Annotated in this window: 393 protein-coding genes, 8 pseudogenes and 1 riboswitch (2 of these 402 running past the window's edge); of the genes and pseudogenes, 195 read left to right on the forward strand and 206 right to left on the reverse strand. The window is 70.4% G+C overall.

The annotated features are described in order from the left end of the window. From QOM21_RS32665 to QOM21_RS32675, 3 genes are all read right to left on the reverse strand, one after another. Positions 1–309 carry the 5' end (the start) of a glycosyltransferase gene (locus QOM21_RS32665; protein ID WP_407554604.1) on the reverse strand. Its footprint begins 930 nt before the window's first position, so only the first 309 of its 1,239 coding nucleotides appear in the window; its start codon is at positions 307–309; the stop codon falls past the left edge of the window. A gap of 459 nt (positions 310–768) precedes the next feature. Continuing rightward, on the reverse strand, positions 769–1,422 hold the full coding sequence (locus QOM21_RS32670) for a transglycosylase family protein (RefSeq protein ID WP_407554605.1): 654 nt from the start codon (positions 1,420–1,422) through the stop codon (positions 769–771). 99 nt (positions 1,423–1,521) lie between these two features. Continuing rightward, entirely contained in the window at positions 1,522–2,571 is a 1,050-nt protein-coding gene (locus tag QOM21_RS32675) for a glycosyltransferase family 9 protein (RefSeq protein ID WP_407554606.1), read from the reverse strand. 578 nt (positions 2,572–3,149) lie between these two features. Between QOM21_RS32675 and QOM21_RS32680 the strand changes: the two genes are divergently transcribed. Beyond that, the gene (locus tag QOM21_RS32680) at positions 3,150–3,587 is read left to right on the forward strand and encodes a DUF5709 domain-containing protein (RefSeq protein ID WP_407554607.1); all 438 of its coding nucleotides are present in this window, start codon (positions 3,150–3,152) and stop codon (positions 3,585–3,587) included. A gap of 223 nt (positions 3,588–3,810) precedes the next feature. Next, positions 3,811–4,158, forward strand: coding sequence for an STAS domain-containing protein (locus tag QOM21_RS32685; protein WP_407554608.1), 348 nt, complete (start codon positions 3,811–3,813; stop codon positions 4,156–4,158). Positions 4,159–4,295: 137 nt separating this feature from the next. Here QOM21_RS32685 and QOM21_RS32690 read toward each other — a convergent pair whose 3' ends face one another. Next, entirely contained in the window at positions 4,296–4,856 is a 561-nt protein-coding gene (locus QOM21_RS32690; protein WP_407554609.1) for a hemerythrin domain-containing protein, read from the reverse strand. A gap of 1,307 nt (positions 4,857–6,163) precedes the next feature. On the opposite strand from QOM21_RS32690, the gene QOM21_RS32695 reads away from it, so the two are divergent. After that, complete coding sequence (locus QOM21_RS32695; protein WP_407554610.1) at positions 6,164–7,342, forward strand: FUSC family protein; 1,179 nt, start codon at positions 6,164–6,166, stop codon at positions 7,340–7,342. A 93-nt stretch (positions 7,343–7,435) separates the two neighbouring features. Here QOM21_RS32695 and QOM21_RS32700 read toward each other — a convergent pair. Continuing rightward, positions 7,436–8,322 (reverse strand): annotated as a pseudogene (locus QOM21_RS32700) (SDR family oxidoreductase). 212 nt (positions 8,323–8,534) lie between these two features. Here QOM21_RS32700 and QOM21_RS32705 point away from each other — a divergent pair. From QOM21_RS32705 to QOM21_RS32715, 3 genes are read left to right on the forward strand one after another with little or no spacing between them, the layout of a single operon-like run. Then, on the forward strand, positions 8,535–10,067 hold the full coding sequence (locus QOM21_RS32705; protein ID WP_407554611.1) for an FAD-dependent oxidoreductase: 1,533 nt from the start codon (positions 8,535–8,537) through the stop codon (positions 10,065–10,067). A gap of 43 nt (positions 10,068–10,110) precedes the next feature. Next, positions 10,111–10,773 (forward strand): HemK2/MTQ2 family protein methyltransferase, encoded by a 663-nt coding sequence (locus tag QOM21_RS32710; protein WP_407554612.1) that lies wholly within the window; start codon positions 10,111–10,113, stop codon positions 10,771–10,773. Further along, a complete protein-coding gene (locus tag QOM21_RS32715) occupies positions 10,754–11,068 on the forward strand; it encodes a CDGSH iron-sulfur domain-containing protein (protein WP_407554613.1) in 315 nt (104 codons plus the stop codon). Before QOM21_RS32710 ends, QOM21_RS32715 begins: the two co-directional genes overlap by 20 nt. A 106-nt stretch (positions 11,069–11,174) precedes the next feature. On the opposite strand, the pseudogene QOM21_RS32720 reads toward QOM21_RS32715, so the two are convergent. After that, positions 11,175–12,076 (reverse strand): annotated as a pseudogene (locus tag QOM21_RS32720) (SDR family oxidoreductase). Positions 12,077–12,346: 270 nt separating this feature from the next. On the opposite strand from QOM21_RS32720, the gene QOM21_RS32725 reads away from it, so the two are divergent. Next, the gene (locus QOM21_RS32725; protein WP_407554614.1) at positions 12,347–12,802 is read left to right on the forward strand and encodes an SRPBCC family protein; all 456 of its coding nucleotides are present in this window, start codon (positions 12,347–12,349) and stop codon (positions 12,800–12,802) included. A 63-nt stretch (positions 12,803–12,865) separates the two neighbouring features. Continuing rightward, on the forward strand, positions 12,866–14,497 hold the full coding sequence (locus tag QOM21_RS32730; RefSeq protein ID WP_407554615.1) for a phytoene desaturase family protein: 1,632 nt from the start codon (positions 12,866–12,868) through the stop codon (positions 14,495–14,497). Positions 14,498–14,627: 130 nt separating this feature from the next. Here QOM21_RS32730 and QOM21_RS32735 read toward each other — a convergent pair whose 3' ends face one another. Further along, entirely contained in the window at positions 14,628–15,416 is a 789-nt protein-coding gene (locus QOM21_RS32735; RefSeq protein ID WP_407554616.1) for a uracil-DNA glycosylase, read from the reverse strand. A gap of 232 nt (positions 15,417–15,648) precedes the next feature. Between QOM21_RS32735 and QOM21_RS32740 the strand changes: the two genes are divergently transcribed. Next, positions 15,649–16,074, forward strand: a complete 426-nt coding sequence (locus QOM21_RS32740; protein ID WP_407554617.1) for an ATP-binding protein — start codon at positions 15,649–15,651, stop codon at positions 16,072–16,074. A gap of 89 nt (positions 16,075–16,163) precedes the next feature. Then, the gene (locus tag QOM21_RS32745) at positions 16,164–16,667 is read left to right on the forward strand and encodes a metallophosphoesterase family protein (RefSeq protein WP_407554618.1); all 504 of its coding nucleotides are present in this window, start codon (positions 16,164–16,166) and stop codon (positions 16,665–16,667) included. A 36-nt stretch (positions 16,668–16,703) separates the two neighbouring features. Here the strand turns inward: QOM21_RS32745 and QOM21_RS32750 are convergent, their stop codons facing one another. Together QOM21_RS32750 and QOM21_RS32755 are read right to left on the reverse strand one after the other, a co-directional pair. After that, positions 16,704–19,304 carry an ATP-dependent Clp protease ATP-binding subunit gene (locus tag QOM21_RS32750; protein WP_407554619.1) on the reverse strand — a complete coding sequence of 867 codons (2,601 nt, stop codon included), beginning with the start codon at positions 19,302–19,304 and terminating at the stop codon, positions 16,704–16,706. A 143-nt stretch (positions 19,305–19,447) separates the two neighbouring features. Beyond that, complete coding sequence (locus tag QOM21_RS32755) at positions 19,448–20,320, reverse strand: universal stress protein (protein WP_407554620.1); 873 nt, start codon at positions 20,318–20,320, stop codon at positions 19,448–19,450. Positions 20,321–20,613: 293 nt separating this feature from the next. Between QOM21_RS32755 and QOM21_RS32760 the strand changes: the two genes are divergently transcribed. From QOM21_RS32760 to QOM21_RS32820, 13 genes are all read left to right on the forward strand, one after another. Then, a complete protein-coding gene (locus tag QOM21_RS32760; protein ID WP_407554621.1) occupies positions 20,614–20,814 on the forward strand; it encodes a hypothetical protein in 201 nt (66 codons plus the stop codon). Between the two features lie 200 nt (positions 20,815–21,014). Further along, a complete protein-coding gene (locus QOM21_RS32765; RefSeq protein ID WP_407554622.1) occupies positions 21,015–21,206 on the forward strand; it encodes a DUF6381 family protein in 192 nt (63 codons plus the stop codon). A 182-nt stretch (positions 21,207–21,388) separates the two neighbouring features. Continuing rightward, positions 21,389–21,709 carry a gas vesicle protein gene (locus QOM21_RS32770; RefSeq protein WP_407554623.1) on the forward strand — a complete coding sequence of 107 codons (321 nt, stop codon included), beginning with the start codon at positions 21,389–21,391 and terminating at the stop codon, positions 21,707–21,709. Positions 21,710–21,743: 34 nt separating this feature from the next. Further along, positions 21,744–22,214, forward strand: a complete 471-nt coding sequence (gene gvpJ / locus QOM21_RS32775; RefSeq protein WP_407554624.1) for a gas vesicle protein GvpJ — start codon at positions 21,744–21,746, stop codon at positions 22,212–22,214. Positions 22,215–22,217: 3 nt separating this feature from the next. After that, positions 22,218–22,964: a GvpL/GvpF family gas vesicle protein gene (locus QOM21_RS32780; protein ID WP_407554625.1), complete on the forward strand. Its 747-nt coding sequence runs from the start codon at positions 22,218–22,220 to the stop codon at positions 22,962–22,964. 1 nt (position 22,965) lies between these two features. After that, entirely contained in the window at positions 22,966–23,208 is a 243-nt protein-coding gene (locus QOM21_RS32785; protein WP_407554626.1) for a gas vesicle protein GvpG, read from the forward strand. 15 nt (positions 23,209–23,223) lie between these two features. Then, positions 23,224–24,063, forward strand: coding sequence for a histone protein (locus QOM21_RS32790; protein WP_407554627.1), 840 nt, complete (start codon positions 23,224–23,226; stop codon positions 24,061–24,063). A 5-nt stretch (positions 24,064–24,068) separates the two neighbouring features. Continuing rightward, positions 24,069–25,085 carry an SRPBCC family protein gene (locus QOM21_RS32795; protein ID WP_407554628.1) on the forward strand — a complete coding sequence of 339 codons (1,017 nt, stop codon included), beginning with the start codon at positions 24,069–24,071 and terminating at the stop codon, positions 25,083–25,085. Between the two features lie 8 nt (positions 25,086–25,093). After that, a complete protein-coding gene (locus QOM21_RS32800) occupies positions 25,094–25,456 on the forward strand; it encodes a gas vesicle protein (RefSeq protein WP_407555963.1) in 363 nt (120 codons plus the stop codon). Beyond that, complete coding sequence (locus QOM21_RS32805) at positions 25,453–26,292, forward strand: GvpL/GvpF family gas vesicle protein (RefSeq protein WP_407554629.1); 840 nt, start codon at positions 25,453–25,455, stop codon at positions 26,290–26,292. Before QOM21_RS32800 ends, QOM21_RS32805 begins: the two co-directional genes overlap by 4 nt. A gap of 4 nt (positions 26,293–26,296) precedes the next feature. Further along, positions 26,297–26,527, forward strand: a complete 231-nt coding sequence (locus tag QOM21_RS32810; protein WP_407554630.1) for a gas vesicle protein — start codon at positions 26,297–26,299, stop codon at positions 26,525–26,527. Then, entirely contained in the window at positions 26,524–26,820 is a 297-nt protein-coding gene (locus QOM21_RS32815; protein ID WP_407554631.1) for a gas vesicle protein K, read from the forward strand. Before QOM21_RS32810 ends, QOM21_RS32815 begins: the two co-directional genes overlap by 4 nt. A gap of 208 nt (positions 26,821–27,028) precedes the next feature. Then, positions 27,029–27,208: a CsbD family protein gene (locus QOM21_RS32820; RefSeq protein ID WP_407554632.1), complete on the forward strand. Its 180-nt coding sequence runs from the start codon at positions 27,029–27,031 to the stop codon at positions 27,206–27,208. 122 nt (positions 27,209–27,330) lie between these two features. Here QOM21_RS32820 and QOM21_RS32825 read toward each other — a convergent pair whose 3' ends face one another. Both QOM21_RS32825 and QOM21_RS32830 read right to left on the reverse strand, forming a co-directional pair. Beyond that, the gene (locus QOM21_RS32825) at positions 27,331–27,648 is read right to left on the reverse strand and encodes a hypothetical protein (RefSeq protein WP_407554633.1); all 318 of its coding nucleotides are present in this window, start codon (positions 27,646–27,648) and stop codon (positions 27,331–27,333) included. Between the two features lie 53 nt (positions 27,649–27,701). Continuing rightward, positions 27,702–28,970 carry an ATP-binding protein gene (locus QOM21_RS32830; protein WP_407554634.1) on the reverse strand — a complete coding sequence of 423 codons (1,269 nt, stop codon included), beginning with the start codon at positions 28,968–28,970 and terminating at the stop codon, positions 27,702–27,704. A gap of 206 nt (positions 28,971–29,176) precedes the next feature. Between QOM21_RS32830 and QOM21_RS32835 the strand changes: the two genes are divergently transcribed. After that, the gene (locus tag QOM21_RS32835; RefSeq protein ID WP_407554635.1) at positions 29,177–29,902 is read left to right on the forward strand and encodes a class I SAM-dependent methyltransferase; all 726 of its coding nucleotides are present in this window, start codon (positions 29,177–29,179) and stop codon (positions 29,900–29,902) included. A gap of 51 nt (positions 29,903–29,953) precedes the next feature. Here QOM21_RS32835 and QOM21_RS32840 read toward each other — a convergent pair whose 3' ends face one another. The 3 genes from QOM21_RS32840 to QOM21_RS32850 all read right to left on the reverse strand — a co-directional run bounded on the left by QOM21_RS32840 (position 29,954) and on the right by QOM21_RS32850 (position 31,976). After that, the gene (locus QOM21_RS32840; RefSeq protein ID WP_407554636.1) at positions 29,954–30,463 is read right to left on the reverse strand and encodes a mycothiol transferase; all 510 of its coding nucleotides are present in this window, start codon (positions 30,461–30,463) and stop codon (positions 29,954–29,956) included. Between the two features lie 293 nt (positions 30,464–30,756). After that, positions 30,757–31,242 (reverse strand): peroxiredoxin, encoded by a 486-nt coding sequence (locus QOM21_RS32845; RefSeq protein WP_407554637.1) that lies wholly within the window; start codon positions 31,240–31,242, stop codon positions 30,757–30,759. 275 nt (positions 31,243–31,517) lie between these two features. Then, the gene (locus tag QOM21_RS32850; RefSeq protein WP_407554638.1) at positions 31,518–31,976 is read right to left on the reverse strand and encodes a MarR family winged helix-turn-helix transcriptional regulator; all 459 of its coding nucleotides are present in this window, start codon (positions 31,974–31,976) and stop codon (positions 31,518–31,520) included. Positions 31,977–32,083: 107 nt separating this feature from the next. Here QOM21_RS32850 and QOM21_RS32855 point away from each other — a divergent pair, with 107 nt between their 5' ends. The 5 genes from QOM21_RS32855 (at position 32,084) to QOM21_RS32875 (ending at position 35,640) form a co-directional block, all read left to right on the forward strand. After that, on the forward strand, positions 32,084–32,497 hold the full coding sequence (locus QOM21_RS32855; RefSeq protein WP_407554639.1) for a DUF1398 family protein: 414 nt from the start codon (positions 32,084–32,086) through the stop codon (positions 32,495–32,497). Between the two features lie 90 nt (positions 32,498–32,587). Continuing rightward, complete coding sequence (locus QOM21_RS32860; protein WP_407554640.1) at positions 32,588–33,457, forward strand: alpha/beta fold hydrolase; 870 nt, start codon at positions 32,588–32,590, stop codon at positions 33,455–33,457. Positions 33,458–33,551: 94 nt separating this feature from the next. Further along, on the forward strand, positions 33,552–34,025 hold the full coding sequence (locus QOM21_RS32865; protein ID WP_407554641.1) for an NUDIX hydrolase: 474 nt from the start codon (positions 33,552–33,554) through the stop codon (positions 34,023–34,025). 286 nt (positions 34,026–34,311) lie between these two features. Continuing rightward, positions 34,312–34,668: a hypothetical protein gene (locus QOM21_RS32870; RefSeq protein ID WP_407554642.1), complete on the forward strand. Its 357-nt coding sequence runs from the start codon at positions 34,312–34,314 to the stop codon at positions 34,666–34,668. 333 nt (positions 34,669–35,001) lie between these two features. Beyond that, complete coding sequence (locus tag QOM21_RS32875) at positions 35,002–35,640, forward strand: class I SAM-dependent DNA methyltransferase (RefSeq protein WP_407554643.1); 639 nt, start codon at positions 35,002–35,004, stop codon at positions 35,638–35,640. A gap of 27 nt (positions 35,641–35,667) precedes the next feature. Here the strand turns inward: QOM21_RS32875 and QOM21_RS32880 are convergent, their stop codons facing one another. From QOM21_RS32880 to QOM21_RS32915, 8 genes are all read right to left on the reverse strand, one after another. Beyond that, entirely contained in the window at positions 35,668–35,997 is a 330-nt protein-coding gene (locus tag QOM21_RS32880) for a putative quinol monooxygenase (protein WP_407554644.1), read from the reverse strand. 260 nt (positions 35,998–36,257) lie between these two features. After that, a complete protein-coding gene (locus QOM21_RS32885; protein ID WP_407554645.1) occupies positions 36,258–36,590 on the reverse strand; it encodes a TcmI family type II polyketide cyclase in 333 nt (110 codons plus the stop codon). Positions 36,591–36,658: 68 nt separating this feature from the next. Beyond that, positions 36,659–37,138: an SRPBCC family protein gene (locus tag QOM21_RS32890; RefSeq protein WP_407554646.1), complete on the reverse strand. Its 480-nt coding sequence runs from the start codon at positions 37,136–37,138 to the stop codon at positions 36,659–36,661. Between the two features lies 1 nt (position 37,139). After that, positions 37,140–37,397, reverse strand: a complete 258-nt coding sequence (locus QOM21_RS32895; RefSeq protein WP_393895215.1) for an acyl carrier protein — start codon at positions 37,395–37,397, stop codon at positions 37,140–37,142. Between the two features lie 44 nt (positions 37,398–37,441). Next, a complete protein-coding gene (locus QOM21_RS32900; RefSeq protein WP_407554647.1) occupies positions 37,442–38,692 on the reverse strand; it encodes a ketosynthase chain-length factor in 1,251 nt (416 codons plus the stop codon). Then, positions 38,689–39,957, reverse strand: coding sequence for a beta-ketoacyl-[acyl-carrier-protein] synthase family protein (locus QOM21_RS32905; protein WP_407554648.1), 1,269 nt, complete (start codon positions 39,955–39,957; stop codon positions 38,689–38,691). The genes QOM21_RS32900 and QOM21_RS32905 overlap by 4 nt, the downstream gene beginning before the upstream one ends. Beyond that, positions 39,954–40,388, reverse strand: a complete 435-nt coding sequence (locus tag QOM21_RS32910) for a cupin domain-containing protein (protein WP_407554649.1) — start codon at positions 40,386–40,388, stop codon at positions 39,954–39,956. The genes QOM21_RS32905 and QOM21_RS32910 overlap by 4 nt, the downstream gene beginning before the upstream one ends. A gap of 80 nt (positions 40,389–40,468) precedes the next feature. Continuing rightward, positions 40,469–41,587 carry a SchA/CurD-like domain-containing protein gene (locus tag QOM21_RS32915; protein WP_407555965.1) on the reverse strand — a complete coding sequence of 373 codons (1,119 nt, stop codon included), beginning with the start codon at positions 41,585–41,587 and terminating at the stop codon, positions 40,469–40,471. A 258-nt stretch (positions 41,588–41,845) separates the two neighbouring features. Between QOM21_RS32915 and QOM21_RS32920 the strand changes: the two genes are divergently transcribed. Beyond that, complete coding sequence (locus tag QOM21_RS32920) at positions 41,846–43,483, forward strand: FAD-dependent oxidoreductase (protein WP_407554650.1); 1,638 nt, start codon at positions 41,846–41,848, stop codon at positions 43,481–43,483. 96 nt (positions 43,484–43,579) lie between these two features. Here the strand turns inward: QOM21_RS32920 and QOM21_RS32925 are convergent, their stop codons facing one another. The 3 genes from QOM21_RS32925 to QOM21_RS32935 form a co-directional block, all read right to left on the reverse strand. Beyond that, on the reverse strand, positions 43,580–44,818 hold the full coding sequence (locus tag QOM21_RS32925; RefSeq protein WP_407554651.1) for an ATP-grasp domain-containing protein: 1,239 nt from the start codon (positions 44,816–44,818) through the stop codon (positions 43,580–43,582). A 43-nt stretch (positions 44,819–44,861) separates the two neighbouring features. After that, positions 44,862–46,097, reverse strand: a complete 1,236-nt coding sequence (locus tag QOM21_RS32930) for an MFS transporter (RefSeq protein ID WP_407554652.1) — start codon at positions 46,095–46,097, stop codon at positions 44,862–44,864. Positions 46,098–46,262: 165 nt separating this feature from the next. Beyond that, on the reverse strand, positions 46,263–47,957 hold the full coding sequence (locus tag QOM21_RS32935; protein ID WP_407554653.1) for an AMP-binding protein: 1,695 nt from the start codon (positions 47,955–47,957) through the stop codon (positions 46,263–46,265). 442 nt (positions 47,958–48,399) lie between these two features. Between QOM21_RS32935 and QOM21_RS32940 the strand changes: the two genes are divergently transcribed. From QOM21_RS32940 to QOM21_RS32995, 12 genes are all read left to right on the forward strand, one after another. Next, positions 48,400–49,656 (forward strand): condensation domain-containing protein, encoded by a 1,257-nt coding sequence (locus tag QOM21_RS32940; protein WP_407554654.1) that lies wholly within the window; start codon positions 48,400–48,402, stop codon positions 49,654–49,656. A gap of 253 nt (positions 49,657–49,909) precedes the next feature. After that, complete coding sequence (locus tag QOM21_RS32945; protein WP_407554655.1) at positions 49,910–52,342, forward strand: ATP-grasp domain-containing protein; 2,433 nt, start codon at positions 49,910–49,912, stop codon at positions 52,340–52,342. Positions 52,343–52,373: 31 nt separating this feature from the next. After that, positions 52,374–54,053, forward strand: coding sequence for a carbamoyltransferase C-terminal domain-containing protein (locus QOM21_RS32950; protein ID WP_407554656.1), 1,680 nt, complete (start codon positions 52,374–52,376; stop codon positions 54,051–54,053). After that, entirely contained in the window at positions 54,053–55,420 is a 1,368-nt protein-coding gene (locus QOM21_RS32955) for a KamA family radical SAM protein (protein ID WP_407554657.1), read from the forward strand. The genes QOM21_RS32950 and QOM21_RS32955 overlap by 1 nt, the downstream gene beginning before the upstream one ends. Next, on the forward strand, positions 55,417–56,688 hold the full coding sequence (locus tag QOM21_RS32960; RefSeq protein ID WP_407554658.1) for a pyridoxal phosphate-dependent aminotransferase: 1,272 nt from the start codon (positions 55,417–55,419) through the stop codon (positions 56,686–56,688). Before QOM21_RS32955 ends, QOM21_RS32960 begins: the two co-directional genes overlap by 4 nt. A 46-nt stretch (positions 56,689–56,734) precedes the next feature. Further along, positions 56,735–57,448: a maleylpyruvate isomerase family mycothiol-dependent enzyme gene (locus QOM21_RS32965; RefSeq protein ID WP_407554659.1), complete on the forward strand. Its 714-nt coding sequence runs from the start codon at positions 56,735–56,737 to the stop codon at positions 57,446–57,448. Positions 57,449–57,526: 78 nt separating this feature from the next. Further along, positions 57,527–58,663 (forward strand): acyl carrier protein, encoded by a 1,137-nt coding sequence (locus tag QOM21_RS32970; RefSeq protein WP_407554660.1) that lies wholly within the window; start codon positions 57,527–57,529, stop codon positions 58,661–58,663. Between the two features lie 32 nt (positions 58,664–58,695). Beyond that, complete coding sequence (locus QOM21_RS32975; protein WP_407554661.1) at positions 58,696–58,962, forward strand: acyl carrier protein; 267 nt, start codon at positions 58,696–58,698, stop codon at positions 58,960–58,962. Beyond that, on the forward strand, positions 58,959–60,146 hold the full coding sequence (locus QOM21_RS32980) for an acyl-CoA dehydrogenase family protein (protein ID WP_407554662.1): 1,188 nt from the start codon (positions 58,959–58,961) through the stop codon (positions 60,144–60,146). The genes QOM21_RS32975 and QOM21_RS32980 overlap by 4 nt, the downstream gene beginning before the upstream one ends. Then, entirely contained in the window at positions 60,139–61,320 is a 1,182-nt protein-coding gene (locus QOM21_RS32985; RefSeq protein ID WP_407554663.1) for an acyl-CoA dehydrogenase family protein, read from the forward strand. The genes QOM21_RS32980 and QOM21_RS32985 overlap by 8 nt, the downstream gene beginning before the upstream one ends. After that, positions 61,317–61,958: a 4'-phosphopantetheinyl transferase family protein gene (locus QOM21_RS32990; RefSeq protein ID WP_407554664.1), complete on the forward strand. Its 642-nt coding sequence runs from the start codon at positions 61,317–61,319 to the stop codon at positions 61,956–61,958. Before QOM21_RS32985 ends, QOM21_RS32990 begins: the two co-directional genes overlap by 4 nt. Before the next feature lie 2 nt (positions 61,959–61,960). Next, a complete protein-coding gene (locus tag QOM21_RS32995) occupies positions 61,961–63,529 on the forward strand; it encodes an AMP-binding protein (protein ID WP_407554665.1) in 1,569 nt (522 codons plus the stop codon). 55 nt (positions 63,530–63,584) lie between these two features. On the opposite strand, the gene QOM21_RS33000 is transcribed toward QOM21_RS32995, so the two are convergent. Both QOM21_RS33000 and QOM21_RS33005 read right to left on the reverse strand, forming a co-directional pair. Next, positions 63,585–64,151: a rhodanese-like domain-containing protein gene (locus QOM21_RS33000; protein ID WP_407554666.1), complete on the reverse strand. Its 567-nt coding sequence runs from the start codon at positions 64,149–64,151 to the stop codon at positions 63,585–63,587. Positions 64,152–64,336: 185 nt separating this feature from the next. Then, positions 64,337–64,459: a hypothetical protein gene (locus QOM21_RS33005; RefSeq protein WP_407554667.1), complete on the reverse strand. Its 123-nt coding sequence runs from the start codon at positions 64,457–64,459 to the stop codon at positions 64,337–64,339. Between the two features lie 303 nt (positions 64,460–64,762). On the opposite strand from QOM21_RS33005, the gene QOM21_RS33010 reads away from it, so the two are divergent. Further along, the gene (locus QOM21_RS33010; RefSeq protein WP_407554668.1) at positions 64,763–65,266 is read left to right on the forward strand and encodes a hypothetical protein; all 504 of its coding nucleotides are present in this window, start codon (positions 64,763–64,765) and stop codon (positions 65,264–65,266) included. A gap of 102 nt (positions 65,267–65,368) precedes the next feature. On the opposite strand, the gene QOM21_RS33015 is transcribed toward QOM21_RS33010, so the two are convergent. The 6 genes from QOM21_RS33015 to QOM21_RS33040 all read right to left on the reverse strand — a co-directional run bounded on the left by QOM21_RS33015 (position 65,369) and on the right by QOM21_RS33040 (position 74,539). Next, positions 65,369–66,571 carry a 4-hydroxybenzoate 3-monooxygenase gene (locus QOM21_RS33015; protein WP_407554669.1) on the reverse strand — a complete coding sequence of 401 codons (1,203 nt, stop codon included), beginning with the start codon at positions 66,569–66,571 and terminating at the stop codon, positions 65,369–65,371. Between the two features lie 102 nt (positions 66,572–66,673). Continuing rightward, positions 66,674–68,857, reverse strand: coding sequence for a SpoIIE family protein phosphatase (locus tag QOM21_RS33020; protein ID WP_407554670.1), 2,184 nt, complete (start codon positions 68,855–68,857; stop codon positions 66,674–66,676). 428 nt (positions 68,858–69,285) lie between these two features. Beyond that, on the reverse strand, positions 69,286–70,128 hold the full coding sequence (locus QOM21_RS33025) for a hypothetical protein (RefSeq protein WP_407554671.1): 843 nt from the start codon (positions 70,126–70,128) through the stop codon (positions 69,286–69,288). Beyond that, a complete protein-coding gene (locus QOM21_RS33030) occupies positions 70,128–71,402 on the reverse strand; it encodes a VWA domain-containing protein (protein WP_407554672.1) in 1,275 nt (424 codons plus the stop codon). The genes QOM21_RS33025 and QOM21_RS33030 overlap by 1 nt, the downstream gene beginning before the upstream one ends. A 260-nt stretch (positions 71,403–71,662) precedes the next feature. Next, positions 71,663–72,784 carry an NADH:flavin oxidoreductase gene (locus tag QOM21_RS33035; protein WP_407554673.1) on the reverse strand — a complete coding sequence of 374 codons (1,122 nt, stop codon included), beginning with the start codon at positions 72,782–72,784 and terminating at the stop codon, positions 71,663–71,665. A gap of 198 nt (positions 72,785–72,982) precedes the next feature. Further along, on the reverse strand, positions 72,983–74,539 hold the full coding sequence (locus QOM21_RS33040) for a GMC family oxidoreductase (protein WP_407554674.1): 1,557 nt from the start codon (positions 74,537–74,539) through the stop codon (positions 72,983–72,985). Between the two features lie 586 nt (positions 74,540–75,125). On the opposite strand from QOM21_RS33040, the gene putP reads away from it, so the two are divergent. The 3 genes from putP (at position 75,126) to QOM21_RS33055 (ending at position 80,405) form a co-directional block, all read left to right on the forward strand. Then, on the forward strand, positions 75,126–76,652 hold the full coding sequence (gene putP, locus QOM21_RS33045) for a sodium/proline symporter PutP (RefSeq protein WP_407554675.1): 1,527 nt from the start codon (positions 75,126–75,128) through the stop codon (positions 76,650–76,652). Between the two features lie 114 nt (positions 76,653–76,766). Further along, a complete protein-coding gene (locus tag QOM21_RS33050) occupies positions 76,767–77,501 on the forward strand; it encodes an HAD family hydrolase (RefSeq protein WP_407554676.1) in 735 nt (244 codons plus the stop codon). Positions 77,502–77,774: 273 nt separating this feature from the next. Further along, positions 77,775–80,405 (forward strand): hypothetical protein, encoded by a 2,631-nt coding sequence (locus tag QOM21_RS33055; RefSeq protein ID WP_407554677.1) that lies wholly within the window; start codon positions 77,775–77,777, stop codon positions 80,403–80,405. 465 nt (positions 80,406–80,870) lie between these two features. On the opposite strand, the gene QOM21_RS33060 is transcribed toward QOM21_RS33055, so the two are convergent. Next, the gene (locus tag QOM21_RS33060; RefSeq protein ID WP_407554678.1) at positions 80,871–81,764 is read right to left on the reverse strand and encodes a family 16 glycosylhydrolase; all 894 of its coding nucleotides are present in this window, start codon (positions 81,762–81,764) and stop codon (positions 80,871–80,873) included. Positions 81,765–82,220: 456 nt separating this feature from the next. Continuing rightward, positions 82,221–83,273, reverse strand: a complete 1,053-nt coding sequence (locus QOM21_RS33065) for a hypothetical protein (RefSeq protein ID WP_407554679.1) — start codon at positions 83,271–83,273, stop codon at positions 82,221–82,223. 54 nt (positions 83,274–83,327) lie between these two features. On the opposite strand from QOM21_RS33065, the gene QOM21_RS33070 reads away from it, so the two are divergent. From QOM21_RS33070 to QOM21_RS33085, 4 genes are all read left to right on the forward strand, one after another. Next, complete coding sequence (locus QOM21_RS33070) at positions 83,328–83,930, forward strand: TetR/AcrR family transcriptional regulator (RefSeq protein WP_407554680.1); 603 nt, start codon at positions 83,328–83,330, stop codon at positions 83,928–83,930. A 425-nt stretch (positions 83,931–84,355) separates the two neighbouring features. Further along, positions 84,356–84,682, forward strand: coding sequence for an STAS domain-containing protein (locus QOM21_RS33075; protein WP_407554681.1), 327 nt, complete (start codon positions 84,356–84,358; stop codon positions 84,680–84,682). A gap of 442 nt (positions 84,683–85,124) precedes the next feature. Further along, entirely contained in the window at positions 85,125–86,600 is a 1,476-nt protein-coding gene (locus QOM21_RS33080) for an MFS transporter (protein WP_407554682.1), read from the forward strand. A 220-nt stretch (positions 86,601–86,820) separates the two neighbouring features. After that, the gene (locus tag QOM21_RS33085; protein ID WP_407554683.1) at positions 86,821–88,935 is read left to right on the forward strand and encodes a SpoIIE family protein phosphatase; all 2,115 of its coding nucleotides are present in this window, start codon (positions 86,821–86,823) and stop codon (positions 88,933–88,935) included. Here QOM21_RS33085 and QOM21_RS33090 read toward each other — a convergent pair. The 3 genes from QOM21_RS33090 to QOM21_RS33100 all read right to left on the reverse strand — a co-directional run bounded on the left by QOM21_RS33090 (position 88,924) and on the right by QOM21_RS33100 (position 91,023). Beyond that, the gene (locus QOM21_RS33090; protein ID WP_407554684.1) at positions 88,924–89,472 is read right to left on the reverse strand and encodes a CchlQ; all 549 of its coding nucleotides are present in this window, start codon (positions 89,470–89,472) and stop codon (positions 88,924–88,926) included. The genes QOM21_RS33085 and QOM21_RS33090 overlap by 12 nt on opposite strands. Before the next feature lie 109 nt (positions 89,473–89,581). Continuing rightward, entirely contained in the window at positions 89,582–90,469 is an 888-nt protein-coding gene (locus QOM21_RS33095) for an alpha/beta hydrolase fold domain-containing protein (protein ID WP_407554685.1), read from the reverse strand. Further along, positions 90,466–91,023 carry a quercetin 2,3-dioxygenase gene (locus tag QOM21_RS33100; protein WP_407554686.1) on the reverse strand — a complete coding sequence of 186 codons (558 nt, stop codon included), beginning with the start codon at positions 91,021–91,023 and terminating at the stop codon, positions 90,466–90,468. The genes QOM21_RS33095 and QOM21_RS33100 overlap by 4 nt, the downstream gene beginning before the upstream one ends. 184 nt (positions 91,024–91,207) lie before the next feature. Between QOM21_RS33100 and QOM21_RS33105 the strand changes: the two genes are divergently transcribed. Further along, positions 91,208–91,651 (forward strand): MarR family winged helix-turn-helix transcriptional regulator, encoded by a 444-nt coding sequence (locus QOM21_RS33105; RefSeq protein ID WP_407554687.1) that lies wholly within the window; start codon positions 91,208–91,210, stop codon positions 91,649–91,651. Positions 91,652–91,723: 72 nt separating this feature from the next. On the opposite strand, the gene QOM21_RS33110 is transcribed toward QOM21_RS33105, so the two are convergent. Both QOM21_RS33110 and QOM21_RS33115 read right to left on the reverse strand, forming a co-directional pair. Further along, positions 91,724–92,098: a VOC family protein gene (locus QOM21_RS33110; protein ID WP_407554688.1), complete on the reverse strand. Its 375-nt coding sequence runs from the start codon at positions 92,096–92,098 to the stop codon at positions 91,724–91,726. A gap of 172 nt (positions 92,099–92,270) precedes the next feature. Then, positions 92,271–93,932: a CocE/NonD family hydrolase gene (locus tag QOM21_RS33115; RefSeq protein WP_407555967.1), complete on the reverse strand. Its 1,662-nt coding sequence runs from the start codon at positions 93,930–93,932 to the stop codon at positions 92,271–92,273. Between the two features lie 175 nt (positions 93,933–94,107). On the opposite strand from QOM21_RS33115, the gene QOM21_RS33120 reads away from it, so the two are divergent. Then, a complete protein-coding gene (locus QOM21_RS33120; RefSeq protein WP_407554689.1) occupies positions 94,108–94,824 on the forward strand; it encodes a TetR/AcrR family transcriptional regulator in 717 nt (238 codons plus the stop codon). A gap of 114 nt (positions 94,825–94,938) precedes the next feature. On the opposite strand, the gene QOM21_RS33125 is transcribed toward QOM21_RS33120, so the two are convergent. Next, complete coding sequence (locus QOM21_RS33125) at positions 94,939–95,457, reverse strand: hypothetical protein (RefSeq protein ID WP_407554690.1); 519 nt, start codon at positions 95,455–95,457, stop codon at positions 94,939–94,941. Between the two features lie 225 nt (positions 95,458–95,682). Here QOM21_RS33125 and QOM21_RS33130 point away from each other — a divergent pair, with 225 nt between their 5' ends. Further along, entirely contained in the window at positions 95,683–96,540 is an 858-nt protein-coding gene (locus QOM21_RS33130) for a dienelactone hydrolase family protein (RefSeq protein WP_407554691.1), read from the forward strand. Positions 96,541–96,715: 175 nt separating this feature from the next. On the opposite strand, the gene QOM21_RS33135 is transcribed toward QOM21_RS33130, so the two are convergent. Together QOM21_RS33135 and QOM21_RS33140 are read right to left on the reverse strand one after the other, a co-directional pair. Next, positions 96,716–97,405 (reverse strand): DUF305 domain-containing protein, encoded by a 690-nt coding sequence (locus QOM21_RS33135; RefSeq protein WP_407554692.1) that lies wholly within the window; start codon positions 97,403–97,405, stop codon positions 96,716–96,718. Between the two features lie 94 nt (positions 97,406–97,499). Then, positions 97,500–97,949, reverse strand: a complete 450-nt coding sequence (locus tag QOM21_RS33140) for a hypothetical protein (protein WP_407554693.1) — start codon at positions 97,947–97,949, stop codon at positions 97,500–97,502. 310 nt (positions 97,950–98,259) lie between these two features. Between QOM21_RS33140 and QOM21_RS33145 the strand changes: the two genes are divergently transcribed. The 3 genes from QOM21_RS33145 to QOM21_RS33155 all read left to right on the forward strand — a co-directional run bounded on the left by QOM21_RS33145 (position 98,260) and on the right by QOM21_RS33155 (position 101,990). Beyond that, the gene (locus QOM21_RS33145; RefSeq protein ID WP_407554694.1) at positions 98,260–98,715 is read left to right on the forward strand and encodes a hypothetical protein; all 456 of its coding nucleotides are present in this window, start codon (positions 98,260–98,262) and stop codon (positions 98,713–98,715) included. A gap of 786 nt (positions 98,716–99,501) precedes the next feature. Next, positions 99,502–100,689: a PLP-dependent cysteine synthase family protein gene (locus QOM21_RS33150; RefSeq protein ID WP_407554695.1), complete on the forward strand. Its 1,188-nt coding sequence runs from the start codon at positions 99,502–99,504 to the stop codon at positions 100,687–100,689. Then, a complete protein-coding gene (locus QOM21_RS33155) occupies positions 100,686–101,990 on the forward strand; it encodes an MFS transporter (RefSeq protein ID WP_407554696.1) in 1,305 nt (434 codons plus the stop codon). Before QOM21_RS33150 ends, QOM21_RS33155 begins: the two co-directional genes overlap by 4 nt. Before the next feature lie 72 nt (positions 101,991–102,062). Here QOM21_RS33155 and QOM21_RS33160 read toward each other — a convergent pair. The 11 genes and pseudogenes from QOM21_RS33160 to metE all read right to left on the reverse strand — a co-directional run bounded on the left by QOM21_RS33160 (position 102,063) and on the right by metE (position 115,442). Then, positions 102,063–102,645, reverse strand: a pseudogene (locus tag QOM21_RS33160) (GOLPH3/VPS74 family protein). 324 nt (positions 102,646–102,969) lie between these two features. Next, a complete protein-coding gene (locus QOM21_RS33165) occupies positions 102,970–104,403 on the reverse strand; it encodes an NAD-dependent malic enzyme (protein ID WP_407554697.1) in 1,434 nt (477 codons plus the stop codon). Positions 104,404–104,694: 291 nt separating this feature from the next. After that, complete coding sequence (locus tag QOM21_RS33170; protein ID WP_407554698.1) at positions 104,695–106,014, reverse strand: MFS transporter; 1,320 nt, start codon at positions 106,012–106,014, stop codon at positions 104,695–104,697. Beyond that, positions 106,011–107,249: an ATP-grasp domain-containing protein gene (locus QOM21_RS33175; protein ID WP_407554699.1), complete on the reverse strand. Its 1,239-nt coding sequence runs from the start codon at positions 107,247–107,249 to the stop codon at positions 106,011–106,013. Before QOM21_RS33175 ends, QOM21_RS33170 begins: the two co-directional genes overlap by 4 nt. Then, the gene (locus tag QOM21_RS33180; RefSeq protein WP_407554700.1) at positions 107,246–108,424 is read right to left on the reverse strand and encodes a pyridoxal-phosphate dependent enzyme; all 1,179 of its coding nucleotides are present in this window, start codon (positions 108,422–108,424) and stop codon (positions 107,246–107,248) included. The genes QOM21_RS33175 and QOM21_RS33180 overlap by 4 nt, the downstream gene beginning before the upstream one ends. A 2-nt stretch (positions 108,425–108,426) precedes the next feature. After that, a complete protein-coding gene (locus QOM21_RS33185; RefSeq protein ID WP_407554701.1) occupies positions 108,427–109,455 on the reverse strand; it encodes an ABC transporter substrate-binding protein in 1,029 nt (342 codons plus the stop codon). After that, positions 109,452–110,279 carry an ABC transporter ATP-binding protein gene (locus QOM21_RS33190; RefSeq protein ID WP_407554702.1) on the reverse strand — a complete coding sequence of 276 codons (828 nt, stop codon included), beginning with the start codon at positions 110,277–110,279 and terminating at the stop codon, positions 109,452–109,454. Before QOM21_RS33190 ends, QOM21_RS33185 begins: the two co-directional genes overlap by 4 nt. Next, entirely contained in the window at positions 110,280–111,419 is a 1,140-nt protein-coding gene (locus tag QOM21_RS33195) for a FecCD family ABC transporter permease (RefSeq protein ID WP_407554703.1), read from the reverse strand. Beyond that, complete coding sequence (locus QOM21_RS33200) at positions 111,416–112,165, reverse strand: class I SAM-dependent methyltransferase (RefSeq protein WP_407554704.1); 750 nt, start codon at positions 112,163–112,165, stop codon at positions 111,416–111,418. The genes QOM21_RS33195 and QOM21_RS33200 overlap by 4 nt, the downstream gene beginning before the upstream one ends. A gap of 271 nt (positions 112,166–112,436) precedes the next feature. Then, on the reverse strand, positions 112,437–112,826 hold the full coding sequence (locus tag QOM21_RS33205) for a hypothetical protein (RefSeq protein ID WP_407554705.1): 390 nt from the start codon (positions 112,824–112,826) through the stop codon (positions 112,437–112,439). A 252-nt stretch (positions 112,827–113,078) separates the two neighbouring features. Continuing rightward, complete coding sequence (gene metE, locus QOM21_RS33210) at positions 113,079–115,442, reverse strand: 5-methyltetrahydropteroyltriglutamate--homocysteine S-methyltransferase (RefSeq protein WP_407554706.1); 2,364 nt, start codon at positions 115,440–115,442, stop codon at positions 113,079–113,081. Between the two features lie 160 nt (positions 115,443–115,602). Continuing rightward, positions 115,603–115,823, reverse strand: a riboswitch (cobalamin riboswitch). Between the two features lie 606 nt (positions 115,824–116,429). Here metE and QOM21_RS33215 point away from each other — a divergent pair. Next, positions 116,430–118,574: an ATP-binding protein gene (locus QOM21_RS33215; RefSeq protein ID WP_407554707.1), complete on the forward strand. Its 2,145-nt coding sequence runs from the start codon at positions 116,430–116,432 to the stop codon at positions 118,572–118,574. Positions 118,575–118,747: 173 nt separating this feature from the next. Further along, a complete protein-coding gene (locus QOM21_RS33220; protein WP_407554708.1) occupies positions 118,748–120,058 on the forward strand; it encodes an SUKH-4 family immunity protein in 1,311 nt (436 codons plus the stop codon). A gap of 239 nt (positions 120,059–120,297) precedes the next feature. Here QOM21_RS33220 and QOM21_RS33225 read toward each other — a convergent pair whose 3' ends face one another. The 5 genes from QOM21_RS33225 to QOM21_RS33245 all read right to left on the reverse strand — a co-directional run bounded on the left by QOM21_RS33225 (position 120,298) and on the right by QOM21_RS33245 (position 131,525). After that, positions 120,298–122,490 carry an SUKH-4 family immunity protein gene (locus QOM21_RS33225; RefSeq protein ID WP_407554709.1) on the reverse strand — a complete coding sequence of 731 codons (2,193 nt, stop codon included), beginning with the start codon at positions 122,488–122,490 and terminating at the stop codon, positions 120,298–120,300. 123 nt (positions 122,491–122,613) lie between these two features. After that, on the reverse strand, positions 122,614–122,883 hold the full coding sequence (locus QOM21_RS33230; protein WP_407554710.1) for a DUF6406 domain-containing protein: 270 nt from the start codon (positions 122,881–122,883) through the stop codon (positions 122,614–122,616). Further along, complete coding sequence (locus QOM21_RS33235; RefSeq protein WP_407555968.1) at positions 122,880–130,256, reverse strand: toxin glutamine deamidase domain-containing protein; 7,377 nt, start codon at positions 130,254–130,256, stop codon at positions 122,880–122,882. Before QOM21_RS33235 ends, QOM21_RS33230 begins: the two co-directional genes overlap by 4 nt. A 289-nt stretch (positions 130,257–130,545) precedes the next feature. Further along, positions 130,546–130,857, reverse strand: a complete 312-nt coding sequence (locus tag QOM21_RS33240; protein ID WP_407554711.1) for a hypothetical protein — start codon at positions 130,855–130,857, stop codon at positions 130,546–130,548. Positions 130,858–131,084: 227 nt separating this feature from the next. Further along, a complete protein-coding gene (locus tag QOM21_RS33245) occupies positions 131,085–131,525 on the reverse strand; it encodes a hypothetical protein (RefSeq protein WP_407554712.1) in 441 nt (146 codons plus the stop codon). A gap of 314 nt (positions 131,526–131,839) precedes the next feature. Between QOM21_RS33245 and QOM21_RS33250 the strand changes: the two genes are divergently transcribed. The 3 genes and pseudogenes from QOM21_RS33250 to QOM21_RS33260 all read left to right on the forward strand — a co-directional run. Next, positions 131,840–132,034: a hypothetical protein gene (locus tag QOM21_RS33250; protein ID WP_407554713.1), complete on the forward strand. Its 195-nt coding sequence runs from the start codon at positions 131,840–131,842 to the stop codon at positions 132,032–132,034. Positions 132,035–132,073: 39 nt separating this feature from the next. Beyond that, entirely contained in the window at positions 132,074–132,238 is a 165-nt protein-coding gene (locus QOM21_RS33255; protein WP_407554714.1) for a hypothetical protein, read from the forward strand. A 2-nt stretch (positions 132,239–132,240) separates the two neighbouring features. Continuing rightward, a pseudogene (locus tag QOM21_RS33260) lies at positions 132,241–132,336 on the forward strand (IclR family transcriptional regulator); the annotation flags it as partial. A 506-nt stretch (positions 132,337–132,842) separates the two neighbouring features. On the opposite strand, the gene QOM21_RS33265 reads toward QOM21_RS33260, so the two are convergent. The 3 genes from QOM21_RS33265 to aceA form a co-directional block, all read right to left on the reverse strand. Then, the gene (locus QOM21_RS33265; RefSeq protein WP_407554715.1) at positions 132,843–133,712 is read right to left on the reverse strand and encodes a 3-hydroxybutyryl-CoA dehydrogenase; all 870 of its coding nucleotides are present in this window, start codon (positions 133,710–133,712) and stop codon (positions 132,843–132,845) included. Next, positions 133,709–135,301: a malate synthase A gene (gene aceB, locus QOM21_RS33270; protein ID WP_407554716.1), complete on the reverse strand. Its 1,593-nt coding sequence runs from the start codon at positions 135,299–135,301 to the stop codon at positions 133,709–133,711. The genes QOM21_RS33265 and aceB overlap by 4 nt, the downstream gene beginning before the upstream one ends. Before the next feature lie 142 nt (positions 135,302–135,443). Next, positions 135,444–136,727 (reverse strand): isocitrate lyase, encoded by a 1,284-nt coding sequence (aceA, locus tag QOM21_RS33275; RefSeq protein ID WP_407554717.1) that lies wholly within the window; start codon positions 136,725–136,727, stop codon positions 135,444–135,446. A 419-nt stretch (positions 136,728–137,146) separates the two neighbouring features. Here aceA and QOM21_RS33280 point away from each other — a divergent pair, with 419 nt between their 5' ends. Further along, complete coding sequence (locus QOM21_RS33280) at positions 137,147–138,553, forward strand: short-chain fatty acyl-CoA regulator family protein (RefSeq protein ID WP_407554718.1); 1,407 nt, start codon at positions 137,147–137,149, stop codon at positions 138,551–138,553. Positions 138,554–138,629: 76 nt separating this feature from the next. Here QOM21_RS33280 and QOM21_RS33285 read toward each other — a convergent pair whose 3' ends face one another. After that, positions 138,630–139,259 (reverse strand): alpha-ketoglutarate-dependent dioxygenase AlkB, encoded by a 630-nt coding sequence (locus QOM21_RS33285; protein WP_407554719.1) that lies wholly within the window; start codon positions 139,257–139,259, stop codon positions 138,630–138,632. Positions 139,260–139,513: 254 nt separating this feature from the next. Here QOM21_RS33285 and QOM21_RS33290 point away from each other — a divergent pair, with 254 nt between their 5' ends. The 5 genes from QOM21_RS33290 (at position 139,514) to katG (ending at position 146,124) form a co-directional block, all read left to right on the forward strand. Next, positions 139,514–140,806 carry a cytochrome P450 gene (locus QOM21_RS33290; protein ID WP_407555969.1) on the forward strand — a complete coding sequence of 431 codons (1,293 nt, stop codon included), beginning with the start codon at positions 139,514–139,516 and terminating at the stop codon, positions 140,804–140,806. A gap of 485 nt (positions 140,807–141,291) precedes the next feature. Continuing rightward, a complete protein-coding gene (locus QOM21_RS33295; RefSeq protein WP_407554720.1) occupies positions 141,292–141,771 on the forward strand; it encodes a DedA family protein in 480 nt (159 codons plus the stop codon). A 487-nt stretch (positions 141,772–142,258) separates the two neighbouring features. Beyond that, positions 142,259–142,450 carry a putative ATP-grasp-modified RiPP gene (gene tgmA, locus QOM21_RS33300; RefSeq protein ID WP_407554721.1) on the forward strand — a complete coding sequence of 64 codons (192 nt, stop codon included), beginning with the start codon at positions 142,259–142,261 and terminating at the stop codon, positions 142,448–142,450. Between the two features lie 6 nt (positions 142,451–142,456). Continuing rightward, positions 142,457–143,389, forward strand: coding sequence for an ATP-grasp ribosomal peptide maturase (tgmB, locus tag QOM21_RS33305; protein ID WP_407554722.1), 933 nt, complete (start codon positions 142,457–142,459; stop codon positions 143,387–143,389). Positions 143,390–143,934: 545 nt separating this feature from the next. Next, positions 143,935–146,124 carry a catalase/peroxidase HPI gene (katG, locus tag QOM21_RS33310; RefSeq protein WP_407554723.1) on the forward strand — a complete coding sequence of 730 codons (2,190 nt, stop codon included), beginning with the start codon at positions 143,935–143,937 and terminating at the stop codon, positions 146,122–146,124. 157 nt (positions 146,125–146,281) lie between these two features. Here katG and QOM21_RS33315 read toward each other — a convergent pair whose 3' ends face one another. Both QOM21_RS33315 and QOM21_RS33320 read right to left on the reverse strand, forming a co-directional pair. Continuing rightward, positions 146,282–147,037: an IclR family transcriptional regulator gene (locus QOM21_RS33315; protein ID WP_407554724.1), complete on the reverse strand. Its 756-nt coding sequence runs from the start codon at positions 147,035–147,037 to the stop codon at positions 146,282–146,284. Between the two features lie 141 nt (positions 147,038–147,178). Then, entirely contained in the window at positions 147,179–148,075 is an 897-nt protein-coding gene (locus tag QOM21_RS33320; protein ID WP_407554725.1) for an alpha/beta hydrolase, read from the reverse strand. Between the two features lie 366 nt (positions 148,076–148,441). On the opposite strand from QOM21_RS33320, the gene QOM21_RS33325 reads away from it, so the two are divergent. The 10 genes from QOM21_RS33325 to QOM21_RS33370 all read left to right on the forward strand — a co-directional run bounded on the left by QOM21_RS33325 (position 148,442) and on the right by QOM21_RS33370 (position 171,441). After that, positions 148,442–149,980 carry an integrin alpha gene (locus tag QOM21_RS33325; protein WP_407554726.1) on the forward strand — a complete coding sequence of 513 codons (1,539 nt, stop codon included), beginning with the start codon at positions 148,442–148,444 and terminating at the stop codon, positions 149,978–149,980. A gap of 32 nt (positions 149,981–150,012) precedes the next feature. Continuing rightward, positions 150,013–153,720 (forward strand): LamG-like jellyroll fold domain-containing protein, encoded by a 3,708-nt coding sequence (locus tag QOM21_RS33330; RefSeq protein ID WP_407554727.1) that lies wholly within the window; start codon positions 150,013–150,015, stop codon positions 153,718–153,720. 182 nt (positions 153,721–153,902) lie between these two features. Then, positions 153,903–160,760: an RHS repeat-associated core domain-containing protein gene (locus QOM21_RS33335; protein ID WP_407554728.1), complete on the forward strand. Its 6,858-nt coding sequence runs from the start codon at positions 153,903–153,905 to the stop codon at positions 160,758–160,760. Between the two features lie 79 nt (positions 160,761–160,839). Then, the gene (locus QOM21_RS33340; protein ID WP_407554729.1) at positions 160,840–161,334 is read left to right on the forward strand and encodes a DUF4265 domain-containing protein; all 495 of its coding nucleotides are present in this window, start codon (positions 160,840–160,842) and stop codon (positions 161,332–161,334) included. A gap of 1,226 nt (positions 161,335–162,560) precedes the next feature. Next, on the forward strand, positions 162,561–163,370 hold the full coding sequence (locus tag QOM21_RS33345; RefSeq protein WP_407554730.1) for a chitinase: 810 nt from the start codon (positions 162,561–162,563) through the stop codon (positions 163,368–163,370). A gap of 461 nt (positions 163,371–163,831) precedes the next feature. Further along, the gene (locus tag QOM21_RS33350; RefSeq protein ID WP_407554731.1) at positions 163,832–164,545 is read left to right on the forward strand and encodes a GntR family transcriptional regulator; all 714 of its coding nucleotides are present in this window, start codon (positions 163,832–163,834) and stop codon (positions 164,543–164,545) included. Between the two features lie 220 nt (positions 164,546–164,765). After that, complete coding sequence (locus QOM21_RS33355; protein WP_407554732.1) at positions 164,766–166,049, forward strand: amidohydrolase family protein; 1,284 nt, start codon at positions 164,766–164,768, stop codon at positions 166,047–166,049. A 64-nt stretch (positions 166,050–166,113) separates the two neighbouring features. Then, positions 166,114–167,475, forward strand: a complete 1,362-nt coding sequence (locus tag QOM21_RS33360) for an amidohydrolase family protein (RefSeq protein WP_407554733.1) — start codon at positions 166,114–166,116, stop codon at positions 167,473–167,475. A 501-nt stretch (positions 167,476–167,976) separates the two neighbouring features. Next, a complete protein-coding gene (locus tag QOM21_RS33365) occupies positions 167,977–169,557 on the forward strand; it encodes an MFS transporter (protein WP_407554734.1) in 1,581 nt (526 codons plus the stop codon). Between the two features lie 240 nt (positions 169,558–169,797). Beyond that, positions 169,798–171,441, forward strand: coding sequence for a purine-cytosine permease family protein (locus QOM21_RS33370; RefSeq protein WP_407554735.1), 1,644 nt, complete (start codon positions 169,798–169,800; stop codon positions 171,439–171,441). A 108-nt stretch (positions 171,442–171,549) separates the two neighbouring features. Here QOM21_RS33370 and QOM21_RS33375 read toward each other — a convergent pair whose 3' ends face one another. Together QOM21_RS33375 and QOM21_RS33380 are read right to left on the reverse strand one after the other, a co-directional pair. Then, complete coding sequence (locus QOM21_RS33375; protein WP_407554736.1) at positions 171,550–173,034, reverse strand: MFS transporter; 1,485 nt, start codon at positions 173,032–173,034, stop codon at positions 171,550–171,552. 789 nt (positions 173,035–173,823) lie between these two features. Continuing rightward, positions 173,824–174,825, reverse strand: coding sequence for an agmatine deiminase family protein (locus tag QOM21_RS33380; RefSeq protein ID WP_407554737.1), 1,002 nt, complete (start codon positions 174,823–174,825; stop codon positions 173,824–173,826). Between the two features lie 400 nt (positions 174,826–175,225). Here QOM21_RS33380 and QOM21_RS33385 point away from each other — a divergent pair, with 400 nt between their 5' ends. Beyond that, entirely contained in the window at positions 175,226–175,807 is a 582-nt protein-coding gene (locus tag QOM21_RS33385) for a TetR/AcrR family transcriptional regulator (RefSeq protein ID WP_407554738.1), read from the forward strand. Positions 175,808–176,370: 563 nt separating this feature from the next. Here the strand turns inward: QOM21_RS33385 and QOM21_RS33390 are convergent. Then, entirely contained in the window at positions 176,371–177,438 is a 1,068-nt protein-coding gene (locus QOM21_RS33390) for an Lrp/AsnC family transcriptional regulator (RefSeq protein ID WP_407554739.1), read from the reverse strand. Between the two features lie 113 nt (positions 177,439–177,551). Here QOM21_RS33390 and QOM21_RS33395 point away from each other — a divergent pair, with 113 nt between their 5' ends. From QOM21_RS33395 to QOM21_RS33415, 5 genes are all read left to right on the forward strand, one after another. Continuing rightward, entirely contained in the window at positions 177,552–177,941 is a 390-nt protein-coding gene (locus QOM21_RS33395) for a VOC family protein (RefSeq protein ID WP_407554740.1), read from the forward strand. Positions 177,942–177,956: 15 nt separating this feature from the next. Continuing rightward, positions 177,957–178,418, forward strand: coding sequence for a DoxX family membrane protein (locus QOM21_RS33400; RefSeq protein ID WP_407554741.1), 462 nt, complete (start codon positions 177,957–177,959; stop codon positions 178,416–178,418). 467 nt (positions 178,419–178,885) lie between these two features. Further along, entirely contained in the window at positions 178,886–180,523 is a 1,638-nt protein-coding gene (locus tag QOM21_RS33405; protein WP_407554742.1) for a flavin-containing monooxygenase, read from the forward strand. Positions 180,524–181,089: 566 nt separating this feature from the next. Next, positions 181,090–181,749 (forward strand): YceI family protein, encoded by a 660-nt coding sequence (locus tag QOM21_RS33410; RefSeq protein ID WP_407554743.1) that lies wholly within the window; start codon positions 181,090–181,092, stop codon positions 181,747–181,749. Positions 181,750–182,211: 462 nt separating this feature from the next. Beyond that, positions 182,212–184,089, forward strand: coding sequence for a BRCT domain-containing protein (locus QOM21_RS33415; protein ID WP_407554744.1), 1,878 nt, complete (start codon positions 182,212–182,214; stop codon positions 184,087–184,089). A gap of 313 nt (positions 184,090–184,402) precedes the next feature. Here the strand turns inward: QOM21_RS33415 and QOM21_RS33420 are convergent, their stop codons facing one another. The 5 genes from QOM21_RS33420 to QOM21_RS33440 all read right to left on the reverse strand — a co-directional run bounded on the left by QOM21_RS33420 (position 184,403) and on the right by QOM21_RS33440 (position 190,183). After that, complete coding sequence (locus QOM21_RS33420; protein WP_407554745.1) at positions 184,403–185,461, reverse strand: PP2C family protein-serine/threonine phosphatase; 1,059 nt, start codon at positions 185,459–185,461, stop codon at positions 184,403–184,405. Between the two features lie 446 nt (positions 185,462–185,907). After that, positions 185,908–186,747 carry an MBL fold metallo-hydrolase gene (locus QOM21_RS33425; RefSeq protein WP_407554746.1) on the reverse strand — a complete coding sequence of 280 codons (840 nt, stop codon included), beginning with the start codon at positions 186,745–186,747 and terminating at the stop codon, positions 185,908–185,910. Positions 186,748–187,168: 421 nt separating this feature from the next. After that, a complete protein-coding gene (locus QOM21_RS33430) occupies positions 187,169–188,131 on the reverse strand; it encodes an electron transfer flavoprotein subunit alpha/FixB family protein (RefSeq protein WP_407554223.1) in 963 nt (320 codons plus the stop codon). Between the two features lie 51 nt (positions 188,132–188,182). Then, positions 188,183–188,968, reverse strand: coding sequence for an electron transfer flavoprotein subunit beta/FixA family protein (locus tag QOM21_RS33435; protein WP_407554222.1), 786 nt, complete (start codon positions 188,966–188,968; stop codon positions 188,183–188,185). A 48-nt stretch (positions 188,969–189,016) separates the two neighbouring features. Then, on the reverse strand, positions 189,017–190,183 hold the full coding sequence (locus QOM21_RS33440; protein ID WP_407554747.1) for an acyl-CoA dehydrogenase family protein: 1,167 nt from the start codon (positions 190,181–190,183) through the stop codon (positions 189,017–189,019). Positions 190,184–190,301: 118 nt separating this feature from the next. Here QOM21_RS33440 and QOM21_RS33445 point away from each other — a divergent pair, with 118 nt between their 5' ends. Both QOM21_RS33445 and QOM21_RS33450 read left to right on the forward strand, forming a co-directional pair. Next, positions 190,302–191,030: a TetR family transcriptional regulator gene (locus QOM21_RS33445; RefSeq protein WP_407554748.1), complete on the forward strand. Its 729-nt coding sequence runs from the start codon at positions 190,302–190,304 to the stop codon at positions 191,028–191,030. A 182-nt stretch (positions 191,031–191,212) separates the two neighbouring features. Then, complete coding sequence (locus tag QOM21_RS33450; protein ID WP_407554749.1) at positions 191,213–191,665, forward strand: Zn-ribbon domain-containing OB-fold protein; 453 nt, start codon at positions 191,213–191,215, stop codon at positions 191,663–191,665. Between the two features lie 189 nt (positions 191,666–191,854). On the opposite strand, the pseudogene QOM21_RS33455 reads toward QOM21_RS33450, so the two are convergent. Then, a pseudogene (locus QOM21_RS33455) lies at positions 191,855–192,188 on the reverse strand (RidA family protein). Here QOM21_RS33455 and QOM21_RS33460 point away from each other — a divergent pair. Then, positions 192,172–192,462: a helix-turn-helix domain-containing protein gene (locus QOM21_RS33460; RefSeq protein WP_407554750.1), complete on the forward strand. Its 291-nt coding sequence runs from the start codon at positions 192,172–192,174 to the stop codon at positions 192,460–192,462. The pseudogene QOM21_RS33455 and the gene QOM21_RS33460 overlap by 17 nt on opposite strands. A 178-nt stretch (positions 192,463–192,640) precedes the next feature. Here the strand turns inward: QOM21_RS33460 and QOM21_RS33465 are convergent, their stop codons facing one another. Continuing rightward, positions 192,641–193,342 carry a TetR/AcrR family transcriptional regulator gene (locus QOM21_RS33465; RefSeq protein ID WP_407554751.1) on the reverse strand — a complete coding sequence of 234 codons (702 nt, stop codon included), beginning with the start codon at positions 193,340–193,342 and terminating at the stop codon, positions 192,641–192,643. A 251-nt stretch (positions 193,343–193,593) separates the two neighbouring features. On the opposite strand from QOM21_RS33465, the gene QOM21_RS33470 reads away from it, so the two are divergent. Together QOM21_RS33470 and QOM21_RS33475 are read left to right on the forward strand one after the other, a co-directional pair. Continuing rightward, on the forward strand, positions 193,594–194,697 hold the full coding sequence (locus tag QOM21_RS33470; protein WP_407554752.1) for an FAD-dependent monooxygenase: 1,104 nt from the start codon (positions 193,594–193,596) through the stop codon (positions 194,695–194,697). 84 nt (positions 194,698–194,781) lie between these two features. Further along, positions 194,782–195,222, forward strand: coding sequence for a DUF6640 family protein (locus QOM21_RS33475; protein WP_407554753.1), 441 nt, complete (start codon positions 194,782–194,784; stop codon positions 195,220–195,222). Between the two features lie 91 nt (positions 195,223–195,313). On the opposite strand, the gene QOM21_RS33480 is transcribed toward QOM21_RS33475, so the two are convergent. Both QOM21_RS33480 and QOM21_RS33485 read right to left on the reverse strand, forming a co-directional pair. Continuing rightward, positions 195,314–195,682, reverse strand: a complete 369-nt coding sequence (locus QOM21_RS33480) for a low affinity iron permease family protein (protein ID WP_407554754.1) — start codon at positions 195,680–195,682, stop codon at positions 195,314–195,316. A gap of 314 nt (positions 195,683–195,996) precedes the next feature. Further along, the gene (locus QOM21_RS33485; protein ID WP_407554755.1) at positions 195,997–196,719 is read right to left on the reverse strand and encodes a dienelactone hydrolase family protein; all 723 of its coding nucleotides are present in this window, start codon (positions 196,717–196,719) and stop codon (positions 195,997–195,999) included. Between the two features lie 307 nt (positions 196,720–197,026). Between QOM21_RS33485 and QOM21_RS33490 the strand changes: the two genes are divergently transcribed. Beyond that, positions 197,027–199,339, forward strand: a complete 2,313-nt coding sequence (locus tag QOM21_RS33490; protein WP_407554756.1) for an FdhF/YdeP family oxidoreductase — start codon at positions 197,027–197,029, stop codon at positions 199,337–199,339. Positions 199,340–199,554: 215 nt separating this feature from the next. On the opposite strand, the gene QOM21_RS33495 is transcribed toward QOM21_RS33490, so the two are convergent. Beyond that, positions 199,555–200,187: a DUF1345 domain-containing protein gene (locus tag QOM21_RS33495; RefSeq protein WP_407554757.1), complete on the reverse strand. Its 633-nt coding sequence runs from the start codon at positions 200,185–200,187 to the stop codon at positions 199,555–199,557. A 245-nt stretch (positions 200,188–200,432) separates the two neighbouring features. Here QOM21_RS33495 and QOM21_RS33500 point away from each other — a divergent pair, with 245 nt between their 5' ends. After that, positions 200,433–202,199: an FUSC family protein gene (locus QOM21_RS33500; protein ID WP_407554758.1), complete on the forward strand. Its 1,767-nt coding sequence runs from the start codon at positions 200,433–200,435 to the stop codon at positions 202,197–202,199. Positions 202,200–202,506: 307 nt separating this feature from the next. Here QOM21_RS33500 and QOM21_RS33505 read toward each other — a convergent pair whose 3' ends face one another. The 5 genes from QOM21_RS33505 to QOM21_RS33525 all read right to left on the reverse strand — a co-directional run bounded on the left by QOM21_RS33505 (position 202,507) and on the right by QOM21_RS33525 (position 209,133). After that, positions 202,507–203,892 carry an MFS transporter gene (locus tag QOM21_RS33505; protein ID WP_407554759.1) on the reverse strand — a complete coding sequence of 462 codons (1,386 nt, stop codon included), beginning with the start codon at positions 203,890–203,892 and terminating at the stop codon, positions 202,507–202,509. 209 nt (positions 203,893–204,101) lie between these two features. Further along, a complete protein-coding gene (locus QOM21_RS33510) occupies positions 204,102–204,557 on the reverse strand; it encodes an RpiB/LacA/LacB family sugar-phosphate isomerase (protein ID WP_407554760.1) in 456 nt (151 codons plus the stop codon). Between the two features lie 420 nt (positions 204,558–204,977). Then, positions 204,978–205,973 (reverse strand): LacI family DNA-binding transcriptional regulator, encoded by a 996-nt coding sequence (locus tag QOM21_RS33515; RefSeq protein ID WP_407554761.1) that lies wholly within the window; start codon positions 205,971–205,973, stop codon positions 204,978–204,980. Positions 205,974–206,530: 557 nt separating this feature from the next. Then, the gene (locus QOM21_RS33520) at positions 206,531–207,637 is read right to left on the reverse strand and encodes a ferritin-like domain-containing protein (RefSeq protein WP_407554762.1); all 1,107 of its coding nucleotides are present in this window, start codon (positions 207,635–207,637) and stop codon (positions 206,531–206,533) included. Between the two features lie 587 nt (positions 207,638–208,224). Continuing rightward, on the reverse strand, positions 208,225–209,133 hold the full coding sequence (locus QOM21_RS33525; RefSeq protein WP_407554763.1) for a helix-turn-helix transcriptional regulator: 909 nt from the start codon (positions 209,131–209,133) through the stop codon (positions 208,225–208,227). A 218-nt stretch (positions 209,134–209,351) separates the two neighbouring features. Between QOM21_RS33525 and QOM21_RS33530 the strand changes: the two genes are divergently transcribed. The 5 genes from QOM21_RS33530 to QOM21_RS33550 all read left to right on the forward strand — a co-directional run bounded on the left by QOM21_RS33530 (position 209,352) and on the right by QOM21_RS33550 (position 214,877). Continuing rightward, complete coding sequence (locus QOM21_RS33530) at positions 209,352–210,329, forward strand: aldo/keto reductase (RefSeq protein WP_407554764.1); 978 nt, start codon at positions 209,352–209,354, stop codon at positions 210,327–210,329. A 46-nt stretch (positions 210,330–210,375) separates the two neighbouring features. Next, positions 210,376–211,404 carry an alcohol dehydrogenase catalytic domain-containing protein gene (locus QOM21_RS33535; protein WP_407554765.1) on the forward strand — a complete coding sequence of 343 codons (1,029 nt, stop codon included), beginning with the start codon at positions 210,376–210,378 and terminating at the stop codon, positions 211,402–211,404. A gap of 33 nt (positions 211,405–211,437) precedes the next feature. Then, positions 211,438–212,289 carry an aldo/keto reductase gene (locus QOM21_RS33540; RefSeq protein ID WP_407554766.1) on the forward strand — a complete coding sequence of 284 codons (852 nt, stop codon included), beginning with the start codon at positions 211,438–211,440 and terminating at the stop codon, positions 212,287–212,289. Positions 212,290–212,396: 107 nt separating this feature from the next. After that, positions 212,397–213,101, forward strand: coding sequence for a flavodoxin (locus tag QOM21_RS33545; protein ID WP_407554767.1), 705 nt, complete (start codon positions 212,397–212,399; stop codon positions 213,099–213,101). A 495-nt stretch (positions 213,102–213,596) separates the two neighbouring features. Beyond that, a complete protein-coding gene (locus QOM21_RS33550) occupies positions 213,597–214,877 on the forward strand; it encodes an exo-alpha-sialidase (RefSeq protein WP_407554768.1) in 1,281 nt (426 codons plus the stop codon). Positions 214,878–215,150: 273 nt separating this feature from the next. Here the strand turns inward: QOM21_RS33550 and QOM21_RS33555 are convergent. Beyond that, positions 215,151–216,006, reverse strand: a pseudogene (locus QOM21_RS33555) (maleylpyruvate isomerase family mycothiol-dependent enzyme). A gap of 537 nt (positions 216,007–216,543) precedes the next feature. Between QOM21_RS33555 and lanKC (QOM21_RS33560) the strand changes: the two are divergent. The 4 genes from lanKC (QOM21_RS33560) (at position 216,544) to QOM21_RS33575 (ending at position 224,918) form a co-directional block, all read left to right on the forward strand. Continuing rightward, complete coding sequence (gene lanKC, locus QOM21_RS33560) at positions 216,544–219,141, forward strand: class III lanthionine synthetase LanKC (protein WP_407554769.1); 2,598 nt, start codon at positions 216,544–216,546, stop codon at positions 219,139–219,141. A gap of 463 nt (positions 219,142–219,604) precedes the next feature. Further along, positions 219,605–220,867 carry an MFS transporter gene (locus tag QOM21_RS33565; RefSeq protein ID WP_407554770.1) on the forward strand — a complete coding sequence of 421 codons (1,263 nt, stop codon included), beginning with the start codon at positions 219,605–219,607 and terminating at the stop codon, positions 220,865–220,867. Further along, positions 220,864–222,981, forward strand: a complete 2,118-nt coding sequence (locus QOM21_RS33570) for a prolyl oligopeptidase family serine peptidase (RefSeq protein WP_407554771.1) — start codon at positions 220,864–220,866, stop codon at positions 222,979–222,981. Before QOM21_RS33565 ends, QOM21_RS33570 begins: the two co-directional genes overlap by 4 nt. Further along, positions 222,978–224,918 carry an FAD/NAD(P)-binding protein gene (locus tag QOM21_RS33575; protein ID WP_407554772.1) on the forward strand — a complete coding sequence of 647 codons (1,941 nt, stop codon included), beginning with the start codon at positions 222,978–222,980 and terminating at the stop codon, positions 224,916–224,918. The genes QOM21_RS33570 and QOM21_RS33575 overlap by 4 nt, the downstream gene beginning before the upstream one ends. On the opposite strand, the gene QOM21_RS33580 is transcribed toward QOM21_RS33575, so the two are convergent. Continuing rightward, positions 224,909–227,716, reverse strand: a complete 2,808-nt coding sequence (locus QOM21_RS33580) for a LuxR C-terminal-related transcriptional regulator (protein ID WP_407554773.1) — start codon at positions 227,714–227,716, stop codon at positions 224,909–224,911. The genes QOM21_RS33575 and QOM21_RS33580 overlap by 10 nt on opposite strands. Positions 227,717–227,968: 252 nt before the next feature. Here QOM21_RS33580 and QOM21_RS33585 point away from each other — a divergent pair, with 252 nt between their 5' ends. After that, the gene (locus QOM21_RS33585; protein ID WP_407555971.1) at positions 227,969–228,445 is read left to right on the forward strand and encodes an ATP-binding protein; all 477 of its coding nucleotides are present in this window, start codon (positions 227,969–227,971) and stop codon (positions 228,443–228,445) included. Positions 228,446–228,625: 180 nt separating this feature from the next. Further along, entirely contained in the window at positions 228,626–230,044 is a 1,419-nt protein-coding gene (atpD, locus tag QOM21_RS33590) for a F0F1 ATP synthase subunit beta (RefSeq protein ID WP_407554774.1), read from the forward strand. A gap of 17 nt (positions 230,045–230,061) precedes the next feature. On the opposite strand, the gene QOM21_RS33595 is transcribed toward atpD, so the two are convergent. Continuing rightward, complete coding sequence (locus QOM21_RS33595) at positions 230,062–230,409, reverse strand: winged helix-turn-helix domain-containing protein (protein WP_407554775.1); 348 nt, start codon at positions 230,407–230,409, stop codon at positions 230,062–230,064. Positions 230,410–230,805: 396 nt separating this feature from the next. Here QOM21_RS33595 and QOM21_RS33600 point away from each other — a divergent pair, with 396 nt between their 5' ends. After that, on the forward strand, positions 230,806–233,553 hold the full coding sequence (locus QOM21_RS33600) for a LuxR C-terminal-related transcriptional regulator (RefSeq protein WP_407554776.1): 2,748 nt from the start codon (positions 230,806–230,808) through the stop codon (positions 233,551–233,553). A gap of 115 nt (positions 233,554–233,668) precedes the next feature. Here QOM21_RS33600 and QOM21_RS33605 read toward each other — a convergent pair whose 3' ends face one another. Beyond that, a complete protein-coding gene (locus QOM21_RS33605; protein WP_407554777.1) occupies positions 233,669–236,281 on the reverse strand; it encodes a LuxR C-terminal-related transcriptional regulator in 2,613 nt (870 codons plus the stop codon). Positions 236,282–236,509: 228 nt separating this feature from the next. Further along, positions 236,510–239,137, reverse strand: a complete 2,628-nt coding sequence (locus QOM21_RS33610; protein ID WP_407554778.1) for a LuxR C-terminal-related transcriptional regulator — start codon at positions 239,135–239,137, stop codon at positions 236,510–236,512. Between the two features lie 812 nt (positions 239,138–239,949). Between QOM21_RS33610 and QOM21_RS33615 the strand changes: the two genes are divergently transcribed. Together QOM21_RS33615 and QOM21_RS33620 are read left to right on the forward strand one after the other, a co-directional pair. Further along, positions 239,950–241,092 (forward strand): GDSL-type esterase/lipase family protein, encoded by a 1,143-nt coding sequence (locus QOM21_RS33615; protein WP_407554779.1) that lies wholly within the window; start codon positions 239,950–239,952, stop codon positions 241,090–241,092. A gap of 59 nt (positions 241,093–241,151) precedes the next feature. Further along, positions 241,152–243,218 carry a cellulase family glycosylhydrolase gene (locus tag QOM21_RS33620; RefSeq protein WP_407554780.1) on the forward strand — a complete coding sequence of 689 codons (2,067 nt, stop codon included), beginning with the start codon at positions 241,152–241,154 and terminating at the stop codon, positions 243,216–243,218. A gap of 155 nt (positions 243,219–243,373) precedes the next feature. On the opposite strand, the gene QOM21_RS33625 is transcribed toward QOM21_RS33620, so the two are convergent. After that, positions 243,374–243,871 carry a MarR family winged helix-turn-helix transcriptional regulator gene (locus tag QOM21_RS33625; protein WP_407554781.1) on the reverse strand — a complete coding sequence of 166 codons (498 nt, stop codon included), beginning with the start codon at positions 243,869–243,871 and terminating at the stop codon, positions 243,374–243,376. A 404-nt stretch (positions 243,872–244,275) separates the two neighbouring features. Between QOM21_RS33625 and QOM21_RS33630 the strand changes: the two genes are divergently transcribed. Together QOM21_RS33630 and QOM21_RS33635 are read left to right on the forward strand one after the other, a co-directional pair. Continuing rightward, positions 244,276–245,634 carry a hypothetical protein gene (locus QOM21_RS33630; protein WP_407554782.1) on the forward strand — a complete coding sequence of 453 codons (1,359 nt, stop codon included), beginning with the start codon at positions 244,276–244,278 and terminating at the stop codon, positions 245,632–245,634. Continuing rightward, positions 245,631–247,490: a GMC family oxidoreductase N-terminal domain-containing protein gene (locus QOM21_RS33635; RefSeq protein ID WP_407554783.1), complete on the forward strand. Its 1,860-nt coding sequence runs from the start codon at positions 245,631–245,633 to the stop codon at positions 247,488–247,490. The genes QOM21_RS33630 and QOM21_RS33635 overlap by 4 nt, the downstream gene beginning before the upstream one ends. Positions 247,491–247,554: 64 nt before the next feature. On the opposite strand, the gene QOM21_RS33640 is transcribed toward QOM21_RS33635, so the two are convergent. Then, positions 247,555–248,256, reverse strand: coding sequence for a FadR/GntR family transcriptional regulator (locus QOM21_RS33640; RefSeq protein WP_407554784.1), 702 nt, complete (start codon positions 248,254–248,256; stop codon positions 247,555–247,557). Between the two features lie 231 nt (positions 248,257–248,487). Further along, positions 248,488–249,783 (reverse strand): DUF3103 family protein, encoded by a 1,296-nt coding sequence (locus QOM21_RS33645; RefSeq protein ID WP_407554785.1) that lies wholly within the window; start codon positions 249,781–249,783, stop codon positions 248,488–248,490. A gap of 417 nt (positions 249,784–250,200) precedes the next feature. On the opposite strand from QOM21_RS33645, the gene QOM21_RS33650 reads away from it, so the two are divergent. Both QOM21_RS33650 and QOM21_RS33655 read left to right on the forward strand, forming a co-directional pair. Then, positions 250,201–250,986 (forward strand): lysozyme, encoded by a 786-nt coding sequence (locus QOM21_RS33650; protein ID WP_407554786.1) that lies wholly within the window; start codon positions 250,201–250,203, stop codon positions 250,984–250,986. A 751-nt stretch (positions 250,987–251,737) separates the two neighbouring features. Continuing rightward, entirely contained in the window at positions 251,738–252,592 is an 855-nt protein-coding gene (locus QOM21_RS33655; RefSeq protein ID WP_407554787.1) for a hypothetical protein, read from the forward strand. Positions 252,593–252,864: 272 nt separating this feature from the next. On the opposite strand, the gene QOM21_RS33660 is transcribed toward QOM21_RS33655, so the two are convergent. The 4 genes from QOM21_RS33660 to QOM21_RS33675 form a co-directional block, all read right to left on the reverse strand. Continuing rightward, positions 252,865–253,197, reverse strand: coding sequence for a winged helix-turn-helix domain-containing protein (locus QOM21_RS33660; protein ID WP_407554788.1), 333 nt, complete (start codon positions 253,195–253,197; stop codon positions 252,865–252,867). Beyond that, a complete protein-coding gene (locus QOM21_RS33665; protein WP_407554789.1) occupies positions 253,197–253,694 on the reverse strand; it encodes a hypothetical protein in 498 nt (165 codons plus the stop codon). The genes QOM21_RS33660 and QOM21_RS33665 overlap by 1 nt, the downstream gene beginning before the upstream one ends. Before the next feature lie 1,155 nt (positions 253,695–254,849). Then, positions 254,850–255,968 carry a lipocalin-like domain-containing protein gene (locus QOM21_RS33670; RefSeq protein WP_407554790.1) on the reverse strand — a complete coding sequence of 373 codons (1,119 nt, stop codon included), beginning with the start codon at positions 255,966–255,968 and terminating at the stop codon, positions 254,850–254,852. 32 nt (positions 255,969–256,000) lie between these two features. Further along, positions 256,001–256,825, reverse strand: coding sequence for a crotonase/enoyl-CoA hydratase family protein (locus QOM21_RS33675; protein WP_407554791.1), 825 nt, complete (start codon positions 256,823–256,825; stop codon positions 256,001–256,003). A gap of 59 nt (positions 256,826–256,884) precedes the next feature. Here QOM21_RS33675 and QOM21_RS33680 point away from each other — a divergent pair, with 59 nt between their 5' ends. Further along, positions 256,885–257,847 (forward strand): GlxA family transcriptional regulator, encoded by a 963-nt coding sequence (locus QOM21_RS33680; protein ID WP_407554792.1) that lies wholly within the window; start codon positions 256,885–256,887, stop codon positions 257,845–257,847. Between the two features lie 116 nt (positions 257,848–257,963). On the opposite strand, the gene QOM21_RS33685 is transcribed toward QOM21_RS33680, so the two are convergent. Further along, positions 257,964–258,767 carry a phosphatidate cytidylyltransferase gene (locus tag QOM21_RS33685; protein ID WP_407554793.1) on the reverse strand — a complete coding sequence of 268 codons (804 nt, stop codon included), beginning with the start codon at positions 258,765–258,767 and terminating at the stop codon, positions 257,964–257,966. Next, positions 258,764–260,542 carry an aminotransferase class I/II-fold pyridoxal phosphate-dependent enzyme gene (locus QOM21_RS33690; protein ID WP_407554794.1) on the reverse strand — a complete coding sequence of 593 codons (1,779 nt, stop codon included), beginning with the start codon at positions 260,540–260,542 and terminating at the stop codon, positions 258,764–258,766. Before QOM21_RS33690 ends, QOM21_RS33685 begins: the two co-directional genes overlap by 4 nt. 235 nt (positions 260,543–260,777) lie before the next feature. Here QOM21_RS33690 and QOM21_RS33695 point away from each other — a divergent pair. Further along, a pseudogene (locus tag QOM21_RS33695) lies at positions 260,778–261,021 on the forward strand (transposase); the annotation flags it as partial. A gap of 330 nt (positions 261,022–261,351) precedes the next feature. Here the strand turns inward: QOM21_RS33695 and QOM21_RS33700 are convergent. Together QOM21_RS33700 and QOM21_RS33705 are read right to left on the reverse strand one after the other, a co-directional pair. Next, entirely contained in the window at positions 261,352–262,023 is a 672-nt protein-coding gene (locus tag QOM21_RS33700) for an enoyl-CoA hydratase-related protein (RefSeq protein ID WP_407554795.1), read from the reverse strand. Continuing rightward, positions 262,010–262,486 (reverse strand): hypothetical protein, encoded by a 477-nt coding sequence (locus QOM21_RS33705; RefSeq protein WP_407554796.1) that lies wholly within the window; start codon positions 262,484–262,486, stop codon positions 262,010–262,012. Before QOM21_RS33705 ends, QOM21_RS33700 begins: the two co-directional genes overlap by 14 nt. 696 nt (positions 262,487–263,182) lie before the next feature. Between QOM21_RS33705 and QOM21_RS33710 the strand changes: the two genes are divergently transcribed. The 4 genes from QOM21_RS33710 (at position 263,183) to QOM21_RS33725 (ending at position 266,365) form a co-directional block, all read left to right on the forward strand. Further along, the gene (locus tag QOM21_RS33710) at positions 263,183–263,551 is read left to right on the forward strand and encodes a hypothetical protein (protein ID WP_407554797.1); all 369 of its coding nucleotides are present in this window, start codon (positions 263,183–263,185) and stop codon (positions 263,549–263,551) included. 169 nt (positions 263,552–263,720) lie between these two features. Beyond that, positions 263,721–264,062 (forward strand): hypothetical protein, encoded by a 342-nt coding sequence (locus QOM21_RS33715; protein WP_407554798.1) that lies wholly within the window; start codon positions 263,721–263,723, stop codon positions 264,060–264,062. Between the two features lie 574 nt (positions 264,063–264,636). Further along, entirely contained in the window at positions 264,637–265,254 is a 618-nt protein-coding gene (locus QOM21_RS33720; protein ID WP_407554799.1) for a flavin reductase family protein, read from the forward strand. Between the two features lie 265 nt (positions 265,255–265,519). After that, on the forward strand, positions 265,520–266,365 hold the full coding sequence (locus QOM21_RS33725) for an endonuclease/exonuclease/phosphatase family protein (RefSeq protein WP_407555973.1): 846 nt from the start codon (positions 265,520–265,522) through the stop codon (positions 266,363–266,365). 69 nt (positions 266,366–266,434) lie between these two features. On the opposite strand, the gene QOM21_RS33730 is transcribed toward QOM21_RS33725, so the two are convergent. From QOM21_RS33730 to QOM21_RS33750, 5 genes are all read right to left on the reverse strand, one after another. Next, positions 266,435–266,689, reverse strand: coding sequence for a DUF2277 domain-containing protein (locus tag QOM21_RS33730; RefSeq protein ID WP_407554800.1), 255 nt, complete (start codon positions 266,687–266,689; stop codon positions 266,435–266,437). Positions 266,690–266,762: 73 nt separating this feature from the next. After that, positions 266,763–267,554, reverse strand: a complete 792-nt coding sequence (locus QOM21_RS33735) for an alpha-ketoglutarate-dependent dioxygenase AlkB family protein (RefSeq protein WP_407554801.1) — start codon at positions 267,552–267,554, stop codon at positions 266,763–266,765. A gap of 156 nt (positions 267,555–267,710) precedes the next feature. After that, complete coding sequence (locus QOM21_RS33740) at positions 267,711–268,298, reverse strand: hypothetical protein (protein ID WP_407554802.1); 588 nt, start codon at positions 268,296–268,298, stop codon at positions 267,711–267,713. Positions 268,299–268,797: 499 nt separating this feature from the next. Continuing rightward, a complete protein-coding gene (locus QOM21_RS33745; RefSeq protein WP_393897056.1) occupies positions 268,798–268,947 on the reverse strand; it encodes a hypothetical protein in 150 nt (49 codons plus the stop codon). A 248-nt stretch (positions 268,948–269,195) separates the two neighbouring features. Then, on the reverse strand, positions 269,196–269,597 hold the full coding sequence (locus QOM21_RS33750) for a VOC family protein (RefSeq protein ID WP_407554803.1): 402 nt from the start codon (positions 269,595–269,597) through the stop codon (positions 269,196–269,198). Positions 269,598–270,390: 793 nt separating this feature from the next. Here QOM21_RS33750 and QOM21_RS33755 point away from each other — a divergent pair. Both QOM21_RS33755 and QOM21_RS33760 read left to right on the forward strand, forming a co-directional pair. Beyond that, positions 270,391–270,621: a DUF6296 family protein gene (locus QOM21_RS33755; RefSeq protein WP_393897054.1), complete on the forward strand. Its 231-nt coding sequence runs from the start codon at positions 270,391–270,393 to the stop codon at positions 270,619–270,621. A 298-nt stretch (positions 270,622–270,919) separates the two neighbouring features. Further along, entirely contained in the window at positions 270,920–271,141 is a 222-nt protein-coding gene (locus tag QOM21_RS33760; RefSeq protein WP_407554804.1) for a hypothetical protein, read from the forward strand. 571 nt (positions 271,142–271,712) lie between these two features. Here the strand turns inward: QOM21_RS33760 and QOM21_RS33765 are convergent. Continuing rightward, on the reverse strand, positions 271,713–272,027 hold the full coding sequence (locus tag QOM21_RS33765) for a hypothetical protein (RefSeq protein WP_407554805.1): 315 nt from the start codon (positions 272,025–272,027) through the stop codon (positions 271,713–271,715). Between the two features lie 150 nt (positions 272,028–272,177). Beyond that, positions 272,178–272,873 carry an aspartate/glutamate racemase family protein gene (locus tag QOM21_RS33770; RefSeq protein WP_407554806.1) on the reverse strand — a complete coding sequence of 232 codons (696 nt, stop codon included), beginning with the start codon at positions 272,871–272,873 and terminating at the stop codon, positions 272,178–272,180. Positions 272,874–273,964: 1,091 nt separating this feature from the next. Between QOM21_RS33770 and QOM21_RS33775 the strand changes: the two genes are divergently transcribed. Then, a complete protein-coding gene (locus QOM21_RS33775) occupies positions 273,965–275,125 on the forward strand; it encodes a glycoside hydrolase family 64 protein (RefSeq protein ID WP_407555974.1) in 1,161 nt (386 codons plus the stop codon). Between the two features lie 338 nt (positions 275,126–275,463). Next, complete coding sequence (locus tag QOM21_RS33780; RefSeq protein WP_407554807.1) at positions 275,464–276,366, forward strand: glycoside hydrolase family 19 protein; 903 nt, start codon at positions 275,464–275,466, stop codon at positions 276,364–276,366. 43 nt (positions 276,367–276,409) lie between these two features. On the opposite strand, the gene QOM21_RS33785 is transcribed toward QOM21_RS33780, so the two are convergent. The 4 genes from QOM21_RS33785 to QOM21_RS33800 form a co-directional block, all read right to left on the reverse strand. Continuing rightward, positions 276,410–277,615 carry a cytochrome P450 gene (locus QOM21_RS33785; protein WP_407554808.1) on the reverse strand — a complete coding sequence of 402 codons (1,206 nt, stop codon included), beginning with the start codon at positions 277,613–277,615 and terminating at the stop codon, positions 276,410–276,412. A gap of 277 nt (positions 277,616–277,892) precedes the next feature. Then, positions 277,893–279,182 (reverse strand): ATP-binding protein, encoded by a 1,290-nt coding sequence (locus tag QOM21_RS33790; RefSeq protein ID WP_407554809.1) that lies wholly within the window; start codon positions 279,180–279,182, stop codon positions 277,893–277,895. A 344-nt stretch (positions 279,183–279,526) separates the two neighbouring features. Then, a complete protein-coding gene (locus QOM21_RS33795) occupies positions 279,527–279,904 on the reverse strand; it encodes a hypothetical protein (RefSeq protein WP_407554810.1) in 378 nt (125 codons plus the stop codon). A gap of 20 nt (positions 279,905–279,924) precedes the next feature. After that, the gene (locus tag QOM21_RS33800) at positions 279,925–280,086 is read right to left on the reverse strand and encodes a hypothetical protein (RefSeq protein WP_407554811.1); all 162 of its coding nucleotides are present in this window, start codon (positions 280,084–280,086) and stop codon (positions 279,925–279,927) included. 448 nt (positions 280,087–280,534) lie between these two features. Between QOM21_RS33800 and QOM21_RS33805 the strand changes: the two genes are divergently transcribed. The 5 genes from QOM21_RS33805 to QOM21_RS33825 all read left to right on the forward strand — a co-directional run bounded on the left by QOM21_RS33805 (position 280,535) and on the right by QOM21_RS33825 (position 284,899). Beyond that, positions 280,535–281,323 (forward strand): SigB/SigF/SigG family RNA polymerase sigma factor, encoded by a 789-nt coding sequence (locus tag QOM21_RS33805; protein ID WP_407554813.1) that lies wholly within the window; start codon positions 280,535–280,537, stop codon positions 281,321–281,323. Between the two features lie 546 nt (positions 281,324–281,869). Further along, on the forward strand, positions 281,870–282,427 hold the full coding sequence (locus QOM21_RS33810; RefSeq protein ID WP_407554814.1) for a hemerythrin domain-containing protein: 558 nt from the start codon (positions 281,870–281,872) through the stop codon (positions 282,425–282,427). Between the two features lie 89 nt (positions 282,428–282,516). Continuing rightward, the gene (locus QOM21_RS33815; protein ID WP_407554815.1) at positions 282,517–282,843 is read left to right on the forward strand and encodes a Rho termination factor N-terminal domain-containing protein; all 327 of its coding nucleotides are present in this window, start codon (positions 282,517–282,519) and stop codon (positions 282,841–282,843) included. A 91-nt stretch (positions 282,844–282,934) separates the two neighbouring features. After that, positions 282,935–283,363, forward strand: a complete 429-nt coding sequence (locus QOM21_RS33820) for a pyridoxamine 5'-phosphate oxidase family protein (protein ID WP_407554816.1) — start codon at positions 282,935–282,937, stop codon at positions 283,361–283,363. Positions 283,364–284,071: 708 nt separating this feature from the next. Beyond that, positions 284,072–284,899: a pectate lyase gene (locus QOM21_RS33825; protein WP_407554818.1), complete on the forward strand. Its 828-nt coding sequence runs from the start codon at positions 284,072–284,074 to the stop codon at positions 284,897–284,899. A gap of 78 nt (positions 284,900–284,977) precedes the next feature. On the opposite strand, the gene QOM21_RS33830 is transcribed toward QOM21_RS33825, so the two are convergent. Further along, positions 284,978–286,126 (reverse strand): right-handed parallel beta-helix repeat-containing protein, encoded by a 1,149-nt coding sequence (locus QOM21_RS33830; protein WP_407554820.1) that lies wholly within the window; start codon positions 286,124–286,126, stop codon positions 284,978–284,980. A 317-nt stretch (positions 286,127–286,443) separates the two neighbouring features. Between QOM21_RS33830 and QOM21_RS33835 the strand changes: the two genes are divergently transcribed. The 3 genes from QOM21_RS33835 (at position 286,444) to QOM21_RS33845 (ending at position 288,903) form a co-directional block, all read left to right on the forward strand. Further along, positions 286,444–287,031 carry a response regulator transcription factor gene (locus tag QOM21_RS33835; protein WP_407554822.1) on the forward strand — a complete coding sequence of 196 codons (588 nt, stop codon included), beginning with the start codon at positions 286,444–286,446 and terminating at the stop codon, positions 287,029–287,031. Between the two features lie 137 nt (positions 287,032–287,168). After that, positions 287,169–288,119, forward strand: coding sequence for an SDR family NAD(P)-dependent oxidoreductase (locus QOM21_RS33840; RefSeq protein WP_407554824.1), 951 nt, complete (start codon positions 287,169–287,171; stop codon positions 288,117–288,119). An 85-nt stretch (positions 288,120–288,204) separates the two neighbouring features. After that, positions 288,205–288,903, forward strand: coding sequence for an alpha/beta fold hydrolase (locus QOM21_RS33845; RefSeq protein ID WP_407554825.1), 699 nt, complete (start codon positions 288,205–288,207; stop codon positions 288,901–288,903). Between the two features lie 116 nt (positions 288,904–289,019). On the opposite strand, the gene QOM21_RS33850 is transcribed toward QOM21_RS33845, so the two are convergent. The 6 genes from QOM21_RS33850 to QOM21_RS33875 all read right to left on the reverse strand — a co-directional run bounded on the left by QOM21_RS33850 (position 289,020) and on the right by QOM21_RS33875 (position 296,758). Continuing rightward, positions 289,020–290,807 (reverse strand): ATP-binding cassette domain-containing protein, encoded by a 1,788-nt coding sequence (locus QOM21_RS33850; protein WP_407554827.1) that lies wholly within the window; start codon positions 290,805–290,807, stop codon positions 289,020–289,022. Beyond that, a complete protein-coding gene (locus tag QOM21_RS33855) occupies positions 290,804–292,576 on the reverse strand; it encodes an ABC transporter ATP-binding protein (RefSeq protein ID WP_407554829.1) in 1,773 nt (590 codons plus the stop codon). Before QOM21_RS33855 ends, QOM21_RS33850 begins: the two co-directional genes overlap by 4 nt. Before the next feature lie 119 nt (positions 292,577–292,695). After that, the gene (locus QOM21_RS33860) at positions 292,696–292,836 is read right to left on the reverse strand and encodes a SapB/AmfS family lanthipeptide (RefSeq protein WP_407554831.1); all 141 of its coding nucleotides are present in this window, start codon (positions 292,834–292,836) and stop codon (positions 292,696–292,698) included. A gap of 60 nt (positions 292,837–292,896) precedes the next feature. Then, the gene (lanKC, locus tag QOM21_RS33865) at positions 292,897–295,500 is read right to left on the reverse strand and encodes a class III lanthionine synthetase LanKC (RefSeq protein WP_407554833.1); all 2,604 of its coding nucleotides are present in this window, start codon (positions 295,498–295,500) and stop codon (positions 292,897–292,899) included. A 240-nt stretch (positions 295,501–295,740) separates the two neighbouring features. Beyond that, entirely contained in the window at positions 295,741–295,944 is a 204-nt protein-coding gene (locus QOM21_RS33870) for a cold-shock protein (protein WP_407554835.1), read from the reverse strand. Between the two features lie 466 nt (positions 295,945–296,410). Further along, on the reverse strand, positions 296,411–296,758 hold the full coding sequence (locus tag QOM21_RS33875; protein WP_407554836.1) for a MerR family transcriptional regulator: 348 nt from the start codon (positions 296,756–296,758) through the stop codon (positions 296,411–296,413). Between the two features lie 715 nt (positions 296,759–297,473). On the opposite strand from QOM21_RS33875, the gene QOM21_RS33880 reads away from it, so the two are divergent. Further along, positions 297,474–297,704, forward strand: a complete 231-nt coding sequence (locus QOM21_RS33880) for a DUF6480 family protein (RefSeq protein WP_407554837.1) — start codon at positions 297,474–297,476, stop codon at positions 297,702–297,704. A 42-nt stretch (positions 297,705–297,746) separates the two neighbouring features. Here QOM21_RS33880 and QOM21_RS33885 read toward each other — a convergent pair whose 3' ends face one another. Then, positions 297,747–298,820: a YihY/virulence factor BrkB family protein gene (locus QOM21_RS33885; RefSeq protein WP_407554839.1), complete on the reverse strand. Its 1,074-nt coding sequence runs from the start codon at positions 298,818–298,820 to the stop codon at positions 297,747–297,749. A gap of 303 nt (positions 298,821–299,123) precedes the next feature. Here QOM21_RS33885 and QOM21_RS33890 point away from each other — a divergent pair, with 303 nt between their 5' ends. Both QOM21_RS33890 and QOM21_RS33895 read left to right on the forward strand, forming a co-directional pair. Next, a complete protein-coding gene (locus QOM21_RS33890; protein ID WP_407554841.1) occupies positions 299,124–299,909 on the forward strand; it encodes a VOC family protein in 786 nt (261 codons plus the stop codon). Between the two features lie 155 nt (positions 299,910–300,064). Beyond that, on the forward strand, positions 300,065–300,277 hold the full coding sequence (locus tag QOM21_RS33895; protein ID WP_407554842.1) for a hypothetical protein: 213 nt from the start codon (positions 300,065–300,067) through the stop codon (positions 300,275–300,277). A 103-nt stretch (positions 300,278–300,380) separates the two neighbouring features. Here the strand turns inward: QOM21_RS33895 and QOM21_RS33900 are convergent, their stop codons facing one another. After that, positions 300,381–300,845, reverse strand: coding sequence for a hypothetical protein (locus QOM21_RS33900; protein ID WP_407554844.1), 465 nt, complete (start codon positions 300,843–300,845; stop codon positions 300,381–300,383). Positions 300,846–301,185: 340 nt separating this feature from the next. Between QOM21_RS33900 and QOM21_RS33905 the strand changes: the two genes are divergently transcribed. Then, complete coding sequence (locus QOM21_RS33905; protein WP_407554846.1) at positions 301,186–302,067, forward strand: SigB/SigF/SigG family RNA polymerase sigma factor; 882 nt, start codon at positions 301,186–301,188, stop codon at positions 302,065–302,067. A 310-nt stretch (positions 302,068–302,377) separates the two neighbouring features. Here QOM21_RS33905 and QOM21_RS33910 read toward each other — a convergent pair whose 3' ends face one another. Then, positions 302,378–303,712, reverse strand: coding sequence for a phytase (locus tag QOM21_RS33910; RefSeq protein WP_407554847.1), 1,335 nt, complete (start codon positions 303,710–303,712; stop codon positions 302,378–302,380). A 360-nt stretch (positions 303,713–304,072) separates the two neighbouring features. On the opposite strand from QOM21_RS33910, the gene QOM21_RS33915 reads away from it, so the two are divergent. Further along, positions 304,073–304,756, forward strand: coding sequence for a CAP domain-containing protein (locus tag QOM21_RS33915; RefSeq protein ID WP_407554849.1), 684 nt, complete (start codon positions 304,073–304,075; stop codon positions 304,754–304,756). A gap of 155 nt (positions 304,757–304,911) precedes the next feature. Here the strand turns inward: QOM21_RS33915 and QOM21_RS33920 are convergent, their stop codons facing one another. Together QOM21_RS33920 and QOM21_RS33925 are read right to left on the reverse strand one after the other, a co-directional pair. Further along, positions 304,912–305,202, reverse strand: a complete 291-nt coding sequence (locus QOM21_RS33920; RefSeq protein ID WP_407554850.1) for a hypothetical protein — start codon at positions 305,200–305,202, stop codon at positions 304,912–304,914. A 326-nt stretch (positions 305,203–305,528) separates the two neighbouring features. Beyond that, on the reverse strand, positions 305,529–306,446 hold the full coding sequence (locus QOM21_RS33925; RefSeq protein WP_407554852.1) for a MerR family transcriptional regulator: 918 nt from the start codon (positions 306,444–306,446) through the stop codon (positions 305,529–305,531). A gap of 334 nt (positions 306,447–306,780) precedes the next feature. Here QOM21_RS33925 and QOM21_RS33930 point away from each other — a divergent pair, with 334 nt between their 5' ends. Together QOM21_RS33930 and QOM21_RS33935 are read left to right on the forward strand one after the other, a co-directional pair. Next, positions 306,781–307,065 (forward strand): hypothetical protein, encoded by a 285-nt coding sequence (locus QOM21_RS33930; protein WP_407554854.1) that lies wholly within the window; start codon positions 306,781–306,783, stop codon positions 307,063–307,065. A 298-nt stretch (positions 307,066–307,363) separates the two neighbouring features. Then, a complete protein-coding gene (locus QOM21_RS33935) occupies positions 307,364–308,128 on the forward strand; it encodes a class I SAM-dependent methyltransferase (protein ID WP_407554855.1) in 765 nt (254 codons plus the stop codon). 99 nt (positions 308,129–308,227) lie between these two features. Here the strand turns inward: QOM21_RS33935 and QOM21_RS33940 are convergent, their stop codons facing one another. From QOM21_RS33940 to QOM21_RS33950, 3 genes are all read right to left on the reverse strand, one after another. Then, complete coding sequence (locus tag QOM21_RS33940; RefSeq protein WP_407554857.1) at positions 308,228–308,665, reverse strand: CBS domain-containing protein; 438 nt, start codon at positions 308,663–308,665, stop codon at positions 308,228–308,230. A gap of 199 nt (positions 308,666–308,864) precedes the next feature. Further along, the gene (locus QOM21_RS33945) at positions 308,865–309,077 is read right to left on the reverse strand and encodes a hypothetical protein (protein WP_407554859.1); all 213 of its coding nucleotides are present in this window, start codon (positions 309,075–309,077) and stop codon (positions 308,865–308,867) included. 208 nt (positions 309,078–309,285) lie between these two features. Then, complete coding sequence (locus QOM21_RS33950) at positions 309,286–310,590, reverse strand: glycosyl hydrolase family 28-related protein (protein WP_407554861.1); 1,305 nt, start codon at positions 310,588–310,590, stop codon at positions 309,286–309,288. A gap of 41 nt (positions 310,591–310,631) precedes the next feature. Here QOM21_RS33950 and QOM21_RS33955 point away from each other — a divergent pair, with 41 nt between their 5' ends. Next, positions 310,632–311,363 carry a CDP-alcohol phosphatidyltransferase family protein gene (locus tag QOM21_RS33955; RefSeq protein ID WP_407554863.1) on the forward strand — a complete coding sequence of 244 codons (732 nt, stop codon included), beginning with the start codon at positions 310,632–310,634 and terminating at the stop codon, positions 311,361–311,363. A gap of 27 nt (positions 311,364–311,390) precedes the next feature. On the opposite strand, the gene QOM21_RS33960 is transcribed toward QOM21_RS33955, so the two are convergent. The 5 genes from QOM21_RS33960 to QOM21_RS33980 all read right to left on the reverse strand — a co-directional run bounded on the left by QOM21_RS33960 (position 311,391) and on the right by QOM21_RS33980 (position 318,209). Further along, a complete protein-coding gene (locus QOM21_RS33960) occupies positions 311,391–311,819 on the reverse strand; it encodes an adenylyltransferase/cytidyltransferase family protein (protein ID WP_407554865.1) in 429 nt (142 codons plus the stop codon). Positions 311,820–311,841: 22 nt separating this feature from the next. Beyond that, the gene (locus QOM21_RS33965; RefSeq protein WP_407554867.1) at positions 311,842–313,350 is read right to left on the reverse strand and encodes a fibronectin type III domain-containing protein; all 1,509 of its coding nucleotides are present in this window, start codon (positions 313,348–313,350) and stop codon (positions 311,842–311,844) included. A 118-nt stretch (positions 313,351–313,468) separates the two neighbouring features. Beyond that, a complete protein-coding gene (locus tag QOM21_RS33970; protein WP_407554869.1) occupies positions 313,469–315,040 on the reverse strand; it encodes an oligosaccharide flippase family protein in 1,572 nt (523 codons plus the stop codon). Then, positions 315,037–316,713, reverse strand: a complete 1,677-nt coding sequence (locus QOM21_RS33975) for a lipopolysaccharide biosynthesis protein (protein WP_407554870.1) — start codon at positions 316,711–316,713, stop codon at positions 315,037–315,039. Before QOM21_RS33975 ends, QOM21_RS33970 begins: the two co-directional genes overlap by 4 nt. Beyond that, a complete protein-coding gene (locus QOM21_RS33980; protein ID WP_407554872.1) occupies positions 316,710–318,209 on the reverse strand; it encodes a hypothetical protein in 1,500 nt (499 codons plus the stop codon). The genes QOM21_RS33975 and QOM21_RS33980 overlap by 4 nt, the downstream gene beginning before the upstream one ends. Before the next feature lie 187 nt (positions 318,210–318,396). Between QOM21_RS33980 and QOM21_RS33985 the strand changes: the two genes are divergently transcribed. Continuing rightward, positions 318,397–319,620: a glycosyltransferase gene (locus QOM21_RS33985; RefSeq protein ID WP_407555976.1), complete on the forward strand. Its 1,224-nt coding sequence runs from the start codon at positions 318,397–318,399 to the stop codon at positions 319,618–319,620. A gap of 44 nt (positions 319,621–319,664) precedes the next feature. Here QOM21_RS33985 and QOM21_RS33990 read toward each other — a convergent pair whose 3' ends face one another. From QOM21_RS33990 to gmd, 3 genes are read right to left on the reverse strand one after another with little or no spacing between them, the layout of a single operon-like run. After that, the gene (locus QOM21_RS33990; RefSeq protein ID WP_407554874.1) at positions 319,665–320,789 is read right to left on the reverse strand and encodes a glycosyltransferase; all 1,125 of its coding nucleotides are present in this window, start codon (positions 320,787–320,789) and stop codon (positions 319,665–319,667) included. Then, complete coding sequence (locus QOM21_RS33995; RefSeq protein WP_407554876.1) at positions 320,786–321,322, reverse strand: putative colanic acid biosynthesis acetyltransferase; 537 nt, start codon at positions 321,320–321,322, stop codon at positions 320,786–320,788. The genes QOM21_RS33990 and QOM21_RS33995 overlap by 4 nt, the downstream gene beginning before the upstream one ends. Then, entirely contained in the window at positions 321,319–322,332 is a 1,014-nt protein-coding gene (gene gmd / locus QOM21_RS34000) for a GDP-mannose 4,6-dehydratase (protein ID WP_407554878.1), read from the reverse strand. The genes QOM21_RS33995 and gmd overlap by 4 nt, the downstream gene beginning before the upstream one ends. Positions 322,333–322,507: 175 nt before the next feature. On the opposite strand from gmd, the gene QOM21_RS34005 reads away from it, so the two are divergent. Beyond that, positions 322,508–323,452, forward strand: a complete 945-nt coding sequence (locus QOM21_RS34005; RefSeq protein ID WP_407554879.1) for a GDP-L-fucose synthase family protein — start codon at positions 322,508–322,510, stop codon at positions 323,450–323,452. Positions 323,453–323,542: 90 nt separating this feature from the next. On the opposite strand, the gene QOM21_RS34010 is transcribed toward QOM21_RS34005, so the two are convergent. Then, complete coding sequence (locus QOM21_RS34010; protein WP_407554881.1) at positions 323,543–324,907, reverse strand: sugar transferase; 1,365 nt, start codon at positions 324,905–324,907, stop codon at positions 323,543–323,545. An 802-nt stretch (positions 324,908–325,709) separates the two neighbouring features. Between QOM21_RS34010 and QOM21_RS34015 the strand changes: the two genes are divergently transcribed. Beyond that, a complete protein-coding gene (locus tag QOM21_RS34015; protein WP_407554882.1) occupies positions 325,710–326,027 on the forward strand; it encodes a hypothetical protein in 318 nt (105 codons plus the stop codon). 57 nt (positions 326,028–326,084) lie between these two features. On the opposite strand, the gene QOM21_RS34020 is transcribed toward QOM21_RS34015, so the two are convergent. After that, entirely contained in the window at positions 326,085–326,759 is a 675-nt protein-coding gene (locus QOM21_RS34020) for a hypothetical protein (protein WP_407554884.1), read from the reverse strand. Between the two features lie 251 nt (positions 326,760–327,010). Between QOM21_RS34020 and QOM21_RS34025 the strand changes: the two genes are divergently transcribed. Continuing rightward, on the forward strand, positions 327,011–327,373 hold the full coding sequence (locus QOM21_RS34025) for a hypothetical protein (protein ID WP_407554886.1): 363 nt from the start codon (positions 327,011–327,013) through the stop codon (positions 327,371–327,373). A gap of 147 nt (positions 327,374–327,520) precedes the next feature. On the opposite strand, the gene QOM21_RS34030 is transcribed toward QOM21_RS34025, so the two are convergent. Beyond that, positions 327,521–327,946 carry an SRPBCC family protein gene (locus QOM21_RS34030; protein WP_407554887.1) on the reverse strand — a complete coding sequence of 142 codons (426 nt, stop codon included), beginning with the start codon at positions 327,944–327,946 and terminating at the stop codon, positions 327,521–327,523. 189 nt (positions 327,947–328,135) lie between these two features. Here QOM21_RS34030 and QOM21_RS34035 point away from each other — a divergent pair, with 189 nt between their 5' ends. The 4 genes and pseudogenes from QOM21_RS34035 to QOM21_RS34050 all read left to right on the forward strand — a co-directional run bounded on the left by QOM21_RS34035 (position 328,136) and on the right by QOM21_RS34050 (position 332,972). Beyond that, complete coding sequence (locus tag QOM21_RS34035; protein ID WP_407554888.1) at positions 328,136–328,450, forward strand: DUF4326 domain-containing protein; 315 nt, start codon at positions 328,136–328,138, stop codon at positions 328,448–328,450. A 286-nt stretch (positions 328,451–328,736) separates the two neighbouring features. Further along, a complete protein-coding gene (locus QOM21_RS34040) occupies positions 328,737–330,200 on the forward strand; it encodes an SDR family NAD(P)-dependent oxidoreductase (protein WP_407554889.1) in 1,464 nt (487 codons plus the stop codon). Positions 330,201–330,636: 436 nt separating this feature from the next. Next, a pseudogene (locus QOM21_RS34045) lies at positions 330,637–332,432 on the forward strand (coagulation factor 5/8 type domain-containing protein). Between the two features lie 303 nt (positions 332,433–332,735). After that, positions 332,736–332,972 (forward strand): chaplin, encoded by a 237-nt coding sequence (locus tag QOM21_RS34050; RefSeq protein WP_407554891.1) that lies wholly within the window; start codon positions 332,736–332,738, stop codon positions 332,970–332,972. A 152-nt stretch (positions 332,973–333,124) separates the two neighbouring features. Here QOM21_RS34050 and QOM21_RS34055 read toward each other — a convergent pair whose 3' ends face one another. Together QOM21_RS34055 and QOM21_RS34060 are read right to left on the reverse strand one after the other, a co-directional pair. Next, positions 333,125–334,384, reverse strand: a complete 1,260-nt coding sequence (locus QOM21_RS34055; protein WP_407554893.1) for an acyl-CoA dehydrogenase — start codon at positions 334,382–334,384, stop codon at positions 333,125–333,127. 348 nt (positions 334,385–334,732) lie between these two features. Continuing rightward, positions 334,733–335,191: an RrF2 family transcriptional regulator gene (locus tag QOM21_RS34060; RefSeq protein WP_407554895.1), complete on the reverse strand. Its 459-nt coding sequence runs from the start codon at positions 335,189–335,191 to the stop codon at positions 334,733–334,735. A 222-nt stretch (positions 335,192–335,413) separates the two neighbouring features. Between QOM21_RS34060 and QOM21_RS34065 the strand changes: the two genes are divergently transcribed. After that, complete coding sequence (locus tag QOM21_RS34065) at positions 335,414–335,671, forward strand: hypothetical protein (protein WP_407554897.1); 258 nt, start codon at positions 335,414–335,416, stop codon at positions 335,669–335,671. A gap of 182 nt (positions 335,672–335,853) precedes the next feature. Here the strand turns inward: QOM21_RS34065 and QOM21_RS34070 are convergent, their stop codons facing one another. Then, positions 335,854–336,450, reverse strand: a complete 597-nt coding sequence (locus tag QOM21_RS34070) for a transglycosylase family protein (RefSeq protein WP_407554898.1) — start codon at positions 336,448–336,450, stop codon at positions 335,854–335,856. A 1,261-nt stretch (positions 336,451–337,711) separates the two neighbouring features. Between QOM21_RS34070 and QOM21_RS34075 the strand changes: the two genes are divergently transcribed. From QOM21_RS34075 to QOM21_RS34115, 9 genes are all read left to right on the forward strand, one after another. Beyond that, positions 337,712–338,323 carry a flavodoxin family protein gene (locus QOM21_RS34075; RefSeq protein WP_407554900.1) on the forward strand — a complete coding sequence of 204 codons (612 nt, stop codon included), beginning with the start codon at positions 337,712–337,714 and terminating at the stop codon, positions 338,321–338,323. A 46-nt stretch (positions 338,324–338,369) separates the two neighbouring features. After that, the gene (locus tag QOM21_RS34080) at positions 338,370–339,800 is read left to right on the forward strand and encodes an amidase (RefSeq protein ID WP_407554902.1); all 1,431 of its coding nucleotides are present in this window, start codon (positions 338,370–338,372) and stop codon (positions 339,798–339,800) included. A 124-nt stretch (positions 339,801–339,924) separates the two neighbouring features. Continuing rightward, the gene (locus QOM21_RS34085; RefSeq protein ID WP_407554904.1) at positions 339,925–340,929 is read left to right on the forward strand and encodes a methyltransferase; all 1,005 of its coding nucleotides are present in this window, start codon (positions 339,925–339,927) and stop codon (positions 340,927–340,929) included. 31 nt (positions 340,930–340,960) lie between these two features. After that, positions 340,961–341,611 (forward strand): thermostable hemolysin, encoded by a 651-nt coding sequence (locus QOM21_RS34090; protein WP_407554906.1) that lies wholly within the window; start codon positions 340,961–340,963, stop codon positions 341,609–341,611. Next, positions 341,598–343,166, forward strand: a complete 1,569-nt coding sequence (locus QOM21_RS34095) for an AMP-binding protein (RefSeq protein ID WP_407554908.1) — start codon at positions 341,598–341,600, stop codon at positions 343,164–343,166. Before QOM21_RS34090 ends, QOM21_RS34095 begins: the two co-directional genes overlap by 14 nt. Further along, complete coding sequence (locus QOM21_RS34100; protein ID WP_407554910.1) at positions 343,163–344,101, forward strand: TauD/TfdA family dioxygenase; 939 nt, start codon at positions 343,163–343,165, stop codon at positions 344,099–344,101. The genes QOM21_RS34095 and QOM21_RS34100 overlap by 4 nt, the downstream gene beginning before the upstream one ends. After that, positions 344,098–344,775 (forward strand): O-methyltransferase, encoded by a 678-nt coding sequence (locus tag QOM21_RS34105; RefSeq protein WP_407554911.1) that lies wholly within the window; start codon positions 344,098–344,100, stop codon positions 344,773–344,775. Before QOM21_RS34100 ends, QOM21_RS34105 begins: the two co-directional genes overlap by 4 nt. A 249-nt stretch (positions 344,776–345,024) precedes the next feature. Beyond that, entirely contained in the window at positions 345,025–345,555 is a 531-nt protein-coding gene (locus tag QOM21_RS34110; protein ID WP_407554912.1) for a nuclear transport factor 2 family protein, read from the forward strand. Then, on the forward strand, positions 345,552–346,811 hold the full coding sequence (locus QOM21_RS34115; RefSeq protein ID WP_407554914.1) for an amidohydrolase family protein: 1,260 nt from the start codon (positions 345,552–345,554) through the stop codon (positions 346,809–346,811). Before QOM21_RS34110 ends, QOM21_RS34115 begins: the two co-directional genes overlap by 4 nt. Positions 346,812–346,830: 19 nt before the next feature. Here QOM21_RS34115 and QOM21_RS34120 read toward each other — a convergent pair whose 3' ends face one another. Then, complete coding sequence (locus QOM21_RS34120; RefSeq protein WP_407554916.1) at positions 346,831–347,340, reverse strand: MarR family winged helix-turn-helix transcriptional regulator; 510 nt, start codon at positions 347,338–347,340, stop codon at positions 346,831–346,833. 158 nt (positions 347,341–347,498) lie between these two features. On the opposite strand from QOM21_RS34120, the gene QOM21_RS34125 reads away from it, so the two are divergent. Next, entirely contained in the window at positions 347,499–348,320 is an 822-nt protein-coding gene (locus tag QOM21_RS34125; protein WP_407554918.1) for a hypothetical protein, read from the forward strand. 49 nt (positions 348,321–348,369) lie between these two features. Here QOM21_RS34125 and QOM21_RS34130 read toward each other — a convergent pair whose 3' ends face one another. The 4 genes from QOM21_RS34130 to QOM21_RS34145 form a co-directional block, all read right to left on the reverse strand. Then, on the reverse strand, positions 348,370–349,575 hold the full coding sequence (locus QOM21_RS34130) for an FUSC family protein (protein ID WP_407554919.1): 1,206 nt from the start codon (positions 349,573–349,575) through the stop codon (positions 348,370–348,372). A gap of 121 nt (positions 349,576–349,696) precedes the next feature. After that, a complete protein-coding gene (locus QOM21_RS34135) occupies positions 349,697–349,909 on the reverse strand; it encodes a hypothetical protein (RefSeq protein WP_407554921.1) in 213 nt (70 codons plus the stop codon). A 218-nt stretch (positions 349,910–350,127) separates the two neighbouring features. Beyond that, positions 350,128–350,829 carry a restriction endonuclease gene (locus QOM21_RS34140; RefSeq protein WP_407554923.1) on the reverse strand — a complete coding sequence of 234 codons (702 nt, stop codon included), beginning with the start codon at positions 350,827–350,829 and terminating at the stop codon, positions 350,128–350,130. Between the two features lie 297 nt (positions 350,830–351,126). Continuing rightward, on the reverse strand, positions 351,127–352,161 hold the full coding sequence (locus QOM21_RS34145; RefSeq protein WP_407554925.1) for an aldo/keto reductase: 1,035 nt from the start codon (positions 352,159–352,161) through the stop codon (positions 351,127–351,129). A 137-nt stretch (positions 352,162–352,298) separates the two neighbouring features. On the opposite strand from QOM21_RS34145, the gene QOM21_RS34150 reads away from it, so the two are divergent. Then, complete coding sequence (locus QOM21_RS34150; protein WP_407554926.1) at positions 352,299–353,174, forward strand: LysR family transcriptional regulator; 876 nt, start codon at positions 352,299–352,301, stop codon at positions 353,172–353,174. Positions 353,175–353,218: 44 nt separating this feature from the next. Here QOM21_RS34150 and QOM21_RS34155 read toward each other — a convergent pair whose 3' ends face one another. The 5 genes from QOM21_RS34155 to QOM21_RS34175 form a co-directional block, all read right to left on the reverse strand. Beyond that, on the reverse strand, positions 353,219–354,859 hold the full coding sequence (locus tag QOM21_RS34155; protein WP_407554928.1) for a glycoside hydrolase family 13 protein: 1,641 nt from the start codon (positions 354,857–354,859) through the stop codon (positions 353,219–353,221). Between the two features lie 69 nt (positions 354,860–354,928). Next, positions 354,929–355,762 (reverse strand): carbohydrate ABC transporter permease, encoded by an 834-nt coding sequence (locus QOM21_RS34160; protein WP_393891229.1) that lies wholly within the window; start codon positions 355,760–355,762, stop codon positions 354,929–354,931. Continuing rightward, complete coding sequence (locus QOM21_RS34165) at positions 355,759–356,844, reverse strand: carbohydrate ABC transporter permease (RefSeq protein WP_407554930.1); 1,086 nt, start codon at positions 356,842–356,844, stop codon at positions 355,759–355,761. Before QOM21_RS34165 ends, QOM21_RS34160 begins: the two co-directional genes overlap by 4 nt. Before the next feature lie 10 nt (positions 356,845–356,854). After that, on the reverse strand, positions 356,855–358,168 hold the full coding sequence (locus tag QOM21_RS34170) for an ABC transporter substrate-binding protein (RefSeq protein WP_407554932.1): 1,314 nt from the start codon (positions 358,166–358,168) through the stop codon (positions 356,855–356,857). Between the two features lie 40 nt (positions 358,169–358,208). Continuing rightward, entirely contained in the window at positions 358,209–359,309 is a 1,101-nt protein-coding gene (locus QOM21_RS34175; RefSeq protein WP_407554933.1) for an ABC transporter ATP-binding protein, read from the reverse strand. A 436-nt stretch (positions 359,310–359,745) separates the two neighbouring features. Between QOM21_RS34175 and QOM21_RS34180 the strand changes: the two genes are divergently transcribed. Together QOM21_RS34180 and QOM21_RS34185 are read left to right on the forward strand one after the other, a co-directional pair. After that, entirely contained in the window at positions 359,746–360,810 is a 1,065-nt protein-coding gene (locus QOM21_RS34180; protein WP_407554935.1) for a LacI family DNA-binding transcriptional regulator, read from the forward strand. Between the two features lie 153 nt (positions 360,811–360,963). Next, complete coding sequence (locus QOM21_RS34185) at positions 360,964–361,092, forward strand: LPFR motif small protein (protein WP_263398772.1); 129 nt, start codon at positions 360,964–360,966, stop codon at positions 361,090–361,092. Positions 361,093–361,401: 309 nt separating this feature from the next. On the opposite strand, the gene QOM21_RS34190 is transcribed toward QOM21_RS34185, so the two are convergent. The 3 genes from QOM21_RS34190 to pstS all read right to left on the reverse strand — a co-directional run bounded on the left by QOM21_RS34190 (position 361,402) and on the right by pstS (position 364,469). After that, the gene (locus QOM21_RS34190) at positions 361,402–361,662 is read right to left on the reverse strand and encodes a hypothetical protein (RefSeq protein WP_407554937.1); all 261 of its coding nucleotides are present in this window, start codon (positions 361,660–361,662) and stop codon (positions 361,402–361,404) included. An 836-nt stretch (positions 361,663–362,498) separates the two neighbouring features. Further along, positions 362,499–363,122, reverse strand: a complete 624-nt coding sequence (locus QOM21_RS34195; protein ID WP_407554939.1) for a class I SAM-dependent methyltransferase — start codon at positions 363,120–363,122, stop codon at positions 362,499–362,501. A gap of 198 nt (positions 363,123–363,320) precedes the next feature. Then, the gene (gene pstS / locus QOM21_RS34200; RefSeq protein ID WP_407554940.1) at positions 363,321–364,469 is read right to left on the reverse strand and encodes a phosphate ABC transporter substrate-binding protein PstS; all 1,149 of its coding nucleotides are present in this window, start codon (positions 364,467–364,469) and stop codon (positions 363,321–363,323) included. A gap of 276 nt (positions 364,470–364,745) precedes the next feature. On the opposite strand from pstS, the gene QOM21_RS34205 reads away from it, so the two are divergent. Further along, positions 364,746–365,228 (forward strand): DUF3662 domain-containing protein, encoded by a 483-nt coding sequence (locus QOM21_RS34205; RefSeq protein WP_407554942.1) that lies wholly within the window; start codon positions 364,746–364,748, stop codon positions 365,226–365,228. 159 nt (positions 365,229–365,387) lie between these two features. On the opposite strand, the gene QOM21_RS34210 is transcribed toward QOM21_RS34205, so the two are convergent. Beyond that, positions 365,388–366,677, reverse strand: coding sequence for a DUF5685 family protein (locus tag QOM21_RS34210; RefSeq protein ID WP_407554944.1), 1,290 nt, complete (start codon positions 366,675–366,677; stop codon positions 365,388–365,390). Between the two features lie 349 nt (positions 366,678–367,026). On the opposite strand from QOM21_RS34210, the gene QOM21_RS34215 reads away from it, so the two are divergent. After that, positions 367,027–369,462, forward strand: coding sequence for a SpoIIE family protein phosphatase (locus QOM21_RS34215; protein WP_407554945.1), 2,436 nt, complete (start codon positions 367,027–367,029; stop codon positions 369,460–369,462). Between the two features lie 409 nt (positions 369,463–369,871). Here the strand turns inward: QOM21_RS34215 and QOM21_RS34220 are convergent, their stop codons facing one another. The 3 genes from QOM21_RS34220 to QOM21_RS34230 all read right to left on the reverse strand — a co-directional run bounded on the left by QOM21_RS34220 (position 369,872) and on the right by QOM21_RS34230 (position 372,106). Continuing rightward, positions 369,872–370,330 (reverse strand): SRPBCC family protein, encoded by a 459-nt coding sequence (locus QOM21_RS34220; protein WP_407554947.1) that lies wholly within the window; start codon positions 370,328–370,330, stop codon positions 369,872–369,874. A gap of 141 nt (positions 370,331–370,471) precedes the next feature. Then, a complete protein-coding gene (locus QOM21_RS34225; protein ID WP_407554949.1) occupies positions 370,472–371,389 on the reverse strand; it encodes an MBL fold metallo-hydrolase in 918 nt (305 codons plus the stop codon). A 234-nt stretch (positions 371,390–371,623) separates the two neighbouring features. Beyond that, positions 371,624–372,106, reverse strand: a complete 483-nt coding sequence (locus QOM21_RS34230) for an SRPBCC family protein (protein ID WP_407554951.1) — start codon at positions 372,104–372,106, stop codon at positions 371,624–371,626. 279 nt (positions 372,107–372,385) lie between these two features. Here QOM21_RS34230 and QOM21_RS34235 point away from each other — a divergent pair, with 279 nt between their 5' ends. Next, a complete protein-coding gene (locus tag QOM21_RS34235) occupies positions 372,386–373,324 on the forward strand; it encodes a DUF5996 family protein (protein WP_407554953.1) in 939 nt (312 codons plus the stop codon). A 27-nt stretch (positions 373,325–373,351) separates the two neighbouring features. Here QOM21_RS34235 and QOM21_RS34240 read toward each other — a convergent pair whose 3' ends face one another. From QOM21_RS34240 to QOM21_RS34260, 5 genes are all read right to left on the reverse strand, one after another. Then, entirely contained in the window at positions 373,352–374,092 is a 741-nt protein-coding gene (locus QOM21_RS34240) for an SDR family oxidoreductase (protein WP_407554955.1), read from the reverse strand. Between the two features lie 77 nt (positions 374,093–374,169). Further along, complete coding sequence (locus tag QOM21_RS34245) at positions 374,170–374,745, reverse strand: dihydrofolate reductase family protein (RefSeq protein ID WP_407554956.1); 576 nt, start codon at positions 374,743–374,745, stop codon at positions 374,170–374,172. 201 nt (positions 374,746–374,946) lie between these two features. Further along, positions 374,947–376,761 (reverse strand): TIGR03767 family metallophosphoesterase, encoded by a 1,815-nt coding sequence (locus QOM21_RS34250; protein ID WP_407554957.1) that lies wholly within the window; start codon positions 376,759–376,761, stop codon positions 374,947–374,949. Between the two features lie 250 nt (positions 376,762–377,011). Continuing rightward, a complete protein-coding gene (locus QOM21_RS34255) occupies positions 377,012–377,431 on the reverse strand; it encodes a PPOX class F420-dependent oxidoreductase (protein ID WP_407554959.1) in 420 nt (139 codons plus the stop codon). Between the two features lie 257 nt (positions 377,432–377,688). After that, on the reverse strand, positions 377,689–378,150 hold the full coding sequence (locus QOM21_RS34260) for a GNAT family N-acetyltransferase (protein WP_407554960.1): 462 nt from the start codon (positions 378,148–378,150) through the stop codon (positions 377,689–377,691). A gap of 95 nt (positions 378,151–378,245) precedes the next feature. On the opposite strand from QOM21_RS34260, the gene QOM21_RS34265 reads away from it, so the two are divergent. From QOM21_RS34265 to QOM21_RS34280, 4 genes are all read left to right on the forward strand, one after another. Next, entirely contained in the window at positions 378,246–378,968 is a 723-nt protein-coding gene (locus QOM21_RS34265; protein WP_407554962.1) for a ribonuclease H, read from the forward strand. Positions 378,969–379,056: 88 nt separating this feature from the next. Continuing rightward, the gene (locus tag QOM21_RS34270; protein WP_407554964.1) at positions 379,057–379,602 is read left to right on the forward strand and encodes a hypothetical protein; all 546 of its coding nucleotides are present in this window, start codon (positions 379,057–379,059) and stop codon (positions 379,600–379,602) included. Between the two features lie 308 nt (positions 379,603–379,910). Next, entirely contained in the window at positions 379,911–380,171 is a 261-nt protein-coding gene (locus QOM21_RS34275) for an HPr family phosphocarrier protein (protein WP_407554966.1), read from the forward strand. A 168-nt stretch (positions 380,172–380,339) separates the two neighbouring features. Next, the gene (locus tag QOM21_RS34280; protein ID WP_407554968.1) at positions 380,340–381,221 is read left to right on the forward strand and encodes a SigB/SigF/SigG family RNA polymerase sigma factor; all 882 of its coding nucleotides are present in this window, start codon (positions 380,340–380,342) and stop codon (positions 381,219–381,221) included. A gap of 10 nt (positions 381,222–381,231) precedes the next feature. Here QOM21_RS34280 and QOM21_RS34285 read toward each other — a convergent pair whose 3' ends face one another. The 8 genes from QOM21_RS34285 to QOM21_RS34320 form a co-directional block, all read right to left on the reverse strand. Then, complete coding sequence (locus tag QOM21_RS34285; protein WP_407554969.1) at positions 381,232–381,669, reverse strand: STAS domain-containing protein; 438 nt, start codon at positions 381,667–381,669, stop codon at positions 381,232–381,234. After that, positions 381,666–382,919 (reverse strand): PP2C family protein-serine/threonine phosphatase, encoded by a 1,254-nt coding sequence (locus tag QOM21_RS34290; RefSeq protein ID WP_407554971.1) that lies wholly within the window; start codon positions 382,917–382,919, stop codon positions 381,666–381,668. Before QOM21_RS34290 ends, QOM21_RS34285 begins: the two co-directional genes overlap by 4 nt. Then, a complete protein-coding gene (locus tag QOM21_RS34295; RefSeq protein WP_407554972.1) occupies positions 382,919–383,731 on the reverse strand; it encodes an alpha/beta fold hydrolase in 813 nt (270 codons plus the stop codon). The genes QOM21_RS34290 and QOM21_RS34295 overlap by 1 nt, the downstream gene beginning before the upstream one ends. Positions 383,732–383,974: 243 nt before the next feature. After that, a complete protein-coding gene (locus tag QOM21_RS34300; RefSeq protein ID WP_407554974.1) occupies positions 383,975–384,292 on the reverse strand; it encodes a hypothetical protein in 318 nt (105 codons plus the stop codon). Positions 384,293–384,545: 253 nt separating this feature from the next. After that, a complete protein-coding gene (locus QOM21_RS34305) occupies positions 384,546–385,748 on the reverse strand; it encodes a Gfo/Idh/MocA family protein (RefSeq protein ID WP_407554976.1) in 1,203 nt (400 codons plus the stop codon). A 68-nt stretch (positions 385,749–385,816) separates the two neighbouring features. Beyond that, on the reverse strand, positions 385,817–387,199 hold the full coding sequence (locus QOM21_RS34310; protein WP_407554978.1) for an ABC transporter substrate-binding protein: 1,383 nt from the start codon (positions 387,197–387,199) through the stop codon (positions 385,817–385,819). A gap of 17 nt (positions 387,200–387,216) precedes the next feature. Continuing rightward, on the reverse strand, positions 387,217–388,188 hold the full coding sequence (locus tag QOM21_RS34315; protein WP_407554980.1) for a carbohydrate ABC transporter permease: 972 nt from the start codon (positions 388,186–388,188) through the stop codon (positions 387,217–387,219). Positions 388,189–388,266: 78 nt separating this feature from the next. Further along, on the reverse strand, positions 388,267–389,184 hold the full coding sequence (locus QOM21_RS34320) for a carbohydrate ABC transporter permease (RefSeq protein WP_407554982.1): 918 nt from the start codon (positions 389,182–389,184) through the stop codon (positions 388,267–388,269). A gap of 151 nt (positions 389,185–389,335) precedes the next feature. Here QOM21_RS34320 and QOM21_RS34325 point away from each other — a divergent pair, with 151 nt between their 5' ends. The 3 genes from QOM21_RS34325 to QOM21_RS34335 all read left to right on the forward strand — a co-directional run bounded on the left by QOM21_RS34325 (position 389,336) and on the right by QOM21_RS34335 (position 391,842). Continuing rightward, complete coding sequence (locus QOM21_RS34325; RefSeq protein ID WP_407554984.1) at positions 389,336–390,493, forward strand: ROK family protein; 1,158 nt, start codon at positions 389,336–389,338, stop codon at positions 390,491–390,493. A gap of 57 nt (positions 390,494–390,550) precedes the next feature. Next, a complete protein-coding gene (locus QOM21_RS34330; protein ID WP_407554985.1) occupies positions 390,551–391,111 on the forward strand; it encodes a DinB family protein in 561 nt (186 codons plus the stop codon). A 149-nt stretch (positions 391,112–391,260) separates the two neighbouring features. After that, on the forward strand, positions 391,261–391,842 hold the full coding sequence (locus QOM21_RS34335; protein ID WP_407554987.1) for a hypothetical protein: 582 nt from the start codon (positions 391,261–391,263) through the stop codon (positions 391,840–391,842). A gap of 113 nt (positions 391,843–391,955) precedes the next feature. Here the strand turns inward: QOM21_RS34335 and QOM21_RS34340 are convergent, their stop codons facing one another. Next, positions 391,956–392,912 (reverse strand): GlxA family transcriptional regulator, encoded by a 957-nt coding sequence (locus tag QOM21_RS34340; RefSeq protein ID WP_407554989.1) that lies wholly within the window; start codon positions 392,910–392,912, stop codon positions 391,956–391,958. 69 nt (positions 392,913–392,981) lie between these two features. Here QOM21_RS34340 and QOM21_RS34345 point away from each other — a divergent pair, with 69 nt between their 5' ends. Further along, entirely contained in the window at positions 392,982–393,947 is a 966-nt protein-coding gene (locus QOM21_RS34345) for an NADP-dependent oxidoreductase (protein WP_407554991.1), read from the forward strand. Positions 393,948–394,072: 125 nt separating this feature from the next. Here QOM21_RS34345 and QOM21_RS34350 read toward each other — a convergent pair whose 3' ends face one another. The 3 genes from QOM21_RS34350 to QOM21_RS34360 all read right to left on the reverse strand — a co-directional run bounded on the left by QOM21_RS34350 (position 394,073) and on the right by QOM21_RS34360 (position 398,052). Further along, the gene (locus tag QOM21_RS34350) at positions 394,073–395,263 is read right to left on the reverse strand and encodes an MFS transporter (protein ID WP_407554993.1); all 1,191 of its coding nucleotides are present in this window, start codon (positions 395,261–395,263) and stop codon (positions 394,073–394,075) included. 114 nt (positions 395,264–395,377) lie between these two features. Continuing rightward, entirely contained in the window at positions 395,378–397,063 is a 1,686-nt protein-coding gene (locus tag QOM21_RS34355; RefSeq protein WP_407554995.1) for an FAD-dependent monooxygenase, read from the reverse strand. A 494-nt stretch (positions 397,064–397,557) separates the two neighbouring features. After that, on the reverse strand, positions 397,558–398,052 hold the full coding sequence (locus QOM21_RS34360) for a peptidylprolyl isomerase (RefSeq protein WP_407554997.1): 495 nt from the start codon (positions 398,050–398,052) through the stop codon (positions 397,558–397,560). Positions 398,053–398,518: 466 nt separating this feature from the next. Between QOM21_RS34360 and QOM21_RS34365 the strand changes: the two genes are divergently transcribed. Further along, positions 398,519–400,531 carry a SpoIIE family protein phosphatase gene (locus QOM21_RS34365; RefSeq protein WP_407555978.1) on the forward strand — a complete coding sequence of 671 codons (2,013 nt, stop codon included), beginning with the start codon at positions 398,519–398,521 and terminating at the stop codon, positions 400,529–400,531. Positions 400,532–400,574: 43 nt separating this feature from the next. Here the strand turns inward: QOM21_RS34365 and QOM21_RS34370 are convergent, their stop codons facing one another. After that, entirely contained in the window at positions 400,575–400,964 is a 390-nt protein-coding gene (locus QOM21_RS34370; RefSeq protein WP_407554999.1) for an SRPBCC family protein, read from the reverse strand. A 399-nt stretch (positions 400,965–401,363) separates the two neighbouring features. On the opposite strand from QOM21_RS34370, the gene QOM21_RS34375 reads away from it, so the two are divergent. The 5 genes from QOM21_RS34375 (at position 401,364) to QOM21_RS34395 (ending at position 405,683) form a co-directional block, all read left to right on the forward strand. Then, positions 401,364–403,037, forward strand: coding sequence for a hypothetical protein (locus QOM21_RS34375; RefSeq protein ID WP_407555001.1), 1,674 nt, complete (start codon positions 401,364–401,366; stop codon positions 403,035–403,037). Then, positions 403,034–403,618: a hypothetical protein gene (locus tag QOM21_RS34380; RefSeq protein ID WP_407555003.1), complete on the forward strand. Its 585-nt coding sequence runs from the start codon at positions 403,034–403,036 to the stop codon at positions 403,616–403,618. The genes QOM21_RS34375 and QOM21_RS34380 overlap by 4 nt, the downstream gene beginning before the upstream one ends. Positions 403,619–403,623: 5 nt before the next feature. After that, entirely contained in the window at positions 403,624–404,277 is a 654-nt protein-coding gene (locus QOM21_RS34385) for a DUF3558 family protein (RefSeq protein WP_407555004.1), read from the forward strand. 247 nt (positions 404,278–404,524) lie between these two features. Beyond that, positions 404,525–405,286: an ankyrin repeat domain-containing protein gene (locus QOM21_RS34390; protein WP_407555005.1), complete on the forward strand. Its 762-nt coding sequence runs from the start codon at positions 404,525–404,527 to the stop codon at positions 405,284–405,286. Between the two features lie 223 nt (positions 405,287–405,509). Further along, a complete protein-coding gene (locus QOM21_RS34395; protein WP_407555006.1) occupies positions 405,510–405,683 on the forward strand; it encodes a hypothetical protein in 174 nt (57 codons plus the stop codon). A 116-nt stretch (positions 405,684–405,799) separates the two neighbouring features. On the opposite strand, the gene QOM21_RS34400 is transcribed toward QOM21_RS34395, so the two are convergent. From QOM21_RS34400 to QOM21_RS34415, 4 genes are all read right to left on the reverse strand, one after another. Further along, positions 405,800–406,555 carry a dienelactone hydrolase family protein gene (locus QOM21_RS34400; protein ID WP_407555980.1) on the reverse strand — a complete coding sequence of 252 codons (756 nt, stop codon included), beginning with the start codon at positions 406,553–406,555 and terminating at the stop codon, positions 405,800–405,802. 204 nt (positions 406,556–406,759) lie between these two features. Beyond that, on the reverse strand, positions 406,760–407,239 hold the full coding sequence (locus QOM21_RS34405; RefSeq protein ID WP_407555007.1) for a hypothetical protein: 480 nt from the start codon (positions 407,237–407,239) through the stop codon (positions 406,760–406,762). A 130-nt stretch (positions 407,240–407,369) separates the two neighbouring features. Then, entirely contained in the window at positions 407,370–407,714 is a 345-nt protein-coding gene (locus QOM21_RS34410; protein WP_407555008.1) for a hypothetical protein, read from the reverse strand. Between the two features lie 10 nt (positions 407,715–407,724). Then, positions 407,725–408,372, reverse strand: a complete 648-nt coding sequence (locus tag QOM21_RS34415; protein ID WP_407555981.1) for a formylglycine-generating enzyme family protein — start codon at positions 408,370–408,372, stop codon at positions 407,725–407,727. A 226-nt stretch (positions 408,373–408,598) separates the two neighbouring features. On the opposite strand from QOM21_RS34415, the gene QOM21_RS34420 reads away from it, so the two are divergent. Then, entirely contained in the window at positions 408,599–409,216 is a 618-nt protein-coding gene (locus QOM21_RS34420; protein WP_407555009.1) for a DinB family protein, read from the forward strand. 336 nt (positions 409,217–409,552) lie between these two features. On the opposite strand, the gene QOM21_RS34425 is transcribed toward QOM21_RS34420, so the two are convergent. The 4 genes from QOM21_RS34425 to QOM21_RS34440 form a co-directional block, all read right to left on the reverse strand. Further along, positions 409,553–410,284, reverse strand: a complete 732-nt coding sequence (locus tag QOM21_RS34425; protein ID WP_407555010.1) for an SDR family NAD(P)-dependent oxidoreductase — start codon at positions 410,282–410,284, stop codon at positions 409,553–409,555. Positions 410,285–410,367: 83 nt separating this feature from the next. Further along, positions 410,368–410,715, reverse strand: a complete 348-nt coding sequence (locus tag QOM21_RS34430) for a VOC family protein (RefSeq protein ID WP_407555011.1) — start codon at positions 410,713–410,715, stop codon at positions 410,368–410,370. Positions 410,716–410,893: 178 nt separating this feature from the next. Then, positions 410,894–411,745 carry a PP2C family protein-serine/threonine phosphatase gene (locus QOM21_RS34435; RefSeq protein ID WP_407555012.1) on the reverse strand — a complete coding sequence of 284 codons (852 nt, stop codon included), beginning with the start codon at positions 411,743–411,745 and terminating at the stop codon, positions 410,894–410,896. Between the two features lie 171 nt (positions 411,746–411,916). Then, positions 411,917–412,492, reverse strand: coding sequence for a YdeI/OmpD-associated family protein (locus tag QOM21_RS34440; protein WP_407555013.1), 576 nt, complete (start codon positions 412,490–412,492; stop codon positions 411,917–411,919). Between the two features lie 100 nt (positions 412,493–412,592). Here QOM21_RS34440 and QOM21_RS34445 point away from each other — a divergent pair, with 100 nt between their 5' ends. The 3 genes from QOM21_RS34445 to QOM21_RS34455 all read left to right on the forward strand — a co-directional run bounded on the left by QOM21_RS34445 (position 412,593) and on the right by QOM21_RS34455 (position 414,879). After that, positions 412,593–413,048 carry a GNAT family N-acetyltransferase gene (locus tag QOM21_RS34445; RefSeq protein WP_407555014.1) on the forward strand — a complete coding sequence of 152 codons (456 nt, stop codon included), beginning with the start codon at positions 412,593–412,595 and terminating at the stop codon, positions 413,046–413,048. A 374-nt stretch (positions 413,049–413,422) separates the two neighbouring features. After that, positions 413,423–414,289 carry a GyrI-like domain-containing protein gene (locus QOM21_RS34450; RefSeq protein ID WP_407555015.1) on the forward strand — a complete coding sequence of 289 codons (867 nt, stop codon included), beginning with the start codon at positions 413,423–413,425 and terminating at the stop codon, positions 414,287–414,289. A 194-nt stretch (positions 414,290–414,483) separates the two neighbouring features. Continuing rightward, positions 414,484–414,879 (forward strand): hypothetical protein, encoded by a 396-nt coding sequence (locus QOM21_RS34455; protein WP_407555016.1) that lies wholly within the window; start codon positions 414,484–414,486, stop codon positions 414,877–414,879. Between the two features lie 27 nt (positions 414,880–414,906). Here QOM21_RS34455 and QOM21_RS34460 read toward each other — a convergent pair whose 3' ends face one another. The 6 genes from QOM21_RS34460 to QOM21_RS34485 all read right to left on the reverse strand — a co-directional run bounded on the left by QOM21_RS34460 (position 414,907) and on the right by QOM21_RS34485 (position 423,051). Next, complete coding sequence (locus QOM21_RS34460) at positions 414,907–416,583, reverse strand: hypothetical protein (RefSeq protein WP_407555017.1); 1,677 nt, start codon at positions 416,581–416,583, stop codon at positions 414,907–414,909. Between the two features lie 370 nt (positions 416,584–416,953). Continuing rightward, positions 416,954–417,415: a peptidoglycan-binding protein gene (locus QOM21_RS34465; RefSeq protein WP_407555018.1), complete on the reverse strand. Its 462-nt coding sequence runs from the start codon at positions 417,413–417,415 to the stop codon at positions 416,954–416,956. Positions 417,416–417,667: 252 nt separating this feature from the next. Next, positions 417,668–418,747 carry a hypothetical protein gene (locus QOM21_RS34470; protein WP_407555019.1) on the reverse strand — a complete coding sequence of 360 codons (1,080 nt, stop codon included), beginning with the start codon at positions 418,745–418,747 and terminating at the stop codon, positions 417,668–417,670. A 232-nt stretch (positions 418,748–418,979) separates the two neighbouring features. Next, positions 418,980–420,317: an enolase C-terminal domain-like protein gene (locus tag QOM21_RS34475; protein WP_407555020.1), complete on the reverse strand. Its 1,338-nt coding sequence runs from the start codon at positions 420,315–420,317 to the stop codon at positions 418,980–418,982. A 53-nt stretch (positions 420,318–420,370) separates the two neighbouring features. Next, a complete protein-coding gene (locus QOM21_RS34480; protein ID WP_407555021.1) occupies positions 420,371–421,708 on the reverse strand; it encodes a gluconate:H+ symporter in 1,338 nt (445 codons plus the stop codon). Between the two features lie 383 nt (positions 421,709–422,091). Next, a complete protein-coding gene (locus QOM21_RS34485; protein WP_407555022.1) occupies positions 422,092–423,051 on the reverse strand; it encodes a 5-dehydro-4-deoxyglucarate dehydratase in 960 nt (319 codons plus the stop codon). 203 nt (positions 423,052–423,254) lie between these two features. Here QOM21_RS34485 and QOM21_RS34490 point away from each other — a divergent pair, with 203 nt between their 5' ends. Next, positions 423,255–424,064, forward strand: coding sequence for an SDR family oxidoreductase (locus tag QOM21_RS34490; RefSeq protein ID WP_407555023.1), 810 nt, complete (start codon positions 423,255–423,257; stop codon positions 424,062–424,064). A 48-nt stretch (positions 424,065–424,112) separates the two neighbouring features. On the opposite strand, the gene QOM21_RS34495 is transcribed toward QOM21_RS34490, so the two are convergent. Next, positions 424,113–425,630 (reverse strand): helix-turn-helix domain-containing protein, encoded by a 1,518-nt coding sequence (locus tag QOM21_RS34495; protein WP_407555024.1) that lies wholly within the window; start codon positions 425,628–425,630, stop codon positions 424,113–424,115. A 421-nt stretch (positions 425,631–426,051) separates the two neighbouring features. On the opposite strand from QOM21_RS34495, the gene QOM21_RS34500 reads away from it, so the two are divergent. The 3 genes from QOM21_RS34500 to QOM21_RS34510 all read left to right on the forward strand — a co-directional run bounded on the left by QOM21_RS34500 (position 426,052) and on the right by QOM21_RS34510 (position 427,462). After that, entirely contained in the window at positions 426,052–426,573 is a 522-nt protein-coding gene (locus tag QOM21_RS34500) for a molybdopterin-dependent oxidoreductase (protein ID WP_407555025.1), read from the forward strand. Positions 426,574–426,712: 139 nt separating this feature from the next. Next, entirely contained in the window at positions 426,713–427,015 is a 303-nt protein-coding gene (locus QOM21_RS34505; protein WP_407555026.1) for a hypothetical protein, read from the forward strand. Between the two features lie 141 nt (positions 427,016–427,156). Beyond that, on the forward strand, positions 427,157–427,462 hold the full coding sequence (locus QOM21_RS34510; RefSeq protein WP_407555027.1) for a hypothetical protein: 306 nt from the start codon (positions 427,157–427,159) through the stop codon (positions 427,460–427,462). Between the two features lie 85 nt (positions 427,463–427,547). Here the strand turns inward: QOM21_RS34510 and QOM21_RS34515 are convergent, their stop codons facing one another. Both QOM21_RS34515 and QOM21_RS34520 read right to left on the reverse strand, forming a co-directional pair. Continuing rightward, entirely contained in the window at positions 427,548–428,888 is a 1,341-nt protein-coding gene (locus QOM21_RS34515; protein WP_407555028.1) for a wax ester/triacylglycerol synthase family O-acyltransferase, read from the reverse strand. Between the two features lie 215 nt (positions 428,889–429,103). Next, positions 429,104–430,141, reverse strand: a complete 1,038-nt coding sequence (locus tag QOM21_RS34520; RefSeq protein ID WP_407555029.1) for a hypothetical protein — start codon at positions 430,139–430,141, stop codon at positions 429,104–429,106. A 104-nt stretch (positions 430,142–430,245) separates the two neighbouring features. On the opposite strand from QOM21_RS34520, the gene QOM21_RS34525 reads away from it, so the two are divergent. Continuing rightward, positions 430,246–431,190, forward strand: coding sequence for a MerR family transcriptional regulator (locus tag QOM21_RS34525; protein WP_407555030.1), 945 nt, complete (start codon positions 430,246–430,248; stop codon positions 431,188–431,190). 121 nt (positions 431,191–431,311) lie between these two features. Here the strand turns inward: QOM21_RS34525 and QOM21_RS34530 are convergent, their stop codons facing one another. After that, positions 431,312–432,829 (reverse strand): hypothetical protein, encoded by a 1,518-nt coding sequence (locus QOM21_RS34530; RefSeq protein WP_407555031.1) that lies wholly within the window; start codon positions 432,827–432,829, stop codon positions 431,312–431,314. A 179-nt stretch (positions 432,830–433,008) separates the two neighbouring features. Between QOM21_RS34530 and QOM21_RS34535 the strand changes: the two genes are divergently transcribed. From QOM21_RS34535 to QOM21_RS34545, 3 genes are all read left to right on the forward strand, one after another. Then, positions 433,009–433,254, forward strand: coding sequence for a hypothetical protein (locus QOM21_RS34535; protein ID WP_407555032.1), 246 nt, complete (start codon positions 433,009–433,011; stop codon positions 433,252–433,254). Between the two features lie 161 nt (positions 433,255–433,415). Then, entirely contained in the window at positions 433,416–433,733 is a 318-nt protein-coding gene (locus QOM21_RS34540; RefSeq protein ID WP_407555033.1) for a DUF6247 family protein, read from the forward strand. Continuing rightward, entirely contained in the window at positions 433,730–433,990 is a 261-nt protein-coding gene (locus QOM21_RS34545) for a hypothetical protein (RefSeq protein WP_407555034.1), read from the forward strand. The genes QOM21_RS34540 and QOM21_RS34545 overlap by 4 nt, the downstream gene beginning before the upstream one ends. A gap of 22 nt (positions 433,991–434,012) precedes the next feature. Here QOM21_RS34545 and QOM21_RS34550 read toward each other — a convergent pair whose 3' ends face one another. From QOM21_RS34550 to QOM21_RS34580, 7 genes are all read right to left on the reverse strand, one after another. Beyond that, on the reverse strand, positions 434,013–434,681 hold the full coding sequence (locus tag QOM21_RS34550) for an ABC transporter ATP-binding protein (protein ID WP_407555035.1): 669 nt from the start codon (positions 434,679–434,681) through the stop codon (positions 434,013–434,015). Beyond that, entirely contained in the window at positions 434,669–435,709 is a 1,041-nt protein-coding gene (locus QOM21_RS34555) for an ABC transporter ATP-binding protein (RefSeq protein ID WP_407555983.1), read from the reverse strand. Before QOM21_RS34555 ends, QOM21_RS34550 begins: the two co-directional genes overlap by 13 nt. An 86-nt stretch (positions 435,710–435,795) precedes the next feature. Further along, complete coding sequence (locus QOM21_RS34560; protein WP_407555036.1) at positions 435,796–436,713, reverse strand: ABC transporter permease; 918 nt, start codon at positions 436,711–436,713, stop codon at positions 435,796–435,798. After that, entirely contained in the window at positions 436,706–437,662 is a 957-nt protein-coding gene (locus tag QOM21_RS34565; protein ID WP_407555985.1) for an ABC transporter permease, read from the reverse strand. The genes QOM21_RS34560 and QOM21_RS34565 overlap by 8 nt, the downstream gene beginning before the upstream one ends. A gap of 38 nt (positions 437,663–437,700) precedes the next feature. Continuing rightward, positions 437,701–439,299 carry an ABC transporter substrate-binding protein gene (locus QOM21_RS34570; protein ID WP_407555037.1) on the reverse strand — a complete coding sequence of 533 codons (1,599 nt, stop codon included), beginning with the start codon at positions 439,297–439,299 and terminating at the stop codon, positions 437,701–437,703. A gap of 252 nt (positions 439,300–439,551) precedes the next feature. After that, on the reverse strand, positions 439,552–440,148 hold the full coding sequence (locus QOM21_RS34575; RefSeq protein ID WP_407555038.1) for an NAD(P)H-dependent oxidoreductase: 597 nt from the start codon (positions 440,146–440,148) through the stop codon (positions 439,552–439,554). A gap of 273 nt (positions 440,149–440,421) precedes the next feature. After that, positions 440,422–440,697, reverse strand: coding sequence for a hypothetical protein (locus QOM21_RS34580; protein ID WP_407555039.1), 276 nt, complete (start codon positions 440,695–440,697; stop codon positions 440,422–440,424). Between the two features lie 737 nt (positions 440,698–441,434). Here QOM21_RS34580 and QOM21_RS34585 point away from each other — a divergent pair. The 5 genes from QOM21_RS34585 to QOM21_RS34605 all read left to right on the forward strand — a co-directional run bounded on the left by QOM21_RS34585 (position 441,435) and on the right by QOM21_RS34605 (position 444,491). After that, positions 441,435–441,800 (forward strand): hypothetical protein, encoded by a 366-nt coding sequence (locus tag QOM21_RS34585; RefSeq protein WP_407555040.1) that lies wholly within the window; start codon positions 441,435–441,437, stop codon positions 441,798–441,800. Between the two features lie 154 nt (positions 441,801–441,954). Further along, the gene (locus QOM21_RS34590; protein WP_407555041.1) at positions 441,955–442,137 is read left to right on the forward strand and encodes a hypothetical protein; all 183 of its coding nucleotides are present in this window, start codon (positions 441,955–441,957) and stop codon (positions 442,135–442,137) included. A 121-nt stretch (positions 442,138–442,258) separates the two neighbouring features. Further along, positions 442,259–443,365, forward strand: a complete 1,107-nt coding sequence (locus QOM21_RS34595) for a PP2C family protein-serine/threonine phosphatase (protein WP_407555042.1) — start codon at positions 442,259–442,261, stop codon at positions 443,363–443,365. A 278-nt stretch (positions 443,366–443,643) separates the two neighbouring features. After that, entirely contained in the window at positions 443,644–443,985 is a 342-nt protein-coding gene (locus tag QOM21_RS34600) for an STAS domain-containing protein (protein ID WP_407555043.1), read from the forward strand. Between the two features lie 209 nt (positions 443,986–444,194). Continuing rightward, complete coding sequence (locus QOM21_RS34605; protein ID WP_407555044.1) at positions 444,195–444,491, forward strand: hypothetical protein; 297 nt, start codon at positions 444,195–444,197, stop codon at positions 444,489–444,491. Between the two features lie 120 nt (positions 444,492–444,611). Here QOM21_RS34605 and QOM21_RS34610 read toward each other — a convergent pair whose 3' ends face one another. Further along, positions 444,612–445,202 (reverse strand): TetR/AcrR family transcriptional regulator, encoded by a 591-nt coding sequence (locus tag QOM21_RS34610; RefSeq protein WP_407555045.1) that lies wholly within the window; start codon positions 445,200–445,202, stop codon positions 444,612–444,614. Between the two features lie 371 nt (positions 445,203–445,573). Between QOM21_RS34610 and QOM21_RS34615 the strand changes: the two genes are divergently transcribed. The 5 genes from QOM21_RS34615 (at position 445,574) to QOM21_RS34635 (ending at position 448,759) form a co-directional block, all read left to right on the forward strand. Beyond that, positions 445,574–445,993, forward strand: coding sequence for a hypothetical protein (locus tag QOM21_RS34615; RefSeq protein WP_407555046.1), 420 nt, complete (start codon positions 445,574–445,576; stop codon positions 445,991–445,993). A 59-nt stretch (positions 445,994–446,052) separates the two neighbouring features. Next, positions 446,053–447,966, forward strand: a complete 1,914-nt coding sequence (locus tag QOM21_RS34620; protein ID WP_407555047.1) for a hypothetical protein — start codon at positions 446,053–446,055, stop codon at positions 447,964–447,966. Between the two features lie 53 nt (positions 447,967–448,019). Then, complete coding sequence (locus QOM21_RS34625; RefSeq protein WP_407555048.1) at positions 448,020–448,235, forward strand: hypothetical protein; 216 nt, start codon at positions 448,020–448,022, stop codon at positions 448,233–448,235. Beyond that, the gene (locus QOM21_RS34630) at positions 448,232–448,438 is read left to right on the forward strand and encodes a hypothetical protein (RefSeq protein ID WP_407555986.1); all 207 of its coding nucleotides are present in this window, start codon (positions 448,232–448,234) and stop codon (positions 448,436–448,438) included. Before QOM21_RS34625 ends, QOM21_RS34630 begins: the two co-directional genes overlap by 4 nt. 162 nt (positions 448,439–448,600) lie before the next feature. Then, on the forward strand, positions 448,601–448,759 hold the full coding sequence (locus tag QOM21_RS34635; protein ID WP_407555988.1) for a DUF2599 domain-containing protein: 159 nt from the start codon (positions 448,601–448,603) through the stop codon (positions 448,757–448,759). A gap of 49 nt (positions 448,760–448,808) precedes the next feature. Here the strand turns inward: QOM21_RS34635 and QOM21_RS34640 are convergent, their stop codons facing one another. The 6 genes from QOM21_RS34640 to QOM21_RS34665 all read right to left on the reverse strand — a co-directional run. Beyond that, positions 448,809–449,867, reverse strand: coding sequence for a cytochrome d ubiquinol oxidase subunit II (locus tag QOM21_RS34640; RefSeq protein ID WP_407555049.1), 1,059 nt, complete (start codon positions 449,865–449,867; stop codon positions 448,809–448,811). Further along, positions 449,864–451,339 (reverse strand): cytochrome ubiquinol oxidase subunit I, encoded by a 1,476-nt coding sequence (locus QOM21_RS34645; RefSeq protein WP_407555989.1) that lies wholly within the window; start codon positions 451,337–451,339, stop codon positions 449,864–449,866. The genes QOM21_RS34640 and QOM21_RS34645 overlap by 4 nt, the downstream gene beginning before the upstream one ends. Positions 451,340–451,581: 242 nt before the next feature. Next, positions 451,582–451,782: a ferredoxin gene (locus QOM21_RS34650; protein ID WP_407555050.1), complete on the reverse strand. Its 201-nt coding sequence runs from the start codon at positions 451,780–451,782 to the stop codon at positions 451,582–451,584. After that, positions 451,779–452,399, reverse strand: coding sequence for a TetR/AcrR family transcriptional regulator (locus QOM21_RS34655; RefSeq protein ID WP_407555051.1), 621 nt, complete (start codon positions 452,397–452,399; stop codon positions 451,779–451,781). Before QOM21_RS34655 ends, QOM21_RS34650 begins: the two co-directional genes overlap by 4 nt. Before the next feature lie 59 nt (positions 452,400–452,458). After that, positions 452,459–453,679 carry a cytochrome P450 gene (locus tag QOM21_RS34660; protein WP_407555052.1) on the reverse strand — a complete coding sequence of 407 codons (1,221 nt, stop codon included), beginning with the start codon at positions 453,677–453,679 and terminating at the stop codon, positions 452,459–452,461. A gap of 170 nt (positions 453,680–453,849) precedes the next feature. Continuing rightward, positions 453,850–453,962: the end of an ASCH domain-containing protein gene (locus tag QOM21_RS34665; RefSeq protein ID WP_407555053.1), read on the reverse strand. It continues 343 nt past the right edge of the window; the window shows 113 of its 456 coding nt (coding positions 344–456); its start codon lies beyond the right edge, outside the window; its stop codon occupies positions 453,850–453,852.

Here is a 453,962-nt window from a genome sequence, read left to right on the forward strand (position 1 = left end):
CTCGGTCAGGAAGGTGCCGAACGCCGGCATGTAGGGCGGGAGCGCGTCTTTGGGCACGTGGCAGGGCGGCCCGGCCGGGACGTGCCGGACAGTGACTCCCGCGCGCAGTGTCACCTGGTCCGGCGCCTCGGGCGAGTCCCGTCTGGTGTAGACGGTCACCCGGTGCCCGCGGTCGGCCAACGCGCCGGCCAGCCGCGTGACATGGACGTTCTGGCCTCCGGCGTCGACTCCGCCCAACACCGCGAGGGGGCTGGCGTGTTCGGAGACGAGCGCGACGGACAGGCGCGGAACCGCGTCAAGGGCGGTCATGTGGATACCTCCGTCGTCAGGCGTTCCCAGCCGTGGAGAAGGCGTCGCCCGACGGGCCGCACGGCACCGTCGTGTGGGAGGAACTCCTGCGGCGGGTTTCCCGCAGCCGGCAGGTGGAGTCCGTGGGGGCCGGCGCCCTTCGGCAGCACTGTGTGGTGCCGAGTTCGCGCCCGAGCGCCGTCCATGGACTTCCCAGCTTTCGTTCCCGTGCTCCGCCCCCTTGGTCAGACTCCTACGGAACGTCACCGTCGGCGAGACGGCATCGGCCGGTCGGGTGAGCGCGCACAGTGATGCCGTCGGCGGACAGACCGGCCGTCGACGGCGCAGGGGAGTGCGGGGGCCGGCTGGGGAGGGCCGTGGGAGCGTTGTTGCGGAGGTCGCCAGGCGTGCGGTGGAGGTCTGCCCTCCACGGCGCGTGTCCGTCCCCGGAGTTTGGCGGACACGCGCCGTGGAGAGGTTTCAGGGAATGCGCAGTTCGGCGCCGACCGTGAGCACGTCCGGGTCGGAGCCGATCACGCTCTCATTGGCCTTGTGCAGCTCGGGCCAGCCGCCTCGCACCCCGTAGTGCAGCGCGATGGCCGACAGCGATTCCCCGGCCTGCACGGTGTGCGTCTGCTTGATGTTGTGCGTGCGCATAGGGGGGCCGGACTCCTGCTGGGCCCCCTGCGTATCCGAAGTCGCGGTCCTCGTACTCTTCGCGCAGTTCGGCCAGGCATTCCAGCCCTGTTTCGCGCGCACGGCCTCGGCGACCTTGATCTGTTCCTTGCGGGTGGCGAGGTCGGCGCGCGGCGCGAAGGCGAGCCCGCCGAACGCCCTCCACGTCGATTGCTGGAACTGCAGCCCGCCGTAGAACCCGTTGGAAGTGTTGGCGTCCCACCTGCCGCTGCTCTCGCACTCGGCGATGCATGCCCAGCGGCTCCGTCCCTCCGCGCACCCGTACGGCTCGTACCGTACGGACGTCTGGGCCGCGCTTGCCGTGACGCCTCCGGAGGCGCTTCCGGCCGCGGCGTTCCGTGCGTCGCCGGGGGTCGCGGCCTGCGCCGTCACCGGGGAGGCGGCCGAGAGCGCGACGAGGGCGAGCAGGGACTGTCGGATTACCTGATGAGTTGTCATCGCCGCACGTTAGGCATCCGCTCCCGACGCCTCGCCGTAGCCGCGCCCGTAGCCGGGCGGCACTCCACCCGAACGGTCGCGGTCACGGGAGCACGCCGTTCACCCCACTCTCACGACCGCCGCTTCCCCTGCGGACGTGAGGTCGGGCCCGGGCAGCTGGGCCACCGCGGTGAGCACCTCGGCCGCGGTGATGCGCAGCAAGCGGTCGTCCGGCCGGTCGCCGTGGGCGTCCCCGGGGCGTGGGCGGTCGATGTGGTCCGGGTGCCACAGGACGCGGTGCCGGGGCAGGTCCGGCGGGCCCCAGATCCGGGGGGCGACCGGGCCGAAGAGCACCACGGAGGGGGTGCCCAGGGCACTGGCGAGGTGCGCGAGTCCGGTGTCGCCGACGATCATCGCGCGGGCGCCCGCGACCAGCGCCGCCAGTTCCCCGAACGGGACCTCTGTACCGCCGCCCAGCACGACCGACGGGGGAAGGTCCGCCTGTCGGGCCACCCGGTGGGCGAGTGGCCCCTCGTCCACACCGGCCGTGATGACGACGTGCCGGCCCGCGCAGTGCAGGGCACGTGCCACCGCCGCGAACCGCTCCGGCGGCCACCGTCGGGCCGCCGCGTCGGCGCCGGGATGGATGACGACCGCCCCGGGGGCGGGGGAGGGGAGCGCGGGTGCGGCGATGTACAGATCGGCCGGGTCGGCGGGGACGCCGTACCAGGAGACGAGACGGCACCAGCGGTCGCGCTCGTGCTCGTCCTCGCGCCAGACGGGGCCGGAGAGCGCCGGCATCGCGGGGTGGGCGTAGCCGAGGAGACGGCCGGGCCGCAGCGCCTGCAGGAGGTTGTGGCTCGCCGGGCCGTTGCCGTGCAGGTTCACCGCGATGTCCGGCGGCGGGCCGAGCCTGCCCAGGATCCGGGGCATCTCCCGGCCGGGCGCGGACGTCGGCAGCAGTCGGTCGACGGCTCCGGTGGCCGCCGCGGCGTCGGTGAGCCGTTCGGGTGCCGCCAGCACCAGTTCATGGCCCGGGTGGGCCGCGCGCAGGGCTCGCAAAGCCGGGACCGCCACCAGCAGATCACCCAGACCGAGCGCGCGGAGCACCAGGATCTGCGGACGAGTGTCGCCGGGCGAGGTGGGCGAGTGGGGTGGGGCCGAGGTCATGCGGGTGCCTCCTCAGGGTGGCTCTCTTCCGCGCGCCGACCGCCGCGGTCCGACACCGCGCCGGCCGACCTGTGGCCGCCACCGTGCCCGGGCGCTCCCGGGCACGGTCCGCCGGCCACGATGTGTGCCATGGGCGACCTCCTCCAATGTGAGCGCGGTGACGTTCTCCCGCGACTTCTGACCCGCCAAGTACGGTGCGCGAGCGCCGTTCTGCCTGCCCGTCGAACGGCCTGAGGGGGCAGGCTCTGCCCACGGCGGGATCTGCGGCCGGCCGCCCCGGCGCTCGCCCTGGTTCGGCGCAGCCGCTGAGACCCGCCCTGGGGCTGCGATTCTCCGGCGCTGGGAACGAAGGTGGACGGGGGCGACGCACCAGTTCACCGGGATCCGGGCGAAGTTGGGATCCCGGTGGGAAGCCCCGCAGTGAACGGGAGCCGCCCGATGATCGCCGTATGCAACTCGCCTGGAGCAAGGCCGGCGCGGCCTGGGAGGCGCCGGGCTGTCAGGGAACCCACGGTGGGTTTCTGCGCTTCCGGCTTCCCGGCGGGAAGCCGGGGAGCCTGACGAAAGGGGCGCGAACCATGTCCGACGAAGCCATGGGCGACGAGGTCTACCAGCCGGACGCGAACGACGAGCAGGACGCGTCCCAGGGGCCCGACCTGGAGAACACCCTCGACGAGCGGGATCTGGACGAGACCCTCGACGAGGGCTACTCCCCGCCGGAGAAGCCCTACGGCGTGAACGAGGGGGTCACCGCCGAGGAGCAGCGTGAGGGCGAGAGCCTGGACGAGCGCCTGGCGGAGGAACGGCCCGACATCGCGCCGGGGGACCCTGACGAGGAGTCGGTGGGCGGCGAGGTCGGCGAGGAGCGGGCCGGCCGGATGGTCGGCGCGGACGAGGGATTCCCCCGCCGCAACGACGACGTGGTCGCACGGGATGTCGGCATCGACGGCGGCGCGGCCTCGGCGGAGGAGGCGGCCGTGCACGTGGTCGAGGACGAGGAACGCCACGGAGAGTGAGCGTCCCGCCCGGGGCGGGTCACCGAAGCATGAATGGGCGAAACCGGCCGTTTTGCCGGGCAAAGGAAAGGGAAAATAGTCGAAGGCGCCCTCCGTCCTGCGGAAGTGGCTCCTGCCGCAGCGGCATGACGTTCGGGCGGGTGGCCCGCGCGGGAGCCGACAGTTCGCGCGGCTCGGCATTCAAGGGGGCGGTCCGCGGTCAGCGGGCCGGGAGGAGAGTGACATGCGCAGAAGTCGACGGAACGTGCCCCACGCGCTCACGCCTTCGGGCACGGTCGTCGTGCGCCCCCTCGTCCTGGACTGCGCCGAGGCTGCCCAGGTGCGGGAGCAGTTGCTGATCCTGCTGAACCGCGGCGCCCCGGGTCTGCTGGTGGACCTGAGCGCCTGCGCGGTGCTCTGCCCGTGCTGTGGGGCGCCCGCTCTGGTGCGCGCCTACCGGCGCGCGCGGGCCCTTGGGGCGGGCTTCGAAGTCATCGCGCCCAGCAGCGCCGTGGCGCGCCTTCCCCTGGACCTCGCCCGCAGGACGAGCGAAGAGCCCTTCCCCGCCGTCTCCGAGCCGGAGGCCGCATGATCTTCCGCGCGCTCTACCGGCGCCTGCACGCCTGGCTCATCCACGCCGGCCGCGCCTTCCCGGCAAGCGCTCGTCGCCTGCACGGTTAGCGGAGGCCGGTCGATCCGGGCCGAGGCGCCGGGCTGCGGCCGACCCCGTCACGATCGCCCGCGGCCGGTCAGCGCGTCGCGTGCCCGGTCGACCAGGCCCAGGCCGGCGGCCAGCAGCTTGTTGGCCGGGGGCATGACCGGCGCGCCGGGGTGCGGCCTGGTGGGCGCCGTCTTCTTCGCCTTGCGGACCTTATCGCCCAGCTCCCTCAGGTCCTTCGGTGAACAAGCCTGGCGCAGCAGGACGAACACGCGCTGCTCCTCGTCCCGGGTGTGCGCACGTACCTCGTCGATGAGATCGTCCACCAGCCGGTCGAACGCGGCATCCTCCACCGTCCGTCCCGCGAGGTCCTTCAGCAGGCTCTCCATGCGGATGTGGTCGGCGAGTTCCTTGTCGGCGAGGACGTCGCCGTGCGCGATGCGCTCGCGTACGGCGGGGTAGAGGTACTCCTCCTCGGCGACCGCGTGGCGCACCAGGTCGATGGTCACCTCGTCGAGCAGATCCTTGCGTGCCTTGTCGCCGGATGGCAGCGCCTGGATGCGCTGGAGCAGTGCCAGCGCCTCGCGGTGGTCACCGGAGAGCTCGGCGATGACGTCTCGGCTGTACTCCATGGACATTCCCTTTGCTCGAAGGAGCGCACGGCCATGCCTGAGAACGGCAGGTGCCACCGGCGGAACTCCGCCGCCACTGCGCCGGTACCCGGCCTCATTTTCCCTAATCGGGCATGCGGCAGCATGCCGGTGCAGACCGGTCCGAGCGGGAGGCCCGCTCGGAGACCGCCGTGGGCGCGTGTCTGCCGCGCGGGCACCCGGCTTCCGGCCAGGGGAGTCGCCATGACGGTAAAGGTCATCGAGGGGGCGGGTGTCACCGCATGCCCGGCCGGCTTCTCTGCGCCGTACGAGGGCGTGGGCTACAAACGAGGCCGACCCCGGATGCCGGCGGGTGCTGATCGCGGACGAGCCGGTGCCGGATCCCAAAACATACGGCTTCGACGCCACGGCCGATTCCCTGTCCCTGGGATCTCGGTGGCTTCGACACCGAAGCGGGCCGGAGCTGGAGTCATCGATTCGCCTCGACGGACGCGTTCAAGGCGGAACTCACCCCGCCGGCCTTCGCCTGACCCTCCATGAGGAAGGCGTCGGTGACAGGGAACGGCGGGGGAGCGCCACGGGGTCGCACGACGGCGCGACCCTGCAAAGGAATGCGAGGCGGCCTACGCGGGGCTGGTGAGCGATCTGCGCGTGGCCGCAGGGGCGTTGGACTGCGAGGCGGGCCGGTCGGGCCTGCGGCCCCGCGGCGCCGTTCAACGGCGCACGGTCCCAACGGTGGCGGGCGCCGGACGGTCTCCGGCGGGCGCTCGGGGGAGGAGCGGGTTACGAGATGTGGTGCGACCTGCGCCCCGCCGGGAGCGCGGTAGAGGTGCGGATGAACCAGGTGTGCAGCCGACGGCCCAGAGCGCGAATGATCATGCCGCGGTCACCTCCTTTGTGGTGTCACCGGGGAGTCTGCACCACGAAGGTGCGTACCGGGAAGGGCTCTCGGCTTTCCGAGGTGCGGGCCCGGAGCCGCCGGATGACGCTTTCGCCGGAGATATGGGCACCCGGCCCCGTACTCCAGCGGCTTCCAGGCAATGGCCGGGCGGCGGGACGGGCCGAGCTTGCGGAGATGCGGAGCCGTGCCCCGTATGACGAAGATTGCCGTGTACGAGGGGGCGCGCGGCCGGAGGGGTCGGCCCCCTCCGGCCGCGCACCCCCGGGACAGGCGCCTGCCCGCCCGTTCCGTGCCGCCAGGGGACCGACGGGGCTGTCCGCAGGAGTAGCCGTGGTCACCGCGGGTACTCGCCGCCACGCCATGGCGTTAAGGCGGGAGCCGCAGGTCACGGCGGCGCCCACGAGGGATCATCCGTGAGGGAGGGGCATTGCCAGGGGCAGAGCAGCTGGCCATCGCATGGCGGTGGCTGGGGTGGGAGCTGGCGGCCATCGGTCGTGGGGTGCGCAGCGCGGTGCGGGAGTCGGGGCCGGAGCGCGACACCATGGTCCAGTCGCTCAAAGCGGCGGCAGCCGCCATTCTGGCGTGGGCACTGACCGGCTGGTGGCTGCAGGCCCCGTTGGCGCTGATGGCACCGTGGACGGCGCTGGTCCTGGTCAACGCCACCGTCTACCGGTCCCTGCATTCCGGTGTGCAGCAGTTCGCGGTGATCGTGGCCGGCGCGCTGTGGGCATCCGCGGCGATGGCGATCACCGGCGGCAGCACCCTCTTGGCGATGCTCATCGCGATCCCGGTGACGGTCCTGGTGGGCACCTACCGCAGGTTCGGCACCCAGGGGATCTACGGGGCCACCACAGCCCTGTTCGTCATCACCTACGGTGCGTACTCCCTGACCGAGGTCGGCCACCGCCTTCTGGAGACCCTGATCGGCGGGGTCATCGGGGTGACCGTCAACGCGCTGGTGCTTCCGCCGGTGCATCTGCGCAATGTGCGCGACCAGTTGCAGCGGCTGTCCCGGGAGAGCGCCGATCTGCTGGATACCATGGCGGAGGGGCTGCGCGGCGAGTGGAGCGAGTCTGACGCCGCCGGCTGGCACGACCGCGCGCGCCGACTGGACCAGGTGCTGCGCGGCCTGGCCGACGCCCGGCAGTGGACGCATGAGAGTTCCCGGTTCAACCCCGGCTCGCGGCTGCGGCGTTCCGTTCCGCCGCCGCCCCTGGAGGCCGACGCCGTGTGGGAGCGCACGGTCGGCCATCTCACCGCCATCACCCGGGTACTGGGCGGGACGGCGGGAGAGAAGGCCCGCCTGACCGCTCCGGGCACCGAGTTCCTCACCCGCTACGCCGACCTCGCCGCCCAGTCGGCGAGGCTCTGCGAGGCGGACCGCGACCTGATGCAGCAACCCCGGTCCACCAAGGAGGAGCGGGACCGGCAGAACAGGGCATGGAAGGAAGCCTGGGCCGTCTACGACGCCCTCGCCGCCGACTTCCGCAGGCAGACCGGTCCGGCCGCGGAGGTCAGCGGGGGGCTGCTGGTGGAGACCAAGCTGATGCTGTCGGGCCTCACGCCACAGGAGATGTACGAGGGCGACACCACCTCGACCGCCTGAGGCCGAGCTGCCTTGAGGCGGGACCGCGGCGCCTGCGGCCGACATATGTGCCGGTCGCAGGCATGGACGCCCACGGCTCCTGGATCGCAGCCGCTACGGCAGCGGCGTGCCGCCCGTCGCGTTCACGACCTCCGCCGTGATGTAGCTCGCCTGAGGAGAGGCGAGGAAGACGTACGCGGGGGCCATTTCCGCGGGCTGCGCCGGGCGGCCGAGCGGCGCCTGCTTCCCGAACTCGACGGTGTCGGGCAGCGTCGCAGGGATCAGCGGCGTCCAGACGGGGCCCGGCGCGACGGCGTTGACGCGAATGCCGTCCGAGGCGAGCATCTCCGCGAGCCCCTGCGTGAAGGTGACGATGGCGCCCTTCGTCATGGCGTAGTCGAGCAGGTGTGGGCTGGGCTTGTAGGTCTGCACGGACGCGGAGTTGATGATGCAGCTGCCCTTGGGCATGTGGGACAGCGCCATCTTCGACAGCTAGAACATGCCGTACAGGTTCGTCCGCACCACCCGGTCGAACTGCTCGGTCGTGATGGCGCCGATGCCGTCCGGCTGGGACATCTGGTAGGCGGCGTTGTTCACCAGGATGTCGATCTGCCCGAGTTCGGCGACTGCCCGCTCCACCAGCGAACGGCACTGCTCCTCCTCACGGATGTCGCAGGCAACCGCGACGGCCTTGCGTCCGGCCTCCTCGACCAGCCGCGCAGTCTCCCGTGCCTCGTCCTCCTCCTCTGCCAGGTAGGTGAAAACCACATCGGCGCCCTCGCGCGCGTAGGTGAGCGCAACCGCCCGTCCGATGCCGGAATCGCCGCCGGTCAGCAGTGCCTTGAGGTCGGCCAGTAGCCCATGCCGCGGTAGCTCTGCTCGCCGCGGTCGGGCGGCGGATCCATCGGCCCGGTCCAACCCGGGTGCGGCTGGTCCTGCTGCGGGAATTCCGGCTGCGGGTGCTTGGTCACCGGGTCCTGCGGACCGTGGTTCGCTGCCATGGGGACCTCCTGTCGCGTCTGCTCGGAGGGGCTTCTGGTGCCATTTCGCCGCCAAATGAATCACCGGCGTCCGGGCCCGCCGGCGGTCGACGCGAGGAGGGCCCCGAACCTACGCAGGACAGAGCACACCGCGGCCAGCAGGGCTACGCCCTCCCGGGGGAGTCCCGCGGCTTTCGCGCTTCGTCGGGGATCATGCGGGCACCCGTCACACCATGTCCCAATCTTCCGCGGCCACCGGCCGAGACGAGTCGTACTGGATGGCCACGACGGGCAGCACGTCCTACGCCCCGCTCACCGAGGACGCCGAGGCCGACGTGACCGTCATCGGCGGCGGCGTGGCGGGCCTGAGCTGTGCGTGGGAGCTGACCCGGGCGGGCCGCCGCGTCGTGCTCCTGGAAGCGGACCGGATCGCCGCCGGCGTCACCGGATACACCACCGCCAAGCTCTCGTCGCTGCACACCCTCGTCTACGAGCAGCTGCGCCGGACCCGGGGAGCCGACGGTGCCCGTGCTTATGCCCGGTCCCAGCAGGGCGCCGTCGAACGGGTCGCCGAGATCGCGGAACTGTTGGACGTCGACTGCGAGCTGGAACGCTTCCCCGCGTACACCTTCGCCCGCGACCCGTCCGGGACGGACGCGCTGCGGGCGGAGGCCGAAGCCGCCGGGGAAGCGGGCCTGACCGCGTCGTTCGTCACCGAGACCGGGCTGCCCTTCCCGGTGGCCGGGGCCGTGCGCGTCGAGGACCAGGCGCAGTTCCACCCGCGGAAGTATCTGCTCGCGCTGGCGGAGGACATCCGGGCGCGCGGCGGCGCCGTTCATGAGCGCACCCGCGCCACCGGACTGAGCGAGGGCACACCCTGCCGGGTCGAGACCGAGTCGGGAGCGGTCGTCACCTCGCAGGACGTCATCGTGGCCACGCACTACCCGGTCTTCGACCGCGCCCTGCTCTTCACCCGGCTCTCGCCGCACCGCGAACTCGTGGTGGCCGCGCCGATCGCGGCCGACCGCGATCCGGGCGGCATGTACATCACCAAGGAGGAGGGCAAGCGGTCGGTGCGCACGGCCCCGTACGGCGACGGGCAGCGGCTGCTGATCGTCACGGGGGAGACCTTCAAGCCGGGGACGGGCGACGCACGCGAGGGCTTCGCCCGTCTGACCTCCTGGACCCGGCTGCACTTCCCCGGCACCGAAGTGGCTTATCGCTGGGCGGCGCAGGACAACGATGCCACCGACACCGTCCCGCTGGTCGGCCACTTCCACCCCGGTGCCCGGCACACCTACGTCGCCACCGGATTCGGCGGCTGGGGCATGAGCGGGGGAGTCATGGCCGGGCGGCTGCTGACCGGGCTGATCACCGGGAACGAACCGCCATGGGCCGGGCTGTACGACCCCCGCAGGCTGTGGAGCGCCGTCCGTGAGGCGCCTGCGTTCCTCAAGCACCAGGCCGACGTCGCCCAGCACTTCGTCGGCGACCGGATGCGTTCCTCCCACGCCGACTCGGTCGCGGAGATCGCGCCGGGAAGTGGCGCGGTGGTGCGGGTACATGGCCGCCGGTGCGCTGTCTACCGTGATGAGGCGGGCACGACACACGCCGTGTCGGCACGCTGTACTCACCTCGGCTGCCTGGTCGCCTTCAACTCCGCGGAGCGGGCCTGGGAGTGCCCCTGCCACGGCTCCCGGTTCGCGCCCGACGGCTCGGTGCTCCAAGGCCCGGCCAACACTCCTCTGGAAGCAAGGGATATCTGACATCGAAAGTGCGGCGCACGTGCGAAGAAGCTATCCAGGGACTGTGTTCCTCATCCGGCCCCCTGGCGTCTACGCACCCCAGTGGGACACCGACGCGCTGGTGGCCGCACTGGCGCGGGAAGCGCTGCCGGCGGACGCCGCGGTGCTCGACGTGGGCACGGGGAGCGGCGCGCTGGCCGTCGCCGCCGCGCGGGCCGGGGCAGCGCGGATCGTGGCTGTCGACGTATCGGCCGCGGCGGTTCTCACCACCAGGCTCAACGCCTGGTTCGCGGGGTACGGCCGCCGGATCCGCGTCCACCGGGGTGAACTGCTGCGGCCGGTGGCCGGGCAGCAATTCGACCTGATCATGGCGAACCCGCCCTATGTTCCTTCGCCCGCTCCCAAGCTACCGAGGGGCGGTGGGGCGCGTGCCTGGGAGGCCGGGCCGGACGGCAGGGCGGTGCTGGACCGGCTGTGCGCACAGGCACCTTCGATGCTGCGGCCCGGCGGCGTGCTGCTGCTGGTCCATTCCAGCCTTTGCGGCACCGGGCCGACGGTGGAGCGGCTGGAGCGCACGGGGCTCGGTGTGACCGTCACGGACCGGCGGATGGTCCCCTTCGGGCGGGTGCTGCGCAGCCGAGCCCCCTGGTTGGAGGCTCAAGGGCTGATATCCCCGGGCCAGGACAAGGAAGAGCTGGTGGTCATCCGTGCGCGGCGACCGGAGTGACACCCACGACCCGGACGCCGACGAGGCGGCCCCGAGCCGGTCATCGGGCCGGGACGTCCGGCGCGTCACACAGGAGCCGGACGGGCCGATGCTGATCGAGGGGCCCGTCGAGGTATCGCTGGCGGACGGGACCGTGGCGCGTTCCGACCGTCCGACCGTGGCCCTGTGTGCATGCCGCCGCAGCAAGATCTATCCCTGGTGCGACACCAGCCACCGGCGTCGGACGAAGGCCACCGACGGTGCCGTGGACGAGGATCCGGGGCGGGACGGTGGGGCCGAGAGGGACGGTGAGTGAGGAGCTGACCGCGGGGCAGCGGGCTCGCGGAGAACGTCAGGTCCTTCCCCTCGCTTCACTCATTTGGCGTAAGGCTCCGGGTGTTCGCGCGCGTCCCGGGACCTGCTCAGCCGAGAGAGCCGCCAGGCGCCTCCTGGCCCGGCGGACGTTCCGCTGCCCTGCCGCCCGCTCCGAGCAGCCCGGTGGCCGCGATGTCGGAGCGCCCGGTGAGGCGTGCGAACACATGCCTGGAACGGCGCGCGACGATCCCCGGCAGGCCGGCCCGGACCGCCTGCGCGCCCCGCAGCCAGGGCTGGGCGTAAACGGCTGGGGCGCGTCGCTCGATGCCGTGGACCAGGCGGGCGGCCACCGGGTCCACGCGATACGTCTTCGAGGCGGGCCAGGGCAGCCCGGCGCGCAGCACCCGCATGGCCGCGTGGCCCTCGGCGGCTCTGATCATCTCCGTGTCGGCCCAGCTCAGATAGGCGACACCCACTCCCACACCGAGGTGCGCCACCTCAGCGCGCAGGGCGTGCGCGAACGCCTCAGCTCCCGCCTTGGAGGCGCAGTACGCCGACATCATCGGTGCGGCGGCGATGCCCGCCAGAGTGGAGACCTGCAGGTAGTAGCCGCGCGTACGCATCAGACAGGGGAGGAAGGCATGTGCGGTGACCGCGCTGCCGACAAGGTTGACCTCCACGACGCGGCGCCACGTCGCGGGGTCGGTGCCCAGGAACGGTCCGCCCGCCGCCACCCCCGCGTTGGCGATCACCACGGACGGCGGCCCGAGGCGTTCCGTCACCTCGGTGGCGGTCCGGGCCATCGCGGACTCATCGGTGACGTCGACCGGCCAATGCGCGCCTCCGCCGGGCAGCGAGGCCGCCACCCGGGCGAGTTCACGCTCCTCAGCCCGAGGAGGGCCACCGTGGCGCCCCGTCGTACGAGGGCGTGCGCCATGGCCTCACCCAGCCCCCGCGCGGCGCCGGTGACGACCGCGATGCGCCCGAGCAGGGGCAGCTCTTCCGCCATGGCCACGTCTCCACGTTTCTTCGCCGCCAGGTCCGCCGCGGGATGCCGGAAGGGCTGGTGGCGCCGGCAAGAGGGGGCTTCCAACGTAAGGCCGAAGCGACGGGAGTTCCTCCGCACGGCTCACTGTGCGCGGCCCTGGACGGCGGCCCGCGTAGGTCGAAGGCGCGTGTGCCGCCGGAAGTCTTCGGACGGCCGAGTGCGACGAGCCGTCCTAGGCTGACTTTCGACCGCTGACGACCAGCTCCATCGAGATGTCGGAGGGCGAAGCGCATGGCTGTGAGGCATCAGCTGATCAAGAGGGCTCCGGAAGCGGTCTGGGCGATCCTGGCCGATGGCTCGCGCTACGCGGACTGGGTCGTCGGCACGGACGAGTCGTGGCCCGACGAGGGACTCTGGCCCGCGGTCGGCTCCACCATCGGATACACCATCCGCGTCGGTCCTTGGCCGCTGAACGGCCACACCGTCGTCCGCCGCTGCGACCCGCCCCGGGAGCTGGAGCTGGAGGTCGACAGCGGGCCGCTGGGCACCGCCCGGATCGCCATCGATGTCCGCCCGTGGGGTGAGCACAGCCTCGTCATCGTCGACGAGCACCCCCTGACCGGGCCCGCCGGATTCCTGCACAACGCGGCCCTGGACGTCCTCCTTCAGCTCCGCCACCGCAGCATGCTGAGCCGGCTCGCCACGGTGGTCGAGAACTATCCACGGGACCTCAGCGACATGCACTGAGCCGGCCCGGCCGGTCGGGCGACGGCACGCGCCGCTCGCAGCCACGGTGAACAGGAGACAGCCATGCCCGACGCGGTGGTGATCGGCGCCGGCCCCAACGGCCTGGTCGCCGCGAACCTGCTGGCGGACGACGGGTGGACGGTCGAAGTTCTGGAGGCCCAGCCGGATCCGGGCGGTGCGGTCCGCAGCGACCGCGGCGTTCACCCCGACTACGTCAACGACCTGTGCAGCTCGTTCTATCCGCTGGCGGCGGCCTCACCGGTGCTGAGGGCGCTCCGCCTCGAAGAGGAAGGGCTCCGCTGGAGCCACGCTCCCCGGGTCCTCGCGCACCCCTTGCGGGACGGCCGGTGCGCGCTGCTGGAGCGGCATGTGCAGGACACCGCACGGGCCCTGGACGCCTTCGCCGCCGGCGACGGTGCGGCCTGGCGCGATCTGTGCGACGTCTGGGACCGCGTCGGTGACGACCTCATCGGCGCGCTCTTCACCCCCTTCCCGCCGGTGCGCGCCGGGGCGCGGCTGCTGGCCCGGCTGCGCGGGGCGGGCGGACTGCGCCTGGCACGGACGATGTTGCTGCCGGTACGGCGCCTGGGCGAGGAGGAGTTCCGCGGCGAGGCAGGCCGTCTTCTGCTCGCCGGCAACGCACTGCACGCAGACCTCGCCCCGGAGGCCGCGGGCAGCGGCGGATTCGGCTGGCTGATGTCGATGCTCGGCCAGTCCGTCGGCTTCCCCGTCCCCGTCGGCGGCGCCGGAGCCCTCACCGACGCCTTGGTACGCCGGCTGGAGCGGCGGGGCGGCGCGGTGCGGTGCGACGAGCGCGTCGTCGAGGTCGTGGTGCGCGGCGGCCGCGCGGTGGCGGTGCGCACGGCCGGCGGCGAGACGGTCCCGGCGCGGAGGGCCGTCCTGGCGGACGTCTCCGTACCGGTCCTGTACGGCGAACTGGTCGACGCCCGGCACGTTCCCGGCCGGGCGCTCGCCGATCTGCGCCGTTTCCAGTGGGACTTCGCGACCTTCAAGGTCGACTGGGCCCTGGACGGCAAGGTGCCCTGGACAGCCGACGCCGCGGCCACCGCGGGCACCGTGCACCTGGCCGACGGGGTCGACGCCCTGACCCGGTTCGCCTCCCAGCTGTACATGGGGCAGGTGCCCGACCGGCCCTTCGCCCTGTTCGGGCAGATGACCACCGCCGACGCCACCCGCTCCCCGGCCGGCACGGAATCCGCCTGGGCCTACACCCACGTGCCGCACCGCGTCCGCGGCGACGCGGGCGACGACGGGCTCACGGGGGAGTGGGACGAGCACGAGCGGGAAGCCATGGCCGATCGCCTGGAGGACCAGGTGGAGCGCTACGCACCCGGATTCCGCTCCCGGATCCGTGCCCGCCGGATCCTCGCGCCGCCCACCCTGGAAGCCATGAACGCCAACCTGCACGGCGGAGCGATCAACGGCGGCACCACCTCGGTCCACCAGCAGCTCGTCTTCCGCCCGATCCCCGGAACCGGGCGCCCGGAGACCCCCGTCAAGGGGCTCTACCTGGCCTCGGCCGGCGCCCATCCGGGCGGCGGGGTGCACGGCGCGCCCGGCGCCAACGCCGCCCACGCGGCGCTGCGCACCTGGTCGGCGAGCGGGCTGCTCAGCCGCGCCCAGCGCGCACTCACCCGCCGTGACCGCGGGGGCGTACGAACGGGCGGGTGGTGATCGGTCGCGGCGCACGTCCGCGCGGCGCTTTGCGTCTTCGCGTCTGCGCTTCTTCGCCGTCCGCGCTGAGCCAGGAACGGGCGCCGGTACAGCTGTCGTCAGGCCCCGGCTCCCGCTGTCGCACTCCGCGTCATTCGCCCGGTGTCAGGCCCGCCAGTTCGGCGGCGTGCGTGAGCAACTCGACGAGCATGGCGGAGGTGAGCCGCCCGGTGAAGGTGTTGCGTTGGCTCGGGTGGTAACTCCCCAGGACCCGCAGTTCGTCGTGTCCGTCGGCGGCGGGCAGTATCAGCTCAGCGCCGTGGCCGAACGCCGGCCGAGGCCGGGGGATCGTCCGGCCCGCCTCGGCGAGGACGGGCAGCAGTGCCTGCCAGCCGAAGGCGCCCAGGGCCACGATCACGCGCAGATGCGGGCGCAGCAGCGCGAGTTCGGCCGCCAGCCAGGGGCGGCAGGTGTTCCGCTCCGAGGGGGTCGGCTTGTTCTCCGGCGGCGCGCAGTGCACCGGGGCGGTGACCCGCACCCCGTACAGCTCCAGGCCGTCGCCCCGGTGCGTGGCGGTGGGCTGGGAGGCGAGACCGACCTCGTGCAGCGCCGCGAACAGGAAGTCGCCGGAGGCGTCCCCGGTGAACATGCGGCCGGTGCGGTTGCCGCCGTGCGCGGCGGGCGCGAGGCCGACGACGGCCAGCGAAGCGTCCGGCGGCCCGAAACCGGGCACCGGCTTCGCCCAGTAGTCCCAGTCGCGGAACGCCGCGCGCCGGGTCGCGGCGACCTCCTCCCGCCAGTCCACCAGCCGTGGGCAGGCCCGGCACCTGGCGACCTGCGTGTCGAGCTCGGCCAGTCCACCGCAGCGCGCCGCATGGTGGGCCGGAAAGCCGGCATCGCTGCTGGGCGGCGGTGGACCTGCCGCTGCGACCTCGTCCATTCCTCCACGCTAAGCGGTGTCCGGGCACCGAGTGCTCCGGTGCGGGCATGGGATGCGGTGACCGAGCCGGCCCGAGGTTCAAGGAGGCGGGTGGGTACCGGACGAACCCGCGTCCTTGAGCAGTCCCCGCGCGGAGCAGGGCCGCTCGGCCCCCTGGGTTCGGGACGGAAGTCCCGGGTGGGCCGCCGTCTCGCGGGCACATCGAGGGTGAGTCCAGGAAAGGTCCGCTCTGATGCCCATGCCCATGCCCGTCTCCGATGCGCAAGTACGCCCCTTCGCGATGCGGCTCCCCCAGGACGAGAGCGCTCCGGCGCTGGCCAGGGAGGCGCTTGCGGAGGTCCTCGATCCCCGGTCGCCCCTGTTCGACGCGGGACGCCTGTGCCTCACCGAGGTCGTCACCAACGCCCTCCGCCACACCGACACCAGGGGGCTCAGGCTGATGCTCATCGCCGACACCTCCGGCCTCTTCGCCGCGGTGGGTGATTCCTCGGCCGCCCTGCCCATGAGCAGGCACACCGGGGACGACCCGCTGCCGGACGAAGGCCGGGGAACCGAGGTCCTGGGCGCCCTCGCGGACTCCTGGGGCTACGACCGCACGCGCTCGGGAAAGTGGGTGTGGTTCCGGCTGCACGGCCGCTCCGGCGACCCGGAATCGTGATCGTCCCGACGCGCGGGTCCCTTCGCGTCCTCGCCATGCCGCGACCTTGATCCGCTCCCCCCCCGGACCACCCCACGTACTGTCGCCTCGTGCGACTGTTCCTCATCTCCGACACCCATCTGCCCAAGCGCGCCAAAGCGCTGCCGCCGGCGCTCCTCGACGAGGTGCCGCGCGCCGATGTCGTCGTGCACGCGGGGGACTGGGTGGACACCGCCACGCTGGACCTGCTTGAGGACCGCTCCCGGCGGCTGATCGGGGTGTACGGCAACAACGACGGGCCCGAACTCCGGGCGCGGCTGCCCGAGGTGGCGTACGCGGAACTGGACGGCGTACGGCTCGGCGTGGTGCACGAGACCGGCCCGGCACAGGGGCGCGAACGCCGCTGCGCGGACCGGTTCCCCGACCTGGACGTGCTGGTCTTCGGCCACAGCCACATCCCGTGGGACACCACCGCCGACGACCGGCTGCGCCTGCTGAATCCCGGTTCACCGACCGACCGCAGACGACAGCCGTACTGCACCTATATGACCGCGCGCGTGACGAAGGGCCGGCTCACCGAGGTGGAGCTGCACCGGTTGCCCCGCCGGCGGTGACCGCGCGGGGCACGACGGGCCGGGACACCGCTCCTGTCACGTGGCCGCGGAGGGCGTGGTGCTCCCGGCGCCGCTTCCGTCCTCCTCCCGGCCGGTGCGGAACGTCAGCTGACCGTCCTTGGTCTCCACGCGCACCCGGTCGCCCGCCGACAGCGCGCCGTCGAGCAGCATCCGGGAGAGCGGATTGTCGATCTCACGCTGGATGGTGCGCCGCAGCGGACGGGCGCCGTACTCGGGCTGATAGCCGTGCTTGGTGAGCCAGTCCACGGCCTCCGGCGTGAACTCGATGGTGATGTCCTGGGCGTGCAGCCTGCGGCGGTTGCCCTCCAGCAGGAGATCGGTGATCCGTCGCAGCTGGTCGTCGTCGAGCCGCCGGAAGACGATGATCTCGTCGAGCCGGTTGAGGAACTCCGGGCGGAAGTGTTCGCGCAACGTCCCCAGCGCCCGCTCCCGGGCACCGTCGTCGGCGTCCGCCCCGGAGCCGGCCGCGCCGAAGCCCAGCATGCCGCGGCCGCCGCTGAGGGCGTCGGAGCCGAGGTTGCTCGTCATCACGATGACCGTGTTCTTGAAGTCGATCGTCCGGCCCTGCGCGTCGCTCAGATGCCCGTCGTCGAGCACCTGCAGAAGCATGTTGAAGACATCCGGATGCGCCTTTTCCACCTCGTCGAGCAGCAGCAGCGAGTACGGGTGGTGGCGCACGGCCTCGGTCAGCTGGCCGGCGTCCTCATGGCCGACGTATCCGGGCGGCGCGCCGACCAGCCTGCTGACGGTGTGCCGCTCCTGATACTCGCTCATGTCCAGCCGCACCATCCGGTCCTCGCTGCCGAACAGCGCCTCGGCGAGGGCGCGGGCCAGTTCGGTCTTGCCCACACCCGTCGGCCCGAGGAAGAGGAAGCTGCCGATCGGGCGGCTGGGGTCGGCCAGGCCCGCCCGCGAGCGCAACACGGCCTCGGAGACGGCCGTGACGGCGTCCTCCTGGCCGATCACCCGCGTGTGCAGGCGCTCCTCCAGGCCGAGCAGCCGGCTCTTCTCCTCCTCGGTCAGGCTGCTGACGGGGACACCGGTCTGCCGTGACACGATCTCGGCGACATCCTCCGCGGTGACCTCCACGATCCGGCCGTCGCCCGAAGCCTGCTCCGCACTCTCGCTCGCACCCGCCTCGATCCGTGCGGTGATCTCGGCGATGCGGTCACGCAGCTCGGTGGCCCGCTCGTACTGCTCGGAGGCGACGGCCTGGTCCTTGTCCCTGACCAGTTGCTCCGCCTCGCGTTCGAGGTTGCGTGTGTCGCTGGTCTTCGTCCCCGACCGCAGCCGCACCCGGGCGCCCGCCTGGTCGATCAGATCGATGGCCTTGTCGGGCAGGAAGCGGTGCGTGATGTAGCGGTCGGAGAGTTCGACGGCCGCGAGCAGCGCCTCGTCGGTGTAGCGCACCTGGTGATGCGCCTCGTAGCGGTCCTGCAGCCCGCGCAGGATCTCGACGGTGTCGGCGACGGTGGGCTCCGGGACCAGGACGGGCTGGAAACGGCGGGCGAGCGCCGCGTCCTTCTCGATGTGCCGCCGGAACTCCTCCAGCGTCGTGGCGCCGATGATGTGCAGCTCCCCGCGGGCGAGCGCGGGCTTGAGCATGTTGCTCGCCTCCAGGGAACCGCCCTCCGAGCCGCCACCGCCGGCCCCGACGACGGTGTGCAGCTCGTCGATGAAGACGATCAGCGAGTCGGAGTGCGCCCGCACCTCCTCGATGATGTTGTTCATCCGCTCCTCGAAGTCACCCCGGTAACGGGTGCCGGCGACGACGCCGGTCAGATCCAGCGCGACGACCCGCCGCCCCGCCAGCTGGTCGGGTACGTCCCCGTCGGCCAGGCGCTGCGCCAGGCCCTCGACGATCGCCGTCTTCCCGACGCCGGCGTCGCCGACCAGCACCGGGTTGTTCTTCCCGCGGCGGGAGAGCACCTCGATCGTCTGCTCGATCTGCTCGTCGCGGCCGATGACCGGGTCGATCCGGCCGGCCCGTGCCATGTCCGTCAGGTCGCGGCTGTACTTGTCGAGGGTGGGGGTGTCGTGGCTCGGCGCGGGCGGGTGCTCCGCACCGGCGGGCGGTGACCCGAACGAGGCCGGGGGGCCGGTCTGCGGGTCGAAGTGGACGATGTTGAGGATGCGGCCCGCCGCCGAGTCCGGGTTGGACGCGAGCGCCCCGAGCACGTGCTCGGGACCGATGTACGAGGCCCCGGTGCCCAGCGCCAGGTCATGGGCGCCCAGCAGGGCCCGCTTGACGGCCGGGGTGACGGCGACACTCGTCTGATGCGGCCCCGTTCCGACCTTGCGGTCGATGTCGGCGGCCAGGGCGTCGGGGTCGACCCCCGACTGCTGCACCAGGCTGCGGGTCGGCTCGGTGGAGAGCGCCACCCGCAGGAGGTGCTCGGTGCCGAGTTCGGGGCTGCCGTGTTCCGCGGCGTAGGCGGCCGCCGCCGTGACCAGTTGCCGGGCCGGTCCGCTCATCAGCCGGGCGATGTCCGCCTGCCGCGGCATGGGGCGCCGTGCGTCCTTGGAGGAATTCGCAGCACGGCCGAAGACGCGCGCGAGGAAGTCGTCGAACGGGTCCTGGCCGAAGCCTTCCGGACCCATGAAACCGTTGCTCATGTGTGTCCGTTCCGCTGTCACGACGGCGCCGCGACATGCTGCTCTGTCGGGTTGCTGTCGGGTTCCTTGTGCCGCTGCCCTCGCGGGTGCCCAGGACGGGCGACGTCACACACGGCAGGCACGGGTGGCGGGGCCGGGATCTGTCAGTCGCTGTCCGTTGTGGGCACCACCGCGACGGGCGACGCCGCGGTGTGCAGCGCCGCCGCACTCACCGATCCCAGCATCAGCCTGCGCAGGCCGGTGCGCCCGTGCGAGCCGACGACCAGCAGAGCGGCCCGGCGCGAGGCTTCCGCCAGGATCGTCGCGGGGCGGACCCGCTCGACGCGCACGTCCACCGACACCCGGGGATAGCGCGCGCCACGCTCGGCGGCCAGCGCCTTCAGCCGGCGCCGCGCCGCGTCGTCGAGGGCCTTGAAGTCCGGCGCCACCATGCCGGGGCCGGTGGGCATCTCGCCGAGGTGGAAGTTGGCGTGCAGCAGCTCCAGGCGCGCACCTCGCAGATCGGCCTCGGCGAACGCCAGGTCGAGCGCTTCCTCCGACACCTCGGAGATGTCCACACCGACCACGATCCGGTTCTCCGGCGCGGCCGAGGTCTCTCCCGGTCGGACGACGAGGACCGGGCATTCGGCGTGGGTGGCCACCTGCCAGCTCACGGAACCGAGCGGCAGCCGCGCGAATCCGCCGCTGCCGCGATGGCCGAGCACCAGCAGCGCCGCCTGCGAGGAGCGTTCCACCAATGCCGCGGCGGGCCGGCCGGGTACCACCTCCGCCGTCACCGGCACCTGGGGAAAGTCGAGCCGCACCATCGCCGTGAGGGGTTCGACGACCCCGGCGCCGAGCGCCGTCGCGGTGGCGTGCCGCGCCTGGGCGTCCGCCGCCTCGGCCACGTGCAGGAGGCGCAGCGGCCTGCCGTGCAGCTCGGCTTGTCGTGCCGCGTGCCGCACGATGGTCTGCTGGTCTCCGCCTTCCTCGACTCCTACCAGCACGGGGCGGTCGGTTGCGGTGGCGTCGTACATCGAGACTGCTCCTCTGCTCCTGGACTTCGCCGGCAAACCTTTCTCCGGTCGTCCCGGCTACCCGTGCGCCGCGCTCTCACGCGCCGCGCGGGCCCGCCCCACCCCGCGAACGGCCTGGTTTCGGCCAACGACCGTCGAGGCCGATCGGGCGCCGCCGAGCCCCGTTCCGCGACGGCCCCCGCCGTCGACGTCGCGGGCTGCGGTTGCGACTTCGCCGCCCGCGTGCGAAGAGCCCCGACGACCCCGATCCTGAAAGGGACGGGGGAGCCGCCGATGCGTCGAGGAGGCCACGCATGAGCATGGCGGACAGGCTCAAGAAGATGCTGGCGGGGGACTCCCGCCATGACTCCCACCCGGCCGAGCCCGCCGCTCGTGAGGAGTCACCGGCCGCCGAGCAGTCACCCAAGCGCACCGGCACGTCCGGCTGGGAACGCAGGAGGCGGCTCAAGGAGGAATTCGAGCGGATGCACCGCCCGGATCCGCCTCCGCGGTAGCAAGCGGCCCCGCCGGGGCGTCACAACGGCCGGCGAACGGCCGGTGCGATGCCCCGACAGCCCGGGGGAGGCCCGGCGGGCGGCGTGGACGGCGTACTCCGGCGGCGGTCGCGGAGCGTGACCATTCGAGGTGCCGGGCCGGACGGGTGCTGATTCGCTGAGTGGCAGTTCCCCCTCTGACGAACGAGCAAGGAGTGACCATGAGCCCCGCAGACGAAGCCATGGAACGCGCCCGGCAGATGCGTGACAAGGCCAAGGAGCTGAACGAGGCCGCCGAGCGCGCCGGCGACCCGAAGGAGCGGAAGCGGCTCCAGGAGAAGGCCGGCAGGCTGGAACGGCAGAGCGAGCAGGAGAGCAGTATGGGCAGCGGGGACATCTACCCCTCTCTGTGAGTTCGGCCGCGTGCAGAGCACCGAATGCGCCGGGTGGCCTGCTTTCGTCCTCAGGGCGGAAGGCCACCCGGCGAGTGCGCGGTGCCCCTTCGATACGCCGAACGGGCCCCGTGAGCCTCCGGTCCGACGTATTCGGACCCGCTCAGGATGCGAGGGTCGAGAAGACGATCAGACTTGGAAATATGGCAGAGCAATCCCGAACGCGGACTCGGTCAACGTCGACGGCCGCCCGAAAACACAAAAAGCCGGAGAACGGCCCCGGAAGTGTGGCACGCGGTGCCGCCGAAACGCTGCAGAGCCTGATCAACCACCGGGTGGAGGGCGTTTCCGCTGTCCGGCGCACCGACAACGGGTGGTGCGTCGCGGTGGAGGTTCTCGAATTGGAACGCATTCCGGATACCACGAGCCTGCTGTCGAGCTACGACGTGCAGCTCGACCAAGAAGGCCAACTCCTGGAGTACTACCGGACCCGCCGCTATCGGCGAGGCGCGGCTGACGAGTGATCACATCGATCCGACCGGCTGAGAGGACACCCAGATGACCACGACCACCTATTCCGGCTACGCGGGCGAGGTAGTCCCCTGCCCGCCGAGGGCGGGCACGTTGTACGACGTGCTGGAACTCATCCTGGACCGGGGCATGGTCATCGACGTGTTCATCCGGGTGTCTCTGGTCGGCATCGAAATTCTCAAGATCGACGCGCGCATCGTGGTCGCCAGTGTCGATACGTATCTGCGTTTCGCCGAGGCGTGCAACCGCCTGGATCTGGAGCGGGATTCCGGCAGCGTCACGGTGCCCGAACTGTTCAGCGGCCAGGCGGCGAAGAGCGTCGGAAAGCGCAAGGTGCAAAAGGCGGCCAAGTCCGTCGGGGACACCGTCCGCACCGCCGTCGGAGGCGGCGACGACTCCCACGAGGACGACGAGGGCGACGAGCAGCCCCAGCGGCGCAGGCGGGCGCCTGCCAGGTCCGGAGCGGCCTCCCGCCGGCGCAGGTCAGAGGAGGACTGATCCGTGACGGACACCGGCGCTTACGTCTACGGCACGGTCCGGGCCGACCACCCGGTGCCCCCCGGCCTGCGCGGAGTGGGCAGCCCGCCGGGCGAGGTGACGACCTGCACCGTGGGGCGGTTGACCGCGGTCATCAGCGCCGCCCCGCCCGACCTGCGGGCACGTCGCCGCGATCTGCTGGCGCACCAGGAACTGCTGCTGCGGCTGGCCGAGGACGGGCCGGTGCTCCCCATGAGGTTCGGCATGGTCGCGGCGGACGAGTCCGCGGTACGCCGTCAGCTGGCCGACGCCGAGGACGGTCATCTCGCGGTCCTGGAACGGCTTGCCGGCCGTGTGGAGATGAACGTCAAGGTACTGCCCGCCAACGACGCGCTCGCGGCCCTCGTCCAGGAGGACGCCACCGTCCGCGGACTGCGCGACGCGGTACGCCGCCGGCCGAGCTACCAGGCCAATCTGCGCCTGGGCGAGGCCGTGGCGGCCGCGCTCGCCCGCCGGGCCACCGAGGCGGGGCGCGAGGCGGTGAGCCACCTGGCGGCCTCGGCGCACGCGGTCGCCGCCGGGCCGGAGGTCGCCGGATGCCTGGTGAACACGTCGTTCCTGGTGGACCGCCGCGACAGCGACGGTTTCCGCGCGGAAGTGGAGCGCCTCGCCGGGCACCACCGCAACCGGGCCGAACTGCGGGTGGCGGGCCCGCTGCCTTGCTACAGCTTTCTGGAGGCCGAGGTACCGGCCGGAAGTATCGGAGTGTGACATGGGGTTGCTCAGCGGGATTCTCACCCTGCCGTTCGCTCCGGTACGGGGCGTGGTCTGGGTCGCCGACCAAATGGCGCAGGCGGCCGATCGTGAACTGCACGACCCCGCCGTCATCCGGAGCCGGCTCGCCGCACTCAACCAGGAATACGAAGAAGGACACCTCAGCACGGAGGCGTTCGAACGCGAAGAGGATCGGCTGCTCGATCTCTTGCACGGGCGGCGATCGGTTGTCTGCCAATGAAGAGGTGACCTGCCCATGAATGACCGGACCAAGGTTCTGCTCGCTGCCGCCATCGCGGGTGGCTACGTACTGGGCCGTACGAAGAAGGGCCGGCTCGCTCTCACCGCCGCGACGTATCTCGCCGGGCGTCAATTCGGGCTCGAACCGCGCCAGCTGGTCGCGGAAGGGGTCCGCAGGATCAGCGAGATTCCGCAGGTCGCCGACCTGAGCGACCAGGTGCGCGGGGAACTTCTGGACGCCGGCCGGGATGCCGTCACCGCTGCCGCGAACCGCAGTCTCTCCACGTTCGCCGATTCCCTCCACGAACGCACACTGCGCATCGGCGCGGTTGAGGAGGAAGAACCGGAGGACGAAGAGGACGAGGAGGAGTACGAGGACGAGGAGGAACCGGAGGAGGAGTACGAGGAGGACGAGGAGCCGCCGGAGGACGAAGAGGACGAAGGCGAGGAGTACGAGGACGAGGAGGAGCCGGAAGAGGAGCCGGAGAAGCCACGCGGCTCCGGTAGGAAGGGAGAGAAGAAGGGCGGCCGGAAGCCCGCTGCCAAGAAGTCCGCCGGCTCCGGCAAGGCGGCGGCCAAGAAGGCGGCTCCCGCCAAGAAGACGGCCCAGAAGTCGGCCCAGAAGAAGTCGGCACCCGCGAAGAAGGCGGCGGCGAAGAAGTCCGCGCCCGCGAAGAAGTCCGCGCCCGCGAAGAAGTCCGCGTCGGCCAAGAAGTCCGCGGCCAAGAAGACCGCCGCGAAGAAGGAACCGGCGAAGAAGACCGCCGCGAAGAAGTCCACCGCAGGGAAGAAGGCCGCCTCGTCGTCGAAGACGACCGCCAAGAAGACAACATCGCGCGCCGATCGCCGGAGGTAACCGTCATGGCCAAGACGGGACGGGACAAGGACGCAGAAGAGTCGGGATTCGACCGGGTGCGTTCGGAACTCGGGGACTATCTGAGTGCGCAGGTGGGGAACCTGGCCGAGAAGGCCGGCGGCAAGCTGACCGATGTGACCCAGCAGCTCGCCGAGGGCGGCGAGAGCGGCGGAATGCTGAAGATGGGCTCCCGCCTCCTCAAGGGCGAGAACCCGGCCAAGGCGTTCCTCGCCGAGAAGGCCAAGGGCCTCAAGGACAACGTCGTGGGGAAGGCGAAGGAGGCCCTCGGCGGCGGCAGCGGAAACCGCAAGCCGGGGGACACGAAGGTCACCAACATCATCGAGGTCCTCGATATCGGCCTGCCCTTGCGCACCGTCTACGACCACTGGACCCGCTACGACAAGTTCAGCAGCTTCACCAAGGGCGTCCGCGATGTGTCGCAGAGCGACGAGGTGACGAGCGACTGGAAGGCCAAGGTCGGTCCGTCGACCCGGGGCTGGAAGGCGACCGTCCAGGAGCAGGTGCCCGACGAGCGCATCATCTGGACGTCCGAGGGAGCGAAGGGCACCACCCGAGGAGTGGTGACCTTCCATGAACTGACGCCGGGCCTGACCCGCATCGTCCTCGTCGTCGAGTACTACGCCTCGGGCTTCTTCGAGAAGACCGGAAACATCTGGCGCGCCCAGGGCCGGCGGCTGCGGCTGGACTTCAAACACTTCCAGCGCTACGTCACCCTGACCGACGAAGAGCCGGAGGGCTGGCGTGGTGAAATCCGCGACGGCGAGGTCGTGCGGACCCACGAAGAGGCCGTCGAGGAAGAAGATGCGGAGGAAGAAGAGGGCGAAGAGGGCGCCGAGGAGGACGAGGACGCCGAGTACGAGGACGAGGCGGAGGCCGACGGGGAAGCCGAGGAAGAGGATGGCGAGTACCCGGAGGACGAGGATGCCGAGTACCCGGAGGAGGACGAGGACGACGACTGGGACGAGGCCGACGAAGAGCGTGAAGACGAAGAAGAGGAATGAGTGACCACGTGACCGATGTCGACTTCAGGCAGGCCGCCGCGCCCGCCAACGGTCCCAGTACCACCAACCTCGCCGAGATCCTCGAACGCGTCCTCGACAAGGGCATCGTCATCGCCGGGGACATCAAGATCGACCTCTTGGACATCGAACTCCTCACCATCCGGCTGCGCCTGTTCGTCGCCTCCGTGGAGACGGCCAGGAAGGCCGGCATCGACTGGTGGGAGACCGACCCGGCGCTCAGCTCCAAGGCGGCACGCGACGAACTCCGGGAGGAGAACGAGCGCCTGCGCGAACGGGTGGAGGCGCTGGAGTCCGCCGACGAGGACCGCGCGTCCGCGCCCGCTCGCCGCAAGGACAAGGCCGGGGCATGACGACGCAGACCTCCCCCGGTGTCCCCGAGGAAGCGCCCGCCACCTACGTCTTCGCCGTGTGCCGCGGCGTCGATCCCGCCGCCTTCACCGGACTGCCCGGCCTCGCCGCAGGCGCGCCCGTACGTGTGCTGCCGTTCGGACCGCTCACGGCGGTCGTTCAGCACGTCCCCGCCGCGGCGTTCACCGAGGAGTCCTGGCAGCAGCGCCTGTCGGACCGCCAGGAGCTGGAGCGGTGCGCCCGCGCCCACCACGAGGTGGTGACCGCGGCTGCGGCCTGCGGGCCGACGGCGCCCCTGGCACTGGCGACCCTGTACCGGGGCGACGAGCGGGCGCGGCAGGCTCTGGCCGCGGACGTGGAGCGATTCGCCGCCTCGTTGGACCGCATCGAAGGTCACGCCGAGTGGGGCGTCAAGGTCTACCTGCCCGCCGCTGCCGGTTCCACGGCCACTTCCGCCGAGCCGTCCGGAGGCAGCACCACCGGCCCGCGGCCCGCCCGTGACGGCGTCGGGAGCGCCACCGCCGGTCGCGCCTATCTGGAGCGCAAGCGCGGACTGCAGCGAGCGCGGGAGCAGCACCATGACCGCGCGCTTCGGACCGCTGAGGACGTCGACGCCACCCTGTCGGGGCTGGCGACCGCGGCCCGTCGGCTCCGCGCGCACAGCCAGGAGGTGACGGGGGAGCAGAACCGCCTCCAGGTCCTCAACGCCGCTTACCTGGTGGCGGCGGAGCGCGAGCAGGCCCTCGCCGGCATGGTGGCGGCACTGCGCGACCGGACCGGCGCGCAGATCGAGATGTCCGGGCCCTGGGCGCCGTATTCGTTCGCCGGGGAGGTGTGAAGCGGTGTCCGCGCGTACGCCTGTTCCGTGGGAGACACCCGAGCCGCTGTCCGGACCGATCGGGGTGCCGTTGGTGGACCTGCTGGACCGTGTGCTCTCCACCGGTGTCGTCATCAGCGGCGATCTGGTCATCGCCATCGCGGACGTGCCCCTGGTGCGTCTGTCGCTGCACGCGCTCCTCTCTTCGGTCAGCGAACGGGTCCCCGCGCCCTGGTCGGACGGAGGGCCCCTGTGAGCGAGCGGGCCGCGCCGGCCGAGAACAGATTCGACATCGACCGCGATCAAGTCGGCCGCGACCTGGTCGCCTTGGTGCTGACGGTGGTCGAGCTGCTGCGGCAGCTGATGGAGCGGCAGGCGATCCGCCGGGTGGAGCAGGGCGATCTGAGCGATGACCAGGTGGACCGGATCGGCGAGACGCTCATGCTTCTCGACGAGCGGATGAACGAACTCTGCGATCAGCACGGCCTGCGCCTCGAAGACCTCAATCTCGACCTCGGACCGCTGGGCTCGCTCCTGCCGCGGGACTGAGGAGGCGGCCCGCCCGCCTCGTCCGGGAGCCGTACGCGGTCCCGAGGCGTGCGGTCCCGGCAGCGGAGCGTGGCCGGCGGTGGCTTCCCGAGGTCACCTCACCCATTTGCCCTGTTTTCGTGCTCGGTGTGCGATTCTTGTGAGTGGGCCGGATCCCGCGCCGACCGGAGGAGCGGGTCTGGGCCGGGTGATGAGGAAGGACCACGCCATGAGTCGGAGCGAAAAGGCCCGCGCACGGGCCGAGGAGCTGAAGGGCACGCTCAAGAGGCACGCGGGTCGTGCGGTGGGGAACGACAGGATGGCCGCCGAAGGCCAGGCCGAGCGGAGCAAAGGCGCCGCCCGCCAGGCCAAGGAGAAGGTCAAGGACATGTTCAGGCACAAGGGTTGAGCGAGGGGTGAGGGGCGAGGGCGTCATGGTGACGTCTCTCCCCATGCCGGTCGGGGGAGTGTCCGCTCTGCGGGCGCTCCCCCGACTCATGCCTCCGGGCGAGGGAAGAGCCCCCGGCCCTCTCAGCGCACCCGCTTCGCCCCTGCGGCCAGCTTCCGGACGTACTTCTCGCCGTCGGCGTAGGCCAGGTGGTAGGTGAAGTTCTCCGACACGTACTGCGTGCGTCCGGTCGTGACGTCGGTGACGTCCACCCGGTAGCCCAGCGCGCTGTTGCCGCACCTGAACCGGCCGCCGACCCCCGTCCGGTTCTCCGTCACGGTGATGGCGAACCGCTCCGGTGGGGGCGTCGCGTCGGCCCGCTCCGGATGGTGAGGCGTACCCGGGCGCCACCGGGAGACCGCGCGCAGGGCGAGGGCGCGAATGCTGAACGCGGAGCGCATACGGACCTCCTCGGCGAGCACCCCATGCCAGGCTTGCGCATCCGCCCGCCCCTTCAGGTGCGCCCGTACCTGCTGGTCTGGTCGGCGAACGCCAGCGCCATCTCCGTCGTGACGGTGGGCCGGGTGCGGCGGATGGCGTGGAGGTAGTCGTCGGTGACCGGGCGGCAGCGGTTCCCGGTGTCCAGGGTGCGCTCGAAGGCGGTCTGTGCCACCACCCGGGCCACCTGCGCGATGTCTGCCGGGGTGAACCCCTCGCTGGCCTCCGCGAGCACCGCGGTATCGGCCTCGGCACCCGCCCTGGCCAGGTAGCTGGTCCACAGCGCACCACGCGCTTCGGCATCGGGCGGGCCGACGGGCAGCACGTAGTCGAAGCGTCCGTGGCGCAGGAACGCCGGGTCCAACGTGGACACGTTGTTGGTGGCGCAGACCAGCAGCCGGCCATCGCGGTCGCGGAACCGCACGATCGACTTCAGGAGCTCGTTGACGACCCCGACGGACGCCGGGTCCGAGCCGCTGCGCAGACCGGCGACCTCCTCGACCTCGTCGATGAAGACCAGTGCGTGATCGAGCTGCGCGATCTGGTCGAAGTGCCTGCTCAGCCCCGTCGCCAGCCCGTCCTCCAGGGCGAGCCGGGACGGGAGGAGTTCCACGAAGGGCCACCCGAGGCGGCTGGCGACCGCCTTGGCGAAGGTGCTCTTCCCGGTGCCCGGCGGCCCGAAGAGCACCACGGCCCGGGGCGGTTCGACACCGTGGTCCGCCGCCAGCTCCGGGTGGGCGAGAGGCAGGACCAGACGGCGTTCGATGAGCTGCTTCTCCGCCGTCATCCCCGCCAGCTGCCCCCAGCCGCCGGCGGGCGGTACCACTCCGCCCAAGGAGGCCAGGAGGGAGGAGTCCTGCGCGGTGACCACTTCGGTCTTCTCGAAGTAGGTGAGGCCGTCGAGGGGCCGGAAGCCGGAATGGTGCAATGCCGTCGAGCCGCATTCGCCCTCGGGGAGGACGGCGGCCAGCGTGCTGGCGCCGGCTGTCTGGAGACGGTGCTCCAGGGCCGACAGCATGGCGCTGCCCATCCCCAGATTGCGCCACGACGGATGAATGCCGATCCGCAGGATCCAGGCCCGGTCGCCCTCGACGCGGCCCACCGCGGCGCCCACCAGGCGACCGTCGGCCACGGCGACGATGGTGGGGTGGAGGCCCTGGAGCGCCGCGACGACATCCGACAGACGGAACACGCCGCGCGGGTCGCCGTGAGCACTCTCGGAGTCGAGCCGGACGATCGCCTCCAGATCGTCCGGGGTGAAGTCCCGTAGATGCCAGCCACCCATGCGCAGCCTCCAGTCCGGCGCTGCCTTACCCCTTCCATGATGCGGCCGGCACCCGGGACCGGCACCCTGCGGCCGGCAGGGCCCGCGACCGGCGCCGCATCGGCCCCGCGCCCGCAAGGGATCACCACAGGGCTTCAGGGCTGCGCGATGCCCACGCGAGCGTGCCGGGGGAGAGACCCCGCCGCCCCGCTGACTACCCTTGACCCGTGTTCACCGCCGAGGGACCCACCATCCGAGAACTGACCGTGCAGGCGCTCTCCTCCGTCCGGCACGGATACGACCTGCTGGCTCCCAAGTTCAACCACACCTCGTTCCGCACGCCGGACCGGATCCTGGACGCGGTGGCAGGAACCCTCCGCCGCCTGGGCCCCTTCGAGGCGGGACTCGACCTCTGCTGCGGCACCGGCGCGGGCCTGCGGGCGCTGCAACCGCTGTGCCGCAAGCGGGTCACCGGCGTCGACTTCAGCGAGGGAATGCTGGCCGCGGCCCGGGACGCCGTCTCCTCGACCGGGTCACCGGCCGTGGAGTGGGTCCAGGGGGACGCCCGCGCCCTGCCGTTCACGTCGGCCTTCGATCTGGCCGTGAGCTTCGGCGCGTTCGGCCACTTCCTCCCGGCGGAGCGTCCGGGCCTGTTCGCCGAGGTCCACCGGTCCCTGCGCCCCGGCGGCGTCTTCGCCTTCCCGGTCGGCGCGCCGCCCTCGTTGCGCTCGCCCCTCTACTGGACGCTCCTGGGCTTCGACACGGCGATGCGCGTACGCAACGCGCTGTGGCGCCCGCCGTTCGTCATGTACTACCGCACCTGGCCGCTGGGACCGGTGCGCGAGGACCTGCTCCGGGCCGGCTTCCGCGTGGAGTTGCTGCCGCTGGAGGAGCTGGGCCGCCGCGCCGACAACAGCCCCAAATGCCGGCTGGTCGTGGCCCGGAAGGCATGAGGGGAGGGGCCGCGGAGGTGGCCGTTTCCCTCGCCGGCAGGTGTGCCCGGACTACCGGCGGCGCAGGACACCCCGGATGAAGGCGGCCTGACCGGCGTGCTGCAGGTCGTCGCCGATGACGCTGATGAGCCGCGCCCCCAGCGTCACCGGCGGTGTCCAGCCCCGGTCGATGACCTGCTCCAGATCCTTGTCGGTGAGCGCGCCGACGTACGCGACCGTGTTGTCGTGCACTTCCCGGTGGTAGTCGGTCAGCAGTTGGGCGCTCACCCGCACCGCTTCGACGTCCTCGGGCGAATGGCCGTAGCCGGTGGAGTCCGTGGCGAAGGGCAGGTCGAAGCGGTCGGACCACCCTTCGGCCACCCAGACCTGCTCGATGCCCGCCGCCGCGGCGATGTGGTCGTCCTGGATGCGGGTGAGGTGCCAGACGAGCCAGCCGATCGAGTTGGCGCCGTCGTCGAGACGGGTGCTCAGCTCGTCGGTGCTCAATCCCGTGACCGCGTCCTCCACGACCTCCCTGATCCGTCCGAAGGCATCGACGAGCAGGTCCGAGCTGGTGGTCATAACGGCTCCTCTACGGGCGACGGAGATGGGGCTCCCAGGGGCGCGGGGCTTCACGGACGCCCGAGCCGCTTCCCCGGGCGCCGGGCTCGTCCTCCGGACGGTCACACAGTCCCGAAGGGCGTCGCCGGAGCGGGCCCGTCAGGGGGACCGCCGCCGGCAAGGCCCGTCCGCCGGGGCCGGCAGGCTCCCCGTCCGCCCTGCATCCATGCCGTAAGGCAAGCAGAGGATTTCGTGGTGGTCAGGCTGACACGCGCTGGCGCGGGCCGATCGGCCCGCGGTGGCTGTATCCGGTCTCAGGCCCCGTCGAGGGCGGCGAGGTGGCCCGTGAGGGTGTCCAGGGACTGGAAGGTGGCGCCGAACAGGGCGACGTGCTTCCAGCGCAGGGTGCCGTCCGGGGCGATCAGGAACACCGAGCGCCGCAGCCCGATACCGGGCGCGGCGATGCCCAGGGTCCGGGCGACCTGTCGGTCGGTGTCGGCGAGCAGCGGCATGCGCAGGCCGTGCTTGCGGGCGAACTGCTCGTGGCTGTCGACGTCTTGGGGGCTGATGGCCCACACTTCCGCGTCCTGGTCCTGGAACTGTTCCAGGCCGGACGAGTAGGAGCACAGCTGCTTGGTGCACACGCTGGTGTCGTCACCCGGGTAGAAGGCCAGGACGAGCGGCCGGCCGCGCCGTTCGGACAGCGTGTAGGAGTTCCGCTCGAACCGGCCGTCGGTCAGGACACCACCGGGCAGGGTGAAGTCGGGTACGGGCATTCCGGTCTGCAGTGCTGGCGACATCACATGGTCCAATGACTCGGGAACGGGCTGCGGCGCATCGGACCGCGCCGGCCCGCGTGTCCCGGGCGGCGGCGCGGCAGCCGCCTCTGCGGCTCGCCCTCATCCTCCTCCTCGCCGCGCGGCACCCGACAGCGACCCCTCCCCGGGCCGCGGAGCGGCGTGACGCGGCGTCGGCTCCGTACGCCGGGTCCTGTTTCCGTCCCTCGGCCGCACCCGGGCCGGGCGGAGCCGGAGCTGCCAACTCCGCGGTGTCCACTCCACGGGACGGGCTCAGGTCACGGCCGGGCGGGGGGCGTCCGGCCGTCGGCCTCTTGTCGGCGTACCTGCTCGATGAGGCGGTGCAGCAGGGCACGGGCCCCGGCGATCTCGCTCGGAGGGATGTCGGCGGTCAGCGCGTGATGCACCTCGGCGGCGCGGGTCGTGATCCGGCTCAGCACCCGATGGCCCTCGGGGGTAAGGGCCAGCAGCGGTGACCCGCGGTGATCGGGGTTGGGGCGGAAGGCAGCCAGGTCCTCGTGGACGAGGTCGTTGGCGATGCGCTGGACCCCCTGGCGGGCGACGCCGAGGCGGCGGGCCGCCCGGGCCACGGTCAGAGGGGTGTCGGAAACCGCGCTGAGCAGCTGCCATCGCGCCTGCGTCTGCCCCTCGGTCCCGGCGATCGCCTCGCCCGACCTGCGCAGCAGTCCGGCCGCCTCGAACACGTCCGCCACCAGCAATGCCATCTCGTCCGCCATGCCCGCCACCCGCCTCGCTTTATTGACAACATGTTGTCTGTGTGTGAATCTATTGTCATTGTACGAGGCGGAAATCCCCGTCCGACCACCCTCCCCCGGAGACGATCATGAGTAGTGCCACCATGCGCCTGCACGCAGCCCTGGAGCGTGCGGCCGTTGTCCGCCCCGAGGTCGGCGGATTCCCCTATCTCGCGGAGGCCCTGCGGCAGGCCGGGGTCACCCGCTGCCGCATGGCCGTACCGTCGAACGCCATGCTCTACCTCACGGACGCCGGGCCGGTCGCCGTCCAGGGCGAGCCCCTGGCCACCGGCATGGTCGACGTCGCGCCGTTCAACCGCCAGGCACTCCTGACCGCACTCCGTACCGACCAGGCGGGCGAGAGCACCTTTCCCGAGTTCGTCCAGGGCTGCTGGAAAGCCGGAGTCGTCCGGTACGACGTCGACCTCGACGCGCGGCAGTGCGTCTACTACGGCGCCGACGGCGACAGTTACACCGAGAGCTATCCGGCCGTCGAGATCTGACAGGTCCGAGGTCGCGGTGTGCGGCCGACGAGGTCGGGAGCCCGCGGTGCGGTCAAGAGGGTGAACTCATCGGGCGCTTCTCGGTGCCTGATGCGGAAGCGAAGGGTGGCAACTGTGGGAACGCCAGGTCAGGACCGTTGGACACGCTCAGGGCTCAGGCTGCGTCGGATCTCGGCGGGCGCCGGGCGCCGGAACTGGCTCTTCCTGCCGGGAGGCCCCGGTCTGGGCTCCGATTCGGTCCTCGGGTTGGCCCGGGCAGCCGGGGTTCCGGGCGCGGTGTGGCTGGTTGACCTGCCGGGAGACGGTTCGAACCGTGCCCTGCCGTCGGTTCCCGGCACGCCCTACGACCTGTGGCCGGACGTTCTTGCCGAGGCCGTGGAGGACCTGGACGACGTGGTCATGGTCGGCCACTCCACGGGCGGCATGTTCATCCTGTCCGTCCCCGAACTGGAGCAGCGCCTTGTCGGCTTGGTCCTCGTCAGCAGCGCCCCGCATGCGGGCTGGCGGCCGACGTTCGCCCGGTGGGCCCAGGAGAACCCGCTTCCGGGGGCCGAGGGAGCCTTCGCGGATTACGCCGCGTACCCGAACGACGAGACCCTGCGCGCCCTGACACTCGCGGCCGCGCCATGGAACTTCACCCCGGCGGGCCTGGCCGAGGGGCGCGTCCTGCTGGAGGGTCTGCCGTACTGCCATGACGCGGTGGCCTGGGCGGACGCCCACTTCGACGACGCCTACCGGGCACGCTGGAAGCCGCAGACACTTCCGACTCTGATCATCAGCGGTGCCCGGGACCATGTGGTCGATCAGGGCCTGTGGCGGGAGGACGCCGCCTTCGGCCGGCCCAACGTCCTGCACCGCACGATCGGCGACGCCGGCCACTTCCCTTGGGTCGAGAACCCCCAGGAGGTCCGCACGGCCTTCGCCGACCTGACCGAGCTGCTGAAGACCGGGGCCGGCTAGGCGCGAGGCGGCGCAGGCGATGTCAGCGGCCGGCGGAACCGGCGCTGCGAGGTTCTCGGATGCCGGGATGGCGTCCGGCGGGGAGGAGTTGGGGATGAGTTTCCGGCTGGCGGCGTACGCCGTGTGCATCGAAGGGGGGCGGGTGTTGCTCGCCCGCCACGTGCCGCCGAAGGGCGAGAGCACCTGGACTCTTCCGGGCGGCAGGGTCGAGCACGCGGAGGACCCGTTCGATGCGGTGATCCGGGAAGTCGCCGAGGAGACCGGCTGCGACGCGGTGGTCGAACGCCTGCTGGGCGTGGACTCAAGGATCATCCCCGCGGCCGAACGCACCCTCCGCGGCGGGCCGGAGCATCAGAACGTCGGCATCTTCTACCGGGTCCGCATCACCGGCGGCCGGCTCCGCCCCGAGCCGAACGGCGAAATCGCCGAGTCGGTCTGGACCCCCATCCTCGATGTCGCCGGCCTGCGCCGGTCATCTCTCGTCGACATCGGCCTCGCCATGGCGCAGACCCTCCCGCCGACCGGCCATGTGGCGCCCATCCCGGTCGGCGGCCCGATCCGGCACTGAGGCAACCACCCACGTCTGCCCGCCTGATCGGCCGTCATCCGGCACGTGTGATCGCCCGTAGAAGCCCTGGTTGACGACGTATCGCACCGGCGCGCGGCCACGGGCGATCGGGCTCCGGCCGCGAGGTCTGCTCGACCTCGGTGGCACGCAGGGTGCAGCGGGTGACGCGGGGTCTGCTGCGTTCCAGTGACTCTCCGGTGGGTCGCAAGTCGTCACGGGGGATTCATCCTATTGTCTGCTTTGCAGGGAATGTCCATTTCCTGTCCCCTGAGATGAAGGTGGAAGCATGTTCCGTTCGATTCCTCGCGGGCTCGCCGTGGCAGGTCTGACCGTGGCCGCCGTCGCGCTGCCGATGGCGGGCGCCGCATCCGCCGCGCCCGGCGAAACGCAGAGCGTCACCTGCGGTACGGACCGCTGTGCGCAGAGCCAGGCGGAGCCTCGGTACCGCCAGGCCGACCGAATGAACCGCCAGGACCGCATGAACCGCCAGGCCGACCGTATGCACCGTCACGCCGATCCGCGCGAGTGCCACCACAAGAAGACCGTCAAGAAGCACAGCAAGCAGGTCGTGGACCGCGAGGCCCGCGAGCTCGGATCCGAGGGCAGCGGCCTGCTGGGCCTCGGCCTGCTCGGGCTCCTCTAGATCCTGACGAGCGTCGTCGTTGTGGGCCCGGGGACGCCCGGGCCCACACGCGCCGCACCGTGTGCAGGATCCGCGGTCGGCCGGTCTCTCCGCGCCATGGGCCGGGTGACCGGCCCCGGACTCCTTCTTCACCCCTGTCCCCATGGAGTTCGCGGCAATCCGGGGGCGGCGCCCGCCCATTGGGCGGATCGTTCCCTCCCGAGCGGCGTGAGGCGCGTTCGGCCGCCCCTTCCTGCAGCGCCGACGGCCCGCCGGCATCCCGCCGACGAGCCGTCATCGCTGCATGTCCGAGGGCCCTGGACCGGGGCCCCGGTCCACGAAAGGCGAGATGCCGTGAGCGAGCAGTTCTCCGTGCAGCACCCGATCCTGAAGCGGATGTACTCCCTCGACGGCGATGTCGAGCAGCGCACCGGCATCTATGACGACTGGGCCGTCAGCTACGACCAGGACACCATCGAGGGCCTGGGCTACCTCGGTCCGGCACTGGTCGCGGAACGGGTCGCGGACATCGTGCCCGCCGGGACCCCGATTCTCGACGCCGGGTGTGGAACGGGCCTGGTCGGCGCCGAGTTGGCGCGACGCGGGTTCTCCACGGTCGACGGCGTCGACCTGTCACAGGGGATGCTCGACGTCGCCCGCGGCAAAGGTGTCTACCGCCGGCTGGAACAGGCGGACATCACCCGCCCCCTGCCCTTCGGCCCGCAGAGTTACGGTGCGGTCGTCTGCGCGGGCACCTTCACCGCAGGGCATGTCGGGCCCGAGGGCATCGATCCGCTGCTGGCGGTCGCCCGGCCCGGGGGACATCTGGTCATGACCGTGCTCACCCTGGCCTGGGAGCGCATGGGGTTCCAGCGGCACATCGAGGAGTTGGCGCGTCGTGGGACCGCCCGCCTCGTCGAGGACCGGGCCGATCAGACGTACCACACGCAAGAGCCCGTCACCTGCCGCGTCGTGGTCCTCCGGACGACGTGACGCCGGCCCCGGCCCGTCGAAACGCCCTCAGCTCTCCGGCACGTCCATCTCGCCCAGCAGCGACCAGTCGTCCTGCGGCAGCTTCATGTTCACGATGCGGGGCGTGCGGGACAGGTGCGGCGGCAGGCTCTGCTGCGCGGCCTTGAAGTGCGCGGACTGTACGTGCGAGGCACCGGCCTCGTCGTCCCGGAACGCCTCGACCAGCACGTACTCCGTGGGGTCCTCGACGCTGCGGGACCAGTCGAACCACAGGCAGCCCGGCTCGTTGCGCGAGGCCACGGTGAAGTCGGCGGTGATCTCCTGCCAGCGGTCGGCGGATTCGGGGCGGACGCTGAATTTGGCGGTGATGAAAATCATCGGTTTCCTGTCCTCGTGCGGTCATCCCATGGTGCGCGCGGTGCGCCGCGTGCCGACGTACGTACGGACGCGGCCAGAAGCCTATCCACGGTGCCCGGGGCGGGCCGAATTCGCCGGTACGCAGGTGGGACCCTCCTCCGGAGCCCGCGGACACGGCAGCCGCCGCGAGGCAGCAGTGCCCTCGCGGCGGTCACCGGTGGCCGCTCGCCGAAGCGAGCGGGCCGCCGACGTGGAGCGGGCGGATGTGCCGGGCCCGGGGGTCAGCCGGTGCCGTCCCGTTGCCAGCGGTAGAACTCCTGGGCCATGGCGTCCTTGGGCCCGCGCCAGGTCTCCGGGTCGTACGGGCTGATGAACGTGGACAGCCGCTCGCTGATGCTGCGGAACTCGGGGTGCTCCGTCAGCTTGGCGATCTCGGGCCCGGCGGGCCGTTCCGATTCGATGAGGTGCAGATACACATCACCGAACTGGAAGAGGGTCCGCCGGGTGACGCCGACGAGATGCGGCAGTTCCGTGCGGTCGGAGGCCGAGAAGAGCTCGGCGATCTCCGGAGCCGATCCCGGTGCCATTCGAGCGACGATCAGAGCGTGGTGCATCAGGGAGATCCCTTCGTCGCCACCGGGCGTCCGGTGGCACGGTGGCCGGACGGAGCGTCGGGCGAGGGTCAGGTGGCCGTGACGGCGGCGGCCCGCAGTTCGCGGTCGCGCTGTTCGATCTTGTCCCGGATGAGTTCCATCTGGATCCGGGAGTTCTTGTTGATGTGGACCGTCATGCCCTTGTCGTCCACCGGGGCCTCGGGCTTCATCGCGAAGTCCTGGGTCCAGTGCATCCGGGTCCCGCCCGGGACCTCGGCGTACTCCCAGCGGATGTCCATGTGCTGGAAGGGGCCGGTCTCCACACGCCGGGCCTGGACGGCGAGCCCCTTGCGGTCGGTCACGCGCTCCGAGACCCAGCTCCAGACCTTGCCGTTGTCGTCCGGGTGCATCGTCAGGCGGAAGGTCGTCTTGTCGCCCTCCCGGGAGAGCACCTCGACCTCGGCGTACTCGCTGAACAGCCGCGGCCAGTTCTCCAGGTCGTTGGTCATGTTCCAGACCAGGTCGAGGGGCGCCGCGATGGTGATCTCGTTCTCGGTGTGACCGGACATGTCAGGCTCCTGTCGTGGGGGCGGTGTTGACGAGGTCGAGGAAGTCGCGCGGGGTCTTGCAGCGCTCGGCGTCGGTCGGCATGCTCAGCGCCAGCCGGTTCTCCAGCTCGCCCACGATGCCGAGGAGGCCGAGCGAGTCGAGGCCGAAGTCGGCGAACGGTGAGTCCGCCCGGTTGGAGAGTTCCTTCGGGTCGACGGTGACGCCGGCGGCCGATTTCATCAGCGAGGCCAGCTCTTCGAGGGTCAGTTGAGCGGTCATGAGCGGGTTCTCCTCTTCGCAGGGGGCTGGCTCGGTGCCGTGGCTCAGCGCGGGGCGTCGGGGCTCTTGCGCAGCACCAGGGCCGCGTTCGAACCCATCAGTCCACGGCTCAGCACCAGGGCCGTCCGCAACTCGGCCGGGCGTGCCCAGCCGGTCACGAGATCGAGGTCGTGGCAGACGTCGACGACGTTGGGGGCGGGCGGCACCAGACCGTGCTCCAGGGCGAGCACCGCGGCCGCCGTGTCGAGGACGGGGGCACCGCAGTACGCCCGTCCGGTACCGGTCTTGGGCGCGGACACCGGCACCCGCGACGCCCGCCGGCCCAGGACGTCCTCCAGCGCGAGGGCCTCGGCGTGGTCGGCAACGGGCACGCCGAGCGCGTCCGCGAACACCACGTCGATCTCCTCCGGGGCGCACTCGGCCTCCTCCAGGGCCCCGCGGATCGCGTGCGCCAGCCCGTCCCGGGACTCCTCCCAGCGGGAGGGACCGGTGAAGGTCGCGGCGTGCCCGGCCGCGACCGCGCGGATCGTCGCCCCGCGCGCGCGGGCCGCCTCCATCTCCTCGACGACCAGCATGGCGCCGCCCTCCGCGGGGACGAAGCCGCAGGCGCCGGAGCTGAACGGGCGGTAGGCGCGGGTCGGTTCCTCGACCGTGCTCAGCGCGTCGTAGCCGAGCTGGCAGACGACGGAGTAGGGGGCCAGCGGCGCCTCGGCCGCGCCCACGACGACGGCGTCGGTGCCCCGGCGGATCGAACCGGCGGCGTGTGCGAGGGCGTCGAGACCGCCCGCCTCGTCGCTGGCCACGACCCCGCAGGGCCCCTTGAAGCCGCCCCGGATCGAGATCTGCCCGGTGCTGGCCGCGTAGAACCAGGCGATGGACTGGTAGGGGCCGACGTAGCGGGAGCCCTGCGCCCAGAGGCGTTGCAGTTCCCGCTGGCCGAACTCGCCGCCGCCGGACCCGGCGGCGGTCACCACACCCACCGCGAACGGCGAGCCCTGGTAGTCGGCACGGCCGAGGCCGGCGTCGTCCAGGGCGAGGTTGGCCGCCGCCATCGCGAAGTGGGTGAAGCGGTCGGTCTGGACGAGATAGCGCTCCTCGATCAGCGCCCCGGGGTCGAAGTCGCGGACCTCGCCCGCGACATGCAGCGGCAGGTTCTGGCACCCCTCGCGGGTGACCACGTCGAGGACGCTGATGCCCTCCTTGGTCGCCTTCCAGAAGGCGTCGGTGCTCACGCCGTTGGGCGCGATCACGCCGATGCCGGTGACCACGCAACGCCGTTCATGTGAGGAACTCATCGTGTCCTCCCACCCGGTCGGGTCAGTGCGACCGCGGACTGGAAGCCGCCGAACCCGCTGCCGACGGACAGCACCGACCGCAGGGGCAGCTCCCGTGCGGTGCGCGGCACGTAGTCGAGGTCGCACTCCGGATCCGGGGTCGTGTAGTTGGCCGTCGGGGGGACGACCTGGTGGGTCAGCGCCAGGACGCACGCCACGATCTCGATCGCGCCGATCGCGCCGAGCGAGTGGCCGACCATCGATTTGATGGAACTCATGGGCACGTCGTAGGCGCGCGCGCCCAAGGACTTCTTGACCGCGGCCGTCTCGTGCCGGTCGTTCTGCTGGGTGCCGGAGCCGTGCGCGTTGACGTAGTCGATCTGCGAGCCGTCGAGCTGGGCGTGGCCGAGCGCACGGTTGATGGCCTCGGCCATCTCCAGCCCCTCCTGGGTGAGGCCGGTCATGTGGTAGGCGTTGCCGAAGGTGGCGTAGCCGCGGATCTCGCAGTGCACGGTCGCCCCGCGGGCGCGGGCGTGCTCCAGCTCCTCCAGGACGAGTACGGCGCCGCCCTCGCCCATCACGAAACCGTCGCGGTGGGCGTCGAACGGGCGGGAGGCGTGCTCGGGGTCGTCGTTGTTGGCGGACGTCGCCTTGATCGCGTCGAAGCAGGCCACGGTGATCGGGGAGATCGGTGAGTCCGACGCGCCCGCCACGCAGACATCGACGCGGCCGTCCTCGATGGAGTGGAAGGCGTAGCCGATCGCGTCGAGGCCGGAGGTGCACCCCGTCGAGACGGTCTGCACCGGGCCGCGTGCGCCGATCTGGCCCGCGACCTCGGCGGCGAGCGAACTGGGGGAGAACGCGCGTTGCAGATGGGGACCCGCCGGCCGGTGGTCGACGTCCCACCGGTCGCCGGAGCCGCTGACGGCGACGTAGTCGTGCTCCAGACGCGTGGTGCCGCCGACCGCGGTGCCCAGCGACACCCCGATCCGCCACGGGTTCTCCGTCTCCGTGTCCAGGCCGGCGTCGCGGACCGCCTCGTCGGCGGCCACGCGCGCGAACTGGATGTACCGGTCCGAGCGGTTCACCTGCTCCGGGGTCAGGCCGTGTGCCGCCGGGTCGAAGTCGCACTCCGCGGCGATGCGGGAGCGGAACCCCGCCGGGTCGAAGAGGGTGATGCCCCGGGTCGCCGTACGACCGGAGGTGAGGAGGTCCCAGAAGGCGGGCACGCCCACACCGCCCGGGGCGACGATGCCTACGCCGGTGACCGCTACGCGCCGCGTCATGACACCGGCTCTATTCGTTCGGGGGGCGCCGCGGGCGAAGCGGCGTCGGTGCCCTCGGTGTCCACGTGGCCGAGTTCCGGCCGCGGGGCCAGCGGGCCGAGATGGAAGACCATGCGGGCCTCCTCGTCGCCGACGTTGCGGAAGCGGTGCCGGATGTAAGGGGGGATCAGCAGCCCCTGGTCCGGCCGCAGCGGGTGCGGCTCGCCTTCGAGGTCCACTTCGAGCAGGCCGTTCACCACGTACACGAACTCCTCGGAGTACGGGTGGTAGTGCTCGCCGATGCGCTCACCGGGCTGCACGAGAGCCATGCCCATGAAGCCGCTCGTGGCGCCCACCGCGCCGGGTGTCAGCATGGCGCGCAGATCGCCGCCGCGCCGGCGGTTGGGCTGGGTCTGGCTGAGGTCCACGATGCGTGGGCTGTGGGTGGTCATGGCAGTGCCTCCAGAGGTGTGGTGGCGGCGGTGAGAGGCCCTGGTCGCGGTGGCGGGGGCCCATGCGGCCGGACGCGGGGTCAGGCGTCCGGAGCCCAGCGGTCGGTGATGAGGTCCATGTCGATGCGCGTGAGGAAGCGCGCGAGGTCCTGGTCGCTCGACAGGGCGCCGGCCACGTCGGTGTCGATCAACCGCGCCAGCACGGCGCGCTTGCGAGGACCGGTCACCCCGAGCGCCCGGACGGGGTCGCTCCCGAGGGGGACGCGGAGGTCGATGAGCCGGACGACGGTGTCGTCGCGCTGGAAGACGGTGCTGCCCAGGACGGGGCTCGCGGGGTCCTCCGCGGCCAGCTCGTCCTGCCGGGCCAGCATGCGGGCCAGCGTCATCCCGCAGCCCTCGCGGGCCGGGTAGGACAGCGCGTGCCGGCGCACCTCGCCGGTGCCCTGGTCGTCGGCCGTCACGTGATGGACCGCGGGCAGCGCGGCCCGGGTGAAGAACCGCCGGGCGGAGTCCGGGTCGCTGAGGTCGCGCTCCTGCTCCAGGAACGGGTCGATGGCCTCCTCGACCGCCCTGACCTCGGGCTGCTGGGCGACGTGCCGCAGCGCCGCGACGAGGTCGCCCTGGACCTCTACGGCGCGCACCACGCGGTTGCCGTGCATGAAGAGCGACGTACGGCGCAGCCGGGTGGCGTCGTCGACGCGTGCCTCGGGGGAGCTGTAGCCGGCCAGGATCTCCGCGACCTGCGCCTCGCTGCCCGGCTTCACGGTGAAGGTCAGTGCGTGCCGGACGACACCGTCGCCGACACGGGGCGAGGCCTGGAGGCCGCCCTTGGGGAGTTTCGCGGCGACCGTGGCGATGTTCGAGGTCTCCCGCAGCACGCTGAAGCGCAGCGACCTGGTCTCGCGCACGCAGCCGTGCAACGGCTGCACCATCTCGACGTGTTCCTCGCTGTTCACCCACGTCAGGAACTGCGGGGCGCTCTCCCATTCGCTGGTGATGAGCCACTGCGAGGGGTTCTCGATGGACTGGCACAGCTGGTCGGTCAGATGGCCGGGGACGGAGGCCACCTGGTTGCGCAGATGCTCGTACGCCGCGAGAAAGCGCTGCTGCGCGCCTTCGTAGAGGTCCAGCAGCAACACGACCCGAATCCGGGAGCCGTCGAAGGCGGACTGCGATATTCGGTCCGAGAGCCTGGTCATCGTCGTCATCGTCTACGCCTCTCCTTCGGGCCGGGTGGCACCTGCCGTAGGTGGTCGGTCCTCCCGCGGTGCCGAGCGAGGGACCCGGCGTGTGTGAACGGCCGCCCCTGGGGGTGGCCGTCCCGGAATCGATGGTGATCGGGGGCCCGGTGCCGCGCGATATCTGTGAGCCAGTCGGGTGAAACGCGAGCGAACCGGGTCCGGGCCGGGTACCACCACACCGCCAACTCCGTACGCACCTCGGGAGCAGGAGCCCCAATGAATCCCCACGCGCAAGCCAGGGTCCCGGTACTCATCGTGGGCGGATCCCTGGTGGGTCTGTCGGCCTCGCTGTTCCTGGGGCGCCTGGGCATCGACAACCTGCTGGTCGAGAAGCACTCCGACACCTCCCGGCACCCGCGCGGCCGCGGCAACAACGTCCGCACGATGGAGCTGTTCCGGGTGGCCGGCGCGGAGGCGCAGATCCGCGAGGCCGCTTCGGTCCTGGCGGACAACCACGGGATCCTGCAGGCCGGTTCGCTCACGGGTGAGGACCAGGAATGGCTGGTCAAGGAGATGGACGGCGGCGGGGCTCTGGCCCGCTTCAGCCCCTCGGGGTGGTGCCTGTGCAGTCAGAACGACCTCGAACCCGTGCTGGTGGACCGGGCCCGCGCACTCGGCGGTGACCTGCGCTTCGCCACCGAGCTGCTCACCTTCGACGAGGACGCGGAGGGCGTGACGGCGGTGGTGAAGGACCGGGAGACCGGGGAGCACACCACCGTGCGCGCGGACTACCTCATCGCGGCCGACGGCCCGCGCAGCCCGGCCCGGGAACGCCTCGGCTACGGCATGACCGGGCCGGGCGACCTGTTCCACAACGTCAGCATCACCTTCCGCGCGCCCGCTCTCGCCGATGTGGTGGGCGACCGCCGCTTCCTGGCCTGCTACCTGACGAACCCCGAGGCCGACGGCACGCTGCTGCCCGTGGACAACCGCGAACAGTGGGTCTTCCACGCCCCCTGGCACCCGGACCGCGGCGAGACCCTGGAGGACTTCACCGACGAGCGGTGCACGGACCACATCCGCAGGGCGGTCGGGGTGCCGGACCTGGACATCGAGATCACCGGAAGGGCGCCGTGGCACGCCGCGGAGCGGGTCGCCGAGCGGTACGCCTCCGAGCGGGTCTTCCTCGCCGGCGACTCCGCCCACGAGATGTCCCCGACGGGTGCCTTCGGCTCCAACACCGGCATCCAGGACGCACACAACCTCGCCTGGAAGCTCGCCGCCGTTTTGCAGGGCTCGGCAGGGCCCGGGCTGCTGGAGACCTACGAATCGGAACGGCAGCCGGTGGCGAGGGCGACGAGCGCGCGGGCCTCGGCCCGTAGCGCCGAGCACAGCCACCCCGGATACAGCCCCGCTCCCGGGGCGGGGGGCCGAGGCAAGCCGGGCGGCGTGCTCACCGTCGCGCTGGCCTACCGCTATCCGCGCGGCGCCGTCATCGGCGTCGACCCCGAACTGCCGGTCGTGCCGGAGCGGATGCAGCTGACCGGTGAACCGGGCAGCCGGGCCCCGCACATGTGGCTGCGCCGAGCGGGCGAACGGCTGTCCACCCTCGATCTCTACGAGCGGTCGTTCGTCCTGCTCACGGGCCCGGACGGGGCGCCTTGGCGGGCGGCCGCGGCGGACATGGCCGAGCGCTGGTCGGTGCCGCTGGACATCTACCGCGTCGGCCCCGGCCCCGACGACGATCTGGCTCCCGAGGAGGGCGCCGACTTCGCCGAGGTCCACGGCACCACGCCCGAGGGTGCGGTACTGGTCCGTCCGGACGGGTTCGTGGCCTGGCGGGCGGCCGGAGCCGCGGCCGACCCGGAGGCGGAGATCCGCGAGGTGCTCGGGGCGTTGCTGCACCGCGGGTGAGGCGGCTCCGGGGCTGTGCGTGGCTGTGGAAGTCACGACCCTGCCCCAACAGGCCCGACAACAGGCGGAGTTACGGTGATGCCCCCGCCGGGCTCGTCACTCGGTCGCCAGCTCCACGATGAGGGAGTTCATGGCCTCGGCTGCTGCCTTGTTGACCTCCGCGGCCGTGCCGGCGCGCAGGATGAGGTGGCCGATGCGCGCCATGTTGTCGTGCGGGTCGCCGACTTCGTCGCCGGGCATTTTCGTCATGGCGGTCGCGGCGATGTGTTCCCCCTGCGGGAGCGCCCCGACCCGGCGCAGAGTGCCCGCCCGGGGTGCGGTGATGAATCGGATGGCGGCCGCCGCGTCGCGCCGCGGTGTCACGTCGGGCTGTCGGCCCAGGACGGTCCGGAGGTAGGCGCGCGCCACGTCGATGCCGAGCGCGTCGTGGACCAGCCGCATGATGTGGTCGCCGGGCGGGCGCGCCCCCACCTCGATGACCTTCGGGCGCCCCTTGCTGTCGACCTTCACCTCGGTGTGGGCGAGGCCGTTGCGCAGTCCCAGTGCGGTGAGGGCCTTGCTGGTGACCGCGTACACGGAGGCGCGGACGTCGGGGGCCAGCTCGGCCGGGACGGTGTGCCCGAGTTCGGCGCGGCTCGTGCCGGCCGTGGTGAATTTCTCCGTGATCACCAAGTGGTGTACGGCGCCCTCGAAGAGGACCGTCTCGACGCTGAACTCGTCGCCGTCCACGTACTCCTGGGCGAGCAGGGTGGTGTCCAGGGCGATTCCGTGCGGGTACTTGTGGGTCTGGTGCCGGGCCAGCCGGGCGGCGTCGGGCAGTTCCTCGGCCGACCGGACGACGGACACCCCGATCGAGGCCGCGTTCTCGGCAGGTTTGACGACGAGGGGGTATCGCCAACCGCTCTCCTCGATCCGTTGCGCCAGGCCCTGCGGGTCGGCCGCGTGAAGCGTGCGCGGGCAGGGAACGCCGTGGGCGGCGAACGCTTCGGCCGTCAGCCGCTTGTTGCGGCAGTGTTCCGCGCGTTCGGGGAGGTGGCCGGGGAGCCCGAGCTTCGCCGCGAGGCGGGTGGCGAGGGGGGACAGGAACTCCCAGACGGCGACGATGCCGTCGATGCCCCGCTCGCGGCAGAAGGCCGTCAGATCGTCGAGAGCTCGGTCCGGGTCGGCGAAGTCGGTGAAGACCGTGCCGGTGACCTTGCTCCGCAGTGCGGGGCGGTACCGCTCGTACAGCTCCTCGTGGGTGGCCACGTAGGTCTCCAGGCCGAGTCCGGTGGCGGCGGTCAGCATGTCCTCGCCGGCGGCGACGTCGGCCTCGATCAACAGGACTTTCTGCACGGTGCATTCCTTCCGGTGCGGGGGAACGGGCTGCGGCGAGACCTCACGGTGCGGCTCGTCGGCGGAGTGCCGGGGCGAGCCCCAGCTGGCACAGCGCCGCCAGGAGGGCGAGGGTGGTGCAGCTGAGCCACAGCGTGGTGGAGCCGATGACCAGGAGGCGGGTGCCGACGATCGGCGCGATCAGGAAGCCCGTTCCCCAGGCCATGCCGATCAGGCCGTTGTAGCGGCCGCGGAGCCGGGCGGGTGCGAGGTCGGCGACGACCGCCGCGGTGATCGCGAAGACCAGGATCTCGCCCAGTGTCGACACCGCGACCGCGACCGCGTACCCGACGGCGCTCGCGGCGGCGGCCGCCACGGCGTTGCCGCAGGCCGCGACGGCGAATCCGGTGGCCAGCACCCGGCTCTTGTCGAAGGCGGCCAGCCGGTGGCCGATCAGCGGCTGCATCGCGATGACGACGACGCCGTTGATGCCCATGACGATGCCGTAGGCGCTGCTGGACATACCGCTGCTCGTCATCGCCAGCGGCAGGGTGGCGAAGGCCTGTTGGAACACGATCGCGTAGAGAACGATGATCCCGGCGAAGGCCAGCATCACCCGGTCGCGCCCGACGGTGCGGAACCCGTCGGCACCGCGCTCCCGGACTGCCGGGCGGGTCTCGTCGATGGCGAGCCACACCAGCACCCCGAAGACCGTGCAGGCCCCCGCGTCCAGCCAGAACAGCAACTGGTAGCCATGGGAGGCGAGGTACCCGCCGAGCACCATGGCGAGCGAGAAGCCGAGGTTGATGGCCCAGAGCAGCAGGCCGTAGGCGCGGGTCCGGTCGGCGGCCGGTACCGCGTCGGCGACCAGGGCCTGGGCGGCGGGACGGAAGAGGTCGATGGTGATGCCGAGCACGAAGCAGGCGGCCACCAGCACCGTGAGGCTCTGGGCGTGTCCGAGCGCGAGCAGCGTGGCGCCGTTGGCCAGCATCCCGCCGGTCAGTGCCACCCGGCGGCCGAAGCGGTCGGCGATGTAGCCGCCGAGCGGCTGGGAGATCACCGAGCCGATGCCGGACACCGCGAGGATCATCCCGGTGGTGGCGATCGGGACGTCCCGCACGCCCGTCAGGTAGAGGCTCAGGAACGGGTTGACCATGGAGCCGAGACGGTTGACGAGGGACCCGCCCCACAGCACCCAGAACGCGCCCGGCAGCCCGCCCACCCGCACCCGGACGAATGCCCGCAGCCGCCCTCCGCCGTCCTCGCCGGTCTTCGGGAAGGGCACGTCGGTGCGGCTCACGATTCACTCCTGGGGGACGGGCGGCAGGGCGCGGGGCGGTGGTGTCGCGCGGCGGCCGCGGGCCGTCCGAAGACCGTCCTGCTGCCCGGGGGGACGCGTGGGCACGCGGTCGTCGTCGGATGCGTGGGGGTTGTCGGGCGGCGTCGGTGCCGGCGTACGGGCCGGTCAGCGCGCACGGCTGTGCCCGGTGGCCGGTGTCGTGGTCGGCGACTCCTGCGCGGCCCGCCCTTGTGCGGGCGCGGCGGCCGGTCGGCCGGTGGGCGGCGGGTCCGCTCGGCCGTCGGCCGCCCGTTCCGCGAGCGCCGCGCGGTCGACCTTCCCGTTCGAGGTCGTGGGCAGGCTGTCCAGCAGGTGGATCTCCTGCGGAACCATGTACGCGGGCAGGGTCTCGGCGCAGAACTCCCGGAGGTCACCGACGTCCCGCAGGTCGTGATGACGGGCGAGGACCACGAAGGCGGCCAGCTGGAGCCCGCCGCCGGGCTGCGGCAGGGGCATCGCGGCCGCTGCGGCGGCTCCGGGGAATTCCGCCAACCGCCGCTCCACCTCGCCCAGTTCGACGCGGTTGCCGTTGATCTGTACCTGCGCGTCGGTCCGGCCGCAGAAGTAGAACCGGCCGTCCGGCCCCTGGAACGCGAGGTCTCCGGTGCGCAGGACGTGCCCGGACTGCGGGGACAGCGGATCGGGGACGAGTGCCGAGCGGGTGGCCTCCGGGTCGTCCCAGTACCCGGTGAACAGGGCGGGGCTGCGCAGATGGATCTCGCCGGGCACGCCGGGCTCCTCGACCACCTCGCCGTTGTCGTTGACGAGCAGCATCTCGGCGCCGGGGTGGGCGATCCCGATGGAGAGCTTCTCCACCGTGTCCGGGAGGGGCCGCGGTACCTCCTCGAAGGAGCAGGCCATCGACTCGGTGCTGCCGTAGCAGTTGATGACCCGGGCGTGCGGCAGCAGGCGCTGGAGCAGCCGCAGTTCCGGCAGCGGGAACTCCTCGCCGCAGAAGAGGATCCCGCGCAGCCGGTCGAGCCCGGCCAGCCGTTCGGGCTCGTGGCGCAGTGCCTGCCGCCAGATCGACGGTACGCCGTTGACCTGGGTGGCACCGGTCTCGCGCAGCACCCGCAGCAAGTGCCGTGGCCAGCGCACCAGATGCTGCGGGACGGGCACCACGGCGGCGCCGCTGCCCAGCGCCAGGCCGATGTTGAGCAGCGAGAAGTCGAACTGCAGTGGCGAGGTGCCGGCGATGCGGTCCTCGGGACCGGCGAAGCCGTACGCCAGCATGCCCCGGTAGAACGCGACCACCGCCCGGTGGCTCATCACCACGCCCTTGGGCCGGCCGGTGGTCCCCGAAGTGAAGATCATGTATGCCGGGTCGGTGACGCAGGCGGCCCGGCGCCGGGGCCTGCGGGGTGCGGGGGAGCGTTCGGTCAGCAGGCCGTCCGGGCCGAACCGGGCGGTTCCGACGGACGCGGGGAGGCCCAGGCGCTCGCCGTCGGAGGTCTGCAGATGGAGGTCGGGGCGGACGGCCTCGATGATCGAGAGCAGTCGCGGGTGCGGCGTCCCGGGACTCACCGGGACGAAGGTGAGGCCCGTTCGGGAGCAGGCGAGCAGCATCGCGAGGGACAGGGCGGTGGTGTCCGCCTCCAGGACGACCCGGCCGCCGATCCCGATGCCGAGGGCATCGAGCGCGGCCGCATAGCTGTCCACCAGAGCGCCGAGTTCCGCGTAGGTCGTCACGGCCGGCGGTTGGCCGGGCCGTACGGACTCGATGACGGCGGGGTCGCCGGGGGTGTGCCGGGCCGGGTCGAGCAGGAAGTCGTGGAGGAATTCCCCGACGGCATCGGGCCCGGTGTGCGGCTGCTGACTCACGTTGATGCGACCCCTCGTTTCTGCGTGAACGGTGAACCGTGCCGGGCGGGCCTGAGCCCACCGGCGTGTGGGGGCGTCGTCAGTCGGAACGGGCCCTGGTCATCGGCCCGGTCGACGAGTGGCATCGCCACTGCCCCAATGTTCCGTTGTCCGGAAAATGACTTCCGGAGATTGGCGATCAGGCTCTCATGTCGTCGGAGGGTGTGGCGTGTGAGGTGGGTCACTGTCGAGCTGAAGGGGTGCCGCCCACGCGAGAGGGGCTGGTGGGGGCTCGACCGGCTCGTCAAGTCGAGGAAATGTGACACCGGTTGAGGGTCGCGAGGGACTCGGCGGGTGCCTTCGTGAGGAATTCGTTCTGGACAGGCTTCAACGGACTGTGGCAGCGTCGGGCATGCATGGAACTTAGTTTTCGTATGCTGGAATTGCTCAAATGGGGGAGCGTATGTCCGAGGCGAGACCGCTTTCGTTGGGTCAGCTCTCGGTTTGGCACGACATCCGCGGCCTGCCGGCCGCGCGGTGGCACGAGCCGAACAACGCGGCGGTCTGGCCACTGCCGCCAGGTGTCGACCGGGCGCGGGCGGGTACGGCGCTGCGGGCCGTCGTCGCCCGCCACCCTTCGCTGAGGACGCGCTACGACCTCCAGGACCCGGACGCGCCAAACCAGTTGGCCCCCGACGACCCGCTGGACGACGACCTCCCGAGCATCGACGACGGCGGCGCCGACCCCGAGGCCGTCGCCGCCGAGCTGGCCGCCGAGCCCTTCCACCTCGGGCGCCGACACGGCTGGCGGGCACGGCTGCTCACCCACCGGGGCGCCGCCTCGCATCTGGTGTTCGTCAAGCACCACATCGCCGCGGACGCCTGGGCACAGGAACTGCTCCAGCAGGAGTTCCGGCAGGCACTCGCCGACCCCGACGGCCTCGGCCCGCTGCCGCCCGGCCCCGCCGAACTCGCCGCGGACCAGCACACTCCCGCCGGCCTCCGGCGGCAGTCCGCCGCCCTCGACCACTGGAAGCGGCTCCTCGCCCGCGCCCCGTCCGCCCCGCTGCCCCGCACCGCCGACACCGTCCTCCAGGGAACCCTGCGCTCCGGTGCCGCCCGCCGGGCCGCGCACGCCGTCGCCGAGCAGGCGCAGGTGTCGGTCTCCAGCGTCGTCCTGGCCGCTTATGCCCGCGGTGTGGCCCGGATCTGCGGCACCGACGCCCTGCTGGTGCAGCTGATGAGCGCCAACCGGTTCGCCGGTCGCTGGAAGGGCCTGGTCACCTCGATGAACCAGTGGGTGCCGGCCCTGCTCGACGACGCCCGCAACGACGACCTGCACGCGCTGGCCACGGCCGTCCACTGGAGCGGCCTCACCGCCGTCCGGCACGGCATGTACGACGTGACCGCCGTCGCGGCGCTGCGCGCGCGTCTGCCCGACGCCCCCGAGCCGACCTGCGCCTTCAACTACGTGGCCGTACCGGGAAGCACCCCGCCCGGCGACTCCCGGGACGGGCAGGCGGATTCGGGCGCCGACACACCCGTCATCACCTGGGAGGAGCCCTTCACCACGATCGGCCCACGGTGCTACGCCCGCGCACTGGAGACCGCGGACAGCCTCACCGTGCGGCTCACGGCCAAGGACGTCGGCCGGCAGCAGTGCGCGGACGTGCTCCTGGGTATCCATCAGGCCCTGCTGACCGCCGCCGGACGGCGCTGACCGAACGGAGGGTGCACCCGGATCGCGGACCGGACACGGCGACCGCGACGCCCGATCGAACGGGCCCGCGCAGCGGCCCTCCCCGCCCGCGCCCCGAGCGGAACCCGCCGCACCCGGCGCCTTTGTACCGACGAAGCCGGGCCGCCGCATCGCCACCCGGCAGCCGTGCCGCGCCGCGCACTCCGCCCTGCGGCCCGAAGCCGCGCCGCCCCTTCGCTTCGCCCCTGCCCGTACTGCCCCAGGAGCCCTCTCCGTGCCCGAACACGTGATGATCATCCATCGCTGGACCGACCACTACGCCGACTACGCCGCCTACATCGACCACGGCGTCCACCGTGTCAGCTACCTCACCACCGAGCGCGCCGCACGCCATCTGCCGACCGAACTGGCGGCCGGAATAAGGCTCGTGGACAGCACGGAGAACGCCAAAGCGGTCCGCGACGCCATCGCCTCCCTCGTCGAACGCATCGGCCCGCCCACCCGGATCGTCGCCCTTCAGGAGACCGACCTCGACCTCGCGGCCGAACTGCGGGGCGAGTTCGCGCTGCCCGGCCCGCGAGACGAGGAACTGGCGCCGCTGCGCGACAAACTGCTGATGGCGCAGCGTCTCGCCGAAGCGGGCATCGCGGTGCCCGCGACAGCCGGGGCGCCGGACCCCGACGCGGTGGCCGCCTTCGCCGACCGGCACGGCTGGCCGGTGCTGCTCAAACCCCGCCGCGGCACCGCGAGCGCCGGCATCACCCGGCTGGACTCCCCGGAGGCGCTGCGCGACCACCGCTTCCCCGGGGACGGCGACCTGCTCGTACAGTCGTGGCTGCCGGACCAGGTCCTGCACGTCGACGGCATCTTCACCGGTGAGGGGCTCGGCGCGTGGCGGGCCTCGCGCTATCTGAGCACCTGCCTGGAGTTCACCGCCGGCGCGGCCCTCGGTTCCGTCGAGATCGACGACCCCGAACTCCTGCGCCGGGTCGAGGAGATCACCACCGCGACGGCAGGCGCGATGTTCACCGGTCCCTCCGTCTTCCACCTGGAGCTCTTCGCGAGCGACACCGGCGCACTGACGGTCCTGGAGATCGGGGCCCGGCCCGGCGGCGCCGAGGTCCCCTTCATCTGGCGCGAAGTGCACGGCATCGACCTGATGGCCGCGGCCTTCGCCCACCAGACCGGCGCCGAGGACCCCTCCGCCCGCCGCGTCGACGACCCGGCCCGGGTGGCGGGCTGGCTGCTCGTACCACCCTCCGCGCCGATGCCCTGCCGGGTCCGTTCGCTCACCACCCGCGACGAGCCCGACCGGTACGCCGAAGTCCTCCCGGAGGTCGGCGCGTTGCTGACCGGTGGCGGTTACGAGCACGCCGGGGTGCGCTTCCGCTTCCGCGGGGGCAGCAGCGCCGAGGTGGCGGACGCCGTGCAGCGCACCGCGCGGGACACCGAACTGCGGTGCGTGCCTGTCGACCCCGGGGCCCCCGCGCAGCTCGTCGTTGTGGGCTGCGGCAACCCGCCGTACCGGAGGTACGCGCTGGACGCCGTCGCCGCGCGGGTCGATACCGCGCTCGTTCAGCACACCGACATCGACTGGCAGCGCGCGTACGTCGGGGACCGGTTCCGTGTCGCGGACCCCTCCGACCCCTCGGCCGTCACCGGGGCCGTGGCCGCCCTGCTGGCCTCCCACGCCGGCCCCGGCGCCGTACTGACCTGGGACGAGACGCTGCTGGAGAGCACCGCCGAGGCCGCCCGCCGGCTGGGCCTGCCGCATATGAGCCCGGAGGCGGTGCGGCGCTGCCGCGACAAGCTCACCACCCGCAGGCTGCTCGGTGCCGCCGGAGTCCCCTCCGCCGGATTCCGCCATGTGCGCACCGCACAGGAGGCGTTGGCGGCGGCGGAGTCGCTCGGCTGGCCCGTGGTGGTCAAGCCCCGTGCCCTGGCGGGCAGCATCGGCGTCACCCTCGCGGCCGGCCCCGACCAGCTCTCGCACGCCGTCGAGCAGGCGCTGACCGCCACTTTCCCCGGCATCGGCGCACGGGACGGCGCCCTCGTGGAGGAGTATCTGTCCGGGCCCGAAATCAGCGTGGACTGCGCGGTGTTCGACGGCGCGGTACGGGTCGTGAACGTCGCGCACAAGCGCCTCGGCTTCGCGCCGTACTTCGAGGAGACCGGCCACCTCGTCGCCCCCTGGCGCGCCGAGCCCTGGGCCGACGAGGTGCAGGCCGTGGTCACCGACGCCCACACCGCGCTCGGCATCCGCACCGGCCTCACCCACACCGAACTGCGCCTCACCCCCACCGGACCACGCGTCGTCGAGGTCAACGGCAGGCTCGGTGGCGACTTCATCCCGCTGCTCGGCACGCTCGCCACCGGCGTCGACCCGGTCGCGGCAGCCGCCGACATCGCCCTCGGCCGCACCCCCGATCTCCGGCCCACGCGTGATCGCTGCGCCGAGGTCCGCTTCATCTACCCCGAGTGCGACGGTGTGGTGCAGACCCTCGACCTGACCGCCGCCGCGGCCGAGCCCGGCATCGTCGAAGCCGTCGCGCTCGCCGCCCCGGGCAGCCGGCTGCTGCTGCCGCCCCGCGGGATCGTGCCGCGGCTCGCCGCCCTGCTCGCCGTCGGAGAGACCCCCGAGGAGTGCGCGGCCGCCCTCGACCGCGCCCGGCACGGCGTCCGGCACGCCCTCATCCCGCTTCCGTGACCCCACCACCGGCCAACGAAGAGAGAAACCCATGACCTGGATTCTGGGAGTCAACGCGCCGCCCACCGGCTGGCACGACAGCGCCGCCTGCCTCCTCGACGGCGACGGCGAGATCATCGCCTTCTCCGAGGAGGAGCGGTGCAACCGGCACCGGCACTCCCTCTACCGCAAGCCGCTGAGCGCCGCCCGATTCTGCCTGGAGCAGGCCGGCATCTCGCCGGCCGACATCGACGTCGTCGCCCTGGGCTGGGACAGCGAACAGCTCTACCCGCGCCGCTTCGCCGACGACGCCGCCTTCCTCGCCTACGCCGTCGGACTGGACTTCGGCGACCGGATTCCGGAGGTCGTACGCGTACCCCACCACCAGGCGCACGCGGCCTCCTCCTTCTACGCCTCCCCGTTCTCCAAGGCCGGCGTGCTGGTCGTCGACGGACACGGCGAGAACGAGTCCTCCACCATCTGGACCTACGAGGACGGCGCGGAACCCCGCCTGGAGCGCACCTGGCAGCGCACCGCCTCGCTCGGCTACGCCTACGACGCGGCCTCCACCTGGCTCGGCTTCTCCTTCCTCAACGCGGGGAAGACGATGGGCCTGGCCGCCTACGGCCGCGCTGGGCAACTCGATGTGGAATCCCTCGTGGACATCGAGGCCGAGGACTTCCGCCTCGCCGTCGAACCGCTCGCCGAGAGCCGGGGGAGCGCCACCGCCGAGGAGATCAAGGAGCACTACGACACCGTCGTCGGCCGGTGGCGGGAGCGCTATACGAAGATCGTCGGCGCGGACGGTCCGAGTGCCCCCGAGGAGCGGCTCACCGAGGACCCGAACGCGATCCTCGTCGCCTACACCGCGCAGCGCCTCATCGAGGAGACCGTCACCCATCTCGCCTCGCTGACCCGCAAGGCGTCCGGCGTCGAGCAGCTGTGCCTCAGTGGCGGCGTCGCGCTCAACTGCAGCACCAACGGCACCCTGCCCGGCCCGCTGTACGTCCCGCCGGTGCCCCACGACGCGGGGGTCGCCCTGGGTGCCGCCTGGACCGTCCGCCCGCCGAAGCGGCGCACCGGAGCGCTGAGCCCCTACCTGGGCACGGACATCGACGGCGCCGGTGGCACCCCGATCCGGGCCGGACTGGACACCTCGGACCTCGTCCGCGGCGACCTGGACATCGACCAGCTGACCTCGTTGCTGCTGGACGGCAAGGTCGGCGCGGTCGCCCAGGGCCGCGCCGAGGTCGGCCCGCGCGCCCTGTGCCGCCGGTCGATCATCGCCGTGCCGAACACCGCGGACGTCAACACCCGCGTGAACGTCATCAAGAACCGCGAGCAGTGGCGCCCCTTCGCCGGCGTCACCCGGCCCGGCTACGGCGCACGGCTCTGGGAGCAGCAGGAGCACCTCAGCCGCTACATGCTCGGCGCGGCCAAAGCCACCGCACTCGGCCGCAGCGTCGCCCCCGGAGTCGTCCACGTCGACGGCACCACCCGGCCGCAGGTGCTGCACGGTGACGAGGCACCCGCGGTGGGCGCCGTTCTGGACGCGCTGGAGCGCCAGGGCGTGCCCCCGGTCCTGCTCAACACCTCCTTCAACGACAAGGGCGAGCCGATCGTCAACACCGCTGCCGACGCACTGAGCGCGTTCCGGGCCATGGACCTCGACTTCCTGGTGCTCGGCGACGAGCTGTACCGCAAGACCGACCGGACGGGAGGTGTGCGCTGATGCCGGCCGCTCCGGCGGAACCGGCCAGGTTCCGTGCCTTCGGCCCGCGCCACATCGACGAGATCGCCGCTCGCCACGGGCTGCCGGACGACATCCGGGAGACGGTGCGCAGGATCTCGCTGGTGCTGCCCTTCCGCGTCAACTCCTATGTGCTGTCCCACCTCATCGACTGGGACCGGGTGCCCGACGACCCGATGTTCCAACTGACCTTCCCCCAGCACGGCATGCTGGCGGGGGCCGACGAGGACCAGCTGGCGAAGCTGTCCGCGGACCCCGCCGACAAGCTGCTGCTGCGGGAGACGGTCCAGGAGATCCGCGGCCGCCTCAACCCGCACCCCTCCGGTCAGCAGCAGCTCAATGTGCCGAGCCACGAGGGTGTGCAACTGCCGGGCCTCCAGCACAAATACCGCGAGACGGTGCTCTACTTCCCGGGCCAGGGCCAGACCTGCCACGCGTACTGCACCTACTGCTTCCGCTGGGCGCAGTTCATCGGGGACGCGGATCTGCGCTTCGCCGCCCCCGATCCACGCGGTCTCATCGACTACCTGGCCGGGCACCCCGAGGTGCACGACGTCCTGGTCACCGGCGGTGACCCGATGGTGATGTCCACCGAGCGGCTGCGCAGCCATCTGGAGCCCCTGCTCGGCGTCGAGTCGGTGCGGACGATCCGGATCGGTACCAAGTCGGTGGCCTACTGGCCCCAGCGGTACGTCACCGACCCCGACGCCGACGACGTCCTGCGGCTGTTCGAGCAGGTCGTGGCCTCGGGGCGGCAGCTCGCGGTGATGGCTCACTTCAGCCATCCGCGCGAGCTGGAGACCGACCTCGCGCGACGGGCGGTGGCCCGGATCCGGGCCACCGGGGCCGTGGTCTACTGCCAGGCGCCCCTGATCGCGCACGTCAACGACGACGCCCGGGTCTGGAGCGAGCTGTGGCGGGCCGAGCTGGCGGCCGGTGCGGTGCCGTACTACCTGTTCGTCGAGCGTGACACCGGGCCGTACGACTACTTCAAGGTGCCGCTGGGCCGGGCGGTGGAGATCTTCACCGAGGCGTACCGGACGCTGCCCGGGCTCGCCCGTACGGTGCGCGGACCGGTCATGTCGGCGACGCCGGGCAAGGTCGTGGTCGACGGCGTCGAGGAGACGCCCGAGGGGGCCTGCTTCCAGCTGCGGATGCTCCAGGCGCGCAACCCCGCCCTGGTGGGCAGGCCGTTCCGGGCCCGGTACGCGGCCGATGCCGCCTGGCTCGACGACCTGGAGCTGGACCCCGCGACCCCCGCCGACATCGCGGCAGCCGTGCGCGGCACCGCGCCGCCCGCGACGGGTGCCGCCCGCTCCGCGGACGCTACGGAAAGGACCGCGACATGACCGCCGTCACGGTGGCCCCGCCCTCCCCGAACCTGGCGCTCAACCAGCTGGTGGACCAGCGCCGCGCCGCCGGGGACCACCTGGTCCACCTCGCGTTCGGTGAGGCGCGGCTGCCGGTGCTGCCGCAGCTGACCGCACAGCTGGCCGCCGGTGCGGCGCGCTCGGCCTACGGGCCGGTCGCGGGCGCGCAGGACGTACGCGACGCGGTGGCCGGCTACTTCACCCGCCGCCGGCTGCCCACCGACGCCGACCGGGTCGTCGTGGCGCCTGGCAGCAAGCCCCTGCTGATGGCGCTGCAACTCGTCATCCCCGGCGATGTGCTGCTGCCGCGGCCCGCCTGGAACACCTACGCGCCCCAGGCGGAGTACGCGGGCAAGCGGGTCTTCGGCGTGCCGATCCCGGCGGAGTGCGGCGGAGTTCCCGACCCGGGCGTCCTGCGCGCGACGATCCGCCGAGCGCGGGCCGCCGGCGGCGACCCTCGGCTGCTGGTGCTCACCCTGCCCGACAACCCGACCGGCACCCTCGCGCCGCCCCCGGTCATCCGGGAACTGTGCGCGGTCGCCGAGGCCGAGGACCTGCTGATCGTCTCGGACGAGATCTACCGCGACATCGTCCACCACCCGGACACCACGCCCTTCCTCAGCCCGGCCGAAGTGGCCCCGGAGCGCACCGTCGTCACCACCGGGCTGTCCAAGACCCTCGGGGTCGGCGGCTGGCGGATCGGCGCGGCACGCTTCCCGGCGGGGGAGACCGGGGCGCTGCTGCGGGACGCGGTGGTATCGGCGGCCAGCGAGCTGTGGTCGACGCTCGCCGGGCCGATGCAGCAGGTCGCGCGGTACGCCTTCGAGGAGCCGCCGGAGATCGTCGAGCGGATGCGGGCGAGCGCGCGGCTGCACGGCGCGGTGGCACGGGCGGTGCACCGCATCGCCGTCGATGCCGGTGCCACCTGCCGCCCGCCCACCGGCGGGTTCTACGTCTACCCGGACTTCGAGCCGCTGCGCGGCCGGTTGGCCGGGCGGGGCGTCACGGACTCGGCGTCCCTCGCGGCCCGTCTCCTCGACGACTCGGGGATCGTCGTGCTGGCCGGCCACCTGCTGGGCGACGACCCGCGGGCGCTGCGCTTCAAGGCCGCGACCAGCCTGCTGTACGGAGACCCGCAGCAGCAGGAGGAGGCCCTGCACGCGGACGACCCGACGCGTCTGCCGCACATCGCGGGCGAACTGACCAGGATCGCCGAGGCTTTCGACCGGATCCGAGCCGCCGGATGAGCCACCGGCAGAAGCCGCCGTCCGACCTCCGTCCAGAGGAGACACGTTGAAGGAAATCCCGCCCACCCCGGAATCGTTCGCGGCCCTCGACACCGCGGCGGAGCGGCTGCTGGCCGGCTTGGCGAGCCTCGACGACGACGGCGTCGCACGGCCCTCCGCACTCCCCGGCTGGACACGCGGCCATGTCCTCAGCCACCTGGCACGCCAGGCCCCGGCACTGGAACGGCTGCTGGAATGGGCCCGTACGGGAGTGGAGACCCCGCAGTACGCGTCCCGCCAGGCCCGGGACGCCGAGATCGAGGCGGGCGCCCACCGGACGGCCGCCGCGCTGGTGGCGGACGTCAGGGAGACCGCGGCGCACTTCCGGCGCACCGTCGCGGAGCTGCCCGCGCCGGCCTGGCAGGCCACCGTCCGGCCGTTCACCGGTGAACTGTGCACACCCCGGCGGATCTTGGTGATCCGTCTGCGGGAGCTCGAACTCCACCACGTGGACCTGGCCATCGGCTACGGCGTCGATGACATCCCCGCACCCGCCCTGGAGATCATTCTGGCCGATGTGCTCGGCTACTACGCCGAGGCCGCGGGCGTACCGGACTTCGCCCTGCGCGACGGTCAGGGGACGGTGCTCGCCCGCTTCGGCGCCGGTGGCCCCCTCGTCACCGGCAGCCGCGCGGCCGCGCTCGGCTGGCTCTCCGGCCGTACCGCCGGGGCGGGGCTCACCTCGACGGGCGCGATGCCCGTACTGCCCAAGTGGCTCTGAACGCAATGGCGGAGAGCCGCTGCGCATCACCCTCCTCCCCCTCTCCCGGCTCTTGACGACCAAGGAACGTGAACGGAAATGGCAGACACAGCGGAACGGCAACAGCTCGCGCTCGACTCGGTCCACACCGGCCTGCTGGACTGCGTCCAGGTCAATCTGGCGGTGCTCGCCGACCACCACTACGGTCCCGGAACGCATCTGCGTCTCGGCGCGGCCCTGCACTTCCGCTCCTGGGAAGGGGCGAACGGTCTGCCGACCGTGGACCCGCCCCTGGCCGAGCACCTGGACGCGGCGCCCCGCCTCCTCGGGCTGCGGGTGGCCACCCGCGAACGGTTGCCCCGGGCCGCCATGGCGACCGCGCTCGCGGAACGGGGCGGAACGCACTACGCCGTCGCGGACTCCTTCCACCTGCCCTGGCTGCCCTATCACGGGCAGGCGCACATGGAGCACAGCTTCCTGATCGCCGCCGGAGACGGCGGCTGGCACATCACCGACGCCTACCGCAGTGAGACCCAGTGGGGGCCGGCCGAGCCCGGCCACTGGCTGCTGTCGGCCAAGGACCTGGCGGGTATCGAGTCGGCCGACGTCCTCACGCTGGAGAGGACGGGAGAGCCCCTCCCCGCCGCGCCGCCCGTACTGTCCGTGGACGAGGCCGCGGTGCAGGAGTACCTCGACGCCTACGACGCCTGCCCGGACCGCCCTCGCGCCGTCGAGCGACTCACCGTCGAGACCTGGCTGTTGGCCCGAGCGCGGAAACTGCATGCGAAGTACCGTGCGCGGTGCGCCGGCCGGAGCGAGGAAACCGATGCCGAGCGCGCGCACCTGCACGCCTGGGACAAGGTCGTCGAGCAGACCTACCTCGCCCACCGCCGGGTCGCCCGGGGCCGCGCCGAGCCGCCCGGCCTGGTGGACCGGCTGCGGGAAGCCCTCGCCGCCGACCGCACCATCTTCCGCGCCGGACCCGCCGTGTCCCCGGCACCGGACGACGATGCGCTGCGCGATCGTGTGGCCGCCGTCGCCGGTGCGGTGCTCGGCGTGCCCGCCGGTGATCTGCTCACCGGCGCACCACTCGACTCCTTCGCCTCCTTCAGCTCCTTCCGGCTGATCGAGATCATCGAGCGGCTGGAGAGCGAGCTGGACCGGGAGTTCGACGCCGACCTCCTCATCCCGGAAAACCTCCGCCGGGTCGACGACCTGTGCCGTCTCGCCCGTTGAAGCACCCCGCAACCCACGAGAGGACTCCCGTCATGGACTCCCGTTTCACCGAGCTGCTGCGCCCCTTCCTCAAGCACGCGGGCGCCGGCGAGCTCGTCATCACGCCCGACACCGACCTGCGCAAGCTGGGTGTCGACTCCATGCAGGCCATCGAGCTGCTCTTCGCCGTCGAGGACACGTTCGGGATATCCCTGCCGGACGAGGAGCTGAACGACGCCACCTTCGCCACCGCGGGCAGCCTCTGGGGCGTCATCCACGCCCAGCTCCCCGACGCGCCGACGGGTGAGGTGACCGCATGAGTAGCGCTTCCACCGGCCGGCCGGAGGGCGGCCACCTCGATGTGTCGGCCGCTCTGTCCGAGGTCGCCGAGGTCACCGAGCGGCACGCCGAGCGCACCGACGAGTCCGCGCAGTTCCCCGTCGAGGCGCTGGCCGCCCTGCGCCGCACCGGGCTGCTCGGCCTCCTAGTCCCCACCGCCCACGGCGGCCTCGGCGGCACCGCCCGGGATCTGGTGGCGGCGGCACAGACGCTCGGGCGCAGCGATATGTCCGTCGGGATGATCTTCGCGATGCACTGCCAGCAGACCGAGGCGGTCATCCGGTACGGGCACGAGCGGCTGCGCAAGGAACTCCTGCCGGGCATCGCGGCAGGGGAGATCTATCTCGCCTCCGTCACCACGGAAGCCGGCAAGGGCGGTCACCTGCTCAGCGCCGACGCCCAACTCGCCGATGAAGGCACGGACTTGGCGATCGACCGGTTCGCCCCCATCGTCACCGGCGGCCTGCACGCCGACGGCTTCCTCATCACCATGCGCAGTCCACACGCCGAGACCACGAACGAGGTGTCGCTGGTCTACGCCCACCGCGACGCACTCGACATCAGCGGATCGGGGGACTGGCAGCCGATGGGCATGCGCGCCAGCCACAGCGTCGCGCTCCGGCTGACCGGCAGCATCCCCGCGCACCACGTGGTGGGCGAACACGGCGAGTTCCACCGGATCGCCGCGGAGATCTTCGGCCCGCTGGCGCACCTGGGCTGGTCGGCCGCGTGGCTCGGCACCGCCGCGGGTGCCCTGTCGCGCGTGCTGCGGCTCCTGCGCAGCCCGGACGGCCGCGCCCGCTTCGACCTCACCTCGGAACTCCTGCTCACCCGCATAGCCCGCGCGCGCCAACGGCTGGACAGCGTCCACGCGCTGCTTCAACAGACCCTCCGTACGGTGGAGTCCGGTCAGGACCTCTCCGCCGCGGCGCGTCAACTCCAGCTCAACTCACTGAAGATCACCGCGTCCGAGCAGTGCTTCGCCGCGGTGGACGACCTGATCGCCGCGGTCGGTCTGCGGCACGGCTACCTCAAGGACTCGCCGACCCGGCTCGAACGCGCCCTGCGGGACCTGCGCTCCGCGGCGCTGAACTACAGCAACGACCGGCTGCTCCTCGCCGACGGCAGGCTGGCACTGCGCGACCAGGGAGTCAGCTTTGCCTGAAACGCCTCAGGAGCCGTCCGCGCCGGCGCCGTCCGCGCACGAAGCTCCCGCGCCGGCAGCCGCAACGGCCCCGGCCGCCACCGGCCATGCCGCACTCGACGCGCTGCCGCGTACCGCGAGCGGCGCCCAGGTCTGGGCCGCGCTCGGCCGGGCCGGCCTGATCACCCGGGCCTACCGGGACGGCGATGTCCGGGCGGGAGCCGATCCCGACGGGCTCGCGCAGCTGCTCGCCGCGGTCGACTCCCGCTTCTCCCTCGCCGCCACCCTGTCGGTGAGCGTGCAGCTGGCCACCGCGCTGCCCATCCTCGCCACGGGCAGTTCGCAGGTGGCGCGGCAGGCGCTCGCGAGCGCCCTCGCAGGCCGGGCCACCATCGCCCTGGCGGCCACCGACGTCACCGCCGGGACGGATCTCACCGCACTGCGCACCCGGGTACGGATCGACGACGACGGCCTGGAAGTGACCGGAGAGAAGAACTGGATCGCCAACACCACCACGGCGGCCTTCTTCCTCGTCCTGGCCCGGCACCGCCCCGGCCGGCACTTCACCCACTTCACCTGGGTCCTGGTGCCGGCGGACGCCCCGGGGGTCACCCCGTGCCCCGCCGATTCCGTCCTGTTCGCCGACTCGGGCGCGGGCCACGTCGTCCTTGACGGAGTGCGGCTCGACCGCGGCCACCTCCTGGGCCGGGTCGGATTCGGACTGCCGCTCTTCGCCCGCCACATCGCCACCGAACGGCTCGCCGGGGCGCAGTGGGGCGTCGCCCTGTGCCGCCGGGTGCTCGACGACACCCTCCGCCACCTCTCCGGCCGCCCGCACGGCGAGGGAACCCTGTGGGACCTGGACGGCGTGCGCCGGACCTTCGCGGCCTGCCTGGTGCGGGTGCGCGAACTCCAGGCGCTGGTGGCCTACCACGCTGAGCAGGTCGCGGTACGTCACGACACCACGGCCGCCGCCACCCTCAAGGCAGCAGCGGGGGCGACCGTCAACCACGTCCTCACCGAGTGCGGACAACTGTGGGGAGCGGCCGGCTTCGCGACCGGCGGCATCCAGGAACTCCGCGCGCAGGCAGCGCTGTTCGGCATCGGCGGCGGAGCGAACGAAGTGGTCCTCGGCGCGGTGGCGGACGCCGCCGAGGCCGTCCTCGCCGACATGGCACGGACGGCGCACACATGACGGCTCCGCTCATGGTCGAGGACCGCATCTGGGTAAGCACCTCCTCCGTAGGACGGGTGAAGCCCAGCGCACACCGCGACGACCTGCGCCGCGCGAGCACCCTGCCCGAGTGGCGTACCCGCGAGTTCCTCGCCGGTCGCGCGCTGCTGCGAGAGCTGATCGCCGCGGTGTGCCCTGACCTGGCCGCCGCCGACATCCCCGCGGACCCGCGGGGAAAACCCCGGCTACGCGGGCACGCCACGGTCGGGATCAGCGTTTCGCACAGCGAAGGCGCGCTCGCCGCGGGGGTCGCGATCGGACGCGACCTCGGAGTGGATGTACAGCGGCCCGGCTCCACCGTCACTCCGTCGTTCGCCCGCCGGCTGCTGCGCGGGCACGCCCCCAGGATCACCGCACTCCCCCCGGCACGGGCCGCCGAGGAGGTGGCATGGGTGTGGACCGCCCAGGAGGCGTGCGTCAAGGCCGGCGGGGCCGGCCTCTCCGGGCGCCCCTGGACCATCGACGTGCCACCGGGCGCGCGGGCCGGCCGCTGGGGCGACCACCGCTGGCTCAGCCTGCGCGATCACTCACCCCTTCCGCTGAGCTGCGCGTTCTCCGCGTCACCCAGAGACCCCGCACACGAGAAAGGCGAACGGTGAGCATGCCCGCCGAACGGCACACCCTCTACGACTGGTTCGCGACCTCGGCCGCCCTGCACAAGGACCGCTCGGCCCTGGAGGTCGGTGACACCACGCTGACGTACGCCGAGCTCTCGGCTCTCGTGGACGCCCTGGCGGCCCGGCTGCTGAGGCACCTGCACGACGCCCCGCCCCGCCGGGTGGGGCTGCTGGCCGGGCGCAGCGCCGTGGCCTACGCCGGCTACCTCGCCGTCCAGCGTCTCGGCGCCGCCGTCGTCCCCCTCGGCCCCTCCTTCCCGGCCGAGCGCAACGCCGCGGTGGCGCGGGCCGCGCGGCTGGACGCCGTACTGGCCGACGCGACCGCCGACCACCCAGGTCAACTAGGCGCCCCCGCGCTGGTCTTGAGCGATCCCGAACTCCTGGGCCTGCCGACCTCGCCCACGGTTCCGTTCCCGACTCCTCCCGCACAACCGGAAGATCTCGCCTACATCCTGTTCACCTCGGGCTCGACGGGCGTCCCCAAGGGCGTGCCCATCCAGCAGCGCAACGTCTGCGCATACCTCGGCCATGTCGTCCCCCGGTGCGGCGCCGGCCCCGGCGCCCGCCTCTCGCAGACCTTCGACCTGACCTTCGACCCCTCGGTCCACGACATGTTCACCGCCTGGGGGAGTGGCGCCACCCTGGTCGTGCCGACCCGCGGCGAACTGCTGTCACCGGTCCGATTCGTCAACCGGCGCGCGCTCACGCACTGGAACTCCGTGCCCTCGGTCATCTCGATCGCCCAACGACTGCGGGCCCTTGCCCCTGACAGCATGCCGACCCTGCGCAGCAGCATGTTCTGCGGGGAGCCGCTGACGCTCCAGCAGGCGGCGGCATGGCACCGGGCCGCCCCGCAGAGTTCGTTGGAGAACGCCTACGGCCCGACCGAACTGACCGTCACCTGCAGTACCTACCGGCTTCCCGTGGACCGTGCGAGCTGGCCGGAGCCCGCCAACGGCACCGTGCCGATCGGCGCCCTGCACCCCGGACTCCAACTACGTCTTCATGAAGAGGAGTTGTGCGTACGAGGCCCCCAGCGCTTCCCCGGCTATCTCGACCCGGCGAACAACGCCGACCGCTTTCTCGCGCCGGACGGGGCCCCCTACGAACCCTTCACCCCACTGACCGACGACCACTGGTACCGCACCGGCGACCGCGTCGACACGCTGCCCGGCGCTCCTGGTGACCCGGGCGATGACGGTGCCCCGGCGGGTGGTCCGCTGGTGCACCTCGGCCGGGTCGACCAGCAGGTCCAGGTCCACGGCTACCGGGTCGAACTCGGTGAGGTCGAGGCGGCGATGCGGGCGGTGCCCGGCGTCATCGACGCGGCCGTCGTCCCGCTGACCACCCCCGCCGGCATCGAACTCGCCGCCGCGTACACCGGAGCCGTGCCGCAGGAGGACACTCTGCGTACGGCGCTGCGCCACCGCCTCCCGGCCTATATGGTGCCCGGCACCCTCACCGGGCTGGACGCCCTGCCCCTCAATCGCAACGGCAAGATCGACCGGACGGCTCTCGGCGAGGCGCTACGGAGCCCGGCCCGGCTCCCGTGACCGGACCGGGCGCCGAGACTGCCGGCCCGAGCGCCGCGACGGCCGGCAGTCCTGCCTACGGCTGGAGGGCCGACAGGGTGGCATCGAGGTCCGTGGCGCGCGGGCGGTTGTGGGGGAGCTTGGCGAGGGCGGCGGCCATGCCGCAGGTGTCGGTGGCCGCGGAGAAGACCAGGCCGCCGCCGATGGCGGCGGACAGCCAGCGGGCGGCTCGGTAGCGGGTGCCGACCGCGAGGCCCAGGAGGACGAGTGAACCGGCGGCGAGTCGGACCTGGCGTTCCATGGGCCACACCGCGGTGGTGTCGACGGCGCGCTCCAGCCCGTGCCCCTGGTCGGCCCAGGCGCTGGTGCCGCCCGTGAGGGTGGCGGCCCGGACATCGGCGGCGGCGAGCTTCTCGCAGGCCGAGACCGAGCGGGTGCCCGAGGCGCACACCAGCAGCAGGTCGCTGCGGGCCGCCGCGGCCTTGAGCGCCGGCAGTGCGGTGCCGAAGTGGTCCAGGGGGATGTTGTGGGAGCCGGGGAGATGGCCGGCGGCGTACTCGCCGGGCGTCCGCACATCGATGACGGTGTACTCGTCGAGGCGGGTGGCTGCCTGATCGGGATGCAGGGCGGTGGGCGCGATCATGGGTGGTGGTTCCTTTCCTTCGCCGGGGTGGCCCCGGACTGAACAAATTACCCGGAGGGCTGTGACCGACGAGGCAGGGCGCAGCCTGGCATGGCGGCCGGTGGGCCGGGCCGGTGCGAAACCGGCTGCGGCGGGCTCCTCTCCCTGGCCGACGGGCACAGTCGTCTCCGCCTCTCGTGCGGCACTCAGTGCGTGACGACGGCCGGCCCGGCCGCTTCGGTGTCCGCGAAGGCGTCCTCGACGGTCACCACCTCCCGCCCGGTGGCGTCCGTCACAGCCCCGGCGGTCGCCGCGCGCATCCTGGTCACGCAGTGCACCCACACCTGCCCGGCGGGCACCACCCCGCGCTGGGCACCAGAGGGTGCGCGCCCGTGAGCCGGGCCGGATCCGGGCCGCCGGTGAGGCAGCCGTTGTGCAGGTGGGTCTTCACCACGCGGCGGTATGCGCACCCCGCGCCGGACCGTGTCGTCTTCCACCCGTCGCGTACCCGACGGACGCCCCGGGAATCCAGCCGTGATCGCCGCCGTACTCGACGCCTTCCGGACGCTCCATCAGCCCGGAAGAGGGGTATCACCTCTGCGAATCCCCTTTCGCGTCTCCTGGAGCCGCACATGATTCATTCCGAACCCCTGCCCGGCGACATCGGGCTCACCCAAATATCCGGCCGGGTAGGCCGGTTGATCCGTATCGGCCAGTGGCTGAACGGCAACGGATTCGCCGACTACCAGCACGCGTTCCTCGTGCTGCCCGACAACCAGCTGCTGGAGGCGGAACCGGGCGGGGCCCGGGTCCGGCCCCTCTCGACCTACGAGGGAGCGGACGTGCTGTACGTCTGCCCGTCCGGCCTCTCGGAACAGCAGCGTGCGGACATCTGCTCCGCGTCCGGCGCGTACGTGGGCGTGCCGTACAGCTTCCTCGACTACGTGGCGATCGCCGCCCACCGGATCCATCTGCCCGTCCCCGGGCTGCGCCGCTATGTCTCCGCCACCGGGCACATGATCTGCTCCCAGCTCGTCGACCAGTGCTACAAGGACGCCGGCGTTCACCTCTTCGACGACGGCCGCTGGTCGGGATATGTGACACCCCTGGCGCTCCACCGCCTGCTGGCCGACTGACCCCGGCCGGTGTACGACTGCGGGCCCGGTGCACCTGCCGGACCCGCAGGGTCAACACCCGCCTCGTGCACAGGACATGCACCGCGTGTGCCGTTCAGGCCGTCACAGGTCGGCTTCCTCGCCGAGGTACAGCCCCGCGAACGCCTGCGCCGCGGACTCGGATCCCAGCAGCCGCCGGAGCCGGGCAGCGGCGGTGCCCGCACGGAACCGGTCACCGGACGAGGCACCGTGCATCACTTCCGACAGCCACTGCGAGAACTCCTGGTACTGCCAGACCCGCCGCAGGCACGCCTCCGAATAGCCCGCCAGGCCGCTGTCGTCCCCCTGGTAGTGCCCGATCAACGCACCGGCGAGCAGCAGCGCGTCGTTGATCGCGAGGTTCATCCCCTTCGCCGCGATGGGCGCGACGAGGTGGGCGGAGTCGCCCGCCAGGTAGAGGCGGCCGTACGCCATGGGCTCCACGACGTAGTCGTGCATGTCCAGGACCACCTTCTCGATCAGCGGCCCCTCGGAAATCGGCGGGGCCCCGGCCGCGCCGAGCCGGATGCGCAGCTCATCCCACACCCGCGCGTGCGGCCAGTTGCCGGGCTCGTCGCCGGGCGGAACCTCCAGGTAGTAGCGGGTGACCTCGGGGCTGCGGGCCATGTGGGCGCCGAAGCCCCGCTCGTGGATGCCGAAGACCACGCCGTCCGCGGACGGCGGTGCCTGGGCCAGCAGCGCCAGCCAGGCGACGCCGTGGTGGTGGCGGGTGATGACCGCCCGGTCGTCGGGTATCGCCGCCTGTGTCACCCCGCGCGCGCCGTCGCAGCCCGCGACGTGGTCGCACTCGACGCGGTGGCGCTCGCCGCTCGACGGATCGGTGTAGGTCACGGCGGGCCGGTCGCCCTCCAGTCCGCTCAGCCGCACGTCCCGCACACCGAAACGCACATCGCCTCCCGCCCGGTCCACGTACGACGCGGCGAGGTCGGTGACCAGCAGCGGCTGGGGGTAGACGAAATGGCGCCGGCCCGAGAGCTTCGCGGTCCGCACGGTGTGCCGCTCCCCGGCGACCCGGAACTCGAACTGCTCCTGCCTCTCGGCACGTTCGAGGATCCGGTCGGCGAGCCCGTGCCGGGCGAGCGCGTGCACCGCCCACTCCTCCATGAAGCCCGCACGTGGCCGCTGCTCGATGAACTCCCTGCTCTCCGCTTCCAGCAGTACGCAGTCCACTCCGGCGTTGCGCAGCAGATTTGCCACCGTGAGCCCGGCGGGCCCGGCACCGACGATCGCGACGGAGGTACGCGTGAGGGTGGGCGAGGAGGACACGTCGTGACGTTCCCTTCGGGACAGGGGAAGAAGGAGTCCTCGCAGTATGGCGGTTGGCGGCGGCGCGCTCCCCGGCACCCCGGCGCTGACCTGCCGGGTGTCTCAGGTGGCGGTGAGGATCAGCACGGCCTGGTCGTCGACGGTCGAGCTGCCGGCGAAGGCGGTGACCGCGGAGGTGAGGAAGTGCAGGAGGGCGGCGGAAGTGGTCGGCCTGGGCCGGAACACGGCCAGGGAGTCCATCAGGCGGTCCTCCCCGAAGAACTCGCCGTCGGCGGAGCGGGCTTCGGTGATGCCGTCGGTCACCATCACCAGGCTGTCCCCCGGATACAGCTCGACGCCGCCGGGCGACCCGTCGAAACCGGGGCGGATGCCCAACAGCAGCCCCGGCTGGACGAGTTCCTCCACCGTGCCGTCGGCGCGGCGTACGAGCGGGGGCACATGGCCGGCGCGGATCAGGTTCAGCGACAGATGGGAGGAGGTGTGCCGCAGCTCGCCGTAGACCAGCGAGACGAAGGTGTCGACGTCCGCCGCGTCGGCGTTGAGCGCGTCGTTGACGGCGCCGACCACCGCCGACGGGTCGCTCAGCAGCCGGGCGGCGGCCCGCGCGGTGTGACGCACCAGGCCGGTGGTGTTGGCCGCCCGGGCGCCGCGTCCGCACACATCGCCGATCATGATCGCCCAGCGCTCGTCGGGGAGCGGGAAGACGTCGTAGAAGTCGCCACCGACATCGAGACCTTCGCCCGCGGGGTGGTAGGAGGCCGCCACGTCGACACCGGGGATCGTCGGGATCTCGGGGGGCAGCAGGCCGGCCTGCAGATCGCGGGCGAGCTGGACACGGTCGCTGAACTGGTGGGCGTTGTCGGCGCTGGAGGCGGCCCGGCGGGCGAGCTCCTCGGCGAGGGCGATGAGGTGCCGGTCCAGGGGGCGGTCGGTGGCCAGGAGCGTCATGACGCCGAAGGTGCGGCCGCGGGTGGCCAGCGGGACGCACACATAGCCGCGGATACCCGCCTGCTCGGAGAGCCTGGCCGGCGAGCGGGCCTTGTGATCGGTCTCGGTGGCGCCGGATGCCAGCACCCGGGCGACCGCCGCGTCGACCTCGTCGCGGATGGCGGGGGAGGCGAGCAGGTCCTTCTCGGCCGGGCCGGTGGCGGCCACCGCGATCTGCCGGATCCGGCCCTCCTCCAGGACGTGGACGGCGCACAGCGGCGTCAGGGCCGGCACCGTCAGCCGGGCCAGGCACTGGAGGCACTCGGCGTAGTGCGGCTCGCGGGTGATCGCGGTGCTCGCCTCCAATATGAAGGCCAGATCCTCACGCGCGGCCCGTTCCCGCTCCTGGGCGGCACGCTGGGCCGCCAAGGTGTGGTGCCGTTCGATCGCCAGGGCCGCGATGCGGGCGAAGGCGATGCTCAGCGCGATGTCATTGGGCTCGGGGGCCTTGGGCTCCCGGTGGTACATCGCGAAGGTGCCGAGCAGCCGCTCGTCCGTGCCCTGGATCGGGGTGGACCAGCACGCCGCGAGTCCGGCCCGGCGTGCCAGGTCGCGGTAGTTCTCCCACAGCGCGTCGGTGGAGATGTCGCTGACGATGACCGTCCCGAGCGTGTGGGCGGCCGTCCCGCACGAGCCGACGCCCTCACCGATGGCTATGCCGTCGATCGCCTCGTTGTAGAACGGCGGCAGGCTCGGGCCGGCGCCGTGCCGCAGGTGCTGCCCGTCGACGTCGGCGAGCAGCACGGAGACGATGGTGTCCGGGGAGAGCTCCTCGATGGTCCGTGCCATGCCGCGAAGGATCTCCTCCAGCGGGGCGTCGCGGGCGATCTGCTCCAGCAGGATGCGCTGCTCGGAGGCCAGCAGCTGGGCGTGGTGGAACGCGGTGGTCTCGACGGCGAGCACGATCACCCCGTCGATGCTGCCCTCCGTGTCGCGGCGCGGCTCGTAGGTGACGTTGAAGAATCCCTCACGCTCGTCCCCGGGCCGGCCGATGACCAGCCGCCCGTCCCGGGCGCGGTAGGCGGTCCCGGTGCGGAACACCGCTTCCAGGTGATCCAGGACGCCCTGTGGTGCCAGCTCCGGGAGCACCTCACGCACCGGCTTGCCGACGCTGCTCACGTCGCCGCCGAAGACCTCGAAGAACGCCGGGTTCGCGGCCTCCAGCAGCAGCTTCGGTCCGTTGAGCGCCGCGAAGATCACCGGGGCCTGTGCGAACAGGTCGGCGTACTCGGCGTCCCGGGCGTTCGCGTACTGCTGAGGTTCCGCGACCGCCGCGGCACGCTCGGACCGTATGGACATGACCACCCTCTCTGCCCCGCTCCGGCACCATCCGGATGCTGCCCTGCGCTGTCCGGCTTGTACCGCATTCTCCGTGCTTATTCCACTTTGACACACGGGGAAACCGTTCCCGGAGGGCCGACCGGGCAGGGTTGATCTCCGCGGCGGCGCCGCCGACCGGAATATCGCGCCCGAAGGGAGGGGAGGCGAGGTCGCCGGGCTCGCGGTGACCTGAACGGCCTGGTGGGGAGGGGGGGCGGGCGGCAGGCGCCCCGTCCGGCCGGATGCGGGTCGGACGGGGCGTCGACGGGGGGACGGTGCCGGGGCGGGGGCCGACCAGGGCCCGGAGTGTGCCCGACGGGCCGGCTTCGGTCCCGATGGCCGATCCGCCTGCCCGCCGGAGCACCCCTCCGCCCCGTCTGCCGCCGACCGCCCCACCCGGCCGTCCGTCAGGCGCCCGGTGGCACCTGCGGCCGGGGCACCCGTGAGGGCCGTCCCGTGCCGCGGGTGAGGCGGTGTCCGCCGATGCCCGCGAGGGCGGCGAGGAGACCTCCCACCGCGGTCCAGATCCAGCGGTCGGACCAGCGCCCGGAGGACCAGCCGCCCTCCGGCTCGCTCATGGCTCCGGCCGCCCGGGACGCCGTGCTCCCCTCGGCCTCCGGCGAGGCGGTGGTGGCGCCGGGGACCAGGGGAGCGGCGAGCGAGCCGTCCACGGCCCGTGCGCCGCCCTCGTCCGTCGTCCTCGCCTCGACCTCGGCGTGTACGGGCAGCCCCAGGTCATCCCGCGGCAGGTCCACGACGGTCAGCCGGACGTAGTAGCTGCCCGGCAGGGGATCGTTCGCCCACGGCTCCGCCCACGCGCGGACCGTGCGCAGCGTGCAGGACAGCTCGACGGACGAGGTGCCCGCGGCCGCCGTCCTGGTCTGGGCGCCGTACCTGCACGCCTGACGCCGACGGAGCCCGTCGAACACATCGAGCTGCCAGGTGGCCGCGCCGTGCCGGGCCGCCTCGGGCAGCTTCACCTTCGCCGTCACGGTGGCGCGCTGACCCGTATCGACGGGGACCACCCAGTACAGGTAGTCGCCGGTGGACGCGTCGGCGGTGGCGCGCTGCCCCGGCCGGACGGCGGTCGCCGTGCGGAAGGAGGTGCCCGCCTCGGTCGGAGCCGCGGCCTCGGCGTCCGCACTGCCGCTCGGACTCGGTGCGGGGCTGTCGGCCGCGGCGGCTCGCGTCATCCCGAGCAGACCGGCACCCGCCAGCACCGCGCTCATCACTATGCGTACGGTGCGCATCAGTTGGTCCTCCATACGGTGACGCGCCAACGGGAGATCCAGCCCCACAGCAGCCCGGCCAGCAGTCCGGTGAGTGCGAGGAAGCCCAGCAGCCACCAGCCGCGGCCCAGACCGAAGGCAGCCACGTCGGAGGCGTCGCTCGGACCGTCCACCAGGTCGACGGTCAGCTCGACGGGCAGGCCCGGCTCCGTCTTGACCGATGCGGGCGCCGAGAAGGAGTTGCTGACCTGGAGGCAGACGGTCTCCGCCGCGGGCTCGGCCTCGTCGTCCGCAGCGTCGCGTGGCGCGGCCGGGTAGCGCAGTCCGGACGAGATGACGTCGGTGCGCCCGTCACCGGCCTCAGAGCCGCGGACGATCTCCCGGCCGTGCACGGTCGAGGCGCGCAGCATGACCCCGTAGTCGTTGTTGACCGCGCGGTCCGCGGCGATGCTCACCGAGGCCCGCAGCTCCTGGCCGGGCCGGACCTCCACCCGGTACCAGCGGTGCTCGGCGAACTTCTCGCGGTCGGTGTAGAGCCCGGCGGTCAGCTTCGGCGCGTCGGCGCACTGCGCGGTGCCCTTGGTGGCCACCGGCGTGACCACGGGATCGGCGGCGCGCTCCACCAACTGGTGTACGCGATCGCGCAGTTGCTCGGTGTGCTGCACGGAGGTGTAGGTTCCGCCGGTCGCCTCGGCGATACAGCTCAGCTGATTGCGGGTCTTGGCGTTGGGCAGCAGCCCGAGCGTGTCGACGACGAGGTGGATGCCCTCGGCGGCGATGTCGCGCGCCACCTGGCACGGGTCGAGCGGGGCGCAGGTGTCCTCGCCGTCCGTGATGAGCACGATCCTGCGGGTCCCGTCGCCCCCCTTGAGGTCGCGGGCGGCACCCAGCAGGGCCGGGCCGATGGGCGTCCAGCCGGTGGGCCGGAGGGTCGCCACCGCCGTCTTCGCCTCGGTTCGGTCGAGCGGGCCGACGGGGTAGAGCTGCCGGGTGTCCTTGCAGCCGACCTTCCGGTCCTCGCCCGGGTAGTCGGCGCCGAGAGTGCGTATGCCGAGCTGGACCTCGTCAGGCACCGCGTCCAGCACTTCGTTGAAGGCCTGCTTGGCCGCGGCCATGCGGGTCTGTCCGTCGATGTCCCGCGCGCGCATCGAGCCGCTGACATCGAGCGTCAGCTCGACCTTGGGGGAGGGGCGGGTATCCGGCTCATCAGCCGTGGCGGGTGTGGGAAGCAGCCCGACGGCCAGTGCGGCAAGCAGCCCGCACACCCCGGCTGCCCACCGTTTTCTTATGATCATCGCCGGATCGTAATGAGGATCCGGCTCCGGTCCAAAACGAGCCCCGATCCGCCCCGGAACGGAAGCAGTTCGGACCCGCGGCGACCTCGTCCCGGCCATCACCCGCTTCTCGGGCACCCGTTAGGCGCATCGATCACGAGCGGGTGCCCGCCGACCTCTTCGTTCGGTCGGCCGGGGCGCGCATGGCCCTCCCGGCGCGGATGAACGGCCGTCCCGGCGCGGGGCACGGCACCGGAAGGGTGCCGTGCCCCGCAGCCGCGTCAGCTGAGCGAGCGCAGCATCGCGGCGTCGAACGGCACCAGTTCGCCGGTGCGCCCCTCGAAGATCTTGGCGGCCCACTCCGGATCGCCGAGCAGCGCCCGGCCGATGGCGACGAGGTCGAACTCGTCACGCTCCATACGGTCCAGCAGCCGGTCGATGCCGGCGACCCCGGCCCGCTCGCCCTTGAACGTCCCGAGGAACTCGTTGTCGAGTCCCACCGAGCCCACCGTGAGGGTCGGCCGGCCCGAGAGCTTCTTGACCCAGCCGGCGAGATTGAGGTCCGAATCCTCGTACTCCGGCAGCCAGTAGCGGCGGGTGGAGCAGTGGAAGGCACTCACGCCGGCTTCGGTGAGCGGGGTCAGGAGCGCGTTCAGCTCCTCCGGCGTGTCGGCGAGACGGGCCTGGTAATCGCCCATCTTCCACTGGGACATCCGGAAGAGCACCGGGAAGTCCGGCGAGACCGCCGCGCGGCAGGCCGCCACGATCTCGGCGGCGAAGCGGGTGCGCGCGGTGAGGTCGCCGCCGTACGCGTCGGTGCGCCGGTTGGTCCCCGACCAGAGGAACTGGTCGATCAAGTAGCCGTGCGCGCCGTGCAGTTCGACGCCGTCGAAGCCGAGGCGTTCGGCGGTGGCGGCCGCGTCGGCGAAGGCCGCGATGACGTCATCGAGGTCCCGCTGCGTCATGGTGTGCCCGGCCGGCCCGCCGTCGAGGGAGATACCCGACGGCCCGGAGGCCGGCGCGTCGGGGAACGGCGGTGCGCCCGCCTTGCGGGCCATGCCGACGTGCCACAGCTGAGGCATGATCGTTCCACCCGCCGCATGCACCGCCTCCACGACGCCCTGCCAGCCGGCGAGCGCGTCCTCGCCGTGGAAGCGGGGGACGGCGCCGCTGGTCCCGGCGGCCGCGTGATCGACGTAGGTGCCCTCGGTGATGATCAGGCCGACGCCGCCGGCGGCGCGGCGCGCGTAGTAGTCCGCGACATCCGCTCCCGGGACGCCGCCCGGCGAGAACTCCCGGGTCATCGGCGCCATGGCTATCCGGTTCGGCACCGTGAGGCCGTCCAGGGAAAAGGTGCGGGAGAGCACCTGCGCCGCCCGGGCGGCGGTGTCGCTGGCATTCACGTGTGGGTCTCCTAGGTCGAGAGCGCAGTCGGGGAACGCCGCCTGCGGGCAGCGTTCCGCTGGCTCAACAACACAGGAGCGGAGGCATCATCCGTTTTTGGGTGTTGCCTGCGCCACATGTCCCGCCCGCGTCCGCGGCGGGCGCTCCGGGCGATGCCGGGCGCCGCCGACGGGTGCGCGGGCGGTGGGAGCTCTCCCTCAGGCCGGCGCCGGGAGGCCGCGGATCATGTCCGCCGCCTTCTCCGCGATCATGATCGTGGGAGCGTTGGTGTTGCCGCGCACGATGGTCGGCATCACGGAGGCGTCCACCACCCGCAGGCCGCGCACACCGTGCACCCGGAGGCGGGAGTCGACGACGGGGCCGATGGAACAGGTGCCCGCCGGGTGGTACAGCGTCTGCAACTCGCGTCGGGCGAAGGCCAGCAGACCGGCGTCGTCCAGGGAGCCGGGGACCAGGAAGTCCGCGCGGCGCTGTTTGCGCAGGCTGGGCCGGTCGGCGATATCGAGCAGCAGGCGGAGCGCGCGGACGACGGTGGCGCGGTCCTCTTCCGTGGTCAGGTAGTTGTGCAGGATGTGCGGCTTGGCGCTGGGGATCGACGACCGCAGCGAGACCTTGCCGCGGCTCGTCGGGCTGAGCAGCACCGCGCCGAACATGAAGGCGTGGTCGGTGACCGGGCTGATGCCCTCCTCGTGGAACATCACCGGAGTCGCGTGCACCTGGATGTCGGGCGCGGTCAGCCCCTCATGGGTGCGGTGGAAGCCGCCCGCCTCGCCGACGTTGGAGGTGAGCGGCCCACGGCCCTCGGTCTCCAGCAGCCGGACGTTGTCGGCGGTCTGCGCGGTCATCAGCGATTCGCTGTCGGTCAGGTAGCTCAGACCGACGTGCGGGTGGTCCTGCAGGTTCTCGCCCACCGGGAGGTCGGCGCGGGGCGTGATGCCACGGGCCTCCAGGTCACCGGCCACACCGATGCCGGAAAGCATGAGCAGCTGTGGGGAGTTGTACGCCCCGGCCGAGAGCAGCACCTCGCGTTCGGCGTGCAGGGCCAGCAGTTCGCCGCTCCGGTCCACCTCGACGCCGGTCGCGCGGTCGCCGTCGAACAGCACGCGTGTGCACTGCGCCCCGGTGAGTACATCGAGGTTCGGGCGGTCCAGCGCGGGCCGCAGGTAGGCGACGGCGGTGCTGCACCGCATGCCGTTCCGTTGGGTGAGGTGGTAGTAGCCGACGCCGTCCTGTTCCGGGCCGTTGAAGTCGGTGGTCAGGGGGTGGCCGGCCTCTTGTGCGGCCGCGACGTAGGCGGACATCAGGGGATGCCGCGAGCGGCCCTCGCTGACGGTGAGCGGACCGCCGGTGGCGTGCCACGGTGTCGAAGGCCCCTGGAAGTCCTCGGCCTTCAGGAAGTAGGGCAGGACGTCGTGCCAGCTCCATTGCTCGGCACCGGAGGCGGCCCACCCGTCGTAGTCCTGCCGGTTGCCGCGGATGTAGATCATCGCGTTCATCGACGACGAACCGCCGAGCATGCGGCCCCGCGGCAGGAACCGCCGGCGGCCGTCCAGGCCCGGTTCGCAGTCGCTGAGATAGCTCCAGTCGTACTTCGTCTGGAACAGCTTGCCGAAGGCGGCCGGAATGTGGATCTCCTGCGCGTCGTCCGGTGGCCCGGCCTCGACGAGCAGCACCCGGGTGTCGGCGTCCTCGGTGAGCCGGGCCGCGAGCACGCACCCCGCAGAACCGGCACCCACGATGATGTAGTCGTACATCCATCCCCCTCGTCGAACTCGGCCGTCCCACCACCCAAGTGGCAGCGTAGGCCCGCTTGCAACGGGAAACCGGCCATAGTCGAGGAGTTGGGGGCCGGGCAGGGGGCAGGGGGGGCAGGGACGGGGCGCGGGCAAGATCCCGGAGGCGCGGCAGGCCGCCGGAATTTCGCGGGCCCCTACAGCAATTGCGTGTTCAACGTTATGGTTTGGAAATTGACTTCCTCAGACCGGACGGTAACTCCCGTTCAGCAAATGCCCTGCGGCGCGGATAGCGGGTCGACATCGACGACAAGTCCGGCAATGGTCGGGATCGGCTGAGTCTCATTTCCGGTTCGAATCGGCAAATTCCCGGACCGAAGGGCGTTGCCGGCCGTCAGGAGTCGGGGCGGCGCAGGGGCGACGCCGGGGCAAGCCCGAGGTCACAGGGGCTGGGAATGCCAAGGAGATCCGCCAAAGGGGTGCCGCTTTCGGCGGCTGATCCGTATTGTCAGCACGCGCCGGATCATTGTCGCTCCGGGACTCCTCGCGGACTCTCCCCATTCCGGGACCCGCAATCCTTGGCAGTACCCGCATCAAGGGAGCAGTGGTGACACTCCTGATCGTACCCGTCATGATCATCTTCGGGGTATTCCTACTCGCGATGGTGACCGTAGGTATCTGGGCCTATCAGGACACCGTGACGTTCTCCGACTTCGCCCTCGGCGGGCGCCGTCTGAGCGCACCGGCGGCGGCCCTGTCGGCGGGGGCCAGTGACATGTCCGGCTGGCTGTTCCTGGGACTTCCCGGTGCCGTGTACGCGGCCGGTATCGGCGCCACCTGGATCGCCGTCGGCCTCGCCGCCGGCACCTACCTCAACTGGCGCATGGTCGCCCCGCGTCTGCGTACGTACACCGAGCTGGCCGGCGACGCCAAGACGCTGTCGGCGTATCTGGAGGAGCGGTTCGAGGACGGCAGCAGGGTTCTGCGCCTGCTCTCGGCAACCGTCATCGTCGTGTTCTTCACCGTCTACGTCGCCAGCGGACTCCTGGCAGGCGGCGTGCTGTTCGAGGGCATCTTCGGCGGCGGCTTCGAATTCGCCCTCACCGTCTTCGCCGCGGTCATCGTCTTCTACACCGTCCTCGGCGGCTTCCGCGCGGTGAGTGTGACGCACTCGGTGCAGGCCACGCTGATGTTCTGCGTGGCCTTGGCCCTCCCCGCCATCGGCATCGGCGTGCTCGGCGGCTTCGGTGCCCTGCGCGGCGCCATCACCGAGAAGAGCGCATCCCTCCTGGACATGGCGGGCCAGGCCGAGTTCGACGGGAGCCGCTGGACGACCGGCGAGCCGCTCACCGCCGTGGCGGTCATCTCCCTGCTCGCCTGGGGCCTGGGCTACTTCGGCCAGCCGCACATCCTGGTCCGCTTCATGAGTATCCGCAGCACGCGAGAGATCCCGCTCGCCCGTCGCATCGGCGTGGGCTGGGTGGTCGTCTGCCTGGCGGGCGCCTCCCTCGTCGGGCTGGTGGGCATCGGCGCGCTCGACCACACGCTGGAGAATCCCGAGACCGTCTTCATCGAGCTCTGCGCGCAGCTGGTCAACCCCTGGATCGCGGGCGTGCTGCTGGTCGCCGTGCTGGCGGCCATCAAGTCCACCGTCGACAGTCAGCTGCTGGTGTCGGCCATGGCACTCACCGAGGACTTCTACCGCGCATTCGTCAAGCGCCGGGCAGGAGACGCGGCGATGGTGCTGGCGGCCCGAGCGACGGTCGTGGTCGTCGCGTTGGTGGCGTACGTCATCGCGCTGAGCGGCGGTGCGGTGCTGGACATCGTCGCCTACGCCTGGGCGGGATTCGGTGCCGCCTTCGGCCCGGTGATCCTCCTGTCGCTCTACTGGCCGCGCATGACCCGGGCCGGCGCGATCGCCGGCATCGTGACGGGAGCGGCCACCGTCGTCCTGTGGAAGCACATCGACCCGCTCCTCGGACCGCTCCAGTCGGGCATCTACGAGATCGTGCCGGGCGTGATCGCGGCCACGGCCGCGGCCCTGGTCTTCGGAAAGTTCGTCGGCCTCCCCCCGCGGCGCACCTGGGCCGGCCCCATGGAGCGGAAGGGCGCCTCCACGGTGCCGGTCGGCTGATCACCGCGGACAGCGGCGTGTCGGCGCCCGGTTCCACCTGCACGACGTTCGCCCGTCGTCCAGGTGGAACCGGGCGCCTGGTCGTCTCCGCCTGCGCTGCGATAGGAAACACGTATGAGCAACCTCCCTGTCTGTGGCCCGGAAGGGCCCATCCGTGCCACGCCGTCCGGACGCCCGTCCGCCGTCCGGGCCGTCCTGTTCGACTTCTCCGGCACGCTGTTCCAGATCGGCACCTACGCGGACAGAATCCGGGCGGCGCTGTCGCAGCCGGTGGACGACGTGGCGATGGACCGCATCCTGAGCGGCCTCGAAGCCGGCCTGTCCGACCCTGCCGTGGTGGCGGCGCAGCCTGCCCGGGACGTGTCCTCGCAAGCCCACCGCCATGCGTTCACCACGTGGTATTCCTCGGTCCCCGAGCTCGCCCCGGTCGCCGATGAGCTCTACGCGCAGCTACAGGCCCCTGAACACTGGGTGCCCTATGCGGACGCCGTGTCCACACTGGATCAACTGACCGCGGCCGGAGTGGTGTTGGGGGTGGTCAGCGACGTGGGGTGGGATCTGCGGCCCACCTTCGCCCGGCACGGCCTGGACCACTACTTCACCTCCTGGGTGCACTCCTACCAGCACAAGACGGAGAAGCCGGACCCGGCGCTCTTCCAGCACGCGTGCCGAGAGCTGGGCGTCGAACCGGCCTCGACGCTCATGGTGGGCGACCACCCGGCGAAGGACGGCGGCGCGGCCGGATCCGGCCTGCGCTCCTACGTCCTCCCCGCGGGCGCCGCCGCAGGCTCTGTCCGAGGGCTGGACGCCGTGCTGCGGCTGGCCGGGCTCAGCGGTCTGCACGGCTGAGGAGGACGTGGGGACGGTGCGGGCCGCCGCCCGTACCCTGCGCCGGCCGAACAGGGGAGTGCCGACCGTGCGGACCCCCCAAGGTCCTCATATGGCGGTGCGGCGCGACGCGGCCGGGAGTAGCGTGTCAGATCTTCAAACAAGCCGCCGGAGCGCACAGTTGGGGGACACGTGGCCCGAGAGTGGCAGAGGTCTTTTCCGGACGGGGAGGGGTCGGATCCCTTCCTGCTGAAGTTCCGGGAAGCCGTCGTTCCCGGCACATGGCGCCGGTCCGTGCGGGAGGATGTCCTGCCCGTCCTGGCCCTGGACACCGCGGGCACGGGCGCCGGCCAGGCTGCCGGCACGCGGGCGAAGCGCGTGTTGGACGGGCTGGAGGACGTCCTGTCCCACAACGCCGGAGAGGGCGCGAAGCTCACCCCGTACGCCCGGCCCGCTCTGCCGGCCCTCCCTCCGCCGGGTACGGAGTACCTGACCCTGAAGGTGGGAGAGCAACTGCGCGCCGCCACCCCGCTGAAGGGCGCACGGTTCCCGGGCAGGAACCTCTGGCTCATGACCGACCTCACCCAGGAGCTGCGCGAGCACCCGGAGACGGTGAACCTCGGCGGACGGGCACTGCGCGACCGCGCCTACAGCCTGCGCGCCGAAGAGGCCGGCGGGGGAGTGCTGCACTGGCTGGCCGGAGCATCCGCGGTCTCGTTCAACGGAGCACTGTCCTGGCTCGGTGATCTGATCGCCCTCTTCGGGAAGTCGGTCCTCTACCGGTTCCCGCGGTGGTGCTGGTCGGCCTGGTGGACACGCAGGCTGCTCACAGCGAAGAGGCGCAACTGGTACGAGCAGTGGCGCAGGATGGGCAAGAGCGACCACTCGGTCTTCTACTGGGTCTCCGAGCTGCTGACGCGCCAGTGCCAGCGACTCACGGGCGGTGACGCGGACGCGGCCGAGGAGGCCCGTCAGGACCTGGAGGAGCTGCTGCTGCGCGCTCTGCTCGCGGATCTGCACGACGCGCGGCCCGGGTTGTTCGGGCCCTGGGCGCGGCGCCGGCGTACGCGCAGCGTGGTGCTGCTCGACCTGCCCCCGCAGAACACCCCCGCCTCCGCGGCCACCGCCCGCTTCCTCCGTGCCCTGCGGAACGCTGCCCAAGCACCGGGGAACGCCGCCCTCCTGGTGGTCGCCGCCGGTCCGACGGGCGCATTTCAGCAGGCCGACTGGCGCCGGTGCCAGAGCCTGCAGGACGGCGCCGGGCGCTTCGCGCCGGTTCAGGACGGTGGCGCGGCGCCACCGCTGCTGATCCCGCTGGCGGAGCAGCGGTTCGAGGAAGAGGGCATCCACGTCACGAGGATCGGCCCGCGCACGGCCAAGCCCCACATCAAACCCGCCACCGAGTTCGCGGTCGAGCTGACGGCCGTGACAGTGGCCGCCGCAGTGGCCTTCGGTCTGCTCTCCGTACCCGGCAGCGGGACCACGGACGGGTGCTTCGACGGACAGCGGCTCCCGGGCCAGCGCGCACCGCAGCCGCTACCGGCCGCCGGCTCCGGCCAGGAGACACCCCGGGAGCAGTTCCAGGCGGTCGTGGAGTCCATCCGGAAGCTCAACGACCGTGCGCTGAACGCCGAACGCAATCACCGGCGGCCCGTGCGCAAGGTCGTCTATCTGGGCGCCACCGTGCCGACGGACCTTGAGGAGGCGGTCGACAACGGGGCCATACCCGAGCTGCGCGGGCTCTGGCTGGCGCAGCAGCGGCTGAACGATGCGGCAGTCGACGATCCGAACCGCGTGCGGCTGTACATCGATATCCGCGACGCCGGGATCAAATTCACCCATGCGGTCGCGAAGGCGCGCCAAGTGGTCGGCGAGGCACAGGAGTTCAAGGACACCCAGGACCACCGCACCATCGTCGGCGTGGTCGGCTTCTCCGAGAGCAGGAACCAGACCCGGGACGCCGTGCAGGTGCTCGACCGGGGCAAGGTGCCGGTCATCGGCACCACCGCGACGGCCGACGCGATGCACAAGGACGTGACCTACTACCGGCCCATGTCCCCGAGCAACAGCCGTGAGTCGAGGATCGCGGCACGATTCGTCCGCTCCGAGCGCGTCGTCGCGACCGCCCCCCGCCGCTGCGAGCCCGCCGCGCGGGCCTTGGTGATCAAGGAACCGGGTGACCTGTTCAGCACCGAGATGGGCAGCATGTTCGCCAGGGAGTTCGGCGCCGGCACGGACACCCTGACGCTCTCCGCGAGGAGCGGCGGGGTCACCCCGTACGACATCGCGCGGACCGTGTGCGCGACGGTCAAGCGGGAGCCCCGTACGGTCGTCTACTGGGCCGCCCGGGTCCGCAACTTCTCCGCCTTCGTGAACCACTACGGGCCCGACTCCGGCTGCGCGGGGCTGCCGCTGACGGTGATGGGCAGCAACGAACTCACCAGCACCGCGCTGCGCGGAAAGTACCGGGGGCAGGACTGGCTGCGCCTCTACCACAGTGTGCATGTGCTCCCCGAGAACCACCCGGACAGCAACGGCGAGGCCGACGCCCTCTTCCGGCTCTATGTCCAGGCATACACCGCGAAGGACCCCTGGCTCAACGACGGCCATGTGGCGTTGGCCCACGACGCGTTGAAGGTGCTCTCCACCGCGAGGGACCGGGCGTACGCCAGTACCGAGACCGCGGACACCGAAGGGGTCAAGTCCAAACTCGACGAGGAGATCAGCTTTCAGGGGGCAAGTGGTGTCATCGACTTCCCGGAACGCAACGGTTCCAAGCCGCCGCTCGACAAGGCGCTGATCATCCTGCGCGCCACGCCGAAGGGCCCGTCGGTGGCCCTGTACTGCGGCGCCTTCAACCTCAACGACCCCCGGGCCACCCGCTGGGGGCCCAACGGCGAACACCCCTGCCCGGCCGACGACTGAGCCCGCCGAGGCAGGCCAGGAACCCACTGTCACCTCACCCTGACACCAACGCCCATGCCTGCATGTGCATCTACGCCCATTTCTCCGTCGCCTCACTCAGGCACTTCGCCTTGGCGTCGCTCACGTGCTGCCAAAAAGGTCTGCGGGGGGGGAGGCGGGCGGGAGGGTCCTCCCGCTGCCATGCCGCCGTTCGCCGGAGGTTCAGTGCGGAGTGGTGAGGGTTTCCGGCTGCTTCAGGGGCGCCGCGGAGGGGCCCGCGCGGCGTCCGCTGCCAGTTTGATGGCCACACACCACTCGCGGGCCGGGCGCTCCAGTTCGGGTCGGCACCACCGCACAGCGGAGGTCGCCGCGAGGGCCGCGCTGAGAGGCGCGCACGTCGTCCGTCGGACCGACGGTGCGCGCCTCCGCACTGCGACGAGGCCCGGCGCGTGACGGTTCAGGTCAGCGCCGGCCCGGTGCACGAGGTCACTTGGTGATTCGGCCGGTGTTGGAGGTGGTGACGCGGACGTGGTCGACGACGAGTTGCTGCGGGAAGGAGGTCGAGCCGTCGGGGTCGCCGGGCCAGTAGCCGCCGACGGCGAGGTTGAGGATGAGGAAGAAGGGCTTGTTGAACGCCCATTGCTTGCCGCCGAGGTCGGCGGGGGTCCGGCGCTGGAAGACGTTGCCGTCCACGGACCAGGTCACCGAGTCGGGTGCCCAGTCGACGGCGAAGGTGTGGAAGTCGTCCGCGAAGACCTGCCCGCCGGGCAAGGTGTACGCCGCGCCGATGCCGCCGCTGCCCGAGTAGCCGGGGCCGTGCAGGGTGCCGTGCACCGTGCTCGGTTCGAAGCCGACGTTCTCCATGACGTCGATCTCGCCGCTGTTCGGCCAGCCCACCTGGCCGATGTCATCGCCGAGCATCCAGAACGCCGGCCACATCCCCTGGCCGCGCGGCACCTTCATCCGGGCCTCGACATGGCCGTAGGTCTGGGTGAAGCGGCCCGCGGTGTTCAGGCGCGCCGAGGTGTACTCGCACCGTCCGTACCAGCACTGGTAGTTGTTGGGGTTCTCGCGGCGTGCGGTGATGACCAGCTGCCCCTGGCCGTTCAGGGCGGCGTTGGAGTTTCCGCCAGTGTAGTACTGGCGCTCGTGGTTGGAGACGTTGTCGCCGGTCTCGATCTGCCACTTCCCGCCGTCGACCGCTGATCCGGCGGGGCCGTCGAAGGTGTCCTCGAAGGCCACTGCGTGAACGTTCTTGTCGGGTACGGAGGTTGAGGGTGTTGCGGCGGCGGAGCCGGGTGCCCAGCTGAGCGCGGCGGTGAGCGCCGCGGCGGCGAGGGCGATGCCGCGGAGGGAGCGGGGGCGTTTCCAAGGGGACATATGACTCGCCTCGGTCTGTGGGGGAGGGGCGGCCGGGCCGAACGAGGAGCCACCGCGCGCAGGGGGACGCGGCGGACGCCCATCGGTGCGGTCGGGCCTGGTATGGACCTGCCTTCGGGAAGTGAAGCGTCGTTGGCGCGGCCCTGTCAATGACTTGGTGAGAGCGCTCTCGGCGCTATCTGCTCACAACGGCGTGGCCGCGAGCCGGAACGGTCGGCCGGCGAGCCGCCGACCGACCGTCAGTAACGGTGTCGCCCGTACGCACTCAACCCCGATCCCGGACTCCGCGCGATCGGGGCCGAGCTGACGCTGTGTTACCTGGGAGGACCGCCCCGTGCGGCTCCTTCTGCGGCACTCCGCCGGGAGCGTGGGCGGCCTGCTGCACCCCGTACGCGCCTGGCGCACCTCGTGCTCCGCATCGGTCTCGTGCTGACGCGAGGCCGCTCACCGTGTCCGCTACTGCGGATCCCGGGCAATGGCGCGTTGCTGCTGTGCGCCCGCTCCGTAGTGGTCCGCGAGCGCGTGGAACGCCCTCTTCGGTTCCCAGGGCATGTCGGGGTAGGTGCGCGCCGAGGCGGGAATGCCGCTGTTCTCGTCGAGGACCGTGACGATGCCGTAGGAGGCGAGGTCCGGATCCGGTCCGGACGCGCGGTGCGGCGTGCTGTAGCCGGCGAAGCTGAACCAGAAGAGGGTGTCGACGCCCTCCTCCTCGAACACGGTGATGAGGTCGTCGAGGTAGCGGACCTGTTCGCCCTCGTCGCGCACCAGATCCGGCTTGGGGGTCACGCCGTCCGGCTCCATGGCCACGTACCAGCCGGCGCCGCCGTGGTCGCCCGCTCCCCGATAGGTGCAGCAGCCGACCTCCAGGATCGCGACCGGCTTGCCGTGGGCGAACTCCTTGCGCAGGTCGTCGCGGTAGCCGGCGGCGTTACGCAGCCCCCGGAAGGCGTCCAGGCCGACGATGTCGAACGGGCTCCAGTCCACACCGTCCAGCGGGCAGGAGGCGTAGCTGACCGGACCGCCGAAGACGGCCCGTACGGCGGTGACCGCCTCGCCGAGGAACGCGTTGACGCGGTCGGGGATCCCTTCGAGGGCGGCATCGCGACCGGGACCGGCGAGGACCGGGACACGGGCGCCGAAGGTGTCGCCCGGCAGGTATCCGCGGGCGAACACGCTCAGTTCGCACCCGGCGACGAGGACGACGTCCGCGCCGCCCAGGCGCAGGCGTTCGGCCCGCTCGGCGCAGTCGACGAGAAACGGAAGCATCTGCGCGTTCGTCATCTCGCAGGGGAACGGGGAGAACCAGACCTCCAGGCCGGCGGCAGCGGCGTAGCCTGCGGCCGCCTCGATCCGGTCGGGATCGCCGCCGGTGATGCGGATCGCCGTGCAGTGCAGATCCTCGGCGATGACCCGTATCTCCCGCTCGACGACGCCGAGGTCGAACACGGGGCGCGAAGTGCCGCCGTCGGGAAACGTGCCCGTGTCGTAGTGGATGCCCTTGCCGCGCATGACGCCCCCATAAGAGTCAATGTGTATCTTATGTTTCCGGTTAAGGTACATGGCGTGTCTAAAGAAGTCACGCGCAAGCGACGCCGCGGAGCCGAACTGGAAGCGGCGCTCCTGGAAGCGGCCTGGGGCGAACTGGTCGCGGTGGGCTACGAGCGGCTCACCTATGAGGCGGTGGCCGACCGTGCCGGTACGAGCCGCCCGGTCCTCTACCGCCGCTGGCCGTCGAAGCGGGAGCTGGTCCTGGCCGCGCTGGGCCACCGGGCGCCGCCGCTGCCGGCCGAACCGCCCGACACCGGCGACCTGCGCGGCGACGTCCTGGCCCTGCTGCGCTTCGTCGTCACGCGGACAGGCGATCTCGCTCCCGTGCGAGAGGTGCTGGCCGCGGAACTGGGGCAGTCGACGGAGATGTCCGCATACATGGCGTCGCGCAACCACGGTCCGGGCCGCGACTGGATGCGAACGGTGCTGGAACGGGCGGCCCGGCGCGACGAGATCGACGCCGTGGACGCGCTCCCGGACCGGCTGGTCACGTTGCCGGTGGTGCTGGTCGTGCACGACCTCTTCATGGCCCGCCGCACCCCGGCCGAAGCCGACCTGGAGGACATCGTGGACCAGCTGTTCCTCCCGTTGGTCGGAAACCGGCCAAAGCAGACCTGAACGGACCTCGTGCCACGGGCGAGCAGAAAGCGTTCTTCGCCACGCCGGTGGCCGGCTGAGCGAGGGTGGACCAGGGCGCCGTCATGCACGGGCGCCAACTCCGGTGGCTGTTCGGCCCGGACGATGTCGTGGTCCTCAGGGCCCGCTGTGAAGTCCGCAACCCGTGGCGGCGGCCCGGTGAGGTTTCGGGTCGGGAGCGGGTTGTGGGACAGTGAAGTGATTCCACAGTCGGTCCGGCTCGTGCGTCTCACTCGCACAGCGCTCCGAGAGGCCGGATCCGGTCCGGCGATTGTCCGCCCGGAAGGCGGCTCGCGGATCCGGACCCACGCGGCCTTCCGCCGCGCACCCGGCAGAGATTCTGCTCCGGGCTGCTGCCACCCCAACTCATCGAGGAACTTATTCTTTTCACCGCCACTACGCAGCGTTTGGACGACACCCTCCTGCTCACGGCCCGCGGAGAGATCGACCGCGCCTGCGAGCCGGATCTGAACCGTCTTCTCGACGCGCTGCCCATATCGCTCTCCGACGTGGTGCTCGATATGCAGGATGTGCGGTTCATGGACGTGACGGGGCTGCACTTCCTGTGCGAACTCCACCACCGGACGGCCCGTCGCCATACGCGCCTGCACACCCGGGGCTGGCAGGCCCAGCCCCGTTACCTGCTGCATGCCGTGGCCCATCTGGGCATGCAGGGGCGGGACCTGAACACCGTCGTGCGGGCTGCCCTGGAGCGGCCGCAGGGCCTTTCCTGACGAGCCGAGTCGCCCGCGACGCCGTGGCCCCGCTCGGCTTCCGGGCCCGGGGCGCAGCCGCCGGTCCCGCCGTCAGGAGTGCGTCAGCAGGTGCGCCCGACGTGGTGCACGCCCTGGATCTTTGATACCGACCCGAGCCAGGTGTTCACTCGCGCGCCCGGAGAACAGTGCGTCAGGTGGCTCAGGTGCGTCGGGTGTGCCGGGGAGTCATGCGATCTCGCCCGTACGAGTGGCCCGGAGCACCGGAACGAGTGGCCTCCGTTCAGCTGATGCCCGACGGTCCGGCCGTCGAGAGACGACGCAACGCGGACGCACCGCCTGGCCGGAGCGCGCCGCGGCCCCACCGCCTGGGCGTACCGCTGTGTGAAAGACAGGGGCAGAGGGCATCCGCAGTGAGCGATGCCGGGGCGAGGGCCTCCGGCTCATCACCGAGGAGACCGTGATGGCGACTGCCGATCGAGGGGCTCTCGCCCCCATCGAGACCGACGTGCCCGCACGCCTGGACCGTCTGCCGTGGTCGCGATGGCACTGGATGGTGGTCATCGGGCTCGGCACCGTCTGGATCCTCGACGGCCTCGAGGTCACGGTCGTCGGCAACATCGCCGGGCGCCTCTCGGAGGAGGGCAGCGGCCTCGACATCACGTCGTCGCAGGTCACCGGCCTCGCGGCGGCCCTTTATGTCGCGGGCGCCTGCGTCGGCGCCCTCTTCTTCGGGCACCTCACCGACCGCTACGGACGGCGCAAGCTGTTCATGCTGACCCTCGCGGTCTACCTCACGGCCACGGCCCTCACCGCGGTCTCCTTCTCCTCCTGGTGGTTCTTCCTCTTCCGGTTCCTCACCGGCCTCGGCATCGGCGGTGAATACGCGGCCATCAACTCGGCCATCGACGAACTGATCCCCTCCCACTACCGGGGCCGCGTCGACCTCATCATCAACGGCAGCTTCTGGCTCGGGGCCATCGGCGGCTCACTGCTGTCGATCGTCATGCTGGACACCTCGATCTTCGCCGTGAACGTCGGATGGCGCCTGACCTTCGCCTTCGGCGTCGTCCTCGGCCTGGTCATCCTCCTGGTGCGCCGCAACGTTCCGGAGAGCCCCCGCTGGCTGTTCATCCACGGCCGCAGCGAGGAGGCCAACACGCTCGTGGCGGACATCGAGAAGGCCGTGACCTCGGAGAAGAGCACTCCCGAGCGCCGCTACGAGCTGCCGCCCGCCGAGAGCACCCTGACCATCCACCCGCGCAAGACCATCGGCTTCCTGGAGATCGGCCGCACCGTCTTCTCCCGCTACCGCAAGCGTGCCGTCCTGGGCCTGGCTCTCTTCGTCGGCCAGGCGTTCCTCTACAACGCGATCACCTTCGGCTTCGGCGCCATCCTGAACGAGTTCTACGACGTGTCCAACGAATCCACCGGCTACTACTTCGCCGTGATCGCCGCGGGCAACTTCGTCGGGCCGCTCCTCCTGGGCAAACTCTTCGACACCCTCGGCCGCCGGATCATGATCTCCAGCACCTACATCCTGTCGGGGATCCTGCTCTTCGCCACCGCCTGGCTGTTCGACGCCGGACATCTGAACGCTCAGACCCTGACCGCCTGCTGGTGCGTCGTCCTGTTCTTCGCCTCCGCGGGCGCCAGCAGCGCCTACCTCACCGTCTCCGAGATCTTCCCCATGGAGACCCGGGCCATGGCCATCGCCTTCTTCTACTCCGTGGGCACCGCGGCCGGAGGCATCAGCGGCCCGCTCGTCTTCGCGGAACTCACCTCGACCGGCGAGGTCGGCGACACCGCGCTGGCCTTCGTCATCGGCGCGACCCTGATGACGCTCGCCGGCCTCACGGCCGTCTTCCTGGCCGTCGACGCCGAACGCCGCTCCCTGGAGTCCATCGCCGAGCCGCTCTCCGTCGCACCGCGGGCATAGGCCGGTACCGGGACGCCCGCCGGTCCGCCGGCCGCAGGCCCCTGACCGTCGCGCGGTGAATTTCCCTGACGCGCGGGGTGCGGAGTGGGCAGGGGCAGCGCAATGATGGAAGGGCACGGCGCGATGCGGGATGATGGAAGAGCATCGCGCGATGCGGTACGGCGGGCATGCCGGAAGGGGCATCAGCACATCAGGCGGGGAGGCTGAGAGGAGCCGAGGGATGTGCTCAGCTGAATCCTTCCCGGCCGATGCGGAACCGCCGGGGAAGGTGACGTCGGAGCCGGGTGGGCTCCTGGACGTGCTGAGTGTGGCTGCCGTCGTGCTGGACGGCGAGGGGCGGATCATCCTGTGGAGCCCCTTCGCCGAACAACTGTTCGGCTACTCGGCGGGTGAGGCGCTCGGCCAGTTCGCGGGGCGCCTGCTGGTGCACGACGAGCACCTCGACCTGGTCCTGAAGCTGTTCACCCGTGTCATGGAGGGCGAGGGCAGCTGGTCGGGAGCCTTTCCCGTGCGCCACAAGGACGGCAGCACCCGACTGGCGGAGTTCCGCAACATGCGGCTGGAGGACGAGCACGGGGAGCTGTACGCCCTGGGCCTGGCCACCGGGCACTCGACGCTGCGCAAGGTGGAGCGGGATCTGGCCCTGTCCACCAGGCTGATCTCGCAGTCCCCGATCGGCCTGGCCGTCACCGACACCGAGCTGCGGTACGTCGCCGTCAACCCGGCCCTGGAACAGATCAACGGCCTGCCCGCCTCGGAGCATCTGGGGCGGCACGTGCGCGAGGCCCTCCCCTTCCTCGACGTCGACACCATCGAGGCCACGATGCGCGAGGTCCTGGAGACCGGCGTCCCGATCCTCGACCAGGAGTCCGTGGGGCGCATCCCGACCGACCCGGACCGCGAGCACGCCTGGTCGGTTTCCTTCTACCGGCTGGAGGCATCGAGCGGGAAGGTGCTGGGGGTGGCCGTCTCCGTCGTGGACGTCAGCGAGCGGCACCGCGCCGCCGCCGAGGCCGCCAAGGCCCGTCGCAACCTTTCCCTCGTCGCCGAGGCGTCCATCCGGATCGGAACGACGCTGGACCTCGGCCAGACGGCACGAGAGCTGGCCGAGACCTGCGTGCCGGAGCTGGCCGACGTGGCGGCCGTGGACATTCTCGACGGGATCCTGACCGGCCGCCCGGCGCTGGCCTCGTCCGGTGGTCCGGCCCTGGTGCGGGCGCTGGCCGTGGCATCGGCCGCCGATACGCCCATCGAGGCGGTGCGCGCCGCCGACCCGCCGGGACAGGTGGCCCGGTATGACGCCGACCGGCTCGTCACCCGCAGCGTGAACAGCCGTCGCCCCGTCCGCATCCCCCGCGTCGAGGAAGCCGACCTGCTCAGCATCGCCCGCTGCCCTGAGGACGCCGGTCTCCTGGGGCGGGCGGGCCTGCACTCCTACCTGGCCGTGCCGCTGATGGCGCGCGGTGAAGTCCTCGGCGCTCTCGACCTCAAGCGCACCCAGAACCCGGAACCGTTCACCCACGACGACGAAGTCCTCGCGGGCGAACTCGCCGCGCGGGCGGCCGTCTGCATCGACAACGCCCGCTGGTACGAAAGCCAGCGGCACGCCGCCCTGACCCTGCAGCGCAGCCTCCTGCCCGAGCACCCCGAGCCACGGCCCGGGCTGGAGATGGCCTACCGCTACCAGCCCGCCTCGATCGCCAGCGAGATCGGGGGCGACTGGTTCGACGTCATCCCCCTCACCGACGACAAGACCGCCCTCGTCGTCGGTGATGTCATGGGCAGCGGCCTGAGTGCCGCCGCCACCATGGGGCAACTGCGCACCGCGACCCGCGCGTTCGCCGAGCTCGACCTCGAACCCGCGCAGGTGCTGCACCATCTCGACCACATCGCCGACCGCATGGGGCAGACCATCACGACGTGCATCTACGCCGTGTACGACCCCCGCAACAACCGCTGTCTGATGTCCAACGCCGGGCATCTGCCGCCGGCGCTGATCCGCCCCGGTGAGGACGCGGAGCTGCTTGAGCTGCCGACCGGCGCCCCGCTCGGCGTCGGCGAAGTCCCCTTCTGCACCACCGCGTTCCCCCTGCTCCCCGGCGAGGAACTGCTCCTCTACACAGATGGCCTGGTCGAAACCCGCAACCAGGCCATCGACGAACGCCTGAACGCTCTCCTCGCCTTCCTCACCGGACCCCCGCGATCCTTGGAGGAGACCTGCGACGTGCTGCTGTACACCCTGCGCCACCCCGGCGAGCACGACGACGTGGCCATGCTCATCGTCCGAGCGGCCTCCCTGGCCGAGGGGTCGGCGCCGGGCCCGTCAGGCTCCTGAGGCGGTCGCGGGGCGGCACAGCGCGCACCGGTCGGTGCCGTCCCAGCCGTCCCACCCGAAGGCCGCCGGCGACAGGGACCGCCCCTCCAGTTCCTCACGCACGGCGACCCGGTACTCCCACACCGCGGCGATGTAGGGGTGGTGGGCGTCATGGAAGGCCGTCGACGAGGCCGAAGCCCCCGCGGCGATGGCCCGTTGCAGGGCGCGGAGCTGCTCGAACATCGTCTGCCCCGCGCCGGCGACGGCGGTGGTCGCGTCGATGAACAGCCTTTCGCGCGCTTCGTAGATCCCGGCATCGCTCAGCGCCGCACGGGTCACGGGCCCCAAGTCGGTTTCCCCGTCAGGGTTTTGCGCGATCTGACGCAACCGCGCATGGCAGACCCCGGCGGCCGAGATGAACTCGATGTACACCGTGCGCCGCCGTGCCCCGACGCCGCGGTCGTCCTCGCGGCGATGCCGCAGATAGTCGGCAAGCACGGTGCCGGTGATGGCGATCGAGCCACCGCTGACCGTCGCGACGAGCGTCCCCCAGTCCACGTCTGTCCCCCGTAGTGATCGTGACGTCGGAGTCTGAATCTACGGGCGCGGCGTGACCTACGGCAGGGACTTGCGGAGAACGGGAGGTCGGGCCGCGCCCGCAGGGGCCTCAGCTCACGAGGTGACGGGCGAAGCGCAGGGAGTGGGTGAAAATGTCCTCCACCTCGGCGTCGGACAGTCCGTACCAACCGTGGTCCGCCCCCGGGACCAGCCGGAGTTCGGCCCGCGCGCCGGCGTCGTTCAGAGCGGCGGCGAGGGCTTCGCTGTGGGTCCGCGACACCATGGTGTCCGCTTCGCCGTGGACGAGCAGGAACGGCGGCGCGCCGGAGTGGGCATGCGCCAGCGGGCCGGCCTCGTCGGCGCGATCCGGGCAGGTGGCCGGTGCCGCGCCCAACAGCAGCGCTTCCGGGCTACGGGGATCGTGCGGGTCGAAGCCCTCGCGGGGCGTCGACAGGTCGCTCGGCCCGTACCAGACCACGGCGCCCACGGGCCGCGGGTCGGTGGAGGTCAGGGCGAGGAGCGAGGCGAGGTGCCCGCCCGCGGACTCGCCCCACACCACGGTCCGGCCGGTGTCGATGCCGAGTTCCGCGGACCGCAGCCCGAGCCACCGCAGCGCGGCACGGAGATCGTCGAGCGCGGCGGGGAAGACGGCTTCGCCGCTGAGCCGGTAGTCGACGCCGGCCACCGCGAAGCCGGCGGCCGCGAGGCGCTCGAAGGGGCCCGGGGCCCAGTGGCGCATCCGCGGGCCCATGTCCTCGCGACGCCCGCGCCGCCAGGCGCCGCCGTGCACACACAGCAGCAGCGGGGCGGGGCGGGGACGGCCGTCCTCGGGGAGCCACAGGTCCAGTTCGACCGGGCGGCTGCCCTCGATGTGCCTGTACGGCACGCCGCGCAGCAGGCGGACGCCGGACTCGCACGGGGCGGCGGGCGGCAGCGGCGCGATGTCCGGGTGGGGCGCGGCGATCACTTCGCGCAGGGCGGGCCGGGCCTGCGTCACCGGGTCCGCCACTGGTGGTCGGGGAGGAAGCGCACGTCGTACTCCTGCGGCACCGTGCCGAACTTCTCGGGCGCGGGGACGACGGGCTCCCGCGGGAGACCCAGCTGTTCGGCCGGTGCGCCGAGGCTCTCGAAGAACCGCTCGAAGGTGCCTCCGGGCCCGGCGGCGACGCCGACGACCTGGCTGTGGTGGCGCTCCATGCGGTAGGCGTGCGGGCAGTTCTTCGGCACGAAGCCGAAGTCTCCGGGCGTCAGCACCTTCTCCTGTTGAACGCCTTCGGTGTCCTCCACGAAGAGCCGGACCGCGCCGTGGGTGATGTAGAAGACCTCGTAGGTGTCGCGGTGGAGATGGGCCGGGATGATGTCGCCCTTGGGGCCTTCGCAGGTGAAGAAGTTGAAGGTGTTCTCCGTCTGCTCGCCGCCCGCGTAGATGGTGACGAGATCGCCGAAGAGGTGCGCGCGGTCGCCCTCGCCCTTCTCGATGAAGTACGGCTTGCCCGGCTGGTCGGGGATGCGCGAGGCGCGGCGGTAGCGGGTGGCGTATTCGAGGGTCATGGTCTCTCCCTGAGCAGCCGACAGTCCGGGAGGCGGACAGCGGTCCGTCCGCCCCACCACCAGGAGTGTCAGGCAGGCTGACATATTGGATGTCAGGTAGGCTGACACAGATATCGGCCGGTAGCAACCGGCCCGGCAACCGGCTCACCACGCTGCCCGCCCGGGGCCGTGGAGTAAGGAAGCGATGACCGGCACCGACCGACCCCTCCCGCAGCTGCTCGGCGACGCCCGGCGCTGGTTCGACGAGGGGTTGCTGGCAGCTCTGGACGCGGCCGGCGCGACACCGGTGTCGCCGCCTCAGCTCCAGCTCTTCGCCGTCCTGGACGAGGAGGGCACCACGGTCTCCGAGCTGGCCCGGCGGATGGGGGTCACCCGGCAGACCGCCCACCAGGCCGCGCACGGCCTCGTCGACGCGGGGCTGCTGGAACAGGCGCCCCATCCCACCTCCGCCCGGCAACGGCTGATCCGGCGCACCGCGAAGGGAGCCCGCGCGCACCGTGAGGCCGAGCTGCTGCTCGAACGGCTGGAGGCGCAACTCGCCGAACGCATCGGCCAGGAAGCGGTCGACGCTCTGCGCGCGGCGCTGGAAACGCCGTGGGGCGAGCCGCCCGCTCCGGGGCGGGCCTGAGCGCCACGCCGGCGCGCCGGTAGCTCGCCATCCGGCTTCCGGGGCACCAGAAACCCCGGATGCCGCGTGCGGTCACGCCGGATACGGGTCTTCCTGGACCATCTGGAAGTAGTTGCCGTCCGGGTCCGTCCCGATGGAGAACAGGCCGATGTCGGGGACCGGGATCGTGGGAACGGTGATCAGGCCCCCGTGGTTCTCGACGGCCCGCGACGCCTCGTCGATGTCGTCCACCCGCATGCGCAGCATGAGCCCGCCGCTGAAGTCGCCGCGCGTGGCGGAATCCACCCGCTCCAGCATGCTGCCGTCGATCCCGGAGCCCGCGGTGCCGGTCCGGATCGCCCAGCGCTCGCCCTGCTGGACGAAGGACCACCCGAAGACGGACTCGTAGAAGGTGCGCATGCGCACGAAGTCGTTGGCGTACATCTCGAAGTGGACCGGGCGGGCCATGGAATTCCCTTCGGCGGACACGTCGGAGGCCGGAGCGCTTGATCCCAAGTGCTTGACCGGAAGGTAACCCGAGGTCGCCGGGCGGGCGGCCATGCTCGCCGGATGTGGTGGGGAGGCCGCGGGCAGGCCGACCTGTACGGGGTAGCGGCCGCGGCCTCCTCGGTGCCGTCGCCTACTCCTCGGTGTCGCTCCTCCATTCCCGCGGCGGGCTGTCGCTCGCCGGCGTGTCGTGGCTGTGTGTCCGACCGCTGCGGGGCAGGGCCAGTGCGGACCCCGCGTGCAGGGTGAGGTGCGCCGGCCGGTGGCCGGTGGCGTCGACCGCCGCCTCCCCGGTGCCGGGGCTCCGGGCGAAGCGCGGATGGGCGCCGCCGCTGATCTGGAGGCGAATGCGGTGGCCCGCGGCGAAATGGTGCGCGGTGGCACCCATCGGCACGATGGCCTGCGCGGGGTCCTGCCCATCGGTCCGCAGCCGGACCAGTCCGTCGCAGACGTTGCGGGAGCGGTTGTCGGTGTCGACATCGCAGAGGCGGGCGAACACGTCGGCGTGGCCGGTGTCGGTGGAGATCCGCAGCCGCGCGGAGACCGGGCCGAAGGCTTCGACGGGTTCGGTCAGCGGCGGGGTGGTGAACGTCAGGACGTCCTCCCGTGCCTCCAGGGAGGTGTTGTCCCGGGAGCCGGCGCCCCGGGAGAGCAGGGGTCCGCCCACGGAAGGGGTGGGGTCGTCCGGGTCGTAGCGAAAGGATGCCGGCGCCGTGGACTCCGCGGGGACCTGTCGGGTGAGCGTCCCGTGCGCCCCGGGGAACCAGGCCGCCGTGTCGGGCGCCTGCGGCCAGTCGTCGAGGTCCCGCCAGGCACCTTCGCCGCCTACGTGCACGCGCACCGTGGTGGGCCGGACGCCGGACGGGTCGGCGCACAGATGCGCACGCAGCCAGGCGAGGCTCTCGGCGAACACCTCGGGCCACCCCTGCTGGAATGCGGAGGTGTGCGTCCAGGGGCCGACGAGCAAGGAGGTCTCGCATCCGGCCTGACGCAGCCGGGCGTACTGTTCGAAGGTCTGGTCGGCCAGCCCGTCGTGCCACCCCGTGACCAAAGCGGTCGGCACACGCAACCGCTCCGCCGGCTCACCCAGGATTGCTCCGTCCCAGTACGGGTCGTCGGCGTCCGGGTGCGTCATCACGTCGTCCAGCCAGGGGACTTCGCCAAGGGCCGAGACGTGCGCCCCGCGCAGTGGCCGCGCGGTGCTGATCTTGCGCAGGCGGCGCTGAAGGCGCAGCGTCGCCTTCAGCAGGGCCGCGGTTCCCTGGTGCTGGTACGTCATGCCGACGCCGACCGCGAGGGCGTTCTCCAGGCGGAGTGCTCCGCCCGTGTGGAAGAGGGCATGCGGATCGTGCAGGCCGGCCTGTATCACCATCGCCTTCAGCTCGGGTGGCGGTTCCAGGGCGAGCGCCCACTGCACGTAGCCGAGGTAGCTGGGGCCGATGGTGCCCAGCGTTCCGTTGAACCAGGGCTGTTCGCGCAGCCAGGACACCGTCGCCTGGCCGTCGGCGGCCTCGTTGCGCCAGAGGTGGAAGCGGCCGCCCGAGCCGCCGGTGCCTCGGCAGCTCTGCAGGACCACGTGGAAGCCCTGTTCGGCGAAGAGGATGCCGTTCATGGGAGACCAGGGCAGGCCACGGCCGTACGGCGAGCGCACGAGGAGGGTGGGGAAGTCGCCCTCGGCGCGGGGGAAGTAGTGATCGGTCAGCAGCGGGCTGCCGTCCGCGGCCGGTACGGCGAGCCCGGGCTCCCATCCGACGTCGTACCGCTTGGGCGGAAGGTTGCGCCAACTCGCTCTCATCAACCGTGAGGACAGTGGCGGCTTCCTCGTCGGTTCCGTCCGGTCGGCCCTCGCCGCGGTCTCCTGCGGGTGCGCTGTCATGGTTCCCCTCCGCTATTCTCGTACGTCGTACGAGAATAGCGGATGCTTGGATGGGCACCGCAACATCCAGTGCTCAGGAGAGGGTGGAAAGAACGTGAGCCGTCGTGACGCGGCAGGCACCTCAGGCGTCGATCCCGAACAGCTCTGGCTGCGCACCGGTCAGCCGGCGAGGGGCCGCAAGCCCGCCTTCAGCCGTCAGGCGATCACGGCCGCGGCGGTCACCCTGGCCGACGCGGAAGGACTGGAGGCCGTCACCATGCGGCGGGTCGCCTCCGAGGTCGGGGCCGGTGTGATGTCCCTGTACAGCTACGCCCCCGACAAGGAGACGCTGCTGGAGCTGATGGTGGACCGGGTCAGCGGCGAACTTCCGACGGACGGACCACTCACCGGCGACTGGCGCACGGACCTGAAGGCCATCGGCCACCTCCAGCGCGCCCTCATGCTCCGGCACCCGTGGCTCCCCGCCGCGTTGACGACCCGCAGAACCCCCGGCCCGCACACGCTGGACTTCCTGGAGCACGCCCTTGCCGCGCTACGGCCCACCCGGCTCGACGGCGCCGCCAAGCTGGAGGTCTTCAGCCAGCTCACCGGCTTCGTCGCCGGACACGTCGCCCACGAGATCGCCCAGGCCGCGGTGGCGGACCGCCCCGACCGCGCCGCCGCCGAAGCCCGCTACCTCGCCGCAGTCGCCGCCGACGGCCACCACCCGGAACTGACCGAAGCCCTCTCGGCGCCGGGACGCCCCCTGGCCCCGGAAGCCACCTTCACCCGCTTCCTCGACCGCCTGATCGACGGCCTGGACACCGACTGAACCGGCCGTACTGGTGCCCAATGGGCAAGCCGGGTGCCCAGGGGCCCCGTCCCGCCTCGACCTCCCCGCCGGTCCCGCTTGCCTGCCGCAGGGACAAAGCCACCCGATGGAGCGTCAGTTGAGACCGTCTCCGGCATCGGCGGGAACATGGTGGCGGGCCACGAGGCGGCGGGCTTCTGACACGACCTCGGCATCGAGCAGCGCCGAGGTTCTGTCACTTCTCCTCTCGAACCCGAGAAGGTCGTACTCGTCGTCGAGCTCCGCGAGCCTTTCCGTCAGCGCCAGTTCATGGCCGCAACGCTGATGAACCCAGAAGGTGAATTCACGAGGTGTCAGGTCGCCCGCGAGTGTGCGCCGCGCAAGCGCCCGGGCAGCGGCTTCCCGGCCGTTGGCGCCGGCGACAGCGGAGAAGGTGAGGCCGAGGTCGGCGAGCGCTTCGGGAAGCAGGTCAGGAACGTCGTGGTCCGCCTCCCCTCGGGTGCAAGCTGCCAGGGCCCGCAGCCCGGGGCCGTCCCATCCGGCGACGAGCGCATCGCAGGCCGCAGCGACGACCTCTGCGGCGCGTAGGTCGCCCGTACTCCAGAGGGCTGCACGATCCAGGAGTTCACTTGCTGCTGCTTCGTCCGGTGTCACCGGCTCATGGTCTCGGCATGAGGTGGCGCGGTCGAGCCATTTTCAAAGCGGGTCCTGGCCGCTTCTCGCGGGCCGGGCGACTGCGGCTGCCGGGGTGGCCGCCGCTGCGCCGTGGCGTCGGCTGGGTAGTCTCGCGCTAACTCCGGCCGGGTGTGAGCGAGTTGGCTCGGCTGGAGATCATTACCCGACCGGACCCGAGCAGCGACCGAGCAGACGGTGGTAAGCATGGCAGATCATGACCTGACCGGTTTCGACCGTGGCACCTTCGCGCACAACGGCGTCAGTCGCCGGATTCTGCGGCGTGGGACCGGGCCCGCGGTGATCGTGATGGCCGAGATACCGGGCATCACTCCCAAGGTGTTGCGGTTCGCGGAACGTGTGGCCGCGATCGGCTGCACCGCCGTGCTCCCGGTGCTCTTCGGCGAACCCGGCCGCGATGCCGACCCCGCGACGGCCGGGCGGCTGAAGTCAGGTCTCTACACGGCCTCGTCGATGGTGAAGGTATGCGTGAGCCGGGAGTTCACCGTGCTGGCCAGGGGGAAATCCTCGCGCGTGGTGACCTGGCTGCGGGCCCTTGCCGCATACGAGCACGAGCGCTGCGGCGGCCCCGGCGTCGGGGCCGTCGGCATGTGTCTGACCGGCGGCTTCGCCCTGGCCATGGCTGCCGATGAGCGTCTGCTCGCGCCCGTCCTGTCCCAGCCGTCCCTGCCGCTTGCCGTCACCAAGAGCCGGGCGGGCCGCATCGATATCTCCGCGGAAGAACTCGCCGCCGTCCGTGGCCGCTGCGAGAGCGAGGACCTCCGCGTGCTGGGGCTGCGATTCTGCGGGGACCGGCTCGTACCGGGGGACCGGTTCGCCTTTCTGCGCCGCGAACTCGGTGAGGCGTTCACCGCCGTGGAACTGGACGACTCCGCCGCGAACCCCGACGCCGTGCTGCCGCCGCACTCCGTACTGACCGAGCACCTCATCGACGAACCCGGCGAGCCGACCCGCGCGGCGCTGGACGAGGTGCTCGACCTCTTTCGCACCCGCTTGCTCGAACAGGACCGGGGAACAGCTGAGGTCGCCGGGGGAGAGGGCTGAGCCAACGGGCCTGGCGCGCGCCACCCGGTGATGCGAGGCACGACGCGGGAGCTGCCGCCCGTGAAGGTGAGCGTCAGCGCGGCGCGGTGGCCGCGGGCGCCGGGCCCCTTGGCAGAGGCCCGGCGCTTGGCGAACGGCTGACGAAGAAGACGAAGAAGCGGAGTCCCGCTGCCGGTCAGAGCCGGTCGAGGATCTTCCGGAACTTGTCGACCTCGGCCGTCTGCCCCTTGATGATGTCGCCGGCGAGCTTCTTGGCCGACGCGTTGCGGCCGTCCTTCTGCTCGTTCTCGGCCATGCTGATCGCGCCGTCGTGGTGCGCGGTCATCAGCCTGGCGAACTTCTTGTCGTAGTCCGTGCCCTTGGCGGCCTTGAGTTCGGCCATCTCCTTGTCGGACATGATCCCGGACATTCCCGAGCCGCCGGCGCCGTGGTCCATGCCCGGCATGCCGTGCTCCATGGACGGCGAGGCCGGCTTGCCCCAGCCCTTCAGCCACCCCCGGAGGGTCTTGATCTCCGGCCCCTGGGCCTGCTCGATGGCCGCCGACAGCTCCTTGATCTCCTTGTCGGAAGCCCGGCTCCCCGAGAGCTCGGCCATCTCGATGGCCTGCTGGTGGTGCGGGATCATCATCTGCGCGAACGTCACGTCCGCGTCGTTGAACGCCCCCTTGGCCGACGGGCCCGACGAGCCCGGAGCGGCTGTCGCGGAGTTGCTGCTGCCGTGATCCGTGCCCGGCGTGCCGTGGTTCTTGTCGCTCTCGCCGCCGTTGCCGCAGGCGGCAAGCGTCAGGGCACCGGCGGCAACCGCGCCGACCATCGCCACCCGGCGACGACCGGGCCGGCTCGGGGCGCGCTTGATCGAATTCATGGCTCTACACCTCGTGTGTCATTGCTGCGGAAATGTGTGTTTCAAGGCATGCGTAGGCGACGGACGGCGATCCGTCCGTCGGTCGAGCAGCGGCCTAAATCCGCAGAACCGAGAGCTGTAGGAGGTCGGGAGCGCGCGGAGGCGGCAGTTTGGGGCGGAGCCCGGCCACGAACCGTGCGAGGGAGCGCAGGGACCAGTCACGGAATCGGCTCGGCAGACCGCCGAAGAGGATTCCGAGCATCCAGAGGCCGAGCACGGCCAGACACAGGGACGTCATGTCCATGGAGGGACCGGGGTGACCGGAGTGGTGCCCCGAATCGGATGTCGCACCGGACGCGACGGTGATGGCCGTGTGCCCCGGGGAGCCCGAGCGCGGAACCGCCTCTCCATGGAGCCCCGAGGGCGTGTCCTGCCGCTCGGCCATGGAGACATGCTGCGATGCGCCGCCGGTGCCGGCAGCTGCTTCCGGGTCGGTGGGATGACCGAGACCGTGCATGACGAACACGCCGAGAGCGAGTGCGACGACGACCAGGAGGTGTGCCACACCACCTGATCCCACTCGCCTGCCCACGCGGCTCACCCGCTCGCTCCTTGGTCTTCGGCCCTCCACGGGCTGCCCGGCCTCGACTGTACCCAACGCCACTTCGGGTCCTCGAAGGTCCTCGGCGGTCCTCGCGTGCTGAGGCGCCGCGGCCCCGGAGAGCACCGGATGGCCCCGCCCGCGGCTCACGACGTCGACTTCCCGACGGCCGGGCGGACGCCCCCGCGACCCCACTTCAACGTCACCCGACTGTTGGCGTGATGTTTGCGCCGGAAGGAGCGGAGCAGCTGCGGCCCGCTGCTAGTGTCACGGCATGGTCACGGCCCGGTCGTCCTCCCGCATGCCGTGGGCCCGCTCTTCGGCGGGTCCGCTGCGCGTGCTGTGGGTGGCCGTGCTGCTGTTGGCCTTCGTGTACGCGCACGTCGTGAGCGCCGATTGTGTCGCCGCCCATCTCGGCCCGAAGGTGACCGCCCACACAGCGGCGGCCGAGCACCACCACGCGGTCGACGACACGTCCGCGGACGACGCGGAGTTGCACGGCAAGCCGATGGAACACCCTGACGGTGGTCATGGCCCGTCCCACCCGGCACAGGACTGTGTGCCCGGACCGCCCCAGCACGGCCCTGCCCTGGACGCTCCTGCGGCCTGCGCCCTCGTCGTAGAGCATCTCTCCCCGATGCAGGGGCTCGGCGCGATCGTCGTCGGTGACGCCGCGTCGGCCGAGCTGTTGCCGGCGTCGGCCACAAGAGCGACGGTATTGCGGATTTAGGACCCGGAGGCTCTCCGCAGGCCCTGGAAACCGTCCCGCCCGAACACTTCCGGCGGGCCGACGGGCCGTCATCCGGCTGACCGACTGCCGCCCGGCCGCCACGTGAAACCCCGGCGCGCCCGTGAGCGCACCAGGGTGCCGCGAGGCCGACGTTGCGGCGAAGTCCTGACAGCGCCCCACCCCACCCCGCCCCGTCACCGTTGCTCGTGCGCCCTTGGCGCCACGACCGCCGTCCGCGGAGGAACCTGTGCTCTCGCACCCCCGCATCCGAGCGCTCCTCGCCCCGTCCCGGGAGAGACGCCGACTGCTCGCCCTCGTGCTCGGATGCCTCCTGCTGTGCGCATTCGACTGCGACCTGTTTCTGCACGAGCCCGGTCGCGCTCATGGCGCGCCCATCTCGTCCGGCACCGCGCAGACCATCGGCACAGCCGCACGCGCACCCACACCTGCCGAACCTTCCTGCACGTCGACCGGACTTGCTCCAGAAGCCCGGCGACGGCACAACGCGCCCGCTCCCGCCCTGTCGACGCCCCTACTCGTCACGGCAGTCGTCCGTGCGAGCGCGTCCGGCGCGCAAGGACGGCACACAGCCCCGGAGGCCCGAGGCAATTCCAGCCGAACCACGCTGCGCGCTCTGTGTCGGTGGCGCATCTAGGCCGCTTCCTCCAGCCGCGGCGACGCCGCGGCCGCAGCGCCGCAGGCCCGGGCCATCGGCCCGGACCGGGTGGCGCCGCGCAGGAGAGAACCGCACCCGCCGCGCCTTTCACCGAGAACGAGAGCGAACAGATGCACCCTCCCAAAGACACCGAGACCGTCACCCCACCCACCACCAGGCCCGCCCTCACCGCCTTGTCACGGCTGGTCGGCAATACTCCCGTGCTGCGCGTGGGTGAGCCCTTCGCCCCCGAAGGGCGGGGCTTCTGGGCCAAGCTCGAAGGCTTCAACCCCGGGGGCATCAAGGACCGCCCCGGCCTGCACATGGTCGAACGGGCCCGGGCCCGCGGTGACTTGCGGCCCGGGGGCCGGATCATCGAATCCACCAGCGGCACGCTCGGCCTCGGCCTCGCGCTCGCCGGTATGGTCCACGGCCATCCCGTCACCCTGGTCACCGACCCGGGCCTGGAGGCGTCCATGACCCGGCTGCTCAACGCCTACGGAGCCCAGGTCAACGTCGTCTCCGAACCCCACCCCACCGGTGGCTGGCAGCAGGCCCGCCGCGACCGCGTCACCCAGCTGTTGCTCCGGCACCCGGGTTCCTGGTGCCCGGACCAGTACAACAACCCCGACAACACCACCGCCTACGCACCCCTCGCACTGGAACTCGCCGATGAACTCGGCCATATCGACGTGCTTGTGTGCAGCGTCGGGACCGGTGGCCACTCCGCGGGGATCTCCCGGGTCCTCCAACAGCTCTCCCCACAGCTGCGGTTGGTCGGCGTGGACACCGTCGGATCGACGATCTTCGGTCAGCCGGCCCGCCCTCGGCTCATGAGGGGGCTCGGGTCGAGCATCTACCCCCGCAACGTGGCCTACGGCAGCTTCTCCGAGGTGCACTGGGTCGCCCCGGCCGAAGCGGTGTGGGCCTGCCGCCGGTTGGCTGCCTCGCACTACGCCACCGGGGGATGGAGCGTCGGCGCGGTAGCCCTCGTCGCAGGATGGCTCGCCCGGACCCTGCCCCAGGACACGCGGATCGCCGCCGTCTTCCCCGACGGGCCGCAGCGCTACCTGGGCACCGTCTACGACGACGACTTCTGCCTGGCCCACGGGCTGCTCGACGCGCCGCCCGCCCACGAACCGGACGTGATCGGCCGCGTCGACGAGAAGGAAGTCACCCGCTGGACCCGGTGCGTGGGCGTGGTCGATCCGCTCACCCGCTCCCTCGCCGGCAGTGCGGCGGCGGGCCGGCCGGCCACCGCCACCGGTACCGACGCCGATGAGCGCACCGCTGACACCGAACCCCAGGAGAACCGGTGAAGAGCACCCTCGCACAGGTCCGCACCTACGAACGCAGCGTCCAGCTGCTGATGGTCAATCAATTCACCATCAATCTCGGCTTCTACATGCTGATGCCGTACCTGGCCGCGCATCTGGCCGGGCCGCTCGGACTGGCCGGATGGCTCGTCGGCCTGATCCTGGGCGTGCGCAACTTCAGCCAGCAGGGCATGTTCCTGATCGGCGGCACGCTGGCCGACCGGCTCGGCTACAAACCCATGATCATTGCCGGGCTCGTGCTGCGCGTCATCGGCTTCGCGACCCTCGGCCTCGTCGATTCCGTGCCCGCCCTGCTCGCCGCCTCCGCCGCGACGGGTCTGGCCGGAGCCCTGTTCAACCCCGCCTCCCGCGCCTACCTGGCCGCTGACGCGGGCGAACGCCGAGTGGACGCGTTCGCCCTGTTCAACGTCATCTACCAGGCCGGCATCCTGCTCGGCCCGCTGGTGGGCATGGTGCTCACCGGCGTGGACTTCCGCGTCACCTGCCTGACGGCGGCGGGCATCTTCGCGGTACTCAGCGTGGTGCAGATCAGGATGCTGCCCGCCCGCCGTGTCGAGGAGACGAAGGCCGAAGGGGACGGGCAGCGGGAGAGCGTGCCGGCGCAGTGGCGGAGCATTCTGGCCAACCGGCCGTTCCTGCTGTTCTCGCTCGCCATGATCGGCTCGTATGTCATGTCCTTCCAGGTGTACCTCGCGCTGCCCCTGGAGGTCCGGCGTGTCGGCGGGGAGGGGGAGTTCGGAACGGCTGCCGTGGCGGTGCTGTTCGCCGTATCCGGTCTGAGCACCATCGTCGGACAGACCGGGGTCACCGCCTGGTGCAAGGCGCGCATGGAGCCGGGCCGCGCGCTGGCCTGGGGGCTCTTCACCATGGGCGTCGCCTTCGTGCCGCTGATGTCGGCCACGGCGGTGCCCGTCCCGGACGGCGGGATCGGGTTGTGGCTGCTCGCAGCGGTGCCACCTGCCCTCTCCGCCCTGCTGCTGTCCCTGGGCACGATGGTCGCGTACCCCTTTGAGATGGACACCATCGTCCGCCTCTCCGGTAACCGTCTCGTGGCCACTCACTACGGCCTGTACAACACGATCTGCGGAGTGGGCATCACCCTAGGGAACCTGCTGACCGGCGCCGCACTCGACGCCGCCCGTGCGGCGGGTGTCTCGGCGCTGCCGTGGATCGCGCTCCTCGGGCTCGGTCTCGCCTGCGCCGCCGCCCTGCACGGCCTGCACCGAACGGGACGCCTCGCAGCGCCCGCGCCGCAAGCCCGGCCCGAAACCGCCACAGCCTGACCGGGCCGCCTCACCACGACAGGGGCGGGCAGGCCGTCTGCCCGCCCCTGCTCAGGCAGCCGGTCGCCGTCCCTATTCGCCGCGCCAGACGTTGTCGAAGGCCGCCTCCTCGATGGCTCTCCGTTGCCGTTCGGCCTCCAGCTCCGTCCAGCACCGTCGACACCGCGTCGTCGTCCACGCTCGGGGCGTCTTCCGTTCGTCTGCCGCGGATCCCCAGGGCCGCCCCAAGGGTGGCGAGTACGGGCTCGTTCGATGTCCAGCGCTCCTCGGCCTTGCGGTGATCAAGCGAATCGACCAGCGTCTGACTTGTACGGAAGGGCATCCACCGGTGGCGTTGGCGGGTGAGCTGACCTTCCCCCTCCAGAACGGCCAGATAGGCCGATGACAGCCCGCGCCCCCTGCGCCACAGCCAGTCGTCGAGCGACTCGTAGGGCGACTCCCGGACGAGCGACGACGCGGCCTCTTCCAGCAGGCGATCACCCAGCGTCGGGCGGTAGCCGGGCACGATGAGGTCCTCATCCAGCTCGATGGCCCGGGCGGTCAGCAGGTCGATCACCTCGGCTCCGGCGAGTGCGAGGGACAGATTGCCCTGCTCCACGGGGTGATCGGGCGCCGCGTCCATGGCGATGATCATCAGGTCGCGCGGTGTGGTCATGAATGCCTCCACCTCGGGGGCGTCAGCGGCGATGGCCGTCTCCGCGAAGGGGTACGACAGCCCTCGGAACCAGCAGACCAGTTTCGGACCGATCGCGCGCGCCGAACGGAGAAGTGCGCGACGACGGCCGCGACCCGCTCGCCGCCCCACCCCTCACCGCTCACTCGAACGGCCTAATGGTGCGGCGGGCGACTACGGGAAACGGGGTGCCGCGTGGTCCCGCGGCACCCCGTGCTCGTCCTGGTGGCCGCTCGATGCCTCGCGATGATGGCGGGGAGTGTGGGCCCCTGCTCCTGCCGTCGCGGGATCGGACAGCAGAGTGGATCAGACCGCCGAGTGTTCCGTGCCTTCCGCGCCCGCCGCCTTGGCCGCCTCCCGGACCGCACCGGCCACCGCGCCCGCGACCTTGTCGTTGAAGACGCTGGGGATGATGTAGTTCGGGTTGACCTCGTCGTCCAGGACGACCTCGGCGAGAGCACCGGCCGCGGCCAGCATCATCTCGGTGTTCACCGTACGGGACTGCGCGTCCAGCAGGCCCCGGAAGACACCGGGGAACACCAGGACGTTGTTGATCTGGTTGGGGAAATCCGACCGGCCGGTGGCCACCACCGCCGCGGTCTGCCGCGCGATCGCCGGGTCCACCTCCGGGTCGGGGTTGGCGAGTGCGAACACGATCGCCCCCTCCGCCATCCGCGCCACATCCTCACCGTCCAGCACATTCGGCGCCGACACACCGATGAAGACATCCGCCCCGACCACGGCCTCCTTCAAGGTGCCCGTCACCCGCTCGGGGTTGGTGTTGTCCGCGATCCAGCGCAGCGGCGAGTCCGGATCGGCATCGACCAGATCCGGGCGCCCGGCGTGCACCACACCATGGATGTCGGCCACGACGGCGTGCCGCACGCCGGCGGCGATCAGCAGCTTGAGGATGGCCGTGCCCGCCGCACCCGCGCCGGACATCACCACCCGCACGTCCTCGACCTTCTTGCCCACCACCCGCAGCGCGTTCGTCAGCGCCGCCAGCACCACGATCGCGGTGCCGTGCTGATCGTCGTGGAAGACCGGAATATCCAGGGCCTCACGCAGCCGCGCCTCGATCTCGAAACAGCGCGGAGCGGAGATGTCCTCCAGATTGATCCCGGCAAACCCCGGCGCGATGGCCTTGACGATCTCCACGATCGCGTCGGTGTCCTGGGTGTCCAGGCACAGCGGCCAGGCATCGATCCCCGCGAACCGCTTGAACAGGGCCGCCTTGCCCTCCATCACCGGCAGCGCCGCCTTCGGGCCGATATTGCCCAGCCCCAGCACCGCCGAGCCATCGGTGACCACCGCGACACTGTTGCGCTTGATCGTCAGACGCCGGGCATCCTCGGGATTGTCCGCGATCGCCTGGCACACCCGCGCCACACCCGGCGTGTAGATCATCGACAGATCGTCACGGTTACGGATCGGATGCTTGGACGACATCTCGATCTTGCCACCGAGGTGCATCAGGAACGTACGGTCCGAGACCTTCCCCAGCGACACCCCCTCGATGCCCCGCAGCTCCTGGACGATCTCGTCGGCATGCGCGGTCGACGTCGCCGCGATGGTGACGTCCATCCGGAGCTTCTCGTGCCCGGACGCGGTGACATCCAGGCCGGTGACCGAACCACCGGAGGACTCCACGGCCGTGGTGAGCTGGCTGACGGCGGTGCCGCTCGCGGGAACTTCCAGTCGCACCGTCATCGAATACGAGACGCTAGGCGCCGTTGCCATGAGTGACTTCCTCTGCTGTTCCGTGGGGCTGTTGTGTTCCGCCGGGCAGTCCGAAGGCGGACCGGGGGGGGAGTTCCCGTGTCGTCTCGTCGAGCGGCAGCCGGCCCGCTGGAGCGCCGTTCACACGAGCCTGGCGATCTCCTTGGCCGAGGTTCCGGTCGGCGCATTGTGTGGCAGTGCTGGTGACTATGCAGCAGTAGGGGGCGCCAGTCACCCTTGCGTTCATTTCGTTCGGAGTCACGGACGCGACCGTGCCCTTGGGCCTCGGCCGGTAGCGCTCGGAGGTCCCCTTCAACGGCGGAGTGACCGGTCCGAGCCCTTGGCCGAATGCAGCCGTCGCTGTCGGCGGCGCAGGAAGCGGACCAGCAGTGGCGGCAGTACCGCGCACTGCACGGCGACGGCTGTCCAGAAAAGGCCGGGATGGCGGGAGCGCTCGGCCAGTTCGTAGCCCTCTCCTCCCGCGATGCCGCTGACGAACGCGCCGATTCCGGCCGCCAGCCGCTGACGGCCGAAGACGACGGCGGGTGTCCGGGGCGACCGGGCGAGGGCTTCGAGGTCGTTCTTGAGGAAGAGGACGATCTCGCCGAGGCAGATCAGCAGGGCGCCGGCCACGATGGCGGCGGGAGAGCCGAGGGCGAGGGTGCACATGCCGAGGGCCAGCGCGGCAAAGCCCAGGAGCAGGGCGCGGAGGTAGGGCAGGCGGGCGATCCGGTCGGACAGCAGCGGCTGTGCGACCACGAGGAGTGCGGCGTAGACGGCCAGGACCAGGCCGTAGAACACCGTTGAGGTCCGGGGCACGGCGTAGACCGCGAGGTAGTGCTGGAAGAACATGAAGACGTACACGCTCAGCACGGTGATCGCGAACGGCAGGGCCGGTGAGTCGGGCGGTCCGGCCCTCGCCTCGCCCCGGCCTTCCTGGGATCGGCCCCGGCTTTCCCCTTGTGGGGAAGGCCGTTCGGCGCCGTCGCTGTCCCCCGGTTGTTCCGGCCGTGGTTCGGAGTCTTCCACGGGCAGCAGGGCGTGCCCTGCCGTGATGACCGCGAACAGCCCGGTGACCGCGGTGAAGAGCCCCGCGGAGGCGCTGAGTACGAAGGGTGCGGCGGCCAGCGGGCCCAGCGCTATACCGGCGTTGAGCGCGGAACTGCTCGCGGACAGCAGCAGGGGGCGCTGCGCGTCCTCCACGCGGTGCACCAGATATGCCTTGTTGGCGGGCAGATAGAGCGCGGCGCCGCAGGAGACGAGGAAGAGCGCGGTCACGGCCGCGGCCGGATGGCCGAGCCCCGGCAGGAAAACGGCGAAGCCGGCCGTCCGGATGACGAGCGCGAGCAGCATGGTGCGCTGCAAACCGATGCGCTCGGCGACCGCGGCGCCGATGACGCCGCCGGAGAATTGCACGAACGACGCAATGGCGAGCACCACGCCGACGGTGCCGAGCCCCATGCCCAGCCTCTCGTGCAGCAGCACCGACATGAAGGGCAGTACCGCGAAGCTGCCCAGTGGGATCAGGAACGATCCACCCAGCAGGACGTACTGCGGGCCGGTGAGTTGGGTGAGCCGTGTGAGACGGGAGCGCGGACGGAGGCCCGGCGACGTGCGGCGTGGTGGTGTCATCCCTGGCCGTCGGGCGTGACCGCCGGCCGTATGCTTCCGGCCGCGCTGAGCGCCCGGTGCAGGGCCAACTCGGCGGTCGCGGCTTCGGCCAGCACGATCCCGGTGCAGCTGCGCTGGTCGCCCAGGTGCTCCACCCGTTGCCCGGGAGCTGCGGTGGGGTACCACTCGGGCGAGCCCGGGAAGGCGGACAGCCCGTCGAGTCCGGTCCAGCCGGTGAGCGTTCCGTGGCGGTCGGGGTAGATGAGCACGAAGCCGGTGGCGGGGCCCGGACGGGAATCCGTGGCGTCAAGGGCGTCCATCAGCGCGGGGCGGCGGCCGAGGGCGGTGTCGACCATGGCGTCGTAGACATTGGTACCCAGGGAGCGGCACAGGGCCTCGCCGACGAGCGCGCCGCCGATGCGGCGGTTGATCTCCACCAGTTCCGGTCCCTCGGTGGTGAGGACGAACTCCACGTGCGCGAAGCCGGTGTCGTGGCCCGCGGTCTTCAGGACACGTTCCACCCAGTGCTGGATCAGGTCGAGTTCGGCGCCGGGCAGGGCGACGGGGAAGGCGGCGGCCTCTTCGCGGACGGACGGCTCCGGAGACATCTGGCGGCTGAGGACGCCCAGGAGTTTCGCTTCCCCGTTCCAACTGAGCGTCTCCGCGCTGTAAACAGGGCCGGAGAAGAGAGGCTCGGCGAACAGCCCGCCGGTGAAGATGCGTTGGGCGGCCTGGGTGAGGGCGATGTGCAGTTGCCGCTCGTCGCGCACCAGCCAGACGTTGCGGGAGGAGGTGCCCGCCGAGTCCTTGAGGACCGTGGGCAGACCGATCTCACGCAGGATCTCGGCGGCCGCGGAGGGCTCGGCCTGGACGGTGAGGGCTCGGCCGCGGCTCAGGCCATGTGTGTGCAGAAGGGAGCGCACCCGGCTCTTGTCCCGGAGTCGGCGGACCGCGGTGGGGTCCGGCCCGGGCAGGCCGAACTCGGCGGCGAGGTCGGCGCCCGGGATGCTCCAGGTGTCGGTCGAGTTGACGATCCCTCGCAGGTCGGGCAGGGCGGCCAGAGCGGCGGCGCAGGCGGACTCGTCGGTCGTGTCGACGTCGATGATGTCGAGCGCCTCCGGGGCGAGGCGTGCGAGTTCATGGCGGTAGAAGGCCCGGTCGCCGGTGAGCAGGGCCAGCCGGTGCCCGGCGTTTCCGGCCGCCTCCGCCAGGCGTCCCAGTCCGAAGGTGAGTGCTTCCAGGGCGGCGATGGTCACGATGCCGGGTTCTCCTTGATCGGTGCGGCGAGCGGTGCCGGTGCCTGCGGGGGCTGTTGTGCCGACGGGGGCGTCGGCGTGTACGGGGGAGCCGGTGCCGGTGGGGATGCGACGGCTTGCGCGGGCACGGTTGCCCCGCGTACGTCGAAGCGCCGCCGTTTCCACTCCATCACCGACCAGGGAGGTGTGAGGTCGGCGAGGTTGGTGATCTGGTGGGGCTTGAGGGTGCGCGGGTCGAGGGCTTCGTGGTGGCGGGCGAAGACCCGTTCGGTGTAGCGGTGTCCGGTGTCGGCGCCGATCACCAGGTGCATGTGGTCGGGGTGGCGGGCGGCTTCCCAGGCCGCCACGAGGTGGGCGGCGCCGGTGGACAGGCCGGCGAACACGGCGTGTTCCCGCAGCAGGCCGACAGCGCCTGCCATGGCGTGGCGGAAGTCGAGCCAGTGGAGCGTGTCGTACAGGTCGTGGCGGACGTTGTCGAACGGGATCGAGCTGCCGATGCCGGCGATGATCGCCTCGGGGTCGCTGAACTCCTCGCTGCCGAAGGTCACACTGCCGAAGGGCTGAATTCCCCGTAGGCGTACGGACCGGCCGCGTCCGCGCAGCGGACGGACGAGGCCCCCGGTGGAGGAGCCGGTGCCCACGGCCCCCACCACGGTCAGCGGCGCATCGGGCAGCGCGCGGTCCACCAGATCGGCGAACTCGCGGTAGCCGGTGTAGTGGACGGCGTCGTGGTACTGGCGCATCCAGTGCATGCCGGGCTGCTCGGCCAGCAGCTGCCGGACCCGGCGGACCCGGCGTTCCTGGTCCAGCCTCAGGTCCTCGGAGGGCGGCATCTGGTCCACGGTGGCGCCGAGGACCTCCAGTTGCGCGCGCATGGCCGCGTCGACGGTCGTCGAGGCGACGATGTGGCAGCCCAGGCCGTAGCGGTGACATGCCATGGCCAGTGCCAGTGCGTAGATGCCGCTCGAACTGTCCAGGAGGGTCTGCCCCGGTCGGACGATCCCCCGGTCCAGCAGGGTGCGGACCGCGCCGAGAGCGGCGTAGACCTTCAGGGTCTCGAAGCGGGCGAGCACGACGTTCTCGGACAGCCGCAGCAGGTCGGGTGCCTTGATCGCATCGGTGATGTGCTCGTGGACGAGGGCGGCGGGGGCGGGTGCGGTACGCGTCGGGTTCACCGTCACCGCCCGACCGATCGCAGGTAGCGGCCCAGTTTCTCGGCGCCGGTGATGTTGCGTGGGCCGCTGACGGCGTCGCCGTAGGAGAGGACGAAGAAGCGGTTGTTCTGCACGGCCGGGACCGACTTCAGGGAGGGAAGCGAGGTGAGATAGTCGATCTTTTCCTTGGCGGGCCGGTCGGCATAGTCGATGATCACGATCACTTCGGGCCTGGCCTTGACCACGGGTTCCCAGCCGACCGTCGTCCAGCCCTTGTCCAGAGGGTGGAAGACATTGGCTCCTCCGGCCGCGGTGATGATGTCGTCGGGCGCGGCGTGGCGCCCGGCGGTGAAGGGCTGGTCGGTGCCCGAGTCGTAGACGAACACCTTGGCCGGGCCGCCCTTGTCGGCCCAGGTCTTCCGCAACGCGGCCACACGGGCCTTGAGACCGGTGACGAGCTTGTCGGCCCGCTGCTCCACGCCGAAGATCCGGCCGAGGTTCCCCAGGTCGGTGTAGAGGGCTTCCATCGGTGTCACGTCGACGCTCTTGTCGCCGTAGTCCCAGCAGGTCTCCGTGTGCAGATAGGAGGCGATACCGACCTTCTTCAGCAGCGCGGGCGTGATCCCGCGTTCCTCACTGAAGCCGGAGTTCCAACCGGCCAGCACCCAGTCGGCCTTGGCGTCGACGACGATCTCGCGGGTGATGCGGTCGGTGCCGAGGCGCTCGACCTCGGCGTAGTCCTTGCGCCAGGGCGAGCCCTTGATGGAGGGATCTCCGAGTTCGTTCATGACGTAGCCGCGCATCCGGTCGGCCAGGCCGAGGGAGAACATCTTCTCCGCGCCGCTGACGTCGTAGGCGACGGGGCGTTCCGGCCGGGGATAGGTGACCTTCCGGCCGCAGTTGGAGACCGTGACGGAGTCGGACGGGTTCTTCGCCGAGGGCTCGACCTCGGCGCCGCAGCCGGTGGCCGTCAGGAGCCCGGCCGCCAGCAGCCCGGCGGTCAGGGCACGGGGCAGGGCCCGGGGGAGTGGTCGTCGGGTTCGTCGGATCATGCGTGGGGTCCTTCCGAGGGGGCTTCGGCAGGTGTGCGGATGCCGGTGGGGGCCGGGGAAAGGTCGTAGAGCAGTTGGGGGATCCCGGTGCGCGGGTGAGGGACGATCGTGGCGTCGACGCCGAACACCTTGCGGACCAGCTCGGGTGTCAGGACCTCCGCCGGATCACCGCAGGAGACCAGGGAGCCGGAGCTGAGCACGGCGATGCGGTCACAGACCTGTGCCGCGAGGTTGAGGTCGTGCAGGGCCGTGAGGACGGTCAGTTCTGACCTCCGCAGGAATGACAGCAGCTCCACCTGGTGCCGTACGTCCAGGTGGTTGGTCGGCTCGTCGAGGACCAGGACGCGGGGTTCCTGGACCAGTGCCCGCGCGACGAGGACGCGCTGACGCTCCCCGCCGGAGAGGTTCAGGACGCTGCGGCCGGCGAGATGTGCGACGTCCAGCCGCTCCATCGCCTGCCGGCACAGCGCACGCTCGCGCGCGGTCAGGGGGCGGTTGCCCGGTGCGTGCGGGGCGCGGCCCAGTGCCACCAACTCCTCTACGGTGAAGTCGAGTTCGGTGTGGCTTTCCTGGGTCAGGGCGGCGATCGACCTGGCGCTGTCGCGCAGTGTCCGCGACGTCAGATCTCCGCCGTCGAGCAGGACGGCGCCCGACGTGGGCTTAAGCGCACGGTAGACGCAGCGCAGCGCGGTCGATTTGCCGCTGCCGTTGGGGCCGACGAGGCCCACGATCCGGCCGGCGGCCACCTCGATGCTCAGCCGGTCGAGCAGTGTGCGACCGGCCGTCTCGACCGTCAGGCCGCGCAGGGAGAGCACCGTGTCCATCTACCGGCCTCCGAACAGATAGCCGCGGCGGCGCATCAGCACGACGAACACCGGCACACCGATCAGCGCGGTGATCACGCCGAGCGGCAGCTCCTCGGGAGCGAAGACCGAACGCGCCACCAGATCGACCCACACCATGAAGCACCCTCCGGCGAGCGGCGCGACCGCGAGAACCCGCCGGTGTGTGGAGCCGACCCAGATCCGCACCACGTGGGGCAGGACCAGTCCGACGAAGCCGATCGCACCGCTGACCGCGACGATCAGCCCGGTGACGGCCGCGGTGAGCACGAACAGACCACGCCGCAGCGCCTGCGCGTCCACCCCCAGACCGGCGGCGGTCTCGTCGCCCAGCGACAGCACATCCAGGGACCGGCTCAGCCGCAGCAGCACCACGATCGCGACCAGAACCGCTGCCGCCGCCGGCGGCAGCGACTCCCAGGACGCCGACCCCAGACTGCCCAGCAGCCAGAACAGCACGGTGCGCGCGGCCTGGCCGTTCGGGGAGAGGAAGACCAGGACGCTCATGAGCGCCTGGAACCCGTACGCCAGGGCCACCCCCGTCAGGACGAGCCGCAGCGGAGTCAGCCCCAGCGGACCGCGCGCGGCCAGGTACACGAGCATCGTGGCGCCGAGGGCGCCGAGGAACGCCGCGGCCGAGAGGGCGTAGACCCCCAGCCCCGCGAAGACCCCGAACACCACCACCGCGGTCGCCCCGACGGACGCACCGGAGGAGATGCCCAGGACGAACGGATCCGCGAGGGCGTTGCGCACCAGTGCCTGGACGGCGACGCCGACGACCGAGAGCCCTGCCCCGACCACCACGGCCAGCAGCACCCTGGGGGTACGGACCTCCCAGACGATGGAGTACCCGCTCACCTCGTCCGCTCCGATGCTGCCGCCGGTCACGGCAGCGGACAGGAAGCGCACGACATCACCCACCGGTACGACCGTGGGCCCCAGGGCGATGCCCGCCAGGACGGAGACCACCAGGACCACCGAGAGCGCCACGAGCGTGGTCGGCAGCCTGCCGCGGCCTGCGGAACGGCCCTCCCGGTCCTGGGACTCACCCTCGGGCGGGAGAGCGTTGGAGGAGCCTCCTGGCGGGATCGCCGGTGGCGTCCCGGAGACCGTCTCGCTCATGAAGCCCCCACGCGGGTGCCCCGCACGATCAACCGCGGCGCGTGGTTGTCGTAGGGGGAGCCGTCGAAGTCCCCGTAGCACCGCACGTCCGTGAAGCCGACCGCTTCGAACAGCGCGCGCAGCTCGGCCGCGCTGTAGAGGAAGGAGGTGATGGACGCCTCCCGCGCCACCCCGTCGCGCACCAGCGTCCAGTCGGTGCGCAGCCGCGTCCAGCTGTCCAGCACGGTGTCGCGCTGCACCACGTACGCACCGTCGTCGAGTTCGACGAGCTTGGGCCGGCCGATCCAGCCCGCGAGGACCTCCTTGCCCATCACATCGACGAGCAGCTGTCCGCCCGGCACCAGCGAGTCATGGGCGTTGCGCAGCACCTGCTCGTTGTCCCGTGGATCGTCGAAGTAGCCGAACGACGTGAAGACGTTGAGCACCACGTCGTACGACCCGTGCTCGACGTGCGTCAGCATGTCCGCCTGCACCAGCCGGACATCGGCCCCGGCCTCCTCGCAGGCGAGGCGCGCCCGCTTCAGCATGACCGGGCTGAGGTCCACGCCCGTCACCACGTAGCCGCGGCGGGCCAGCGGCATCAGGTAGAGACCGGGACCGCAGCACAGGTCCAGGACGCGGCTGCCGGCCGGGAAGTCGAGCAGAGGCGAGCCGGCGACGACGTCCGTCGTCTCCGTGCGCCTGCGTTCGGAGAACATCGTCCCGGAGAAATCCGACCAGAATCCGTCGTCCTCGTACCAATGCATACGGCTGCAACCTCGCTCCAGTGCCGGGCCGGGTCGGACGCCGCAGCGCCGCGACCTCGTCAGTGCGGGCCTTTCACCACACGAGTCGGCTGCCAAGGGCGTTGAGTTCCCGGCAAGTTCACAATGGCTGGGGAGGGGGAGGCCGTTCGGGCGCGCCGTCGAGCGGGCTGGTGCAGCCGTTCACGGTGGTGCGCCGAAGGCACGTGCCCGTGCTGCGCGCGTCGGAGTGCGAGACACGTCGCTCGCCGGCGAGGAGGCGAGGAGGCGAAGGTCAGTCCTGCAGAGCGGTCGAGAACGCCTCGCGGTTGGCCGTCAGCCACTCCTGGATGCGGTCCCAGCGCCGCCAACCACCGTGCTCTGCATGTGACGGGACATAGGTCGGCTCGCCGTCGGCCACGCGGTCGGCGACGAGCGTCCGGCAGGCCGCGGTGGTCTGTTCGATGACGCCGGGCAGCTCGGTGTGTCCTGAGGGGACAGGCCGTAGCTGCCCGCGAAGATCCCCAACCGTTCGTGCCCCCTCGTCGTGGCACAGCATCGTTCCGCCCTCCGGATCGGCCAGGTCACGGGGCCAGTCGACGCGGGTGTCCACCGCGATTGCCGCGTTGGCCTCGCGCACGCGCCGCAGCAGCTTCCCCACCGACCGCAGCGCGACCTCCGTCATCACCCAGGGGGGAACGGCGGCAGGGCGACATCGCCGGGAACGAAGGTCAGCTGCTCAGGGCCGTCCGCAGTGAGACGGATGGAGGGTCGGAGCCCCATGCCCTCGAGCAGTGCTTCGCTGTCCGCCGGTCCGCTCTCACCCTCAGCCGTCAATGGACGGAACGCTTCTGCCCGCTCCGCGGTGGGCGGACGGTCTCGAACCCGGTGGGTCCGGGCCGGACACGGTGGTGTCCGGCCCGGACCCAAGGGGCGGTCAGGAGCCGTCGGCGGCCAGCTCGCTGCGGATCTGGCGGGCGGCGGAGACGAGGTTCTCCAGGGAGGCCCGGGTCTCGGGCCAGCCGCGGGTCTTCAGGCCGCAGTCGGGGTTGACCCACAGCCGCTCGGCAGGAATGGCCTCAAGTCCCTTGCGCAGCAGCTCCGCTGCCTCTTCTGCGCTCGGGACGCGCGGGGAGTGGATGTCGTAGACGCCGGGGCCGGCTTCACGGGGGTAGCCGTGCTCGGCCAGCTCGCGCGCGACCTGCATGTGGGAGCGCGCCGCCTCCAGGCTGATGACGTCGGCGTCGAGGGCATCGATGGCCTCGACGATGTCGCCGAACTCCGCGTAGCACATATGGGTGTGGATCTGGGTGTCGGGCCGTACGCCACTGGTGGTGAGGCGGAACGCCTCGGTCGCCCAGTCCAGGTAGCCGGCGTGCTCGGCGGCTCGCAGCGGCAGCGTCTCGCGCAGCGCGGGCTCGTCGACCTGGATGACGGAAGTCCCGGCCGCCTCCAGGTCGTTGACCTCGTCGCGCAGCGCGAGGGCCACCTGGCGAGCGGTGTCGCCCAGCGGCTGGTCGTCGCGGACGAAGGACCAGGCGAGCATGGTGACCGGGCCGGTGAGCATGCCCTTGACCGGACGCTCGGTGAGCGACTGGGCGTAGCGGGTCCAGCGCACCGTCATCGGCTCGGGGCGGGAGATGTCCCCGGCGAGGACCGGCGGGCGTACGTAGCGGGTGCCGTAGGACTGCACCCAGCCGTGCTGGGTGGCCAGGTAGCCGGTCAGCTGTTCCGCGAAGTACTGCACCATGTCGTTGCGTTCGGGCTCGCCGTGCACCAGGACGTCGATCCCGGCCTTCTCCTGGAAGCCGAGGACATCGCGGATCTCGGTCTTGATGCGCTCCTCGTAGCCGACCGTGTCGATCCGCCCGGCACGCAGGTCGGCGCGGGCGCTGCGCAGCTCGGTGGTCTGCGGGAACGAACCGATCGTCGTCGTGGGCAGCAGCGGCAGTCCGAGGTGCGCGCGCTGGGCCGCGGTCCGCTGGGCATACGGCTGGGAGCGGCGCCCGTCCGCGTCGGTGACTGCCGTGGTACGGGCCCGCACCACGGGGTCGTGGGTGAGCGCGGACCCGGCCCGGGAGGCGAGATCGGCGCGGTTCGCGGCGAGTTCGCCCGAGATGGCTTCCGTGCCGCGGGCCAGCCCGCGCGCCAGGACGGCGATCTCCTGCGTCTTCTGACGGGCGAAGGCCAGCCAGCGGGCGATCTGCGGGTCGATGTCGTGCTCGGCGGTGGCGTCCAGCGGGACGTGCAGCAGCGAGCAGGATGCCGAGACATCGACGTGGTCGGCGAGACCGAGCAGTGTGCCCAGCGTGGACAGCGACTTCTCGTAGTCGTTGATCCAGATGTTGCGGCCGTTGACGACGCCCGCGACCAGCCGCTTGCCCGGCAGGCCGCCGGCCGCCGCGAGGTCCTGGAGGTTGGCGGCGCCCGACTCGGTGAAGTCGATGGCCAGCCCCTCGACCGGCGCCTTGGCCAGGACGGTCAGCGCGTCGCCGAGCCGACCGAAGTAGGAGGCGACCAGGAGCTTCGGGCGGTCGGTGAGGGCCCCGAGCTCGCGGTAGGCGCGCGCGGCAGCATTCAGTTCCGCCGGGGTGCGGTCCTGGACGAGAGCAGGCTCATCGAGCTGCACCCACTCGGCGCCCGCAGCCCGCAGGTCGGCGACGACCTCGGCGTACACCGGAAGGAGCCGGTCGAGCAGGGTCAGCGGCTCGAAGTCGGCGGCGACCCCGGGAGCCGGCTTGGCCAGCAGGAGGTAGGTGATCGGCCCGACGAGGACCGGGCGGGCGGCGTGCCCGAGCGCGAGGGCTTCCTTCAGTTCGGCGACCTGCTTGGTGGAGTCGGCGGTGAAGACGGTGTCCGGGCCGAGCTCGGGGACCAGGTAGTGATAGTTGGTGTCGAACCACTTGGTCATTTCCAGCGGGACGACCTCCTGGGTGCCCCGCGCCATGGCGAAGTAGACGTCAATGGGGCATCCCCTGCTCGAGCGAAGCCGAGAGCTTGGGGAAGCGTCGGCGCCGACCGCCGCGCGATGCCGCTCGGGGACAGCGCCGACCATGACACTGGTGTCCAGGACGTGGTCGTAGTACGAGAAATCACCGGACGGCACCTCGTGGACGCCGGCGTCGGCCAGTTGTTGCCAGTTCGCCCGGCGCAGTTCTGCCGCGGTCTGCCGGAGGGCGTCGGCGCCGACGCGGCCTTTCCAGTAGCCCTCGATGGCCTTCTTCAGTTCCCGGTGCTGTCCCTGGCGGGGGTAGCCGTACACGGTGGCCCGTGCTGCCGCGGCTGCGGACTTCGCTGTCACGGAACTCTCCTTCGCGAGATGTCTCGTCGGTGTCCCGGAGACGGAACGAGAGCGCGAAGGAACGACTCACCGGGCGGGCCACGCGCAGGTGCTCTCGCGTGTGCCGCTCGATATGTACGTCGACCCGCCCACGAGGTCACCGGGATGGCCGCACGCGATCGGTCGCGTGCGGGCAACGGGCAGGTCTTCGGACTCGCGGGCCCGTCTCGTACACGTACGAGACACCTACTGGCCGTCGCTTCCCAGACCCGGCCGGGCCCAGTGCGTATGACGGCGTTCGTTCCCACTCACCGCTGCGGGGCAGTCCCGGATTCCCACCGGGTTCCCTCTTACGACGCTCCCGCCTGGCGGACGGGGCGAACCAGCTGCACTCGTCACCCTAGAGGGACAACCAGCGAGCGCGCAGCCCGCACCGCATGGTGGACGGTGATATGAGACACGGGCCGTGGACGCATATCCGGGGACACACAGCCGTACACGGGGGCGCGGAGCATCCGCGTCAGCCGCTCCGCACCCCGCACGCCCGGGCACAGCAGTCGCGACCCCTCAGCCCCGAGACGTCGCCAGGGTGGTCGCGCTGCTGCTCCCGCTCCCCGTGATGGGGCACGATCAAGAAGGTCTCGGGGGAATCAGGGCAGGTCAGGGGCGTTGTCAGTGGGGTGCGGCATGATGCGGGTACGAAGGTTTCACGGGGTGATCGCGGGCACCCCGTGAGGTTGCCCACCCATATTCCAACCACGCCTGTCGAACGGCACGTTGACGCCACTTCGGTGTACGGGACTTCGGTATACGAGTTCGCCCCGCCGGAGTCGATCACCGAGCGGTCTCGCCCGCACTTCGCCGCCGCACGTGGGTGACAAGGGCACGCCACACCTGGGTAACAAGCGGCGGTCGGGGTGCGCTTCGCCCCGTGCGACGCCCATAGGATGATCGCCGTACGGTCAACACGACTTGACGGTGCCGGACGGACAGGACAACGGGGAGACAATGACCAGCCCGACCCAGGCCCCGGAACAGGCCAAGACCCATGAGCCCCACCCCTATATCGGGGGGCGCAATGCCGCGCTGCGCGCGCTCACCGCGTGGCGGATGGAGCGGGCGGGCGCGCCCCGGGTCGTCATCCTGACCGGAAGCCCGGGCACCGGATGTTCGCGGCTGCTCACGGGGTTCCTGATGCTCTGCGACCCGGAGTATCGCAAGGGGATCGAGCTGGAGGCGCTCGATCCGGCGACCGTGCCTTCGGACTTGCCCGCACCTGCGGTACCGAGCGTCGCCGGACTGACGGCAGCGCAGACCCTGTGGCTGCTCGCCGGTCACTACGAGTTGTCCGCGACACGCACCGCCGACATCTTCTCGGAACTCGGTCAACTCCCGTTGTCCGGGCGGCCGGTGACGATCGTCGTGCCGGATGTGGATCGGGCCGGCCCGGTGCGGGGGACGGGTGAGCCCGCGCACGTGGTGCGGGACGCGCTGAAGCCCCTCGCCGCCGTCGACTCCATACGCCTCCTCGCTGACGTACCCCGGGAGTTGGCGGCCGAGCTCGCCGAGGGACTGCCGCCCGGCGTGGCCCAGATCATCGACCTCGACGCACCGGAGTGGGCCGACCCCGAAGGGCTTGTGCTGCAGGCCGAGGCACTGCTCAATCCCCAATTCGGCGCCCCGGCAATGCCGTTCACGATCGATCCTGACGCTCGACGCGCGCTCGCCGAGGCGATCGCCCGGCGCGCGGGGGACGGCGCGGGCAGCCGCCTGACCGTGCACCTCGCCGTGCAGTCGATCCTGATGCACCCGGAGGGCTTCGACCCGGCGGATGCGAGCCAACTGCCGGGCAGCGTCGGCGAAGTGCTCGATCTGCACGCCGAGCGGCTTGACACCCACCCCCGCATCCTGCGACAGATCCTCGCACCCCTCGCCCTGGCCGAGGGCGACGGCCTGCCCGTGCACCTGCTGACCCCGCTCGCCTCCGCAGCCGCAGAGCGGGACATCAGCGAGGACATGGCGCGGGGCATGCTGCTCGCCGCCCCCTTCATCCGCCCCATCGAGAGGGCCGGCGAAGGCATCCCCGAGGACGAGCGGACGCTCCTCGGATTGCAGCACCCGGGCATCGGCGAGGCCGTTCGGGCCGGTATTCCGGATGTTCCGGGCGCTCAGGCGCGTATCGCCATGGAGCTGCTGGAGGCCGTACCCGATCAGGACTGGGCGAAGGCAGGGGCGTACGTTCGCGATCACATCGCCGGACACTCCCTGGAGGCCGGTTTGCTCCCCCGGCTCCTCACCGACCCCGGCCTGTTCGCCCACGCCGAGCCGGTGCGGTTGCGCGCCGCGGTGGAGGCCGTACCCCCGGAGCAGCTGGACGCGCCGGCGCGCACCTATCTGCGTACTGCACCGCTGCTCACCCGCACCCAGGCACCCGCCCTCCTTCGAGCGGCGCTCCTGGAGACCGCGTTCGTCGAAGACGGACTGCCGGAGTACGCGGCGGTGTTGCGCCGTATGGTGCCCGAGCTTCCCTGGCACACCCTGTGGAGCGTGCCGGTCGTCGGGGTCGACGCCGTGACAATCGGCAAACTGCCCCCGGCCGCAGCGGCGTCGGACAGCGCCGCGGAGGCTCCTGCGACGCAGGAGCCTCCGGAGTCGGCCCCGCTCGCGGTCGCCGTAAGCGTGGTGCCTCAAGGCACACCGGGTTCGAATCCGTTGAAGGCCGACGATCCCGAGGCCCCCGCCGTGCTGGTGCAGGACCTCGCCACCGGCTCCGTCATCGATGCCGACCCGACCCGGATTCTGCGCCCCTCGGATGACGAGCGCGCCACGGGGCCGCTCGGGTTCAGCCGCGGCGCCGACTATGTACGCGTCTGGCATCGAGGCGAGCAGAACGGAGACGAGAAGGTCGTCACGGCTCTGGTCTCCGCCACGCCCTTCACGGGAACCGACCTCTCCCCGGACGGCATCCTCCTTGTTGCCACGGAAAGCGGTGTGAAGGCGCTGCAGATCCGCCCGGCGCAGCCCTCTGCCGCGACCGCACGGCGCTCCGTCCCCGACCCCCGGGAAGCCGAGCCCGCACAGGCCCCCGAGCCCCAGCCGGAAGCCGCACAGGCTCCACCAGCCCCCGGGCCTGATGTCCACCCGACCGCCTGACACCCACCCACCGCGGACCGTTAGGCTAAAAGGCTCAAACGCCCCAAGCTTCTCGAAGGCGCCCGCACCGGACCGCCTGCACTCAGGCCCACTCGGACGAGAGCCGCGCAGCTCGCCGGCACCGACCCCGGCCGCACCGGCACCGTCCGCCCGAAGACTCGAAGGGAGATCCCGTGATCAGCCAGGAGCAGGCGCTCGCGACCGCCGAGGGGTGGCTCAACCCCGAGGGGCAGGCGCGCCGTGAGGTGCGGATGCAGGAGTTCGATCTGGGCTGGGTGGTGTGGGCCGCGGCCCCGCCGATCGAGCGTGACCCGGTCACGGGCAAGCGCCGGCCGCCGGCCACGATCGGCCACTCCTGCGGTGTGGTCGACCGCCGCACCGGCGAGCTGAGCAGCTGGCCGTCCGTGCCGGTCGAGGAGGTCGTGCGGATGTACCAGCAAAAGCACGGCGGCGGCCAGGAGGCCGCGCAGCCGCCGGTCACCGGCCCCGGCAACACCACGGTCATCACGTACGTCGACCCGAGCACCGGCGAGGAGACGAGCCTCTTCAAGAACTCCGCTCCCGGGCTGCCGCACTCCGAGTTCCAGGCCATGGCGGAGATCCAGAGCCTCGGCGTGCCCGCGCAGAACGTGGTCGCGATCCACACCGACCTCAGCTCCAGCCTGCTCCCCGGCGGGTACCCGGGCCGGCTGATCGGCCGTGTCTACCCCAACGCCCGGTTCTCCTGCACGCAGGAGTACGGCCTGCGGGGCGAGGAGCGCGCCGAGGCGATCGCCGGGCTGCTCCAGCACGTCGAGATGATGCACCAGATCGCGGGCCGGCAGCCGCCGCCACGGCCTCACCGCGCGCCGGTGCCGACCGACGTCGAGCCGGCCGAGCCGCTCCGCGATGTTGCCCTGGGCCGACGGCTGACGGACGCCTTCGGCGCTGACGGCGTACGTCGCTACGACGCCGACGATGTGGCGGGCACCCCGCTGCCCGAGGCCGCCAAGGCCACGCTGACATGGGCCGGGCTTCCGACCGACATCCCGTTCTTCTTCACGGCCGACAGTCCGGAGGCGGAGCTTCCGGCCGGCCTGTTCGGAAATGCCGCCGCGCATCTGCGCGAGGTCGGCTCCCAGGCGAGCGCCGACTCCCTCGCGTTCCTGGAGGGTCACGTCAGGATCGGCACCGACGGGGTCGCTCTGATCACCGTCCAGTGCACGGGGTCCGATCTGGAAGGTGAGCCGGTCGGCCAGCTCTGGGCCGTCACCCCGGAAAGCGGCGCGGGCCGCCGCGTCAACGCCTCGGTGTCCGCCTTCGCCCGCTCCCTCGCGCTCCTGCACACCACACGCGAGGAAATGATCGCGCTCGACCCGATCATGGCCGGCAGGGCCGTCGCCGACTTCCAGGCCCAGCTCGTCGCCATCGACGCATCGTCCCTGGACGACCCGCGGAACTGGTGGTCGGCGATCGTCGAGCAGATGTGGCACGGGTTGTTCTGATCGACCCCAAACGCTGTGGAGGCGCGGCCCGTTGCCGACAACGCGCCGCGCCTCTTCGCATACGCCCGCACCTGGCCGGGCTGCTCGCCGCTCCCCGCTTCGCACGCGAGCTGCGCATCGCGCTCAACGCCGAACTCGAACTGGAAGAATTGCCGGAGGCCGGGGTGTCGCGCCACCGTCACTATCGCCCGCACCGGGAGGCGGAACTCAACAGCTGGCGCAGCACCCAGGCGCCGACATCACTCGTTGTGGAGCACGTACGACCAGGCGGGCTGATTGCCGCCCTGCTCCTCGACATCGGCCAGCTCCCCGAGGACCCAGTACGGGAGCTGCCCCCGTTCGGCGACCGGCGGCAGAATGTTCCGGGTGCGCAGCCCGGTGACCCACAGCGCCACCATGGTGAGGAAGTTGTCGAGGCTGTGCGCGGCGGGAAGACCGGCGAGATACTCCTGGTCGGGCCCGCTCGGGACGCGCAGGATGTGTCCGGTGGGGCCGTCGATGACGAGCTTGGCGCCCATCCACTTGCCGATCTGAAAAAAGGGTCCGGTTTCGGCAACGGGCTCGATCCCCTCGGGCCAGGAGGGCAGTTCGTCGAGAACGTCGGACTCCCAGTCCCCGCAGGGGAAGATTCCCATGCCTCCTTCGTTCCACATGTAGGGCAGCCCGAACTCCAGGAGGAGTTCGCGTGTCACCCCGTGGGTGAGGCCATCCGGGAGATCTTCGGCCTCGATGGGAAAGATGTCGTCCTCGCCGAACAGATCGACGAGGTCCTCGCGGCTCGGAGCCGGCGCATCGAGCGGACTGCTCAGGCCCGCGTCCGCGTAATGCCAACTCAGGGGCTGCTGCCGCACGCCGAAAGAGGAGATGTCCATGCCCTGCGCGGGCTGAAGGGCGATCACTCCCAAGTCGCCGCCGAAAACGATGACGTCATTCACGGCCAGCGGTTCGCAGGGCAGCACAAAGGCGCGGTCACGTCGGCGGGGGGACGACGAGGCGAACAACTCTTGGACAAGCTCGGGTGATGGGGAGCCGTCCCCGGGTGAGTCGGGCCAGGCGAGATCCGCACGATTCTCCTCCGGAATCTCGTCGTTTTCCCAAGGCCCTGCGACACGGTCTCCCGTTTCCGCGTCCCGGATCGAGACATACGACTGCTGTCCCTCGTCCCCCCGCCGCCGCTGCAAACCGGCGATGGCGGTTCGCCCCCGCCAACGCACTTCCGCCGACGCGGCGAACTCTCCGGCCCGGAGGAAACGTGCGTGATATCCACCCGGCTGGCGCCAATGCGCCCATTTGACTCGCCAGGGCAGTGCAACGCCTGAGGAGGTCACACCCGACGCGAAGGCGTGATCGTCGCGCGAAAAGGCCATCAGGTGCAGCCACGAGGCCCATTCCGTCTGGCGCTGTGGCGTGACTCCCCATCCCCACAGATGAAGCGCGTCGGCAGCCGCCGTGTTTCCGGGGATGAGGAACGTGATGCTTCGTGCCGCGTCCATGAGTGCCGTTTGCGGCAGATTGGCGATGACACGTCCGTCCCGAAGAACTTCGTCGTACGTTCCCGCCTGTACGGCGTGCATGGCGAGCCCGGTGGCCGCGTACAGGCCGACGGCACCCCGCCTGGCCCACCCTTCGGGGTGGCGGAAATCCGGGGCCGAGCGAAGGAGCCAAGCGACCACATGTCGATTGACACGGGCGAGTTCGGCGGAATCGATCTCACGGCGCACAGCCTCGGCCACGGCCTCGTCGACGAAGGAAGCACCGAGCGGCCCGAGTCGGAGAACGTCGGACTGTTCCGCTGCGATATCGGCGAGTTCCTCCTCGGATACCTCTGCATCGCTTAGCCCGGCGACAAGTTGGGCCCAGACGGGAAGGGGTACGAGGCGAGGCTCGGCCAGTGCCAATGCCCGCACGGCAACGGACTCCGTTACCGCCGGCGGTGTTTCGGCCGCCGCGGACAGCCGAAACACCGCCCTGGGTTCAACGCGTTCCGGCAGCAACTCGGGAGCCACATGGACCACCACGGCCAACTTGCCACGCGCCAGCCACGGAAGGGTCTGGGTCACCAACCGCTCGGGCTCGTACGACCGCCGTGTCGGCCCGGCACGATGGGCGTTGACGACCAGCAGCAACCGATCCTCCGGCCACGAGCCGAGCGCGAAACGCCAGTCGTCCCGCTTGTCCGCGGACAGATCGACTCCGAGCGCCGTGAGGGCCTGCTGCATGACCTGCTCGGCGGTGAGACCGGTGGCGTCGACGACAACACTGCCGGGCACGTGCTCGTGTATCTCCCGTATGACAGCCGAGGCATCATGGCCGGCCGGAGGGACAAGATAGGCCACTTGGCCGCCGAGCCCGCCCTCACGCCACCATCCGCCGACGCGACCGGCGACCCCGTCCTCGGGGATTCCGGGGGTGTGGGTGGTTGGCTCGGGCATGGTCCTCCTCAGATGCGCGATGACTCCTCGACCCTACGCGTGGCAGCGTGCGAATGGCCCGGGCTGCTGCTGTCGCATGGCACGGGCCGGCGGCGCGGCCTGCAGAAGTGGGTGGTGGCGGTCTCAGACGGGGGTCGTCGCGACGCGGCGCAGCACCACGGTCCAGTCGTCCTCGCTCGGCCAACCCGTCAAGTCGGCGAGCTGCCACGTCTCGTCGCCCACGGGGAAGTTCTCACCGATGCGGAGGATATGAGTCTGCTCCTCGGTGGCGAAGGTCACGAGCCGAACCCTGACCGCGGCGTCGGACTCCCTGTAGATGTCGTTCACTGAGAAGCTGGCGTGCTCGAGATTTCGCTGAATTCCTTGCCAGAGCTGAATCGTGTCAGCACTCACTTCTCATCCTCCAAAGACGCGTACTGGTTGCTGCAGTATTTCATGAATTCCTTGATGGTCAGCGGCTGGGGATGGTCCTTGTTGTGTGGGTTGCGCAACTGAATCATGCCCTTGTCGTCGACCGAGACGATCTCGTAGGCGTGAGAACTCCGGAGGTTCTTCTCCATCTTGTTCTCCACACCCGTGCCCTTGGGGCGGGTGCCGATGACGACCGGCCTGCCGCTTTCCGTGAGTTCCCGCAGGTGCGACAGCAGCTGCTTTTCCGGGCTGCGGCCGTGCATATCGTACTGCGTCGGGAATTCGTGGTTCTCCGAAGTGCGTCCCGTGAGCTGGGTGAGCAGCTCGGCACGGTCGCCTGATGTGGAGCCCTGGGTGATACGGGAGTAGCCCGTCAGCAGGTTGCCTTCGAAGTCCTTGTTGCCGGGGAACTGCGACTCGTGCTCGCGCTTCTTGTCGTCCCAGAACTGGTCCAGGCCCGCGATGGCCTTCTCCATGATCGCCGGCCAGGCCACACCCACCTGGCTGGCGTTGGCGTATGCGGTGGTGTTGGGGAACTCGCTGTACACGGGCACCTCGGGAGTGACCCGCACGGTCAGGATGCGCCCGGTCGGAGCCTGGTTGCCGTGGTTGTTGCGCGCGACCTCGTGGAAGCGGACCTCGTAGTTGCCGTCCTCGGTCTCCCGGATCATGTCCTGGAGGAGATCCGGGTACCTGCACGCGATGGCGCCCAAGGTGGCGATGATGCCGCAGTCGCCGATGGCACCCTGCTCCGTCTGCTCACGCGACGGAGGCCCGTCGAACAGCGGCACGCGCGTCCCGTCGGGACGGTCCAGTGGAGTGCCGTAGCGGTCGGGCTGGAACTCCGCCGGCTTCTTGTGGTTGCCGAAGCGCGGCTGGTCCACCTCAGTGGTGATCTCGGTGGGCTCGGCCGGGCCTGACTGGGTCAGGGACTGCCAGAGCTGCTTGAACCGGCCCCGCTTTTCCGGCTGGTTGTCCGAGGCGGGGGAGGCTTCGCGAGCCTCGCCGGAGGATGGGTTCGGGGTGCCGGCCTGCTCGCCCGTCCCCGTGGCGGCGGTGGTGGGGCGCGGGGCCTCTCCGGCGTCCGCGAGTTCGGTTTCCTTCCGCGAAGCGTCGCGGTTCGAGGGCTGCGAGTCCGCCGACGCGGAGGTGCCGTTGTCCGCAGTTCCGTTTCCCGTAGTCGCGTTGGCCACAGCGAAGTTGACGTGGGCGGGGTCTGCCGAAGGCGTGTGCTCGCTATCGGTCGGGCTGGTGGTCGGCGTGCCGGCCGAGTCCGCCGGGTGCCTGCGGTCTGTGCCTGCGGGGTCGGCGGGGGGCTTGCGGTCTGTGCCTGCGGGGTCCGATGGGGGTGTGCGGTGGGGGTCCGTGGGATGGGACGGGGCCGACTGAGGCGCCTGAGTAGGCGGTGTGTTCTGGTCGGGCGTGGGGGCCGTAGGCGTGTTCTGGCCCGGATTCGCCAGCGTCTGTGCCAATTCGTTGACGAAGTTCAGGTGGTGCTGAATCTCCGCGTCCTGGGGCTGCTGGTTCGGCGTGCGGTACCTGCCGAGCGCAGTTCTGATTTGGGACTCGGTCTTGCCTTCCGCGCGCAGCCTGTCCGCCTCGGCGGACTTGAGATTCTTGAGGCCAGGGTCCGCTCGATAGGTCGTGCTGTAGTAGACGGGAACACGGTCCATCGCCTGGGAATCGTTGATTGTCCTGGAGCAGTTGGCGTGGCCGGTGGGATGACCGGACGGGGTGGTGGGCAGGCCACAAGGCTCACGTTCGGTGTAGAGGCCCTTGACCTCGACCTTGGTCTGCTTCCGGTCTTCGCGATTCTCGTTGAGCTGGTCGATCCAATTGAGGATGTGGGACTCGGAGTGCATCGGGTCGGCGCCGTCCACGGCAGGGGGAACCGACGAATCGACGATGTAGTGACTTTCCTTGGTGACCGGGTCGAACACTTCCACGACCGCGTAGTTCTTGCCGGAGAAGTCAGGCGAATTGCTCTCCGTCTCCTCCAGCAGCCGCTTGAGGTCCTCCACATCCCGAAGGTTCGTCCCCTCCGGGTGCGATGCGAGTTCACGTCGCCAGGGAGCTGCTGATTCGTGGAACTTTCCGTCGCTGTACGCATCGTTGTTCGCGGCCGGGTCAGGGTTCACGCCCACGGCGTTGTTGGCATGGAAGGACTGGCTGATGCGGGCCAGAGTGGCGATCGCGGCGTACCGCTGGCCGTCGTTCATGTCCGACCACGCGGGATCAAGATGCTGCCGGAGATCACTGTCGGTGAAGTTTGTCGATGGCATCGGAACATTCCGGTGCGCCGTCATCGCGGCCTGGTGGGCGGCCCCAGCCTGGGGGAGGGCCTGCTGGGCATTGGCGAGCCGCTGCTCCGCCGCCGCCCGCTTGGCCTGAGCCGCCAGCCTCGCGTCGTCGGTCTTGGCTTTCCGCTCCGCGGTCGCCGCCCTGGTCCGCTCCGCCTTGGCGTCGGCGACTTCCTTCAGCGCCCTGTCATAGTCCTGTCTGGCTTCACGTACCAGCTGCGCCGACTCTGCATGCGCCTGGCGGCGGTCGATGGATTCCCGCAGTATGTCGGCCAAGGGCACCCGGGGCGGGTCGCCTTGCGGCTGGGCCCACTGCCGCATCTGTGCCTGGACCGGGTCCAGACCGATCCGATGGACGTCGCGCGCGTCTCGGAGGTCGCCCTGTGCCTTGTCCGGAGGAAGGTTCGCCTGCGAATCGGTCCGTGCTTCCGGGTCGGGAAGGCTCTGGTTGCGCCGCTTGCGAGTGGCTTCCGCACCGGGGTCGTTGGACTCGGCGGGCGAACCGGCCGGGCGCTGGGGCGCTGTGTGGTCGGTATCGGCAGGTGTGGTCTGGCTCTGGTTTTGCGTGGTGGGCCGGCTGGTGGCCTCGATGGGGCGGCGGTTGGCGTCCAGCGGGATCGCGAAGACGCCGTTGTTGCCGCTGTGGAGCGGGGCGGTGCTGTGCCGGCCCGTCTGCGGGTCGGCGTACACGATCTGGCCGTTGTGGTTGACGACGTTCCAGGCGTGGGCACGGCCGTCGGCGTTTTGGGTGATGATCACGGCCTGTGAGCCGTGGCCCTCGTTGAGGAGGGTGGTCTCCAGGTTGTTGTACGCGTCGCGGCCGTCGCCGAAGTCGTCGAACTCGGCGCCCAGGGCGTTCTCGATACGGTCGCGGCCGTTGGGCTCGGGAGTGTCGGCGGGAGTGCCGTCCTCATTCGTGCTGCGGCGGGCGGCTACCGTGGGGTTGCCCGCGTACGACTCGACGAACGCCAGCGATCCGTCGGGGCAGTTGACGTCGCGACCGGAATCGTCGGGGTTCCGGCCGCGCAGATCGTCGACCCAGGTGCCCTCGCGCGGGTCAGGAGCCCGCTGGAACGAGCCGTCCTCGTTGCGCGGGAATCTCTCCTGCTGTGCGCGGTTGTCGGCGTCGGTGGGGTCGTCGTAGCCATCCGGCGGACCGGAGGGGCGCGTGGCGGTGGACGGGAAGACCGGTTCCCTCGAGTCCGGTTGCTGGTCTTCGGTGTCTTGAGGGGCCTGGCTGTCGTCGGCGGCCTGCGAATCCTGGGAATCCTGGGCGGATTGGGATTCCTGGCCGTCCTGCGTGTCCTGAACGTTTTCGGGCTGGAGGCTGTCCTGGTTCGTCGCGTCCGGGTCCTGGGCCGTATCCGAGTCCCGATCCGTGGTGGAGTCGGTGTCCGGGGCGCTCTCCGATACTTGGTCCGGGTGGGACTCCTGGGTGGTGTTCGCGTCCGGAGAGACGGCCTCGTTCTGCGGTGATGTCGTCTCCGGGGTCGGCGTCGTCTCCGGGGTCGGCGTCGCCTCCGGCGTCGTCGAGGATTCCGGGGTCGTCGACGACGGTGCTGTGTCGGTGCTGCCGTCGCCGGCGGTCCGATCGGCGGTCGAGTCGTCGTTGCCGGAGGGCGCCTCGTCAGTGGACGGCGAGGTGTTGGAAGGCCCGCTCGGCTGGGTGTCGGGAGTTGTCTGACCCGTCGACGAGTCGGGGCCCGGGCTGGTGTTGGTGTCCGGAGTGTTCTGGGTGGACGGTTGCGGCGTCGACGGCGACAGGAAGTACGGAGTGATCGGATTCCGATTGGCGTCCAGCGGGGTGTAGAAGACCTCTTGGGCGCCCAGGTGGATCGGATTCTCGCTGACGACGCCCGTTTGCGCGTCGACGAACAGAACCTGGCCGTTGTGGTTGACCGCCGCGAAGGCATGGCCACCACCGCCGGGCCAGTTGACGCCGATCACGGCTGCTGAGCCATGCCCGGCCTGCGACAGCTCGTATGCGATACGTGCGTACGGGTTGGGATGGTCCTTGCCCGCGAACGTGCTGGGCGCGCCGGCCCAGCGTGCCTGGTTGTCGACCGAGTCGCGCTCCGCGGAGAAGGTGTTCAGGCTGCCGTCCGCATTTTGGTCCAAAGTGCGCGGGGCGGACACCGTCGGGCGACCGAACCATGTCTCCAGGAACGAGCGGGTGCAGTCGGCGCAGTTATTGGACCGGCCGGGCACCCCCGGGCCACCGTCGTTCTGCAGACCGGCCCAGTTTCCTTGCCGCGGGTCCGCGTACACCTGCGGGGTGCCGTCGGGGTTCCTCGGGTGGGCGTTCTCGAGGTCCTGCTGATGGGCTGGGTCGGGTGTGGTCAAGCCTTCGAACGGGATGTTCAGGCCGTTACGGATGTCCGAAAGGTTGTCCGCCTGGGGCGGAGGCGGAGGTGCCGTGGGTTGCCCGGGTGAGCTGTCGTCAGCGGGGGGCTGCTGTTGGCTCTGATCGGGTGTCTGGTCGGGGTTGGTGGCGTCCGGCTGCTGATGGTCCGGCTGTTGGTTGTTCGGTGCCGGCATCCCCTGGTCATGCGGCGTGGTGGGGGACTCGGCCGGTGACTGCTGGTTCGTGGGACGGTTGTCCGTCGGACGGTTCGTCGGCTGGTCGCCGCGGGGCGGCGTGGTCGGGCGCTCAGGCGTATCGGTGCGCGGAGTCTCGGCACGTGGCGCGTCAGTGCGTGGTGGTGTGGTGAGGCGGCTGGGCGTTTCGGTGCGCGGTGTGTCAGTGCGCGGCTGCGTGGAGGAGGGGCTCGGTGTCTCGCCGCGCGGCGTCTGGGTGCGCTGCGGTGATGCGGGACGGTTCTGCTGGGTGTCCCGCGACGGTGTCGTGGGCCTGGTGCTCGGCTGTTCCGTACGCGGCCTCGTGGTGCTGGGCGTGGTGGCCCGCGGTGTCCGCGTGGGGTTGCCTGCCGCCGGCGCTTGCGTCGGGATGGGGCCGGCCGCGGGGGGTGGCATGGCACCCGGGGCCGACGTTGAGGGCGTCGTGGACGACGGGGCCGCCTGCTGGGGGGTGCCCGCCTCGCCGGGCTGCGTACCGGCGGCCGGGGGCGTCGCCGTGGCGACGTTGCCCATGAGGCCCATGTTGTCGTCGTCCGGGTCTTGCGGGGTCGGAGTTGACGGTGCCGGCGCGTGGCCCTGACCCGGGCTGGGGTGTGCGGTGGGCGTGTTGCCTGGCATGGCACCGCCCGGCATGAAGCCGCGGCCGCTGCCCTGGTTCTGGTTGTCGTTGTTGTTGCCGTCGTTGGAGCCGCCCGGCACGGTGCCCTGGGCCGGTGCGGGCATCGTGGTTGCCGAGTCGCGGTCGACCTGGTGCACGCCCGGTTCGGGGCGGGAGTTGTCGGGAGCCGGGGCCGGTGCGGCCTCGGGGCGGTCTGTCGCCGGCGGCGGGGACGGCATAGGCGCGGGCTCGGTGTTGCGCGCGTCCGGGATCGACGCGCCCTGCTCCGGAGTGTGGACGTCGACGCCTTCCGGGCGGCTCGGGCGAGCGCTGTCCGGAGTGGTGTCCGGCGCCGCGGAGCCATCGACCTCAGGCGTGGTGCCCGGGCCCTCGATGGGCGAGGAGTTGGAGGGCATGGACGGTTCGTTGCCCGGTGCCGTGGTCAGCGGGGCGTCCGGTGTGCTGTCCGGACGGGCGGAGTCAGGTGTGGTGTCGGGGGCCGGTCCGCCCTCGACGTCCGGCCTCGTCGTGGTGGACGGCGTGGACGAGTCCGGAGACGAGTCGGGGGCGGACGGGTCGTCGCCCGGAGGACGACCGATGCTCTCGTTGTAGGCCTGGGTGCCCACGTCGAAGGGGCTGGGCGAGTCGGAGCCACGGCCTGGTGAGGGCGAGGACGGCGAGGGGCTCGACGAGTCCGGGCTGCCGGTGCTGTCCGTGCTGCTGTTGGACGGCGTACTTGCGGAAGAGGAGGGAGAACTCGAAGCCGCCGGGCCATCGGCCGACGAGGACGGGCTCGGCGACGAGGACGGGCTCGATGAAGGGCTGTCCGAACCGCTCGACGGAGACGAGGGCGATGCACCGCCGATATCCGGTGCCCTGCGCCCGGAGTCGCCGCCACTCGAACTCGGCGAACTACCGGAACTCGGCGAACTACCGGAACCCGGGGAGTTGCTCGACGAACTGCTGTCGTTCGATGACGAGTTGGAAGAGCTCGGCGAGTTCGAGGAAGGGGAGGAGCTGGGGGAGCTGCTGGACGAACTGCGCTCGTTGGAAGACGAGTTGTTGTTCGACGATGAATCGCTGGAGTTCGACGAACTGTCGCTGCCGGAGTCCGATGAGCCGTCGCCGCCGTCGCTTCCGCCGTCGTTTCCGCTGTTCGTCAGTCCGCCGCGAGCGCCATGCCCCGCGCGGGAGCCGGCGCCGTCGCGCAGGGACTCGCCGAAGGTGGAACCGGAATTCTTCAGAGCCTCCTTGCCCTCTTCGTACCCTTTCTTGGCGGTGCGGCCCAGGTCGTAGCCCGACTGCTTGCCGAAGTTCTGCTCGACGGTCTGGGCGACCAGGTCGGAGACCATGGCTTCCAGAGCGGAGACAAAGGGTTCCTTGGCGGTCTCCAACACCGCCTGCAAGATCTGTTGGGCTATCTCCTTGAGAAGTTTGCGCAGGATCAGCCGCGTGGCGGCGGCCGCGCCCATCGCGCCGAGTTCGGACAGGCCCAGGGTGAATGGCGCGGCGGCCTGGGCCGCGATTATCTCGATCGCCAGGATTATCAACTGGGCGATCACCGCCACTTTTAGCCCGATGATGAGCATCGCCGCGGCGTCCATGCAGATGGCGATCAGCTCGGCGCCCTGGCGGGCGTCGTCGAAGTAGCCCGAGCCGCCCGAGAACTTCTCCCAGGTCTTGTTGAAACCCTCGATGGAGTCGCCGGCGCTCTCGGCGAGGACGTTGCCGGCGGCGCTCATGCCTCGGGCCTGGAGGGCCTCCACATCAGCGGCGAACTTACGCCAGGTGTTGGCGCACTCCATCATCTTGTCTTCGTCGCCTGTGGGCCACTCGAAGCCACACATTTCGAGAACCCACTCAAGTGCGTCCGGCAGCATCAATGCCACGACGAAGACCCCCGTTATCGCCCATGTAGTTCAGGTTGTTGTTCCGGCCCTGTGGGCCGACCCGCCCCATCCGCCTCACCGCCGGCGGATGGCCCTGCTTCTCTGCTGCTGCCGGAGGCGCCATTCGGAGCCTCGTGAGCGCTCAACCGGCTTGCGTCGGCGCAGAGCCATGCCCATGCCAGAGCCTAGCCCAACGGCACCTCTGGCCCCTCAACTCTGTTGTGTCACAGTGCTGTAGTAGACATCCGGTCCATAGCCGTCCAGTCCTCAGGCGGCAGCCCTAGCCATTGGGCCGGCGCAGGCTGCGGTACAGCTCGATTGCGGAGTCCGGCGGAAAGTTGGGGACGTAGGTGACGGCTCCGTCGCTTTTGGAGATCACCATGTGACTGCCACCCAACGGCGCCTGAGTGCCGGGCGGAGGTGGGGGCATGACGGCGTGGACGAGGAAGCCGATGTCGAACTCCACCACGTACAGCGGCGCCGGGTTTCCTTCCAGATCCAGTACTTCGAATCGGGCGCGAGCGGCGGCCAATGCCTCTTCTGCAGTGGTGGGGACGGGCTGTACCGGTTCCGGCGCGTCGGGATGCGACACGGACTCTCTCCTATCAGTGAAGTGGTGGATGTGGGTCAGGCGTGGTCGTGCCGTTGAACTCGCTATTGGGGCCGGGCGGTTGACCGTCGAAACGCGAGCTGGAGCCGAGCCGTCGCCGAAGCCGATACCGCGCAAGCACTCGACCCTGGCTGCTGGGACCGTGCTGCTGTGGCGGCCTGCAAACCCGCTGTACGGTCGCCACCCACGCTCCCGTGGTGTGGGCCATGTCAGCTGCTCGGGGACTTCAGAATCCGCACCTCGCCGCCGAACTGGTTCTCCGGCTTCTGCTCCTTGATCAGAGCGTCGGTGAAGTCCTCGTTCTCCTCGTGGTTCTTCGCCATCCGCTCCAACGCCTTGCCGATTTCGTTGAGCTTGGTGGCGAGGTGCTCCATCGAGTCCGTCATGCCGTCGCGCAGGCCTTCGTAGACCACGCCGAACTTCTCGCCGAGCTCGTCGTCACCCCACGGTGGGGTGCCTGCCTTGTCGCTGAAGGTGGTCAGGCCCTTCCAGGCGTCCTGGGCGACACTCGAGAACGTCGTCTCCTTCGGCGCTTCGCCTCCGCCGCCTCCACCGTCACCTTGCGCGGCCAGGCCGTTCTTCAGCAGGCTCGTCGCCTGGTAGAAATCCCTGCCGATCTCGGAGAAGTTCTTCCCCTCGGCCTTCAGCATCTCCGGATTGCTTCTGAACCCGTCGCCCATCACTGCGCCCCCGTTCACCAACCGGCGTCATCGAGCAGCCGGTTCACGTCCGTTTCATGTCTGTGCCAGCGTACCCAGAGGCACTGACAAGCCCTCACTCCCTGGGTGTCACAGCGCCGTCCCGTGGGCCTCCGGCCGATATGTGTTCCGAGACAAGAGATCGGCATCTCCGTCTGTCCGGCCCAATAATGACCCTCACGTGGGCCATCGCGACACCGTAGGGCTGGGCGGTCGACAAGCTGAGCCACGCCGTGCGCGTTGCAGGACGTTGAATCCTTTGGGCAGTGAGGCGCCAAGATCCGTGGCTCGCTCGGGGCGAAGGCGCGGGCCATGAGGCGGCGCATGATCTCGGAGGCCGACGGGACGACGGGGCCGCGCAGGCGGCCACCGAGCGGACGTCGCTTCCCGTGGTGGGGCTCTTCGTCGCATGGCTGCTGATCGGCTATGAGGCCCTCGCCCACGTGATGGCCGTGATCTGACCGATCCGAACGCACGACACCTACGAACGAGCACCTGCCATGTTCGACATCAACACCATGGCCTGCATGCTCGGGCCCACCTCGTCGAAGCCGCCGGCACGCCAGCGGGGACGCGGGTACGTGGGCCACACCACCGAGACCGTTCTCGTCCCCGCCCTGCTGGTGCCCGTACTACGCCAACGCGCGGCGAGGGTGTCGTTCTGAGTTTGCGTACGCTCGTTCACGACGGGTACCTCCGTGAGCTGGAGGACGGCGGGTACGTCCTCGGGGGCCGGCTGGACACCCTGCAATCCGGCGGCCGTGACTCGGATCGGCGAGGCAGCAGCAACAAGCCAGTGCGGGATCAAGTCCTGCCTGCGGCGAGAGAGCCGGTGCTTCGGTGGCTGTCTCCGAAGCTCCCGGCCAGACGCGGCGAATTGCGTGAGCGAAGCGTGAGTGGACGGGACAGCACCCGATGGATCGGCCATCATGCCGGCGAGTCCGACAATCTCTGACCAGGCAAGCCCCGGCCGAGGAGGCCAGGTCCCCGCGCGCTCCCCTTCGGTCGGGCGAGAGCGCGGATGGAGGACCTGGCGGGCGCAGCAAGAGCCAACCAACCGGGGCGTCGCCGTCGGCGCTGCTCTGCTCCAGGTGAACTCGCCTCTGAACAACCTCACTTGGCCACATCCCGCCCTCGCCAGTACAAGTAGAACCCCGCCCCAGCCACCCCGCGTGCGAGCAGCGGGGGCGCGGAGCATCCTCGCCAGATCCTCCGCACCCCCGCAGCACAGCAGTCGTGGCCCCTCAGCCCCGACCTGACCCGGGTCCCTCAACCCCGGTCGTATGTGTGGAACCCGCGGCCCGTCTTGCGGCCGAGCAGCCCCGCCTCGACCATGCGCAGAAGCAGGGGAGGCGGTGCGTACAGGGGTTCCTTGAACTCTTCGTACAGCGATGCGGCGATGGAGGCGACCGTGTCCAGGCCGATCAGGTCGGCGAGCTTGAGCGGTCCCATCGGGTGCGCGCAGCCCAGCTCCATCCCGGCGTCCACATCGGCCGCCGAGGCGAAGCCGGATTCGGACATCCGGATCGCCGACAGGAGGTACGGGATGAGCAGGGCGTTGACCACGAAGCCGGCCCGGTCCTGGGAGCGGACCACGGTCTTTCCCAGCGCCGTGGCGACGAACTCCTCGGCCGTCGCGGCAACAGCCGGTGAGGTGTGCAGGGACGTGACGACCTCCACGAGGGGCAGCACGGGCACCGGGTTGAAGAAATGCAGCCCCAGGACGTGGTCGGCGCGCCGGGTCGCCATGCCCAGGCGCATGACCGGGATGGCGGAGGTGTTGGTGGCGAGGATCGCCTGCGGATCTTCGACGATCTTGTCGAGAGCGGTGAACACCTCCGTCTTCGCCTCGGCGTTCTCGACGACCGCCTCGACGACGAGTTGCCGGTCGGCGAGGTCGTCGAGGCTGCCGGTGAAGACCATCCGTGCGAGCGCGTCCTCCGCCGAGATCCGGTCCAGCTTGCCCCGCTGGACGGCGCGCTCCAGGGAGACGGCCACCCGCTCACGGGCGGCACGGGCGGCCATCGCGTCCGCCTCGCAGACGACGGTGTCCAGCCCGGCGCGGGCACACACCTCGGCGATGCCGGCGCCCATCTGGCCGCCACCCACCACGCCGACCCTGCGGATGTGCCGGCTCATGAGCGTGCCTCCGTCTGCCGGACGAGGTGCCGGGAGTAGGCATCCGGGGTGAAGAAGGGGGGCAACTCCTTGGCCATCGCCGTCCGTTCGAAGAGAGTCCGGACCTCCTCGACCCGGGCCCAGGGGAACTCGGAGCCCAGGGCGGCGGTCTCCTCGTCGAGGACTCGCAGGACCGTCTCCCGGTCCACGACGCGGTGCCGCAGCCATTGCCAGATCTGCACACGGGCGATCTCGGCGGTGGCCGCGTCCTCCATCAGGCCGTACAGCGCGACGGCCCCGCTGCCGCGCAACCACGCGTCGAAGTAGCGCAGCGCGACCGCGATATTGGTCCGCACGCCCTCCTGCGTCGGCGGATCGCTGATACGGCGCACGGACAGCAGGTTCGCGGCGGTCACCTCCACGTCGTCGCGGGTGCGCTCGATCTGGTGCGGCCGTCCGCCCAGTACGTCGTCGAACGCCGAGCGGCAGACGGGGACGAGGCCGGGGTGGGCGACCCAGGAACCGTCGAAGCCGTCCTCCGCCTCGCGCTCCTTGTCCAGCCGGACCTTGGCCAGCGCGGCCTCGTTGGCCTCCGCGTCCTTGGCCGGCACCTGGGCGGCCATGCCCCCGATCGCATGGGCGCCGCGTTGGTGACAGGTGCGCACCAGCAACTCGGTGTACGCCCGCATGAACGGCGCGGTCATCGTGACCTTCGCCCGGTCGGGCAGCAGGAAGTCGGTGCGGTGCCCGAATGTCTTGATCAAGCTGAACAGGTAGTCCCAACGGCCCGCGTTGAGCCCGGAGCTGTGCTCGCGCAGCGCGTGGAGGATCTCCTCCATCTCGAAGGCCGCGGTGATCGTCTCGATGAGGACGGTGGCGCGCACGGTGCCGCGGGGGATACCCAGGAACTCCTGGGCGAAGACGAAGACGTCGTTCCACAGCCGCGCCTCGTAGTGGTTCTCCAGCTTCGGCAGGTAGAAGTACGGGCCCTTCCCGGCGTCGATCTGGCGCTGCGCGCAGTGGAAGAAGTACAGCCCGAAGTCGACGAGCGCGGCGGGCACGGGCCGGCCGTCCACCTCCAGGTGCTCTTCGAGGAGATGCCAGCCGCGGGGACGGACAACGATGGTGGCGACCTGGTCACCGAGGCGGTAGGTCTTGCCCTCGGGGGTGGTGAAGTCGATGCGGCGCTCGATCGCGTCGAGCAGGGTGAGCTGGCCTTCGACGAGGTTTTCCCAGGTGGGGGAGGTGGCGTCCTCGAAGTCCGCCATCCAGACCTCGGCCCCCGAGTTGAGGGCGTTGACGGCCATGCGGGGTTCGGGAGGGCCGGTGATCTCCACCCGCCGGTCGCTAAGGCCGGGCGCCGGCGGTGCGACCCGCCAGGACGGATCGGCGCGGACCGCGGCGGTGGCGATGGAGAAATCGAGGCCGTGCCCGGAGGCGAGGCGTGATGCCCGTCGCGTGCGCTCCTTCAGGAGCTCGGAGCGGCGCGCTCCGAAGGCGGCGGCGAGGTGGCCGATGAAGTCCAGAGCCTCCGGCGTGAGGATCTCCTCATGGCGGTGCCCTGCTTCCGCGAGGACCTGGACGCGGTGCGTCAGTGCGCTGGTGGACATGCGGGTCTCCTGACGAGGGGAGGAGCGGGGCCGGACGGAGACGGTCGTCCGGCCCCGCTTGATCATGGGCCGACGGGATACGCGGGCGCGGAGGCGCGGCCGGGGACGTGACCGCTCAGCCCCGGCCGGCCACGGAAACGGCCTAGTGGAACTGCTCTTCCTCGGTGGAGCCGGCCAGCGCGGTCGTGGAGGACGCCGGGTTGAGGGCGGTGGAGACCTGGTCGAAGTAGCCGGTGCCCACCTCGCGCTGGTGCTTGACGGCGGTGAACCCTTGCGCCTGGGCGGCGAACTCCTTCTCCTGGAGGTCGACGTAGGCGGTCATGCCGGACTCGGCGTAGCCGCTTGCGAGGTCGAACATGCCGTGGTTGAGGGAGTGGAAGCCGGCCAGGGTGATGAACTGGAACCGGTAGCCCATCGCACCCAGTTCGCGCTGGAACTTGGCGATCTGGTCGTCGTCGAGCGCTGCCCGCCAGTTGAAGGACGGCGAGCAGTTGTAGGCGAGCATCTGGTCGGGGTGCTCGGCGTGGATCGCCTCGGCGAACTCGCGGGCCTGCGCCAGGTCCGGCGTACCGGTCTCCACCCAGATCAGGTCGGCGTACGGGGCGTAGGCCAGACCGCGGGCGATGACCGGGGCCATGCCGTTGCGCACCCGGTAGAAGCCCTCCGCGGTGCGCTCCCCGGTGACGAACTCGGCGTCGCGCTCGTCGATGTCGCTGGTCAGCAGGTTCGCCGCGAGGGCGTCGGTGCGGGCGACGATCAGCGTGGGCACGTCGGCGATGTCCGCGGCGAGGCGGGCGGCGTTGAGGGTGCGGATGTGCTGCCCGGTCGGGACGAGGACCTTGCCGCCGAGGTGGCCGCACTTCTTCTCCGAGGCGAGCTGGTCCTCGTAGTGGATACCGGCGGCGCCGGCCGCGATCATCGCCTTGGTCAGCTCGAAGGCGTTGAGCGGGCCGCCGAAGCCTGCCTCGGCGTCTGCGACGATCGGCGCGAGCCAGTCGGTGGTGTCGCTGCCGCCCTCGGCGGTGGCGATCTGGTCGGCGCGCAGCAGCGCGTTGTTGATCCGGCGCACGACCTGGGGGACGGAGTTGGCCGGGTAGAGGCTCTGGTCGGGGTAGGTGTGACCGGCCTGGTTGGCGTCGGCGGCGACCTGCCAGCCGGACAGGTAGATGGCCTGCAGACCGGCCTTCACCTGCTGCACCGCCTGGCCGCCGGTCAGCGCGCCCAGCGCGTGGATGTAGTCGCGCTCGTGCAGCTGCCGCCACAGTCGCTCGGCGCCGCGACGGGCCAGGGTGTGCTCCTCGCGCACACTGCCCGACAGCCGGAGCACATCCTCCGCGCTGTAGGTGCGCTCGATCCCCTTCCACCGCGGATCGGTGGCCCACTGCCGTTCGAGCTGCTCGGCCGCTGTCGTCTTCGCCTCTGCCATGACCTTCACCGTCTCCATGAGTCGCGTGGTCTGCCAATGCCTCCCTCAGCCGTGCACCGGATCTGAGGGACGTGGCACTGTGTGTCGTTGATGGGTGCGGCCCGCCGGTCCCTTCGAGGGCGTCGCTGAGCAATGCTGCCTGGCTGCCGGACAGAGGCTGCCGGGATCTCCGACGTCAGGGCATGAATCGCGCCCGGGTTTCTGCCTCGGCTGCCAGGATTCGGCGGGCCGCACTGGAACTCTGGCACTGGCACCGAGTGCCATCAATCGTGGACGCTTGCCAAGTTCTGCGAATCTTTTCCCTTCGGTTTGCCAAGTTTGCGAAGGGTCGCGAAGGAGAAGATCCGCGTACGCTGAACCCACGTCGACGGCTGCTCGCACGGCCCGGGCGACGGGTGGCCCGACGGGAGAGGAGCGCGGTGAGCAAGACATACGCGGGAGCGCGGCTGCGGCGCCTGCGCGAGGAACGGCGGATGAGCCAGGCGGAGCTGGCCCGGGTCCTGGGCATCTCGCCCAGTTACCTGAACCAGATGGAGCACGACTCCCGCCCGCTCACCGTCCCCGTGCTGCTCAGGCTCACCGAAGCCTTCGGTGTCGACCCCGGCTTCTTCTCGGAGCGCGACACCAGCAGACTCGTCGCCGACCTGCGCGAGGCGCTGGCGGGCGAGGTCGCAGAGGCCCGGGTCTCACCGTCCGACCTGGCGGAACTCGCGTCCCGGATGCCGGCCGTCGCGAAGGTGCTGCTGGATCTGGGCCGACGCGGTCAGCTCCTCGCCGAGCGGATCGCCGGGGCCGCCGACGACCGGGACGGTGAGCCCGTCGCTCCCCGCTCACCGCACGAGGAGATCCGGGAGTTCTTCTACCGCCGCCAGAACTACCTGCACGACGCCGATGTCGCAGCCGAGGATCTGGCCCGCCGCATCGGCATCCGGCCGGGCGATGTCGTCCGGGTGCTTTCCGAACGGCTCACCCAGACGCACGGTGTCCGTGTGGCGACCGAGGCCACCGAGCGCTTGCACCACTACGACGAGACCTCCCGCACCCTGCACCTCTCCAGCCGGCTCCGGCCCGGCCAGCAGGCCTTCCGCATGGCCACCCAACTCGCCCTGTTCGAATACGGCGACGAGCTGGACCGGCTGGCGGAGGAGGACTTCCCCGAAGGTTCCGCCACGCACGCACTCACACGCATCGGCATCGCGAACTACTACGCGGCCGCGCTGATCCTTCCGTACCGCGCCTTCCACGCGGCTGCGGAGAACGTGCGGTACGACATCGAGCGCCTCACCGACCACTTCGGACTCGGCTACGAAACGGTCTGCCATCGCCTGAGCACCCTCCAGCGCCCCCGCCTGCGCGGAGTGCCGTTCTCCTTCGTCCGCGTGGACCGGGCCGGCAACATGTCCAAGCGCCAGTCCGCCACCGGATTCCACTTCTCCCGCGCCGGCGGCACCTGCCCGCTGTGGAACGTCTACGAGGCGTTCGCGGCACCCGGCCGCATCCACGTCCAGATCGCCTCGATGCCCGACGGGCAGCGCTATTTGTGGACCGCCCGCGCGGTCACGCGGCACCGCGGCGGCTGGGGCGAGCCCGGCAAGACCTTCGCCATCGGCCTCGGCTGCGAAATCCGGCACGCCTCCCGGCTCGTCTACTCCGACGGCCTCGACCTCGACAACGCCTCCGCCGCGACCCCGATCGGCATGGGCTGCCGCATCTGCGAACGCCTCGACTGCCCGCAGCGCGCCGTCCCACCTCTCGGCCGCCCGCTGGCGATCGACGAGAACAGCAGCACGTTCGTTCCGTATCCGGTGGCCGACCGCACGCGGTGACCCGCGACGTGGTGTCACCGGTGCCGGCGGGGCGTTCAGCTCTGCGGTGCGGCGGACCGCGTGGCGGAACGAACGGTCACTGCACTCCCTGCGGCCGGAACTGGATGCTGATACGTCCGCCGGAGGCCCGGGCCGATTTGGGAATGGCGTGCTCCCAGGTGCGCTGGCAGGAGCCGCCCATCACGATCAGGTCGCCGTGCCCGAGCGGGCGGCGGACGGTCCGGCCACCGCGGCGCGGGCGGAGCAGCAGGTCGCGTGGTGCCCCGACGGACAGGATGGCGACCATGGTGTCCTCGCGGGCGCCCCGGCCGATGCGGTCGCCGTGCCAGGCGACGCTGTCGCGCCCGTCGCGGTAGTGGCACAGTCCGGCCGTCGTGAACGGCTCGCCGAGTTCGGCGGCGTAGTGCGCGGAGAGGGCTTGTCGCGCCTCGTCGAGAACGGCGTGCGGCAGCGGTTCGCCGGCGCCGTAGAAGGCGAGCAGCCGCGGCACGTCCACGACCCTCTCGTACATCTGCCGGCGCTCGGCCTTCCACGGGACGTCCGCGGCCAGCCGCTCGAACAGCATGTCGGCACCGCTGAGCCAGCCCGGCAGGAGGTCGATCCAGGCTCCGTCGCCGAGCACCGTCCTGCGGATCCCGTCCAACGGTCCCAGGCGCACGTCGTCGCTCTGATCGAAGAGCGATCCCTGGAGCTGGTGCGTTGCCATGCGGCAAGTGTAGACCCGTATTCGAACGTGTGCACTAATCATGCCCGTGGGGCCCTCGCGCACGTCGCGAGCGGCTGTGGCCCTGCCCGTCCGTGGAGACGGTCTGTCACCGGGTGCTTTCACTCCCGTACAGTCCGTGGTGCCTTCGCTCCACCAGGGACCCCGCACAGTCGGCCGACAGGAGAAGAACGTTGCCCGCCGATGCCACCGAAGCCACCTCCACCGGCCCCTCTCCGGCCGCCTCCCGATCCGGACTGCCGATCCCCGAAGTCGGGCCCGCGCTCGTGGAGCGGTGGCGTTCGGGAGGAGGCGAACTGGTCGATCTGCTGTCCCAGGTGCGCGAGCAAAGCGGCGGTGTCGCGGCCTTCCGCCTCGGGCCGGACCCCACCGTCCTCGTCACCGACCCGGAGGCGGTCCAACACGTACTCGCCCATCATGCGGACCGCTACGTCAAGCGGTCCCACCGCGCCCGCCTGCTGGTCGGCGACGGCGTCCTCTCCGCCACCGGCCCGGCGTGGAAGCAGCAACGCCGCCTGCTGCAATCCCAGTTCACCGGTACGGGGATGCGCCGCTACGAACAGCGGATCACCGACGCGGCCCGGACGACCGCCGCGCGCTGGGCCGATTACGCCCGCACCGGACAGGCCCTCGATGTCGGGCGGGAGATGCACCGCTTCGCCCTCGACACCATTTGGCGCTCCCTCACCGGCCACCCCCTCGATGAGGAGACCGAAGGCGAACTGGCTGCCATCGCCGCCGTGGTGGCCGCCCTGCCGACGCTGCCCTCGGACGCCACCGACGCCAGGAACGCCGTAGCCGCCGACCTCGCCCGGATCGACGTGGTCGCCCGGCACGCCATCGAAGCGGCCCGAGGCGGCGCGGCCGGGCCCGACGGCCCGGGGCTGCTCCATGTGCTGCTCGACGCCGCCACCGAGCGCCCCGAATACACCGACCGCCTGATCCGCGACGAACTGGTCACGCTGCTCGTGGCCGGGCACGAGACCACCGCCACCACCCTGACCTGGCTCCACCTGCTTCTCGACCAGTATCCCGGCGCCAGCGCGGAGGCCCTCGCGGCCGGTGGCGAAGGCTCCGCGGAACGACGCAGGGCCATCCAGGCACTGGTCCACGAGACCCTTCGGCTCTACCCGTCCGCCTGGATCCTGCCTCGCCACGCCACCGAGGACGACACCCTCGCCGGCTACACCGTCGAGGCGGGCACCGACATCCTGGTCTGCCCCTACCTCACGCACCGGGACCGCGAACTGTGGCCGGACCCCGAGCGCTTCGACCCCCGGCGCTTCACCATCCCCGACGGCCGGCCCACCCACCCGGGCGCCTACCTCCCCTTCGGCATCGGCCCCCGCGCCTGCCTCGGTCTGCAATTCGCACTCCGCGAAGCGACCGTCCTGCTCGAACACCTGCTGCCGGCCTACACCCTGTCCTTCCACTCCACCCCGAAGACGGCGGCGTTCGGCATCACCGTCCGCCCCGGCGGCCCCACGCCCGCAACCCTGGAGCCGGTGCATTGCGGGGCGATCTCGTAGCCGTGGTCGAGGCGGCGGCAGCCTGAAGCGCGGAGCCGGCCAGGTCCACGTGTCCCGGGAGGCGCCGGAGCAGCCGGAGCCACCGATTCCGAAAGTGCTGTAAACAGTTACGAAGTGGATTGAATCGGTCCGTCGCCGCTGGGGGATCAAGGCACGCAGCGGCGACGTCTGTGCCATCGAAATGCGCCGGTGCACCCGACGGCCGGGACTGGTCGCCGCGTGACACACGCGTTCGCATACCCTGGCTGAGGCGGGTGGACCTGGCAACGGGCCGGACCCGTGTGGACACGGACGTGGCATCGCGCCACGGACTCGGAACTCGGTTCCGCCCCCCGGCAGGCATGCGGGGACGGAACGGAAGCAGATGCAGGTGACCATGGAGACCGGGCTCGGGCCCGTCGCGGCTCCGCGACGGCGAGAATCGCGACACCGGGTGACGGGTGCAGCGGCCCGTGACGGGGGCCCGACCTTGGAGGAGAGGCGCCGTGGATAAGGTCGCGCTCACGGCCGCGGGCCTCTACGCCATCGTCCTGGTACGAGCCGGGGGGACGTTCGCGGTCGGCTGGCTCGCCGGCGCCGGCGTCCGGCGCAGCAGGCTCGCCGAGCGGGTCTCCTCGGCGAAGTTCCGGCGCCTTGAACGGGCGATCCAGCGGTGGGGTGCGCCGGTGGTGGCCGTCTCCTTCCTGACCGTCGGTTTCCAGACCGCTGCCAATTTCCTCGCCGGGAGCATGCGGATGCCCCTGCCCCGGTACCTCCCCGCACTGTTCGTGGGGGGAGCGGCCTGGGCCCTCGTCTACGCCACCGTCGGGATCGGCGCGCTGGACCTGTTGGCGAAGCTGTTCGCCGAACGGACGGGACTGGGCGTTGCCGCGGTCGTCGCCCTTCTGGCCGTGTGCGCCGCGGTCGTGTACTGGCGCAGAAGCGCCGCGTCGGCACCCCGCGAAGCCCAGGCCGACGAGTCCTGAACCTCCCAGGGCAGCGTGGAAGGGGACGACGGTCGGCGCGTCCTGGTCGGGATGCGGCGCCTTCGGAAGATGCAACGCCAAGCTCCTGAGCCGCAGCAGCAGTTGTAGCGCCCGGGGCGTCCGTTGAGGCCCCGGTGCGGCGTCCGGCATGTGGGCAGGACCCTCGGATGATCCGTCAGCCGTAAACCGATCGCCAAGCCCCGCCGACGCGTTGAGCTGGGCTGGCGTCGGGCGTGGAGGCCGCGGCCCCCGTTCGGGGACGCCGTCCGCGGACGGCCGGATGGAACCTCGGCCGGGGCTCAGTCGTCTCTCTTCTCGTCGAAGACACTCGAGCCGGTTTCGTCAAGAACATCGGCAGAAGCAATCAAAAAGAGCCACCTCTCGATCAATTTTGCAATGTTTCCCGTAGAGATAAGTCAGAAGGCGCTACTTGTCCCCGGCCCAGACCAACCGGATGCCGCAGCGCCCCGAGCTCTGAAGGAGAGGTATGCGACCCTTCGCTCTGAGCTTTGCTCGTCCGCCGGCCCAGTCGTCGTCTGCCGTGCCGTACACCTATGACGCCGCACGGCAGTTGAACGTCCTCCCTGACGGCCGGCCGGCGGCGCACAGCAGGGCGGTGCTGTTGGCCACCGGCACCACCGCCTCCACTGCCGGCTCCAAGACCCACTTCGACGACTGATCCGCGATGACCGTCCTGATACTCACCTGCGAGGAGGATGTGACGGCGGACATGGTGGTGGCGAGGCTGCACGAACTCGGCATCCCGCTCGTCCGCCTCGATCCCGCCGACCTTCCCGGGGACGTCGCCGTGTCGGCGGAGTACGTCAAGGGCGACTTCGAGGGCTACCTCAAGTCCGGTGAACGCGTGGTGGGTCTGAGCAGTCTGCGGTCCGTATGGGTCCGCCGCCCCGGCACACCCGGCGCGCATGCCCCGGAGTCGTCCGCATGGCTCACGGCCGAGTCCGGGCACGCCCTGCATGGCGTGCTCGACTGCACCCCCGCACGCTGGATGAACCATCCCGTCGCATCGCTACGAGCACGCCATAAGGCCTGGCAACTCCGCGCCGCCCACCACAGCGGATTCCCGGTACCTCCCACGGTGATCACCTCGTTCCCCACGGTCGCCCGGCAGTTCGCCAGGACGTACAGGGACGTGGTGGTGAAATCGGTGTCCGGTGGTCACCCCACCGACCCACCGATGGTGCTGCCGACCACGCGCATCAGCCCGGACATGGACTTCTCCGGGGTGGCGGCCGGTCCGACCCTGTTCCAACTGCACATCCCCAAGCAGGCAGATGTCCGGCTCACCTGCGTCGGAGGCCAGCTGTTCGCCGCCCGAAGGAAGGCCGATCCCGAACAGGTGGACAGTCGCTACGGCGAGGGCGGTCTGTGGGAGCCGATCGAGGTGCCGGACCGCGTCCGAGACGCGGTGGACGCCTATATGTGTTACGCCCAACTCGCCTACGGGGCCTTTGACTTCGCCGAGGACGCCGACCGGACGTGGTGGTTCCTGGAGTGCAACCAGGGTGGCCAGTTCGGCTTTGTCCAGCTCGACACCGACCAGCCCATCGCCCAGGCCGTCGCCGCCTGGCTCGCAGCCGAACCCTCTCCCCACTAGGCGGCCTCGCCGAGGGTCGCGATCGCCGCCGACGGGGCAGCCCCATCGCCGGGAGGCCGGCGGACGGATCTCCGAACGACATGCCGCGCCCCGGCCCCTCGCCGTACCGGCAGCAGGGGCGGACGGCAACCGGACGCAAGCCCGACCGCGGACGAGGAGGGGGCCGCTCCCCGTCTCGGGCAGGGCGCCGGCGACGTACCCACCCGCCGCGCGAAGCCTGCGAACAGAAATCGGGCAGAACAGCGCGCATGTCCATCACTCCTTTCCGCGCCGGGCGAGCATAGAATTATCTGTTTACATTTCTCTCATCGGTGATCCCGATGCCCGGAAGGCAGTCTCCCTTTCGGGTATTCCTCGGAGGCGTCAGAGCAGCCACCCATTGCGCAAACCCTCAACCATCTTTGGGGTTTGAGTGCTCGTTACGAGGGTGCGCTCTGCGTGTTCTCGTAGCGTTGCGGTCTGCGGTGCGCGACCATACGGACGCAATCAGCGTCAAGAGCAGGCAGCCAGCAGAGGGAAACACCGAAACAGGAAGAAGGACGGACGTGTCCGGCAGCGAAAGCGAGAACCCAGCAATCCCTTCCCCGGCCCCCACGGCGACTCGACCCAGGTCGAACCGGGACTGGTGGCCGAATCAGCTGGACCTTCAGGTTCTCCACCAGCACTCGTCCCGCGCCAATCCGATGGGCGAGGACTACAACTATGCGGAAGAGTTCGCGAACCTCGATGTCGAGGCGCTGAAGCGGGACGTCTTCGAGGTGATGACGGCGTCGCAGGACTGGTGGCCCGCCGACTACGGCCACTACGGGCCGCTCTTCATCCGGATGAGCTGGCATTCCGCGGGCACGTACCGCATCGAGGACGGCCGGGGCGGTGGCGGCGCCGGCGCTCAGCGCTTCGCCCCCCTCAACAGCTGGCCGGACAACGCGAGCCTCGACAAGGCGCGCCGTTTGCTCTGGCCGGTCAAGCAGAAGTACGGCCGGAAAATCTCCTGGGCCGACCTGCTGGTCTTCGCCGGTAACTGCGCCATGGAATCGATGGGTTTCAAGACGTTCGGGTTCGGCTTCGGGCGAGAGGACATCTGGGAGCCGGAGGAGGTTTTCTGGGGGCCCGAGGACACCTGGCTGGGAGATGAGCGCTACAGCGGCGACCGGGATCTCGCCGCTCCATTCGGTGCTGTCCAGATGGGGTTGATCTACGTCAATCCGGAGGGGCCCAACGGAAACCCGGACCCCATTGCCGCCGCCAGGGACATTCGCGAGACATTCGGGCGCATGGCGATGAATGACGAGGAGACGCTTGCGCTCATCGTCGGCGGCCACACGTTCGGAAAGTGCCATGGCGCAGTAAATCCCGAGTACATCGGGCCGGAGCCCGAGGCCAGCCCCCTGGAGCAGCAAGGCATCGGCTGGCGGAACACCTACGGCACTGGCAAGGGCGGCGACGCGCTCACCAGTGGGCTGGAGGGTGCTTGGACCTCGGAGCCGACGAAGTGGGACAACGGCTACCTGGACAACCTCTTCGGATACGACTGGGAGCTGACGAGGAGCCCCGCCGGCGCGAACCAGTGGACGCCCACGGATCCCTCGGCCAAGGGCACTGTGCCCGATGCGCACGACCCCTCGAAGAAGCACGCTCCCATGATGCTGACGACGGACCTCGCGTTGAAGCTGGATCCGATCTACGCACCGATCGCGAAGCGCTTCCACGAGAACCCCGGCCAGCTCGCAGAGGCGTTCGCCAAGGCGTGGTACAAGCTGCTGCACCGCGACATGGGGCCCGTCTCGCGCTACCTCGGGCCGTGGATCGCCGAGCCGCAGCTGTGGCAGGACCCCGTCCCGGCGGTCGATCATCCGCTGATCGCGGGTAAGGACATCGCTGCCCTGAAGGACCGGATCCTCGCCTCGGGACTGTCCATCCCGCAGCTGGTCACCACCGCATGGGCCTCGGCGGCGAGCTTCCGCGGCACCGACAAGCGCGGCGGGGCCAACGGCGCGCGGATCCGACTCGCGCCACAGAAGGACTGGGAGGTCAATGACCTGCCCGAGGTGGCCGAGGTGGTCCGGACCCTGGAGCAGATCCAGGACGACTTCAACCGCTCACACGACGGCGGAGCGAAGGTTTCGCTCGCCGACCTGATCATCCTGGGCGGGTGCGCGGCAGTCGAGCGCGCCGCGAAGAACGCCGGGCACGACATCACTGTCCCGTTCGCACCGGGGCGCACGGACGCCGCGCAGGAGCAGACCGACGTGGAGTCGTTCGCCGTGCTCGAACCCAAGGCGGACGGGTTCCGCAACTACCTCCGGGCGGGGGAGAAGCTGTCGCCGGAGACCCTCCTGCTCGACCGCGCCAACCTGTTGACGCTGACGGCTCCCGAGATGACGGTCCTCGTCGGCGGCATGCGGGCGCTGAACACCGGCTTCAAGGGGTCCCCGCACGGCGCCCTCACTCAGCGGCCGGAGGCGTTGACCAACGACTTCTTCGTCAACCTGCTCGACATGGGCACGGAGTGGAAGGTGTCGACCTCGTCCGAGAACGTCTTCGAGGGTCGGGATCGGGCCACGGGCGAGGTCAAGTGGACCGCCACCGCCGTCGACCTCATCTTCGGCTCGCACTCCCAGCTCCGAGGCGTGGCGGAGGTCTACGCGTCGAAGGACGCGGGGGAGAAGTTCGTGGGTGACTTCGTGGCGGCGTGGGACAAGGTGATGAACCTGGACCGGTTCGAACTCGCCTGAGCCTGACGTCCCGGTCGGTCACTCATCGGCCGACCGGGACACCGCGGCATCGAGACGGCGCGGGAGGGCGGACGCACTGTTCGGGAGGCGAACCCAAGACCATTGGGCGAACTCTGTGAGTGGCCTCGCGCAGAGTGACCTCGGGCAGTGAGCGGTCTCAGACGCTGAGCGAGAGTCCCCTGGTCACACGCTTTGCAGCCGGTATCAGCCGGTCCCGGACCTGGTTGAGTTGCGAGAGCCGGTCCACCCGCAGGGATACCCCGAGCGAACCGGGCGTCTCCCCGCGGAACACCGGTATCGCGACGCAGTACGTCCCGAGCGTGTACTCCTCCATGTCCGTGACAATCGGGGGCCGGGGTGAGGTGTCGAGCCGCTGCATGAGTTCGGAGTGGCCGGTGATGGTGCGCGGCGTGAGGTCGGCGAGCGGGTGCCGGGAAAGGTACTCGTTGCGCGCCTCGTCGCCGAGTTCGCGCAGGAGACACTTGCCCAGCGCCGTGGCGTGTCCCGCGTCCTCGAAGCCGACCCAGATGTCGACCCGCGGCGCCTGGGGGCCGTCGACGATCTCGGCCACCTGGATCTCGCCGTCCTCATAGAAGGTCAGGTAGGCGGCTGCCGAAAGATCGTCCCGCAGCGATGCCAGAGCCGGGCGCACATAGCTGAGCTGCCGCTGTTCACGGCCGCCGGATTGCAGGGTGTCCAGCCGGCCCCCGAGGACGTACCCGCCGTCCTCCAGCTCACGGAGGTACCCGTCGTGAACGAGCGTACGCAAAAGGTTATACGTGGTGGTCAGCGGCAGCTCGGCCTCCCGGGCCAGCTGCTCTGCCGGGGCGCCGCCCTCGTGCGCACTCACGACCTCCATCAGGCGGAAGGCTCGCTGCACGGAAGCGACCAGAATGGGGTCTTCTGCCGTCATATGCCCAGCTTGCCCCCGCTTCGCGGCGCAGGCAAGGCCGTAAGTCCCGGCCGGCCCGGCCACGGGTGTGAAACCGGGTGGGCCGAGAGGCCCTGATCGCGTGGCGATCACGACATCTCGGCCCGCGTTCCCGGACAGGGTTCAGGGCGTGCCCACGCGCGAGGCGATCCAGGCCAGGACCTTCTTGTTCAGTCCGAGGTCATCGAGAAGAGCACCGCCGTGTGCGCTGCCGGGGATCGTCTCGACGGTGACCCCGTCGGCGGGCATGTCGTGGTCGGCCTCTTCGGCCTGTTCCAGGTCGGTGGAGTGGGCGACCGGGACGAAGTCGTTCTCGGAGTGAATGAGATACATGGGGGCGTCGTTGGCACCGGAGGCACGGTTCTTGACGACCATGTCCTTCCAGGTGTCCCAGCAACTGGCGTGCATCGCGGTGTCGGTGTCGGCCGGGTCGGGGTAACAGCGGGCGAGTATCGCGGCGTTGTCACGGACCTTGCGCTGTTTGGGGTCGGCGCTGGTGTTCCCGTCGCTCCAGGCGCGGTACGGGGAGGCGACGGGCGAGAGGCCGACGACGCCCTTGATCCGGCTGCCGCCCGATCCATAGGTGGCGACGGAGGTGGCGATCTGCCCGCCCGCCGAGGAACCGAGCAGCGCGACGCGGTTCGGGTCCAGGTGGAACTTCGCCGCGTTGGCCTTGATCCAGCTGAGGGCGGCGAGTGCGTCATCGCGCTGGGCCGGCCACGGCGCGTCGAAGTCGAGCCGGTAATCGACCGAGAAGACGGCGTAGCCCTTGTCGGCGACGCTCCGCGACCAGGTCGCCCAGCCGGAGTCGTCGTACCAGTAGCCCCCGTGCAGAACGACAATTCCGGGCCGGGGCGCGGTGGCCGCGTCCCAGTAGGCGTCGAGCTTCTGCCGGGAATGCGATCCGTACGAGTAGGTGACCTCGCTGCGACCGGCCGCCTGGCTGGTGCGGGTGTCGACGGTCAACAGCGCCGCGACCAGCGCAGCGCAGCATGCGAAAAGCTTGAGAGCCCGCCCCACGAGTATTGCCTTCCCCCTGTTGGCAGGCCTGAGTTGAGGCACAGTTCAGCCCTTGTCCGAGCGGCATGAATGGGTGCAAGTGGGGGGATCTCGAACGCCTGCGTGTTCGAGTGAACGCACTATAGCCGTGCTTTTCAACAAGCCGTCAAGTCCCGTAGGGGGATCTGGGAGGCGTGTCTGGATTTATGTGAGTGATCATGAATTAGAGCTCTTGCAGTGCTATCAAGCCATGTCAACCGCCCTTTGGGTAAAGAGGGGTTGACATGGGAGACGATCTTCCCTCTTACTTAGCCGCTGTTTAGGCAGTGTCTAATCGCCGTTTAGTCGCCCCTCAGGGGACGAAGACGGCATATGGGGGGATGGGGAGTGCGTATCCGCACGGGCTTGACGGGGCTGGTGCTCTTGTCCGCGGCAACACTGTCGGGGCTCGCGCTGCCGTACGGGGCGCAGACGGCAGCCGCCGCCGGCTGCACGGCGGGGACGGAGTCCGACTTCAACGGTGACGGCATCCGGGACACGGCGATCGGTGATCCGCTTGCCGCGGTGGGCGGCGCGGAGCGGGCCGGACTGGTCCGAGTGGTGCTCGGTGGAGGCAAAGGCGTCAGCGAGATATCGCAGGCCACCGCGGGCATGAACGCGACACCGGAGGCCGGCGATCACTTCGGGCTCTCCATGGCCACCTACGATGCCGACGCCGACGGCTGCACCGACCTGGTCGTGGGAGCGCCGTACGAGGACATACCCGTCGGCGGGGCCAACCTTGTGGACGCAGGCGCGGTCTATGTCATCCATGGCTCGGTGAGCGGGATCGGCACCGGCTCGCCCATCGACGACTACTCGCAGCAGGGCTTCGACCCGACCACAGCCACCGAGGCGAACGACTGGTTCGGCTTTGCGCTGGCCGCCGGAAAGACCTCCTCCGGACAGCCCTATCTCGCCATCGGTGTGCCGGGCGAGAACGTCGGTGACGTGGCCGACGCCGGTGGCATCCACTACGCGCAGGCCACCACCAAGACCACCGTCACCGAGGACGATGCCGGTGTCCCCGGTGCGGCCGAGGCACACGACAGGTTCGGTTACGCGCTCACCGCGACTCCGAGGTACCTGGCCGTCGCGGCCCCGGGGGAGTCGATCGGCGACAAGACGTTCGCCGGGGGAGTGGCCGTCTTCAACCACACGCTGACCAACGGCGTGCCCACGGCACTTGCGGGCCTGGACCAGGAGCAGCCGGGCATCAGCGGGTCGGCCGAGACCGGTGACGGCTTCGGCACCGCCATCTCCCTGGCCCCCTACCGGCCGTCGGGTGCCGCATCGGAGACCGACGTGCTGCTGGCGATCGGTGTGCCGAACGAGGATGTCGGCACGGCCGCCGACGCGGGCCTGATCCAGGTGGTCCAGATCCCGTCGTCGGGCGCGTACAAGGAGGTGAACGCGGCGGACCGGGGGACGACGGACGTCGAGGGCGATCCGACGGCCGGGGACTTCTTCGGTCAACGCGTCGCGATCGCGAACACTGCTCCCGGCTCCGTCGGCACCGCCGCAACCATGAAACTCGCGGTCGGCGTCCCGGGTCACGACGTCACGGGTGCGTCCGACGCCGGTGCCGTGCAGGTGCTCCCCGCGCTCGGGGCCGCCGGGGCGAGCGACAAGATCCTCGCGCGCGGTGGCGGCATCCTCCCCGGAACCGCAGCGCAGCGCGACTTCGCCGGGATGGGCCTCGCAGTCTCTGCCACCGACCTGTACGTGGGCGTGCCGTACGGCAAGTCAGCCGGTGAGTCCAGCGGAGTTGTGTATGTGCTGCCGTGGGCGGTCGCCGGCGGTGGCACAGGCACGGTCAGGACGCTGAAGCCTGGGGCCGACGGCATCCCGGACGCGGGCCGGTCGTTCGGCGCGGTGATTCGGTGACCAGGGCCGGCGCGGATCTCGAAGGTGGGAAAATGAGCAGCAGAGCACGGGGCCGGATACCCCGGGCCGCAGCCGTGACCAGCGTGCTGATGGCCGTACTGGCCGCCGGGGTCACCGGGCTTCCGGCCGGGGCCCCGGACATCGCTCCCGAGGCGGTGGCTGCCGACACCGGCACCGCCGGGACGGCCGTCGGCGAACGAGCTGCCCAACGTGCGGCGGCGAAGTCCGGCGACCGTGTGGAAGTGCTGTCCCTGCGGGACGAGCGCTCCGAGACGTACGCCAACCCGGACGGCACGTTCACCAGCAGGGAGTACGTACAGCCCGTTCGCACCCGCAAGGACGGCAAGTGGGTCGACCTCGACTCCACGCTGGTCAAGACACCGGGCGGGGGCTACGCGCCGCGGGCGGCAACCACCGGTATGACGTTCTCGGGCGGGGGGAGCAAGGCTTTCGCCACCATCGAGCGGTCGGGCAGGACGATGTCCCTGTCGTGGCCGGGGAACCTGCCCGCGCCCACGGTCGAGGCCAGCGCCGCCACGTACGCGAATGTCCTGCCCGATGTGGACCTCGTGGTGCGCGCCGCCGATGAGGGCTTCTCGCATCTGCTCGTGGTGAAGTCGGCCAAGGGCGCGGCCAACCCCGAGCTGGCGACCATCGAGTTCCCCGTCGAAACGCACGGTGTGGAGCTGAAGGCGCAGGAGGACGGCGGTCTGGTCGCCGAGGACGAGGGCTCGGGTGGCGACGTGTTCGAAGCGCCGCGGCCCATGATGTGGGATTCAGGGCACGTGGCGCCGTCGTCGGCGACTCCTGAGACCGTGGTGAAGCGTGCGCCGCACACCGAGTCGAAGACGGGCGGGCACACCGCCGCGCTGACCGCGTCCGACTCCTCCTCGGACTCGGCCGGCCGAAGCGGCGAGCCGGAGGACGGTCCGAAGGACGGCGCGAAGGTCGCCGACGTCGGTGTGAAGATGCAGTCCGACGCCATGGTGCTCACCCCGGACTCCGGGCTGCTCAAGGGCGACGACACCGTCTACCCGGTCTATATCGACCCGGTGACCAAGACGTCCACCCGCACCGGCTGGACCATGGTCTCCTCCCACTACCCCTCCGCGGAGTTCTGGAAGTTCTCCGACCACGAGGGCCTGGGCCGCTGCCCGGCGGACGTGTCCTACCGCTGCGCGAGCCTCGACGACCGCAAGCGGCAGTTCTTCGCCATTCCGACTGCCGGCTACGAGAACAAGACCATTCTGGAGGCCGAGTTCGCGGTCACCATGGTGCACACCTACAACTCCACGGGGAAGTCGGTGGAGTTGGGCAGGGTCAACAGCACCGGCGGCAGCGCGATCAGTTCCTCCACCAACTGGAGCAACCAGCCGTCGCTCAAGCAGACGATCACCTCGCAGTCACCGACCAACCCCGCCGGTTCCTGCACCTCCACGAACCAGAACGTGCGGTTCAACGTCAAGAGCACGGTGCAGAAGGCCGCGGACAGCGGATGGGACACCACCACGTTCCGGCTCAAGGCGGGCTCCGAGGACGACTACGCGTACTGGAAGCGCTTCTGCGGTAACGCGCACCTCGAAGTGAAGTACAACCGCCCGCCGTACCAGCCGAAGATGTCCGAGCTGTCGATGAACCACGGCGGCACCTGCGAATACGGCGCGGCGGACGAGCACTACGCCGACGAGGTTCCGGTGCTCAGGGCCGTCATACGCGACCCTGACCACAACGACGTCGGCGGCAACACGGAGAAGCTGCGCGCCAAGTTCAAGGTCTACTGGACCTCCGGCGGCGTGACGAAAACCTACTACCCGGTCACCGAGGCGAAGCAGACCCACAGCGTCAAGAACAACCCCGACGTCGGCTACGCCACCTTCTCGTACAAGGTCGGCACCGACCTTCCGGGTGACGGTGTGGCCGCCTTCAGCATTCCGGAGAACGCGGTCATCGGCTGGGAGGTCCAAGGCGCGGACGACGCCTCGTCCGGCCCGTGGAGCAGTGCCGGCGACGCCGCCACCCGCTGCGAGTTCATCTACGACGCCACCCGGCCCAAGCCGCCCGTGGTCACCTCGACGGCCTACCCGGATGACGACGTCTGGCACGACGGCGTCGGCGACCACGGCAGCTTCACCATGGACTCGCCGTCCGCGGATGTGACCAAGTACAAGTACCGCTTCACCGGTCAGCCGGGCTGGAGCACGGTGGACGCCCCCTCCCCGGGGGCGGCAGCGACGATCCGCTTCATGCCGGATCGCGAGGGCCCGTTCAACCTGGAGGCCAAGGCCGTCGACGGCGCCGGCCACACCCAGGAGACCGCCGTGGCGCACACCTTCCTGGTGAATGACGGGCGCGCGCCCAGGGCCGCCTGGTCGCTGGGGGACGCGGCCGGTTCCACCGAGGCCGCGGGATCGCCGGGAACTCCGGCGGCCGCGGCCGGACCCGGGGTGACATTCGGAGAGCCCGTCCCCGGACGCCCCAACGAGAAGTCCGCCGCCCTGGACGGCACCGAGAACGCATACCTCGACGCCGGCCGCCCCGCCGTAGACACAGGCAAGACCTTCTCGGTCTCGGCCTGGGTGACGCTGTCGGAGCTGCCGGACCACTCGATGGCGGTGGTCAGTCAGGACGGCGTCGCGGAGGCGGGGTTCACGCTCGGCTATGACGGCGAATCGGGGATGTGGTCGTTCCGCGCGCCCGTGAGCGAGATCGAATCGCTGGGCTCCTGGAAGGTGCTGGGCGTCAAGGCACAGAGGAATGTGCCCACCCACCTGATCGGTGTCTACGACGCCGAGCGGGGGGAGATGAAGATGTACGTCAACGGCTACCTGATCAAGGACGATATCCAGCCGCGCCGTACCAGTTGGAACGCCCGGGGCGGCGTCCAGATCGGCCGCGCGCTGTCCCTCGACGGCTACCGCTACCACTTCAAGGGCAACGTCGCGGACGTCGAGGTGTACGACCGGGTCATCACCGAGGCCGAAGGCAGGTTCGTCGGCGGGATCCCGCCGCACCAGCTCGCCTACTGGCCGCTGGATGATGCCGCCGCCGGCAGTTCTCCGGAGATCACGGGCGGCACGGGTCTCGCATTGTCCGGCAACAGTTCCGTCTACCAGCCGGACGACTCCTGCGATCCGGCGACCCAGCCGGAGTGCCCTCCGGTCGCGGAGCCGCTGTGGGGTGACGGCCACTTGGCGCTGAACGGCACCACGGACTACGCGTCGCGCGGCATCGGGCTGTTCCCCGCCGAGGGCAGCTTCACGATCAGTGCCCGGGCACGGTTGTCCTCACCCACCGCGACACGCGATCAGACGGTCCTCTCGCTGCCAGGTGCCAATTCCACCGCGGTCGTGGTCCGGTATTCGAAGGCCGCGAACCGCTGGCAGCTCGCAGTGACCGACAAGGACGCCGCAGGAGCGGTCACGACCACGGCTGTCGACACGGCGGCGCTGCCCGGCGCCGACGGCGACGGTGACCACCTCGCGCTCGTCCACGACGCGCTGTTCGGCGAGGTCCGGCTCTACGTCAACGGCCAGTTGGCCGGGGCGCAGACCGCCTGGCGCAACACCTGGGACTTCTCCAAGGCGGGGGTTCAGGTCGGACGGAACGTCACCGGCACCGCTGGTGGTGAGTACTTCTCCGGTGCGCTGGATGACGTGCGTGCCTATCAGGGTGCTCTCGACGGAAGCACCGTCGCGACGGTGGCCGGACTCGCCTCCGGTTCGAGCCTGAGCGAAGCGTAGTCGTCCTCCGTGGGTGGGCGTGGCCTCCGGCCAGGCCCACCCCGTCTTTCTCCCTCCCCACGCCTTGCTCCGCGCTGAACCCATATCAACGGAGAGTCATGTCCATGCCATCATGGTGGAGAGGTCGGAATCCCTTCCGGCGCCGCTCCGCCCAGTGCCGCGTCGCCCTGGCAGTCGGCGTCGTGCTCACGGTTGGTCTGCTGCCGCAGTACGCGCCGTCGGCCGAAGCCGAGGGGCTCGGCCGTCCCGGTCTCCAGGACACCGGAGACCCGGTACGCGGAAAGAACGCCAAGTCCAAGCCACACCAGTCCAACCCGGCCGAAAAGGCCGAGGTGAAGCGCCCGGCCAAGACCGTATGGCCGACGCCCGGCACCGACGAGATACACATCGGCACCCAGCCGGCCAAGGCCAACGGACTACCCCTGCGGGTACGGAAGCCGAAGATGGACGCCCAGGCCGGCAGGAGGGCCGGCGCCACCCGGGCAGAGCCCGCAGCCGAGTCGGTCAAGGTCGAGGTCGTCAGCCGCAAAAGAGCCACGGCCGCGGGCATCGACGGCGTGCTGCTCAAGGTCGCCCGCACTGACGACGGCACGAAGAGCGGCGCGGCTCACCTGCAGCTGGACTACTCCGGCTTCGCCGGCGCCTACGGCGGCAACTACGGCTCCCGGCTCCGCTTCGTGGAGTACCCCGAGTGCCTGCTCACCACGCCGGAAGAGGCCAAGTGCCACACCCCGCGTGAACTGCCGAGCAACAACAACCCAGCCGCACGCACGCTGGCCGCGGACGTTCCCGTAGCACCCGCTGCCCGGGGGCCCCGCACCCAGCTCAAGGCTGCGGCCACCACCGCCCCCGGCACCCACACGCTGCTCGCGGCCACCGCGGGGCCGAGTTCGGGCCAGGGTTCGTACGGGGCGAGTCCGCTCTCCCCGTCCGCCGAGTGGAGCGTGTCCAACTCCTCCGGCGCGTTCAACTGGAGCTACCCGCTGCGCACCCCGCCGGTCCCCGGCGGCCTCGCTCCGTCCGTCTCCTTCGGCTACAACTCGCAGTCCGTCGACGGCGAGACCGCGGCCACCAACAACCAGGGGTCGTGGATCGGCCAGGGCTTCGGCTATGAGCCCGGCTTCATCGAGCGCCGCTACAAAAGCTGCGCCGACGACGGCCATGCCGACACCAATGGCGACCAGTGCTGGGCGTACGACAACGCCACGATCCAGATCGCCGGCGGCCCCTCGGGCCGGCTGGTCAAGGACGACAAGACCGGCGAGTGGCGCGTCGAGTCCGATGACAACTCCAAGGTCGAGCACCTCACCGGAGGCGCCAACGAGGACGACAACGGTGAGCACTGGCGGATCACCACCTCCGACGGCACCGAGTACTCCTTCGGTCTCGACCGCCTGCCCGGTTGGTCCGCGGGCAAAGAGGAAACCGACTCCACCTGGACGGTTCCGGTCTACGGCGACGACGAGGGAGAGCCCTGCTACAAGGCGGCCTTCGTCGACGCCTACTGCAATCAGGCGTGGCGCTGGAACCTCGACTACGTCAAGGACACCCACGGCAACGTGATGTCGTTCTTCTACGGCCGGGAGACCAACTACTACACCCAGGGCCTGAAGACCACCGAGAACGGCAAGGCATACACCCGCGGCGGCTACCTCCAGCGCATCGACTACGGCCAGCGTGACGGCAAGGTCTACACCGCCCCGGCGGCCGGCCGCGTCAAGTTCACCACCGACGAACGCTGCATCGGCCCGGCCGCCGACTGCGAGCCGGGCGATCTCACCGACACCACCGCCACACACTGGCCGGACGTGCCGTGGGACCAGAACTGCAAGGCCGACACCAAGTGCGAGGGGCAGAACTCTCCGACGTTCTGGACCCGCAAGAAGCTGAGCGAGGTCACCACACAGATCCGCTCCGGCGCCGGCTACAGCGATGTCGAGTCCTGGAAGTTCACCCACCTCTTCACCGACAACGGCGATGGCTCCAAGTCGCTGTGGCTGAACAACATCGACCACACCGGGCGCGTCGGCTCCTCCACCGCCGCCATGCCCTCCGTCGAACTCCTCGGTCAGCAGCTGCCCAACCGCATCGACAAGGCCGGCGACAACATCCAGGCGATGAACCGCTTCCGGCTCTCCGCCGTCGACAACGACACCGGCGGCCAGCTGGACATCGTCTACGCCCCGGCCGACTGCTCGGCGGACAGCCTCCCGGGCGCCGACTCCTCCACCAAGCGCTGCTACCCGGTCAAGTGGAATCCGCCGGGTGTCACCGACCCCCTCACCGACTGGTTCCACAAGTACGTCGTCGACCGCGTCGTCCAAACCGACCTCACCGGCGGCGCGCCGGACATGGTCAACACGTACGACTACCGCGGAGACGCGGGCTGGAAGACCCCGAAGCCCGACGGCATATCGGACGAAAAGTACCGTACGCGCAGTGACTGGCGTGGCTACGAGAAGGTCCAGGTCACCAACTCCGAGGGCACGGTCAGCCCGTCCAACACACGCAGCGAGCATGTCTTCCTACGCGGTATGGGCGGCACCGTCACCGACTCCGAAGGCGTCGCTCACATCGACTCCGACGAGCTGTCCGGCTTCGAACTGGAGACGACCACCTACAACGGCGGTTACAGCGCCGACAAGGTGGTCACCAAGAGCATCAGCACCCCGTGGACGCGCGCGACGGCAACCCGGACGAAGAGTTGGGGCACCACCAAGGCGTGGTACGTCCGCCCCGAAACCACGGTGACCTTCACCGCCCTGTCCAGCGGCGGCTGGCAGAAGCTCAAGAGCACCACCCGCTACGACCAGGCCAACGGCCGGGTCAACGAGGTGGACGACTACGGATCGGCCGACGACGCCTCCGACAACCAGTGCACCCGTACCGGCTACGCCGACAACACAGCGCAGCACATGCTCGAACTCGTCGCCCGCGTCGAGAAGGTCGCTGCCTCCTGCGACGCCCCCGTTGACCGGAAGACCCAGGTCATCTCCGACGACCGCACCTTCTACGACGGCAAGGGCGTGGGCGAGGCACCCACCAAGGGCGACACGACCAAGGTCCAGAAGCTCGCCTCCCACGACGGCACCGCCGCCGCGTACCGGACCGTCACCGAGACCCTGCCGACGGACTTCGACATCTACGGCCGCTTCACCAAAGTGACCGACGCGGCCGGCAACGTCACCAGCACCGCCTACACCGAGACCGACGGCCTGACGACGAAGAAGTCCGAGACCAACGCGCTGGGGTGGGGTACCACCACCGAGTACAACCCGGCGTGGGGTGCGCCGTCCGCGCAGATCGACATGAACGGCAAGCGCACCGACCTCGGGTACGACGCGCTCGGGCGCCTCACCTCGGTGTGGATGCCGGACCGCCCGAAAGCGTCGTTCACACCATCGATCAAATACAGCTACCTGGTCCGCAAGACCGCCCCGGTGGCCGTGAAGACGCAGAAGGTCCAGAACGACGGCGGCTACGGTACCGAGTACGCGCTGTACGACGGCTTCCTGCGGCCGCGTCAGGAGCAGACCGAGGGCCCTGGCGGCGGCCGTATGGTCGCCGACACCTTCTACAACGGTTTCGGCAGCATCGCCAGGACCTACACCGACTACTACACCAGCGGCACTCCCGGCGATCAGCTGTTCAACGCCGTCAACGGTGACGTCGACGCCCAGAACCTCACCGAGTACGACGGCGCAGGCCGCAAGACCGCCGATGTCTTCCGGGTCGCCGGCGAGGAGAAGTGGCGCACCACATACGCGTACGGCGGCGACCGGGTACACGTCGACCCGCCGGCCGGCCAGGCCCCGACGACCACCATCACCGACGCGCGGGGGCGCACCACCGACATCCGGCGCTACAGGGGCGACAAGCCGCTGCCCGGCGGCACATCGGCCGACTACGAAGCCATTCAGTACACCTACGACCCGGCCGGCCGACTGAAAACGGTCAAGGACCAGGCGGACAACACCTGGTCCTACGCCTACGACCAACTCGGCCGGAAGAAGCAGGCCGACGACCCGGACACCGGCAGGACCACCTACACCTACGACAGCCTGGACCGGCTGACCGCCACCACGGACGCACGCGGCAAGACGACGTCGACGAAGTACGACGCCATCGGCCGCACCCTGTCCACCTGGGAGGGGGAGCCGGACACCGGCACCAAACTGACGGTCACCACCTACGACAAACTCGCCAAGGGCGAGCTGTACGGGACGTACCGCTACGCCGGGGGCGCCGTTCAGTCCAGCACGGTCGTCGCCGAGCTGGACGAGATGTACCAGCCGACCAAAACGCGCTACACGCTGGCGGGCACAGCCGCTCCGGAACTCAACGGAACGTACGAATACACGACGCAGTACAACCGTGACGGATCGGTGCAGTCCCTCGGCATGCCCGCTGCGGGCGGCCTGCCGGCCGAAACGGTCTCCTACGTCTACGACGAGCTGCAACGGCCGACCCAACTGAAGACCTCGCTGGGTAGCACCTACGTCAACGCGGCCCGCTACTCCCCGATCAGTCAGCTCCAGCAGCTGGAGCTGACCACAGGTGGTGCGACCGACAAGAAGACCTGGCTGACGTACGAGTACGAGCGTGGCACCGACCTGCTCACCCGCTCGCGCGTCGACCGGGAGGGCGCCTCGGCCGTCGCCTACGACGCCCGCTACGCCTACGACCGGTCGGGCAACGTCACCTCCATTGCGGACACCCCGACGGGGGGCGAGGCCGACGTCCAGTGCTTCACCCACGACTGGCAGCGGCGGTTGACGGACGCGTGGTCCACGACAAACGCGTCCGACGGCGCGGTGGGTTCGGGCAACGGCAACGCGGCATGCGCGACTGCCCCCTCGACGAGCACCATCGGCGGCCCGGCCCCGTACTGGCACGAGTTCGCCTACGACGCGTCCGGCAACCGCAAGAAGCAGGTCATCCACGGCGTCGGAGGCGAGGGCGACACCACCCGCACCTACTCCTACGGCGACGAGGACCAGGACGGCACCCCCGGCGAAGCCGGAGACGGGGGACCCCACAACCTCACCAAGGTCGTCCAGGACGTCGCGGCCAGTGGCTCGGACCCCGCGGTTCACTCCCAGGACACGTTCACCTACGACGCGGCCGGCAACACCGACAAACGCGTCCTCAACGGTGACACCCAGAACCTGGACTGGAACGCCGAAGGCAAGCTGACCAAGTCCGCCGAGGGAACGAAGGAATCCAGCTTCGGCTACGACGCCAGTGGTCAGCGGGTGCTGCGCAAGGAACCCGACGCCACCACGTTCTACCTGCCAGGCATGGAGCTGCGCCTGGACACGGCCGGCAAGGCCGTCACCGGGGCGCGTTACTACGTCTTCGGCGACAGCACGGTGGCATTGCGCACCAAGAACGGCGTCGAGTTCCTCTCGGCCGACCACCACGGGACGGCCGAGATCGCGGTGAACGCGGCGACGGGCGAGACGACCCGCCGCCGGATGGACCCCTTCGGCGCTGAGCGCGGCGAGGAGTCCAAACCATGGGTCGATGACAAGGGCTTCCTCGGGAAGTCGGTCGACAAGTCGACGGGCCTCACCCACATCGGCGCCCGTGAATACGAGCCGGAGAACGGCCGCTTCGTATCGGCGGACCCGGTCATCGACTTCACCGACCCGCAACAGATAAATGGCTACGCCTACGCCAACAACAGCCCGGTCTCCTTCACCGACCCGAGCGGTGAGTTCCTGTTCGGCTGGCTCTTGGGCATCGCCATGGTCGTCGCTGGTGCGCCCCTTCTCCTCATGAGCGCCATCACCTCCATGGGCCACAAGAACACACCCGAGCAGTCCCACGCTGCCGCGGCGCAGCGCCGGGCGGAGCGGGAACGGACAAAGGCCAACGCGGCCAAGAAGCGAGCGATCTCGGCGGCGAAGGAACTCGCGAAGATCGCGGCGGACGAACTGGGCATCACCGACGCACTGGACTGCTTCACCACCGGCAGCCTCGGTGCCTGCGGCTCGACGGTCCTCAACATCGCCACGAGCTTCGTCGGCGGCCTCGTCGGCAAGTTCGCCACGAAGTACGCGCTGCCCTGGAAGTGGGCAAAGGCCGTTGCGCTGGGCAAGCGCGTATGGGGTCTGCTCAAGAAGATCAAGAACGGCTTCACCTCGTGGCTGGAGACCGGCAAGCGGGCCGACAAGCTGGAGGCGGCGGCGGAAAAGGCCGCCGACGCGGCGGCGCCATGCGCGACCTCCAACAGCTTCGCCCCGAAAACCAAGGTGTTGATGGCCGACGGCTCCACAAAGGAGATCGAGGACGTCAAGATCGGCGACAAGGTCGTCGCCACGGACCCCGAGACCGGCAAGGCCAAGTCCCAGAGGGTCACAGCCGAAATCACGGGCAAGGGGACCAAGCACCTCGTCACGGTCACCGTCGACACCGACGGCAAGAAGGGCGACAAGAAGGCGTCGGTCACCGCGACGGACGGACACCCCTTCTGGATCCCCGAGATCGGAAAGTGGCTCGATGCCACCGACCTTCACCCCGGCCAGTGGCTGCGCACCAACACCGGCACACACGTCCAGATCACCGCGGTCAAACGCTGGACCAAGCAGGCCACGGTCCGAAACCTGACCATCGCCGACTTGCACACGTACTATGTGCTGGCGGGGGCTGCGCCGGTACTGGTTCACAATATAAATACGCCGACCGGCTGCGGTCCGAATGGTGAGCCGATTTACGACATCCCGGCCGGATCGAGCGGGGGTCCCGGAGCGGGGAAGAGAATTCCTGCCGATATGCTCGGTGAATACAATATCGGAGTTAACGCAGACCCGAGTCTGCCTACGCCGTTGTGCTCGTACTGCAGAGCGAACCCTGCACAAGCAGTGGATCATGTTGAGCCGCGTATTCGTGGTGGCGATCTAACCGACGCGAATACGACGCCTGTATGCAGGCACTGCAATAGTTCGAAGAGGGATCACGGGGCTCCCTTGAATCCACCGGCCAGTTACACTGGTCCGTGGCCGCCGCGTCATTGGCCACCTCACATCACGAGATAGTCGCATCTTTGAAACTTGGATCTGCCCGGCGCTGGTTGGCGTGCCGGGCAGATCCAAGTTCGTCCTAGAGGGGTAGTTCATGGATTCACAAGTTAGCTTCATCGTTCATGATGAACCTGCCAACAGGCCTGATCCTGCCCATATCGCGATGGTCGATCTGGCGCCTTTCGGGTTTCGCGGTCAGATGGAGCAAATTTGGCTGCGCCCTCTAGGCGGTGAACTTTACGAGGTCTGCTGCTTGCCGTTCAGGGTTTATGGGTTGGCGCTGGGTGATATTGTTTCGCTTGACGCGGATGCCAGGTGCATCAATGGAGTCGTGCGGTCTAGTGGAAACCGTCTGTTTAGAATCTTCTTTCCTCCTTCAGTCCCTGCGGGTATATTTCATGCGGCGAAAGAGAACGTGAGTACCGCCATTCGCGACGCTGGCCTGAAGGTGGAGTGGAGTGGTGATCGGCATGTGGCAATAGATGTCCCATTGGGTGGATCTGTAGCTCCGGTATGGGAAGTGGTTCGAGAACTTGAAGGCGTCGCGGTGTGGGAGTGGTCTGATGTGGAAAGATTTCGCGCCGGGTGAGCCCTAAGGGGGCCATTCTCGTGTGGAGCGCACAGATTGATCCCAATACGAAGAGTGAAGAAGACTCCCTCCGAGTTGCTGTGGCGGAGGGGGTCTTTGATGTTCTGACGGTAACGCCGGCGGATGGTGGCTGTGTTGGGCAAGTCGTCGGGGTTGTCGTTGCCAGTGTTCAGTGCGTTGTTGAGGGTGTCGATGGCTTGGCGTTGGAGACGGAGTCGTACATGGGCGCAGATCTCCGAGGTGACGCCAGTACGGGCGTTGCCCCAGAGCTTTTTGATGATGACGAGGTTGACGCCCTGTCCAGGGGAGGGTGGCGGTCGAGTGTCGGAATTCGTGGCAGCGGATATCGAGTAGCTCGCCCCGCTGGAGGAGTTGACCGATGTGGCGGGTGAGGGCGGGCCGGGCGGACGGCCTGTCGGGGTGGCGAAGGCGAGCCCGATGTCTGGCCAGGCTTTCCCGGTCACTCGACGTTCTCCTCGTTGCGCTCCCATTACTTCAGGCCGCTCGCACTGCAAGCGGGGGTCAACTGTCCCAGTCGATGAGGGCGCATAAGCGGAACGAACACCCACGAAGGGGTTGGCCGCAGCTCGTCGCGATTTCTTTGGCCGCTACGCTCGGTCGGACCGGAACAGCCGCAGGGAGGGCAGCCACCGCCAGACGCGTAAGCGAACAACGACTCCCGTGGAAGGGTGTCCCATTCGGGTTCCCATTTCGGGCTATCGCCTGATTCATTGCCCCTCTCCCGCCGGTGGGTCTACTCGGCGCCGGTTTCCGTACGCGGCGCCGACGGAGATTGAGCCCCACCGCGACGGTGTGCGAGTGTCTCCCGGGTCCGGCCCGCCACGCGCTGACTCCTATACTTGGACGCTTTCCTGCGCCCCATCCGCCACCAACTGCCCATCCCCGTCCCAAGGAACAGGCCGACGATGACGAACGACGCGGACCAAAAGGCTTCCCGGAGAAGGGAACTGAAGCCGATCGGCGCTGCCGTGACGGCGGCGGCGGTTGCGGCTTCGTTGCTGGCCGGCTGTTCGTCCGGAGGCAAGGAGGAGCAGCCGGACCGTACACCGTCGGCGCCCTCCCATAGCGAGAGCCGGCCACCCTCCAGCGCACCCCCCACCAAGGGGACCGAACCCCCCGCGCCGGAGCCCAACGCCTTCGCGCCGTACGTGGATACCTCGCTCAAGCCTTCTTATGACCTCCTGCGGAGCGCGCGGGAGACCGGCGTGAAGGAGTACAACCTGGCCTTCGTCTCACCCGGAGGCGGTTGCACGCCCAAGTGGGGCGGCCGGCAGGAGCTGAGTGCCAACCCGGTGGCGCGCCAGGCGAATGCGCTGCGCGCCAAGGGCGGCGATGTGCGGATCTCCTTCGGCGGACAGAGCGGTCACGAACTGGCCCGGGTCTGCGGCTCGGTGGACGAGCTGGTGCGCGCGTACACCACGGTTATCGACGCCTACGACCTGAAGAAGGTCGACTTCGACATCGAGGGCCCTGCCCTGACGGACAAGAAGGCCAACACCCTCCGCGCACAGGCGATCGCACGGCTGCAGAAGCAGCACCCGGACCTGGATGTGTCCTTCACTCTCCCGGTGCTCCCCTCCGGCCTGAATCGCCATGCCGTCGCGGTACTGGAGAGCGCGAAGAAGGGCGGTGCCCGCGTCTCCGCCGTGAACATCATGGCCATGGACTACGGCAGCTACTACGACGGTGACATGGGCGAATACGCCATCTCGGCAGCTACCGCCACGCAGAAGCAGATCAAGAAGTCGCTCGGCATCCGTAGCGACGCCGCAGCCTGGAAGGCTGTCGCCGTCACCCCGATGATCGGCGTGAACGACGTCGAGGTCGAGGTCTTCACCCCTGCCGACGCCGTCGAGCTCAAGAGGTTCGCCGACAAGAAGGGCCTCGGTCGGCTGTCGATGTGGTCGGCCACCCGGGACAAGCCGTGCCAGGGAGGCGCCAACTCGAAGGCGATGGCGACCTGTTCGAGTACAGAAGGAAAGACCAACGCGTTCATGCGGGCATTCACCGGCTGAGGGACGACGACGCCTCACCGTCGGTGGCCACGGGCGGCACGAGGCCCTGGTGGCCGCGCCGTCGGAGGGCGTGAGGGGAGGAGCCCAGTCCGATTGCTCTGGCGGGGCCTTCTCGCCTCGCGGCGGGCGGTGAGCAGTGGCCGGTGGGGGATCCGTTGTCTTCTCCGGCTCTCCGCTTGCGAGTGTGCCCAGCAGGGACGGGCCTATCTGGCTCCGGGGGCTCCGGGGAGTCCTTCCATCCCGGCTCGCGGCCGCGTGGGACTGGGGGAGGGGCGCCTCGCTGTCGGACACGTGCTGCGACTGGCCAATCTGGCCGACCTGGAAACCGTGTGGTCGGCCGGGCCGTCCAGCGAGCCCCGGGGTCAGGGCCTGCGCCCCGCGCCCTCGCCCCGCGTGCCCCGCTTCGTCCGTCTGCTGCCGCGTATCCTCGCACTGAGCACGCTGAGCGAAGGACGGTGCACGTGGCGGGCAGCAGCAAGCAGCATGGCGAGGGGGCCGGCGGCGGGAGCACCACCCCCGGGGCCGGGCGTACCTCGCTCAGCGCCTGCGCGCGCGACGCCGTACGGCAGCGGATCGTCGACCGGCGCTATCCCCAGGGCGCCCGCCTCGTGGAGCGGGAGGTCGCGGAGGAGCTGCGGATGTCTCGCGTACCGGTACGCGAGGCGTTGCGCGCACTCGTGGCCGAGGGCCTGCTGGAGCTGCTGCCGCACAGCGGCGTGCGCGTACGCCGGCTTGAGCGCGTCGATGTGCAGCACCTGTACGAGGTGTGGGAGCCCCTGGCCGTGCAGGCCTCGCGGCTCGCTGCCCGCCGTGTGGCAGGGGCGGGAGCGGGCGAGTCGTCTCTGCTCTCCGCTCTGCGGGCCTCCCTCGACAGGGCGGAGCAGGCGGCCGCCGATGGCGAGGGGGCGAGTGAGGTGGCCGCCCATACCGCGTTCCACGAGGACATCGTGACGCTGAGCGGCAACCCGCTGCTCGCCCGCACGATGGAGCAATTGGCCTGGCAGCTCCAGTTGCTGTTCGGCCTGCGTGAGGAGCCGGAGCACATGCGGGCGCAGCACGCGTTGATGTTCCGGCACATCGCCGCGGGCGACGAGGAGTCCGCGGCCGCGAGCACGCTGCTGCACGTACGCGACAGCCGTTCGGTGGCCCTGCGCTCCCTCTTCGGCGCCGGCTGAGCCCGGACCTCTTCGTCTTTGTATACCAGGAGCCTGTATGGGGGCTCGCGGCTTTCCGTGGCGCCAGTTCAGCTGCCCTCGATGAAGGGTGTTATTGCAGCCTCTAGCAGGGCAAATAGCATGTACTGTGCGTGAGCGGAACCGCGTCTTCCCAGCCACCCATTCCCCCTGGTATACAAAGTGCTCCCATATTCGCCGTCCGCGATCAAGGAGCCCACCGATGTGCGTTGAGCCTGCCCCGCCACCCCCGAGCCACCTGACCCGGCGCGGCGTTCTCGCGGGCGCCGCCGCCATGGCCGGCACGTCGGCGCTGCTGACCGCTTCCGCTCCCGGTGCCGCCGCCACCGGCCGCGGCCTCGGGAGCAGGCGCGGCGGTGACCTGGTCGTCGAGGGCGGCACGCTGATCGACCCGGCCACCGGCGAGGTCACCGAGGACGCGGTCGTCGTCATCACCGGCGGCCGCGTGCGCGTCGCCGGTTCCAGGGCCCGCGCCGCCGCACAGATCCCCGACGGCGCCCCCGTGCTTCGGGCCGACGGCAAGTGGATTCTGCCGGGACTCGTGGACGCGCACATTCACCTCAACACGGCGGCCGAGGCGCGCGACGCGGTCCGCAAGGGCGCGACGAGCGCCCGCAGCGGATCGACCAACTTCTACCAGGACATCGCCGTACGGGAGTTGGCCCAACAGGCGCCGGAGCAGGCGCCGCGGCTGCGGGCCGCGGGCATCTTCGTCACGCCGGACCTGGGCGACACGATCCTCGCCGATCCGGATCTGGCCCCGCTCGCCCGGTTGCGGAACGGAGTCCGCTCGAAGGAAGCCCTGCGCCGAGTGGTCGACGTCAACCTCGCGCGCGGCGCCGACGTCATCAAGACCCGGGTGAACGAGCGCGCCGGGCTGCCCGAGCAGGATCCGCTCACCCAGGTCTACGACCACGACCAGCTGTCCGCGATCGTCGCGGCCGCGCGGCACGGCGGCAAGGGCGTGCTCTGCCACAGCTACAGCGAGAAGGGCTGCCACGACGCGGTCACGGCGGGTATCCGCTCCCTGGAACACGGGGTGTTCGTCGGTGAGCGCACCCTGCACGAAATGCGCCGCAGGGGAACGTACTTCACCCCCACGCTCACCGCGATCGCCGGACTCGTCGATTCCCCGGATCCGATTCTGGCGGAACGCGGACGCAGCTACCTGCCGGTCCTCAAGCGGGCGGTGCGCGCCGCGCACGAACTGGGTGTCCCGCTCGCCGCGGGCACCGACTCCTCCGGCGGAACGGTCGAACCCATCGGCGGCGAGGTCGAGTTGATGCACTCCGCCGGGCTCTCCGCGCTGGAGGCGATCCGTACGGCGACGACCGGAGCGGCGAAGCTGCTGGGGCTGGAAGGGGCGGTGGGGCGCCTGGAGCGGGGCTTCGCGGGCGACGTACTCATCGTGGACCGCGATCCGCTCGCCGACCTCGGCGTCCTCAAGAAGCCCTCTCACGTGGTCCGTTCAGGTCTCGTCGTGTAGGCCGCCGGGTCACCGATCGCCTCGTCAGCCCCTCTCTTCCCCCGCCAACCGAAGGAGCCAACCGATGCGCGCCGAGTCGTCACAGTCCCTCACCGGCAGCCTCTCCCGTCGGGGCGTGCTCGCCGGAGCCGCCGCCCTCGCGGGAACCATGGCCGCGGCCACTCCTGAGACCGCTGCGGCCCAGAGCTCCGGATCGAAGCCGGACGCCGCCGCGAGGATCACCGAGCACGCGGGCCACCACCCGAACGCCACGGTCTTCAGGAACGTCCGCCCTTACGGCGTCGGCACCCCGGTCGATCTGACCGTCGTCGACGGCGTCGTCACGGACCGCCCGGCACCGAAGGGCGCCAAGGTCGTCGACTGCAAGGGCCGGATCGCCCTGCCCACGCTGGTGAACGCACATGTGCACCCTGACAAGACGTCATGGGGCGAGCCGTGGGTCACGCGCAACCCCGCGCACACCATCGCCGAGTACGCGGCCGAGGACGTGAAGCTCTACCACGCATTGCGTACACCCCTGAAGGACCGCGCCCAACGCCTCATGGCGCACGCCGTCACCCAGGGCACGCGGGCGATGCGTGCACACGCCGATGTGGCGCCCGCCTTCGACCTGGAGGGCGTCGAAGGGATCGCGGCCGCCGGCAAGGAGCTGCGGCATGCCCTGGACGTGCAGGTCGTGGCGTTCCCTCAGCACGGCGTCATCCGCACGCCCGGCACGAGGGAACTCCTGGAGGAGGCAGCGCGCACGGGGATCATCGACCAGGTCGGCGGTATCGACCCGATCGAATTCGATGAGGCGCTCGACGACCAGCTCGACGTGGTCTTCGGCATCGCCGACCGGCACGGTGTGGGCGTCGACATCCACCTCCACGAGCGAGCCGGGACCGGTGTGAAGTCGCTCCGCGCGATCATCGACCGCACCCGCGCGCTGTCGCTCCAGGGCAAGGTCACCGTCAGCCATGTCTTCTGCCTGCCGGGCCTGAAGGGCCGTGAACTCGACGACATGGCCGTAGATCTGGCGGAGGCGGGCATCTCCCTGACGACGGTGGCGCCCTCCTCCGACCTGGTCCTGCCCATCGACCGACTGCGTGAGCACGGGGTCCACGTCAGCCTCGGCACCGACGGCGTACGCGACGCATGGAGCCCCTTCGGCAACGCCGACATGCTGCACCGCTCCCACCTGCTGGCCTGGGTCCAGGACGTCCGCCTGGACGAGGAACTGGAGGCCGCCTTCCGCGCGGGCGCCGACGGCGGCGCCCAGCTCCTCGGCCTGCCCCGCGCCGACCTGAAGCCCGGCTCGCCCGCCGACTTCCTTCTCGTACGTGGCGAGTGCCTGCCCCAGATCGTCGTGGACCTCCCCACGCGGGAGATGGTGGTGCGCGGTGGACGCGTGGTCGCGAGGGACGGCGAACTGGTTAAGAACTGACGGTGGGCGTCCGCCGACGGTGGTTGTCCGCCGCCGGTCGAGGACTTCGCCGATGACCGTCGAGGCTCCAGCGGCCCGCCACCGTCGGGCGGGCCGTATACCGACCGTGGGTCGGCTTTTGGTGCGGCTGTCGGCGGCGGGCACGTGCGCCCAGGACTGCGGACGGCCGGCCGCGGCGGCGCCCCACCGGTCCACCGCAGCGACGGCCGCTTCGGCTCTGCCCGGTCCGACCCGTCACGGCCGCCCCGGCCCGCCTCCGCCGGGGGCCACTGGCTCTACCGGGGGCCACTGGCCAGGCGTCCGGGCGCTTCCGTGTGAGGAGGGCTTCCCGCCCTCCTCACACGGACGGGGCTTCGTCCCAGGACCGCCGCGCCGCGCCCCTTCGAGCGCCCGCTGCCTGTGCTCTCCGAGGCGCCCGTTGATCGACTGGTGAGGCCCGGCACCCAGGCATAACGTGGGTGAAATGACCGGTCCGGTTCCCCGGAGCGGAAAGGCAACTCCATGACGAGTCACACGCCGACCCCCGAACCGACAGCAGGCTCCGGGCAACGGCGGGGTGGAGGCAGTGGGATTGCCCTCCTCGTCATTTGCTCGTGCCAGCTGATGGTGGTCCTCGACATCACCATCGTGAATATCGCGCTACCGAACATCCAAGAGGCGCTCGGCTTCTCGACCGAGAGCCTCTCGTGGGTGATCAATGCCTACACCCTCACCTTCGGCGGGCTGCTCTTGCTCGGTGGCAGGCTGGGTGACATCCTCGGCCGCCGCAGAGTGTTCATCGCCGGCATCCTGCTGTTCGTCGTCGCCTCGCTGCTCGGCGGACTGGCGCAGGAATCCTGGCAGTTGCTCGCCGCACGTTCGCTGCAGGGCATCGGCGGTGCCGTCGCCTCCCCGACCGCACTCGCCCTCATCACCACCACCTTCCGCGAAGGCCCGGAACGCAACCGGGCCTTCGGGGTGTTCGCCGCCGTCTCGGCCGGCGGTGGCGCGATCGGACTGCTCCTCGGCGGCATGCTCGTCGAATGGCTGGACTGGCGGTGGGTGCTGTTCGTCAATGTGCCGATCGGCCTGGTCATCGCGCTCGCCGCGCCGCGCTTCATCCGTGAGTCCGAGCGTCATCCCGGTCATTTCGACGTCCTCGGCGCACTCACCTCCACCGCAGGGATGGTCGCGCTCGTCTACGGCTTCATCCGGGCCTCGGAGGACGGCTGGAGCGACCCGCTGACCATCGGCGCCTTCGGTGCGGCGGTCGTGCTGCTCGCTGTGTTCCTCGCCATCGAGCGCCGTTCGCGGCAGCCCATCACACCACTGCCGATGTTCCGCGACCGTAACCGGGCGGGCGCCTTCGGGATGATGCTCAGCCTGGCCGCCGCCCTCTTCGGCATGTTCTTCTTCCTGACCCTGTTCGTCCAGAACGTGCTCCGCTTCAGCCCGTTGCAGGCCGGTCTGGCCTTCCTTCCGATCAGCGCCGTCATCGCGGTGGGGGCGGGGATCGCCTCCCAACTGCTGCCGAAGTACGGCCCCAAGCCGTTCATGGTGGCCGGCGCGCTGCTCGCGGCGGGCGGGCTGTCCTGGCTGACGCTGACGGATGTGCACAGTACGTATCTCGGGAGCCTGATCGGGCCGATGCTGGTGTTCGGCTTCGGTATGGGATTCCAGTTCGTGTCCCTGACGCTGATGGCCGTCTCGGGAGTGGCCTCGCACGAGTCGGGGGCGGCTTCCGGGATTTTGAACGCCACCCAACAGGTGGGCGGTTCGCTTGGGTTGTCCATCCTGGTCACGACCTTCGGCACGGCGAGCCGCAACGAGGCCACCGACCAGATTCCGGCCTTCCTGTCGCAGGCGACGCCCGCCGAACAACTACAGTTCCGGCAGACCGGCCAGCTCCCACCTCCCTGGGGCGACGAGGTGCTGGCTTCCGGGGTCTCCAGTGCCTTCCTCGTCGCCGCCGCGTTCGCGGTCGTCGCGGCGCTGATCGCCCTGCTGGTCATCCAGGTACGCGCGTCCGACCTGCAACGTCTCCAGGGCAGCGGGCCCGACTCGGCACCGTCGCCGGCCGCGTCGGGCGAAGACACGTCCTGACCTCGCCGGCACGCGGACCGTAGCCACCCCGGTCATGCCCCTGGGGGGCGTCCGTCGTCCGTCGTCCGCCCCTACGCCCTCTCGACCGCCCGCGCGGCAGCCGGCGCCCACCACCGGCGGCCGGGCATTCGAAACAGCCGGTTCACCCGGGAAGTACGCCGCGGAAACACGCGCTTCCTAACGTCCGGCCGTGAGCGACGCAGCACGTCGCAGTTCCCACGGCACCACAGGAGGCGCGGCATGACCCAGGCTGATGCGAAACCGGCCGTCGCGGCAGAGCCCGCTCATGGGCAGGCGGCATCGGAGACCCTGGAGGACTACACCCTCCGGTTCGCGCCCCGCAGTTACCGCCGTTGGACACCGATGGTGGTGGCGACCACCGCGCTGGGCGGCATCGCCTACATGGCCGACTTCTCCATAGGCGCGGGCATCGGCCTCACCCACGGCACCGGGAACGCGCTTGCCGCGATCCTCGTCGCGGCCGTCGTCATCTTCGTCACCGGCTTCCCGCTCGCCTACTACGCGGCGCGGTACAACATCGACCTGGACCTGATCACCCGCGGCTCCGGCTTCGGGTACTACGGCTCCGTGCTCACCAGCGTCATCTTCGCCAGCTTCACCTTCATCTTCTTCGCACTCGAAGGCTCGATCATGGCGCAGGGGCTGAAGCTGGGCCTCGGGTTGCCGCTGTGGCTGGGTTATCTGGTCTCCACCGTGATGGTGATCCCGCTGGTCATCTACGGGATGAAGGCGCTCAGCAAACTCCAGGTCTGGACGACCCCGGTCTGGCTGCTGCTGATGGCGGGCCCGCTGATCTATCTGGTCGCCACCGACCCGGGATCGGTGGACCGTTTCGTGTCGTACGCGGGCTCCGACGGCGGCGGTGGCGTCAACACCGCTTCGGTGCTGCTGGGCGCGGGCGTCTGCCTGTCACTGATCGCGCAGATCGGTGAGCAGATCGACTATCTGCGGTTCATGCCGCCCAAGACCGAGGCGAACAAGCGCAGTTGGTGGACGGCCGTGGTGATGGCGGGCCCCGGGTGGGTGGTGCTGGGTGCGCTGAAGCAGGCCATCGGGCTCTTCCTGGCCGTCTATGTCCTCGCCGAGGTGGGCCCGGCCGCGGCCACCGAGCCCATCCAGCAGTTCACCGGCGCCTTCGACGCGATGCTGCCCTCTTGGCTGGTGGTACCGCTGGCCGTGGTCCTGGTCGTGATCAGCCAGATCAAGATCAACGTGACGAACGCCTACTCCGGTTCGCTGGCATGGACCAACTCCTTCACCCGGGTCACCAAGCGCTACCCCGGCCGGATGGTCTTCGTCCTGGCCAACCTGGCGTTCGCCCTGGTCCTGATGGAGGCGGACATGTTCAGCTTCCTCAACGCCATCCTGGGCTTCTACTCCAACTGCGCCATCGCCTGGGTCGTCACCGTCGCCACCGACATCATCGTCAACAAGTACCTGCTGAAGCTGTCCCCGCACGCTCCCGAGTTCCGCCGGGGCATGCTCCATCCGGTCAACCCCGTGGGCGTGGTGGCCTTCGTCGCCGCCTCCGGGCTGTCGATCGCGATGTACTTCCGTGTCCTGGGCGACACCCTCCAGCCGTACTCGCCGGTCGCGGCGGCCCTGATCGCCTTCCTCCTCACGCCGCTGATGGCGCTGGCAACCAAGGGCCGCTACTACCTGCGGCGCACCGATGACGGAATCGACGAACCGCTGCTGGACGCGGACGGCAACCCCAGCGCGACCACCTCCACCTGCCACGTCTGCCGGCAGGACTTCGAGCGCCCGGACCTCGCCGCCTGCCGGACCCACGACGCGGTGGTCTGCTCGCTGTGCCTGAGCACCGACCGGGTCGGCGACCATGTACTGCCCGCCGCCCACTAGCCGGCTGCCCGCCCGTCACCGCCCGCTCCGGTAACACCGCAGCGAGACGGGGCGGGACGGGGACGCGCAGGTCGACATCGAAGCCGAGCCGGCGGCCCCGGCTCGGCTTCAGCCGCGGGAAGTCTCCGCAGCGAGACGTGCCCGCTCCTCCGCGTCCGCGTCGAAGCCGACGGGTTCCCAGCGCTTGACCAGCAGCGCGATCAGACCGAGGACGGGCGCAAGGAGAATGACCCAGTACAGGTCCGTGCCGAGGGTGCTGCTGAGGATGGGGAAGAAGAACAGGGTCAGCGTCGAACCGAGCCGCAGCACGGCCTGGTTGAAGCCGATGCTGACCCCGCGCATCGAGGTCGGGAAGCCCAGCGACGCGTAGCTCATGATGTGCGCGCCGGGGCCGAAGCCCTGGGCGAACATGAAGGCGCCGAGCATCATGATCCCCGCCGTCACGACAGCCGTCCCCGAAGGATCGCCGAGGAGGCCGAGCACCGCGATGGCGACGAGCTGGATCGCGAATCCCAGCGTCATCATCGGCCAGGCGCCCCGGGTCGCCGCCCAGCGGATGCCGAGCAGCCCGCCGGTCAGGGCGAAGACGAGATTCAGGGTGAAAGAGGAGGCGATCGTCGTCAGCGGGCCCTGGGTCATCAGCGTGGCGATGATGATCGGCAGCCCGAACGCGACCGCGTTGTAGCCGAAGGTCTCGGCCACGCCGACGGTCACCGACTGGATGGTGCGCGCACGGTACGGCGGCTTGAAGAGCCGCGCGTACGAGGCCAGACCGGGCCGGAGCGGGCGGGGCGCCTTCGCGGGCACGCCGTCGGCGACACGCGCGTCCACGCCGTACGACTCCCGCAGGATCCTCGCCGCGCTCTCCAGGTCGCCCTGGTCGGCGGCCCAGGTCGGGGACTCGTTCATGTAGCGACGGCGCAGCAGCAGCACGATCAGCGCGGGCACCGCGCCGAAGCCGACGGTGAACCGCCACAGCCAGCCCAGCTGGGCGTCCGGCAGGAGGAAGTACAACAGCATGATCACCAGGTAGCAGCCGCTGGTGGCGGCGTACCAGGCGGGCGACCAGGCGGCCGTCCGCGAGCCCTTGCTTCCCTTGCCCTTCAGCCGGGAGAACTCGGCGAGGAACGCGATGGCAACGGGAATGTCCATGCCGACGCCAATGCCCATCACGAAGCGGGCGAGGATCAGCGTCCACGCGTCTTGCGCCACCGCGCACACCAGCGCGGTGACGACGAAGAAGAACATGTTGGCCATGAAGACGCGGTAGCGGCCGATGCGGTCCACCAGCCAGCCGCCGACGAGCGCACCCACCAGCGAACCGACGCTGATCGAGGCGGTGACCAGCCCGGCCGCGGCGGAGCTGAGGCCGAACTGCTTCGTGATGTCGGGCAGCCCGTACGCGAGGGAGCTCAGGTCGTACGCGTCGAGGAAGATGCCGCCGAGCGCGATGATCACGATCATCTTCGCGTGCCGGCCGCGTGCCGTGCCCGAATTGACGAGATCGGAGACGTCGGCCGCCGAACGGATCAGCACCGTGCCGGACGCCGTCTCCTGCGGCGTGCTGACTGGCAGGGGGGAGGTGGAGCTCACAGGGGCCTTCCGGTGTGGTGCAGTGGTGCAGGGACGTTCCGCGGAATCGTATGCACCGTCCACGTACCGTCCGCGCGGGTGTCCGCATTCCGGTCACCTGTACGCGGGCTGCGCTCGACGGTCTGCCCGGGAATGCGGGCGAAACGCCGAGCACTTCCCAGACGGTCAGCGGTCAGCTGGCCACGGCTGTTGTCGCGGTGCCGGGGCAAGGTGCTCGGCGGTTCTGCCATCCGGGGGCGACCGCCATTGAAATCCACGTCGCGCGGGACAGCCCTGCCCCCCACCACCGCGACCAGCCCCACGCTGCGCAACCGCTCCAGGTGCTGCACCGCCGTCTTCCCTCTACCGGCCTGACCTGCGGCCCTTCGGCGTAGGCCAGCTAGACGATCAATCGATGGCCGGCGCGGTGGAGGTGCAGGCGTGCCTACCTGCCGACCGGCCGTCTGCTCGCCCGAGATGACCGTCAGCCGGCCGTCGGCGGCGTTGCAGGCTGCTGCCTTGTCGCGCCTGGCGGCCCTGCGTGGAGCCGAGCTGCCAACCGGTGGTCGGGCAGGATCCTGCGCCGTTGAGCGGGCGGGCTCGCTGCGCGGGCCTGGCCCCTACCGGACGGCGATGGGGCGCGGCCGCATCGCCCCCCTGCGGAGACGACCCCCGGACCGACGGACGCCTCGAAGCCCACCCGCTCGGGAGCCGCGCAGCCCTCGCGGTACCGGTGTCCATGGCATGGCGTTCACGAACCGGAGCCGGTCCCCGACGGCCGCTGCTGTTCGTTGGGTGGCGGGCTGGGAATCACTCGACCGGTTTACCGGGTTGATCGTGGGTGGAGCAGTGGATGCCGCCGCCACCGGAGGCGATGGTGTCGATCCGGACCGGCACGATGTCGCGCTTGGGGAAGTGCTCCTGCAGGATGCTCCGGGCGCGGCTGTCGGCCTTCCGGTCGCCGAACCGGGGCATGAACACGGAGTCGTTGGCGACGTAGAAGTTGGCGTAGGTCGACACGAAGTCATCGCCCTCACCGGTGATTTTGTTCAGGTCGGGCTGGGGCAGATCGATGACCTCGAAGGGCCGGCCCCTGGCATCGGTCGCCTTGCCGAGTGCGGCCTTCGCCTGGTCGGCCGCGCGTGACCAGGAGTCGGCGGGCGTGCCGGGGAAGGCCCGGTCCAGGAGCACCACGCCGGGCTCGGTGAAGCGAACGAGGCTGTCCACGTGCGCGTCGGTGATGTCCTCGCCGCGTACGCCGGCGAGCCAGATCACCTTCTTGATGCCCAGGGACCGCTTGAGCTCGGCCTCGATCTGATCCCGGCTCTTCCCACGGTTGCGATTGCTGTTGACGATCGAGCTCTCGGTGATGAGGAGGGTGCCCTCGCCGTCGGTCTCCAAGGCCCCTCCCTCGGCGACGAGCGGAGCCTTCTCGCGGGGGATGCCGTACTTGGACAGGAGGGTGCGGCCCACCTGGGCGTCGTTCGTGTGTTGCTGCTTGTTGCCCCACCCGTTGAAGTTGAGGTCGATGCCGACGACGTCGCCGTCCCGCTCGACGAAGACGGGCACGGTGTCGCGGGCCCAGAGGTCGTCGACGGTCAGCGGGATGACCTCGACGTCGCGCCCGCACGCCTTCTGCGCGGCCGCCTGCTGGTCGGGCCTGGCCATCATCACGACGTACTCGTACTCCGCGATGGCGCGGGCGACGCGCGCGATGTCCTCGCGCACGTAGGGGAGGTCCTCCTCCCACACCGACTCAAGGGCGGGCCACGACATGAAGGTACGCGCGTGACTTTCCCATTCGGCACCCATGCGCAACCCCTTGGCTGTCGTGTCCTCGTCAGCGGCAGTGCGGGCGGCCCCCGTCGTTTTGCTGCCCGGGTCGCACGCCGAGGCGCCCAGGACGACAGCGCCGACCCCGGCGAGTGCGCGGAGCGCTGATCGGCGGGAAGTGAGGGGAACGGACACGGCGAAACTCCAACCATCGTGACGGGGTCAAGTTATCCGTCGGCATGACGTGACGCTCGACGAGCGCTGCACGGACGGGTGTGGCACGTGAAGGGGGCGAAGCGGACAGAGCCGCTCAGCATCTCGACTCTGACACAAACTGAAAATTCAGTCAAAGTATCGAGCCCGGGCCGGACCGCGGTGCCGCTCGGTTGTCGGTCCCGGAGATCACCGGGCCGTTCCCGGCCCGGTAGGGTTCGGATCCATGGCACCTCGCACCACTCAGATCCTCGAAGCGGCCGCACGGCTGATCGCCCGTCGCGGGGTCCGCGGCCTGCGCGTCGAAGAGCTCGCCGCCGAGGCAGGTGTCTCGACGGGGCTGATCTACTACCACTTCAAGGACCGCACCGGGATCCTGCGCCATACGCTGGAGTTCATCAACGATCGCGCCGAGCGCTACACGACGGGCCGCGACTCCCGCGCCGAACCGCTCACTCCCCGCGCGGAACTGGAAGAGACCCTCCTCCTGGAACTGCAGGACACCGCTGAGGTCAGGGAGAACAGCTCGGCCTGGGGCGAGTTGAGGGCGAGTGCCGTCTTCGATGAAGTGCTGCGCGAGGACCTCGCCCGGGCGACTCTGGTGTGGGTGCAGGAGGTGGCAGCCCTACTCGGTCAGGTGCAGCCGATGGCCCCGGCGCCGGCCCTGGCCGCGGCCGGTGAGCGCCTCACGGCCCTGCTGGAAGGGCTCAGCATGCGCTGGCTCAGCGGCGGAGTGCAGCTCGACCATGCGCGTGACCTGGTGCGCGGCGCCATCGACGCCGAACTGGCGCTGCTGCGGGGGAAGTAGCCCCGGGCGCCTCCGGGTGCCGCTCTACCGCTGCCTCCCTTGTCGGTGCGAGACTCCCGACCTATGGATCACGCCTTCTCGCGGACGGGCCTGTTTCTGGGCGATCGCATGACTGAAAATTCAGTCAGTGCCACGATGATTTCGCTGCCCGCTGCCCGCTGCCCGCTGCCCGCTGCCCGCTGCCCGCTGCCCGCTGCCCGCTGCCCTGCCGGACTCTGTCGCCGGCAATCGGCTCGTCGCGGTGCAGAACCTGACCTGCTGCACCGAACCGGGGGCTGGAGGCGGAGCGGATGAACGCGGCGACCGTGGGGACGCGGGCGCGCTGCGGGTCCCTGACTGCCGTACGCAGGGGCCGGTGAGGCTCAGCCGGGGGCCGCAGGTCTCCGAGGCGCTGTCAGGCTGTGCGAGTCGACGTGATCCGAAGTGCCGTATAGGGAAGCCGACTTCGGCGGTGTGGGGAGAGGCGTTGGGGTGGACTCTCGGGGGCAGGGGCCAATGCGCTGCGCGCTCTGCGGTGAAGGGGCTCAGGGAGAGTGCCGGCCACCTCGGGCTCCGCAGGGGTTTCAGGCTCTTCGTCCGCGCCCCGTCGGCGGGATCGGTATGAGCAGGGGGCCCGCACGCTTGGTGCGGCGCTGCACGAGGGCGGTCTCCATGCGGCCGATGCCTGGCAGACCGCTCAGTTCGCGGGCCAGGTAGTCGTACAGGGCGCCCGTGTCGCGGCACTGGACCATGGCGAAGACCGACGCCGGACCTGTGGTGACGGCGGCGAAGGCCACCGGCGCGTGGTGGGACAACGTGTCCGCCACCGTGCCGAGCGCCGCAGGCGCCACCTCCAGCCACAGCAGCGCCTCGATGGGGGAGCCGAAGTGGGTGGGGTCCACGTCCACCTCGAAGTGCAGTACCCCCGTGGCGCGCAGCCGGGCGATGCGGCGGCGCACTGTCGAAGCCGACCACCCGGTGGTGGTTGCCAGCTGTCGCACGTCCGCCCGGCCGTCCCTGGCCAGCTCGCCCACCAGCCGAAGGTCAGCCTCGTCCCAGTCGACCGGCCCGCCGCCCTCGACCAGCCCACCCCCGTCCTCCGGCTCGCCGACAACCCCCTGCCGTACGTCCCCGTCGTCCAATGCGGCCAGTCGGCGCAGCTGGGCTTCCTCGGCCTCGACCAGGGCGCTCGTCCGGCCCGCCCAGCCTCCGACCCCGGCGACGGGCCGCAGGACGCAGCTCGCCTCCAGGTCCCGCACCCCTGGTGTACGGGCGAGGTGGTCGAAGAAGGGACGCCCACCGTCCGCACCCGTCCCTGGAGTGCGGACCATGCAGGCCAAACGGTTTCCACCGGCGAGCACGGCGACCCACGAGGTGTCATCCCGATGGGCGAGGACGGCGATCAGCGCGTCCACCGCGTCGGGGGCGCAGTCGACCCGGACGAACCAGTCGAGCATGCCGATACGCGAGCTGTCGACGAGCCCCACGACCCGGACGACCATGGCGGACCGCAGCCGGTGGTAGCGGCGCGCCACGGTCCGCTCCGGCACCCCGAGCACGGCGGCGATCCTGCTGAACGGCACCCGTCCGTCCAACTGAAGCGCGTGGACCAGGCGGCGGTCCAACGCGTCGAGCATGACGGATTGCGTCACCTCGCCCCCTCCGGACTGCGGATCGCGTCGTTCCCGGCGAATGTACAACGCCCATCGCGGCGCCCGGCGGGACGCTTTCCGCACCACTCAAAGACACCGGAGCGAGGTAGACCATGTTGACCGTTCTTCCCATCAGGTATGTGGCCGACGTAGAGGCGTCGCGGAACTTCTACGCCGGCCTGGGGCTCGACGTGCGGCAGGAGCCGGGCGCGGCCGTCTGGGTCCGGCTGACCGCCGCAGCGGGCGCCGTCGGCATCCACGACGCGGCAGTGTCGAAGGGCCGCCCGCCGGGCACCGCCGAACTGGGCTTCACGACGGACGAGCCACTGGAGGCGGTCGCCCTGCGGCTCGAACGCACCGGCTACGCCTACGAACTCGTCGACGAGGACTTCGGCCGCAGCCTCCGAGTCACCGACCCGGACGGCGTCATCGTCCAGATCCAGCAGATCGACCCGGAGACCGTCGGCAGGTCGGCCGCCGCGGTGGCCGGCGAGTCCGGCTGAGACGGAAGGGCACCCGTGGAACCCCTCCTCACCCTCGCCGCCGTCACCGGCCTGCTGCTGCTCCTCGGGGCCCTCGGAGCAGCACGGCTCCACCGCCCGGCCGTCGCCCTGCGCGGCGGACTGGCCGCCATGTTCGCCCTCACCGGCGGCGCGCACTTCATCGACATGCGCGAGCAGCTCATTGCGATGGTGCCGCCTGGCCTTCCCTTCCCCGGGCTGCTTGTCACCCTGACCGGCGTCGCCGAACTCGCCTGCGCGATCGGTCTGTTGTGGACGAGGACGACCCGGGCTTCGGCCGCGGTGCTGGGCCTGCTGCTGGTCGGGATGTTCCCCGCGAATGTGTACGCGGCCGGCGCCGACGTCCCCTGGTGGGACCAGCTCGGGCCACGAACAGCCACCCAGCTTCTCTTCCTGGCGGCGACCGTCACCGTCCTGGTCCGGCACGGCCGACCGGCACGGTGCCATGGCGGATCGTGAGCCGGCTGGGCGGATCCCCCGATAGTCCCGTGTCGGGTCGCGTCGGATTGCCTTCGGCGACATCGGCCGGCGCTGGGCCGGTGCCCGCTGGGGACGCAACGACGGCGATCACCAAGTGGCCGCGGCGCTGCGGGACATGAGCCAGGGCGGGCACTCGCGAGCGTGGGGTGTCGGGGGAGGGGGCGACGTGCCGGCGAGGTGGGGCCGAGCCGGCCTGGTGGGGCGGGCCATCAGGGGCGGAAGCGGGCCATCAGGGCGGACGTGGGGGAACCGGCCAGGAACCGCGGCCGTTGGACACGGTACGGACCTTCGCACATCGGAAGTTCGGAGCAGGATGCCGACGCCGCCTCCCTACGTCCCCTACTCGCCCACGCCCTCGCCCGGCCTCCGCACGACGACCGCACGCGCCCCGCACACCCGCGCGCCGAGCGGCCACGCGGTCTCGTGCGAGGAGACAGGAGAACTCGATGGACAACACCCCGGTCCCACCTTCCCCCGCCCACCCGGTCGACGTTGTCGTCGTCGGGGCGGGGCTCTCCGGCCTTTACCAGCTCCACCGGCTGCGTGAACTCGGCCTGACGACACTGGTCTTCGAAGCCGGTGAGGACATCGGCGGCACCTGGTATTGGAACCGATACCCCGGGGCCCGCTGCGACGTCGAGAGCATGTCGTACTCCTACTCCTTCTCCCCGGAACTGGACCAGGAATGGGAGTGGAGCGAGCGCTACGCGTCCCAGCCGGAGATCCTGCGCTACATCCACCACGTCGCCGACCGGTTCGACTTACGGCGGGACGTCACGCTCCGCACCCGGGTGACCCGCGCCGTCTACGACGAGGCAGGCCACGTCTGGCAGATCTCCACGGACACCGGACGGACCGTCACCGCCCGGTTCATCGTGCTGGCGTCGGGCTGTATGTCGATGCCCAAGGATCCGGGGATCCCGGGGGCCGACAGCTTCACGGGCGCCATATTCCACACCGCCGGGTGGCCGCGCGAAGACGTCTCCTTCGCCGGCAAGCGGGTCGCCGTGATCGGCACCGGATGCTCAGGCGTGCAGGCCATCCCCGTCATAGCCGAGGAGGCGGCCTCCCTCACCGTCTTCCAACGCACCCCGGCCTACGCGCTGCCGGCCCACAACCGCCCGCTTCGAGGCACCGAGATAGCAGAACTCAAGGCCCGATACCCGGAGTTCCGGCAGGCCCAGCGGCTCTCGCGGGGCGGCACCGTCTTCGACCCGCCGACCGGTTCGGCCCTGGAGGCGGACGAGGCGGAGCGCACGGCGGCCTACGAGGCTGCCTGGGAGTCGGGCCTGTTGAGCGGACTGCTGCGCACCTACACCGACATCCTGACCGACGAGAAGGCCAACGAGACGGTGGCCGAGTTCGTCCGGTCCAAGATCCGGTCGATCGTCACCGATCCGGCGACAGCGGAACTGCTCCTCCCACGCACATTCCCCTTCGCGACCAAGCGTCCCTGCCTGGACACCGGCTACTACGCCACCTACAACCGGCCGCACGTCACCCTGGTGGATCTGCGTACGACCCCGATCGAGACGATCACGCCCCGGGGTATCCGGACCTCGGACTGGGAGCACGGCTTCGACGCGATTGTCTTCGCCACCGGTTTCGACGCACTCACCGGCTCCCAGCTCGCCATCGACATCGTGGGCAAGGGAGGTGCGACGCTCCGGGACAAATGGGCGGACGGTCCGCAGAACTACCTGGGCCTCGTCTCGGCCGGCTTCCCCAATCTCTTCACCGTCCTCGGGCCCCTCAGCCCTTCCGTGCTCACCAATATCGCGGTGTCCCTGGAGCAGCAGGTGGAGTGGATCACCGACTGCATCGCCCATCTTCGGAGGAACGGCCTCACGGAGATCGACGCCGTTTCGGGGGCCGAGGCGGACTGGGGCGTCCGTGTGGCGGAGATCGCGGCCCGGACGCTCTACCCGGCCGCGGAATCCTGGTACAGGGGAGCGAACGTGCCGGGCAAAGCCCACATGTTCCTGGCCTACGCGGGCGGGTTGGACCGCTACCGGGAGGAATGCGACGCCGTGGCCCGAAGTGGTTACACGGGTTTCGCTTTATCCACCGCCTCTTCCTCATAGGGGGATAGCGGTGTCCCCCCTCCAGGCGACCACGCCCGCGCTGGGGCGTCGGCAGCAGCAGTCAAACCGTCTGCCCATCATCGATACGTCGGCGTAGCACCAAGTGATACCAAGCGAGCAAGGCTGGGCAAGAGGGCTTCCCCGTTCCTGGGAGGCTGGGGGAGCCCTCGACCGATGGCCACGAGAACACCCGCCTCACTGTTCGTAGATGGGCTTCGCGAAGCGCAAATCAGCGAATAACGAATGAGGAAATCGCCGGCCCGGAGCCGCGCAGGATCAGCGGCCGCAGCGGTGCATTCCAGAACCCGGCCTCAGGGTCCGACCCGCCCGTCGCCCGGTTTCGATGCTGCGGGTGGCGCCCTGCGGACTCTGACGAGCTAGGTGCGCGGCCGAGGTGACAATACGTGACGCCGAGCTGCCTGACAGTGCACCAGTATTCGTGTCGATCCTGTGCATTTTTGCAGTCGGGGGCATGGAATCCGGACGAGACAGCCCATCACGCTATGTGGACCCGGCCTATGCCGTGATAGCACGGAGAAATTCGATTCGAGGAGGGCTACGACCTCATGGGCATCTTCAGCCGCCGCCAGAGTGCGACGATCGAGCCGACGCCGGCTGTTGGCCCCCGCACGCCCTTTCCGGAGGGCGATGCCACCGGAGTCGCTCTCGACCCCGCACTTCGTGCGCTGACCGGGCAATGGACGATCGACCGCCCGCACAGTCGCATCGGATTCTCCGTGCGGCATGCGATGGTGACGACGGTGCGGGGCGCTTTCACCGATTACGACAGCACGCTCTACTTCGACGGAGCCCGGCCATCCCGGTCCCGGGCCGAACTCGTCATTCGTATTGCCAGTGTCGACACGGGCGTGGACCAGCGGGACGCACACCTCATCGGCACCGACTTCTTCGACGCGCAGCGCTTCCCGGAGATGGTCTTTCGCAGCACCTCCACGATCCACGAGGGCGCGGAGAGCTTCCGCATGACGGGGGATCTGACCATCCGCGGCATCACCCGGCCCGTCGATCTGCAACTCGACTACCTCGGCTCGGTCCTGGACCCGTTCGGTATCGAGCGGGCCGGCTTTGACGGCACCACCACCATCGACCGCACCGATTGGGGCTTGGTCTACAACCAACGCCTGGAAGCGGGCGGCGCCATGGTGAGTGAGAAGGTCCGGCTGCAGTTCGATATCTCCGCGATCCGGTCCGTGCCCCTGGCGTAGTTGCCCCGGAAGGCCCCTGCGTTCCGTGCGCCCTCCACGCTTGAGGAGGCGAGTTGCTGGGGTCGTCGGAGGGAACTGGTCTGACGGCGGGTCTGACGTGCACCCCGCCCACGGCACGATGTCGTGAGAACGGAAGCAACACCCTGTTCCGGGCTGTCGACCGTGGGCGGCCGAGGTCCTCGTGACCGCCGCCGTCGAAGGTGCGGGCGAGCTTCTGGACCTCGGAGCGCGACGCCTGCGGCTGGCACGGCTGGGCTGTTGGTGGGCGACGCCTCGGCGGCCGACCTTCGTTTGCCGCTGCCGGCAGATGCCCGCGGGCGTAGATCCGGCGTACGCGCTGGAGTCGTAGTCCCTGCGAGAGGACACCGGATGGCCTTTCCCGCACATCAACTGCCGGCCCTGGAATGGCCTTTGGGAGCCACAGCAAGGCCGTTGTCAGTGGCCACGGCTACGGTCTGTCGCATGGATGTACGAGGGAAGACGATCGTGCTCATCGGCCGCTTCGACGGCTTGCGCCAGGACGACGCGCAGCGACGTCTGGAGGAGCTGGGAGCCCGGGTGACGGGCTCGGTGACCAGCCGGACGGAGCTGGCGTTCGTGGACAGCCTCCACTACAACGCGGGGCGGAAGCTCCAGGAGGCACGGAGGCGCAACCTCCCGATATTCGACGACAAGGCGCTACGTGCCCTGCTCGCCGACGAGGACGGCGCCGGCTCTGACGAGCCCGAGGCCGGAGCGGTTTCGGATCTGGTGGCCCTACGTGCACGGCTGCTGAAGCTGGAGCGCGAGCAGGGCATCACCGAGGAGCACCGCGCCGCCACCCGAGAGGTCCGCGAGAGGGCGGGCACACTCCTTCGCCATCCATTCGGCCATGAGGTGGAGATCAACGATTACGCCCTCAGTCCCTGCGGCCACTATCTGGCCACCGGCACCTTGGCGGGCAATGACTACGGCGGCACCTTGCAGATCTGGGAAATGGTCACAGGACGCTGCGTCAATGCCATCGGTATCGAGGGCGGCATCGGCCGGGCCGGCAACGAGCGCAGCATCCAGTGGTCTGCCGACAGCCGCCGCATCGGCCTCGCGTACAACACCAACCGCATCGGCGTCTTCGATCCGTTCAGCCCCCTCCTCGGTTCCGTCACCCTCGCCGAGTGTCTGGTCACGGATGACGCGACCCGGCCGGAGCCCTGGGCGCTGGCGCCTGACGGCAGACGGGTCTTTGCGAGTTCCAGGACTCGGTGCGAGGTCGGGGGCTGCGTAGTCCCCATGGACAGCGGCGAGCTGCACTGGACCTCCGGTGACGCCACGCCCGCGCACCCGTTCCTGCTGGCCGACAAGCTCCGGGAGGATCTGCGGACCGAGGAGATGGATGCCCACGACGGCGTCGCGCTCCAGGCCGACGGTTGGGTCCGCTGGTCGCAGGACGGCACCCGGTTGCAGGCGCAGGGCGGGAGCAGGGGCCGCTCGGAGGCATTCGCCATCGATGTCTCTTCGGGGCAGGTGAGCTGGCTGGCCGGGGTCGGCGAGCTCGTCGCGTGGAGCCCGGACGACCGGTTGCTGGTGCACTACGACAAGGGGCTGCGCTTCCTCGACGCGGAAACCGGCAAGCCGACAGGAACGGAGGTCGGGCACCAAGGGGTTTCGGCACTGCAATGGGGGATGCAGGGCGAAGTGCCGCGGCTGGCGGCCCTGGTGGGGGAGGGCAACGCCTCCAGGACCAAGCCAGGGGTCCTCATCTATGACCAGGACCGATTCCGCTACCGCCTCGACGTCACGCCGGTGGAAGAGGGCATGGTCTACGCCGATTCGTGGGCCTGGGCCCCGTCCGGCGATGCGGGAGCCTGGCTCACGGCCGACGGGCGGGTGGAGGTGTGGTCACTGGACGGGGAGGAGCCGAAGCGGCTTCGCACCTTGGACGTCCCGCCCGAGACCGGTGTGCTGCTGTGGGGCGCCGACGATGTGCTGGTCGCGATCAGCCCCACCACCCTGCGGTTCCTCCGGGCAGGATCCGGCGAGGTCCTCGGCGACTTCACCTTTCCCCACAAACCGCGGGCCCCGAAGCCGTTGGGTGAGAACTACTGGTTTTTCGAGAGGCATCACTTCGCGCCGGACGACGAGACATGGTGCGCGCTGTTCGAGGAGGGGGTGGTGATCGCACCGGACGGCCGGGGAGCGGAGTCGTGGGACGAGGTTCTCGCCTGGACAGTGCACGAGCGTCTGGCCTGGCCGGTGCGTTGGGGCGCGCCCGAAGTGGTACCGGACGCCCGGAGCGCAGGAATTGCTCTCGGGGACGCGCCGGACGGCAACTGGCTGCGTGAATACTGGCAAACCCTCTAGGCGGTTCCTTTCCACGGCAACCGGCGGGGCGCGAGCCGTCCGCAGATGTGAGCCCGTCGACGGGACCCGGGGCGCGGGTGTTCACCGCGCTGACGGCCCAGGCCGACGCCGATGCGGACTGATGGAGAAGTTTCCTGTTTCCTGGCGAAGCACGAACACTCGCGTCGGTGGTTTCCGTCGGTGGCTTCGACCCTCATATGCGCAGGGTTTCCGCGCCCCAGAAACTCATCGGCCCGTTCATTCCTCAACGCGAGGCAGGTGAACGGGTGCCGAAGGCAGTACGCGTACGCGCAAATTTCGTGTGCGGCGAAAGCTAAGCGGGGTGAGCCTTCCGACCCTCAATCGGTTCCGGAGAGGTGCCCAAGCTCACGGCGAGGGCGGCGATGTCGTCGTCGAGGGGGCCTGTGCTGTAGCGGAGGAGGTCATGGTGGAGAGCGTTGAGCAGTTCGCCGGGGCGTCCCTGGGGCTGTCGACGCAGCCAGGCCGGCACCGAGAAGAACTCGCCGTGGCGGTCGCGGGCCTCGGCGACACCGTCGGTATAGAGGAACAGCAGGTCGCCAGGGGCGAAGTCGAAGGTGTCGATGCTGTAGTGATCACCGATCAGCTCCGCGAGGTTGAGCAGCGGCGAGGGAGCGGTGGGCTCCAGGGCGCGGACTTCTCCGCGGTTCAGGAGCAGCGGCGGGGGATGTCCGCAGTTGAGAATTCCGATCCTGCCGCCGTCGTGCGGGATCTCGGCGAGAAGGGCGGTGGCGAAGCGCTCCATCATGGCTTCGGGGGGAAAGGCGGCGCTGTAACGGGTACTGCTGGCCTCCAGGCGACGGGCGATCTTGACCAGGTCGGCCTCGTCGTAGGCTGCCTCCCGAAAGGCGTTGACCATCGCCGCGGCCGTGCCTACCGCCGGTAGGCCCTTGCCCCGGACATCGCCGATGAGGAGTCGGACCCCGTACTCCGTGTCGACCACCTCGTAGAAGTCGCCGCCGATACTGGCCTCCGCCGCGGCCGCGAGATACAGCGCCTCGATCTCGACGTCCCCGAAGCGGCGCGGCATCGGGCTCAGGACCACCTGCTGTGCCGCGTCGGCGACCAGCCGGACCTGGAGCAGGGTCTGCTCCCGCTGGAGCCGGATATGACTTCCGTACGCGGCCGCCACAGTGACAGCGATGATCCCCGCGGCGGTCCACCACGTCCCCAGGCCGGGGAACACGAGGCTGAGGCCGATCATGAGAAGAAGGCAGACCGTCCCCAGCAGAACGGTGGGGAGCACGGGCCACATGGCGGCGGCGAGGGCTGGTGCTGCGGGCAGGAGCCGGCTGAAGGCCACTTCCGGGGGAGTCACGTACGCCAGGCTGGCGATGACAACGGTCAGGATCACCGGAGACAGCAGAATGAGTGGCCTCCGGCCGAGGCGACGACGGAGGCGTAGCCGTCCAGGCTTGATCACACTTCGCAGGATATCTACGCACAGCAGACATGTCGCTCTGGTGAGGTGGAGTCGGCCGCCTGCGCCCGGACGGAGCATCCTGCTGGGGGAGAGGAGACGAGGCGAGGGCGCCGAGGCCGAGTAAGCGCATCGGCGGTCAGTACCCACTTGGCGGACACCATGCGCATGAACTTTGAGCCCACTGCCATGCCCCGCAACGAGTGCTACGGGCTGCCTACCGCGACAGGGGCCGCGCCCCATCGCCTGGGTGCCCAGCATCTCGGCGGACGGGGCGCACCACCGCGCACCTGCGAAGTTCTCCGGGAAGTGGTATCGGCGTTACGGAGCCTCAGCCGCGGCACGATTCCCTTCCCGTGATCTCCCCGATCGCCGCGAACCTACGTTGCTCGGAACCGGCCCTGCTCCACCTCCGCGACCAGCCCCGCACTCCGCAACCGGTCCAGGTGCTGCACCGCCGTCCTCCGCTCCACCGGCCTCACCTGCGGGCCTTCGACGTGGGCGCGGTAGACCAACCGATGGTCGACGATCTCCTCAGTGGTCCGGGGCTCGCCGAGAAACGCGAGAAGCGCCGCCTCCCGCTTCGCCACCACACCGACGAAGGTGTCGAGGCGGCGCCGGAACTCCCCGGCGCCCTCGATCACGCCCTTTTGGTGGGACGTGCCGTACCAGCGCGCATCGATCTCCCGGCACCGGTGCATGGACGCCTCGAAGTCCACGAGGCTGCTGCCGACGTCACCGTAGTACGGTCCGAACGACGTCAGGTCGATGTCCGCCACGAACAGGAAGCCGTCCGGCTCGATCAAGAAGCCGCTGTGGCCCGCGGTATGGCCGGGGAGGTGCACGACGGTCACCGTGCGTCCGCCGAGGTCGAACACGGCGCCGTCTTCAAAACCCTTGGCGTCTGGGCGTCCCTGTACGTGGAAGTGGTCGCGCATCGTTCTGTCGACCTCATCGACCGCGTCGGGCGGTAGGCCGAACCCGCCAATGAGTACGTCACGGGACCGCAGGGCTTCGAGGTCGCTTTTGTGGATGTGGACCGGCACCTCGTAGCTTCCGAGACCGGCGATGTGGTCCTCGTGTGCGTGGCTGACGAGGACCACGTCCGCGGCGGGTGCGCCATCGACGAGCGACAACGACGGATCAACGACCAGGGATGCGGTCGCGCCCCGTACGAGCAGCGAGTTGCCGTACGGGTAGGCGCCCCGATTCGGACCCACAAGCACGCTGACCTGGCCGTATTCTGATGTTGTGTAACCCGTGGCGGGCAGGTTCATGACTGGCGGACTCTCCCATCTGACATCCGGTTGTACGCCCGTCTCACGCCGAGGACACCCCCGATAGCACCGCGGACCTGCGCCATGCCGTTGATGATCCCGCTGCCGAAGCAGCCAGGTATCAGTGGGGGCCGCCTCAGGGATGTAGGCGTAGGACACGGTGATGACGATTCCGAGTCCTGCCATGATGACGGCGATCCAACCAGAGTCAGTGACAACGTGGTTGTTGTTCGAGTTCTCCAAGACGGTGAGTCGTAGGGGGCGTCGGGTTGCTCCAGTCCGCACCGCCAATGTGACGGTGTTCCGCTGCGAATCGTCGCAGCGGAACACGTCTCATCTGTGGGCTCGGGTGGGCCCAAGGGGGTCAGCCCTTGCGGGTCTTGACCTCTTCGGTGAGGGTGGGGACGACCTCGAAGAGGTCGCCGACGATGCCGTAGTCGACGAGGTCGAAGATCGGGGCTTCGGCGTCCTTGTTGATGGCGACGATGGTCTTGGAGGTCTGCATACCGGCGCGGTGCTGGATCGCGCCGGAGATGCCGGCGGCGATGTACAGCTGCGGCGAGACGGACTTGCCGGTCTGGCCGACCTGGTTGGTGTGCGGGTACCAGCCGGCGTCGACCGCGGCGCGCGAGGCACCGACGGCCGCGCCGAGGGAGTCGGCGAGGGCCTCGATGACGGGGAAGTTCTCCGCGCCGTTGACGCCGCGGCCACCGGAGACCACGATCGCGGCCTCGGTCAGCTCCGGACGCCCGGTCGACTCACGCGGCGTACGCGAGACGACCTTCGTGCCCTTGGAGGCGTCGGCGATGTTCACGGTGAGCTGCTCGACCGTGCCCGCGGCCGGGGCGGCCTCGGGAGCGGCGGAGTTCGGCTTGACGGTGATGACCGGGGTGCCCTTGGTGATGCGGGACTTGGTGGTGAAGGACGCCGCGAACACCGACTGCGTCGCCACCGGACCCTCATCGGAGTTCTCCAGGTCGACGGCGTCGGTGATGATGCCCGAGCCGATCCTCAGCGCCAGACGGGCCGCGATCTCCTTGCCCTCGGCGGAGGACGGCAGCAGCACCGCGGCCGGTGAGACGGCCTCATAGGCGGCCTGCAGCGCATCGACCTTGGGGGCGACGAGGTAGTCGGTGAACTCCGGAGCGTCGGCGGCCAGCACCTTGACCGCACCGTGCTCGCCGAGCACGCCTGCGGCGGCATCCGCGCCGGCACCCAGGTGCACGGCCACCGGGTCACCGATCCGGCGGGCCAGGGTCAGCAGTTCGAGGGTGGGCTTGCGGACGGCGCCGTCCACGTGGTCGACAAAGACAAGGACTTCAGCCATGAGATGACTCCTGCGGGAAGAGATGAGGAAGGTTGAGGGGGCCGTCGGGGCTTAGATGAACTTCTGGCCCGCGAGGTACTCGGCGAGCTGCTTGCCGCCCTCGCCCTCGTCCTTGACGATCGTGCCGGCGGTGCGGGCCGGACGCTCGGCCGCGTCCTCGACCTTGCTCCAGGCACCCTCGAGACCGACCTCGTCCGCCTCGATCTCCAGGTCCTCCAGATCCAAGGACTCCACCGGCTTCTTCTTCGCCGCCATGATGCCCTTGAAGGACGGGTAGCGCGCCTCACCGGACTGGTCGGTGACCGACACCACCGCGGGCAGCGCGGCCTGAAGCTGCTCGCTGGCGGTGTCACCGTCACGGCGGCCGGTCACCGTGCCGTCGGCGACGGCGACCTCGGAGAGCTGGGTGACCTGCGGGACGTTCAGCCGCTCGGCCAGCAGTGCGGGCAGGACGCCCATCGTGCCGTCGGTGGAGGCCATTCCGCACACGACGAGGTCGTAGCCGGTCTTCTCGATGGCCTTGGCCAGCACGAGGGAGGTGCCCAGGACGTCGGTGCCGTGCAGGTCGTCGTCCTCGACGTGGACGGCCTTGTCGGCACCCATCGACAGAGCCTTGCGCAGCGCGTCGTTTGCGTCCTCGGGACCGACGGTCAACACCGTGATCTCCGCGTCGTCAGCGGCTTCCTTGATCTGCAAGGCCTGCTCGACGGCGTACTCGTCGAGCTCCGAGAGGAGGCCGTCCACGTCGTCGCGGTCGACGGTCAGGTCCTCGGCGAAGTGCCGGTCGCCGGTGGCGTCGGGCACGTACTTCACACAGACAACGATCCTCAAGCTCATCACAAGTCCATTCGGAAGAGTCGGATTTGGGTAGCGCCTCGTCAGGGGCTACGGGAGGTTGCGTGCCATGACGATGCGCTGGACCTGGTTGGTGCCCTCGTAGATCTGCGTGATCTTGGCGTCGCGCATCATCCGCTCGACGGGGTAGTCGCGGGTGTAGCCGTAGCCGCCGAGCAGCTGGACGGCGTCGGTGGTGATCTCCATGGCCGCGTCGGAGGCGTAGCACTTGGCGGCGGCGCCGAAGAACGTCAGGTCCTCGTCCTTGCCGCCGGCCGAGATGCGCTCGGACTTGGCGGCCGCGGCGTAGGTGAGCTGGCGGGCGGCCTCCAGCTTCATGGCCATGTCGGCGAGCATGAACTGCACGCCCTGGAAGTCGCCGATCGGCTTGCCGAACTGCTTGCGCTCGGTGACATAGCCCTTGGCGTAGTCCAGGGCGCCCTGGGCGATGCCGAGCGCCTGGGCCGCGATGGTGATGCGGGTGTGGTCCAGGGTCTTCATGGCGGTGGCGAAGCCGGTGCCCTCCGCGCCGATCAGGCGGTCGGCGGGGATACGGACGTTGTCGAGGTAGACCTCCCGGGTCGGGGAGCCCTTGATGCCGAGCTTCTTCTCCGGAGCGCCGAAGGACACCCCCTCGTCGCTCTTGTCGACGACGAACGCGGAGATGCCCTTGGAGCGCTTCTCCGGGTCGGTGACGGCCATCACCGTGTAGTAGTCGGAGACACCGGCGTTGGTGATCCAGCGCTTGACGCCGTTGAGGATGTAGTGGTCCCCGTCGCGTACCGCCTTGGTCTTCATACCGGCCGCATCCGAGCCGGCGTCCGGCTCCGACAGGCAGTAGGAGAACATCGCGTCGCCCTTGGCGAGCGGGCCCAGGAACTTCTTCTTCAGCTCCTCGGAGCCGGAGAGGATCACCGGCAGCGAGCCGAGCTTGTTGACCGCCGGGATCAGCGAGGACGAGCCGCAGACCCGGGCGACCTCCTCGATGACGATGACCGTCGCCAGCGCGTCGGCACCCGCACCGCCGTACGCCTCCGGCACGTGCACCGCATGCAGGTCATTGGCGACCAGCGCCTCCAGTGCCTCCTGCGGGAAGCGCGCCTCCTCGTCCACCGCGGTGGCGAAGGGCGCGATCTTCGCCTCGGCGAGCGCACGCACCGACTCGCGGAGCATGTCGTGCTCCTCAGGGAGTCGGTAGAGGTCGAGCATGTGGTTCATCGCAGACACGTCCCGTCGTCCGATCGCGCAAGTAGGTGGCACTCAGTACCCTGAAGTATGCACACTCAGTGCCACGCGTCCAGTCCGTGGGGTGCGACCGCCGGTGTATCTTCCCCGCATGAATGAGGCACAGGGACAGGGCGAAGGCGTCGCCGACGGGGCCGTCGCCAAGCCCTCGATGCGGGACGCGTTGATCTCGGCGGCGTTCGAGCTGTTCGTGGAGCGTGGATTCGAGCAGACCACGATCGACGACATCGTCCGGCTCGCCGGTGTCGGGAGGCGGTCCTTCTTCCGCTACTTCCCGTCGAAGGAGGACGTGGTCTTCCCCGACCATGAGCAATGCCTCGCCGAGATGACGGCTTTCCTCGAGGAGCCGAGCGATGAGGAGCCGGTGAAGCGGGCATGCGATGCGGCCCGTTTGGTGTTGCGGGTCTACGCCGCCGCCCCCTCGTTCTCGGTGCAGCGGTACCGCCTCACCAAGAGCGTTCCGGGTCTTCGAACCCACGAACTCTCCGTCGTCCGCCGCTACGAACGCACCCTCTCGGAGTACCTGCAACGGCGCTTCGCCGGCCGGCCCGACAGGGGCCTGCGCGGCGAGACGATCGCGGCCTCGGTGGTGGCTGCTCACAACCACGCGCTGCGGTCATGGCTCCGTTCCGGTGGAAACGAGGACGTCACGGCCCGGATGGACCACGCCCTCGGCTTCGTGCAGCAGTCCTGGAGCAGCTCGGCGGAGGAAGCGGGCGAGGGCGAGCAGGAGCCGGAGGATGTCGTCGTCGTGATCACCAAGCGCGGTACCCCGATGTGGCGCGTGGTCCAGGAGATCGAGTCCTCCACCGGAGGGTGAGGTCGCGACGGGTTTCGAACAAGGGTACTCAGTGCCTTTACGCGTGGCACTGAGTGTCATATCGTTCAGGGCGTTGCACGGCGCGATGACGCTGGGTGCGCCGCAGCCTCGTGCCCGGGGCGGCGGATGCCCGACAGTCTCGGCGCTCCTCGGCATTCCTCCTCCCGGAAGGAGACGGCACCGTGACCCAGCCAGTGATCGATTCCCTCTACGCCCCTCTCAACCACGACACACCGGACTGGACCACATATGTGGAACCAGCGGCAAGGGCGCCCCTCCCGCCGGACGGCCCGGCCGAGGTGAAGGACGGGACGCTGCACTTCCAGCGCTGCCGCTGGTGCAACACTCCGTCGTTCCGCCGCCTGCTCTGCCCCACCTGTGGCTGCACCGACCTGGTCTGGGAGCCCGGTACCGGCACCGGAGTCATTCGCCGGGTCACCGTCGGCCGGAACGGGGGTGTGCCGCACCCGGTAGCCGTCATCGCGATGGATGACGGCTACCGCCTCAGCGCCAGGATCATGGGTACCCCACCGGAGCGAATACACCAGGGAGCCCTGGTGCGGCTGGCCACTTGCGCGGGACCGCGCTCCCAGGAACTCGCCTTCCAGCTCTGCGAGGCGTCCCACGCCGGGTGAGCGGTCGATCTTGGTGAGGGCCCTGGCGTGGAAGGGTCCAGGGCCCCTGAATGCCTCCCCGAGGACCGTTCGGTGAGGCAGGGATTCATCAGCCACGCAGGGGAGTTCTCCGACCGTCCCGCGCTCACGGCCGGCGGTCACGTACAGGCCACGGCATCGCCCTTGGCCGCCGCGCTCGGCTGCGCTGGGTCACACGGCCCGGGCGGCGAGCGCGGTTACCTCCACGCGCATTCCCTCGACGGCAAGTGCGGCGACGGCGACGCAGCACCGCACCGGATAGGGGCGGGATACGACCTCGGCGTAGACCTCGTTGAAGGCGTCGCGGTCCTCGATGTCGGTGAGGTGGATCGTCAGATGCAGTAGCCGGCTGAGATCGCCGTGCGCCCGGCTGAGCGAGTCGGCCAGGTTGGTGAGGGTCTGCCTGGTCTGCTGTCGGATGTCGCCCAGATCGATCGAGCTGTCGTCGCGGTCCGGGATCTGGGTGGCACACCAGGCCGCTGAAGACGGTGGCATCGGCGGACAGGACGAACCATCTGCGCGTCCCGGTCCTGGAACGGGTGCGGGAGGCGGACCGTGAACGCGGCTCCGCGTATCTCGACACCCTGAAGACCTACGTCGAGAGCAACAAGAACATTCCCGCTACGGCAGCCACGCTCAACGTCCATGTGAACTCGGTTCGTTACCGCATCGAAAAGCTGCAGTCGCTCTTCGACCTCGACCTCAACGACATCGACGTGTTCGCCTGGCTGCTCCTGCAGTTCCGCGTCGCCGAGCACCGCGCAGTCGAACCGTCCTGACGGGGGCGAGGGCTGCCCCGTCCCGTAAATGATCTACGGCACGGCGGGTGGCCGGCGCGTTGCCTGTCACCCGCCGACGGTCACCAAGAGCCGGCGATGCCGTTCCCGCAGCTCGATGTGGAGAGCGCTGCTTGAGGGCGCCTGGCCCCACGGGCGCTCACGGCCCCGCAGATGACTCCTACAGGCCGAGGGTGACGGCCAGGTCGCGTAGGCACTCCTCGAAGACGGGGGCCAGGTCGGAGTAGGCGAAGTCCAGTTGGTGCAGGACTTCCATGCACAGCAGGCCGTACAGCTTGGTCCAGCAGGACAGGAAGACGTGCGCGGCCTCCGGCGGCAGGCGCCCGTCGATGGTGGCGGAGTAGGCGGTCAGCTGCTCGCGCAGTGAGGTGGGCAGGCCGGCCGGATCGGGCACCGGGAACGGTCGCGTCGTCCACAACTCCACCGTCAGATCCAGCAGGACCTGCTCGAAACGCTGCCCGGCCTGGTGGCGTGCCGAGTCCGGCTCTCGGTTCGGCGGGGTGATCGGGCTGGCGAAGATCCAGCCGAACTCCGCGGGATGGGCGATCGCCCAGGCGCGCATGGCTCGGCAGGTCGCGAGAATGCGCTCGCCGACCGGCGCGTCGGTGTGGGCGTCCCGGGCGTGTTCCATGGCTGCGGCCAACTCGCGGAAGAAGTCCGCTGTCACCGCGCCGACCAACTCGTCGTGGCCCGCGTAGTAGTGGTACAGGGCCGGGCCGCTCATGCCCACCTGCCTGGCGACCGCGTTGATGGTCACCGCAGTCGATCCCTGCTCGACCAGGAGCTTTCGCGCGGCCGCGTGGATCTCATCGAGGGTCGCCTGTCGCAACCTCTCCCGCCTGCTGCTGGTCCCTGCGGCCATCCTCGCCCCTCTGTCGCTTCATCAGCGCCGTCAGCTCAGCGCCGTTGCAATCCTAGGGTATCTATGTTTCCTTAATGCCTCTAAGTAAATCTAGAAGCCCTTGGGATCGGGGGTGTGGGGTGCGAGGGGTGGATTCGTCCCGTGGCTGTGCTGCTCGCTACGGCCTTGTCGTGGCGGTTGTTCAGATCCGCTCAAGTCCGCCGCAGCCCGCGCTGACCCCGGCACACAACGACCACGAAGGAGACTCGACGATGAAGGCGATCATTGTGGGCGGTGGCATCGGCGGGCTGACCGCAGCTGTCGCTTTCCACCAGCGTGGCTGGCAGGTGGAGGTCCTTGAACGCGCTCCGGAGTTCACCGAGATCGGTGCGGGAGTGTCGATTCAGCCCAACGGTTTACGCGCGCTGGACGCACTGGGCCTCGGCGATCGCCTGCGTGCCGGCGGACTGGCCGATCCACCCGCGGGCATCCGTCGTGCGAGCGGGGGCTGGCTGATCCGCAACGACATCGACGACCTGAAACGCCGCTTCGGCCAGTGGGCGACCGTGCATCGGGCCGCCCTGGTCGACCTCCTGCGCGCGGCCGTGCCCGCAGAGGCGCTGCGGCCCGGCACCGAGGTGTGCCAGGTGCGGTCCGATGGCACGGTCCGCCACAGCGGCGGCACTTCCACCGCGGATCTCGTCGTGGGCGCCGACGGCGTGCACAGCGTCACACGGCGTTCCCTCTGGCCACGCCTACCCGGACCGCGCTACGTCGGATACACCACCTGGCGCTTCATCACGCCACCCCAACCCGTCGAGGGGAGCGTGGAAACGTGGGGGAGAGGCGAACGATTCGGGCATGTACCCATGCCGGATGGCCGCGTCTACTGCTACGTGATGGCCGACGCCCCGGTCGGCTCCCGCACCCACCTGCACCAGCTACGCGAACGCTTCGCGCACTGGCACAGCCCCATCCCCGCACTGCTCAACACCGCAGGCGAGGACGGGGTGTTGCAGCACGACACATACGAGCTGCCGACGTTGCCCACCTACGTCTCCGGCAAGGTCGCGATTCTCGGAGACGCCGCGCACGCCATGACCCCCAACCTGGGGCAGGGCGCCTGCCAGGCTCTCGAAGACGCAGTCACCCTCGCCGCAGCAGCGGACACCCTCGGCGTGCGTGCGGGGCTGGAGGAATACGACCGCATCCGCCGGCCGCGCACCCAGATGATCGTCCGCCGCTCCCGGCAGGCCGGCGCCCCCGCGCACTGGACCTCCCCGCCACTGACCGCCCTGCGAGACGTGGCTCTGCCACTCCTGCCCAAGTCACTCTTCAACCGCTCGATCACCCGCGCCTACACCTGGACGTTCTGACACGCCCACCACGTGCCCCCGTCCGCCCGACGCCGCTTAAGCGTGTCGTCCCCGGGAAACCGCCGAGCCTCAAGAGGTCAACCCATGCTCCTCCCGCGAATCCTGATCGCCCTCGTCGGAGCGGTCACAACGGTCAGCGCGGTGCTCGCCGACTTCGTCGTCCCGCACCTGGCGGCGCAGCACGCCTTCAACCCCGGCTGGCCGCCCCACGCCAAGTTCCACGACGCCCAGTACATGGTGATGACGGTGCTCCTCGGCCTCATCGGCCTGGGCCTCGCCCTGCGGCAGGGCCGGAACACCCGCGGTCGGCTGCTGTGTGCCGCCGCGGTCCTGGCCACCCCCTGGCTCGGCATGATCGGCGCACTTCTGTTCCCCGGCACCGCTACCTACGACCCGGAGTTCTCCGACCGGACCCTCTTCGTCCTCGGCGTGCACGGCCAGGTCTTCACGGCAATCATCCTGACCCTGGCCCTGCTCGGCGCGACAGCGGCAACACTGCGCACGCCCACGGACCCCACCACCTGACGTAAGCCTCAGCCGGTTGGAAGGCTTACCCCGAAACGTCCTCGACCCAGTTGTACCGTCCAGCCGGCCCCACGAGCGTGACGCAGCCCCGTCACTGTGACTCCTCCATGCGGATGGCACGCCGCAGGTCGTCGGCCGCTGCGTGGCTCGTGCCCTCGCGCTGCTCCAGCATTGCCGCCGCGATGGCGTCCAGCTTGCGCTGAACGGCGCGCGCGTCACGTCGTTCGGTGTTCTTCAGCAAGGTGAGCAAGAGGAGGTTGATGGCCGTCATGACATCCCCCGCGAAGATCAGCCAGGGCACCGGCAGGTGCGCGAGGTGCACGGCGACCATGCCGAGGACCAGTAGCACGCACAGGGCGTAGAACAGCGGGGAGCTGGTGACGTTCGATGCCCGCTCGGAGAAGGCGGCGAACCAGTCGCGCCCGGCGCCGCCCCGCTCGGCGGGATGCTGTGTACTCATGCCGCCATGCTCCCTGCCGGCACCAGCCGTGCGGGATCTGGGGGCCCCGTGTGCCCGATTTCCCACCGGGCGGCGCAAGGGACCGGATCCTGCCGTGACCAGCATCTACTCACCGCATCGAGGCACTCACGGCGTGGGACTGATGGTGGCGGGGTGGACGTCGCCGAAGCCGGCGATCGGCCGGTCCGTGTGAATGCGGTATCCCGTTGTGCATCTGCCGGCCGCCGCTCATAGAGGAGGGCCGGACCCGTCCTCGATGAGCGGCGTCCTGGCCGACAGCGCTTAACGTCTGCTTCCGGCCTGGCGGCCCCGCCTTACTTCAGGTGCCGGGTGAAGAACCGGGCCGCGTCGTCCACCTCGAACTGCGGGGTGCCGGTGTGCCCGCCCAGATTGGCGTGCAGCGTCTTCTCCTTGGTGCCGAAGGCGTCGAACAGGTCGAGGACCGGCTGCCGTTCCATCCCTTCGTCGTCCCACTGCATCAGGAACTGCAGCGGGACGGTGACCTGCCGGGCCTCCTCGCGCAGGGTGTCAGGCACGAAACTCTGGCCGAAGAAGGCGGCGGCCGAAATGCGCGGCTCGACCACCGCCAGCCGAATGCCGATGGCGACCATCCCGTCGTACCCGACCGGGCCGCCGATCTCGGGCAGCGAGAGGAGGGCATCCAGGGTGGTCCGCCATTCCGGGACCGCCTTTTCGACCAGCGGGACGATGAAGGCGTCGAGGATCTCGTCGACCGGCTCGCCGGCCTGCACCGCCCGGCGAAGGTCGGCGCGGGACTGCTCGTCGGCGGCGGAACGGGGCCGGTCGCCACACCCGGGGGCGTCGATGGCGGCCACCGCGAAGCCGTACTCCGCCGCGTAGCGCCGGGCGCGGGCCACCAGCCGGGGGAGCCGCATGTGCAAGCCGCCGGGGTGGCCGATCAGGACCAGCGGGGCCGGTGCGGATCCAGGCGTCCACAGGATGCCGGGGATCTCGCCGAGGGTGAACTCGCGTTCGAGGACGCCGTCGTCGAGGCGCTGTGTGGAAGTGAAGTGCATGGTCGTGCCTTTCGGGAGTCTGTGAACGGCGCTCCCGGACGACCTATCGCCCGACCGTGACCCCGGAGGGGAGCACCCATGTCGATACTGCGTTCACGGGTACCACCTCCTCGTTCTCTCGCACGGCCTCCGGGAGATTAGCAGTGGTCACCGTGGTGCGCCCACGGGTTTTTGCGGAGGGTCCGTAGCCGGATTCGACGGAGCCACCTACACGGTCATGGTCGGGTGGCAGGGGGGCGGCAGCGGACCTAGCCTGGCCAGCAGTCGGTCCGTCGGCCCACGTCCGGGTGCCCGGAAGGTGAGATTCGTGAGCGCGTCCCATGAGGAACAGGAACGGCTGGAGCCCAATGTGGGCCCCGTTCCCACAGGTGAGCCGGAGTCCCGCCCCTATCACCACCCCGCCGCCGGATGGGGTGCGGCCAAGAGCGTGACACGGTTCCTGGCGCGTGAGGGTGCGCTGGTGGACGGGCCGCGGGCGATCATGCGGATGAACCACGAGAACACCGGATTCGACTGTCCCGGCTGTGCATGGCCGGACGACACCAAGGGTCTGCACCTCGACATCTGCGAGAACGGGATCAAGCACGTCACGTGGGAGATGACGCGCAAGCGCGTCGGGCGCGAGTTCTTCGCATCCCATTCGGTGACCGAGCTGTCCGGCTGGAGCGACTACGCGCTGGAGGACCAGGGCCGGCTGACCGAGCCGATGGTGTACGACCCCGGCTCGGACCACTACGTCCCGATCAGCTGGAAGGACGCGTTCGCGGTGGTCGGCGTGGCCCTGCGCGAGCTGGACGACCCGAACCAGGCGTCCTTCTACACCTCCGGCCGGCTCGGCAACGAGGCCACCTTCCTCTACCAGCTGATGGCCCGTGAGCTGGGCACCAACAACCTGCCCGACTGCTCCAACATGTGCCATGAGGCCAGCGGGCGGGCACTCCAGGCGTCGCTGGGCACCGGCAAGGGGACCGTGGACCTCAAGGACTGGGAGAGCGCGGACGCGCTGTTCATCCTGGGAGTCAACGCCGCCTCCAACGCGCCCAGGATGCTCACCGCCCTTGCCGAGGCGTACCACCGCGGCGCCCAGATCGTGCACGTCAATCCGCTGGTCGAGGCGGCCGCCACCCGCGCCATCGTCCCGCACGACTTCACGGACATGGCCTTCTTCAAGACGACTCGGACGAGCACCCTGAACCTCCAGCCGCGCATCGGCGGCGACATGGCGTTCCTGCGCGGCATGGCCAAGGCGATCCTGAAGCAGTCCGCAACCGACCCCAAGGCGCTGGACCTGGAGTTCATCGACCGTCACACGGCCGGTTTCGAGGAGTACCGGGCGCTGTGCGAGGCCACACCCTGGGAAGAGATCGAGAGTCAGTCCGGGCTCAGCCGGGAGGGCATCCTCAAGGCGGCGCAGGTGTACGGCGAGGCCGACCGCAGCATCGTCTGCTGGTGCCTGGGCCTGACCCAGCACGAGCACGGCGTCGACACCGTGCGGGAGATCATCAACCTGCTCCTGCTGCGCGGCAACCTGGGACGTGAGGGGGCCGGCCCTTCCCCCGTGCGCGGGCACAGCAACGTCCAGGGGAACCGCACCTGCGGTATCGACCACCGCCCCGCCGACGCCTTCCTCGACCGTCTGGCCGACGTCTGCAAGATCGAGCCACCGCGGGCGCACGGCCTGGACACCGTCGGCACCATCCGTGCCATGAAACGCGGCGATGTGAAGGTGTTCGTCGGCATGGGCGGCAACTTCGCCCTCGCGGCGCCCGACACCCCCTACACCTACGACGCACTGCGCAACTGCGACCTCACCGTGCAGGTGAGCACCAAGCTCAACCGCAGTCACCTCGTGCACGGCCGGCAGGCCCTGATCCTGCCGTGCCTCGGCCGCACCGAGAAGGACCACCAGCGTGCGGGGGTCCAGAGCACGTCCGTCGAGGACTCGATGAGCATGGTGCACCTGTCCATCGGCATGAAGCGTCCCGCCTCACCGCACCTGCTGTCCGAGCCTGCCATCGTCGCCGGCATGGCCCGCGCGGCCCTCCCTGGCAGTACCACCCCCTGGGAGTGGTACATCGAGGACTACGACCGCATCCGGGACACCATGGCCCAAGCCCTCGACGGCTTCGAGGACTTCAACCGGCGGGTTCGCCTGCCGCTCGGCTTCCGCATCAAGCAGCCCGCCCGTGAGCTGGTCTTCCTCACCCCGTCCGGACGCGCCGAGTTCTCCAGTGCGCCCTTGCCCGACGTCATCCCCGCCCCCGGCACCCTGGCACTGGGCACGATGCGCTCGCACGACCAGTGGAACACCACCATCTACTCCGACAACGACCGCTATCGCGGCATCAAGAACCTGCGCACCCTCGTCTTCATGAACCCCGACGACATGCGGGAACGCGGTGTCGCCGAATTCGACCGTGTGGACATCGTCAGCACCGCCAAGGACGGCAGCCGGCGCCACCTCAACGGCTATCTCGCCATCCCGTACGAGATTCCCCGGGGCTGTGCGGCCGGCTATATGCCCGAGATGAATGTCCTGTGCGCGCTCGCCGACTACAGCACGCAGAGCGACCAGCCGATCATGAAGCACGTCAAGGTCACCATCGAACCCGCCGTCTGAGGCCGGGTGGGCGACGGACACTTGGGGTTGGTTCGCGGACTCCCGGTTCACGGTTGGGCCGAGAGGGGAACATCTGGTGCGCGCCGGGTGCCCGGAGGGCGACCGAGCGCCCATCCGACACCGACCCAGCACGCGCAGGAATTCCCCTCCTCTTCACTAGTCGATTAGTCGCGAACAGAGTAAGTGCGGCTGTGCCCGGTGCATCCGGACCAGGGTCATCCGGTGACGATTCCGGTGACGAGGTTGATGGTGGTCGCCAGGATGCTGGTGCCGAAGACGTAGGACAGCAGGCAGTGCCGCAGGGCCACCGCGCGAATTGTCGAACTGGAGACGTCGGTGTCGGACACCTGGTACGTCATTCCGAGGTTGTAGCTGAAATAGAGGAAATCCCGGTAGGAGGGCGGCTTCTCGGAGTTGAAGTCGATTCCGCTCCCGGACCGGTAGTAGAGGTATGCGTAACGGGTGGCGTACATCAGGTGCAGCGCCGCCCAGGTCACGAACACGCCGCCGAGGGCGACCGCGGCCGCGGTGTGGCCGGAGTCGGACTTCCCGACCAGGAGCAGCAGCACGATGGCGACCAGTCCGCACACGGCAGCGCCCACGACCACGAGTTCGTCGACGAGGGGCCGGAAGTCCTCACGTTGGGCGTTTTGGTGAGTGGCCCCGGCGTCCATCGGCCAGAGCACCAGCCAGCCGGCGACGACGAAGACGAGTTCCGTCGCGGCGATGGCGGCGAGAACTCCCATCGGTGGTCCGGCCGGCACTCCGACGGCCACGCCGGCCGCGGCTCCGACGGCCATCGCGCCTCCGAGCCGGGGGACTGCGGAAAGCGGCAACCAGGTACTCATAGGGCAAAACGTAACCGCCCCGCAGTCGGTCAGCCCGGCGAGACTGCGCCGGGCGGTTCAAGGGGCCCGATCGGTCGACCGCGGTACGGACGGGGACGGTCGGTCGACCGGACCCGCAGCCGCGGCACCGCCATCGGACTTCCCGGCCCGGCGTCACGGCCGTGTCCGGAGGCGGAACGCGTGGACACACGGACGCCGGTTCAGGGGTCAGGAACCCTGCCGGGCGCGGGTGATATACACCGGAAATGCCCTCTTCGTGCCGTTCATCGTCTGCCGCGGCCGGGCACGGTTGGCGGCGTGCCGCCTCAGGGGCTGCGCGAGTGCTCTCCCTTCGCGGCGCACTCGTGCTGCACACGGTGGACGGGGCGTTCCTCTTCGCTGTGCGTGCTGCCCTGGCCATGGCCCTGGTGGCACTGCCGGTGGCGCAGGCGGGACATCCCGATCTCGCTGTGTACGCCATGCTGGGCGCCTTCACCGCCACGTTCGGCCGCAACCTGCCGTACCCGCGCCGTGCTCACGTCCTCGCGCTGGTCGCGGTGGCGATGACGGCGTGCGTGGGGTGCGGTTCGGCGCTCGCCGCCTGGCTCCGTCCGTGGACGGGCGGAGCCGGTGCCGCCGTGGTGGTGGCGACGACGGCCGTGGTCGCCGGGCTGGCGAAGTTCGCTTGTGACCGGACGCGGTTGAGCGGGCTGGGCGCCGTGTTGCTGCTGTTCTCCTTCGCGGTGTCGGCCAACAGCTCACCCGCCCCCGCCGACGTTCTTCCGCAGACCGCGCTGGCCGCTGCCGGAGCGGCGGTCGCCTGGGTGCTCGGCGTATCGGGCCGGCTGCTGCATCCGGACCGTCCGCAGCGGCTCGTGGTGGCCACCGCCCTGCGGGAGCTGGCGGCGCTGCTCGACGCACTCGGAGCGGGGGCCGGCGCCCGGCGGACGCGCCACCGGGCGACCGTCGCGGTCCTGCACGCCTACCACGCCCTCGGTACCGCGCCGCCGACGGAAGCCCGGCGGACCGGCCGGAACGAACCCTTCGTACGTCTGACGGACCTGGCCTGGTCGCTGCTGGTCTGCTCCGCGCGCCTGTCGCCCAGCGATCCCACCGCCACGGCGCGTCAGCTGCGCCGGCAGGCGCGGCCGCTCACCGACCGGCGCCGCCGAGCGCCCGCCGTCCTCCCCGAGCTGTCACTGCCGGCAGCGGCCCGGGACAGCGCCGCCCAGCGCACGGCAGAAACCGCTGCGGAGTCGACAGACCCCGTGGCCCGACGTGCATCCGATCTGCTGGTGGGGCGCCACCCCGACGGGCCCGGCCACCTCGCGGTCCTGGCCGTTCCCGCGCTCCGCATGGTCCTGGGCACCGGGATCGCGGGCGGGCTGGCCCTGGCGTTGGGCCTGGAACACGGCTACTGGGCGGCGGTCTCGGCTGCCGCCGTACTCCACTCGGTCAACCTGCGCACCACGGCGCAACGCGCCGTTCAACGCACCCTGGGCACGTTCGTCGGACTGCTGATCACCCTCGCTGTGCTGGCCGCCCACCCGGCTCCCATGGCACTCGCCGTGTCGGTCGTCCTGCTGGAATTCCTGCTGGAATACGTCGTGGCCAGCAACTACGCACTAGGCGTCGTCTTCCTGACGCCTTTGGCGCTGCTGCTGAGCGACTTGGCCTCGCCCGCCCCGGCGGGGGACCTCGTCCACGACCGGGTGCTGGGCAGCGTGCTGGGCATCGCCGTCGGGCTGGTCTGCGCACTGCTGGTGGTCCACGACCAGGCCGCAGTACGCGTGGAGCGTGCCCTGGCGGCGTGCACCGAGGCGGCCGGGCAGGCGGAGCGGTCGTTGGCCGAGCGGACCGGCCCGCCTCTCGCCGTCGTCCAGGTCCAACTCGTGCTGGCAGTGGTGGAGTTGCGCGATGCCGATGACGCCGCCGCGGGAGAGCTGTGGCCGGCGGGCATCGATCCCGCCGAACTCGCAGCCGCCGAACAACGCGCCTACCTCCTGCTGGAGCGCCTCCACCACCCCCGGTAGCGACCGGTCGCCGCCGCCACCAACCGGCCGTGTGACGGCGACAACCTGACGCCCGGCCCCGGCCCCGGACCTTGGGCCGAGGCGACCAGGGGAGCGATGAATCGCCGGGTGCTGAAAGCGCATCCCCGGGCGCCCGCCACTGCGGTAGGTGTCCAACCTCGCGCGGACGTCCTCGGCGTCACCAATCCATTGCCCGCAGGCCGGAGATGTCCTGAGCCCGTCGCCCGCCCGCGCTTCGCCCGCACCCGTGCGCTCCCGCCTCGCCTGCTGCACGGTCTCCCGGAGCTTCACCCCCGGAAGACAAACCTCACCGAGACTCGGACGAGAGCGGCAGGACGTCACTCGCCGGCGTCCCTGAAGCGGTCTGAGCACGGCGTTCCTCGGCGACGAGGCCGAGCACGCGGGCCCGCTCATGGCGGCCCCAGGTCTCCTTGGTCGCGAGGATGCCGCCGAGGCCGATCACGGCCGCGCCGAGGTAGAGCAGCGCGGCGCCCGGCCAGCCGAAGGCACCCACCAGAGCGGCGGCGAGCAGTGGGGCGAAGCCACCGATGGCCGCGGCGACTTGGTAGCCGAGCGAGGCTCCCGAGGTACGGGTCGCGGTGCGGAACTGCTCGGTGAGCAGAGAGCCTTGGGTGCCGGTGAGGGATGCGTGGATGAGGCCGATGCCGATGATGAACACCGTGACCACGAGGGCGGGTTGGGCGGAATTGGTGAGCAGGTACATCGGGAAGGCGAAGAGGACCGCCGCCGTACAGGCCGTTATGTAGATGGGGCGGCGTCCGATCCGGTCGGTGAGCGCGCCGGCGAGGAAGGTGACCGCGATGGCGAGGATGCTGGCGACGGTGATCGCGCCGAGGGCGACGGGCCTGAGGTCGGGGTGGCGTTCGGTGATGTAGCTGAGCAGGTAGGTCGCGGTGGAGTAGTAGGCGAAGGATTCGACGACGCGCAAGGCGATGACGCGCAGGATGGCGCGCCAGTCGTCGGCCAGAGTGGCGAGGAACGGGTTCTTCTCGGTCTTGCCGCCGGCCTGGGCTTCCTGGAATTCGGGGGATTCGGAGAGCCGGGAGCGCACGATCAGCGCGGCGATCACGAGGACGGCGCTGAGCAGAAAGGGTGTCCGCCACTGCCAGTTGCCGTCGAGGGTGTCGCTCCACGCGAACACGCCGCTGGCCAGGGCTATGCCCAGAGGATTGCCGGACTGGGGGATCGCGGCGAACATGCCGCGGCGGTGCCACGGCGCGTGCTCGTAGGCCATGGTGATCGCCCCGCCCCACTCGGCGCCGAACGCCAGGCCCTGGATCATGCGGATGGCCACGAGCAGGATCGGTGCGAGCACACCGACCTGTTCGTAGGTCGGCAGCGCGCCGATGAGGAAGGTGGCGGCGCCCATGACGATCATCGCCGCGACGAGGACGGGCTTGCGGCCGAACTTGTCGGCGAAGTAGCCGCCGATGGCGCCGCCGAGCGGGCGCATGACGAAGCCGACCGCGAGGGTGGCGAAGGAGAGCAAGGTGCCGACGAACCGATCGCTCTCGGGGAAGAAGACCGATCCGAAGTAGAGCGCGGAGGCGGTGCCGTACGCGATGAAGTCGTAGTTCTCGACGCTCGTGCCGAAGGCCGCGGCGACCGCGGTCTTGACGCGGTCCTTGGAGCCGAGCACGCTCCGCCGTCCGGCAGGGACGCTGGTGGACATGGGAGTTCTCCTTTGATGGTCGCCGGATCGACTCCGGCGTCTACGAGTGAGGAGGATGGGTCCGCACGAGGGGAGGGCGGATCCTTTGACCATGTGTTGGGGCATGACGAGGAGGCGCCCGGCCTGGTCGTCCGTGGGCAGGGCGTTCGGTATCAGCGAAGGAGAAGGCTCAGCCGCTCAAGGGGTGCGTGGGTTGCTTGGGCGGCTGGTCAGGGGGCCAGGGGCAGGGCGTCGAGCGCGTTGAGTTTGGCTACCCGGCGGCGGGTTTCCTCGTCGTCGTCGAAGACGGCACCGAGGAACTCGCGGACGATGTCGGGCACGAGCGCATGCGGGACCAGCCAGGCCCCCATGGCGATGGCGTTGGCGTCGTCGTGCTCGACGGCCTGGTGCGCGGAGTAGGGCTCGTGGGCGAGGCCGCAGCGGACGCCGGGCAGTTTGTTGGCGGCCATGACGGCGCCCTGGCCGGTGCCGCAGACGAGCACGGCCCGATCGGCGGAGCCGGAGAGCACAACCTCGCAGGTTGCGCGGGTGATGTCCGGGAAGTCGACAGGGTCGCAGCTGTGGGTGCCGCAGTCGATCACCTCATGTCCGAGAGCCTCAATGGCCTCGCGGACGGCGTCCTTGAGCGCATATCCGGCGTGATCCGCGCCGAGGGCGACCTTCATCGGCTGTTCCTTTCAGGACGGGCACACTGCGGTTTCGCCGGGTGGCGGACGGACGTCGCAGTGCTCGGTCGGGTGGGGGAGCGGCGGTGAGCGCAGCGTGCAGCCGTTACTCGCACGCCGCGCGATGGCGTAAGCGCAGTCGACGGCCTTGACGGCGATCGCGTGCTCGGCGCCGGGCACCATCACGGCGCACAGCCGCATGGCCTGAAGGGGTGCCCTCCGGCTGAGAGGCCCAACCAGGGGTGACGCTGGGCTCGCGAGCGGGCAGATCGAGCAGGGCGGGATCACCGCCGAGCGCACCGCCGAGCGCACCGGCGAGGAGCGTCCTGCTCCGCGCTGTCACAGCTTCGCCGGGGCCAGGCGGACGGCTGAGGGAGCCGGCGTTCTCGGTGACGGTGGCGCCGACCGCGACCCGAGTCCTCATCGGGCGCCCGGCAAGGCCCGGTCGGCGAAGGTGGTGGGGACGCGTTGCCCGGGTGCGGCGCGGCCGGCGACGAGGTCGACGAGCCCTCGTACACCGAGCCGGCCGATCGACGACGCGTCGTTGCGGACCGCGCTGATGGGCGGTGAGGCGAACTCGAACCAGTCGAGGTCGTCGAAAGAGACGATCTCGATGCGGGCGGCCTCTTCCGCGCCGAGCCGCTCGCGCAGCGCGCGCACGGCTCCCAGGGTGGTCGGACCGTTCGCGCCGAACACGGCCGTGAACGTGACGCCGCGGTCGAGGATGCGGCACATGGCCTCGGCCGCCCCGCCCGCCAGGAAGTCACCGGCCTCCAGCAGCCGGTCGTCGGTGCTGATGCCGTGGGCCTGGCGCCCGGCGAGGTAGGCGGCGCGACGCTCGGCTCCGGTGGAGACCGTGTCCGGACCGCCAATGAAGGCGACGTCGCGATGGCCCCGTCGCTGCAGCCAGGCGAGCACCTGCTCCACGCCCTGAGCGTTGTCGGTGCCGTACAGCGGTGCGTCGACGCCCTCGATGCTGCGGTTGAGGAACACGAGCGGCAGTCCGGACGCGAGCGTGGCCGCGAGCTGCGGCGAGACGGTGCTCTGCGGCGAGAACAGCAGGCCGTCGATGCGTTGGGAGGCGAACGTCCGAAGGTAGGCGTCGGCCTGCTCGGCGTCCTCGTTCGCGTTGGCCAGCAGCACGGTGTATCCGTGGCGGCGGGCCTCCTGCTCGGCGGCGTGCGCCAGCTCGGAGAAGAACGGGTTACGGATGTCCGAGACGAGCAGCCCCAGCACGTCGGTGCGGGCGCGGCGGAGGGAACGGGCGGGGCCGTTGGCGATGTATCCCAGCTCGGCCGCGGCAGCGAGCACACGGGACCGGGAGTCGGCCGAGGTTTGACTGCTGCCGCTGAGCACGCGGGACGCGGTACCGAGCGCGACCCCGGCCCGTGCGGCGACGTCCTTGATCGTGGCCATCCGCCCCACCTCCTTGTGGAAACGTTTCCATGAACCGACTGAATTTAAGATCGCACACCGATCGCGAAATGAGCAAGGTCCCGGAGCGGAAACGCAGCACCGCACGAGCTCGGCCGGGGCGGCCGGAATGTGCCGAGCTGGGGAGTACCGGAATGTGCCGCGCTGGGGGAGTAGTTGGCAGCTCCGCAGCTCGTCCACTGGCATGGAGCGCACGGCGGCCCATCGGCCCATCGGTCCGCCGGTCCGGGCCGGCGCATTGCCTGGCTTCTACGCCCGAGTCCTTGCACGGCACCGGGCATCCGCGGTGATGTGCGCCGGTGCTCGTCGCTCGATCGGGCAGCCTTCGGAGGTGACGCCTGAATCAGGCTTGACGCGGAGCGTCAGGCTGCAACGCGAGGGCGCCCGCAGTCACTTCCACTGGCTGGTAGTTGCACGCTGCCGGGAGCGGACGGTTCAGGCGGCGATGACGCTCGAACCGTTCGCAAGTGCTGTTTCGCACGTGGTGTGCAGCATCCAGTAGACCTGGGCGATCTCGTAGGGCGCACGGTGGGGGGCTCTCAGGCGCCTGCGTGCCGATCACGACGTTGATGCCCACGTTGGGTGGCGGGAGGGCTCGGGAGTGGGCAGAACTCGGGTCCGTAGGTGCCCGGACCGCCGGGAATGGCGGTCTCCATCAGTTCGATCGCGGGGGCCTCCAGCCCGCGCATGGCGTGGACCGCCGTGTTCAAGGCGCGGGGCCCGCCTCCGTCCCAGGCATGGTCGAGGGAGTTGAGCACGGAGTGGTAAGCGGCGTCGAACCGGTTCAGGAGTTGCCGAACGTGCGTCGAGGGGTCGGGCCATCCGCCTTCCGGTACTCGTGCCATGGGGCGGACATCCGGGAAGGGCACGGGCGAGCCCGTGAACTCCCATTTCCCTCCCACCTTGCGCAGTCGCCGGCCGTGGTAGATCTCGCCGAACGCGTAGTAGTGGGCGGGATGGTCGTCCTCGAAGGTGTCGGACGGGGAACTGGCGGTGCCCTCGCCCTGCTCCTTGACCATTTCCAGGGCCCACTCGACGTCGTCGAGGTTCTCGATCGGTTTCAGCACGTCCGAGCCGATGTGTTCGGAGAGTTGTCCCCGGGTTGACAGTTCAGGTGCCGTGGAACGGAACGCCTTCTGCAGTTCGTTGTAGAAGGCACCGACAGTGGGTGAAGTGTCTTCGCTCTGGGCGAGCGGGGTTTCAGGAGCCTCGATCGCCATCATCACGTCATGTACGAGTGACTTGGTGAGCCCTGACAGATACACGGTCACTCCGTCGCGCACACCGCCGGGCAATGGTCCGGGATAGCTGGGTGCCGCGTCTCTGATCTGTGGCTGCCCGCCCATGGCGACAAGCAGGTTGGACACCACACCCAGATGGAACATCTCGTCGCCGACGATGCGTCGGATCAACCGGGCGGCCTCGCTGCCACGGTCCTTGACGGACCACCAGCCGCACAAGTAAGCCGGAATTGTGGCGAGTTCGAGTTCGACGGCTACCTGGAGGGCCGACCTGATCCAGGCGGATCCGCGGAGGTCCTCGGGGACCGCGAGGAGGCGTCCCACGGAGCCGTGGTCGGGCGTGGGGAGGGGGCCTCCGGCCGGTAGCTCGACGGCCTGCGCGGTATTGGCGCCCGCGACAGGCATCGCGGCTGCGAAAGCGGCTGACGCCAGGAAACTCCGGCGCTTGAGCTGAGCGCCCGTCGGTCCGTCCGGGCTTTCCGTCGCTCCAGTCACCGCTGCCTCCGTTCACAACATGGGTTGGCCTCGGCTGCAGTCCTGGGCCCTCGAACAGTTCGCGAAGCTAGCAGCCTGCGCCGCTGATCTTGGCGTGTCCGGCTTCAGCCAAGGGATCCACCACCCTGTCGGTCCAGTCGCGTCATACTCCGGGGTCGGGCAATCCGGTTCGCCCCGTCGGCGGCTGATGCTCTCGGCGAGTGTGGGGTTGATGGTGCGGCCCGTGTCGTACACACCGAGCATGCACGGCACGCGCATCAGCCTGAGTGCCGTGTCGACGGCGACCTTGGCGAAGGTGGCGACGTCAACGGCCAGGAGGTGGCCGACGGCGAAGTTGGGGAGCTGGCGGCACGCGGCCGTACACGCTGCGCGGCTCCGCCCGTGCCCCGAGCACAACGCCCGTGCGTTCACCCCGGACGGCTTCTATCTGCCGGGGGACCTGATGCGGCGACACCCCTCAGGCAACTACGTCGTCGCCGGCAGGCGCAAGGACCTCATCAACCGCGGCTGGGATTCGATGTGTGCGGGGTTTGCGGGCTGGGCGCGGCTGTGGGCGTGGTCATGTCGAGCAGCATCATGGCGTCGTGGTCGGGGGTGCCGGGTTCGGCGGTGTAGACGCCGATGCGCTGGCCGGGGGTGCCTTCCAGTTGCATGGACTGGGAGGTGAGCGTGATGGTGCCGATGCGGGGGTGGTGGAAGGTCTTCTGTGCGGGCTTGCGGCCGGTGACCTCGTAGCGTTCCCACAGCCGGGCGAAGTCGGGGCTCTTGAGGAGGAGCTCGCCGACGAGGTTGGTCAGGTCGGGAGCATCGGGTGCGGTGCCGGCCACGGCACGCAGCCGGGCGACGCAGGCGGTGATCTGGCGGTCCCAGTCCGGAAACAGATCACGCGCGGCCGGGTGGAGGAAGAGGTAGCGGGCCAGGTTGCGGTGCTTGGCGGGCCAGTCCTCCAGGCCCGCGTACAGGGCAAGGCCGCCGGGGTTCCAGGCCAGCATGTCCATGCTGCGGCTGATCACGTAGGCCGGGTTCGGCCGCAGCGACTCCAGCAGCAGCTTCAGGTGGGGGCGCACGGTGCGGCTGGGGGCCGGCGGCGGTTCTGAGGTGTAGCGGGCGGCGCGGGCGGCTAGCTCACGCAGGTGCTGGTGCTCCTGGTCGTCCATGTGCAGGGCGCGGGCGAGCGCGTCAAGGACGGCGGGGCTGGGGCGGGTCTCCTTGCCGCGTTCCAGGCGCACGTAGTAGTCGATGCTGATGCCGGCGAGGGTGGCCAGCTCCTCGCGGCGCAGGCCGGGGGTGCGGCGGATGCCGGCGCCGACGGTGAGCCCGACGTGCTCGGGGCTGGTCTGGGTGCGGCGGGCGCGCAGGAAGCGGCCCAGCTCGGCGCCCTCGCTGTTCGCGCTCTGGGATGCCATGCCCCCAGTCTCACCCGACGGCCCCCCGCTCCGCAGACGGGAGGGGGGCCCTGCCATTACCCCTGAAGAGCCCGCCCTGCCACACGGGAGCAATCCGGGCGAAGGTTGATGAGGAAAGACGCCGGACCCTTCGCCGTCACCCAGGCTCCGACCGGCACGGCCTGCCGGGCCGGGCGAGAGCGAGGGGACGGGCAACGCCACCGACCGGAGAAGGCGAGATGCGGTACATCAAGCTGCGTGACCTGGAGGTTTCCCGGATCGGGCTGGGGGCCATGGGCATGTCCCACGGCTACACCGGCTCGGGCACCGACGAGGTGGAGTCGATCAGGACCGTGCACCGGGCGCTGGAGCTGGGCGTCACGCTCATCGACACCGCCGAGATCTACGGCCCCTACACCAACGAGGAACTGCTCGGGCGGGCGCTGAAGGGGCACCGGGACAAGGTGGTGCTGGCCACGAAGTTCGGCCTGGTCTCCCACGGAGGCGAGGGCGCGTGGAACCTCGACTCCAGCCCGGCCAACATTCGCACCGCGGTCGAGGGCTCCCTGAAGCGCCTGGGCACCGACCACATCGACCTGTACTACCAGCACCGGGTGGACCCGAACACGCCGATCGAGGAGACCGCCGGCGCCGTCTCCGAGCTGATCGCCGAGGGCAAGGTCCGCGCCTTCGGCCTCTCCGAGGCCGGTCCGGACACGATCCGCCGTGCCCACGCCGTCCAGCCGGTCACCGCGGTGCAGTCGGAGTACTCGCTGTGGACCCGCGGAATCGAGGAGCGCGTCCTGCCCGTCCTGCGGGAGCTGAACATCGGCCTGGTGCCGTTCTCCCCGCTGGGCCGCGGCTTCCTGACCGGCACTGTCCGCTCCACCGACCAGTTCGATGAAGGCGACTTCCGCCGCGACAACCCGCGCTTCACGGGCGAGAACTTCCAGCGCAACCTGGCGCTCGCCGACGAGGTCAAGGCCCTGGCCGCCGAGGTCGGCGCCACACCCGCGCAGGTGGCGCTGGCCTGGCTGCTCGCCCAGGGCGAGGACATCGCCCCGATCCCTGGCACCAAGCGCGTCAGCCGGGTCGAGGAGAACACCGCCGCCGACGCCGTCACGCCGACCGCCGAGCAGTTGAACAAGCTGAGCAGCCTGCCGCCCGCCGCCGGTGACACCCACACCGCGGCCCAGGCGCAGTTGCTCGAACGCTGATGCATCCGCGCCGACCAGCACGACCCCTGTTTGGAGTACCACCCTCATGCGTGCAGCAGTCATGTACGGAGCCGGCGACGTCCGCGTCGAGAACCGGCCCGACCCGAAGCTCGTCCAGCCCACCGACGCCGTGGTTCGCGTCGTCGCGTCCTGTGTGTGCGGCAGCGACCTGTGGCCCTACGCGTCCATGCCCGCCGCCGGCATCGGCCGCCCCATGGGGCACGAGTTCCTCGGCGTCATCGAGGAGACCGGCGCGGACGTGACCGGCCTGAAAGCCGGTGAGCTGGTCGTCGCCCCGTTCACCTACAGCGACAACACCTGCGACTACTGCGCCAAGGGTCTGCACATCTCGTGCCGCAATGGCGGCCGGTACGGCTTCGACGGCGTCGACGGCGGGCAGGGCGAAGCCGTCCGTGTCCCGCACGCCACCGGCACTCTGGTGAAGCTGCCGGTGGCCTCCGACTCCGCGCTGCTGCCGTCGCTGCTGGCGCTGTCGGACGTGATGACCACCGGCCACCACGGCGCCGTCACCGTCGGCGTCGGCCGCGGTGATGCGGTGCTGGTGGTCGGGGACGGTGCGGTCGGCCTGTGTGCGGTGATCGCCGCCGAGCGGCTCGGTGCCGAGCGGATCGTGCTTGCCGGCCGCCATGAAGCCCGCACCACCCTGGGCCGCGAGTTCGGGGCCACCGATGTGGTCGCCGAGCGCGGCGAGGAGGGCATCGCCCGCATCCGCGAGCTGACCGGCGGCGTGGACAAGGTCATCGAGGCCGTCGGCACCCGCCAGGCCCTCGACACCGCGCTCGGCGCGGTCCTGGACGGCGGCATCATCAGCCGCCTGGGCGTCCCGCAGTACGAGCAGGGTCCGATCGGTCCGGCGGAGTTCATGCGGAACGTCACCCTGACCGGCGGCGCCGGCCCCGCCCGCGCCTACATCCCGGACCTGCTGCCCGACGTCCTGGACGGCACCATCAGCCCTGGCCGGGTCTTCGACCGGACCTTCCCCCTCGACCAGGCACCGGACGCTTATCGGGCCATGGCCGACCGCCAGGTCCTCAAGGCCCTCATCCGCCCCTGACCCCCCACCCACGCAGCGAAGGGAATCTCCCTCATGCAGACCGTCACCCTCAACAACGGCGTCGAAATGCCGCTCCTCGGCTTCGGCGTCTACCAGATTCCCGCCGAGGACACCGAGCGCGCCGTCTCCGCGGCCCTGGCCGCCGGCTACCGCCTGCTGGACACCGCCGCGGCCTATGGCAACGAAGAAGCCGTCGGCCGCGCCATCAAGTCCAGTGGGATCGCCCGTGGGGAGCTGTTCGTCACCACCAAACTGTGGGTGCAGGACGCTCCCGCCCAGGACAACACCCGCCGCGCGTTCGAGACGTCCCTGAACAAGCTGGGCCTGGACCACCTCGACCTGTACCTGATGCACCAGCCCTTCGGCGACGTCTACGGCCAGTGGCGCGCGATGGAGGCGCTCAACCGCGAGGGCGCGGCCAAGGCGATCGGTGTCGCCAACTTCTACCCCGACCGGCTGATCGACCTGATCGTCAACAACGAGATCACCCCGCAGGTCAACCAGATCGAGACCCACCCCTTCTTCCAGCGCGCCGACTACCAGGACCTCATGCGCGAGCACGGGGTGCAGATCCAGTCCTGGGGCGGCTTCGCCGAGGGCAGGAACGACCTGTTCACCAACCCGCTTCTCGCCGAGATCGGCAAGGAAATCGACAAGTCGGTCGCCCAGGTCGTCCTGCGCTGGCTGACCCAGCGCGGCGTCATCGCCATCCCCAAGTCGGTGCGGGCCGAGCGCATGGCCGAGAACATCGACGTCTTCGACTGCCGGCTCACCGACGAGCAGCTGGCCCGGATCGCCACCCTCGACACCGGCAGCTCCCTGTTCTTCGACCACCACGACCCCGAGATGGTCACCTGGCTCGCAGGGCGCCGCCTGGAGAGCTGAAGGGCGTCACCAGAGGTCCCTTGGCCGGCCGCTGGTGCCCGCAAGCGAATGCCCGGGGCACCCGCCCGGCTCCCGCACTTTCCACGGTTCACCGGGAGCCGTCCACCATGATCACGCCACGGCACCACGCCGCCCTGCCGAGCCGGCGCACCGTTCTGCGCGGCGCGTTGCTGACCGCAACCGCCGCTTTGAGCGCGACCCACCTGGCGGGCTGTTCACCGTCCTCACCGTCGCGCAGTGCCTCCCCCACCCCCTCCCAGTCCGCCGCGACGACCGGAAGAGACGTGAAACGAGTCCTGCTGGCCTACTTCTCCCGCCCGGGCGAGAACTACTACTACGGCGGCCGTACCGACCTGAAGGTCGGCAACACCGAGGTGCTCGCCCAGAGGATCGCAGGACGTATCGCCTGCGACACCTACCGGATCCGGGCTGCTGACCCCTACCCGCACGACTACGACGCGACCGTCCAGCGCAACGTCCGCGAGCAGGACACCGACGCCCGCCCGGCCGTCGAAGGCCGCCTGCCTTCCCTCGACGGCTACGACACCGTTCTCCTGGCCGGCCCCATCTGGAACGTCCGAGCACCCATGATCATGACGACGTTCACCGAAGCACTCGAATTCCGCGGCAAGACCGTCCACCCGATCACCACCTACGCCATGAGCGGCCTGGGCACCACCGAACGCGACTACGCCACCTCCTGTCCCGGCGCGACCATCGCCGAGGGCCTCGCGGTACGCGGCGAAGAGGTCAAGGACGCCGACACCGAAGTTGAGGCGTGGCTGCGACGTATCGGGCTGCCCGCCAGGTGACCCCTCTTGCCGAACACATCACGGCCCGGCCGGATGCCAGGGCCAACGGCTACTCGTCGTCCTCGTCCGCATCGCCCGTGGCCGGGTCCCGCGGCGGGCGCAGACCACCCGCCGGCGGGGACGGTGACGGATCTCGAAGCTGAACTACGCGTCCTGCCCGGCCTTTCCAGCTGTTCGGCCATCAGCTGCCACGCCGCGCCCAACGGCCGCACCAGTACGGCAAGTTGCTCCTCGACCGGATCGTCCGGACTGAGGCCGTGCAGGACGTCCTCGGCCACGGCCCCCCACTGCTTGCCGTCCAGCAACCTGGCCGCGGGTCGGACCAGCGGTCCGACGGCAAGGCGCTCCTACTGCCACCCCGCCTCACCCCTGTGACCGTGTCGCGGGCGTGTCACAGTGTTGCCGGTCCTGTCACCATGCACCCGGCCCTTCGCTGCTGAACAGCGTGCTGTGACAGCGTGGCATGAACAACGATCTTCGATTGCTGGGGAGTTCATGCCCTTCGTACGCGCGCCCTTCGGCCGGCGCAGCCTGCTCTTGATACTCGGCTCGTCCCTCCTGTGCGCCATGCTGGCGGTGGTGGTCACACAAGCTGTGGTCGGCGGGGAGGGCAAGAGTGGCGGAGGCGGCACCGGAGGCGGAAAGGGGAGCGCGAACTCCGCGCCCACCGCCGCCGAACCGCTGGAGGGGACGGCGGGAGTCCCGGCACGCCGGCCGCTGCAGAAGGAGCCCGGGTTCTACCCGCGGGCGATCCGGTTGCAGCACAGCGGAGACGCCAACGGCCGCATTCTGACCTCGAACGTCGCCTTCCGGGGGAAGGACGGGGTCGGCGTCATCCGTGAGAGTTCCGACAACGGGAAGACGTTCCGGGAGGTCGGCTCGGTCGCCGACCCGAAGGGCGCCGACGGCAAGGGGCTGTGCTGCAGCACGCTGTACGAACTGCCGAAGCGAATCGGTGATAAGCCCGCGGGGACGCTGCTGTGGGCGGATTCGCCGGGCCAGAGCGAGAAGCCCCGCACGATGTCGATCCGGGTCTTCCAGAGCACCGACCACGGACGCACCTGGTCGCATCTGTCGGTCGCCGCGACCGCCGGGAACGAAGGCGGCCTGTGGGAGCCGGAGTTCTCCATCGACGCGCAGGGCAACCTCGTCTGCCACTACTCGGACGAGACCGACCCGAAGCACAGCCAGAAGCTGATGGCCGTACGCACCTCGGACGGTAAGAACTGGAACGGACGGCACGCCACCGTCGAGAGCAGCCAGGAGCCGGACCGGCCGGGGATGGCCGTCGTGCGGAAGTTGCCGGACGGCACGTACGTCATGGTCTACGAGATCTGCACGCCCGGCGGGAAGTACGCGTGCGTCGTGCATACCCGTACGTCCGAGGACGGCTGGGAGTGGGGCGAGCCGTCGGACCTGGGGACACGTCCGGAGACCGCTGACGGCCACTACTTTGCCCACACGCCCACGCTGGCTTGGGCTCCCGAGAGCGGCAACCCGCAGGGCAAGCTGATGCTGATCGGGCAGGTGACGCGCGATCGGGACGGCAAGCCGAATCCCGGCGGCGAGCGGACGTTCTGGACCAACAGCAAGGGCGGGGAAGGCGCGTGGCAGTCCAAGCGCGCTCCGGTGAAGGTGAACTCCGGTAAGGAGGACTCCTGCGCCAACTACAGCAGCGCTCTGCTGCCGGCGGCCGACGGGAAGAGTGTGCTGGAGATCGCCACCGACAACGTGGACGGCGCCTGCAAGCTCTTCTACGCGCAGGGTCCCGCCTGAGGTGAGGCGGGGCCGCGGGCGTTCGGTGCGGGAGAAGTCCCGGCCTCTGGACGTGGCTGCAACCTTTCGCGCGGCCGCCTGCGGCGGTTCGACGATCCGCCCGGCCGAAGGGCCCAATCGGCAACCGATGAGGGCGCGTTGGATGACCCGTTCGCAGGTGAGGCGCGGCGTGTCGATGACGAACCTTCACCCGTGCCGGGTGAGAAGGGCCCGATAGCCCGCCGCCGCAGTTCCGAGCCTGGCCCCCGGGCCGGCATCTCGCGGCTATGGATGTCAGTAGATGATCGACACGATCTGGCAGACCACTTCGGCCAGTTGACGGTCGCCGTCGATACGGGCGCGGGCCAGGGCGGTGCCCGGCTGGATGCCGCGGGTGCACAGGCGCCAGGCGGTCTCCGCATCCAAGCGCACGACCGCGTCAGGACGTTCCTCCTCCGGCTCGGCGAGCGACCAGCCGTCCCCGGTGGCCGTCGCCGTCCAGACGCCCCCGGCCGGGCCGTCGGTCAACACCTTGACCTGCGTGCCGACCGTCGCGGTGACCTTGCGCAGAGTGTGAGGCAGAGCCCGCATGAACGTGTCCAGGACCACGGCCAGGAACCGCGGATCGGCGTCGGTGTCCCGGCCGATGGCGTGGCGGATCTGCTGGCGGTGAGTCCAGAACTCGGTGAAGTCGCGCGCTGTCCAACCACATGGGCGCCGGGTCGACGCCGGCCCAGGACACTCCCAGCGACGGGGCACCGGGGTCGGCGGCCTCGAAGAACCGGGACACCTGCCCGCCCACCAGGTCAAGGGTGTTGGTGAGTGCGGCCGGGCTCACCCGGCGGTGGGCATCGACCCACTCATGATTGATGCGGTCAATGAACGCCTCAAGCGTCTCGCCCGGCGCGAAACCGGGGCCGTCCTGGTGGCCGTCCCGGTCCCGGGCGAGGCGTCCGTAGAAGTCGCCAAGGATGTGTGCGGCGAGATCGCGGACGGTCCAGCCGGGCACCGCCTCCTTGCCCCAGTCGGCGGATGCCAGGCCGCGCAGCGTGGCCATCAGCGCGGCCTGCTCAGGGGCGAACAGAGAACGGGCATCAATCGGAGCACCGAGCCAGGAACGGCCGGGCACGTCATTGAGCTGCGAGTTCATGGCTCAACCCTGCCAACCCGAATGCCCTGATGGCTATCGAATATCCCATTCGGGGCCGATCATGCCGTGTTCCTGCCTGCCTCCCTCAGGGCACCGCCGGACCAAGATTCATCAGACACCCCTCGGGCTCCGGTGAGGGCGTCGGCCGCGTCATGGGCGAGGTGCGCGATCCGCGCCCAGTGATGAGAGCCTGCCGCCCCTCCGGTATCTGACGCCTCGGTCGACGAGGGGCCGCCGGCGGCTGCCGCTATGGACCCGGCGCCGGGTGCCGGTTCGCGGGAGTGTGCGCGTTCGCCTGCCTGCCGCTCGTGCGAGTACGGCATATGCGTCATGGGGTGAAGCATCCCCTTTTAGGGCGCTCAGCGACCTCATCTCATCTTGTTTGAGCAAGTGAGCGAGCTGTCATTCGATTGAGCGATACGCATGGAGTCGTGATTACTCTCCAAGCGCATTTTCGGCGATGGAATTGTCATTCCTGCAAGGACGGTGAGTCGGAGAGCGGCTCCCCGCCGGACCACTCCACCCGAAGGGGCGACCATGAATGAATTGGCTCATGTACTGGGAGCTGGTCCTTTCTACGTCCCGGCCGGAACGGTGTCCGGGAAGGAGGTCCCCTATCTTCCGCAGGGTCTGCCGACCGACTGGCGAAACACCCTCTCCGGAATGTGGCGGCAATGGCATCCGGGCGGCGGACCGCACGTCGAGACGCAGGGTTGGAAGGTGCACATAAGCGCCCGCGCCCATCGGGCGCAGCAGGTGCTCGACATAGTGGCGCCGCTCTGCGCGAAGCACGGTGTGGTGTTCAAACACCTGGCCACGCCGCTCCACTTCGTGGTGATGCACCACAAGCACGCCGCGCGATCGCAGGCGGGCAAGTTCATCGCCGCGTATCCCGGTGACCCACGGACCGCCTTGGGGCTGATGCGCGATCTCAAGGAGGCGCTGGCCGGTGAAGAGGGCCCGTACGTTCTGACCGATCGTGCCTTCGAGGGGTCGGCCTGCGTGTACTACCGCTACGGTGCCTTCACTTCGCAGGGCCGCATACGACCGGACGGTTCCTTTGAGGGAACGGTCATCGATGCGAACGGACACGCAGTCGTGGACGGCCGAGACATCGGATTCGGGCTTCCACCCGGCATCACCGACCCGTTCCAGGAGCCGATGGCGGCCCGGACCCCCCGGGCCGGCGAGGTGTCGGTGGGGGGCTGCACGATCGAACGCGTCGTGCGGTTCAGCAACAGCGGCGGAACGTACCAGGGCATCCAGCAATCCACCGGGCGGCGGGTGTTCCTGAAAGAGGCCCGGCCGCACGTCGGACTGGTCAGCTTGGCAAGCGACGCCCGCCGGCGACTGCAATCAGAATTCCGGGCCTTGACGGCTCTGCACGCGATACATCCGGGATTGTGTCCCGAGCCCGTGGACTACTTCACCGAGGGCGGACACGAATTCCTGGTGACGGAGTTCGTCGAGGGGGAGACCCTCAACGGGTGGACGGTGCGGAACAATCCCGTTGTCAACAGCACCGTCACCGCAGCGGAGTTCGCGCGGTATTTCGCGGCCTGCGAGAAATTGATCGACGCACTGCGCGAAGATCTCAGGCGCCTCCACGCTGCGGGCCATGCCTTCATCGACCTCGGTCCGGACAACATCCTGGTCCAGGACGGCGGCGTGCCACGGCTGGTGGACTTCGAGACCGTCGCTCCCGTCGACCGGCTGCCGGCGCTGATCGGCGCGGTCGGATTCTTCGATCCGGACCTCGCCGAAACCGACCCGTTCGCGCAGGACGAGCACGCCCTGTCCTCCGTGGCGTTGTACCTGCTGGCCCCGGTCCAGGCGACCGCGGACCGTAACCCCGCCGTGCTCGGGCATCTGCGGGCCCTGCTGGAGCGGGTGAACCCACCCCCGAACACACTGTGGGACCAGATCCTGCGGCGACGGGCGCCCCTGCGGCTGTCCGCACCCACGCCGTTCGTGTCACCGGAGCGGCTGGCGGCCGCCCCAAAGGGGCAGCTGAGCGTCCTCAGGGACGATCTGGTGCGGGGCATCCTGAGCGCGGCGGATACCGGGAACGGTGTCACGCTCTTCCCCACCGTTCCCGATGGCTTCGCGACCAACACGCTGGGGGTCCGGCACGGTTCGGCAGGCGTGCTGCACGCGCTGCAGCGGTCCGGGACGGAGGTGCCCGACGCGATCGTCGTCCGTTTCACCAGGGATGCCCTCGCGTCCCGGACCGTCCTGCCCCCAGGGCTCTTCAGCGGTTCGGCGGGGCTGAGTTGGGTCCTCGCCGAAGCCGGCCGTCTCGACGAGGCGGCGGCGCTGCTCGGATGGGCCGTGGAACACCCCGTGCTGCGCGACTGCCCCGACTTCGCCCATGGACGTGCCGGAGTGGCGATGGCCTGTCTGCGGCTCCACGCGGCGACGGGCGAGGGCGGATACCTGGAACGAGCCGACGAGTTGCTCGCACCCTCGCGCGACGGGACCCAAGGCGACCTGGCGACCACAGGGCTGGCCACCGGACCCGCGGGCCTCGCCCTGGCCCTCTCCTACCTGTACCGGCTCACCGGTGACGAACCGGCTCGTGCGCGGGGGAGAGGACTGCTGGACCGCGACCTCGCGCGGGGCACGTACGACCATGGCGGTCTGCTGTTCCCCGTATCGGCGAAGGACCGCAGGCTCATGCCGTATCTCTGGAGCGGGAGCGCCGGGATCGGCATGGTGGTCGAGCGTTACCGTTCGCTCGGGGACGACGAGGAACTGTCCCGCACCGCAGCCGGGATCCGAAGGGCCGCGAGCTGCCTGTTCACCCGGGCCGGCGGTCTGTTCCAGGGGCTTGCCGGGCTGGGGGCCTACTGGTCCGACGTCGCACGGCGCACCGGCGACGAGTCGGCCCGCGCGATGGCCGAGGACGTGGCGACGCGCCTGTTCGTGCACCTCGTCCCCACCGAAGACGGCACGTACCTGCACGGGGACCCGGGGATACGGCTGAGCTGCGACCTCGGCAGCGGCTCCGCGGGCGTGCTGCTCTTCCTCGACCACCTCCTACGAGGCACCGCCGACCCGCTGTTCACCCTCGACGCACACGTCGAGCGGGACCCGGTGCCGGCGTGTTCCCTCCCCTCAGACTTCCCGGGGTGATCTCTCCGGGAGAGGCGGTCCATCCGACCGTCGTTCGTTCAAGAAGAAGGATAACGATCATGATCAACGTCATTGAGCTGCAGCAGCTGGCGACCGAGACCGACGACGCTCCGATGCCGCCGGAGAAGAGCACGCTCTCCGTCGCCTGCTGATGCCCGGCCGTGGGCCGGGCGCCCAGTGACAACGCGCCCGGCCCACGGCCACCGGACCCTCGGGTCCCCGCACACTCCCCGGGGCGCTACCGGGGCCCGGCGGTCCATCCGACCGCCGTTCGTTCAAGAAAAGGGATAACGATCATGATCAACGTCATTGAGCTGCAGCAGCTGGCCACCGAGACCGACGACGCTCCGATGCCGCCGGAGAAGAGCACGCTCTCCGTCGCCTGCTGACACCCGGCCGTGGGCCGGGCACCCCAACCCGCCCGGCCCACGGCCACGCAGAACCAAGGACGGAGACCGCCCCGATGAGCAGCACGGACTTCCGCAGATACTGGTGGGCCGAGGTGGCCTCGCAGTTCGGGACGGTCCTCACCTTCGTCGCCGGCACCACGATCGCGGTGGAGTCCCTCAACGCCTCGACCACGCAGACCGGGTTGCTGACCGCGGCGGGATATCTTCCCGCAGCCCTCTTCGGCCCCTGGGTGGGCGGAGCCGCGGACCGCGCCCGGCGGCCTCGCAGGCAGCTCGTCCGCTGCGATGTCGTCGCGGGAAGTCTGCTGGCAGCCACAGCTCTTGTGGCCGCGACGGGCCACCTCTCGGTCCTCTGGCTGGTCGGCCTCACCCTGCTGCTGGGCGGCATCGCCGTATCGGCGGAGACCCTGTACTTCCTGCACCTCCAGAGTTTGGTGCCGGCCGGAGAACTGCCCCGGGCGCGGGCCACGCTGCAGAGCGGGGAGTACGGGGCCAGGCTTGCGGGCAACGCGCTGGCCGGCCTCACCGTCGCCGCACTGGGCGGCGCCGCCGCCTACGGCCTCGACGCCCTCACCTACGCGCTCAGCGCCGTGCTGCTGCTGAGCATCCGCCGGCCCGACGCCGCTGTCTTCGAAGACCGGGCGACGCCGGAAGGCTCGCCCTCTGGCCGTAGGACAAGGCTGCGCGGCCTGCTCCGCCGGGGTTCGTTCCTGAAGGCGGTCTTCGGCCTGCTCATGCTGCAGTCGGCCGCGACCGCCGCGGGCGCCGCACTGCTGGGCCCCTTCCTGCTGCGCGATCTGCACGTCCCGGCCTCCCTGTTCGGCCTCGCCTTCGTGGCGACCGGCCTGGCGGGCATGCTCGGCTCATGGGCCGGGCCACGCCTGACCCGGCGGGGCGGCACCCCTCGCTGGTTCCTCCTGGCGAACGCCGCACAGCTGCTGGCGTCCGCCGTGCTCGCCACCGCCGGCGGGCCCCTTCCGCTGGCCGTCGCCACGGCCGGATGCGGCCTCGCCACCGCGAAGTTCTCCGGGGCGATCGCCAACATCTGCCTCTCCACCGTGGTCCTGGCCGACAGCGCCCCCGGCAGCCTGGGCCGCACCGTTGCCCTCCTGCGCAGCGCCTCGACCGCGTGCCAAGTCGTGGGCGCACTCGGCGCCGGACTACTGGCGTCCGTCATCGGCACCCGGACAACCCTGTGGTGTGCCGCGGCCCTTCCGCTGCTCACCCTCCCCTGGCTGATCAGGGTCGTACGCACCCCCACCGGCAAGGGCCCGGATCCTGCCCCCACCACACTCACGGAGAAGGCGGTGTCATGACCCCCACGCCTCGGCCCGATCCGGCGCGCCCGGACAGCGTTCCGTACGCGCCCGACCACCCGGACGACTCACACCGTCGCGCCCACCGGCACGGCACCGACAGGACCGAGAGCCGGGGCGGCCCCGACGGCGCCGCGCCCTCCGTAAGCCCGCGTGCACCGTTCCGTGAGGTCCTGCACGGTCACACCGTGGACGACCCGTTCCGGTGGCTGGAAGACGGCGCCTCGGATACCACCCGCGACTGGCTGGACCACCAACAGCGCTTCTCCCACGACGTGTTGGCGGCTCTTCCTGGCAGGGATGCCGTGGAGCGGACCCTGACGCATCTCATGGCCCAAGGGGCGCGGAGCCCGGAACGCGTCGTCGGTACCCGGGTCTTCCGGGAAGTGATCGACGCCGAGGGGGAACACCCGGTCCTTGGCGTGTTCCAGGCGGCGCGCGAGGACGAAGCCGTCGTCCTGTGGCGACGGTCGGCCCTGGCGTCCTGGGAACCGTCTCCCGACGGCCGTACCGTCGCCTGCCAGATCCTGGAGGGCGGACGGGAGGACCGCACCCCGCTGCTGCTCCTGGACGCCACGACCGGACACATACGCAACCGGATCCCGCGTACGCGGCACAGCCCGGTCGCGTGGCTGCCGGACGGGAGCGGCTTCTTCTACGCCGGCACCGACGAAGACGGCGGCAGCCAGGACCTCTGGCTGCACCGACACGGCCGGGACCGGCGGGTGTTGCGCGGTACCGACGATCTGGACCGTTTTCGGGCCCGGGTGTGGCACGGGCGGTGGCTGACGGTGGAGATCCGCCGCGGCAGCGAGACCCGCAACCGGCTGTGGCTCGCCGAACTGGGCGAGCAACCGGCCCGGCCCCTCTGGACGCCGTTGCAGGAATCGGCCGACGCCGTCTCCACGGCCCACGTCGCACGCAGCGGAGTCGTCTTCCTCGCCACCACGCACGGGGCGCCGGACGGGCAGGTCGTGGTGGTGGACCCGAACCGGCCGGGCCCGGAGCACCGGACGACTGTGGTCCCGGAGGAACCCGGGGCCCCGCTGACGCACCTGTGTCTGCTGGACGGCGCCCAGGAGCGCCGCCCGCCCCGGCTGCTGGTCGCCCGCACACGAGCCGGGAGACCTGTGCTCTCCGTCCACCAACTCGGGGGGATCGTCCCGCCGCGCACGCTGCCTGTCCCTTCCTCCGGCACCGTGCTCTCCCTGGAGTCCGCACCGCACGGCGGGGCACGACTGGGCTGGACGAGCTGGACGACACCGCCGATCGCGGTCCCCCTCGACCCGGACTCCTCGCCTGCCGTGACGTTCCCGGATGACGGACCGGAGCCCCTGGAGGAGTGGCGGGAGTTCGCACCCTCCGCCGACGGGACCGGCGTTCCGCTGACCCTGCTCGCCCGACGCGGCCGGCCCTCCGGGCCGCTGCCCACCCTTCTCCTGGGCTACGGCGGCTTCGGCCACGCACTGACCTCGTCGTACGAGTCGCTGGTCCTGGCCTGGGTGCGGGCGGGCGGACTCGTCGCGGTCCCCGATCTGCGGGGGCCCACCGCGAGGGCGGGCAAGCACAGCACCTTCGAGGACCTGGAGGGGGCGGCCGACCACCTCCGCCGGCGAGGGCTCAGCGCCCCCGACCGGCTGGCACTCCTCGGGATGAGCAACGGCGGTCTGACGATGGCCGCTGCCATGGTGCGCGATCCCGGCCGGTACGCCGCGGTGGTCGCCATCGCTCCGCTCACCGACATGGTGCGCTACGAGCAGAGCGGACTGGGGCGCTCCTGGCGGCACGAGTTCGGATCCGCCGCCGATCCCGACCAGTTCCGGCACCTGCTCTCCTACTCGCCGTACCACCGCATCGAGCACGGGCGGCCGTACCCGCCGACGCTGCTCATCACCCTGCACGGGGACACTCGCGTCGACCCGCTGCACGCCCGGAAGTTCTGTGCCCGGCTGCAGAGCGCGTCGAGCGGCAACGGCCCGTACCTCCTGCGCTCCTACGGCGACAGCGGGCATACCTCGATGGCCCGCAGCGCCCGCCACCGGATGAGCTGCGACGTGCTGTCCTTCGCCGGGCACCACACCGGACTCGCCCTCACCCGGGCGGTCACCGCATGAGAGCGGGTACCTCCCCGAGCAGTGCCTCCCCGCGTGTCGTCGTCATCGGCGCGGGCCCGCGAGGCATCGGCATCGTCGAACGTCTGGCGGCACGACGCCCGCAGGGGCCGGGAATCCTGCACCTGGTGGACCCCCACCCCGACGGCGGTCGGGTCTGGCGGCAGGACCAGTCCTCGCTGCTGTGGATGAACTCGCGCTGCGGCGACGTCACGCTGCTCCCCGACGAGAGCGTCCGGACCACCGGCCCCCTGGCAGTGGGGCCGACGCTGTACGACTGGGCGTCGCGCATCGCACCCCGGTGGTGCACCGATCCGGCGCTGCTCGCCGAGGCGGGTCTCCTGACGCCCCACAGCTACGCGAGCCGCCGCCTGTGCGGCGCGTATCTGTCCTGGTGCCTGCGGACGTCACTGGACGCGCTGTCCTCCGGATGGACCGTCGTGACACACGCCGTGCGCGCACGGCACGTCCGCGAACGATCCGACGGCGCGCTCGACGTCCACCTGGAGGGCGGCCGACGCCTGACGGCGGACCGTGTGGTCCTCGCCCTGGGCAACCTCGACGGCGCCCCCTCGCCCGAGCAGCGGGCGCTGGGGACATTCGCCGAACAGTACGGAGGCCGGTACGTCCCGCCCTCCTACACCGCGGACCTCGACCTGTCCGGCATACCGGCCCGGGACCCGCTCCTCGTACGAGGGCTTGGCCTGGCGTTCCTGGACCTGCTGATCCTTCTGACAGAGGGACGAGGAGGCGTCTTCCGCCGGGACGCGTCCGGAGTACTGGCCTATGAGCCGTCCGGCCGCGAACCGACGTTCGTCGTCGCCTCGCGTCGGGGGCTACCACCCCGCGCCCGCCCCGCCGTGCCACCGCTCACGCCGGAGCGGACCGCGCCCGTGCTACTGGTCGACGCAGAGATCCGAGCAGCTGCGGAGCGCATGACGAGCGGTGGCGAGGCCGGGCGTCGGGCCGCCCTGGAGGAGCTGTGGCAGGCCGTGGTGCGCGAGATGGCCTGGGCCCACTACGAGGAGCTCTTCACCAGGGATCCGCGGGCCGGACGCATGGGGTGGGAGGCGTTCGCGGCCGTACTGCGATCCACCCCCGTCGAGAGCCCCGCCTGGCCCCTCCTCGCCCGGCACATCACCGACCCCGCCGACCGGTTCGTCGAACCCGGCCTCGCCCCGGCCGTGTTGCCGGTCATGTCCTCCGCCGACCGGCTCACGACCTGGATGCAGCGGCACCTTCACGCCGCGGTACGACGGGCCGGCGACCCCCGGCGCACCACCGACGGCGCAGCCCAACAGGCCATGGTGCGAGCGGTCGAGAGCATCATCGGCGTGCTGATGAGGGAGCGGGCAGCGCTGGACACGGAAGCGCGCCGGCTCGTCGCGACGCTGGCCGGACTCGCTCGGAGCGCCGCCGCCGGCGCGCCCGCACTGCGGATCGAGCAGCTCGCCGCGCTGGCACGATGCGGCCTGGTCCGCTTCGCAGGAGGAGAACCGGCCGTGGCGACCGAGCCGACCACCGGGAGCTTCGTCCTGCGCACCCGCACACTGCCGGGGGAGGAGTTCCGGGCGGCACGCCTCGTGGACGCCTGGCTGCCTGATTCCGACGCCATCGCGGATGCCTCGGGGCTGCTGCGCCGTTTGGCAGGAGACGGACTTGTCCGGGTGACCACACCGGCCACGCCCGCCCACGGGGCGAAGCTTGCCACCTGCCGGAAGACGTTCCACGTCCTCGATGGCCACGGGACGCGGGACGACCGGCTCGTCGCTCTCGGCGGCCATGCGGCCTCGGGCGCGCTGGGGTCGCTGTCGCGGCCGCACACGAACGCCGCGTTCTTCCGGCAGAACGACAAGGTCGTCGACTGGCTGTGCGCGCCGGTCGAGGCAAGGACGGCGTCCTCGACGAGGAACGTTCCCCGGGGCGCCGATCAGGGGTGAGCGGAGGAGCGGGGCGTGGTGTCCCCGAGCTTCCGGGCGAGTTCGCGCCTGTTGGTCACCCCGAGCTTGGCGTAGATGCTCTGCAGATGGTTGTCGACCGTCCGGACCGAGATGGTCAGGAGTTCGGCGATCTCGCGGCTGCGCATCGTGGCTGCCGCGAGGTGGGCGATCTCGGCCTCCCGTTTGGTGAGCGCCGCTGCGGAAGCGGAGAGCACGAGGGCGGGAGTCTGCGCGCCCTCGCACTTCCCGGTCAGCGCGCGGGCTCGGTTGGCCGCGGAGGTCGACCGCCGTGGTTCGCCCGCCAGTTGCCAGGCCGTACTGGCCTGGGTCATCGCCTCGGCGGCCAGCAGCGGTGCGCCCATGGCGTCACACTCGTCCGACACTTCGCTGAGAGCGTCGGGGGACCGGTCCGCCAGCGCTGCGGCGAGACGCGCACGAGCCGGTGCCAGGCGACCGTCACACAGGTCCGCGAGTTCCCCCAGGCGTCCGCTCACCTCCCGGGGCGCGCCGAGCCGCGCGACATCGGTGAGCAGCAGCCCTTCGGACATCAACTGCCCTGCGTCGCGCGCCGAGCGGGCCGCCGACATCAGTACGGACCGTGCCTGACTCACCCGCCCCTGGGCGGCGAGCAGCCACGCCTCACCCAGATGTTCCTGACCGGCGAAGAACCCCATGGGGGGTTGGCCGGCGATGTCCCTGAGAGCCGCCGCCGCGCTTTCCGTGTCGCCCTGCACAGCGGCCGAGGCCGCCAGTCCGGAGAGGACGATCTGCAGTGCCTTGGTGTGGCGGTGCGCGCGGGCCATCGCGAGAGCCTCCGCGAACAGCCGGCGAGCAGTACCCGGGCGGCCGGCCATCCAGGCCGACCTGCCCATGTGCAGGCAGAGCCACAGGTATTGTATGGGTTCCGCGGAGCGCACCACGTCCTCGTGCGTAGCCGCACCGACCGCCGCCGCCTCGTCGAAGCGGCCCGCCTCCGACAGGGCCATGACCAGGGTGAGTGCCTGCGATCCCGGATGCGGCAGATCTCCGGTCCCCTGGGCGGCATTGGCCTGCTTCACCGCATGCTCCGCGAACTCGATGGCGCGAGCGGTCCTGCCGACGGCGGCGGAGGCGGCGGCCTTCCAGGTGGCGCAGAGGAGCCAGAGCACGGGGTCCGCGGCGTCGTCGATGCGGTCGGGCAGATCGGACAGCAGAGCGAGACCACGGACCGGGTCTCCCGAAGCGGCGAGCATATGGCCCTTGTTGGTGAGCAGCATCGTGGTGCTCCCGGAGCCGGACAGGTGCGTCAGGGCCTCCTCGTTCACGGCCAGCGCCCGGTCGACCTGAGCGCCCGACCAGAAGAGATTGAAGGTGCGTGCACCCGCCGTCATGAGCTTTTCCCGCTCACTGCGCGCATGCCGGTTCGCCCGCGCATACGCGGTCTCGGCCTCCTCCCACGCACCCAGATTTCGTTGCGCGTTGCCCAGCAGCAGGTCCGACCGCAGATTCCTGCTGCCTTCCGGAAGCTTCTCGAGCAGGGTGACGACCTGCTGGTTGTCGTTGCCGAAGGCCGCGAAGGCGGCTGCCTCGACCAGCAGCGCCGGATCCGTGGTTCCGTTGACGGCGAGTTCCCAGGACGCGAGCCGGATGGCGTCACCGCGGCGACGGCCGCCGTATCCGCGGGTGCGCGCGATCTGCTCCTGCAGCAGGGTCCGTCGGCGCATCGTCGGCAGGGCATCTCGCAGCACCTCGCCGTAGATGGGGTGAGCCAGAGCCACGGTGGTGCGGCGCCCCTCCGCGGTGGCGACGAGGAGACCGGAGCTTTCGAGGCTCTGCAGCATGTCGCGGGAGGTCATGTCGACCGCATCGGCCTCGGACACCTGCTCGCAGAGTGCGAGTGCCTCCAGCAGGTGGCGGGCGGCCGGCGGCATGTCGAGCAGGCGGCCCTGGACCAGATCGCGCAGACGCCGCGTCACGCCGGTATGTGTCTCGGCGAGATGCCAGACCTCCCCGTCGAAGGAGAGCGCTCCGGTGTCGAGGGTGCCGAGGACCAACTCCCTGAGGTAGAGCGGGTTTCCGCGGCCGGCGGAGAAGAGGTGGTGCCGGGTCGAGAGGGACACCGGGGCCCCGAGAGCGGCTTCGAGCAGAGTCGCAGTCTCCGACGGGGAGAGTTCTTCGAGATCGAAGCGGCGAAGATTGCCCGCAAGGCCGCTGATGGCTTCGCCGGGGGCGGTCTCGCTCCGGATCGTCGCGATGAGGAACACCGTTCCGGCATCCAGCAGCTGCCGCAGGAGCACGGCGGAGGTTGTGTCCAAGAGGTTCAGGTCGTCGAGCCAGAGCACCAGCTTTCCGCCCTTCGAACCGGCGAAGGACCGCGCGGCCGACTGAAAGGCCCGGACCGGCTGCTCCGGATCCAGGTCCGCGGGCAGCAGATGGGCCAGGGCTCCGAACGGCACTTGAGCGGCGCCGACGGTGGCTATCGCCTTCCGTGTGGGCATTCCGGAATTTTGGGCGATCCGCCAGAATTCAGCGGCGAGTCGAGATTTCCCGACCCCGGACATGCCGTGGATGACGCAGCCTTCCGAACCTGTTGCCCGCAGAATACGTCGAAAGCTGCGCAATTCCTCCGACCTCGCCACGAGCGGCCATTCTCGGGCAACGTCCGGAATTTCCATGTCGTCTCCACGTGGCAGGGGATCGCGTAGTGCCTCCGCCGGGTGCCAGGGAGGTAACGCAGCGTCCCCGCGCGTCACTCTCAGCCACCGCATCGCGACGCCGCGACCTGGCCCAACAATAGCTTTCCGGCTCCGGCCGGGCATCGGGGAACGTGCTGGGGCGACGCCATCGCCTGCGGTGTCGGTCTCGGCCCTCGGTTGCTCATGCGCCCTGGGGGCTTCTGAGGTGCGAGCGAGGGGCGAATCCGGCGGGCAGGGGCCCGAGGGTGATCGCAGCCGCGGACTTCGAGCGATTTTGGGCACAAAATGCTCATGTTCGGGGCGGGGTGCCGCGCTGATTCTGGAGCGGTAGTCCACACCACTTCGCTACCGAACAAGGTGAGTCCCGTGTCCACGATGCGCCGGTCCGACGCAGCCGCCGGAGGGGAGGTGAGCGTCACCGTGCCCGTCCCCGGTGGGGACCTGTTCGCTGCGGCGCCCGGCGGGGCGCCTCTCGCCGCGGTGCGCTTCGCCCTCGATCACGGTCCGCTGGCTCCCTCCCAGGCGCGCCGCTCGGCGCGCCGAGCCCTGGCCGACTGGGGCGTCGGTCAGGAGCGGGGGCATGACGTCCTGGTGGTCGTATCCGAGCTGGTGACCAACGCGGTGGAGCACGCGACGCCCCCGGTTCACCTGTGTCTTGCCCCTGTCGGGGGCGCCGCGGCGAAGGGGGCGGTCCGGATCTCGGTGACCGACGGCGGCGCCGCGCGCACCTGCGGCGAATGGGTTGCCGGCTGCGGTGTCGATGAGCGCGGTCGAGGGCTGGCCATCGTGGAGGCCCTTGCCTCCGGCGCCGGTCGGCCGGGCGGGGGTCTGCGCCCGTACCGCGTGGAGTGAGGGCGGCGGTCGGGCGCGCCCGGGTGGCCCTTGTGGCGGTGGGGTGCGGTGACTGGGCCGCCATGGGGTCGCCTCCCAGGTATATACAACCCGAGTTGAGAATCCATGGTTGTGCAACTAAGATTGTGTGTAATACCTGATGGGGCGAGCCCCATCCGTGAAGGCAAGGAGTGCCCCCTCATGGCTACCGCCACCGACGTCACCGGCCGGGTTACCCGCGTTTTCGGGCCGGTCGTGGACGTGCAATTCCCCCCGGACGGACTTCCGGAGATTCACCATGCGCTGCGGGTGGACGTGGATTTCGCGGGCGAGCGGCGCACTTTGACCCTGGAGGTGGCCCAGCATTTGGCGGACGGCCTGGTGCGATGCATTGCCATGCAGATCACCGACGGTTTGGTCCGCCGGGCCCCGGTGACCGATACCGGCGCCCCGATCACGGTCCCGGTCGGCGAATTCACCAAGGGCAAGGTGTTCAATCTTCTCGGCGACGTGCTGAACGGGACGGAGGGGCCCGCCGACGCTGTCGAGCGCCGGCCGATTCACCGCCATCCGCCCCGTTTCGATGAACTCGAGTCGAAAACGGAGATGTTCGAGACCGGCGTCAAGGTCATCGATCTGCTGACCCCGTACGTCAAGGGCGGCAAGATCGGTCTGTTCGGTGGTGCCGGTGTCGGCAAGACCGTGCTCATCCAGGAGATGATCTACCGCGTCGCCAACAACCACGACGGCGTCTCGGTGTTCGCCGGAGTGGGCGAGCGCACCCGTGAGGGCAACGACCTCATCGAGGAAATGACGGACTCCGGGGTCATCGACAAGACCGCGCTGGTCTTCGGTCAGATGGACGAGCCGCCGGGCACCCGTCTGCGCGTCGCGCTGGCCGGTCTGACCATGGCGGAGTACTTCCGCGATGTGCAGAAGCAGGACGTGCTGTTCTTCATCGACAACATCTTCCGCTTCACCCAGGCCGGTTCCGAGGTCTCCACCCTGCTGGGCCGCATGCCCTCCGCGGTGGGCTACCAGCCGAACCTGGCGGACGAGATGGGCCTGCTGCAGGAGCGCATCACCTCGACCCGCGGGCACTCGATCACCTCGATGCAGGCGATCTTCGTCCCCGCCGACGACTTGACCGATCCGGCTCCGGCCACGGCCTTCGCCCACCTCGACGCCACGACGGTCCTCTCCCGTCCGATCTCGGAGAAGGGCATCTACCCGGCGGTCGACCCGCTGGACTCCACGTCCCGCATTCTGGATCCGCGCTACATCTCGCGGGAGCACTACGACTGCGCCTCACGCGTCAAAAGCATCCTGCAGAAGTACAAGGACCTTCAGGACATCATCGCGATCCTGGGTATCGAAGAGCTCGGCGAGGAGGACAGGACCACTGTCCACCGAGCGCGTCGGATCGAGCGCTTCCTGTCGCAGAACACCTACGTCGCCAAGCAGTTCACCGGCATGGAGGGCTCGACCGTACCGCTGGACGAGTCGGTTCACGCCTTCAACGCCATCGCCGACGGGGCCTACGACCACTTCCCGGAGCAGGCGTTCTTCCTGTGCGGCGGCATCGAGGACCTTGAGCGGAATGCCAAGGCGCTGCTCTGAAGAAGTCGCGGCTCTGCTCAGGGGGGTGGGAATTCGCCGGTGTGCCGTTCCCCGGCCCGGCGTGAGGCGGACACGATGTTCTGGAGGGCTATGAGATGACCCTCCAGGGCGCGCCGTCCCGCGTCCGAGAGGTTGAGCCAGGTTCGGGGCCGTTTACCGACATGGCCACGCTTCACCTCGACGTACCCGCGGTCCTCCAGCTTGCTGACCTGTTTGGACAGGGCGGAGTCGGAGAGCCCGACGGTGTCGCGCACGAAGGCGAACTCTGCCCACTGTGCCGAGGACAGCACGGACACGATCGACAGACGGGTGGGATCCACCAGCGCGGGATCCACCGGCATCGGATCCTCGGGAGTGTCGGTCACCTGGCTGCCTGTTTCTGTGTGCGTGCCGGCCGCCGGGCCCGCAACCGCCGGTCCTCCGCGCTGAGCACGGTGGCCACGACGATCAGGGCGAGGATGCCGAGTGTGTGCCGGAAGGATACGTGATCGCCTCTCTGTCACGGGGGCCGGGACGGTCTCCCGTAGCCGGTTCTCGTGGACCGCATGAGCCGTGCCGGGGCCCATCCGTGTGGACAGCGAAGCCGGGGAGAGAGGCGCATCGCGCTGCCGGCGTCGTGGATCCGGCACCACGGGAGCAACCCTTACTCATGTGCTGATGGCCGGCAGCGGACAAGCTAGGGGGTGGGCCGGCCGAGGTCCGCCCCCGCGGGGCGGCCGGTCGGTCACCAGCGCAGGGCCACGACGAGCAGGGAGCATGAGGTGGCGTCCCCCCGGTCATCCTCGGGACCGAACGACAACGCACGTGAGGGCCCGGCGGCCGGTGCCCGTGACGGGGCGCTCCCCGCCGCGGCCGCTCGGCGCCACCGCTGGCCGTTCGCGTGCCGCGCCGAAGAACTGGCCGCCTTCCGGACCCACCTCGACAGCGCCGCGGCCTGTGTCCTGTTGCTGTACGGCCCGGCCGGTGTGGGCAAGAGCCGGCTCGCGGAGGAGTTTCTGCGCGACGCGGAACGGTCCGGTCATCGCACCGAGCGAGTGGTGGCCACCACCGCGGACGCCGCGCTGCCGCTCGGAGCGCTCGGGCATCTGCTGCCGCCTGACGCGCCTGTTCACGACCCGGTGCGGACCTTCCACGCCGCGGCGGAAGCCTTCGCCTCGCACCGCGCGGACGGAGGCTCCCGGCGCACCGTGGTCCTGGTCGACGACCTCCCCCTGCTGGACAACGCCTCCACCGTGCTGCTGGGGCACCTGGTGCGGACCGGAGCCGTCCTCCTGGTGGGCACGGTGCGCACTCCGGTGCCACCGTCGGACGTGGTGGAGTCCTTCGAGCACGAAGAGGGAAGTCACCGCCTGGACCTGGCCGCGTTCGACGCGACGGAAACGGCCGAACTCGTCCGCGGAGTGCTCGGCGGGCCGGTGGAGCACGCCACGCTCCGCACCCTGAGCCACGCCTCACGCGGCAACGCGCTGGTCCTGCGCGAACTGGTCGCCGGCGCCCTCGACTCGGCCGGGCTGGTGCGCGAGAACGGGCTGTGGCACCTCGCCGGCCCGCTGACCGGTACGCGCCGGCTCACCGAAATCGTCCACAGCCGACTGGCCGGACTCGACGGACGCCGGCGCCGGGTGCTGGAGCTCCTCGCCCTGTGCGAACCTCTCTCCCCCGACGCCCTGGTGCACGGCGGCCACCGGGCGGAGGAGGTCGAGGTGTTGGAGGAGGACGGGCTGATCCGCGTCCGGATGGACCGCAGGCGCGTCGTCTGCGTGCTGGATCACCCGCTCTACGGCCAGGTGCTGCGCCGCGGCATCTCCGCCGCGCGCCGCCGGGCGATCTACCGCGACCAGGCCGCCCACCTCGTCGACATGGGCGCCCGCCGGCGTGAGGACGCGCTGCGCCTCGCCTCCTGGCGGCTGGCCGCCGGACTGCCCGTCGGCCAGGAGACGCTGCTCCCCGCGGCCCGCATGGCGCGCCACGTACGCGACTACCCCAAGGTCGTCGAACTGCTCGCAGGTGTCCCGCGGAGCGACGCGGTCCTGGAGGTCTGGCTGCTGCGCGGGGAGGCATACCACCACACCGGCCGATGGGCGGAGGCCGAGGATTCCCTGAGCGCCGCGGAACGCCTCGCGGAGCGCCACGAGGACGTACTCACCGTCGCCATGGAACGCACCCAGAACCTCTACTGGGGGCTGGGCGACACCGCTCGCACCCTGGAGGTCAACGCCTGTGCCGCCGGCCGGCTGGACGCCGGCGGACGACGGGTGCTGCGCGTCAACGAGGCCGCCTATCGGCTCAACGCGGGTGCGGTTCCCGACGCACTGCGGCTGCTGGCCGACGCCGAGGACATCACCGTCCCGCGGCTGCGGCTGTGGGCACAGTTGCAACGCTCCCTCGCCCTCGGCTACGCCGGCCGCACCGGTGAGGCCGTGGACCTGGCCCGCGACGTGCACGAGGAACTCGTCGCGGCCGAGCGCGAACAGCGGCCGGGCAGTCCCTCGTCGCACGCCAGCGGGCCGGCCATCTATCGCGTCGCGGCGCTGACCGATGCCGGGCGAGGCGGGGAGGCGCGGGAAGTGGGCCGAGCGGCCTTCGCCCAAGCGGTGGCGGCCCGCGCCCTGGCACCGCAGATCTGGCTCGCCGCGCACCTGGGGCGCTGCGAACTGATCGCCGGTCACCTCGGTGCCGCGCACGACTGGTTCACCGAGTCGCTGAGCATGGCGCGGGGCCACGGCTTCCGGCGGGCTGTGGTGTTCGCGGGCGCCGGGCTGGCCTCGGTGCACGCCCAGGCCGGGCGTGCCGACCTGGCCGAGCGCGAACTTGCCGCCACCAGCGGCCCGGAGGGCGAACGCCAACAGGCGTCCCGACTCATCCGGCAACTCGCGACGGCCTGGCAGAACGCGGCCCGAGGAGCCCGCCCGGCGGCACAAAGGCTGTTGCTGGAGGCCGCCGCCGGTGCCCGAGCGACGGGTATGGCCTCGTATGAGGGGTGGCTTCTGGCGGACGCAGCGCGGCTCGGCGCCGCCCGCGAGGTGCGCGCCCGGCTCGCGGAACTGGCCGCGGCCGGCGACAGCCCGCTGGCCGGGTCCAGGGCGGAGCTGGCTGCGGGGCTCGCCGACGAGGACCACCGGATGCTGCACGCGGCCGCCGAAGAATGTGCTCGGCTGGGTTCCGACATGACGGGAGCCGAGGCCGCCGCCGGGGCGGCGGTGCTCGCGGCCCGGGCGGGGGAGTCGCGTACCGCCGCGGCCGCCGCGGTGTTGTCCCGGAGGCTGCTGGAGCGCTGCGGTACGGACCGTGTGAGCGCGCCACTGCGGCACCGGATCGAGGCCGTCCCGCTCACCGACCGCGAGCGGGACGTCGCGCACCTGGCGGCGGACGGGCTGACCAGCCAGGAGATCGCCGCTCGGCTCGTGCTGTCGGTGCGCACCGTCGACAACCATCTGCAACGGGCCTACGCAAAGCTCGGAGTGAGCTCGCGAGGTGAACTCGACCGCGTGCTGCGATGGGGGGACTGACTGCAAGGGGCCGTGGAACCGCCCCGGTTGCGGCGGCGCGGGTGAGGACCCGCCACCGTCACGGCGACGGGCGGCCTGCTCCGGCCCCCGCAGCCGCGCACCTGACGGCGCCGCGTCAGCCCGCGGCAGGCTCCCCGGGCGTGCGGTGCACCGCGGTGCGCAGCATCGTCCGGTCGTGGATCTCCAGTTTGGCGCAGATGCGCTGGACGTGATTGACGACGGTGCGGACCGCCAGGGACAGCCGCCGGGCGATCTCCTCACTGCTCAGGCCGCTCGCCGCAGCCAGCGCCACGTCCAGCTCACGTCCGGTCAGCCGACAGCGCACCGCCGGGGGCACCAGTCCGGGAGTGCGGGCGCCACCGGGGCCCGTGAGCGCCAGCGCGCGCTCCCGGGCGGCGCGTGCCGACGCTGCGGCGCCGGCCCTGGTGTGCACGGTGGCGGCGGTGTTCCAGGCTTCCGCGGCGAGCAGCCCGGCCCCCAGCGAGGACAGCCGGCCCGCACACCACTCCAGTTGACCGGCCCGCCCGGTGGTCAGCGCCCGCGCCAGGTCCGCGCGTGCGGCGGCCAGTGCACTGTCCGAACCGGCCGCCAACTCCGCCAGCGGCGCCACCGCCTCCCGCGCCGCGCCCAGCCGGGCCGCGTCAGACCACAGGTGGGACTCCGCGGTGCGCAACCCCCGCCGAGAGGCGTCCCCGGCGGCCTCGACGAGCTCGGCCCGGGCCCGCGCCGGCCGGCCGGTCGCTGCCGCGAGCCAGGCGCTGACCATGGCCGCCTCCGGACGCCACCAGCGGCCCGGGCGCAGCGACTGAGCCTGCTCCCACCACAGTTCCGCGCGGTCGACCTCGCCGCACACCGCCGCGGTCAGCGCCTGTCCGCACAGGCCCACCCACTCACCGGAGCGCAGCCCCACCTCGCGAGCGTGCGCGAGCACGCTGCTGTACCAGACCCGGGACTCGCCCAGCCTGCCTGCGAGGTAGCAGATCCAGCCCAGGTGTTCCGACAACCAGGTCTGGGCGAGCCCCGCGCCGGCATCGACCGCCTGGTCGTAAGCCTGCCGAGCCAGTTCCTCCGCCGCTGACAGTGCCCCGGATTCTGCCAGCGCACGGGCCTCGGCGCCGATCAACAGCGCCGGGTGCGCCACGTCTTCGGCGCCTTCCTCCGCCCGGCCGTGGGCCCGCGCCTGCCGGGCGGCCCGCACCGCGTCGCCCGTGCGGCCCGACTCCGTCAGGCTGTACACGCGCGGCACCGCCGCGAGGGCGGAAGCGGGGGTTCCGGGCGCCGCAGGGATGTTCCGCAGGGACCGCTCGGCGCGCCGTACGTCTCCCAGCAGGCTCCACAGTGCGGCGTCGTTCGCCTCCAGAACAGCCACGTCCGGGTGACCGGCGAACGCCCGCCGGGCCGCGGAGTTGACCGCGAGCGCCTCGTCCACCCGCAGCAGGCCGAACGCCAGACTCTGGACGTGCACCACCACGGCGAGCAACCGGTCGTCGTCCTGAGTGGCCTCTTCGAGCGCCCGTCGCACCGTGCGCTCGGCCTCCCGGGGATGGCCGCCCTCGTACAGTTCCTCGGCCAGCAGCAGCAATGTGCGGGGCTCCGGGCGCACTTGGGCCAGCTCCCGGGCCAACCGCAGTGTGACCGCATGGTCCTGGGCGCGGCGGGCCAGTACGACCGCCCGCTCCAGCTCGCCCGGGTCCACGGCGTCGGCAGCTTCGAGGCGCCAGCACACCGAGCGCAGCAGCCCGGCGGGGCCGGGGTCCAGCGCTCGCGGGCGTGCGGCCTGGTCCCGCAGGATGCGACGGATTCGCTGCGCGGGAAGCCCCGCGCGCAGCACCTCCGGGTACAGCGGACCGGTCGGCTCGGCGCACTGCTGCGATCCCTCCGCCACGACGCGGAGCCAGCCCTCGTCCGCCAGAACCTCCGCAGAGGCCCGTTCCGCGGAGTCCAGCGCGAGGCGCCCGCACACCGCCAACCGCTGGAGGAACGCGCTGTGCGGCGGGTCGAGGCGACGCAGGCGGCTCTCGACCAGGGCGTGGAGCCTCGGGGTGACGGTGAGCGGGCCCACCAGCCGCCACAGGGGCCCTTCCGGCACCAGCGCCCGCCGCCGCACCGCGTCGTCCACCAGTTCCCGCAGGTCGCGTGGTCGCCCCCCGCTGGCCTCGTGGAGCAGGCGCACCGCCCTGCGCTCGACCGAACCGCCCAGCACCCGTTCCAGGAGTTCTCCCACCACGGCCTGCGGTAGAGCCGCCAGGTGGACGGCGTGCAGGGCGTGCTCCGGCCACGGAGCGGCGGCATCCCGTGCGTCGGTCGTGGCGACCAGCGCGATCCGCCCACCACGCAGCCAGGAAGCGAGCAGCCGGGCCGACGCGTCGTCGAGATGGTGTGCGTCGTCCAGAAGCAGCACGGGCCGTCCCCGCCCCGGCGACCCGTCGGTGTCGAGGGCGGGCGCACCGTCGGAGCCACGCCGGAGCAGCGGGGCCAGAGCGCCGAGGGGCACCGAGCGCGCGGCGGCGGTCGCCGTGACGCGGAGCCGGGGGTGTCCTCGGTGCCCGGCCCGCTGCCAGCACTCCTGGGCCAGTCTGCTGCGCCCGGTGCCGGACGGCCCGGTCACCAACACCCCACCGTGGTGGGGGTTCTCGATGACGCGGCCCGCCTCGGCCAGCTCCGCATCGCGGCCGAGCAGCGGCCAGCACTGCTCGCGCCGGGGGCGGTCGGGAGTCGTCGTCTTCATCGGTGCTTCCTGCCATCGGCGTTACCAGGACGCCGCGGCGGTCGGCCGGTGGCACCGCAGGCTGCCGATCATCGTGGGGGGCAACGGCCGGGCCCGAAGACCTGCCACGAGCATGGGTACCCCGCGCACCTGTCGCCCGTCAATGCCATGTGCCGCGGCCGGGCCACCCGCCGTGCGCAGGATCGCCCGCGGGCCACGGGGCCCGTACGACGGCTCAGCGAGCACGGATCACCCACCGTCCCGCTGCGTCATCAGCACCCGAAGGTCCCGGCGGTTCACCGCCCCGACCTTCTGGTAGACCCGGTAGAGGGTGTTGCTGACCGTACGCACGGACAGGCACAGCTGCTCGGCGATCTCCTTGTCCGGCAACCCGCGAGCCGCCAGCCCGGCGATCAATCGCTCGCGGTCCGACAGGAGCGCCGAACGGCCGAGGAAGCGCAGCGGCGGAGTGTCCACAGGTCCGCAGTCGCGCAGCAGCTCCCGGGCCCGCGCGGTGGCCGCGGTGGCCGCCTTGACGCCGCCGCAACGCTGGTGGAACCGGGCCAGTTCGGCGTACGCCTCGGCCGCGAACAGGCCGGCGCCCATCTCCGCGAAGGCCCGCGCCACCCGTCCCATCAACTTGGGCTCACGGGCGGCGTACGCCTGCGCGTAGGCCGCCCGCGTCTGCAGAAAGGTTCCCTCCAAGTGCAGTTCGGTGGCCGGGGGCACCGGGGTGGGCAGTGACAGCCGCGCGCACTCGTGCAGTCCGATGGCCGCGTCGGCATGTGCCGTGTCCTCCAGCGCCCGCGCCACCGCGTCGTGCAGGACCCGCTCGGCGAGGGCCGTCTCCCCCCGCTCGTGGTGCCGCCGGGCCCGCACCACCGCCAGGAATATCGCGCAGTGACCGGCCTCGTCCGCGGTCAGGTCGTCGGGCAGCCGGTCCGCCACCCGCCGGTCCAGCGGCAGTGAGCTGATCGCGAGGGCGGCGTGGATCCCCGCCTTGACGTGCCACTGCCGCCATCCGACCCGGTAACTGGAGGTGAACGTGAAGCACTTCAGGGCTCCCTCGATGTTGCCGCGATCGTGCAGCAGGTGCCCCAGCGCCAGGCCACGCTGTGCGTCGATGCGGACGTGGTGGTTCTCCACGGCCTGCGCGTACTCGCGCCAGTAGATCTGTTCCGCCTCGTCGAACCTGCCGCAGTAGTGAAGAGCGGAGGCGTGCAGCTCCTCCAGGGAGTCGGCGTGGAATTTGGCGGGGCCGCCGGGCGTGCGGTCCAGCTCCGAGCGGAGCGTGCGGTACAGGCACAGCGCCTGGTCCGGCAGCCCCATGTGACACAGCGACCCCATCATGATGAGCCCGGCCTCCAGGGCGTGGACGTCGGGCCCGTTGCGGCGCAGTGCCTCCGCCCGCGCGTGTGCCTCGCCGAAGCGGCCCTGGAAGTACCGGGCGGCCATGCGGTAGTAGTCCTGTTCGCCCTCCGGCAGGAGCGGCAGCACGGCGTCCAGCTCCGCGTACCGGGCCTGGAGCAGCAGTGCGCGTGCCTCGGCCCGCTCCAGGGCACGGGCGTACTGGGGAGCACTGCTGTGGACGGTCGCGACGAACTCCGTCAGCTGCGCGAACTCGGCGCCGGCGGTCAGCGCCCGGGCGTGGAGTTCGGCGGTGTCCTCACCCGGGTAGTGCTGCCAGCCCGCCTTCGTGAGCCGGATCGCGCTCGGCAGCACCTGCTCGCGCAGACTCTGCTCGACCGCCCGGTCCAGCAGCGCCCTGGGCGGCCGTTCGAGGGCGTCCAGATGCCATTCGGCCAGGTGCAGGCAGTCGTCGTCCCGCATCATCTCCGCCGGTCCGCCGTGCGCCGCGAGCCAGTCCCGCAGCCGGCGCCGCCGGCGCAGCGGCGGAAGGCCGCAGGACAGCGCGTAGCGGACCAGCGGGTGGGTGATGCGTACGCGCGGTTCACCGCAGCCGGCAGGGGAGCCGTCGACGGTGCGCAGCAGATCGCGCTGCTCCAGTTCCTCCAGCTGTTCGGCGTCGCAGAAGCGCTCGACCGCCGCCAGGCGCGGTTCTCCGGCCAGGGCAACCAGCTCCAGGACCTCCCGGCCCACCGGGCCGAGCTGCTGCAACTGAGGGTCCACGAGCTCCAGTACGGACGGCGGTACGGGCAGTCGTTCATGGAGGAAATGCCAGCAGCCCTCCGACCGCACCAGCAAGCGCTGCTCGACGGCCGTGCGGGTAACCTCCCGCAGGAGCCGCGGGTTACCGGCACACAACTGTGCCAGCCGGGCCGCGCTGGTCTGCCCCAGGCCGTCTTCGAGCAGCGAATCCGTCAGTTCCTTGACGTTCGTCGCGTCGAGCGGTTGCAGGTCCATGCGCACCAGGGCGTGGTCGCTCCACAGCGCCTGGATCTCCGGTGGGAGGGGCTGCCCGTCGCCCGTCACCGAGAGCAGTACCTTGCCCGACGGATGACGCGCCGCCTCGTACACCAGGGGCCACAGCGCGGGTCCCAGCAGGTCCGCGTCGTCGATGCTCAGCAGCCAGGCGCACGCCGGGTCCCGTCCCGTGGCCCGGAGCAGATCGGCCAGGGCCCGGGCAGCGGGGGAGGGGCGCCGGCCCGTGTCCTGGCCGGAGACCGTGGCGTCGGCGCGCGGGTGCAGGCTGACGAGCTGCCGGCGCGGGGCCAAGGCCCGGGCCTCGTGCAGCAACCGGGACTTGCCGATGCCGGCCGGGCCGGCGACCAGAACGCCGCGCGGACCCTGCCGGGACGACAACACGCGACGGATCTGCTCCAGTTCGCCGACCCTGCCGACGAATGGCTGGCCGGTGGCGAGCACCGGCTGCGGGCGGGCGACCGGGGAGTGAGGGGGCAGCGGAAGAGTATTCATGAGTTCCTGTGCTGAGAATCAGGACCGGCCCGTCGACGGCCGGGCAGCACGACGCGTGCGGAAGACGGGAGCGGGCCACCGGGGTGACGGGACGCTTCGGGGCCGGGTACGGAGCAGGGGCGCAGCGGCTGCCGGGGCGTACGCGCCGCAGCGGCCGGGCGCCGGGGTGTGCCTGACCGGGCGGTGAACCGGGAGCTCAGCGCGGTGAAGGACGGATGCGGAGACGGTGGCGCCGGCCCCGCGGCGGCCCGCCGACCGCCCGTCCCGGCGTCGGTGGGGTGCGCCGGATTCGGTGGCGTGCTGGTGCGGACATGTCCCCACCTCCTCCTCGGGTCCGGGGCGGCCGCGGGCGAGTGCGGGGCGGCGCCAAGTGATCAATGGTCCCGCCAGTCTCGGTATCCGTCCCGGCACCGACCAGGGGAGCGATTACTCAACTCCGTACGAATACTCCGGGTACGGGCGGCGGAACTGCCCGTACCCGCGGCATTGTGACGCCCGGCAGCCCCCTCGGCCAGTACCTCATGCCCCGGACCCGGCGGAACGCCGCCCCGCGCCGCCCCGCGTGTGCGTCCGGCGACGAAACGCACGCCGGACGCACGCCTTTGAGTAGCCGTTGCTCCACCGGCGACCGCTTTCCGGGCCGACCCTGGGGCCACCGCACCGGCCGGGGACCTGTCGGCAGCACAACGGCAGCGTCCCGGCGGACGCGGAGGCCCGGTCCGAACCGCCGGGACCCAGAGCGGGTGCGTCCGGCCTCGGAGTCCCCGGGCGAGGTGCGCCCCCACACCTCTCGATCCGAAGGCACCGAACCTATGCGCCGAGCCAGACCCCGCCCCCTCGCCATGCCCCACGTCCTTGCCCTGCTGTGCATCGCGGCCGCGACCTGTGTGACACCCGCGCGGGCCGAGGCGGCGCCGGCCGGGCCGACCACCGTCGTCTCACTGGGCGACAGCTACATCGCGGGCAACGCCGGCCGGTGGCGTGGGAACAGCGACGACCCGTTCGGCGACCGCAGTGGTACCGACCGCGCCGCGGTGCCCAACGGATACGACCCGGGCAAGGTCTACGGGGCCACCGACGGGGGCTGCTTCCGGTCGGACGTCGCCGAGATCAAGAGCACCGGTATCCCGGTGGACCAGGCCATCAACCTCGCCTGCTCCGGTGCCGAGTCCCCGAACATCTGGCGGCTCTCGCACGGCGGGCAGTCGCTTGAGGGCGAGCGGCCCCAGGCGGATGCCCTGGCCGAGGTCGCGCGTTCGCACCGTGTGCGGATGGTGGCGCTGTCGGTCGGTGGCAACGACGTCGGATTCGGCGACATTCTCCAGGCGTGCATGACCGGCTACCTGACCGGGTCCGGCAGTTGTCGCACCGCCCAGCAGGCCCAGGTGCAGGCGCGGTTCGCCACCGCCATGGCGGCGGTCGACAGGTCGGTCAAGGAGATCCGGGCGGCGATGGCCGGGGCGGGATACGCCCCCGCGGACTACCACCTGGTCGTGCAGTCCTACCCGTCCCCGCTGCCGCGCGGGGCGGAGATGCGCTATCCGGAGACCGGGGCGCGGACATACGAGGGCTGCCCGATGTTCAACACCGACCTCGACTGGGCCCGGGACACCCTGATGCCACGCATCACCGACGGGCTCCGGTCCGTGGCCCAGGCCAACGGCACCGACTTCCTCGACCTGAGCGACGCACTACAAGGACGCGAGGCCTGCTCCAAGCACACGCACATGGCCGACGCGGCACACCCGCCCTCCGCCGCAGGCAGTGACTGGGCCCGCTACTTCAACACCGGAGCGCTGCAGGGGGAGCTCAAGGAATCCCTGCACCCCAACGCCTACGGACAGATCGCGCTGGGCCGCTGCCTGGGCCGCATCTGGAACGCCGGAGGCGGCATGTGGAAGTGCCGCAACACTCCTGGCCAAGGCCATGACGCCATGTACCTGACTGCGGGCTGAAGCCGTTCTCCGCTCCCTCGTCCGCGTTCTCGATTCCCCACACACGACAAGGCAACAGCATGCAGCACAACGCCCGCGCCGCTTCCCGTATACGGCGCACTCCCGTCCTTCTCACCGCTCTGCTGGGCGTGGTCGCCACGATGAGCGGCTCGCCCGCCCGTGCGGGCGAGGTACACCACAGCCTGGACTACGAGTGGCAGCCGGGATTCTCCAAGATCAGCATCGGCGACAAGACCGTCGTCCGGGATTTCGGCCCCGCCGGCAGGGTCTCCGTGACCGACAAGGTCTTCCGGGACGGTACCGGCCGGGAAGTGTCCCTGCGCGGCTGGAACGCCTCCGGTGAGACGAAGACCGCCGAGGCAGGCTTCAAGCCGTTCAAGACGACCGAGGAGGCCGCGGCCGCCTTCCAGCAGATGCGCAACCTCACGGGAACCAACGTCGTCCGCTTCCTGATCTCCTGGGAGGGCGTCAACCCGAAGCCGGGCGTCATCGACCACGACTACCTGGACAAGGTCGCCGCGCAGATCAAGGAGGCCACCGGTCGCGGACTCCACGTCCTGCTGGACTGGCACCAGGATCTGTACTCCCGGCACCTGTGGCACAAGGACTCCTGGTTCACCGGAAACGGCGCGCCGCGGTGGGCCGTGCCCGGGGGGAAGGAGTACTGCGGGGTGGTGTGTCCGCACTGGGGGATGAACCTGCAGACCAACGACCTGATCCGGAGCGCCTACCGCAGCTTCTGGAAGAACTCTCCTGTCAAGGACCTCGGCGGCCCGGCCGGTCCGCTCCCCGCGGGCACCCCGGTGGAGCAGACGCGGGTCCAGGACGCCTTCGTGTGGCAGGTGTCCAAGGCGCTGGAGTACCTCGGCCCCCAACTGCACGCCGAGGATCGTGATCACTTCCTCGGCGTGGACCCCTTCAACGAGCCGGCCGACGGCGGTGTCGTCGGCAGCGACTGGTCGAAGTTCGACAACGACTTCCTGTGGCCGTTCTACAAGCGGGTCCGCAAGGTCATGGACGACACCGGATTCAGCACCCAGCAGGTCTTCGCCGAACCTCTGGTCTTCTGGAACTCCCAGGCCGGCGTCTTCGCCCCGGCGACCGGCGGCCACTACCTCAAGGAGAAGCCCGGCCCCGGCTTCGTCTTCAACAGCCACTTCTACGACTCCGGCCGGATGGGCCCGAATCCCGACGGCGTGGACAACAACACCTATCTGCCCCAGCTTCAGGACGTCCGCGACGAGGCCCGGTATCTGGGCATTCCGATGTTCCTGTCCGAGTACGGGATGTGGCTCAACGGCATCGGTGCCAAGGACACCGACCGGATCATCAAGGCCACTTACCAGGGCATGGAACAGAGCGACCAGTGGAAGGCCGCCAACGGCCCCCACCGCATCGACCCGTACACCCCGTTGATCTCCGGTACCCAGTGGCACTGGGACATCTACCACGACAAGCACCACGAGATCATGAACGGCAATCCCGACAAGGTCATCACCAAGGGCGACGGCTGGAACGACGAGAACTTCTCCGTCGTGAACAAGGGCAGCGGACCGGTGTCGTTCACCATCGACCCGGCCAACGCCGAGCGGGTCTACCCCCGTGCCGTGCAGGGCGACCTGATGAACTTCACCTACAACGACATGGCCAAGGACGGCTGGAAGACCCCGCTCGACTGGTACGGGCTCGCTCCGCAGGGCACCGACGCCCACTACTTCAAGGGCAAGAGGTTCGCCCTCGTCACCTGGCGCAGCCGGCACTCCAGCGCCCCGACCGAAATCGCACTGCCGCCGCAGTTCAACCCCGCGTCGACCGCGGTGATCACCGAGAAGACCACCCGGTTCGGCTTCGGTGCGCAGGACGAGACGCCCAAGAACGTCCCGGACGAGGTGATGATGACGCAGGACTCCGGAACGGACGCCTCGACCGCACGAGGGCACCGGCTCATGGTCTGGGACGACCCGGAAACCGGCGAGACCGACGACACCTGGCACTACGCGGTCGTCGTCGCCGACCCGAGCGCGAGCGACAAAGCCGACCTGGCCCGCATCCAGTCGCAGCTCAACCAGAGCATCGTCCGGGACCACGAGAACCCCGTCGAGCTGCTCGGCAAGCTCGATCACTGACGCACGGTACGCCGGAGCAGGCGCCCGGCCGGGATCTCCGGACCGGGCGCAAGTCCTGCCTGCCGTTCCGTGCCCCGGCCCGTGAGCCCCCGCACCACGGGCCACTACTCCGTGAGGCACGCGAGGAGTGCGGTGCCGTGACCTGAGGGGCGGCCCTAGGCGGGCGGGCGGACGCTGCGACGCCGGACGTCGGGCGTGCCGCCGAGTTCGTCGAGCAACTGGGCCAGCAGAGCGCGGTGTTCGGCCAGCCGATCCGCGCCGAACCGGACGGCCAGGCGTTCATCGACGGCGCTCCGGGCGCGTCGCGCCGCGGCGACCGCTGCGCGCCCGTGGGCGGTCAGCGACACACGGCGGGCGCGGGCATCCTGCGGATCGGCGACACGCTCGACGTACCCGAGGCGTTCCAGTTCGACGACGGCCTTGGAGGCGCCCTGCTGGGTCATGTCCAGCTTGGCTGCCAGTTCCCCGACGGTGGGCCGGGCGTCGTCGACGAGGTGCTGGAAGACGTAGCCGTGCGAGAAGCGGAGATCGCCGAAGCCCTGTTCGGCGAGCTGCTCCTGCACCAGCTGGGAGGAGGCGAAGCCGACGAAGAGCGCGAGGCTGCCGGTGTCCAGATCGTCGGTGGCAACGGCATCTGAGGAAGGTTCGGGCACAGCGCCATTGTCTATTCGGCAACCCTGGTTGCGCAAATGTGGTTGTGCTAATGGGGGTGGCCGGAGGGTCGGCCGAGCACTGCGAGGGCGGGGCGGCAACTACCCGCCGGAGGTGTCCGACTGTCGGCCCGTGGGGCCGCGGCGGGCGGGCGGGGATGCGTGCGATGCGGGCAACGGCGGCTCCGCGTCGAGCGGTTGGTCCGCGCCGAACGCAAGGGCGGGGAAGGGCGGGAGCGTCTTGTCAGGGGCATCCGATAGTGGTTGAGTGACTGAGCCACTAACCCACTGGGTGAGGTCTTCGGCGAGCGGCGGTGTGTGCGTCGGACCCCCGGTACACGGATCAATCGGAGGCAGAAGCGATGGGTGGCCGGTCGACGGAATTCAGGGAAACCATGAGGGGCGCGGTGCGACTTGCAGGAGAATCCGCCGGGCGACGGATGCGGTTCGACCTCGCGGTGCGCACCGACCGGATGTTGCTGCCGCATCGCACGACGGACGGCCGGATCAAAGGCCGGGTGCGGATCGAGGGCCTCGCCACGGACGTGCCGGTGTGCGGGGAGATGGAGATCTCGCCCCTCGCCCGGCGCCGCATTCGCTACCGCATGCGGTTCACCGTGAGGGGACGCCACTACACGCTCGACGGCTGGAAATCCGTCTCCCCCCGACGACCACTGGCCTCCATGACGGTCCTTCCGTTCGTCCTGCTCGACGGCGGGCAGGAGGCCGGACGCGGTCAGCTGCGGTTCGAAGTGGCGCGCTCCCTGGTGCCGTTCATGACGAGCTTCCGATGGCCCCGCCTGAGCGAGGAACCGGCATCCCTGCACGCCCGCCGCTGGGAGGGCGAGCCCGGCCGGACCGAGGTCTGGTACACGACCGTGACGGACCCGGAGACCGGTACCGGCCTGTGGCTGCACCACGAACTGACCGCACCCTCCGACGGATCGTCCGCCTACGCGCACGGATGGGTCGGGCTCTTCCCGCCGGACGCACCCCCGCAAAACGCCAGGTTCGGACCCGATCCGGTGGCGCCATCGGCAGGACCCGTACCGCAGTCCTTCGCGGCCGAAGGGGTCGAAGCCGGCCCGGACAGGCTGCGGGGCACGGCAGGGGCGTTCGCCTGGGACCTCACCAGGCACTCCCGAAGCGCCGCGCTGTACACCTTTCCCCGCTGGGCCTGGCGGCGCGGCCTGCTTCCCGCCGCCCACCTCGTCAGCGCACCGTCCGCCACCTACACCGGCAGCGTCACGCACGAGGGGCGACGGCTGCCCCTCGAAGCGGCACCGGGCGCCGACGCCCGGATCTACGGCGAGGGCAACGCCCTGCGATGGGCCTGGCTGCACGCGGACCTCGGCTCGGGGGACCTTCTGGAAATAGTGTCCGCGGTCTCGAAGAAGGCGGGACTGCGCAGGCTGCCGCCGACCGTGTTCCTCCGGCTGCGCAGGAATGGGGGCACCTGGCCGCGTACGGCGGAGCGCAGCGCCGTCGGCTGGCTGGGGGCCGGGCGGTTCCGCGCCCGGATCGGACTCCCCTCATGGACGGTCACCGGGCGGTCCGGCCTGCGTCGCATCCGGGTCCGGGTGACCCAGCCGGTGGACCGGACCCTGGCCCTTGAGTACACCGACCCCGACGGCAGCACGGCGGTGTGCCGCAACAGCGAGACGTCGGACGCACGAATCGAGTTGGAGCGCTGGTGGGGCCGTTGGCGCACCGAAGCCACCTGGAGCCTGAGCGGCACCGCGCACGCCGAAGTGGGGGAGCGATGAGCCGCGCACTGGAGGGCCTGATCGCCACGTTGCTGGCGGAGGACGACCACTCGCCCTGGGCGGCTTCGGTGCCTGCGCGGCTCACGGCCCTGCTCGGCAGGATGCCGGTCGCGGCCCGTGCGGGGGTCCACGGCGCCGCATCGGCCGTCGATGCCTACGCCGCCCTGCGGACCGGCCGCCGGCTCGGCGAACTGCTGCCAGCCGAGCGGGAGGACCTGCTCGCGGCGATCAGCCGGCGGCCCGGACTGCTGGCGCAGTTCGACGTGCTGAAGATGCCGGTACTCCTGGCCGCGGGCACAGCACGCATGCTCCACCAGGTCCCCACCGTCGACTCCGCCGCCACGGCACCGGAGGACCCGCCGCTGGACTGCGTGCCTTCGGGCGAGTGGCCGGACCGCTCGACCGCCGACGCCGTGGTGGTCGGATCAGGTGCCGGCGGGGCGATGGCCGCGCGCACGCTCGCCCAGGCCGGCCTGCGGGTGATCGTGCTGGAGGAGGGGCAGCAGCACACCACCGCGGAATTCGCACGGCGGGTGCCCCTCGACAGGTTCGGGGAGTTGTACCGCGACGGTGGGGCCACCTTCGCCGTCGGGAATCCGCCTGTACTGATTCCCGTGGGGCGCGCAGTGGGCGGCACCACCGTCGTCAACTCCGGGACGTGCTTCCGCACGCCCGACCACGTACTGGCCCGCTGGCGCGACGTCTACGGACTGGGCATCGCTGACACGGCCGCGTTCGGCGCCTGCCTCGATGACGTGGAACGCACCCTGAGGGTGACGACCCCACCCGTCGACCTCCTGGGCCGAAACGGTCGTACCGCCCTGCGCGGCGCCGAGCGCCTCGGGTGGCAGGCCGCTCCGCTGCGGCGCAACGCGACCGGCTGCAAGGGCTCGTGCCAATGCGTGGTCGGCTGCCCGACCGGCGCCAAGCAGAGCGTCCAGCTCTCCGTGCTCCCCGACGCGTGCCGGGCCGGCGCCCGGATCGTCACCGAGGCCAGGGCGCTGCGCATCCTGACGGAGCCGGATCGTCCGGGCGGGCCGCGAGCCTGCGGTGTGGTCGTCCGGCGGACGGACGGCAGCGAATGCGAGATCCTCGCCCCGCTGGTGGTGGTGGCGGCAGGTGCTCTGCAGTCCCCGCCCCTGCTGTGGCGATCCGGCCTCGCCCGCCATCCGCGGCTGGGACGGAATCTGGCGATCCACCCCGCAACCAGCGTCGCCGGTCGGTTTCCTGAGCCCGTCGAGTCATGGCGGGGGGTGCTGCAGAGTGTCGGCGTGGAGGAACTGCACAGCGACGGGATCCTCATCGAGGCGACCGGAGGGCCGCCGGGCATGAGCTCCTTCATCCTCCCCGGCCTCGGACGGGAATTGCGTGCGGAGTTGGCGGACGCGGGCTCTCTGGCGACCCTCGGCGCGATGATCGCCGACCGCCCCTCAGGACGGGTGGGCGGCCGCGGACTGATCCGGTACGCACTCCACCCGCGTGACGGGGACCGCCTGCTGAGGGCGGTCCGCGCTATGGGACGGCTGCTGTTCGCCGCGGGCGCGGAGGAAGTCCTCACGGGCGTCACCGCCGCCCCGCGGGCCCGGTCCGCGGACGAACTCGACGAGACGGTGCGCACGCTCTCGGCCCGGCAGCTTCACCTCTCCGCCTTCCATCCCACCGGAACGGTCGCGATCGGCACCGACGCGCAGGTGTGCCCCGCGGACGAGGACGGGTGGCTCCGAGGGATATCCGGCGTACTCATCGCAGACGGGTCCGCCCTGCCCAGCTGCCCGGAGGTCAATCCCCAACTCTCCATCATGGCCACCGCCCTCGCCGTGAGCCGCAAGGCACTGCTCAAGACGGGTGCCCCCTGATTGGCGAGCCGAAGACCGCCCGCCGCGGACGCCCGGCAGGGGCCCGTCTGGACCGGCCTGCCGATCAGCGTGCGGTCTCCAGGGAACGCAGCATCTGCTTCTCCGTGGCCCGCAGATAGCGCTCCGCGGCGCGCTCGGCGTCCTCCGGCCGGCCGTCGCGCACCGCCTCCACGAGCGGGGCGAGTTGGGCGGCGGCCTCGGTGGGCTGCTCGAAGGGCGCACGCAGGGCGAGCCGCACGGGCAGATAGGCATTGAACAACGTGTTGGTGAGCAGCAGATACACCCTGTTGCCGGTGGCCCGGGCGAGTTCCCGGTGCACTTCGACGTCGGCGAGCTGCGCGGCGTCACCGTCCGCTGCCTCGGCCACTGTCGCCAGCAGCGCGGACAACCGTCGCCCCTGGGCAGCGGTGCGCCGAGTGGCGGCGCGCCGGGCGATGAGCGTGCCGATGTGCCGGCGGGCCTCGAAGACCTCCGCGAGCCAGGTGTTGTCCCGCGCCACCAGCATCGGCAGCAGCTCGGCGCCGCCTACCTTCAGGACGTCCCGGACCTTGGTGCCGATGCCGTGCCGGGTACGCAGCATGCCGGCCTGTTCCAAGCGGGTGAGGGCGTGCTTGAGCGTCGTACGGGTGACGCCGTATTGCGCGGCGAGATCGCGTTCCGGGGGGAGCAGCGACCCCGGCTGGTGTGCACCGTCCAGGATGTCGTCGCGCAGTCGCGCTTCCAGCAGGTCGACCACCGACTGACGTGCGAGGGTCTCGTCAGGCATGGGGAAGTCTCCAGGGTCCGGTGGCTGAATCAGTGGCTCAGCCACTGGGATTCCGTAGTGAAGCAATGACGCAGCGGCCCGTCAACTCCGCCCGCTGACCCATCCCGTCGCCACCGGCGGCGGTGCCGATCCGCTCGTGGCCGCTCATGCACCCGCCCACCCCTCGATGAAGGCCCGCCGCGTCCGCGGCGGGCCTTCATCCGGCGGTTCCGGGTGCGCCGGAAACCCCTCTCAGGTCTTGGGGATGAAGACGTTGCTCAGCCCGAGGGAGATGTTGCCGCCGGCGCCGGAGTACGTCAGGCCGGCGGCGCCGGAGCTCTGCGCCCTGGCGATGGCAGCGTGGCTGACCGAGTACACCTGGTCCAGCTCATCGGTCTCATCGGTCCACCACGCATCCGGAATGGCGTCCATGATGGTGTTGGCGAGCGGGATGCCGGTCGTGCCGTAGCCGGTGACCGTCAGCAGCGCGTCGACGATCGCCTTGGTGAGGTCCCGGTAGTTGGTCCCGTCGTCTTCCTCCAGGAACACCAGGTCGGCGGAGTCGTAGCCGAAGTGGCTCCAGTCGATCAGGTTCTGGTTGGGGTGGTAGGCGACGCCCGTCGAGTCGAGGTAGGGCATCTGCAGGGTCGGCTCGGCGAACGCCTTGTCGTTCTTGTCCCAGCCGCCGACGACGGCGAACGCCTCGGCGCCGCCCTTCCAGAACGGCTCCTCGTTGCTCTGGAGCAACGAGACGTCGTTGATGCGGGTGACGTTCTTGCCCTGCGAGGGGTCGGTTGCCTTGGCGGTGCCGGACGCGTCTGCCGCCGGCAGCTCGCGGCCGCCCGGCCGGGGGAGCGGCGCCGTGCGTGAGGCGGCCCGGTCCGTGGCTCCGGTCCGCGGCTTCAGGGCGGAGTGGCCGCCGCTGGAGTCGGCACCCGCCTGCGGCCAGGCGGCCTTGAAGCCCTCGCTCATCACCTTCGTGCCGGCAGCCACGATCCGGTCGCCGTCGGTGCCCACGATCAGCACCGGGACGCCGGCGGGCGCCGTGGCTCCGAGCTTCACCGCGGTGCCGTCGGGCCGGTACGCGGTCAGTGAATCGGCCCGACGGTCGGAGGGCTCCGCGGCGATCAGCGGCTGCACGCCCCTGGCCAGTGCGGCGCGTGCCTCCGGGTTGGCCAGCCGTACCTTCAGGACGTTGCCGGTCGAGGCGGGCAGTCCCTTGGCCGCGAGGATCGCGTTGTTGGAGGACTTCACCGACGCGCGGAAGTTGCTGCTCGACCGGACCGGCAGTCGATCGAGTCCCACCTCGTCCGCCGAGGCCGACAGGCCGGACGTCGCCTCCTCGACCTGGCCGGCGGCGTACGCCTCCCGCAGGCTCCGCGCCGCCGCCTGCTTCGCGTCCTGCACGGCGTCCGCCCGCGTGGGCTGCGCCCCGGACGGCGCGGTACGTGCGCCGGGCTGCGCCCACGCCCCCGCGGCTCCGCTCACCAGGCACACGGACGACGCGGCCACGGCCACCGCCGTCCTGAACAGTCCAGACCGGTACATGGTCTTCTCCATTGCTCGCGGCGGCGCGTTCGGATGCCGCGTCCGCCTCGGTCCACGATTCGGCGCGGCAGCGGGACGGTCACCGCTTTGTGGGCCGTGACCGTCCCGGACGCACACCCACACCGCGTTCCGCGCCGAGGTCTCATTAAGGCCATGAGGGGGACACCTGTCATGGGTATTCGTTACTCAACTACGCCTGAACGCAAGGGAATTGAAGCAACATTGCGCGTCCTCGGCCGGAGACGCGCATGATCGCTGCAGGGGTCTGGTCACTGCGCTCCACGCCCCCTATGTTCGCTTCAGATCAACGCGTCATGGACGCAACGGCCCGTGCTGCGCAGGCACTTCTCCGCCTCCCATGGGTTACGCCCTACCACTCCCGGCCCCTCGGACCACACCACCGGAAGGCATCCCCACATGCCCCTGTCTCCACGTCGACGCCCCCACAGTGCCCTGCGCACAGGGCTGCTCACCGCGCTCGCCACCGTCACCGCCACCGCGACGCTCCTGACCCTCCCGCCGCCCGCGCAGGCCGCGGCGTCCGGGCACGGCATCTCCGCCGCAGCCGGTGCGGAAGAGGTCCCCGGGATGGACGTGAGCCGCCACCAGGGCACGGTCGACTGGCAGGGCGCCTGGGACGACGGAGCCCGCTGGGCCTACGTCAAGGCGACCGAAGGAGCCACCTTCCAGAGCCCCACCTTCCCGGAGCAGTTCCAGGGCGCCCACGACGCCGGCATGATCCGCGGCGCGTACCACTTCGCCCGTCCGGACACCTCAGGCGCGGCGGAGCAGGCCACACACTTCGTCGACCACGGCGGGAACTGGACGGCGGACGGCGGCACGCTGCCACCGGCTCTCGACCTGGAACACAACCCGTACGGCCCGGACGCCTGCTACGGCCGGGGGCAGGCCGACATGGTGTCCTGGATCAGAGAGTTCAGCGACACAGTGAAGGCCCGCACCGGACGCGCCCCCGTCCTCTACACCACCAGCGACTGGTGGACCCGCTGCACCGGAGGCGACACCAGCTTCGGTGGGACCAACCCGCTGTGGGTCGCCCGGTATGCCGCGTCCCCCGGCACCCTCCCGGCCGGCTGGTCGGCTCACACCTTCTGGCAGTTTGCCGACTCCGGCACGTTCCCCGGCGACCAGGACCTCTTCCACGGTTCCTACGACGAGTTGAAGGCATTCGCCAAGGGGTGACGACATCCCCGGCGCGAGCGGTCGGCCAACTCCGCCGTCGGACGGCGGCGGAGTTCCGGACCGACGAGCAATGGCGTAGGCGCCATGCTCTTCGCCGTCCTCGGCGCCGCAGGGCGGATCGAGCGCAACCACGTCCGGGAGAAGACCCTCGATGTGCCAGGCCAGGCCAGGCCATCGCCGCGTCCAAGGGCGCGCCGGTGGCTGCCCGAAAGTGCGCCCACGGGAACTCGCGGCCGGGAGCAGCCGTCCCGGAAGCCACCGGCGGTGAGCAGGAATTACTCAACTTTCCCCGCTGCTGCACCGGACTCTGACGCCGGCCCATCCGACTCGACTAGCGTCGCCGCCGACATCCGAAGCATGCGCGGTGCCTGCGTCTCCTCGCGAGTGCCACCGCCCGTTGTGCGCTGCTCCCGGAACCGGACCCCGGCACCGGGTGGGCGCGGAGAGATCCCTCATGACGCACAGAAAACCTCCGGCACGACGACATCTCCTGGCTTCTTCGGCGCTCCTCGGCGCAGCGATGGTGAGCGGCTATCTGGTCTGCGCGAACGCCACCGAGCCGGACCCCTTGGGACACCGAGCAGGCGCCACCCGGTCGGCCCGCCCCTCGTTGGGGCCGTCGGCCTCCCCCTCCGACGTTTCCGTCGCACCGTCTGCGCCCTCCCGGCCCCCGACCGCTGCCCACCCCTCCTCGGAGCCATCGAGGAAACCGCCGAGCCGGGCGGCGACCGCAGAGCAGTCCTGCGACGAAGTGGCGCCTGCATCCAGCATCTGGCGCACACCGGCCGACCAACTTCCCCGCCACGCACGGTCGGACACCTACGTACAAGCCATCGGGGCGTCGAAGCCGCTGCACCCCGACTTCGGCTCCGGACCGATCGACGGCAAACCGTTCGGCATACCCGTCACCACACTCGACAGCCCGGCCCCGGAATCCGAGGTCACCTTCGACTACGCCGACGAGTCCGACCCCGCGGGCTATCGCATCCCCTCCGACGCACGGATCGAGAACGGACCGCACGGGGACGGCGACCGCCATGTCGTGGTGCTCGACCGGCATCGGTGCAGGTCCTATGAGCTGTACGACGCCACGGCCGCAGCAGGGCATTCCTGGCACGCCGGATCCGGGGCGGTCTTCGACCTCCGCTCCGACGCGCTGCGACCGGAGGGCTGGACCTCGGCGGACGCGGCAGGTCTGCCGATCCTGCCGGGACTCGTGCGCTATGACGAGGTGGCATCCGGGGAAATCGACCACGCCCTGCGGATCACCGTGCCCCGCTCGGACACCTCGCATCTCTGGCCGGCCCGCCACGACGCCGGATCCGCGACGGACGACAGCCTGCCGCCGATGGGCCTCCGGCTTCGCTTGAAAAGCTCTGTGCACACCGCAGCCCTGCCGCCGCAGGCCCGCGTGATCGCCAAGGCGCTCCAGCGCTACGGCGCCTTCGTCGCGGACAACGGTTCGAGCTGGTTCGTCTCCGGCGACGAGGACAAGCGGTGGGACAACGACCAGTTGAACGCGCTCAAGCAGCTGCGCGGCGACGACTTCGAAGCCGTCGACGAAGCTGCCCTCAAGGTCGACGACAACTCGGGCGCCGCCCGCTGATCCATCCCGAACCGCCTGGTGATCCGGGTCGGAGATTCGTCGTCGGTTGGGTAGGCATGAGTCGGCCGGGGCTCTCGGTCTGGGGCGGTTCCGCTGTCGGCGGGAGCGGACGACGACGGGTCCGGATCTCCAACAGGCTGGAGATCCGGACCCGTTCGGCATTCGGCCAATTGCGCGTCGCCGCCCGCTCCATGCAAAGAAGTAGCTGACTGAGGGTCACCATTGTTTGCACAGCATCCGCTTCGCGGTGCTGGACGAGTTCCGCTCTGCCTCTAGGTTCTGGCCGATGGAGGAACGTATGCCTCGCCGGTCGCTCGGGCCTGGCCGATGATCTCTTGCAGAGCCGAGATGTGGCTCTCCAGGGCTCCCCGGCCGGCCGGTGCAAGGTTGATCCAGGTGCGGCCCCGCTTCCCGACGTATCCGCGCCGGACTTCTACGTATCCGTGGTCGCTCAGCTTGCCGACCTGTTTCGACAACGCCGAGTCGGACAGGCCGACCGTGTCGCGGACGAAGGTGAACTCCGCCCACCGCGCCGTGCTCAGCAGGGACAGGATCGACAGCCGCGTCGGATCGACCAGAAGAGGGGCGATGGACGTCGCGGCCACTACACCCCTCGCTTCGAGGTCAGCTTGAACAGCCACATCCGAAAGCGCGAATCGAGCGGAGCCAGGGCGGTGATCACCGCAATCAGGAGCAGCATGCCCATCGTGTGCCAGTAGGGCACGTGGTCGTCCAGGTATGCCGTGTGGGGGCTGATGCTGAAGTAGCCAATGGCCATCAGCAGAGCGACCACGGCGAGCACTCCCAGGACGTAGGCCGGAGGCCGGTTGCGGGCCCCGGCAGTTCCGTAGCCGAGCAGAGCGGCTCCGCGCGGAGTTCTGGAAACGATCCCGTGTGTCCAGGTCGCGGCGGCCACCGCCAGAACCGGGATCGAACCGGGGTCGTTGAAGACGTCGTAACAGGCGCCGAACGCCAGCCCTGCCACACCGAACGCGACCTTCACCCGCATTGGTTCCCGGCGCCCCGTCAATGCCGCACCCTGATGCTCCCGTGCCCCCTGCAATGCGAGAGCGGCCTGCTCCGGACTCGGTCGATCGGTCATTCGAGCTCCTTGTTTTCCGTACGAGCATTCCCTTGCCTGGCGAGAAAGTTACTATCCTCTTTCCTTATGGGCAAGTACTTTCTTTGAGGGAATGATGGTCCACCGCTTCACGGCTTCGGTGCGTCCGCCGTATCCCGCAGACTTCCGGCACACGAGCGCCACGGACGGCGTCACGGACCGCTCCGCGGAGCGGTCGACGGCCCACCGGAGCCGGACCGCGATGAGGAGACGTTGACCAGGGCACCCGCACTGAGGCCGACTTCCCAGCCTGGATGTTGAGCACGACCGCGTCCTGAGTAATGCCTACTCGGGCAGGCCGCGGACGGCTCAGTAGCGTTCAGGGGAGAGGCACTCGATAGAGCCGACTGCTGTCGCCACAGGGGAGCGGTGGACCGACCGAGAGGATGCGCGAGCACACCATCTGGTCGCGGAGCGGGAGAAGGCGTGCGCCGGACGACCGCCTCTCGGCCGATGGGTGCTGTGTTCTGCGTACGCCGCTGGATGGACCGGCACCGGTGATCCACTGTGTCCCGGAGCAGCGCGCCGGACCTTGCCGATGGTTACCGCCACCACGGCGCTTCTGAGTCTCCCGTTGCCTGCGCAGGCGGCGGCGTCCGACCACACGTACCGCAATCACGGCCGAGACCGAACAGGCCCCGGGGTGGAGCGCCTTTTCGTCCGCGGCCCGCCCAGAAACCCCACCGTTGATTGAGTAAAGATCACTTCCCCCAGGGCGCCAGGACGGTGATCTATTGGAGATCAGCGGCAGGGGATTGGGGAAGGCGCCCGGTCGCAGGTCCTGGACTGATCTCCCTTTGCGGTCCGGGCCGGTTCGTCTCCCCCTCGTGAGTGGTGAGCCGAAGCTCACGGGGGTGGAGACGGATGGGCCACGACGCCGATGGCAGGAAGTTCCGTCGTGCATCCGTTGGCCGAGCTACCGAAGGCGGATGTGTCCGCGAATCACCGGCAGGAGAACGCCGGTTGGGGCAAGCAATTCCTCCACCCCTGGCAGGCCCCTGTGAGCAGGACCGGTAGGTTCACGCGATGGCTTCCAGGGTGCGGCGGTGGTCGCCCACCGCCGCACCCGCACCGGTTCGGCCGGCATCAACAGCTCGATCCGCCCGGTCGTCCCTCGGTGGTCCGGGGCGTCACGCGTCAGGCCTGGTGACCTATGACCGGGATCCGGACACGACCGGTGTCGTGCGGGTCGGCACCCGAGCCATCCTCTGTACTGCGGTTCATGTTGCTGTCGAAGTGGAGCAGTTCCCAGAGAGTGCGTCCCTGCACGGTCTCTCCTTCTTCGCTCCCGTCGGTCGTCGCACGCTGAAGAGTCACCTCACCGAGGAACCGGTGGTAGGCACCAGCCGTTCCGAAGTTCAGCAGGAAGGCGTCCTGGTCGCGCCGGAAGGTGATCGTGAACATGGAATCGCCGCCGGCACACCGGTATTCAAGGCGATCGGCCACCTGGACCTCGCTGTCGTCGTGGACGAAGACCTCCCCCTCGGTGCAGTCAACGGTGTCCGCGCCGACCGCGGAGGCGATGATCCGGCCCGACTTGGCCACCAGCACGGCGGGAAGAACTGCCTTGTCGTAGCGTTCGTGGCTGGCGAACATCAACGTGACGACCGTGTACTCGCCCAGCCGGGCGCGGCCCCAGTACCAGTGATCGAGCACCTTGCGAGGAGCGATGTTGCCCCAGTTGTGGTCGTGATAGCCGGTGCCGGTGAGCTGTTGGGTTTCCCCGTCGAAGGTCAGCCTCGCCTCGACCTTGCCGTGGGCGACGACGGGCAGCCACGCGATGTAGTGCTCCTCGTCAGGGCCGAAGAAGGCGTGCCCGGTCTCCGGCCGCCAGGGCGGTACCTGCGCGGTGAGGGTGAGGTCAACGACGGTGTCCTCGATCTCGACATGAATGGTGTAGCCGTCGGGGCCGGAGCGGAAGGTGTGGGGGCCGATCACCACGTCGCATTCTTCCCGTGAAGCGGTGAACTCCGCGGGTTCCCCGGTGTATTGCCTATCGGTCCGGGAACCATCCGGGCGGGTCAGCGTCAGCAGGACGAACGGAGTGAGCGGTGCCCGGGGGGAGACGAACGGCGGCTTGGTGTGGAATTCGACGGTCAGGGTGGAGCCGTCGTCGAGATGGGCGTCGCAGTACCACCACTCGAACGTTCCCTGTGCGGGATCCGTGCGTAGCCCGTCCTCCCATGGCTGGATGACGTCAGGTGTGAGGTTCAGCCGCTGGTAGTGGCGCGGCAGGTTGCCGATGACGGCGTGCATGACGGGTTCCTTCGGTGACGGTGAGGTGGGGTTCAGGCGCCGGTGAAGACCGGAGTGCGACGCTCGATCAGGGCGTTGATCCCTTCGGCGGCGTCGGCGGTCGCGAAGAGCCGGGGGCCCACCTCACCGCGCAGGCCGGCGGCGGACGCGGCGATCGGTCCGTGAAGGGCCGCGCGGGCATCGGCGAGAGTAGCCTGGACGGCGAGCGGTGCCTGTTGCGCGATGCGGTGGGCGAGTGCCGTCGCACGGTCGAACTGTTCGCCGGGGCTGACGACTTCCTGGACGACGCCCATGCGCCACGCTTCCTGAGCGTCGAACTGTTCGCCGGTGAGCAGGTAGCGCATGGCGTTGCCCCAGCCGGCACGGTGCGGCAGCCTGACCGTGGCACCGCCCAGAGCGACGATGCCGCGGGTGACCTCCTGCTGACCGAAGAGGGTGTCGGCCGCGGCGACACACAGATCGGCATTGAGTACGAGTTCCAGACCTGCTGTGAAACAGCGCCCGTGAACGGCGACCACGACGGGCTTCGTGGCCGGCTCCCCGTACATGCCCCAGGGGTCGCGGGCGGTGTCCGGGATGAGTCCCTCGCCGCCGGTCGCCAGGCGTGGGGCGAGCGAGGCCAGGTCGAGTCCGCCGGTGAAATGAGGGCCATTGCTGCGGACGACTGCCACCCGAAGGGTGGGGTCGTCGGACAGCCGGGCGTAGGCACGAGACAGACCCTCGATCATGTCGGCGTCTATCGCGTTGGCCTTCTCCGGCCGGTTGAGGGTGATCGTGAGCACCGCGCCTTCCTGGCCGACGAGCACCTTCTCGGTGGGGGCGGCTGCGGTGGGAGCGGGGTTTCTTGTCGAGGACATGGGCTTACCGTAGGAAGGGCAACGGCAGCCATTGCGACATCGGACGGAGCTCTTGCGACATGCATATCGGAGTGGTGGCGCTCCCTGGTTGCTGGGACTCGGGGCTGACCACCGTCCTGGATGTCCTGCGGACGGCGAACGCCGCCCGCCGGCAGGTCGACCGGGAGATCCCCGCCATCACCGCGGTGACGGTTGCTCCCGGGTGCGAGCCGGTGCCGACCGCAGGGGGTCTGCTCGTACCGGTCGCCCGCACCCTGGACGACTGTGTGGCCACGGCCGACCTGGACCTGCTGCTGGTACCCGCGCTCGCCGCGGAGAGCCCTGCCACGATGGTGGATGCTCTGATGCGCACCGAAGTACGGGCGCTGCGTACGGCCTTGCTCGACTGGTCCGCCGACGGCCGTGAACTCGCCGCTGCGTGCACGGGCACCTTTGTTCTTGCCGAGGCCGGGCTGCTCGACGACCGGCAGGCCACGACGAGCTGGTGGCTGTGGGATCTCTTCCGCCGGCGCTATCCCCGGGTCGGACTGGACGTGTCCCGCATGGTGGTCCGGGACGGCACCGTCGCCACCGCCGGTGCGGCCTTCGCCCACATCGATCTGGCCATGAGCCTGGTGGCGAGGGTCAGTCCGCAGCTCGCCCACGTCACGGCGACCGCCTTGCTCATCGACGAGCGTCCCGCGGGCAGCGTCACCTCGGTCACCGGGCACCTCGCCGAGAACGACCAGTTGGTCAATGACTTCGAGAGCTGGGTACGGTCCCATCTCCAGCACGACATCGCAGTGGTGGATGCCGCGCTCGCCCTCGGCACCACCCGCCGGACTCTTGAGCGGAGGGTGCGGGAGCGCCTCAACACCACCCCGTACGGCTTGGTGCGCAGGTTGCGCGCCGAGCGGGCCGGTCACCTGCGCCGGACGACCGATCTCACGACGACGGACATCGCCCGGTTGGTCGGATACCGCAACGCCTCTTCGCTCCGAGCCCTGCTCAGGGCAGAGTCCGAGAGCCCGGACGGTGCGTGACGGGGTAGGGGACATCGCATCAGTGTCCCGTCACCGGGTTTGCGGTGATCGTCACGCGCCACCCGTTTCCGTCCCCTTCCGCCGACCGACGGCGGGCCGGCCGCCGCTGTGGACGCTCAGCGCAGCACCAAAAGGACGGCCAACGCGATCAGGAGGGAGTCGATCCGGTCCAACAGGCCGCCGGAGCCGGGCAGCCAGCGGCCGGCGTCCTTGCTCTGCGTGCCCCGTTTGACCATCGATTCGAAGAGGTCGCCGGCCGGACCGCCGACCGCCACCGCCGTCGCCATCGGCAGGCTCCACGCGGACAGTAGGGCGAGCACGCCCACACCGATCGCGGCCCCCGCCAGGGTTCCGCTCCACCGCTTGGCCGGGGAGAGCGGTGACAGCCGTGGCCCTCCCAGCCGCCGACCCGCGAAGTACGCCACGATGTCCGCGACCGAAACCGCCACGAAGAGAGCGAGCGCGTCGGCCCCGAGCGGCACCAGCGCGGCCAGCAACCCGAGCCAGCCGAGCCCCAACAGCCCGGCACCGACCCGGCGCAATCCCTGTTCGGCGTCGCCGGCCAGCAGAGGCACCGCGGCGACCGCGAGTGCCCCGGCGCCGACCACCCTGGGCAGTTGCCCCGGCGTCAGCCAGGCAGCCAGGACCACGCAGACCACCGCTGCGGCCAGCACGGCCCGGTCCGGCCGGCCAAGCCGCAGCAGCGCGCAGAATTCCACCGTCGCCACCACGCCCGCTGCCGCGGCAAGGGCCGCGGCGCCCGGGCGGCCCAGCCAGAACGCGCCGGTGACCAGCGGTACGCCAACCGCCCAGGCGCACCACCGGATCCACAGCTCGCGCTTTCGGGACGCGAGCACCGCGATGCCGCCCAGCAGGAGCCCCCCACCCAGGAAGGGCGCCAGGCGGGCAACGGTTGTCACCGGCCGGCCCCGGCGTCCGACCCGGGCCACTCCGACGTCCGGGGCGCGCGACCCGGAGGCCGCAGCGCATCGAGTGAGTCCGCGTACGCGGCCACGATGCGGGCGTTCTCATCGGTGTCCCTGACGGCGATCCGTACGCAACGGCCTTCATAACCGGGCGAGAGCGGCGACAGGTCCCGCAGGTAGACGTCGTGCCGGCGGCATTCGTGGACCAGCTGGGCGGCGCTCGGCCCGTAGCGGGGCAGGGTCACGGTGAGGTGGTTGGCCACGGACTCGTCGATCACGGCCGAGGAGTCCGCACCGGCCAGGTCGGAGGCCAGTCGGCCGCGCAAGGTGTGCGTGCGGTCCCAGCAGCCGGCGTAGTAGGCGGGGTCGCGCAGCGCCGCAACCGCAGCCATCTGCGCCGGCAGACTGACGGCCCAGGGAGGTGTCCAGCGGCGCAGGTGAGCCGCCATGTCCGGTTCGGCCACCAGGAAGGCGGCCCGCACCCCGGACAGCGCGTACATCTTGGACAGCGAACTGCAGACCACCACCCGTGAGTCGGCGGTAGCCACCTCGGCCAGTGACTCCGTCATGCCGACGTACCCCAGGTATGCCTCGTCGATCCACCACCGGGTGCTGCCCGGGGTTGCCGCGATCACCCGGCGCAGTTCCGCCGCCGGCAGGTGCCGTCCGGTGGGGTTGTTCGGGTTGACCACTACCACCAGGTCGTAGGTGCCGGCACGGGTGCACGCGGCGAGCCGGTCCGGATCGATGCGCCAGCTGTCGTCCCTGCGCAACCGGAAGCGGTCCACCCGGCATCCGATCACGTCCTCGGTGACATGCGCGTACTCGCCGTAGCCCGGGTCGATGAGCAGCACTCTGCTCCGGGGGGTCAGCCACCGGCCGAACGCCCGGAAGATGAGATCGGACGAGCCTGCGCCCACCACGAGCGTCTCTGCCGGGAGGGAGCGGGCCGTAGAGATCTCGGCCAGCAGCCCTTCGGCGCCGGTGGGAGGGGAGGTCCGCGATATCCACCCCAGGTCTTCCGCGAGCAGGGCCCGGACACCCGGGGCCGGCGGGAACCAGGCATCCAGGACATCTGCCGCCACGATCTTGTGGCGCCGGCCCAGATCACGGAAGTCCGCGCCGATGGCGGTGAAGGAGGCGCCGCCGTGCTCGCAACCATCCGGCCGCGGAGCGAACGTCGCGTCCAGACGCCAGTCCACACCGCTCCCCAGGCGCCGCACCGTGGGGCCGTATCGGTCCAGAGTGGCCCTCGTCAGGTCTTTCACGGTGCCGGTCAGCACCTCGAAGGTCACCGCGCCGCACCGCACGGTGTGACCGGTCGGCTGAAGGCCGGCGGCCGTATACATGGCGAGGAGCTCGGTGCGGCCCATGGCCACCACCCGGCGGCCACCCCGGGCGGCGATCCAGCGCAGCGCCGCGTACATCAGCAGCGGCGCCGCCAGGGTGTTCCGCCGGTGCGGCTCGACGGTGAGAAGACGAACCTCGAACAGGTCCTCCTCGGCCAGCAGCGGCAACTCTTCGCGGGTCAGGTACTTCTCCAGCCCGTACCGGCCCACCCAGGGCGGGGTGATGCTGACGCAGCCGATCCGGTCCTCGCCGCGCGCCACGACGAGGTAGACGTTCTCTCCGTCCAGCCCGTCCCGCAGCCGTCCTTCCGGAACCTGGGCATGCTGGCCGAGTTCCTGCGCGTACACCCGGTGCCGCACCTCATGGATCCAGTCGGCATCCTCCGGAGTAGCAGCACGCAGCTGCAGAGCACGTTCCACAAGCAACCTTTCGACGTGACGGGCGGCGGCCGCGCCGGATCCGGGGACGGCGTGAAGGATGGTCCGCCCTCGCCGCCCGGCCATGGTGCGGCACGCGGCTCGGCCGCGCCTGAGTAGCCGTACTCAGACGCGGACCGTCCGTCGCCCGGTCGAGGCCGCTGTCGCTCCGGCGGGACCGGCCTGCGCGGGGGAGGCGGTCACCCCCGGCGAGCGCCTTCAGCTCGTCATAGTCCAGCCGCGCGTCACGAGGGCGTGGGCCGGTACGGGATACCGCACACCAAGTCCATCGACTACGGGGCCACCCTCGGCATCAACGCCGAGATCGCCCCCCGTCACCCGACCAGAAGGCATTCAAGGTCAACCCTCGGCACTGGGTGGTCGATCGGACCTTCGGCCGGCTCATGCACCGCCACCACCGCCTCGCCCGCGATTACGAGAACCATCCGCATCGCTCCGAAGTCGTGATCTGCCTGCGGTGATCGACAAGCTGACGTTGACGATTCCCCTTAGCCAGACCCCACCTGAGGAGATGGCTCCGCGAGCGCGGCATCACTCTTCGCATCGCCCGCGACGTCGGATCGACCGTGGCTGGGAACCGACCATCGGTCCGCAGAATGGAGGACCAGGTAGGTGGTGGGGACCTGGACGATCAACTCCCCTTGGTTGTCGAGCACCTCGCCTTCGGCTGGGGCGTTGCGGTGGCGGCCGGCATGGAAGACGGCGCCCTCGTGCGCCGGGACGCATGGTGGTGGTCCGGAGACCGCGTTGCCGCAGGCCCGCGCCCACCGATCTGGGCGGCTGGGTACAGCTCAGCCAAGGGGGTTGTCCGTGTCCCGCAGGGCGTTCAGGGCGGGCGCGTACATGCGGGCTTTGATGGTGCCGAGGGTGGGGCCGGCCTTGCTTGTCTGGGACCGGGCAATCTCCACTGCGGTCCGGCGGACCGAGTCCTCGTCCACCGCGCGGTCGACGACGGCGGCGGCCAGGGCGTCTTGGCCCCCGTAGCGGCGGGCGGTGGTCATGGCCTCGTGTGCGGTCTGCGGGGTCAGCCTGGCCTGGATCAGCGCGGACATGCCGGGGGTGAAGGGGATGTTGATGTCGGCCTCGGGCAGGCACCAGAAGCCGCGGTCGGCACGCATCACCCGGAAGTCGTGGGCCAGCGAGAACATCGCGCCGGCCGCGAAGGTGTGCCCTTGCAGTGCGGCCACGGTGACCACCGGCAGCGACAGCATCCGTGCGAGGAGTTCGTGGACCGAGACGACGTAGTGCTGGTGCTGGTCGGCATGGGCGAACAGCCAGTCCAGGTCCAGGCCGTTGGAGTAGAACTTGCCGACGGCGGCGGTCACCAGGGCACGGGGGCCTTCGGCCTTCTCCACCTCGTCCAGCGCGGCGTGGGCGGAAGCGAGCCAGTCGGGGTGGAACCGGTTCTCGGTGTCCCCGAGATCAAGGATGAAGACGTCGTCCTGGCGCTCAAGCGTGGGCATTGCGGCTCCTCAAGATGCGTGGATGGTGGATGGGCAGCCGGTCACGGCCGTGACGCGTGACCGGCCTCGGGCCGGTCAGGCAGAGCGCGTGGCAGCTGGTCATGGGCTTCGGTCGCGACGGCCTCAGGCGGAGCGATGCTCTGCTCCGCCGGCACATGATCACCGTGCCTTCGACCGAGGCGATGATGAAGGCGGACAGTCTCTTCCCCTGCTCCTCCGGCAAGCGGTGCCGGAGGAGCAGAGCGGCTAGCCCTTCCCTCGGGCGAGCGAAGACCGCGGCCGCTGAGCGAGCCAACTGCGGTGCGTCGTCGTTGGCCTCCACGGCCACCGACTCGATGGGGCAGCAGGACCGGAAGTGACTCTTGATCAGCTCGATCCCGCCACAGCGGGAAGAAGGCGTCGATCGCCTCCAGAGCGTCGGCGGCTCGCGCAGCGGTCTCGATCTGACCGGCGACGAAGTCATCAGCCGACGCCCCTGCCTCGCCGGTCAACTGAGCGCGCCCGTCGGGGAAGTGGCGCTGGACCGAACCGCGGGGCGCGCCGCTGTGATCGAGCACCCGGCCGATGCGGGTCGCGCCGGCGCCGTACCCGCGCGACAGGGCCGCCGTGCCGAGAACCATCCGATCGCGGCTACGCCGGCTGTCGCTCCTGCGCGGTTTCATGAGCCCACCGCCCCGGAAATCCGAGGGGCAGACAGCCACACGGGGTGCGAGAGAGTCGTCGGACATGCCGCTGTGCCTTCCTGACGTCGGCGAGCAGACGCTCCGAATACGGAGCTACCGCTCGGTAACTTATGGCGCATGGCAGAGAACACGCAAGAGTCCGGGCCTCGCCGGTAGAGGGTTACCGAACGCGGGTGGTGCAGCGCCCAGCCGCCCAAGGTGCCGCAGGACGACCGCGCGACCGCTCCGCCAGGCGGACTCCCGTCCACCGGAGCGGGGCCCTGCCGCCGCCGGGGGCGGCAGGGCCCCGGCGGAATGTGGACGTCGACCGGAGTCGGGAGGTATTCCAGCCCCGGATCCTCCCAAGGGCCCGCATTTTCCCGGCGATTGAGCAGTAAGTACTCAGCTCCAGCGGGACGGCATCGGCGAAGGTTCCGTAAAGCGGCTGACATTGCACGTGAGGTGCTCTGCGGACGCTTCAAGAACAGAAGGTATCCATGTCTCTCAAGAAACGTACCGTTGCCGCATTCGTCACCGCGGCCACCTTTTGCGTAACACTCGGAACCGCCACGTCGGCGGTGGCCGCGCCGGGATACGAGCATATGGGTACGTGCACCGGCGACTACCAGCTCGTGAGCGTCTTCCACAACGCCCTCTGGCACTACAAGATCGAGTATTCGATTCGTGGCGGAAGCAACGACCACGCCGAGTGGTTCGAAAATTCGTTGGCCGTTCCGTTCCATGATTCCGGTGAGTTCAACACCTGGGGCGACGTACTCATTCTCCCTACTCCTTCCGCATGGGTCTACATGAAATGCGCCAAGGGCGCCGAGATTTACTCCCGGGACTCGGTCAATCACGTCTGAGCGGTGTCTGTGAATGACCTCCGGCCCGTCCCGACGGCGACCGGTTGTCTTTCGTGTCGCTCTTCCTTGCTGCGCGAATCGCAGCGCCCCCACCGGCCCAGGTTCCGGACGGATCACGCGAGATCGGGTGACCGACCGCATCGGCAACGCACATCGAAAAGGAGCCTTCATGAGGAAGCGCACTCGCATCAGAGCCCTGCTCACCACCGCAGCGGTGGGGACCGGCATCCTGCTGGGCACGGCGGCACCTGCCCAGGCGGCCGACACGGAGGGAAAGTGCACCGGCGGCTGGGCCTACGCCGGCGATTACCACAATCTCGCGTGGGCTTACTTCGCCACCGCATCTTCGTCCGACGACAATGCCGAATGGTCATACATCTCCTTGGCTGCTCCTTTCTACCAGCAGGGAAAACTGGTAGGAGCAACGCACATCATCTTCCCGCCCACGCCGGCCGCCACGCTTTCGGTGAAGTGCGCGGTCGGTAAGACGTTCTTCGTTCAGAACCTCTGAACTTCGGGATATGGACGCCGTGCTGAGCACCCGGCTGAAACGAGCCCCCAGCCGGGCCATGCTTAGGGGGCGGTCCTTCTTACGGAGGGCCGCTCCCTCGGGGGCAAGGAGGCCCCTCCTACGGGCACTGGCGGACCCGTCGGGTGCGACGCCGTAAGCAAGCCAAGGCCCACCGGCCTGACGTAGGGATCTCGGCCCCGAGCAGCCGAAGCCCGCGACGGCTACGAGCGCACCAAGTTCCGGCACTGGATCGACGAGGACAGCGGCAGGGGATGTACGTGCGGCCGACCATCGATTCCGCGTCCGTCCCTGAGGAGTGAGGGCTGGCCGCAGTCCAGCCGCATACAGGCGTTTGGCGTGGAGGTCGGGGACACGGACATCTGCGAGGACCGGACGGACCGAACGAACCCGGAAGGGATGACGGGTCTCGGCACGAGGGCTGAGCGTCTCAGTCGTCACGGGGCGGGTCCTGCTCGGGGCGGCCTCGAAGTCAGGCGCTTTCCGTCGGGCTCGGAGGGCCGGCGACCGCGGTCCGCTGCGAGATCCGTCGCCGTCGGTGTGGATACTGATCACCATGCGCATTGACTTTGATCCCGCTGCCATGCCCCGCAACGATTTCTACCGGCTGCTCACGGCGACGGTGGTGCCGCGGCCCATCGCTTGGGTGTCGACCATGTCGGCGGACGGGACGCACAACCTCGCACCGCACTCCTTCTTCACCATTGCCAGCGTGTCGCCGCCGGTCGTGCAGTTCAGCTCCGTCGGGCGCAAGGACACCTTGCGGAACATCGAGGCGACCGGCGAATTCGTGGTGAACCTCGCCCCGGAGAGCCTCTTCGAGCAGATCAATGACAGTGCTACCGATTTTCCGCACGGGGTGAGTGAGTTCGACTCGGTGGGCATCGCCTCCGAGCCCGGTCTGCGGGTCAAGCCGCTGCGCGTCGCGGCCTCGCCGGTGGCGCTGGAGTGCGAGGTGCACAGCACGATCCGGATCGGGGACTCCACCGTTGTGTTCGGACGGGTCGTGCACGCGGTCGTGTCGGACGACGTGATGGTCGACGGGCATCCGGAGATTTCCCGGCTGAAGCCCCTGTCGCGGCTGGGCAAGGACGAGTGGGGCACGATGGGCGAGGTGCGGGAGCTCTCCCGTATCCGGCACGCAGACTGGCAGGGGCCTGCCAGCGACCGGTAGCCGGATGCGAGCGGGCCGGGGGAGCGGCCGGCGGCAGTCGTGCGTTCCAACTGCCGTGTCCCGAAGGCTACTTCCCGCTCACCGTGGAGTCCGAGACTCTGCAGTCAGTCGCTGTCGGCCTCTGCCGGCGCAACGGACCCCAGGAGTCGCTGTGACCGCTTCCGCTCCCGTGCCGAACGAAGCCCCCGCTTCCGCTTCCCCGGTCCGCTCGCAGGATTCGGCGCCCGCGACGGCGCCGTTCAGCAGACGATTCGCCTTGCGCGCGGTGGCCGCGAGCGCCGTCGCCGCACCGGTCGTGGCGTACGGCTCCGGCACGGCCGAGGCCGCCGATCATGAGCCGGGACTGCGGGTCATGAGCTTCAACCTGCGGTACGCCGCCGACACCCGGCCGAACTCCTGGGCCGAGCGTCGGCCCGTGATGCGCACACTGCTGCGTCGCGAGGCACCCCACCTGCTCGGCACGCAGGAGGGCCTCTACGGGCAGCTACGGGACATCGCGGCCGACCTCGGGCCGCGCTACGACTGGGTGGGCACGGGGCGGGGCGGCGGGAGCCGCGACGAGTTCGCGGCCGTCTTCTATGACGTCCGCCGCCTCACGCCTGTCGAGTACGACCACTTCTGGCTCTCCGACACGCCGTATCTGATCGGGTCGTCCACCTGGGGAAACACCGTCGTACGGATGGCTACCTGGGTCCGCTTCCGAGACCTGGGAACCGGCCAGGAGTTCTACGCGCTCAACACTCACCTCGATCACCTCAACCAGTACTCGCGTGAGCGCTCCGCCGCGTTGATCACGGAACGACTGGGCGCCCTGGACCCTGCCGTGCCGCGGATCGTCACGGGGGACTTCAACGTGGCGGCGCACAAGAATCCCGTCTACGACGCGATGCTCAAGGGCGGCCTCGTTGACAGCTGGGACACCGCCGAGGCGCGCAGCGCGCTGTACGCCACCTTTCATGGGTACAAGCCGCTGGTGCCCGACGGGGACCGGATCGACTGGATTCTCACCTCGCCGGCGGTGCGCACGCGGCGCGCTTCGATCAACACCTTCTCCGAGCACGGCCAGTTCCCGAGTGATCACCTTCCGGTGCAGGCGCTGCTCGATTGGTGAGGGCGGCGCGGCGCCGAGGGCTGCCCAGCGGATGCTGCGTCGATCGGGCGATCGGGCGATCGGGCATGGTCAGTGTTGGTGAGCGTGCGGTGGGTGCTCGGTCGGCCGGCGGGTGGCGGAGCCGCGTACCTGGAGGCCGTCGAGGAGGTCCTGCGTGGCAGCCGCGACCGCGTTCACGGCGTTGTCGAACACCTCGCGGTTGTGCGCGGCCGGTGCGCGGAACCCGGAGACCTTGCGGACGTACTGCAAGGCCGCGGCCCGGATGTCCTCGTCGGTGACCTCGGGGGTGGCGGGCGGGCGGAGGGTCTTGATGCTGCGGCACATGTGTCCAGTCTGCCTCGCCACGGGTGGCAGCGGGCAGACCTGTGGATAAGCCCGTTCCGCGGCACCGGCACGATCAGCTGAGTCCCGTGACCCGCATGGTGATGTTGAGACGGCCGCCGTTCAGGCCGGACGCGGGGTCGCAGGTGCCGGGGCGGACTTTGGGCACTCCGTGGTAGGCGAAGCGGGACGGGCCGCCGAAGACGAACAGATCGCCCGAGGCCAGCTCGACGTCCGTGTACGGCTTGGTCCGGGTCTCGGTGTTGCCGAAGCGGAAGACGCAGGTGTCGCCGATGCTGAGGGATACGACCGGGGCACCGGACCGCTCTTCCTTGTCCTGGTGCATACCGAGCTTCGCCTGCTCGTCGTAGAAATTGATCAGTGCGGTGTCCGGTGTGTAATCGTCGCCCGCGGAGGCGTCCTCGTACGCCGCGACCAGGGCTTTTCGCCCCAACGCCACCATCCAGTCAGGGAATTCCGCGACCCGCGCGCCGTTCACGTCGTCGGCGGTGCGGGTGTACGCGTACGGCTGCCAGTGCCACCCGATACACACCGTCTGGACGGACATCACGCCGCCCCGGGGCAGCTTGGTGTGCCGGATCGGTGCGGGGCCGCGCGCCCAGTTGCGGCAGGCGGTGACCAGCTCGCGCTGCTGGGCGAGGGTCAGCCAGCCGGGGACGTGGACGGCGCCTGCAGCGACGAGCCGGGGGCGGGCTTCGCCATGGGGGCGGGGGTCGGACAGGCCGGCGCCCGGGGTGCCGGAGGAGCCGGGTCCGGAGCCGGGGGAGCCGCGTTCGGCGCTGGTCGTTCCGCTCGTGGAGTCGTCGAGCTGCCCGAAGTCCTCGAATCCGGGAAGTGGCGTGGTCATCTGCTCCTCGACTCTGCTCTCGACCTGCCCCCTGCTTGCGCCGCGGGCGCGACTTCGCGTGCCCTGGGCGGATCTCGCCGTATCGCGGCGCCGCGATACCGCGCCAGTGATGAGGGGCTCCCTGTTCAGCGTGCCACGACCGCCCTCTCCCGGGCTCTACGGGCTGGACGGCGGGCGCCGGGTGACCCATCGGCCGTCCACGGTCCACGTTCCGCCCTCCGCCGTGGCCCCCCGCATGCCGTGGAGGGTCCCCGGCCCGGTGAGCGCGGGGAGACGGGAGTCGGCGAGAGCCGCGAAGCCGTACGTACGGGCCGGGTCCCAGCTGGTGCTCCGGCGTAGGCGGCGGCTCATCTGCGCCCATCCGAGCGGTGCCGCCGCGACGACCCAGGCATCAGGTTCTTCCGCGGTGAACCGCTCGGCGGCACGGAGCCAGGACGCGGCATGTTCGGGCCAGTGGACCACGGCGAGGACCGGGAGGCCGGCCGAGCGCCATGCCTCGACGAAGGCTGCCGCCGCGGATCGCGACGCGGCGTCTCTGCTGTGCCCCACGACCACTGTGCGGATACGGGTGCGCGTACGCGGGGGTGGGCCCGAAGCCGTCAACAGGCTGAGCAGGGCGTCGAGTTCCGCGTCGGTGTGGGAGGCGGGGCAGGGCAGTGCGCCGTATGCGGTTGCCGTTTCCGGTGGGAGGAGTGGAGAGTCCGTGTCCGGTGGCGGGGCGTTCACTGCGTCAATGGTGATCATGAGTGCTTCCGTCGGCGGAGGCGAGAGGCGGCGGGGGAGGCGCGGGGTGTGTGCGCCCAATCGGGCCGGTTGCGGCCGGTCGGCCGTCCTCGCGTGGCCATCTCAGCCTGCGGGAGGGAGGGCCGGGGGCGCTGGCGGAATTCAGACGTCTTGGTGGGCGAGCCACTCGGCTGCCGGGACGATTTCGATGCGTCGCGGGCCTACGGACGACCCGCGCGTCCCGGGGGATCGCGGCGTGGGCTGAAGCGGAGCCGAGTCCCGGCTTTCCCCGTCGTTTCGGGCTCTTCAGAGCCGACTGCGGCCGGACGGCTACCTGTCTCGGCCGGATACCGTGTGGCTGCCGCTCATCCCGGTCCCGGAAGCCGCAAGCCGCCGCTCAGCCGACCAGCGCCGGCCCGGGGCCGCCTACGTACCCGCAGCCCGACCACGAGCCGTATGTGCCGTGGCCCTGTCTCCTCCGTCTGCCGCTGCCGCTGCCGCGCTCTGCCGCTACGTACCGTCAGGCTGCCTCGACGACCTCGGCGCGGACGGCAAGGGTCCAGACCTCAAGCAGCCCGGCGTACTCCGCCATGTCCTGAGGCGTCCACGCCAGATCGCGCCGGGCTCGCACAAATCGGCGGATCGATTCGTTGGCCTCGGAGGCAGGCACGGACACATCCTTAGGGTCAGAAGGGCTTAAGGGCATGCGAAACATGCTAGTGGCAGCCTCTGACAACTCAGTGCCTCATACGTCGCCCATTGCGGCCGTTGCGCCGTTCGCCGGTGTTCTTGCCGGCCGCTCCAACTCCCTGACCAGCGCGGATCGTAGAGGAGTTCATCGCGTGGTGCTGCCCGCATGTGGTCAGTTCCACACGCTCCGCGTTCGGGTCGCCGTTTTTTGCCCGCCCCGCGCCCACCTCACCGAAGGAACAGACAGAACGGGTGTCCCGCCGGGTCGAAGAACACGCGGACGTCGTCCTGGGGCTGGTGCTGTGCCTGCGTCGCGCCGACCGAGACGGCATACGCGCCGGCTTCGTTGAGATCGGCGACGCGAATGTCGAGATGCAGCATCTTCTGCTGAGCCATGGCCACCTCTGGCCATACGGGCGGTTCGTAGCCCGCCTCGGTTTGGAACGAGAGTCCGGTGCCACCGGCCGGGTCTCTGAGCACCACCCAGTCCGGCTCGCTGTATTTCACCTCCCAGCCCAGCAGCCGTCGGTAGAAGCCGGCGAGCGCATGTGCGTCCGGGCAGTCCAGGACCACCGAGGCGAGCGAGAAACGTGGTCTACCAGCCTCACTCTGTCCATTCGCCACCGTCACTCCGCAACACCGTCCCTTCGCCCGGCCACCGGCTGCTGTCGGCCCCTGCTTCTTCGTTCGGCGGACAGGGAGCGTACGCACGTAGTGCCATGGCAGGAAGGGCATCGCGGTCGGTGGGGAGCGATGCGGCGTATCGGTTACCTCTTTCGGGTGATGTTGCTGCTCGCCCGAGTCGGGCGTGCCGGCCCGGGTTTCGGCACCGGGATGGAGCCCTCCCGCATGCCCTGCGCGCCTCAACACCTCCTGATACACGCCGAGTTAGCCCCACGGTCCGTCTCCTGGCATGCCTTCCGACCGGTCGATGTCAGTGGTCGCCCGTACCGTGGCGTTGTCACTATCCGAGCTGCTGGCGCTTCTCGGACCCGCCCCGCCCCTGTGACAGCGCACGGGGGCGGGGCACACCTCGCACGGGGGCGGGGCACGCCTCAGCGCGTCCACGGTCGCTGCACCGCCGAAAGCCGCTGCACCCCGAACCGATCTGGTGTACCGGGAGGGGGTATACACCGCACCGCTTCCTCGGCCCGGACCGCCCAAGTTCGATCGCCGACCGGATTGTCCGCCCGCAGGCCCCCGCCCGAGCGCCCGCCGGAGTGCTGGTTGCGCACCGGTCGGCCGCCCCGGTCCGAATGCCGTTCCCCGGTCGAACATGGCGCGCGCTTCTTCCCGATTTCCGTGCAGATGAGGCGGCAAGGGCGGGCGTGCGGGACGATGGAAACACCGAGGTACAGCGGCGTGTGGCGACCGCAGGGGAGCGGCGCGGCGGGCCTGCGCAGAGCCATGTCGGGAGGCCCCGATGGAATACCCGGAAAGCTACGAATTGATATTTCAAGCCCCCGCCGTGGAAGACGACGTGGTGATCGTCCGGCGTACGGACAAGGCGGGCGCGGGCGGGTACCCCGTCTACGAAGATGATTCGGGGATCGTTCGCGCGGAGATCAGCGACCGGGCGGAGGTGCGCATGCTGGCAAGCGGCGGGCACCAGGTGCTCCGGACGCCTCTCCTGGCGCGCCCCCTCACCCCCTAGGGGCGCCAGACACGGGTGAACCAACGCGGTCGGGCTTTTTTGGTGCCGTCCCGTCCGGGAGTCGATGGAAAAGCGGCTCCGGTGCATCGCTGTCGGCAAATTCCGGAGATCAACTTCAAGGACTGCGGGCATCCCGGGGAGCGTGCGCCGGGCGGTTACACCCGACGTCGGATAGGTCTAAATGCCATCTTTTCGGGCGCAGGGGGGTGCGTGTCCAGGGGCGGTAAATGAGCCCGTGGGCGAGGTTCACGCAGTGCACGGGCTCACAGGAGGCTCCGGCAGGCGCATACTGGTCCCAATGACAAAGCCAGCGGTAACCAAGCGCCCTCTGCCCACCAGCCCCTTCAAAGCCCCGGTTGCGCCGCCTCTCAAGAGCTTCGCCATAGGAAACCGGGTCACCCACGATGTGTACGGCCTCGGCCGGGTAACCGGCGTCGAGGAAGGAATCGCGGTCATCGTCGATTTCGGCTCGATGCAGGAGCGGATCACCAGCCCGTACGCCAAGCTGACCAACCTCTAGGACGGCCGGGCCACGGCCGAGGAGAGCAGGCAAGACCCCTCCCCCCGGCCCGGCCCTTGAGGCATGTCCTGCCCTCGAACCCCTGCGGAAAGGGGAGTCGTCCCATCGACACGAACACACCGTTCTCCTCGCCGGAACCGGCGCCCGTCCCGGCCACCACCGGCTCGCCCACTCCTTCTACGAACCCCTTCCAGGCCCCGGACTTCGACGCGGTCCCGGCGGAAGGCTCCCCGGTGCCGAGCGCGGATTCCGGCGCTCGCAAGCACCGCCGCTCGTGAGCATCGCGCTCACCCTTGTCCTTCACGGCGGCGACGAGCAGCGCCTGAGCACCTGAGCACGTCCCCTGGGGCAGCCATTGGGCCTGCTGCCACGCCTGTGCGGGCATTGCGGGCTTTTGCGGGCGATGCGGTGCGTGATACGCGCCCAGCCGACGTAGCCGATGCGCAGTACCTCGGTTTTGAAGGTGCCCGGGCCGTCCGCGTGTCCAAGGTGTCCAAGGCGTCGAATTTGTCGACTCTCGGGATGCGCCCACGTCGCTCGCCGCGGTCGACGTCCTGCTCGCCCGCCTGGGCTAGAGGCCGCGCAGATGCGACCGCGACGGCCGCTTCCGACCCACGCCCGGCGTCGGGCGCTCCTGGTCCCGTTCCTGGGCCGCCGCCGCGGAGTCCTCGTCCGTCTCCCGAACGTCCTCGATGAGCCGCTGACCGTCCTCGGTGGGCCTCTGGACGTCTTCGCGCAGTGAGACGTCCTCCAGGCGCGGGGTGTCCTCGTGCTCCGGGACCTCCTCGGACTGCGGAGCGTCATCCTCCGCCTCAGGGGCGGACCCGGCGGTCTGTCCCATGAGCGCGGCCAGGGCGCGTTCGAGCGACTCACCGGTCACCTGCATCCGGATTCTTGCCAGTCGTTCTAACTCGCTGCGCGACACGACGTCAGGGTACCCGCCGGATCTCCGGGGCCCGTCCGGGCCCAAGGATCTGTGGCGTTACGACAGTTGGCGTGCCCGTCGATGCCGCGGAATGTTGTGGTGAGCGGGCCGTCAGCGCTCGGCGAGGGCCCGGCTCACGGCTGCCTCAGCGTGCAGCCTGGTGGTCGGGAAAAGGGGGACGGGGCTGTCCTGCGGCCGTAGGAGAAGCTCGATCTCGGTGCAGCCCAGCACGATGCCTTCGGCGCCCGCAGCGACAAGATCCCTGATGACGGCCGTGTACGCCTGCCGGGACTCCTCACGGACGATGCCGCGGCAGAGTTCTTCGTAGATCACCCGGTGGACGGTGCCGCGGCCGGTGGCGTCCGGGACGAGCACGTCGAGAGCGTGGGACTCCAGACGGCCGCGATAGAAATCCTGTTCCATGGTGAATGCGGTGCCCAGCAGGCCGACGCGGCGCAGGCCCTCCGCGCGGACCGCGTCCGCGGTGGTGTCCGCGAGGTGCAGCAACGGGATGCCGACCGCGGCGGCTACCGGATCGGCGACCTTGTGCATGGTGTTGGTGCAGAGCAGCAGCATGTCCGCGCCCGCGGCTTCGAGGGACGTGGCCGCCTCGGCGAGTACCGCGGAGGCCTCGTTCCACCGTCCCGCGACCTGCAGCTGTTCGATCTCCGCGAAGTCCACCGAATACAGGACACACTTCGCGGAGTGGAGCCCACCCAAGCGCTCCCGCGTCAGCTGGTTCAGCAGCCGGTAGTACTCCGCGGTGGACTCCCAACTCATGCCGCCGAGCAGCCCGATCGTCTTCATCCGGCCACTCTCGCACACAGCCCCCGGCTCGGTCGCGCGGCCGTGCGGGTCGGGTTCGGTCGGCGTCAGGCGGCCTTCGGGCAGGCAGAAATGCCTGCGGCGGTCGTCTCGCTGCCCTCGCGCAGCAGATGGGCGCCCACGGTGAGCCCTGCCTGCTACAGCAGCTCGGCGATATGGCGTCCGCTGCCGGTGGAGGTCGAGGGGGCGCGGGGTCGCCGCATGGCTCCGAGAGGGGTTGCGGCACGTCGCCGGCTTGGAGCGCGGCCTGCGGATGGCGGCTCGGACGACCGGCAGACCGGTTCCGTACGTGGAGAGGCCGAGCGAGTGCAGGTCTGGCGTTGGGCGGCCGGGGGCCGCATCCGATATCGGCGACCGGTCCGCCCCGGGATCCCGTACGAGTTCGACGGGTCTCGATCGCATCCCCCGGTTAAGAGGTCAGGGCGCCCGGCCCGTCGCTGAGTGTGCGTCGCCTGTCGGTGGCCACGGCGTCCTAGGGCCTGTCCGCAAAGTCCCGCCTGGCCCGCGACGCCTGGCACGCACGCTCGCTGCGTTGTCGGGATCGCCCACGTAGACCCACTACGAGGACGACCCTCCGTCTTGCGATCGCACGCACCGGACGCCGCGGACCCCGCCCTACGGGCGGACGGCGGGACTTTGCGGACACGCCCTAGAGCCCGCGAGTGGCGTCGAGGCAGCCAGATGCGATGACAGGCGGACGGGGGGAATGCCCCGCGTGGTGGTGGCCGTGGGGGAGAGGCGACACGGGGAGCGTCGGCTCGACCTGCTGACGGTGGCGTGAAGTGCGTGCTGTACGCGCCGAGTTGGTGTCTTCAGTGCTTTCTCTTGACGGTCTCATCGCATGGGGTGATTCTGGGGTCGCATGAATGAGAGCGCTCTCATTCGGCGCGGGCGGGCAGGCGCGTACTTGGTTCGTTGGCCGGCCCGCTCGTGCTGTGCGCCAGGCCTCCCCGCGCCGAAGATCCGCGCCGCACGCTCCAGCCCTGGTGAGTTCGACCGATGAGGAGGACGATGTGCCGGCCTTACCCAAAGTGCTCAGATCCCTGGCCGCCGCGGTGATCTTCGCCGCGGGAATGGTGGCGGCCACCCCCGCCGAGGCGGTGACGCCCGAGCCGGTGGCGTCCACCGAGGCGGCGGTGCCCGAGACCATCCCGCTCCGGTTCACCAACAACTCCGGTCGCAGTGAGCAGATTTACGTCTACAACATCGGCACCCTGCTCGCCACGGGGCAGCAGGGCTGGGCGGATGCGAGCGGTACGTTCCACCCATGGCCGGCGGGCGGCAATCCGCCGACTCCCGCCCCTGACGCGTCGATCGCGGGGCCGGCCAACGGCAGCTCCCTGACCATCCGCATGCCGAAGTTCTCCGGCCGGATCTACTTCTCCTACGGCCAGAAGCTCGTCTTCAAGCTGACGACGGGCGGTCTCGTGCAGCCCGCGGTGCAGAATCCGAGCGATCCCAACAGGGACATCCTCTTCAACTGGTCGGAGTACACGCTCAACGACGCCGGGCTGTGGCTCAACAGCACACAGGTCGACATGTTCTCGGCTCCCTACGCGGTCGGCGTGCAACGTGCGGACGGGACGACCGCGAGTACCGGGCACCTCAAGCCCGGTGGCTACAACGGGTTCTTCAACGCCCTCAAGCAGCAGCCGGGCGGCTGGTCCGGTCTGATCCAGACCCGCTCCGACGGGACGGTCCTGCGTGCCCTCGCTCCTGGTCACGGGATCGAGTCCGGTGCCCTGCCCGCATCCGTCATGAGCGACTACATCGACCGAGTGTGGAGCAAGTACGCCGGCTCGACCCTGACGGTGACGCCGTTCGCGGACCAGCCGAACACCACGTACTACGGCCGGGTCTCCGGCAACGTCATGAACTTCACGAACAGCTCCGGAGCCGTCGTCACGTCCTTCCAGAAGCCGGACGCGGACAGCATCTTCGGCTGCTACAAGCTGCTGGACGCGCCGAACGACCTGGTGCGCGGTCCGATCTCCCGCACGCTGTGCGCCGGTTTCAACCGGTCCACGCTGCTGACCAATTCCCACCAGCCGGACGCCGGTTCCGCGGACTTCTATCAGGACGCGGTGACCAACCACTATGCCCGCACGATTCACGCGCAGATGGCCGACGGCAAGGCGTACGCCTTCGCCTTCGACGATGTCGGCAATCACGAGTCGCTGGTCCACGACGGGAACCCCCAGCAGGCCACCATCACGCTGGACCCCTTCAGCTGACCGGCGGTGCCACGGCGGTCGGCCCGGCCTGCTTGGGGCGGACCGACCACCGAACCGGCCGCCTTTCGGGCGCCATTGGTATGGACATGCTCGCCGGAGCGGTCATAGCCTAAGGGCGTTGGTCTAGACCGCATCTTCACTTGTGCGGCGGGATATTGGTCGTGCCCTGCCGCCCAGGAGACCTTCCGCCGGCGTGCGGGGGTCGATCGATGTCTCTCTGCTCTCGCGTGCCGGACCGCGTGGTGCAGACCGCCAACGAATCGCCTCCGCCTCCCACTTCCCCCCCCACATGCGGGCCGTCCTCCCTCAGGGGATCGGTCTCGCGAAGGAGTCACGCGATGAAATCACGTATTGCCGCAGTGCTGAGTGCCGCCACCGTGGCGGCGGGCGTAGCCCTCTTCGTGCCCGCCGTGCCGGCGGCGGCCGCGGCCGGCTGCGCCCCGTCGTGGGACGCGTCCGCCACTTACACCGGCGGGAAGACCACGTCGTACGACGGTCACAACTGGTCCGCGCGGCAGCGGAGTCACAGTCAGGCGCCCGGACACGGCGCTGCCTGGTCGGACCTGGGGACCTGTGCCGCTCCTGGAGCCAACGGGGCGGCCGCCGCCGACGCGTCGGCCGAGGGGTTCGTCGTCAGCGAGGCGCAGTTCAACCAGATGTTCCCGAACCGGAACGCGTTCTACACCTACAGCGGTCTGACGGCCGCGCTCAGCGCCTACCCGGAATTCGCGAACACCGGGAGCGACACCGTCAAGCGGCAGGAGGCCGCGGCCTTCCTGGCGAACGTCAGCCACGAGACCGGCGGCCTGGTCCACATCGTGGAGCAGAACACCGGGAACTACCCACACTACTGCGACGCCAGCCAGCCGTACGGCTGCCCGGCCGGTCAGGCGGCGTATTACGGCCGCGGCCCCATCCAGCTCAGCTGGAACTTCAACTACAAGGCGGCGGGTGACGCCCTGGGCATCGACCTGCTGAACAACCCCTACCTGGTCGAGCAGGACTCCGCCGTCGCCTGGAAGACCGCCCTCTGGTACTGGAACACCCAGACCGGCCCCGGCACCATGACGCCGCATCAGGCGATGGTCAGCGGAGCCGGCTTCGGCGAGACGATCCGCAGCATCAACGGATCGATCGAGTGCAACGGCGGCAACCCCGACCAGGTGCAGAGCCGGATCAACAGCTACCAGAACTTCGTACAGATCCTGGGCACCACTCCCGGCGGCAACCTGAGCTGCTGACGGGGCCGGCGGGACGGGGGGACGGACGGGGCCGCGGCGCGTGTTACGCGCTCGGCTCCGTCCAGCGGATGGGGAGCTGCTCCGGGCCCCGGATGAGCATGCCGGTGCGCCAGTTCAGGGCGTCCGGGTCCGAGTCCAAGGCGAGGTCGGGGCAGCGGTCCAGCAGCGCGCGAAGGGCGATACGGGCCTCCAGGCGGGCCAGCGGGGCGCCGAGGCAGAAGTGGATGCCGTGGCCGAAGGCGACATGGCCGCGGGGCTCGCGGGTGATGTCGAAGTCGTCGGCGGCGAGAAAGCGTTCGGGGTCACGGGATGCGGAGGCGAGCACGACAAGCACCGGCTGCCGGGCGGGAATCACCGTGCCGCCGATCTCGACAGGTTCAGAGGTGAAGCGGAAGGTGGACGTCTCCACCGGACCGTCGTAGCGCAGCATCTCCTCCACGGCGTTGTCGAGGAGGGAGGGGTCGGCCCGCAGCGCGGCAAGCTGATCGGGGTGGCTCAGCAGCGCACGGACGCCGTTGGCCAGCAGGCTGACTGTCGTCTCGTGCCCGGCGACCAGCAGCAGGAACGCCATGCCGACCAGCTCGTCGCGGGACAGCTGGTCACCGTCCTCGTCACTGGTGCGGATCAGGGCGCTGAGCAGGTCCTCGCCCGGCTCTTGGCGTTTGTCCTCGATGAGGCGGACGAGGTACGCGGTCATCGCCTCGGTGGCCGCCTGGGTCGCCTCCGGCGCGGTCGGGGCGACGAGCTCGTTCGACCAGGCGCGGAAATCCTCCCGGTCGATGTCCGGGACGCCGATGAGTTCGCAGATGACGGTCATCGGCAGGGGGAAGGCGAGCGCCTCCACGAGGTCCGCGCGGCCGTCGGGGGCGGCGAGCATCGCGTCGAGCAGCTCGTCGGTGATCTGCTGCACCCGCGGCCGCAGCGCCTCGACGCGACGGGAGGTGAACTCCCTGGCCACCAGCTTCCGCAGTCGGGTGTGGTGCGGCGGGTCGGAGTCCAGCATGTGGGTGAACAGCGGCGAATCACCGGCGCCGGCGTCGTACAGCCCGGAATTGCGCAGGTCCTTCGTCAGACGGGGGTCGGTGAGCGCGGAGCGGACGGCTTCGTAGCCGACGACCAGCCACATGTCCTGGACCTCGGGAATCCGCGCGCGGTGCACGGGCCCTTGGGCACGCAACTTGGCGTAATACGGATAGGGGTCCCTGGTGAAGTCCGTGCCGTAAGCGCCCAGGTCGACGATCTCCGACATGCGCTGCCCCGCTTCTCTCGATGACGCGCCCCACTCGACGCTGCACGTCACCGTACGCGCGGGGCCCGGAGCAGGGCATCGGCCCGGCGGAGGAGGCGTGCCCGGTCGTGTCCTCCGTCCGTAGTGCGCCCGATGTCCTCCGCAGGGCGGGCGTCGGGCCCGTGGAGGGGTGTAGCGGTGGCCTTTCGGGATCGGTCAACTCCGTGGTGAGGGAGGGGCGTTCAGGGTTGTGGGTGCGGGGCGCCCCAGGGAAGTGTTCCGCAGGGCGCCCGTCCGTCTAGCAGCGGGCGTGGGCGGTGATGTCCGCGTCGAACTCGTCGATCATCGCGGGGGTGACGGTCGGCCGGCACCGGGCGATGGCGGCGAGATAGTCCTCGGTACCGGCGCCGAGGCGGCCCGTCGCGCCCGCTCCCAGACCGATCGACTCCAGGTCCCTTTCGAACGACGCCTGGGCCGCGATCCGGGCCGCGTGCTCGATGTCGGCGGGCGTGAACAGCTCCGTGGCCGCCACCAGGGCCGCCACGTCCACCTCGGCCCGGCCGTCCGTGTACCGCGCCCAGATCGCCGACCGGGCGGCCGCGTCCGGCGTGCCGATCGGGATCAGGTAGTCGAAGCGGCCGGGACGCAGAAACGCCGGGTCGAGGGAGCGGATGGAGTTGGTCGCGCACACCAGGAGCCGCTCGTCGCGCTCGCGGAACCCGGGTATGAGCTTGAGGAGTTCGTTGGTGACGCCGTGCAGGCCCCCCGGCTGCGCGGGCTCGCTGCGTACCGGTGCGATCTCCTCGACCTCGTCGATGAAGACCAGGACCCGCTCCAGCTCCGCGATGCGCGCGAACGCGGTGCGCAGCGCCGCCGCGAGATTGCCCTCATCGGCAAGCCGGGAGGGCAGCAGCTCCACGAAGGGCCAGCCGAGCTTGGAGGCGATACCCCGGGCGAAGGTCGTCTTTCCGGTGCCCGGGGGGCCGAACAGGGCGATGGCGCGAGGTGGCCGGACGCCGTGGCGGGCCGCCCGCTCCGGTTCCGCCAGGGGCAGCACGACACGCCGTTCGATCAGGTCCTTCTCCGACTCCATGCCGGCCACCTTGGCCCACAGGTCGGTGGGCAGGAACCGGCCGCCCAGGTCGTCCAGGAGGCTCGCCGAAGGGCCGTGGTGCGGTTCGACCTTCTCGAAGTAGGCCACGGCGGGCTGCCGGGTGTAGCCGGCGTTGAGCAGGCCCTCCCCGAGCAGATCCTCCTCGGGGAGGACATAGGCGATACGGCTCACCCGGGCGGCGATCAGCCGCCGCTCCAGCTCCACCAGCAACGCGCTCGCCAGCCCCCGGCCGCGCCAGGCGGAGGAGATCGCGATCCGCATCACCCAGCCCCGCTCACCGGCCACGCAGGCCAGCGCCGTGCCGATGGGCACTCCCTGGTGGACGGCCACCACCGCGGGCTGCCGGGAGGTCAGGGCGCTGATGCATTCGGCGAGCGAGAAGACCGACTCCTGACCGAGCTCGGCCGTGGAGTCGATGAGGTGGACCACTTCGGCGAGATCGTTCTCGCGGTAGTCGTGGATGAGCCAGTTCACCGGTACCGCCCCTCGTTGGTGATGTTGCAGTGAGGCTAGGGGCGGGGGGTGAGGGGGTCCTGCTCCGCGATGAACAATCCGGGCGGGCGGATTCTACGTTCCGTATGTAGCCAGGGACGGGCGTGCGCCATGGGCCGGAGGCGGGCTGCGGGTGCGGGCCGGTTCGTCCGTGGGCACGGGAAGCGCCCGGCCGCTCTTCGCGGCCGGGCGCTTCTCCCGGTCCTGCTGGTGGCCTGTTGGCGACCTGCCGATGCCGATCTGCGGTTGCGGTCAGCCGGCGTCCGGCCCTCGTGCCGGCTCGGGGTGCTGCGTACGGTGCCGGGGCCGTGGGGCCCCGGGGCGGGTCACGGGTTGCGCTTGGGGTTCTGCGGGTCGACACCCGTATGGGCCTCGGCGTCCTTGCGCCCGCTGGGACGCCGGGACGGGCCCTTCTCGCCGGTGTCCCGCATGCCTTTCTCGCTCTCCTTGGCGGCGATCCGCTCACCGCTGCGCGATGTGCTCTTGACCTCGCTTGCCGGCGGCACCTTGTCCTCCTCCGCGGTCTCCCTGCGGGGCGGGCTGTCGGGGGCGTGGCGCTGGGGGTCGAAGGAACGTTCCGCGCTCGGGTTCTTCTGCTGCTTCGCCTCGTCGATGTCGGGCGACCAGCCGTGCTGGTCGGAACCCTTGTGCCTGCTGGGGCCTTCGCCCATCTTCGGCTGCGAGGACTTGCGGTGCTTCGTCATGTGGCTCCCTCGGTTCCGCGTCACCGATGGGCGGCGTCGGACCGTTTCCGGCGTTTGGTATCGGTCGGGCGTGTGCGCTCCTGAGGCTGGTCGGCGGCGGGCGGCTTGTCGTTCTCACCAGGCACGAAGTGCCGTGAGTCACCGAGAGTCAGCAGCCGTTTGACCTGGTCGGGCAATCTCATGCGTCGCCTCCTTGCCGCATCGGCGGCTCCACGGCTCCATGGTCGGTGCCGGTCGGGTCGTGCGCATCCGGGCCGGGCCGGTCGCATGGACCCGGAAACGAGGACCACCCCTCAAGCGTCGGCTCTGGGAGCGGTATGTGGCAAATGCCCGGGATGCCGTAGGGGTGGCGGGGCGCGAAATCCAGGGCGGGCCCGTGCGCAGCCGGGGCGGTTGGCTACATACGGTCACAAACGCGCGTCGGGCCCGTCCGGCTCACCGATGCCGCGTTCCCCGCTCGGTCCGGCGGCCCCGGCCCGCGCGCTCCCGCGCCCGTGTGCCCGGAGCCCCTGTCGCGGGGGCCGGGCGACTGTCGCAGAGTGGAGTGGACGGAACGGGAAGGCCAGGCGGCCTGCGCGCCGCCCGGACGCGATGCGATACGGGGCAACCGATCGGAAGGCGTGAGTTCGGATGACTTCCCTTGCCAGGCCCAAACGGTATCCGCAGAAGGACCCGGATACCGGCGCCGCGTTTGCCGAGCTGAGGACGTTGCCCGACGGCCCCCGCCGGCAGGAACTGCGGGAGGAGATCGTCCGCGCCTGGCTGCCCATGGCTCACCGGCTCGCCCGCCGCTACCACGGCCGTGGCGAGAGCGATGACGACCTGCGCCAGGTCGCCGCCGTCGGCCTGCTCAAAGCCGTCGACCGGTTCGACCCCAACAACGGCACGCCCTTCGGTGCCTTCGCGGTGCCCACGATCATCGGTGAGATCAAACGCCACTTCCGCGACGCGCTGTGGGCGGTACACGTCCCCCGGCGCGCCCAGGAGCTGCGTGCGCAGGTGCACCGGGCGCGTGAGGAGCTCTCGGCCAGGCCGGAGCACAAGTCGATCACCGTCCAGGACGTTGCCGCGCATACCGGCCTGCCCGTAGAGGACGTGCTGATCGGCCTGGACGCGCAGAAGACCTTCACCGCGCTGTCCCTGGAACGCCCTATCAGCGGCGAGGAGACCCACACCATCAGCGACCGGGTGGGGCAGGAGGACCCGGCACTCGGGCTGGTCGACGACCGGGAGGCGGCGGCCCCGGCGCTGCGGCTGCTGCCGGAGCGCGAGCGGCGCATCCTGTACCTGCGCTTCTTCATGGGGCTGACGCAGAGCGAGATAGCCGCTCAGATCGGGCTCTCGCAGATGCATGTCTCGCGGCTGCTGCGGCGCTCGTGCGACTACGTACGGGAACAGGCCCTCAGCCCCCAGCCGTGAGCTCGATCCGCCCTGTGCTCGATCCGCCCTGTGCTTGAGCCGCACTGAACAGGGCACGCGCGCCAGATGATGTTCGACAGTTCGGAGACAGACGTGCACCCGCACCCCCTCACCATCGGCCCCCTCGGATCCGCCCGCCCCGCAGCAGCCCGCCACCGTACCGGCACGCCGCCTCAGCAGGCAGGCGCCCCGAGGGCCGAGCGGGACCCGAAGCCGCCTCCGGGGAGCGATCCGTCGGAGAAGCCGCTGCCCGACCCGCCGCCCCCGGGCCCCCTCGACCCCGTGCACCCCGACCCCGTACCGCTGCCGGAGCCCGGCCGCGATCCAGAGCCGCATCGGCCCGAGCCGGAACCGGCACCGGCCGGGGGATAGGCCCGGCCAAGGTTGCTCGGCGGTCAACTTCGCGGCTCGCCCCGCCGGCCGCCGTCGGGCATCCGGCGGAATCCGTGGGGCGACTCGTTATCCGCTCAGGGTGCGGGGAACGCGTCCCTAGGCGTCCCCGGGCCGTCCGGGCAGGCGCTCGCAGCACCAGGAGGCGTATTTCCCATGGGGCATGGCGGAGACGTCATCGAGGAACTCACCACCGACCACCGTGAGGTGGACACGCTCTTCGAGCGGTTCGCGCAGGCCCCTTCGGGGAGCGCGGAGCGCAAGTCGCTCCTCGACGCGCTGACCATCGAGCTGGTACGGCACTCCGTCGCCGAGGAACAGCATCTCTACCCGGCCGTGCGCGAGCACGTACAGGACGGCGACGCCCTCGCGGACAAGGAGATCGACGATCACGCCCGCGTCGAGCGACTGCTGAAGGACTTGGAGGGCCGAGAGGCGGACGACAGCGACTTCGACCGGCTCGTCGCCAAGGTGCGTACGGAAGTCACCGCCCACATCCAGGACGAGGAGCGCAATCTGTTCGTCCAACTCCGAGAGTCCTGCCACCCGTACGTCCTGGAGAGTCTCGGCAACAAGGTCCGCGACGCGAAGAAGACCGCCCCCACGCGCCCGCACCCCGCCGCCCCCAGCACACCGCCGGCCAACAAGCTGCTGGCGCCGGGAGTGGGGCTGGTCGACAGGGCCCGTGACTACGTGGCCGGCCGCGGACGGTAGGACGCAGGCCACGCCCCCGAAGCGGGCCGCAAGGCGTGCGGCGCTCGGCGGGGCGCCCGTTCGGTTGTCCGATCACAAGGAGCGTTGCCATGCCGGCAGGGTCCAGCAGGAAGCGGGAGCGTCAGTACGAGCACGTCAAGGAGGGCGCCGAGAAGCGCGGCACCTCCACCGGCCGGGCGAAGGAGATCGCGGCCCGCACGGTCAACAAGGAACGGGCGCGGTCCGGCGAGGCGAAGTGGGCGGGCAAGGTCTCCACCCGCGACCCGAAGTCCGCCCCGCAGCGCGGCGGCGAACGCTCCCCCAGCGGCCCCCAGGGGCCGACGAAGGACCAGCTGTACGAAGAGGCGAAGAAGCGCAATGTCGAAGGCCGCTCCTCGATGAACAAGCAGGAGCTCCGCGAGGCCCTCGGCCGCTGACCGGGCTCGGCAGTTCCCCTCGGGCCCGCGGGGGCACCGCCCGCGGCGAGGGCTCCCGGGACGCGAACAGGTCCCGGTGAAAGGGAGTGGCATGCAGCGCGACGATCTGAAGCGGTTCCTGCGGGGGCACCGGCTCGCCGTTCAGTGCTCCGTCACGCCGGAGGGCGCGCCCCAGGCAGCGGTCGTGGGGTTCGCGGTGAGCGACGGGCTGGAGATCGTGTTCGACACCGTCGACACGACACGCAAGTACCGCAACCTGCGGGCCGATCCGCGCATCGCGCTCGTCATCGGTTGGGACGACGCGATCACGGCACAGATCGAGGGCATCGCCGACTTCCCCGAAGGCCGGGAACTCCAGCGCCTCCGGGAGTGTTACTTCGACGCCTATCCGGATGGGCGCGACCGGTTGGCGTGGCCCGGCATCACCCATGTGCGGGTGCGCCCGCAATGGGTGCGGTACAGCGACTTCACCCGTGAACCGCCGCTCATTGTGGAGTGTGCGACCGATCAACTGACGTGAGCGGCGAGCGGCCGGGCGCAGGTAGCGTGCCGTCGCGGCCAGAGCCGACGAGTGTGGCGCCGACAGCGTGACGCTCGCCTTCACGCACGGACTGACATCCCCTCACCGGCCCGTACAGCGCCGGCTTCGTACTCATGTCCTAGTGCAGTGGGCGCCCGGATTCCGCGGCGCGGCGGGCGCCGGGGACGGCGACTGATTCGGGGTTGACGGTGGCCGTGTCCCTGGTAGCCGCCGGGCAGTTGACCGCGCGAGGCGCACGAGGGCGGAGAGCCCGCCCGCTGTCGCATCACCGCCCGCTGCTATTCTCCCCACTCTCCTGGAAATGAGCATGGGCATGGGCACGTCACGATGAGAGGGCTTGAGCGGACATGGTCGTCAACGACGTATCCGCCGAGTTCCGCGAGCTCTTCGAACGGCAGCGCGCCGAACTCGCCCTTTTCGCCCACTTGTTGACCGGAGAGTCAGAGGCCGCGGACGGCCTCGTCGCGGCTGAGACGGCCGCGTTATGGCGGCGTTGGGGCCGGGTGCGCAGCGACCGCCCACGCCTCGTGGCTGCGCGGGAGGGCAGAGCCTCACCGTCCACGGGGACTTCGCCCCAGGGCGTGACGACCACAGCACGGCACGACAGGCCGGCGCCCATGGCAACCCCCTGCTCCCCGATGGAAGTTCAAGGGCGCAAGCTCTGCCCCCACAACGGAGGAACCACGGATGACCACCCGAGCCCAACGACGCAGGATCCACAGGCGCCGTGTGCAGCGGCGGCGCACCCTGGCCGGGCTGGTCACCGCCCTGGGCATGACCGGGGCAGCCCTCACCACCAGCGTGCTGCTGGCCCCCGCCGGTGCGGCAGGCGCCTGGCCGGAGCCCAGTGGTGGAACGGCGGTCACCGAGTCCATCGAGGTGTCCGGCACCTTTGACGGTAGCCTCAAGCGCTACCGCGCCGGCGGAGAGCTTCGCGGCGATCGCCAGGAAGAGGGCAAGGGCGCCGTCTTCACGCTCAAGGACGGCGCCGTGCTCACGAACGTCGTGCTGAACACCCCCGGGGCCGTCGGTGTCCGATGCCTGGGCAGCTGCACGCTGCGGAACGTGTGGTGGGAGGACGTCGGCGAGGAAGCCGCAACGTTCGAGGGGACGTCGGCCGACGCCGTCTACACGGTGACCGGTGGCGGCGCGCGGCATGCCGCCGGCCGGGTCTTCCAGTTCAACGGCATGGGCAAGGTGGTACTGCGCGGATTCGAAGCCGACGACTTCGGCGAGCTGGTCGGCTCGTGCGGCAACTGCCGCACGCAGTACCGGCGGTCGGTCATCGTGCACGACGTCGACCTCACCGCCCCGGGCAAGCGGATAGCCGCGATCAACGTCAACTACGGCGACACCGCCGAGCTGCGTGACATCCGAATCCACGGGGACGGCGGTGACATCGAGCCCTGCGTGCGCTACCTGGGCAACAACAGTGGGGCGGAGCCGGCCAGGACCGGAAGCGGCCCCGATGGGATCAACTGCCGTTACGCGCCAGGGAACGTCAGCTTCGACTGAGCGCGGTGGCGGGGCGAGGAGACGGTTCACTGCGGTAGACGGCCGCAGGAACCGACTCGTCCCGGTCCCTGTTCTGTGTCAGTTCATGGTGGACCCGATCCCGCCGCCGCTCACACCGAGGAATTCGGTCGCGGGCAGTGAGCCGTCGGCCTTACGGGGGCCCTGGGCCGACGCCGCGCCGGCCCCGTTCACAGCGGGGGTGGGAATGCCCGCGTCCCAGTTGTTGCGCGCGGACACGGTGGAGCCGCCGAGCTTGGCCCCGGCGGTCCCACCGACGGCCAGATTCGCCGCGAGCCGGGCCCGGCCGGTCGCGAAGTAGAAGCCGGTGCCCGCGTTCCGGTAGGCCGTATTGCGGTTGAGCGCGATGGCGCCGGTGTTGCTGTTCTCCGTGAAGCCGTTCGAGGCGTTGTCCCAGGTCGCGTTGTTGTTCACCAGATGTGCGGCCGTCGCGCCACCGCCGCCGAGCTTGAAGCCGTTGCCGTTGCCCTCGAACGCCGGGTCGCTCCAGCGGTTCTTTCCGTTGCCGTACGCCCAGGAGTGCTCGACGGTGACCGCGCTCGCCCACTGCCACAGATCCATGCCGTCGTCGGCGTTGTGGAACAGCCGCGCCCCGGTGACCCTGTTGCCGCTGCCGGAGCCGAACTTGACCGCCAGACCGTCGGCGTTCTGCCCGTGCTGCGCCGGGTCGTAGTTACGGTACGAGTCCAGGTTGGCAATGAGGTTGTCGTTGCAGTTCTCGCCGCGCAGGGTGAATCCGGAGTCGCCGTTGTCGTTGGTGGTGAGGTTTGTGAAGATACCGCCGGTCGACGACGTGATGACCACGCCCTGTGCCGGTGAGCGCTGGAACCGCATGCCGGAGATCGTCCAGTGGTCGCCCTGTATCGCCGCGAGCCAGGAGCCGGCCGGCAGCTTCGATCCGTCGATCACCACCTTCTCGGACCCGTACGGGCTCAGCGTGATCCGGTTCGATGCCGTACCGTCCGCCGAGGACTTGAGCGTATTGGCCGGGTAATACGTCCCGCCCCGCACCTGGATGACCGTGCCGGCCCGCGCGTCGCGTACCGCGCCCTCCAGGGCCGCCGTACTGGACACCACCACGGTGGCGGACGAGGCGCCGGCGTCATGGGACGGCACCGCGAGATAGCCCGCGCCGCCCAGGACGGCCGCGGCCGTGACGGCGAGCGAGAGTGTACGAGTGCGCCGATGGCGTCCTGCGGTGCTGCTCACAGCGGGTGGTTCCCTTCGACGGGGTGCGAGCGGGGCCGTGCCCCCGGCTCGCTGACACCAACTGGTCGCCGCCGCACGCCGAAAGGTTGCCGCCCGCCTCCATCGGCGGCCTGAGCGGTTTCCGAAGCGGGCGACCCCTTCGGCGCGGCGTGGGTAGTCCTTGCCGCGTGCACCCGACCCGCGGCAGGCGCGCGGAGAATTTTGTGCGCTCCGGCGTGCGCCCCAATGGCCGAAAAGCGAAGGCAGCGATTCGTTCGAACCGGGTACTAATGGACGTGCTCGGTGCAAGGTTCGAAACTTCAGGAACAGGGGCGAACGTGATCCGGGTTTTATTCGTGCACGACACCTGGCTGATGCGCTCCGCGCTCACCGCGTTACTGAGCGACGAGGAGGACATCGAGGTCACCGCGGCCCCCTGGAACAAAGCGCCCGGCCGTGCGCGGGCGTTCCGTCCGCAGGTCTGCATCGTCGACGGCGACACATCGGGCACCACGGAATTGCCGAACGGGCCCGGGGGACCGGGCTGTGCCCTGCTGGTTCTGGCCACGGCATGTCGGCCTGGAGTGCTGCGCCGAGCCGTGGCCGCACGCGCGCTGGGCATCGTGGACAAGGACACCCCTCCGGGGCGCCTGCTCCGTGCGATACGGCTGGTGGCTGCCGGGCAGCGCTACGTCGACAGCTCGCTCGCGGCGGACTTTCTGCAGGCCGCCGAAATGCCCCTGACCGCACGGGAGTTAGCCGTACTGACCCTCGCCGCCGGCGGCGCCTCGGTCCCCGAAATCGCTTGCGAGCTGCACCTGAGCAACGGCACGGTCCGCAACTACATGGCCGCGATCAACCGGAAGACCGGAGCCCGCAACAGGGTCGACGCCATCCGCATCTCCCAGGGGGCGGGCTGGCTCTAGGGTCGGTGTGCGGTTCAGCAGTTCTCCGGAGGGGAGTCGGAAGTCTGTCGGCGGTTTGTCGGTGGAGGTTGCGATCGTGGGCGGGTCGGGTGCTCCCCATCACCATGCGGGGCCCAGAGCGCAAGGAGCCAGTCACCGTGTCTTCCGCATCCCAGAGCCCACCGTGGGACGTTCACCGGCTGCCGTCTGCCGAGGGCAGGATCTTCCTGGTCACCGGAGGTAACGCCGGGATCGGCTACTTCGCCGCGGAGCAGCTCGCCGCCACCGGCGCCGTCGTCGTACTCGGCAGCCGGGACGCCGCGAAGGCCGATGCCGCCATGGCCTCGATCCGCTCGCGTGTCCCCGGCGCGCGGGTGCGGCACCTTCAACTGGACCTCGCCGACCTGTCGTCCCTGAAGACCGCCGTGGACAGGCTGGACCTCGATCATCTCGACGCGGTGGTCCACAACGCGGGGGTCGCGCTCGACGACCCGCCGCGTCGGGAGACCGCGGACGGCCACGAGCTGATGTTCGGCACCAACCACCTCGGTCACTTCGCTCTCACCCAGTGGCTGGCCCCCCTGCTGTCCGCGGCGTCGGCAGGCCGCATCGTGACGGTGGGAAGCTTCGCGGCGCGGTCCGAGCGACTGGACCTGGCTGATCTGCAGTCGACCCAGGACTACCGGCCCAAGCGCACCTACGGCCGATCGAAGCTGGCGCAGATGTACTTCGGCTTCGAACTCGATCGCCGCCTGCGTGCCGTCGGCAGCACGGTGCTCAGCGTCGTGGCCCACCCTGGCGGCGCACTGGACTCCCTCACCCCGTCCCGCCCGCACGTACACGTGACAACCCCCGGCGAGCGGCTGCGCGCCTTGCCCGCCGGGCTCGTCGTGCAGGGCAAGGACGCCGGAGCATGGCCGGTCGTCCGTGCCGTCCTCGACTCCGAGGTGCAGGGCGGGCAGCTCTGGGGGCCGAGGGTCTTCGGTCTGCGTGGCACACCACGGCGTGAGCCGAATCCCTCTCATATGGCCGACCCGGCCGTTGCCGCTCGCCTGTGGGACGCAAGCGGTGAACTGGCCGGCACCGATCCGCACCTCGGCTTTCGGTAGGCGCGTCGCGGAGCCACGGCCAGGGGGGCCGGCCGGTGGAAGTCGTTCCAGGGCGATTGTCAGACCGCTGCGTTACGTTGCCGCCATGACGGAATTCGTACTGGTTGCAGGGGCCTGGCTCGGATCGTGGGCGTGGGACGAAGTCGTGCAGGAGCTGCGCGCTTCCGGCCACGGCGCCCACCCGCTGACGCTTTCCGGCCTCGCCGACAAACAGAGCAGGCCGGCTGGGCAGCAGACGCATGTGCGGGACATCGTCGAGGAGATCGAACGCCTCGATCTACGCGATGTCGCCCTCGTGGGGCACAGCTACTCCGGCATTCCGGTTGGCCAGGCCGCTGAGCGGATCGGCGACCGGCTGGCGCGCGTGGTCTTCGTCGACTCCATCGTCCCGGCCGACGGGGAGTCCTTCGCCTCCTGCTGGTGGGAGGGGCGCGAGAAGTTCGAAGCCGTGCTTGCGGGAGGCGACGGCTTCTGGACGCCCCTGACCCCCGCCGACTGCGCGGGTCAGGGGCTCGACGACGCGCAGATCGCCCGGATCGTGGGAGGTGCCACGCCCCACCCGGCCGCCACGCTGACCGAACCGGCCGCGCTGTCCCGCCCGCTCGGTGAGCTGCCCGCGACGTACATCAAGTGTCTGCTCGACGGCGACGAGCCGACCGACGACGTGACCGAGCTGCTGAAGAGCGAGCGTTGGCAGCTTGTCGAGATGGAGACCGGCCACTGGCCGATGTTCTCCCAGCCGCATGAGCTGGCGCGGATCCTCCTTGACGCGACCGGGGGGTGATGGCGGCTCGGTGCCGACGGGCCCGCACCGGGGGTACGTCAACTCCGCTGGTCGCAGCCACTCGCCGGGGATTGGACGGCTCGTGACGGGCGGTTGCCGCGGACCGGCGGTCAACCTCACAGGCGCTCCGCGTGCCAGCGACCGACCAGATCGCGGTAGAGCGCCGAGCGGTCCAGCAGTTCATCGTGTGTGCCGCAGGTGGCGCGGGTGCCGTCGAGGACCAGGATGCGGTCCGCGCGCCGGGCCGAACTGATCCGGTGCGCCACGACGATCACGGTCCCGGGCCGGTCCGCGAAGGCCCGTTCCGCGCGGGCCTCGGCCGCCGGATCGAGGTGGCAGGTCGCCTCGTCGAGCAACACCAGCGGCGCGGGGGAGAGGTGCGCCCGGCCGAGCGCGATGAGCTGACGCTCGCCCTGCGACAAGGACGCGGGATCGATCTGCGCGTCGAGGCCGCCCAGACGTCGCAGCAGCGGGCCGAGCCCGACCGCCTCCGACGACGCCTCCAGAGCCGCGGTGGACGCCCCCGCCGAGCACAGGTAGAGCAGGTTCTCGCGCACGCTACCGGTGAAGACGTACGCCTCCTGCGGGATGAGCACCCGCAGGAGCGCGGGATCGTCGGTGTACGGGACGCGCGCCGGGCCTCCCCGCACCAGCACCTCGCCGTGCGCGGGTTCGAGGAGGCCGGCAACGAGCCCGGTCAGGGTGGATTTGCCGATGCCGCTCGGTCCCACGACGACCAGGTGCTCGCCCGGCTCGACCGTGAGATCCAGGTCGCGCAGCACGGGCTGGGCAGCGGAACCGTAGGCGAACGTCACGGCGCGCAGCTCCACCCGGGAGCCGCCCTGGTGGGGCATGGCCGACGGGGAGGGGTGCGCAGTGCGTTGGGTGGAGCGCGGCGCAGGCCGTACGGAGAGGGCGTGCCCCTCCTTCACGCCGCCTTGCCCGTCCGGGCCCTCCGTGAGCCGGTCGAGCACCACGAGCAGTCTTGTACCGGCCGCCCCGAGCGCGTTCATCAAGGTGTTCAGGGCCGGCAGGAGGGACTGGGTCAAGTAGGTCAAGGCGCCCAACAGGACTCCCGCCGTTACCTGTTGACGCAACAGCCACGGGGCGGCAACCAGCAGGAGCAGGACCGGGACATGCCCCGCCACGCCCAGGGACAGTGAGCGTGCGGCCGCCCACCGGGCGAGGGAGCGCGCTGCTCGCTCCTCGCTCGCGATCACGGCGTGCGCCCGTGCGGCCGTCAGCTCCTGTGCGCCGCAGGCCACCACGTCCCGCAGTCCGGTCGCTATCGCCCCCACCTGCGTCGACACCGCCTCGTCGGCGTGCAGGAAGGCGCGTTGGCAGGAGGCCATCGGCCGGAGCGTCGCCAGGAAGAGCAGCAGACCCACGATCAGCGGCGGCAGTACGAGCAGTAGCAGCTGCGGTGCCAGCGACGCGAGCCCCAGCAACGCGCCGACGGCGGTGAAGACGAAGGACCGTGCGACCAGTACCAGCCCGGCGAAGCTGTCCCGGGCGATCTCGGTCTGGTTCGTCAGCCGGGAGACGACGGCGCTGTCGGCCGCGTGCGCAGGGTCGGACACGGCCTGGGCCAGCGCCCGGCCCACCACTCGGCGTACCAGACCGTCCCGGAGCGGCTCGACGAGATCGGCCAGCCCGCGGAAGACCCCGCCGCCGGCCAGTCCGCCGACCACCACGGCCAGCGCTGCGACGCCCAGCCACACCAACCCCGTGCCGGTGCGGCCGGCCAGGAAACCGTGGTCCAGGGCCATGGCGATGCCGTAGCCGCCGAGGAAGGTGTGCGCCGACTCCAGGAGAGACCAGCCGGCCAGAGCGAGCAGCACCCGTTTGCGTCGGCCCAGGAAGCCCAGTGCCTGCCGCAGCAGTCGTTTGCGTGTCCCGGTCACGTGGTCGCCGCCGCGTCGTCACCGGAGTGCGCGAACACCGCCCGGTAGGCGGCGTCCTCCCACAGTCGGTCGTGCGGGCCGACGGCACGTATCCGGCCGTCCTCCATCCACGCGACCAGATCGGCGCGGGCTGCGGAGGAGACCCGGTGGGCGATCAGCAGCCGGGTGCCCGGCCGTACGTCGTGCACCAGCGCGCGGCCGACGTGCAGCTCGGTGACGCTGTCCAGGCTGGAGGTCGCGTCGTCGAGCACCAGCAGCCGACCGGCATGGGCGAACGCCCGTGCCAACCCCAGGCGTTGGCGCTCGCCACCGGACAACGGGGCATCGCGGAGAGGCGCGTCCCAGCCCTCGGGAAGCAGCCGCACGAACGTGTCCGCACCGGCCGCACGCGCCGCCGCCTCGATCTCGCCGGCGGGCGGGCGGTACGGCCCGAAGGCGACCGAGGCCCCGACGGTGTCACCGAGCAGCGCCGGCCGCTCGAAGGCGTACCCGACCTCCCGGCGCAGCTCCGCCGGATCCACCTCGGTCAGCGGGACCCCGTCCAGCAGGACCTGGCCGGCGTCGGGATCGGCCAGTCGGCCGGCCACGGCGCCGAGCAGCGACTTGCCGGCTCCGGACCGTCCGACGACGGCCATGGTGGCGCCTCCCGGCACGACCAGGTCGATGTCGCGCAGCACGCCGGCGCCCCCGCGAACCACGGTCACCGCACGCAGCTCCAGCCGCCCCGGGCCGTCGGCGGGCAGCGGCCGGCTGCCGTGGTGCATCGGAGCCACCCCGAGCAGATCGGCCATGCGGCGGGCCGCGGCGCGGCTGCGGAGCAAGGAGTTGAGCTGTCCGATCACACCGCCGAGGCCCGCCGCGAGGACCGCGTAGCGGGAAGCCGCAAGCAGCTCTCCGACGGAGAGACCGCCGTGCGCCAGCCGCACTCCGCCGACGGCGAGGACGGCGGTCGTCAGCAGCGGCACCAGGATGCCGCTGCTGACCACGGCACGCCCGTACACGCTCCACATGTGCCGTCCCTGCGTGCCCAGTTCGGGAAGCGGCGCGAGGACACGGGCCCGCTCGCGGTCCGCGGTGCCGGCGGCGGCCACGGTGCGGGCGCCGCCCAGCGTTTCGACGAGCCGGCCGGCGATGTCCGCCTGCACCCGCTGATAGCGCGAGACGCTGTCGGAGGAGCCACGGGCGAACACCCGCAGCAGGCGGGCGAGAAGGGGAACTCCGGCGATGAACACGGCGGCCAGCCAGAGGTCGGTGAGCGCGAGGGCCAGCAGACCGCCCACCGGGGTGAGGACGGCGGCGAGGCCGGTGGCCGCCGTCATCGGCGCGGACCCCGCTTCGGCGGCGTTGCCGGTGAGCCGGGTGACGAGATCGCCCGGTGAGAAGCGGTCGGCCGCGCGATGCGGGGCAAGGGCCAGAAGATGATCGACGCCGCGGCGTCGCAGCCACGCGGTGCTGCGGGCGGTGGTGACGCCGCCGGTCCACGCCACCAGCGTGTCGAGCAGCACCTCGGCGGCCAGCAGCAAAGCGCACAGGGCGATCGCGCGGGGGAGACCCGCGGCGTGCTCCAGCGCGAGATCGAGAGTGTGCCCGAGCACGGCGGGCAGGGCGACGGCCGCAGCGGCGGATCCCGTACTGAAGAGGCAGACGGCGACGGTCCGGCCCGTGCTGTGCCGGAGGGCGCCGGCCAGCAGGCGGCGGGCACCGGCGGCGGGTGCCGCTTCGGGTGCGGTGGGCCGCCGGGGCGTGGCGGGCCCGGAGGTGGGGGCCATGCGGTGCGGACCTCGACTCCGTGGGGCGGGTACGGCGGAGCGGCGGCCCCGGGCGGTTGTCCGCCCGGGGCTGCCGCGAGCACATCACGCAGAGGCCGGAGCCTCAGCGCAGACGGCCGTCAGTTACAGGTGGTGATGCTCAGGCTGCTGTCACCGCAGAGCAGCAGGCTCGCGCGGCTGCCGCCGCCACCGCCACCGGTGAACTCGTCCGTGGTCTCGGCCTTGGGGGTTTCCATCGTCTGAAGGTCGAGAAGCGTCATGGTGATTCCTTTCATAGGTGGGGACAGGGTTTTTCATTTCGGCCCCTGGAGGGGCCGGCTTCAGGGCCGCCGTAGCGGCGGGAGGAAGGGCAGGTGCACGGGTTGGTCGTGCAGCGCGCTGCCCAGCGCGAGCAGGCACCCGGCGGTGCCGGTGCTCAGGTCCATGGAGAGGCGCATCATCTGCTCCCCGGCGAAGGCCAGGTGCCCCTGGTAGGGGACGGCGCCCCAGGAGAGTGAGGCGATCTGCCGGCGCAGATCGGCGGTGTGCGTTCCGGGGCCGCCGGTGGTGGTGCGGCTCAGGTACAGCACCATGCCCGCCGCGCCTCGGAACAGCCCCGGCTGGGCATAGAACTTGGCCTGGGCTGCCCGCACGATCTCGTTCCGTGCCCGTTCGAACTCCGGGTCCGCACGATGAACGAGGTAGTCGTCGAGCACCATGCCGATGCCGACACTGCCGGCGCCGAGGTACGGCATCGTCCGCCAGCCCTCGTTGACCTGCAACGCGCCGCCGACGCCTCGTACGCATCGGGCCAGGTCCCGGCGTAACGCGTCGGCGGCCAGGTCCAGCAGAGCGGAGTCGCCGGTCCGTTCGTAGAGGCGCAGGAAGAGCAGCGCGGTGCCGGTGGCTCCGTGCAGCAGGCCGGCGCGGGCCGCCGGGCGGGCATCGGTGCCCTCGGTCCCGGATGCGTCGGCGTTCTCGGCGACGAGTTCGGCGCACCGCAGGGCCTTGTCCCGCAGCGTGCTCTCGCCGGTGGATGCGGCGAGGGAGTCGAGGGCGAGGCCGAGTCCCGCGAGCCCGCTGTGCAGATCGGGAGCGATATCGGCCCAGCTCTCGGCGGTGATCCGCTCGACGAGCGCGAGGGCGTGCTCGCGGTGCCCGAGCCGGTCCAGTACCCAGGCGACGCCGGACAGGCCGTCGTAGAAGCCCAGCGGACTGCCGGAGGCGGGCACCTTCGACCTCAGCAGCAGCCACTCCTCGGCCTCGGGGCAGGGCGCGGCGCCGGTCTCGGCCAGCGTGTAGAGGACTCCGGCGGCGCCGTGGGCGAAGGACGTGCCGCCACCCGCCATGGCGAACTGCGCGATGTCGCCCGGGAAGAAGCGGTCCTCCCGTTCGGGCGTGGCCGACGCGAGTACGGCTCGCGCCATGGAGTCGCGGCTGAGCGGCCAGTCCTCCAGGGCCACCGGCAGATAGTCCGTCCCGTCGCCCGCAGGCGCGGTCGACCGGGTGGCAGGTGGCCGGTACCCGCGCAGGATCTCCGCCACCGCTTCGTCGAGGAACGCCCGCGGCACCGGGAACTGTTCGGCGGCGATCCGCGCCAGATGCACGGCCTTCGCACGGTCCACCGCGAAGAGGCTGGTCAGGGGCAGGAACAGAGCCAGCCGCAGACACGCAAGGGCATAGCGGTCGACGTCGAAGCCCCGACGGTCCGCGGGTGCCACGAAACCCGGGTTGGCGATGACCTGACGGACGCTCTGGTCGTCGACCGCGGCCGCCTCGAAGTCCAGCAGCACCACCGAGGTCTCGTCCTCGGACAGCATGATGTTGAACAGGTGCAGATCATTGAAGACCACGCCCCGGGCGTGGATCGCCGCGACCGCGTCCGCCACCAGACCGTGCACGCGCAGGGCCCACTCGGTGTACTCGGCGAGCCGCTCCTGGCTCGGATCCGCCTCGATCAGCGGGTGCCGATGGGCGAAGAAGCTGTTCAGCGGCCGCCCCTCGATGTACTCAAGTGCCAGGAAGGAGTGGTCGCCCAGCGTGAACCAGTCGCGCACCTCGGGAGTGCACCCCAGCCCCGACAGTCGCCGCAGTGCGTCTCTCTCGCGCCGCAGGCGGGTCACCGCGTCGGCCTCGTCCGCGGCCAGGCCGGCGTGCGGTCGGGCCTCCTTGAGCACCACCCGCTCGTCGGTGCGCAGGTCGCGGGCGACGTAGACGCCGCCGCCGTTGGAGAAGTGCAGCGCACGCTCGATGCGGTACGGGATGTCGGCGACGGTGGTGGCGGAGCGGGCGGCCAGATGCGGCTGCAGGAAGTCCGGGAGTGTGATCCATGCAGGCACGTGGAAGGTGGGCTCCCGGAGATCGGGGACCAGCCGGCCCTGTGCGTCCTCCACCGCGGGACACAGCTCACCCGCGTCGTCGTAGCAGTGCCGCTCGGTGAAGCTGCCGTAGCGGACGTACACCGGACCGGCCCCCCAGCGCAGATCGCTGAGAATGTACGGTCCCGGCTCGCCTCCGAGCAGCGCGTCCAGATCCTCCGCGATGACGCGGCACTGCGCGTCGTCGGCGGGGTAGATGGTGATGAACTTCCCGCTGGCCCCGCGGTCGGCGTACTTGGCGTTGCGGGTGTGCAGCAGATACCGGCTCGGCATGCACTTGAAGGCGATCGCTCTCGGTACGCAGTAGTCCCAGACCCGGTCGAGCACCTTCTCGGCGTTGTCCAGGCACGCGGACACATGGATCTTCCAGCCCTGGTTGGGCAGTTCACCATCCAGCGGACGGAACGCCAGCCAGTCGCCCGAGCGGTGGCGCTGCCAGCCGTCCGGAAGCTCCTGCCGCAGTTTCTCGTAGAGGCCGGCGCTGCTCTTGCCTGCCACCGGAAGCCGATGCGGGGCGTCGTAGAACTGCCGGTCGGCGTCGCAGAAGACGGCGTAGCCCTTGTTCATCCCACTCCCTCGGCCTCGTGATGCCATGAACGCTGTCATGGGGCCGGGAGGTGAAACAGTCGTGATTGTCATGAAGAGGATGTGCAGAATGCATGGATCTGCACATACCGGTGGTCACGGGGTGGGGGTGCACGGGGTCGCGAGGCTCCCCGTGGCATGCCGCCCAACGTCCCCTGTCAACACAGCAGTTGGGGCCCGCACCTCACGGTGCGGGCCCCAACCGGTTCGAGCGCCTCCGCGTCAAGCGACGACGATGTTCTCCGCCTGCGGGCCCTTCTGGCCCTGCGTCACGTCGAACGTCACCTTCTGGCCTTCCTGAAGCTCGCGGAAGCCCTGGGCGTTGATGTTCGAGTAGTGGGCGAAGACGTCGGCGCCGCCGCCCTCCTGCTCGATGAAACCGAAGCCCTTTTCCGAGTTGAACCACTTCACGGTGCCAGTAGCCATGCCATATCTCCTTCGGGGCAATTCCCGGGCCGCGCACTGTGCGCGGCCGGCGTTGCCGCGATGATTACCCCGTCCGGAATGCACCGGAAATACAAAAGCACACCCACCGGCGCGGAAGGCCGTTAAGTGCACTTGAAGTCTTTGGGAACCACAACTGCAACTGTGATCGACAGTAACACGGTGCATGCGAACGGGCGCGGTGAGTAATATCGCTGCGCTCGTCGGGTCGTGACGCCTTGCCGCGGGGTGGGGAAAAGTCTGCGCCTGAGGCTGGAGATATTCGTTCTTACGGGCCGCATGATCCGCGACGTGGACGGCTGTTTCCGCTGACGGCGGCCCCGATCGGGATGCTCGGGCGCCGTCCTCCCCTCGGGTCGTGGTCGACCTGGGAAAGGACGGCGACGGAGTGTCACCCTCGCGTGGTCGGTGTCTGCTGCCCGGTGGCGGGCGTCGGGCGGTGCACCGGTCAGGAGTGCGCGCTCTCGCCCGCGTCGGCCGTGGGCTCGCGCAGCGCGGCATTCAGCCGGAGGGCCTCTTCGAGCTGGTCTTCCAGGATGACGATGCGGCACGCGGCATCGATGGGCATGCCGTCGTCGACGAGTTCGCGGGCGCGGGCGGCGATGCGCAGCTGGTAGCGGGAGTAGCGGCGATGGCCGCCCTCTGACCGCAGCGGGGTGATCAGGCGTGCCTCGCCGATGGCGCGGAGAAAGGTGGGCGTGGCGCCGATCATCTCCGCGGCGCGGCCCATGGTGTAGGCAGGGTAATCGTCATCATCAAGTCGATCGGTGGCATTCGGGGGAATTTCTGGGGGCATTTGCACCTCGTCTGGGACGCGTCGAGGGGCCCCGGTGCCGTACGGCACCGGGGCCCCGAGGGGTTTCAACACCATCTGCCGACGCCGGGCGCCGGCCTTCTGTTTCCGCGTCTCCGTCCGAGAGGTGGGAGATGCGGGGATCGTGAATGCTTGACCGGGGACCACCTTCCATTCCGGGGCCTGCGGTTCCCGAGCGGCCGTGGCCTTGCTCGGGCCATCCTGATGGTGTCGACTCCTCTCTCAATTCCTCGGTCGGACTTCTTGCTCTGTGCGATGGTTCTGCGGGTGGCGACCCTGCGGCCGCCCGGCCCGGCAATCAGCAGTGGGACCATCCGCACTTCCGGCCCCACCACTCCACTGCCGTTCCGCGTTTCCTCGCGGCAGTTCGTCTCCGCCGCATATCGCTGACTTCGTCGGCTACCCGAGAAACCCTAGCCGCGTCGATTTTCCATGTCTACCTTCACCGCGGCAGATTTTCCCGGGCTCGGGGGTGAGGTTATCTGCCGCTGTACGGCTGCGGAGGGTGGGCGCCGCGGTCCGTGTCGCCGTCGAAGCCGCAGCTCACGGCGGTAGCGGGTGCGACCGCCGCACGCGGCGCCAGGTCTTCGGGGGGCTGGGCGGCCGTGCCGGCCGGTGGCGCGGCGTGCCGGGCGGCCGGGGCAATGATCCGGCGTCGTTCGCTGCCGAATCGCCCGTTATCGGGCAAGCTCGACATATGGACACGCAAGAACCGGATCCGGAGCCTCGTCGCACTCCCGGCCTGGACCCCGGTGGCCTGGTGCCTCCGGGGGAGACCCCGCCCGGTGAGGGCAGCACGGGCGCGGAAACCGGCCCTCGCGACGACCTCTCTCGGGGCTGGGCCAAAGGCCCCGCCATCATCATCGGCATCGTCGTCATTCTCTGCGCGGCATTCTTCATGGGCTACGCCGTGCTCTACGCCCTCTGATCGAGGGAGGCGCGGACCGGGCCGTCCCGGGCGGCGCCGGCGTCAGAGCTTGCGCGTGTCGCGCGGTTCGACGTACGGCTCGTCCTGCGGCGGGTGGCCGCCCTCGATGGCCCGGGACCGTTCGAGTTCCGAGTTGAACTCCAGGCCCAGCAGGATCGCGATGTTGGAGATCCACAGCCAGACCAGGAAGATGATCACCGCTGCGAAGCTGCCGTACGTCTTGTCGTAGCTGCTGAAGTTGGCCACGTACAGGCCGAACAGCGCGGAGGCCACGAGCCAGATCACCACCGCCAGGAGGCCGCCCGGGGTCACCCAGCGAAACGCGCGCCTGACGTTCGGAGCGGCCCAGTACAGCACCGCGAAGATCAGCGAGACCAGGATGACGAGCACCGGCCACTTGGCGAAGTTCCACACCGTCAGGGCCGTGTCGCCCAGTCCGAGGACCTGACCCATCTTCCGGGCGAGAGGTCCGGTGAACACCACCCCGACCGCCGTGAGAGCCAGCAGTACCACCACGACGACGGTGATCCCCAGACGTACCGGCAAGGTCTTCCACACCGGCCGTCCCTCGCCGATGTCGTAGATGACGTTGGAGGCCCGCATGAACGCCGCGACGTACCCCGAAGCGGACCACAGAGCGATGACGATGCCCACGACCAGGGCGAGGCTTGCCGCGCCCTGACTGTTCTCCATCTGCTCCAGCATGCTCGTCAGGACGTCCCGGACGGACCCGGGGGCCAGGCTGCCGAGGTTGTCGATGAGCGGTTTGATCGTCGAGCTGCCGAGCAGACCCAGAACGGACACCAGGGCCAGCAGCGCGGGGAAGATCGCCAGCACGCCGTAATAGGTGAGTGCGGCTCCCCAGTCGCTGAGGTTGTCGGCCCGGAACTCCCGCAGGGTGCGCTTGAGGGCGTCCTGCCATGAGCTCTTGTGCAGTGCGGTGGGTCTGTCGGGCGCGGATCCGCCGTCAGCCGTCGAAGCGCCGGGAACGCGGGGAGCGCCGGGGGTGCCGGGACCGCCGGCCCCGGCCGGGCCGCGGTCGGAGGTCCCGGCGTGCTCGCCGTCCGGTGTGGGGCCATGGCCCCCCTCGGGCTCGCCCTCCTGCGGCGTCGTCACGAGTCATCGCCTCTTCCTGGATGCGGGCCCGGGACCTGACGGACGAGGGCTCCGGCTTCCGTTCCAGTTTTCCGCCGGAGCGACAACCCGGCCCGCCGGGATCAGCCGCCTGGAGCACCACGCGCGGGCGACCATGACGGGCCGTCGGCCATGAACCGCCTGACCTGGGCCGCATGACATCGCCGGGGTGTTGGCGCCGGCCCCGCTCGGGTCGGTGTCAACGCCTCCGGGCCCGTACGGGATTGCGTCGCGTACACCGGGGCACTCTCGCCGGGGGCGGCCGAAGTGAGTGGGAAGGAAGCCATGTCGGAAACAGCGCACAGCACGCCGGTCCGCGGTGCCCCGTGCTGGGCGAACCTCGTCGCCCGCGATCTGCGGGCGACCCAGGAGTTCTACGCGGCGGTCCTGGGCTGGAGCTACCGACCCGGGAGCCTGGGGGAGGAGTTCTCCGTCGCCCTGCTCGACGGGCAGCCGGTCGCCGGAATCGGTGCCCTCGCCCAGAGCCTTCAGGTTCCGGTCGCATGGACGCCGTACTTCGCCGTGGAGAGCGCGGATGGCACCGCGGACCGCATTCGCGAGCGAGGCGCGACCATGGCGGTGGGGCCGCTCGTCCTCGGCAAGGGCCGCGCCGGGCTCGCCGCGGACCGGGACGGCGCGGTCTTCGGCTTCTGGGAAGGCGAGGTGCTGCCGTGGTCGGTGGGACAGGGCAGGGCCCCGGCCATGGTCGAGTTGCGGACGCGCTCCGAGTCCGCCGCCGCCATCTTCTACGGTGAGGTCTTCGACTGGTCCCCCTCGGAACAGCCGGGCAGCTGCACCGTGATCCCGGAGGATGGCCGGGTCGTCGTGCGCGATGGGGCGCGTACCGTCGCCGCACTGCGCGGCGGAGGCATCGCCGCCGACCCGGACCCGAAGGTCCGGCCCCGGTGGAGCGTTCAATTCCCCGTCGACGACATCGCACAGGCCGCCGCGGCCGCGGTCGACGCGGGAGGCACCGTCACACCACTGCCGTCGGCCGACAGCAGCACCCGCAGTGACCGTGCGGTCATCCGCGATCCCGACGGTGGCCTGTTCACCGTCTGCACCCTCTAGGGGAAGGTCGGTCGCGCGGGCCGGTCGTCGGGGCAGCGGGCAAGCGGGCAGCGGACAGCTCGCGGGGCGTGTCGATGACGATCGGGTTGCGTTGCGCGCGTGTCTCGTTGCCGAAGGCCGGGTCTCTCGTTGGCGGTGATATGGACCCTTTTGAGATGAAGCATGACGAGCCGCTCTCGCACGCCGAGTTGCTGGGGGCGTACTGGCTGGACACTCCGCACTACGGCCCGTCTCCCTGGGGGCGGACGGCGGATCGACCATCGTCGTCGTTGCGCATGGCGACGGGCGGCGCGGTCCGCGCGGCGGTCGTCGGCCTCGCGGTGGTGACGATCCTCGCGGCGGCCCTGTCGGCTTTGACGCGCGGCTGAGACTGACTCCGGCCACCGCCTTGCCACACGCCCCGCTCACCCCGCGCGTCGCTGAACGAGCGGCTCTGCGCGGGCATGCGGCGGCCGGAGGCGCGCGGCTTCGTCAGTCGTCGAGGCGGACGCGGAAGGCGATGCGCTCGTGGTTCATGCTGACCACCGCGTCGCCCTCGGCCTCGGCGTACGCGCGCGTCCCCCCGTGGACCGGCGCTCCCGCGGTGTGCGTGCCCTGACCGAAGCGGTCCATCAGCGAGGTGAGGGCCAGAGTGCCGCGGTCGTTGCGCAGGACGTACTGGCACTGAGCGATGGCGCCCTGGGGTGTCACCTGGACCGCGCTGCACTGCGCGCTGCCGTCCCCGACGGTGCGCCCCGGCTTGCCGTTGCGGCTCTGGTGCAGGTCGAAGTACATGGTCCAGTTGTCGCCGACCCGCGGGTGCTGCGGCTGGGTGTGGACCTTTTTGACCGCGATCCACTCGACCTTCTTCTTGCCCCTGCTCTCCGGCTTCGCGTGGGCCGGATCGCTGTGTGGGGCGAAGGTGAAGGCGCCTACCCCGAGGGCAGCAGTGGTCACGGCGGTCAGAATTGCGGCGCGGCGGCGGGAGCGTACGAACACGAAACCTCCAGGAGACGGACATATGGATGTGGTCCGCGTCCGGCGGACTGCGGCTCACCGGCTCACTTCAACGGCTGCTGCGCGCCGCGCACCGTTGCCTGCGCCGGGACATCACCCGCAGGAGCGTTCCATTCACTCATCCGCACGCCGTCGTCATTCACATGGCGGGAGGGGCTCCGCAGGCGTCAGGGAATGCCGTGGGCGCGACGGAATCTCAACGAGCCACGGGTGGGAGGTTTTTCGCATGGCCAGTGGGTAGGCGAGGCATAACGTTCCGGCTAGGGGAGAGGAGCAGGACATGGAGACCGCAGCGGTGCAGGATCTGCCGACGGCCGACCGGGTGGAGGTCGCCCAGGACGCCCGTTCGGAGACCCCTCTGCCGCCGGTTGAGGAGGCCCGCCGCGTCGCTCCGCGCGACGCCCGCCGGCTCTCGAAAATGTTCTTCGACCGCTTGGCGCTGCTGGAGGAAGGCACCGCCGAATATCAGTACGCGCGCAACACCCTCATCGAGATGAACCTGTCGCTGGTGCGATACGCGGCGAGCCGCTTCCGCAGCCGTGGACAGGAAATGGAAGACATCGTGCAGGTCGGCACGATCGGTCTGATCAAGGCCATCGACCGGTTCGACATCGCGCTGGAGAACGAGTTCACCACCTTCGCCGTGCCCTACATCGTCGGCGAGATCAAGCGCTTCTTCCGTGACACCACCTGGTCCGTGCATGTCCCGCGCCGGCTGCAGGAACTGCGCGTCGATCTCGCCCGTGCCCGCGAAGACCTGGAAGGGCAGGGCATTCACGACCCGAGCGTCGCCGAGCTCGCCGAGCACCTGGACCTCGGGCAGGAAGAGGTGATCGAGGGACTCGTCGCCTGCAACGGCTACAGCGCCGACTCGATCGACCGGCCCATAGAGACCACGGGCGGCAGGCAGCAGACCGGACTTGTCGCCGACCTGATCGGCAAGGAAGACCCCGAGCTCGCGCGTGCCGAAGACGTTCAGGCGCTCAAGCCGCTCATCGACAAGCTCGACGACCGTGCCAAGACCCTGCTTCAGCTGAGGTTCGGAGCGGAAATGACACAGTCCGAGATCGGTGAAGAACTCGGTATCTCGCAGATGCATGTTTCGCGTCTGCTGAGCCGCGCCTGCAATCACCTGCGCGAAGGGCTCCTCGCCGAAAGCTGAGGGTGCCGCCCCGGATTCTCCGGTGGACCCGCGGCCGCGGCACGGTTCCACCGGAGAAGATGTCTTTCGCCGGTAAGAATTGCGCGAGTTGACCTCGGACGAGCTGGTGCTGCGAGTTGACGCGAGTTGACCTCGGACGAGCTGGTGCTGCGAGTTGACCTCGGACCGTCGACTCCCGGCTCCCCGGTCTACCGGTCCTTCGTCCGGCCCTTCTTCCGTCCGCCTTCCTCGCCCATTGCCTCATGGGCCGGGAGCTTTACGCGACGGCTGGTCCGCTCCTTGGTTCCGCTGTGGGACGGCTCAACCGCACTCAGTCGTCGACGCTGTCCATGACCTTGCCGAGGTCCACGAACTTGAAGCCGGTGGCCTCGCGTTCGCCCTCCGCCGGGGTGACGTGGCCGTCCTGGACGACGAGCAGACCGCGCGGGTACCTCCTGCCGAGCGGGGCGTTGAGCACCGCCGCGCCGTCGCATTCCTCCGAGCCGTCCACGGCGCCCGAGGCGGTCACCCGGAAGCCGCCCTCGTACTCGTTGCGGTCCGCGATCTCGCGGTCGTAGAGGGCGAAGGTGTTGTCACCCTGGCTGGATGCCAGGAGGTAGCCGTCGCCGTCGGCCTCGGTGAGCAGTGTCAGCCCCTCGACATCGGCCGCCAGGTGGGAGCCGCCGTAACCGGGGTCGTCGCCGGCCGTGCACTCGTCGGTCTCTTCGTCGTAGACACCCGGGACGCCGTACTCGCGGACCTTGTCGAGCAGTTGCGGTGCGCCGGTCAGGTCGGCGCGGACCCGCCAGATGCCGACGTCTTCCTGGCCCGCGTAGAGCATCCCGGCGGCCGGATCCACGACCATGCCCTCGACCTGCGGCAGTTCGCCCGGTTCCGCGCAGGGTGTCCACGAGGAGCCGTTGGGCAGCCGGAACGACGACGGGAGGTTCAGGGTGCGCACGGTCCGGTAGCCGACGGTGCCGCGCGGGGTGGCGGTGAGTTCCAGCAGGGCGACGCCGGTGCGATTGCGGCGGCTGACCAGCGCATAGGAACGGCCGGTCGCCGGATCGGTCCACGTGGCGAGGCCGTAGGCCGTCCGCTGCTCGTTGATCTCGTCCTGGCCGGTGGAGAAGACGGCCGGCGCGTCGGGGTCGGTGATATCGGTCAGCGGACCACCGGGGCGGTCGCGGTCGATGCGGTAGAAGCGCAGCTTGTCGTGGCCTCGGTCGCTGGCCACGGCGATGTCGGCGCGCCCCGAGGGGAGTTGCATCCGCGAGACCAGATCGACGTTGTTGAACCTGCCGGGTGCGTCGTCCGGGCCGGGCGCGGCGGGAGCGGGAAGGGACTGCACCTGCCGCGCGTCCAGGTCGTACACCCGAAGCCCGCCCTCCTTGGCCGTGGCGATCACCAGGCTGCGGTCGGGGTCGGTGGTGTTGCGCCAGATCGCGGGGTCGTCGGCGTTGGCGTTGCCCCCCGCCTCGTCGTCGAACAACGCGGGCGTCTGCGCCTTCGGCGTGACGGCGGGCAGTGCGGCGGTGGTGCCGGAGTTCGCGTCGGCGGGGCCGGTCGCGGCGGTGAGTGCAACGAGCGCTGTGCCCAGCGCGACTGCGAGTGCAGGGACGGGACGGTACCTGGCCACGGAGCGGCTCCTGTGTGTCGGGGACATGGCGAACAGCGTGAGCCTGGGACCGTGCCATGACGGCCGGGCATCCAATACGCGATGCCCGGGCGAGCGCGGGGTGAACTCGTGCGTCGGCCGAAAGGAGGGAGCGCTGGGGGGTGGCGACGTCAAGTCGCCCGTTGTGTGGCGGAGTTGGGCCTGGTTGGCGCGGTGGTCGTGCGGGCCGGTGGCGAGGGCTTTCCGCGGTGCAGCGCTCAGGGGCCTCCCGTGCCTTCGACTGTCCCGGTTTACCTGTCATCCCTTCACTTTTTCGGATGACATGCGCAGGCGCACGGAAGGAGCTCGGTGTCACACGGGTAGGCAGCAGCCATCCACACGACGCGGCATGAGGAAGCAGGAGTGTCCATGGGGAGCGGTTCGGGACGGTATGGGAGCTCCGGCGTGCGGGCCGCCGCGATCGTCCTGACGGCGGTGGCGTTGAGCGGCGCGGGATGGGACGTCGACCAGCCCGAGAGTCGCGCGTCTCCACCCCGCCATTCCCACCAGGGCCTCGCAGCGCCTCCACCGGCCACGCACCGGGACCGGCCACCGGCTCTCGTCCCGGTGTGGCAGGGCGTCTGGCGGCCACACCACCGGCCGGACCGTCGTCCGCCCGCCGCCGGCCCGCACCCCGGGAACGGGCAGTGGCGGGGGCCGGCCGCGCTCCGCGATGCGCCGGACCGCGTGTTGCGGCTGATCAACCGGGTGCGGGCGGAGGCCGACTGCCCGCCGGTGAGGGAGAACCCCGCACTGTCGAGAGCCGCCCGGAGTCACAGCGACGACATGGCCGATGCCCAGTCCCTCTCCCACACCGGCAGCGCCGGCACCGATCCGGGCGGTCGGCTCACCGATCAGGGATATCGGTGGAGCCGGGCGGGCGAGAACATCGCGCGGGGGCAGCGAGGCCCCGCGGCGGTGGTCCGGGCCTGGCGGGAGAGCAGCAAGCACCACACGATCCTGGTCACCTGCGCCTTCCGGGACGCGGGTGTGGGCGTCCAGGACGGTCGGCAGGGCCCGTGGTGGACAGCTATTTTCGCGGCTCCCCGCTGAGAGCGCGAGTCGAGGGCCGACGTGTCACGCGTCGCGCGCGCATGCGCCGCAAGCTGTGTCCGGCCGGGACGCCGCCGAGACCTGTGCTGCCCGGCCGGGGCACCGCCAAGCACTGTGCTGCACGGCCGGGACGCCGCCGCGTCCGGCCGTGTGCCCTACTGGTGGAAGAGGTCGCTGAGAGTGGGCGCGTCGTCCTCCTCGCCCCGTACGGCTTCGACGACGGCTTGGTGGAAGTTGCGGCTGGCTTCCTCGGAATGGCAGGGCACGGGGCTGCCGGCCATGGTGTACCACTCCGTGGCGCCCGTGTACTGCACCGCGACGTGCGCCTCGTCGTCGGACCAGGTGGTGTGCACGGTCAGGTCGCCTTCGATCACGCCGGCTTCCGCCGTGCGCACCGCACCGCGGCGTGCGTGGATTCCGATGGTGGTCCAGGAGGCCCAGGTCATGTGCTCCCCCTCGGCGGCGGGGCCCCGGCCGGCGGCCAGGCGCAGTGCTTCAAGTCTGGCACCTGCCGTAGAGCGCCGCAGGAGATCAGCCGGAGCGCCAGGGGGGCGGTGGACCGGCCGATACGCGGTCCGCCCGACGAAGTGCGGCGAGCGGGGCCCGGCCCGTAATGACAATCCTGATCATTTCCCGGCCCGCCGGCTCGCGGTCGGGCGTCCAGCGGCGGCACACCGCCATGGGAGTGGTCGTCGGTCCCCCCTCCGTGGTGAGGCCGGCTTGCGCGATCGGGCGGTGTGTGGTGGTCGGGTGACCGGTGCGCGGACGTAGGTCAGGAGGCTTGTTGCAGCTCGGCCTGCAGAGCGTTTTCCAGCCAGTGGAGTTCCTCCGTGTGCGCAGGCTGCGGCTCGCGTCCTCGGACGATTGCCACGAGCCGCCGGTACCTCTGCGCTTCGGCCTGCATGCCGGCCCGGAGACTTCGCAGTACGGCGGCCCGGTCGGCCGTCCCGAAGAGATCGGCCAGCACGGCGGCGGCGTCCGGGCCGGCCGGGTCCACCCCGCGGGAGCGTGCCTCGCCGACCACCTGTACGGCATGGCCCGCAAACCACACGGAGGCGCCGGGCGGGGGCTTCTCTCCCGGTCCAGGCGTGGTGAGCGTCATCAGGATGCGCATCCGGGAGCGGAAGTCCGGGTCCTGGACCAGCTCGGCCAGTTCGATCCAGGCATCCACCTGCTCGGGTGTCGGATCCTCGGGGAGCTCGATCGGATTGGCCCGCATGCGCTCGCTGACGCGTGACGCGACGCCCAGGCCCTCGAACACCTCGGCGGTGAAATCGTCGATGATCTGCCGACGCTCGGCGGCGGACAGTCGGGCAAGTTTGTTCATCAGTGCTGTCTCCTCCGTTGTGGAACCCCGCTCAGCCACCGTGGACAGGACGGCCCGGCTCACTTTGAGCGCGCGGATCTGGGCGTCCAGCGCAGCCACATGCGTGGCCGCGACCTCCGCGACGGTGCTGTCACCACTGAGGACCCGGTGTACGTCCCCGAGTCCGATGCCCAGCTCCCGCAGGGTCCGGACGAGTTCGAGGCGGGCCACCGACTCCGCGTCGTACAGCCGGTAGCCGCCACCGGACCGGCCTGCGGGCGGGAGCGCGCCGACGTCCGACCAGTAACGGATGGTGCGTATGGCGAGACCGGTGCGCCGGGCGAGTTGCCCGATGGTCAGCAGTTGTGGGTGTGGGTCGCTCATGGGAGGGAGTCTCGTCCTTCCACCGGCTGGAGACTCAAGGGATTTGGACAGGTGCGGCGGCGCGCGCTGCCGCGGGTGATGACACGCCCACGGCCGCGCGAGCCGCGACGCCGTCCCCGCGCCTCGCCCGCGTCTGCCCCTGAGGTTGCACCAGGTCCTCTGACCTGCCCGTTTCTCCCGGACAGGGGGCTTGGTGAGGTGGCCCGGTGAGCCGTGGGCGCTCGTTCGGGCGCGCCCGGCGGTGTCGTACGGTCTTCGCGTCGAGCCGGTGACCCGCGCTACCGGGGCGGGCGTCCTGGGCCCCACCGGCAGGCGCGAACGAGAAGGAGCCGACGTGTCCAGTGCCGCTGTGTCCCTCGCCGCCGAGTTGCGGTCGGCCGCCTCGCGCATGGCCCTGGTCGACGACATCGCCGAGACCGACGCGCCCCACGAAGTCCTCTACGCCGTCGCGAACACCATCGGCGCTCTCAGCCACCCGGTCGCCGCGCTGTGCCGACGCGCCGCGGAGCAGCCGGGAACCAGTGCCGCGACCATGGCCGAACTGGCCACCTGCGAACGGGCGATGGACGAGGCCGCGGCCAAGGTCCGGCTGGCCATGGACTGCTTCCGGAACAGGTGACGGGGGCCGGGCAGAGGTGGTGGGGGAGACGGTGAGGGGGGAGCGGGCGTGCGGGGGAGCAGGGGCCGTCCGGGCCTGCCACGGCCCGTTTGAGAAAGGTGCCTCAGGTGCGCTCGGCAAGCCACCGCAACGGCTCTCGACGGGGGTGTGTAAGGCCGTGCGCGCAGGGCGGGAGGCGGGCTGCCCGCCGTGCGTGCGCAGGCGCCGTGGGCCTCCTCAGGAGCTTCATCGTATCGCCTCTGACCTGGGCATTTATGGGCTTTCTGGCTAGTCTCCCCGACATGTGAAAGGGGGATCGATGGACCGGAACATCCGCACCGTCGACGATGTGCTGGAGCTCTTGGACGGCCTGTTCACGGCGGATGCCGATCGTTGGACGGCCGACGCCGCCGACTGGTGGGACGGCTTCTACGGTGACCGCTCAAGGCCGGTGCCGTTCTTCGTGGCGAAGCCTGACGAAAACCTGGTCGCGTACCTGGAACGGCGCCTGATCACGCCCGGCCGAGCGCTCGACCTGGGGTGCGGGCCGGGGCGCAACAGCCTCCAACTGGCGTCCCTGGGCTTCGAGGTGGACGCGGTCGATCTCTCTCCGGCAGCCATCGCCTGGGCCGAAGAGCGTGCAGACGAGGCCGGAGCCGACATCCGTTTCCACTGCGGCAATGTCTTCGCCCTCACCGAAAGCGAGTTGGGCGGTCCCTACGATCTGGTCTACGACTCGGGCTGCTTCCACCACCTGCCGCCACACCGCCGTATCAGCTACCTCGCCCTGCTGGACCGCCTCCTGGTCCCCGGCGGTCACTTCGGACTCACCTGCTTCGCGGCCGGCGGGATGGGGTCCGAACTCCCTGACGCGGCCTACTACCGTGAGTCCCGCCTCCACGGCGGTCTGGCGTACACGCGGGAGTCCCTGCGCTGGATCTTCTCCGACCTCGAAGAGATAGAACTGCGCCGCATGCACGACGAGTCCCCCGCATCCCCGCACTATGGCGAGCCCTTTTTGTGGGCGGCCCTCTTCCGCGCAGCCCGCCGGGCTCGGACCGACGGGTCCCGCGGGGGAGCGTAATCCCGCGGAGGCAGGCCGCGGACGAGGAAGAGCCGCAGCTCCACCCCCAACTGCGGTGCAACTGCGGCGACTTCATAGTTACGTGCGGAGCCCGGCGGGTCAGCCGACGGTCGCGTACACGCGGCTCGCGAACTCCGCGATCTGCTCGTCGCTGAGGTTCTTCGCGAGATTGGCCTCCGTGATCATGCCGATCAGACGGTGGCCGCTGCCCACGTCGATCACCGGGAGGCGCTTGATCTGGTGGCTCTCCATGCTCTGCAGGACCTCGGCGGCGTCCGCCTCGGCGTCGATCCAGTGCAGCTCTCCGTCCAGGGTCCCTGCCTGGACCGTCGACGGGTCGATCCCTTCGGCGACACACTTGATGATGATGTCGCGGTCGGTGATCAAGCCCATGAGCTTGTTGTTGTCCCCGCAGATAGGCAGGGCACCGACCTTCAGGTCGCGCATCATCCTCGCCGCGTCGAGCAGCGACTCGTGCGCGCCGACGCACTGCACCCCGTCCGTCATGATGTCGCGGGCTCGCAGGTTCTTGGCCATGATTCCTCCAGCCTTCGGAGCGTTCCTTGCCTGACCCCCACCTTCGATCACACCACGAATGGCTCAATGCCGCCCATTGGGGTAAGGCGGCCCGCCGCCGCGGCCCAACGCCCTGAGAAGGGCGGTTCACCGCAGGTCACGGCACGTGTCCTCAGCGGTGACGCCGACGTGTTCGAGCACGTCGGAAGCCGGTGCTCGATCATTCCGGGGAGTCGTCCTTCCGGGAGACGTCGTGTGCAGACGGTCCCGTCCCCTGGCCGGCCTTCTCCGCCATGGGTTCGTGGCGCGGCGGATCGATCGGCGGAGCGGCCTCCTGAGCAGCCTTTCTCTGCGCCTCGTCCGCCTGGTCGCGTTCGCGCTCGGCGGCCTCGGGGTCGACGCCTTGCTGCTCCCGGTGCTCCTCGTTGCCCATGACCACTCCAGATCTTGCCGATGCGTACACCCTCCACCGTGTGCATCAACGAAGCGCGGACGCATCCCGGCCACGCCCCTGGCCCATCGGCCGAAGGGCCCGCACCGAAAGGGCGCGGAGTCCTCGCGTACCCGATCCACGTCGGATCTCACAGGGCCCGGCCGGCCGCCGACCGGCCGGGCCCGTGTCGCGCGAGCTGGTGATCAGCTCACGCGCCGATGCAGTCGACGAACTTCACCCGGCCGCCGCCGCCCGTCACGAAGTTCTTCTGCGAGTGGTTGCGCAGCAGGCACATGTCGTAGCGGGCGCGGGTGCCGGAGCCGCCGGCGTCCTCCTGTGCGTAGAGGTGCCGGCCGGACAGCTGGCAGGAGTCGTAGCGCACCAAGGGGCCCCGGGCCCCGATGTGGTAGCGGTGGGGACGGGTTCCCTTCGCGAACGGCTTGAAGGACTGCGCGGTGTCATCACAGTCGTTGAAGTGCACCGTCCCGCTGTCCCACGCGCAGTCGATCACCACGGTCTCCGGGCCGCGCACCTCGAAGCGGATGTCCTCGGCGTGGAAACGCTGCACGGAGTCGTGGTGCGGACCGCGCGGAAAGCGGAAGAAGGTGCTGGTGCGCCCGTAGGCCCCGGACGCCTGCGGGCGCCGGCCGGTGATGATGTACGAGCCGCCGCGGCAGGTGATGGATCCGCCGTAGGGGAACTCCAGGAAGTTGCCCCACTCGTACTCGACCTTCATGTCGTTGAACCAGTAGTTGAGGAACTGGTCCTGCTGCCGCGGGTCGGTCGACTTCTGCGAGAGCCCGGAATAGAGGAACGCCTTGCGGTAGGCGCCGCCCACCCGGCACGCGTCCCAGCGCATCTCCGAGTTGGTGTTGCTCCCGTCCAGCGCGAGTCCGTACGTCCATTCGCCGGTCCACTCACAGGCGGTGAAGCGGTAGTCCTGCGCCTGACCGGTCGAGTAGGAGTAGAAGAACGAGGCGCCGGCGGTGCCGGAACGGAATCCGATCTGCTCGAACATGATGTTCGCCCAGCTGTCCTCGTTGCGGCACAGGAAGGCGTTCTCGGCCCGCGCCGGAGCGAACAGGATCTGCGTCATGCGCTTGCCGGCTCCCCGGAACCGGAGACCGTTGGCCTTCAGCTTGCCGCCGCCGGCGTTGATCAGGGCGTTGGGTTCCCGGATGAGGTACGTCCCGGCCGGCACGTCGATCACCGTACGGCCGATGTGGTCCCACACCCGGCCCGCCGCGTAGGTGTACGCGCGGGCGAACGCGCGGCTGTCGTCGGTGCGTCCGTCGCCCTTGGCGCCGAAGTCCGCCACGACGTCGACGACGTCCTTGCCCTTGGGCTTGCGGCCGGTCACGGTGCGGGCCTTGGCGTCGTCCTGAGGGTCGGGGGACGGCGGTGACTCCTGGGAGTCACAGCCCGTGAGACCGGCCGCCAACGCGGCTGCCGTACCCGCCAGCACCGCCCTGCGGGTGGCACCGCCGGTTGACCGGGAGAGCCTTCCTGCCATGATGTTGCTCCTTCGGGGGGTCCAGTCGTCAGGTGGGGGACATGAGCCGGTTCGGTTACGCGATCAGAGAGCTTTCCGCTGCGCAGAAATCCGCGAAGGGGGTGTCCCTGTATTCGCGCTACGTGAACCGGCCGGCCGGCCGGATACTCGCCGCCGTCGGCTACAACATGAAGCTGACGCCCAATCAAATAACCCTGATCAGCGCGGTGTTCACCCTGACGGGCGGCACACTGATCGCGACGCTCGGTCCCTCGCCCGCGGTGGCGCTCGGTGTCTTCGTCGCGCTGGTACTCGGTTTCGCACTCGACTCCGCCGACGGGCAGCTCGCCCGGCTCACCGGCACCGGCAGCCCCGCCGGGGAGTGGCTCGATCACGTGGTCGACTGCGCGAAAATGCTGGCCCTCCACATGGCTGTGCTCATCTCGTTCTACCGCCACTTCGATTTCTCCGCCCCCGTGTATCTGCTCGTTCCCGTCGCGTTCCAGTTCGCCGCGGTCATGGTCTTCTTCGGCGGAATCCTCACCGAACAGCTCAAGCGCGCGGAGCGGCTCAAGAGCGCAGCGGGCGGGCCGGCTGCCGTGGCACCCGCGTCCACCCTGCGCTCCGTCGCACTGCTGCCGGTCGACTACGGGGTGTTCTGCGCGATCTTCCTCGCCTTCGGCAGCCGCGACCTGTTCGTGACGCTCTACTGCGTCCTGCTCGCCGCACACGTCCTCTTCATGGTGGCGTTCCTGGCGAAGTGGTATCGCGAACTGGCCGCCCCCGGGCGCTGAGGCGCCGGGGACGGCCGATTCTTCAGGTCAGGCCGAAGCCGCGAGCCCGTCGAGTGCCTTGCGCAGCAAGGTGCTCGACGTGTGCACGGTGTAGGGGAAATAGATCACTTCCACCCCCACCGTCGCGAAGTCGCGTTCGAGTCTGCTGCCCTTTTCCGTGCCCCTCCAGTCGTCGCCCTTGAAGATGACGTCGAAGCGCACCTGCTGCCATGTCTCCAGCTTGTCGGGCACGGTCTCGACAAAGGCCGCGTCGACGAATCGCACGCTGCGCACGATCTCCAACCGCTCGCTGAGCGGAATCACCGGAGACTTTCCCTTGGCTTGTACAGCCATTTCGTCCGACACCACACCGGCCACCAAATAGTCGCACTGACTTCTGGCGTGCCGGAGAATGTTCAGGTGTCCGACGTGGAATAGGTCGTAGACCCCGGGCGCGTAACCTACTCGGTGCGTCATGTACCCCCCACTCGGCGTGCGATCAGCGCTTGGCGGTCACGTAGACCGGGCCGTTGCGCCCGGAGACGTTGGTGCCGTCGGTGACCTCGATCGAGTAGCGGTGCTCGGCGCCGGGCTCCACGGTGTCCGTGAAGCTCATGTTGGGCCGGTTCCAGTAACGCGAATCCTGGTTGCGCGAGGTCAGATAGACGCCGTCGCGGTAGATCTTGTACGTCAGAACGCCGTCGTCGCGGTCCCAGGAAGCCTTCCAGTTCAGCGTGATCTTGCCCCGGGAGGAGCTCGTCCCGCTGAGGATCGGCACCTGCGGGGCCTCGGTGTCGGGCGCGGCCGCGAACCTCGTCAGGCCCTGCTGAGCCTTCTCGTTGACGGTGGTGAACTCGCCGCCGGCCCACAGGATGCCGTCCGCCATGGTCAGCGCCCGCGGGCCGATCTGCTCGCCGATACCGTCGTTGGTGTCCGGGAACCACGGCAGGATCGTCTTGTCGGAGATCGACTGCGCCAGGAAGTGCTGGCGGTTCTCGATGTCCGGGAATCCGCCCGGGGTGGAGTTGCAGTCGTGCGCGTGCGAGCCGCTGTAGAGCACGCCCTTGTACGGCAGCACGGCCTGGGTGGCGCCCAGGCAGGTGTCCTTCCAGACCTGAGAGCCGTCCGAGAGACGGCCGGCGGCCCGGCCGTCGAAGACGCCGCCGCCGGTCCCCTCGGCGCCCAGGTAGAAGTTCGTGCCGTCGTTGACCAGCGTCTTCACCGCGGACCTGTTGGGGATCCAGCCGGTGAAGCTGTTGACGGTCTTGCCGGTGGTGGCGTTCAGGCCGGCCAGTGCGTGCACGCCGAAGAGGCTGCCGTTGACCGAGGTGAAGCGGCCGCCGATGATGACCTTGTTGAGCTGGGGCGCGACCGTGATCGCGTTCACCGCGGGTGTCGGGTCGTTGGAGACCGACGAGCCACGGATCGTGGCCTTGAAGGGCAGCAGCTCGCTCGTCGGCCGCAGCGCGGCGATCCGTTCGCGGGTCTGCCCCTGCACGGTGTCGAAGCCGCCGCCGACGTAGACCGTGTCGGCGGTCACGTCGATGGCCCGCACGGTGGAGCTGACCGTCGGCTTCCATGCCGAACCGATCGTGCAGTCCGCGGTGTTGAGGGTGGCGGTGTTGGACCGGCCGACCGTTCCGGCCTTGCTGAACGAACCGCCGATATAGATCAGCGAGCCGTCGGGCGAGGCCTTCATGGCGCGGATCGTGCCCGTTCCGCCGGTGAACGCCGGGGCGCACGACAGCGGTTGACCGGTCTTCGCGTCGAAAGCCGCGAAGTTCGTACGGGCCAGCTCACCGGTGCCGGGCGCGGCACCCGGTGGCCGGATGTGAGTGAAGGTGCCCCCCACGTAGACGATGCCCTTGGCGTAGGCCATGGCCCACACGATGCCGTCGGTCTGCCAGGTGCTCAGCGGATCGGCGGTCAGTGTGGGCTCACCGGCGGCCTGCGCCGGTCCGGCGGCCATTACCGTGGACGCGCTGCCGAGTACGGCAGCGGCGAGCAAGAGATTGATGTGTCTGCTTCTTTGGCGCACAGGTCCCCCCTGGAAGCACAGCGCGATCGAAATTGACAGGATGGGAAGCGGAACCGAGATGAGTTCTGTGCGGAAATGGGCCCAGCGTTCATCGCGAGTTTTCCGAGCCGCGCTTGCGCAGCGCTCCGAAGAACTCCCCTACCCCCAGCGGCAAACGATAGCGCCAGACGGAGGCGCAGAAAGCCCCAATGGCTAAAACAATTCCCAAGGACGCACCGAGCGAACTGTCGCCGAAAAACGTCCGCATGGCGAACGCCGGCGGCGCCACCACGCCGACGCCGACCAGCGCCGCCCGTAGGTAGCCGAGGTCAACGGTGCGGAAGCCGAGGCGGTAGCGGACCAGCAGGGCCGACGCGACGTTGTCCACCACGATCGCCAGACCCCACGACACCGCCGCACCCAGCACCCCGTAGCGCGGAACCAGCCACACTCCCGTGCCCAGCTGAACCAGGAACGCCGCACCGGCGACACCCAGATTCCAGACACTCCGTCCGGCCATCAGGATGACGGTCTGCGCGTTGCCGACCCCGACGTTGATCAGACACGCCGCGCACAGGACCACCAGCCCGGCCGCGCCCCCGCCGAAGTCCGGTCCGAAGAGCGAGAGCACGGTCCCGGGGAAGGCAGCGAGCACCACGAACACCGGCCAGGAGAAGAGACCGATCCATCGGGTCGAGACCCGGTGCAGGTGATGGGCCGCGGGCTCGTCGCCCCCTGCGAGCAGCCTGCTGATCTGCGGCGCCACCGCGAGCCTGATCGCCAGTTGCAGCAGCGTCCCCGCGGTGACCAGCCGCCCGATCGCGGTGTAGACGCCCGCCTCGGCGCTGGTGCCCAGGACCGAAAGCAGGATCACGCCGACCCACACCGCGGCGATGTCGAAGACCGAGGAGGCCGCCCGAGGACCGGCGAAGGCCCAGAACTCCCGCGCCTGTGACGGCGGGCGCGAACTTCCCGGATGCGCCCGGCAGGAGCGGCGCAACGACAGACAGGCCGCCACCGCCCCCAGCAGACCGGGCGCCAGCCACGCCGCGGAGACGCCCACCACGCTCGGCGCCAGCAGCACCAGAGGGAGCGCGAGAAGGACGCGGAGCACCGGCTTGCCGATCTGCTCCACGCCCACGAACGGCACCACCGAGCCGAACCCCCGGGTGGCGCCCAGCAGTACCAGCGACACCGTCGTCACCGGAAGGAACACCGCGAACAGCCGCAATATCACCGCGGCGCGGTCGGGGTCCAGGTCGGGAAGCAGCCAGCCGGCGAGCCCGGGGGAGAAGAACATCACCACCGCCCCCGCGGTACTCGCCACCAACGTCGGCAGCACCGACGTCCGCAACAGCCCCGGCACGCCACCGCCCCCGGTCAGCTCCAGATCGCGGGAGACGAAGCGGACCAGCGCGGTGTCGGCCCCCAGCTTGAACGCGTTGCTGAGGATGGTGAACGCCGCCACTCCGGTGAAGACCGCACCGGCCCCGCGCGCTCCCAGGCCGTGCGTGACGACGGCCACGAGGACGAAGCCGAACAGGGCGTTCGCGGCCGAGCCCACTAGACCGAACGCGCCACCGCGGGCGGTCGTGGCGACTCCGCGCCGGCCGGCCGCGCCGGTGCCGGGGTGCTGCCCCGCCGGCGCCGCGCCGGACCCGGCGGGACCGAGTGCCGTCATCCGCGCAGTGAGGTGGAGTCGACGCCGGTGGGTGTCCCGCCCACCGGCGGGTGTCCCGCCCGAGGCGGCTGCGGCGTGACGACCGGTGCCGCAAGAGGGGCGCGGGTGTGGCTGCGGCCGTGCTTGCGCTGCGTCGGACCGCTGTCCGTGAGACCGCGCAGCGGCCGTCGGCGGCTTCCCTTGTCCAGGACCGCGCCCAGGATGTGCCCGCCGGCCCCGGTGATCAGCTCCCACACCCGGTCCAGGTCGTCCCTGCGCACCTCGTTGAGGTCGCAGACCACCACCACACCGGCCGCCTGCTTCGCGACGGCCAGGCCGTCCGCGTGCGAGAGCAGCGGCCCGGTGACGACGACGACGTTCTCGTTCGGGTCGGCGGGGGCGGTCAGCAGCCGGGCGAAGTCCGGGGACGACAGGGCCCGCGCGGGATTCGGCACCTCCCGGCCGGGCAGCAGGTCGAAGCGTCCGTCGACGCCGGCCTCCACCGCGAGCCGCTCGCCGTCCGACCAACTGCCCGGCACCGGCCGCCCGTGGCCGGGGCGCAGCGGGAGCCGCCCGGTCAGTTCCGGGGTGCGCAGGTTCGCCTCGACCAGCAGGACGTCGTTGCCGATCTCCGCGAAGGCGCCGGCCAGGTTCACCGCGACGGACACGGCGTCCGCGTTCTCGCGGGGGGCGACGATCAGCAGGCTGCCCCGTCCCGCGAAACGCTGGTCGTGCACCAGCCGGAAGGCGATCGTGCGATACGCCTCGGCGCGGTTGCCGCGACCGGCCCTGCCGACCTCCAGCAACGCCTCCCCGCCCCGTCGGCGCGGCAGTATGCCGAGTACCGGCGCGCGGAGGTTGTCCTGGACATCCGCCACCGACCGCACCCTCGGCTCCAGCACGGAACGGATCCACGCCGCCAGGATGCCCAGTGCCAGTCCGGCCACGGCTCCGGCCAGCAGCAGCACGGCGAGGCCGGGGCTGGACGGGAAGGCCGGCGGGTCGCCCTTGCGTACGACGTCCCCGGGCGTGGTGTCGAGCGACTTCAGGCTGGAGATCCGCCCCTGCAGATCCGCTATTTCCGAGATGATGTTGCTGCGCTCGGACTCGTCGGTGGCCCGCGCGGTCCCGCCGCCCGCGTTGGCGATCCGCCGGTCCAGCACCTTGCGCTGATCCGTCAGTGGCTTCAGCTCGTCGCTGAGCTTGCTGACGGTGGTGTCGATCCGCTGGGTCGCGGCGTTCTGGCGGTAGTCGAGATACGCGTGCACGAACGCGTTGACCAGCGCCGCCGCCCGCCGCGGGGAGTCCGCGCTGTACTCGAACATCAGGGTCTGGGTCTCGGGTGGGTTGCTCACCCGCAGATCGCGCTGGAGCACGGCCGGCTCGGCGCTGTCGCCCAGAGCCTTGGCGGCGGCCGCGGCGACCGACGCGCTCTGCGCGATCTGCCGCTCGGTGCCCATGCTGATCTGCTTGTCCACCGAGACACCGCCTGCCTCGAAGGGGGCGGTGCTGATCGCGTGCACCACGACCTCGCCGGTCGCCGTGTAGGTCGAACCGCCGAACAGGGACACCGCGGCGCCGCCCAGCATGCCCAGCACCAGGCCGAGCAGGAGCAAGGCGCGGTACCGGAAGAGCTGGCGCAGTTGATCACGCAGCTGGTCCGGTTCCTCCGAGGGCTCGTCGAAGACGCTCACGTACGTGCTCCTCCTGTGGGTAACGGCACAGCGACGGGGCGCGCATCGGCAGCGGGCGCGCTCGCGGACTGCTGTCCGGTGGACGGCGGGAGTCGCCGCCCCGGTTTACGGGTGATCAGAAGCGGGATGAACAGCAGGAGTGCGAGCGGGCCCACGATCGCCATGAGGCTGCCGCGCAGCAGGACGAGTTGGTAGAAGCCGAACGCGGGCACCAGCAGTGCCGCGAGTGTGCCACGATGCCGCCGCAGCCGGTGCCGGATGTCGTCGATACGCCTCCCCACCGCGCCGATCAGGGCGAACACCCCGACCACCGAGGGGAATCCGGCCCACATGTACGTCTCGATCCACAGCGGCGCGGAGAGATTCTCGAACGTGTAGCCGGCGTGCCTGGCGAGCTGGATACCCGCGTCGGCGGGCTTGCCCGGCCATGCCGCGCGTGGCACGAAGAACAGCGGGGGGCCCAGCGCGGAGGTCGGCGTGAACCCGTGCGTCCGCACGTAGTCCATGCCCGTCTCGATCTGCTGGAAGGCGTCGTAGTCGCCGTTGGAGGTGAACTGCTCGGCGAGCGAGACGACCTGGACGGGCTCGCGCTTGTCGTAGCGGAAGTAGTCGCTGTACGGGAAGACCACCAGCACCACGGCGGTGACCGCGGCCGCGCCGATCCGGAACGCCCGCGGCCCGCGCAGCGCGGAGGCGCTGAAGACGAGGGCGAGCAGCACCGTCCCGGCCCAGAAACGCGGCTGGCTGATCGGGTTGTTGACCACGGCGTTGACGAGGACGAGCAGCGGCAGCAGGATCCAGCGCACGCCACGCAGGGTGCGGTCGCCCGCCCGGAAGCGGGGTACGTGCACGAGGGCGACCAGCGCCCAGAAGGCGGGTACCGACAGGACCCATGCCGACATCGCCCGGTCCGCCGACCCCGACGGCGCGGCCTGCGCCGCGGCCTCGTTGGCCGCCTGCCTGCTGAGGAAGAACGCGGACAGCCCGCCCTGGCCCGGGATCAGGACGACGGCGAGCAGCAGCGCCGCCCCGCACAGCAGCAGTACCCGGCCGGACGTCAGCCGTCGTGCGAGAACCGGTTCGAGGAAGGTGGAGGTGCGGGTGGAACGCCAGGACGCCAGGGCGGACCCCGCGCTGTAAGCAAGAAGTCCGGTTTCCACCACGGCAGTTGACAGGAACGCGGTGTGCGCGTCGACGAGGAAGCCGCGGGGATACGCGTCCGTGGCGAGCATGGCCAACGGGGCGAGGCCCAGCCAGACATAGGTGAAGAGCCAGAACCCGAAGGCGATCACCCGCGCCCGTACGTCGGTCAGTACCCGTGCCAGCGCCGTGCCGGAGTGCACCACCACCACGCCCTGCACGGCGAGCGCCGCACCGAAGCGGGCGTCGAGCGAGTGCAGGATCAGCACCGGCAGCAACAGCACGAACAGCAGCGTCCAGCAGCAGAGCGCGGCGACGCCACGCGAACGCACGACAGTGCGCGGCCTTCCGGGCATGAGCGGCCCACCTCCCCCCAACTCCCCACCAACGTCCACAATCTAAGGGACGTCGGGTCACAAGGTCGTCTTCGGGACACAATCGCAATCCAATTCGCGGTCGCCGGCGTCCGCCGACTCCTACGATGACCGCACAGCCAGAGGGGGGCCAGTAGTGGAAAACTCGTTAACGGGCCGGTGCGTGCTCGTGGTCTCGACCAACTATGCGCCCGAACACACCGGCATCGGGCCGTACTCGACCCAGATAGCCGAACATCTGGCCGCGTCCGGGGCCGACACGCACGTGCTCGCCGGGATGCCGCACTACCCGGCATGGCGGGTGGGGGAGGGCTACGCGGGCAGGTGGCGGATGTGCGAGGTCCGGGCCGGCGTCACGATCCACCGGCGGCGGCATACCGTCCCGCCTCGTCAAACCGCCCTGCGCAGGGCGCTGTTCGAAGCGAGCATCCTCGCGCACGGCGTCCTGGCGCCACCTCGGGTCCGTCCCGATGTGGTGCTCACGCAGATGCCCAGCCTGGCCGGCGGCGTCCTGGGCGACCGCCTGGCGCGGCGCGCGGGAGTACCGCATGTCGTGATCGTCCAGGATCTGATGGGTGCCGCCGCCGAGCAGAGCGGCATCCAGGGTGGCGGCAGGGTCGCCGCCCTGGCCGGGGGGCTGGAAGGCAGAGTGCTGCGCGGGGCCGATGTCGTGGGAGTGGTGCACGAGACGTTCGTGGACCGCGTCACGGCGATGGGGGTGCCCCGTGAGCGCGTGCACGTCGTGCCCAACTGGGCGCATGTGAAGGGACCGAGCGGCGACCGTGCGCTGACACGGGAACGGCTGGGCTGGTCCGAACGGGACACCGTGGTGCTGCACGCCGGAAACATGGGGCTCAAGCAGGGGCTCGACGTCCTGGTGGAAGCCGCCCGGCTCGCCGAGCAGGAGGGCGCCCGCGTACGCATCGTCCTGATGGGCGACGGCAATCAGCGCGAGCGGCTCCAGCAGCTCGCCGCGGGAGTCCCCGCGCTGTCGTTCCTGCCGCCGGCCGACGCCGACGAGTTCCCGGAGGTGCTGGCCGCCGCCGATGTGCTCGCGGTGACCCAGAAGGCGTCGGTGCTGGACATGAGCCTGCCGTCCAAGCTGACGTCCTACTTCATGACCGGCCGTCCGGTGATCGCGTCGGTGGCGGCAGAGGGCGGCACCGCCAAGGAGGTGCTGCGGTCGGGCGCCGGCTCGGTGGTGGCGCCCGAGGACCCCAAGGCGCTGCTGGCGGAGATCCGTTCGCTCGCCGACGACCCGGAGGGCGCCTCCCGGCTGGGGGCGCACGGCCCGCACTACGCCGAACGGCAGCTCAGCAGCCGGGCGGGTCTGGACCGGATCACCACACTGCTGCGCCTCGCGCAGCGCCCCGCAGGGGTGGACGGGCCGTGATCGGCCGGCGGCTGCGGGGCGTCCGCCCGGCAGCCGCCGACGGATCACTTCACGGCGGGCCGGCTGACGGAGCTGTACCACTCCGCCAGCCGGTCGGTCACCGCCGCCAGGGAGAACTCCGTATCGACGGCGTCCAGACCCGCCCGGGTCAGACGCTCCCGCAGCGGACGGTCCTCCAGCAGCCGCAGCACCGCGTCGGCCAGCTGCTCCGGTGAACCGTCCGTCACCAACGCGGCCTCCCGGCGCGAGAGTTCGGCGGCGATGCCGCAGCTGTGCGTGCACACCACGGGCGTGCCCACCGCCAACGACTCCAGCACGCTCATCGGGAACGGCTCGTCCACGCTGGGCAGGACATACACGGTGGCCCGTGCTGTCCGCTCCACCGCGGCGTCGTGCTCCAGCGCACCGCCGTAGGTCACCGCGCCGTCCAGGCCCTCGCTCGCGATCAGGCTCCGGACCTCCGCCAGCCGCCCCTCGTCCGAGCCGTGCAGCGTGAACGACACGTCGGGGCGCTTGCGGTGCACGAGTGAGGCCATGCGCACGAACGCCTCGGGGCGTTTACGGGTCTGCAGCCGGGCGAGGAAGAGCACGTCCGTCTCGCTGCTCTCGGCCGTGTCGGGACGGGAGCGCACCCCGTTGGCGAGCCGGACCAGACGCGGCCCGTCCCTGCCCAGTACCCGGCGCAGCCCTGCCTCTTCCTCCTCCGTCAGGACCAGGGCGGCGCGCGCTCTGCGCAGCAGCGGGACGTACACCCTGTCGAAGACCGCGGCAATGGCGGACCGCCGAGGCTGGACCATCCCGTGCGTCTGCACCAGGAAGGGGCGGCGGCGCAGCACCGCCACGGCGAGCGCCGCGAGCGACACCAGGTCGCGCCCGGCGTGGATGTGCCACACATCGGAGCCGCCCGCCCGGCGCCAGAGGGCCGGCAGCAGCGCCGGGTGGAACAGGCCGAGGAACCCCTGGCCGGGCACCAGTGTGCGGGCCCGGAATGCACGCAGCGGAACGTCGTCGACCATGCGCGGGGGCGCCTTCCGCCCCCGCCACAGCGAGACCAGCTCGACATCGTGGCCGCGCGCGGACAGTTCGCCCAACTGGGCGGTGGCCACACTCACCGGCCCCCCGTACGCCCCGTCATCACTGACCAGGGTCACGACATGGGTGATCTTCATCCTCGGCCCCCGGTGGTCAGAACGTCTCCCGGGGAGACGTCGTGGTGGGCGACCGCCCCGGCGCCGACCACAGCGCCCGCCCCGACGGTGACGCCGCGCAGCACGATGGCGCGCGCGGCCACCCACGCTCCGGCCTCCAGACGGATCGGAGCGTTGTCGAACTCGAAGGTGGGGGAGCGGCGTTGGTGGCTTCCGGTGCACAGCACGGCGCCTTGGGACACGCAGACGTCGTCGGCGATGGTGATCGGCTCCAGGTTGATCAGCCAGGCGTCCTCGCCCACCCAGACGTCGTCGCCGACGGTCAGCTTCCACGGCCACTGCACGCGCACCCGGTGGCGGATGAGCACCCGGTCCCCGATTCGGGCGCCGAAGGCGCGCAGCAGCGCCGGCCGCAGGCGCGGCGGGAACCACCACTTCACGAACAGCACGTTGAGCGCGGCGAACCAGGCGGCCTGCATCAGCAGCCCGCGGCCCTTGTCGTAGCCTGCGCCGCTGAAGCCGCGCAGGTTACGGGCGGTGACGGGAACGGTCATCGGTCCACCCGCACCCGGTGCCCGGCCAGCTCGTCCTCCAGCTCGCGGACGTCGGACTCGACCATGATCCGGGCGAGTTCGTCGAACTGCACCTTCGCGGACCAGTCCAGCAGGCTCTTGGCCTTGGACGGGTCGCCGATGAGCGCGTCCACCTCGGACGGGCGCTCGTACTTCGGGTCGAAGCGCACACTGCGCTCCCAGTCCAGCCCCACCGCGTCGAAGGCCGCGCGCAGGAAGTCCCTCACCGTCGCGGGGACGCCGGTCGCCACGACGTAGTCGTCGGGCTCGTCCTGCTGGAGCATCAGCCACATGGCCTCCACGTACTCGGGCGCGTAGCCCCAGTCGCGGACGGCGTCGAGGTTGCCGAGGTAGAGGTGCTCCTGGAGACCGGCCTGGATGCGGGCCACCGCGCGGGTGATCTTGCGGGTGACGAAGGTCTCTCCGCGGCGGGGGCTCTCGTGGTTGAAGAGGATGCCGTTGACGCCGTAAAGCCCGTACGCCTCGCGGTAGTTGACCGTGGACCAGTACGCCATGACCTTGGCGCAGCCGTACGGGCTGCGCGGGTGGAAGGGCGTCGACTCGTTCTGCGGCGGCGGGGTGGCGCCGAACATCTCCGAGGAGGATGCCTGGTACAACCGGGTCTCCACGCCGCTGGCCCGGATGGCCTCCAGCAGCCGTAGGGCACCCAGACCCGTCACGTCCCCGGTGTACAGCGGGGCGTCGAAGGAGACCCGGACATGGGACTGGGCACCGAGGTTGTAGACCTCGTCGGGCTGCACGTCACGCAGCAGGTTCACCAGCGCGACACCGTCGGAGAGGTCTACGTGGTGGAGCACCAGCCGCCGGTCCGGGGTGTGCGGGTCCTGGTAGATGTGGTCGATGCGCTCGGTGTTGAAGCTCGACGAGCGTCTCATCAGCCCGTGCACGGTGTAGCCCTTGCTCAGCAGCAATTCGGCGAGATACGAACCGTCCTGGCCGGTGATACCGGTGATGACAGCGGTTTTGGACATGGCTTCCCCCCACGAGAAGTGATGCGCTCAATGGTTGTTCGGTGAATTCCCCCCGCCGGAGATCTCCGGCGGAGGGACGCTACCCGCTCGGTGGCCGGCGGTCGAGAGCCAAGTGCGGCAGATATTTCCTGAAATGGCCGGTGGATCTATCGGGTTGACTGGCACAATCCGCGCCATGGATGACTTGCTGCCCACACCCGCACGAATCTTTGTCGCAGGCCACCGCGGTCTGGTGGGATCCGCCGTGGCCCGGCGCCTGGCCGCGAGCGGCTACGAGGTGTTGACCCGCACCCGCGCCGAGCTCGACCTGCGCGACGGTGACGCCACCGCCGCCTATCTCGCGGCGGCCCGGCCCGACGCCGTCGTCCTGGCCGCGGCGAAGGTCGGCGGCATCATGGCCAACAGCACCTACCCCGTGCAGTTTCTGGAGGACAACCTCAGCATCCAGCTCAGCGTGATCGCCGGCGCCCACCGCGCGGGGGTGCGCCGGCTCCTCTTCCTCGGATCGAGCTGCATCTACCCCAAGCTCGCGGCCCAGCCCATCACTGAGGACGCCCTGCTGACCGGGCCGTTGGAGCCCACCAACGAGGCGTACGCCATCGCCAAGATCGCCGGCCTGGTCCAGATCCGCTCCTACCGGCGGCAGTACGGTGCGTCCTTCATCTCCGCCATGCCGACGAATCTGTACGGGCCGGGCGACAATTTCGACCTCGCCACCTCGCATGTGCTGCCGGCGCTCATCCGCCGCTTTCACGAGGCGAAGGAGAAGGAGCTGCCGGACATCACGCTTTGGGGCACCGGGACGCCCCGGCGCGAATTCCTGCACGTCGACGACCTCGCGGCGGCATGCGAACTTCTGCTGCGCCGCTACGACGCGGAGGAGACGGTCAATGTCGGATGCGGCGAGGACCTGACCATCTCCGACCTCGCCTCCCACGTCGCCTCGGCCGTGGGCTACGAGGGCCGCATCTCCTTCGACCCGTCCCACCCCGACGGCACACCGCGCAAGCTCCTCGACATCAGCCGGCTGAGCGCGCTGGGCTGGGCGCCGACCATTCCGCTCGCCGAGGGCATTGGCCGGACCTACCGCGCGTGGCGGTCGGAGCCGGCCCCGGTCTGATCCCGCCGCGCCCGCGGGGTGCGGTCGGCGTCCGCCCAGCGGCGGAACACCGGCCGCACCCCGCGGCCTTTCATGGCGCAACTCACTCATCTAGTACGCACCGCGCCCGTCCACCACGGCACGCAGGGTGCGTACCAGGACGTCGATATCGCGGGCGTAGGACCAGTTGTCGACGTAGCTGAGATCCAGCGCGACCGTCTCGTCCCAGGAGAGATCGGACCGCCCGCTGACCTGCCACAGTCCGGTGAGCCCCGGCTTGACGGCAAGCCGGCGCAGCTCCGTCCCGTCGTAGCGCTCGACTTCTTCGGGAAGCGGGGGCCGCGGGCCCACCAAGGACATATGGCCCACGAGGACGTTGTACAGCTGCGGCAGCTCGTCCAGCGAGAAACGGCGCAGCACCCTCCCCACCCGTGTCACCCGCGGGTCCCGACGGATCTTGAACATCGCCCCGTCGTTCTCGTTCGCCGCCTCCAGCGCGGCCCGCATCCGGTCGGCGGTGACGACCATCGTGCGGAACTTCCACATGCGGAACGGCAGTTGATGACGGCCGACCCGGATCTGGCAGTAGAACACCGGCCCGGCGGAGGAGACCCGTATCGCCGCGGCCACCACCGCGAAGACGGGGGAGAGCAGTACGAGCAGTAGCAGTGCCCCCAACCGGTCCGTGGCGTGCTTCAGCAGTACCGGAAACCCGCGCCGCGCCGCGGGGTCTATGTGCATCACCGTCAGGCCGGCCGCCTTGGCCAGCCTGACCCGGTGCTGCGAGACATCGATCAGCCCGGGAAGAATGGCCAGATCCCGGCCCTCGTCATGCAGGGCCCAGGCGAGCCTGCGTATCCGCTCGGCCGTCATCTGCCGACCGGGCGCCACGAAGACGAGATCGGCATCGAGCTCGACCGCGCAGCGCAGCACGGTCTCTCCGTCCTCCGCCCCCTCCGGCGCGGCACCATCGACGGCGAGCCGGGCCGGCAAGGGCAGCGCCGACTCCGTGGCACCGTCCCCGACGAGGCAGCTGCCGACGACGATGTACTCGTGGTCGGTGCGGTGGGCCAGCTCGGCGAGCACCACATCGACGGCGCCCGACTCCCCGACGATCAGGACGCGGCGCAGCCCCTGCGCCTGTCGGCGTATGGCCAGCAGATACCGGTGCATGATCTTGCGCCGGACCACCGTCACCACCAGGCAGGGCAGCAGCGCGAGTACCCAGACCTCGGCAGAGATCTCGACGCGCGCGGCGAGGCACGCGACCGCGAACACGCCCACCGTGGTCAGCCAGTCCCGGAAGACCGGCAGTATCGAACCGCTGTCTCCCACCGACCCCTTGACGTAACGATTCTTTGCTGCTGCTACGGCGAGCCAGGCGGCGCCGGCCAGTGCCGCGGCGAGCAGCGGGTGCGGTTGCCGGGCCGCGGCGCAGAGCGCCCCGACCGGTACCGCGGCACCCAACACGTCCACGAGCAGAGCAAGTTGGAGAAGTCCCCGTAATGCCGGCCTGTGTCTACCTCTCTTCTCGTGTTCCCACGCGCGGTGCAGCTTGGCTGTCCCGGCGGGTGACTCGATCACCCGTGATCCGGCAGCTTCGAACAACCCCATGGCCCCCCACTTGGTCGTCCCCACTCTTACGAGGCGGTGGCGAGCCCCCAGCTCGCCACCGCCTCGGTATCGGACGTGAACGCTAGAGCACGGTGCGCGCACCTGCTGCGGTTTACCTATTTTGAGTGTTCTTGTGTCCCGTTGTTTACATCTACTGACAAATATGAGCCGACTTCGGGCAGCGGCCGTCGACGCGTCGTGAGGGGCCGCCAACGGGCCTACCGGAATGCAAACGCGCTGGCCCGCCGCGTGAACGGCGCGGGATCCGGTTCCCCGGCAGGCAGCGGCAAGGGGCGCTGCCACCTGCGCAGGAGCAACTTCTGCCGCAGAAGGGCGCGTCGTAGCCCCGGCACGTCTCCTGCGGCTCCCGCCGTCCGCTCGCGGGCGTAGCCACCTTCCCCCATCGCGCGCCGCGCCGCATCCGGACCACAGGACCGGTGACCGGAATTGCTCCTTCATCCGTTCACCTCGTTTGTCCGAGGCGTGGACACCCACCCCCCGGCGGCGGCCGTTTCCCCGCCAGGGTTGGCCCACCTCCGCACCCTGTCGCCAACAACCCGTGAATCACCAGTAGTTGAGCGAATGCGGTGGTGGATTTTGCTGGCCGCCTCGCGGAGATGCGCCGTACGCTCATTCGTCAGGGTGGGATCGAGGGGCGGGGGCCATGTCGATGGACGTGTTTCGGAACGGGACGAAGGTCGGCTCGGTCGAGGAGGACGGCACGGTCCGGCGCGGCGGATGGCTGGGCGAGAAGGCCGGCAAGGTCGAGGAGGACGGCACCGTCCGGCGCGGTGGATGGCTCGGCGAGAAGGTCGGCAAGGTCAAGGACGACGGCACCATCTGGCGCGGATGGGGTGAGAAGGCCGGCCACATCAAGGAGGACGGCACGGTCTGGCGAGGCTGGGGGATCGAGGTCGGCAAGGTGCAGGACATGACCGACATCAAGAAGGCCGGCGGCGCGGCACTGCTCCTGCTGTTGTGAGCGGGCTCCCTGCGCGAGGACGATCACTTACCGCGCCACCCGCAGCGGGCGAACCGATCAGTACAGCTCGGAGGCGGACGGAGTGATCGCCGCTTGCCGGTCCGGCGTCGTGTAGGCGAAGTTCAGCACCGTACGCCGCAGACCGGAGCGGCGCAGCGGCGTCACGCGGTGGGCGGAGAGGTCGCTGCGCAGCAGATATCCGTCACCGGGCCGGTGATGGGCACTGCGGGCCGCGCCCGTCGTCAGGGCGTCAAGACCCGCGTGGGGTACGTGTTCCAGCAGGCCGCCGTCGGCCGGGTCGTCCGGTGCTTCCGTGAACAGCACAAGGGCCAGCGGGTAGTCATCGGTGTGGGCGCCGTGCGTATCGCCCTGCTGATGCAGGATGTTGATGACGTGCCGTTCGAGCGGATCGCGCACCTCGACCGCTTCCCACCCCGCGATCGCGCCCACCAGGCGGATCAGTTGGCTGTCGCGGTACACACTCGTGATCAGCTCCGATTCCTGGGCGATCAGGTTCCCGCCGAGGGTGGTCATGTGGCGGGGGGAGTGCCCCATGGACGCCATCGTGAAGTCCCGCCGCACGGCGAGTTTCTCCAGTCGCCGCACCTCGTCCTGGAGAGCCGGCAGGCCGTCGGGGTACATCAGGCGGGGGAGTGGCACATAGCAGTCGGCCGCTAAGCGGGCGCGCAGATCAGGGGTGAAGTCTGGTAAGCAGAGCACGGCCATCGCCATACCCTCCTCCCGGTCGTCACAACCCCGGGCAGCGGGCCGGTGGGCGGTGCCACGGAAGGCCGAGCGGGCGCCCACGGCGTGCAAAGGAGAGCAGATTCGCACCCGGACCGGGCCGTATTTGTCATCGACCGAACAACAGATGGCGAGCGATGAACGGGGCTGCCCCCACATCGCGTACCACCCGGCGTCCGCTCCGGGCCCGGAGCGGACGCTCCCATGGGGGCGTAGTTCCGAGACGTGAGGAGGGGCCGATGAGCGACCCCGGCAACCCAGCGCTCCGCAACGACTCCAACCAGCCGCAAATCCGCGGCCTGCCCGATGGGGAGGCCGAACTCCGCCTGGTGCTCCGCCTGCAGTGGGAGGACGTCGCGGCGCTCGGTCAGGCGGCGGGACGGCTTGCCGCCCAGTGGCAGCGCCCCGTGACCTTGGACGAGGCCGCGAGCCAGCGGCTGCGCGCCCGGCCGCCGGCGGCCCACGCCAAGACCGCGGGAACGCAGGAGGGCCGGCCGCTCCCCGCCGTCGCTCCCACCACGGGAACCCCTTTGACCTCGCGATCGCCCGGCGAACAGGCTCGTCAGGCGATCGAGAAGATCAACGGTACGGCCGCTTCCTGAGCGTCCTTCGATGGGTCGCGCGCGCCCTCTTCCCCTGTGCGCGCGTATGCACCGGCGCCCGTTCTCCGCACCGTGATCCGCGGTGAACGGGCGCCGGTGGTGCCGTGCCGTCGGGGGCCGGCGCCGAGCCGTGCGGGCGGTGGCGCGTCAGGCCGCCGCCGTGGCCTCCGCCAGCTTCTGGAATTCGCCGAGGTCGTAGTTGGTCAGCGCGGAGTCCAGGTTGGTGATCGCGCCGAGGTGTTCCACGAACCCCTCGGGCTCGTACTCGATCTGGAGAGCGACCCGACTCGTCTCGGCGCTGAGGCGGTGGAAGGTGACCACTCCGGCGTGATGGACGCCCTGCGTCGTCTTCCAGGCGATCCGGTCCTCCGGTACCACCTCGGTGAGTTCGGCGACGAATTCCTTGTCCGCGCCGGGGAGCGAGAGCTGCCAGGCGAAGTGGTGCTCGTCGATGGGCTGGACGGCCCGTACATGGCTCAGGAACTTGGGCCAGAGCGTGACATCGCTCCACAGCGCCCAACTCACCGCGACGGGAGCCTTGATGTCAACGGTCTCAAGCAGCGAGGACGACATGCTGGATTCCCTTCTCAGGAGGTATCTGCGTTCCTGGAGAAACCGCGTACCCAGTGGTCCACGTCCTATCCGGCCGCCGTCGTGTTGTCCCTCAGGGCGCAGCCGTGGAGTGCGCTGTCCTGCTCGTGCGGCGATCCCGGGGTGTGGGGTCACGTCGACGGACGCGCTCGGCGGCGCGAAGATGGGGGCATGAGCACCACCGTCGTCAACCTCAAGGGCCACCGTGATGATCCGGAGTACGCGGATGTGGTCTACGTGGGCCGAGCGATGCACCGGGGCGGCTGGCATCTGACGGCATCCCCGCTGGCGAGCCCCTATCGGCCCGGGCCGGACGGCACCCGGAGCGAGGTACTGGAGAAGTACCGCGCGTACCTCCTGGAGCGCCCCGACCTGCTGGCGCTGCTGCCCGGGCTGCGCGGGCGACGGCTCGGCTGCTGGTGCCTGCCCGAGCAGTGCCACGCGCAGGTGCTCGCCGAGCTGGCCGATGCGGGTGTGAACGGGTAGGGGCACTGCCTCGTTCCGACGCCCGGTAGGTCGGGTATGTCCGGAGGCGGCGCGTCGAGCGTCGCCGCCACGGGTCGGCGCCACCCCGTCGCCCCCTTGCCTTGCGCGGCGACGGACCGGCCAGGCCGCGACGACGGACAGTGACCGGCCGCATGCGTCTCGGGCCGTCACGCGGGCGAGCGGCGGCCCCAGGGATCCGGGTGGGTTTGGCGGAGGTGCCCGCGCTTACGTAAAGTTCCGTCGGAGCTTGAATAGAACACACGATCCCAGGAAAGCGGCAGCGGCGATGACGGTGACTGAGGAAGGCCGTGCCGATGGCGCGGGTATCGACTCGGAGCGGATGGCGGTCTGCCTGAGCGTGCTCGAAGAGCTCGACCAGCTGCCGCTCGACCACCCGGACGCGATCGCCGTACGCCGGGCCACCGCCGGTATCTACCGGACGGTGAAGCAGCGCCGCCGCCATGAGCGCCGGGCGGCCAAGACGGCCAACGACCGGGCGGTGACCGAGGCCACGGCCACCGGGGCGGCCGACCGGATCGACGACGAGACCCTGGGCCTGGCCCTCAGCAGCTCGGTCACCACGGAGATAGCCGGAATCCTGGAAAGGCCCAGGTCCTGCTACGTCTGCAAGAGCCGGTACGTCGAGGTCGACGCGTTCTACCACCAGCTGTGCCGGGCCTGTGCCAAGGAGAACCTGGCACGCCGCGACGCCCGCACGGACCTCACCGGAAAGCGCGCGCTGCTCACCGGCGGCCGAGCCAAGATCGGCATGTACATCGCGTTGCGGCTGCTGCGTGACGGTGCTCACACCACCATCACCACGCGCTTCCCGAATGACGCCGTCCGGCGCTTCAAGGCGATGCCCGACAGCGGGGAGTGGCTGCACCGGCTGAAGATCGTCGGGATCGACCTGCGGGATCCGTCCCAGGTCATCGCGCTCGCCGACTCGGTGAGCAGCGAGGGCCCGCTCGACATCCTGATCAACAACGCCGCCCAGACCGTTCGGCGCTCGCCCGAGGCCTACAGCCATCTGATCACCGCCGAGTCCGCGCCGCTGCCCGCGGGCGAGCTGCCCTCGTCCCTCGTCATCGGCCACTTCGGCAGCGGCGCCCCTGCGGCCCTGCCCGCCGCCTCGACGGCCGGCCAGGGCGCGCTGAGCGCCGAGAGCCTCACCGCTCTCGCGCTGACCAGCGGCTCGGCCTCGCTTGCCCGCATCGAGGCGGGCACGGCGATCGACGCGGGCGGACTCGTGCCCGACCTGCAGGCGTCGAACAGCTGGATCCAGAAGGTGGACCAGGTCGACCCGGTCGAGCTGCTGGAAGTCCAGCTGTGCAACATGACCGCGCCGTTCCTGCTCGTCAGCAGGCTGCGCCCGGCGATGGCCGCGTCCGTCGCGCGTCGCAAGTACGTGGTGAACGTGTCGGCGATGGAAGGCCAGTTCAGCCGCGGCTACAAGGGTGCGGGCCACCCGCACACCAACATGGCCAAGGCGGCGCTGAACATGCTGACCCGCACCAGCGCCACGGAGATGCTGGAGACCGACGGCATCCTCATGACCGCGGTGGACACCGGCTGGATCACCGACGAGCGCCCGCACCCCGACAAGATGCGCCTGGCCGAAGAGGGCTTCCACGCCCCGCTCGACCTGGTCGACGGAGCGGCCCGGGTGTACGACCCGATCGTCCGCGGCGAGCTCGGCGAGGACGTCTACGGCTGCTTCCTGAAGGACTACGCGCCGACCGCTTGGTGACCCACCCGAGCCGGAAGCCTTGCCGCAGGGCAAGCCCCTGGAGGTATTGACCTGGAGCGTCGGACTCGCTCCGCCCGTGCGCCCGCTGCCCCGTTCTTCACCGGGGGCGGCGGGCGGCGCTGTATGTAACTCCCCTCAGGGCGCGCAGCCTTGGCTCGCTCAACGATCAGCGCGTAGTGGGCAGCCCCCGCGTCTTCTTCTGCGTGCGTGCCAACATCTCCTGAAAGCAACTGCGTTACGCGCGAAGTCGTCGGCCCTGGTGCTCAATGACCATCAACTACCGCAAAGGGCGCCCCACTTGTGGCGGTCGTCCCGAGAATATCGAGGACTCTGGACACAACCCTTGACGCGATGTTCACACACGATGAACATTCCTCGGGCAAGAGAGCGCTCCCTTGAACTTCAATCGTTCACTTCCTGAATCAGGAGAGCTTCGATGCCCACACCCCCCACCGACGCCACGGCCGCAGGCACACCGGGCCCCTCCCGTCGCAGAATTCTGGCCGCGATGGCCGCCGCGCTCCCCGCCTCCGGCCTCCTGGCCCTCGGCGACGGCCCGGCGTACGCCGCACCCGCGACGAAGGCGCTGCCCGGCGGCGGCGACCTCGGCCCGAACGTGCTGGTCTTCGACCCGTCCACGCCCAATATCCAGGGCAAGCTCGACGAGATCTTCAAACAGCAGGAGGCGGCTCAGTTCGGCACCGGCAGATACGCCCTCCTCTTCAAGCCGGGCACCTACAACGGTCTGAACGCCCAACTCGGCTTCTACACCTCGATCGCCGGCCTCGGCCTGTCACCCGACGACACCACCTTCAACGGCGATGTGACGGTGGACGCCGGCTGGTTCAACGGCAACGCCACGCAGAACTTCTGGCGCTCCGCCGAGAACCTCGCGCTCAAACCGGTCAACGGCACCAACCGGTGGGCGGTCGCACAAGCCGCGCCCTTCCGCCGGATGCACGTCAAGGGCGGTCTGAACCTCGCGCCCGACGGCTACGGCTGGGCCAGCGGCGGCTACATCGCCGACAGCCGCATCGACGGCGCGGTCAGCCCGTACTCTCAGCAGCAGTGGTACACCCGCGACAGCTCCGTCGGCAGTTGGAGCAACGCCGTGTGGAACATGGTGTTCTCCGGCGTCGAAGGCGCCCCCGGCCAGAGCTTCCCGGACCCGCCCTACACGACGCTGGACAGCACTCCGGTCTCCCGCGAGAAGCCCTTCCTCTACCTGGACGGGAGCGACTACAAGGTCTTTCTGCCCGAGAAGCGCACCAACGCCCGGGGCACCACCTGGGGCAATGGAACCGCGAGGGGGGAATCCCTGCCGCTCGATCAGTTCTACGTGGCCAAGCCCGGTGTCGACGCGGCGACCCTCAACGCCGCTCTGGCGCAGGGCCTCCACCTGCTGCTCACGCCCGGGATCTACCACGTCGACCGCCCCATCGACGTACAGCGTGCGAACACCGTGGTGCTCGGGCTGGGTTACGCCACCCTCATCCCGGACAACGGTGTCACCGCCATGAAGGTCGCCGACGTCGACGGCGTACGGCTCGCCGGCTTCCTGATCGACGCGGGAACGGTGAACTCCGCGACCCTGCTGGAGATCGGCCCGGAAGGCGCCTCCCGAAACCACGCCGCGAATCCGACCACCGTCCAGGACGTCTTCGTGCGCATCGGCGGCGCGGGCCCCGGCAAGGCGACGACCAGCATGGTCATCAACAGTAACGACACCATCATCGACCACACCTGGGTCTGGCGCGCCGACCACGGGGACGGTGTCGGCTGGGACACCAACCGGGCCGACTACGGAGTTCGCGTCAATGGCGACGGGGTCCTGGCCACCGGCCTGTTCGTCGAGCACTTCAACAAGTACGACGTGGAGTGGCACGGAGAAGGGGGCCGCACGATCTTCTTCCAGAACGAGAAGGCGTACGACGCCCCCAACCAGGCCGCGATCCAGAACGGCAGCATCAAGGGGTACGCCGCGTACAAGATCGCCGACTCGGTGACCACCCATGAAGGGTGGGCATGGGCAGTTACTGCTACTACAACGTGGACCCCACCATTCGCCAGGACCACGGCTTCCAGGCGCCGAACACCCCGGCCGTGAAGTTCCACAACCTGCTCGTCGTCTCCCTGGGCGGAAAGGGGCAGTACGAGCACGTGATCAACAACATCGGCGCCGCCACCTCGGGAACCTCGACGGTCCCCTCCACGGTGGTCTCCTACCCCTGACGCCTTGGCCTGCCGGCTTCCCGCCGCCCCTCGCCCGCTTCCCCCGGCAGCCCATCTGCGGCAGGGAGACTGTCATCGCGTCGGCGCCGCACTGTTCCTCCCGGGCAGCGCGGCGCCTTCGTGCGAACAGCGGCGGGCCGCCCACGGACCGGAGGCGTGGCCGCCCGCCGATGGCCGAGCGGTTATCGATCCGACGGTCGGCCGTCCTGCCGCCGCGCCCACGGGTGGGTCAATTGGCGACCGGCGCATCCGACCTGTTGTCGGATTAGCTGGCCAATCCACCCCATCGATGGGAGACCACATATGCGTATCCGTACCGCTGTCGCGGCCACCGGCCTGGCCGCCGGCCTGATCCTCGGTGGTGCCGGCGGCGCCGCCGCCGACTCCGGAGGCCACGGCAGCGCCAAGAGGTCACCGGGATTCCTCTCGGGCAATGTGATCCAGATTCCGTTCCACATTCCGATCAATGTCTGCGGTAACTCCGTCAACTTCTTCGGGGCACTGAACCCGGCGTTCGGCAACAAGTGCGTCAATAGGTAACTCGACGTCACGGTAGTGCCGCGACAACGGTGTCACAGCACCACCGCAGGCTGACCGCAGCAGCTCAGGCGCTGCATGGGCGCCCCGTCCCCGCCCCGGGTGGCGGGGCGCCGCCTTGCGCCGTCGGGCCGTCCGCCTATCGAGAGCGGTCGTCAGGCGTGCAGGGTCAAGGCGGGATGCATGCCGTTGAGGTAGTGATCGCCGATGTCGCGAAGGCTGTGGGAAGCAGAGCCTCGCGCCGTCAGGACGCGCGCGTTGCGCCAGAACCTGTCGAAGCCCGGGCCCTCGGCAGCGGAGCCGGCGCCGTCGGTGAGTTCGAGGATGCGCGTCGTGATGTGCATGACGGACCTGTTGGTCACCGCCTCCGCAGCGGCGACCAGCACGGCGATGTCGGCACGCGCGTCGATGCCCAGCGCCCGCCCCGCGAGCAAGCCCCGCGTGAGCGCCTCCGTCGCCCGCTCGACCACCGCGGCCGCGGTGTGAGCGGCCGTCACCAGCTCTCCGTAGGCGAGGAGCAGATACGGATCACCTCCCGGCCGGTCCGGGTAGTCGCCGTGCTCCGCGTTCACGCGCGGCCAGCTGCGCGGTGCGATGCGGTTGATGTCCCGCGCCTCGGCCAGCGCGCCCTCGGCGATGCCGAGCTCCACGTGCAGGAGGACGAGTCGGTGTGCCAGCGGCGCGAGCGAGGCGAACGGCGAGATGGCGTGTTCATCACGTGGGACGGACCCGAGGATCTGATCCGCGTGCACCGGGACGTTGTCGAAGTCGATGCTGCCGGCCCCCGCCAGGCGCTGTCCGAGACGGTCGTTCGCCGGTTCGGCCAGCACACCTGGGTGCGCGGGGTCCACGACGACGAGGAGCGGTTCACCTGTGTCGGTGCACACCGCGGCGAGGGCCAGCCGGTCGGTGACGGCCACACCGGTCGCGAAGGCCCGCCGCCCGTTGAGGACATACCCGTTGTCGGTCGGCGCCAAGGTGAGGTCGGGCCCGGCCTCCGTCTCCAGGACGGCGGTGTCGCCTCCCCACAGCCACTGCTCGGCCCCCGACCGCAGTTCGAGACGGGCGGCCTGCTCCGGAGGGCTGAAGAAGCGGGCGCTCCACGACAGCACGTAGTGGCGGCCCAGGAGTTCGCCGACGGAGCTGTCGGCGGTGGCGATCTCTCGGATGACCGCACAGGCCGTGCGCCAGTCGCTGCCGTGCGGGGACGGGCCCGGCGGCATCAGCAGGGACGGCAGACCGGCTTCGCGCAGGCGGGAGATCTCGTCGAAGGGGGGCTTGCCGGCCCGGTCCCGGGCGAGCGCGTCGGCGGCGAGATCGTCCGCCACTTCCCGCGTGACGCGCGGCCAGACCTCTTCGTCGGCCGGTCGGTCGGCCGGGGCGGAGCTGGTCGGGACTGTCGGCTGCTTCGGCATGGCGCCGGTCACCATCCTGTCGGGTGTGTCTGGCGCCGGGGGATGCCGAAGCGGCTCCGGGCGGGGTGGGAGGCGGCGGTGGGACACGCGGAGAGTTGCCGGCGGTCGTTCCGGGCCGTTGCGGACGCGGCGGACGGTCCGCTGAACTCGGGGGCGGAAAGGATGCGCGCTCTCACGACCACCTCACGGATTCCCTAGTTTTCCCACTGGATTAGTAGGGAATGATGATGCTCCGGTGCGCCGGTTCGATCAAGAGGGTGCTCAAGGCGTGGACGAGCCGATCTCGGAATCCGGACCCGACCCCGGCGCGCGCGATGCGCGGGCCGCGCGGGACCTCATGGGCAGGGCCTAGGGGTTCGTCCAGGAAGCGGGGTCCTCGGCCAGGTCGGACACCCGTACGGGCAGCTCGGCCGAAGCGACGTCGGCAAGTGACACGCCCTCAAGGATCTGGCGCACATTGGCCCGTAGCGCGACCCAGAGCGGCAGCAGCGATTCGGCCGGTCCGGTGTAGGACAGCTCCGGCGGCCTGACTCCGCGTACCGACACCAGGGGGCCGTCCACGATCCGGACGACGTCCGCGATGCTGATGGACTCCGCTGGCTTGGCCAGCCGGTAGCCGCCGTTGCCGCCGCGCTGGCTGACCACGAGGCCGCCCCGGCGCATGTCGTTGAGGATGCCTTCGAGAAACTTGTGAGGAATGTCCTGGGCGTCGGCGATGGCCTCGGCCTTGAGCGGCTCGGCCTCCCGGGCAGCGGCGAGTTGCAGTGCGGCACGCACCGCATAGTCCGCTCTGGCTGAGATCCGCATGGTCGCATTATCCCGTACCTCGCCGGCCGCCCGCCGCCCGGCCTGCCGGTCGCGAGCCGAGGAGCTGCGGCGAGTTGCCTCGCGTGCGGCAGCCGGTGGGAGCAGGCTGTGGGCCGTCCGCCCGCCCTGAGACCTGGGGCGCCGGCCGCGTCCGCCCGTACCGGTCCCGGCCGTGTGAGCGGCGAATCCCACCAGGGCCTCATTGAAGAGAGAAGAAGCGACGTGGCCGATGACGCGATCGATGGCTTTCTGGACCTGCTCACCCCGGAGAACAGGGCCTGGCTGGAGAGCCGCCCCAGGGATGAGCAGGTGGCCTGCCTGACCCGCCATCTCGAGGTCATGGAGGGGGAGAAGGACAGCGGCCCGGAGCTGCACGACGTCCTCAATCCCGAAACGGAAGGAGTGGCGCTCGGCGACCTCCAGGACCCGGAGAAGGTGGCCAACGCCCTGGTGCGTCAGGAGCGACAGCGGGGGGAGTAGACGCCGTGGCCGGGGCGCACGCCTCGGATATGGCGGGGCGTCACGCGAGGCAGGCCGCCCGCGAATCCGCGGGCGGCCTGCCTTCCCCTCCTGGGAGTGTCCCTCCCCGGCCCCGCCGACCCGGAGAACCGTGGAATTCCCGAGCGGGCGGGCGATGTCGATTCCGGGTGTCCGGATAACTGTCAGCCGGCGCCGGAATGTCGTACGGCCAGTCGCATTCCCGGATGAATGAGATTCGGGTTGGCGCCGATCACCTCACGATTCAGCCGATAGAAACTCCGCCAGCCAAGACCGTGGGCATAGGCGATTCCACTCACCGTGTCCCCGGAATTGACGACGACCGTGCCGCCGCGGGCCGGGCGGGGCTGTGCCTTGTACTGCTTCTGGGGCAGCGGGCGCCGCACACGGTCGCGGTCCGGCGCGGTCGCGGTCCGGCGGGGCGTACCGCCGCCGGTCGCCGCGTTGAGTCCCAACGAGTTCGAGCAGGCGGGCCAGGCGCCCCAGCCCTGCCGGGCCAGCACTCGTTGCGCCACCTGGATCTGCTGCGCCCGGGTCGCGTGCGACGCCTGTGACGCGTACGCGCCGCCACCGAAGGAGCGCCAGGTGGAGTCGGTGAACTGCAGCCCGCCGGAGAAGCCGTTCCCCGTGTCGATGTGCCAGTTTCCTCCGCTCTCGCATCCGGCCAGGCGGTCCCACGTCCCACCGCTCCCGGCCTCGGCCGTCCCCTCGGCTGCCAGGTTGAGCGTGCCGGCCGCCAACAGGACCGCCGCCGCCGTCACGCCCCGGGCCCCGAGGCCCCGGAATTCGCTACGCGCGGTCGTTTGCGATACCTGAGGAAATCCCATGTGCTCTGCTCCCGTCGATTGCCCCGCTGTGCTGCGGTGGCTGTTCGAAATCGCTGCCTTCGCGGTTCCGTGCGGTCGTAATTGCATGTCGCCCGTGATTTCCGCCCGACAGCAGGAATGTGACGAGTAGGAGACAACCACGCACGGACTTCGCACCGGCAGAGCGCGCAGTAGCGCCTTCGAAGCCCGGCCTGTCACCTTGACGCCGGCACAACGGCGATATTGGCGCAGCGCGTGCCGGTCCGCCGAGGAGGGGCGCATGCCCGGGGACGGAGGTACGACAGCCCCGGGCGCCTTTGCTGTCTGCCCGCTTCGGGGGCGTCTGTGAGGGCGCATCCGCCGGGGTCGGTGCACACGCGCTGCGGGGGTCCCCATGCACCGCGCACGGTCGCGGTGCGGCGCAACGGGCCGAGCCGTTCGGGGGGTTTCGGCCCTCTGAGCAGGTGTACGGGCCCGACGCGGTGGTGTGCCCCGATGCGAGCAGGGCGCGCTTCGAGGGCGCGGGGCCGGTCGCGGTGTGCAACCGGCGCACCGGGAACGCCGTAGAGCGGACCTACGTCGCCGAGGGCCTGGTTCCGGGCGCCTTCGCACGAACGGCCGGCTCGGCGTGGGGCGAGCCGGAGCAGGAGCGGGCAGAGCGCCCCGGGCGTCCGGCCCCACCGCCGGCAACGGGTCCTGTTCACAGGCAAGTTCGTCGGTTGCGAGGTCGGGCTGTCGACTCACGATGCTGCCGCCTGCCGCCTGCCGCCTGCCGCCTGCCGCCTGCCGCCTGCCGCCTGCTCGCGCGGTCGTGGGGCGTGCACTCGGTACGGGGGCGCCGTTCGCGGCAAGCTGCGTTCGCAGTGAAGTGCCCTGTCCTGAAAGGGATTTGACGGTTAATCAAATCTGTGGGCAGCGGTGCGCTGGTCTCGTCAGGAAGTGTGCCGTGGCGCCCGATTTCACCCGGCGGCGCCGAGGGGGCGGGCCGCTGTGGCCCTGGTGGACGTGACGCGCGTTGCGACACGCGGGGGCGAGGGTGTCGCGGACGCGGCGTGATGCGGTCCGGCCAGCGGTTTTACCTGTTCTTTTCAGGGGGTTGGCCGGAGGCGCTTGCCTTGGATGTCCGGGGATGGATAGCGTGACCAACGCCTAAAGCTTTCAGGACAGCTTTAGTGAAAGCTAAACAATCGAGCGGTCACTCCGGTGGGGGAGAAGCATGCAGATCAAGGTTGCGGTGGCGTACCACAGTGGATACGGCCACACCGCAAAGCAGGCGGCGGCCGTCGCGGCCGGCGCGGAGAAGGTGCCCGACACCCAGGTGCGTCTGGTCTCCCTCGCCGAGCTGAACGACGAACTGTGGGACGTCCTCCAGGAGTCCGACGCCATCATCTTCGGCACGCCGACCTACATGGGTGGCAGCAGCGCCGTCTTCCGCACCTTCGTCGAGGCCACCAGCCAGGTCTGGGGCGACAACATGCGCTGGAAGAACAAGATCGCCGGCGGCTTCACCAACAGCGGCAACATGGCGGGGGACAAGCTCAACTCGCTCATCGACATCGCGCTGTTCGCCGCCCAGCACGGCATGATCTGGGTCGGCCTCGCGGAGTACGGCGGATGGAACACCTCAGCGGGCAGCCCGGAGGACATCAACCGGCTCGGGAGCTGGCTCGGTGCGATGTCCCAGTCGAACAACGACGAGGGCCCCGACGTCACCCCCGGGCCCAGCGACCTGCGCACCGCCGAGGTCCTCGGCCGCCGCATCGCCGAGACCGCCCACGTCCAGAAGGCCGGCCGCGCGGCGGTCGACTTCGAGGAGGTCGCCGGCTGACCTGCGGCGGTATCACCTGAGGCGTTTCGGACGGGGGGGACCCGAAATGAACAGCCGGCAGGACTTGGCGCTGCTGGACGCGCACGCGCAGTCCGAGTTGGTCCGCAGTGGCGCCGTGAGCCGGGAAGAACTGCTCGAAGCGGCGATCGCCCGCATCGAGGCGGCTCGGCCCACGGTCAACGCGGTGCCTATCACCGACTATGAGGCGGCCCTGAAGCGGGCGGCCGGACAACACGCTCCGATGGGGCCGCTGGCCGCGGCGCCGTTCCTGCTCAAGGACCTGGGTGCGGGCTGCGCGGGGCTGGAGTCCACACAGGGCTCCCGGCTCCTCGCCGGCCACGTCCCGGCTCGCGACAGCACCTTGGTGGAGCGCTTCAAGGCCGCCGGGCTGGCGATTCTCGGGCGTTCCAACTCCGCGGAGTTCGGAGTGCTGCCCACGACCGAGCCGCTGCACCACGGCCCCACCAGGAACCCGTGGGACCTCACCCGTTCCGCCGGCGGCTCCAGTGGTGGTGCCGCGGCCGCCGTCGCCGCCGGACTGGTGCCGGTCGCCCATGCCAACGACGCGGGCGGCTCCATCCGCATCCCGGCTTCCTGCTGCGGGGTGTTCGGACTGAAGCCGACCCGGGCGCGCACCCCGCTCGGACCGGACGTCGGGGACCTCATGAACGGTCTGGCGAGCGAACACGTCGTCAGCCGCTCGGTACGGGACAGCGCGGCAGTGCTCGACCTCATCTCCGGTCCGGCGGTGGGGGACCCGTATCCGGCGCCGGCGCCGCCCGGGCCGTTCCGTGACGCCCTGGCGGCACCGCCGCGCACCCTGCGCGTCGCCTACACCACCCGGCCCGGCACCGAACCCCTCGACCCCGTCTGCGTACAGGCCGTCGAGGACGCCGCCCGGCTCTGCGCCGAGCTCGGACACGAGGTGACCGAGGACGCGCCGGGCCCGGTGATGTCCGATGTCGCCGCGGCGTTCCTCGACGTCTGGGCGGCCGGTGTCTCCAGTGCCCTCACGGCACAGAGCGCCGTCGCGGGGCGCAGACCCGACGCCGACAGCGTGGAAGAGCTGACCTGGTGGCTCCATGAGCGGGGACGAACGCTCGGCGCCGCCGGCTACCTCCTCGCCATCGGCCATCTCCAGCGCACAGCACGAAGCATCGCCGGCTTCCACGAGCGGTACGACGTGCTGCTGTCCGCCGTCACGTCCCGCCCCGCGCCCGCCCTGGGCGCGTTCGCCCACGGCACCGCAGAGCAGCAGCTCGACCGTGCGCTGGGCTTCGCCCACGAGACGCCCTTCGCCAATCTCACGGGCCAGCCCGCCATGTCCGTACCACTCCACCGCGATCCGGCCGGCCTGCCCGTCGGTGTGCAGTTCACCGGCCGGTACGGCGACGAACACACCCTGCTCGCCCTCGCGGCGCAGTTGGAGCGGGCCCGCCCCTGGGCGCACCGGCTCCCCCCGGCCCCAGCGGGCTGAGGCACCTGCACGTCCGCGCGTCTGACCACCTTCACCGTGCCCGCGGCGCTCCGCGAGCACGGGTCATCACGGGCCGCCGCGTCCTGCGCGGCCGCCCTCTGCCCACTCTCCGAGGAGATCAGCCATGTTCAAGACCACTACCGATGCCGAGCTGGCGGGCAACCCGATCGACGAGGTGATCGGCTCCACCATCCGATACGCCGCGCTGACCACCGCCGCCAAGCTCGGCATCTTCACGACCTTGGAGGAGGGCGGCCCGATGACCCTCGACGAGCTGGCCGAGGCGATCGAGGCGAGCACCGACGGCACCCGAGCGGTCGCCGACGTCGTCGCCGTCCTGGGCTGGCTCACCCTCCAGGACGGGCGGTACGGCAACGGCCCGCTCGCCGAGCGCTGGCTGAGCAAGAACGCCGAATACGACTTCACCCCGGCCCTGATGTGGGCGTACGAACTCACCAACGTCATGTGGGAGCTTCCGCAGGCCGTACGGGACGGCAAGCCCGCCCAGTCCCTGTGGGACCGCTGGGCCGACAACCCCGAGGCCGGACGCGAATTCTCCGCGTACATGCGCGTCAAGTCGCGTCTGACCGTGCAGTCCATCGTCGACGCCGTGCCGCTGCCGGAAGGGGCCCGCCGCCTCCTCGACCTGGGCGGCTCGCACGGACTGCACTCCATGGCCATGTGCGAGCGCCACCCCGACCTCTCCGCCACCATCCTCGACCTGCCCGAGGCGCTCGCCGACACCGGCTCCGCGATCGAGAAGGCCGGCCTGTCCGACCGCATCGCCCTCCAGCGCGGCAGCTTCCTCAGCGGCGACCTGGGCACCGGATACGACGTGGTGTTCCTCTTCGAGATCGTGCACAACCACACCGACGAGGAGAACCGCGACCTGGTCGCTCGGGCCGTCAAGGCGCTGCGTCCCGGCGGCAAGCTCGTGGTCCTGGAGGACGTGCGCGGCGAACAGCTCGACGAGCACAACGCGGCGTTCTCGCTGGCCATGTACGCCTGCTCCGGCGACCGCACCTACAGTCTGCCCGAGATCTCCGGGTGGCTCACCGGCGCGGGCATGGCGAGCGTCGAGCGCATCGCGCTCCCCTCATCCGTCTCTTTGGTCGTCGGCACCAAGTAGAGCCGACAGCCGCGGAAGGGGGGGAATCACCGTGCAGATCGATCTGGCACACCGGTCGACCAGCTCATGGCTGGCGGCCGCGGACCTCGCGCGCGAGGTGTACGCCCAGGCATACGGCGCCGATGTGGCGCCCCGGCCCGACTCGTTCATCGTCGCCCGCCCGGCCCGCGGCGGGACGGAGGAGCCCTGCGCACCACTGGCCTGCGCAGGGCTCACCTTCGGCGGGGACCAGCCCTTGTTCTCCGAGCGGTACCTCGACCTCACCGTCGAGGCCGCCGTCACGGCCCACCTCGGGGCCGAGGTCGACCGCAGGCGGGTGGTGGAGGTGGGGGCACTGGCCACGCGCCGCGCCTCGGTCGGCCGGGAACTGATCCGGGCCACCCCGATCATCGCCTGGTGCCTGGGCATGGAATACATCCTGTGCACCGCCACCAAGAGCCTGATCACGACGCTGGGCAGGACCGGTATCTGCTTCACACCGTTCGGGCCCGCCGACCCGCGCCGGCTGACGCCCGCCGAGGCGGCGCAGTGGGGCTCCTACTACGACCAGGATCCGCAGGTCGGCGTCATCGCACTCAACGCCCTGGACCGGCTGTTCTCCGACGCCACCGGGCGCTACTCCGTCACCGACCTGCAACTGAGCATCAGCGCCATGGGGGTGGCCACGCATGCGGGTCATTGAGCAGAGCCTGGCCGAACACGCCGAGTCGCGGCGCCCGCTCATCGAGGTCCTGGGGGAGGACGGCGCCCCGGCGAGGGTCTACAGCTACCAGGAGGTGACGCGCCGGGCGGCGGAGCTCGTCGCACGGTTCGGCCAGGGCTACGGCCGTCCGCTGCGCGTCGGCGTGGTCTGCGGCAACACCCCCGAATTCGTCATCGCCGACCTCGCGTTGCTCGTCGCACGCGCGGTCGAGGTGCCGGTACCGCTCGCCTTCTCGGCCGAGCAGGCCGCCGGGCTGCTGGCGGAAACCGACCTGTGCGTGGTGGACGCGGCCGGTGAGGCGCGCCTGTCGCAGTGGGGACGAGGCCGCGTCCTGCGCCCCGACTGCGAGGTGCTCGCGCTGTCCACGGACACCCCCGTTCCGACGGCGCCCCTGGCGCCGGCCGGGCCGGGGCACGCGGGCTGGGAATGCAAGGTCATCCACACCTCCGGGACCACCTCGCGTCCCAAGGGGGTACGGATCAGGGCACGGGCGCTGGACGAACTGCTGGGATCGCTGCGCGCGGTGATGCCCCGAGGCGCCTTCGCCCGCTACCTCTCCGTCGTCCCGCTGAGCCTGCTGATCGAGCAGGTCACCGGCCTGTACATGGTGCTGCTCGACGGCGGGACGCTGGTCCAACTGCCGCCCGGCAAGGCCCTGGTCGGCACAGCGGCGGCCGCGGCCACCGACGCCCTGCCGTATGTGACGGCCGCCCGGCCCACCGCCATGGTCGCCACGCCGGCGCTGGTCGACGCCTTCGCGATTGCCGCGGACGAGGCCGCCGGCCGTGGACGCGCGGTGGCCCCGGCTCTCTTCGGCACGCCCGCCGCGCCGCTCCTCTGCTGCGGCGGAGCGCCCGTGCACCCCGATCTGCTGCGCCGTCTGGACGACCACGGCCTGCCCGTCCACGAGGGATACGGCCTGTCCGAGAACAGCTCGGTGGTCAGCTGGAACACCCCGGGCGCGCGCCGCATCGGCACCGTCGGCCGCCCGCTGCCGCACGTCCGGGTACGGACCGCCGACGACGGTGAACTCCTCGTCAACAGCACCTCGCTGTTCGCCGGCTACACCCGCGACGATCCCTCCAGCCTCATCCTCGACGCCGACGGCTGGCTGCGCACCGGTGACCTGGCACGTCTCGACGCGGAGGGGTTCATCACCATCACCGGACGCAAGAAGAACGTCATCATCACCGCGGCAGGGCGCAACATCGCCCCGGAGTGGGTCGAGGCGCAGTACGCACAACTCCCGTTCGTACGCGCGGTCGCCGTCGTGGGCGACGGACTCACCGCCCTGCACGGCCTCTTCCTCGTCGAGGAGTCGACCGACCTCGCGGTGGCCGAGGCGGCCGTCAAGGAGTTCGGCGAACAGCATCTCTCCGAGGTGGAGCGGGTGGCCGTGCCGCATATCGCCGTCGCCGACGACCGCCTCTACCGCAGGTTCTTCACCGTCACCGGCCGCCCGGTGCGGGCAGCAGTTCTCTCCGCCCTGTCCCAAGGAACGCTCTACACCCACGAAGGAGCAGCAGACGCATGACCACGATCGCTGACGTCCAGCCCTACGGCGCCGCCACCGGCCGGCTCGTTCTGCCCGCCGGGGCCAGTTCCCTCGGCGCACTGGAGCCGGCCTGGGTCACCACGCTGCTCGCCGACGCGGGATTCCTGCTCTTCCGCGGCTTCCACGCCGACCTGGAGGAGTTCACCTCCTTCGTGAAGGCCCACTCCAGCCGGATAACCCTCGACCCCGCACGCTCCTTCCACGGCGGCGAGGTCGCGCAGAAGGTGGACGCCGGCACCACCGCCGTCGGCCTCCACCTGGAGAACGGCAACAGCCCGTTCGGCCCCGACCTCACCTGGTTCCTCTGCGAGAAGGCGGCCTCCCGGGGCTCGCAGACCACCGTCTGCGACGGCTACCGGGTGTGGGACGCCGCGAGCGACACCGCCCGCGAGGTCTTCGGGACCAAGGACATCATGTACAGCCGCAGGGTGGAGGAGGCCAAGTGGAAGGCGCTCGTCTGCCACCAGACGGAGGGCCGCAAGGACATCGCCGACGTCACCTTCGACGACCTCCGCGGGCTGGTGGGCGGCATCTCCACCACCCTTCAGCTGAACGACGACGGCTCCATCCACTACGCGTACCGCACCGGCGCCGCCCACCCCACGCTCTTCGGCACCCGCCTGTCGTGGGCCAACAGCGTCTTCGGCCCCTCCTACAACTACGAGGCCCCGCGCATCACCTTCGCCGACGGCACGGAGATCCCCGAGGAGCTGTTCAGCGAGTTCCGCAAGCTCACCGCCGAGCTGACCGAGGAGATCGACTGGCAGGACGGCGATGTCGCGCTGATCGACAACACGCGGGTGATGCACGGCCGCCGCGAGATCCTCGACACCGACCGGACGATCTACAACGCCCAGAGCTACCTCGAACCCGACCTGCTGACCGCGGCGTGGGAAGGGCGGGCCCAGGCATGACCACCGCGACCACCGGTCTCGGTGACGCACGGGTCGCCGCGGTCCTGGACGAGATCGCGCGCACCGCCGAGTCCACCGACCCGGACGTGATGAAGCGGGCGTACGCCACCGCTGCCGACTGGCCGCAGCCGCCCACCGCGGAGCAGGCCGCCGAACTGTGCGCGCAGGCGGCCCTGCCGGTGCACCCCCAGGTCGGCGTCTTCCTCTATCAACTCGTACGGAGTCTGCGGCCGGCCCTCGTCGTCGAGTTCGGCACCTCGTTCGGCGCCTCGACGCTGTACGCGGCCGCGGCACTGCGCGACAACGGCGGCGGTCGCGTCATCGGCTCGGAGCTGCACCCAGGCAAGGCCGACCGGGCCCGAGAGCATCTGGAGCGCGCGGGCCTGTCCGCGTACGCCGACATCAGGACCGGCGACGCCCGTGAACAGCTGGCGACGCTGCCGGCACCGATCGATCTGCTGCTGCTCGACGGGTGGAAGGAGCTCTACCTGCCGGTCCTCACGGTGCTCGAACCGGCCCTGCGCACCGGCGCGATGGTCGTGTCCGACAACCTGCCCATGCTGCCCGGCGAGTTCATCGACCACGTCCGCGCCCCTGGGGGTGGCTATCTGTCCCAGCCGCTTTCGCTGGGCGACGGCATCGAACTCTCCCTCCGCCTCCGGCAAGCCCCGTGAGGCGGAACGGCGACGACGCGGAAGGATGCTGACAGGGAGGCCCCGCTCCGACCGGGCGCCCGGACATCCGGCCCTGGCCGGAGGGGCGTCCGGGTGCCACCCGGCCGCGCGCCAACAGCCCTCGCGCCGCCAGGCCGCGGGCCCCGGACCACAGACACCGACCACCACCCGACACCGCAGCCGTGCTCCTGGGCCTGTTCGGCACCCGAACAGGCCCGGATACCCCTACGGAAAGGCCACTGAAGACCCATGACCTCCCGCACCCACCGCCGGACCCTGCTCCGAGCCGGCTTCGCCGCGCTGCCGTTGGCGGCAGTGGCACCGGCCGCCCGCGCCACGGAGCGGACCGGCCGGCTCACCGTCGCCGACGTGTCCAGCTGGACCGATGCCTATCTGGAGGCATGGCGTACCAAGAACGACAAGGTGGCCGTCCAGCTGTTCACCCCCGGCGCCGTCTACGAGGCGGTCCCCGGCGTGCCCGAGCAGACCTTCCGCGGCCGCGCCGCCATCGGGCGCTACTGGCGCGAGATCACCGCGGGCCAGAGCAAGATGACCGGCCGTCACGGCACCCCGGTCGTCACCGGCGACCGCGCGGCCGTCGAACTCTGGGTCACCCTGCGGGCCCCCGCCATCAATCCCGACGGCGACCACTGGGTCACCTTCCTGGAGACCAACATCCTGCTCTTCGCGCCCGACGGCCGCTGCCGCCGCAACACGGAGTACTGGAACCTCCAGATGGGGCGCCTGGAGCCGCCCCAGGGCTGGGGCACCGCCGCATGACCGTTCGTACGCTCGTTGCCGGTGGCCGAGTCCTCACCATGGACCCGGCCCTCGGCGAACTGCCCACCGCCGACATCCTGGTGGAGGACGGCCGGATCACCGAGGTGCGTCCGGGGATCGAAGCCACCGGCGTGGGAGAGGTGATCGACGCGCACGGCTGCGTCGTGCTGCCCGGCTTCATCGACACCCACCGCCACATGTGGCAGGCCGCGCTGCGCGGCAGCGGCGCCGATCAGACCCTCGACGAGTATTTCGCGACCGTGCTGCACACCCTCGCGCCCCGGCTCACCGCGGAGGACCTCCACCTCGGGAACCTGCTGAGCGCGCTCGGCGCCCTGGACGCGGGGGTCACCACCGTCCAGGACATCTCCAACGTCGCCAAGCCGACCGAGGAATACACCGACGCGCTGCTGGACGCCCTGACGGAGTCCGGCCTGCGCACCGTCTTCGCCTACGGACACGGCTCGGCGCAGGACGCCCGGCGCGTGCGAACGGACCGCCTGAACTCCAAGGACGGTCTGATCACCATGGCCCTCAACGCGGAGAGCGGCGGCGACGAAGCCACCTCGCGCAGCTGGGCACTGGCCCGCGAACTGGACCTGCCGGGCGCCCTGCACGTCAGAGGCGGCCGCCCGGTCACCCGGCTGAGCCGCCTCGGGGTCCTGCGCCCCGGCACGGTGTTCATCCACGGCACGGGACTGGACGCGGGCGAACTGGCCCTGATCCGTGACAGCGGTGGGGCCCTGTCGATCGCGCCCGCCATCGAGATGACCATGGGCCATGGGCTGCCCCCGTTCGCCGCGGCGACGGCCGCCGGCCTGCGGCCGAGTCTCAGCGTGGACGTCGAAGTCGCCGCGCCGAGCGACATGTTCACGCAGATGCGGGCCGCCTTCCAGGTCGGCAGGTTCGCTGCCCTGCAGGGCCACGCCGGCCCCGACGCGCCGTTGCTCACCGCCCGGGAGGTCCTGGAGTTCGCGACCGTCGGCGGCGCGGAGGCGCTGGGTATGGCGGACCTCATCGGCTCCCTCACCCCGGGCAAGCAGGCCGATCTGCTGGTGCTGCGCGCCGACCGGCCAGGAGTGGCGCCGCTCCATGACGCCACCGCGGCCGTCGTCTCGGCGATGGACCGGGCGGACGTCGACACCGTGCTGGTCGCGGGACGGATCGTCAAGCGAGCGGGGCGCCTGTCGTACGCCGGACTGCCCCGGCTCCTGGCGCGCGCGGAGGAGCTGCGCGGCAGGTCGCCCGGCCGCTGACGCCGCGCGTGCTGTCGCCTCAGCGGCGGATCAGCACGCCGTCCTCGATGGCGGCCAGGGCGATGCGCAACTGCTCGCTGAGGGCCTTGGCGGTCCGCTCCGGAATGCGCTCCACGAGCCGGGCGTGCACGGCGGTGGTGGCGCGGACCGCCGTCTCGGCGGTCTCCACCCCGCTCGGGGTCAACTGCACCCAGCTGCTGCGGGCATCGTCCTCGGCCGCCGCGCGGGACACGTAACCGGCGGCCACCAGGCGCTTGATGACATTGCTCGTGCCGCCGGAGGACAACAGCAGGGCGTGCGTGAGATCGGTCGGCTTCAGGCGGTACGGGGCACCGATCCGGCGCAGGGTGGCAAGCACTCCGTATTCGGCCTGGGTGAGACCGAGCTTTTCCAGCTCGGCACCGGCGGCGACGTCGAAGGCGGACACGAGGAGCGCGGACCGCTTGGCGAGTTCCAGAGGGAGACCGGCGATTTCCGGCAGTTCGGTCCCCCACGCCGAGATGATCTCGTCTACGTGGTCGGGCTCCACTGTGAACCGCCTTTCCTCTTCCGATAGCTCAGTTCAAAGGTATCTCACCTTCCGGATAGGCATGGGCTGACCTGGGGAGACCATGTGTTCATCAGGCGTGGACACCGTAAAAGCTTTCCCTATAGCTTTCTGGAATGCTTTCCAGGTATATTTACCTCATGGTGATGCCGAAGTCGAGACGTGCGTGGGCAATGGGTGTGGTCCTGGCTCTGGCCGGTCTCACCGCCTGCGCGGGCGGTGAGGCGGTCGAGGCGCCGAAGCAGGGCGAGGTGGCCGAAATCCGGCGCTCCGCCGAGGAAGGGGCAGCCGATATGCCGGAGTTCAGTGCCGCGAAGGCCCCCCTGCCGTCCTGCTTCCGCGGCGTCCGGGGCGCCGCCGCGTACCACCTGCCGGGCGCTTCCGGCGACGGACGCCTCGTCACCCTGGGCTCCGGTCCGCGCGGCGTCGCCTTCGCACCCATCTCCTGGGGCGACGCCTGTGAGTGGGCCGCGGAGGCGAAGCGGCTCGCCGCGGCGGGCTACCGCGTCACCACCTTCGACTGGGGCACCGACCGTCGCCGGACGGTGACCGACGCGACGCGGCTGCTGCGCTCCCGAGGGGCCGAGCGGGTCGCGTGGGTGGGCGGCTGCATGGGCGGCACACTCATGCTCGGCATGCTGACCGATCGCACCGGCGGCGATGGCGGCACCGCCCGCCCGGCCGGCGTCGCCGGCATCAGCCCGCTCGCCTCGCTGGGTGGCTACACCTCGGGAGAGGGCGCGTCCTACGACGGTGAACTCCTTCTCCTGGGGACCGTTGACGACCCGCTCGCCGACGAGGACCGCCTGCGGCAGGTCGCCAAGGGCTTCCCCGAGGCGGAGGTGAAGGTCCTGCCCGGCACGCTCCACGCGGCGGAGATCTTCGCCGGACCGCACGGCGACACGGCGCGGCGTAGCCTCGACGGCTTCCTCGACCGCACCTTCGCCCGTCAGGACAGCTGACCGGGCAGCGCTTCGTAGGCCCGCGGGCCCGGCTTCGGGACGGGCGGGCCTACTCCCGGCCGAGGCGCAGCCGCCCCCGGAGCTTGTCCACCAGCGGATACTTCTCCCGTTGCTCGCGGGACTGCCGGTCCAACTCCTCCACCAGCCGCGTGGACCTCTTCTCCACTTCCAGCTCGTCGAGGATCCGGTCGATCTCGGCCAGCAGCGCGCCGTGCAGCTGCCACTGACGCGGATGCTCCTGCACGCCGTCGAGCAGCAGATGCGCGACGACCTCGCGACTGCCCAGACTTGCGTCCAGCTCCCTGACCAGCTGCTCCTCCGCCTCCTCGGCGCTGGCGCTGACCTGACTGGTGATCAGTACCGCGAAGCTCTCGATCGAACGGGACATGTGGACGAACAGTTCGCTCAGGCCGGCGGCGATCTCGGGAGCGAACAGGGGCTCCTCGGTCCGCGCCCTGGCGAGGTCGGTCAGGGTGCGGGTCAGCGTACGCAGCACCACCGCGGCGATTTCCAGAGTGTCCAGGCCCGTCCGCAGCACCACGCGGGAGAGCATGCCCTCCTTGACGCGGGGATTCAGGCGGAGGCTCTCCTCGGCCCGCCGGAGGGCCGCGTCCACCTGCACGATGTCGTGGTCCAGCCGGCGGGCCTCGTGCAGCCGCTCGGCGGCCTCCGCCACGGAGGTGTGGCCGTGTACCTCCTCGCTGAGGGACATCAGCAGGCCCCGCATCCGGCCCGCGAGACCCTCGATGGCCTCACTGGCGGGCTGGACCCATACCGGGGGCACGAACAGCACATTGAAGAGGAGCCCGACGACCGCGCCGATCAGTGTCTCCAGCACCCGGTCCAAGGCGGTCTCGGTCACCCGTGCCACACCCAGCACCAGCATGGCGCTGATCGCCACCTCCGGGACGAATTCACCGGCCCGTACGAAGCGGCCGATCACCAGGGAGGCGAGGATGGTCAGGCCCAGGCTCCACCAGCTCAGGCCGACCATGGAGCTGAAGCCGATGGCGATGATCACGCCCACCACCACCGCGTTCACCCGGCGCATGCTGGTGGTGAGGGTCGCGAACAGGGTGACCTGGACGACGATCAGCGCGGTCAGCGGCGCGGTCAGTGGCGCCGGTTGGCTGCTCAGCACCAGGGCGACGACATAGGCGATGACGGCGGCTACGGTCGACCGGATCGTCTGGGCGACCACCGGCTCCCGGTGCCGCCGCACGAGATCCAGCAGAGGGTCGGTGACTTCAGGCACCTCTGGTCCCTTCCCGCTCCTGCGTCCCGCAGGCGAATTCCGCGGCCGGACCACCCGTGCGCCGCCGGCCGTCCCCGGGCTGGGCGGGTCGCGATGGCGCGGCTTCTCCGGCGGGAGGCGGTCAGCGTCCGGCCAGGGCATCGAACGGCGGCCGGCCGTCGATCTCCGTCTCCGTACGGGAGGTGGGCAGGACGCCGCGCGCGACCGCCTCGTCGAGGAACCTGCGGACGACTCCCGGCTCGCGGAGGTTGAGTACGTCACCGAGTGCGTTGGCGACCGCGCCGGTGTGCAGGTAGCCGTCGGGGATCAGCCGACCGGGGCCCGCGGCGGACACGAGGCGCAGGGTCGTCCTGGATTGAGGATGATGAAGGCTGAGGACCTCGCGGCATTCGGGGTGCCTGTGGCGCACCGACCAGAGCCGGGTCGTGTCGCCCACCGCGAGCCGACGGGGCTGCTGGTCTCTTCGCAGCCGGCCACGGTATCCAGCCCGGATGACCGCAGCCGGAAGGGCCGGCGGATTGCCACGGCGGGGGAGCGCTCGCTGCCGGGCGCCTACTGCCAGGGGGCCGGCCCGACACCGGAGGCCCAAGCCGTGAGGTCGTCGTGATCGAAGCAGAGAATTCCGCACCGGTCGGCGTACTCGGCCGCCGGTTCCGTGAAGGCGCTGGTGGTGATGACCACCGCGATCTCGGCCTGATGGACGGCGAAGCAGGTCCCGCCGAAGCGTTGTACCTCCTGCGAGCCGACCTTGTTGCTGTCGGTGTAGCGCTTGCACTGGATGACCAGAACGCGTCCGTCGGGAGTCGTCGCGACGATGTCGGCGCCCAGATCGTTGGCGCCGCCGACCACGCTGATGTCCTCGCACCCGGCGCGCTCGCAGAGGCGGGCCACCGCGTCCTCGAACCGGTCGCCGTCCATGCTCGCGTAGTCCTCGATCTCATCGACCTGCGCGGGCGCGTCCTCGACGGGCTCAACCGGCTCAACCGGCGCCGGTTCCGCAACGGCGCCCGGTGGCGCGGCCATGCCCGGCTCCTCCGGTGCCACCGGCCGGGTGGCGTCCGACGGCGCGGCGGAGGTCCGGGCGCCGCGCCCCTTGAGCCTGACGTAGGCCAGGGCGGTCGCGACCGCCACCACCCCGATCAGAACGAGCGCTCCCGGGCGCACTTCTGACCCTTCGACAGCAGCTCTGAGCAGCAGGCCGACACCGATGACGCCGATCACGACGATGCCGAAGGAGAACGTCAACCTCCGCATGCTGAAAGGGGGGCGGCGATTCCCGCGGCGGGTGGTCGCGAGGTGTGAACGGCGTATGGGTGTGACCATGGACGGCTGTCTCCTTGCGGCGAGTCGAAGATCGTTTAGGGCGTGTGCCCACAACTCGCCGGTTCACCACCGAAGTCCATCAGCCTGCCGGTGCGGGCAGGGCCGTCAGGCAGGGCGGGGGAGTCCGGTCCGGAGCCGGGCTACGGCCTCCAGTCGGCCCGGACGCCGCGTGGCGGCCGGGGAGGCGCTCCCGGACCGCCGTACAACTGCCGCCCCGCACCGCGCGGATCAGCGACCGCCGTCAATCCTGCGGCTGCGCTGGTCCCGGCCCGGCCCGCCGTACGGGTAGTCCGCCGCGCCCGGGTCACTGACCTTGTCCAGCCGGGCCCGCTCCTCCTCGGACAGATGCAGCCCGGCAGCGGCCAGATTGTCCGTCAGCTGCTCGATCGTGCGCGCGCCGAGGATCACCGAGGTCACGGTGGGGCGGTCGGCCACCCAGGCCAGGGCGATCTGCGCCATCGAGACGCCGCGCTCCTCGGCCAGCGTCCGCACCTCGTCCACCACAGCCCAGGTGCGCTCCACGCGCCCTCGCCGGTCGTACGCCTCCACACCGCGCTCAGGGTTCTCGCCGAGCCGGGTCGCCCCGCTCGGCCGCTCGTCGCGCCGGTACTTGCCGGTCAGCCAGCCGCCGCCGAGCGGGCTCCACGGCAGCAGCCCGAGCCCCTCGGAGGCGCAGGCCGGAGTGATCTCCCACTCGATCTCCCGGGACAGCAGGCTGTACTGCGGCTGGAGCGTCACCGGACGGGCCAGCCCGCGGAAGTCGGCGACATCCACGGTCTTCTGGATCTGCCAGCCGGTGAAGTTGGACAGCCCGACGTAATGGATCTTGCCTCGGCGCACGGCGTCGTCGAGGAAGCCCAGGGTCTCCTCGACGGGCGTGAGCGGGTCCCAGGAGTGGACCTGGTAGAGGTCGATCGTCTCGACGCCGAGCCTGCGCAACGAGGCGTCCAGCGCACGATCGAGGTGGCGGCGCGACAGACCGACGTCGTTGGGGCCGCCGCCCATCGGGAAGCGCCCCTTGGACGCGAGGACGACCTGGTCGCGTACCTCGGCGGAGGCGCCGGCCAGCCACCGGCCGACGATCTCCTCGGACACCCCCGCGCTGTACACATCGGCGGTGTCGATGAAGGTGCCGCCCGCCTCGACGAACCGGTCGAGTTGCGCGTGCGCGCCCTTCTCGTCGGTCTCGTTGCCGAACGTCATGGTGCCGAGCGCGAGCGTCGAGACACTGCATCCGCTCCGGCCCAAAGTGCGGTACTCCACGGTTGTTTCTCCTTGTCGGCAACGCGCATCGGGATCCCGCGGGCCGACCGGCCCGCGCGGTCCTCAGACTGTCGCGGACGACCGTCATCCGTCCAATAGAAGAAAGAGGATGGATTCAGCAGCTAGGCTTCTCAGTCATGGAACTACGCCAGCTCGAATACTTCGTCGCCGTCGCGGAGGAGCGTCACTTCACCAGGGCGGCGCAGCGGATGCTGGTCTCCCAGTCGGGGCTCTCCGCGTCGGTGCGGGCACTGGAGCGGGAGCTGGGCGCCCCGCTCTTCGTCCGCACCACCCGGAGCGTCGAACTCACCGGCGCGGGAAAGGCGTTGCTCCAGGAGGCGACCCGCACACTCGCGGGCGCCCGGGCCGCCAAGGAAGCGGTGGCGGCCGTCCAGGGGCTGCTGCGCGGCAGCCTCTCGGTCGGTATCGAGCAGTGCGTGACCGTGGACGTCGCGGCGCTGCTCGCACGCTTTCGCGCGCAGCACCCGAACGTCGAGGTGCACCTGCGCCAGGCCGGCTCGGTCGTGCTGGTGGACGACATCGCCGCTGGGCGCCTGGACCTGGCCTTCGTGTCGCTGCCGGGCCCGGCGCCCGACGGGGTGCGGCTGCTGCCCGTCCGCTGTGAGCCGATGGTTCTGCTCTGCCACCCCGATCACCGCCTCGCGGGCGGCGAGCAGGCGGAGTGGGCGGAGCTGCGGGGGGAGACCTTCGTGGACTTCCACCCCGACTGGGGCGCCCGCCGTCTCACCGACCGGGCCTTCGCCGCCGGCCGTACGGACCGGCATGTCGCCCTGGAGGTCTACGACGTCCACACCCTGATCGACCTCGTACGCCACGGGCTGGGCATCGCGGTCGTGCCGCGGCCCATCGCCCGCAAGCCCGAGGCGGCGAGCCTGTGCGCGCTGCCGCTGACGGGTGCGGAGGAACAGACCTGGGAGGTGTCCGTGGCCCTGCCGGCAGGCGACCGGCCGGCCCCCGCCGCCCATGAGCTGCTCTCCTACCTGGACCGCTGATGCACCTGCCGGGCCCGGAGACTTCCGGGCCCGGCAGCCTTGCGCTATCGCGCGAGCCACACCGCCTGGTCCTGGGACAGCAGGCCGTCCTCGACCGGCTCACTGGCCAGCAGTACCGACGAGTGCTCCGGCAGCCGGTACGGCTCGGCCGAGAGGTTGACGACGCAGACGAAGCCCGGCTCACGGCTGAACGCCAGCACACCGGCCGGGGCGTCCAGCCAGGTCATGTCGCCCTCACCCAGGGCCGGCAGGTCGCGGCGCAGGTGCAGCGCCCGGCGGTAGAGCTCCAGCATGGAGGCGTCGTCACCGGTCTGCGCCTCGACGCTGTGGTCCTTCCACAGCGCCGGCTGCGGCAGCCAGGGCTCGCCGGTCGCCCCGTCGGGACTGAAGCCGAACGGCGCGTCCTGCCCGGACCACGGGATCGGCACCCGGCAGCCGTCACGGCCGCGGTCGGTGTGGCCGGAGCGCTCCCAGCAGGGGTCCTGCAGGACCTCGTCGGGCAGGTCCTCGACCTCCGGCAGCCCCAGCTCCTCACCCTGGTAGACGTAGGCGCCGCCGGGCAAGGAGAGCATCAGCAGAGCGGCCGCGCGGGCCCGCCGCGTGCCGAGTTCGAAGTCCAGCGGGCCCTCGGGGCGGTAGAGCTCGTTGGCCACCCACTTCTTGACCACCTTGCGGCCGAAGCGGCTCGGATGGCGGGTGACGTCGTGATTGGAGAGCACCCAGGTGGCCGGCGCGCCGACGGCGCCGAGCGTGGCGAGCGAGCTGTCGATGACCTCCCGCAGGTCCTTGGCGTTCCACGAGGTCATCAGGAAGTCGAAGTTGAACGCGGTGTGCAGGCCGTCCTCGCGGACGTAGCGGGCGAGCCGCTCGGGGCTGGGCGCCCAGGCCTCGGCGACGAACTTGCGGTTGCCGGGGAACTCGTCGGCGACCCGGCGCCAGGCGCGGAAGATCTCGTGCACCTCGTCGCGGTCCCAGTGCGGGTGGTCGAGCCCGCCCTGCGCGGCCACGGCGCCCCCGTCCGGGCGGGGCGGCAGATCGGGCAGCTCGGGGTGCTTGACGAGGCCGTGCGCCACATCGATGCGGAACCCGTCGACGCCGCGGTGGAACCAGAACCGCAGGATGTCCTCGAACTCCGCCCGCACCTCCGGGTGTTCCCAGTTGAGGTCCGGCTGCTCGGGAGCGAACAGATGCAGATACCACTGCCCGTCGGGAAGCCGGGTCCAGGCCGGTCCGCCGAAGCAGGACTGCCAGTTGTTGGGCGGCTCGGCGCCCTCCGCGCCGCGGCCCTCCCGGAAGACGAAGCGGTCCCGCTCGGGGCTGCCCTGCCCGGCGGCGAGCGCGGCCTGGAACCACACATGCTGGTCGGAGACGTGGTTGGGCACGATGTCGGGGATGACGCGGATGCCGTGCTGATGCGCCTCCTCGATGAGCGCCTCGGCCTCGGCCATCGTGCCGAACCGCGGATCGATCTCGCGGAAGTCCGCCACGTCGTAACCGTGGTCGGCCATCGGCGACTTGTACCAGGGGTTGATCCACATGGCGTCGATTCCGAGGGACTTGAGGTACGGCAGGCGGGAGCGGATGCCGGCGATGTCACCGACTCCGTCGCCGTTGCCGTCCGCGAAGCTGCGGATGTAGACCTGGTAGATGACGGCGCTGCGCCACCACGGGGCGGTGCTGGTCATGAGCTGGGTACTCCTCGGAGCGTGATGAGGGGGGAAGAGATATCCGGTGCAGGGGGCGGGTGGTGGGTCCTACTTGGCCGCACCCGCGGTGAGCCCGGCGACGATCCGGCGCTGGAAGAGCAGCACCACGATCACGAGCGGGATGGTGACGAGGACGCCGGCCGCCATCTGACTGCCGAAGGGCGTCTCGAACTGCGAGGCGCCGGAGAACTTGGAGATCGCCACCGGCGCGGTCTGGATCTCCGGCTTGTTCGTCATCGTCAGGGCGATCAGGAACTCGTTCCAGGCGGCGATGAACGTGATGATCGCCGTGGTGAAGATGCCCGGCGCGGCGAGCGGGATGATGACCTTGCGGAACGCCTGGCCGCGGGTGCAGCCGTCGATCATCGCGGCCTGCTCCAGTTCGTCCGGCATCTGCCGGAAGAACGCGGTGAGGTTCCAGACCGCCAGCGGCAGCGTGAAGGACATGCTCGGCACGATCATCGCCTGGTAGGTGTTGATCCAGCCGAAGCCGACGAACATCTTCAGCAGCGGCACCACGATCGACACCACGGGGAACATCGAGGTGGCGATGATCAGGGTCAGCACCAGCCGCTTGAGCCGGAACTCCAGCCGCGCCATCGCGTAGGCGGTGAAGGTCGCCAGGATCAGCGCCAGGACGGTGGTGATGCCGGCCACCAGGACGCTGTTGAACAGCGCCCGGCTGAACCCCTGTGACGGGTCGAGGACCGCGAGGTAGTTCTCGAAGGAGATCCGGGTGGGGAAGGGCGAGTTCTCGAAGATGTCGGACGTCCGCCGCAGGCTCGACACCAGCATCCAGTAGAACGGTGCGAGGCAGTAGACCACGACCCCGGCGACACCCGCGTACAGCAGCCACTTGCGCCAGTTCAGGGAGAGCGTCATGCCGCCACCTCCGTGCGGCGGCGCGGCAGCAGCCGGCGGCGCCCGCGGGCCCCGTCGTCCCCGACGACATCGGCGCCGAGCAGCCGGACGAAGGCCAGCGCGATGAGGAAGACGTACACGAAGAGGATCACCGCATACGCCGCGGCCGGCCCGAACCGTACGTTCGACGCCTGGTCCTGGGCGAGCATGGAGAGGGTCTCCACCGAGGTCTTCTGCGCGCCGACGAGGATGTACGGCAGGTCGAACATGCGCAGCGCGTCGAGCGTCCGGAAGAGCACGGCGACCAGCAGGGCGGGTTTCACCAGCGGCAGGGTGATGTTCCAGAACTGGCGCAGCGGACCCGCGCCGTCGATCCGGGCCGCCTCGTACACCTCCTTGGAGATCACCTGGAGGCCGGCCAGCACGAGCAGGCCGATGAACGGTGCCGTCTTCCACACATCGGCGATGATGACCGCGACCTTGGCGTGGAAGCCGTCGGTCGTCCACAGCACCTGCTGCCCGATGAGGGCGTTGGCCACGCCGTCGGCATTGAAGATCCAGCGCCACAGCAGACCGGTGACGGCGGTGGGGATGGCCCACGGCACCAGGATGCCGGCCCGTACGAAGGCCCGGCCCCGGAAGGCGTGGTGCATGATCAACGCCATGGCCACGCCGATCACCGTCTCCAGCGCGACGGTGGTGAAGGTGAGGAACGTCGTGTTCCAGAAGGCGTTCCAGAACCTCTCACCGGCCTCCCCGAAGATCGCCGTGAAATTCTCCAGGCCCACGAACGGGTCGGTCTCCCGCACGAAGCCCGTCTTGGGGTCGAGGCCCGGCGTCCCGTACAGCGAATCCTTGAGGGCCACGATCGTCGGGTAGAGCACCACGACCGCCAGCACCAGCAGGGTCGGGGAGATCAGCAGGGCCGCGAGCCGTCCCGTGCCGGACGTCGCCCGGAGGCGTCGGCGCCGGCCTTTGGGCGGTACCGGCGACTGAGCCGGCGAATCGTCGCGCGGGCCGTCGCCCGGAGCGCCGGGGGCACGCCCCGCCGCGTCATCCCGGCTGTCTTCCTCGGTCCCGGCCGCGTTGTGCGTCTTCATCATGACGGTCTCCTCACTCCGCCGCCGGCTGCTGCCGGAGGGCCTTCTGGAGGTCCTCCAGCGCCTGCTCGCTGCTCTTGCCACCGGTCATTGCCGCGTAGGACTCCCGTTGGATGGCCGTGGTCACGTCGCCGTACCGGAAGACACGGGGCCGTGGCACGGCGTGCACGATCGACTGCTTGAGGGTGGGCAGGTACGGATACTTCTTGATCAGATCCGGGTCGTCGTAGAGCGCCGCGTACGTCGGCGCGGCCGGCGCGTGGGACAGCGTGAACCGCTGGATCTTCTGGCTCGCGAAGAAGTTCATGAAGTCGATCGCGGTGGCCTTGTTCTCTGCGGAGGCCGACAGGGCCAGGTTGTGGCCGCCCAGGCTGGAGGACCCGGCCCCGTCGAGGCCGGGCAGCGGTGCGACGCCGAACTTCCCCGCGATCTTGCTGGAGCCGTCCTTCTTCTGCGCCAGCGGATACATGTACGCCCACTGCCGCTCGAAGATCAGCTTCCCGGCCTGGAACGCCCGCCGGCCGTCCTCCTCCTGGTAGGTGACGGCGTCCTTCGGGATCGTGCCGTCCTTGAGCGAGCCGACGAGGAAGTCCAGGCCCGCCTTCGCCGCCGGGGAGTTCACCTGCGGCTTGCCCTTCGCGTCGGTGACGACACCGCCCGCGGAGTTCACGGCCTCGGCGAAGTTGACCGTCAGGCCCTCGTACTTCTGGAACTGCCCGGCGTAGCAGGACATGCCGCGCGCCTCCGGCAGCTTCTTCACCTTGGCGCAGTCCGCCTTCATCTCGGCCCAGGTGGCCGGCGGCTCGGCGATCCCGGCCTTCTTCAGCAGATCGGTCCGGTAGTACAGCATGCCGCCGTCCGAACTCGCCGGGAGCGCGTACACGCCGCCGCGGTACTTCCCGGTCTCCACGATCGGCTTCAGCATCTGCCGCAGCGGGAACCGGTCCTCCGGCAGCCTGTCGACCCACCTGTGCGCCGCGAATTCCGAGGTCCACACGGCGTCGAGCGCCAGCACCGTGTAGGCATCGGACTTCGTCTGCGCGTTCTGGATCATCTGCTGACGCTGCGCGTCGGGGTCGGTCGGCAGCTGGACGAAGGTGACCTTCTCCTTCGGGTGCGCCTTGTTCCAGCGGTCGAGCACCATCTGCACGCTGCCTGTGCTGTCCCTGCCCGCGACGTAGGTGATGGGGCCGCGCCCCTCGAAGGCGGTGGATCCCGACGTGCCGGTGGACGCGCTTCCCGCGGGGGCGCCGCACGCGGCGAGGGCGGCCAGCCCTGCGAGCACCGCGCCCGAGCCATGGGTTGCTCTTCTGGTCCTGCTCTTCACTGTCTCTCCTGCTGTTGCGGAGCGGATGGGGCTCCGCAGATCACTCGGTGGGAAGCCGCTGACCGGTCTTGGCGGAGAAGAAGTACTCCCCGCCCGGGCGGATGCGCAGGGTGACCCGCTCGCCCTTGGCGGGCGGGGTGCGTGGATCGACGCGGGCGATGACGGCGGCCGGGGTTCCTTCGTGGCCGTCGAGGTCACCGTAGGCGTAGGCCTCGGAGCCGAGCTCCTCCACCATGGTCACGGTCATGCTCAGACCGGGTTCACCGGCGCCGACGGGCTCCAGGGCCTCGGGCCGGAAGCCGAGTACGAGCTTGTCGCCGCCCTCGTCCGCGACCGCGGCCAGGACACGGCGGCTCAGCGGGATGGCCGCGCCCCCGATCCGCGCGGAGCCCTCCCCGATGGGCACTTCCTGGAGGTTCATCGTCGGCGAGCCGATGAAGGACGCCACGAACACGTTCGCCGGCTCCGCGTAGAGGGTGCGGGGGGCGGCGCACTGCTGGAGCAGCCCGTCCTTGAGCACGGCGACCCGGTCGCCCATCGTCATGGCCTCGACCTGGTCGTGGGTGACGTAGACGGTGGTGACCGCGAGCCGCCGCTGGAGCGCGGCGATCTGGGTTCGGGTCTGGACACGCAGCTTGGCGTCCAGGTTGGACAGCGGTTCGTCCATCAGGAAGACCTGCGGCTCGCGGACGATGGCGCGGCCCATGGCGACGCGCTGGCGCTGGCCTCCGGAGAGCGCCTTGGGCTTGCGCTCCAGATACGGCTCCAGGTCGAGGATCCCGGCGGCTTCCTGCACCCGGCTGCGTATCTCGGCCTTGCCGACCCCGGCGATCTTCAGGGCGAATCCCATGTTGTCGCCGACGCTCATGTGCGGGTAGAGGGCGTAGTTCTGGAACACCATGGCGATGTCGCGGTCCTTCGGCGGCAGGTGCGTCACGTCCCGCCCGCCGATGCGGATCACGCCGTCGTCCACGTCCTCCAGACCCGCCAGCATGCGCAGGCTGGTGGACTTGCCACATCCCGACGGTCCCACCAGGACCAGGAATTCGCCGTCGGCGATGTCCAGATGGAGGGTGTCGACCGCGGGGCGATCGCCACCCGGATAGCGCCGGGTCACTTTCTCGAATCCGACAGTGGTCATGCGGGTCCCTTCACCGGCAGGGGAGTTGCCGGACGGTGCATGCGGAGAAAGGGGCCGATGTGCGGCGCCGGGGTGCGGCCCGAGCGGGGCCGTAGGCCGCGCCGCGACCCAGGGAAACACGCGTGGTGGAGATGATGACTGCGCTGTCTCACCGCCGGTGGGGGGTACTCCCAATGTCAGCGGTACAGAGATCGATTCGCTGCGGGTTACGCCAATCGCTCCGTAACAACGCTTGCAAGCTAAGAGCGGGCGAAGGTGAAGTCAACGCGTTACGTGCCGGTAACCTGCTGCTATTGCGCCTGTATTGTGCACCTTTTAGGGCCCCTTTTCGCAGCTGGAGCCCGTAATTGCAGCGGGACAGCGTTGTCAGATGTCGTTCGTGACAGCGCTGTCTCGAACGGTTCCCGGTGTGGCCGCATGGTGCTACCGTCCCGACATGCCACCAGCTCAGCGGCACCCGACTCTGGCCGACGTCGCCGAACGCGCCGGGGTCTCCGCCTCCACCGTCTCCCGCACGCTCCGCGGGCTCTCGACCGTCTCGCCCGACGTACGCGCCCGGGTAGAGAAGGCCGCCCGCGAGATGAACTTCGTCGTCTCGCGCCAGGCATCCAGCCTGGTCACCGGCAAGACCGGCGTGGTCGCGGCCCTCGTGCCCACCCTCAACTCCTGGTTCATCGGCTCGGCACTGTCCAGCCTCGGCCCGGTGCTGCGCGAGTCCGGCCTGGAGCTGCTGGTCTACATCACGCCCGACATGGACGAGCGGTCGACTTTCTTCGAGCGCCTGCCGGCCCGGCGGAACGCCGACGCGCTGCTGGTCTTCTCCTTCGACCTCTCCAAGGAGGAGAGCGCGCGTCTGGACGACCTCAACATGCCGGTGATCTACATCAGCCAGCACGCCGAGGGCCGGCCCAGCGTGTACGTCGACGACGTGCGGGGCGCGCACCGCGCCACCCAGCACCTGCTCAATCTCGGGCACCGCCGGATCGCCTTCGTCAAGACGATCGGCGCCAGCGGATTCACCTTCAGCTCCCACGAGCGGCTGATCGGCTATCAGCAGGCGCTCGACGAGGCGGGCATCGTCCCGGACGACGACCTCGTGGTCGACACCCTGGTCGCCGACAAGCGCGGCACGATGGAGGCGATCGGTCGGCTGCTCAGCCTGCGCGAACCGCCCACCGCTGTCTTCGCGGAACAGGACGAGGTCGCGGTCTCCGTGATCTGGACGCTGCGGCAGAGCAATGTCGCGGTACCCGAGCGGATGTCGGTGGTGGGCTTCGACGACCATCAGATGGCCGAGTGGTCGGACCTCACGACGATGGCCCAGTCCCCTTCGGACATCGGGCGCGCCGCAGCCGATCTGGCCCTCTCCCTCATCAACGAGCCGGACGCGGACCAGGCGCGGCACGTCGTACTGCCCACCCGGCTGATCCCGCGCGGCAGCACGGCCCCGGCGCCCGCACCTGCCACGGATGCCGCTGCCGCAGGTGAGGCGCCCGAATAACCGTCGCGGGCCGGGTGCCACAGGCAAGGTGGGAACAGCTGCCCGGGGCCAGGTTTTCCCGTCCGGTCTCAGGGCACGCGGACTTTTGCAAGGCCGTGCAGCGGCTTTTCCACCCCGGCTCTGCGCCGGGAAGCAGGACGGAGGAGGAGAACCATGTTGAAGGCGATCGCAGATGTGCTCCGGGCCATCGGCGGTGCCATCGCCACCGTCGTCACCCTGCCGTTCCGGGCCGTCGCCCGGCTCTTCGGCGGCGCTTCGGACACTGCGCACGGTCACCACTGAGAGCAGGGGCGAATCGCCCCTCCCGGCGGAAAACCGCATGGTGCCCCACGGAGTGTGGCACCATCCCTGACGCCCCGGCTGGTCTCCCCCGTCCAGCCGGGGTTTTCCGCGTCCAGGAGACCTGGCCTGCGGAAGTGCGGCCCGCAGGCCGCCACGGGGCTCCGCCGCGTCAACGGGGGACGGGTGTGCCCGTGCCACGCCGCGACGCGCGGTGGCGAAACCGCAGCGGCCGGTCCGCCCGACCACTGTGGCAGTGGTGGGGTGGACCGGCCGGAGCGTCTGTCCAGCTGAGCCGTCAGCCGTGTTGCGTCAGCGGTGAGCGCGGCCACCGCCGTTGAGGCCGGCGTTGGCCCCGGTCACCGTGCACTTCACCAGGTCGAGAAGTGCGCCCAGACCGGCGTTGGCCTGCTGGGGAACGTCGTTCGGCAGGTTGCCGTTCGTATGAGCCGGACGGGTGTCCGCGCAGCGGGGTGTGTCGGCGGCTGCCGGTCCCGCCGACACGATGCCGGCTCCTCCTGCCAGGACACCCGCGCAAGCAGCGAGTACCGCGGTCTTCTTGATCTTGTTCATCACGTCACCTTTCCTTCGCCCGAGCCCGACTGGCCGGGACACTTTTCTCACCCGCCTCCGGCCAGGTGCTTCACCGACCGAGGCTTCTCGCGAGGGGCGTACATATCGCCCACCCGCCCTCGGCGGTGTCTGTCGGTGCCGCGGCCCGCAGGCTGGACTGCTGAGTCGGCCGCGGCCGGGAAGCCCCTCCGCCATGGGTGGGCGTATGGGTTCGGCTCCGGGGTGCTGTTGACACCACGCACTCTCCTCGAAGGAAATCGATCGGGTGCGGCAATCGTCACCAGCCCGGTGGGCAACGGCCACCGGTCCCGGCCCATCGGAGTGACCACCTCCCGAGCGGGCTTCTCGGGACATGCCGAACGGCCCATCAACTTCGGGGCGCTCATTGCCCGGCGCCCTGCCGGCCCGCCCTCACCGGTCAAAGCGAGGGCCGAAGTCATGGACTGAATCCGGATCAGCTGCTGCCGGGAGGGGAGAGCCCGTGCCGGGGCAGCCGGCAGGGAAGCCCGTACCGGACAGCCGGCCGGGCGATCTGACCATCCATCGGGCGGAGAGAACGCGGGGGCAGGCCGGGGCTGAAGCCCGGGAGCGGCAGGTCCGTTCGTGTGTGCTGTCCGCCCGCCATCCGGCGGAAGGGGCACCCGTGGTGCCGTCGACGCCGGGTAACCGAACGAACCGGCGCGTCCTCACATCGACCGGGGCAGGACACGCCGTGGCGTAGCCGGCTTCGGTCGGCCGGGAACGTCTTGCCGATCGGCCGGGGGCGGGGCTTCGGACGCTTCCCACGGGCCGGACCCCGCTGCCTCTGCAGGCCGTGGCGGAAGTGTGAGTGCCGATCAGGGCGACAGCGCGGTACCGAGGGAGTCGGCGCCCATGATCTTCGGCGCGCCCTTCTCGTAGAAGACGTCCAGTTCGGCCACCGTGAATCCGGCGGCCGTCAGCATGTCGACGGTCGGCCGGGTGAGGTGGCATCCGCCGAAGAGCCGACGCTGCATCGGCTCGAAGCGGCGCTGCCGGCTCCGCACCTTTTCGTCCTCCTCGGGCGCCAGCCCGTGCTCCACGAAATGCAGGGCCCCGCCGGGCTTCAGGACGCGGCGCAACTCGCGGAGCGCGGCATCGGCGTCCGGAATGGTGCACAGCGTCCACGTCGACAGGGCGGCATCGAAGCTGTTGTCGTCGAACGGCAGCGACTGGCCGTCCAGACCGGCCCGCTGCACCGGGACCCGGGTCTTGGCGAGGCGCTTGCCGGCGAGTCTCCACCCCAGGTCGGACGGCTCGACCGCGGCTACGCGGGTGATGGTGTCCGGGTAGAACGGCACGTTGTGCCCACTGCCGAAGCCGATCTCGATGATGTCGCCCTGGAGACCTTCGCAGACGCGTTGTCTCAGAGGGCCGGCCGGCTTGGCCCCGCACAGGACATTGATGATTCGCGGCAGCACGCGCTCGTCGTAGAACCCCATCACGACCTCCGGTTCTCGGTTTCCAGCATGGCACCGGCGAGGTAGGCGCGCACCGCTCGGTTGCGGGAAACACGCGCTCGTGCAGTCGGCCGTATGCGTCTGCGACAGCGCGCGGCCCGCGTGGCCGAAGCGTTCGACGCGCCGGACCCGGGGCAGGTGTCCGGCGCGCCTCGGGGCAGGGGCGGGTTGCCCGGCCTCTCAGGACAGTGCGTTGACCGTGCTGCGGACCTTGTTCACGATGCCGGCCGGGAGTGTCGCGTACCCCTGGAAGCTCAGGTCCTCCTGGCCCTTCTTGCTCGCGCTGTACGTCAGGAATGCCTTGGTCGCGGGCCAGGTCGCCGGCTTGTTGCCCTTGTCGCAGACGATTTCGTAGGTGACCACGTCGACCGGGTAGGCCCCGGGCGCCTTCGTCGCGTGGTTGATCTGGAGCGTGAGGTCCTTGCCCTTGCCGACGATCTTGGAGTCGGCGATCGACTTGGAGGCGGAGAGAATGCTGGGCTGGACCGGGGCCGGTGCTCCGGTGGAGAGGGCGACCGTCGGAATGTTGCGAGCGGCCGCGTAGGACAGCTCGAAGTATCCGATGGACCCCTCGGTCTGCTTCACCTTGTCGGCGAGGCCCGAGGAACTCTTGGCCGACTGGCCTCCCTTGGCCTTCCACTCCTTGCTGTGCTCGTATGGCCAGGCGTCCGGAGCGGCCGTCCTCAGGTACGAGGTGAAGCCGTCGGTCGTGCCGGAGGAGTCGGACCGGTGCGCCGCCCGGATCTGTGTCGACGGCAGCTCGACACCGGAGTTGAGCTTCGCGATGGCCGGGTCGTTCCACGTCGTGATCCGTGCGTTGAAGATCTTGGCGAGCGTGGGGGCGTCCAGGGTCAGTTCCTTCATGCCCGGGAGATTGAAGCCGACCGCGACCGGACCGCCGACCATCGGCAGATGCACGGCCTGCCCCCTCCCCGAGCAGACCTTCTTGGAGCGGGATACCTGCTCGGTGCTCAGCGCGGAGTCGGAACCCGCGAAGGAGGTCCGGCCCGCGAGGAAGTCGTCCTGGCCGCCGCCGGACCCGTTGCCCGTGTAGTTGATCTTGATGTCGGGACAGGCGCGTGTGTATTTCTTGATCCAGTTCTGCATCGCGTACTGCTGAGCCGTCGAGCCGGAGGCCCGCAGAGTGGCCGCCTTCCCGCACGGGATGCCGCCCGCGTCGCTGGTCGCGGCGGCAGCGGTGGGGGTGGGGGAGGCGTCGGTGGAGCCGGAGTTGTCACTCGCACCACAGGCCGTCAGGGCCAGGGCTCCCGCGATGGCCGCCGAGCCGACAGGCAGACCGCGCAGGCCGTTCATCCGCTGCTGCCTCACTCTGGGGGTGCTCCTGTCTGCGGGCGGCCGGTGCCGGCGGGGCGGAGGGGTGATCGCCCGGCCACTGCCCAGGTGTTCAATGTGAATAACCATACGCAATCATGCGAAATCGGTGGGTAATGAAGGGTGGGAGTGTTCCGCCCGGGCAGGGCGGCGACGAACAACCTCGTCAACGGCATCTCCTGCGCGCTCCCGCGACGGCATCGCCGAGGTCGTGGACCCGCCCGCCGCATGTACAGGACACGTCAGGGCACCCGCTGTGTCATGGGAATGCTGATGCGTCTGGAACGTGTGGTGGAAGACTGCGAAAGCGCCCTGCTCGCCAAGGTCTTCCACTCCGAACCTGTCCAATTGTTCGAGGACCTGCGGAGGGAGTGCGACGAGCAGGCCGTGGTGTGCAGTCACGAGCGAGTCCTGGTCCCGAATGCCTACACGGTCGAACTCGCCGGGGCGGTGCATGACGAGCTGGCCGCCCATGGTGGGCAGATAGGGGAGGAACTGGTCGACGTCCTGGCCAGGCATGCGGCGGATCGTGGATACGAGTGGGCCGGCCCTCTCACCGTGCATGTCGTCAGGTCCGACGAGGTGCCGAATGGCAGGTACCGGATATCGAGCACCGCCATGGCCCATATCCCCGGTGCCGGGCCCAAGCCCCCCGAGGCCGAGGCGAAGGACCGGGCCACGGCCGAGCCGACGCAGGAACGGAAGGCGTCGGCAGCCGACCGGGAAGAGGCCGGCTCTGTGGTTGCCCCGGTCTGACGTGCGGCACCGTCCGAGGACTCCGTCCGCACCCAGAAGCCGTGTTGAGGTGGCTGCCGGGCACTCGGCAGCCACCTCGATCAGCTGAGCGCGCGCCCCTCCTACGCCCTGGGCGCCTGAGCCCCACCGGTGCGCACGCCGCGCGCAGTACGCCGCCCCCTAGCAGTCGCAGCTACAGCAATCGCAACAATCACAGGATTCGCAGCAATCGCAGTCGCGGCAGCACCCCTCGCGCTTCTTGCGCGACCACGGCCCCTCGTACTCCTTCGCGCAGCACAGTTTGCAGGTGCAGCAGAGCCCGATGGCGACCGCGCAGCCCGCGAGGAAACCGCGGGGCTTCTTCGGCTGGTGCGAGAAGTGCGACCCGCCCCCGTCACCGCCTCCGCCGTATCCGCCGCCGGAGGCGCCGGGCGGCATCGGGCCCTTCCCGTAAGGGTTCTGCCGGCCGTTCAGGTGCTGCGGACCATGGGCGTACGGGCCGCCTGCCGCCACCTGGCCGTACTCGGGAGGCTGCCCGTACGGGGACGGCCGGCCGTGGTGCGGGGACCGGTCGTCGTACGGTCCTGGCACGCCGTTGCCCGTGTGGGAGCAGGCAGCCGTTCCGAAGGCCCGGTCCACCGACCGTCGCAGTTCGTGCACCAACAGGACGTGCACCAGGGCCGAGTCGGCGAACTCCACCTCGCGCAGGGTGAGCCGTATGCCGTGCAGCGCGTCGTCGCACAGGCGGCGGGCCTGCGCGACCGAGGCGCCCGTGGCGGTGAGCGGATTCCAGGATCCTTCGGCGGCGTCGGCCGCGCGGTCCTCCACCGCGTCGAGGAGGTGCGCCAGCCTCCCGAAGAGGCGCCCGGCTTCGGCCAGCGGCGCGGCGTTGCCCGGCCGGCCTGCCAGCACCGCGGTGTGGGCGAAGGCCGCGGCGGTCGCGGTCTCCGTGGGCTCGGTGATGGTGGTGAGCGGGGTGAGCGGACCGGCCAGCGCCTCGATGCCGAGCTGTCGGTCGACCGCGTCGACCAGTACGGAGGTGTCGAAGCCGAGCGTGGCGCCGGTGCCGGCCCCCGCGCGGTCCCAACCCGCGGCGACCTTGCGTGCGGCGGCGGCAATGGGCCTGCGGCGGAGCAGCCCGTTGCGGTCCGCGACATGGTCACGAATCTTGGCCGAAGCGAGGACGAGGGATACCGATGCCGCAAGTCGCGCGCCCTCGCCCTTCGCGACGGACGCGGTCCGCATCCCCCGGAGCGGGCAGGGGCCGGCGGTGCGCCGCCGGTCCTCGGTGTGACCGGACTGAGCGTCGGTCAGGACGGACACGATCAGCCCGTCGTAATTCGTCACGACGCGGGCGAACTGGCCGTGATCGCCGCGCAGGGCGAGACAGAGGCCGCAGAGATGGGCCATCCACTCCGCTTTGAGCCCTTGGGACAGGCGATGTGTGCAGGGCCTGACTATCCCGAACATGTGAAACCCCCGTATGACGTCGCGTACGACCTGGACCTCGGTTGGCAGCGGCGGGAAAAGCGTACCGACGGCGCCGTTGACCTGGGTGGATACCCCGGATTGTGCGCCGGGGCCGGTGCCTGTGTCGATGGCCGGGAGCGTTTCGGCCGTGCCCTGGGCCCGCATCGGTGAGCGTTGCCGTTGCTCGTGCCGTTGCGGCGGTGTTCGGGGGCCGTCATGCAGAGCGCAGCGCGGCCTCTTCGTACGCCGCCGGCTCGATACCGGAACCAGCGGCTTCGCGCTGCTCGCCCCGGGGTCCCCGGGCTCCGCCCCTCTGGCAGGCGCACTCGTCAGGTGCGAGGGTGGTGGGATGGACGTTTCGGCGAAGACGTTCAGCGAAGGGCCGGAAGACCCGTTCGCGGTGCGTCGTGCGGCCTCCGCGGTGCTGGACCACCGAGGGCGGATCGTCGGCTGGAGCGAGCGGGCCGAGGCGCTTCTCGGCCACCGGCCGCAGGAGGCACTGGGCCGGGAGGCGGCGGACCTCCTTGTCGAGCCGGCCGATCTCGGGCTCGTCCAAGAGGCCGTGGCCACGTGCGTCGGCGAGGGCGGATGGTTCGGAGTCGTGCCCGTCCGGGACCGCGAAGGGCACCGCGTGGAAGTCGGCTGCCGAGTGCGGGCCGTCAAGCGAGCGGCCACCGAGGTCGAGTGGTTCGTCGTCGCCGCGCCCGCCGAGGAAGTCATCCAGTGGGAGACGGACCGTTCGGTGCTGGACGGGCTCTTCCGCCGCTCGCCGATCGGCCTCTCCGTGCACGCGCCGGACCTCAGCATTCTGCGGGTGAACCGGGCGATCGCACGGTTCAGCGGCATCCCGACCGAGCAGCACCGGGGGCGCGGCACCAACGAGTTCCTCATTCCGGCGGACAGTGAGACGTCGGAGGCCAAGCTGCGGGAGGTCCTCAGGACCGGCAAGTCGGCGATCTTCGCCGAGCAGCCGTGCCGGCTCCGGCAGGACCCCGACCAGGAGCTGGTGGTGTCCGTATCGGCCTTCCGGCTGGAGGATCCCGCCGGAAGGGTCCTCGGCGTCACCCAGACGGTGGAAGACGTCACCGATCGCTATCGGTCCCGACGCCGGCTGGCGCTGCTCAGCGAGGCGGGGTCCAGGATCGGGACCACGCTGGACGTCGAGCGGACGGCACGGGAGCTGGCCGAGGTGGCGGTGCCCGAACTCGCGGACTTCGTCGCGGTCGATCTCCTGGAGCCGGTGACCCGCGGTGCGGAACCCACCGCGGATGCCTCGGGCGCGCTGTACAGGATCGCGACCCACGGTGTCTCCCTGGAATCGCACCAGCCGATGCCTGAGGAAGGCACCCTCCGCTTCACCCCGAACGCGCTGCAGGCGCGGTGCCTGGCGGAACGGCGCCCGGTGCACAGGACCCACCTGCACAGCAACGATGAGTGGGGTGACCAGGCGCAGGCCGAGGACACCCCCGCGCCGGGCGCCCACTCTCTGATCATGGTGCCGCTCACGGCCCGTGGGCTCGTGCTGGGGCTGCTCACCCTGTGGCGGGTGGACCGGCCCGAACCCTTCGAGACGGACGACCTGACGCTCGCCGAGGAACTCGCCTCCCGCGCCGCACTCTCCATCGACAACGCGCGCCGCTACACCCAGCAGCACCAGGCGGCGCTCACGCTTCAGCACAGCCTGCTGCCGCGGGAGGTGCCCGAGTACCCGGCCGTCGAGATCGCCCATCGGTATCGGCCGGCCGACCCGGCCGCGGGAGTGGGCGGCGACTGGTTCGATGTCATCGCGCTCTCCGGGCTGCGCGTCGCCCTCGTCGTCGGGGATGTCGTCGGCCACGGCATCCACGCCGCGGCCACCATGGGACGCCTCCGCGCCGCGGTGCACACCCTGGCCAACCTCGACCTCACCCCGGACGAGGTCGTCTCCAACCTCGACGAACTGGTGGACCGCCTGGCCGCGGAGCAGGAGCCTGCCGACGAACACTCGCCCCAGGTCGTGGGCGCGACCTGCCTGTACGCGGTCTACGACCCGGCGTCCCGCTGCTGCACCTTCGCCCGTGCGGGCCACCCACCGCCGGCAGTGGTGAGCCCCGATGGGCACGCCCGCGTTCTGGACCTGCCCGCCGGTCCGCCCCTGGGGCTGGGCGGGCTGCCCTTCGAGTCCACCGAGGTGGAGCTGGCCGAGGGCAGCCTCCTCGCCCTCTACACCAACGGCCTGATCGAGGCAGGCGGGCAGGACCCCGACGAGGGGCTGTCGTGCCTGCTCGGCGCACTGTCCGTGCCGGCCGGCTCGCTGGAGGAGACCTGCAAGGCCGCGGAGGACGCCCTGCTGCCCGACCGGCCCGCCGACGATGTGGCGCTCCTGGTGGCACGTACCCGAGTCCTGGCCGCCGAGCAGGTCGCGACGTGGCGGCTGGAGTCCGGACCGGAGGCCGCCGGACGGGCCAGGGCCCTGACGACGGAGCAGCTGGAGCGGTGGGGGCTGGAGGAGATGGCCTACACCGCCGAGCTGATCGTGAGCGAGCTGGTCACCAACGCCTACCGGTACGCGGACGGGGAGATCACGCTACGGCTCATCCGCGACCGCAGCCTGATCTGCGAGGTGACCGACTCCAGCAGCACATCCCCGCATCTGCGCCGGGCCCGGAACACCGACGAGGGCGGTCGCGGGCTCTTCCTCGTCGCCCGGCTCACCGAGCGGTGGGGCACTCGCTACGGGCGCGACGGCAAGACCATCTGGGCCGAGCACCCCCTGACACCTCAGGGCGGCGCCGTAACGCTGTGAGGCCGCGGAGCGCCTGCCGGGGGAGACCCTTCGGGCGCTCCGCCCTTCGGCAGCGACCACGGCCGGCCCGAGAATTTCGCGACCGAAGCCTTGACTATGGGCAAATCGGGAGGAAAATGTTCAATACGCCAGAAAACCGAAGAGCCCCACCGTTGGCAGAGACGTCTGTCGGCAGTGACCCTTGTACGGCTCTGGTCAGGCCCCCGGAAGCCCCTCGCATCGGAGCCTCAGCGACGACCGGGACAGATGGTGCGGGAGTGGGCGCCGGGGACTGCAGTGTCTGAACGCCTTCGCATACCGGTGGCCCGGTCCGGATCGATCCGGACCGGGCCACCGGCGTCTCTCCGCTGACGCCCGGGTCGTCGAACGTGCTGCTGTGCAGTCCCGCCGGGCCGACAGCCGGCCCGGGTCATCCGGGCTTGATGCGACCGCGCCAGGCTCCGGTTTCGCCCCCGCGGTGCTCGATGTACTCCTTGAAGCGATGCAGGTCGTCCTTCACCCGCCGGTCGATCAGGCCCGTCGCGTCAGCGGTCTTCTCCGCGGCACCGGTGGGCTCCACGCTCATCACGAGTTCCACCCGGGTGTGCCGCTCGTCCAGGCGCTGGAAGCTGACGACACCCTTCTGCTTGGTGCCGCCGCCCGTGCTGCGCCAGGCGATCCGCTCGTCCGGAAGCTGGTCGACGATCTCCGTGTCGAACTCGCGCCGGACACCGGCGATTTTGGTGCTCCAGTGATTGTGGCGGTCGTCGATCTGCGTGATCCGCTCGACGCCCTCCATGAAGTTGGGGAACTCCTCGAACTGCGTCCACTGGTTGTAGGCGGTGTGGACGGGGACCTGGACCTCCACCGACTCCTTCACCGTGCTCATCAGCGCGCCTCCTTCGGGGTGACTGCCGCGGTTAGCGGGTCCTCACACATGCGGATCTCCGCACGTGTGCAGCGGGTACCCGAAGACCGCCGCGTTACAACCGTGCCGCCTCGGCGATTTCGTCCCGAAGGGATCGTGTGCTCACCAGCGCATCGCGGTGAAGTCGACGGGCCGCGGCTCCAGCTCGCGCGTGCGAGCCGTCAGCTGCCGCATGCGCCGCGTCATTTCCTCGGCGGGGAGGTGCTTGCGGCCGCCGTGCCCGGGCAGCAGCCACTCGAAGCTGAACAGGCCGGCGGCGCGCTCCAGCGAAGCGGCCAACTCCCGGATGGAGTACCAGGTGACGTTCTCCGCCACCTCGATGTCGCCCGTCGTGCGAGACCAGTAGAAGCTGTCACCGCTGAAGCAGTACCGCTCGTCCGCGACATAGAGCACGCTTCCCTGCGTGTGGCCCGGCAGCGGGTACGCGCGCACGCCCTCGTCGATCTCGACCGTCCTGGTGCCGCGCAGGACGTGATCGGCGTCGGGCGCGGCGTCGAGGTCGCCCTCGTGGATCCACAGCCGGGCGCCGAAGTGGTCCGCGTACCGACGGCCGTGCGCCGCATGGTCCCGGTGGGTGAGGAGGACGTCGGTGACGCGGCCGACGGCTCCGTACCGGTCGGCCAAGGACCCGCTCCATCGCGGCGTATCGACCATCATCACGGTCCCTGAGGGGCGGCGCAGGAGGTAGGAGTTGGCGGCCGCGGTGTGCGGGGAGTTGTGCCCACAGAGGAGGACGCTGTCGTCGAGCGGGAGGGGGTAGGGGTCGGCGGCAGGATCCAGCCGTTGAGAGCTGTGGCGGATGGAGCGGGTGGGGCAGGCGAACGCGGCGGCGTTCAACTGACGCGTCTCCGTGTCACTGCGCGGCTGGCGAAGCACTTCGGATCGGCCGCCGCTTTCGACGATCAGGTCCGGTGCCAGTTGCCTCGCGACGTCGCAGTTCGTACAGCGATCGTCCACGAACCAGCCGTCGTCGACGACCCCTTCGGTCGAGGCGGGGCGGGCGGTGTGCGCGTTGCTCAAGGGACTACTCACCTCTCGTACGGCAGGTACTTGTGGTGGGGCTCCATGGGAGATGCAGGTCTCAGGGCCCGTGGAACCCGCGGAACTCATAGGGCTCGTAGGGCTGCAAAAAGGGATATCGCGGGAGCTCCCAGAAGTGGAAGGGGGGCCGGCTCTTGTGTCTGCGGGCCGTTGCCTCTCTCACGGGCCTGCCATGGCATGGCCTGGACATGACAATCGCCTGCCCATGTGTCGTCACCGGGAAGCGAAGTACCGTGCCAGCGCGGCCAGGGAGCCAGGGACCTCCGTACGTGAGAGCCGTCGCTGCCGGAGGGGGGCCGCGAGCAGCCTCCGCCAGAAGGTCTGCGGGTGGAGCACCCAGCTGATGGTGACGCGCGAGCCGCCCGCTTCCTCGTCCACCTGCCATCGCCACTCGGCGTACGAGGGATTGCCGTCATCGGACTGCGAGCCGTGCCGGAAGACGCGCCGCCGCGGATTGATTTCCTCCACCCAGGACCGGCTCGGCCACTCGGGCCAGCCGGCCGGTTTGACCGTGACGACCCACTCGGCGGGCGGCGTGAGCCGCGCCGGCCGTTCGATCACGCGCGTGACGGCATCATTCCACTCCGGCAGCCGGTCGATATCGGTGACCAGCGCGAATACGTCGTCGGCCGGGGCGTCGACGAAGCCGTTCACGGAGCCCGCGAGTCGCTTCTCCTTGCCCTTGTGAGAGGCCATGCCGTCCTCCCTCGCCCCCCTTCTCCGCTGTTTCGACCGTGGTGCCGAAGGAGCGGGGTCGTGCTTCCAGCATCTCAAATATCCGGCATATTCATGGCCCGGTTGCCGGGGACCCGACAGGCGCGTTCGATGGAGGGAGGGTCGGCCGCCAGGGCGCGCATGCACAAGGTCCGCAAGGTCCGCCGGGAAAGGACGCGAGCCGGCGCGCTACCGTCCGCGGGGCCGTCGTCACCCGGGAATCTCCCGGCCGGGAACGAGCGCCGAAGGAAGGGGAACGCCATGGAGCTGTTCCCGCCCATTCCGCTCGCGGAGTGGCAGGACACCAAGGAAACGCTGCACCGGTTCGCGCAGATCGTCGGCAAGATCCGGCTCGCCGCGAGTCCCCGGCGCAACCACTGGTGGAACGTGCCGTTTCATCTCACCGGCCGGGGCATCACCACACGCCCGATGGGCCAGGTCGACGGCAATCCGGCCTTCACCATCGATTTCGACTTCGTCAACCATCAACTTCTCCTCACCACGCTGGACGGCAGGGCGATCTCCTTTCCGTTGATGGGAGAGTCCGTGGCGTCGTTCGAGGCCAAAACGCTGAACGCGCTGGCCGCGCTGGGAATCCAGGTGGATATCGCCGTTCCCCGGCCGTTCGACCTGCCTGACGGCAGCCGGCCGTTCGCCGAGGATCACGAGCACGCGGCGTACGATCCCGCCCATGCCCATCGCTATTGGCGGGTTCTCAGCCAAGTGGCGCTGGTGCTGGAGGAATTCGCCGCCGACTTCTCGGGAAAAGCCAGCCCGGTACATCACTTCTGGCATACCTTCGACATCGCCCACAGCCGGTTCTCCGGCCGTCGGATCGAGCAGCCTTCGCAGGTCGATCCGGTGACGCGGGAAGCCTATTCCCGGGAGCTGATCAGCTTCGGCTTCTGGTTCGGTGACAGCTCGTTCACCGCGCCGGCGTTCTATTCGTACACCGCCCCGGAACCCGCGGCCCTGACCGACCGCCCGCTCAGCCCCGCATCGGCGCAATGGGTCGCGCGCAACGACAGCCACCTCGCGGTGCTGCCGTACGACACCGCCCGTGCCGAGAGCGATCCGCGTGCCGCGGTGCTGGCTTTCTACGAGAGTGCGTACCAGGCCGGAGCCGCGGCCGCAGGCTGGGATGTCGCCGATTTCGCCTGCCCCGGCGGCAGGACCGACCCGCACCTCCCGCCGGGCTGAAGGGCGCGGCCGCTCGGCGTCTCCGGCTCACCGCCCGCCGGAGACCCGCAGGGCCGTACCGGTGGTGTAGGAAGCGTCCGGCGAGAGCAGCCAGGCGACGGCTGCGGCGACCTCGGCGGGAGCGCCGGGCCGCCGCAGGGGGATCTCACCGGCGGCTCTGGCCGGCCGGTCGGGATCGCCCATCGCGGCATGCATATCGGTTTCGATGAGGCCAGGAGCAACGGCGTTGACCCGAATGCCCTCCGGGCCGAGCTCTTTGGAGAGGCCGACGGTCAGGGCGTCCGTGGCGGCCTTGGTGGCGGCGTAGTGGACGTAATCACCGGGACCGCCGAGGGTGGCGGCCGCCGACGAGATGTTGACGATGGCGCCCGAGCCGAGCGCCGCCATGTCCCGGGCCGCTCGCCGACAGCACATCAGGCAGCCGAGGAGGTTCACCTCGACGACGCGCCGCAGATCCTCGGTCCGGGCGTCGGCGAGCTTGCCGAGCGGACCCGTCACTCCGGCGTTGTTGACCAGTCCGGTGACCGGCCCGAGTTCCGCCGCCGCGATGTCGAACAGACGCTCGACATCGGCCTCGACGGACGTGTCCACCCGCACCGTGGCGCAGCGCGCTCCCGCCGCACGCACCGCGGCCGCGACATCCTCGGCGGCCGCCGCATTGCTGACGTACCCCAGCGCCAGATCGTGTCCGTCCGCGGCCAGCCGAAGGCACGTCGCTGCGCCGATACCTCGGCTGCCACCGGTGACGACGGTGACCGGACGGGACATGTATGCCTCCTGCGACGGGTGCGGATCGCGCTCAAACAGATGATCGCATCCCCCTACGGGCCAGGACGCTCACCGGATCACGTCGAGGAGGTCTCCGGGCGCTGGTAGCGCAGGAGGACCACGCCGTTGCCGAAGGTCCTGGTTTCGGCGAGGTGGAGGGGGACCGTGGCGTCCGACTCCCGGAAGAGCGGCCTGCCGCGCCCGATCAGGACGGGATGGACGTAGATGCGGTACTCGTCGACCAGATCGTGCCGCAGGAAGGCCGCGGCGAGATCGGCGCCGCCGAGAGCCAGATCCCCGCCCGGCTGTGCCTTGAGTTCTTCGACTTCCTCGACGACGACGTCCCGCACGATCGTGGTGTTCCAGTCGGCCCGCTCCAGCGAACGCGAGTACACGACCTTGGGCATGTCCCGCCAGATCCCGGCGAATTCCACCATGAGCGGGGTGCTGTCGGGATCACTGTCGGCGGTCGGCCAGAAATCCGCCATGAGCTCATACGTGACGCGTCCGCTGAGGAAGGCGCCCATTGTTCTGAGCTCTTCGTTCATGTGCCCGTGCAACTCGTCATCGACCATGTGCCAGTCGATCTCGCGGTGTGGCCCCTCGAAGTAGCCGTCGAGGGAGAGCTGCATCATCAGGATGACTTTTCGCATCGCGGTCCTCGGCTGAGTCATCAGGGACGGACGTGGGCTCATCGACCGAGGTGCGGTGCTCGCGGCCCGGTCTGCGGCGAGACGGTACACCGCGGTGCCGGGCGGAGGCGGCTGAAGGGGCATGCGGCGGCCGCGCTTCGTCCGTACGGCCGTGGCCGAACGGCGGCTGAGCCGTGCCCCGGTCGGCTGGGGCGGAGTGCGTCAGGCCCGCCGGATGAGGAGTTCGGCGTTGCGGTCCGCCGCGGCGCCCACCCGTACTCGATCGACCTCTGCGGACATCCCGGCGGCCAGGCCGGGCGCGTTGTAGGCCACCTCGCGGTAGAGGGACGCGAGGCCGACTGCGGACAGGTCGTCGAACCGGGTGCGGTGCGGGGCGCCGGACTCGACGAGGGTGGTGAACAGGGACAGCGTCCCGTCGTGATTGTCGACCAGCTCGATGAGTCGTGCGTGCTGCGGATGGTCCAGGTGGGAGGCGGTGTTGACCTCCCAGAAGGAGCGGGCGGGGGTCGGATGGGCGTGCGGCGTGATGCGGTTGACGTGGCTGTGGCCATTGATCCACGCGACCACGTTCGGGAACCGGCTCAGCAGCGCTATGACCTCCCCGCCGTCGTGACGCTCCTCCTCGGTACGCGCCGCGTCGGGGCGCCGCGTCATGCTCGGACTGTGATGGTGGCTGAATATCAGGATGTGTGCGTCGTCGGCCGCGGCATTGCGTACGAGCCGGCCTTCCGCATCGTGGTGGAGTGAGCTGTGCGCGCTCAACGTCCGCTCCAGCCAACGCAGTTGCTCGGTCCCCAGTGATCCTTCGTAGTGGCCGCTGCGGTAGGTGGTGTCGATGCTGATGCCGATGACGCCCTCCGCCACGGCGAAGGAGTAGTACATCCGGTCGCCGTCCAGGTGATCCTCGGTGTAGCCGTGCCCGACGGGCCCCGCCCCTGCCACGGCCGGATCCAGATGCGCGCGCAGATACTCGTGCGGGGTCACCATGCGGCGACGCTCATCGGGGGTGACGGTCCGCGCGCGGGCGGCGTTGCGGAGCAGGATGTCCTTGAGGACGGTGCTCTTGGGGTCGTCGCCGGTGTACACCGCACGGTCGAAGGCGGCCACGTCGGCATCCGGTACCGAGAACAGCTTGCGTGCCCCCGTGATGTAGTCCCTCAGCACCGGATCGACCGGAGTCATGCAGCCGCCCGGCAGATCGTCGTGATTCCCCGGCGTGGAGTACCAGGGGACGCGCAGGCCGGGGCTGGTAACAGGCCGCATGGCGGCTTCGAGCAAGCCGGGTATCTGCGGCAGACCGCGCTTCTTGTCCTGGTCGCGCAGCATGTCGTCCGGATGCCAGTAGAGCGGGAGCCCCGAGTTCTGGACGCCTTCGAACGACGTCGGGTCACCGGTGTTGGGGGTGATCCGGCCGCCGCTCATCAGCGTGAGGAACCACTCCAGCTCCACCATGGAGTGGTTGTCGATGTTGTCGCCCGTCGACATGACGAAGGCAGGCGGCCGGTCGGTGTGCGGCCCACCGCCGAGTGCGTTGACCTGCTCCACCAGCGAGACCACGCCGGCCACGGTCAACGCCTCGTGGGCGCGCCATGAGGCCGGGCTGCGGGCACGCAGGAACTCGCTGCGCAAAGGGCTCTGCACGTCAGCCACATGCAGGTCGGTGAACTGTACGAAGCAGGCGAGGGCAGTCCGCCGGTCCTGGCGGCCGGCTCCGGCCTCGGCGAGTTCGGAACGGACGACCACCGGCCAGCCCGGGCCGGAGTCGAGGCGGCGGTAGCCCCCGCTGCCGGTGAGCCGCGCCGCCGTCTCCAGCGTCGTGAGGCCGTACGGGGCTGCCCGCCTGATGCCGGGCCGCGTCGGCGAGGGGCCGGCATGGGCCTGTGCGGGCCCGGTGCCAGGGGCGGGGGAGTTGCCGCGCTGGTCCGGGAGTGCCAGTGCGGCGCCGGTCGCGGCCACTGCGGCGCCGGAGGTGAGAAGGAATTGACGACGGTTGGTGGTGGTTTCGCTACCGGCCATGAGGCCCTCCGTGCCGTGGCCGGCGGACCCGGACACAGCGGTGTCACCAAGCGGAACATCTCACTCCGAAAGCTTGCTCGGTGTGCGTGGCCCGAAGGTGAACGATGCCGGAACGCCCCACACCCATCGCCCGTCGGCATGGTCCGGCCCGGGGTGGCCGCCCGGCCGGGGTATCCGGTCAGGGCCCCACGTCCCGGGCGACACCCGGTCCCACCACGGAGGCGGTCGGTCGTGCGTCGTCAGGCCGCCGTCAGCCTGCCTGGCTGTTGTCCTTCAAGGTGCCCCAGCCGTGCCAGCGGTCGATCTCGATCCAGGCACTGAAGCGGCGGCGGTCCCGCTGCGGATACGGATTGCCGAGATAGTGCTGGGCAAGCCGGTCGATGTCGGCCAGGCCCTCGTCCTCGCGCACCTCGGCGACCCGGCCGATGATGCTGATGTGCGTGTACCAGTTGCCCTCGTCGAGCACGGTGAGCGTCACCCGGGGGTCCTTGCGCACATGCTCCAGGCGCTTACGGCCCTCGTCCATGTTGACCAGGATCCGGCCGTTGTCCCAGAGGTACCACGTGGCGGTGGACACCGGCTGTCCGTCCGACCGCAGAGTGGAGATGACGGACGGATTGGCCTTCGCCAGCATGGCGACTGCCGCTTCCGGAAGCGGTGGCTTCGACATGGAGAACCCTCCTCGATACGTCAGTACGTCACTGTTCGTCCCGATCGGGACGTTCACATGATCGTCCATACCCGGCTCGCCGGCTCGCTGCCGGGGAGGACCGCGAGTCGATCGCGTTCTCCGGCCGGACGCGCTGAAACCTCGCCGTCGGCGCGGATGGCGACGGTCGCCACAGGACCCGGGGAAGCGCCGCACACCGGACCCGCCCCCCGGCCCGTCTTCCCTCCGTCGCGGCCAGGGGTCGGAGTCCGTCGTGATCAGCTGCCGGCGTCGAGCACGAGCATGATGTGGGTGTTCTCGCCGTGCCGCACCGTCTCGGAGCGCCGGAAGCCGAGCCGCTCCAACAGCCGCACCGAGCCGGTGTTCCCGGCGAAGGGATCGGCGTGCAAGGGTCTGGTGTGCTCCTCCTGCAGGAAGAGCGTCAGCAGGCGAGTGCCCAGGCCGCGCCCCCAGTACTGCCGGCCGAACCAGTACCCGACGAAGCGCCGGTCCGCCTCCCACCAGGCCACCACATGGCCGGCCGGCTCGCCGTTCACCGTCGCCGTCCGCACGAGGACGGTGGGGTCCCCGAGGATGTTCCTGGCCCAGTGGTTCATGAACGCCTCGCGATCCCGGGGAGCGAAGAGTGAGCGCCGCACTGCCTCCGGGTCGTGCTCCTGCGCGAAGAACGTCTCAAGGTCGGTCTGCACGACAGCCCGCAACTGCACCTCATCGTCCATGTCCGCGAGTCTGGCACCCGGGACTGACAACGCAGACCGGGTAGCGGAGGGGGAGGGAAGGGGAGGGGCGGTGCCGGCCGGGTCTGCGCCCTGGCATGATCGCAGGCATGGTTGAACGCGTTATCGCCGCGTGTGACGGGGCGTCGAAGGGAAATCCCGGTCCCGCGGGCTGGGCCTGGGTCATCGCCGACAGTGCGGAGACCCCCACCCGCTGGGAATCCGGCCCGCTGGGTACGGCGACGAACAACGTCGCGGAACTCACCGCGCTGGAGCGCCTGCTCTCGGCTGCCGATCCGGACGTCCCGATGGAGATCCGGATGGACTCCCAGTACGCGATGAAGGCCGTCACGACCTGGCTGCCCGGCTGGAAGCGCAAGGGCTGGAAGACGGCCGCGGGCAAGCCCGTCGCCAACCAGGAACTGGTCATGAGCATCGACGCTCTGCTGGCGGGACGCTCCGTCGAGTTCCGGTATGTCCCCGCGCACCAGGTGAACGGCGACCCGCTCAACGACTTCGCCGACCGCGCCGCCAGCCACGCGGCAATCACCCAGGAGCCCGCCGGAAGCGCGTACGACTCACCGCCCCCTCCGCAGGCGCCTGACGCCGCCCGGCCCGCCGGCACCCGACGCCGGGCCACCGGGGCGGCCGCGAAGACCTCTGCCGCGTCGAAGCCCCGCTCCGCCGCCTCGACGCGCACCTTGAAGGCCAAGTTCCCCGGCCGCTGTCGCTGCGGGCGCCCGTACGCGGCCGGCGAGCCGATCGCCAAGAATCCCGATGGCTGGGGCCACCCCGACTGCCGCACCGGCGCGAACAGCTGACGTCGTACCGGCCTGCGCCTCGGCGGGCCATGCCCTGCAACCCGATACCCGCTCGCATCCGGCACGGATGACCTGGCACGCTGCCCCCATGGAGCGTGCGGAGGTCCTGCTCTTGGCGGGGCGAGCAGGTGTCGGCAAGACGACGGTGGGGTGGGAGATCTCGGCGCAGTTGCGCGCCGCGGACGTCCAACACGCCGTTATCGAGGGTGACTTCATGGCCCACATACATCCGGCGCCGGAAGACGATCCGCGCCGTACGCAGATCGCCGAGCGCAATCTGACCGCGGTCTGGGCGAACTTCGCGCAACTCGGCTGCCGCAGGCTGGTCTACACCCACACCTTGAGCGTGATGCCGCGGGCGCAAGGCATGTTCGAGCGGGCGATGGGGCCTGATGTGCGGATCGTTCGGGTCCTGCTCACGGCCTCCGACGCCACCGCGGGCGAGCGCCTGGCCGGTCGGGAAATCGGCTCGGAGCTGGAGCAGGAGTTGAGGACCAGCGCCTCCAAGGCGCGGCTCCTGGACGAGCAGGCGCCTGCGGACTCGGTGCGGGTGGGGACCGACGGGCGGAGCGTGGTCGACATCGGACGCGAGGTGCTGGCCCTCACGGGCTGGGGGCCCCGGGAAGCGGACTGACCGTCCACGGGACCGGGGCGGGGAGGCCGCCGGTGTGCTGCGTAGGGGGGCGGCCTGAGAAGAGTAAGACCGCGCAGCACACCGGCGACGCGTGAGCACTTCACACCATGAACCACCCCGGAAGCCCACAATGCTCCTGTGGTGGGCGTGGCGGCCGTGGTGGGACGGGTATCGCCCGGCGTTGGTCGGAGGCCCCGCACCGGACTTGGACCGGCCTGCCGCATCGCCGGAGATTCCCGGGGTACGTTGGGCGATCCGGCTCCGCACCCATGTCGAGCCGGGTCGTACGGACATCAAGGAGGCAGCGCATGGCTCGGACCACCGCAACCGTGGTCTCGCTCCGGGGCCTTTCGGTGCGGCCCGCGTCGCGGATCGTGCAGGAGGCCAAGGCGTACACCTCCGACATCACGTTCGTGGTCGACGGCAGGGAAGCCAGCGCCAAGAGCCTGTTCCACCTCCAGCGGTTGGAGATGGAGCACGGCAAGGAGATCCTCATCGTCGCCGACGGCGACGATGAGCAGGATGCCGTCGAGGCGCTCGCGCAGCTCATCGAGTCCGTCGTTCCGTAACGGACGCGGCCGCCCGCGCCTCTCCCCGAACGCTCCTCCCCGCTCGGCCGCCCGAGCCCGCCGGCTGTGACGACGCCCAAGGCGAGCCACATCGGTGTGCATGCCACGAAAGTCGTGGGGCAGGCTCTCCTCCAGCAAGGGCTCCACCGGCACGAGTAGGAGAAGGACATGGGCGCGACCGCCGCATCGGCAGCTGACATCGTGCAGGGCACGGAGGCCACCCCTGCCGCGCCTCATGCCGAGGGCGCCCCGCTCCCCGTCGTCGAGGACCCGCAGAGCGTCGCCCCGGGCGATGCCCGCGACCTGACGCAGCTCTTCTTCCAGCGGCTGGAGACACTTGAGGAGGGGACGCACGAGTACCAGTACGCGCGCAACACCCTCATCGAGATCAACCTGTCGCTGGTGCGGTTCGCGGCCCGGCGCTTCCGCAGCCGCGGCGAGGAGATGGAAGATCTCATGCAGGTCGGCACGATCGGTCTGATCAAGGCCATCGACCGCTACGACCTGTCCCGCGAGGTGGAGTTCACCACCCTGGCCATCCCCTACATCACCGGCGAGATGAAGCGGTTCTTCCGCGACACCACCTGGGACGTGCGGGTGCCCCGACGGCTCCAGGAGCTGCGCGTGGATCTCGCCCGCGCGACGGAGAAGCTGGTCAACGACCTGGGCCGGGAGCCCAAGGTCGCCGAACTCGCCGAGCACCTGGACATCACCGAGGCGGAGGTCGTCGAGGGGCAGGTCGCCGCCAACGGCTACAACGCCGCCTCCATCGACGCGCCCATCGACGACGAGGGCGGCAACGAGGCGCCCGTCGCGGACCTGCTGGGGGAGTGCGACAAGGACATGAGCCTCTTCGAGGACCTGTACGCGCTCAAGCCCTACTTCGACCGCCTCGAAGAACGCGAACGGCAGCTCCTGGAAATGCGCTTCGGCCAGGAGATGACCCAGGCCCGGATCGGGGAGGCGATGGGCATCTCCCAGATGCACGTCTCCCGCCTGCTGTCCCGCTGCCTTGACCAGCTGCGCTCCGCGATGCTCACCACCGAGTGAGGTGACCGGCTCAGCGAGAGCCCGATACCTGTTTTTCCGGGGCGGGGGTGTCGCTCGGACCGAGGATGCCCCCGAGCGCGCCCGGTGCGCAGCCCTTGGACTGTGACGCCCAGGCGGCAGCGGCTGCCTCGGCGTCGTGGTGGCACGAGAAGACCTGGTCGAGGCCGACGGTGCGGAGCGTGCGGGAGATGGCCGCGGGAACGCCGGCGAGAGCGATGTCGGCGTCGCAGGCCAGGGCCCTGTTGCGGGCCGCGAGGAAGGCGCTGACGCCGCTGGAGTCGCAGAACGCGCAGTCGGCCAGGTCCAGCACCAGCAGGTGCCCGGGAGACAGGGCGACGCGCTGAAGGGCGCCGCGGAGATGGGGAGCGGTGTCGTAGTCCAGGCCGCCGGCGACCTCCAGCACCGGGCCTGCGGCGGTCTCGCGGGTGGTGATGGTCAGTGCGCTCATTCCATCTCTTCGGTCGTCGTGGCCGGCACACCGAGCGCGAGGACGGCGGCGTCGTCGTCCAGTCCGCCGCCGAAGCTCTCCAGCAGGGTGGCGATGGCGGCGGTGGCCGCCTCGGGGACGGCGGGGGCCAGTTCGTTCGCGAAGGAGTGCAACGCTTCGTCCCCGAAGCGCGCCGTCCCTGCCCCGGTGCGTGCCTCGGTCAGTCCATCCGTATACAGCAGGAGGGTGTCGCCCGGTGCGAGCCGGGTGCTCGCGGTGGTGAACCTGGCCTGCGGGAGGGCGCCCACCAGCAGCCCGCCGGGAGTGGGCAGATAGTCGGCGCTCCCGTCGGCGCGCAGGTGCAGCAGGGGCGGATGGCCACCGCTGCCGATGGTCACGGTGAAGCCGTCGCCGAGGGGCGAGAGCACGCCGAAGATGACCGTGCAGTAGCGCGGGTCGTCCCCGGCGTAGTGCTCGTGCAGCGCCGTGTTCAGCGTGTTCAGGACGGCCACGGGGTCGTGGTCGTGGGTCGCGGCGGTGCGCAGGGTGTAGCGGGTCAGCGAGGTGACAGCCGCCGCGGCCGGCCCCTTGCCGCATACGTCGCCGAGGAAGAAGCCCCAGCTTCCGCCGCCCAGGGGGAACAGGTCGTAGAAGTCGCCGCCGAGGTGGTCGGGGGAGGCGGTGTGGTAGTGCGCGGAGGCCAGGAGCCCGGGTACTCGGGGCAGGGACGGCGGCAGCAGGCTGTGCTGGAGCGTCGCGACCACGCGCTGGAGGCGTTCGCGTTCGCGGTCGGATTCCTGCCGGGCGCGCAGGAGTTCCGTCTCGTAGGCGCGGCGGTCGCGGGCGTCGGAGATCGTGGTGCGGACCAGCAGGGGCTGGCCGTCGGTGCCGGTCTTGAGGGTGGAGGACACCAGTACCGGCAGCCGGGTGCCGTCGGCGGTCTTGAGCTCCAGGGCGATGCCGTTGATCTCGCCCTGCATCCGCAGGAGCGGCGCGAAGTGCGTTTCGTGATAGAGCCTGCCGCCGATGGTCAGCAGGTCCGCGAAGCTGCGGCGGCCGATCAACTCCTCGCGGGTGTGGCCGAGCCAGGTCAGCAGCGTGGTGTTGACCTTCGCGATCTTTCCGTCGAGCAGCGTGGACAGGTAGCCGCACGGGGCGTTCTCGTAGAGGTCCTCGGCGCTGTCCTCCAGCAGTGAGGAGAACGCCGCGTCCTGTCCGCCGCTCTCCGCGCTGGGGTCGGGAGGGTCGGACGACTGGCCGGTGATGGACATCACCGGGATGCCGTGACGAAGGACGCGATGGCGGCGCTGGTGGCTTCCGGGGCGCTGAGCTGGGGGCAGTGCCCCGTGGCAGCCAAGGTCAGCAGTTGGCTGTCGGGAATCTCCGCGTGAACGTACGCACCGACCTCGGGGGGCGCGATGGCGTCGTCGGCGCACTCCAGGATGAGGGTGGGGACGGTGACCTCGGCCAGGTCCGCCCGGTTGTCGGACAGGAAGGTGGTGTGGGCGAAGACGCGGGCGATCCGGGGATCGGTGGCGCAGAAGCTGTTCGTCAGCTCCGCCCCGAGTTCGGGGCGCTCGGGGTTGCCCATGATCACCGGTGCCATCGCGGCGGACCAGCCGAGGTAGTTGCTGTCCAGGGATTCCAGCAGCTCGTGGATGTCCTCACGGCTGAAGCCGCCGCGGTATCCGTCGTCGTCGATGTAGCAGGGGGAGGGAGTGAGCAGCACCAGCTTGGCGAACCGGTCCGGTTCACGGTTGGCCGCCAGCACTCCGATCATGGCGCTCACCGAGTGTCCGACGAGGACCACCTCGCGCAGGTCCAGCTCGCGGCAGATCTCCAGTACATCGTCCGCGTAGCCGTCGAGGGAGGAGTATCGCTCCTCCTGCCAGGCCGAGAGGTCCGAGCGGCCGGAGCCGACGTGATCGAACAGGACCACCCGGAATCGCTGGGCGAGCTCCGGGACCACCAGCCGCCACATGTTCTGATCGCAGCCGAAGCCGTGCGCGAGCATCACCACGGGCCCGTCCTCGGGCCCGATCTCCACGACGTGGTGCCTGTCGCGAACTGCGCTGCTGCTCATCGTGACCCTGTTCCTTCGACGTTCACTCGACGCGATTCAATGGGTGCGCCCCTGGTCGCCGGTGGCTGTTCCGGTGGTGCCGGCAGGCGATCTCAGCTCAGGGACGAAGGAAGATTACCTGCCCTCCATTGATAAGTAAATCTATCGTGGCCGTGGCAGACATTGGGCATTTGTGCAGCTGGAGTCCTGCGGTGGCCGACGGTGCCGGCAAGCTGCGGTTTCACCCCTCGCGCCGCCGGAGAGTCAGGCAGCTCCGTCCGGAAGCGGATAGCAGCCGGCGGTCCACGGCTGGTCCTCGTCGGCACGCTGCCATTCGCCCGCGACGGCCGGTCCTGAGTGCTCGGGCGGTGCGAGCGTGAAGCCGCTCTCGGCCAGCCGGCTGTTGAGAGACGCCTCGGGGAAACCGTCCTCGTCGGTGGGCCCCAGCGTGACGGTGAGCCCTTCGAGATCGGCGACCTCGGGGGCGTCGGCGCAGTTGGTCACCCGCAGGTGCCAGTGGCCGTCGCGGAGAAATGCCTCGGCCAGGTACGGGGCTTGCGTCCGCTCGGTCAGCTCGGTCACGTCATGCGCTCCTTCGCCCTCTTCGGGCAGGTGGACGGTCCTCGGTCAGCCCTCAGCATCGCTCAGGAAACGGCGGCCGGGCGAGTGCCTGCCGATTTCGGCGGGGCAGACCGGACATGGCGCGGCGCCTTCTGCAAGGGAGGCTCTGCAGGAGGCGCCGCGTGAAGGAGGAGCCGAGTGAAGGCGGGAGCCGCGTTCACCCGTGATTCGGGGGCGGGGCCCGCGGCGACTGCCCGGAAGCCGCCCCGGAGGATCAGTGCGGCGGGTTGCCGAAGTCGGGGATGGGCAGCCGCTCGCCGTCACGCCGCGCCGACTCGTGTGCGATCACCCCGGGGAGCGTGTAGCGGGCGGCCGTCCAGGCGTTCACGGACGGCAGGACGCTCTTGTTGACGGCGGTCACGAAGTCGTCGACGAGGAAATGGTGGCTGCCCTCGTGACCGTTGGGGGCGTGCGCGAACTCGCGCGGCAGCCGCGTCCGGGCGGCTTCGTGCACCGGTGCGGTGCCCGACACGAACGCGTCCCGTAGCGCCGGCGCCACCTCCGCGAGCGACGGGTCGTCGGACGGCAGAGTGGGCCGGGCCTGGAGGTGCTGCGACACATCCGTCACTCCCTTCTTGTCCTGCCACAGGCTGACCGTGGCCAGCTGCTCGAAGCTGCCCTCTGTGCCGAAGAAGCGGAACCGGGACTCCCGGAGGTGGCAGGGGTAGCCGACGCGCCGGAACTCGTTCGTCCGGAACGATCCGCCGCCCGCGACCTCGAACAGCGCGGTGGCATTGGACAGGTCATTGCCGAACTGGCTCACCTCGGTGTCGAACACGCCGTCCCCGCGCTGGTCCACGACGCCGATGGCGCTCACGCTCGTCGCGTACGTCTGCCATGCGCCGAGCACCCCGCCGATGGAGTGCGTCGGGTACAGCAGCGGCGGATAGCTGGCGGTGGCCTTCCAGTTCTCGCCACCGCTGTATCGGTACGCGTCGTAGAAGCCCAGATCCATGTCGTGGACGTAGTCGCCCTCGGCGTAGAAGACCCTGCCGAACGCGCCGTTCTCCAACTGCTGCCGGGCGTAGACCGTCGCCGGGTTGTAGTGGCTGGTCTCGCCCATCATGTACGTCAGGCCGGTCTCCCGTACCGCCTCGATGATCGCGGCGATCTCCTCCTCGGAGACGGCCATCGGGACGGCGGAGTACACGTGCTTGCCCGCTCGCAATGCCTGTACGGCGAGCGGTCCGTGCGTCCAGCGCTGGGTGAACAGCGCCACCGCGTCGACGTCGGACGCCAGCAGCTCCTCGAAGGACGCCGCCGTTCCCGCGAGGCCGTGGCTCGCCACCAGGTGTCCCGCGCGGTCGGGCAGCAGATCGGTGACGTGGATCGGACCGACACCGGGGTGCAGCTGGAACAGCTTCGCGAACTGCTCGGCGAACTGCCCGGCGCCGACGATGCCGAGGGAGAAGGACATGGGAAAACCTCTCTGGGTGTGTGAGCGAGTGCCGTGCCCGCCGCGCCCGCCTGCCGGGCGTGCGTGCTCTACCGGCGGTGCTGCTTGTCCTGCTGGAAAAGGAAGTTGATCTGCCGGTTGGCCTCGGTGAGGGTGCTCAGCGGCGCGTCGTTGGCGTACACGTCCTGCATGACCGGCGTCATGATCGAGGTGATGTCGGAGGCGTGGTCGGTGACCGGGAAGGAGAAGGTGGTCCGGTCCTCGACCTGCCGGGTGAAGGCGGACACGTCCAGCCCCCGCCTGCGGTGGCCCGCGATGGCGGCCTCGGTGCCCTTGCGGGTGGCGGGGAAGACCGTCGAGTCCTCGCCGACCATCCGCTGGCACGTGTCGGACGCGAGGAACGCCACCCACTTCGCCGCGTCCTGCTTGTTCCGCGCCTTTTTCGTCACCGAGTCGGCGAGCCCGCTCATCATCGAGGCACGCTTGCCGCTCGGGCCCTTGGGGGTGAGCGCGATCCCTGTGTCCACCCCCTTGAGATCGTCGAAGGTACGGGTCATCCATGAGCCGCTCAGGGCAAGCGCCGCCTGCCCCGACCCGAGCTGGGCCTCGGGTGGGTTGGAGTCGGAGAAGACCTCGAAGGGAGCCATGTAGCCCTTCTTGGCCAGCCCGAAATACCAGCCGATGGTTTCCTGGAAGGTCTTCTGGTCGTAGTTGTAGTGTCGGCCCCATGTGGGACGGTCCGTGTACCGCCAGCCGGCCGATCCGGTGAACGCGCTCCACTGGGTCTGCCCGTCGGCGGTGCCCGCGTCGTTCGTCGCCAGCCCGTAGCGCACCACCCGGCTCTTGTCGAAGCCGGGCTGGTCGCCGCGCCGGCCGTCGGCGTCCACCGTCAGCCGGGCGAGGGCCTTCTCGAAACTGCCGCCGTCGCGCGGGTTCCACGACAGCGAGTTGAGCTCCTTCTCGCTGAGCCCTGCCTTTCGTGTGACCTTGCGGTCGTGGAAGAGACCGACCGTGTCCCAGTCCTTCGGCGCGCCGTAGCGGTGCCCGTCCTGCCCGATCCAGGTGTCCGCGAGCCCTGGCTGGTAGTCGCCGGAGCGAAGATGCGCGGTGGGGCCGAGTTCGTCCAGGGGGCTCAGTACCCCCAGCTTCGCGAACTGCGGGTACTTGGCCGGGTGGTTGGTGAAGACGTCCGGCTGGGTGCCCGAGAGGAAGCTCGCCATCAGCTTCGTCCAGTAGTTGTCGAAGCCGATCTGGGTGATCCGCACCGTCAGCCCGGGGTTCTCCCGCTCGAAGGACTTCGCGCACTCCTCGTACGCGGGCCGCTGGTTGGCATCCCACATCCAGTACGTCACGGTGCGTCCTTCCGCCGCGCTCCGGGCCGTCTGCGGTGCGCAGCCGGTGCCGGCGGCTGCCAGCAGACAGGCCGTGCCCAGCACCGCGGCGGTCCGCGCCTTCCGTACGGCTCTTCTCATCCGATCTGCGCTCCCGTTCACTTGATCCCGCTGAAGCCGATGGAGTTGAGGACGCGCCGCGCCAGCACACCGAAGAGCACGATCATCGGCAGCGCGGCGATGACCGTGGCCGCCATCAGGCCCGCCCAGTCCGTACCGGACTGCGGGTCCTGCGAACGGAAGACGCTGAGCGCGACGGTGAGCACCCGTGAGCTGTCGCTGTAGGAGACCATCAGCGGCCAGAAGTAGTCGTTCCACGCGGTGAGGTACGTGAGGATGCACAGCGTCGAGACCGGCCCGGAAGCCATCGGCAGGATGATCCGGAAGAACACCCGAATCTTCCCGGCGCCGTCCAGCAGTGCGGCCTCCTCCACCTCACGGGAGATGTTGAGGAAGAACTGCCGCAGGAAGAACACCGCGAACGGCGTCATGAACATCGTCGGCATGGCGACTCCGAGCAGCGTGTCCACCAGGCCGAGTTCCTTGATGAGGACGAAGTTCGGCAGCAGCGTGAACACCGGCGGCACCATCAGCCCCGCGAGCACGAAGCCGAACACCTTGTCCCGGCCGCGCCAGCGCAGCCGTGCGAAGGCGTAGGCGGCCATCGCGGAGAACAGCACCTGGCACACGGTGATCAGCGTCGAGACGCACACCGAGTTGAGCAGATAGCGCCAGAAGTCGAGCGATCCGCCGGCGCCGCCCTCGGCCAGCGCCTCCTTCGTGCTCTGCAGTCCGAGCGCCCGCAGGAAACCGCCCGCACTCGGCTCGACCGGCAGCGCGGACGCCGCACCGCCGGGGAGCGCCGCGTTTGTCGACAACGCCGTACGCAGCATCCAGTAGAAGGGGAAGAGCGTGAGGACGACGATCGCGCCCATCGCGACCCAGGCGAGCACCCTGCCGGGGGAGGGGAGCGGTCGCTTGCGGGGCCTGCGGTGGGGTGGTTCGTCGCCGCCGCTGCGCACGGAGTCGTGCGCTGCGGTCCTGGCGACCGGTGGCGCGGTTGCCGCCATCGGGATTCCCCTTTCCTGATCGGTGCCGGAATGCGTGGTGTGGCGAATGCGCGGACGTGGAATGCGGTCCCGGAACGCTCAGTCGAGGTCGGAGCGGCCGGCTCGCATCAGCCGGTACTGGACCAGCGTGATCACGGCGAGCAGCAGCATCAGCGCGACCGAGAGGGCGGAGGCGTAGCCGAACTGCAGCCGCCCGAAGGCCAGGTCGTAGATGTAGAACTGGAGGACGTTCGTCGCGCCCGCCGGGCCGCCGTCCCTGGTGGTGACGGAGATCGTGTCGAAGACCTGGAACGAGCCGATCATGGTGATGATCAGCACCAGCGCCAGGACCGGTCGCAGCAGCGGCACGGTCACCGAGCGGAACAGCCGCCCCTCGCTCGCGCCGTCCATCCGCCCCGCCTCGTACACCGACTGCGGCAGCGACTGCAGACCGGCGAAGATCAGTAGCGCGGTGTAGCCCACGTGCCGCCAGACGTTGATGAGCGCGATGGTCGGGATCGCCCAGTCCGCGTCGGCGAGGAACGGGATCCGTCCGACGCCCAGCCACTCCAGCACCTCGTTGCCGATGCCGAGGCGGGTGTCGAGGATCCACAGCCAGACGATGCCGGCGACGACGTTCGACACGAGGTACGGGGCGAGCACCACGCCGCGCAGGAAGGTGGAGCGGGTCAGGCGGTGCATCAGCACGGCGATCAGCAGTGCCACGGCCGTCTGCACGCCGATGTTGATGACGACGTACTGGACGGTGACCCCCAGCGAGTCCCAGAAGACGGGGTCGCCGATCATCCGCCGGTAGTTGTCGAGCCCGGTCCACCGGGCTGCGCCCAGCAGGCTGAACTCCGTGAAGCTGAGGTAGATCCCGCGCAGGGTCGGCCAGAGCAGGAAGGCGAGATAACCGAACAGCGCAGGTGCGAGAAAGAGTGCGGCGGTGCGGCCGTCGCCGCGGCGTTCCGTGGCCGCGGCGGGTGCGGCCGGGCGTGCTGAGGAGATGGTCATGAGCGGGCCCCTTCGTCCGTCTGGGCGCCACTTACTTTTGTGGGGAAGTTAATCGACGGTCAAGAGGGGGTTTCCGATCAATATTGTTTGAAGTCTCCCGGCATTTACTTCCGCATAGAAGTTTTGGCCGTGGGGCGCTACTCTCCTCGTCATGAGCGTCCCGACCCCGAGCTGGCGTCCCCTGAGCCCCGCGGAGCGCGCGGTGGCCATCGAGGTCCTGACCGGCGGCCCCCTCTCGCGCAGCGCCGTGGCCCGCCGGCTCGGTATGTCCGGAGCGAGCCTCACCCGGCTCGCGAAACCTCTGATCGACGCGGGTCTGCTGGTGGAGGTGCCGGCCGAGGCCGCACCTCCGGCGCAGGGCAGGCCGGGTCAGCCGTTGGACATCGTCGAAGGACCCTGGCACTTCGTCGGGCTGAAGATCACCGACGACGCGCTGTACGGAGTGGTGACCACCCTCAAGAGTCGTGTGGTCCGCCGCGAGACACGCCCCCTCACCGACCGCGACCCGGCGGCCGTCGCCGAGCTCGCGGGTTTTCTGGTCGAGGAACTCGCCCGCGATCACCCGCGGTTGGCGGGTATCGGCGTCGGCGTCGGCGGCCGGGTGCGCGACCGCTCCGTCGTCGCGGAGTCCCTGTTCCTCGGCTGGCAGGAGGTGCCCTTCGCGGAACTGCTGGAGCGGCGTACGAAGCTGCCCGTCATCGTCGAGAACGACGTGGCCGCGCTGGTCGAGTCGGAGACGTGGTTCGGGGCCGGCCGCGGACTCGACCGGTTCGCCGTGCTCACACTCGGCGCCGGCATCGGCTACGGCCTGGTCATCGGGGGCACGCCGGTCCGCTCCGTCGACGAGGGGTACGGCCTCGGCAGGCACTGGATCATCGACCCCGCCGGCCCTCTCACCCCCGAGGGGCAGCGCGGCAGTGCGGTCTCGATGCTGTCCATCCCCGGCATCGAATACCAGGTGCAGGCCGCCACCGGCACCCGGATCCCGTATGAGACCATCCTCGAACTCGCGCGCTCCGGAGAGCCGTTGGCCTCCCGCGTCATCGCCGAAGCGGGCCGGGCGCTGGGCATTCTCCTCGCGAACATCGCCAACTTCGCGCTCCCCGAGAAGGTTCTGCTCGCCGGCGAGGGCGTAGGTCTGATGGACGCCGCCGCCGACACCGTCTCCACGGCCCTCGCCGCGCACCGCCACCCCGCAGCGCGCCCGCTCGACCTCGAAACCAAGGTTTCCGACTTCCACGACTGGGCCCGCGGCGCCGCGGTACTGGCCATCCAGGTCCTCGTTCTGGGCGGCCGGGACGGCGGGTGAGTCCCGCCGCCGAAAAGCGCTGGCGGGGCCGGGCCGTGAGGGGCGACCATGCGGCGCATGAGTGACGAACCCGCGCGATGGACCCAGGCGACCGTCTACCCCGACATGTGGACCGACCCGGACGACGACCCTCGCCACGGCGAAGGAAGCAGCCCGGACGGCGAGTTTGCGACGCTGCAGGAATTCCTGTCGAGCCACCGCATGACCCTGCGCATGAAGTGCGAGGGCCTGGATGCGGAGCAGCTGGCCCGCCGTTCGGTTCCGCCGTCGACGATGTCGCTGCTCGGCCTGGTTCGGCACCTCGTCGAGGTGGAGCGGGACTGGCGCAACTGGATCGGTGACGGTGACCCGGTGCCGAAGCTCTACGGCGAGCGTGACGCGGACTTCGAGGGAGCCGTCGCCGATCAGGCCGAGGTCGACGCCGCGTACTTCGATCTGGCGCGCGAGCAGGCAGCGACCGACGCGGCGCTGGCCGAGCACCCGGATCTGAGTGAACGTCTGGGGAAGGAGGGGATCGCGGTCCGGGAGTTGATGGTGCACAGGGTCGAGGAGTATGCCCGTCACTGCGGGCATGCCGACCTGTTGCGCGAGTGCGTCGACGGACGGGTGGGGCAGTGAGGAGGGCCGGTGTTCGCATCCGCCGGCGGCGGCTCAGGCGGGATCGGCCCTAGCCGATCGTGCCGTCCCGTAGCGGCGCCGAATGCCGTACAACCTTCAACGGCGAGTGGCTGTCTTCACACCACCATCACATTGCTTGGGGGGCATCCATGTCGCATCCGCATCAGCCCACGTCGCCCTTCGGTCAGCCGCCCTCGCCGTTCGGTCCGCACCCGTACCAGCCGCAACCGCCCAAGAAGCACACCGCCCGCAAGGTCGCGGCGGGCGTCGTCGGCGCGCTCCTGGTCTTCGGTGTCGGAGTGGCGGCCGGCGGCGGCAGCGAGAACGCCGGGACGAAGGTCAAGGCCGAGCCGGCCCCCACGGTGACCGTCACCGTCACCGCGGATGCCGCGGCGCCGAAGACGGAGAAGGCCGCTTCCGGCAGACCGAAGACGAAGGCCGAGCCCGCCGAGCAGAAGAAGGCCGAACCGCCGAAGAAGGATGCCCCCGAGGCCACCGTCAGTCAGGGCAGCTATCTCGTCGGGGAGGACGTCGACGCCGGTACCTACCGGACCGGCGGCCCCTCCGACTCGGACATCCCGCTGTGCTACTGGGCGCGGAACAAGGACAGCTCCGGGGAGTTGGACAGCATCATCGCCAACGGCACCCCGCAAGGTCCGGCTCGCGTCACCATCAACAAGGGCGAGATCTTCGAGACCAACGGCTGCGAGGAGTGGAAGAAGGTCGGCTGACCGCCGCGGAGGGCCGTCGGCCGTGCTGCGGAACCGCAGCGGCAGGCGGCCCTCACGCCAGGACGCCTTGCGGTGCCGGGCGCGTCGACCGGCCCACCGGCGACCGCGTACCTCTAGACGAGCTCAGCTCCCGCCTCGCGCGTGCGGAAGGTGCGCCGGTAGGACACGGGGGAGACGCCGATCGCCGCGTGCAGATGCTGACGGAGCGATGCGGCCGTGCCGAAGCCCGCGTCCGCCGCGATGCGGTCGATGCCCAGGTCGGTCTCTTCCAGCAACTGGCGTGCGCGGTGGACGCGTTGCTGGATCAGCCAGCGGCCCGGACTGGTGCCCGTCTCGGCGTAGAAGCGGCGGGCGAAGGTGCGCGGACTCATCGACGCGTGCGCGGCGAGGTCGGCGAGCGGCATCTGCCGGTCGAGGTGTTCCAGGGCCCACTGCCTGGTCGCCGCCGTGCCGGCCGTCGAGGCGTCGTGCACGGGCTGCTCGATGAACTGCGCCTGGCCGCCGTCGCGCCACGGAGGGACGACGCATCGACGGGCGACGCTGTTGGCGACGGCGCTGCCGTGATCCTTGCGTACGAGGTAGAGGCACACATCGATGCCCGACGCCGCGCCGGCGGACGTCAGGATGTCGCCGTCATCGATGAACAGCACGTCCGGATCGAGGCGCACTCCCGGGAAGAGCGTGCGGAAGGTTTCCGCCAGCGCCCAGTGGGTGGTCGCCGGCCGGCCGTCGAGGAGACCGGCCGCCGCCAGGACGAAGGCGCCGGTGCAGATGGAGACGATGCGGGCCCCGGGCCGGATCCGGGCCAGCGCCCCACGCACGGCCGGTGACAGATCGGCGCTGATCAGCGACATGGAGAACGGCGGGATGATCACCGTGTCGGCGCTCTCCAGCGCCTCCGGGCCATGGCTGACACCCACGGTCACATCGCTGTCGCTGCGCACCACACCGCCGTCGACTGTGCAGGTGATCACCTCGTACAGCTGGTCCGTGGTGGCGAAGACACGGTGGGCGATACCGAGTTCGAAGGGGTAGACGCCCTCGAGCGCGAGGACCACGACGCGATGCATGGCAGGATCCTAGCGGATAATGACTATCTTGCCATTGTCCGCGGGTTTCCCTGGCGCAAGGCTGTGACCATGAACGAAACCGCCACCATGCGTGCCATCAGCCAGGACCGACTCGGAGGCCCCGAAGTCCTCCAGGAAGTACACCTTCCGATTCCCCGGCCGGGCCCGAGCGAGGTGCTCGTCCGCGTCCACGCAGCCGGCCTCAACCCCACCGACTGGAAGCACCGGGCGCTGCCCCTCTTCCTCGGGGAACCCCCCTTCGTGCTCGGCTGGGACCTCTCGGGTGTCGTCGAAGCCGTCGGCCTGGGCGTCACCCTCTACCAGCCGGGCGACGAGGTCTTCGGGATGCTCCCGTACCCCTACGGCGTCGGCTCTCTGGCCGAGTACGTCACCGCTCCGGCCCGCGCGCTGGCCCACAAGCCGGCCTCCGTCGATCACGTCCAGGCGGCCGCCCTGCCCCTGGCCGCGCTGACCGCCTGGCAGGCCCTCGTCGACACCGCGGGCATCGAGTCCGGCCAGCGCGTCCTGATCCACGCCGCGGCAGGCGGCGTCGGCCACCTCGCCGTGCAGATCGCGAAGGAGCGCGGAGCGTACGTCATCGGCACGGCCAGTGCCGAGAAGCACGACTTCGTCCGCGGACTGGGCGCCGATGAGGTCATCGACTACCGCACCACCGACTTCGCCGAGGCCGTACGGGACCTGGACGTGGTCCTGGACACCCAGGGCGGCGAAACCCGCATCCGCTCCCTGCGCACTCTCCGCCCCGGGGGCCTGCTCGTCTCGCTGCGCCCCGATGGCACGGAGGGACTTGCCGAGGCCGCCGAAGCCGCCGGGGTGGCGGCGAAGCCCCTGCTGGTCGAGGCGGACCACGCGGGCATGAACGCCATCGCCGACCTCGTGCGGCGGGACAAGCTCCGCGCGTCGGTCGAGGCGACCTTCCCGCTCGACCAGACGGCGAAGGCACACGCCCTGGGGGACACGGGGCACGTCACCGGCAAGCTGGTCGTGACGGTGCACGAGAGCGCGTCTCTCTGAGGGGACGGTCGGCCGGCGGGAGTTACCCCGGTGGCCGACCGCCGAGGCCATGCGGGTCCGGATCGTGCCGTTGACAGCGGCCGATCCGGCCCACGGCCGAGGGGCCGGTCGACGCCGGCCACGGCTCACGTCCTCCCGTGCGCCGTCCGCCGCAGCAGGTAGACGGCCGCGGTCGTGACCAGAACGGCCATGCAGGCGATGAACACCAGGCCCGCGCCCTCCAGGCCGAGCGGGCCCGTCAGCACGCCCACGCCGATCACCGGCAGCGAGATGCCCGCGTACGCCACCACGAACAGGGTGGAGATCACCGCCCCGCGACGGTCGGGGGGAGACGCCTCGGCAACCGTGGACAGCGCCCCGCGGAAGGCAAGCCCCTGCCCGCACCCGCCGACGAGAGCGCTCAGCACCACGAGCAGCAGCATGTCCCATCGCAGCGCGGCCGCGAGCAGCGCCAGCCCGGCGAAGAGCCCGGCACAGCCCAGGGGCAGCGAACGCTCCATGCCCACCCGGCCGACCGCCAGTTGTCCGGCGGTCGAGGCGAAGAAGGCGAGCGCGACGACCAGCCCGCTCACGGCGTGGTTGTCCACGTCCAGGGACTCCGAGAGGAACGCCGGGCTGACCGAGGTGAACACCCCGAACAGGGCGAAACCCACGAACGAGGCGGTCGCCGCGGGGCCGAAGACCGCCCGTACCTGCGGCGGCAGGCCGGGGCGCTGCGGCCGTACGGTGCTCAGCGGCCGCCGCTCGCGCACGGTCTCCGGCAGCCGCCACAGCACAGCGGCCGAAACGGCCACCAACGCGAGGTGTACGGCGAACGGGAGGTACAGCGGCCAGTCGGCGTACTGCGCGAGCACTCCGGCCAGCAGCGGACCGCATCCCAGCCCGCCCATGTTGGCGGCGGTCGCCACGAAGGTGGCACGGGGGGAGCCGCGGTGTGGGGCCAACTCCATGATGTACGCCGTGGCCGCCCCGGTGAACAGGCCGGCCGACAGGCCCGACAGCAGCCGCCCCGCGTACAGCCAGCCGAGGCCGGTGGTGCACAGGAAGCAGACGGCGCTGGCCGCCGCGAATCCCAGACCGGTCAGCAGTACGGGCCGCCTGCCCACGGCGTCCGAGGCGTTGCCCGCCAGCAGCAGCACGCCGATGACCCCGAAGGCGTACACGGCGTACACGACGGTCACCATCAGCTCGGAGAACCCGAACTTCTGCTGGTAGAGGCCGTAGAGCGGGGTCGGCAGGGTGGTGCCGGCCATGCATACGACAAACACCGCTCCGCCGAGCACACATGGGAGCCACCCCCTGCGATCAGCGTCCATGCGCCGACGGTAACCCGCGAGCCGCCCCGCACCGACGCGGCGTGCCCGACGCGCCGCCGGGGACGCGGAGGCCGCCAGCTGTAGCCCTACGGCAGTCGTGGTTCTTACGGAACGTCAGGAGTTCGGTACGGAAAGGGCCGTGAGGTAGTCGGCGAGGGCCTTCGCGGTGTCGCTGAGGGGGAAGCGGGCGCCGAGCTGCCCGTCCGGGCGGACAAGGAAGCCGGTCGCGCCGTCGGGACGGTAGAGCCGGGCGAACTCCCCTGAGGCGTCGCGGTATTGAGGGAGGTCCACCACGGTCTCGGCAGCGGTCGGCGCGGATTCGCGGGCGAGGATGGCGACGGTCGCCGGATGGGCTCCGTCCGAGGAGACCGGCCCGGCGTCCGGTGTCCGCGGTGCCCCGGCGGCCGCGTCGCCGGCTTCGGCCAGGGCGGCGGGGTCGGTCGCGTACAGAAGCAGCACGTGGCCCGTGCGACCACGGAGAAGGTCGAGCAGGCGCAGCGGATAGGTGGCGATGGGCGCGGTCAGACCGGTGCAGTCCGGGGCACGGTCGCCGGGCTGGGGCGCGTCGGTCGGCCCGTACGCGCCGGCGGCGAGCGGGCCGCCCCGGTAGGTGACGAGCAGTTGGGCCTCGCGGAGCATCAGGGTCCGCGGGTCTTCGGAGTCGGCCTCCATGCCGCGGGTGGCGTGGCGGACGGTCCGGCCGACGACCTCCTCGCCGATGGGACGGCGTTCGGCGTCGTAACTGGTGAGCAGGGCGGTCCCGGCCTTTCCGTGGACGACGCGGGCGAGCTTCCAGGCCAGGTTGCAGGCGTCCTGGATGCCGGTGTTCATGCCCTGCGCGCCCGTGGGCGGGTGGATGTGGGCGGCGTCGCCCGCGACGAAGACCCGGCCTTCCGCGTAGCGGTCGACGATGCGGTGACTGATGCGGAAGACGGAGGACCAGCGCAGGCGGGACAGGTGTGCAGGCTCGGGAGCGAGGCGGTCGACGACGGCCTGGATGTCGGACAGCCCCGGGACGCGTCCGCCTTCCATGCCGTGGGCGACGTCGCCTCCGCGCCCGGGCTCCCCGCCCTCGGCCCGGGTGGACAGCTCGGGCGGGACCAGCATCGACATGCGGTAGCGGCCGGCGCCGGGCAGCGGGATGCAGACCAGCAGGTCGTCGGTGGAACCGTCGTCGGTGCGGTGGAGGGAGCGCAGGCCGTATCCGTGGGGGAGGTCCCAGTCGGTCTCGACGTCGGCCAGCATGTACTCCTCGGCGAAGGCGCCGCCCTCGAAGGTGAGGCCCAGCTCCTTGCGGACGACGCTGTGTGCGCCGTCGCATCCGATCAGGAAACGTGCACGGACCTCCTCGCCGCCCGAGGGAGTGGCCAACCGGGCGGTGACCCCGTCCGCGTCCTGGGTGAAGGACAGCAGCTCGGTGCCGCGTTCGATGGCCGTGCCGAAGCCCGAGAGGTACTCCTCCAGCAGACGCTCGGTCTCGTACTGCGGCAACGCGGCGAATCCGTAGGGCACCTCGGGCGGGAGTGCAAGGTCGAACCGCGCCTGCACCTGGCCGTTGACGTGGATCAGCTGCCCTCGCATCGGAATGGCGGCTTCCATGGCGGTCCGGGCCAGGCCCATGCGGTCCCAGATCTCCAGGGTGCGCGGCTGGACTCCGACGGCCTTGGCGTACGGGAGGCGGGCCGGCAGCCGGTCGATGAGACGGCAGTCCACCCCCTGGCGGCGAAGCTCGGCGGCCGCGCTGAGCCCGACCGGGCCGGCGCCCGCGATCAGCACGTCAGGGGTTGGGGGGTGCGCCACGGGTTCCTCCCAGCGCGTGGCCCCCGAGACCGGTCCGGTACTCCATGGTCACCCGGCGGGGTGCGGCCGGCGAGCCGGCCCGGAGACGGCTCAGGCGCCCGCGGTCCGCCTCACCGACCGGGCGCCGGCCCGGGTGTTTCCCGGCCGCGGTAGGCGCCGAGCACCGTTGTCAGTGTCCTTCTCGCACGGTCGATGTCCGACTGCCGTCCACGCCGGACCGTGAACGGGCCGGGGGCAGCCGCCCCGAGGAGCCGGAAGACGGCGGCGTCGCTGTTCAGGTCGTCTTCGAGGCCGTACACGCAACAGGCAACCGCCGCGTACGGGTCGCCGATGGGGTAGCCGTGGAGGGTCCTGCGGCGCGCACGCCGCCGGGACCGGACCGAGCCGGCCCGGGCAGCACCGGTGACCTGGGCTTTGGCGCCCGGTCACGCATGTGGTGCCGCCCGAACCGGCTCGGGGTGCGCGGTCGCCCGCGCGGAGGAATCGGGTGAGGCTCAGGCCTCGACGACGCCGGACTTCGCGATCTTGATGTCGGCCGAGGTGGCGCCGGACTGCGAGCCCAGGCTCTCGATCTTCTTGACGACGTCCATGCCCTCGACGACCTCACCGAAGACGACGTGCTTGCCGTCGAGCCAGCTGGTGATGATCGTGGTGATGAAGAACTGCGAGCCGTTGGTGTTCTTGCCCGCGTTGGCCATGGACAGCTGGCCCGGCTTGGTGTGCTTCAGCTGGAAGTTCTCGTCCGCGAACTTCTCGCCGTAGATGCTCTTGCCGCCGGTGCCGTTGTGGTTGGTGAAGTCACCGGCCTGGAGCATGAACTCCGGGATGACACGGTGGAAGCCGGAGCCCTCGTAGCCGAAGCCGTGCTCGCCGGTGGCGAGCTCACGGAAGTTCCTCGCGGTCTTGGGGACCACGTCGTCGAACAGCTGGAAGACGATCCGGCCGGCCGGCTCGTCGTTGATGGTGATGTCGAAAAACACGTTGCTCATGGGTTCATCCTGACACCCTCTGTCACCGAAGTGCACACGGGCCCGGCTACCCGCGGAAACCGTGCTCCCGAACGGGCGCGATGTCGCCCACCGAGGCCGCGGGCGTGTTCGGCACCACGCGGGGCGGAGAGCACCCGGTTCCTCAGCGCGTGCGCTCGTCCGATCGAGGAGCACCATGGAAGTCGAGGCACTTGCCCGACGAGGGCACTCGACGGGCCGGGCAAGGATCCCGACGGAGCACGGGCGGAGAGAGCAGGCCGCAGCGGGCGGCCGACGGGCCACGGACAGCGGTGCGGGGACGGCAGGCGTGGTTCTGCCAGGTGGAAGGAGCGCCGGGGTGACCACAGTCGAAGGGCGTCCGGTCGGCACGGACCGGCCCGAGGGAAGGCAGCAGCCAACCGAGCCACGGACGTCGCGGCCCGAGGGAACACAGCAGCCCGAGGCGTGGACCGAGCAGCCGAGCGGCCTGATGGACCTGCTCGGTGTCGCCGCGGTGCTCCTGGACGCGGACGGGCGGATCGTCCTGTGGAGCCCGCAGGCCGAGGACCTGTACGGCTACACCGCCGAGGAAGCCCTCGGGCGGTACGCCGCGCCGCTGCTCATCCGCGAGGAGAACTGGGACCTGGTGATCAAGAAGTTCGCCTCCGTGATGGAGACGGGCCAGAGCTGGGGCGGCGCGTTCCCCGTACGGCACAAGGACGGCGGCACGCGGCTGGTGGAGCTGCGCAACATGCGGCTGCAGAACGACCGCGGCGACTTCTACGTCCTCGGGCTCGCCACCGACTCACCCACGCTTCGGGAGGTCGAGCGGGACCTCGCGCTCTCCACCCGGCTGATCTCCCAGTCGCCCATAGGGCTGGCGATCCTCGACACCGACCTGCGGTACGTGGCCGTCAACCCCGCCCTGGAACGGATGCACGGCATCGCCGCGGAGGAGCACCTCGGCCGGCACTACCGCGAGATCATGACCTCCTCGAAGTTCGAGGTCCCCGAGGCCGCGATGCACCAGGTCCTCAAGACCGGGGACCCCATGGTCGACCAGTCCACGATCGTCGGCCGGACCCCTGCCGACCCGTACAAGCACGCCTGGTCGATCTCGTTGTACCGGCTGGAGGACCCCCAGGGGCGTGTGATCGGCGTGGCCGACCTGGTGCTGGATGTGACCGACCGCTATCAGGCGGCCATGGAAGCCGCCGAGGCCCGGCAGCGCCTGGCCCTGATCGCCGACGGCGCCGCGCGTATCGGCACCACCCTGGAAGTGGGGCAGACCGCCCGAGAGCTTGCCGAGGTCACCGTTCCCGAGCTGGCCGACGTCGGCACCGTCGACGTGCTCGATTCAGCCCTCGACGAGCACCGTCCGCCGTCCCGTGACGGCCCCGCCCACTTCCGTGCCCTGGCGGTGAAAGCCGCCTACCCCACCGAAGCCGTCCACGCCGCAGACCCACCCGGCCACATCGTCTCCTACGCCGCCGACCGCCTGGCCACCCGATGCGTCCGCACCGGCCGGCCGATCCTGCTCTCCCACCTCGCGGCCGACGACCTGGCACACATCGCCCGCGATGCCCACGCCGCCCGGATGCTGGCCCGCGCCGGGGTGCACTCCTACATGCTGGTCCCGCTCACCGCACGCGGCGAGATCCTCGGCTTCCTCGGGCTCAGCCGCGCCCGCAATCCGCAGCCCTTCGGCGCGGACGACCTCGCCCTCGCCGGTGAGCTGGCCTCCCGCGCCGCCGTCTGCATCGACAACGCCCGCTCCCACGAGAGCGTGCGCAACGCCGCCGAGACCCTGCAGCGCAGTCTGCTCCCCGACCACCCTCCTCAGCTGCCCGGGCTGCAGATCGCCTCCCGGTACCGGCCCGCACAGGCCACCTACGAGATCGGCGGCGACTGGTACGACGTCCTCCCGCTCGACGGCCACAAGACCGCGCTCGTCGTCGGCGACGTCATGGGCAGCGGTATCGACGCGGCCGCCACCATGGGCCGCCTGCGCACCGCGACCAGCGCCTTCGCGGACCTCGACCTGGAGCCCGCCGAGGTCCTCCAGCATCTCGACAAGATCACCTCAGGGCTGGAGCACTACATCGCCACCTGCGTGTACGCCGTCTACGACCCGCACCGCGCCGAATGCCACATCGCCACCGCGGGCCACATGCCACCGGTCCTCGTACGCAGCGGCGCGCGCCCCGTGCTCCTCGACCTGCCCACCGGCACTCCGCTCGGAGTAGGTGGCGTCCCCTTCAAGACCACCACCATCCCCCTGGCCCTCGGTGACCAACTCGTCCTCTACACCGATGGGTTGGTCGAAACCCGCCGCGACGCCATCGACGAACGCCTGGAAGCCCTCCGCCGACTGCTCGACGCGCCGGACCGCTCGCTGGAGGAAACCTGCGACCGGCTCCTGCGCGAACTGCGTCGCCCCGACGACCCCGATGACGTCGCCCTGCTCATCGCCCGCACACAGCCCCTCTTGGCGGACTGAAGCGCCGTAGAGAAAGGGGGCCGGCTGTTCCTGGGGACGTCGCTCACGGCCTGACGAGGCGCCGCAAGGCCGGCTGAGCGAGGCAGGCGTAGGCGATGACCGCGGGGAGCGGGCCTTCGATGCGGAGGCCCGTGGTGACCCTCCCGCCTTCCTCCGCACGGACGCTGTGGTGCAGTCGCAACCGGACCGGACCCAGTCGCACCCGCCATGTCCACCGTCGGCGCGTCTCGTCGACGGATTCGACAAGGAAATGGACGGTGATTCGGAAGAACGACGTGACCTCTCCTTTCATGCCGGGAGCGATACGTTCCCCGGAGGTGGTCACCTTGCGGATCTGGGGAGACCAGCTCGGCCATTTCGCGGGGAGCGCGTAGCGTTCCCAAACCTCCGCCGATGCCGCTCGGCCCGTGGCGCGCAACCTCATTGTCGACATAACCGCACACTCTCGCAGGCATGTGGCCTCTGCCCCCGAAGTCACCGCGGCGCGCCGCGGTGAGAGGGACGCCGACGATCCGCGGCGAAGTGACGCCCCAAGAACTCGGGGTCGTCATAGCCCGTGTGGCAGCAGCAGACCATCCCCCCGCCAACTGCTCCGTGCTCACCGGGTCTTGGTGATTTCATCGCGAATTCATCGAGAGGGCGAGAATCGAATGGATCGAGTGTCGACGACCGGTCGCTGGACGTCCTCGGCACGGCATTATCACCGGCCGGAAATGGACGGTGAACATGCCGAAATTCCCTTCCGAGCTCAAGGAGGTGGCCGTCATACTGCCATCCATCGCAACTTGCTCCCCATCCGTAAAGGGAGCGGAGTTCGAGCATCGGGGGATCAATGACCGTGCCTGAACAGACTGCCGCGTCGCCTTCGGGAGCGCCGCCGCAGCACATCCGTAGTGAGGCCACCCGGCTGCTGTGCGCGGGTGTCTACTTCGACGGCGAGTTCCGCCGTCGCGTCATCGAGCAGCTCGTCGAGCACGAGGAGCGCCCCATCGCGCCCTCCCTCGGCATCGACGCCTTGCCGGTCCTGGCGCATGCGCTGCGCGCGCGCCGCCGGGAGGCCGAGGTCGGGCTCGTACTGCTGGGCATCTGGGCGCTGTTCATCGGGTTCGGGCTGTCCGGGACCGGCTCGGACACCCTTCTGCCCATCCCATGGTTCCTGGCGTACGGGCTGGTCTGCTCCGTGGCCTGGTTCGTGCGCGGGGGCAGGGGATCCGTCTTCCCTCTCGGGCGCGCAGTGCTCAAGGAGGCGACACGCGGCCGGCTGAAGGCCGTGCTGCCGGTTCTGCCGTTGGCCGTGGGGCTCCTCTACTGGGCGGCCGTGCTCTTCACGCTGTTCAAAGGGGGCGACGCCTGGACTGCGGTCTTCTTCCCGGCCCTGCTGGTGCCGCCCATCTGGGTGCATCGCGTGCACGTCGTCTCCGTCATGCGGGACACCCTGAGCCGGGGTGCCTACGCCGAGGCATCCCGGGCGACGCTGCCGGACCGCGACCCGTACCGGCGCATCGGCGCGGCGATCGACCGCGAGCAGTACGCGAGCCTTGCGATCTACGACCCGTTCCGGCCCTTCGTCGGTGCCGGCGAGCCGTACAAACCGTGGTCGCTCGTCATGGAGTTGAGGTGGAAGCCGCAGGAGCCACCGCCGAAGCGCCTGGACCCGACGGGGGACCCCGACGCCCGCGCCGACGCGGTGCCGCTCACCGGGCGCGAGGTCATCGACCTCATCAAGCCACGCCTGGAGGCCCTGCGGACGTCGGCGGCGGCCACCAGCCGCGACCGCCTCCGCTCCCTCGAAATCGACGAATTGGTCTACCTTCCGGTCGGCCGGGAGCGGGGCCAGATCGCGTACGACCCCGCCAGCGTCCGGCAACACCTCGACGGTGCCGTCGGCGAGGGCGGCGAGGCGCGCCGGCACTTCCTGCGCGTCCGCGTCGGCGCATGGGACGAACAGGTCGGGGTCTCGCTGCTGGTCCGCGTCCACACCCAGGGCGGGATGCTGGTCCTGGAGGTCGTACCGCACGTCCTCACCCCCGTCCGCCCGGAGTTCAAGTCGGTGGACGTGATCGCGGCGGGGGATTCGCAGGGGCCGCTGCGCGATGTCGTACGCAGCCTGCTCACCGGCCCTTCCGCGGGCTTCGCCGCCGGGGTCTCCCTCCTCCATACCGCCGTCTCCGTCTTCCGTACCTGGTTGACGATGCCGCAGTACGCCCTTCCGGACGGACCGGCCGCGTCGGTGCGGGAGCTGGGGAGCGTGAAGGAGGTCTCCCTCCTGCAGGAGATGGACATCAGCCGGTATGTGAAGACGCTGCAGGACCGGATCGCGAGCGGGGTGCGCGAGGCGCTGCACTCGAAGGGCTACGAGATGGGCGAGTTCGAGCAGTACATCGTCAACGTGAGCGGCGGCGGGGTGTTCATCGGGGAGATGAGCGGCGGCGCGGTCGCGACGGGCGAGCGGGCTTCGGCGAAGCAGGTGGATGCGTCCGTGGACGCGAAGGGTGGTCGGCTGTGACAACGGGGATGCAAGAGCCGGAGGACGGCGAAGAGGCAGTTGTCGGGACGGCCGAGTCGTCCGCTCCACAAGAGGGCGTAGGTGGCATCAGCGTCGGCGTGTTGACCGGTGGCGCGGTGGCGGCCGGGAGCGGAGCCACGGCCGAGGACCGCTCGCGGCGCGCGGGACTGCCGGCGCCCGTGCCGCCCTCGTACGAGAGCGGGCGTCCGCCCGTGGTGCCCCCGGCGGTCCCCGGCGGCATCCGCATCGGCGTCATGGCCGGCGGCGCCGCGGCTTCCGGCCCGCACGCCCGGGCCCTCGATGCCTCGACGCAGCTGATCGACGCGTCCCCCGAACTCCTCGCCGCCGTGGGGACCCTGCGCGAGCAGCTTCACCTGCTCAGCCCCAGCGACGAGACCACCGAGGTCGACGCCCAACTGGCCGAGGTCGAGGAGGAGATCGACGCCGTGGGGCAGGTCGGGCGTGGCCGCCTGCAGCGGCTGCGCGAGCGCCTCGATCTCGGCGCCACTGCCGCGGCCGGCCTCGCCTCCGCGGCCGCGGTCGTGCAGCAGATCACGCAACTCCTCGGAAGTCAGGGGTAGCCGCCGTGGACCAATGGGATGAGGACAGACAGGACTGGGTGCGGTCACCGCACCAGGGCGGCCCGCCACCAGGAAGCAGGTCCCGGCGCTTGCTGGTCGTGGCGGGCACCGTGATCCTGCTCGCGGCGGCGGCCGGTGCGGGCATCTGGCAGCTGGCGAGCGACGGCAGCGACGGCGGTCCGGGGTCCCTGGGCGGCATGCCGGGCGCCATGCCGTCAGGCGCACCGTCCGCCACCGAGTCGTTGTCGACGGCATCGGCCGCACCGGGCTCGGCCCTGGACCCGTGCGTGGTGGTCGACAGCTCCATGGCCACGGAGTGGGGTCTGGGCGGGGGCACGCCCGAGACTTCCGGCACCGATGAATCGCCGATCAGGGTGTGCACCTGGTCGCGCCAGGGCTCCGGGACCGCGGGCTCCGCGACGTTCCGGCTCATCTATGCCAAAGCGCTGCCGTTGTCTCCGGAGCCGACACCGATCTCGGTTACAGGTATCCCGTCCGCCAAGGCCAGTGGGAACGAAAACGGCTGTGCGATCCAGTGGCCCACGTCCTTCGGTCAGGCACTCGTGCACGCCCGCTGGGTCTATGAAGGGGAGGGAGGGGACCTGTGCCGTCTCGCCGCTGACTTCGCGGGCGCGGTGGCCGTCAGAGTGCCGAGCTGAGGGCGCACCGCGATGCGCACGGCGCGCCACGGGCCGACCGACCCGTAGTGGTCGGGGACCGGTTTCGTACTCCCGGAGTCGCATGCAGGTGCATCCTCCGGTCTGACGAAAGGGAGCCGGGCCGGTGTCAGGCTGGAAGCATGCCAACCGGCCCGGCGTCGCCGGAAGTGTGGAGACCTTCTTCCCCCACCTCCCGATGCCGTACGCGAGGGCGGCACGAAACGGCAGGGACGAGGAAAGGGGCGGTGTGGCCAACGCATTGACCGGTCAGCTGATCGAGGCCATCTACGAAGAGGCGCCGGAGCGCGTGGCGGAACTCCTGCGCCAGGGGGCCTCTCCGAGTGCGGCCGATGCGGACGGTGAGAAGCCTCTGTACGTGGCCGCGGTATCGGGAGCGGCCGACATCGTGCGGCTGCTCCTCGAAGCGGGAGCGTCGCCCGACGAGGAGAGCAGGGGCCAGCCCGGGAGCGAGGGGCTGCCGTTGTGCGCTGCGGCGTGCTGGGGCCACACCGAGGCGGTACGCGAACTCCTCGCCCACGGCGCCGACCCCAACCGCAGGGAGGACGACGGCACCGGCTGGGCCCCTCTGCTCTGGGCGGCCGCCGGCGGTCGCCACGACACCGCCCATCTCCTCCTGGGAGCGAACGCCGACCCCGATGCAGGCTGCGGCGACCGCACGCCCCTGATGGCCGCGGCCGAGTTCGGAGCGACAGGCATCGTGCGGGAGCTGCTGCACCACGGTGCCGACGCCCACCGAACGGACAGCCAAGGCCGCACCGCCCTGGACATGGCAGGGGAGTGGTGCGGAAAGGACATCGAATCGGAGCTGCGCAACCGGGCGAACATCGGGCCGGACGACACGTACGAGTGCTTGCGGGTCCCCCGGCCCGACGGCAACGAACTGATCGAGTTCATCGTCACTGCGAAGAGCGGAGGCGGCGCGTCCTGGGAGAAGGAGACAGGCCACGCCGAGATCGCGGACCTGCTGCGGGAGCGTATGTCCCGGTGACGGGGAAGGTGACGGTGGCAGCGGCCGTCGAGCGGAGGCGGTGAACTCATCGCTGTGGACTGCGAGTTACCCGGGACTCGCATCATCCGCCCGACGTTGCGCGTGCGGCTCTGCGGCTCTGCGGCCCTGTCGGTCCTCAACCTCAGGTCTTCCTCAGACCGCCGTGGCGCGCTGCCCGCACTTCCTACACTCGTTGTACTGGACGCGTCGAGTGGAGGAACCGATGAAAGACACCCTGACCCACCTGCCCGCCCGCATCGCCTCATTCCTGCTGCACGGGCGCCGGCCCCGCCTCGACCACCCCGACGCGCACCGGGCGGCCCGGACCGATCAACACGACGGTCTCATCAACCACTACTGCCCCTCTTCACCCACCGGCGGATCTGCGGGGATGTAGGGACCTTTCTGACGGGTTGTGAGGGGCAGGGGCAGGGGCAGGGGCAGGGGCAGGGGCAGGGGCGGACGGCACGGCCGCCCCTGCGGCGGGGTATGCGGGGTGCGCCACCCTCTGCGTCAGAGCGTGCGCCCGAAGAGTGCCAGCAGATCGCGCCAGTGCCGGTCGTCCGCGTCGGCGTCATACGCGGCGGTGTCGGCCTGCGTGAATCCGTGGTGGGCGCCTTCGTACAGTTCGCTGCGGTAGCGCACACCGGCGGCGTCGAGCGCGTGCTCCAGCCTCTCGATCTGGTCGGCCGGCAGGGACGGGTCCTGGTCGGCGTGGCCGAAGAACAGTTCTGCCGTGATGCGGTCGGCGAGCCGGTGCGGGCTGTCCTCGGCGTCGGTGGCCAGCCGCCCGGCGTGGAAGGAGGCAACGGCCGCGATCCGGTCCGGGTAGGCCGCGGCCGTCCGGATCCCGAGGACGCCGCCCATGCAGTAGCCGGTGCTGCCGACCGGCCCCTCGGCGACCAGGGGTGAGCCGGCCAGCCAGTCGAGGTAGCTGCCGGCGTCACGCATCGCCAACGCGGGGGTGAGGGCCGACATCACCGGACCGAGCTTTTCGAAGATCTCCGGCCGCTTGCCGGGATCGATGTGGTCGGGCAGGTCCACCAGCGGGGCGCGCCCGGCGCGGTAGAAGACGTTGGGCACCAGCACCGTGTAGCCGTGCCCGGCCAGACGCCTGGCCATCGCCTCCAGGGAGGGCCGCAGTCCGAAGGCATCCATGTACAAAAGGATTCCGGGGTGCGGTCGTCCGTCGTCCGGGTGGGCGAGATACGCGTCGGCGACGCCCTCCGGGGTGGTCAGGTCCAGCGAGACCCCGCGCGCGTTCGTCATGTCGGCTGCCATCTGCGCACCGCACCTTTCATCGGGCTTCCCGGGCGGCTCACCAGGCGGACGGTGGGTCCGCCGGTCGCCCGGACGACGGATTCCCACAGTAACCAACGCCTTCGAGCACCAGCATCGCCAGGTGGGGGAGCAGCGGATGGCTCCCACCCGCCCGCCGCGGGACCGGCCCAGCCCTCCTTGAACTGCTCCATCTCACTGTTGCAGGGGCTCGACTTCGAGGTACCAGTGGCGGCGCGGACCTCGGTACTCCAGCGCCTGCCACCCCAGTGCCCGCAGAGCAGCGCCGCAGCGCCGTAGCTCTTCCTGCTCCTGGTGAGCGGCGCCGCTTCCCGGAGGGCCCAGCCATTCGACTCGCGCCACCGCGGGTGGCCCGGCCGGGGCGACGCGATAGCCGGTGGCGATCGGCTGCCCGTCGGTGTCCACTGCCGACGGCGGAATTCCGGCGGCTTCCAGGCAGAGCGCGATGGCACGCACAGGTTGGCGCCGTTCCCATTCGGCGGGCGTGGCAAGGGGATCGGCGGCCTCCGTGTTCATCAAGGTCCGGATGTTCAGCAGCGCGTCGAAGGCGGTCTTGACGGTGGCGGCCCGATGCGGAGGCGGCGCGCCGGGCGCCGTTTCGTTGCCGGTGCGGACCTCGAAGGCCGGGGCCGAGCCGTTCCCGGGTTCTGTCATCGGTGTCCCTTCGGCGCTGGGGCGGCCGGCTCTCAGCGGCAGTCTTGCGGGCATCGGTGGCTTCGGAGGCGTCGCGGGTGCGGGCCGGGGCGGTCGGCCGGTCCACGCATCAGGGCAGTCGGTCCACGCCTCAAAGCAGTCGACGCCCCATCTTCGCCGACTGCCGCTGCCGTCCCTTGGTGGCCCACCACTCTTCCAACAGGGTACGAACGAGGTGCACAAGCATCCCGAGCCGATCCGGGTCAGGCGAGGGCGAAGTGAACACATCCGCGAAGGACTTGTCCTCCCACGGCAGGGTGAACTCCCAGCGCTCGTCCTGATGGCCCGGACGCGCGACAGCGAGCCGATAGGTCAACGTAAGGCTGCGGTCGGGGTGATGATCGACCGAAAGCTCCGAGACGCGGAAGCTGATGTGGCCGTCACCGGTGGTGTACGAGCGAGCCAGAGCCTGCTCGGCCGGTGTCCGCGTCACCATGATCCGGTCCTCATGACACGGTGCGCGCGAGTCGGAAGCCGAGATCGTCGATGGCGAACGAGGGGTGACTGCGACGACGTACGGAGGCGCCGCAGCCGCGCGTTGATTCGGCCCAGCCTCCGCCGCGGAAGATGCGGTAGGACCCGTAGACCTCCTCGTCGTAGAGATCCCAGCACCACTCCCAGACATTGCCCAGCATGTCGTGCAGACCCCAGGGATTGGGTGCCTTTCCGCCGACGTCGTGGACCCGGCCTTCGGAGTTGTCCGCGTACCAGGCGATGTCGTCGATCTCTCCGTATCGATACCCGCTGGTCCCGGCCTTGCAGGCGTACTGCCATTCCGCCTCGGTCGGCAGGCGGTAGCCGTCGGACGTCCAGTCGCAGGTCACTTCCCCGCTCTCCGGGTCGCGGGAGTACGCCTGGCCCAGTCCTGCGAGGTCCGATATGCGGTTGCATACGTCGATCGCGTCGAGCCAGCTGACGTTTGTCACGGGCGAGGTTCCGCTTACGGAGGGGTCGGTGTCCACCCCCGTGACGGCGCGGTGCAGTTGCGCGGTGACGGGGTACCGCCCGAGAAGGAAAGGAGCGATTTCCCGTTGCCAGCGGGTGCCGCGCCGGTCGTCTCGAAGGTCCACGACGCCACCGGGGACATGAACCATCGAGGGGGCCGTCGGGTCCTCGACCGTGAGGGGTGGGGGCTGGGCTTGCACGTACGCGCCTCTCTGTCCGCATCGACCACAAGGTCGCCGCGGCCCTCACGATACGCAGGCGAAGGTGGGCCGTTCGGAAATAATGCGAGGTCGGCCGGCGGCGAATGTGCCAGGCTGGCAGATCATCGGTTCGTCCCCCGGCTCAATGCCTGCCGGCTCGTCATGGGAGCTTCAAGTGTCGGCACCTCGCGTGGACCCCTTGCTGGAGCAGTTCGACTTCGCATGTGAGCGTCTGACCGGCCGTACGGCGGGTCCGGTGATGGACAGCGGTGACGGCGCAGAAACCGCGGTCGGTCCGATGTCCGATGAGGAGTTCTTCTGGGAGCCGGTGCCGGACTGCTGGTCGGTGCGCCGGCGTACGGACGGGCCGGGCCCGCGCGCGACGCTCCTGGCCGGCGCCGGTGACTGGGGACGCGACGCGGCGTCCTACCCGCACCCCTGGCCGCCGCCCTTCACCACCATCGCGTGGCGCCTGAGCCACCTGAGCGAGATGCTGACCCTCCGCGCCGACCACACAGCCGGCAGCCACAGCCTCACCCGGGACGACTATGTCGTCAGCGGGGACGTGGCAGCTGCGATCGCGGCCTTCGACACGGGCGTTACGGCTTGGCGGAAGGCGCTGTCGGCCATCGACGACACCGCGCTCGACACCATCGGGTACTGCACCTACCCCCATGGCAGCGACCTGGAAGACCCCTTCATCGACATCGTGTGGTGGGTCAACCAGGAAGTCCTGCACCACGGAGCCGAGATCGCCTTGCTACGCGATCTGTACCGCGCACGACACTGCTGATCCGCGGTTGCCCAGGCGCCTGGCGGCCGTCCGGGGTCGTGCCGACGAGGTCGAGCGTCCGACTGCTGCGGAAAGGCGCCACCCGAGACTGCCGAGGAAACCTCAGCCCGCCACCTGTCTCTGTCATTCCCGGTCGGCAGCGGCCCTCAGCGAGCGAAAGCCGGATCGTCACCCGGGAGGCTCGATCGTTCCCAGGGGGCGATGGCTGCCGCGAGGTGCCCCGACTCGGCTGGTGAGGGGGCGGCCCGTACCGCTGAGCTGACCGAGCAGCGGCAACTCGCCCGGTGGGCATTGAGGTTTGTGGCGATGTGAGGCGGGGCTGCTCGGCGCCTGCGTTCAGTCGATGACGGCGCCGCCGGTGACATTGACCTCTGTGGCGGTCATGGTCGGTGCGCGGTCGGAGGCGAGGAAGGCTGCGGCGTAGGCGACGTCTTCGAGACGGGGCCGGCGGCGGAGCAGCGTCACGCTCGCCTCAGGGTCGTCCTCGGCAGGGCTGGAGGGATCGGGCGAGCCGGGAGAGAGCAGCCAGGCTGCCCGAATCCCGTGCGGGCCGAGTTCGCCGGCGAGCTGGCGGCACAGACCGGCGAGGGCGGACCAGGCGATATGGGAGCCACCGAGGCCGGGAATGGCTTCTCGGCCGCCTCCCATGGCAAGGATCACTCCGGTGCGGCGGGGGATCATATGGCGGGCGACGGCGGTGGCCAGAGTCAAGTGGGTGGTGACCGCCTTGGTGACGGGGCGCATCACGTCTTCGTCGGCCATATCGACCAGCGGGGTGCCGTGCAGGTCGTCATTGGAAGTGGCGTTGAAGGCGATATCGATGCCTCCGGAGCGCCGCGCGACGGCGTCGGCGTGCTGCTCGACCGCGGCGCGGTCAGTCGCGTCGAGCGTGGCGACCTCGACGCGACCCCCGGATTCGGTGATGGCGCCGGCCAGCTCCTCCAGAGGTGCCCGGTTGCGCCCGACCAAATGGACCGTGGCGCCTTCGCCGGCAAAGACGCGGGCGACCGCGGAGCCAATTGCTCCGGCCCCGCCATAGATGATGGCGGTCTTGTTCTCCAGCAGCATGACATTCCCTTCTTCCTCGAAGTTCGATCACCTGGAGCCCGCAGCTGCACCGCGTTCGCGGGCCCGTACCCGATAACGGGCTCTCAGCGGTGGCTCAGCACGTTGACCACTCGGCCATTCGGGTCGCGGACGAAGAACCGCCGCACGCCCCACTCCTCGTCCTGCAAGGGGTGCACGATCTCCAGACCGCGGTCCCGCATGGCCGCATGGGCCGCGTCCACGTCGTCCACCTCGATGCTCAGGTCGGGGGTGACCGGAGCGGTCTTGTCGCTGGTCATCAAGCTGACTTGCGCCGCTGGATGGGACGGGGACGCCAGCGTCACGATCCAGCCGTGGTTCATGACCTCCTCGAATCCCAGCAATCCGTAGAACTCTTGGCTCTCTTCCACAGCCCCTGACGGGATGACGGGCATGACACGGCGAACAGTCATTGATGACTCCAGGTGAGAGCGACATGTCTCCAAGACCTCCGGGTCCTTCAGGAGTACTACGGCGCACCCGCCGCGGCACGCATTTCGCACCATGCCTTGGCTCGGCGCTCAGCCTTCGGGCCTGTCGTCGTGGGGTCTGCGGAACCGCTCCGGCTGTGACGAGCACGGGCGGCGATGGCTATACGCGGTGTGCGGGCCCCCCTCCGGACGCCGTCGGAATGCTTGGTGCGACGGGGATGACCACCGCTGTGATGTTGTCCCGCCCGTCGGCCTCCAGGGCGTACGTCACCAGCGACCGCGCCTCGGCCAACGACCCGCCGGCTGCGGACGCCGAGGGGCTGAGGCGGGTGAGCTGGGCGCGTTGCCTGCCGGGATCCGGCAGGCAACGCCACAGCCCGTCAGTGCACAGCAGCAGACGGCCGGCGGTGGAGGGACGGTAGCTCCGCACACGCGCGGCAGGATCGTCGGCGTCGGCTCCCAACCAGGCGGCAAGAGCCTCGTGCTCGCCCGAATCGTCCTCGGTCAGCGCCATCCCGGGCCCCTCGTCCGGAAGCCAGTACGCCCGGCTGTCACCGATCCAGGCACTCCAGATGCCCTCCGGGCCGGCGATCCCGGCGACAAAGGTGCAAGCCGGTGCGGTGTCCGCCGACGACGCCAAGGCCGTGACGGCATGTGCCGCATCCACGGCGGCTCTGGTCAAGGCCACCTCCGGCAGATTCCCTGACCGCAGCTCCGCCGCCACTGACGCCGCACCGACCTCGGCCGCCACTTGCGCCGCTCGCTCCGACCGGGGCGACAGGGAAACGCCGTCGCAGACGACGCCGATCGTCCAGCCGCCGCTGACGGTCAGAGCCATGGCGTCGGCGTTGATGCCGCGCTGCGCGCCGCGGTCGCTGACGCCCGCCGCGCCATCGTCCGCTGTGATCTCCACATGGGAGCGGAATGCGGGCTGTGCCGCACCGCAGTCCCAGCAGTGGCCGTCGGGTGCGACGGTCCCACCGCACCGGCAGCACTCCGGGGCCTGCGTCATTGCTCCTGGACCCTTCGCCAGGAACCCTCTCCGCTCCCGCGCCTATGCCCCTCTCCGAGAAGCGCTCCTCGCCGAAACGTGAGCGGACGGCACGGCGCGCCGGGAGTGTGCCTGCCGTCCGACGCGCTCACCCGCTGCGCCCCGGAGTGACGTGCGCCGGACTCTTGGCCCTCAACGCCCCTCATCACTCACCAGCATCTGCAGCGCCCGCTCGAGCCTCGCCTGTCTGCTCTCGGGTGTGTGCGCCTGAAGCAGCGGCAGGATGATCTGGTACCGGCCGGTCTTGTCGAGTGCCTCGAACGCCTGCTTGGCGTCCGGGTGCGCATCGAGCGCGGCGGCGAGGTCGGGTGGCACCGTCGCGTTCTTCTGGGACTCGTAGGCCCGCGCCCACCGCCCGTCCTCCTGCGCCCGGCGTACCTCCGCCAGCCCTGGTTCGCGCATCCGCCCCGCGGCCGTCAGCAGGGCCACCTTTTCGACATTCACCTGTGACCACAGGCTCTTGGGCCGACGCGGCACGTACTTCTGGAGGTAGTGCCTCTCGTCGAGAGAACGCCGCTGCCCGGAGATCCAGCCGTAGCACAGCCCGATGTCGACCACCTCGTCATCGGTGACCGTCGGAATGCCGGAGTTCTTCTTCGCCATCTTGATCCACACGCCTTCGTGGCGGGTGTAATGCTCGGCCAGCCAGCTCTCGAACGCCGCGGCGTCCGGGAAGGCGATGATCTCCACTCCGTCGAGTTCATCCATCCGCTCAGGCTATCGGCCGGGTCTGACAAATGATCACGGCATGGTTCCGGAATACGGTGGATCCGAAATCGGGAAGGGCCTGCGCGGTAGCGTGGCGATCATGGACTGGGAAGTACGCCCGGCGTCGGTGTCGGACGTCGAGACCGTGGCCGATCTGCGTGCCGTGGTCCTGCGGGCGGATCTGGTGGGGCTCGGGCGGTACGACGAGCACCGGGTGCGGCAGCGGCTGCGGGACGGCTTCGACCCGGTGCACACCTGGGTGATAGAGGTGCGCGGCGCGTTCGCCGGCTGCGTGGCGCTGCGACCTGCCGAGGACGCACAGTGGCTGGAGCACTTCTACCTGGCCCCGCACCTCCAGGGCAGCGGCATCGGTTCGGGCGTGCTGCGCAGGCTGCTGGAGCGGTGTGACCGCAGCGGTGTCCTCGTCCGCCTGAACGTGCTGCAGGGCAGCCCGGCCCGGCGGCTCTACGAGCGGCACGGGTTCACGGTCGAGGCCGAGGACCCCGTGGATGTGTTCATGGTGCGCAAACCCGGCCCGTTCCTGCCCGGGGAATGATCGCGAGTTCTTGTCGCCCCGATGTCCGGGCCGTCTCCGCTCATGGTGACGTCTCGTCAAAAGGCGGGGCGCGCACTGTTGCCAGAGGTCCCGTCATGGGATGGCCGCCATCGTGACCTCGTTCTCGAATGACCCGCCGGAGACGACCGTCCGCAGTTCGTATTCGGGCGAATGCACCAGGCTCTTCGCATCCGGTTCCCCGGCTTGGGAAACGCCATGGCACGTCGACGGTGACCGCGACGGCACCCGCGTCCGTCACACCGAGGAATACAGCTCGCCGATGGAGCGCGTACCCGACCGGACCGGGCACAGGATGTCGGGTCCGCCTCGGGGGTGCCTCCTTAACGTGAAGCACGAAAGGGAAGGAGGCCACGGTGCTGGAACGGCTCAACCAGGCCATGGAACACATCGACCGCCACCTTGATCAGCAGATCGAGGTGGCCGACCTGGCGGCAATTGCGGTGACGTCGGAGTACCACTTCCGGCGGCTGTTCTCCGCGCTGGCGGGGATACCGCTGTCGGAGTACATCCGGCGACGGCGACTCACGGTCGCCGGTGCCGAGGTGCTGGCCGGCAATCGGACGCTGCTGGAGATCGCGGTGCGCTACGGCTATGCCTCGGGGGAGGGGTTCGCGCGTGCGTTCCGCCTCATGCACGGTGTCGGTCCCGGCGAGGCCAGAAGATCCGGCGGGAGTCTGCAGTCCCAGCCGCGGCTGTCCTTCCGTCTCACCGTCGAAGGGAGTAGCAGCATGCGGTACCGGGTCGAGGAGAAGGAAGAATTTCGGGTGGTCGGCAGGAAGGCGCGGGTGCCCCTCGTGCATGAGGGCGTGAACCCGGACATCGCCGCCTTTATCCGGGGCCTCGGTAAGGAGATGCTGGAGCGCATCGAGAGCCTGTCCGATCAGGAGCCGGAAGGAATCGTCTCGGTGAGTGATCAGCTGGACGAAAGCCGCGCCGAAGGTACCGAACTCGATTACTACCACGGGGCGGTGACCCGCGCCGCGGTGCCGGAGGACATGGAATCGCTCACCGTCCCGGCAGGAATGTGGGCCGTCTTCGACAACTCCGGGCCGTTTCCGCAGGCGCTCCAGTACCTGTGGCGGGACGTGTTCACGCAGTGGTTCCCGTCCAACCCCTACCGCAGCCGCCCGGGACCGGAAATTCTGCGCACCCGGCTGACGGAGGACGGGGCACGGGCGGAAGCGCAACTGTGGATTCCCGTGGAGCGGACAGCGGTCTGAGCCCATGCGCGCTGCGGCCAGGGTGCCGGGGTTGTTGTAGGCCGGAGGTGATCGGGTACGCGGTCCCATGAGCCGGGTGGCGGGTACGTTGCCCGGCACCTCGTAAGGACCGCCCCGCGTTGCGTTCACCGGCCCGCAGCATGGCCGGGGAACCGCAATTGCAGGCACAACCGACCCGGAGAGGAAGGCCCATAATGACCGACGCGGAAGAGGCGGCACAGACGAATCAGGGTGCGGCCCGGGTCCAGGTGGAGGTCACCGGCTGCGCGGCCGAGGACGCCCATACGGTCTTCAGCGCGCTCAACTCGGTTTTCAGCTCGGACCGGGCGACCGATGACGCACCGCGTGGCTCGGCTGGGAGCGGGCCCACGGTGTGGGCCGCGACGGTTGATGTATCGCAGTCCCCGGCCACCGCAGGGCCCCACCGGCTGACCGGGGAGGTGACGGCCACCTTCCAGGGCGGCTACTGGGCAGTCGACCGGCTGCGCACAGGTCTGGCCTCGGTGTTCACGGTGGAAGACGTCGGCGCGACCTCCGGCGACCAGGAGCAAGAGGTTCAACTGCGGCTGGTACCCCGGCAGGCGGCTTGACGTACGGGGCTTCTCACCGAGGGGACCTCAGCGCCCGCCCCAGCCGACCCCCTCGGACTGCAGGGTCTTCATACGCTGCTGAGCGGTCGAGAGATGGCGGGGGTCCAGCTGGGGCAGCTGCCGAAGCAGGTTGAGCAGCTCCGGGCCGTACTCCAGCGCTTCGTCGGAGTCCTCCAGTTGCAGCCAGCAGTAGTGGGCGCCCTTTGCCGCGTTGAGGACCTCGGGGGCGTCCGCGGCCTGCCGGCCGAGCCGCGTGTGTGCGGCCGCGACCCACAGTTGCGTGGCCTGCGCCCAGCTGCCTGCGATGCGGGCGAGATCAGCCCTGATCTCCGCCCACTGCGTCGCCTCCGGTGAGTTGAACCCGTACCTCTGCAGCGCCTGCTGCTCCCATGCTTCCGCCATCTCGGCGGCTTGGGAGTGCCGTCCGGCCTGGGCCGCCTGCCAGATGAGTGGCCGTGGGTCCGGCTGGGTGGCCGCCGGCTGCTGTGCCGGGGGTTCCTGGGGCGCCGACTCCGCGACCGGCGGCGCGAAGGCAGGCGCCGGCGGCGGCACGGAAGGCATCGGCGGCGCGGGGTGCTGTTCGGCGGGCGCCGGTGGTGGTGCGTCGGAAGGCTGAACATCGGCCCACCACTGCTCCTGTCGAACAGGCGTGGGCCCAGGGGGAGACAGGGGGGCGGATGCCTGCTGAGGGAACGGAAGCGCGGGCGGCAGGGGAAGGCGCCCGGGTGCCGGGTGTGGTGCGTCGGCCCCCGACGACTGGGCGCCTTCGGGCCGCAGAGGCGCGTGGGCGGGGGAAACGTCAGGGGCGGACGGTGCGGGGAGCGGCGCCGAAGCGGCGTACGGAGGTGCCGGCGGTGCCGCTGGGGGAGCCGACGGCGTCGTCGGGGGAGCCGCCGGGGGAGAGGGCTGTGGAACCTGCCGGTCGGGAACCGGCTCCGGGCCGACCGGAATTCCTGCGTCCACCGGCTTCTGCATGGGCGCCGGGGCCCCCGCGTCGTCGTACGCGGCGTTGGCCGGAGACAGTGCAGGAGCCATGGGCAGTACGAGGGTTCCGGGCGGGAAGCGCGCCGCGGCGACGGCCGCGGCGTGCAGCTGGGCGTGCGTGGGCCGGTCGGCGGATCGCCGCAGCACATCGATCACGCCCCGGGTGTAGTCGCTCACCCCGTCGCTGCCGGCCCCGGGGAAGCCGGGAGGGCTGACCACGCCGTACAGCGTGAATCCGGCGGTGAAGACGTCGATGTCGTCTTGCAGTTGTTCCCAGGCGCCCTTGTCGGCAGCCAGGTCGACCAGCAGCGTCGAGGTGCCCGGCGGGCGCAGGCGCAGCTCATGGCGCAGCCACTGCCAGGGCAGGGCGGTGTAACGGACGTTCGCCGCGGTGGTGCCCGCCAGCGCGAGGTGGAGCTGATGCGCCTTGCGGTCGGTGGTCAGACGTCCCGACAGGTAGACCAGCAGGGGGCCGGGTGTCGACGCGGCGACGCGCAGCCGCTGCAACGTGCTGTTCTGGTCGCGGACTCCGTCGAGGTGGGTGGCGTCCGCCGGGACGTCACTGCCGAGCAGCACCGGGGTGGGGAGGACGGTCAGGGCGGTGAGGTTCTGGCTGGGGAGCACCTGAGGCCGTCGGCGGTGCATTGCCTGGTCTCCGGCTATCAGCAGCACATGCCCGCGCTGTTGCTCTTCGCGCTGCTCAGCCCCGTTGTTGCTCATAAGGGCACCGTACGTCCACGCGCGCGGCCAGGGCACATTTTCTGCCGGGACGCGTGCCGCGCCCCCGTTCTCGGCGTAACCGCCGCCCAGCGGCCTGCGGGTGCGCCGGCGAAGAGCATCGCGGCGTGCGGAAGCGCAGGCCGTGTGCCGAGTCGGTTGCCGATGTCGCCTCGGGCAGCGCCCGGAAGCGGTCGAGCAGTCATGCCGGACTGCGGCAGAGGCGCCGCGGCCGCCGTATTGACGTAAAACGCCTATACGGTGCAACGCGCGGCGCCCGAATGCCGTCGTGGACGGCGCGCGCATCGTCGGCTGCTGGGGGCCGCGGCGTGCTGTTCGCACGGCCGTCGGCGCGTATCCGTGAGTCGATGCCTCAGTCGGCTATCGGAACACGGAGCCGGTCCCACGACGTTCGCCCCGGCATGCCGTCGGCGTCCGCTCCGGTGAAGCCCAACTTCCGCTGCCACTTGGCGTAGGACTGTCGGTGTTCGTCGCTCCACCAGGAGCCGGGATCCCCGGTGTAGCCGGAGCATCCCTCGCTGATGAGGCGGTAGGCCATCCTGACGATGAGGGGGCTGTTCGGCATGCTCGCGAACCATTCCTTACCTGGGAAGGGTTCGCATCCCGCCGGTGGGCCGTGAGGTCCCGGTTCCGGCTGTTGCTTCTTGGAGACGAGGAGCCGCTGCCCCACGTGGATGAGATTCGCGTTCGGGATGTTGTTCCAGAGCTGAAGCTGTTTCACGGTGGTGTGGAACTGTGCCGCGAGGGCGTAAAGAGTGTCGCCTTCCTTCACTACGTAGTAGGTATCCTGTGTTGCCTTCTCTTTTGTGCTCATGCAATTACCGTAGGACTCTCCCCAAGCGCCCGCACCTTCTTCGACAGCATCTTGGATGCCGTTGATGCGCGGGGGAGTTGTCCCATTCTACTCAAGACATTTTACGCTCATGTGAAGGGCTGTGCAGGCGGCGTCGAGGCGTTGTTCAATTCGTACGTCCGTGAAATGTTGATGGCGAAATCAGTGACGCCGTCGATGATGTCGGAACCCGTGTCATGGTATTCGATTTCGAGTCCGGGCCGTCATGATCTCTCAGGTGGCAGGGATTTGCGGGTCGCGAGTTTGTTTGTTCGGGGTGGCGTTCGGCCCGCCTACCGAGTTCAGTACCGTCTGCGCCTGGTTGTCGACGAACCTGGTGAAGAGCTGCTGGGCGTAACCGAAAATCACTGCCCAAGCAATGATCTGGGCGGAGGAGTCGAGGGATTGCAGCCCGGGGACGAACTCCCCGCGCATCAGCAGGAGCCCGAGTACGGCGGTCAGCGCACCCGTCGGCAGCTTGAGCAACGCCAGTGCCACCGGGATGTTGTAGGGCGTCGAGGTGCCTCTGATCCGTCGCAGCGATGCTGCCGCGGCGACGGCGGCGGCCACCAGGCCGATGAACTCGACGACGGGGTAGTCCCATGGAGACGCCACCGTTGCGTAGAGCTCATCGATGTCGGCCCCCGGGCTTTTGCTCTGTTCGGAGGAGTCGCTCGCTGTGGGGCAGACGATCCCGATTCCTGCGGGCTTGAAGCAGATCGGCACGGTCTCCGGGGAAACGGCACCGAAGACGCCGACCAGAGCGGCGATGACGGTGAGGACCGCGGCGAGTCCGTACACGATCCGGGCGAAACTGCGGACTCGCAGCCCCTCCCTGAGATGTGCCTGGCGGGCCACTCCCATCGCGTCGACGAGTACTTCGCGCTGCGCGTCATCGAATGCGCTGCCCGATCGAACGGAGAGGGCGATCTGCTCGACCTGCACCCTTCGTTCGTCGCTCACGGGGAGATGTTCGCGGATGTACGCCACGAAGCCCGGCATCATGGCGCTGACCTTGTCCAGCGGAGACAGCCGCAGCATGAGGCTGTGCGCCACGTCGAAATGTGCCTGGGCGACCGCGAGGTGTGCCGAAGGCAGTCGCCTGGGGTGGTCGTGGCGAAGGGCTTTCCTCGCCTCCTCCAATTCCTTGAACGCCTGCACCGCCAGCGTCTGCGCTTCCGCCGGCGTCGGCCCTTGATCCGATTCGGTCTCGGTACGGAGCAGAGCCTCCAGTTCGCTGATGCGCGAGCAGAGGGCTTCCCTGAGCTCCCAGAGGCCCCGCTCGCATTTTCCGGCTTTCCGGCGCTCCCACATTCCTCGACCGTCTGTCATGTTCCGACTATTGCCGGTGAAAAGGCCCACTACCAAGGGTGACGCGCTGGCGGCGCGGGAATCGCCGCCTCCCGCGACCTCGATTCGGAATGGCGGGATGTTGCGGATGAGCCGAATAGTGACGATGCCTGACGGCCGGGAGGCCGGTCCAGGGACGTCCCCCGGCGAGCCGGCCGAAGGCACGCGGCAACAGCGCAGAGCACAACAGAGCGCACTACCGCACCAGGCAGGGACGCTTGCTGTCGAACTCCCAGCCAGGAATCAGGTAACGCATCCCGGCCGCGTCGTCCCGTGCGCCCAATGCCGCCGCCTTGTAGAGCTCGTGGGCCGCGAGCAGGCGGTCCATGTCGAGCTGCACGCCCAGGCCGGGGGCGTCGGGAACAGCGATCTCGCCGTCGACGATGCGTGGCGGGGCAGTGGTGAGCCGCTCCAGCCCCTCCTGCCAGATCCAGTGTGTGTCCAGAGCGTTGTACGCGCCCGGAGCCGCGGCTCCGCAGTGGGTCACCATGGCGAGTGAGATGTCGAAGTGGTTGTTGGAGTGGCATCCCCAGGTCAGGCCCATCGCGTTGCACAGCTGGGCCACGCGTACGGAGCCCTGCATGGTCCAGAAGTGCGGATCGGCCAAGGGGATGGAGACCGACTGCAGGGCCAGGGCATGCGTCAGCTGCCGCCAGTCGGTGGCAATCATGTTGGTCGCCGTGGGGAGCCCGGTGGCGCGCCGGAACTCGGCCAGGACCTCGCGTCCCGAGTAGCCGCCCTCGGCTCCGCAGGGGTCCTCGGCGTAGGCGAGCGTGCCGACCAGCGGCGCACACAGGTCGACGGCCTCGCTCAGCGACCATGCGCCGTTCGGGTCGAGGGTGATGCGGGCCTGCGGGAAGCGGTCCTTGAGGGCGCGTATCGCCCTGACCTCCTCGATGCCTTCCAGGACACCGCCCTTGAGCTTGAAGTCCCGGAAGCCGTACAGGTCGTAGGCGGCCTCGGCCTGACGGACGATCGCCTCGGGGGAGAGGGCCTCCTCGTGCCGGATCCGGTACCAGTCGGTGGCGGAGTCGGTCTCGCGGCAGTAGTCGAGGTCGGTGCGGTCGGGGTCGCCGACGTAGAAGAGGTAGCCGAGGACGCGTACGGAGTCGCGCTGCTGCCCGTCACCCAGGAGCGCCGCGACGGGTACGTCGAGGTGCCGGCCCAGGAGGTCCAGCAGGGCGGACTCGACGGCGGTGACGGCGTGGACGGTGGTCCGCAGGTCGAAGGTCTGCGCGCCGCGCCCGCCGGCGTCGCGGTCGGCGAACCGGTCCCCGATGGCTTGCAGCACACGCTTGTAGTCCCCCAACTTCGCCCCGATGACGAGTGATTCGGCGTCACGCAGGGTCTGGGTGATCTTCTCGCCGCCGGGTACCTCACCGAGCCCCGTACGGCCCTCGGAATCCTGCAGGACGAGGACGTTCCGGGTGAAGTAGGGGCCGTGCGCGCCGGAGAGGTTCAGCTCCATGCAGTCCCGGCCGGCTACCGGATAGACGGAAAACGCGGTGACGGTCGGCTGCTTGCTCATGCTCATCAACGTCCTTGCATAGGGGAGGTGCCAAGTGGTGCGGATGGTTGACGGGTGCCTCAGAGGCCGAGGGCGTTCAGGGCTCCTTCGAGTGCCAGGACACCGCCCAGGCCGAGGATCGCGAGCACCGTCGTATAGGTGGTACGGACCTTGATCGCCTCGATGACCGAGAGGTTGAAGTACTCCTTGAAGAGCCAGAACCCGGGGTCGTTGACGTGCGAGAAGGCGATCGATCCACAGGAGACCGCGAGCACCATGATCTCGGGCTGCACGCCGCTGCCAGCGAGGAGCGGCAGCACCACACCGGAGGCCGTGACGACCGCCACCGTCGCCGAGCCGAGCGCCACGCGCAGAATGACGGCGATGAGCCAGGCGAGGATGACCGGCGAGATGGACCAGCCGTCCGTGGCGGTCTTGATGTAGTCGGAGATGCCGCCTTCCACGAGGACGTTCTTGAAGGCGCCGCCGGCACCGATCACCAGAAGGATCATCGCCATCGCCTTGGCGGCCGAACCGCAGGAGGCACTGACGTCCGCCAGGCTGCGGCCGATCCGCGGCCCGAACGCCCAGATCGCCAGCAGCAGGGTCAGCAGCAGGGCGATCGGTGCCGAGCCGATGAACGCGACGGCGTGCAGGAACGGGCTCTCGTCGGGGGTGACCATGTGCGTGACGGCGGCGCCGGCGATCAGTACCACCGGGAAGAGGGCGACGAACAGCGACCAGCCCAGGCCGGGCATCTCCTCGTCCGCGAACTCACGGTCGCTGACCAGACCGGTGGGGATGGCGGGGTCCATCCGCCGGATGAACGGAAGACGCGGCCACGCCAGGGCGATGAGGGCACCGACCGGGACCGCGACGAAGAGGCCGTAGAACAGCGCGAGCCCGACGGAGGCGTGGAAGGTCGCGGCGACGGCCGTGGGGCCCGGGTGCGGCGGGAGGAAGCTGTGCATGGTGGACAGGGCGATGGACATGGGCAGCCCGACCCACAGCAGTTTCGCCCCGGTGACGCGTACCAGAGTGAACGCGATCGGCACGATGATGATGAAGGCGACCTCGTAGAACATGGTCACGCCGATGAGCATGGACGTGACCACCATGGCCACCTGGACTCCTCGCGGCCCGAAGGCGTCGAGGAGCTTGTTCGCTATGCGCTGCGCGGCGCCGGAGTCGCCCATGACGCGGCCGACCATGGCTCCGAGCCCGATGGTCAGCATGGTGTCACCGATCTGGTCCCCGATGCCCGCGGAGAGGACGTCCGGGATGGTCGCCGCCGGTATCCCCTGGACCAGGGCGACGCCGACGGCCACGAGCAGGAGGGCGGCGAAGCCGTTCAGTTTCAGCCGGGTCATGAGGAGCAGCAGCACTGCCACGCTGACCCCGACTACGACTAGTGGCATTTCAGTTCCCCTTTGAACTGGGTCCAAGTGGCCGACCGCCTCCGCCGGTTGCGGTGCGGCATGAGGCGCGGGCGACTACTGGTGCGCGGTGCTACGGACGGCTTGGCACGACCACGGAGCGGGGGCCGCACGGTCGGCGGTGGAGCGGAAATGGGCAGGGGGCGGGACGACCGGGGCGGCTGCGAGTGATGTGCGCTCGGTGCGGGGCCCGAGGGACGGTGCCGCGTTGATGTCGCGACGGTGTCGCGACTTCGGTCGGAGCTGGTGACGGCGGCTGACCGGTCGCGGTGCCCGTCCGGCCGGCGAGGTCATCCGGGCCGTGCGGTCATCGGGGGCTGTGCTCACCCGCGAGGGGCTAAGGGTCGGCCGGTGCGGCAGGCTCGTCAGGCGGGTCGTCGTACCGCGCCGACCAGATTCAGGCCGTCGTCCAGGATTTTCTCCAGGTCGGCGAGGTCGCCCGGGCCGGGGTCGGTGAGCGGGGCGCGGACCGGGCCGACGGGGAGGCCGCGCAGCCGGGCAGCCGCCTTTACCAGCGAGACGGCGTAGCCCGGCACCCGGTCGCGCAGTTCGACAAGGGGGACGTAGAAGTCGCGCAGCAGCTTGTTCACGCTTGCGTCGTCCCCCTCTTGCAGGGTGGTGAAGAAGGCGTTCGCGATCTCGGGGGCGAAGGCATGGACGGCTGACGAGTAGGCGGGGACACCCACGGTGGCGTAGGCACGGGCCTGGATCTCGGCGGTGGCGGCGCCGTTGAAGAAGAGGAAGCCGTCGGGTGCCGCGAGGGTGAGGCGCTGGAGGCGGTCGAGGTCGCTGTGCCCGTCCTTCAAACCGATGACGGTGGGGATCTCGGCCATTCGGCGCAGGCTCTCCGCGGTGAAGGTGACCTGGCCGCGCTGGTACGCGATGAGCGGCAGGCTCGTGCCGGCGGCGATCCGGCGCAGCTGCTCCACCAGGCCGGCCTGCGGGGCCTCGACCAGGTAGTGCGGGAGGACCAACAGGGCGTCCGCACCGGCCTCCTCCGCGGTCCGGGCGAAGCGCACCGATTGCGCCCAGCCGTAGCCGATGCCCGCGACCACCGGGAACCGGCCGTCGGCGATCTCGACCGTGGCCCGGACGACCGCGCGGTACTCGTCCTCGTCCAGCGAGAAGAACTCCCCGGTTCCGCAGGCGGGGAACACCGCCCCCGGCGCCGTCGCCAACCGGCCGGTCAAATACGCCCGGTAGGACTCCAGGTCGAGGCTGCCGTCGTCCCGCAGGGACGTGAGCGGGAAGGACAGCACCCCGCGGACCATGCCGTCCCGCAGCCGCTGAACAACGTCCTCGTGCTCCACGCTGATCTGACCCATGAACCCAATCCCTATATGTAGACGGCGTCTATGTATGAGGATGGAGGCTAAGTTGATGAACCGGGCGGGGTCAATGGGTGCGGCGACGCGGATTTCCGAGGTCCGCGCGATCCACCAGGGCGCGCAAACGAAGGCGCGCGATCCACGAGGGTGCACGAAAAGTCATTGCCGGGAGGGCGGTCGATCCAGGAGGATCCGTCCCCATGACTCCGCCCGCTGATCAAGTTCAGACTGATGACCCGGACCCGCACCCCTCAGCGGGGTCACGTCCGCTGGCCCTGGTCACCGGCGTGGGCCGCACCGCCGGAATCGGCGCGGGCATCGTCGGTCAACTGGCGGCGTCGGGCTGGGACATCGCCTTCACCTACTGGCCTGCGTACGACGAGCGCATGACCTGGGGCATCGAGCCGGGGGCGGCGGACGCGATCGGCGGATCCGCGGCCCGGCACGGTGCGGCCACGACGGCGATCGAGGCCGACCTCTCGGACCAGGACGCTCCCGCGGCGATCTTCGACGCTGCCGAGAGCCGGCTGGGCGGGGTCACCGCCCTGGTGATGTGCCACTGCGAATCGGTGGATTCAGGGCTGCTCGACACCACCGTCGAGAGCTTCGACCGGCACTTCGCCGTGAACGCTCGTGCCACCTGGCTGCTGATCCGCGAGCACGGGAGGCGCTTTCGCGGCCCGTTCGGCACCGGACGGATCATCAGCCTCACCAGTGACCACACGGTGGGCAACCTTCCCTACGGTGCGAGCAAGGCCGCCCTGGACCGCATCACGCTTGCCGCCGCCCAGGAGCTGTCCCACCTCGGAGCCACCGCCAACGTCATCAACCCGGGCCCTGTGGACACGGGCTGGATGTCCGACGACGTACGCGCCCACTGCGTCGGCCGGACGCCGCTGGGCCGCCTCGGCACGCCACAGGACACCGCGCACCTCGTCGACTTCCTGTGCTCGCCCCGAGGCCAGTGGGTCAACGGCCAGCTGCTGATGAGCAATGGCGGCAGCGCCTAGAGGCCGAGGGGGCGCCGTGCCGGTGCGCGGGGCTGAGGGCAGGCGCTCTCACCGGCAGTGCAGGGCGGCACGCATGTCGAGCTTGTGGTCGAGGCGGGTGAGGTCCCGGCCGGTGAGCTGCTCGATGCGCTGAATGCGGTAGTGCACGGTGTTGACGTGCAGATGCAGGGCTTCCGCCGTGCGGGCCCACGATCCGTTGTGCGCGAGGAAGACTTCGAGAGTCTCCAGAAGAATGTGGTGCGAGGTGCTCTCGCCGCGGCCCAGCGGCCCGAGAACGCGGGAGCTGTAGACCGAGCGTACGTCGGCCGGGATGCCCGCGAGCAGGCTGCTCAGCGTCGTGAGCCTGTCCATGGAAGCGATGAGGGCGGCCTGAGGCTCCATGGCGACGGCGGTGGCCCTGGCATAGCGGGATTGAGCCAGGCTGCCGGGCAGTGCCGAGGGCGTGGCCGCCACCGCGCCGATTCCGCCGTGCAGCGGAGTTCGGGGCCGGCAGGCGCGGACCAGCTGCCAGGCGTCGTGAAGGTGCTCCGCCGTCGCGTCCGCGTCCGCGCCCTGGAGGACGGCCACGGCCTCGCCGCCGTCGAGCTGTGCGACGGCGAAGGGCCGGGAGGGGGCGTGGCGGAGGGCCTCGGTCAGTGCGGCCGCCGCCCCGTCCTCGTTCGTGCCGAGTCGGGCGGTGACCACGACGTAGGGGCCCTGGTCGGAAAGGCCGCAGACCTGCAGGGCGGCGCGCAAGGCCGCCTCGTCGGCGCCCGGTGAATCGATGAGCGAGGCGAGGGTGAGCGCCCGCTGCGCGGCGCTCTCCTCGCTTCGGGCGAGACCGTCCCGGTATCGGGCCAGGATGTCGGCCATCTCGTTCAGGACGCGCGGTGGTGCCTCGGCGTTGCCCGGCAGGTGGAGGTACCAGGTGTCGAAAGGTGAGCTGTCGGCTTCGATGCGCACGGTGCCGTCGGCGGTCTGCCCGAGACTTTCCGCCGCGCTCCGTGCGGGCAAGGGCGGCGCCGCAGGAGTGCGGGCGATCGTGCGCCCGGACGCGCTGAGCAGGTAACAGGCCGGCATCCCGAGGTGGGCGAAGGCCCGGTCGAGCAGCACGTCCGGTCCTGCGCCTTCGGTCAGGAGACCCCCGAGTTCATTGCGCACGTTCTCCGGAAGCGCGTAGTGCGGTGTGGGCCGTCGGCTCAAGTCGCCCCACTGACGGAGGTAGACCGCGTCGGTGATCGCCCGGAAGCTGGTGCGCGCGGGCACCGCGAGGAGGGTGAGGCGGTGCTCGCGGCAGGAGTCCACGAGCGGGCGGGGAACCGAGCCGTGGGTCTCCTCGCCCGCCAGGAGCGCGGCGGCCCCCGCGTCCCGCAGGGCCGACACGAAACGGTCGGTCTTCGCACGGCCGTCACGCGAGTTCCACCAGACCAGCCCGCTGAGCACGACCTCGCCCTGCTGCAGATACCGGGCCGGGTCCTCCAGGTCGGTCGCGGTCACTCCGCTGATCTCCCGTGTGAGGAGCCGCCCCTCTCCCCAGAGGAGGGTCAGGCCGAGGGGTTCGAGCTGGAGGAGGTCTTCGACGTGCATGTTGTGCTCCCTAGTGCGCAGCCGGTCCGCGAAACCCGGCACCTCGCATTAACGAGGCGAGTGCGAGTAGCGCCATGGTAAATGCCAAGCGATATGGCGTATACGCCTCTTGGTTGATCCTCCAGCGTTGGGCGCTTCGGCCCGTACTTTTCCGTGTTGCGCACCAGTCGCGCGGGGCGGCCTCCCGTTGGTTCAGTTGCCGGAGCCGGCCCAAACGGGGCTGAGTGCGGTGGGAATGTGGCGCGTCCCCGTCGTCGTAGGGCGTTCGGAGGATGGGCCTGGAGCATGCGGCCCGCGCGTTCGTAGCATGCTCACAATTGCGAGGCTTTGTGCCCCAAGCGGCTCGCAGGCGAGGTTCCAGGCTGCGGCTGCCGGGTATCTCTCGCGGCAGCCGCAGCAGGGACTGTCCGATTGGGGACCCATGAGCCGCCTCAGCACACCGCCGCGCACCTCGCCCGCCGCTCCCGCCTCTCGTCCCGTGCACGATGCTTCCTTCGTCGTGTACGGGCAGGTGGCCGAGCCGGCCACGCTCACCGTCGCGCAACTGCGGGAGGGCTGGCAGCAGCACCGGGCCGACGTGGTCTTCGACTGCGCCACCAACGGGCCGCAACCGCACACCTTCGAAGGGCCCCTGCTGCACGACGTGGTCACGGACGTCGGCCCGGCCTTCGATGCCGGGCGCCGAAAGGACCGCTCGCGCTTTGTGCTGGCCGTCAGCGGCGGGGACAGTCATCACACCGTCCTGTCCTGGGCGGAGATCGATGCCGACTTCCGCAACACGCCGATCCTGTTGGCCACCCGCATGGACGATCTGGACCTCGACCGCGCGGGGAGTCAGCTGGTGGTCCCCTCGGACCGATGCGGAGCGCGGTACATCAGCGCGATCACCAGTATCTGGATCGGGTCCTGCGTCGTGCCCGAGTGGGAACTGACGGATCGCTGAGCAGGCCCGCCGATCGCCGCGTGCCCACCCCCGTTCCGGGGTTTCTTTCGTCGGTCGGGACCAGCGGCTCGGTGAACCGTCGGCGCCCTGGCCTCGTCCTCCTTCGCAACAGCCCCCATGCGTGCACAGGAGAACGACCGTGACCGACAAGGACATTGAGCACACCGACGAGCGCGGTTTCGGCCCCGGGCCCTGGTGGGCGGAGCTCGGGACGCTCGGGGCCGTCGCACTGATCGCCTTCGGAGGCCTCGCGGGAGCCTGGGTCTTCCTGCGACTGCCCGGCACGCCGGAGAACCTGGCGACCGGCTACCACGGGGCCGCGAAGGTCGTCGCCATCGGTCTGGTGATTGCGGGAAGCGCCCTGCTGAGCCGCCGTCACACCCGGGCGGCAGGCGCCGAGAAGGGAGAAAACCCGGCTACGCCGGACGCCGCGGGTCGATAGATTGTGTGTGCGAAATCGTACGGATCCGAAGACGGTGGAGCGTTGCAGGCATCTGGAAGGAGCGTGTCGCCATGAAAGGGCGAACCCAGCCGCCCGCCCGGAGGTTCCGGGAGACCGGGCGGCGGTTCCGGAAGGAACGAGATGTCCCGTACGGACAGGACGAAGCCGTTGTGGGTGCGCCACGCGGAGCACGACCCCCGGCCGGTCCACGACCACCGCGACGGCGCCTGCGATCTGCCGCCGAACCCGACGGGGGAGGAGCCGGACACCCGCTGCCGGTGGGAACACCCCGGCGCGCTGCTGTTCCGCCGCACCTGCTGTTCGGGGTGCTTCAACCGCGCCTGCGTCAAGGAGCGGCAGCAGATGGCCAGGGCCGGCAACCGGAAGGAACGCTACGCGGGCCGGCGCGAGGCTCGCCGCTCCGGCACCGGTGAGGCCGGCGACTGAGTCCGCCCACGCCGCCCAGGACGTGACCTGACGCGCAGTCGTACGCCGAGGAGGTCCTCGCCCCTTCCTCCGAGAGCGAGGATCCTCACTCCGCGGTGGCCTCGGTGAGTGCGGAGATCTCGTCCTGCAGGGCGCACGCGAGCCGCCCGAGGTCGGGGATGGCCTCGCCGTCGGCGACGAGCCCGAAGTGGACGTGTCCGCGGTACGTCGAGATGGCCACGGCGAGGGACTGTCCCTGGGCGAGCGGGGCGAAGGGGTAGACCTCGATCAGCGGGCAGCCGGCCAGCTTCAGCCCTAGGCTGGGCAGCGGCACGCTGGTGACCAGCACGTCGAAGAGGAGCCGGGCCGCCTGCGCCACGACGGGGCCGCCGAGGCGGTGCCCCAGGGGTGACACATGGTCTGCGAGCAACGCCACCGCGCCCGCGCCCCGCTGGGTACCGGCGTCCTTGTTGCGGTCCATCGCGGTACGCACCGTCCGTAGCCGGCCCAGCGGGTCGGGGTCGTTGACGGGCAGGCGGATCAGATAGCCGGAGAGCTGGTTGCCCTGCGGGCGGCTGGTACGCGGGCGGCGCCGCGAGACCGGGATCAGGGCACGCGGCGCCACTCCCTCACTGCCGTCGCCGCGCTCGTCGAGCCAGCGGCGCAGGGCCCCCGCGACGACGGCCAGGAGTACGTCGTTGACGGTGCCGCCGGACGTCTTGCGGATGCGGTGTACATCGTCGATGTCGAGGACCACGCCCGCGGTGCGACGGGTGCCGGTGGGGCGAGCGGTAAGGGCGGGTGAGGTGCGCACGCCCAGATTGGCGCCGACGACGGCGGCGCCGATGTCGAGGGCGCGCCCGGCATCACCGATATGGCGGCGCACGACGTCGGGCAGGTCGAACAAGTTGGGCAGCAGCCCGCCCCGTGCCGGCTCCGGGGCAGGACCGGCACGGCGGGCTTCCTTGGCCGTGGAGGTCGGGGAAGCGGGGGGCGGATCCATGAGGCCGGCGGCCAGGGCCAGGGCCCGCAGCCCGTCGGCGAGCGCGTGATGGAACTTGAACAACACCGCGAAGGACGTGCCATCGGAGTGAGGCAGTACATGCGCCTCCCACGGTGGCCGCTCCCGCGCGAGGGGACGCTCCATCAGCCTGCCCGCCGCGCCGTGGAAGTCAGCGGTGGCGGGAGCCAGATGGACGTGGTCCTGGGGAGAGAAGTCCCGCGCGGGCTCGCGAACGGCGCCGCCCACCGGCAGCCAGACCGCGCGGATCCTCATGCGCAGGCCGGGCACCGCGGCGGAGCGGGCGGCGAGCAGCTCGGCCGCGTGCTGTGCGGCCGTGGCCGAATCGGCGGCGAAGACACCGAGCGCGCCCAGGTGCATCGGGTGCTCAGGGGATTCCAAGCACCAGAACGCCAGGTCGAGCGGTGTGAGCAGGTTTTCGGTCAAGGTGCAGGCTCCCGCGTCGGCTATGGAGAGCAAGAGTCAACCTTTTGCTGACGACTACGGTCAAGTACCTTATGAATACGGAACGTTACGAACGTGAAAACGATTGCTGCACCGCCCTCCCGGACCGGGAGGTGCTGAACGCGCGCCATGCGGGCAGGTCGGCGCCGGGACTCGGCCGTCGAGTACACAGCCCCCTCGGCCATCCGGAGTAGCGATCAGACCCGCTCGTCGTTGTCCCCCTCCGGCTCGTCACCCTCTTCCGCCTCGAACGCCTTCAGGCCGTCGACGAGCTCGTCGACCGTCTCCTCGGCGAGGTCGCGGAGGAAGGAGTGGCACACCCAGGCGTCGAGGGGCTCGTCCTGCTGGTCCGCCAGGTCCGCGTGCCCCTCTTCGTATGCCTCGTCCCACCCGTAGGGCTCCGCGATCTCGGCCCGGCCGCCCGGGCTGCGCAGCAGGTAGCCGATGCGGTTCGCGTGGTCGGGGTCGTCGGTATCGGGGTGCTCACCAGGGCCGTGGGTGCAGCGATCTTCGCCGAGCAGCTCAACGGCGGCCTCGACGCCCTTGATCATCGCGTCCAGGACCGAGCGGTCCGTGATCCGCTCCGACGTCGCGTACCAGCAGGTCGCGTTCATGGTCACGAGGTAGCCGGCCAGTACTCCGCGGGTGGGCCGGGTGGGCAGACACGCGGCCTCGTCGATGAGGTCGTCATGCGGATCCCCGTAGGGGTGGTCGTTCACGATCCCCGACAGGGCCTTGATGCTGCTGCGGTGGTACTTCGGTGCTCCCACCGGGACCCGGCGGACGGTGAAGGGGGCTATCACCTCCACCGCGAGGCGGGCCCATCCCGCGACATTGCGCGGGCACAGCACCCGCCCGGAATCGGTCTCACCGTCCCGCGCCGCGAGTTCCCCGGTGAGCAGCCCGTTGTCGCCCACCCAGATCTCGTCCTCCAGCGAGTCCATCTCCGCTTCGTAGGGATGCTCGTCGTGCGAACAGGGACGGTCACCCAGCTCCTTCACCGTGGCACGCAGGGCATCGAGGGCGGCGCGCTCGGCCTCGGCGCCGGGACGCCAGGCGAGGTAGCCCGACATCGACACCAGCCCGGCCACCCACACATGGGCCTGCTCCCCGCCCGGGTCCGCGGCGAGCCTGCGGGCGCACTCCAGGACGATCGGGTCGGCCTCGTCGGCGGGGGAGGTGTCGTGGAGGTGCCGCCAGGCGTCGGCGAGCTGGTGGGCGGTCAGGCGGGTCATCTTGATCATGATCTACACGACGAAGGCCCCGTCCGGTTCGGTTCCCACCGGAGACCAGGGCCGGCCTTGAGTCTCCACCGAGTGGAGACCGCAGGATGGAGCGCATGGACGGTACGACGCTCTACTCGATCGGGGAACTCTCCCGCCGGACCGGTCTGTCGGTGCGGACGATCAGGTTCTACTCCGATGCGGGGGTGGTGGCACCGACCGATCGAAGTCCCGCCGGCTACCGGCTCTACGACCTCGACGCACTGCTTCGACTGGAACTCGTCCGCACTCTGCGTGAGCTGGGGATCGACCTCGCCACGGTCCAGCGGGTGCTGAGGCGCGAACTCACGGTGGCGGAAGTCGCCGCGGCGCACGCCGATGCCGTGGACCTCCAGATCCGGACGCTGCGTTTGCGTCGAAGCGTGCTGAACGTCGTGGCCGGAAACGGATCCAGCCCCGAGGAGACCAAGCTCATGCACAGGCTCACGCAGTTGTCCGGCGAGGAACGCCGGCGCCTGATCGACGATTTTCTGGACGGCACCTTCGGCACGACGGACGGCGACCCGGCAGTGGTCGCCATGCTGCGCGCCGCCACTCCGGATCTCCCCGATGATGCGTCCACCGAGCAGGTCGCCGCGTGGGTGGAGTTGGCCGAGATGGTCGGCGACGAGGACTTCCGTGCCCGAATGCGCCGGACGGCCGGCTACCACGCCGGGCGGCGCACGCTCGATATCGAGAGCCGCGCAGGCAGCGAACTGATGGCGTTCACCCGCCTGCGCCTCGCTCAGGCCGGGGAATCGGGCATCGAGCCACGCAGTGAGGAGGCCGCGCCCGTCGTCGACGACATCGTGCAGCGATTCGCCGAGGTGCTTCTGCGCGCACCTGACGCGGAATTCCGCGAGTGGCTGGCCCAGCAGTTCGCGGAAGCCCACGATCCCCGCGTGGACCGGTACTGGCGGCTGGTGTGGATCGTCAACGGCTGGGAGGTCGTACCGAGTCTGATCCCGTTGTACGCCTGGTTCGTCGAAGCCCTGGCGGGGAGTCGAGGCCACGGGGCCTGACCGCCGAGTGGCCGCCTCCCGGGCATCGCACCGGTAGTCGTTCTGCCCGGTTCCGCAGAGCCGGCCCGGGGTGATCGGCCCCACCCCGCGCCGGGGCCGATCACCGGGCCGCTCGGTTCGCTCAGTGCAGTTCCAGGCCGAGTCGCTGCTTCAGCACGGTTGCCTGCTCCGGCGAGGCGAAGACGAAGTAGTTGTCGTAGCCGCCGTCCCTGAGGTGGACGAAATCGGCTACGTAGAAGCGGCGCGGGTCGACTTCCGGGTCGGGGTCGACGTTCCCCATGAAGTCGATGACGGCCAGTTGGTCGAGGTACTGATCCGACTGATGGTCGGTCTGCTGGGTCACCAGGACGCCGTTGCGGGCGAATTCCAGGACCTCGCCCAGCTCCTCGTCCTCCCGGAGCCGGACGTCGGTGATGGTGACCGCACCGTCCGTGAGTGCCGCGGCCTGCTCCAGGATTCCCTCGTAGCTCTCCGCCAGGTCGTCGACATCGTCCGAGTGCGCCGACACCGCCAGCCCGAACTCCACGAGCGCGTCGGGCACCTCATGGGGAGGCAGCTCCTCGTGCGCCCACTCGGCGAACCGCGCGACTACGCTCTCGGCCTGCTCCCGCGTCACCATGGCCACCTGCTGAAGGAGCGCCCCGATATACGCGTAGGAGGGCGGCCTGAACCAGAACAGCGTCTCCCGAAGCGTCTCCTTCTCCTCGGCCTCCTGCTGGAGGAGGAGCGCGCGCAGGCACCCCAGCGGAACCGCCGTGCCCCCGACCCGCTTGTCCGGCTGATCGACGAACGGGACGTCGGTCCACGCGCTCTCCCGGGACCCCGGGGACCCGGGCTCGGCGTCAGGGTCGTACGGGATGTACTGCCACACCGCGCCCTTGTTCCGCCGGATCACCTCGCCCATATACCAGCAGGCGCCCTGCACGAACGGTTCGTCCCGCGAGGCGTCGAATTCCTCCACCGTGGCGAATCGCCGCCGCATGACGACTTCCAGCCAGTCCAGCGTGTCCGGGTGGAAATTCCACCGCCAGGCTCCCTCGAACGCGTCCTGGGCCCAGGCGGCGAGCGCCTCCTCCCTCTCCGCGAGCCAGGCCGTCAGCGCCGGATGCTCCGGAAGCGGCTCCTTGGGATCCACCCCGGGCGTGTGCTCCTTGACCGGATTCCACCCCGGGACCTCTTGCCGCCGCGCCGTCACGGCCGCCCGCAGCCGCTCGGCCTCCTCGGCGAAGGCGGTCCCGGTACGCACCCGAAGGGCGTGCGACATCAGCAGCATCGGTGCGACGGGGGAGAGTTCCAGCTCCGGATCCGGACAGATGACCGGTTGGCCGGGGAGATCGCCGACGGGCCGGGTGTTCCATCCCCAGGAGCCGCCCGCGATACCGAGCAATATCTCGCCCAGATAGGCCACCCCCTTCTCCACGAATTCCGCCTGTTTCTCCGGGTCTTGGCCGGAGTCGTCGTGTTCGAGAAGCTGCGCCTCCATCGCGGTGAGCGACTCGGGGGAGTAGTCGAAGCGGAAATCGTCGGGAAGGAGCACGTTCTCCAGGAACAGCAGCTGAAACGGAAGCCCGCCGATCCAGTTCTGCAGCAGTTGCTCCGGGGGGCTCTCCGGCTGAGTCTCAGGTGTCTCAGGGATCATGCGGATACTGTAGGGGCGCCCACTGACAGCATGGTGTTTCGGCAGGTGGGTGAGTCGGCGGAGCTGAACTGCCGGGCATCGGCACGGGATTGGGCCAGAGAGGGGGAGGAGGGCATGGCAATGCCGGAGCTTCCCGACATGGGAGATGCGATTCCCCGTGAGGGCCCTACGCCAAGTCAGTGCATCTGGCACAGGAACGCCTTGCTCTTTTCGGCTTCGTATCCCTATGGATCTTCCTTTATGTCGCGACGCGGAATATCGGGCTGATCCGGCTCCCTGTGCTGAACCTGATCAGCACCTATCTGGGGCTCCATGTCATCGTCCGGTCCTGGCGGCGGAACCGGATGCGCCGGGTGTATGTGGCACTGGCGGCTTCGTCGGTGTGCTTGATCGTCTGGACATCGTCGTTCAAGATCCTCAACTGAGCGGGCACCCTGGGGTTTTCGCGTTCACGCGTGGGCGGATCGGCCCGGGGCCGGCCGGTCGCGGCCGCACCGGCGGCCGCGAAAGGATGAGCACTCCCGAAGCCCTCATCAGGCCGTGCGCGGACGGCTACCGTGGCAAGGAGAATTGTCTGGAGGAGCCCATGACCAGCCGGCCCGAGCATGCGCCCGTCCCGTCGCCCGCCCCCTCGCCCGCCCCGGCTCCGACCGCGGCAGCGCAGCTGCTCGTCCGGATCCGCGCCGACCGCCGTGCCCAGCAGTGGGTGCCGGCCTTCGAGCAGGACTGGGCCAAGGCGCTGGAGGACTCCCGCCACAGCTACAGCCTCACCCCGCTGCACGACGTCGTCCGCGCCTGGCAGTCCCGGCTCTCCGCCGCCCCGTCCGTCGACGCGTTCGTCGCCTCGGGGAAGGACGATTCCGACGGGATCGCCCTGGAGGACGCGCTCGGGGCCCGCCCGTGAGCGACGCCCTCTGGCAGGCGCGGCTGTCCCCGCAGGCTCTGACCGCGCTCGGCTCGCTGCCCGGGCACGCCCGCGAGATGCTCCGCGACGTCCTGGACATCGCCGCCCGCGATCCGTGGAGCTTCCCGGCCTTCGACAGCCGGGATCCCGAGGGCGAGGACGTCCGCGCCGCCTCGGTCGGACAGCTCACCGGCGTCTACTGGATCAACCGGCCCGCCGGCCGCCTGTACGTCATCGACATCGTCTGGCTCGGTTAGTCGGGGCAGGCGGCAGGCTCCCTCAGGCGGGCCCGCCGCAGGTGAGTTCGTCCCAGTGAACGGTCCGGTCGCACCAGCGTTCCAGCAGTGTCCGGTCGTGCCCGACCGCGAGCAGCCCCGCCCCGCTCTCCGCGCGGTAGGTCTCCACGACGGCCACCAGGGCAGCGGTCGTGGAGGCGTCGAGCATCGCGGTCATCTCGTCGCAGATCAGCCAGCGTGGCCGCAGGACCAGCGCGCGGGCCAGACAGGCGCGCTGCAATTGGCCGTCGCTCACCTCGTGCGGGCGGCGCAGCAGCAGTTCGTCGGTAAGGCCGACGGCCTGCGCCAACTCCGCGACCTGTGCCGGGGCTTCGGCGCGGCGGCCGGCGGCGCGCAGCGGCTCCGCGATGAGGTCGGCCAGCCGCAGACGCGGATCGGCGGCGAGCCGGGGCTGCTGGAAGACCACGCCGTACGCGGTGCGCTGTCGGGCCGGCGCCCGGTGCCGCCAGCCGCCGGCAAGCTCACCGTCCAGCGTCACCGTCCCGGTCTCGGGCCGGTGCAGCAGCGCCGCGACGCGCGCGAGGGTGGATTTGCCGCAGCCGCTCGGCCCCAGCAGGCCAATTGCTTCCCCCGCGGCGACGCTCAGGGAAACCCCGCTGACCACGGGTTTCCTCCGCTCGTATCCAGCGGTGATGTCGGCTAGTTCGAGCACTGCGGCCCTCCTGCCAGGGGTAGGTGGGAGAGCTGTTCCCGCTCAGCCGCCTCGGCGTATCCGGGCAGTTCGCGCGCCTCGGGTACGTCGGATACGTCGGATACGTCCACGATCGGGTGGTGGCACGCGGCACCGCCGGTCCGCTCGGGCAGGGCATCGCACGCGTCGGTGGCGCGGTCGCAGCGAGTGGCGAAGGCGCAGCCGGCCGGGAGAGCGCCCAACTCGGGCGGGTTTCCGGGGATGGGTAGGAAGGCTCGCTCGGGGAGGGCATCGAGCAGGCCCCTGGCGTACGGGTGCCGGGGCCCCGGTTCTCCGAAGAAGGTGTCGGCATCGGCGAGTTCGACGATCCGGCCGGCATACATGACAGCGACCCGGTCGGCGATCCGCTCGGCCGCCGCCAGGTCATGGGTGATCATCAGCAGCGCATGGCCGTCGTCCACGTGCCGGCGGAGCTCATCGACCGTGCTGTCGACGAGCTCGCGGTCGAGTCCGGTGGTGGGCTCGTCGGCCAGCAGCACGGGGGCGTTCCCGACGAGTGCCAGGGCGGTGGCCGCGCGTTGTGCGAGACCGCCGGAGAGCTGGTGCGGGTAGCGGTCAAGGTGGTCGAGTGGCAGCGACGCGCGGTCGGCCGCACACTCCGCGGCGGCACGCAGCGCGGCGCGCGGCGCACGCGTCACCTCACGCACGGTCTCCTCCAGTTGGGAGCGGACGGTGCGTACGGGCGTGAGGTGGGCCGCGGGGCTCTGCGGTATCAGGCCGATACGGCGGCCGCGCAGGGTGCCGGCGAGTTGCCGCTCGGTGGCGGTGAGCAGTTCCACCGCCGCGTCCGCCGCGTCCGCCGCGGTCGGGCCGGTGCTGCCCAGCAGGGCCGAGCCCGCGGTCTGTGCGTTGCCCGGCAGCAGCCCGAGCAGTGCGGATGCCAGCACGGACTTGCCGCAGCCGCTCTCGCCGACCAACGCCAGGCACTCGCCGGGCGCGAGGTCGAAGGCCGCGTCACTGACTGCGGCGATGTGCCGCCCACCGCGCATCCGGAAGCGGACGGACAGGTCGCGCACCGAAAGCGCGGGCTCCGGGCTCTCGTGGCGGGCAAGGGGCTCGGTTTCCGCGGGCGCCTTCACAGCATCAGCTCCGATCGGCGGCGCGGGTTGAGCCGCTCGCGCCATGCGCCGGCCAGGCCCGCGATGGCGAGGGTGGGGACGATGATGAACAGGCCGGGGAACAGCGTGGGCCACCAGTCGCCGGCCAGCAGCGAACTGCGCGCGGAATTGACCATATTGCCCAGGCTGGCCTCATGCGCCGGCAGCCCGAGGCCCAGGAACGACAGGGCGGACTCGTGCCAGATGGCGTGCGGCACCATCAGCACCGCGGCGAGCCCGGCCTGCGGAAGCACCCCGGGCAGCACATGGCGGACGGCCACCCGCCATCGCGACGCACCGCCGGAGACCGCGGCGTCGATGAAGGGACGCGAGCGCAGCGAGAGCACTTCGGCCCGTACGATCCGCGCGGTGGACAGCCAGTGGGTCAGCGCCACGGAGATGATCACCGGCCAGGCGCCGGGACGGAACATGGCCACGATGAAGATGCCGAGCAGAAGATGCGGAACGGAGGAGAACAGATCCACCACGCGCATCACGGCCCGGTCGGCCCAGCCGCCCAGGGTTCCGGCGAGCGCTCCGACGGCGGTACCGATGACCGTGGCCGCCAGCGCCGCGACCACCCCGACGAGCAGCGAGACGCGCAGCCCGTAGACGCAGCGCAGCAGCAGGTCACGCCCGACCTCGTCGGTGCCGAACGGGTGCGCGAGGGACGGGGCCCGCAGCTTGACGGCCAGGTCCACGGCCTGCCGGTCGAGTGGGACCACCAGCGGTACGACCAGCGTCGCGAGGACGATGAGGATCACCAGCGCGGCGCAGACCCGGGCCCGCAGAGTGCGAGCGCCCCCTCCGCGGACCGCCTTCGCGTCGCGTTCGTGCCAGGTACTGTGGCCCGACGGGCCGGAGTCCCCGGTGCCGTGGAGAACGGTGTCAGCCATCGAAGGCCACCCTCGGGTCGGCGAGCCCGTACAGCAGGTCGGAGAGCAGGTTCCCGGCGAGGACGGCGGCGGTGGCGAGCACCGTCAGCGCGGCGAGCAGCGGGAAGTCGACGGCGGTCGCCGCCTCGACGGTGGCCGCGGCGATGCCCGGCCAGCTGAAGACGGTCTCGACCAGCAGCGCGCCGGTGATGAGCTCCGGCACCCGTGAACCGATCAGCGTCAGGACCGGCAGCAGTCCGGAGCGCAGCGCGTGCTGGAGCAACACGGTGCGCTCGCGCAGGCCCCGCGCCCGCGCTCCGCGCACCGGGTCCTCGTCGAGGGCGTCCCCGACACCCTGGCGTACGTACAGCACGAACCAGGGGAGCTGGGATACGGCCAGCACCAGTGCCGGCAGCACGACATGTCCCGCGATCTGTCCGAAGGTCGCGACCTCGCTGCCGGTGTCGGTCAGTCCGCCGGCCGGCAGCACACCGAGCTTGAGGGCGAACAGCCAGACGGCGAGCAGGCCCAGCCAGAACGGCGGTGCCGCTTCGAGAACGTACGCGGTGGTGGTGACGGCCCGGTCGAGCAGCGACCCCCGCCGCCGGGCCGCGAGCACGCCGAGCACGGTGCCGAGGACGACCGCGAGGGCGAAGGCCAGGGTGCACAACAGCACGGACCAGCCGAGGCGTTCACCCACGACCTGCGAGACGGGTGCGCGCAGCGTGGCCGAGTCGCCGAGGTCGCCGGTGAGGGCGCTGCCCAGCCACTCCCACCAGCGGGCGAGCAACGGCTGGTCGTAGCCCAGGTTGTGCCGGATCTGGTCGAGGTTCTCCTGGGACGAGGTGAGTCCCGCGGTGCCCGCGTATGCCCTCACCGGGTCGAAGGGCGAGGCGGCGGCGATCGCGAACACCCCGAGGGTGACGGCGAGGAGGACCGGTACGGCGAGCAGCGCCCGCCGGGCCGCCATCCGCGCCATGGGCCCCCAGGGCAGAGTCTTCAGAGCACTCACTTGGCGGGCTGCCAGTCCTCTACGTTCCACCAGGGGCCCGAGGCGAGACCGTGATCGTGCGGCTCGACCTGGGTGGACAGCGCCTTCCAGCGGTCGCTGAGCACATAGACGTGGTCGATGTGCGTGAGGAAGGTGTAGGCGGGGTTGTCGACGAGCGTCTTCTGGACGGTGTCGTAGGCCGCCTTGCGCTTGCCGTCGTCGTTGGTGCGGCGCGCCTGGACGAGCTTGTCGTCGACGGTCTTGTCGGCGTAGCGGGACATGTTGTTGAAACCGTCGCCGGCGACGGAGGAGTGCAGCAGCAGGTACTGGTCGAAGTCGGGGTCGGCCGGGCTGCCGCCGCCCGCGAGCACCGCGTCGTGCTTCATGTTCGGCTCGATCGCCTCCCACGTACCCGACTCGACCTTGGCTTCGATGCCGGCCTTCTTCGCGTCGGAGGCGAAGGCCAGGGCGTGCTCCTGACGGAGCTTGTCGCCGGAGAGGTACCAGAGGGTGAAGGAGGCGCGCTGCCCGTCCTTCTGCCGGACGCCGTCGCCGCCCTTCCTCCAGCCGGCGGCGTCGAGGATCCGCTCGGCCTTCTTCAGGTCGTGGGGGCGTTCGGTGCCCTTGGCGAACCACGGGCTGTCGGTGGGTACCGGACCGTAGGCGGGCTTGCCGGCTCCGTTGAGGATGCCCTTGACCATCGCCTCCCGGTCGACCGCGACATCCAGCGCCCGGCGTACGGCGCGGTCGCCGGTGACGGGGTCGGCGCTGGGCAGTGTGACGTTGCGGTAGTCGAAGGTCTTCGCCGTCAGGGTCTTCCTGCCCGGCTCGTCCTTGAACGTGGCGGCGAGATTCGGCGGCAGGATGGCGCCGTCGAGGTCACCGGAGCGCAGCCGTGTGGCTCGGACGTCGTCGTCCTTGATGATCGACATGGTGAACTTCTTCACCTTCGGCGCGCCGCCCCAGTAGGCGGGGTTGGCCTTGAAGCTGAGCTTCTCGCCCTTGGACCAGTTGGTGAGGACGTAGGGGCCGGTGCCGACCGGTTTCGTGGTGAACGGGCCGTGGTTCACGTCCTGTTTGCCGGCGATGTGCTGGGGCGCGATGGGCAGCACGGTGCGCTCGGCGAACGGCGCGTACGGGTACTTGAGATGGAAGACGACGGTGTGGTCGTCCTTCTTCTGCACCGTCTTGATCGCGTCCAGCTCGGTCTTGGAGGCGTTGTTGGTCCTCTTGTCGAGGATGGTCTCGTAGGTGAAGACCACGTCATCGGCCGTGAAGGGCTTGCCGTCGCTGAATTTCACGCCCTTGCGCAGCGTGAAGATGTAGGTCTTCCCGCCATCGGTGACCCGGGGCAGCGCAGCGGCCAGCGCGGGCCTGAGCTTCATATCGGCGTCGTGGGTGAGCAGTCCGTCGAAGATCTTGGAGTTGCCGTCCTTGCCGTAGCCCAGCAGGGGGCTGAGCGAGTCCGGCTCGTAGGCGATTCCCACGACGGCGGAGGCCGCGCCGCCGGCAGCCCGGCCTCGGCCGTCGTCCGGCGTCGAACACCCTGCCGCGGTGAGCGTCACGGTGCCCGCCACCGCCGCGGCGACCACTGCCCGTATGGACCGGACCGTCATGGCCAACCCCTAATGAAGATCGAAAGCTATTGCGAGTGAGTTGCAATTAAACCGCATGCTCGATCGTGCCCAGGAGTGGGTCGTACGTATGCATGCCGGAGCGATGCCGGTCAGAAGTCATGGGGCAGGCGGCGCGACGAGTGCGGGCGCGATGACGGGAACGCAGCGGCGAGCACCTCGGACCGCAGCACCGAACGTCGCGGGACGGGCTCTGCGCCCGAGCCCGCGGCCGTGCGTAGCGCGCGGCGGATGTCAGTCCACGAGCGCGGCGGCGTGCTGACGTGCCTGACGCAACCAGGAGGCGCGGGTCTCATCGGTGGAGTCGCTGACGGTGCGGAACACGACCCGGCGCACGTCCCTCACTCCTGTGTACGGCAGGACGCAGGCCGCCCAGATCCTTTGCAGCGGGTCCCCGAACTCTCCCTCCTCGCGATCGGCGGGAGTGTCGGAGGTGTTCAGAATGAGCGCCCGCCCGGCTTTCAGCAGCCCTTCGGGCTCACCCTCCGCGGTGCCCAGTTTGTAGGCGACGCCGGGTACGAAGACCCGCTGCACCCAGCCCGTGAGGACGGCCGGTGGCATGCCCCACCAGTTCGGGTGGACGAACGCCATGGCATCGAGCGTGGCCACCTCCCTGCGATGCAGCGCCACCTGCGCGTCGTGGGTGTCGGTGGCCGACTGAACCGTCTCCGTCTCGTCGGCGGACAGCCCCGGTGGGAAGCCCTCGGCGCAGAGGTCGTGCGCGAGGACCTGGCACCCGCGGTCGCGCAACTGCCGCACGACCGCATCGAACACGGCGTGGTTGAAGCTGCCGGGCCGCGGGTGGGCGAGATAGACCCCTACACGCTTCATGCGGCCCCCAAGGCACATCCGTAGCCGCCAGGCGGCGATCCCCGGGGATCCGCGTCCGCCCCCGCTCGGCTGATCATCATGGCCGGTGCGGCACTGTTCATGGAAGATGATTTCCGCAAACCCGGTACGTGATCGGGGAGTTGGCCGGGAGGCCGCGCAGCCGTCGGGCCGTCGGCATCGTGGGCATACGACGGGAGCTGTCCGGAGGCACGGACCGACGGGCCGGGCGCTGGGACAATGGCTCCGTCCGGAGGGGCCCTCACCGTGGGCGCGTCACCTGAGTCGCCTTGTGGCGATGCGACGGTCGTGCGGGTCGAGAATGACCAGGCTTCTTGCCACCCCGGACCCGTCGTCCTTGTCCCACCACTCCGCGAAGGTCTCGGCGAACTCTGCGGCCGCCGTCCGCGACCGGTGGTCGGTGGCCACCTCCACGTCGTAGTCGGGGCCCGTGAGGTCGACGGTGAAGACCCGCGCGGCATGGCGGGCGGTCGCGGTATCGCCCTCGGCCCGCGCCCACGCACGGAAGTCTGCGAGAAGCTGCGGATTCACCTGCCGCTTGCTCAGGCGATGGGCCGGAGGCTGCCAAGGGGATTGGCTGACCCCGTCCTGGCAGCCTTTCACCCAGGATCCACGGTCCTGGTCGGCCGCAGGGCCTGCGACAAGGGCGCGGCGGGCACAGCCGCCTCCCACGATCTCGCGAACCGCGGCACCCTTGCCGCCCGCATCATGGAGTTTCTGGCCCTGCGCGTATCCCGACGCATGCGCGTTTCCGAAGCCGGACGAGGGCGCGGAACGTTCCTCGGCCGGGCGGGAAGGACGCGCGGCGTCGGAAAGGGAAGGGCGCGCGGCGTCGGAACTCGGTGTGCTCGCGGTGCCGCACGCCGATACGGCCAAGAAGCCCGCGGTCGCTGCTGTCGCGCAGGCCGCGTAGCGCAGCAGTGCAGGGCCTAACTCCGTACGTGGGCGCATGCCTGAGTCTCCCGTCGTTGGCGTCACTCAAGGGGAGAGAGCCCGAATCCCGCCCCCAGGTTGTCCGCCACGACCGGCTGACGTCCGCACGGCAGAAGCTAGGCAGGGCACGCAGCCGCAGGTCCGGGCCTGGCCCGGACGGGGTATTAACTGAGTTTGTCTGATTCGGAATTGCACCCGGCTTCGATATGAAGGACCTGTGAATTTGGGGCATCGGTACGCGGTAAGGCGCAAAGCGTGCGTCGTTCCGGGAAATCGAGATGCAATCGCAGGTTTGAAAGAGGTTTCCCGCATCTGTGCGAGGCAAGCAACGAGGCATGAACAATCCCCATGAGCCCATGCCCCTGAATGACAACTACGCCCCTTATGCCCCCGACCGCGATACCCGCAGGCGTGGTCGGGAGGGCGCCGGAGCGGACCGGACCGCCCTGATCATCCATTCCATCGCCGATGTCGCGGCAGGTTTTCTGGGCCTGTGGATCCTGCTGTACCTGCTCGAGGCGAACCAGGGAAATGTCTTCGTCGGTTTTGTCCAGGGTGTGGCCGACTGGCTGAGCGGCTGGTCCCAGGACATCTTCACCATGGACGTCGAGAGTCTGCGGATATTCCTCAATTACGGTCTGGCCGCCGTGATTTACCTTCTGATCGGTCATGGGATCGCTGCGTGGGTGCGCCGCCTCTAACCGAATGAGGCCGGCTGCCGGCGAGGTCCGTGTCAGAGCAGGTGCCTGCTCGCGGGCCTCGCGGCGCGGCAAGCTCACTCCCTCGCGCACGTGGCCCCGCTTCCGCCGAGCGCGTCGAGTCGCACAGCCGGGGGGCCGGGCGTAAACAGGAGACATGAGCGCGAATGAGGCTTTCCGGCCCGGCGAGGTGGTGCCCGCCAGTGGCATCTACGCATGCGACTGTCCGCAAACCCATCACTGGAGCACGGACGTGAAGGGGCACCGGTTTCCGCCGCTCCCGCACGGCTGCGACGGGAGCACCTGGACGCTGAAGGACCCGGCGCACCCGGCGGACTGACCTCGCCGACCTGTGCAGGCGCGACATTGTCCGTGAGGCAGGCGGGTTACGCACCCGCAGGAGCGGAGCGCTGCGCAACAACTGCCCAGCACATGGGCCCGTCCGGGTGTAAGCAGGAGATATGGGTTTCCGGCACGACGTCACTCGTCTCGGCAGGGCCTGGAAGCCGAGTTATGGGCTGGTCGCCATCCCGCTGGCGCTCATCGTCACGGTCACGGTGATCGACATCCACGCCCCGACGACGGTCCATCTGGGGCCGTTCCTGGTCGCGGCGCCCGCGATCACAGCGTCCTTCGCCGGCCCCGGGCTCACCGGAGCGATCGGAGTGCTCGCCGTGGCGGCGCAGGCCGTCATCGGCCAGCTGCACGGCGGACTGATGACGGCGAACCACCAGGCGCAGGTCGCCGCCCTCGTGGTGATCTCGGTGTTCGTCACGGTCTTGCGGTACGCGCGGGACCGGCACGAGCGGCAGCTGGGCCAGGTGCGGTCGGTGGCCGCGGCGGCGCAACAGGTCCTGCTGCGTCCCCTGCCGCGCCGCATCGGACCCCTGCGGATCGCGTCCGTCTACCTCGCGGCCGAGGCCGAGGCGCAGATCGGCGGTGATCTGTATGCCGCGGTGGCCGCTCCGGGCGCGACCCGCCTGGTCATCGGCGACGTACGCGGCAAGGGCCTGCCGGCCATCGGAGAGGCATCGGTGCTGGTCGGGGCGTTCCATGGGTCCGCCTACCGCAATCTGTCGCTTCCCGGCATCGCCGCGCACCTGGGGAACGCCGTGTACTGGAACGCGGTCCATCTCGCCGACGGCGGCCCGGACGTCGATGAGTCCTTCGTGACCGCGCTGGTCCTGGACATCCAGGAGGACAGCCCTTTCGTCTCCATGGTGAATTGTGGGCACCCACCGCCCCTGCTGCTGCGGGACGGGCAGGTGCGCTCCCTGGACGTCTGCGAGCCCGCGCTTCCGCTGGGTATCAGTGGCCTGCCGGAGAGCCACTACAAGGTGGAGACGTTCGGCTTCGAACGCGGCGATCTCCTCCTGCTGTACACGGACGGGGTCATCGAGTGCCGAGACCGCTCCGGTTCGTTCTACCCCTTGGCCGACCGTGCCGGCTCATGGCGCGGTTCCGGCCCGCAGTCCCTCGTGCGGTACCTGCACGAGGACCTGATCCGGTACGCGGACGGGAACCTCGGTGACGACGCGGCCATGATCGCCATCGCGAAATCCTCCTGACCCGTCGCGTCACCTCTCTCGGCATCTCCTCCGGCCGGGCCGCTGCCGAGGCCGGTGCGCGACGAGTTTCTGCGGCGGGCGCCCGCTCGGAGAATTGGGAGAATGAGCCCCGGAGAGTATTAGCCTGGGTAAGAGCGTGCGGATGAGCCCAGAGCCGTGCGTAATGGAATGAACGGGTATACGACCCGCCCGGGCCACTGAGGCGGCCCGGTACGGAGAGACAGCCGTCGGGGGAAGGGTCGCACGCCCCGCAGCTCGCAGCTGTGGAGGAGGTCGTCGTGACATCAGAACCCCGCCCCGCCGCCCCGCAGGCCACACACGTGGCCATCGACACGGCTGACGAGCAGCGAGCCGTCCTGACCTTCTCCGGCGTCCTGGACTCCCATGCCCTGCGCGAGCTGGAAGAACGACTCCTCGATCCACGCCTGCGCCAGGCCGGCACCTGGGTGTGGGAGATGAGGGCCGTGGAACGGATCGATCTCGCCTGTGCCTATGCGGTGCTCCGCGCGGCGACGACCCTGCCGCCCACCACCTCCATCACCATCCGGGGTGCCCACCGCGACGTCCAGCGGACACTGCACCACGCCGGCGTCGACGCGGTCGCGACGATCGAGGAATAGCCGGCCGGCACGCACCTGGGGGACCGCCTCCGGCCGAGGCGGTCCTCGTATCGTGCCGATCCGCATGCCGACCTGGGGTCAGGCCGTCCACCAGGGCGGACGTCGGCTGCGCCACCCTCTTGCCCGCTCCGGATGCGAAGCCGCAGAACGGCGACGACGATCGGCGGACAGGCGCAGCGCGCCGTCACGCCGCAGAGAGGTGGAAGACCATGAGGGTGTTGCTGACCGTCGAGATGGACACCGAGAAGGCGAATCGGGCGATCACGGACAACACGTTGCCTCATACAATGAAGTCGGTGTTCGACCGGGTCAAGCCGGAAGCCGCGTTCTTCGGGGCGACGGGGGGCATGCGTACGGCGTTCATCGTCTTCGACCTCAAGGACCCGACCGACATTCCGTCGATTGCCGAACCCCTCTTCCAGGAACTCGGGGCCAAGTTGGCCTTCATTCCCGTGATGACCTTCGACGACGTCCAGGCCGGTCTGCGGAAGGCCGCGTCGAGCTGATCGCGCGCCCGGGGCCGGTCGTCGGCCCGGGCGCATGGCGCTGCGCGTCGTGGCGAACACCCGGCGGCTCGGTATGCAGGGCTCCGCCACCGAATCCCCGTTGCCTCCGGGGCGGGGGCCTCAGGGGCTGACCGAGCGCCAGATCCGTTCCGGGAGGTCGCGGCCCGCGGCTTCCAGGTCGACGTCCCCGAGCGTGAGCCGGCGGCGGGCGACGGCGACGACGGGGCCGAGGACGAGGGACTCGATCACGGGCACGGGCAGCGGGGTGAGTTCGCCGGAGTCGAGGCGCTCGCGGATCCAGTCGGCGATCGGGGACAGCCGGGCCTCCTGCGAGTCACGGATCTCCTTGGCGTGCGCCATGCCGTACCGGTCGGCGGCGACGGAGTGTACGAGCCGCGCCGCGTCCGGGTGATCCCGGACGAACCCCAGGTAGGCCCGGACAACGGCACGGATGCCCGTGCGCGCCGTCCGCGTGCGCTCCAGGGCGCCGGCCACCTCGCCCAGCAACCGGGACAGCCAGCGCAGCACGAGCGCGGCGACCAGACCGTCGAGGCTGCCGAAATGGTGGTAGAGGCTGCCCGGGCTGACGCCGCTGGCCTTGGTGACCGCGCTGACGGTGAGGCCCTGATCGCCCGAAGCGGCGTACACGCGCAGGGCGGCATCCAGGACCTGTTCGACGGTGGCCTCGCCACGCTGCTGCTTGGGGCTCATCGTGCGACCGTCCTCGGGTGTGGTGCGGGCGGCTTCCTCATGATCCCCGCGGTCACAGCGTAAAACACCCAGCTTTCTAGAATGAATTTCTAGAAAGTGCTTCCACACCCGGCGATCGGTCCACCAGACTGGGCCCGTGCCGGGGCCGGTTCCGCCCGTTCCGGGACGAGGACGGCCATGGTCCGCGCCGTACGGCGAACGGGAGTGAGTGGACCGAGCGGACAGGGCCGCGTGGCCCCGGGAACGCCGGGGCCGACGGTAGGGAGCGGGTGCGCCCGGAGGATGTCGCACGGGCGCCGGGTCTCCCTCGGACAGCGTTAGTTCAGGCAGCGGACGGCAGAAGTCCGCTGACGTGACCACGGGGGACGGACGTGTCGGAGATCGAGGCCCTGCTGGGCCAGGTGGTGCCCGCGGTGGGCGCGGCGGTGAGTGCTTACGGCGTTGCCGTGCTGACCCGGGCCGAGGACGAGGCGGCCGGCGCGACCGTGCGCCTCGGGCAGCGGCTGCTCGACCGTCTACGGGGCCGCAGCCCGGAGCCCGAGGCGATCGATGCGGCGGTGACGGAACTCGCGGAGACGGACGGGCACGCGGACGCGGTAGCCGCCCTGCGCCTGCGGATCCGGCAGGCTCTCACGGCCTCCCCGGAGCTCCTCGCGGAGCTGACGGAGATGCTGCCGGCGGCACCCGTCGAGGCCGGTGGTGCCGGCGGCGTGGCCGTGGGAGGGAGCGTGACCGGCATCGTTTCGACGGGGCCGGGCGCGACGAACATCGTGAACCGGGGAAGCCGATGAGCACCGAGGCGGGAGCACCCGACGGAGCCTCGGAGGGGGCGGCACCGGGTGGGGCGGCAGTGGAACAGTCCCCAGGCGGCGCCGAACCGGCCGTTGTGGTGGTCCAGGGCGACAACCACGGCATCATCAGCCAAGGCGACAACGCCATCAACGTGGTGTTCGACGGGAACCGCTTCGTCGAGATCCACAGCCTCCTCGAACTGCCGCTGCGCCAGACGGAGGTGCTTGCCGCACCGGCGGCCATCAGACTGTTCGGCCGGGACACCCTCGTGGACGAGGTCGTCACCCAGCTGACCGAGGGCACGAGTGTGCAGCTCTACGGAAGCGAGGGCGTCGGGAAGAACGCCGTCGCCGACGCGGTGCACCACCGGCTGGCCGCTCGCGGGCAGCGAGGCCATGTCCTGCGCCCGCAGGGCGAGGGACCCAACAGCCTGGAGACGCTGTACAAGCGTCTCGCCACACTGCTCTTCGGCAAGCAGTTCCTGCGCGGAGTCGACGAGACGGAGCTGCATCAGGCCGTCGCCCACGTCCGTGACGTGCACATCACGGTCATCGACAGCGCGCTGAGCCGTGACGATCTGAGTCGGCTCCAGCAGACCTTCCCCGGCTTCACCTTCCTGTTCACCTCCCCGTACCTGACCCTGCCGGACACGTCCGCCGTCCATCACGTCCAGCCTCTGGGCCGGGCCGCCGCGATCGAGCTGCTCAGCTCCGAACTGGGCCTGGAGCTCGGGCCCGTCGGTCTGCAGAACCTGCAGTTCGACTGGGCCTACCGGATGGCCGAAGGCCGGCCCCAACGCCTGCGCCTGTACGCGGAGTTCATCAAGGGGGCGGATGAATGGCGGGCCCGCAGTTCGAGGGAGCCGCACGACCAGCCGCCGCCGGTCGACGCGCAGCAGCTCAGCCCGCTGCGCCAGGCCGAAACCCTGGCCGTGGCCCTGAGCGAACCGGCCCGCCGCGTCCTGGTCGCGCTGGCGACATTCGGAGTGCCGTTGGCCGCCGCGTGGTTCGTGCCGCTCACCGGGCACCAGGACGACATGTACGCGGGCCCCGAGCTCTTCGACCGGCGCCTGGTCACGTACGACGGCGGGGCGTACCGGATCACGGGGGACGCCGCGGCCGCGGTCCGAGGTCTGAACTGGGCACCGACATCCGCCGACACGGCCGCCGAGGGTCTGATGACCGCCCTGACCGCGGACGGGGCGGCGGTGCGTCCGGACCCGTCTCTCCTCCTGGCCGTCGCGCATGTCCTCAATGCCGGCCGGAAGTGGGCCCTGGCCTCGCGCTTCGTGCGGACCGCGGTGCCGACCGCTCTGACGGCGGGCGCCCCGCAGGCCGCCCTGCAGCTCTACGCCCTGGGCAAGGCCGCCGCATTGCGCGGCGGCCTGGACAAGGACCGCGACTACTACGTCCGCACCGAGGAGCAGACCCGCAACCTCCTGGAGGGCGACAAGGCCGCCGTCGCCGCGGCACTCCTGGTCCTGGCGCCTCCCGTCGTCCCGGTGGCGGTGACGGCCGGCGGCAAGGTCGCAGGTCTCGTGGGGAAGTTCACCGCCACCCTCACCACCAAAACGGGCCTCACCGTGGCGGCCGTCACGGTGGCGACGGCGACCGCCGCCGGCGTCGTGGTGGCTACCTCGAACGGCACACCCGCGGGCTGTACCGAGGCGTACGCCGCGAACGACACGCTGCGCGAGCGGGAGTCGAGGACCCCGCAGGACCTCGCATCCGGCTACCGGCAGATGGCGGCCGACCTGGGTACCGCCGCCGAAGAGGCGACCGACTCGGAGGTGCAGTCCACGCTCCGGAACCAGGCCACCGCCTTCGAGGACGCGGCCGACGCCAAGCAAGGCGAGACTCCGGGCCGCGACGTGCACCCCGACGTGACCGCCGCCTTGGTGGGCTCCGAGAAGCTGCGGTCCGAGATCCGGTTGTTCCTCCAGCCCGTATCGAAGGTCTGCCCCATGGAGTGAGCGCCTCTCCGAGGCGTCCGCCGGTGGCCGCGGATCCCGTTCTTCGAACCTCTGTGCTCCGTCCGACCGGTCAGGCACAGCACCGCACTCGCCGTCCTGACCGTCCAGGCCGCACCGGCCGCCGCGGCAAGTACTACACCTTCGACGGCGGTTCGATCTACTGGACCGCCACGACCGGCGCGCACCCCGTCTGGGCGCGGTCCGCGACACGTGGGGCGCGCTGGGATGGGAGGGCGGGAAGCTCGGCTTCCCGGTCGGTGACGAGCTGACCAACTCCGACGGGCAGGGCAGGCGTCAGCAGTTCGAGGGCGGCACCGTCTACTGGCATCCGACGCTGCTCAACGGGTCCTTCAAGGCTTCTCCACGCACGGGTCCGTCATGTGGTGGAGCACGGGCATGGGCGGTGACCACAACGGTGTGTGCACGGGGGAGTGCACGGGTTACAAGGCACTCTCCCACTCCGAGTGGGTGAAGAAGACCGAGGTGTCGCGCAGGGTGGAGAACGGCGACATCGACGTCAAGGTGTTCCCCACCGACGCCGGGTTCGACGACGCCGAAAACTACGACACCCTGTGGGAACGGTCGTTCAGCTCCGTGCCCGTTCCCAAGGGGCTCACCGAAGAACAGCGCCTCCCTGCACAAGCAACTCGCCTGCCACGCCCACCACGCCTACAACGGCGGAGACGAAACCACCGGCCCGTCGTGGGACCTTGAATCATGGCGGCCCGATGTGTACTGGGACTACGCGCTGAGCCACGTCACCTTCCCCTTGCACCTCTGCAACTGGGAGTGACCGAGGGCATGGAGCGCTGCAGGATGGGAGGACGGCGGGGGCTGGGGCATCAGCCGGTCCCTGCCGCGCCGTCGCCGTCCGGACCGTCAGCTTTTCGCAGGTCGGCATCGGTGAGCGCTTCCAGCTCGCCGTGGGCGTCGAGCCAGTACAGCAGGACGACCGCCGGGACGACGAGCACCAGGGCCACCAGCGTGACGACCATGAGCCAGGTCAGGGTGCCCGATGCGCCCGCCCCCTCGGCCACGGTCAGCGAGGTGGGGATCAGATAGGGACGCTGGGCCATTCCCCAGGCGATAACGCCGGAGGCGACGACCGCGACGGCTGTGACACGGACCCAGGTGCCCGGTGTCCGCAGCAGCAGACCGGCGGTGGCGAGTGCGGCCACGCCGGCCATGACGACGAACACCAGCCCGGCTCCGTGGGTGAGTCCGTGCCGGATGTGAGGAGCGTCGTCGGCGATGACGAACAGCGTGATGACCGCCAGTACGGCCAGTACGCCGAGACTGGCCAGCGCGCGCCGCCGGAAGTAGCCGATCAGGTCGGAGGCTTCGAATCTGCGAGCGTCCCCGGAGAGAAACACCGCGCCCAGGAAGGCCGTCGTCGCGATGGCCAGCAGGCCGAACAGGAGCGAGGTGGGGTTGGCCCAGGCGTCCGCCGCTGCCTCGGTGCCCGCGGCCACCCGGCCGGAGGCGACTCCGCCGACGGCGGCGCCGAGGAAGAACGGCGTCACGAGCGAGGCCACGGCGAACACGGCTCCGTAGAGGCGCCGGCCGGCCAGCCGCCGGGAGACCTTACGGAAGGCGAAGCCGGCGCCGCGCAGGAGCAGGCCCACCGCGGCCAGCGCCAGTGGCAGCCAGAGCGCGGAGAACACGGTCTGGAAGAACGTCGGGAAGCCGGTCCACATGATGACGAAGATGAAGATCAGCCACACGTTGTTGACCTCCCACACCGGCGCCATGGCGTGGTCGATGAGCCACCGCGGGCGCTTGCCGCGCTCCGCGCCCCCGGCCGTGAGGTCCCAGAAGCCGGCACCGTAATCGGTACCGCCCGCGCAGGTGTACGCGGCCACGGCGAGGAGGAGCACGACGGCCGCCAGGTCGGCCGTCATCGCCGGCCCTCCTCGGAGGCGCTGCTGCCGAGAGCGGAGTCCCCTCCCGGAACGGGTGCCCGCGGCCCGTAGGGACTGTCCGTCTCCGGCACGTGGCCGGGGTGTGGCCCCCCTGCTCGCTGCTCGTCGGCGAGCCGCCAACGGGTGCGCATCGTGAGCAGGACGGCGAGGAGCGATCCAAAGATGAGCAGGTACACCACGATCACCAGTCCGAGCGTGATCCACAGGGTGGTGGAACGGGTCGCGGTCACCGCCTCGGCGACCTTCATGTTCTGGTACACGATCCAGGGTTGGCGTCCCACCTCGGACGCGACCCACCCGCATTCGACGGCCGCCACGGAGGCGACGCCCGCGCATGCCGCGCCGCGGTAGAACCACCTGGAGGCCGGGAGCCTGCGGTGCCGCAGCCAGACCAGGCCGTACCAGAGAGCGAGCAGTACCAGGACGGACCCGATCCCGGCCATGAGGTCGAAGGCCCAGTGGGCGATGGTCGCCTGGGTGGCCGTCGGCCGTTCGTCGGCCGGGACCGAAGTCAGCCCGACCACCTCGGTGTTCACACTGAAACCGGCCAGCAAGGAGTCGAGCAGGGGGACCTTGATGCCGCCCGTGACGGAGCCGTCCGGGTGCAGTCGGCCGAACAGATACTCCGGAACACGGGTGTCGGTCTTCCAGACGAGTTCCATCGCGGCGAACTTCACCGGCTGCTTCTGGAACACCGACCGAGCGATGGAGTCACCCAGGATGAACTGCACGGGAGTGGCCAGAGCGGCGATGGTGAAGGGAACGGCGAAGCCGAGGCGGTGGTAGCGGTCGCGGCGGCCGCGCAGCCATCCGACGGCGTAGACGCCGGCCACCATGTAGCCGGCGGTCAGCACCATCGCCACGACGAAGTGCCAGTACTGCGGCCCGAGCATCGGCGTGAAGAGGGCCTTCCACACGTCCACATCGACGGGGTTGCCGCCGGGGTCCAGGGAGAAGCCCTGCGGGGTGTTCATCCAGGAGTTGGCGGCCAGGATGCCGAACGCCCCGAGCAGGGCGGTGGCCGGCAGCGGCAGGCCGAGCAGGAAATGCGTACGAGGCTTCAGCCGGCGCCATCCGTAGAGGTAGATGGCGATGAGCACCGCCTCCAGGAAGAACGCCCATGCCTCGACACCGAATCCGATGCCGAAGACGTCACCCCACCTGCCCATCAGACCCGGCCAGAGCAAGCCGAACTCGAAGGAGAGCACGGTCCCGGTGATCACACCGACCGCGAACTGGACCGCCATGACGGCCGACCAGCGCCGCGCGAGCAGCAGGGCGGTGGCGTCGTTGCGTCGCAGCCCGTGGTAGTGCATGACCAAGGTGATGAAGGGGAGCGCCACGCCCAGGGGGACCAGGATGATGTGGGTGGCCAGGGTGAAGGCCATGAGCTCCCGGGCGGGCAGGAGTTGAGCGGGGGCATCCGCCAGCAGCTGGACCGAGGTGTGCATAAGGGCCTTCACCGTTCCACGATCCCCTGACTCCCTCGCTACGTGGCGCCGGTGGCCGATGGCACCCGGTCCGGCACAAGGGCCAAGGAATCACCGGCCGCAGACAGCAGGCGGTGGGGCAAGCCGCGGTTGGGCCGTCCGGCAGGACATTTCGCCCGATCGGACCAGTGGCAGCGGTCGTCGGACCGGCTCAACTCCGTCTGTGCTGGGCGGCGCGGCGGCGAGCACACCGCCCGCTGCGCTCAGGGGCTCTCGCTGAGGGCGATGGCAGCGGCGGGGCACACACCGGCGGCTTCGCGGACGGCTTCGTGCTGCTCCTCAGGAGGAGCGGCGTCGAGGAGAACGACCACGCCGTCGTCATCACGCTGATCGAACGCCTCCGGCGCGATCAGCACGCACTGCCCCGCTCCGCAGCACTTGTCCTCATCAACCGTGATCTTCATGTGCCCTTCCTCTTCCGGGAGTTGGGGTGCGTGGTCACAGGGGCGCCGAGCAGGCCGACGATCGCATCGGTCAGCGAGTCGGCCGCATGTTCCCAGGAGGCGTGCAAGGGGGGTGTGCCCTCTGCCAGCGCGCGCTCCCGTTCCGCGCAGGTGTGGGTGATGAGGTGGCGGGCCATGCTCCCGCGTTCGGCTCGTACCTGGGCCGGCACGGCCTTGAGGCAGCGGCCCAGACCGTCGAGGGTCTGTCGCAGATGTTCCCTGACCAGCGCCTCATCGGTGACGAGGGCGCGCATCATGGGGTCGGCCATGACCTGGGCGGCGAAACGGGCATGCCAGGAAGGGGGGCCGAGCGAACCCAGATGCTCCGGTACGGGGCGCACCAGGCAGCCGACCCAGTCCCGGATGTCGTCACTGATGCCGACTGCTTCCAGATGCCGCTGCCGCAGCAGTTCGATCTGCTCGCCGCGCTTGGTCATGATGGCGCGCACCAGCCCGGCCTTGCCGCCGAAGTGATAGCTGACGGCCGTGACATTGCCCTGGCCCGCCGCTTCGCCGATCTGACGGCTCGACACGGCAGCGAGCCCGTGCTCGGCGAAGAGCCTTTCCGCGGACGCCATGATCGCCTCACGAGTCCCTGCGACGCGGTCGGCGCGAGCGGCTCCGCCCTTGACGCCGCTCACCACGTCACCGGCAGTTCACGCAGCGGGGAGGTCAGCAGCCCCTCATGGCGGCGCAGGTCCCCCGCGCCGGTGCCCAGATCGAGTGTGGGCAGCCTGCGCAGCAGAACGGTGAGCGCGGCCTGCAACTCTGTGCGGGCCAGCGGCTGTCCCAGGCAGGAGTGCGGTCCGGAGCCGAACGCGAGATGCGGGTTGGGGCTGCGGCCCAGGTCCATCTCGCCCGCCGCCTCCCAGGCGCTCTCGTCACGATTCGCCGCGGCCATGCTGCACACCACGGTGGTGCCGCGTGGGACGACGCCACCGGAGAATTCCGTGTCCTCGTGGACGTAGCGGAGCATGCCGAAGCCGCCCGCGTTCGGATCGAAGCGCAGCGCCTCCTCCACCGCCGGGCGGACCAGAGAGGGATCCGCCAGCAGCCGCTCCCAGCGCCGTCGGTCGGACAGCAGGTGCGCCACCATCATGGCGAAGAAGCCCGCGGTGGTCTCGTGCCCGGCGAGCAGCAGCGCCTGCCCGGTGGCCACCAGCCCGTCCTCGGACATCGGCCGTCCCTCGGCGTCCGCACCCGCCAGGAGGAGGCTGAGGAGGTCGTCTCCGGGCTGTGCGCGCTTGCCCGCGATGAGACCGGACATGTACTCGGCGAACTGCTGATACGCCGCTTCCGTCTCGGCCCGCGTGTACCGGGTGGTGTTCAAGAAGGTGTCGGACCAGCCCTTGAACCTGTCGCGGTCGCTCTCCGGCACGCCGAGCATGTGGCAGATCACGAACACCGGGAGGGGAAAGGCCAGGTGGGTCACCAGGTCCGCCGGCTGCCCGTGTTCGAGCATCTCGTCGACGAGCTGATCGGCCATCGCCTCCATGCTCGTCCGCAGTGCCGTCATCCGTTTCGCCGTGAACCACTTGCCGACCATGCGCCGCCACCGCTGGTGCCCCTCGGCGTTGAGCGCCTTTGCCATCGGGCTGCTGAAGATGCCTTCCGAGTCACCGGCCGCCACACGGGCCGCGTCGGGGGAGGCGAGACCTTCGCGGCTCAAGCGCGGGTCGGAGAGCGCCCTCTTGACGTCCTCGTAGCGAGTCAGCAGCGCCGCCTCGTCGCCGCTCGGCAGCGTCACCCGCGCGACCGGGCACTTCTGCCGGAGATCCGCCCACTGCGGTGGAGGCTCCAACGCGGCCGGAGCGACGATCGGGTAGCTCAAGGGCTCGGTGTCCTGGACGTCGGTCACGCGCGGCCTCCTGGTGGGGGTTCGTGACAGCAGTCAAACCCGGGACATCAGTTAAGTCAATCGACTGAATTAGAAGTTCCTGTCGTCGCCGCGGGCGGCGATGGCGCTGGTGCTCCAAGGCGACCTGCGGAAAGAAGGCGAAGAAGGCCAACCTCAAGGCCGGTTCGCGTTCAGGCGCCGGCGCGAAGGTCGGTGACGAGGCGGAAGCGTTCCAGGACCGTCAGCGTCCCGTCGTGCACGGTGAACCCGGGGTCGCCCAACCCCGCGCGCATCTCCTCGCTGT

It is taken from the genome of Streptomyces sp. Pv4-95, from assembly GCF_045782725.1.
Classification (GTDB): domain Bacteria; phylum Actinomycetota; class Actinomycetes; order Streptomycetales; family Streptomycetaceae; genus Streptomyces.

What these genes read in the sequence shown, in the direction of transcription:
- QOM21_RS34555 (WP_407555983.1), bottom strand. Translation starts at nt 435,709, where the DNA reads ATGCGCGGTGGGCGGCACATCGCCGCAGTCAGTGACGCGGCCTTCGAC.
- QOM21_RS33195 (WP_407554703.1), bottom strand. Translation starts at nt 111,419, where the DNA reads ATGAGCGAGACGGTCTCCGGGACGCCACCGGCGATCCCGCCAGGAGGC.
- QOM21_RS34290 (WP_407554971.1), bottom strand. Translation starts at nt 382,919, where the DNA reads ATGTCCATCACCGGCCAGTCGTCCGACCCTCCCGACCCCAGCGCGGAG.
- QOM21_RS33010 (WP_407554668.1), top strand. Translation starts at nt 64,763, where the DNA reads ATGATTCATTCCGAACCCCTGCCCGGCGACATCGGGCTCACCCAAATA.
- QOM21_RS34575 (WP_407555038.1), bottom strand. Translation starts at nt 440,148, where the DNA reads ATGAAGCGTGTAGGGGTCTATCTCGCCCACCCGCGGCCCGGCAGCTTC.
- QOM21_RS33775 (WP_407555974.1), top strand. Translation starts at nt 273,965, where the DNA reads ATGGTGGCGGCCACCCCCGCCGAGGCGGTGACGCCCGAGCCGGTGGCG.
- QOM21_RS32705 (WP_407554611.1), top strand. Translation starts at nt 8,535, where the DNA reads ATGTCCCAATCTTCCGCGGCCACCGGCCGAGACGAGTCGTACTGGATG.
- QOM21_RS34610 (WP_407555045.1), bottom strand. Translation starts at nt 445,202, where the DNA reads ATGAGCCCCAAGCAGCAGCGTGGCGAGGCCACCGTCGAACAGGTCCTG.
- QOM21_RS33770 (WP_407554806.1), bottom strand. Translation starts at nt 272,873, where the DNA reads ATGAAGACGATCGGGCTGCTCGGCGGCATGAGTTGGGAGTCCACCGCG.
- QOM21_RS32825 (WP_407554633.1), bottom strand. Translation starts at nt 27,648, where the DNA reads ATGCGCTCCGCGTTCAGCATTCGCGCCCTCGCCCTGCGCGCGGTCTCC.
- QOM21_RS33480 (WP_407554754.1), bottom strand. Translation starts at nt 195,682, where the DNA reads ATGAGTACACAGCATCCCGCCGAGCGGGGCGGCGCCGGGCGCGACTGG.
- QOM21_RS32750 (WP_407554619.1), bottom strand. Translation starts at nt 19,304, where the DNA reads ATGAGCAACGGTTTCATGGGTCCGGAAGGCTTCGGCCAGGACCCGTTC.
- atpD (WP_407554774.1), top strand. Translation starts at nt 228,626, where the DNA reads ATGGCTACCGCCACCGACGTCACCGGCCGGGTTACCCGCGTTTTCGGG.
- QOM21_RS32740 (WP_407554617.1), top strand. Translation starts at nt 15,649, where the DNA reads ATGCCCATGCCCATGCCCGTCTCCGATGCGCAAGTACGCCCCTTCGCG.
- QOM21_RS34245 (WP_407554956.1), bottom strand. Translation starts at nt 374,745, where the DNA reads ATGCGAAAAGTCATCCTGATGATGCAGCTCTCCCTCGACGGCTACTTC.
- QOM21_RS32670 (WP_407554605.1), bottom strand. Translation starts at nt 1,422, where the DNA reads ATGACAACTCATCAGGTAATCCGACAGTCCCTGCTCGCCCTCGTCGCG.
- aceB (WP_407554716.1), bottom strand. Translation starts at nt 135,301, where the DNA reads ATGTCCACCAGCGCACTGACGCACCGCGTCCAGGTCCTCGCGGAAGCA.
- QOM21_RS32950 (WP_407554656.1), top strand. Translation starts at nt 52,374, where the DNA reads ATGACCTGGATTCTGGGAGTCAACGCGCCGCCCACCGGCTGGCACGAC.
- QOM21_RS33815 (WP_407554815.1), top strand. Translation starts at nt 282,517, where the DNA reads ATGCCGGCAGGGTCCAGCAGGAAGCGGGAGCGTCAGTACGAGCACGTC.
- QOM21_RS32765 (WP_407554622.1), top strand. Translation starts at nt 21,015, where the DNA reads ATGAGCCCCGCAGACGAAGCCATGGAACGCGCCCGGCAGATGCGTGAC.
- QOM21_RS33245 (WP_407554712.1), bottom strand. Translation starts at nt 131,525, where the DNA reads ATGCTGAAGGCCGAGGGGAAGAACTTCTCCGAGATCGGCAGGGATTTC.
- QOM21_RS34430 (WP_407555011.1), bottom strand. Translation starts at nt 410,715, where the DNA reads ATGACTGTTCGCCGTGTCATGCCCGTCATCCCGTCAGGGGCTGTGGAA.
- QOM21_RS32870 (WP_407554642.1), top strand. Translation starts at nt 34,312, where the DNA reads ATGTTCCGTTCGATTCCTCGCGGGCTCGCCGTGGCAGGTCTGACCGTG.
- QOM21_RS34285 (WP_407554969.1), bottom strand. Translation starts at nt 381,669, where the DNA reads ATGAGCGCACTGACCATCACCACCCGCGAGACCGCCGCAGGCCCGGTG.
- QOM21_RS33995 (WP_407554876.1), bottom strand. Translation starts at nt 321,322, where the DNA reads ATGACCGTTCCCGTCACCGCCCGTAACCTGCGCGGCTTCAGCGGCGCA.
- QOM21_RS33720 (WP_407554799.1), top strand. Translation starts at nt 264,637, where the DNA reads ATGCGCATTGACTTTGATCCCGCTGCCATGCCCCGCAACGATTTCTAC.
- QOM21_RS33665 (WP_407554789.1), bottom strand. Translation starts at nt 253,694, where the DNA reads ATGACCGATCGACCGAGTCCGGAGCAGGCCGCTCTCGCATTGCAGGGG.
- QOM21_RS34315 (WP_407554980.1), bottom strand. Translation starts at nt 388,188, where the DNA reads ATGGCGGCAACCGCGCCACCGGTCGCCAGGACCGCAGCGCACGACTCC.
- QOM21_RS33370 (WP_407554735.1), top strand. Translation starts at nt 169,798, where the DNA reads ATGACCCAGGCTGATGCGAAACCGGCCGTCGCGGCAGAGCCCGCTCAT.
- tgmB (WP_407554722.1), top strand. Translation starts at nt 142,457, where the DNA reads ATGACCGTCCTGATACTCACCTGCGAGGAGGATGTGACGGCGGACATG.
- QOM21_RS33205 (WP_407554705.1), bottom strand. Translation starts at nt 112,826, where the DNA reads ATGACGGAGGTCGCGCTGCGGTCGGTGGGGAAGCTGCTGCGGCGCGTG.
- QOM21_RS33170 (WP_407554698.1), bottom strand. Translation starts at nt 106,014, where the DNA reads ATGACACCACCACGCCGCACGTCGCCGGGCCTCCGTCCGCGCTCCCGT.
- QOM21_RS32855 (WP_407554639.1), top strand. Translation starts at nt 32,084, where the DNA reads ATGAGTAGTGCCACCATGCGCCTGCACGCAGCCCTGGAGCGTGCGGCC.
- QOM21_RS34060 (WP_407554895.1), bottom strand. Translation starts at nt 335,191, where the DNA reads ATGCGGATCTCAGCCAGAGCGGACTATGCGGTGCGTGCCGCACTGCAA.
- QOM21_RS33760 (WP_407554804.1), top strand. Translation starts at nt 270,920, where the DNA reads ATGACAAAGCCAGCGGTAACCAAGCGCCCTCTGCCCACCAGCCCCTTC.
- QOM21_RS33700 (WP_407554795.1), bottom strand. Translation starts at nt 262,023, where the DNA reads ATGCCCACGCTTGAGCGCCAGGACGACGTCTTCATCCTTGATCTCGGG.
- QOM21_RS32785 (WP_407554626.1), top strand. Translation starts at nt 22,966, where the DNA reads ATGGGGTTGCTCAGCGGGATTCTCACCCTGCCGTTCGCTCCGGTACGG.
- QOM21_RS32820 (WP_407554632.1), top strand. Translation starts at nt 27,029, where the DNA reads ATGAGTCGGAGCGAAAAGGCCCGCGCACGGGCCGAGGAGCTGAAGGGC.
- QOM21_RS33570 (WP_407554771.1), top strand. Translation starts at nt 220,864, where the DNA reads ATGACCCCCACGCCTCGGCCCGATCCGGCGCGCCCGGACAGCGTTCCG.
- QOM21_RS33880 (WP_407554837.1), top strand. Translation starts at nt 297,474, where the DNA reads ATGGACACGCAAGAACCGGATCCGGAGCCTCGTCGCACTCCCGGCCTG.
- QOM21_RS32890 (WP_407554646.1), bottom strand. Translation starts at nt 37,138, where the DNA reads ATGTCCGGTCACACCGAGAACGAGATCACCATCGCGGCGCCCCTCGAC.
- QOM21_RS32760 (WP_407554621.1), top strand. Translation starts at nt 20,614, where the DNA reads ATGAGCATGGCGGACAGGCTCAAGAAGATGCTGGCGGGGGACTCCCGC.
- QOM21_RS34190 (WP_407554937.1), bottom strand. Translation starts at nt 361,662, where the DNA reads ATGAACAAGATCAAGAAGACCGCGGTACTCGCTGCTTGCGCGGGTGTC.
- QOM21_RS34375 (WP_407555001.1), top strand. Translation starts at nt 401,364, where the DNA reads ATGACCGTGCCTGAACAGACTGCCGCGTCGCCTTCGGGAGCGCCGCCG.
- QOM21_RS34335 (WP_407554987.1), top strand. Translation starts at nt 391,261, where the DNA reads ATGTCGCATCCGCATCAGCCCACGTCGCCCTTCGGTCAGCCGCCCTCG.
- gmd (WP_407554878.1), bottom strand. Translation starts at nt 322,332, where the DNA reads ATGTCCAAAACCGCTGTCATCACCGGTATCACCGGCCAGGACGGTTCG.
- QOM21_RS33030 (WP_407554672.1), bottom strand. Translation starts at nt 71,402, where the DNA reads ATGATCATAAGAAAACGGTGGGCAGCCGGGGTGTGCGGGCTGCTTGCC.
- QOM21_RS33565 (WP_407554770.1), top strand. Translation starts at nt 219,605, where the DNA reads ATGAGCAGCACGGACTTCCGCAGATACTGGTGGGCCGAGGTGGCCTCG.
- QOM21_RS34425 (WP_407555010.1), bottom strand. Translation starts at nt 410,284, where the DNA reads ATGCTGCTGGAGAACAAGACCGCCATCATCTATGGCGGGGCCGGAGCA.
- QOM21_RS34360 (WP_407554997.1), bottom strand. Translation starts at nt 398,052, where the DNA reads ATGAGCAACGTGTTTTTCGACATCACCATCAACGACGAGCCGGCCGGC.
- tgmA (WP_407554721.1), top strand. Translation starts at nt 142,259, where the DNA reads ATGCGACCCTTCGCTCTGAGCTTTGCTCGTCCGCCGGCCCAGTCGTCG.
- QOM21_RS34645 (WP_407555989.1), bottom strand. Translation starts at nt 451,339, where the DNA reads ATGCACACCTCGGTCCAGCTGCTGGCGGATGCCCCCGCTCAACTCCTG.
- QOM21_RS33410 (WP_407554743.1), top strand. Translation starts at nt 181,090, where the DNA reads ATGGGCATCTTCAGCCGCCGCCAGAGTGCGACGATCGAGCCGACGCCG.
- QOM21_RS33785 (WP_407554808.1), bottom strand. Translation starts at nt 277,615, where the DNA reads ATGTCGGAGATCGTCGACCTGGGCGCTTACGGCACGGACTTCACCAGG.
- QOM21_RS33445 (WP_407554748.1), top strand. Translation starts at nt 190,302, where the DNA reads ATGAATGAGGCACAGGGACAGGGCGAAGGCGTCGCCGACGGGGCCGTC.
- QOM21_RS34435 (WP_407555012.1), bottom strand. Translation starts at nt 411,745, where the DNA reads ATGACGCAGGCCCCGGAGTGCTGCCGGTGCGGTGGGACCGTCGCACCC.
- QOM21_RS34250 (WP_407554957.1), bottom strand. Translation starts at nt 376,761, where the DNA reads ATGGCCGGTAGCGAAACCACCACCAACCGTCGTCAATTCCTTCTCACC.
- QOM21_RS33890 (WP_407554841.1), top strand. Translation starts at nt 299,124, where the DNA reads ATGTCGGAAACAGCGCACAGCACGCCGGTCCGCGGTGCCCCGTGCTGG.
- QOM21_RS34565 (WP_407555985.1), bottom strand. Translation starts at nt 437,662, where the DNA reads ATGGCGGCCCGGCGGGCGCTGCTCGCCGTACCGGTCCTCCTCGCCGTC.
- QOM21_RS34085 (WP_407554904.1), top strand. Translation starts at nt 339,925, where the DNA reads ATGTTCAAGACCACTACCGATGCCGAGCTGGCGGGCAACCCGATCGAC.
- QOM21_RS33465 (WP_407554751.1), bottom strand. Translation starts at nt 193,342, where the DNA reads ATGGCCGCAGGGACCAGCAGCAGGCGGGAGAGGTTGCGACAGGCGACC.
- QOM21_RS33860 (WP_407554831.1), bottom strand. Translation starts at nt 292,836, where the DNA reads ATGACGCTTCTCGACCTTCAGACGATGGAAACCCCCAAGGCCGAGACC.
- QOM21_RS34095 (WP_407554908.1), top strand. Translation starts at nt 341,598, where the DNA reads ATGCGGGTCATTGAGCAGAGCCTGGCCGAACACGCCGAGTCGCGGCGC.
- QOM21_RS32690 (WP_407554609.1), bottom strand. Translation starts at nt 4,856, where the DNA reads ATGGAGTACAGCCGAGACGTCATCGCCGAGCTCTCCGGTGACCACCGC.
- QOM21_RS32790 (WP_407554627.1), top strand. Translation starts at nt 23,224, where the DNA reads ATGAATGACCGGACCAAGGTTCTGCTCGCTGCCGCCATCGCGGGTGGC.
- QOM21_RS32910 (WP_407554649.1), bottom strand. Translation starts at nt 40,388, where the DNA reads ATGACCACCCACAGCCCACGCATCGTGGACCTCAGCCAGACCCAGCCC.
- QOM21_RS33780 (WP_407554807.1), top strand. Translation starts at nt 275,464, where the DNA reads ATGAAATCACGTATTGCCGCAGTGCTGAGTGCCGCCACCGTGGCGGCG.
- QOM21_RS34050 (WP_407554891.1), top strand. Translation starts at nt 332,736, where the DNA reads ATGCGTATCCGTACCGCTGTCGCGGCCACCGGCCTGGCCGCCGGCCTG.
- QOM21_RS32860 (WP_407554640.1), top strand. Translation starts at nt 32,588, where the DNA reads ATGCGGAAGCGAAGGGTGGCAACTGTGGGAACGCCAGGTCAGGACCGT.
- QOM21_RS34480 (WP_407555021.1), bottom strand. Translation starts at nt 421,708, where the DNA reads ATGCCACTAGTCGTAGTCGGGGTCAGCGTGGCAGTGCTGCTGCTCCTC.
- QOM21_RS34165 (WP_407554930.1), bottom strand. Translation starts at nt 356,844, where the DNA reads ATGATGAAGACGCACAACGCGGCCGGGACCGAGGAAGACAGCCGGGAT.
- QOM21_RS33615 (WP_407554779.1), top strand. Translation starts at nt 239,950, where the DNA reads ATGCGCCGAGCCAGACCCCGCCCCCTCGCCATGCCCCACGTCCTTGCC.
- QOM21_RS33520 (WP_407554762.1), bottom strand. Translation starts at nt 207,637, where the DNA reads ATGCCTGTCGCGGGCGCCAATACCGCGCAGGCCGTCGAGCTACCGGCC.
- QOM21_RS32970 (WP_407554660.1), top strand. Translation starts at nt 57,527, where the DNA reads ATGGCAGACACAGCGGAACGGCAACAGCTCGCGCTCGACTCGGTCCAC.
- QOM21_RS33360 (WP_407554733.1), top strand. Translation starts at nt 166,114, where the DNA reads ATGCGCGCCGAGTCGTCACAGTCCCTCACCGGCAGCCTCTCCCGTCGG.
- QOM21_RS34520 (WP_407555029.1), bottom strand. Translation starts at nt 430,141, where the DNA reads ATGACCCGCCTGACCGCCCACCAGCTCGCCGACGCCTGGCGGCACCTC.
- QOM21_RS33145 (WP_407554694.1), top strand. Translation starts at nt 98,260, where the DNA reads ATGGTCACGGCCCGGTCGTCCTCCCGCATGCCGTGGGCCCGCTCTTCG.
- QOM21_RS32895 (WP_393895215.1), bottom strand. Translation starts at nt 37,397, where the DNA reads ATGACCGCTCAACTGACCCTCGAAGAGCTGGCCTCGCTGATGAAATCG.
- QOM21_RS32845 (WP_407554637.1), bottom strand. Translation starts at nt 31,242, where the DNA reads ATGTCGCCAGCACTGCAGACCGGAATGCCCGTACCCGACTTCACCCTG.
- QOM21_RS34310 (WP_407554978.1), bottom strand. Translation starts at nt 387,199, where the DNA reads ATGAGAAGAGCCGTACGGAAGGCGCGGACCGCCGCGGTGCTGGGCACG.
- QOM21_RS34230 (WP_407554951.1), bottom strand. Translation starts at nt 372,106, where the DNA reads ATGGCCTCTCACAAGGGCAAGGAGAAGCGACTCGCGGGCTCCGTGAAC.
- lanKC (WP_407554833.1), bottom strand. Translation starts at nt 295,500, where the DNA reads ATGAACAAGGGCTACGCCGTCTTCTGCGACGCCGACCGGCAGTTCTAC.
- QOM21_RS33395 (WP_407554740.1), top strand. Translation starts at nt 177,552, where the DNA reads ATGTTGACCGTTCTTCCCATCAGGTATGTGGCCGACGTAGAGGCGTCG.
- QOM21_RS33825 (WP_407554818.1), top strand. Translation starts at nt 284,072, where the DNA reads ATGACCACCCGAGCCCAACGACGCAGGATCCACAGGCGCCGTGTGCAG.
- QOM21_RS32960 (WP_407554658.1), top strand. Translation starts at nt 55,417, where the DNA reads ATGACCGCCGTCACGGTGGCCCCGCCCTCCCCGAACCTGGCGCTCAAC.
- QOM21_RS33495 (WP_407554757.1), bottom strand. Translation starts at nt 200,187, where the DNA reads ATGAGTACCTGGTTGCCGCTTTCCGCAGTCCCCCGGCTCGGAGGCGCG.
- QOM21_RS32905 (WP_407554648.1), bottom strand. Translation starts at nt 39,957, where the DNA reads ATGACGCGGCGCGTAGCGGTCACCGGCGTAGGCATCGTCGCCCCGGGC.
- QOM21_RS33540 (WP_407554766.1), top strand. Translation starts at nt 211,438, where the DNA reads ATGCAGACCGTCACCCTCAACAACGGCGTCGAAATGCCGCTCCTCGGC.
- QOM21_RS33645 (WP_407554785.1), bottom strand. Translation starts at nt 249,783, where the DNA reads ATGTACCGGTCTGGACTGTTCAGGACGGCGGTGGCCGTGGCCGCGTCG.
- QOM21_RS33080 (WP_407554682.1), top strand. Translation starts at nt 85,125, where the DNA reads ATGGCGACTGCCGATCGAGGGGCTCTCGCCCCCATCGAGACCGACGTG.
- QOM21_RS32730 (WP_407554615.1), top strand. Translation starts at nt 12,866, where the DNA reads ATGCCCGACGCGGTGGTGATCGGCGCCGGCCCCAACGGCCTGGTCGCC.
- QOM21_RS33255 (WP_407554714.1), top strand. Translation starts at nt 132,074, where the DNA reads ATGTTCGACATCAACACCATGGCCTGCATGCTCGGGCCCACCTCGTCG.
- QOM21_RS33115 (WP_407555967.1), bottom strand. Translation starts at nt 93,932, where the DNA reads ATGAGAGCGAGTTGGCGCAACCTTCCGCCCAAGCGGTACGACGTCGGA.
- QOM21_RS33955 (WP_407554863.1), top strand. Translation starts at nt 310,632, where the DNA reads ATGAGCCGGTTCGGTTACGCGATCAGAGAGCTTTCCGCTGCGCAGAAA.
- QOM21_RS33635 (WP_407554783.1), top strand. Translation starts at nt 245,631, where the DNA reads ATGAGCCGCGCACTGGAGGGCCTGATCGCCACGTTGCTGGCGGAGGAC.
- QOM21_RS33190 (WP_407554702.1), bottom strand. Translation starts at nt 110,279, where the DNA reads ATGGACACGGTGCTCTCCCTGCGCGGCCTGACGGTCGAGACGGCCGGT.
- QOM21_RS33110 (WP_407554688.1), bottom strand. Translation starts at nt 92,098, where the DNA reads ATGGCCCGCCCGGTCCACTTCGAGATGTACGCCAACGACTTCGTGCGC.
- QOM21_RS34465 (WP_407555018.1), bottom strand. Translation starts at nt 417,415, where the DNA reads ATGAGCACAAAAGAGAAGGCAACACAGGATACCTACTACGTAGTGAAG.
- QOM21_RS32980 (WP_407554662.1), top strand. Translation starts at nt 58,959, where the DNA reads ATGAGTAGCGCTTCCACCGGCCGGCCGGAGGGCGGCCACCTCGATGTG.
- QOM21_RS34500 (WP_407555025.1), top strand. Translation starts at nt 426,052, where the DNA reads ATGAGCCGCCTCAGCACACCGCCGCGCACCTCGCCCGCCGCTCCCGCC.
- QOM21_RS33605 (WP_407554777.1), bottom strand. Translation starts at nt 236,281, where the DNA reads ATGAAGACGACGACTCCCGACCGCCCCCGGCGCGAGCAGTGCTGGCCG.
- QOM21_RS33765 (WP_407554805.1), bottom strand. Translation starts at nt 272,027, where the DNA reads ATGCAGGTGACCGGTGAGTCGCTCGAACGCGCCCTGGCCGCGCTCATG.
- QOM21_RS33755 (WP_393897054.1), top strand. Translation starts at nt 270,391, where the DNA reads ATGGAATACCCGGAAAGCTACGAATTGATATTTCAAGCCCCCGCCGTG.
- QOM21_RS32805 (WP_407554629.1), top strand. Translation starts at nt 25,453, where the DNA reads ATGACGACGCAGACCTCCCCCGGTGTCCCCGAGGAAGCGCCCGCCACC.
- QOM21_RS34100 (WP_407554910.1), top strand. Translation starts at nt 343,163, where the DNA reads ATGACCACGATCGCTGACGTCCAGCCCTACGGCGCCGCCACCGGCCGG.
- QOM21_RS33800 (WP_407554811.1), bottom strand. Translation starts at nt 280,086, where the DNA reads ATGAGATTGCCCGACCAGGTCAAACGGCTGCTGACTCTCGGTGACTCA.
- QOM21_RS33470 (WP_407554752.1), top strand. Translation starts at nt 193,594, where the DNA reads ATGAAGGCGATCATTGTGGGCGGTGGCATCGGCGGGCTGACCGCAGCT.
- QOM21_RS34440 (WP_407555013.1), bottom strand. Translation starts at nt 412,492, where the DNA reads ATGGATGAACTCGACGGAGTGGAGATCATCGCCTTCCCGGACGCCGCG.
- QOM21_RS34235 (WP_407554953.1), top strand. Translation starts at nt 372,386, where the DNA reads ATGGAGCTGTTCCCGCCCATTCCGCTCGCGGAGTGGCAGGACACCAAG.
- QOM21_RS33515 (WP_407554761.1), bottom strand. Translation starts at nt 205,973, where the DNA reads ATGGCCACGATCAAGGACGTCGCCGCACGGGCCGGGGTCGCGCTCGGT.
- QOM21_RS33105 (WP_407554687.1), top strand. Translation starts at nt 91,208, where the DNA reads ATGACCGGCACCGACCGACCCCTCCCGCAGCTGCTCGGCGACGCCCGG.
- QOM21_RS34475 (WP_407555020.1), bottom strand. Translation starts at nt 420,317, where the DNA reads ATGAGCATGAGCAAGCAGCCGACCGTCACCGCGTTTTCCGTCTATCCG.
- QOM21_RS34330 (WP_407554985.1), top strand. Translation starts at nt 390,551, where the DNA reads ATGAGTGACGAACCCGCGCGATGGACCCAGGCGACCGTCTACCCCGAC.
- QOM21_RS33330 (WP_407554727.1), top strand. Translation starts at nt 150,013, where the DNA reads ATGAGCAGCAGAGCACGGGGCCGGATACCCCGGGCCGCAGCCGTGACC.
- QOM21_RS33355 (WP_407554732.1), top strand. Translation starts at nt 164,766, where the DNA reads ATGTGCGTTGAGCCTGCCCCGCCACCCCCGAGCCACCTGACCCGGCGC.
- QOM21_RS33735 (WP_407554801.1), bottom strand. Translation starts at nt 267,554, where the DNA reads ATGACCACGCCACTTCCCGGATTCGAGGACTTCGGGCAGCTCGACGAC.
- QOM21_RS33000 (WP_407554666.1), bottom strand. Translation starts at nt 64,151, where the DNA reads ATGATCGCGCCCACCGCCCTGCATCCCGATCAGGCAGCCACCCGCCTC.
- QOM21_RS33100 (WP_407554686.1), bottom strand. Translation starts at nt 91,023, where the DNA reads ATGACCCTCGAATACGCCACCCGCTACCGCCGCGCCTCGCGCATCCCC.
- QOM21_RS34155 (WP_407554928.1), bottom strand. Translation starts at nt 354,859, where the DNA reads ATGACCAGCACCGCCCCGTGGTGGCGCAGCGCCGTCATCTACCAGGTC.
- QOM21_RS34585 (WP_407555040.1), top strand. Translation starts at nt 441,435, where the DNA reads ATGAACAATCCCCATGAGCCCATGCCCCTGAATGACAACTACGCCCCT.
- QOM21_RS33315 (WP_407554724.1), bottom strand. Translation starts at nt 147,037, where the DNA reads ATGACGGCAGAAGACCCCATTCTGGTCGCTTCCGTGCAGCGAGCCTTC.
- QOM21_RS34345 (WP_407554991.1), top strand. Translation starts at nt 392,982, where the DNA reads ATGAACGAAACCGCCACCATGCGTGCCATCAGCCAGGACCGACTCGGA.
- QOM21_RS33025 (WP_407554671.1), bottom strand. Translation starts at nt 70,128, where the DNA reads ATGCGCACCGTACGCATAGTGATGAGCGCGGTGCTGGCGGGTGCCGGT.
- QOM21_RS34640 (WP_407555049.1), bottom strand. Translation starts at nt 449,867, where the DNA reads ATGACGGCCGACCTGGCGGCCGTCGTGCTCCTCCTCGCCGTGGCCGCG.
- QOM21_RS33065 (WP_407554679.1), bottom strand. Translation starts at nt 83,273, where the DNA reads ATGCGCGGCAAGGGCATCCACTACGACACGGGCACGTTTCCCGACGGC.
- QOM21_RS33040 (WP_407554674.1), bottom strand. Translation starts at nt 74,539, where the DNA reads ATGTACGACTACATCATCGTGGGTGCCGGTTCTGCGGGGTGCGTGCTC.
- QOM21_RS32755 (WP_407554620.1), bottom strand. Translation starts at nt 20,320, where the DNA reads ATGTACGACGCCACCGCAACCGACCGCCCCGTGCTGGTAGGAGTCGAG.
- QOM21_RS32940 (WP_407554654.1), top strand. Translation starts at nt 48,400, where the DNA reads ATGTCCGAGGCGAGACCGCTTTCGTTGGGTCAGCTCTCGGTTTGGCAC.
- QOM21_RS33990 (WP_407554874.1), bottom strand. Translation starts at nt 320,789, where the DNA reads ATGAAGATCACCCATGTCGTGACCCTGGTCAGTGATGACGGGGCGTAC.
- QOM21_RS33675 (WP_407554791.1), bottom strand. Translation starts at nt 256,825, where the DNA reads ATGTCCTCGACAAGAAACCCCGCTCCCACCGCAGCCGCCCCCACCGAG.
- QOM21_RS34020 (WP_407554884.1), bottom strand. Translation starts at nt 326,759, where the DNA reads ATGGCGATGGCCGTGCTCTGCTTACCAGACTTCACCCCTGATCTGCGC.
- QOM21_RS34605 (WP_407555044.1), top strand. Translation starts at nt 444,195, where the DNA reads ATGAGGGTGTTGCTGACCGTCGAGATGGACACCGAGAAGGCGAATCGG.
- QOM21_RS33940 (WP_407554857.1), bottom strand. Translation starts at nt 308,665, where the DNA reads ATGGCCAAGAACCTGCGAGCCCGCGACATCATGACGGACGGGGTGCAG.
- QOM21_RS34150 (WP_407554926.1), top strand. Translation starts at nt 352,299, where the DNA reads ATGGAACTACGCCAGCTCGAATACTTCGTCGCCGTCGCGGAGGAGCGT.
- QOM21_RS34210 (WP_407554944.1), bottom strand. Translation starts at nt 366,677, where the DNA reads ATGTTCGGGATAGTCAGGCCCTGCACACATCGCCTGTCCCAAGGGCTC.
- QOM21_RS34445 (WP_407555014.1), top strand. Translation starts at nt 412,593, where the DNA reads ATGGACTGGGAAGTACGCCCGGCGTCGGTGTCGGACGTCGAGACCGTG.
- QOM21_RS32885 (WP_407554645.1), bottom strand. Translation starts at nt 36,590, where the DNA reads ATGCACCACGCTCTGATCGTCGCTCGAATGGCACCGGGATCGGCTCCG.
- QOM21_RS34395 (WP_407555006.1), top strand. Translation starts at nt 405,510, where the DNA reads ATGAAAGACACCCTGACCCACCTGCCCGCCCGCATCGCCTCATTCCTG.
- QOM21_RS33535 (WP_407554765.1), top strand. Translation starts at nt 210,376, where the DNA reads ATGCGTGCAGCAGTCATGTACGGAGCCGGCGACGTCCGCGTCGAGAAC.
- QOM21_RS33795 (WP_407554810.1), bottom strand. Translation starts at nt 279,904, where the DNA reads ATGACGAAGCACCGCAAGTCCTCGCAGCCGAAGATGGGCGAAGGCCCC.
- QOM21_RS34510 (WP_407555027.1), top strand. Translation starts at nt 427,157, where the DNA reads ATGTCCCGTACGGACAGGACGAAGCCGTTGTGGGTGCGCCACGCGGAG.
- QOM21_RS34525 (WP_407555030.1), top strand. Translation starts at nt 430,246, where the DNA reads ATGGACGGTACGACGCTCTACTCGATCGGGGAACTCTCCCGCCGGACC.
- QOM21_RS33945 (WP_407554859.1), bottom strand. Translation starts at nt 309,077, where the DNA reads ATGGGCAACGAGGAGCACCGGGAGCAGCAAGGCGTCGACCCCGAGGCC.
- QOM21_RS33575 (WP_407554772.1), top strand. Translation starts at nt 222,978, where the DNA reads ATGAGAGCGGGTACCTCCCCGAGCAGTGCCTCCCCGCGTGTCGTCGTC.
- QOM21_RS34275 (WP_407554966.1), top strand. Translation starts at nt 379,911, where the DNA reads ATGGCTCGGACCACCGCAACCGTGGTCTCGCTCCGGGGCCTTTCGGTG.
- QOM21_RS32865 (WP_407554641.1), top strand. Translation starts at nt 33,552, where the DNA reads ATGAGTTTCCGGCTGGCGGCGTACGCCGTGTGCATCGAAGGGGGGCGG.
- QOM21_RS33215 (WP_407554707.1), top strand. Translation starts at nt 116,430, where the DNA reads ATGACCAGCCCGACCCAGGCCCCGGAACAGGCCAAGACCCATGAGCCC.
- QOM21_RS33545 (WP_407554767.1), top strand. Translation starts at nt 212,397, where the DNA reads ATGATCACGCCACGGCACCACGCCGCCCTGCCGAGCCGGCGCACCGTT.
- QOM21_RS34470 (WP_407555019.1), bottom strand. Translation starts at nt 418,747, where the DNA reads ATGTGGGAGCGCCGGAAAGCCGGAAAATGCGAGCGGGGCCTCTGGGAG.
- QOM21_RS34240 (WP_407554955.1), bottom strand. Translation starts at nt 374,092, where the DNA reads ATGTCCCGTCCGGTCACCGTCGTCACCGGTGGCAGCCGAGGTATCGGC.
- aceA (WP_407554717.1), bottom strand. Translation starts at nt 136,727, where the DNA reads ATGGCAGAGGCGAAGACGACAGCGGCCGAGCAGCTCGAACGGCAGTGG.
- QOM21_RS34040 (WP_407554889.1), top strand. Translation starts at nt 328,737, where the DNA reads ATGACGGTGACTGAGGAAGGCCGTGCCGATGGCGCGGGTATCGACTCG.
- QOM21_RS32955 (WP_407554657.1), top strand. Translation starts at nt 54,053, where the DNA reads ATGCCGGCCGCTCCGGCGGAACCGGCCAGGTTCCGTGCCTTCGGCCCG.
- QOM21_RS32975 (WP_407554661.1), top strand. Translation starts at nt 58,696, where the DNA reads ATGGACTCCCGTTTCACCGAGCTGCTGCGCCCCTTCCTCAAGCACGCG.
- QOM21_RS33235 (WP_407555968.1), bottom strand. Translation starts at nt 130,256, where the DNA reads ATGCTGCCGGACGCACTTGAGTGGGTTCTCGAAATGTGTGGCTTCGAG.
- QOM21_RS33165 (WP_407554697.1), bottom strand. Translation starts at nt 104,403, where the DNA reads ATGGCAACGGCGCCTAGCGTCTCGTATTCGATGACGGTGCGACTGGAA.
- QOM21_RS34485 (WP_407555022.1), bottom strand. Translation starts at nt 423,051, where the DNA reads ATGGGTCAGATCAGCGTGGAGCACGAGGACGTTGTTCAGCGGCTGCGG.
- QOM21_RS33740 (WP_407554802.1), bottom strand. Translation starts at nt 268,298, where the DNA reads ATGATCACCATTGACGCAGTGAACGCCCCGCCACCGGACACGGACTCT.
- QOM21_RS34255 (WP_407554959.1), bottom strand. Translation starts at nt 377,431, where the DNA reads ATGTCGAAGCCACCGCTTCCGGAAGCGGCAGTCGCCATGCTGGCGAAG.
- QOM21_RS34410 (WP_407555008.1), bottom strand. Translation starts at nt 407,714, where the DNA reads ATGGTGACGCGGACACCGGCCGAGCAGGCTCTGGCTCGCTCGTACACC.
- QOM21_RS33510 (WP_407554760.1), bottom strand. Translation starts at nt 204,557, where the DNA reads ATGAAGGTCGCCCTCGGCGCGGATCACGCCGGATATGCGCTCAAGGAC.
- QOM21_RS33085 (WP_407554683.1), top strand. Translation starts at nt 86,821, where the DNA reads ATGTGCTCAGCTGAATCCTTCCCGGCCGATGCGGAACCGCCGGGGAAG.
- QOM21_RS33285 (WP_407554719.1), bottom strand. Translation starts at nt 139,259, where the DNA reads ATGGCAACGCACCAGCTCCAGGGATCGCTCTTCGATCAGAGCGACGAC.
- QOM21_RS34460 (WP_407555017.1), bottom strand. Translation starts at nt 416,583, where the DNA reads ATGAGCAACAACGGGGCTGAGCAGCGCGAAGAGCAACAGCGCGGGCAT.
- QOM21_RS34180 (WP_407554935.1), top strand. Translation starts at nt 359,746, where the DNA reads ATGCCACCAGCTCAGCGGCACCCGACTCTGGCCGACGTCGCCGAACGC.
- QOM21_RS33385 (WP_407554738.1), top strand. Translation starts at nt 175,226, where the DNA reads ATGGCACCTCGCACCACTCAGATCCTCGAAGCGGCCGCACGGCTGATC.
- QOM21_RS33415 (WP_407554744.1), top strand. Translation starts at nt 182,212, where the DNA reads ATGGATGTACGAGGGAAGACGATCGTGCTCATCGGCCGCTTCGACGGC.
- QOM21_RS33810 (WP_407554814.1), top strand. Translation starts at nt 281,870, where the DNA reads ATGGGGCATGGCGGAGACGTCATCGAGGAACTCACCACCGACCACCGT.
- QOM21_RS33950 (WP_407554861.1), bottom strand. Translation starts at nt 310,590, where the DNA reads ATGGCAGGAAGGCTCTCCCGGTCAACCGGCGGTGCCACCCGCAGGGCG.
- QOM21_RS34650 (WP_407555050.1), bottom strand. Translation starts at nt 451,782, where the DNA reads ATGAAGATCACGGTTGATGAGGACAAGTGCTGCGGAGCGGGGCAGTGC.
- QOM21_RS32990 (WP_407554664.1), top strand. Translation starts at nt 61,317, where the DNA reads ATGACGGCTCCGCTCATGGTCGAGGACCGCATCTGGGTAAGCACCTCC.
- QOM21_RS34590 (WP_407555041.1), top strand. Translation starts at nt 441,955, where the DNA reads ATGAGCGCGAATGAGGCTTTCCGGCCCGGCGAGGTGGTGCCCGCCAGT.
- QOM21_RS34215 (WP_407554945.1), top strand. Translation starts at nt 367,027, where the DNA reads ATGGACGTTTCGGCGAAGACGTTCAGCGAAGGGCCGGAAGACCCGTTC.
- QOM21_RS34105 (WP_407554911.1), top strand. Translation starts at nt 344,098, where the DNA reads ATGACCACCGCGACCACCGGTCTCGGTGACGCACGGGTCGCCGCGGTC.
- QOM21_RS34125 (WP_407554918.1), top strand. Translation starts at nt 347,499, where the DNA reads ATGGTGATGCCGAAGTCGAGACGTGCGTGGGCAATGGGTGTGGTCCTG.
- QOM21_RS33500 (WP_407554758.1), top strand. Translation starts at nt 200,433, where the DNA reads ATGCCCTCTTCGTGCCGTTCATCGTCTGCCGCGGCCGGGCACGGTTGG.
- QOM21_RS34015 (WP_407554882.1), top strand. Translation starts at nt 325,710, where the DNA reads ATGTCGATGGACGTGTTTCGGAACGGGACGAAGGTCGGCTCGGTCGAG.
- QOM21_RS33855 (WP_407554829.1), bottom strand. Translation starts at nt 292,576, where the DNA reads ATGGCCCCCACCTCCGGGCCCGCCACGCCCCGGCGGCCCACCGCACCC.
- QOM21_RS33910 (WP_407554847.1), bottom strand. Translation starts at nt 303,712, where the DNA reads ATGTCCCCGACACACAGGAGCCGCTCCGTGGCCAGGTACCGTCCCGTC.
- QOM21_RS32725 (WP_407554614.1), top strand. Translation starts at nt 12,347, where the DNA reads ATGGCTGTGAGGCATCAGCTGATCAAGAGGGCTCCGGAAGCGGTCTGG.
- QOM21_RS33925 (WP_407554852.1), bottom strand. Translation starts at nt 306,446, where the DNA reads ATGAGCGACCCACACCCACAACTGCTGACCATCGGGCAACTCGCCCGG.
- QOM21_RS33365 (WP_407554734.1), top strand. Translation starts at nt 167,977, where the DNA reads ATGACGAGTCACACGCCGACCCCCGAACCGACAGCAGGCTCCGGGCAA.
- QOM21_RS33935 (WP_407554855.1), top strand. Translation starts at nt 307,364, where the DNA reads ATGGACCGGAACATCCGCACCGTCGACGATGTGCTGGAGCTCTTGGAC.
- QOM21_RS34490 (WP_407555023.1), top strand. Translation starts at nt 423,255, where the DNA reads ATGACTCCGCCCGCTGATCAAGTTCAGACTGATGACCCGGACCCGCAC.
- QOM21_RS33550 (WP_407554768.1), top strand. Translation starts at nt 213,597, where the DNA reads ATGCCCTTCGTACGCGCGCCCTTCGGCCGGCGCAGCCTGCTCTTGATA.
- QOM21_RS34140 (WP_407554923.1), bottom strand. Translation starts at nt 350,829, where the DNA reads ATGCGGAGGTTGACGTTCTCCTTCGGCATCGTCGTGATCGGCGTCATC.
- QOM21_RS33980 (WP_407554872.1), bottom strand. Translation starts at nt 318,209, where the DNA reads ATGCCCGGAAGGCCGCGCACTGTCGTGCGTTCGCGTGGCGTCGCCGCG.
- QOM21_RS34260 (WP_407554960.1), bottom strand. Translation starts at nt 378,150, where the DNA reads ATGGACGATGAGGTGCAGTTGCGGGCTGTCGTGCAGACCGACCTTGAG.
- QOM21_RS33505 (WP_407554759.1), bottom strand. Translation starts at nt 203,892, where the DNA reads ATGTCCACCAGCGTCCCTGCCGGACGGCGGAGCGTGCTCGGCTCCAAG.
- QOM21_RS33580 (WP_407554773.1), bottom strand. Translation starts at nt 227,716, where the DNA reads ATGCCCGGCCGGAGCCGGAAAGCTATTGTTGGGCCAGGTCGCGGCGTC.
- QOM21_RS32685 (WP_407554608.1), top strand. Translation starts at nt 3,811, where the DNA reads ATGCGCAGAAGTCGACGGAACGTGCCCCACGCGCTCACGCCTTCGGGC.
- QOM21_RS34320 (WP_407554982.1), bottom strand. Translation starts at nt 389,184, where the DNA reads ATGACCATCTCCTCAGCACGCCCGGCCGCACCCGCCGCGGCCACGGAA.
- QOM21_RS32680 (WP_407554607.1), top strand. Translation starts at nt 3,150, where the DNA reads ATGTCCGACGAAGCCATGGGCGACGAGGTCTACCAGCCGGACGCGAAC.
- QOM21_RS34405 (WP_407555007.1), bottom strand. Translation starts at nt 407,239, where the DNA reads ATGACAGAACCCGGGAACGGCTCGGCCCCGGCCTTCGAGGTCCGCACC.
- QOM21_RS33805 (WP_407554813.1), top strand. Translation starts at nt 280,535, where the DNA reads ATGACTTCCCTTGCCAGGCCCAAACGGTATCCGCAGAAGGACCCGGAT.
- QOM21_RS34350 (WP_407554993.1), bottom strand. Translation starts at nt 395,263, where the DNA reads ATGGACGCTGATCGCAGGGGGTGGCTCCCATGTGTGCTCGGCGGAGCG.
- QOM21_RS33715 (WP_407554798.1), top strand. Translation starts at nt 263,721, where the DNA reads ATGAGGAAGCGCACTCGCATCAGAGCCCTGCTCACCACCGCAGCGGTG.
- QOM21_RS33845 (WP_407554825.1), top strand. Translation starts at nt 288,205, where the DNA reads ATGACGGAATTCGTACTGGTTGCAGGGGCCTGGCTCGGATCGTGGGCG.
- QOM21_RS33710 (WP_407554797.1), top strand. Translation starts at nt 263,183, where the DNA reads ATGTCTCTCAAGAAACGTACCGTTGCCGCATTCGTCACCGCGGCCACC.
- QOM21_RS34340 (WP_407554989.1), bottom strand. Translation starts at nt 392,912, where the DNA reads ATGCATCGCGTCGTGGTCCTCGCGCTCGAGGGCGTCTACCCCTTCGAA.
- QOM21_RS34055 (WP_407554893.1), bottom strand. Translation starts at nt 334,384, where the DNA reads ATGCCGAAGCAGCCGACAGTCCCGACCAGCTCCGCCCCGGCCGACCGA.
- QOM21_RS33265 (WP_407554715.1), bottom strand. Translation starts at nt 133,712, where the DNA reads ATGAGCCGGCACATCCGCAGGGTCGGCGTGGTGGGTGGCGGCCAGATG.
- QOM21_RS33610 (WP_407554778.1), bottom strand. Translation starts at nt 239,137, where the DNA reads ATGAATACTCTTCCGCTGCCCCCTCACTCCCCGGTCGCCCGCCCGCAG.
- QOM21_RS33050 (WP_407554676.1), top strand. Translation starts at nt 76,767, where the DNA reads ATGAGCAACCTCCCTGTCTGTGGCCCGGAAGGGCCCATCCGTGCCACG.
- QOM21_RS33895 (WP_407554842.1), top strand. Translation starts at nt 300,065, where the DNA reads ATGAAGCATGACGAGCCGCTCTCGCACGCCGAGTTGCTGGGGGCGTAC.
- QOM21_RS34185 (WP_263398772.1), top strand. Translation starts at nt 360,964, where the DNA reads ATGTTGAAGGCGATCGCAGATGTGCTCCGGGCCATCGGCGGTGCCATC.
- QOM21_RS34595 (WP_407555042.1), top strand. Translation starts at nt 442,259, where the DNA reads ATGGGTTTCCGGCACGACGTCACTCGTCTCGGCAGGGCCTGGAAGCCG.
- QOM21_RS33225 (WP_407554709.1), bottom strand. Translation starts at nt 122,490, where the DNA reads ATGCCCGAGCCAACCACCCACACCCCCGGAATCCCCGAGGACGGGGTC.
- QOM21_RS33670 (WP_407554790.1), bottom strand. Translation starts at nt 255,968, where the DNA reads ATGCACGCCGTCATCGGCAACCTGCCGCGCCACTACCAGCGGCTGAAC.
- QOM21_RS33340 (WP_407554729.1), top strand. Translation starts at nt 160,840, where the DNA reads ATGGATTCACAAGTTAGCTTCATCGTTCATGATGAACCTGCCAACAGG.
- QOM21_RS32795 (WP_407554628.1), top strand. Translation starts at nt 24,069, where the DNA reads ATGGCCAAGACGGGACGGGACAAGGACGCAGAAGAGTCGGGATTCGAC.
- QOM21_RS34325 (WP_407554984.1), top strand. Translation starts at nt 389,336, where the DNA reads ATGAGCGTCCCGACCCCGAGCTGGCGTCCCCTGAGCCCCGCGGAGCGC.
- QOM21_RS33620 (WP_407554780.1), top strand. Translation starts at nt 241,152, where the DNA reads ATGCAGCACAACGCCCGCGCCGCTTCCCGTATACGGCGCACTCCCGTC.
- QOM21_RS32675 (WP_407554606.1), bottom strand. Translation starts at nt 2,571, where the DNA reads ATGACCTCGGCCCCACCCCACTCGCCCACCTCGCCCGGCGACACTCGT.
- QOM21_RS33150 (WP_407554695.1), top strand. Translation starts at nt 99,502, where the DNA reads ATGCACCCTCCCAAAGACACCGAGACCGTCACCCCACCCACCACCAGG.
- QOM21_RS32900 (WP_407554647.1), bottom strand. Translation starts at nt 38,692, where the DNA reads ATGAGTTCCTCACATGAACGGCGTTGCGTGGTCACCGGCATCGGCGTG.
- QOM21_RS33530 (WP_407554764.1), top strand. Translation starts at nt 209,352, where the DNA reads ATGCGGTACATCAAGCTGCGTGACCTGGAGGTTTCCCGGATCGGGCTG.
- QOM21_RS34495 (WP_407555024.1), bottom strand. Translation starts at nt 425,630, where the DNA reads ATGCACGTCGAAGACCTCCTCCAGCTCGAACCCCTCGGCCTGACCCTC.
- QOM21_RS33870 (WP_407554835.1), bottom strand. Translation starts at nt 295,944, where the DNA reads ATGGCTACTGGCACCGTGAAGTGGTTCAACTCGGAAAAGGGCTTCGGT.
- QOM21_RS34415 (WP_407555981.1), bottom strand. Translation starts at nt 408,372, where the DNA reads ATGGTTCATGTCCCCGGTGGCGTCGTGGACCTTCGAGACGACCGGCGC.
- QOM21_RS32850 (WP_407554638.1), bottom strand. Translation starts at nt 31,976, where the DNA reads ATGGCGGACGAGATGGCATTGCTGGTGGCGGACGTGTTCGAGGCGGCC.
- QOM21_RS33440 (WP_407554747.1), bottom strand. Translation starts at nt 190,183, where the DNA reads ATGAACCACATGCTCGACCTCTACCGACTCCCTGAGGAGCACGACATG.
- QOM21_RS34160 (WP_393891229.1), bottom strand. Translation starts at nt 355,762, where the DNA reads ATGACGCTCTCCCTGAACTGGCGCAAGTGGCTGCTGTACGCGGGTGTC.
- QOM21_RS34530 (WP_407555031.1), bottom strand. Translation starts at nt 432,829, where the DNA reads ATGATCCCTGAGACACCTGAGACTCAGCCGGAGAGCCCCCCGGAGCAA.
- QOM21_RS32915 (WP_407555965.1), bottom strand. Translation starts at nt 41,587, where the DNA reads ATGACCAGGCTCTCGGACCGAATATCGCAGTCCGCCTTCGACGGCTCC.
- QOM21_RS34280 (WP_407554968.1), top strand. Translation starts at nt 380,340, where the DNA reads ATGGGCGCGACCGCCGCATCGGCAGCTGACATCGTGCAGGGCACGGAG.
- gvpJ (WP_407554624.1), top strand. Translation starts at nt 21,744, where the DNA reads ATGACCACGACCACCTATTCCGGCTACGCGGGCGAGGTAGTCCCCTGC.
- QOM21_RS33475 (WP_407554753.1), top strand. Translation starts at nt 194,782, where the DNA reads ATGCTCCTCCCGCGAATCCTGATCGCCCTCGTCGGAGCGGTCACAACG.
- QOM21_RS34035 (WP_407554888.1), top strand. Translation starts at nt 328,136, where the DNA reads ATGAGCACCACCGTCGTCAACCTCAAGGGCCACCGTGATGATCCGGAG.
- QOM21_RS34270 (WP_407554964.1), top strand. Translation starts at nt 379,057, where the DNA reads ATGGAGCGTGCGGAGGTCCTGCTCTTGGCGGGGCGAGCAGGTGTCGGC.
- QOM21_RS32920 (WP_407554650.1), top strand. Translation starts at nt 41,846, where the DNA reads ATGAATCCCCACGCGCAAGCCAGGGTCCCGGTACTCATCGTGGGCGGA.
- QOM21_RS32770 (WP_407554623.1), top strand. Translation starts at nt 21,389, where the DNA reads ATGGCAGAGCAATCCCGAACGCGGACTCGGTCAACGTCGACGGCCGCC.
- QOM21_RS34220 (WP_407554947.1), bottom strand. Translation starts at nt 370,330, where the DNA reads ATGAGCACGGTGAAGGAGTCGGTGGAGGTCCAGGTCCCCGTCCACACC.
- QOM21_RS33875 (WP_407554836.1), bottom strand. Translation starts at nt 296,758, where the DNA reads ATGCCCCCAGAAATTCCCCCGAATGCCACCGATCGACTTGATGATGAC.
- QOM21_RS33905 (WP_407554846.1), top strand. Translation starts at nt 301,186, where the DNA reads ATGGAGACCGCAGCGGTGCAGGATCTGCCGACGGCCGACCGGGTGGAG.
- QOM21_RS34655 (WP_407555051.1), bottom strand. Translation starts at nt 452,399, where the DNA reads ATGGCGTCCGCGGAAAGGCTCTTCGCCGAGCACGGGCTCGCTGCCGTG.
- QOM21_RS34265 (WP_407554962.1), top strand. Translation starts at nt 378,246, where the DNA reads ATGATCGCAGGCATGGTTGAACGCGTTATCGCCGCGTGTGACGGGGCG.
- QOM21_RS33485 (WP_407554755.1), bottom strand. Translation starts at nt 196,719, where the DNA reads ATGCACTTCACTTCCACACAGCGCCTCGACGACGGCGTCCTCGAACGC.
- QOM21_RS33585 (WP_407555971.1), top strand. Translation starts at nt 227,969, where the DNA reads ATGCGCCGGTCCGACGCAGCCGCCGGAGGGGAGGTGAGCGTCACCGTG.
- QOM21_RS33915 (WP_407554849.1), top strand. Translation starts at nt 304,073, where the DNA reads ATGGGGAGCGGTTCGGGACGGTATGGGAGCTCCGGCGTGCGGGCCGCC.
- QOM21_RS34080 (WP_407554902.1), top strand. Translation starts at nt 338,370, where the DNA reads ATGAACAGCCGGCAGGACTTGGCGCTGCTGGACGCGCACGCGCAGTCC.
- QOM21_RS33060 (WP_407554678.1), bottom strand. Translation starts at nt 81,764, where the DNA reads ATGTCCCCTTGGAAACGCCCCCGCTCCCTCCGCGGCATCGCCCTCGCC.
- QOM21_RS33430 (WP_407554223.1), bottom strand. Translation starts at nt 188,131, where the DNA reads ATGGCTGAAGTCCTTGTCTTTGTCGACCACGTGGACGGCGCCGTCCGC.
- QOM21_RS34205 (WP_407554942.1), top strand. Translation starts at nt 364,746, where the DNA reads ATGCGTCTGGAACGTGTGGTGGAAGACTGCGAAAGCGCCCTGCTCGCC.
- QOM21_RS34370 (WP_407554999.1), bottom strand. Translation starts at nt 400,964, where the DNA reads ATGTCGACAATGAGGTTGCGCGCCACGGGCCGAGCGGCATCGGCGGAG.
- QOM21_RS33705 (WP_407554796.1), bottom strand. Translation starts at nt 262,486, where the DNA reads ATGACTTCGTCGCCGGTCAGATCGAGACCGCTGCGCGAGCCGCCGACG.
- QOM21_RS32995 (WP_407554665.1), top strand. Translation starts at nt 61,961, where the DNA reads ATGCCCGCCGAACGGCACACCCTCTACGACTGGTTCGCGACCTCGGCC.
- QOM21_RS33650 (WP_407554786.1), top strand. Translation starts at nt 250,201, where the DNA reads ATGCCCCTGTCTCCACGTCGACGCCCCCACAGTGCCCTGCGCACAGGG.
- QOM21_RS33185 (WP_407554701.1), bottom strand. Translation starts at nt 109,455, where the DNA reads ATGATCCGACGAACCCGACGACCACTCCCCCGGGCCCTGCCCCGTGCC.
- QOM21_RS32880 (WP_407554644.1), bottom strand. Translation starts at nt 35,997, where the DNA reads ATGATTTTCATCACCGCCAAATTCAGCGTCCGCCCCGAATCCGCCGAC.
- QOM21_RS34075 (WP_407554900.1), top strand. Translation starts at nt 337,712, where the DNA reads ATGCAGATCAAGGTTGCGGTGGCGTACCACAGTGGATACGGCCACACC.
- QOM21_RS34030 (WP_407554887.1), bottom strand. Translation starts at nt 327,946, where the DNA reads ATGTCGTCCTCGCTGCTTGAGACCGTTGACATCAAGGCTCCCGTCGCG.
- QOM21_RS33380 (WP_407554737.1), bottom strand. Translation starts at nt 174,825, where the DNA reads ATGGGTGCCGAATGGGAAAGTCACGCGCGTACCTTCATGTCGTGGCCC.
- QOM21_RS34570 (WP_407555037.1), bottom strand. Translation starts at nt 439,299, where the DNA reads ATGACGGTCCGGTCCATACGGGCAGTGGTCGCCGCGGCGGTGGCGGGC.
- QOM21_RS34295 (WP_407554972.1), bottom strand. Translation starts at nt 383,731, where the DNA reads ATGAGCAGCAGCGCAGTTCGCGACAGGCACCACGTCGTGGAGATCGGG.
- QOM21_RS33680 (WP_407554792.1), top strand. Translation starts at nt 256,885, where the DNA reads ATGCATATCGGAGTGGTGGCGCTCCCTGGTTGCTGGGACTCGGGGCTG.
- QOM21_RS34175 (WP_407554933.1), bottom strand. Translation starts at nt 359,309, where the DNA reads ATGACCACTGTCGGATTCGAGAAAGTGACCCGGCGCTATCCGGGTGGC.
- QOM21_RS32830 (WP_407554634.1), bottom strand. Translation starts at nt 28,970, where the DNA reads ATGGGTGGCTGGCATCTACGGGACTTCACCCCGGACGATCTGGAGGCG.
- QOM21_RS33020 (WP_407554670.1), bottom strand. Translation starts at nt 68,857, where the DNA reads ATGTCCATACGGTCCGAGCGTGCCGCGGCGGTCGCGGAACCTCAGCAG.
- QOM21_RS33970 (WP_407554869.1), bottom strand. Translation starts at nt 315,040, where the DNA reads ATGACGGCACTCGGTCCCGCCGGGTCCGGCGCGGCGCCGGCGGGGCAG.
- QOM21_RS34455 (WP_407555016.1), top strand. Translation starts at nt 414,484, where the DNA reads ATGACCGACGCGGAAGAGGCGGCACAGACGAATCAGGGTGCGGCCCGG.
- lanKC (WP_407554769.1), top strand. Translation starts at nt 216,544, where the DNA reads ATGAATGAATTGGCTCATGTACTGGGAGCTGGTCCTTTCTACGTCCCG.
- QOM21_RS33405 (WP_407554742.1), top strand. Translation starts at nt 178,886, where the DNA reads ATGGACAACACCCCGGTCCCACCTTCCCCCGCCCACCCGGTCGACGTT.
- QOM21_RS33640 (WP_407554784.1), bottom strand. Translation starts at nt 248,256, where the DNA reads ATGCCTGACGAGACCCTCGCACGTCAGTCGGTGGTCGACCTGCTGGAA.
- QOM21_RS33435 (WP_407554222.1), bottom strand. Translation starts at nt 188,968, where the DNA reads ATGAGCTTGAGGATCGTTGTCTGTGTGAAGTACGTGCCCGACGCCACC.
- QOM21_RS33730 (WP_407554800.1), bottom strand. Translation starts at nt 266,689, where the DNA reads ATGTGCCGCAGCATCAAGACCCTCCGCCCGCCCGCCACCCCCGAGGTC.
- QOM21_RS34115 (WP_407554914.1), top strand. Translation starts at nt 345,552, where the DNA reads ATGACCGTTCGTACGCTCGTTGCCGGTGGCCGAGTCCTCACCATGGAC.
- QOM21_RS34195 (WP_407554939.1), bottom strand. Translation starts at nt 363,122, where the DNA reads ATGGGGTTCTACGACGAGCGCGTGCTGCCGCGAATCATCAATGTCCTG.
- QOM21_RS32735 (WP_407554616.1), bottom strand. Translation starts at nt 15,416, where the DNA reads ATGGACGAGGTCGCAGCGGCAGGTCCACCGCCGCCCAGCAGCGATGCC.
- QOM21_RS34025 (WP_407554886.1), top strand. Translation starts at nt 327,011, where the DNA reads ATGAGCGACCCCGGCAACCCAGCGCTCCGCAACGACTCCAACCAGCCG.
- QOM21_RS34540 (WP_407555033.1), top strand. Translation starts at nt 433,416, where the DNA reads ATGACCAGCCGGCCCGAGCATGCGCCCGTCCCGTCGCCCGCCCCCTCG.
- QOM21_RS33525 (WP_407554763.1), bottom strand. Translation starts at nt 209,133, where the DNA reads ATGGCATCCCAGAGCGCGAACAGCGAGGGCGCCGAGCTGGGCCGCTTC.
- QOM21_RS34400 (WP_407555980.1), bottom strand. Translation starts at nt 406,555, where the DNA reads ATGACGAACGCGCGCGGGGTCTCGCTGGACCTGACCACCCCGGAGGGC.
- QOM21_RS33200 (WP_407554704.1), bottom strand. Translation starts at nt 112,165, where the DNA reads ATGCATTGGTACGAGGACGACGGATTCTGGTCGGATTTCTCCGGGACG.
- QOM21_RS34305 (WP_407554976.1), bottom strand. Translation starts at nt 385,748, where the DNA reads ATGTCCTTCTCCCTCGGCATCGTCGGCGCCGGGCAGTTCGCCGAGCAG.
- QOM21_RS33960 (WP_407554865.1), bottom strand. Translation starts at nt 311,819, where the DNA reads ATGACGCACCGAGTAGGTTACGCGCCCGGGGTCTACGACCTATTCCAC.
- QOM21_RS33820 (WP_407554816.1), top strand. Translation starts at nt 282,935, where the DNA reads ATGCAGCGCGACGATCTGAAGCGGTTCCTGCGGGGGCACCGGCTCGCC.
- QOM21_RS33920 (WP_407554850.1), bottom strand. Translation starts at nt 305,202, where the DNA reads ATGACCTGGGCCTCCTGGACCACCATCGGAATCCACGCACGCCGCGGT.
- QOM21_RS32840 (WP_407554636.1), bottom strand. Translation starts at nt 30,463, where the DNA reads ATGACCACCAGCTCGGACCTGCTCGTCGATGCCTTCGGACGGATCAGG.
- QOM21_RS34560 (WP_407555036.1), bottom strand. Translation starts at nt 436,713, where the DNA reads ATGGCTGACACCGTTCTCCACGGCACCGGGGACTCCGGCCCGTCGGGC.
- QOM21_RS33135 (WP_407554692.1), bottom strand. Translation starts at nt 97,405, where the DNA reads ATGAATTCGATCAAGCGCGCCCCGAGCCGGCCCGGTCGTCGCCGGGTG.
- QOM21_RS34110 (WP_407554912.1), top strand. Translation starts at nt 345,025, where the DNA reads ATGACCTCCCGCACCCACCGCCGGACCCTGCTCCGAGCCGGCTTCGCC.
- QOM21_RS33130 (WP_407554691.1), top strand. Translation starts at nt 95,683, where the DNA reads ATGGCAGATCATGACCTGACCGGTTTCGACCGTGGCACCTTCGCGCAC.
- QOM21_RS34005 (WP_407554879.1), top strand. Translation starts at nt 322,508, where the DNA reads ATGGATGACTTGCTGCCCACACCCGCACGAATCTTTGTCGCAGGCCAC.